The sequence below is a fragment of the Rhizorhabdus sp. GW822-FHT03C02 genome (assembly GCF_058801765.1).
The window spans coordinates 622,373-1,077,321 of the sequence record NZ_JBXANN010000001.1 but is presented as its reverse complement, the minus strand read 5'-3'; the positions used below and the strand labels follow the sequence as shown (position 1 = coordinate 1,077,321).

The following is a 454,949-nucleotide window of genomic DNA, read 5'->3' as shown; positions in this document are numbered from 1 at the left end:
AAATCGCCCGGGTCATCGCGGTGTGCCGCGCGCCCTCCCCGGCCAGCGCCGCGCGATAGCCGGCATCGGCGAGGCTCTCGTCGCAGCCGATGAAGGCGGTGCCGAGTTGCGCCGCGGCCGCGCCGAGATCGAGCATCGCCTTGATACCGGCGCCGTCCATGATCCCGCCCGCGGCGATCACCGGCAACCGGGTCGCGCCGACCACCAGCCGGGTGAGCGCGACCGTGCCGAGCCGGTCGTCGGGCGCATCGGGATCGAACATCCCGCGATGTCCGCCCGCCTCCCAGCCCTGGACGACGATCGCGTCGATCCCGGCCTCCTCGATCAGCCGCGCCTCGGCGAGGCTGGTGGCGTTCGCGAGCAGGACGATGCCCGCATCGTGCAGCGCACCGATCGCCGCCGCATCGGGCAGCCCGAAATGAAAGCTGACCACCGGCGGGCGCGTCGCGACCAGCATCGCCAGCATCGCCTCGTCCGCGACGAAGCTGCGGTATATCTCCGCCAGCGCCGCCGGCGGCCGGCTGTCGAGCGCCGCGAATTCGGGCGCCAGCCGCGCGATCCACGCCTTCTCGACCGTGGCATCGGCGCGAGCAGGCCGGTGGCAGAACAGATTGACGTTGAAGGGCGCGGTTGTTTCGGCGCGGATCGCGGCGATCATCGCCGCCGCCCCGGCGGCGTCGGTCGCGCCGACCCCGATCGATCCCAGCCCGCCTGCCCGGCCGACCGCGACCGCCATCGCCGGTGAAGACACACCCGCCATCGGCGCCTGAACGATCGGCAGCGCGATGCCGAGCAGATCGAGCAGGTGCGTGGTGGCGAAAGGCATGGCACGTCTCCTTTTCCAGCCGGTCCAATCGGCGCAGCGACTAAAGCGGCAATCGATCCTATGTGCGCATATTCCTATTCCACCAATATATTGCCACCCGTCTCGCTTGACCCTGCCGATGCCGCGGGGCACCCCTGATCCCAAGCATCATATCTGGGGGCCGCGATTGCCCACCGTCGATCTCCTGTTCCACGATCATCGCGTCGGTCGGCTCGACCTGATCGTCGACGTGCCCGATCTCGACCTCGCCATGGCATTGCGGCCGCGGATCGAGGCGCTGGGCTGGCAGATCCTGCCGCAGGTCCTGACCCGGATCTTCGATCGGCTTGCCCCGGAAGGCGTCCACGTCGAGATCGACACGCTCGCGCTCGATCTCGGCCGGCTCAGGGCGGCCTTTCTCGAAACCGATGCGGTGGCCGCCCTCGAGGCGGCACTCGAAGACGCGCTCGTCGCGGCGATCCACGATGCCCGCCGGGGCGGTACCGGCCATAACCGGCGCACGACGGCTCTGGCGAAGCATCTGCAGCAGTTCGAGGCCTTTCTGCTCAGCGGCCTCGCCCCCCGCTTGGCCCCCGAAGGCGCGTTCGATCCGGTCCGACAGCTCGAACTGCTCGCCGCCGCCGATCCCGCCGCGCTGGTGGCGATGCTGCGGCGGCAGTCGCAGCATCCGTTCATGCTCGAACGGCTGGTGCTGCAACTCGGCGAGGTCGGGCTGGTCCGCCTGCTCGGCGTGCTCGCCCCGGCCGATGCCGAAGCGATCCTGCTGCTGATCGGCGATATCGTGCTCGTTCATCGCGATGCGCCGGCACCCGAATTGCGCCGGATCACCGCACCGGCGCTGCGCCAACTGCTGTGGATCACCACGCTCGAATTTCTGCTGCGCGATGCCGGGTCGCAGTTCAATCGCCGACAGTTCCTCGCGTCGCTGCTTCTGCGCGAAGCGCAAAGGCTCGGCGTCGACCTGTCGACGCTGCTGGCGATGCTGTCCGACGCGGTCAAGCTGGCGACCGCCCGGGCGCCGCTCAAATCGTCGCTGCCGCGCAGCCTCGCCGAATTGCTCGCCGCCCAGCCACGGCAGGCCGCCGCCGATACGCTCGCGTCGATGCCCCTGGCGGCGGCGCTGGCCGAGGCGATGGCGGGCGATACGGAAACATGGCGAGCGCTGCTACGCCATCATGCCGCCGATCCCCGGGCGCAGGCGCGGCTCGCCTCGGCTCTCAACCCTGCCCAACGGGTGGCGCTGTTCGCCGCCCTGATCCCCGACGATCGCCTGCCGGCCGCGCGCGCCACCCTCATCCGCGCGGTGCGGACGATGCCGGGCGGCGGCGATGCGGAGGCACGGATCGACGCGGCGCTGCTGGCGCTCGTCGTCCGCAACCAAGGCCGTGCGATCGACCTGCCCACATATTGGCGCGACCTGCTGACCATGGTCGTCGCGCCGGACGAACGGCCGGCACTCGCCCGCCATCTGGCCGGGTCGGCCTCGACCGCTCCGACCGCGGCACTGGCGCCCGCCTTGCTGGCAGCCCTCGACGCCATGGCGGCCCCCTCGATGCCCGCCGGAAACGCTAGCGGTTCGATCCTCGACGCCCTTGCGCTTCCGGAACGCACCAGCGTTGGAAATCCGGCGCTCGAAACCGAATTTTCCGCCGCGATGGCACGGCTCGCCCGCGACGACGCCGACGCCATCCTGCGCGGGATAGCGGCGATCGAAGCCGTACATGCCACCACCCCGCTGCTGTCCGCCGATGGGGCAGTCTTGACCGCCCTGATCCGCCGCACGCTGCTCGCCGAGTTTGCCGGTTCGACGCCCGGCCGGATCTCCCTCGACGACCTGTGGGACAGCGTGTTGAGTGCCATAGCCGAGGCGAGCGACAGTCCGGCGAAGATCGTCGCGGACCGGATCGAAATGGGCTGGCCGCGATCGGCGGCTGCCGCCGAGACCTCGCCGTCGGCGCCCCTGGCAGCCGCCCTTGCCCGGACACGAGATGGGCTTGGCGGCATCGGCCCCTCCGCGGATGAAAGCGACGATCGGCCCGCGACCGTGCGCGACGACCAGCGAACCGTCAGGATGGATCATGCGGTGCCACCGGCGCAGCACGCCGTTGCGGACGCCGACGCCTCGCCGACAGCGGCACACGCCCACGCACGGCCCGGGACCGGCAGCGCGGAATCATATGCCGCCACAGTGCCGGGCGAGACAGCCGATCGGCCGGTCGCCATGCGAGGCGGCGGACGAACCGCCGACGGCGATTTCGCGGCGATGCTGGCGCAGCATCCGGCGGCGGACAACGACGCGATCGCCCGCGGCATCGCCGCGATCGCCGCCGCGCATGCCGCGGCACCGCTCCCCGGGTTCGATCCGCGCGCGATCACCGTCCTGCTCCGGCGCGCGGCTGCCGCGAGCCTCGCCGAGATCGCGCCAGGCCCGGTCGATCTTCCCGGTTTCTGGACGGCGATGCTCGCGACGATCGCCCGCGCCAACGGAAGATCGCGCACCGCGATCGCCATGCGCATCGCCCAGGGTTGGCGTCGCGGCGCGGAGACGGGCGCCGGATTTCCGGCGCTGGCGGCGATCGTCGACCAGCAGGCCCGCGCCACAACGATGGCCGACGCAGCGGCAGCCATCGCCGCGGCCGAGGCGGGCGACTTCGTGCCTCTGCTACATGCGATCGCGATCGGCCGGATCGACCCGGCCTGGCCGGGCCTGCTGGCGAGGCGCCTGTCGGCGACCGAATTCGACCGGCTGGTGGCGATGCTCGCCGCCGATGGCGCGGCCGGGATTGCGCTGCCGGTGCGGTCCAGGCCCGCCCCTGATCGACGCCGCGGTTCGGCGCCGATCGCGCGCCGCCATGCGCTTCTTCGCAGGCTGATGCGCCTGTCGAGCGCCGCAAGGCCCGGCAAGGATGCCGATATCGGCGCACCGCCCGGCATATCCGGGTCCGACGCCGGCCGGGCAACACCCCCGGCGGCGCCGGCCGAACGATCGCGTCGCCCCGATGCGATACCGGATGCCGACCGCGCGTCGCCGGATGAGGACGGGCCGGAAAAACAGCCCGGGGCCCACGATCCCACCGGCGAAATCGGCCGGCACCAGGGCGACGATATTGCGCACCAGCTGCAACCGGGTGACTATCGTCCACGCCTCGGCCCGGACTTTGAACCGGATCATGGCCCCCCCGTTGCCGATCCTGGCTCGAACCGCGGTTTCAACCGCCTCACGGATGGCGTTGAGGCGCCCGCCGCACCGACGGTGCCCGAAGCCACCGCGGCGAACGCCGCCGACATGCTGGCGGTCACCGCCTATGTCCGCGATGGCGGGCGCGCCGAGGATGGTGCTCCGCTCGCGCGGCTGGCGCACGGCGCGCCGATCTGGCTCGCCGATCTCGCACGATCGGCGGCGACCGACCCGACGAGCGCCGCCGACACCGCCGGCCGCCTGCTCCATTGGCTGCTCCCGGTCGAAATCCTGACGATATTGGCGCCGGCCGGTGTCGACGCCCTGATGCGCCAGGTCTCGGCTGCGGGCGAGAACGAAGATCATTGGCGCAGGACCATCGCCGCCTTGCTGCGCGCCGTCCCGCTCCCGCCGCCTGCCGCGGCCGAGGCGCCCGGCGTGCGGTTCGATCGGCTGGCGCGGCTCGAAACCTGGCTCGACGGCGGCGCGATGCCGGTCGATGCCGCCGCGACCCTGGTGCGACTGCCCCGGACCGAGCGGATGAGCGTGCTGCTCGCCGGCACCGAAGAGGCGACGCGGGCGCGGCTGAGCCGCGCCATAGCGGCCCTTGGTCCGATCGCATCGCGGCCGCTGCTCGTCGAACTCGCGCCCTGGGCGCTCGCCGCCAACGGCCCCCTGGCGCCGCTGTTGAACCGCCGTGACGGCGCCGCGCGGCAGGCGATCATACTGCATGCCGCAGCGGCGGCGCTGTACGGCCACACCCTCGATCTCGATGCCCTCGCCCGCCCGCTTTCCGCCGAAGAGGTCGGCCATGCGCCCGCCGGCGAGGCGATCGCTCCGGTGGCGCCGTCCGGCGGATCGCGCTCGCAGCCCGCGGCCGGCATCGCCGACCTGTTCGCCTGGCTCGATGGCGGCGCGACGCCCCCGGCCGCGACGGCAGCCCTCGGCGAGCAGTTCGCCCGGCTTGCCGACGCCGGCGACCCGCGGCTTGCCGACTGGCTGGCGGCGCGGCGCGGACGCGCCAGCGATCGCGCCCGCTGGGCCGCGCTCCTGCCGCCGGCGGCGCTTGGCCGGCTGCTCCATCTGCTGGCACCGACCGAAGCCCGTGCGCTCCATGACGGCATGCTGCTGCTGACCACGGTCGGCGCGCAGATGACACCGTTCGGAAGCCGACGGCCCGATCGGCGCGCATTATGGACCTTGCTGCTCGAACAGATCACGACGCCGCGGCGGATCGACGTGCCGCAGGTGCTGGCGCGCCTGCTCGCCCATGCCGCCGGCCATGACCAGGCCCGGGCGGCGAAGATGCGCGCCCGCGCGCAGAAGCTGGCGAGCGACGCCGGCCATGTCAGCGTCGCCGCGGCGCTGCGGCGCGCGCCCGCACCGGCGAAACCGATCCCGCCGCCCGCGCCGCCGCGCGACCGGCCGCCGGCGGCCCGCTTCCAGATGCTCACCGACGATATCGAACCCAGCCAGCCGATCTATGTCGCCAATGCCGGACTGGTGCTGCTCCACCCTTATCTGCCGACACTGTTCGACCGCCTCGGCCTGCTCGACCGCGACGAGGACGGGCGACCGCGCATCGCCCCGGGCGAACCGGCTTCGCGGGCGGTCCATCTTCTCCAATATCTCGTCGATGGCCAACTCGAGACCGCCGAACCGCTGCTGACCCTCAACAAGCTGCTGTGCGGCCTGCCGACCGCCACCCCGGTGGCGCGCGGGATCGATGCCGATCCGGACGATCTCGCGACCTGCGACGGCCTGCTCGCGGCATTGCTCGCCAACTGGCCGGCGCTACGCAACACCCCGATCGCCGGGCTGCAGGAAAGCTTCCTGCAGCGCGAGGGCCGGCTACAGCATGGAACGGGGCGCTGGACGCTCCAGGTCCAGCGCAAGACGCTCGACGTGCTGACGGATCAGGTTCCCTGGAGCTTCTCGGTCGTCTATCACCCCTGGATGGCCGAACCCATCCACGTCACATGGTGACCGCCCTGCCGGGCCAATCCGATCTGGACGCCAATCTCCGGGTGATCGCCGCCGAGCTCGACTGGCTCGATGCGGTGATGGCCGATCGCTTCGCCCTCTACAGCGGTTCGGCGGCCGATCCGGGGCCGCGCGCTGCTCCCCCCGACCTGAGCAACGCATCGGGCCCTTATGCGATGCTGGCGCGCGACATGGCGCTCGATGCCGATGACCGGCTGCTGCTGGCGCTGGTGCTGGCGCCCTGCCTCGCGCCCGAGCGGCTCGACCCCTTCCTGATCCAGAATGCCGCGATCGGCCGGCGCTTCACCGAATTTGGCGGCGTGCCGGGTCAGTCGCATGCCGGCTTCCTGCCCAGCGCCGAAACCGCGCGCTTCCTGATCGGGGGACGCGATGCGCCGCTGGCCGATCCGCTCGCGATATTGCGCCACCCGCTGATCCGCAGCGGGCTGCTATTGATCGACACGCGCCATCCCGAGGAGCCGCCGCTGGCGGGGGCATTGCGGCTGTCCTCGCAGGGCCTGCACCGCATCCTCTATGGCGACGACATCGCGCCATCGCCGAGCATCGACTTTCCGGCAACCCCGATCACCACCCCGCTCGACTGGGACGATCTGGTGCTCGACGCGCCGACCGCGCGGCAGATCGAGATGGTCGGGCTATGGATCGCGCACAGCCGCACCCTGCTCGACGACTGGGGTCTCGGCCGCCGGCTGAAGCCGGGCTATCGCTGCCTGTTCCATGGCCCGCCGGGCACCGGCAAGACGCTGACCGCCTGCCTGCTCGGCAAGCGCTACGGCCTGCCCGTCTATCGGGTCGACCTGTCGCGCATCGTGTCGAAATGGATTGGCGAGACCGAGAAGAATCTCGCCACGCTGTTCGACCAGGCGCAGGATCGCAACTGGATCCTGTTCTTCGACGAGGCCGATGCGCTGTTCGGCAAGCGCACCGAATCGCGCTCGTCGAACGACCGCTCGGCCAATCAGCAGATCGCCTATCTGCTGCAGCGGCTCGAGAGCCATGCCGGGATCGCGATCCTCGCGACCAACCAGAACGCGCATATGGACGAGGCGTTCGCGCGCCGTTTCCAGTCGACGATCCTGTTTCCGATGCCCGATCCGGCGTCGCGGGCCCGGCTATGGCGCGACAGCTTCGCCAGCCCGGGCTTCGCGCTGGCCCCCGACATCGATTTCGACGCGCTCGGCCAAAGCTATGAACTGGCCGGCGGCGCGATCATCAACGTCCTGCGCCACGCCGCGCTGCTCGCGGTCCGGCGCGATCCCGCCACGGTGGTGCTGAGCGACCTGGTCGACGGGATTCGACTGGAATTGCAGAAGGATGGCCGCTATCTTGGCTAATCAGGAAGGGAGTTATCGTCCCTGTGTCGACGCCTGAAGTCACCTCGTCCGCGCTGTTGAAGTGCAGTTTCGGCGCCATGCCGGTGCCGTTCAACGTGCTGCCCGAACATCGGGTGACCGCGTGCAACCTGCCCTGCGGGACGATCCTCGACAACAAGGTGATGGTGAACGTCCCGAGCTTCGGCATGTGTTCGGCGGTCACCAATCCGGCGGTGATCGCCGCGACCGCCGCCGCGCTCGGCACCCCGACCCCCGCCCCCTGCCTGCCGGCGCTGGCCGCCCCCTGGGTCCCCGGCACCCCGACCGTCACGATCGGCGGCATCCCCGCGCTCGATACCGGCTGCACCCTGCTGTGCAACTGGCTCGGCGCGATCAAGGTCGAAATGGCGGCGCAGATGACGGTGACTGTCCCCTGAACGGCGACGTCACGCCGACATCCCCTCGGGCCGGCAAAGCGTCTCACCGGCCGGCGCCCAGGTCCCCGCGACCGCGCCGCTCATCGGCGACAGCCAACGGCGATACCGGTCGACCGGCCAGACCGTCCAGCGCACCGGCGGATCGAGCGAGCTGATCTCGCGCTCGATCACGAGGTCGCGACCCGACTGGCCCGCGAGCCGCCCCAGCTCGGCGCCTTCGGCATCGTGTCGCGCGACCTCGATGCCTTTGCCGTCGTGGAACGCGACATACCAGAAGGCCGGGCGGTCGAGCGCCGCCGCCGGCATCGCCGCGCGGTCGAGGCCGATCCGCACCGGCCAGATCCGCGGCGAGGCCGGGCTGTCGGGAAATCGGGCGAGGACCGCGCGCGCGAGCAGATTATAGGTGGTATCGACCCGCTGGATCGCCTCGGGGGTCAGCGCGGCGATCCAGTCCCACGACACCGATTCCCACAAATGGATCGAATAGCTGGCGGCGACGCCGATCCGGCGGCCGAACAGGTTGCGCAGCGATTCAGGGTCGTTGTGCGGGAAGCAGAAGGCATAGCGCGACATGATGTGCACGTCGGGATCGCCGCCCCGCGCCAGCGCGAAGGGCAGCTTGACCGAATGGCCGACATAGTCGCGGGCATCGAAATCGCGATAGCCGTCGAGCCAGCGCAGCAGGAAGGGCGACTGGGCCGGCGCGGCGATGAACGCATTGCTGAGGCCGATCGGATGATGATCGTTGCCGGCGTCGAACCCCATCACCACCTTGTCGACCGGAAGATCGTCGATACGGCGGCGGACCATCGTGTCGGTGTCGAAATAGAGGCCGCCCTGCTCGATCAGGATCTGCAGCCGCAGCACGTCGGCGGCATGCGCGAAATGGGCGACGCGGCGGCCGAATATGCTGGTCGGGGCCTCGGTCCGCACCTCGGTGACGAAGCGCCGCGCATAATCCCAATAGATGCCGTCGGGTTCATAGTGATAATGAACGAAGATCTCGTGATCGGGATAGGTGGCGTGCGCCGACAGGACCGCCATCATATGGATCAGGCCGAACGGCTTGCCGCCGAAATCGGCGCGCATCCCGGTGATGAAATGGATCTTCTTCGGCCGCATCTTTCTTCTCCCTTATGTCACTGCACCGCCATCATGTCGGGATCGATCGCGCCGCTGACCGGGGTCAGCCAGCGCCGGTGGCGATCGGTCGGATGGACCGTCCAGCGCACCGGCCGCCGCGCGGCGACGAACCGCCGCGCCAACCTGATCGCGCCGTCGCCGGTACCGATCAGCCGCTGGATTTCGCCCGGTTCGGCATCGGCGCGCGCGATCTCGACCCCCGCATCGTCATGGAAACCGACATACCAGAAGGCCGAACGGTCGAGCGCCGCCGCGGGCATGCGGTCGGGCGCGATCATGATCTCGACGTCCCAGGGCCGCGGTGCCGCGACCCCGCGCCCGGGCGGCGGCGGCGGCGGCGGTTCGTCGCCGCGCCGCGCCGCCGCCGAGGCGTGGCGGCGCGCGAAGTCGAGCCCGGCATAGCTGGCATATTCGCTCAGGCCCCGCGCCGAACCGAGCCCGAAATCGCCGGTCCATGTGCCGCCCAGCAATTGTTCGACCTTGGCGAGGCTGGCGGCGTCGCGCGCCGTCGCCTGATGGTCGCTCCAATGCATCACCCGCTGCCGGCGCGAATATTCGTGCCACATCACGTGCACCGACGGATGCAGCAGCGCATAGCCATGGGTGAAGGCGCGCACCGCCAGGCTGATCTCCTCGCCGATGAAATAGAGCCCGGGGTCATAGGGGACGTCGGTTATGAACCGCGCCGGGGTGAAGATCAGATGCGCCGACAGGAAGCGTGCGCGCCGGGGCGCGCCGCCGCAAAACCCCGGCGGCGCGACCTGATCGAAAGTCGGAATCCCCTGCCCGGTGAACTCGCGCAGCACCATCACCGTCGGTCGGCCTTCGCCGGGCAGCGCCGCCTGCGGATCGAATCCCTGGGCATAGGTGGTGAGCAGCGGCAGCGCCTCGCCGCTCGCCTCGGCCTGCCCGAGCAGCAGCGCATCCCAGTCCTGGACGAAGCGGTGATGTGAATCGATCTGGAACAGAAACTCCTCGCCCTCCCACAGCGAAAAGGCCTGCGCCCGTGCCCAACACGCCCCTTCGCTGTCCTGCCAGGGCAAATCGATCCGCCGGATCCGGGCCGGCGCGACGTCGGGCGGCGGCGGATCGCCGGGCGCATATTGCCGGCACAGGCCGAAACGCAGATCGCCCGGCCAGCGCGCCTTGGCCACGCAATCGGCGATGGTGTTCGCGAGATCGGCATCGCGGTAGGCCGCGATCGCGACGAAGATGCTCATCGCCGCCTCACGATACCGGCACCATGCAGACCGGCGTCCGGTCATTATCGTCGGCCTGGACGGCGTCATGGTCATAGGCGACGCCGGCGATCACGAAAGCATCGTCGATCGTCTGCACCATGCAGAAGCCGAAGCCCTGGACATCGGGAACATTGCTGCCCGACTGCCAGAAATAGAGGCAATCGAGTTCGGTGCCCAATTGCGCCGAGGTCAGCCCGCAATTGGCCCCGACATAGAGCCCCGCGCGGAAGCCCGCCTTCTTCACCTCGGCGAACCAGGCGTTGCAATAACCGATGATATCGGACGAGGTCGCGTTCGCCGCCACGCCCTCGAGATCGAGCCACAGGCAGATGCCGCGCGGCAGGCCACACTCCAGCGCATTGCTGCTCGCCGCCGCACCATAGCTTTGCCCGAGCGCCGATGTCGGCTGCCATCCGCTCGACTGGACATGCTGGACCGCCATCAGCCCGAGCCCCGCCGAGAGGATGGTCCCGACCTCGGCGGCGCTAAGATCGCCGCTCTTCTGCGGGCTGGTCCTGGTGAGATAGCGGATCGCGAAACCGAACCCCGCGGCCTTGAACGCGGCGGCGCTGTCGGCGGTGAGCGGCGTGTTCGCATCGAATCCGGTCACCCCCGCGGGAATCGCGGCGATCCGCGCTGTCGGCGGGCGCTGTACTGGTGGGGTCGATGACGGAGACAGGGATAAAGGCGGCGGCGGCAATGGGGCGAGGCCGGCGGCCGCGCCCGACGCGGGTTGCGGATCGGACGGGCTTTCGGCTTCCTCCTTCCGCCCGCCGAACAGCCAGCCGATCAGCTTGCCCGCCGCCTTCAGCAGCAGCAGATGCGCCAGCAGGTTCAGCAGCCATTTGGCACCCGCGACGATCCCGGACAGGAGGCGTTGCCACCAAGCGGGTTCGGGGTCAGGCTCGACTGGCGGCTCGACGACGGGTGCGGTCGCCGGCGGATCGGGATCGGGTGCCGGCGCTGAAATCGGTTCGAGCGTCGCGGGCGGGATCGTCAGGGGAATCGACGAGGACGGGCCGGTCGGCACCGGCTCGTCGGACGATGGCGATGACGACGATGGCGGAGATGATGACGGTGGCGACGACGATGTTGGCGGCTCGGGCGCCGATGGCGACGGGCCGCCAACATCGACGGGCGGCTGCGGATCGCGATGGTGCAGCCCGGGCGTGTGCCGGGTCAGAAAGGCCTCGAGCCGCCGGCTGGTCTCCGCCAGCCGCACCCGGCTGTCGTGCCGCAGCGCACGCCGCCAGGCGAGGTAGAGACGCTCGAAATGGGCCAGATCCTCGCGATCGAGGAACAGACAGTCGAGCGCGATGTGCGCGGGCGTGTTCGCGCGCAATATGCCGGCCGCCTGCCGGCTCCAGCCATCGCCCTCCCCCTCGTCCTTGCTGCCGCCCCTGTCGTCCTTGTCGCCGTCCCCACCTCGCCGGTCGTGCCTGCCTTTCTCGTGCGCCGCCAGCACCGCGCTGACCCGGAAATTATAGCGGCAGGCCCTGTCATCGGGCTCGGGCATCGCATGGCGCAGCAGCACCCATTCGACCAGGTGCAGCGTCTTGCGCTGGGTGCGCGCGGCGGCGTGGCGCAGCGCGCGCATCACCCGCCGCGCCATGGCTTCGTCGGCCAGCTCGGCGATCAGCCACCAGCGCCCCCGGGCATCGCGGCACACCAGCACCAGCCCGTCGCCGTCGCGCCCGCCGCCGATCCGATAGGCGTCGGCCTCGCGCAATCCCGGCAGCAGATCGGCGGCGACGGTCTTTCCGGCCAGCGAGACCGGGCCCTCCTCCTCGTCCGCCTCCCCGTCGAGGCCATAATCTTCGTCGTCATCCTCGTCCTCGACCGGACGGAACAGGCTCTCGACCGTCGTCCAGGCATCGTCGGTCAGCCGGAGACCGAAGCTCGCCTCGTCGGGATCGACCACGGTGGCGGTGGCGCCGGCCGAATATTCGCGATCGAGCAGCCCCAGTTCGATCCGGCTGAGCAGTTCGGGGCCGGCCATCGCGCGCCGGTGATGATGCGCACGCAGATAATCGATGCCGCGCCCGCGATCGCGGGTCGCACCGGCGGCGCGACGCAGCAGGGTCTGCTTGGCGTCGATCTCGGCGGCGACTTCGGCCGCGCGAAGGCGCGGATCGGGCGACAGGCCGGTCGGGATCGCCAGGCGCAGGCCCAGGAAATCCAGCAGCATGTCGAGAATCTCGTTGCGCCGCGCCGCCACCGGATCGCTGTGCGCGATCAGTTCGGCCAGCCCCGTCTCATAGTCACGCTTCAGCAGCGGATGCGCGTCGGGCACGATCCGCGCGAGCGACTGCCAGGCATAGGTCGCGTCGCCGCCGGCCCGGATCGAGAACAGCTCGCGCACGAAGGCGAGCTGCGCGAAATAATCGGCGAGCAACTGGTCGAACGGCATCAGATAGCCCTTCAACTGCTTCGCCTGGGCCCGCCGGAACGGCGGCGCCCCGCCGGGCAGCCCGCCATCGCCGATGCCGTAGACGATCGGGAACTGGGTCTGCACCGAGGTATAGCTGGCCAGATCCCACCAGTTGCCGCGCGGTACCGCATAGGCCTGGGCATAGTCCTGACGCAGCGGCCATCGCTTTTGCCGGGCCCCGCGCAGCGCCGTCAGCTTGTGTCGCACCTGATCGGGATTCGGCGTGCAGCGCACATGATCGCGGAACATCGTGATCGAGAAGCGGGTGCCGCCGCGATCCTCGAACGGGGTCGTGCGCAGCCTCAGCATATGCCCGTCGGGGACGTCGATCGGGTCGGTGCCGGTAAAGGCGCCGTCGTGCCAGCGCAACCGCACCGCCAGGCCGTCGATCGTCAGCACGCTCGGAACCTCGGACAGGACCTCGGCAAGTCCCTCCGCGGTGAAGCTGCGCGGACGCGGCGCGAGCTGATCGTCGGCGATGAAGCCGTTGAGCATCAGCGGCCCCGAAAACACGTCGGTCGTAGCATCGTGCAGCGCCTGCCACGCCGCGAGCGAGAGATAGGAGGGTTCGGGCGCCAGCGCCAACTCGATCGCGAACAGCGCCTCGGCCAGCGCATCCGAAGGATCGGTCCGGTGCGCGATCTCGATCCGCGCCTTGACGACGGTCTCGATCGGCGCGAGCACGGTGATCGTGCCGATATCCTCGCACAGGGCGCGATGCGCGACGTAGCAGCGCCGCACATCGGCGGCGAGCGCATCATGATCGCGCACATCATGGGCCGCCTGCACCGCGACCTCGTAGAGCCCCGACAGCCGGCAATCGCCGTCGGGATCTTCGACCGGCGTCAGCCAGATATTGGCGACCCCGGGGATCCGGTCGATCAGCAGCCGGCGCAGGTCGGCGACCGTCACCGGATTGCACGGCAGGATCGACCAGGCCGGATAGAGCCCGTGGCGCGCGAGCTGCAACCGGCTGCCATCGGGATCGGCGAGCAGGTCGGCCACCGGCAGCGATGCGCGATAGGGAAGCTCGGTCAGCGCATAAGCGAGTTGCTCGATGATGGTGACGCCGGGGTCGGAGAAATTATAGTCGGTCCAGACGTCGCCGGCCATCCGCTGCACCAGCGCGATCGCCTCGGTCCTGAGCGCGATATAGGCCGCGCCCGGTTCGGTCTCGGCCGCGCGGCTGATGGTGCCTGGGCTATCGGTCATCGGACCTCGACCCGCTGGCCGCCATGGTCGTCGACCGGCGGCGTGAATGGCTCCAGTCTGTGGGTCTGCGCCGAGGTGTAATAATAATAATAGTCGTTGTCGCCGGGATCGCTGTCATAGCCGAGCGTCAGGCTGACGATCCCCTTCACATATGGGCGCCGCCGCACGAATTCGGCGATCGCCTGGCGCGTCCAGTAATCGGACCCGCGATACCCCAGCGCCGCGTCGGGCCAGGGCGACAGCCAGCTCGTCAGCTCCTTCTGCAGCCGCGCGATCCACCCGGCGGGGGTGTCATCGGCGCTGAACACCAGGGTCGCCGTCACCTGGATACGCCGCCAGGGCGGATTGGTCACCGTCAGCCGCGCGAACGGGCTCGCGATCGCCGATACGAGTTCGCCGATCTGGGTCAGCGTGCCGGGATCGACCAAAGGCGCGGTCGGATCCGCGATATTGGGAGTCTGCGGCCCCGCGACCGCGACCAGCCATATCCTGCCCGGCGCCGATCGGCCGGTGATCTCGTCGGTGGCCGGGATCACCGCCAGCTGCCACAGCGTCGGCACCGCCGCGAGCACCAGCCGGGCATAATCGTCGCCCGCGATCGCCCGCCCCTTATGGTGTAGCTGTTCGGCCATCCACTGGTCGAAATCGCGGCCGGTTGCCGGCGGTACGCCGCCGAAGCTCTGCATCGGCTGGTCGATGCTCGCAATACCGGCCAGGGCGACCTGGCTCTGGCTGATCGTACCCGGCGGCAGCGGCACCGCCAGCGTGTCGGCCCCGGCCGGCGGCTCCCAGACCACGGTCACCGCATTGGCGGTAACGCTGCTGATATAGGCGGCGTTGGTGCTGCCATGTTCGAGCACCACCCGCAGATTCTGCGAGACGTCCAGGAAATCATGCTGCGAGGTCGCGATCTGCAACGAGACCAGCCCGGTGTTGCGCAGGCCGTTGGTGCTGTCCTCGATCAGCGCGACCTCGATCCAGACATCGTCGATCTCCTTCTCCCAGCGCAGCTCGCTCGCAGCCGCCGACCAGCCATGCGGGCCGGCCTCGAGCACGAACAGCAAGGTGATCGCGTCGACCGGGGCCGACAGGTCGATATGCAGCGCCGCCTCGCCGTCCTGGGGCGGCAGCAGCCAGGTTTCCGAGGTCGGGCGGATATCCTTCGCCACCACCGAATGCGGCGCCGAGACCTTGTGGAACGGGTTGAGATGGCGGTACGGCCGGGTCGCGCGCGCCGGATCGCGCAGTTGCAGCACGCGGTCGCTGATCGCATCGCCGGGATCGACCGACTGCGCCGCGGCGTCGACCTCGGCCGGCAGCGCGAACTCGCCGCTCCACTGCCGGACATCCGACGCCGCATAGTCGATCCCCACCGCCGACGCCGTCGGCAGCCAGGGCGGATTGGGCAGGATCGGCGGCAACACCAGCAGTTGCAGCGCGGCCGAGGCCGACTGCAGCGCCGCCGAGACCTGCGGCCGCGCCGACGCGATCGGCTGCTTGGCCACCCCCGTCCAGGCGGTGGAGAGCGCCGCGGCCTGCGTCAGCAGCGCATCGGCGCGATCGAGCGACGGGTTGGCGCCGTTCGTGGTCAGGGCAGCGCGGTGGCCGGCGGACCAGTTCTGCAGGCTGGTGGTGATGCCGGCATCGTCGATCGTCTTGCGCCCGCCCGGGCTGACCGCGGCGGTCAGCGCCGTACGCCATGTCGCCTGGTCGGCGGCGTCGGCGCCGCTCGCCGCGATCGCCGCCTGGCAGGCGGTCAGCGCATCGGCATTGAGCGCGGCCACGACGGTCTGGATCGCCGCCCCGACAGTGGCGGCATAGGTCTTGGAGGTCGCGCCGGCATTGGCGGCGCGCGCCGCCGTCAGCCGGGTCTCGGTATCGTCGCCGCTGCGCGCCTGCGCGGCGGCGGCGTTGGCGGCCGAGGCCGCCATCAGGTTGCGCGCATAAAGCGTATCGCCGAAGCCGTCGTCGGGCCCGAGCAGGGTCAGTTTCAGCGCGTTGGCGGTCGGGTCGAAATAGGACGGCTCGGGCGCCGCCACGATCTTCTGCACCGCGAGCAGCGAGCGGGGCTCGACCGGCGCCGACGGCGCCGGACGGTCGAGCCCGTTGCCGTAGCGATCGGTCCGGAACAGATAGAGCGACTGGCCCTGGTCGAGCGTCCAGCGCGCCTGCCCGGTCAGGCCGAAGCCGACGCGAAAGCTGCTATTGTCGAACAGCCCGCCCGGCGCGGTCTGGCCGTCGCCGTCGATGACATAATCCTGGTACCAGCCGGCGAAGCCGGTGCTGTTGGCGGGCCGGCCCGCCCAGTCGATCGTCAGCGCGAGCCGGGCGGGCACCTTCACGAACAGTTCGGGCGCCGACAGCGTGAAGCTCGCCCCCTTGGGTGGGGCCAGCCCGAACAGCGCGAAATCATGGGTGGGGTCGATCACACCCGCCGAACTGGCCATTTGCGGCGGCACCAGCCCATCGACGGTGACCGCGACGGTGACGGTGGCGACCTTGATCTCTGCGAGGATCTTGTAGGCGCTGCGCGTCACCGACACCCCCGCGGTCAGCGATCCCGGCGGCCCGGCGGGGTGGTCGAGCAACTGGGCGATCATCGTCGGTTCGTCCGTCAGCTCGGGATAGGCGCTGGCCGGCAGCGTCGGCGTCGGCGCCCCCGGTCCCGGCTTGGTCGAGGTCGCGACCAGCGGCGGCGCGCCGGGCGGCAGTTCGAAGGCGAACACCAGCGCCTGGGCGCCCTCGGCGTTGCGGCGCACCGCCTGGAAATGCGCGCGCTCGATCGTCATCCAGCCGCCCGCGGTCGAATAGCTCAGGCTGAACCACAGCCCGGTCGGCGCGTCGCCGTCCTCGAGCAGCCGGGTTCCCGCCGCCGTCAGCGCTTCGACGATCGTCGGCGTGACCTCCGGAACCGCCGCGACCGCCATGAGCGCCGGCGCCGCGAGACTCTTCACTGGTTCGGCGACGAGCGCGACCGGTGGCGGCGGCGCAGGCGCCGGTTCGGGCTCGGGCTCGGGCGCGGAAAGCGCGACGGGCGCGATCGCGGGCACCACCGCCGCGGTCGATGCCGGCGGCGGCGCGGAGGCCAGGGTGATCTTGATATGGCGGTCGCCGCCGGTCAGCATCAGCGACGGGCTCGACACGATGAAGCCGATGCTCGCCGACTGCATCATCAGCGCGCCGAAATCGCCGGGATGATCGCCGCCGAATGCCGGAAAGGCGCCGCCGCCGGGCGGGTTCGGCGCGACGACCCCGCTCAGCACGCCATTGTCGTCGGTCACCCGGCGCACCCTGAGCGCGGTGACGGTCGCGGGCACCACCGCCAGCGACGAGCGCGCGGCATAGAGGATCGGATCGCCGGCGGCGTCGGTGCCGGCGAGGAAGGCCGTCCCCTTCGGCACCGATGCCGAGGCGACCCCGGCGGTCGGGGTGAAGGTGAGATAGGCCTGTGCCGGCACCGCCTCGCGGCTGCTCTGCCGCAGCACGTCGCCATAATAGAAATCGAGCAGCCGGCGGGGAAAACCGTTCATCCGGTGCCGCGCCTGCTCGTACAGTTCGACGAACGCGTTCCACAGCGCCGCCTGCGGGGCATGGCCGCGACCGTGCAGCGACGTCTCGATCTCGGCGCGGGCGGCCTCGGCGGCATCCTCGAGTTCGGCCAGCAGCGCCGAGGCGATCTCCTCGAGCAGTTCGAGGTCGCGCAGAAACCAGTCGCGATGATCGCTGCGGCGCTGGTGATGGCGGTGCAGATCGCCGAGCGGCCCCGCGACCCGGTCGCGGCGGTCGCGCCCGGCGATCAGGGTCAGCTGCAGGGTGACGTCCGCCTCCTCCTCGCCGCCGCCGTCGGCGCCCTCCCCGTCGAGGATGACCAACAGCCGGATGACGACGCGATGCGCGCGCCGGACATGAGCATGGCGCGCCTCGGCGGCTTCGGCGGCGCGGGCCTCGGCGATCAGCAGCCGCAGCGCCGCCTCGATCTCGGGCAGGTCGAGCGCCGCACGCACCGCCGCCGACACCGTCCGGTCACCCGCGAAAAAGGCCGACCAGTCGCCCTGCGGCTGGTCGGCAATGTCGTAGAAGCGGATCAGCGCCCCATAGCGCGCGGCAAAGGCCAGCAGTTCGGCCCTGCTGCGGCCGTCGACCGCCACCGCCTGCGGCCTCGGCGCCTGGACGAACCGGTCGCGCTGGCTGAGCGCACCGTTGAGCAGCCGCGGCGAACGGAGCGGATCGGCGCTCATCCGGTCGACGTCCGCAAAGTCGCCTCGCGCCGGTCGAACGGATAGACCAGATTGCTGCGGGTGTTGGTCTGGATGATGCGATAGTCGATATCGATGGCGAGCCAGCCCGACCCGTCGAGGCTCTCGTTGACCACGACCTTCTCGACGATCACCCGCGGTTCCCATTCGAGGATCGCGTTGCTGACCATGTTGGCGATCGCCGCGGCGGTGGTCGGGGTCAGCGCGGTGAACACCTTCGACCACAGGTCGCAGCCATAGGTCGCCAGCATGATCCGCTCGCCCAGCCCGGTCGACAGCAGCACCCACAGGCTTTCGCGAATGTCGCGCTCGCCGCTCGCCATCACCACCTGCGCGCTGACATGGTTGAAGGTCGGCGGAAAGGTCCAGCCACAGCCGAGGAACGACGGATAGGCATCGTCCGCCGGTACCGGCAGCGCCGATCCGCGGGCGTTCGGACGGCGGACCAGCGGACCGCCGCTCATGGGTTCAGCGCCACGGTGGCGCCCTTGATCTGGACCATGCCGGTCGACTTGAGCTGCGCCGAGCTGTTGCCGCTCGCGGTCAGCGCATTGTCGGCGGTCAGCGTGATCGATCCGGTCGCGGTGATCGCGATGTCGCTGGCGCTCTTGAGTTCGATCCCGCTGGTGCCCAGCGTGACGCTGTTGCCGTTCATGTCGGTCAGCACGATCGATTTCTCGGTGTCGTTGACGACGATCGTCTGCGCGCCGGGGGTCACGATCTGGACGGCCTTGCTGTCCTCGAGAAAGTCGATGTGCATCAGCGCGCGCGACATGATGCTCTTGGTGTTGTTCTCGGCCGCGGGGGTGAAGGGCGGCACGTTGGTCTTGCTGTAGAGCGACCCCAGCACCACCGGATAGCGCGGGTCGCCGCTCAGGAAACCGACCACGACCTCGTCGTTCACCTCGGGGTAGAAGAACGCCCCGAAGCCGTTCGACGCGTAGAAGCCGCCGAACCGCGCCCAGATCCCGTTCTCGGCCTGCAGCAGCGGCAGCATCACCAGCACCCGATATTCGCCGTCGGGATCGGTATCGATCTGCTTGACGGTGCCGGCCTGGAGATTGTGGATCGGCGGCAGTTGGCCCGAGGCCCCCGGCGCGCTGACCTGCGGCGCCACCGCCGCGAACCAGTTCGGCGACAGGCCGAGTTCGACGGTGGTGCGCCACAGCCCGTCGGCGAGGCGGTGATGGACCTCCGAGACCCAGGCATTGCCGTTGAACCGCGCGCCCAGCCCCGCCAGCGTCACCGTCGCGCCGGGCACCGCCAGCGCGCTGCCCTGGAACCGCACCGTTCCGCGGATCTTGGCGAGCTGGGCTTTCATCAGCTCGGCCGACGACCATTGGGTCAGCTCGTCGGCCACCATCTCGCCCGCGCTCTGCTGGACATAGGCCGAAACGCCGAACACCTTGGCCAGCGTGGCGGAATCGATATTGCCGGGGGTGGTGATGCTCGCCTGGGCGCTGCTCGACTGGGCCAGCGCCTGGGTCGCCGGGTCCCAGGCGAAGCTCTGGATCGCGCTCGGCGCATATTGGGTCGAGGCGTCCATGTCGGCGCGGAAATCGAGGATCGACGCGCCGAAGGTCAGGGTCAGCACCGGCGAGCTGCCGGTGTCGGGCGGTGCTACCGTCACCGTGTCGCCGGCGGCGATCACCACCATCCCGCTCGCCTGCGCGCGCAGGATCAGCAGGTCCCACGGCGTCGCATAATATTGGACGATCGCCTCATGGGTGGTGCTGGTCGAGGTGACCTTGGCGGTCAGCCCCGCCGCGCCAATCAACTGCTCGCACAGCGCGCTGTCGGTGATATTCTGGAACACCGCATTGCCGCGGGCCAGCGCCATCGCCATCGCCATGCTGGTCGCCTCGACCACCAGCCGCGGCGGCCCGTTGATCGAGACATCGAGCCCCTGGCGGTGGACGACCCCCGAAAATATCTCACTGGTCTGCCCGTCATAGCCGAGCGCGATCGTCACCGCCGCGCCCGGGGTCAGCACCGTTGAATCGCTGATCGGGAAATCGCCCTCGCCCGCGCTGCCGTCCGATATCACGATGCGTGCCTTGGGCAGGCGGTTGGCCCCGGTCCACACGTCGATCGACACGATCTGCACCGATCCCGCCAGCGCGGTGCCGTCGCTGGTCACGGTGAAGCCGACCGCGCTGGTCGCAAGATCGACCGGTGACGGCGCGGTCATGACGCGGTGCCGCTGAGCGGCGGAAACAGCAGCTCGGTGCCCGGCGGCACGTTGCGGAAGCTCAGCAGCCGGTTGAACCGCGCGACCTTGGCATAATAGCCGCTCTGCCCATAGATGCGGTGGCACAACGCCGGCAGCGTGTCGCCCGCGACCACGGTGACGATATGGGTGAGGTCGGGCGAGTTCAGCCCGGCCGCCTTGGCGAGCATGGTCTCGCTGGTATAGGCCTTGAACGCCACCGACATCTTGGCGCGCAGCGGGGTGCCGTCGGGGCGGAACAGCGTGAAGTCGATCTTCATGCTGGTCAGCACCCCGGCGAACTGCAGCCCCGCCCAGCCGACGACCAGGAAATTGGGGGTATGGATGTCGCCGTTGACGGTGGCGATCAGCGCGACGAAATCGTTGATGATCTCGGTGACGCCATTGTCGTAGCTCTGGCCGGTCGGCACCGGAATCACCCCGGTCGCGTCGAAGATCAGGTCGAAGCTCAGTTCGGCCTCGCCGACCCGGTTGAACTCGGGCGATCCGCCGGCGCTGCCCTGCGCCTGGCGGTCGTTATATTTGACGGTGCGGGTGTAATTATAGCTGGCCGGGTTGATCCAGGCGGTGAACGGGTTGTTGTCGCCCGGCACCTGCGACTGAAATTTGGGATCGCTATAGGCGGTGATGATCATCTTGCCCGGCTGGTCGCCCGTCGGCATGTCAGCGGTCCCCCATCAGGCGCAGCGCGGCGATCACGTCCTGGACGCAGCGGCGCACCAGCTCGTCGATCTCGTGCGGGCTGAGCGCCGCCGCCGGACGGTCGTCGGCGGACGGGTCGGACGGCCGCGCCGCGGCGGGCTCGCCGACCGCCAGCCTGATGCTGATTTCGCTGATTTCCAGAGCCATGATCGATCTTCCCGGGCGGCGCCCGACCCTGTTCAGCCCGTCGCCGCCCGCGCCGCGCTGGTGACCGTGGTGTAGGACAGCTCGAGCGACTGGGTGAGAACCTTCGACGAGTTGGTCGAATCGAACGGGCCGACCTCCCACTTCACCGGCCAGGCGTTGAGGAAGGTCCAGGTGGCCAGCGCCTTGCCGTCGGGACCGAGCAGGAACACGCTGATCGTCTTGGTGACGATCGGCGTGCCATAGGACGATCCGACGCTCTGCCCCGCCCAGTCGGCGAGCGCCGACTTCTGCACGACATAGCCCCGCTTCATCACCAGGTTCGAATGTTTGGTCGCCCCGGGCAATTGATGGACATAGGCGTTGAGCCCGCCCTCGACGACCTCCTGGAGATCGACCTTCGAATCGATCCCCGACACTTCCTGGAAGCTGGCGTCGATATTGCCCGACAGCACCGGTGACGATGCCGCCGCGATCCCCACCGAAAAGGCGAAGGCGGGAGGCGGATAATATTTCGTCGCCGGCATGTCGGATCATCCGCCCATCGTGATGCTCATCGTCTCGTACGCGACCTCGATGCTCTCGACCGCGACCTCGTTGCCGTCCGATTTCATGTCGGTGCCCGACAATTTGGTCGGAAAGGCGTTGTTGAGCTGCCACATATATTGGGCGGTGCCGGTCTGATCCATCAGGTTCACGACGATCGTCGATCGCGCGATCGTGTTCATCGTGATCGACTTGAACCAGGTCCACAGGATCTGGTCGGTCACGAAGATGCCCTTCTTCATCGTGATGTTGCCGACCTTGGCGAGCCCCGGCATCTTGATCGGGGCGAAGATACCGCTGTTGCCGGCCCGATATTCGATCACCTGGACCTCGGTTTCCAGGCCCGATACTTCCTGGAACACCGGGTTTCCGGGCATGCCGGTCACCGAAAAATAGAATTTGGGCAACGGCCAGGTGGTGTTCTGCGTCTCTCCGGTCATGATGCAGTCCTCGGCTGGAGTGATGTCGAGGCAGATGAAGAACTGCCGGCTCGAACATCACGGAAATCAAAGGATATTCGGACGGGATCCGATCAATTCGAAACGGATCCGGTCCGGGGCGGAAAGGGATCGGCGTCGGGCGCCGGGTCAGCTCCCCATCGTCTGGGTGAAGGTCAGTTCGATGAACTCGGCAGGATGGATCAGCTGCAGCGTGACCGCGACGATCATATAGCCGTTGAGGACATCCTGGGCGGTCATCGTCGAACCCAGCCCGACCGACACGGTGAAGGCGTCGCTGGGCTTGGCCCCCATCAATCCGCCCCGCTGCCACAGATCGGTCAGGAAGCTTGAGATCGCGGCGCTCACCGTCGACCAGGTCAGCGAGTCGTTGGCGGCGAACACATAGGGTGCCAGCGCCTGCTGGATCGACTGCTCGATATAGATCAGCGTGCGCCGCACCTGGATATAGCGATAGTCGAGGCTGTTGCCGTCAAGCGTGCGCGCACCCCACACGACATTGCCGCGGCTCGGCTGCGCGCGGATGATGTTGATCGCCTGGCCGTTGACCGGCACGTTGAACCCGCCCTGGTCGGCGTCGCTCATGATGTAGAGCGGCGACACCGCCGAGGCGAGCGCGATATTGGCCGGCGCGTTCCACACGCCGTTGCGTGAATCGCTCGCCGCCCAGACCCCGGCGGCGAACGGGCTGACCGGCAATATGTTCATCGCCGCCGCGACCAGCGTCTCGATCTGCTTGAACACCGGCAGCGTGCTCAGCAGGAAATTGTCGAGCGCCAGCTCCCATTCGGCGAGCGTCTGATTCTGGATCGTCGGATAGCCGCTACCGCTGAGCGAATATTGCGCCCCTTTGGCGCTCACCGGAAAGGCGGTCGCGATCGCGGCCTGCACGCTGGTCAGCGCCGCACCCGAATAGAGCTGGGCCGCCTGGGTGGTCAGGATGTTGTTGATCGTCGCGTTGTTGCCGCTGGCGTCGACCAGGTTGGTGTAGAGGATGTTGCTGGGCGACACCACCGCCGCGTTGATCGCGGGCGCATAGACCGCGCCATAGCTGGCGCCCGAGATCGCCGGCGCGATCGCGGTGGCCAGGTTGGTCTGCGCCGCCTCGAGCAGCGTCAGCGTGTTGGCCGACAGCACCCCCGGCGGATCGATGATCGCGACCCGGTCCTTGAGCACCGATGCCTGGCTGAGCATCGTCGTGACCACATTGCCATAGTCCGACGCTCCGAGCAGGCAGGCCTCGGGAACCACGGTCATGGTCGGCCCGGTGGCATAGCCCGCGGCGAGCACGCCATTGGCGAGCGGCGTGCCGCCGATGCTGTCGAGAAACCATTGCGCGGTCGGGGTCGGGGTGCTGGTCGGGCTCTGCCCGACCCAGTAGCTGCCGACCGACAGGACGTAGCACTGGCTGCCGCCATTGGCGAAGAAGGCCTGCATTGCCCAATAGAGGTTGAACTGGGTGATCTCGCCGGCCTCGGCGGTCGACTGCAGCGAAAAGGGCGTGATCGCCGCGGTACCGGTCGCCGGCACATAGGAGGCGTAGAAGGCGGGGACCTCGGTCGACGCGATCGAACCCGACGACGCACTGCCGCTGCCGCTCGCGCCCGAACCGCTTCCCGACGGCGGATTGGGGTTGCCGATCGGCGCGACCGCGAAGCCCGCCGGCGCGGCGCCGCCGAAATATTGGCCATATTCCATCATCGACGAAATCGGCACCGGCTGATTGTACAGCGGCGCGCCGGTGGTCGGATCGCCGGCGAATTCGGTATAGCCGATGAAGATCGGCACCGCGGTCGCGACCCCGACGATCCCCGTGCCGAACGCGTCGATCTCGGTCGTGTAGACGCCCGGCGTCACGCGCGCGAGATAGGAGCTTGTTGCAGTCACGATCGACATTGGCATCTTCCTTTGTGACTAGAATGACTGTGGCAGGCGGAACCGCCCGGCAACTTCGAAATCACGTATATCCAGCGCGACGATGATCGGAGGCTGGGATGCGGCGGCACCGCTTCGGGGCGTTTCCTTGCTTGAACGGTCATAGATAGACGAAGATTTCGGACGTGCCGGCCAGCGCCTGGCCGGCGGCCGGCCACACCGGCGCGGTCGGCGCATTGGGCAGCCGGGCGATATGGATGTCGTCGCGCTGGCCGTTGCCGCCATGGCCCTGCCCCGACAGGCTGTAGCGGACCGACATCTGCTGCGACAGCGCCAGCGGCCGGGTCGCGGTGAACAAAGTCGCGCTGTCGCCATTGGGCAGGATCGCCGGCGCCCTGGTGAAGCGCATCCCGCCCCCGGTGATCGCGAGTTCCTCGGCCGATCGCGCCGCCTGCCCGGCCACGACATAATAGCGCCAATAGGTCTCGCGCGCATCGAAGCGCAGCGTCAGGTCGACCGGCGCGATCGTCGCGCCGTCGGCGGAAACCGGAAAGGCGGCCGGATCGCCGCTGCCGTCCGCGGGCTGCACCAGCAGGAGATCGAGCAGGCCCGTAGCGGCCGGCGGCGGCGGCATATAGGCCAGCGCCGCCGGGCCGCGATAGGCGCGCACGGGCACCGCGGACAGCGTATAGAGCCCATAATCGAGACCGGCGAACGACAGCGTCGCCGCCGCGCCGGGCGCGACGGCGACGCTGGCGACCGGCTTGCCGGCGATATCATGAGCGGTGACGGTCCCGGCGACCGGCGAAGACAGCGCGATCGTGGCACCGGTGATCGGCACCAGCGCATCGGCGCCGACCGCGGCACCCGCACCGAAACGGCGCGCCGGCCCGACGCCGTTGGTCGCAAGATTGCTGCCATGGATGATCGTGCGCATCGGCGAGGTCTCGATCGGCAGCGCGGTGAAGCCTACGAACGCCGGATTTTTCAGGACCAGCATGATGCCGAGGCGCGCGGCGCCGTTCGTGGCGAGCGCGTTGGCCAGCGCCGCGCGGCGCGTGCCCGGCATCGTCACCATGAAACCGTCGCCCTGGTCGTGGACGGTGATGCGCACCGACTGCATCAACGTGGCGCTGTCGGGGGTCGGGAGGATCGAGAAATCGGGGCAGCGATCGCCATTGGCGTTATAATAGCCATGGGCGAAGCGCACCCGGAACAGGGTGATGCGCGGCTGGACCGTCGCAGGCGTCGCCGCCTGCGCCTTGCGCGGGCGCGTCATGACGCGGTCAGCGCGGTGTCGCCGACCGCCACCGGATAGGCGCGTGCCAGCATCGCCGAAGACGCGAACGGGATCATCCGCAGCTGGTAGAAAGCGCTCGGCAGATAGCGGGTACCGAGCATGCTCATGACATAGTTGACGTCGACCGGCGTAAGATTTTCGAGATCGAGCGTCAGCTTGTCGATCTCGGGTGCGAGATCGGGTGCATTTTGTGGTGTAAACACCTGTGTCTGCTGAAAAAAACTGATCAGCCGCGATAAAGCGGCAAGACCATCGGGATAACTGCGCTCGATGAAGTTCGCCATGAAGACCAGATGGACATCGAGATATATCGGCGGCGCAACGACAGCCAATCCGTTAAGCGGATCGCCACCGGCCTGGCGCGATAATACTGGCGCATAGCTGCTTGCGAAAGATTCGCGTGTGATGTTGTAAACACTCATCACAATCCTGCCCCGAGTCGCCTGATTTATTGATCCATCATGGTCAACGATACTTGTCAGCGAGACCCAATCATCCGGTCGCCGATCGATATTATTGAGATGTGTGTTTGCTAGACCACAGATTGTCTGAAGGACATTTCTCAGTAAGTCCATGATTCGAAAGATGCGACTCGATCGACTTTCCGTCAACAGGATTCTTTCGGCATGAGGATTCATACCGAAACGAGAGCATCTTCAATATGTGATGATTTATAACAATTTTGATTGCCACCGGATTTTTTCATTCATGAAATAAACTGGAAGCAATTATGACACCAACTTTAACAATCAGATTCTTTCCCTATAATCAATAACTTATTTTCAACCACCGGATGCTCGAGACGCCGCGCCGATGCGCGCCTCATGGCGCAACCCCCTTGACTCGCGCTATCAGATATTTCCCGCATCTCACCGAAATGGATCAGTTTTTTCCGTGGGCATGGTCGACCGACCCGCTTGTGAGCGCTTTCAAAGGCCGGCATTCCGCACGACCGCAACCGCGATCCCGATCGCCGATGCGCGCTTCCGTCGCTTTCGGCGGCGATAGAGTCTCTTTCTTGCCCGCCACCCTCTTGTCTACCACGCTGCTTATATCGACGGGCAACCGGTGCGACCCGGCATCGGTGGGACCCGTGGTGACGCATCGACACCCCCGGCTTTCGCGCGGTGGGGATGATCGGGCACAGGGGCGCGAGGAGGCTGAGCCATGGCAACGACCATTTCGGGGACATCCTCGCCTTCGGCGGCGGCCGACGCCCCGCCCGGCCCGCTGCCGACCACACGGCTGGTCCGCTTCGCCGCGATCCTGCTGCCGATCACCGCCGCACAGCTGCCGATCGGGGTCTATCTGCCGACGCTCTACGCCCAGCATTTCGGCCTCTCGCTGACGATGCTCGGTACGATCTTCCTCGCCGAACGGATCTGGGGGACGGTCGCCGATCCGATCGTCGGCCTGCTCAGCGACCGCAGCCATGGCCGCCATGGCCGCCGCAAGCCGTGGATCGTCGCGGGTGCCGCGCTCTATGCGGTCGCGACGATCTTCCTGTTCTTCCCGTTCCTGCCGGTGACCCCGCTCTATCTCGCGGCGGCGCTGTTCGCCTTCTATCTCGCTTGGTCGATGATCTACATTCCCTATCTCGCCTGGTCGGGCGAGGTGTCGGGCGAATATCATGAGCGTACCCGGGTGGCGACGGTGCAGACCGTCGTCTCGGCGGTGGCGCTGCTGCTGATCCTGGTGCTGCCGACCCTGATCGATCAGCTGCGTCCCAACGACGCCGCGCTCAAACTCTATGCGATGGGCGGGGTGATCCTGCTGACGCTGCCGCCGACCCTGCTGCTCAGCCTGCGCGCCTTTCCCGAACCCCGCATCCCTGCCACGCCCGCACGGCCGCGCATGCCGTTCGGCACCGCATCGCGGCTGATCCTGCGCGAAGGGCCACTGGTGCGGGTGCTGCTGTCCGATTTCGCGGTCTCGGTCGGCCAGGGCATGCGCGGCGGACTGATCGTCTTCTATGTCAGCTATTATGTCGGGCTGCCGAAATGGGCGAGCGGCCTCTATCTCGCGCAATTCCTGTTCGGCATCGTCGCCGGCCCGATCTGGGCGGTGGTGGCGCGCCGGCTGGGCAAGCACCGCACCGCGGTCGTCGCCGAGCTGCTCCAGGCCGGCATCAACCTCGCGCTGCTGCTCGTCCAGCCGGGCCAGATCGCGCTGCTGCTGATCCTCACCGTCGCGCAGGGGCTCGCGCAGGGTTCGGGCAATCTGATGCTGCGCTCGATGGTCGCCGACGTCGCCGACCGCCATCGGCTCGCCACCGGCACCGACCGCGCCGCCTTGTTCTTCTCGGTGTTCAGCATCTCGCAAAAGGCCGGCATGGCCGCCGCGATCGGCATCGCCCTGCCGCTGGTCGCCTGGTTTGGCTTCGATCCGGTCAAGCCCAATGCGCCGGCGGCGCTCCAGGGGCTCGCGCTGGTGTTCGCGCTCGGCCCCGCGATCGCGCACAGCATCTCGGCGGCGCTCATCCACGGCTTCCCGATCGACCGGGCCCGCCACGCCGAGATCCGCCGCGCGCTCGACGCACGAGATGCACGAACCGACGCGAGTTGAGATCTATCCCGCCGCGGACGTCGCCTGTGGCCCTGCCCGCCACGCCTGCCAGCGCGTCCAGCCCCACCAGGCCGCCGCCATCATCAGGAACGGCATCGCCGGCGCATGGAAGCGCGACTGGCCCGAAAAGACGATCGCGATCGCGGTGATGAAGCCGGGGAACAGGAACAGCATCGCCTCGCCGGGCATCGCGCGCCGCACGATCAGCCTGTGGCAGGCCGCGACGAAGCCGCACAGCGCCAGCGCGAGGATCGCCAGATAGAGGAGTTCGTCGGCGATCCGCACGACCCGGATCGCCCGCGCGGCCCCGGGGAACTGCATCTCATAGGCCCAGGCCGCCTCGCCGTCGGTCAGCCACAGCCCGGCGAGCTTGCGCGGGATCAGCGCGGCGAAGGCGCCGGGATGCTCGCGGATCCATTGCCAGCCGAGCGCCTTGGCGCGGTGGTCATATTCGAGCTGGCGCAGCGTCCGCTGGTCCCTCGGTACGCCGGTCCGCGCATAGACCCGCTCGATCGCCGGCACCTCGGCATCGTTGATATAGCCGCCGGTCGCCAGGTCGTTGTTGCCGTTGAGCAGGGTCGCGCCGCCATTGGTCGAGACCATCACCGGTTCGCCGAACAGCCGATAGTTGCGGATCGTCCAGGGCGCGATCACCGCGAACATCGCGACATGGAGCAGCAGCGCCCGCGCGACGATCCCGCGCCAGCCGATGCCGGGCCGCATCGCCCACAGCAGCAGCAGCGCCGGCAACGGCAGCACATAGGACTGCGCCTTGATCAGGGTCGCGATCCCGAACAGCACCCCCGACAGGATCGCGAAGGACCAGCGGCGGTCGATCAGCAGCACCAGCCCCCACAGCAGCAGCGGGGCATAGGGGCCCTCGCTGGCGAACTGGGGGGCGTAGAAGATCGCATTGGGGTAGATCGCCCATAGCAGCAGCGCCACGACAGTCGCGGGCCGCGGCATGCCCAGCCGGTCGCCCAGCGCGACCATCCCCCACCCCGTCGCCGCCGCGAACAGAAGATTGGCGATCAGCGGCGCCGCGACATCGCTGCCGGTGATCGCGATGATCGCGGCGAGGATCGCCGGATAGCCGACCGGCCAATAGGCGGTGGGAATGCCCGCATCGACATAGCCGAGACCCGCGGCGAGTTCGCGTCCGCGATCGAGATACCAGACATAATCGGAGATCGGATCGACCGGGAACAGCAGGATCGCCAGCCCCCGTAACGCGAGCCCGAGCAGGATGATCGCGATCGGCAGGCGGTGATGCACGAACCGGTCGGCAGGACGCATAGGTTGGTGATCCAGAACCATATCCGGGTCCCCCAACCCCATGTTTCCGGTCCCTTATTCGCCGGATCGCCGGGCAGGTCAAATCACGCGGCCGAACCACCTCCCCCCATCCGGAACGATAGCCGCGCGGGTGGGCGTCCCGGCGCTGGCGGCCCTGCTTACGGTTTACGCCATGCGTAGAGCGCGTGGTGCGCAAGGATGAACAATATGTCCTTGTCCGGCCCGCCGAACAGCAGCTGGAGCGGGCGTTCGGGCACGTCGATCCGGCCGATCTCCTGGCCGTCCCTAGCGTAGACGAAGACCTGGCCATTGGCGACATAGACCCGGCCCTGGCCATCGGTCGCGACCCCTTCGCCGCCGCGGTCGGCGAAGCGCCGCAGGTCGGTGACCGCCCCGCCCGGCCCGACCAGCCCGCTATAGGTGCGGTTCTCCGACGCGTTGGTCAGGAAGACCCGCTCGCCCGGCCTGCCCTGGACGAAGCCATAGCTGTCGAGCGAGTCCGAGAAACGCAGGCCCCGGGCATCGGACGGCCCCTGCTGGAACACCCGATAGGCCGGCAGCGCGATGCTGCCGTCGGGCGAGACATATTCCTGCGGCTTGGGCAGCGCCATCTCGCGCACGAACATCTCGGCCAGGGTGGTGAACCGATAGGTGTCGGGGTCGATCTGGTCCCTGAACTCGCCGTTGATCCACAGATTGACCGGCAGCACGGCGGCGGCGTCGGCATGCGCGGCCACCGGGGTCGGCGGGATGACGGTCAGTTCGGTGTCGGGCGCACCGGGCTTGAAACTATAGACGGTGCCGTTGCGGCCGTCGGACGACAGCACCATCACATTCCCCGACCGGTCGATCGTCAGGTTGACCGGATCGACCGGCGCGTCGCGGACGATCTCGAGCTTGCGGTCCTCCGACCAGCGCCAGATCCGCTGGAAGCGGCGATCAACGAAATAGACCCCACCCTTGGCGTCGACCGCGCCGCCGCCGATCGAATGGAAACCGTCGGCGAGCTTTTCGACCTTCCCGCCCCCGAAACTTGTGGCCGGCACCGGCGCCGGCCGGGTGGGCACGTCGAGCACCGCGAACTCGCGCTCGCGCACCTCCAGCCCATGGGTGACGTCGACGATCGCATTCTCATAGGGGAATTTGGTCAGGCGCAGAAAGGTCGCGCAGCCATGTTCGTCGCAGGTGCCGACGCCGCTTTCGCCGTTCACATGGAGGTTCCGGAACCGGATATCCTGCGAATTATAGAGCGTTACCGCCGCCGGCGCCGCCTTGCGCGTCCGGGTGACCCGATAACCATGGAAATTCGCCACCAGGATGTTGCGCGAATTGCGGATCTCGAGCGCGACCGCGTCGCCGCTTTCGCCGGCCTCGCCCTCGGTCTGCGGCGCCAGCAATTCCCAGTTGGCGACGCGGTTGAGGCCGATCTCGGTGCGGACATGATGCTCGACCGACGCCTGGATGATCCGCCCCGGCGTTTCGGTGTCGGAGATCAGGATGCCGGGATGCGCGAAGCTGCTCGGGCTCCAGATATTGGCGAAGGTCCCGCCGCCGCCACGGGTGACCCACAGGCTGGCGTTCTGCCCGTCCCAGCGTCTGGCCGTATCGGGATCGGCCGACTGGTTGTTGTTGTAGGGGCTGATGCGGGTGCCGTCATAGGCGTTGGTGCCATGCCCGCCCTGGAACTTGACGTCGTTCGCCATCGATCCGGCCCCCGCCATCCACAGCAGGGCCGTCGCCCGCGGGTTGACGCCATTGGTGTTGAGGCCGATCCCGGCGACGATCGCATCCCCGCCCTGCGCGGTCTCGACCAGCGCCTTGGGCGCGCCGACGCCCTGGAAGCCGGGGCTATGATCGGGCAGCACGATCTGGGTCAGGCTGGGGTGCAGGCCGATCAGCACCGTGTCGGGCCGCAGCCGCAGCGTATCGCCGACAATGTAGAAGCCCGTCGGCAGATAGACCACGCGGTGCGTGTCGATCGCCTTCTGGATCGCGGCGGTATCGTCGGTGCGGTTGTCGCCCTTGGCGCCCATCGTCCGGACATTGACCCAGTCCGACACCGGCGGCAGCGCCCGGATCGCGGGCCTGTCCGGCACCGGCAGCCGGGCGATCCGCTCGGCCTGCATCTGCGTCCTGTACTCGCCCATCTTGCCCGGGCCTGGCAGGGTCAGGCCATAGCTGAACGACGCGACCTTGTACGCGCTCCCCTTCCCCGCGCCCTTCCCCGCCCCCTTCCCCGCCACCGTCCTGCCGCTGTCGCGGAAGCGCGCGAACACCGGCATGTTGGCGGCGACGACATTCTGGAAGCCGATCTGAGTATAGACATTGTCCTCGTTCGAAATGATCACCCCGGCTTTCGCGATATTCTCGAACCGGACATCCTGTCCCCACAGCCAGTCGCCATAGCCGCGGTCGATCTCGATCCCGACCGGGGTGTCGCGGATGCCGACATTGACCAGCGTCAGACCGGCCTCATGTTCGCGGATCGCGGCGTCGCGCTGGCCCTCGAAGGTCGAATCGACCAGCGCGAACGGCCAGGCCGGCGAGGTCTTCTCGGCGAGGATGCCGTAGCGGCCACCGCGGAAATGCAGATCCTCGGCCTCGTTGGCGACATGGTAGAGCCCGGCCAGGCCCGAGCCGATGTCGAAATCGGCATGGCTGACGAAGCTGTGCTGCGCGGCATGGAACCGGATCGCGGTCGCGGCGGGATTGCCGTCCATGATCCGGAAATCGATATTGGCCAGCGCCGAATAGAAGGTGCCCGGATTGGCGTCGGCGACGTCGGGATTGAACGGCACGCTGCCCGGCGGCGGAAAGGCGATCGGCTGCGCCTCCTTGGGATCGCGCTCGCGCCGGCCGCCGGCGAAGATCAGCATATGGGCGACGCCGCGCTGGAAGCCGGGCGTGTTCGCGCCGAGCAGGAACAGCGGCCTTTTGTCGCCGATGCCGAAGATGCGCACCCCCGGCCACAGGAAGATGGTGCGGCCGATCCGGTAGGTGCCCTGCGGCACGAACACGATCCCGCCGCCGCCCTTTTCGGCGGCGACGTCGATCGCCTTCTGGATCGCAGCGCTGTCGTCGGCGCGGCCGTCGTGCTTGCCCTTCACGACCACCGCCGCCGGATCGTCGGGCGCGACCGCATAGACCGATGGCGATGCCGACGCTGCCTGCGCCGTCGCCAGCGCCGACAGGACGAACAACACTCCGCCACCAAGGCCGCGATACATGGCGTATCTCCTGAAAAACAGATGTCCCGGCCAGACCGGCCGGGACAAGTTGGGGACTATGGATCGCTCAGTTTCTACAAGGTCCAGGACCGATCGACATTCGGCTCGGGCTGTGACGAAAATGGTGTTTTTCGAGAACCGGCGCGCAGGGTACTTTAATGTACCTGAGCACCGGAAGCGCAGAAAAGCGCCGTTTGCAGGCCAGTCCGAGTGAATGTCGATCGGTCCTAGAAGCTGACGCGGACGCCGGCGCGATAGGTCCGGCCGAGCGTGTCGTAGAGCGCCGGATTGATGTCGAGGCCGGTATTGGTCTGCGGCATCGGCTCCGGATCATGGTCGAACATATTGTCGACCTTGAAATAGGCCTTGATGCTGCTGGTGATGTTGTAGGAGCCGCCGAGATCGACATAGAAGGCGCCCTTCATCCGGTTGCGGTCGATCGTCGGGCGGTTGACGGTCGAGGCCGGGCAGCTTCCCGCCTGGCACTCGATATATTGATGGCCGATCACCCCGTCGCTGAACCAGCGCTCCTGCACGGTGATGCTGAACCTGTCGGCTTCGTAGGTCTGGATCGCCAGCCATTTCCAGTCGGGGGTCGCCCCGGCATTCGATCCGGCGGTATCGACCGGGATCGTGCCCGGCAGGCCGGTGTCGGTGACGAACTTGCGGACATGGGTGGCAAGCGCGCGCACCGTGAACGAGCCGTCGAGCCCCAGCGGCTGCTGCCACTGATAGCTCGCCTCGATGTCGAAACCGTTGCTCTTGATCGACGCCAGGTTGAACGCCTGGACGTTGACGAAATTCGGGCCGTTGGTGTTGCGCAGGTTGAAGGCACCGCAGGTCGATGTGTTGCCTTGGAAGCAGAGATTGACGATCTGCGCCGCGGTCAGGCTGGCGATCACCCCCTTGAGCTTGATGTCGTAATAATCCAACGACAGGCTCAGCCCCGGCAGCCAGGCCGGCCGGGCGAGCACGATCCCCAATTCGGTGTTGCGCGCGATCTCGGGCTTCAGCGCGCTGTTGCCGATCGAATTCTGGATGATCAGCACCTGGGTGTTGGTGAAGGGATCGGTGAAGTTCGGCACCGTCGTCGTCGTCGGCGCGGCGAACAGTTCGGACAGGTTGGGCGCGCGCACGTCGCGCGAGGTCACCGCGCGCAACCGCACCGCGTCGATCGGCGTGTCCCAGGTGCCGCCGACCTTCCACGACCAGACCGTGCCCGAGGTGCTGTAATGGGTGACGCGCGCCGCGGCATTCAGATTGGCGCGGCCGAGGCTTTCGGAATCGAGCAGCGGGACATCGGCCTCGAGAAAGCCCTCGGCGACGTCATATTTGCCGCGGCCATTCTTGTAGTTGCCGGCATACCAGTTGTTGCCGTCCGCCAGCAGCACGGGATCGGCGGGGTAGTCGGCCGAATTGGGGCTGGTCGCCGACACGCCCGCGCCATAGGGATCGGCGTTCACCCGGTAATATTCGCGGCGATATTCGCCGCCGAACGCGACCGAGACCGGCCCCGCCCACGACGCGAACGGGCTCCCCGACAGGTTGAGGCTGGCGACGTCCTGGGTCTGCCGCGTGTGCTGGAACGGCCCGTTCTCCGGGGTGATATAGGCGAGCGCCGCCGACGACGGGGTAACGTTACCAAAAATGTTGATCGGCTGGCATCCCGCGGCGCGCGCGGCGGCATCGCTGCAGACGATCGCGCCGTTGAGCACCACCGCGTTGACCGCCTGGTTGTAGCGGCGGTTGAGCATGATGTTCTCGACATGGATGTCGGTGATGTTGATGCCATGCTCGTAAAAGGCATCATAGTTCCAGTTGGTGCCGGCCAGCCCGAACTGGCCCTTCGCGCCGCCGACGAAGCGATATTGGCGGCGGTCGGTATAGACCTTGATGTTGGGCAGGATCGCGTTGCTCAGGCCATAGCGGAAGCTGGTGATCCCCGCGGTCGCGCACAACGCCCGCACCGATGCCGGCAGATAGGGATTGGAACATTGGATGGTGATGTCGGTCCGCGCCGCGCCGGGGTTGGGCTGGTTGTGGGTCTTGACCTGCGCGACGTTGACGGTGGTGTAGAATTCATTGTTGTCGGCGAATTCATAGGCCAGCCGCGTATAGCCGTTGATCCGCTGCAGCGCCGACTGCAGCGAGGTCCCCGAACCGACATGGCCCGACATGTCGCCGCCGACGCAGAAGCCGACGAAACAGCCGGTGACATTGCCGTTGGCGTCCTTGGCGGGCACCCCGCCCGATCCATAGTTGAAATTGACCGGCTGGCCGCTCGCGTCGAAGGCGATGCCCTGCAGCGGCCCGGCATTGATCAGCCCATATTTGGCATATTGATAGGGCTGGCCGAGATCGCGGTAGAGATATTGCGGCGAGGTGCTGTTGAGCACGCCGGTGTTGACCAGGGTGGTGGCGCGGTACCAGTCGCGGCTGCCCGCCAGGTCGGTGTTGAAATTGCCGGCGCCGACGCCGTCCTCATGATCATATTCGCCGCTGATCACGACATGGAAGCGGCCGAACGCCTTGCCATAGGCGGCCTGGACCAGCCCCTGCTGATTGTCGTTGTAGCGGGTGATGCCGCCCTGGATATTGCCCTTGAAGCCTTCGAACTTGGTGTCGGTGATGAAGTTGACGACGCCGCCGACCGCATCCGATCCATAGGAGGCCGATGCGCCGCCGGTGACGACGTCGACCCGCTTGACCAGAAGCTGCGGGAACAGGCTGATGTCGGGCACGCCGGTGACGTTGGCGCCGACCACGCGCTGGCCGTCGAGCAGCGTCAGCGTACGGATCGTGCCGAGCCCGCGCAGCGAGAAGGAACTGAGCCCCTGCTGCCCGCTGGAGGTGCTGAAGGTGCCGGTGGTGGCGCCGGTCGATCCCTGCAGCGACGGCAATTGGGCGATGGTGTTGAAGATGTTGGGCTGGGCATTGTTGGCGATCTGGGTGTCGCCGATCACCGTGGTCGGGGTCGGCGCGTTGAAGCCGCTGGTGGTGATGCGCGATCCGGTGACGATGATCTCGGCATCCTGGCGTGCGGCGGCATCGTCGGTGCCGGCCGGGTCGGCCGGAGCCTTGGCGGCGTCGGGTGCCGCCACGGCCTGCGCCTGGGCGGCGTCCGCCAGGCAGAAAGCGGCCAGTGCCGCCAGGCTTGCGGTGCCCCACAACCGCCGGATAGCGATATTCACCTTCATCGATCCTTCCCCCCATTGTCTTCGCTGGCCTTCGTCAGCGCTGTCGCGCGCATGATCGACGGCATGTTCGAAACCTATCGCGCCGCCCGCCCCGACGCACTTACGACCTAAGTCGTAAGCCTGTTCTCACGGCCGCGCGGCGTAGAGCGCGTGGTGCGTCAGGATGAACAGCGTCCGCCGGTCGGGCCCGCCGAACAGGATCTGCAAGGGCCGGTCGGGCACGTCGATCCGGCCCGTTTCACGGCCGTCGGGCGCATAGACGAAGACCTGCCCGTTCGCGACATAGACCCGTCCCTCGCCATCGACTGCGACGCTCTCGCCGCCGCGGTCGGCAAAGCGGCGCAGGTCGGTAAGGGTGCCGCCGGCGCCGACCCGGCCGCTATAGGTGATGTTCTCGGACCCGTTGGTGACGAACAGCCGCTCGCCCTGCTTCGCACCGACCAGGCCATTGGCGTTGAGGCTGTCGGACCAGCGCCACCCGACATGATCGGCTGGTCCCTGCTGGTAGACCCGGAACGCCGGCAGCGAGAGGCTGCCGTCGGGCGAGCGATATTCGCCGGGCTTGGGCGTGCCCGCCTCCGCCGCGAACAGCTCGGCGAGCGTCGCGAATTGATAGGTCCCGGGGTCGAGCTGATCGCGAAACTCGCCATTGACCCACCAGTTGACCGGCAGCAGCGTCCGCGCCCCGGGCGCCCCGCCAGCCGGGGTCGGCGCGATTACCGTCAGCCGGTCCTTGGGGCCATCGGGGTCGATCGAATAGACCGCCCCCTTCGCACCGAGCGAGGACAGCACCATCAGATGGCCCGATCCGTCGATCGCCAGGTTGACCGGATCGAGCGCATGGTCGCGGACGATCTCGAGCCCCCTCGCCGCGGTCCAGCGGTGGATGCGCTGGAAATGCCGGTCGATGAAATAGAGCGCGCCTTTCGCGTCGACCGCGGCGCCCGAGATCGACCAGAAGCCTTCTTCGAGCTTGTCGACCTTGACGGTGGTGGACGATGCCATAGCGTCGGCGGTCGTCGCGCCGATGTCGAGGCTGGCGAACTCGCGCTCGCGCACGACCTTTTTTGCCGTCATGTCCTCGATCGCATTGTCGAACGGATATTTGCCCGCGCGCAGGAAGGTGCCGCAGCCTTCGTCGTCGCAGGTCGCGAAACCGCTCTCGGCGTTCACATGGACGTTGCGGAAACGGATATCCCCCGAATTGAACAGTCTGGCGGCGCTGCGCGCGGGATGATAGCTGCGCGTCACCCGATAGGCATGATAGTTGGCGAACAGCAGGTTGTGCGAATTGCGAATCTCGAGCGAGATCGCGTCCGGGCCGTCGCCGACCTCCTGCTCGGTCTGCGGCGCCAGGAATTCCCAGTTGCGGACATTGTCGAGCACGATCTCGTTGCGGGCATGATGTTCGACCGACATCTCGTAGACATGGCCCGGCGTATCGGTGTCGGTGACATGGAATCCGGCCTGCGCGAACGTGTTCGGGCTCCAGACATTGGCGAAGGTGCCGCCACCATTGTCGGTGACCCAGATGCTCGGATATTGCGCGTCCCACCGGCCGTCGGCGACCGGATCGCCGCTGTGCGCCGCCGCCGCGCCGAGCGTCCGGCCGTCGGCGGTCGGGGTGCCGCCGCCGCCCATGATCTTGACGTCCTCGACCAGGCTGTTCGCGCCCGAACGCCACAGCAGCGCCGATGCGCGCGGGTTCACCCGGCCGGTGAACAGGCCGAGACCCGAGACGATATTGTCGCCGCCGCGCGGGCTCTCGACGATCGGCAGCACCGTCCCCACCCCGGCATGGCCCGGATCGTCGTCGGGGACGAACAACTGGGTGATCGCCGGATGCAGGCCGATCAGCACCGTGTCCGGCCGCAGCCTGAGGGTGCCGCCGACCTTGTAGAAACCGATCGGGAAATAAAGGATGCGGTGGCTGTCGATCGCCCGCTGGATCGCGGCGGTGTCGTCGGTCTGGGCGTCGCCGGCGACGCCCAGCCGCCGCACATTGGTCCACTCCGCCATCGCCGGCAGGTCGCGGATCGCCGGCGATGGCGCGGGCGGTGCCGATGCCAGCGCCTCGACCGCGGCATCGGTGCGCGATCGGCCCATCTCCCCGAGCGCCGGAACCGCTAGGCCATGGCTGAACGACGCGACCCGATAGGCATTGCCCTTGCCGGCCACCGTCCGGCCGCTGTCGCGGAAGCGGGCGAACACCGGGGTCCGCGTGGCGACGGCATTGTCGAAGCCGATCTGGGTGAAGACGCTGGTCTCGTTCGATATCAGCACCGCGGCGCGGCGGACATTGTCGAACCGGACATTCTTGCCCCACAGCGAATCGCTGTAGCCGCGGTCGATCTCGATCCCGACCGGCACGTCGCGCATCGCGACATTGACCAGGGTCAGGTCGACCTCATGCTCGCGGATCGCCGCGTCGCGCTGCCCGTCGAAGCTCGAATCGAGCAGGGTGAACTGCCAGGCGGGCGAGGTCTTTTCGCTGACGATGCCGTAGCGGCCGCCATGGAAATGGACATTCTCCAAGACGTTGCCGGCCTGGTAGACCCCGGCGAATGCCGATCCCAGGCGGAACTCCATATGGCTGAGGAAGCCGTGCTGGGCGAGGCGGAAGCGGACCCCGGCGGCGGCGGGGTTGCCCGCGCCGATCTCGATGTCGACATTGCTCATCGCCGAATAGAAGGTGCCCGAATTGGCGTCGCGGACGATCCTGTCGCGAGGCACCACCGTCGGCACCGGCACCGGCACCTTCCCGACATCATATTGGTCGCCGCCGGCGAAGACGATCATCGTCGAGACCCCGACCTGGAAACCGGGCGTATGCGGCGCCAGCAGGATGACCGGGCGGGTCGCCCCGGCGCCGAAAATCCGGACACCCGCCGGCACCACCAGCGTGCGGGTGATCCGGTATCGCCCCGACGGCAGGAAGACGAGGCCATGGCCGGTCTTGTCGCGCGCCTTGTCCAAGGCCTGCTGGATCGCGTCGCTGTCGTCGGCACGGCCGTCCCCGCGTGCCTTGACGATCACCGCATGGGGTTCGTCGGGTATCGCCGGAAACACCGACACCCCGGCAGCGCCCGCATGCCCCGGTATCACCAGCGCCGCCGTCGCCAGCAGGCCCGCCATCACACCATATCCGACCGTTATCATGCCTGCCCCGACCCGCTGCTACGCCGTCTGCCGGGGATAAATCGCGGCCTCGCGCTTGGCACTTGCGACCAAGGTCGTAGTTTTCAGCCGATCCGGTCCGCCCTTATAGCGGCGACATGCCGGTGCCGAAGGCGCCGCCCAGATGCGGGAACCAGCTTTGCCAGTCTCTTCTGCTTCCCGCCCGCTCGTCCTCTTCGTGATGGGAGTCAGCGGCTGCGGCAAATCGACGGTCGGGCGGCTGCTCGCCGGGCGGCTGGGCTGCCCCTTCCTCGAAGGCGACGATTATCATTCCGACGCCGCGGTCGCGAAGATGAAGGGCGGCGATCCGCTGACCGACGCGGATCGCTGGCCCTGGCTCGACCGCCTCGGCCACGCAGCCGCATCGGCGGCGCAATCGCACGGCATGGCGATCGCGGCCTGCTCGGCGCTGCGGCGATCCTATCGCGACCGGCTCCGCGCGATCGTCGCCCCCCCTGCCCATTTCCTGTTCCTCGACAGCCGGCGCGACGAGCTGCTCGCGCGGCTGACCCATCGCACCGGCCATTATATGCCGGCCAGCCTGCTCGACAGCCAGCTGGCCACGCTCGAACCGCCGGCGCCGGAAGAATCCGCACTGACGCTGTGCGCGACCGCCTCGCCCGCCGCGTTGTGCGACAGCGCCTTGGGCTGGATCGAGGCCATGGCAGCCGACGCGCCCAGAGCCTGAGCCCATAGACCGCTGCCTTCTTCGTCATCCCGGGCTTGACCCGGGATCTCCTTGCCTTCGCGCGCGGAAGAAGAAGGGAGATCCCGGATCAAGTCCGGGATGACGGCTATGTCAGCGACCAGTTACGCTGACCCGAACCCCGGTCACGGCATCAGCCGCCGCCGCCCCTCCCACAGATGCCAGCGCATCGCCAGCGCCGCACCGTCGGCATCGCCGGCCCGGATCGCATCGACGATCACCTCATGCTCACGCAGCATCGTCGCGATCACCTCGGGCGGGCGCGAGCGCGAGATGTCGACGCCCGCGCGCATCACCCGCTCGACATCGTGCCACAGCGAATCGAACGCGGCGATGAACGCCGGGTTGCCGGTCGCCTCGGCGATGCGGCGGTGAAGCTCCATATCCTCGGCATGGGCGGGCGCGTTCGACATCAGCGCCTCGGTCAGCAATTGCAGCCCCTCTTCGATATGCGCCATTTCCGCCGCCGACCGGCGCGCGGCCGCGAGCCGCGCCGCCTCGGCCTCGAGGACGAAGCGCACCTCATAGCTGCCGAGCGTCGCGGGCAGTTCGGCGATCGGCATGAACGCCACCAGCCGTTCTGATGGGCGGCTCTTGACGAACGAACCGGCGCCGCGCCGCGCCTCGGTGATCCCGTCCGACGCCAGCCGCACCAGCGCTTCGCGGACGATCGCGCGCGACACCCCGAACATCTCGGCAAGGCCGGCCTCCGACGGCAGCCGGTCGCCGACGTCGAGCTCCTCGGATTTGATGATCTCGACGATGCCCGAATAGGCACGGTCGGAAAGCCGGATCTGGCTCATGGCGAAACCTGCCTGTCGCTCGAAACTGTCACGAACATTCTACCCGCGGTCGGTCACAGGACACTGCTCGCGGCGAGCACCAACAGCAAGCCCACCACCGCGACCACCGTCTCCATGATCGACCATGTCCGGAAGGTGCCCGGCATGTCGGTGCCGAGATAGCTTTTGACCAGCCAGAAACCGGGATCGTTGACGTGCGAGAAGAACAGCGATCCGGCGCCGATCGCCAGCACCATCCACTCGGGCGACACCCCCGATGTCGCGACCAGCCCGCTCATCACCCCGGCCGCGGTGATCGTCGCGACCGTCGCCGATCCCGTCGCCAGCCGGATGCACACCGACACGCCCCAGCCGAGCAGCAGCGGCGAGATCGTCCCGCCCGACGCCAGCCGCACCAGCATGTCCGACAGGCCGGCGGTGACGAGCACCTGCTTGAGCGCGCCGCCCGCGCCGATCGCCAGCAGGATCGCCCCCGCCGGCGCCATCGCCTCTTTCCACACCGCATTCTGGATCGTGCGATCGGTGATCTTGCGACCGAACAGCAGCGGCAGTGCGACCAGCGTCGCGATCAGCAGCGCGACCACCGGATCGCTGATCCCGCCGAGCCAGCTCAGCCGCGACGCCAGCGAGGGCGGCAGCCAGGCGAGCGACTGACCCGCGGTGATCAGCACGACCGGCAGCAGCACCGCGATCAGCGCGCGCCACACCGCCGGCGTCGCGACCTCGAGCCGGATCGGATCAAGCAGCGGCGGGCTGAGCTTGACGCCCGGCGCGGTGAAGCGCGCGAGCAGCGGGCCCGCGACGATCGCGGTGGGGATGCCGACGATCAGGCCATAGAGCAGCGTTCGCCCGAGGCTCGCGCCGAGCGCGTCGACCGCGAGCAGCGGCCCCGGATGCGGCGGCACCAGTGCATGGACCACCGACAGCCCGGCCAGCGCGGGCAGCATCAGCCGCAGCTTGGCCTCGTCCTCGTTGCCGCCCCGCGGCAGCGCCGCGGCGGCGGCCGCGACGATCGGCAGCAGCAGCACCAGCCCGGTTTCGAAGAACAGCGGCAGCCCGATCACCAGCGAGGTCGCCAGACTCGCCCAGGGCGCGCCCCTGACCCCCGACAGCCGCAGCGCGGCCCGTGCCAGTCCGCCGGCGCCGTCCGACAGCTGCAGCATCGCCCCCAGCCCCAGCCCGAGCGCGACGACCAGGCCGGTGCCGCCGAGGATCGTGCCGACCCCCTTCTCGACCGCTTTCGCGGTGTCCGCCATCGGCAGCCCGCTGAGCAGGCCGACCGTGAAGGCGCCGCAGAGCAACCCGACGAACGGATGCAGCCGGCCGCGGATGATCAGCGCGATCGAGAGCGCGATGCCGGCGATCGCCGAGAAGACGAGCCGGTAATCCTCGGGAGTCATCGGATCACCTACCGGCACGATATGACGCGCTGGCATGAACGGGGTTTGCGCACATTCGAACGCGCCACTTCTGCCATCGTCTCCCCTTCCGCTGCTTCGATCCTCTGGGCGCTTGGCCGGAACCTGTTAGACAACTTATCGATGAAATAGCCAATGAGAAGCATGAATCGGCGATATAGACGAAATTTTCCTTGAATCTGTCTGACTACTTCTCTTATCGTCCGTGCAAGAATAGTCTGCCAGGCGGGCCGATCGGCCTTCAACATATCCGCGCAAAGCGGATCGGAGACGGGAGAGGAAGGATGCAGGTCGCTTTTGATCTGAACGGGGTTTCCGACCATCGCGGCACCGAAGGTGCCGGCCCTATGTCTGCGGCACGTCATCTGACACCCACCCAGCTCAAGGTGCTGCGCTGCGTGCATTCAGGGCTGCTCAACAAGCAGATCGCCTTCGAACTCGGCATGGCCGAGGCGACGGTCAAGGTCCACATGACCGCGCTGATGCGCAAGCTCAACGTCCGCAACCGCACCCAGGCGGCGATCGCGGCGGGCAATCTCGGTTCGGACCTTCCCGAACTGGCGGCATGATCGGCTGATCCCGCGAAGCTTCGTTTTGGCCTGCAGAAATAGCGTAAATACCTGATCTTTTATCCGTTCGTGTCGAGCGTGCCGAAGGCACGCATCGGTGGTGGAGCGTGTCTCGACTACGCTCGACACGAACGGGGGCTTCCCTGCCTCGGCTATAACAAGCCGATCAGCGACGCCGCCGCGATGTTTGCGGCGATAGCTCCTCTCGCCCGATTTTAAGCTTGCTTAGCTTTACCAGCATCGCGCACCCAAGTCCCCGTTCGACAGGAACGATGACCGCAGCGACGGTCCGACGAGGAGGGAATGATGGACCTGGGACTGGCCGGCAAGGTCGTGATCGTCACTGGCGCGACCGCCAATATCGGCCGCGCGATCGCGCTCGACTTCGCCGCCGAGGGCGCGAAGCTGATCGCGGTCGGCCGCGACGAGGAAGCCGGCGCGAAGGTCGTCGCCGAAGCGACGCGGCGCGGCGCACAGGCGGCGCGGTTCGTGCGCGCCGACCTGCTCGACCCGCAATCGCCGGCGCTGATCGTCGAGGCGGCCGAGGTGCTCGGGCCGGTCGCGGTGCTGGTCAACAATGTCGGCGGCAATGTCGCCGGCGGCCTGTTCGTCGATACCGACCCCGCGACCTGGCAGGGCGACATCGATCTCAATTTCACCGCGACCCTGCGCATGACCCATCAGGTGCTGCCCGGGATGATCGCGCAGGGCCATGGGCGGATCGTCAATATCGGTTCGACCGCCGGGCTGGTCGGCGACTATATGCTGCCGGTCTATTCGGCGATGAAGAGCGCGATCCACGGCTTCACCCGGGTGCTCGCCAAGGAGGTCGGCAAGCACGACATCACCGTCAACTGCGTTGCGCCCTATGGCACCGTCGCCCAGGACCCCGAGGCGTTCAGCAAGGGCAGCCGCTTCCACCCCGAAAACAGCTTCTTCTCGACCGCCTTCGCCGGCGCCGACCCGGCCGACATGGCCAAGCGCGCCCGCGCGCCCGGCCCGCTGCCGCGCCAGCTCGCGCGGCCCGAGGACGTCTCGGCGGCGGTGCTCTATCTCGCGTCGAACCGCGCCGGCTTCGTCACCGGCCAGGTGATGCAGGTCGATGGCGGGACCCTGCTCTGATCCCAACGGTCGAAATGCTCGACCCTCTTTTCCGTTCGTGTCGAGCGTAGTCGAGACACGCTGCGGTGGTGGAGCGTGTCTCGACTGCGCTCGACACGAACGGGCTAAAAGTTTCGACTATTTCGACTATTGGGATAAGTCAGCGCCCGGTCACAGCGTCCGGGGTTTGACCTCCTCGATCACCCATTGGGCATAATCGAGATAGGCCTCGATATCGGGCATCGGCGGGATCGGCACCCCGGTCATCGTCACCCCGAGCGACTTGAACCAGCCGATGCGGTCGACGATCTCGTCGAGGCTCATGCCCGGGCGCGCCTTGGGATCGTCGAGGATCGTATGCCCTTCGCCGATCCGCGACGTGCCCAGGCCGTACATGATCTCGAACGGCTCGCCCTTGAAGTCGGGCTGCGACTTGATGAAGTCGATCCGCGCCGGCAGGTCTTCTGGCTTGGTCAGGAAGGCGAACCAGCCGGTGCCGAACCGCGCGGCGCGCCTGAGCGCGGCGTCGGCATCGCCACCGATCCAGATCGGCAGATGCGGCTTCTGAAAAGGCTTGGGTTCGAAGGCGACGTCGCGGAACGAGACATATTTGCCTTCGAAACAGGGCGAATCCTCGGTCCACAGCGCGATGATCGCCTCGAGATATTCGTCGCTCATCCGCCCGCGCTCATGGAAAGGCACGCCGAGGATCTCGAACTCCTTCTCGAGCCAGCCGACCCCGAAGCTGGCGATGATCCGGCCGCTGCTCATCCAGTCGATCGTCGCCAGCGCCTTGGCGGTGACGATCGGGTGCTGCAGCGGCAGGATCGCGATCGACGAGTTGATCATGATCCGCTCGGTCGCGCCGGCGAAATAGCCCTGCCCCGCCGCCGCATGGAAATAATGCGGCCCGGACAGTTCGACATGCTCGTTCGGGATGATGAAATGTTCGGGGACGCTGATCATGTCATAGCCGATCCGGTCCGCGAATTTCGCCATCCGGGTCTGGACCGCGCCGGTGACGCTCGCCTCCCAGACCTGGGTGGTGGCCTTGAGCCGCAGCAGATGCGGCATCGCGAAGGCAAATTTCATCCGCTCATTCTCCCCTTATGTCCACCCGGCTTATATCCATCGGGCTTATATCCTTCGTGCGACGAAGCTGGCCGACGCGCGATACCGGCTCAATAGCCGCTCATCGAATAAGGGCGTTCGGCCTTGGCGACCGCCCAGTTCCTGTTCGGCGACGCCTGCATCGTGAAGCGCAGCTCGCCGCCCGCCATGATCTCGTCATGGCGGATGAAGCCGCGCGCCAGCGGCTTACCGTCGAGGGTGACCTTGCCGATATAGCGATTCTGCTCGGACAGCCCGTCGGCGACGATCGTGAAGCTTTTGCCGTTCGGCAGGGTGAGCGTCGCGCGGTCGAGGAACGGACGGCCGATCACATATTCGAGGCTGCCGGGGGTGACCGGGTAGAAGCCGAGCGCGGTGAACACCAGCCAGGCCGACATCTGGCCGAGATCGTCATTGCCCGACAGCCCGTCGGGGGTCGGCTTATACTGGCTGTCGACGATCTGCTTGAGCCGCTCCTGCGTCCGCCATGGCGCGCCAGCATAGTTGTAGAGATAGGCGACATGGTGGCTGGGCTCGTTGCCATGGATATATTGGCCGATCAGCCCGGATATGTCCTCCGAGCCCGAATAATCGAGCTTGCTGTTGTCGTAATCGAACATTGCATCGAGCTTGGCGACGGTCTTCCTGTCGCCGCCGAGCAGGCGGATCAGCCCGCCCTGATCCTGCGGCATGAACCAGCTATATTGCCAGGCATTGCCCTCGGTATAATCCGATCCATATTTGATCGAGACCGGATCGAACGGCGCGCGGAAACTGCCGTCGGTCAGCCGCGCGCGCAGCCAGCCGGTCTTCGGATCGAAGCTGTTGCGCCAGTTGGCGGCGCGCTTCGCGAAGCGGGCGGCGATGTCGCCGCGGCCGAGCTTCTTCGCCATCTGGGCGATCGTCCAGTCGTCATAGGCATATTCGACCGTCTTCGACGCCGCCTCGGGCTCCTTGTCGATCGGCACATAGCCGAGCGTCATATAGTCGCCCAAACCGCCATAGGGCGCATAGGTCGCGCTCGCGACCATCGCGTCGAGCGCCGCGTTCGGGTCGAAGCCGTCGATCCCCTTGAGCCAGGCGTCGGCGATCACCGGCACCGCATGATAGCCGATCATCGTCCAGGTCTCGCGCCCCTGATATTGCCAGACCGGCAGGATGCCATAGGGGCTGTCGTTGCGGCTGGCGATCAGCGAGCGGATGACGTCGTTGTTGGTCGCCTTGGGCGCGACCAGGGTCAGCAGCGGATGTTCGGCGCGGAACGTGTCCCACAGCGAGAAGGTCGATCGGAAGGTGAAGCCCTGCGCCTGGTGGACTTCATTGTCGGTCCCGCGATAGCGACCATCGGCGTCGCCGGCGACGCTCGGGGCGAGCAGGCTGTGATAGAGCGCGGTGTAGAAGCTCTTTTCGATCCCCGCCGGCGCCGCCGCGTCGACCGCACCGAGCGCGGTCTTCCACGCGGCTTCGGTCTTCGCGCGAATCGCGTCGAAATCGCCGGGCTCGCTGTCGAGATTGGCGATCGCGCCGGCCTCGTCGACCGACGACAGCGCGACCCTGACCTCGAGCGGCTTCGCCAGCGCCTTGCCGAAATCGAACCGCGCGACGAGCGCCCGGCCGAGCCGTTCGTCGACCTGATCGGTGCCGCGGCCAGGGCCCTGGAAGCCCTTATAGGGCACGTCCTTCTCGCTGTTGACGAAGGCGTGTGCGGTGAGCGGCGCCGAGAAGCGCATCGCGAAGAACAACTTGCGCGCGGGTGCCCAGCCGCGCGTCTCGCGCGATCCGGTGACCGTGCCGTCGGGCCACAGCCGGATCGACGACCACAATATCTTGCCCGGATAATTATAGAGCGAGCTGCGCAGATCGAGCAGGATATGCGCATCGGCGCCTTGGGCGAAGCCGTAGCGATGGACGCCGATCCGGGTGCCCGCGGTCAGCTCGGCGCGGACCTTTGCGTCGGCGAGGGTGACCGCATAATAGCCGGGATGCGCGACCTCGCTCGCATGATCGAAGCGCGACCGGTAACCCGATCCGGGCCTGGCCGGATCGCCGGGCTCGAGCGGCACCGCCTCGCCCGATACCGCGGTGACGAGGAAATCGCCGAGATCCGAATGGCCGGCGCCCGAAAAATGGGTGTGGCTGAACCCCTCGATCGTCGGGTCCGAATGGCGATAGCCCGCCGCCCATTTGTAGCTGTCGCGGATCTGGTGGCTGGTGTCGGTGTCGGGCGACAGCTGCACCATCCCGAACGGCGCCACCGCCCCGGGGAAGGTGTGCCCCTCGCCGCCGGTGCCGATCAGCGGATCGACCGCGTCATAGCCTGACGCCGGGGACGTGGCGGGTGCGGCGGGCACGGGTGACGCCGCGGACAGCAGCAGGGCGAGCGCGATACGGCTTGCCGATTTCATGTTCGGGAGGGTCATGGCCCGAGGCTGTCATCCCGCCCATGGACTGTCCAGACCTTCATGCGCCTGCCTGTCGCACAAACCAGGAAAAGCCCGATTTTCAGCCGTTGCCAAGCTTGGGTCGCTCGGTCACATTTGCCTGGGGTTCGGGCATGCAGGGGGCGATGATGGCAGACAAGGATATCGATATCAGCCGCAGGGCGTTCGTCGGCGGCGGCGCGATCGCCGCGGCCGCGACGCTGGCAGTTACCGCCGACGCCACCGCGCCCGCCGCCGGCCCCAAGGCGACCAGGACACCGCAGATCTTCGCGACCGGCGGCGGCTTCTTTCCCGAGGTCTGGCAGAAATCGCTATTCCCCGAATATCTGCTCGCGCTGACCCCGGCGAAGCTGCCGAAGATCTGCTGGCTCGGCCTGGCTTCGGGCGAGAGCGCGGCCAATTTCGAGACCTTCTCGCGGGGGATGGAGAAATATCCCTGCCAGGTCTTCCACTTCAATCTCTACCAGCCGGCGACGCTCGACTTCGCCGACTATCTGATGGGGATGGACATCGTCTTCGTCGGCGGCGGATCGACCAGGAACATGATCACGCTGTGGCGCGAATGGGAGTTCGACAAGGCGCTGCGCGCCGCCTGGGAAGCCGGGGTGGTGATGTCGGGCGGCAGCGCCGGGCTGATCTGCTGGTTCCAGTCGGGGCTCACCGACAGTTTCCCGCCGGTGCTGGCGCCGGTCAAGGCGACCGGCATGCTGCCGGGATCGACCAACCCCCATTACAACATCCGCCCCGACCGCAAGTCGCAATATCGCAAGTTCATCGCCGACGGCTCACTCGACAGCCCCGGCCTCGCGCTCGACCAGGATGTCGGTGTTCTCTACCGCGGCACCGAGATGGTTGAGATCGTGTCGACCCGCAAGGACGCCGGTGCCTATAAGCTGGTGCGAATTCCGACCGGCTATGAGGAAACGAAACTGCCGGTGCGTTACCTGGGAAGCTGAGCGTCGTCGGGCCAGCGCCGCCCGAGCCCATGCCCCATCGGACCATGGCCCGCGCCGAGCCCCGGTGCGGCGAGCAGCGCGGCGCGGACATAGTCGCGGGCGCGTCCGATCGCATCGGCGAGCGCCATCCCCTGCCCCAGCCCGGTCGCGATCGCGCTCGCCAGGGTGCAGCCGGTGCCATGGCTGTGGCGGGTATCGATCCGGCGCGATTCCCAGTCGATCGGCGGGCCGTCGGGCCGGATCAGCCGGTCGATCAGCACATCGCCCTCGGCATGGCCGCCCTTGACCAGCACCGCGCAGCCATGGCGTTCGGCGAGTGCGCGGGCGTCGCCGCCGAGTGCGGCCAGTTCGGGCAGGTTGGGCGTGGTCAGCGCGGCGACCGCCATCAGCCGGCCGAACGCGGCGACGGTGTCGGCATCGGCGAGCAGCGAGCCGCTGCTCGCGACCATCACCGGGTCGAAAATGATCGGGACATGCGACAGAGCCTCGAGCCGGTCGGCGACCGCGTGCGCGGCCTCCGCCGATCCGATCATCCCGATCTTGACCACATCGACGCCGATGTCGGCGACCACCGCGTCGATCTGGGCGATCAGCATCGCGACCGGCACCGGATGGACCGCGGTGACGCCGAGCGTGTTCTGCGCGGTGATCGCGGTGATCGCGGTCGTCGCGTGGCCGCCGAGCATCGTCACCGTCTTGATGTCGGCCTGGATTCCGGCGCCGCCGCCCGAGTCCGAGCCGGCGACGATCAGGATGCGGGCGGTGGCCATGACCGTGGCAGCGGGCAAGCTCACGCCGCCTTGCGCACCGCCTCGCAGATCTGGTCGACCATCGTCTCGACCAGCTTCTTGTCCTCGCCCTCGGCCATCACCCGGATCAGCGGCTCGGTGCCCGATTTGCGGATCACCAGCCGGCCATTGCCGTTGAGCTTCGCCTCGGCATCGGCGATCGCCGCCTTGACCTTGTCGTCCTTGAGCGGCTCGCCGCCGGCGAAGCGGACATTCTTGAGCAGCTGGGGCAGCGGTTCGAACAGATGGAGCAGTTCGCTCGACGGTCGGCCACTCTCGACCAGCTGGGCGAGCACCTGCAGCGCCGCGACCAGCCCGTCGCCGGTGGTGGCATGGTCGGACATGATGATGTGGCCTGACTGCTCGCCGCCGATGTTGAAACCCTCGGCGCGCATCGCCTCGACGACATAGCGGTCGCCGACCTGGGTGCGGTGGAGGCCGAGCTTCATCGTGCCGAGGAAACGTTCGAGGCCAAGATTCGACATCACCGTCGCGACGATGCCGCCGCCGCGCAGCTCGCCGCGGTCATAGGTGCCCTTGGCGATCAGCGCCATCAGCTGGTCGCCGTCGACGACCCGGCCATGATTGTCGACGACGATCAGACGGTCGGCGTCGCCGTCGAGCGCTATGCCGATATCGGCACGGGTCTCGTTGACCTTGGCCTGGAGCGCGCGGGGGTCGGTCGATCCGACCTTGTCGTTGATGTTGGTGCCGTTGGGGCTGACCCCGATCGCGATCACGTCGGCGCCCAGTTCCCACAAGGCAGCGGGCGCGACCTCATAGGCGGCGCCGTTGGCGCAATCGAGCACGACCCGCAGGCCGTCGAGCCGCAGATGCTCGGGGAAGCTCGACTTGACCGCATGGACATAGCGTCCGCGCGCGTCCTCGACCCGGCGGGCACGGCCGATATCGGCCGAGGGCACCAGCCGCACCGGCTCCTCGAGCGCCTTCTCGATCAGCGCCTCGTCGTCGTCGGACAGCTTGTAGCCGTCCGGACCGAACAGCTTGATTCCGTTGTCGGCGAACGGGTTGTGGCTCGCCGAGATCATCACGCCGAGGTCGGCGCGCATCGACCGGGTCAGCATCGCCACCGCCGGGGTCGGCATCGGCCCGACCATCACCACGTCCATGCCGACGCTGGTGAAACCGGCGACCAGCGCCGATTCCATCATATAGCCCGACAGCCGCGTGTCCTTGCCGATCACCACCCGGTGGCGATGGTCGCCGCGCTGAAAATGCGCGCCGGCGGCCTGCCCGACCTTCATCGCGATCTCGGCGGTCATCGGGCTTTCGTTGGTCCGGCCGCGAATACCGTCGGTGCCGAAATATTTGCGCGCCATCAGACCAAATCCCAAATATATGCCGAATTCCGCAGCTAGATGCGCCGAAACCCGAAAAGCCTCAAGCCCGGGCGGCCTGCGTTACCAAGGTTTTCAATGTTCATAGGCCTTGGGCAGCGCCTTCTCGGTCGGGTCGAGATAGCGGTCGCGCAGCCGGGTCTGGCGGCTGGTCATCGGCTGGGCGACCCCGTCGATGAAGACCGCGACCGGCGCCGAGGCGAGTTCGAGCGGATCGCCGTCCCAGATCACGACATCGGCATGGCGGCCCGGCCGCAGCGACCCGATCTCGCCGCCCATGCCGATCGCCTCGGCGGGCTTCGAGCTGATCGTCGCGAACGCCGCCCCCCAGTCGAGCCCGGTCGCCCCCGGAACCTTGGTCAGCGCGACCAGATTGCCGGCATATTGGGTCAGATAGGACTCGTACGGCCCCTCGGACGCGTCGGCGGTCGAGATCGCGACGGTGACCCCGGCCTTGACCATCCTGCCGACATTCGACTGGGTCGCCGACAGCATCTCGAACTTCTCGGGCAGGTCGATCAAGGCCGCTGCGATCACCGGCACCCTGGCGGCGGCGATCTGGTCGGCGACCCGCCAGCCCTCGGTCGCACCGACCAGCACCAGCTTGAGCCCCGGAAAATCCGACTTGAGCGCGAGCACCGCCTTGATGTCGGCGACCCGTTCGACATGGACCAGCAGCGGCATGCTGCCCTTGAGCACCGGCACCAGCGCGAGCGCGTCCTGGCGGGTGATCAGCGAGTCCTTGCTGGCGATCGGCACCGCCGCCGGATTGGCCGCCGCCGCGAGCGCCGCGCGCAGCAGGACATGCGCCGCCGGCCGGCTGCCGCCGGCATCGCCGGCGCCGTCCTCGCCCAGTTCGACATATTGGAAGGCGCGCGCCTTCGTCACCGGATCGAGATCGGCGGCGAGATCGATCACCGCGCCCTGGCCGCCGAACATCGTATTGCCGGTGCCGGGCATCACGAAGGCCCGGGTGGTACCCTGCAGCCGCTCGGTGGCGATGCGCTGGCTGGCGTTGCTGATCGCCGGCGCGAGATCGATCGCCGCCGAGAAGGGCGACTTCTTCGCCGACGCGTCGTTGGTCTCGTTCATGCCATAGCCGTCGAGGATGCCGAGCGTGCTGACGCCGGCGACGATGCCCGGCGACACCCATTTGCCCTGCGCGTCGATCACCCGCGCGCCGGCGGGCACCGCGACCCCGCGGCCTGCGGCGACGATCCGGCCATTGGCGATGACGACGGTGCCGCCCTCGATCGGCGCCGAGCCGTCGCCGATCGCAACGGTGCCGCCGGTGATCGCGATGGTTTCCGCCGACAGCGGCGCGGCCAGTGCCAGGACGGCGGCGGCGGCGGTGAGGAGGAGATGCTTCATTTGACGTCTCCCTCGCCGGGCTGGCCGAGCTCGAAATCGCTCACCGGCCGCAATTTCGGATTGTTCGCGTCGTACAGCATCGCGCCGTCGATCCAGACCTTTTCGGGCCGGGTGTAGACGCTCAGCGGATTGCCGTTCCACAGCACGACATCGGCCATCTTGCCGGGCTTGAGGCTGCCGGTGCGGTCGGCGATGCCGAGCGCCCTGGCGGGGTTGATCGCCAGCCATTCCCAGGCGGTCTCGTCGCTGATCTTCAGGCCCGCGCGGCGGCCCGAGGCGAGCGCCTTGGCGACCTCCTGGTTGAGATGCTGGATGCCGTTGGGATCGTCCGAATGGATCATCACGCAGGTGCCCGCATTCTGCAGGATCGCGAGATTTTCGGGGATACCGTCATAGCTTTCCATCTTGAAGCCGTACCAGTCAGCCCAGACCGCGGCGCATATCCCGTTGGCCTTCAAAAGGTCGGCGATCTTGTAGGCTTCGACCGCGTGGTGGAAGGCGGTGACCTTGTAGCCGAACTCCTTCGACATATCGATGACGTTGGCCATCTCGTCGGCGCGGTAGCAGTGGTTCTGGATCAGGATTTCGCCGTTGAGCACGCCCATCAGCGTGTCCATCGCGATGTCGCGCGCGGGCGGCTCGCCGCCCTTCTCCTCATATTTGTCCCATTTGCGCTTATATTCGACCGCCTTCGCCCAGGTCGCGCGGTCGACCGCGATATTGCCCATCCGGGTCGACGGCTCGCGGCCCTTCGAACCATAGACGCGCTTGGGATTCTCGCCGCACGCCATCTTGAGGCCGTAGGGCGCGCCGGGGAACTTCATCCCCTGGGTGGTGCGCGCGTAGACATTCTTGAGCGTGACCGAGCGCCCGCCGACGAGGTTCGCCGATCCCGGCAATACCTGCAGGGTGGTGACCCCGCCATTGACGAGCGCGCGGCTGAAGCCCGGATCCTGCGGCCAGATGCTATGTTCGGCCCATACATCGGCGGTGACCGGCCCGGTCGCCTCGTTGCCGTCGGACAGCGCCTGGACGCCCGGCGACGGATAGTCGCCGAGATGGCTGTGGATGTCGATCACCCCCGGGGTCACCCATTTGCCGCGGGCATCGATCACCGTCGTGCCGGCCGGCACCGCGAGATCGGCTCCGCCGACCGCGGTCACATTGCCGCCGGCGAGCAGCACCGTGCCATTGTCGATCCGCCCGCCCTCGCCGTCATAGACGGTGGCACCGACCAAGGCGGTCGGGACGCCCGGATAGGCGTGATAGGTCGACGGGAAGGGATCATGGTCGAACCCCTTGCCTTTGCCCGGCCCCTTCTCGGTCGAAGCCGTTTTCGGCGGCGCCGACTGGCTCGCACAGCCGGCACAGGCCAGCGCAAGCCCGATCAGCGTCAGCGCGATCGGGCCCTTCGACGATCGATGCTTATTTGACACCATGCATCCACTTCTTGAGCGGGAAGGAAACGAGGAACAGCACCGCGCCGAGGCCGATCGAGATATAGCCGATCGTCTGGAACACCCCGGCATAGGTTTCGAGGCTGACCTTGAGGTTGGTGACCTGGCCGCCGACGGTTTCGACCGAAGCGACCTGCGCGACCACGCCGGCGACATATTGCGCGCAGCTGATCGACAGGAACCAGACCCCCATCATCAGCCCGACGACGCGGGCGATCGACAGTTTGGTGATCATCGACAGGCCGACCGGCGAGATGCACAGCTCGGCCATCGAGTGGATCAGGTAGAGCAAAGCCAGCCACCACACCGCGACCTTGAAGTCGGGTCCGGCATAGCTGGTGCCCCAAACCAAAGCGAGGAAGCCGAGGCCGACCCCGGCCAGCGCGATCGCGAACTTGATCGGGATCGACGGCTCGAGCCCGCGCTTGCCGAGCGCGTTCCACATGATCGAGGTCAGCGGCGCGAGCACGACGATGAAGAAGGCGTTGAAGAACTGGGTCTGCCCGGCCGACATGCTCCAGCTGCCGACGATCGTCAGGTCGGTGTTGCGATCGGCGAACAGGGTCAGCGACGAGCCGGCCTGTTCGAACAGCGTCCAGAACACGACGTTGAACACGACGAGCACGATCGCCGCCATCATCATCTGGAATTCGACCTTGTTGCCGGCCTTCCACGCCCAGAGCGGGATGCCGATCACCGAGGCGAGGAAGGTCGCGAACAGCGCCTTGCCCATGATCGACAGGCTCATCAGATAGCCGACGATCCCCGATCCCGGGACCTGCTTGGGGGTCTCCATCAGGTTGACGAACAGGAACCAGGCGACCGGCACCGCGAGCACCGCGCCGATATAGATCGCGATCGAGCGGTCCTTCACCCCCTCGGGCGGATCGCCATAGCCCTTGAGCTTGTCGCCCGAGAACTGGATCAGCGCCCAGGAGATCATCATGCCGACCGCGGCGAGCGCGAAACCCGCCGCCCAGTCGAACGCGGTGGCGAGGAACGGGCAGAGGATCTGCGAGAAGAGCGATCCGAGATTGATGCCCATGTAGAAGATGGTGAAACCGGCGTCGCGGCGGCGGTCGCCCTGTTCGTAGAGCGCGCCGACGATCGTCGAGATGTTGGGCTTGAAGAAGCCGTTGCCGACGGTGACCATCGACAGCGCGATCAGCATCAGCATCGTGTAGAAGGTGCTGCGGTCGGCGCCGGCCTCGAACTTGCCCTTGGCGATGCTGCGGGCGACGCTGCCGTCGGGCGCGACCAGCTGGACCGATCCGTCGTCCTGCCCCTTGATCGCGAGCGTGCGGCCGCTGTCGAGCACCGACTGGGCGCCGCTGTCGCTGACGACGACCTCGTAGCGCTGACCGTCGATCGTCGCGAAGGGCTTGGCAGTCGGGCCGTGGAAGCACAGCACCAGATAGCCGAGCGACATCATGATCGCCCCGAACTTCACCGACTTCTTCGAACCGAGATAGCGATCGGCGATCATGCCGCCGACCAGCGGGGTCAGATAGACCAGAGCGGTGAAGCCGCCATAGAGGCCGTTGGTGGTCTGGTCGCTGAACAGGAAATGCTTGGTCAGATAGAGCGCGAGCATCGCCCGCATGCCGTAATAGCCGAAGCGCTCCATCGCCTCGGTGGTGAACAGCCGGGCGAGCTGCCTGGGGTGGCCGAACCAGGTGTCGCCGTCGGATCGGCTTACATGGGGCGAGCCGGGCTCGGTGGTCGCGTCAGCGTCGATTTGGACCATGAAGTTCTTTCTTATTATGGATTCGGGGCGCGTCTGCGCGGCGCCCGCGTCATGGGCGTCCAGACTAAAGCCGTTTTCCCGTCTGTGAAGAAGATTATTGCGCGGCGGCGCAACGACCGGAAAAGCGCCGAAAAGCGCGCCGACCGCGTCGCCGCGGGTCCGGATGTCCCGAAATGCCGCGCGACAGGGAGCCCGGGATAGCGCTCTCATATTGCCAGTGGTCGGCGGCAGGGCCTAGATTGGCCCGATGTCGCGCACCCTGCCCGCCCCGGACTCCGGATCGCAGGGCGGCGCGCGCCCGCGGGGCCGACCGCCGCTCCCGGCCGCCGATGTCGCGCTGCGCCGACGCAATGTCGTCGAAGCGGCGGCGCGGCTGTTCATCGCCAAGGGCTTCGACGACACCACCCTCGACGAGATCGGCCGCGAGGCCGGGGTGACCAAGCGCACGATCTACGAGCTGGTCGGCGACAAGAACGAACTGTTCGGGCTCGCCTGCAACAACCGATCGATCCGCAGCCAGAATCTCGACCTGCACATCAAGATCGCCGACCGTCCGATCGGCGACATCCTCCACGACCTCGCCGAGCGGCTGATCGCGCATTCGTTCGATCCCGAGATGATCGCGCTGCAACGCGCGGTGATGATCGAGAGCACGCGCTGCCCCGACCTGGTCAGCAGCGTGATCGTCACCGGCCGCGCGCACCTGATCGAGGCGGTCGCGGCGGTGTTCGACGAGATGGTCGCGCAAGCCCGCATCCGCGCGGTCGACTCGCGCCGGACCGCCGACCTGTTCTTCGACGCGATCGTCGGCGCCCGCGGTTTCCGCGCGGCGATCAGCACGACCCCGGAGACGATCCCGGACGACGAGCTCGACCGGCGCATCGCGATGTTCGAACATGGCTATCTGGCGCGGCGACCGGCGGTTTAAGCTACGTTGATGGATAACAAGTGGTATAGTGCGCCACGGCTCATTAAGTGCAGTCAGTAAACTGGCCCCGTAGTTTTCGCGCCGAGCTTGATGGTTGTCAGTCCACCATCGCCGATGAGAGATTTCCCGTCTGCGCTGACAACATATCTCGGAATATTATTTCTTTACCTCTAACTTCACATTTTTGGAGATAACAGAATCTATCATCGTCGACATTCGGGACACGCCGGATTCAAGCGCCTCACCATAATCGCTTAACGCTTTTTCCCAATATCCACATCGTTCATTTATCATTCCACGAGAAATTAGAGACTGCAGATGATTATTTTTCTTATAGATTTTGTATAGTTCATCCTTATCTGGCAACGAACAAATTTCATCTGTGGAAGAGAGTCTTATTATATTCATGAGATATTGCGCATTTACGTTACCATATGCCGCATATCGACCAATTTTTTGCGCAGAAAATTTTCGGTCTAGGCATTTCCATGACATGATGTCGCCATGAGCGACAAAGAAATCATCTATCTTCGGCTTGCCATTTGGGCATTTGTCAGGGTCATTACCGATAAGTGGCATTATTTCTATAGATATTTCATTTATAACGTGATTGTCTAACATCGTATTTTTCTGCGAGCGCCGACCTAGATCTACCGGAAGCGCAGTGACGCCCGACTTTGTCGGAATAGACATCAACGTCGACGAACTGCGTTCCGTTGATCCATTCGCAAGAACGTCACTGCAGGAGAACGTTAGCAGCGTGCTTAAGAGGATACTCATTTCCGTTCGCTTTCTCATCGCTTTCTTCCAGCCTCATCAACCGCGGTAGCAATCGGGCCTAGCAAATATTGGATGATCCGGCGCTTGCCGGTCTTGATCTCGGTCCGTACCGCCATGCCACGGCCCAGCGGGATGTCGCGGCCAAGCGGGTGCACGACGCGGGAATCGAGGCGGATACGGGCTGTATAGAGCATCCCGCGCTTCTCGTCGTTCGGCGTCGCGCCTGATGTCCATCCTATGCCCCCACCATCAAACCGTAATCGTTGACAGAAAGGGCCTCAAGCTTGACGCGTAGGTTCATCGCGATGTCCGAGCATAGTCCCCACCCGACCCCCGCAAGGCGGCTGGCGGTTCGATCTTCCAACCCCGCCGATAGGTTGCGCGTCCGGCGCATTGTTGGAGATCGCGCCTCCTGCTATCGGCCGCCCCATGTTCAACGACCTCTCCTCGACCCTCGCCCTGCTCGCCACCCGCCGCTCGGGCAAGCCGCGCGACATGATCGCGCCCGGGCCCGACGCGGCGCAGCTTCGCGAGATCCTCGATATCGCGATGCGGGTGCCCGACCATGGCAAGCTCAATCCGTGGCGCTTCGTGATCGTGCCCGACGATCGGCGCGAGGCCTTCGCCGACCTGCTCCAGGCGGCCTATCGCGCCGAGAAGCCCGAGGCGGGGCGGCTCGAGCTCGAGGCGATGGCGCAGTTCGCGAACCAGGCGCCATGCCTGGTCGCGGTGCTGTCGACCCCGGCCGAGAACAGCAAGATTCCGCTCTGGGAACAGGAATTGTCGGCGGGCGCGGTGTGCATGGCGATGCTGGTCGCAGCGCACGCCCAGGGCTTCGTCGGCAGCTGGTTGACCGGGTGGCCGAGCTATAACGATCAGGTGCGCGATTCGCTGGGCGGCGGGCATCATGACCGGATCGCCGGCTTCATGTTCCTGGGCACCCCGTCGCGGCCGCTCGAAGAGCGTCCCCGCCCGGCGCATGAAGCTGTCGTTTCGACGTGGAAAGGCTGATTGGGATTGACGCGCCGTGCTGTGTTAGGACAGTGTAACGGCATGAGCACCCAAGACCGCAGCCAGGATCGCCCCGTCTATCTCCGCCTCCGCGACGTGATCGCGGATTCGATTCTCGACGGCACCTATGGCGACGGCGACGCGCTCCCCTCGGTCCGCGCCTTTGCCGCGCAGCATGGCGCCAATCCGCTGACCGCGGCCAAAGCCTATCAGGGTTTTCAGGACGAAGGACTCGTCGTCGTCCGCCGCGGCGTCGGCATGTTCGTCGCCGAGGGAGCGAGCGACCGGCTGCGTCGCGATGCGCGCGACCAGTTCCTCACCGAAGAATGGCCGCGCGTCGTCGGCCAGATCCGCCGCCTGCGCCTCGACCCTGCCGACCTGCTCGATCGCGTCACCGGCTAAAACTTGCGTGCGGATGCGCTGCGGTCTAGCCGCGCTGCGATGTCCGATCCGACCGCCCTGCCCCTGATCCGCCCGGTCGATGGCGATGCCATCGCCGCCGCCGCGGCGCTGATCGTGGCCGGCAAACCGGTCGCGGTGCCCACCGAGACCGTCTACGGCCTCGCCGGCGATGCCACCTCGGGCGAAGCGGTCGCCGCCATCTATGCAGCCAAGGGCCGCCCCAGCTTCAATCCGCTGATCGTCCATGTCGCCGACCTCGCCGGCGCGGAGGCGGTCGCCGTGCTCGGCCCGATCGCGCGGCAACTCGCCGCGGCGTTCTGGCCCGGCCCGCTGACGATGGTGCTGCCGATCGCGGCCGGGTCGCCGGTGGCGACGCTCGCGACCGCCGGCCTCGCGACGGTCGCGGTGCGGATGCCCGCGCATCCGGCGATGCGCGCGCTGATCATAGCTGCGGGCCGGCCGCTGGTCGCGCCATCGGCCAATGCCAGCGGATCGATCAGCCCGACCCGCGCCGGACATGTCGCGCGGTCGCTCGCCGGCCGGATCGAGCTGGTGCTCGACGGCGGCGCGACCGAGGTCGGAATCGAGTCGACGATCGTCGCGGTGGAGGAGGACCGGCTGCGGCTGTTGCGCCCCGGCCCGATCGGCGTCGCCGACCTGGCGGCGGCCAGCGGGGTGGCGGTGGCGCTATCGGAATCGGGGGCGATCGAGGCGCCGGGCCAGATGCTCAGCCATTATGCGCCGGGCAAGCCGGTGCGGCTATCGGCAGAAACCGCCGGGGCCGACGAATATCATATCGGTTTCGGGGCGATTGCGGGCGCGCTCAACCTGTCGGCGCATGGCAGCCTGGCTGAGGCCGCGGCGCGCCTGTTCGATGCGCTGCACCGGGCCGACGATGCCGGCGAGGCACGGATCGCGGTGGCGCCGATTCCGAACGAGGGATTGGGCGAGGCGATCAACGACCGACTGGGACGCGCCGCCGCGCCGCGTTGAAGGGAGCCGCCGGGGAAACCGGCGGCTCACCCTTTAGCTCAGGCTTCTTCTTCGAAGGCCACCGCGACGTCGGCATTGGCCGACAGGCGCACCTTGTCGCCCTCGACCTCGGCGACGAGGCCGCCCGAGATATAATGATGATGGCCCTTGTGGCTGCCCTCGCCGCTGTCCTTCTTGGTCAGCTTGATGCGGTCGCCATCGACATGATCGACGGTGCCGACATGGACGCCGTCGGCGCCGATCACTTCCATATGTTCCTTGATGTTCGACAGATCGGCCATGGGATGATGCTCCTTTGGTGGGTTGCCGGGCCAGAACGCGCGAGTCCGGTTTAGGTGGCAATCGATCGGCGGGAATCGGTACAAATTCCGATATCCGCCGTCGGAAACCATATCATAGCCGAAACGGAAAAGGTGCCAGAGGGTCTATAAGCCGGGTTCTGTCCACCGCTTGCGCGGATGGGCGATCATTCCTCTACGACCGCGCTTGCACACGGCCTCCAGCAATCAACCCGGACGACCGGGCGGAGTAGCCCATGTGCCGTCCCTATTCGATCTTGCTCCAGGTGGGGTTTACCATGCCGTTCCCGTTACCGGGCCCGCGGTGCGCTCTTGCCGCACCCTTTCGACCTGGCCCGGAACCGGCCCGAAAGCCGGTCCGCCGGGTGGTCTGCTTTCTGTGGCACTATCCCTGGGGTCGCCCCCGCCGGGCGTTACCCGGCACCTTCACTCCTTGGAGCCCGGACTTTCCTCCCCATGGTCCATGAAGACCATGCAGCGATCGCCCGACCCTCTGGCGGAGCGTGCGCTAGTCGCTTTCGGCCATATGCTCAACCATGGAAAGCAGTTCGGGTATGGAAAGTGGGCCCGGGCCCTGGAAAGGCCCGCAAAGCAAATGGCCGCCTCGCCCTATCGGCGCGAAGCCAAGGCAGGCGGATGCCCGGCGTCTGAAGTCATGAACTAGGTCGTGAACGACCACTATCGGCACGGGGCTAAACGTCCGAGTAAAGTGGAAGGCGGTCTGGCGGCTTTCGGGCACCAAGACCTGGTTATCGGACCTTGATGGTTTCGACACGGGCATAGAAGTCGAAGGACACCTTGCTCGCGATACAGGCGAGCGCACGTTGACCCGCAGAATTATATTCGAGAAGCATTTCGCTGCCATGGTCGTAACTCAAATTGCGCCATTCAAGACGTCGCTGCCCACAACTCAATGCCGCCTCGGTCAAAGCTCGAACAGGATCGACTTCTGCTGGCCGGCGCTTTGAATCGATCCTGCGCCACGTTCCGCGAAAAAGCCGCCCAGCATACTGATCCTGTTCAGGCGGACTAGGCACGCCGGGCAGACTTATCACCAGCGCTGAAATGCCTCTGATTTGCAGCTTTGCTTCAGCAGGAGCGGACAGGAGAAACAGCAGGCTCAATACGGAGACGAAGCTTCTCACGTAGCGATAATGCCGCCTCGATCGAACGTCCGCAATTATGAAGTGCAGCAATCGCCACGATCGACCATAATTAGGCGGAAACGGCCGATTGATCCGATTTGGCGCAAATGGCTAATTTGGGTGGAAAGCTGACATGGCATCTCGCTCATGTCATGATGCGGAATGGCTAAGCTCGAAATTTGGGATTTGCATGAGCGGGGCCATCTCGCTTTCGATCTGCGCGATCTAATGCGATTGCTCGCACCTCGATCACTAGCCGCGTTATGGACGGTCGTGTGCCCTGAGAATTCCGAGGTTGAAGCTCTGGAAGCCACAGGTGAAGGCGGCGTTGAGTTAGAGAGGCTGGCAAAAAAGGGCGCCCAAATAACGGGGACCGAGCTAGCCGCCATCGCAGAGAGGACCAACCAGGTTATCTGGGGAGAGTTCGTCGGTTCGCTTCCGTCCAATGAACAGTGGGTAATGATCCGGGCGTTCGACAGCACATTCTATGAGATTATCACGGCAGATGATGCGGTGCTCGACACGCTCCAGGCAACTTTTCGAGACATCCGCCTGCCGAATCCCGATAATAGCTGAGAGCACGGCTCATAAAGCGGTTACGCCTATTGTCTTATGTCAGCTCGGGGTGGTTAAGCGCCGTTCGCTAGGCTTCGTCTCGCTCAAACTGGCTTGCGAATTTGACGTTATACGCGTGCAAATCACCTTCGGGTGTGATGACTAATTCCGTGATGTTGGTGCGCTGAAAAGCGTCCTCGTTCGCTTCATGGAGGATTTTGAGGCTGACGGTAAGAGCGTCATCGTCGCTGCCAATCAGCTTATAGTCATAAGCGACAGACTGTCCGAAGCAGGTTACCTGCCCCCCATCGATGATCAATTTTGAGGTAGCGTCTTCTGCGTCCCTCCACCGGCCCTGCATTTCAGTTGGAAGCGGCGCATCTCGTTCAAGCCGTCGCATACGAGCACCCTACGTGGTTGACGCGGTATTTTATGGCAAAGTCGAATGTCCGCAAGTGGGCGGAAGCCGTCAGGCTGCTTTTATGAGTCTACGGCCTACTAACGGCTGAGACCGTTTTCGCGATCGAGGAGAAGACTGAGGAGGATCGCGCGGCATTCGCCGTCGGCGATGCCGTCGAGATTTTCCGGCCGGAAGCGGCGCTGGAAGGCGGTGACCGCGGCGGGGCCGTCGCTGACGTCATAACCGAAGCGGTCGAGCGCGAGCAGGAAGCCGCCCGGGGTCCAGTGCGGATCGGCGAGCTTGGTGCGCGGGCGTGGCAGCGCCAGGCCGAGCCGGCCCAGCAGTTCCCAGTCGAACAGCTCGCCCGGATCCTGCTTGCGCTTCGGCGCGATGTCCGAATGGCCGACGACATTGGCGGGCGCGATGTCGTAGCGCTTCACGATCTCGGCGATCAGCGGCACCAGATTGTCCATCTGCGCGCGCGGGAACGGCCGATAGCCGAACTCATGGCCGGGATTGACGATCTCGATGCCGATGCTCGCCGAATTGACGTCGGTGACGCCGCGCCAGAAGGATTTTCCGGCATGCCAGGCGCGCCGTTCCTCGGGCACGAGGCGCAGGACCTGGCCGTCCTCGGCGACGACATAATGGCTCGAGACCTTGGCCTCGGCGTCAGTCAGCCGCTCGATCGCCGACGGCCCGTCCTGCATCCCGGTATAATGGAGGACGAGGATCGAGATCGGCAGCTTGCGCTCGTCATGATTGGGTGACGGACAGTCGATGATCTCGCTCATCGCCCTTCCTTAGCGCTGCCGGTGGCGGCACGGAAGCCTCAGGCGGATGTTTGGAGCGCATGCGGCCCCCACCCTAAACCCAACCGTTCGTCTCGAGCGCAGTCGCGCGTGCCGAAGGCACGATCCACCACCGCGAGGTGTCTCGACTACGCTCGACACGAACGGGTTGAGGCGTTTCGACCGCCGGTATTACGCGGCGAGCGACTGGCAGGTCACCGGCCGATAGATCGTCAGCATGTTGGGATCGACCTCGAAACATTCGCAGATGCCGGTCGGGGTCTCGCCCGCGCCGAGCATCAGCGCGCCGTCGGGGGCGATCGCCTTGCGCAGCCGGTCGAGCACCTCGCGGCGCCGTTCGGCCGAGAAATAGAGCAGCGCGTTGCGGCACAGGATCAGGTCATAGGGCCCGCCGACCGGCGCGGGGCCGATCAGATTGTGGCGGGTGAAGCTGACCCGGATCCCGGGGATCGGGGTACGGACCCGCCATCCCTCGTCGAGCACCTGGTCGAAGAAGGTCATCAGCTGGCGGATCGGCAGGCCGCGCTGCACCTCGAACTGGGTGTAGAGCCCGTCGCGCGCCTTCTCGATCGCGCTGCGCGACAGATCGGTGCCGAGGAGGTCGATCGTCCAGCCTTCCCAGCGGGCGGCATTCTCCGCGAACAGCATCGCCAGCGACCAGACCTCCTGGCCCGTCGAACAGGCCGCCGACCAGATCCTCAGCCGCTTTTCCTTCGCGCGCGCCTCGGCGAGGCGCGGCAGCAGTTCGGAGCCGATCACCCGGAAGGCCGAGGCGTCGCGGAAGAAGGAGGTCTCGTTGTTGAGCAGCGCGTCGATCACGGCGCCGACCAGCGCCTGGTCGCCGTGCAGGCGCGCGGTCAGTTCGTCGAGCGACGCGATTCCGCGCGCCTTGCAGATCGGGCCCAGCATCGTGCCGACCCGCCACAACCGCTCTTCGCTGATCTGCTGCCCGGTCACCGCCTCGAACATCGGCGGCAGCACGCGCTGGGCGCGCGGAGTCAGTTCCATGCGGCGGATCCCCTTTGATTCACACGTTCGGCGAGCAGCTCGGGCGACAGCACCGCCGATGCCAGCCCCTCGCGCGCGACCGAACCGGGCATGCCCCACACCACCGAGGTGCCGGCATCCTGGGCGAGAACCTCGCCATCGGCCGCGGCGAGCGCGCGCGCGCCGATCGTGCCGTCGCGGCCCATGCCGGTGAGGACGACCCCGCACCCGGCCGCGCCGAAAACCTCGGCGATCGCCTCGAACATCGGATCGACCGACGGCATGCAGCGGCTGGACGCGGGAAGGCTGTCGAGCTTCACCCGGACATGGGCGCCCTGGCGGACCAGCCGGATATGGCCTTCGCCGGGCGCCACCAGCATCCCGCCGGGCACCAGCGGGGTTCCGTCGGTCGCGACCCGGGTCGGCCGGTTGGCGATGTCGCGCAGCTGGGCGGCGAAATAGGGCATGAACACCGGCGGCAGATGCTGGGTGATCAGGATCGGCGCGGTGAAGCTGGTGCTCAACCGGCGCAGAAAGCCCGACAGTGCGTGCAGGCCACCGGTCGAGGCACCGAGCGCGAGGCAGCCGATCGGGCCGCCGGCGACCGGGCGCAGCGCGATGACGGCGGGCGGGCTGTCGCTCCGGCGGATCGTCTCGCAGATGCCGCGCGAGGTCTCGGCACCCACGCGACCGATCGCGGCATGGCCGAGCCGCAGCAGTCGATCGATGAACTGGCGGGCGAATTCGCCCGCGAAATTGCCCGCGGTCGGCTTGAGCAACGTGTCGGCGGCACCGAGGGTAAGCGCCCGCACCGTCGCCGAAGCACCGGCTTCGGCCGAGGACGACACGATGATGACCCGCGCGCCGCGCGCCGCGGCCAATATCTCGGGCAGCGCGGTCAGCCCGTCCTTGCCCGGCATCTCGACGTCGAGGACGATGATATCGGCCTGTTCGTGGCCGAGAAAGGCGATCGCCTGGTCGGCGGTCGGCAGCGAGCCGGCGACCTCGAACGCGTCATTGGCCTCGAGCAGGCGTGCGAGCACGGTCCGGGCGACGAGCGAGTCGTCGACCAGCAGCACGCGGATCGGCCGCGGCGGCGACGTCGGATCGCCCGCCCGCTCGGCCCTCGCGCCGCCATATGCCGGCCCGTTCGGCATCGTTCAGGCGACGCCGACGATCTGCAGCTTGCTTTCGATCGTCTCGCGATCGAACGGCTTCATCACATATTCGTCGGCCCCGGCCTCGATCGCGGCGCGGATATGGGCGACGTCGTTCTCGGTGGTGCAGAACACGACCTTGGGCCGCTCGACGATGTCGGACTGGCCCAGCGCGCGCAAAAATTCGATGCCGCTCATCACCGGCATGTTCCAGTCGAGCAGGATCACGTCGGGCAGCGACGCATGGCAGCGGTCGAGCGCTTCCTTGCCGTCGCCGGCCTCGTCGACGTTGAATTTCAACCCTTCGAGAATGTGGCGGGCGACCTTGCGGATCACCTTCGAGTCATCGACCACCAGGCAGGTTTTCATGGAAGTTCCCGTCTATTTCCAATGCGACTGCCCGAAGGCATAACGCCGAGATGTAAGTGTCGCGTTAATGGGGCCTGGACCGCCGCCTATCAGGCGGCGAGGCTGCTATCCCCGTGTCGGGGGCCATTGATCAGCGCGGGCACGTCGAGCAGCAGCAGCGGCGCGCCGTCATGCTCGAGCACCCCTTCGGTCATCTGCGCCCAACCGGGGGTCAGCAACGCGCGGGGCGGCATCGCCGCGCCCTCGATCGCGACGACGTCGTCGACCTGGTCGACCAGCAATCCGTAGAGATGCTCGTCGACGGTGACGATCACCGCCTGCATCGTGTCGTGGCGGCGATGGCGGCCGACCCCGAGCGCGGCATTGCTGTCGATCACCGTCAGCACCCGGCTGCGCAGCGCGAACAGGCCGAGGACGTGCGGCGCGGCACAGGGCACCGGAGCGACATCGTCGATCTCGATCACCGATTCGACATAATGGGCGGGCAGCGCGGCCTTCTCGCCGGCCATGTCGACGGTCAGATACAGGTCGCGCATCATGCCGCACTCCTCTTGTTCCAGTGCCGCTTGAGCTCGGCGGTGAGCGCGGCGCGGTCATAGCGCCACAGGCTGTCGGGCGAGGCACCGCGATCGTCGGCGGAAACCCGGAGGCGCACCACCGGGCGATCGGCGGGCACCGGCCCGCCATGGCCGTCGGACAGGATCACGACCTGGGCGCTCGACGCGTCCTCGTCGCCGGCGAAGGCGATGTCGTAGCCCGCCGCCTGGACCAGCGGCGCCAGCACCTGGCGAGTCCAGGGATCGTCCTCGGCGAGCAGGCAGACCGGGCGCATCATCGTATCGGGCCGCGTGTCGCAGGCCTGGGCGAACAGCCAGAAACTGTCGATGAATTCGACCGGGCGATCCTCGACCAGCATCACCCCGGCGACCAGACCGGGCCGGGTCGCATGCTGGAGATCGATCTCGATCGGCATGATGTCGATCACGCTGTCGATCGCATAAGCGAGTTCCTGCGAGCCGTCATGCATGCGCAGCACCCGCAGCCGCTCGCCGATCACCGGCAGGCCGCAGGTGACCAGCGGGATCAGCCGGCCTTCGTGCGACAGGCGGGTGCGGCCGGCGGTCTCGCTGATCGACGAGGCGAACATGTCCTCGATGCGTTCGACCAGCGCCAGCGGCACGCCGCGTTCGACGCCGTCGAGATCGCGGAACAGCAGCACCGGATCGGCGGCGTGGACGATCTTGTCCTCGACATCCTCGGCGGCCTCACGGCTGCTCTGCTTCCAGTCGACGCCCGCCTTTTCGGCGATCGCGGCGATATCGAGCAGCAGCATCGGCCGGCTGTTGTCGGGCAAGGTGGTGCCGCCATAGATGCCCGCGGCCATCACCACCGGCGCCGCCGGCTTGACCACCAGTTCCTCATGATCATGGACCGCCTCGACAGCGAGTGCGTAGCGATTGCCGCCCGAAAGCTTGAGAACGACCAGGGTCGGCCGGTCGCCGGCCTGCTCGAGGCCGATCACCCCGGCCAGCGCGACCACCGGCAGGCGGGTGCCGCGGATGAAGACCACCGATGCACCGCCGAGCGTGCCCATCCGCACCGCCTCGCCGCCGACGCGGACGATCTCGTCGATCGCCGAGCGCGGGATCGCGAATTGCTGGCCGCCGCAGCTGACGGTCAGTGCGGGGATGATGGTGAGGGTGAGCGGCACGCGCAGGGTGAGGTGGAGCCCCTGCCCCGGCTTGCTCTCGATCTCGACCGCGCCGCCGATCCGTTCGACATTGGCGCGCACGACGTCCATGCCGACGCCGCGTCCCGAGATCGCGGTGACCGCGTTCGCGGTCGACAGGCCGGGTTCGAAGATGAGCTGCAGCTTGCGCTCGGTCGACATCGAGGCGGCACGCTCCTCGCCGATCAGGCCGATGCCGAGCGCCTTCTGGACCAGCCGGTCGGCATCGATGCCGCGGCCGTCGTCGATCACCTCGATCAGGATATGATTGCCGACCTGGCGCGCCGAGACATGGAGCCGGCCTGCCAGCGGCTTGCCGGCGAGGATCCGGTCCTCGGGCCGCTCGATGCCATGGTCGATCGCGTTGCGGACGATATGGGTCAGCGGATCGCGGATCATCTCGATCATCTCGCGATCGAGCTCGACGTCGCCGCCGTCGATCTGGAGGCTGACCTGCTTGCCGAGTTCGGCGGAGACGTCGCGCACCATGCGCGGCAGCGCGGTGAACAGATGCTCGACCCGGGCCATGCGGGTGCGGGTGATCGAATCGCGCATCTCGCCGATGCACTGCGAAAGCCGCTCGAACGCGACCTCGATCACCGACCCGACCCCCTCGTCGCGCATCTTGCGCGACAGTTCGTTGCGGGCGAGCACCATGTCGGAGACCCCGGCCATCATCCGGTCGAGCAGGTCGACCGGCAGGCGGATGCTGCGCGAGACGGTGCGCGAGATCATCGCCGGGCGGGTGTCGGCGGCTGCCACGGGCTGTTCGGCCGCACCGTCCTCGACCGGCGCCAGCGCCGCGATCAGCGCAGCGTCGCCGTCGTCGGCTATGAGCTGACCGGTCTCGATCGCGTTGGCGACCTCGCCGATCCGGTCGATGATGCCGAGCACCGCGGTGACGAGACAGGCATCGGCCTGACGCCGTCCGGCGCGGACATCGGCGAGCACATCCTCGGCGGCGTGGCTGAGCCGCTCGAGCCGCGGCAGGTCGAGGAAACCGCAGCTTCCCTTGACGGTGTGGACGAAGCGAAAGATCGCATCGAGCCTGGAGCGATCGTCGGGAGTGGCTTCCCACGCGACGATCTCACCTGCCAATGCCTCCAGCGTTTCGCGAGTTTCCGCGATGAATTCGCCGAGCAGATCGTCCATCCAAGCCTTCCCGAGAAGAATATCGGGCCGGTGATGCACCATGGTTGGTAAACAAGCGGTTAGCGGTGTCTTTGTTAAGCCCGGCTTCGCCGGGCGCAGGTTGTTTGTTTTAAGCCCGCGCTACGCTTGGGCGCCCTCAGACGCCGGGCGGTCGGCATCCGCCTCCCTTGGCTTCCTCGCAATAAGCTCGGGCGGCCGTTCGGCCTTGCGGACCCTGCGGGTCCGTTATCCCGCTCCCCTTCCATGTCTCGCCCAGACGATGAGAGGGAAAGGTGGAACGGGTCGCGCAGTGGCCCGCAAGGCCGAACGGCCGCCGCGCCTTATTGGCGCGAAGCCAAGGTCAGCGGATGCTGACCGCCCGGCGTCTGAGGGACCAAACTAATACGGCAGCTTCACGCCGCACAGCAGGACCCCGGGCTCGGGCTCGGAGATCTGGATGGTCCCGCCCTCTTCCTCGACCAGCAGATGCACCAGCCAGGCCGCCGCGGCGCGGGGCGAGAGCTGAGCTTCATCGGTTTCGCCCTGCAGCGCGTTGCGCAGTTCGGCGTCGAGGATCAGGCGCGGGCCCTCGGCGCGGATCACGATCTCCCCGCCTTCAGCGCCGATGTCGAGCTGGCCGCCGCGCACCAGCGCGTCGCCGGCGATCAGCGCCAGGTTGAGCAGCACCTTGATCGCATTTTTGGGCAGCGCCGCATCGGACACCATCCAGCCGATCTTGGTGCGACCGTTCTCGCCATGGAGCCCTTCGATCGCGCCGCGCGCCTCGCGGGTGTCGACCAGTTCGCCGAAGCCGCCGGCGGCGCCGAAAGCGAGGCGGAAGAATTTGAGCTTGTTGGCCGAAGCGCGGGCACTGTCGGCGAGCAGTTCCATGCAGCGCGCGCGCATTTCGGGATCGGTCTCGTCGGCGAGCAGTTCGATACCGTTGTTGAGCGCGCCCACGGGGGAAAGCAGATCGTGGCACAGACGCGAGCAGAGCAAACTTGCGAAATCGGCCGTCCTGCTCGCCATATCCGGTTCATCCTTACTTGGGCTCGTCGCGAAAGGCGCCCTTGTGACGACTGGCGAGCGGTTAAGCAAGCCGGGCGATTCGGGAACATTTCAGCCGCCAGACTAGGTTCCAAGCCTGAACAGATGGTTACCGAACGATCAACCCGACCGGTTCGAACATGCCCTCGACGGCACCTCCCGGAACCGCCCGCCAGCAACCGACAGCTTCGCCCGCGACGATGATCCACAGGCTGCCGGGCTCCGCCGCCGCGGCATCGCGAGCCGACGGCCGCGCCAGACCATTGGGATGCGAATGATAATGGCCCAATATCGCCGCCCCGTCCGCCCGCGCCGCACGATGCGCGGCGAACAGCGCGGCGGGATCGATCTCGAACGCCGACGCGGTGTCGACGGCGACGTTGCGGCAGGGCAGCACCCGTTCGACGACACCGTCACGACCGACCAGCAGGCCGCAGATCTCGTGCACCGGATCGCGCGCCGCCAGCCGCAATATTTCGTCGAGATCCGCCCTTGATATCGCCCATGTCATCGCCACATCCTTAGGCGATGCCCGGGGGGAAATCGACTTTACGTGCGATCATGCCGAACGACGCCACCGGATGGCGCCTCGATCGCGCGCTCGCGGTCGCCCTGCCCACCCTGTCGCGCGAACGTCTCAAGGCGCTGATCTCGTCGGGCCAGGTCAGCGCGGCGAATGGCGACCTGGTCCGCGACCCCGCGCGCAAGGTGGTGCCCGGCGCGACCTATGACGTGATCGTCCCCGATCCGACCCCGGCGCATAACGAGGCGCAGGATATCCCGCTCGTCATCGTCTATGAGGACGAGCATCTGATCGTGATCGACAAGCCCGCCGGGCTGGTCGTGCACCCGGCGGCCGGCAATTTCGACGGCACGCTGGTCAATGCGCTGCTCCACCATTGCCGCGGCAGCCTGTCGGGAATCGGCGGGGTCGAACGGCCCGGGATCGTCCACCGCATCGACAAGGACACGTCGGGGCTGATGATCGCCGCCAAGACCGATCCGGCGCATGTCGGGCTGGCCGCGCAGTTCGCCAAGCACAGCATCGACCGGCGCTACCGGGCGATCGTCACCGGAACGCCGATGCCGGCCGCGGGCACCGTCGACGCCCCGCTCGCCCGGTCGACGACCAACCGCAAGAAGATCGCGATCGTCGGCGACGGCCGCGGCAAGCGCGCGGTGACCCATTATTCGACGGTACAGCGACTCGACCGCGCGGCGCTGGTCGAATGCCGGCTCGAAACCGGACGCACCCACCAGGTCCGGGTGCATATGGCGTCGCTCGGCCATTCGCTGCTCGGCGACCCCGTCTATGGCGGCAAGATTCGGCCGGAACACCGCGAGGTGCTCAACCGTTTGAATTTCAAGCGGCAGGCGCTTCATGCGGCGACGCTGGGGTTCATCCACCCCGTGACAAGCGAGGCTTTATGCTTCGATAGTGAAATTCCCGAGGATATGCAGCGACTGTTCAGGGAATTGCTGATATAGAATGTTACAGATCGGTACGGGCCGAGTCACATAGGGTGATTATCCCGATCGATCGAAGGTTCCGACACCGCTATGGTTGGGGTGTCACGAAGGGAGAAGGTGAAGATCATGGCAAGCGGAAAGAACGTCCCAGCGACGATCCCCGCACTGGGCGGGGAGCAGAGTCTCAACCGCTATCTGGCCGAGATCCGCAAGTTTCCGCTGCTCACGGCGGAAGAGGAATATATGCTCGCCAAGCGCTTCCAGGAGCATGGCGATACCGAGGCGGCGAGCCGTCTCGTCACCTCGCATCTGCGGCTCGTGTCGAAGATCGCGATGGGGTATCGCGGCTACGGCCTGCCGGCGAGCGAGCTGATTTCCGAGGGCAATATCGGCCTGATGCAGGGCGTGAAGAAATTCGAGCCCGATCGCGGTTTCCGTCTGGCGACCTACGCGATGTGGTGGATCAAGGCCTCGATCCAGGAATATATCCTGCGTTCGTGGAGCCTGGTGAAGATGGGCACCACCGCCGCCCAGAAGAAGCTGTTCTTCAACCTGCGGCGCATGAAGTCGAAGCTCGACGCGTTCGAGGACGGCGACCTGAAGCCCGAGGATCTGAAGAAGATCGCGACCGATCTGGGCGTCAGCGAGACCGAAGTCACCAACATGAACCGTCGTATGTCGATGGGCGGCGATACGTCGCTCAACGTCTCGATGCGCGAGGATGGTGACGGCCAGTGGCAAGATTGGCTGGTCGACAACGACCCGCTCCAGGACGAGCGCCTCGCGGAGGCCGAAGAGAAGAGCGTGCGTCACAACATGCTCGAGGAGGCGCTCGACGCGCTCAACGACCGCGAGAAGCATATCCTGGTCGAGCGCCGGCTGGTCGACGAGCCCAAGACGCTCGAGGAACTGAGCCAGGTCTATGGCGTCAGCCGCGAGCGGGTGCGTCAGATCGAGGTTCGCGCGTTCGACAAGCTGCAAAAGGCGATGATGCGCATCGCCGGCGAGAAAAGGCTGCTGCCGGCATTCTGATCGCTCCGGTGAAGCCAAGAATATGGGGAGCGCGGTTGCCACCGCGCTCCTCTTTTTGCATGGGGCTCGCATGATACCAGCCCCGCTCGACGCCGTTATCTTCGACATGGACGGCACCCTGCTCGATACCGAGAGTCTCAGCCGGATCGTTATCGGCGAAGCCTGTGCCGAACAGGGGCATGTCCTGACCGAAGCACTGTTCGTCGGCATGATCGGTTTGCCGCGCGAGGCGAACGACGCCCGGCTGGTCGACTATTTCGGCAACGGATTCGACATCGCCGCCTATCATGCCTGCCGCGACGTCCGCTTCGCCGAGGCGCTGGCCAATGGCGTTCCGTTGCGTCCGGGTGCCCGCGAGCTGCTGGCCTTTCTCCACCACGCCGGCATTCCGATCGGGCTGGCGACCTCGACCTCGCGTCCTACCGTCAGAACGCAGCTCGGCCAGGCGGGCCTGCTCGACTATTTCGGGGCGATCGTCACCCGCACCGATGTGACCGACGGCAAGCCGCATCCCGAAAGCTTCCTGCGCGCCGCGCAGTTGCTCGGGGCGAGGCCCGCCCATAGTCTGGCGATCGAGGATTCATACAATGGCGTGCGATCGGCCGCCGCCGCCGGAATGGCAACGATCATGGTGCCCGACATCCTTCCCCCGACCCCGGACATAGAAAGGCTGTGCGTCGGCGTGCTGCCGAGCCTGGTTGACCTCATAGACTTGCTGGCAGCTCAGAACCGCCGCGAAATGCCCAGATAAAGCTCGATATCGGGGCTGTTGCGGTTGAGGCCGGCGTTCGAGCCGATATCGATCTGGAGATTGTCGCGCGGCTGCCAACCGACCGACAGGCCCGCCAGCGTCATCGTCGCATGGCCAGCCGGATCGCGGTCGCGCAGTTCCTGAAGCTCGACCGTGGTCGTCACCGCCTTGCTCAGCTTGGCCGCGAGACCGGCGACCGCGCCATAAGCCAGATGCCGCCCATGCCCGTCGCCGTCGACCGCGGCGTCGACCTCGGGCACGAACTCAACCGCGAAGCTGTCGTTGAGCTCATAGCTCATCGGCACGAGCAGCCCCGCCCCCCAGTCGCCGGCGCCGATCGGCGAGCGCCCGACGGGCAGGCTCAGCGAGGGCTGCACCGACACGGCGAAGCCCGATCCGTCGGGGTTGCGCAGATTCTGCCGCAGGCCGATCGACAGGTCGCCGGGGCGGTGGGTGACGCTGCGGATGCCGGTGGTCCGGTCGAGATCGGCATCGCGGCCATAGCCCTGCCATTCGATTTGAAGCTCGGTGGTCCCGGTCAGCCCATAGCGCAGCAACACGTCGCCGAAGATCGCCTGGGTGTCGCGCTCATCGGCCGTGCTGTCGCGGGTCCAGTCGGCCAAGCCGACCTCAACCGAGGCATGGCCGCGGTCGATGATGCAGGCCGGGGTGCCGAGCCCCGGACGATCAGGGCAATAATCGCGCAACTCCGCAGCCTGTAGCGGCGAAGCCAGCCCGGCGAGCACCATCGGCACGAGCGCCGCCACAATCCCTTTTCGCATGTTCCGTCCCTGTTTTTGCGTCGTTGCAGCGCCCAACGCGCGATCCTTGCTCTATATCCCGATTCTGGTAGCAAACGGCCAATGGCAAAGCGGGGCACATCATCCCCCGGACGGCGCGTGCTGCGCTGGGTCGGGCGCGCGATCATCATCTTCGTCGGGCTGTCGCTGGCCTGGGTGCTGCTCTACCGCTTCGTACCGGTACCGGTGACCGCGACGATGCTCGCCAATGCGACCGACGGGCGCGGCATCACCAAGGACTGGATGAGCCTCGACACGATCGATCCCGACATGGCGCGTGCGGCGATCGCCGCCGAGGACGGCAATTTCTGCAGCCATCACGGTTTCGACTTCACCGCGATCCAGAAGGCGCTCGCGAGCAATATCGAAGGCGACCGCAAGATCCGCGGCGGATCGACGATCAGCCAGCAGACCGCCAAGAACGCCTTCCTGTTCCAAGGCGGCGGCTATCTGCGCAAGGGACTCGAAGCTTATTTCACGGTGCTGATCGAGACGCTGTGGCCCAAGCGGCGGATCATGGAAGTCTATCTGAACATCGCCGAGACCGGCATCGGCACCTATGGCGCCAATGCCGGGTCGATCCGCTATTTCAACCATGACGCCAGCCGCATGACCCGCACCGAAGCGGCGCGGATCGCGGCGGTGCTGCCGCTGCCCAAGAAGCGCGGCGCGGTCGCGCCGACCGGCTTCACCCGCCGCTATGGCGACCGCATCGCCCGGCGGATCGGGCAGGTGCAGGCTTATGGGCTGGATAGCTGCCTCAAATTGCGCTGAGGGCCGACGCTCCCGCTGGACGGATTCGCGCTTTCGGTTGAGCCATGCAGATCCTCCCTAAAGCGCAGCTTTGGGGAGGGGGACCGCGTAGCGGTGGAGGGGTTGTCCGACAATGACGCCACCGCGCCTATCGGGGTTCCGCATCACCCCTCCACCAGCTTCGCTGGTCCCCCTCCCCATCTGCGATGGGGAGGATTTTAGAAGCGGCTCAGCTGAAGGGCAGCTTGAAGCCGGCGGGGAGCGGGAGGCCCTGGGTCATCTTGGCCATCTCGTCGTTCGACACGGTGTCGGCCTTTTTGCGCGCATCGTTGAGCGCGGCGGCGATAAGGTCCTCGAGCATCTGCTTTTCGGAGACGACCATCAGCGAATCGTCGATCGAAATCCCTATGATACGGCCCTTGGCGCTTGCCTTGACCTTGACGAGGCCACCGCCCGAGACGCCCTCGACCTCGATCTTGTCGAGGCTGGCCTGGGCCTCCTGCATCTGCGCCTGCACGGTCTGTGCGGCGCTCTGCGCGGCGGCGATGAGTTCGTTCAAATCCTTCATGATGCCAGACTCCGTGGTTCGGGCGTGCTGTAGCCGCTGAGTTCGGCTTCGGGGAAGGCCTCGAAGGCGGCGCGGACCAGCGTTGAATTGAGAATCGATTCGCGTTCGGCCTGTTCGGCCTGTTTTTCAAGCGAGAGAAGCGAGGGCTCGCCGTCGCCGGCCCCGAACATCACATCCCAGCGCTCGTCGGTCAGCCCCTTGAGGGCGTTGCCGAGATCCGAGACATAGCCGTCCGACAGGCGCGGATGGCGCGCGATTTCGAGCGTGGTGCCGTCGAGCCGGATCAGCGAGACATAGTCGTGAAACTGCTGCGCGAGCAGCGGGTGGCGGGTGGCGAGCAGGTCGTGGACCGCGACGGTGGTCGTGGGAAGCGACGGCCCGGCAAGCGGTGCGGGCGGCGCCGGCGGCACCATCAGCAGCGGCGCCTGTTCCTCGGCCGCCGGAGCGGGCGAAGGCATGGGTCCGCCGCCGGGCACCGCGAGTTCGCCCGACATCAGCTTGCGCGCCAGATCGCCCGGATCGGGCAGCGAACTGGCATGGACGACTCGCAGCAGCGCCATTTCGGCGGCCTCGATCGGCAGCGCTGCCGACTGGACCTCGGCATGGCCCTTGAGCAGCAATTGCCAGAGCCGGTGGAGGGTCGAGAAGCCGAGCTTGCCAGCCCATTCGGCCAGCGCCTCGCGCTCCTCGGCCGACAAAGCGGGATCGTCGCTGGTCGAGACCTTGGCGCGGGTGACGCCGTGGCAGGTCTCGAGCAGGCCGTGGAGCAGCGCCGCCGGCTCGACGCCGAGATCATGCTGGCCGCGGACGCCGTCGAGCACCGCCTGCGCGTCGCCGGCGACGAGCTGGCCGAACAGCCGGCGGATCGCGCCGCGATCGCTCAGGCCCAGCATGTCGCGAACCTGCGCGGCCTCGACCAGCCCCGAGCCATGGGCGATCGCCTGGTCGAGGATCGACAGCCCGTCGCGCGCCGATCCTTCGGCGGCGCGGGCGATCAGCGCGAGCGCTTCGGGCTCGGCCTCGACCTGTTCGGTCGTGAGGATACCCTCGAACAACGACACCAGCTTGTCGGCGGGAATGCGGCGCAGATCGAAGCGCTGGCAGCGCGACAGCACGGTGATCGGCACCTTGTTCACCTCGGTGGTGGCGAACAGGAACTTTACATGGGCGGGCGGTTCCTCGAGCGTCTTGAGCAGGCCGTTGAACGCCGCCTTCGACAGCATATGGACTTCGTCGATGATGTAGATCTTGTAGCGCGCCGACACCGAGGCATAGCGCACCGCCTCGATGATCTCGCGGATGTCGTCGATGCCGGTGTGGCTGGCGGCGTCCATTTCGACCACGTCGATATGCCGCCCCTCGGCGATCGCGCGGCATGGTTCGCAGACCCCGCACGGATCGATCGTCGGACCGCCCTGCCCGTCCGGGCCGATGCAGTTGAGCGCCTTGGCGAGCAGCCGCGCGGTCGAGGTCTTGCCGGTGCCGCGCACCCCGGTGAGCAGGAAGGCATGCGCCAGCCGGCCGCGGCGAATCGCATTGGCGAGCGTGGTCACCATCGCATCCTGCCCGACCAGTTCGGAGAAGGTCTGCGGGCGGTATTTGCGCGCGAGGACGCGGTAGGGCTGGACAGATTCGGTCATCATTCTCAACCTAGACGCTGGCCCCTTACCCGTCGACAGGATTGCGGCGCCCTGCACAGATGCGCGATCTCGAAGATGCCGAAGCAGCCTCGATCGATTTGCTCAAGCGCCCCACGGCAGGGCGAATGATCGGCGGATTTTCAGTTGAGGGTGGGAGCCGGAACGACCCGATACGAAATCGTTGCGGCTGCTTCCTTCCGGACCTGACCGGGTTGGCGACGGCACCGTCCGCCCGACTCCCGCGGCGCATATGGGCGATCGGGCCGGCCGATGCAAGCGAGAGCTTGTTGGCGCCTCGCGGCGCTTCTAAATGCGCTCTTCCGCGCATTTAGAAATACAGCCCCCTATCGTCCCTGCATGTTGCGGACCGCGCCGGGCATCCGCACCACCAGGCTGTCGATGCGATCGGTCAGCTCGATCTGGCAGGCGAGCCGCGAGTAACGGGTGACGTGGCTGGCGAGGTCGAGCAGATCCTCCTCCATGTCGGTGGCCGGGGGCAGCTTGGCGAAATCCTCGGGCGCGACGAGCACATGGCAGGTCGAACAGGCCATCTGCCCCTCGCACGTCCCCTCGAGTGGCTGGTCGTTGATTTGTGCGAGTTCGAGCAGGCGCTGGCCGGCATCGGCGACGACCTCGCGCCGATCCTCGCCATCGGCGGAAATGAAGGTGACCCGGGTCATGTCACTCTCCTATCGCGATTTTGCGGCCGGACAAATCATCTTGGGCGGCGGCAGCGCCGAGAATCGCCGCGGCGGCACGGTCGACCTCGACCTCGCTGGTGTAACGGCCGAAGCCGAGCCGGATGCTCGACCGCGCCTCGGCGTCGCTCAAGCCCAACGCCTTGAGGACATGACTCGGCCGACCCGAACCGCTGGCGCAGGCCGACCCCGCCGAAAAGGCGATGTCGCGCAAGGCCGAGATCAGCCGGTTCGCATCGAGCCCGGCGCGGCGGATGTTGAGGTTGCCGCGGTAGCGCCGATCGGTGCCGCCGTTGATCGTCCAGCCATCGCCGGTCAGCGGCCCGGCAAGCCGATCCCATAGCCGGCCGACATGCGCGCCATCCGCATCGCGACGTTCGACCGCGAGCCGAGCGGCGACGCCGAAGCCGGCACACAGCATCGGCGCGAGCGTGCCCGAGCGCAGCCCGCCCTCCTGACCGCCGCCATGGACCAAAGCCGGCAGGTCGAGTCCGTCGCGCAGCCAGAGCGCGCCGATCCCCTTGGGACCGTGGATCTTGTGCGCCGACAGCGCGACCATGTCGCAGGCGGCTATCGGCAGATCGACCCGGCCGAACCCCTGGACCGCGTCGCAGAAAAACAGTGCGCCCGCGCGGTGCGCCAGCTCGGCGAGGATGGCGACCGGCTGCACCACCCCGATCTCGTTGTTGACGAGCATCGCCGCGACCAGCGCGGTATCGCCGTCGATCGCCGCGGCGGCGGCAGCGAGGTCGACGAGGCCGTCGGCCCCGACCGGCAGTTCGATCACCCGGAAGCCGCGCGCGGCCATCGCCCGCGCGGTGTCGCGCACGCAGGCATGTTCGGTGGCGACGAGGACGATCGTGCGGCGCGCCGTCGTCGCGGCGACGCCTTGGATGGCGATATTGGCGGCCTCGGTCGCGCCCGAAGTGAAGACGAGCCGTCCGGCCCCGCCGAGCGCGGCGAGGATGCGGTCGCGCGCGACCTCGACCGTCGCCGCCGCCTCGCGGCCCGCGCGGTGGGGCGAGTGCGGATTGGCGAAGCTCGCGTCGAGGAAGGGCAGCATCGCTTCGCGCGCCTCGGGCGCGAGCGGGGTGGTCGCCTGATAATCGAGATAGATCATGCCGCGCGGATCCGGGCGCCATCGGCGATCCGGCGCCACAAGGCGGCGAAGCGGTCGATATCGGCCTCGCCGGTGTCCGGGCCGAAGCTGACCCGGATGACTTCGCGCGCGGCGCCCTCGTCCCAGCCCATCGCGGCGAGGACATGGCTGGGCTTGAGGCTGCCCGACGAACAGGCGCTGCCGGCCGAGACCGCGATCCCCGCCATGTCGAAGCGGATCAGCTGCGCGGTCGCGGCGACCCCGGGCATGCGATAGCTGGCGATCGTCGGCAGTCGTTCGGCGGCATCGGCGACGACCTGCCCGCCGCCGGCGCGCACCGCCGCGTCGAGCCGGTCGCGCAGCGCCCCGGCCCGTTCCATCCACGGTGCGATGCTGTCGAGCGCGGCGGCGAAGCCAAGCGCCGCGGGGAGATTTTCGGTACCGCCGCGATAGCCCTGTTCCTGTCCGCCGCCCGCCTCCAGCGTCGCCAGATCGCGGACGAGCAGCGCGCCGATCCCAGGCGGACCGCCGAATTTGTGCGCCGACACGCTGATGAAGTCGGCCTCGGGCAAGGCGAGCTTGCCGGCCGACTGGGCGCAATCGGCGAGCAGCAGCCCACCGGCGGCACGGACCGCGTCGAGCAGCGATGCGAGCGGCTGGATGACCCCGGTCTCGTTGTTGACCGACTGGACCGCGACCAGCGGACGGTCCCCGCCCCCGGCGATCGCGCCAATGCCCTCTGGGCCAATCGCCTCGGGATCGACGAGGCCGTCGGCCCCGACCGGCAGGACCAGCGGGTCGACCGCGGCGCGGCGGACCGCGTCATGTTCGACCGCCGAGACCAGCCGGCGCCCGGCCTTCGCCCGGCGCAGCACGATCTCGATCGCTTCGGTCGCGCCGCTGGTGAGGATCAGCGCGCCGTTCCAGCCGAGCGCGGCGGCGATCCGCCGGCGCGCATCCTCGAGCGCGGCGCGCGCGGCGCGCCCCTCGGCGTGCGGCGACGAGGGGTTGGCCCAGCGGCCGATACCGTCGACGATCGCATCGCGCGCGGCACCGACGATCGGGGTCGTCGCGGCATGATCGAGATAGAGACGCGATTCCAAGCGCAGGGTCGCTCCAATTGATTGCGCGAAAGGGCGCCATCCCTATATAGGCGGGGACCGAACGCGGCGCCATCCGCGCCCTCACAACCCATCATCCCGAAGAAGGATGTCGATGCCAGAAGTGATTTTCCCCGGCCCCGAAGGCCGCCTCGAAGGCCGTTTCAACCCGGGGCCGCGTCCGCGCGCGCCGGTCGCCATGATCCTGCATCCGCACCCGCAGTCGGGCGGCACGATGAACAACCGGATCGTCCAGGCGCTCTACCAGACCTTCGTCCGGCGCGGCTTCGCGACGCTGCGGTTCAATTTCCGCGGGGTCGGCAAGAGCCAGGGCGTGTTCGACAACGGCATCGGCGAGCTGTCCGACGCCGCGTCGGCGCTCGACTGGGTCCAGTCGATCCATCCCGAGGCGCAGACCACCTGGATCGCCGGCTACAGCTTCGGCGCCTGGATCGGCATGCAGCTGCTGATGCGCCGCCCCGAGATCAAGGGATTCATCTCGATCGCGCCGCCGGCGAACATGTACGACTTCACCTTCCTGGCCCCCTGCCCTTCGTCGGGCATCATCATCCAGGGCGAAGCCGACGAGGTGGTGACCCCGGGCGCGGTCCAGAAGCTGGTCGACAAGCTGCGCACCCAGCGCCACATCACGATCCATCACGACACGATTCCGCACGCGAATCATTTCTTCGTCGAGGAAATGCCGCAGCTTATGTCGTCGGTAGACGGCTATCTGGACATGCGCCTCAAGGGCTGAGAGCCTGTTTGAAATGCGCCTTTGGCGCATGCGGCACCAGCCCGCTCCCCCGCCCGACCTCCCATTCATTGTACCCTGTGGGAGGTCGGGCGGGGGAGCGGGCTGGTGCCGCTACAAAAATGCGCTCTTCCGCGCATTTTTCAAACAGGCTCTGAGCCCCGCAGCGCTCCGGACCATGTCAGATCGTCGGCAGCGCCCAGATCAGCACATTGGCGAACATCACCACCGACGCGACCAGCATCAGCAGCGCGCGCTTGCGATCGCCGCCTTTGGCGATCAGCCAGAAGCCGCCCGCGCCGAGCAGCAGCCCGCCCAGCATCAATATCGACAGGATCAGGCCGGCGGGTCCGTCGCTCATGGTCGCGTGTTTCTCTCCAGGATTCTCGGTTGGCCGCCGCCTTAACAGCGCGGGTGCGAAAACCGCAACCGATCCGCGAAACCGGACATTGCCTTTGCGTCGCATTTACGCTTGTTTCGGGACGATGAGTGGACGCGCCTATGGTTAAATCCCAACTCCGCGCGCTGATCGGAAGCGGCGAGAGCGCCGACGTCTATCGGCTCGCCGACGGCCGGGTGCTCAAGCTGTTCCGCGACGACGTCCGGCCCGGCATCGCCCAGCGCGAGATCGATGGCGCGACCCGCGCCTGGGAGGAAGGACTCCATGTCGCGCGGCCGCTCGCGCTCGAGACCGTCGACGGGCGCGAGGCGATCATCTTCGAATGGCTCGACGGCCGCCCGGCAATCCGGCGCAGTTGGGTCAACCTGCCGGCGATGCGCCAGGGGCTGCGCGCGCTCGCCGACTATCAGGCGCAGATGCACCGGCGCAGCGCCGCGGGGCTGATCCACCTGCAGCATCATATATTGGACGCGCGGATCGCGACCTCGACCGCGCCCGATCGGCTGAAGGAGGCGGCGCTGGCGCTCAACGCGGCGCTGCCGCGCGGATCGCAGCTCTGCCATGGCGACTATCATCCCGGCAATGCGATCAGCACCGACAAGGGCCTCGCGGTGATCGACTGGTCGAACGCGCATGCCGGCACCCCCGCCGCCGACGTCGCCCGCACCGAATTGCTGATCCGCTATGGCCGCTACGGCCCACGGCTGCAGCGTTACCGTCCCTTAAGGATGATACGGCACCTGGCGGCGTCCTTCTATGTCCGCTGCTATTGCCGCGCGTCGGGCACCGACCCGGCCGAGATTGCGCTGTGGCGGATGCCGATCGGGGTGGCCTGGCTGCAGGCGAAGACCACCGCCGACGAGCGCAGCCTGATGGCGATCTTCTGATGCCGTCGCTGTCCGTTACGGTGATCCAAGAAAAAAGCCTCCCGACGGGGGGGCGGGAGGCTTTTTCGACTGGTGGGCGCGGCTGGGATTGAACCAGCGACCCCTGCGGTGTGAACACAGTGCTCTACCACTGAGCTACGCGCCCACGCTGTCGGCTGTCGCGGAAATCTCCGCGACGGGCGCTCGATAAGGCGGTCGTCCCAGCCTGTCCAGCCCAAAACAGCGCGGACCCGCAGGTCGCGCTACAGGACCGGGACGACCGCCTTAGCGTGCGGTCAGTTGACCGCTTCCTTAAGGCTCTTGCCGGGCTTGAACTTCGGCTGGCTCGACGCGCCGATCTTCATCGGCTCGCCGGTGCGCGGGTTGCGGCCCGTCGACGCCTTGCGCTGATTGACCGAAAATGTCCCGAACCCCACCAGGCGAACTTCATCCCCCCGCTGGAGCACACCGGAAATCGAATCGAATACGGCTTCGACCGCCTTGCCCGCATCATTGCGGGTCAGACCGGTGACATCGGCAACGGTGCCGATAAGCTCCTGTTTGTTCATAGCCTTTCCTCTCCTCTCGGTCGGCAATGCAGCGGCTTGATGCCGCCTGTCATTCACCGGGTCTCCTATGCAACGACCGGCCGCGATGCTGCAATAAAGCCGTCACATCCGCAAGTCCGCTTTAGCCTGTAGAATCCGCCTTTTTCGGGTCGTCGAGCTGGGCATAGGCGTAGCGCAGAAAGTCCTCGTCGAACGGCGGCGGATCGAGCGGGATGAACTGTTCGAGCCGATCGGCGATATGGGTCAGCGCGGCGATCCGCGCCGCCTTCTTGTTGTTGCCGTCGATCACCTTCCACGGCGCCCAGCGCGTGTCGGTCTGCCGGAACATGTCCTTCATCGCGTCGAGATAATCGGCGCGGCGCGCGCGGTTGCGGAAATCGTCGCGGGTGATCTTCCAGCGCTTCCACGGATGATCGAGCCGGGCGCGCAGCCGATCGTCCTGCTCGGCCTGGGTGACGTGGAGGAAGATCTTGACGAGGACGACGCCCTCGCTGTGCTGCTGCGCCTCGAATTCGTTGATCTCGTCATAGGCGCGGCGCCATTCGGCCTCTTTCGCATAGGCCTCGACCCGCTCGACGAGGACGCGGCCATACCAGCTGCGGTCGAATATCGCGATCTGGCCCGGGCCCGGGATCTTCTTCCAGAAGCGCCAGAGGAAGTGCCGGCCCTTTTCCTCGAAGGTCGGCGCCTGGATCGGCCAGACCTGGAAATGGCGCGGATCCCATTCGGCGGTCAGCCGCTGGATCGCGCCGCCCTTGCCGGCCGCGTCCCAGCCCTCGAACAGGATGATGCTGCGCAGGCCGCCGACGATGTGCGCGACCTGGAGGTGCGACAGGCGCTCCTGCACCGCGGCGAGCGCCTTGTCATAGTCGCCGTCGAAGGACGCACCCTCTTCATAGTCGCCGAGATCGATCGTCATACGCAGCACCTGAACATTACGCCTTCGGCCGCATATCGGCCCGAAGGCGCAGGGTTAAAGCGCCGTTAAAGGTAAATGGCCGTCCCCTTTCGGGACGGCCATTCATCGGTTCGTCGTCGGTCAGCTGTTCTTCTGGGGTTCGACCACCCGGATGTTGAGCTCACGCAACTGCTTGAGGCTGACGGGGGACGGCGCGCCCATCATCAGGTCCTCGGCCTTCTGGTTCATCGGGAACAGCACGACCTCGCGGATGTTCGGTTCGTCGGCAAGCAGCATGACGATCCGGTCGATGCCCGGTGCCGAGCCGCCATGCGGCGGGGCGCCATATTTGAAGGCATTGATCATGCCCGCGAAATTCTCCTCGACCTGCTCCTTGGTGTAGCCGGCGATCTCGAACGCCTTGTACATCACCTCGAGCTTGTGGTTCCGGATCGCCCCCGACGACAGTTCGACGCCGTTGCAGACGATGTCGTACTGATAGGCGAGGATATCGAGCGGATCCATCGTCTCGAGCGCCTCGAGCTCGCCCTGCGGCATCGAGAAGGGGTTGTGGCTGAAGTCGACCCGCTTGGTGTCCTCGTCATATTCGTACATCGGGAAATCGACGACCCAGCAGAATTTGAACACGCCCTGTTCGATCAGGCCGAGTTCCTCGCCGATGCGGGTGCGGGCGATGCCGGCGAGCTTGGCCGCCTGGCCCGGCTTACCCGCGGCGAAGAACACGCCGTCGTTCGGACCGAGGCCGAGCGACTCGATCAGCTTGGCGGTCGCTTCCTCGCCATGATTCTTGGCGATCGGGCCACCCGGCTCGCCATCCTTGATGTTGATATAGCCGAGGCCGGCATAGCCCTGGGCGCGCGCCCATTCGTTCATGTCGTCGAAGAATTTGCGGCTGCGGGCGCCCGCGCCCGGCGCCGGGATCGCGCGGACGACATTGCCGCCCTCGACCATCCGCGCGAACAGGCCGAAGCCGCTGCCGGTGAACTGGTCGGACACGTCGGTGATCTCGATCGGGTTGCGCAGGTCGGGCTTGTCCGAACCATAGCGCAGCATCGCATCGCGATAGGCGATACGCGGGAACGGCGCCGGGGTGACCGCCTTGCCGTTCGCGAATTCCTCGAACACACCGTGGAGCACCGGCTCGATCGCCGCGAACACATCCTCCTGGGTGACGAAGCTCATCTCGAAATCGAGCTGGTAGAATTCGCCGGGCGAGCGATCGGCGCGGGCGTCCTCGTCGCGGAAGCAGGGTGCGATCTGGAAATAGCGGTCGAAGCCGGCGACCATCAGCAGCTGCTTGAACATCTGCGGCGCCTGCGGCAGCGCGTAGAACTTGCCCGGATGGACCCGGCTGGGCACCAGATAGTCGCGCGCGCCCTCGGGCGACGAGGCGGTCAGGATCGGGGTCTGATATTCGGTGAAGCCCTGGCCGATCATCCGCTGGCGGATCGAGGCGATGACGTTCGAGCGCAGGACGATGTTCGCATGGATCCGCTCGCGGCGCAGATCGAGGAAGCGGTAGCGCAGGCGGATATCCTCGGGATAGTCGGCCTCGCCGGCGACCGGCAGCGGCAATTCCTGCGCCGCCGACTGGATCTCGACCTCGCGGGCGCGCACCTCGATCTCGCCGGTCGCGAGATTCGGGTTCAGCGCGTCGGGGGCGCGGGCGACGACGTCGCCGGTGATGGTGACGACCGACTCGACGCGCAGCCGCTCGAGCAGCTTGAACGCGGGCGCGTCGCTGTCGGTGACGATCTGGGTGATGCCATGATGGTCGCGCAGATCGACGAACAGCAGGTTGCCATGGTCGCGCTTCCGGTGGACCCAGCCCGAAAGGCGGACCTTCTGGCCGACTTCCTGGGCGCGAAGCTGGGCGCAGTGGTGCGTACGATAGGCGTGCATGACGGTTCAGACTTTCGGTGATTTTGAGGGGGGAGCGCTTCGCGCGGGCGCGCAGTGCTTGTCAAGCGCTGTGACGGGGCTAAGAGCTATCCATGCACATTCATCCGTTGATTACCGACAGCGCCACCCTCGCCAATCTTTGCACCAGGCTCGCGCAATGCCCGTTCGTGACGGTCGATACCGAGTTCATGCGCGAGAACACCTATTGGCCGGACCTGTGCCTGATCCAGATCGCCAGCACCGAAGAGGCGGCGGCGATCGATCCGAAGGCGCGCGACCTCGACATGACCCCGCTGCTCGAGCTGATGGTCAACAATGAGGACGTGCTCAAGGTGTTCCACGCCGGCGGGCAGGATCTCGAGATCGTCCACAATCTGACCGGCAAGACGCCGCATCCGCTGTTCGACACCCAGGTCGCGGCGATGGCGATGGGGCTGGGCGAGCAGATCGGCTATTCGAACCTGGTCGAGACGATGCTCGGCATCAAGCTCGACAAGGGCGCGCGCTTCACCGACTGGGGCCGGCGGCCGCTCGACAAGCGCCAGATCGACTATGCGATCGGCGACGTCACCCATCTCGCCGAACTCTTCCCGCGGATGCTCGAAAAGCTGCGCAAGACCGGCCGCGGCGCCTGGCTCGACACCGAGATGGACCGGCTCGGCGATCCGGCGAGCTATGCCAACCTGCCCGAACTCGCCTGGACGCGGATCCGGCTGCCGAGCCGCAAGCCCGAGGTGCTCGGCCGCCTCAAGGCGATCTCGGCGTGGCGCGAGCGCGAGGCTCGCAACAAGAATATTCCACGCGGGCGCATCGCCAAGGACGAAACGATCGCCGACATGGCGAGCCACCCGCCCCGCGAGCAGAGCGACCTGTCGCGGGTGCGCGGCCTGTCGCCGAGCTGGGCGAGCAACGATATCGGTGCGCGTCTGATGGCCGCGATCCGCGATGCGGTGCCGTTCACCGACGATGAACTGCCGCCGCGCGAGGACCGCAAGCCGGGGCTCGGCAAGGACGGCGCGCTGGTTGCCGACCTGCTCAAGCTGCTGCTCAAGGTGCGCTCGCGCGACTCCGACGTCGCGCCGCGGCTGATCGCGCGGTCCGACGATCTCGAACTGCTCGCCGCCGGGGTCCGCAAGGACCTGCAGATGCTCGACGGCTGGCGCTACGACGTGTTCGGCAAGGACGCCTTGGCGCTGGTCGAGGGGCGGATGGGATTCAGCGTGCGCAACGGCAAAATGGTGATGACCCAGCTCGCCGGCGAGGATTAACCACGAAGCCCCACCCGGGGTTCAGCCAAAATATTGATAAGCGGCCTTTTCTCGAACAGGCGCAGATGTTCGGCGCTGTACCAAAGTGAGACGGGCGACGAATCGCCGAACAGCACGACGTCAATATTGGTTAAGCGATACCGTAAAAACCCTGCTTTCCGCTTGACTCGCAGGGTTACGCAAGCGTTAGCGTAGATACTTCATTGCAGTTGGGGGACTGCCCGTGCGTATCTACTCGCTGATTGCGGCGCTATTCGCCATTTTCGTCACGACTTCGCCTGTCGAAGCAGCCACTTGCCTGGGCTATTGCGGCAATATGGGCGCGAACGGGTCGATCACGACTCCGCCGGTCGGCACGACCTATGGGTTCATCAGCACCACCGCCGGCACTTTGGGCGCCGGCGAGATCGCGGGGGTCGGCGGCGTCAACGGATCCGAATATATCACCAGCGCCTTCACCGCGAATGTCGGCAATCTTCTGTCGTTCAATTTCAACTATATCACCACCGACGGTGCCGGCTATTCGGACTACGCCTTCGCCGAACTGCTCAGCGGCAGCGGCAGCCATGTCGCCTATCTGTTCACCGCGCGGACGCGCGCGACCGGCAATACCAGCCCCGGCTTCGGCCTGCCGGCCAATTCGTCGACGCTGAGCCCGACCAACACCCCGATCCTGGCCGGCACGATCTGGTCGCCGCTCGGCCGCGATTCGGGGACCTGCTATGCCGCCGGCTGCGGCCATACCGGCTGGGTCGCCTCGACCTATAATATCGCGACCAGCGGCAGCTATGCGCTGCGCTTCGGGGTCACCAATTTCGGCGACACGTTCAGCAATTCGGGGCTCGCCTTCACCGGTGCGGTGGTCACCGTGCAGGGCAATTACCAGGGGATCGGATCGGTGCCCGAGCCGGCGAGCTGGGCGATGATGATCCTGGGCTTCGGGCTGGTCGGCGCCACGCTGCGGCGGCAGGCGATGCCGGCGCCGTTCGCGGCGCCCCGCCTGGCCTGCTGATCAGGCGAGCTTCGCCTCGCATCCGAACGACGCCGCCAGGATCTTGTGCCGACGCTCGACCGCTTCGCCGTAGAGCGCGCGGTCCTGCTCGTCGAGGTGGAGCACCACCGCGCCGCCTTCGAGGGTGATGCGGCTCGCCATCAGCGCGTCGGCGACGCCGCCGCTCATCCGCTGGGCGAGGCGGATCGCCAGTCCCCAGCGCTCGGCGTGGCGGATATCCTCGGGCGAACAGAGCCGCGCGACGATCGGCGCGACCCCGGGCCCGGCGAAGCTGGCATAGAGCGCATGCGCCATCATCCCGCGTCCGCGCGCGTCGACCCCGACCCAGTTGCCGTGCAGCGCGGTATCGAGCCCGCGTTCGGCGCGGAATTCGGGATGGGCGCGCCAGCCGACATCGGCCAACAGGCAGGTCGCATGGCGAAGGCGCGCCTCGACGCTGCCGTCGCCCTGGAACAACGAGCCCAGCCAGCGATCGAGCAGGTCGCCATGTTCGGGGAAACGCCCCTGCCGCCGCCCCTCTTCGCGAGTCGCGGCGATCAGCGGATCCTCTTCGCGCAGCCCTTCGGGCAGGCCGCTGTAGAGCAGCCCTTCGCGCAGGCCATAAGCCGAGACCACCAGTTCGCTCGAGCCGAGACGGCGGGCGACATGCGAGAGCAAGGCGGCGCCACGCTTGAGCGTCGGGATGCGCGAGCCCGAAAGGCCGACCACGGCCCGCAGCCGTTTCTTGTCGAGCTGCGCGAGCACCCGCACGAGATGCTGCGCATTGTCGATGTCCATCCGGTAATGGTGGAGGATCGGCAGCGGATAGTCGTTGAGATGCATATCGACCCGGGCGAGCGAGCGCCACGAGCCGCCGACCATGTAGAAGGGCAGCCCCCTGCCCTGACCGGTCCATCCGGTCTTGGCGAGCGCCTTTTCGACCATATTGCCCAGCGCGCGCGGGCTCTTGCTGCCGATCCGCAGCACCCCGAACGGGAAGGAACTGGTCTGGTGGATCTCGCCGCCGCGGACGCGGACCAGTTCGAGGCTGCCGCCGCCGAGGTCGCCGACGATGCCGTCGGCCTCGGGAATCCCGGCAAGCACGCCCAGTCCCGCCATGCGGGCCTCGTCCTCGCCCGACAGCAGCTCGACGTCGAGACCGATCGCCGCGACCCGATCGAGAAACGCCGCGCCGTTGCTGGCATCGCGCACCGCCGCGGTGGCGACGGTGCGGGGGCTCGGTACCCCCATCTGCTCGGCGACCCGCTGGAAGCGGGCGAGCGACAGCAACGCCCGGTCGATCGCCTGATGGTCGAGCGCACCGTCGCGCGAAACGCCGCGCCCCAGGCCCGCCATCACCTTCTCGTTGAAGAGGATCGCCGGAATGCGGGCGGGACCGTCGTAGATCACGAGTCGAATCGAGTTGGAGCCGATGTCGATGATGCCGCTACGTCCTTCGGACGGGGCGGGCGTGCTCCGGTGGAGCCTGATTGGCAGGGATACCATGGCGGCGACGGCTCTAGCCTATTTTGCCGAAGGTTCAAATCGGGACGACGAGCCGCCGGCCGTAGGGAGACCGCATTTTCGCCGAAACCAGCGATGGCGGGCCGCCGCGCCGCGGGTTACGGGGGTGAATCCACAAGGAGTCGTCGATGCGCATATCCCGGTTGATCCTGCCCCTCGCAGCGATATTGGCCGCCGCCCCCGGCCTGGCGGCACAGGGACCGCGCATCGGCACCGCGCAGATCCAACAGCCCTTGCCGATTCCCTATGACGAGTCGGCGAACGCCACGGGCGAACTCGCCGCCGCGCGCAAGCTGGCGCGGGCGCAGCACAAACTGCTGCTGATCGACCTGGGCGGCAACTGGTGCCTCGACTGCCGGGTGCTTGCCGGAGTTATGGAGATTCCGGCGGTCCACAGCTTCGTTGCCAAACATTATGTCGTGGTCGCGGTCGATATCGGCCGGCGCGACAAGAATCTTCAGATTCCCGAGCGCTACGGCGTCGATATCCGCGGCGTGCCGGCGGTGCTGATCATCGATCCGAAGACCGACAAGCTGCGCAACCCCGGCAACTATGCCGCGCTGTCCGACGCCCGATCGATGACCCCGCAGGCGCTGGTCGACTGGCTCGCCCAGTGGGTCGCCTGAACCGCCCCTAGTCCTCGCTGCCCGAGGGCGGCACCATGTGGAGCGGGGTGCGGCGGATCGACAGGGTCGGCACCTTGCTGTCCTGGGTTGCGCCTCGGCCCGACAGCGATGGGTTGGTCATGAAATAGCGGTGGAGGTTGAACGGGCGGCGGCCCGGCTTGACCCGCTCATAGGCGCCGTCGGGCAGCAGGTTCCAGCTCTGCTCGTCGTCGATCAGATTGGCGACCATCACCTGGTCGAGCACCTGGGCGTGAACGGTCGGGTTTTCGACCGCGAGCATATATTCGACCCGCCGGTCGAAGTTGCGCGGCATCCAGTCGGCCGAAGAGATATAAATCTTGGCGTCCGGATTGGGCAGTGCTCCGCCATTGCCGAAGCAGATGATCCGGCTATGTTCGAGGAAGCGGCCGACCACCGACTTGACCCGGATATTGTCGGACAGCCCCGGCACCCCGGGCCGCAGGCAGCAGATGCCGCGGATGACCAGATCGATCTGCACCCCGGCCGCGCTGGCGCGGTAGAGCTTCTCGATGATCGCCGGATCGACCAGCGAGTTCATCTTCGCCCAGATCGCGCCCTCGCGCCCCTCTCGGATATGGTCGATCTCGGCGTCGATCAGGTCACACAGCCGCTCGCGCAGGCCGTGCGGCGACATCGTCAGCATCTCGAGATCATGCGGTTCGACATAGCCGGTGATATAGTTGAACAGCTGCGCGGCATCGCGCGCCGCGCGCGGATCGGCGGTGAAGAAGCTCAGATCGGTGTAGATCCGCGCGGTGACCGGATGATAATTTCCGGTGCCGAAATGGCAGTAGCTGCGATAGCCGGTGCCCTCGCGGCGCACCACCATCGACACCTTGGCGTGGGTCTTCCAGTCGATGAAACCGTAGACGACCTGGACGCCCGCGCGTTCGAGCTGCGAGGCCCACATGAGGTTCTGCTCTTCGTCGAAGCGTGCCTTGAGCTCGACGACAGCCGTCACCGACTTGCCGGCCTCGGCGGCGTCGACCAGTGCGCGGATGATCGCCGACTGCTTGCCGGCCCGGTAGAGGGTCTGCTTGATCGCGACGACGTCGGGATCCTGCGCCGCCTGCTGGAGGAAGGCGATCACCACCTCGAAGGTCTCATAGGGGTGGTGGACGACGATGTCCTTCGACCGGATCGCCGCGAAACAGTCGCCGCCATGCTCGCGCACCCGCTCGGGGAAGCGCGGCGCGAACGGCTTGAACTTGAGGTCGGGGCGATCCTCCTCGACGAGCAGTTCGAGGTCGGCGATGCCGAGAAACTTGCCCGATTCGGTGATGAAGGCGTCGGTACTGCCGAGCTGTTCCTTCCACAGCGGATCGAAGCTGTCGGGCATGCCGCCTTCGAGTTCGAGCCGGATCACCCGGCCGCGGCGGCGGCGCTTGATCGCGCTGCGGAAATAGCGGACCAGATCCTCGGCCTCTTCCTCGACCTCGATATCGCTGTCGCGGATGATCCGGAACGCGCCGCGCCCCTGCACGGTATAGCCGGGGAACAATACATTGGTGAAACGCCGGATCAGCGTCTCGACCGCGACATAGCGCGCGCGGTCGCCGGGCAGGCGGATGAAGCGCGGCAGCGACGACGGCAGCATCAGCAGCTCGAAGATCTGTACCCCGTCCGATTTGCGCGCGAGATCGAACAACAGGCTGAAGCCCTTGTTCGGAATGAACGGAAAGGGATGTGCCGGATCGAGCGCCTGCGGGGTCAGGACCGGAAAGACATGGCTGCGAAAATGCTTTTCGAGCCATTCGGCATCCCTGCCCTCGATCTCGCTTTCGTCGAGCACGACGATGCCCGCCTCCACCAGCTCGCGGCGGATCGCATCCCAGACCTTCTGCTGATGGCTCATCAGCCGGTCGGCGCCTGCCGTCGCGCCCTCGACCTGCTGGGCGACGGTCAACCCATCGGGCGACAGCGTGTCGACATTCTCGAGCAGCTGCCCTTTCAGACCAGCAACCCGGACCATGAAGAATTCGTCGAGATTATTGCCCGAGATCGAAAGGAAGCGCAGCCGTTCGAGCAATGGATGCGCCGGATTGCAGGCTTCGTCGAGCACGCGCTGGTTGAAGGCGAGCCAGCTCAACTCCCGGTTGAAATAGCGTTCGCGCGGCGCGATCCGGTCGGCCGGGGCGACATCGCCGACCAGCGCTTCGTCGTTGAAAGATTCGATATGCTCCATGACGGCAATAAACCATGTTTATTGAGACTCGTCGATGACTCCGATCATCGCCAGCGCGTCGCGCGCGAGCGGGACGGTGATCCGCTGGCGGCGTTCGAGCGCGAGCTGGTCGATCGCATCGACCAGCCGGTTGAGCGCGATATAGCTGCGCTCGACCCGCGGCACGAGATAGCGGGTCACCTCGGGCGGGACCGGCAGCCGCCGCACCGTCAGCAGCTTCTCGATCAGCGGACCGGCCAGTTCCTCATCGGGATCGCCGATCGCGACATGCGGGCTGGCGACGAGCCGCGACCGCAGATCGGGCAGCCGCACCGACCAGCCGCCCGGCGCCTCGTCGGCGACGATCAGCAAAGGGCGCCGGCTCGACTGGGCGGCGTTCCAGGCGTGGAAGATCGCCTCCTCGTCCTGCCGTTCGGCGTCGTCGATCAGCACCCCGCCCGATTTCGCCGCGAAGATCCGGCCGAGCAGACTGCGCCCCGATTTGCGCGGCCCCGAAAGGATCGTCGCCATCACCGGCCAGAGCGACCAATGTTCGAAATGTCGGACCGCAAGCTGATTGGCGCCGGTGACGATGAAATCGCGTTCGTCTTCGGCTGCCGGCCAGGCGAGAGGCAGCGCGATCTGGCTCATCGCGGCGGCTGCGGCCCCGTATCCGCGGCGCGGCGGATCCGGAAGCCGCCGCCGACCTCCTGAATCTGCCAGCCGCGCGACGCCAGCGCCTCGCGGAAGGCGGCGGGCGGGCCCGAGAAGGCGACCCGCAGCACCGATATGCCACCGAAGGCGAGGCTGTCGGTCGATACCGCGGTGACCCCGGGCATCCCGCGCAGGCCGCCCTCGGCGCCGCGCAGCGCGGTCGCGTCGGGGGTATCGACCTGGACGATGATGTTGCTGGTGGCCGCGGTCGCCATCGCCGCCAGCACATCCTCGATCCCCTCCTCGGGATCGACCGGCGCCGGCTCCTCGATCAGCAGCGAGCGGTCGGGCCTGAGCGCACCGTCGCGCAACGCGCCGACATAGAGCGCGTCGATCTGCGCCGCGCCGCGATCGAGCATCGCCGGCAATCCGTCGCCGGTGTCGGTGCGCAGGGTGAAGCTGCCGATCACCGCCGCATCGGGGCCGTGGCGGGCGGTGAAGGTGCCGATCACCGGCCCGCCCGGCCATTGGCGATGCAACGCGACCTCGGGGATGACGATGTCGGCGGCGCCATATTGGTCGAGCAGCATCCGCCACCAGCCGCGGCCGGGCCGACGGGTCTGGGCGACGTTGAGCAGCACCGGATCGGCGCCGGTTCCCGAGACGCGGACATAGTCGATCGGCGAATTGCCCGACCGGAAGCGCGCCCAGGCCTTTTGCCATTCGGTGCGGATCTCGAAGCTCTGCGGGGTGTCGCCACTCCACTGGACCGGAATAACCAGCATCGGCGCCGACCGGCGCATCGCCCCCTGCACACCGAGCAGTTCGCCGGCACGCGCGCGGTCGAACAGTACCCCGAGCGAGGCGATATAGCGGTTGGGACCGATCTGCTCATGCTCGACGATGATGCCGCCGCTGATCGAATCGAGGGTCGAATCGGGCAGGCGCGGCGCATTCTCGATCGGCTTGGCGTTGACCCGCGCCCACAACATCCGCCAGCCCTTGCGCTGCGCCTCGCGCCAGCCGCCGCTGCGCGCCATATCGGCGGTACGCGCCGCGACATCGACGGTGACGCCGTCGACCTCATAGCTTCCCGACCCGTCGATCGGCGGCACACCGCGCAAATCGGCGCGTTCGAGCTGCGCCCACAGCACCCCGCCCCCGCACAAGGCGAGTGCGAGCATCATGGCGGCGAACGGGTTGGAAAGACGATCGGTCAGGGTCACGCGAGCCTTTTGGCGACTTGCCAATGGAAATCCAAGCGCGATGTGGCGTTTCGATTTACGCATTTTCGAACCGTCCGGTGTTTCCACCGGACGCGAAAATGCTTAGGCGCTTCCGCATGGCAGATAACACACATGCAGACGCAGCGTCGGCAGCGTCGAACGAGTCCTATACCTACGCCAAGGCGGGGGTATCGATCGCCGCCGGCAATGCGCTGGTCAAGGCCATCGCCCCGCTCGCCAAGGCGACACGACGCCCCGGCGCCGATGCCGATCTCGGCGGCTTCGGCGGTTTCTTCGACCTGCGTGCGGCGGGCTACACCGATCCGCTGCTGGTCGCGGCCAATGACGGGGTCGGGACCAAGCTCAAGCTCGCGATCGACAGCGGCCGGCATGACGGGGTCGGGATCGACCTGGTGGCGATGTGCGCCAACGACCTGATCGTTCAAGGCGCCGAACCACTGTTCTTCCTCGATTATTTCGCGACCGGCCGGCTCGACAACGGCATCGCCGAACGGGTGATCGCGGGGATTGCCGAGGGCTGCAAGATCGCCGGCTGTGCGCTGATCGGCGGCGAGACCGCCGAAATGCCGGGCATGTATGCCGATGGCGACTATGACCTGGCCGGCTTCTGCGTCGGCGCGGTCGAGCGCGAGCAGGCGCTGACCGGCAACCGGGTCGCCGCGGGCCAGGTGATTCTCGGCCTCGCCTCGTCGGGGGTCCATTCGAACGGCTTCTCGCTGGTCCGCCGGCTCGCCGCCGACCGCGGCTGGAAACTCGACCGCCCTGCCCTGTTCGACCAGGAGGTGCTGCTGATCGACGCGCTGATGGCGCCGACCCGCATCTATGTGAAGTCGCTGTTGCCGCTGGTGCGGTCGGGCCAGATCAAGGCGATGGCGCACATCACCGGCGGCGGCCTGCTCGAGAATATCCCGCGGGTGCTGCCCGACGGTCTTCATGCGATCGTCGATGCCGATGGCTGGGCGCAGCCGCGGCTGATGGCCTTCCTCCAGGCGCAGGGCAATATCGAGCCCGCCGAGATGGCGCGCACCTTCAATTGCGGCGTCGGCATGGCGGTGATCGTCGAGGCCGGCGACGTGGCGGCGGTGACCGCGGCGCTCGAGGAAGCCGGCGAGACCGTGGTGACGGTCGGACGGATCGAGGCCGGCGACAAGGGCTGCACCGTCAAGGGCAGCGCCGAGACCTGGTCGGCACGCGCCGACTGGTCGGCGACCCATCTTGGCTGAGAAGGTACCCGTCGCCGTCCTGATATCGGGGCGCGGCAGCAATATGGAGGCGCTGATCGCCGCGGCGGACGAGCAGGACTGCCCCTACCGGATCGTGCTGGTCGCCTCGAACAATCCGGATGCCGGCGGCCTGGCCACCGCCCGCGCCGCGGGCATCGCGACCTTCGCCCATCCGCACGAGGGCCTCAAGCGCGCCGCGTTCGACGCGATCATCGACCGGGCATTGCGCGATGCCGGGGTCGAGGCGATCGCGCTGGCGGGCTATATGCGGATATTGTCGGAAGAGTTCATCCGCGGCTGGCACGGACGGATTCTCAACATCCATCCGTCGCTGCTTCCCAAATATAAGGGGCTCGACACCCATCAGCGCGCGATCGAGGCGGGCGATGCCGAAGCCGGCTGCTCGGTCCATATCGTCACCCCGACCCTCGACGACGGGCCGGTGCTCGCCCAGGCCAGTGTCGCGATCCTGCCCGCAGATACCGCCGAGTCGCTCGCCGCGCGCATCCTGATCGAGGAACACCGCCTTTATCCCGCCACGCTGGCCACCTATATCCGCTCCCTGAGATAAGGGAGCGCCCGATGGCGGACGAGGAGAGCAAGGCCCAGGCGGCGGAAGCCGCGGCGGTAAGGCGGCGCTGGTTGACGCTGGGCGAGATTCTCGCGGTGGCAGCGGTGCTGATCTCGGCGCTGACGCTGTGGAACAGCTATAGCGAGCGCAGCCACAGCGAGGCCGACAAGGTGCGCGACGCGAGCGCGGCCGATAGCCGGGCGAAGACGCTGGTGCTCAAGGCGACCGCCGAAAAGGATGGCGACCGGCTCGAAATCCATGCGCTGGGCGACCAGGCGATCCAGGGCCAGACGATCCGTTTTCCCTCGGCGCTGGGCCTCGACCCGGTCGACAGCACCGATCCGCGGATCGAGACGAGCTGGTTCGAAAGCGGCCTGAAGAAGGTGCTAGCCGATCGCGACAAGAAGGAGACGGCGGGCGACAAACGCCTGCCGATCGCGATCACCACCCGCTTCTACGCCGACGACAAGCTGATCGAGCGCAGCGCGCTCTACGACGTCGGGTACGTCACCGAGGGCCATTTCCTCGGCGGCACCTCGATCCGGCTGCGCGGCCTGTCGCTGATCGGCCAGACGGACGACAAGATGGCGGCGACGCGGGTCGATGCGCTGTGGAAGGCGCGGCATCCGGCGAAGGCGAGCGAGAAATGAGCAGCGACGATCCCAAGGCCGTCCACGCCCGGATTTCGGCGCTGGCGCTCGCTTTGCCCGAGGCGGTCGAGACGGTGTCGCACGGATCGCCGGCCTGGCGGGTCGCCGACAAGAAGATGTTCGCCTATTTCTGGCACAACCATCACAGCGACGGCATCACATCGGTGCTGGTGAAGACCAGCGGCGTCGAGGAACAGGCGATGCTGATCGAGGCGGATCCCGACCTCTATTACAAGCCGCCCTATCTCGGCCCATCGGGCTGGGTCGGCCTGCGCCTCGACGGCGAGGATCTCGATTGGGAGCGGGTCGAGCATCGCATCCAGCAGAGCTGGCGGCTCGCGGCGCCGCGCAAGCTCGCGGCGATCATGGACTTCTGAAAAGAAAAAGGGCCACCCCGGCTAAGCCGGGATGGCCCCTGGAACAGAGAAGCCCAAATTCAGCCGACGATTTCTTCGGGCTTGAAGAAATAGGCGATCTCGATGTTCGCATTTTCCAGGCTGTCCGAACCATGGGCCGAATTGGCCTCGATCGATTCGGCGAATTCCTTGCGGATCGTGCCGGGCTCGGCGTTCGCCGGGTTGGTCGCGCCCATCACTTCGCGGTTCTTGAGGACGGCATTCTCGCCCTCGAGCACCTGGACGACGACCGGGCCCGAGATCATGAACTTGACCAGGTCGTTGAAGAAGGGCCGCTCCTTGTGGACGGCGTAGAAGCCTTCGGCCTGCTCCTGCGACATGTGGATGCGCTTGGAGGCGACGACGCGCAGGCCGGCCTCCTCGAGCTTGGCGGTGACCTTGCCGGTCAGGTTGCGACGCGTCGCGTCCGGCTTGATGATCGAAAAGGTGCGTTCGGTCGTCATGGCCGAGCGTGCTCCATATATGAGGTGGCAGGAAAGTCGGCGGCTCCCTACAAGCTGGAGCGTGGCAAGGCAAGGCTTTGGGCGCGACCACCACCGACCGATCGCGCCCGTTTGGAACCCGCCCCTAAGGTTTGCGGAAAGCGAAGACGAAGCGATCGGTATGACCGCGCACCGAGGGGTCGAACACCAGCTTGGCGTGATCGTCCTTGCCGGTCATCAGCACCTGCGAGCTGCCGACCAGCTTGAACCCGGCCTTCTCGAAATCGGCCTTCACCACCGCCGGGTCGATGCGGTGGAGCTTGTCGACCGAGGCGCGGGTATCGGCGCTCGGCGCGCCGACATGGTCGACGACCCCGACCACCCCGCCCTTCTTCATCGCCGCATAAAGCTGTTTGAGGAAATCGGCGGGCTCGACATGCGGATAATGTTCCTTCGCATCCTCCCAGTACAGGTCGTGATAGACGAGGTGGAACAGCGCGAAATCGAACGCCTTCGCCGGCAAAGCCGGATGGGCGATGTCGCCACTGACGAATTTGACGTTGGGATTGCGGCCCTGGAGCCCGGTCCAGGCGGCCTTGAGCTTGGTGCCGTTGTCGTCGTCGCCGATCGGCACGTCGAAGGCATAGACGCTGCCCTTGGGTCCCACCGCCTTGGCGAGCAGTTCGGAATAATAGCCGCCGCCGGCGAGGAAATCGAGGACGTGCTGGCCGAGCTTCACATCGTAGAAGTTCAGCACCTCGATCGGCTTGCGGTCGGCGTCGGCGGCAAGCGCGCGCTCGGAACGGCCGGGCGACTTCAATATCTCGGGCGAGACCGCGGCGTAGGCGGATGAGGCAGACAACAGTGCCGCGAGCACAGGTACGAAGACTCGACGCATTTTCAGGATCCCCTCTGTTCGAAACCCCGAAGCTAGCGCCCCCTCACCCTCGCGAACATGCCGCCCGCCGATGCGGATGGACCGTTGGTCGAAAGGTCGCGCGGCGCTTATGCCACCTGTTGCCAGCGGCCGTCGTCGTCCTGCCGCCAATAACGCGGTTCGACGCCCTCTCTCCCGGAAAGGCCACGCCAGGCAGCGCGCGCGGCGGCGATGCTGTCCTCGTCGAAGAAGTGGAAGGCGCGGTCGAAACCGAGCGCATCATCGCGCCAGCGCCCGTCGACGATCGCGACATTGCGGGCGCCGTTGGCGGCCTCGGCCGCCCCGGAGATCAGGATCGGCTGGAGGCTGTCGTCGCCCGCCCCCGCGCGAGCATGCGCCAGGAAGCTGTCGGGCGACCAGGTCCACAGCAGCCCGTCGATCTTCTCGGCGAGCGCGTCGTCGTCGGCGACCACCAACAGGCGGCCGCCGCCAGCGACCACCCGCTCGGCGATCCGCGGCAACACCCGGTCGATCGGCGCGCGCGTCAGATGGTAGAAATCGACCTGCACCTGCCGCTCCCGCCGGACTCTTTCAGCCTTCGAAATTGTCGGCGACGAAGCGGTCGAGCAGGCGCACGCCATAGCCGGTCGCGCCCTTGTCCCAGGTCGCGCCGGGCTTGGCCGCCCAGACCATGCCGGCGATGTCGAGATGCGCCCAGCGCACGCCGTCCTCGACGAAGCGCTTGATGAACTGCGCGGCGGTGATCGATCCCGCATCGCGCGGTCCGACATTCTTCATGTCGGCGATCGGCGAGTCGATCAGCTTGTCATAGGGATCGCCCATCGGCATCCGCCACAGCTGGTCGCCGACCGCCTTGCCGGCCCCGGCCAGTTGCTCGGCGAGACCGTCGTCGTTCGAGAACAGCCCGCCATATTCATGGCCGAGCGCGACAATCATCGCCCCGGTCAGGGTGGCGAGGTCGACCACGGTCTTGACCCCCAAGGTCTTCTGTACCCACCAGATCGCGTCGCACAGCACCAGCCGGCCCTCGGCATCGGTGTTGATGACCTCGATCGTCTGGCCCGACATCGAGGTGACGACGTCGCCTGGCCGCTGGGCATTGCCGTCGGGCATATTTTCGACGAGGCCGCAGACGCCGATGACATTGGCCTTCGCCTTGCGCAGCGCGATCGCCTTCATCGCGCCGGCGACGGCGCCGGCGCCGCCCATGTCCCACTTCATGTCTTCCATGCCCGCCGGCGGCTTGAGCGAGATGCCGCCGGTGTCGAAGGTCACGCCCTTGCCGACCAGTGCGACCGGATCCTTGTCGCCACCGCCGTTCCACTTCATCACCAGCAGCCGGGGCTCGCGCACCGATCCTTGTGCGACCCCGAGCAGCGCGCCCATGCCGAGCGCAGCCATCGCCGCGGTATCGAGGATCTCGATCTCGACGCCATGTTCCTTCAGATGGAGACAGCGTTCGACGAAGCTTTCCGGGTAGAGGATGTTGGCGGGCTCGGAGACAAGCTCGCGGGTGAACATCACCCCTTCGGCGACCGCGCTACGCACCGCCCAGGCGTCGACCGCGCCCGCTCCACCGCCGACGATCACCACCTCTTCGAGTGAAGGCCGCTGCTTGGTGGGAAGCTTGGTGCGGTAGATGTCGTGGCGCCAGCTGCGCAGGGTCGCGCCGAACGCGATCGCGGCAGCGGCGTCGGCGACAGTGGCGGCGCTCAGGCTGGCGAGGTCGAAGATCACGCTGGTCTCGCCCGAGGTCAGCAGCCGCGCCGCCACCGCGGCCCCTGCCCGCTCATAATCATTCTTGGTGCCGATCCCGACGATCAGGATACGGCGCAGACCGCCGTCCGACTCGCCGAAGATCTCGACCAGCGCGCCGGCCTCGCCGTCGAAGCGGTTGCCGTTCGCGGCGCGGCGCGCAATCTCCTGCGTCGCCGCCGGCAGCACCGCCAGTGCCGCACCGGTAAGGCCGCCGGGCGCAACGGTGAGCGCCAGGCTCTGGGTACCTGCGGGGCGGCTGTCGGCAAAGCTGATACGCATCAAGTTCCGGTCCTTCATCGGCATGGTCGGTTCCATCTAGGCGCGAAGGCGGCCGGTTGCAAAAGCGGCATTGCGAAATTTCGAAGGTCGCCCGCCGTGCCGTGACGAAGCGCCGCGCATGTTTCCAGAGGATTGCAGCCCTGCGTCATGAGTGCGATAGGCGGGCGATCAGCGCGGTCGGCCGATGGGGTGATGTGATCAAGTCGAATATCGTCCTGCTGGCCGTGCTCCCGCTATCGATCGCAGGATCGCCGCTCAGCGCCCAGAACCTGATCGAGCCTGCCGCCGGCCCGCCGACGCAGGGCGACGCGCCGACTCCGGTCAACGAGCAGGAAATCACCTTCGCCTCGGACACGCTGACCTATGACAGCGATGCCGAGATCGCGACCGCCATCGGCAATGTCCGGATGGCGCGGCGCGGCGACCGGCTGCGCGCCGACAAGGTCGAATGGAATCAGAAGACCGGCGAAGTGCGGGCGCAGGGCAATGTCGCGGTGGTCAACGCCGGCAACGACATCGTCTATGGCGATTCGGTCGTCCTGACCGATTCGCTGCGCGACGGGGTGGTCGAGAATCTGCTGCTCGTGCTCAACGACGGCGGCCGGCTCGCCGCCGAGCATGGCGTCCGCAAGGATGGCGTCAGCACCCTCACCAAGGCCGCCTACACCCCCTGCGCGGTGGTCGACAGCAAGGGCTGCCCGAAGGATCCGGTCTGGAAGATCAGCGCGGTCAAGGTCGTCCATGATCCGAACAAGCACCGGATCAGCTATGTCGATGCGCGTATCAGCCTGCTGGGGACGCCGATCATCTGGCTGCCCGGCCTGTCGCATCCCGACGGCAGTGGATCGGGCAATTCGGGCCTGCTGCTGCCCGACATCCGCTATAGCCGGGTCAACGGGTTCGAGCTGGCGGTGCCTTATTACTGGCAGCTCGCGCCCAATCGCGACCTGACGCTCACCCCGCACGTCTATTCGAACGTGCTGCCATCGATCGAGGCGCAGTATCGCGATCTCAGCAGCATCGGCGCGTGGCAGGCCAAGGGCATGATCACCTATGGCGCGCGGCGGCCGGCCTCGACGTCGACGTCGACCCCCGACACCCGCAACGAGAATATCCGCGGCTATATCGACGCCAATGGCCGTTTCCAGCTCGATCCCTATTGGACGATCGACGCGTCGCTGCGCGCCACCACCGACCGCACCTTCCTGCGCCGCTACGACATCTCGAACGACGACCGGCTGCGCAGCGTGGTCCAGGCGCAGCGCATCGACAGCGATTCCTATCTGTCGATCGCCGGTTGGGCGGTGCAGACGCTGCGCGCCGGCGATCCGCAGAGCAAGCAGGCGATCGCGCTGCCGGCGATCGACTATCGGCGCCGGCTGACCGACCCCTGGCTCGGCGGCTCGGTCCAGTTCCAGGCGAACAGCCTGAGCATATTGCGCACCGAGGGGCAGGACACCCAGCGTGCCTTCACTTCGGCCGAATGGAATCTGCGTCGCTATACCCCGCTCGGCCAGGAGGTGACCTTCACCGCCTATGGCCGCGGCGATATCTATCATACCTCCGATGTGCTGAGCACGACGACGGTCAGCTATCGCGGCGATCCGGGCTGGACCCCGCGGCTGATCGGCGCGCTCGCCGCCGACATGCGCTGGCCGTTCATCGGCGATTTCGGTTCGGGATCGCAGCGCATCACCCCGCGCATCCAGCTGGTCGCCTCGCCCAAGACGCATAATCTGAGCATCCCCAACGAGGATGCGCGGTCGATCGACCTCGAGGATTCGAACCTTTTCGCGCTCAACCGCTTCGCCGGCTATGACCGCTGGGAAGACAGCAGCCGCGTCACCTATGGCGCCGAATGGGCGATCGACCTGCCCGGCATCGCGTTCAGCACGGTGATCGGCCAGAGCTACCGGCTCAACGCCAAGCCGTCGATCCTGCCGGTCGGAACCGGGCTGGCCGACCGGCTGTCGGACATCGTCGGCCGTACCACCCTGCAATATGGCCGGTTCCTCGAGATCACCCACCGCTTCAGGCTCGACAAGGACAATCTGGCGATCCGGCGCAACGAGGTCGACATGAACATCGGGTCGCGCAAGACCTATGCGACGATCGGCTATCTCAAGCTCAACCGCGACATCGACACCTCGATCGAGGATCTGCGCGACCGCGAGGAAGTGCGACTGGGCGGCCGCATCCAGTTCGCGCGCTATTGGTCGATCTTCGGGTCGACGGTGATCGACCTGACCAGCAAGGGCGAGGATCCGACCTCGACATCGGACGGGTTCGATCCGGTCCGGCATCGCCTGGGCATCCTCTACGACGATGATTGCATCGAACTGGGCATGACCTGGCGGCGCGATTATGACCAGGCGGGCGACGCCCGGCGAGGGAATACATTCATGTTGCGGGTGGCGCTCAAGAATTTGGGCCGCTAAGCGTGCGTTCAGTTGAAGAGTGCGATTGGCTGCGGTCATTCCGGGGTTTGAGGGTCCGAACAAGGTGAAAGTCAGTTTTCCGCGATCTGCCACGCGTGTGCTTCTTGGCGGCCTCGCGGCCATGGCCATGATTTCCGCGACCCCGCTGCTGTCGCAGACGGTCGAGGACGACAGCGCCCAGGGGCTGGATCTGCCCAAGGAGATCATGATCTTCGGCAACAGCGATCCGAACATCCGCAAGGCCACCGCGATCGTCAACGGCACGATCATCACCGGCACCGACGTCGACCACCGCCTCGCGCTGGCGCTCGCCAACGGTGCCGAGATTCCGGCCGAGGAAAAGGAGCGGCTGCGCCTGCAGGTGCTGCGCAACCTGATCGACGAGACGCTGGAGATCCAGGAAGCCGCCGCGCAGAAGATCGACGTGCCCCAGGCCGAGATCGACCAGACCTTTGCCCGGGTCGGCTCGCAGGTGAAGCGTTCGCCGACCGAGTTCGCGAAATTCCTGAAGACGATCGGGTCGTCGGAAGCCTCGCTCAAGCGCCAGATCGAAGGCGAAATGGCATGGAAGCGCGTGCTCGGCCGCCGGGTCGAACCGTTCGTCAACGTCAGCGAGGAAGAGGTCAACGCGATCATCGCGCGGCTCAACGCCTCGAAGGGCGCGCCCGAATATCATATCGGCGAGATCTTCCTGTCGGCGACCCCCGAGGCGATGCCCGAAGCCGAGCAGAATGCCGAGCGGATCATCGAGCAGCTGCGCCGCGGCGGTTCCTTCGCCGCTTATGCGCGGCAGTTTTCGGAATCGTCGAGCGCCGCGGTCGGCGGCGATCTCGGCTGGGTCAAGGCCGAGCAGATCCCCGACCAGCTCGCAACCGCGGCCAAGGCGATGACGACGGGCCAGGTCAGCGCGCCGATCGCGATCCCCGGCGGCTATTCGATCATCGTGCTAGTCGACAAACGCCAGGTGCTCACCGCCGACGCGCGCGATGCCGTGCTCGCGCTCAAGCAGGTCAGCATCACCTTCCCCGAGGGCACTACCCAGGCCCAGGCCGCGCCGAAGGTCGAAGCCTTCGCCAAGGCGGTGTCGGCGATCCAGGGTTGCGGCAAGGTCGCCGAGGTGGCCGCCTCGATCGGTGCGGCCGTGGTCGACAATGATCAGGTCAAGGTCCGCGACCTGCCGCCGCAGCTCCAGGAACTGCTGATCAACGCCCAGGTCGGCCAGGCGACCCGGCCGTTCGGATCGCTCAACGACGGCGTGCGCTCGCTGGTGCTGTGCGGACGTGACGATGCGGCGGTCAGTTCGGACCCCTCGTTCGACCAGATCTCGTCGCAGCTCGAGGAAGAGCGCGTCAACCGTCGCGCGCGACGCTATCTGCGCGATCTGCGGCGCGACGCCGTGATCGAGTATCGATGATGAACGGGGCGGTCTTCGCATGGAGATAGCCCCGCTCGCCGTCGCGCTGGGCGATCCCGCGGGCATCGGCCCCGAGATCGTCGCCAAGGCCTGGGCCGCGCGGCGCGAACATGACCTGCCGGTCTTCTTCGCGGTCGGCGATCGCCGATCGATCGAGGCGGTGTGGAACGGGCCGATCAAGCGGATCTATTCGCCCGACGAGGCGACCGCCTGTTTCGACGAAGGGCTGCCGCTGATCCAGATCGAGGACACCGGCGATATCGTGCCCGGCGAACCCGATCTGACCGGCGCGCGCTGTTCGCTCGACTCGCTCGAGATGGCGGTCGGCCTCGCCCGTTCAGCGATGGTCGGCGGGCTCGTCACCGGTCCGGTGTCGAAGGCGCAGCTTTATGCGATCGGCTTCACCCATCCCGGCCAGACCGAGTTCGTCGCCGAGCGCTGCGGCATCGCGACGAGCAATGCGGTGATGCTGCTCGCCGGCCCGACGTTGCGCGCGGTGCCGATCACCACCCATATGCCGCTCAAGGACGTCGCCGGAACGGTGACGATCGACCTGATCCTTGCGAAGGCGCGGGCCACCGAACGCGGGCTGGCGAAGAATTTCGCGATCGAGCGTCCGCGCCTCGCGATCGCCGGCTTCAATCCTCATGCCGGCGAAGGCGGCGCGATCGGCACCGAGGAGATCGATCTGATCATCCCCGCGGTCGAGATATTGCAGGCCGAAGGGATCGACATCGTCGGCCCGCTCGCCGCCGACACGATGTTCCATCCCCGTGCGCGCGCGCAATATGACTGCGCGCTGTGCCTCTATCACGACCAGGCGCTGATCCCGCTCAAGACGCTGCATTTCGACGAGGGCGTCAACATGACGCTGGGCCTGCCGATCGTGCGCACCGCACCCGACCATGGCACCGCGTTCGCGATCGCCGGCAAGGACATGGCGCATCCGGGGGCGATGATCGCGGCGATCGCGCTGGCGGGGGTCGCCGCGCGCAACCGCCTCGCCAATCCCTGACATGATACGGCCCTGACATGACGGCGTCGAAGGCAAAGCCGATCGCGGGCCTCCCGCCGCTGCGCGACGTGATCGCACGGCATGGCCTGTCGGCCAGCAAGGCGCTGGGCCAGAATTTCCTGCTCGACAGCCAGTTGCTCGACCGGATCGCCCGGGTCCCGGGCGATCTCGACGGGGCGACGGTCTATGAGGTCGGCCCCGGTCCCGGCGGCCTGACCCGGGCGCTGCTCGAGGCAGGGGCCGACGTCGTCGCGGTCGAACGCGACGATCGCTGCCTCGCGGCCCTCGCCGAACTGAACGAGGCATCGGGCGGCCGGCTGCGGGTGATCGCCGACGACGCGATGCGGATCGATGAGCGCGCCGAGGCCGGCGACGGCGCGCATATCGCCTCGAACCTGCCCTATAATGTCGGCACCGCCCTGTTCGTGCGCTGGATGACCACCGAGGCCTGGTCGCCGTGGTGGCGGTCGCTGACGCTGATGTTCCAGCGCGAGGTCGCCGATCGCATCGTCGCGCAGCCCGGCACCGACGCCTATGGCCGGCTGTCGGTGCTCGCCCAGTGGCGCGCGAGCGCGAAGATCGCGATGAACGTCCACCGGTCAGCCTTCGTCCCTCCGCCCAAGGTGATGTCGGCGGTGGTTCATGTCGTGCCCGGCGTACAGCCCGAAGCGGTATCGATGCGGATGATCGAGACGCTGACCGCCGCCGCGTTCGGCCAGCGGCGCAAGATGCTGCGGCAGAGCCTGAAGTCGGTGCCGGGCGCGGTCGACCTGCTGGCCGGGGTCGGGATCGCCCCCGAACGTCGCGCCGAAACGGTCAGCGTCGACGAATTCGTCGCGCTGGGCCGTGCGCTCGAACGGTCGCGTTAGAGCATGTCCTGATCAGATTGATCAGAACATGCTCTAAATTGTCTTTGTTTGCCGCATTTTCCGAGCCGTCAGGTGATTCCACCTGACTTGAAAATGCTCTAAAAGCGGCTCCCGTCCTCCCGAAGGGACGGGTCCACTATCTCAGTTGGGCTTGGTGGCTTCCTGCCCCTTGGGCGGAACCTTGGTGGCGTTCTGGGCTGCGACGACCGCGGGCGGCGGCCCCTTGGCGATCGCGGCGGCGAGCTCGGTCGCCGGCGCGCATTCGGTCTTGCACAGCGCCTTGACCCTGGCGAGATTGGCGCGGGCGCGCTCGACGGCGCCCTTCTGGACCATCGCCTCGCCCTGCGCGCCGAGCGCGCCGACATCATTGGGTTCGAGCGACAGCGCCTCGAAATACATCCGTATCGCCTTGCCGGGCAGTTGCTGCGCCTGCGCCACCCGACCCAGCGCGATGAAGGCCGCACGGTTGCGCGGATCGACCGCGAGCGCGGTCTCGAGCGCGTCGTTGGCGGCTTCGAGATTGCCCGCCCGCAGCTGGCCCTGGCCTTCGGTCAGCAGCGCCATCGACCGCGGATTGATCTGATCGTCGGCCTTCTGGCCATTCACGCCGCTCGAAACGGTCAGCAGTGCGGCAGACAGTGCCAGGGCAATCGGCGAAAAACGCATCAACATCTCCAGAACCTGAGAGCGATCCCAAGCTATCATGCGCGAACGAGCCTGGCGACGAAAAATCCGTCGGTCCCGTCACGCGCAGGCGTGAGCAGCTTACCCGGGCCATCGTAGCGGCCTGCGATGAACAGATCCTTATCCGAACGATATTCCGGATGCCGGGCCAGAAAGGCGGCGACTTGGGCGGCGCCTTCATCCTCGAGCACCGAGCAGACCGCATAGACCAGCGCCCCGCCAGGCCGCACCAGCTTGGCTGCGATGTCGATCAGCCGCGCCTGCAGCGCGACCAGATCGGCGAGCCGTTTCGGAGTGAGCCGCCAGCGCGCCTCGGGATTGCGGCGCCAGGTCCCGGTGCCCGAACAGGGCGCATCGACGAGGACGAGATCGGCCTGTTCCGAAAGCTCGCCGAGCGCCTCGAGTTCGCGACCGGGGTTGAGCAAGCGGGTCTCGACGGCAATCCCCGCCCGCGCCGCGCGCGGTTCGAGCCGGCCGAGCCGGCCACGGTCGCTGTCGCTCGCGATCAGCCGCCCCTGCCCGTCCATATCGTCGGCGAGCGCGAGCGTCTTGCCGCCGGCGCCCGCGCACAGATCGATCACGGTCATGCCCGGCCGCGCGCGGCCGGCCAGCGCGATCAGCTGGCTGCCCTCGTCCTGGATCTCGATCAGCCCCTGTTCCCACGCCGGCAGCCCCTCGACCGCGGTGCCCTCGGGCAGCCGCAGCCCATTTGGCGCATGCGGGGTCGCGACGGCATCGGACAACAGCGCGACCACCGCGTCGCGATCCGCCTTGCGGCGGTTGACGCGAATGTCGAGCGGGGCGCGTTCGAGCAGAGCCGCCTGCTCGGCGGCATCGAGCCGGCCGGCCAGCTTTTCGGCGAGCCATTTCGGCAGGACGCCGTAGCGAGCGGGTTTCTCGTCCGTGGCAATCGGCGCCGGCCCGTGCGCCGATCCGTCGAACGACGCCGCCAGTTCGGGAAGGTCGACCGCGACCCCGATCAGCGCCGACCGTCCGCTCGGCGGGCGGTCGCCCGAACGGCGGATCGCGCGGTAGATCAGGTCGCGCACCGCGCGGCGATCCTTCGATCCGGCATAACGGCGCGCCTTGAAATAGCGCGCGATCAGCGTATCGGCCGCGGCACCGCCGTCGCGCGCGGCGACGATGATCTCGTCCAGCAGTTCGATCGCCGCCTGGGCGCGGGCAGCCGGGGTCATCGTCCGCCCTTCCGCAACAGTTTAACGGGTCGGATAATTGGGTGCTTCACGGGTGATGGCGACGTCATGAACATGGCTTTCCTGAAGCCCGGCATTGGTGATACGCACGAACTGGGCGCGCTCCTGCAGATCCTTGATCGTGCGCGAACCGGTATAGCCCATCGCCGCCTTCACGCCGCCGACAAGCTGATGGATCACGTCGCGGGCGGGCCCCTTGAAGGCGACCTGCCCCTCGATACCCTCGGGTACCAGCTTCATCTGATCCTTGATGTCGCCCTGGAAATAGCGGTCGGCCGAGCCGCGGCCCATCGCGCCGACGCTGCCCATGCCGCGATAGCTTTTGTAGGCCCGCCCTTGATAAAGAAAGGTTTCGCCGGGCGCCTCGGCGGTACCTGCCAGCAGCGAGCCGACCATCACGCAACCGGCGCCGGCGGCCAGCGCCTTGGCGAGATCGCCCGAGGTGCGCAGCCCGCCGTCGGCGATCACCGGGATGCCGCTCTTGGCGGCTTCCTCGGCCGATTCCATCACCGCGGTCAGCTGCGGCACACCGACCCCCGCGACGACGCGAGTCGTGCAGATCGATCCCGGTCCGATGCCGACCTTGATGCCGTCGGCGCCGGCGCCGATCAGCGCCCGGGTCGCCTCGGCGGTGGCGACATTGCCGGCGATCACCTGGACGGAGTTCGACAGCCGCTTCACCCTCTCGACCGCGCGCGAGACCTCGGCATTATGGCCATGGGCGGTGTCGATGACGATCAGGTCGCACTCGGCATCGATCAGCGCTTCGGTCCGCGCGAAGCCGGCATCGCCGACCGTCGTCGCCGCGGCGACGCGCAGCCGGCCGGTCAGATCCTTGGTGGCGGACGGATAGTTCACCGCCTTCTCGATATCCTTGACCGTGATCAGCCCGACGCAGCGGTAGCTGTCGTCGACCACCAGCAGCTTCTCGATCCGGCGCTGGTGAAGGGTACGACGCGCCTCCTCCTGGCCGACGCCGAGGCGGACCACCGCCAGATTCTGGCTGGTCATCAGCTCGGACACCGGCTGGTTGGGATTTTCGGCGAAGCGGACGTCGCGGTTGGTGAGGATGCCGACCAGCTTGCCGTCGGCCTCGACCACCGGGATGCCCGAAATCTTGTTGGTCGCCATCAAGCTGAGCGCGTCGGCGAGCGTCTGTTCGGGACGCATGGTGATCGGGTTGACGACCATGCCCGATTCGAAGCGCTTCACCGCGCGCACCGCGGCGGCCTGCTGCTCGATCGTCAGGTTGCGGTGGAGGACGCCGAGTCCGCCGAGCTGCGCCATGACGATCGCCATGTCGGCCTCGGTCACGGTGTCCATCGCCGACGACAGGATGGGGATGTTGAGCGCGATCGCCTTGGTCACGAAGCTGCTGGTATCGGCCTGGCTGGGCAGGACATCGGACGCCGCCGGCCGGAGAAGCACATCGTCGAAGGTGAGGCCGAGGCTGATGTCCATGAGGTCGAATCCTGCGCGGGGGAGATAAGGATTCGAGGCCGTATATGTCGATGTCGGCCGGATCGCCAGTGGTGATTATGCGGCGAGCGGACTCGGCGATCCAAAGGAACGCGAAACCGCAAGCCGAAAGCGCGCGTGCCTCTTGGGCGGCCCCGGCCTCCGCCGGGGCGACAGATGCCTACTCCTCGCCGTGGATGATGACGCGGTTCCGGCCATTGTTCTTGGCCTTGTAGAGCGCCTCGTCGGCGCGGCGGAGCAAGGCGCCGAAATCCTCGCCGGGTTCGAGCTGGGCGATCCCCGAGGAGAAGGTGATCGTGCCGAGCGACTCGCCGGTGGTCCGCGACACGAGGCTGCGGTTCGACAGTTCGTCGCGGATCTCGTCGACGCGCATCGCGGCGCGGCGGGCCATGATGCCATCGAACAGGATCAGGAATTCCTCGCCGCCATAGCGGCCGACGAAGCTGTCCTCGCCCGCGCCGTCGACGAGCGCCTCGGCGACGAGCTTGAGGATGCGATCGCCGGTGTCATGGCCATGATTGTCGTTGACCGACTTGAAATGGTCGATGTCGCAAAAGGCCACCGACAGCGGGGTTTCCTCGGCGAACGCCTGCTCCATCGCCTCGAGCAGTTTGGCCTGGAAGGCGCGGCGGTTGGCGAGACCGGTCAGCGGATCGCTCTCGGCCGAAGCCTGCGCCTCGGCGAGATTGTCGCGCAGCGATTCCATCTGGTTGCCCATTTCGCGCAGCCGGCGCTCCGCATCCTCGGTCTTGCCCATCATCGTGCGGGTCAGATCGACCAGCAGGCTGATCGCGCGCGCCGCCGAATCACCGCCAGCGTCGCAGGCGGCGGCGCCGCGGGCCAGCGCATTGCCATAGGCCTTCACATCGGCGGTCGACTGGGTGACGAGGCCCGCAGCCATCGTCATGCTCTGATGCGCGCGACCGATCAACTGGTCGACCATTTCGACCGAGACCTTGTTCGCGGTCGCTTCGGAAATCTCCTGCGCGACATCAGGGCGCAGCAGGCCGTCGCGCGCGATCGCGGCATCGACCGCGGCGACCAGGGTGGGATCGTCCGAACAGAAGAACTGATAGGCGAGATCATAGTTGATCGGGGTCGGATCGAGCCGGTTGGCGCGCAGGAAGCCGCCAACCCGATCGAACAGGTCGATCGCCCTGCCCTCGCCGGGCTGCAGCGCCGGTGCCGAGGCGGTTTCGGCGATACCATCGGCGCCGTCGGCACCAGATTCGCCCTTGCCGAACATCGCACCGATGCGGCTCCAGCCGCGTCCCTCATTGCCGGAAGAGGGAGTTTTACCTTCGTACATCGCGGGCCCCACGCCGATCCTGTTGATTACACCTCCGACATAAGCGGGACTGTTTAAGAAAGGGTGCAGCTTGAGACCGAAGTCTAATGCCGGATTCCGGTGAGCCCGACTCACCGGATCCGACATCATCTCGTGCGGCGCTCGAGCCTATCGATCAAGGATGCATCGGCACTTTCGAGATTGCGCTTAACCAGGGAATGGCGCCAGGTCAGGATCGATGCGATGGCGCCGCGCCTCGACCGAGAACAGCCGATCGCGACTGTAGAAGCCGAGCGGCCAGTCGCGGCGCCCCTGCGGCGACAGCAGCAGGCCGTTGACCCGGTCGAGCAGGTCCCGCGCCTCGCTGCCCGCGAGCCAGTGGCGGACGCCCGCGATGAAGCTGTGGGTGATCGTGTCGTGATAGCCGCCCTTGTCGTCGTTCACCCCACCGACCGCTTCATTATAACCGGCGATGATCGCCCGCATGTCGGTCTCGGGCACGATGTCCGGCCGTTCGACGATGATCCACAGGGTCGCCGCGAGATGCGCCTCATGGGTCCATTCCTGCTTGGGCAGGCTGCGGTCGAGCAGCCCCCGCCCGATCGCACGGATATGATCGGCCTCGGCAAAGAGGCGCGGTTCTTCGGTCATGGCATTCCCCCAAAAGAAGAAAGGGCGCCCCGGCCGAAACCGGGGCGCCCTTTCGAAAGGCCCTGCGGCCGTTGAAATTGCGGTCAGGCGGCCTTCGGCGCCGCCTGACGAACCCCTTCGTCGACATGGTCGGCGAATTGCTCGAAATTCTCGATGAACTGGCCGACGAGCTTTTGTGCCGTCACATCATAGGCCGCCTTGTCGGCCCAGGTCTCGCGCGGCTGCAGGATCTTGCTGTCGACCCCGGCCACCGCGGTCGGCACCTTGAAGCCGAAATTGGCGTCGGTGACGAAATCGGCGCCGTTGAGGCTACCGTCGAGCGCGGCGTTGAGCAGCGCGCGGGTCGCCTTGATCGGCATGCGCGAGCCGACGCCATATTGGCCGCCGGTCCAGCCGGTGTTGACCAGCCAGCAATCGACCCCGCCCTTGGCGATCCGCTCTTTGAGCAGATTGCCGTAGACCGACGGGTGACGCGGCATGAACGGCGCGCCGAAGCAGGTCGAGAAGGTCGCGCTCGGTTCGGTCACGCCGATTTCGGTGCCGGCGACGCGCGCGGTGTAGCCCGACAGGAAATGATACATCGCCTGGTCGGGGGTCAGCTTGGCGATCGGCGGCAGCACGCCATAGGCGTCGGCGGTCAGGAAGATGATGTTCTTCGGCACCGGACCGAGATTTTCAGCCGAGGCGTTCGGAATGAAATCGATCGGGTAGGACCCGCGGCTGTTCTCGGCGAGGCTGTCGTCGTCGAGGTCGATCTCGCGGGTGGTCTCGTCGATCACGACATTTTCGAGCACGGTGCCGAAGCGCTTGGTGGTCGCGAAAATCTCGGGCTCGGCCTCGGCCGAGAGCCGGATCATCTTGGCGTAGCAGCCGCCTTCGAAATTGAAGACCGCCTCGTCCGACCAGCCATGCTCGTCATCGCCGATCAGGGTACGCGAAGCGTCGGCCGACAGCGTCGTCTTGCCGGTGCCCGACAGGCCGAAGAACACCGCGGTGTCGCCGTTCGGACCGATATTGGCCGAGCAGTGCATCGGCATCACGCCATCGACCGGCAGCTTGTAGTTGAGGATGCCGAACACCGACTTCTTCATCTCGCCCGCATATTTGGTGCCGCCGATCAGGATCAGCTTCTCGGTGAAATTGACGGCGATCACGGTCCCGCTGCGGCTGCCGTGGCGGGCCGGGTCGGCCTGGAAGCTCGGCAGGTCGACGATCGTGAATTCGGGCACGAACGCCGCCAGATCGGCGAGTTCGGGACGCACCAGCAGGGTACGGATGAACAGGCTGTGCCAGGCGAATTCGGTCACCACCCGGACATTGACCCGGTGACCCGGCTGCGAGCCGCCGAACAGATCCTGGACGAACAGCGTGTCCTTGGTCGCCAGATGCGCCAGGAAGTCGGCCTTGAGCGCGGCGAAGTGCTCGGGCGTCATCCCCTTGTTGGTCTTGCCCCACCACACCGTGTCCTCGGTCACCGCGTCGCGAACGATGAACTTGTCATTGGCCGAACGGCCGGTGTGCGCACCAGTCTTGACGACCAGCGGGCCGTCCTTGGCGAGGACGCCTTCGCCGCGGATGACCGCCTTTTCGACCAGCGGCGCGGTGCCGAGATTCCAGAAAAGCTCGGCGTCGGTCGCGATGCCCTGGCGATCGAGGCCGAAGGCGGGAATGGACTGGGACACTTGAATCTCCTTGACCGCGCGGCGTGGTGCAGCCGCTGCCGAAAATGGGTGGACGCATCGCATCCGGGCATATCGGACGGCAGTACCGCGCCGATTTCTCCCCCGCGCTTCACATCCTGTTCACCCGGTGCGCTTAGTTGCAAGGATCGTCATCGTAAAGCCAAAGTGCAACCGTGGTTGAACCTATTTCGGCCCTGCGCTAGGCAAGGCGCGCTTTTTCCGGGCCGTCGCGTTCAAGGCACCGGCCCATTCCTCTCGGGAGGCCATCCGGTCATATGTCGGCTTCGATCGCGCTCGTGGACGACGACCGCAACATCCTCACGTCGGTGTCGATCGCCCTCCAGTCCGAGGGGTTCAGCGTTCGCATCTATTCGGACGGCGAGACCGCGTTGAAGGCGCTGCTCGACAATCCCCCCGACCTTGCGGTGCTCGACATCAAGATGCCGCGGATGGACGGGATGGAGCTGTTGCGCCGGCTGCGCGAGAAGAGCGCGATCCCGACGATCTTCCTGACGTCGAAGGACGACGAGCTCGACGAGGCGCTCGGCCTGGCGATGGGTGCCGACGACTATATCACCAAGCCCTTCTCGCAGCGGCTGCTGATCGCGCGCATCCGTGCGATCCTGCGCCGGACCGAGGCGCGCGCGCAGGACGAGCCGGCGGCCGACGCCCCGCCCGCCGAACGGATCGTGCGCGGACGGCTGGAGATGGATCCGGCCCGCCACCGGGTACAATGGGCCGGCCGGGACGTGACCCTGACCGTCACCGAATTCCTGATCCTCGAGGCGCTCGCCCAGCGCCCCGGCTTCGTCAAGTCGCGCGACCAGCTGATGGACACCGCCTATCAGGACGATGTCTATGTCGACGACCGGACCATCGACAGCCATATCAAGCGCCTTCGCCGCAAGTTCCGCCAGGTCGACGGCGAGTTCAAGGCGATCGAGACGCTGTACGGCGTGGGATACCGCTTTGCGGAGGAATAACGACGAAGGCGGCACGGCCAGGGACTGGCTGTCGGGCTCGCTCACCAGCCGCATCCTCGCGGTCAACATCTTCGCGCTCGCGCTGCTCGCCGGCGGCTTCTTCTATCTCGACAGCTATCGTTCGAAGCTGGTCGACGCCCGGCTCGAGGAAGCCGCGACCCAGACGCGGCTGATCGCCGAAGCCTCCGCGCTGGTCCCCGACGAGCGCGAAAGCGCGTTGCTCGCCAAGATGGGCATGCTGACCGGCGCCCGGCTGCGCATCTATGCCTATCCGGCGGCGCGTGGAACCGCACCCGCTTTCGACAGCTGGAAACGGTCGGGCCCGACCTACGAACTGCGCGATCCGAGCCAGGAGGAATGGCAGAAGCGGGTCGCGCGCTTCCTCGACCGGGTGATCGACAGCGTGGTGGGCGCCGAACGTCCCGAAACGTTCGACGAGCCGAAGGTCGACGCGCTGGAGAATTGGGACGAAGTCACCCAGGCGCTGGCGACCCGCGCGATGGTGACCACCGCCGAACGCGCCCCCGATCGCACCCCGGTGATCAGCGCCGCCACCCTGCTGCCCGGCTCGAACCAGGCCCATGGCCAGATCCTGCTGTCGACCGAGAATCAGCGCGACATCACCCGGATCGTGCGCGCCGAACGTTTCCGGCTCGGGGTGGTGCTGGCGATCGTGGTGACGATGTCGGTGCTGATCTCGCTGTTTCTCGCGCGGACGATCGTCCGCCCGCTGCGGCGGCTGGCGCTGGCGGCGCACCGGGTGCGGCTGGGCCGCGCGCGCGAGGTCCAGGTGCCGCGGCTGCCGTCGCGGCGTGACGAGATCGGCACCCTCGCCCGGGCCCTGTCCGACATGAGCATGGCCATCCGCCAGCGGATCGACGCGACCGAGGCGTTCGCCGCCGACGTGACCCATGAGCTCAAGAATCCGCTCGCCTCGTTGCGCTCCGCGGTCGACAGCCTCGGGCTGGTCAGCGATCCGGCGCTGCAGAGCCAGTTGATCGACGTGATCCGAGACGATGTCGGCCGGCTCGACCGGCTGATCACCGATATTTCGGAAGCGTCGCGGGTCGACGCCGAACTCGCCCGCGCCCGCTTCGAGACGATCGATCTCGGCATCATGATCGAAGGGCTGCTGACGACCCGCGAGGAACGCGGCATCAACAAGGACATCAGGGTGGCGTTCGCGCGCCCGCACCGCGGCACCGCGGTGGTGTTCGGCGACGGATCGCGGCTGACCCGGGTGATGCAGAATCTGGTCGAGAATGCGATCAGCTTCTCGCCACCGGGCGGCCTGGTCCAGGTCACCGCGACCCGGGTCGACGAGGAAGTGCTGATCCGCGTCGAGGACGAGGGCCCGGGCGTCCCCCCCGAGGAGCGCGAGGCGATCTTCAACCGTTTCCACAGCGTGCGCCCCGAAAGCGAGGAATTCGGTCGCCATAGCGGTCTCGGCCTCGCGATCGCCAAGGCGATCGTCGAGGGGCATAATGGCAATATCAGGGTCCAGGATCGTGACAATGCGCCCAATGGCGCCAAGTTCGTGATCCGGTTGCCCGCGGCGAGCCGATGAGCGACGCCCCCGACATGATCCACGCCACCAGCGTCGTGATCGACGGACGCGCGCTGCTGCTCGGCGGCGCGTCGGGCAGCGGCAAGTCCGACCTGGCGCTGCGGCTGATCGATCGTGGCGCGATCCTGCTGAGCGACGATTACAGCCTGCTGGCGGTCCATGACGGGGTGCTGTTCGCACAGGCGGCGCCGCGGATCGCCGGCCGTATCGAAATGCGCGGGATCGGGATCGTCGAGCGCCCGTGCCAGGCCGAGGCGCCGGTCGCGCTGATGCTCGCGCTCGACCAGCCTCCCGAGCGGCTGCCCGACGGCGCCGGACGGGTGGTGCTGGCCGGGATCGAGATACCCTGGCTGCCGCTGGCGCCGTTCGAGGCATCGGCGCCGATCAAGGCCGAAGCGGCGCTGCGACTCCACGGGCTGAAGGATGGCGCCGCATGACCGGCACCGGCCCGTCGAAGATATTGTTCGTCACCGGCATGTCGGGGTCGGGCAAGAAGACCGCGCTCAAGACCTTCGAGGATATGGGCTGGGAGACGGTCGACAATCTGCCGCTGTCGCTGCTCGATCAGTTGCTGAGTGCCCCTCCACCCGAGGGCGCCGCCGACGAACATCGTCCGATCGCGATCGGGATCGACAGCCGGACGCGCGATTTCGACATCGACCATATCCTGCGCAAGGTCCGGCTGCTGCGCGGCGCCGACGGGCGCGATGCCGGCATCCTGTTCCTCGATGCCTCGGGCGCCGAGCTCGCCCGGCGCTATTCGGAAACCCGCAGCCGCCATCCGCTGGCGCTCGACCGGCCGATCGAGGACGGCATCACCCATGAGCGCGAACTGCTCGCGCCGCTGCGCGAAGCCGCCGATCATCTGATCGAGACCACCGGCCGCACCACCAACGACCTGCAGGCGCTGCTGCGGCTGCGTTTCGGCGATCAGGGCGCGCAGGGCGCCAGCCTGACGGTGATGTCGTTCGCCTTCTCGCGCGGGGTCCCCCGCGACGCCGACCTGGTGTTCGACGTGCGCTACCTGCGCAATCCGCACTGGGACCCGGCGTTGCGCCCGAAGACCGGGCTCGAACCCGAGGTCGGCGCCTATATCATGGCCGATCCGATCTATGCCGAGGCGCGCCGGCGGATCGAGGATTTGCTTCTGCTGCTGCTCCCGCGCTACGAGGCCGAAGGAAAAAGCTACGTCACGATCGCTTTCGGGTGTACCGGCGGCAAACATCGTTCGGTGCATATGGCGGAATCGATCGCTGTACGGTTGCGCGAAGCGGGATTTTCGCCCACGCTCCGCCATCGCGATCTGAGTCCGAAGAAGTCAGGCGCGGCGGAGAGTGCGATGCCGAACCTGGGGGGTGTGACAGGGATAGTCGGACAGGGACAATGATCGGATTGGTGCTTGTTACACATGGCCGGCTGGCCGCCGAATTCGTGACGGCGATGGAGCATGTCGTCGGCCCGCAAAAGGCGATCGAGGCGATCTGCATCGGTGCCGACGACGACATGGAAAGTCGTCGCGCGGACATCGCCAAGGCCGTGAAATCGGTCGATGGCGGCGACGGTGTGATCCTGCTGACCGACCTGTTCGGCGGGACTCCGTCGAACCTGGCGATCTCGCTGATGGAGCCGGGCCGGGTCGAGGTGATCGCGGGCATCAACCTGCCGATGCTGATCCGGCTGGAGGGCGCCCGCAAGATGATGAAGATCAAGGCCGCGGTGGCGGCGGCGAGGGATGCAGGCCGAAAATATATATCGGTCGCGTCCGAGGTGCTTGGAGAGGCTGCCGCATGAACATATTCTTCCAGCGGGAAGTTCAGATCACCAACCTTCGCGGGCTCCACGCCCGCGCCAGTGCAAAGTTCGTCACCCTCGCGAGCGCCCAGAGCGCCGAGGTCGAGGTCGAGAAGGATGGATCGAAGGTCGCGGGCACCTCGATCATGGGGCTGATGATGCTCGGGGCCGCCAAGGGCGACAGCGTGATCATCTCGACCAAGGGCGACAATGCCGAAAAGGCGCTCGCCGTGCTGGTCGAACTGGTCGAAGGCAAGTTCGGCGAGGACTGAGCCGGAGCCGGGCACCTGCGCCACGGGCTTCTCATTTCCGAACCAGGCGAATCGCCGGGTGATTTCACCCGATGCCGGTTCGTTCTATAGCTGTCGCACGACCAACCCGGAGCCACCGCCCTGCCCCGCCAGATCACCGCTTATTCGAATCCGCTGATCAAGCGCGTGCGATCGCTTCGCGAGAAGCGGCATCGCCGCGACGAAGGGCTGTTCCTGGCCGAAGGGCTGCGGATCCTGACCGAGGCCGCCGACAGCGGCACCCTGCCCGATTTCATCTTCTTCGCGAAGGACGGCGCCGAGCACCCGTTGACTAAGAGACTGGTCGAGCAGGTCGAGGCGAAGGGCGGCGAAGCGATCGAGACCGACCGCGACATATTGTCGAAGCTGTCGGGCAAGGACAATCCGCAGACCGTGATCGGCGTCTATCGCGAGTTCGATACCGCGCTGTCGCGGATCGACCGCAGCGCGGCGCCGATCTGGATCGTCGCGCAATCGCTGCGCGATCCCGGCAATCTGGGCACGATCCTGCGCACCGGCGATGCGGTCGGCGCCGGCGGACTGATCCTGGTCGACGACTGCGTCGACCCGTTCTCGGTCGAGAGCGTGCGGGCGACGATGGGGGCGCTGTTCACCCAGCGGATCGCCACCGCGCGCTGGGCCGAATTCCTCGCCTGGCTGCGCAGCGGGCCGGGACAGCTGGTCGGCACCAGCCTGAAGGCGACCCACGACTATCAGGCGCCGCGTTACGAGAGCCCGACCTTCATCCTGGTTGGCAACGAGGCGCAGGGCCTGCCGGAGGCCTATGAGGCCGAATGCGACCTGCTGGTGAAGATGCCGATGCTGGGCAAGGCCGACAGCCTGAACGCCGCGGTGGCGACCGCGGTGATGGCCTATGAGGTGCTCAACCAGCAGCGCGCGCGATGAGCAGCGAGCCACGTCCGAATTATATCACGCCCGCGGGATTCAGGGCGATGCGCGAACGATATGAACAGCTCTTCTCGATCGACCGCCCCGCCCTGGTCGAAGTCATCAGCTGGGCAGCCGGCAATGGCGACCGCTCGGAAAATGGCGATTATATCTATGGCCGCCGCAAGCTGCGCGACATCGACCGCGAACTTGGCCATCTGTCGCGCCGGATGAAGGCCGCAAAGGTCGTAGACCCAGCGCAACAGGCCGACCGGTCGAAAGTCTATTTCGGGGCGACGGTGACGATCGTCGACGAGGATGACCAGAGCCGCACGGTGACGCTGGTCGGCGAGGACGAGGCCGATGCCAGCGCCGGGCGCATCAGTTGGCGGTCGCCTATGGCACATGCGCTCAAGGGCGCGGCGATCGGCGACGTGCGGCGGGTAAGGCTGCCCGCCGGCGACAAGGAATGGGAAATAGAGGCGATCGCCTACCCCGACGCGTGATCCGCTTTCCGTGAAAATCGAAGGCCGAACATTTCTGCCCGGCCTTCGTTTCGATCAGTGATGGATCGCGGCCCCTGCCACCGGCGATGCCGGCGGCGGTACCGGCTGGCTGGCGAGATCGTCGGCCTCGGTCCAGTCGATCGGGGTGGTCGGCCCGGCCAGCGCCAGTTCGAGCACCTCGTCGACATGGCTGACGGGCACGATCTTCAGGCTTTCCTTGATGTTGGCCGGAAGCTCCGCAATGTCCTTCTCATTGTCCTTGGGGATCAGCACGGTGGTGATGCCGCCGCGCAGCGCCGCCAGCAGCTTCTCCTTGAGACCGCCGATCGGCAGGACGCGACCGCGCAGGGTCACCTCGCCGGTCATCGCCACCTCGCGGCGGACCGGAATGCCGGTCAGCGTCGAGACGATGCAGGTGACGATGCCGATGCCGGCCGACGGGCCGTCCTTCGGCACCGCGCCCTCGGGCAAATGGATGTGGATGTCCTTGCGGGCGAACAGGCTGGGCTTGATGCCATAGCCCGGCGCGCGGGCCCGCACGAAGCTGAACGCGGTCTGGACCGATTCCTTCATCACGTCGCCGAGCTTGCCGGTGGTCGACACCGCACCCTTGCCGGGGACGGTCACCGCCTCGATCGTCAGCAGCTCGCCGCCGACCTCGGTCCAGGCGAGACCCGTCACCGCGCCGATCTGATCCTCTTCCTCGCCGACGCCATAGCGGAATTTCCGCACGCCGGCGAAATCGGCAAGATTGTCCGGGGTGATCACCACCCGCTGATCCTTGCCCTCGAGGATGCGGCGCAGCGCCTTGCGCGCGAGCTTGGCGATCTCGCGCTCGAGCGTGCGGACCCCCGCCTCACGGGTATAATAGCGGATCAGGTCGCGCAGCCCCTCGTCGGTGAGTTCGAACTCCTCGGGCTTGAGGCCATGCGCCTCGATCTGCTTGTCGCGCAGATGCGCCTTGGCGATCTCGACCTTCTCGTCCTCGGTATAGCCCTCGAGCCGGATGATCTCCATGCGGTCGAGCAAGGGCTGCGGCAGGTTCAGGCTGTTCGCGGTGCACACGAACATCACGTCCGAAAGATCGATGTCGATCTCGAGATAATGATCCTGGAACTTGCTGTTCTGTTCGGGGTCGAGCACCTCGAGCAACGCCGAGGCGGGATCGCCCCGGAAATCCTGGCCGAGCTTGTCGATCTCGTCGAGCAGGAACAGCGGGTTCGACGATCCGGCCTTCTTCAGGTTGGTGACGATCTTGCCGGGCAGCGAGCCGATATAGGTACGGCGATGGCCGCGGATTTCGGCCTCGTCGCGCACGCCGCCGAGCGACTGGCGCACGAACTCGCGTCCGGTCGCCTTGGCGATCGAACGGCCGAGCGAGGTCTTGCCGACGCCGGGAGGGCCGACGAGGCACAGGATAGGCCCCTTGAGCTTGTTGGTGCGCGCCTGGACCGCGAGATATTCGACGATCCGGTCCTTGACCTTCTCGAGCCCGTGATGATCGGCGTCGAGCACCGCCTGTGCCGCGGCGATATCCTTCTTGAGCTTCGACTTCTTGCCCCAGGGGAGCCCGAGCAGCACGTCGAGATAGTTGCGCACCACCGTCGCCTCGGCCGACATCGGCGCCATCGTGCGAAGCTTCTTGAGCTCCGCATTGGCCTTGGTGCGGGCTTCCTTCGACAGCTTCAGCTTGGCGATCTTGGCGGTGAGTTCGGCGATCTCGTCGCCGCCCTCTTCCTCGCCGCCATTGCCGAGCTCGCGCTGGATCGCCTTGAGCTGCTCGTTGAGATAATATTCGCGCTGGGTCTTCTCCATCTGCCGCTTCACGCGGCTGCGGATCTTCTTTTCGACCTGGAGGACGCCGAGTTCGCCCTCCATCAGTGCGAACGCCATTTCGAGCCGCTTCGACGGATCGAGCTCCATCAGCAACGCCTGCTTATCGGCGACCTTGATCGAGATGTTCGCCGCGACCGCGTCGGACAGCTTCGAAGGCTCCTCGATCTGGCTCAGCTGGACCGAGGTTTCGGCCGGCAGCTTCTTATTCAGGCGTGCATAATTTTCAAACTGCTCGATCACCGAGCGCATCAGCGCGGCCATTTCGGTATCGATCTGGTCGGGCTCGCCGCTGCCCTCTTCATCATCGAGCAGGTCGATCGAAGCGGTCAGGAAAGCGCCGCTGGAATCGAGGTCGGTCAGGCTGGCCCGGCGACCGCCCTCGACGAGGACGCGCACGGTGCCGTCGGGCAGCTTGAGCAGCTGCAGGACGGTGGCGATCACGCCCATGTCGTACAGCGCGTCGCGATCGGGATCGTCCTCGGCCGGATCGAGCTGGGCGACGAGGAAGATCGACTTGTCGGCCGCCATCGCGGCCTCGAGCGCCGCCACCGACTTCTCGCGGCCGACGAACAGCGGCACGATCATGTGCGGGAAGACGACGATATCGCGCAGCGGCAGAACGGGTAATTGTTCGGTCATTGACTCTCCACGGCGGGGCGCCGGGCCCCACCCTCCCGGCCTATATGGGCCGAGCGTCGTTCACTATCAATGAACGAGGATATGCCCGGCCGAGCACAATTGAAAAATTCGCCAATGCGGCTAGACGCAAAGCCATAGTGACTCGCGAAAATTCAAGCCTTTCCGCCGCCGCGAAACCGCCCAGCCAGCGCGATGCGGCGATCGACATTTTGCGCGGGATCGCGCTGATCACGATCACCATCAACCATATCACCGGCTTCACCGACCGGATGGGGATGAAGGGGATGCAGTTCCCGACCCTCACTTTGTGGGGATTTTCGAGCGCGGCCGAGATCTTCTTCCTGCTGTCGGGCTATCTGGTCGGGGCGGTCTATTTCAGCCGAGCGAAGCAGCCGACGATCGCCAGCTTCGCCGACAAGGTGTGGCGGCGCGCGGCGCGGCTCTACGTCTATAATCTGGGCCTGTTCGTGCTGCTGATCCCGCTGGCGCTCTATTCGGATCCGCTCAGCCGGCTGAGCTTCTACCTCTATTTCTTCCAGCACGAGCCGTGGAGCTATCTCCAGTTCCTGGTGCTGTACATCCAGCCCTACTGCCTCGAGATTCTCGTCACCTATATGGTGCTGCTCGCCACCGCGCCGATCTTCGCGCTGATGCTGCGACTCCAGCCGATCCTGGCGGTGCTGGCGTCGATCGGGCTCTACTGGTTCGCGCACGAGACGCCCTGGTTCAACATCCCCGGCGGATCGCCGCTCGGCGACTGGCGCTGGAACTTCAACCCGGCATCGTGGCAACTGCTGTTCTTCGTGGCGATGGCGGCAGGACGTTACCGCCTGCTCGAATGGCTGCGATCGGCGACCCGTGGCAACTGGTGGCTGCTGGGGGCGGCCTGGGCGCTGTTCGCGGCGCTGACGATCCTGTTCCTCGCCCAGCGCTGGTATGGTTTCGAGGTGCTGTTCCAGAGCAAGGTGCGGATCGGCCCGGTGCGCGCCGCGCATGCATTGTCGGTGAGCTGGGCGATCATGAGCCTGTTCTGGATGTGGCCGCGGCTGCAGCGTTTCTGGCCGGCGCGCCAATGCGCGGTGATCGGCGCCAATTCGCTCCAGGTGTTCGTCGCCTGCGTGGCGATCAGCTATGCCGCGGGCTTCATCTGGATCGAATATTGCCGCGATCACACCGCCTATGTGCTGCTGTGCCTGGCCAGCGTGATCCTGCTCGGGCTGTTCGCGAATTTCTACATCTGGTGGAAGCGCCACGGCCTGGGGCACATGATCAGGATCGCCCGCGCGCGGGCCAGGATCAGAGGTCCTTCGCCATCCTGAGCAGCGGCACGGGCACGCTGCCCGGCGCGATCGCCTCGAACGGCGCGACCAGGTCATAGCCGCACGCGCGGTAGAGCGGCTCGCCCGACAATGTCGCGGCCATCTCGGCGCGGCGGAAACCCGCGGTCCGCGCCGCCGCCTCGCACAGATGGATGATATATTTGCCGACCCCGCGCCGGGTGAAGTCGGGGCTGGTGTACATCGCCCGGATTCGCGCGGGATCGGTCGCCGGATCGAGCAGCGCCGCGTTGCGGCCGCCGCTGGCGTCGCCGCCGAACAGGGTCGCGCGCATGCTCCAGCCGCCGCAGCCCGCCAGCCGGCCGTCGATCTCGACGAGATAATAGGTGCGGTCGCGGATCAGTTGCGTGTCGAGCCCCATATGCGCGCGGCTCGCGACGATCTCGGCGTCGGACAGGAAGCCCTTTTGCAGCTCGGCGATCGCGCGGTCCATCAGCACGCCGATCGCCGGGATATCGTCGAGCGTCGCCAGCCGGTGGCTCAGTGCGGCATCGGGCGGCAGATAGCGCGCGCCCGCCGCCTCCCAGGCCGCCGAGATTCGCGCGAAGGCGACGGCGTGGCGCGGATCGGCGGCGATCCAGCGACGGATCGTCTCGCGTTCGGCCGGATCGACCCCGGCCTCAAGCCTCACAAAGGCGCGCGCGGCTTCCTCGTCGATCGAGTGACTGCCCGGCAGCGCTTGTTCGTTCGCGCTCAACGCCCCACTCCTCGATCTCCGCCAGGCCACGCGCGATCAGCATCAGCGCCTTGGCGAGATGCTTTTCGACGGTGGAGACGGACAACTCCATTTCCCGTGCGATTTCCCCGGGCGACAGCTCGTGGACGCGCCGCAGGACAAATACTCGCCTGCATTGCGGAGGCAAGCCGTCAATCACGCGCTGGACCTGCCGCAGTTCGTCGCGCGCCGACAGCATCGGATCGGGCGAGCAATGGCCTTCATATTGTTCGATATCGGCGACCAGATCGAACGAGACCACCGCGTCGCGCCGCGCCGAATCGATCAGCATGTTGCGGGCGATGCGAAACAGATAATGCTTGCCGTTGGCGATCCGCCCCCAGTCGTCGGTGGCGTAAGCGCGCGCCAGCGCTTCCGCGACGAGGTCGTCGAGATCGACATAGGCCGCAGCCGTGCGGCGCAGCCGGCTGCGCAGCGCAGCCTCGTGCGGCAATATCCGGTCCTTGAACCAGTCGAGACGTTCTTCAAGATCGATCACGGCAGTTCCCCCCTGCGGAATCGATCCTCCCCCATATGATTATCCGGTCAGGACATCATCTTTGCGGGGGCTTGTCCAGCACCATATTGGCAACGGTGTCAGCCGCGCGAAGCGTTAGGTCACGGAAAAGCGAAAGGGCCGCGCAAACGAATGCGCGACCCTCTCGATATCAGCCAAAATCGGTGAGGAAACCGGATCAGGCGGCGTCGCCCGCCTTCGCCTTTTCCTTCTTGGAGAAGACCCGGACCGGGTCCTTGCGGCCCTCGACGACATCCTTGTCGATCATGATCTCCTCGACCCCGTCCATCGACGGCAGATCGAACATCGTGTCGAGCAGCATCGCCTCTAGGATCGAGCGGAGACCACGCGCACCGGTCTTGCGCAGGATCGCCTTGCGCGCGACCGCCACCAGCGCCTCGTCGGTGAAGCCGAGCTTGACGCCCTCCATCTCGAACAGCTTCTGATACTGCTTAACCAGCGCGTTCTTCGGTTCGGCGAGGATCTTGACCAGTGCGACCTCGTCGAGGTCCATCAGCGTCGCGATCACCGGCAGACGACCGACGAATTCGGGGATCAGCCCGAACTTGAGCAGATCCTCGGGCTCGCACTGCTGCAGCGTCTCGCCGGTGCGGCGCTCGTCGGGGCCGGCGACGAACGCGCCGAACCCGATCGACTTGCCCTGGAGACGGTCGCCGATGATCTTCTCAAGGCCGGCAAAGGCGCCGCCGCAGATGAACAGGATGTTGGTCGTGTCGACCTGCAGGAACTCCTGCTGCGGATGCTTGCGCCCACCCTGCGGCGGGACCGACGCGGTCGTTCCCTCCATCAGCTTGAGCAGCGCCTGCTGCACGCCCTCGCCCGACACGTCGCGGGTGATCGAGGGATTGTCGGCCTTGCGGCTGATCTTGTCGATCTCGTCGATATAGACGATGCCGCGCTGCGCGCGCTCGACATTGTAATCGGACGCCTGGAGCAGCTTGAGGATGATGTTCTCGACATCCTCGCCGACATAGCCGGCCTCGGTGAGGGTGGTCGCATCGGCCATCGTGAACGGCACGTCGAGGATGCGCGCCAGCGTCTGCGCGAGCAACGTCTTGCCGCAGCCGGTCGGCCCGACCAGCAGGATGTTCGACTTGGCCAGCTCGACATCGGCACCCTTGGCGCCATGGTTGAGCCGCTTGTAATGGTTATGGACCGCGACCGAGAGGACGCGCTTGGCCTTGAACTGACCGATCACATAATCATCGAGGACGCTGCAGATCTCCTGCGGGGTGGGAACGCCACCGTCCTTCTTGCTGACGAGGGCGCCTTTGGCCTCCTCGCGGATGATGTCGTTGCAGAGTTCGACGCACTCATCGCAGATGAAAACCGTAGGTCCGGCGATCAGCTTGCGGACCTCGTGCTGCGACTTTCCGCAGAAGGAGCAATAAAGCGTGCTCTTCGAGTCTCCGCCGGTCAACTTGGTCATATACTAGATCCTGACTCCACAAGGGATCGCAACGCATCCTAGACCGTTCGTTCCCGATCCCACAACCTTCTAAAAAAACTGTGTACGAGATGGCCGCCCAGCTTCGAATATGGTGGCCCGTTCGCGCCGTACAAGCGGCGCCCCTCACCACGGCGCCGCAATTATGCCCGGCGGCACAAGGGTTATTACGCCTCCGGCCCGAGCCGGGGGCGACCGCCCTGCCGGCGGCGGGCGGCGCATCGCCATTGCGATCACATCGTCCGCCGCGCCGCATCGCGGCTCCGGAGCGTGCGCCGGCACCGCTTCAGGGCCCGAGTCGCGGCGCCGGCAGGATGCGCGAACAACAAGCGCGCCGGCCCATCGGACCGGCGCGCCATGGGTGTCCGCGCGGATGGCGGGCGGCGTCGATCAGGCGGCGAGCGCCTCGTCGGCCGGGGTCGGACGCTTGTCGAACACTTCGTCGATCAGCCCGAACGCCTTCGCCTCGTCGGCCTCGAGGAACTTGTCACGATCCATCGCGAACTCGATCTCCTCGATCTCCTTCTTGGTGTATTTCGCATACAGCGAGTTCAGGCGGTGGCGCATCCGCAGGATTTCCTTGGCCTGGATCTCGATATCGGCGGCCATGCCCTGTGCACCGCCCGACGGCTGGTGGATCATGATCCGGCTGTTGGTGAGCGCGACGCGCATGCCGGGCTCGCCGGCCGCGAGCAGGAAGCTGCCCATCGAAGCGGCCTGGCCGATGCACACCGTGCCGACGCGCGGGCGGATATATTGCATCGTGTCATGGATCGCGAGACCCGCGGTCACCACCCCGCCCGGCGAGTTGATGTACATGAAGATGTCCTTCTTCGGATTCTCCGATTCGAGGAACAGCAGCTGCGCGGTGATCAGCGACGCCATATGGTCCTCGACCTGGCCGGTCACGAAGATGATCCGTTCGCGCAGCAGCCGCGAATAGATGTCGAAGCTGCGTTCGCCCCGAGTCGACTGTTCGATGACCATCGGAACGAGCGCGCCCGTTTCGGGATTCATGAACTGGCCGGTTTCAAACGGATTATGCATGGAAAGTCTCGGTCCTTTGCCCTCTGATGGCTGCAACATCGGCCTTTGGCAGGGCGAGTTCAAGGGGGGCCGGTCCGCGGCGCGCACATCGCACGGTCCGGCCGGTCAGTTCCGCCCCGCCAGCCGCCGGCGCAACCGCGCCGCGAAGAACAGCGCGTCGATCAGGATCGCGAGCGGCAGCCCCGCCAGCGCCACCCCGCGCGAGCGCCGCGCGCGACCGAGCCAGGCCCCGTCGGCGAGCATATCGCGGTAGCCTCGCGCGATCAGCAGATAGGGCGAGCTCGCGGCATAAAGCGCGCCGAGCCTGCCGAAACGGCCGCCCGCGGGCGGCGGCGCCCGCCACGGCTTGGCCCCCTGGGCATGGACGAAGGCCGGCATGCCGCGCATCAGCACGATCAGCCGCTCGCGCACGGTGAAGGCCTTGAGCCCGAACAGCTGCAATATGTCGCGTCCGCGGCGCAGCAGATGGAGTTCGATGTTGGCGAACGACCGCGAGCAGAGCAGCGCGCCGAGCACGTCCTGGTCGCCGACCATATGCACCGGCCGCTCGGCCGCCCGCCGGCCCTGCGCCGCCCGATAGCCGTGATCCTCGAGCAGCCTTCCCCATGCCTCGACCAGCGGCCGATGCCGCGACGACACCCGCATCACCGCGCTGTTGACCGCGAAGGGCAGCGACCGCCCGACGTCCAGCCCCCAGGCCCGCGCCCGCAGCGCATCGCCGTCGAAATGGCCGCCCCACAGCGCCTCCTCGGCAAGGATCAGCACATCCCGGTCGATCGCGGCGAAGCGATCGGTGAAGCCGGCGGCGATCAGCAGGTCCGAATCGAGCCACAACAGCTGGTCATGGCCATCGTCGAGCGCCTCGATCAGCACCTGCGGCTTGACGTTCCAGTAGAGCGCGGGCGGCAGATGCGCGGGACGGAAATCGACATCGGGAAAGCCGGCGATCCACGCTGCGAATTCCGGACCCGCCGGATTGAAATGGAGCCGCACCGCCTGACCCGGCGCATGCTCGGCCAGCGTCGCGATCAGCAGGCGGATTCCGGGTTCGCAATCGGCGCGGCTCTCATAGACGCAGATCAGCATGACGGCGCGCGGTTCCCCTCCGCGTCAGGCTATCCGATCCATGGCGGACGGGAAAGGCTCGACGGCGGCGCCACGCTGCGGCAACGATATCGCCGCGCATTTCGGGGGACTTCATGCGGACTTGGATGACGACGACCGGGCGGGTGCTGTTGTCCCGACAGACGCTGCGCGACATGGCGAAGGCGGCGCTGATCGCGGTGCCGATCGCCGCGACGATGTTCGCGCTGTTCTGCCTCGCCAATCTCCACGGTCTGCGCCGCGACCTGCCGGCGGCCCGCGCGCATATCGCGGCCGCCTTTGCCGACGGCAGCCTGCAGGATCAGGACTGGCTGCCCGGCAATACCGGCATCGGCCATCACCAGTTCAACGACTGCCTGATCCTCCAGCAGGCGATCGACCAGGCGGCCACCGACCGTCAACTGGCGGTGAGCCCCATCAAGCCGCTGCTGCGGCCAGGGCTGTCGCTGTGCGCAAGCCTGCGCGCCTTCGTCGCCGGCGTTCCACCACCGGGCGAGCCCGCCTTTTACCATCAATATATTCACGGCCACACGATGCTGGTGCGCTATTTGCTGCCGCTGATGCCGGTCGATGCGATCCGGACCCTCTACAAATGCCTTGCCATGCTGTTGGTCGGCACGGGGGTGCTGGTCGCGACGATGACGCTCGGACGATCGCGAACCGCGCCGGAGCTGACCATGCCCGGGCTGTTCTGGCTGATCCTGTTTCTTGCGCTCGGCCGCTGGTTCGGGCTCGAGAGCTTCGGTCAGTCGCTGTCGCACGGCCCCGCCGACCTTGTCATCCTCGTCTATCTGCTGGCGCTGGCGGTCGCGGCGATGCGCGGCGGGATCGCACCGCGCTCCGCGATCGTCGCGACCGCGCTGTTCGGGGCTCTTTCGGCGATCTTCGATTTTCTGACCGGCGGCATTCCACTCGGGCTCGCGGTAGTGATCGGCGCCCTGCCCTTCGCCTGTATCGCCGCCGACGCCGAGGCGCAGGGCCGGCTGGCGATCGGCGCGGTGGTCGCCTTCTGCACGGCCTATGTCGGCTCGCTGATCCTCAAGATCCTGCTCGCGCTGGCGATCTTCGGCTATCCGTCGATGGTCGAAAGCGCGTTCCGGCTGAGCATCCGGCTCGGTCTCAACGGCGCGGCCGGCGAGACCCACGATCTCGGCCCGGTCCATATGGCCAAATCGCTGCTCAAGGGGCTGGGCTCGCTCGCCGCCGGCATGCCGCTGCTCGTGGCGCTGATGCTGGCGACCGCGGTCGGCGCCGGCCTATGGGCCTGCCAGCAGTTGATGCGCTCGGTCGACCCGATGGTACGAGTGCGGGCCGGCCTGCTGCTCGCGTCGAACATTGCCCTCGTCGCGATCCTCACCGGCTTCTGGCAGCATACGATCGTCCACGCCTGGTTCATGGACCGGGTCTTCGTCTGGACGATCGCCAGCGGCTTCGCACTGTTCGCGATGGCGCTCGTCGAAGGTCGACGCCACCAGCCCTGAAACGAAAAAGGGCCGGGCAAGCCCGACCCTTTTCACCAAGGCTTATGCCTTGCCGATCACTCGGCCGGCGCAGCCTTCTTCTTCGCGGCAGGCTTCTTGGCGGGAGCCGCTTCGGCCTCGCCCTCGCCTTCGGCCTTCGGTGCGGCGGCCTTCTTGGCGGCCGGCTTCTTGGCGGCGGGTTTGGCTTCCTCGGCGGCCGGAGCCTCCTCGGCCACCACGGCCTCGTCGGCATCGGCCTTCTTGGCGGCGGCCTTCTTCGGCGCGGCCTTCTTGGCTACCGGCTTTTCCTCATGCGCATGGTCATGGTCATGGTGGTCGTGCCCATGATCATGGCCGTCATGGTCGTGGTTGCAGTCGGGGCCATGGACATGCGGCTTGGGCATGCCGTCGTCATCGGCCTCGATCGCGGCTTCGAGTTCCTCGCGGGTCACCGCGCGATCGGTGATCGCCGCCTTGTCGAACAGGAAGTCGACGACCTTGTCCTCATAGAGCGGGGCGCGCAGCTGGGCCGCTGCCATCGGGTCCTGCTGGACATATTCGATGAAGCGGTTGCGGTCGGCGGGGCCGTACTGCTGGGCAGCCTGCATGATCAGGCGGCTCATTTCCTGCTGGTTGACCTCTACGCCGTTGCGCTGGCCGATCTCCGACAGGAGCAGGCCGAGACGGACGCGACGCTCGGCGATCGCCTGATAGTCGGCGCGATCCTTTTCGATCTCGGCAAGCGCGGCCTCGGGATCGGCCTCATGGCCGGCCTCATGCTCGAGCTGCGCCCAGATCTGCTGGAACTCGGCTTCGACCATCGACGGCGGAACCGGGAAGTCATGGCCGGCGGCGAGCTGGTCGAGCAGCTTGCGCTTCATATGGGTGCGGGTCAGGCCGTTGAGTTCCTGCTCGATCTGGCCCTTGAGCAGGCCGCGCAGCTGCTCGAGGCTCTCGAGGCCGAGATTCTTGGCGAAATCCTCGTCGGCGACGGTTTCCTTCGGGGTGCGGACGTCGGTCGCGGTCACGTCGAAGGTGGCGTCCTTGCCGGCCAGCGACTTCTCGCCATAATTTGCCGGGAAAGTGACGTTGAGCTGGCGCGCTTCGCCCTTCTTGATGCCGACGAGCTGGTCCTCGAAGCCGGGGATCAGCTGGCCCGAGCCGATTTCGACCGACATGCCCTCGCCGGTGCCGCCGTCGAAGGCGACGCCGTTCACCTTGCCGACGAAGTCGAGCACGACCTGATCGCCCTCGACCGCCGGATGGCCTTCGAGCGCGTCGTCGAAGCTCTTCTGCTGGCCGGCGATGCGGTTCAGCGAGGCGTCGATCTCGCTCTCGGCGGGTTCTACCGTCAGCCGCTCGAGCGCGAGGCCCTCGATCGACGGCGCGGGAACGTCGGGCAGCACTTCGAGCGCGACGTTGAGCTCGACATCCTTGCCGGTCTCATAGCCTTCCTGAAGTTCGACCGACGGCTGGATCGCCGGGCGCAGCTTCTGCTCGGCGATCAGCTGCTGGACGCCGTCCTGGACCGCCTTGTTGAGCACATCCTGCTCGATCGCCGGCCCGTGCATCTTCTTGACGAGGTTCGCGGGAACCTTGCCGGGGCGGAAGCCGGGCATCCGGACCTGCGGCGCGATCGACTTGATCTCGGCCTCGACGCGCGCTGCGACGTCGTTGGCGGGGATGGTCAAGGTATAGGCGCGCTTCAGGCCTTCATTGAGCGTTTCGACAGTCTGCATGGGTCGCTATTGAACCTCTAATCTCGAGAAAGCTTTTCGGCCTGCTCCGCGCGCGGGCGAAGCTGGTGCGGGCGAAGGGACTCGAACCCCCACATCTTACGATACCAGAACCTAAATCTGGCGCGTCTACCAATTCCGCCACGCCCGCAAAGGACCGGGTCGGCGGGCTCTATAACAATATGCGCCTCAAGAGCAAGCAAAGAGCTTGATCGCGCGCGTCATCGCCGCCGCGACACCAGCGCCCACCGCGCAGCCGTCAAATCTGCGACGCCGTCGGCGGGTTGTTGGTCGCCTGCAGATAGCGAAACCAGGTGCTTCCGGCCTGCGATCCGCGTGCCATTTCCTCGGCGATCTTCTGCTGTCGCCAGCCATTAGCGACCGCCTGCGCGGCGAGAATGTCGTCACCGCTCAGGCCGAGCAGATAACGCAGGATCGCCGGCCCGGCGATGAGCTGATCGATCGCCTGCCCGTCGCGGCTCTGAAGCGCCCCGCCGTCCTCATAATAGTCCCAGCTGGCGCTGGCGCCGGTCGCCTTCTGCACATCGGCATAGGTGCGCGGCATGCCCGCGACGTCGCCGCCGGCCGCCTTGGCCTGGGCCGCGTTCCAGATCGAGACGGTATAGGAGCCGCCGAACGGCTGAATCCTCGGCGCCTGGGTGAGCCGTCCGACGATCCGCTTGCGGTGGCAGGCGATGAGAAAGTCGAGGACCTGCCCGGCTTTCGCCGACGCGACGCGCAAGGCGGCGTTGAAGCCGAGCTTCTCGCCGGCGCCGAGCGCACTCAGCCAATAGCCGAGCTGGAAATCGGCCTGGACGAGCTGGCCGCCACCATGGCTGAGCATCCCGAACAGCGGCGCCGCCGCGAAGAGCGCATTGAGATCGTTGAACTCGCCATTGGTCAATATGTTGGTGGGCGGATTGAGGAAGCCGGGGCTGCTCGCATAATAGCGGGTATAGAAGGTCTCGAAGTCGCGGACGACGAATTCGAGGATCTCGGCGCGGCTGTAGAGGCGCGGCGAGTTGCGGCTCGCCGTCTTCCAGGCCAGCGCCGCATGCATGAACGCCCAGGCGCCGTCACGGGTCGACCATAGGTCGATGCTTGCAATGATATCGTTCGAATAGAGCCGGTTCTGATCCCAGAAACGGTGGCCGAGAAAGGCGAATTCGGGGGTACGGAACAACAGGCTGCCCCAGCCCGGAAACTGGTGGCCATGCGCCTTGTCGATCTGGGTGGTCCCGAAATAGGGCGTCTCGGGCGTATCGCCCGATCCCGGCGTCTTGACGCGCAGCGGGCTGACGCTCGCGACGACATCGCCGACGCGACCGCCCTGGGCATAATAAGCCTGGTTCTCGGGCACCGACAGCACACCCGGACCATAATAATGGTTGCGCATCACGATCGGGCGGGCGCTGCGGCCCTTGAACAGCGGCAGATTGCGTCCGCCCTCGAACGCATGAATCGCGTCGGAGACATAGCCGGTCAGATAATGAAGCGTGATCTCGCGCCACGGCCGGCCGTCATGCGCCCGCGTCGAGGTCGGCGCGCTCGCATAGCGTGCCAGCGGCTCGGCGATGACCTGGCGATCGTCGCGGGTGCCGCCGGGTCCGGTGATCGGCGAGCGCCCCTGGACGTTGAACGGGGTGTAACGCAGCCACAAAGCCGCATTGGCGGTCAGCGAGGCGGTGCTGAACAGACTGGCATGGTAGGGGTCGGCGGTGGTGTCGGTGTTCCGGGCGGCGCTGTCATAGTCGGTCGCATCCCAGCTCATCACCCGGATGTTGCCGAAGCCATTGGCCTGCCCGTCATTGCCGGCGCCACCACAGAAGATCCGCAGGTCGAAGCCGTTGACCGAGTAATCGGTATGACTGTCGAACGGCACGCTCAGGTCGAAGATCGGGATCGCGCCGCGAACGTCGGCGACCGCGTGCGCGCCCGGGTCCGCCGAACGCCAGATCACCCCCGACCGCACCGTGCCGTGCGGATACCAGCGATTGCCAGGGCCGACCATCGCGCAGCCGCGGCCGTCGAACGGCCCTTCGAAGATCTTCGCCTTGTCGGTGCCGTTGAGCGGCTTGCCGTCAGGGGTCTCGATCGTCGCCAGCAGGCTGCCCTGGACATCGAAGATCCGCCATTTGTGCGGCACCATATAACTGCGCTTGCCGGTCGGATCGCCAAAGGGATTGAACGGCATCTGCTGGACGTCCCAGTCATAGCCGAACTGGAACTGGGTATAGCCGCCGAACCGGATCGCCTCGCAATAATAGTTGATGCCGGCGATGTTGGGGACCTCGCCCTGCGGCAGGCATTCGATCCAGGGTTCCTGGCGCGCGCCGAAGACCGCATCCTCGAAGGCGCAATTCTGCGCGGCGATCCGCGTCATCACCAATTCCCTGGGATGCGCGACCCCCTGCCCGCTCGACCAGTCCTCGAGCACCGCCTTATAGGCCTGCCCCGCCGGCACGGTGAACGCACCGACGGTGACGTCGAGCGTGGTCACCGTCCCGTCGGGCGCGACATAGGACAGGGTCTGCGCCGACTGCGCCGCGGTGACCGAGCGCGCGTCGACCACCAGCGCCTCGAGGTCGTCACGACTGACGGTCCCACCGTTCAGTGCGACATAAGCATAGTCGATCTGCTTGCGCAGGAAGCTGACCGTGACGGTGCGTATGACCAGCCCGTCGACCGAGTCGGTGGTGTTGCCGAGCGACGCGTTGCTGTACATTTCGATATCGGCCGGCAGCCGCGGCTTGACCGTCGTCGCGAACGGCCCGCCCGCCTTCTCGCCCTCGAGATAGAAGCAGATCGTCCCGCCAGGTGCGGCGAGGTTGTTGACCCATTCGACGTCGATCGTCTGCTCGATGCCCGGCACACGGATGATGGTGCTGGTGAAGGTCTGGCTGTCGTCGCCCCGTCCGATCGTGCACTGGACAGCACCGGTCCAGGCGACGGACAGGCACATGCGGCCCCGCCCCCAGGCGAAGAGATCGACCAGCAAGGTCGTCCCGACGGTAAGTGGCAATATTCCCCGGAACGACAGCCGCAGCTTGCGCGGGGTCTCGGTGGTCGCCGGATCCGCGGTGATATCGAAATCGAACCCCATCGGGGCGCTCTTCAGATAGGAATCGCGGTTGAGTTGGAGCCGTCCCCCCAACAGGCGGGTGATCGCCCCCGGATTGACCATGACCGAGACGCCGAGCGGCAGCGCATAGGCATCGCCGGTCGAGGCCATCGTTCCCGCCGCGGCAGCGAAGCGCCACGACGCCGACACTCTCGGATAGCTGATCGTCGGGACCGCCTTGGCCACGAGCAGGCCAGGTGGAATCGAAAGCTGGAAGCTCGTTGCCTCGCCCGGCGCCATGATGCCAAGCGGGAACACCGTGCCGGGGGCACCGTAAATCATCGACCATCCCCGCCCATCAACGCTTATTGCCCCGAAACGAGCATCTGCGCCTTTGGATCGGGGATCAACCCGCTACTTACCCGCATCGGACAGGCTCTGATCGCAAACGATATCGAAAACCGTCAAAGCGTTCCGAATCAGGACGTTAACCAAGCGCCTTCTTCAGCAGGTCATTGACCACGCCGGGATTGGCCTTGCCGCCCATCGCCTTCATCGTCTGACCGACGAAAAAGCCGAAAAGCTTATCCTTGCCGACGCGATATTCGGCGACCTTGTCGGCATTGGCGGCCATCACCTCGGCGATCACCGCCTCGATCGCACCGGTGTCGCTGGTCTGCTTGAGCCCACGCTCCTCGACGATCTTCGCGGGATTGTCGCCGGTTTCGAGCATGATCTCGAACACCTGCTTGCCCAGCGTCCCCGACAGCGTGCCGTCGGCGACCAAACCGAGCAGTTCAGCCCCCTGGGCGGGGCTGACCGGGCTTTCCTCGATCGCCTTGCCGAGCCGGTTGAGCGCGCCGAACAGGTCGGAGATCAGCCAGTTCGACGCGGTCCGGGCGATGTCCGCCGCCGGCTTGCCGGTCGCCGCGACCAGCGCCTCGAACCAGCGCGCGGTCTCGACATCGGCAGTGATCACCGCGGCATTATAGGCCGGCAGCCCGAGGCCCTCGTAACGCGCGCGCTTGGCATCGGGCAGTTCGGGCAACTCACCCGAACATTCGGCGAGGAAGTCGTCGCTCAGTTCGACCGGCAGCAGATCGGGATCGGGGAAATAGCGATAATCGTGCGCGTCTTCCTTCGAGCGCATCGACCGGGTCTCGTTGCGATCCTGATCGTAGAGGCGGGTTTCCTGGACGATCTTGCCGCCGCCCTCGATCACATCGACCTGGCGGCTCGCCTCGACCTCGACCGCCGCCATCACGAAGCGGATCGAATTGACGTTCTTGGTCTCGGTCCGCGTGCCCAGCGGCTCGCCGGGCCGGCGCACCGAGACATTGACGTCGGCGCGCATCGACCCTTCTTCCATATTGCCGTCGCACGACCCGACATAGCGCAGGATCGATCGCAATTTCCGGAGATAAGCCCCTGTTTCGGCAGGAGACGTCAGATCCGGCTTCGACACGATCTCCATCAATGCGACGCCCGAGCGGTTGAGGTCGACATAGGAGCGCGTCGGATGCTGGTCGTGCATCAGCTTGCCGGCATCCTGCTCGACATGGAGCCGTTCGATGCCGATCGTCTTGGATTCGGCGATACCGCTCTTCTCGTCGGCATCGATCACCAGCGATCCCTCGCCGACGATCGGATGATAGAGCTGCGAAATCTGATAGCCCTGCGGCAGATCGGCGTAGAAATAATTCTTGCGATCGAAGCGCGACCAGCGGTTGATCTGCGCGCCGAGCGCCATGCCGGTCTTGACCGCCTGCTTGATACATTCACGGTTCGGCACCGGCAGCATGCCGGGCATCGCCGCGTCGATCAGCGAGACATTGGCGTTGGGCTCGGCCCCGAAGGTCGCCGAGGCGCCCGAGAACAGCTTGGCGTTCGAGACGATCTGGGCATGGACCTCGAGGCCGATCACGACCTCCCACTCGCCGGTGGCGCCCTGGATGCGATAGCTGCTCATCTTACCACCATTTATCCGGGCGCGCGGCAAAGCCGGCCCGTTCCTCGATCGCCAGTCCCGCGTTCAGCACGCCCTGCTCGTCGAGCGGGCGGCCGATGATCTGCAGGCCCAGCGGCAATCCCTTCGAATCGAGCCCGGCCGGCACCGACATCGCCGGCAGGCCGGCGAGGCTCGCCGGCACGGTGAAGACGTCGTTCAGATACATCTCGAGCGGATCGGCGTTCTTCTCGCCGAGCGCGAACGCCGCCGACGGCGCAGTCGGGGTCAGCAGCACGTCGCACTGGGTGAAGGCCTGCTGGAAATCGCGGGCGATCAACGCCCGCACCTTCTGCGCCTTGGTATAATAAGCGTCGTAGAAGCCGGCCGACAGCACATAGGTGCCGATCATGATCCGGCGCTTGACCTCGGCGCCGAAGCCCGCGGCGCGGGTCGCGGCATACATATCCTGCAGGTTGGCGCCCTCGGGAAGGTCGCGCAGCCCGTAGCGCACGCCGTCATAGCGCGCGAGATTGGACGAGGCTTCGGCCGGCGCGATGATATAGTAGGTCGCCAGCGCATAATGGGTGTGCGGCAGCGAGACCTCGACGATCTCCGCTCCCGCGTCCCTGGCCCAGGCGATGCCCTGCTGCCACAGCGCGTCGATCTCGGCGGGCATGTTGTCGACCCGATACTCCTTGGGAATACCGACCTTCAACCCTTTGAGATCAGGCGAAAGTCCAGCCTCCCAGCGAGGCACCGAGACATCGAGCGACGTCGAGTCCTTCGGATCGAAGCCCGACATTGCCTCGAGCATGATCGCGCAGTCGCGAACGTCGCGCGCCATCGGCCCCGCCTGGTCGAGCGACGAGGCGAAGGCGACGATGCCGAAGCGCGAGCAGCGGCCATAGGTCGGCTTGATCCCCGAAATGCCGGTGAAGGCCGCGGGCTGGCGGATCGATCCGCCGGTGTCGGTGCCGGTCGCGGCGGGTACGATCCGCGCCGCGATCGCCGACGACGATCCGCCCGACGAGCCGCCGGGCGCGAGCGGCGCGTTGCCGCCCGCAACCCGCCAGGGCGAGATGACGTTACCGAAGGCGCTGGTCTCGTTCGACGACCCCATCGCGAACTGGTCGAGATTGAGCTTGCCGAGCATGCCGGCGCCCGCGCCGAACAGCTTGGCGGTCACCGTCGATTCATATTGCGGCACGAAGCCGCCGAGGATGTTGCTGGCCGCGGTCGTCTGGTAGCCGGCGGTGCAGAACAGATCCTTGATGCCCAACGGCACCCCCGACAGCGGCAGCAGATCGCCCGCCGCGCGCGCCTTGTCGGCGGCGTCGGCGGCGGCGAGCGCATGGTCCGGGGTCTCGACGATGAAGGCGTTGAGCGCCTTGGCGCCGGCGACCGCGCCGTTGAAGGCCTCGGCGACCTCGCGCGCGGAGAAATCGCCGGCGCGGAAGCCGTCGCGGATCCCGGCGATGCCCAGGTCGGTGATCGTCGCGGCGCTCATTCGATCACCTTCGGCACGGCAAAGAAGCCATGTTCGGCCTGGGGCGCGTTGGCGAGCACCTTGTCGCGGATATTGCCGTCGGTGACGACATCGTCGCGCAGCCGCTGATGATTGGGGATCACCGCGGCGAGCGGCTCGACACCATCGGTGTCGACCTCGCCGAGTTGTTCGATCCAGCCAAGGATGTTGTTGAGTTCGGGCGCCATCGCCTCGACCTCGGCATCGGTTACGGCGATGCGTGCGAGGCTCGCGATCTTGCGGACGGTTGGAATATCGACGGACATGCGCGCCCGCTAGCATCGCCGGCGCGACGCTTCAAGGCGCGGGTCGCGGCGCGGGCCCATTGGACGCAGGCGGGATTGCCCGCTACGCACCTGCCGGACGGCCGCAATGCCGTCCGCCCGTCCACAGCCTGGGGTCCGGTCTTGCTGGCTCGCCGTTTTCTCTACGTCATCGCGGGGTTGATCATGCTGACGCTCGCCGCCGGCATCGGCTGGAACCTGTTCCAGGACCAGTTGATGCGGCTCGCCTTCGTGCCGTCGATCGCGTTCAAGCCGTCCGACCCGACCTACGCCCCCGATTATGCCAAGCCCGCGGCATGGCTGTCACGCCCCGACCTTGCCGACGATCCGTCGCGCTGGGTGCCGCCGGGCATGGCCCGTGCCGGCCATCCGCCGGTCGCGGTCTTCTATGTCGCCCCCACCACCTTCTTCGGGCGGAATCGCTGGAACGTCCGGATCGACGATGCGGATTCGCGCAATTGGCTGAAGATCTTCGGCGCGAGCCAGGCGAGCGCGTTCAATTCGGTCGGGGCGGTCTGGGCACCACGCTATCGCCAGGCGACCCTCGGCGCCTTCCTGACTGATCGGCCCGACGGCAGGGCGGCGATCGACTTCGCTTATACCGATGTGCTGCGTGCCTTCGACGCGTTCGTCGCACAGATCCCGCCGACGCAGCCGATCCTGCTCGCGGCGCACAGCCAGGGCAGCCGGCATCTGATGCGGCTGATGAAAGAACGGGTCGCCGGAACCCCGATCGCACCGCGGATCGCCGCGGCCTATGCGATCGGCTGGCCGGTGTCGGTCGAGGCCGATGCCCCGGCGATGGGCCTTCCGGTCTGCGAGCGTGCCGGCCAGCCGGGCTGCATCGTCTCGTGGCAGAGCTTTGCCGAACCGGCCGAGCCCAAGCTGATCCGTACCATCTTCGATTCGGACATCGGCCTCACCGGCAAGAGCCGGCGCGGCACCCATATGCTGTGCGTCAATCCGCTGACCGGCCGTCGCGACGACAGCGCGCCGGCGTCGGCGCATCGCGGCGCGCTGTATCCGCGCGCCGATTTCCAGGCCGCCGACCTGAAGCCGGCGGACATCCCGGCGCGCTGCCAGGACGGCATATTGCTGATCGGCGCGCCGCCCAAGGGGTTCGACGGCTATGTGATGGCTGGCAATAATTACCATGTCTTCGACTATGCGCTGTTCTGGGCCAATCTGCGCGCCGACGCCGAAGCGCGGACCAAGGCCTTACTCGCCGGCGCGGGGGCAGCGCGATGATCCACGCCGCCGCCCCCGACTTCCGCGCCAGTCTGCCCGATCGCGGCCGGCTGGCGGGCCTCGACGTCGGCACCAAGACGATCGGGGTGGCGCTGTGCGACGCCGGCTGGACGATCGCCAGCCCCGCCGAGACGATCATCCGGGTCAAGTTCAGCGTCGACCTGGCGAAACTGAAGGCGCTGCTGCTCGCGCAGAGCGTCAAGGGGCTGGTGGTCGGGCTGCCGCTCAACCTCGACGGCAGCGACAGCCCGCGCACCCAGTCGGTGCGCGCCTTCGCCCGCAATGTCGACGCGCTGGGCCTGCCGATCCTGTTGTGGGACGAGCGCTGGTCGACCGCCGCGGTCACCCGCACGCTGATCGACGCCGACGCCAGCCGCAGACGTCGCGCCGAACTGGTCGACAAGCTGGCCGCGGCCTATATCCTGCAGGGCGCGATCGACGCGATGATCTGATATGGACCAGATAGGCCCTTATCAAAGCGGCGATCTTTTGCTTGAAGCACTGAAATGACGGTATTCGGAGCGCGTTGGTGAAACATTTTATGAGCTTCCGCGACCGGCCCTTGATCCGCGAGGCCGACGCCCTGCGCGATCAATGCCGCTGGGAGGAGGCGATCGCGCTCTACCGTCGAATCGTCGCGCGCAGCCCGCACCGCGCCGGGGTCTGGGTCCAGATCGGCCATTGCCTGCGCAAGCTCGCGCGCCATGGCGAGGCACTGACCGCTTATCAGGCCGCCGACCGCCAGCGGCCCGACGATGCCGACACATTGTTCCACCTGGCTTTCATGTTGCGCCACCATGGCCACGAAGCCGAGGCGCAGGCGATGTTCGACCGCATCCTCACCCTCGAAAGCGCGCGCCCCGATACGGTCCGGGCGACATTGCTCGCCAGCCACCATGCCGGGGAACGTCCCGACCGCTTTGATCATGTCATCCTCGGCACGACCGGAACCTGCAACGCCTCGTGCGTCCATTGCCCGACCGGCAAGCTGTCGACCGCCAATTCGCCACGCAACCCGATGCCGATGCCGCTGTTCCGCAAGATCATCGACGAGATCGCCGACAGCGGCATGCCGGTCGCCGGCCAGATCGCCTTCGGGCTGTTCGGCGACAGCCTCGCCGATCCGTTCGTGGTCGAACGCGCCCGCTATCTGCGCCAGCGGCTGCCCGACGTGATGTTCGACCTGAACACCAACGGTGCCGCCTATGACCCGAAGAAACATGCCGAGCTCAACGACTATGTCTCGGTGGTCACGCTGCACTGCGAATCGCTGATCCCCGAAACCTATGATTATCTGATGCAGCCGCTCCGCGCGAAGCGGGTGCACGTCAAATTCCCGATGATCTTCCGCGACTTCCCGAACAAGGTCCAGGTCGCGGTGCCGATGAGCAAGCTCAACGTCGATGAGCGTCCGGCGATGTTCGACTATTTCTACAAGCTCGGCGCGCTCAACGTCGATTTCGCGCCGATGAGCAACCGCCTCGCCAATGACGAGGAGCTGTTCGACCGGCTGTCCTTCGCGCCGGTGCCGATCAGTTGCGCCCCCGATATCTTCTACAACCTTATCGTCGATTGCGACGGCGCGGTCCTCGCCTGCTGCAACGATTTCAGCCGGGTCGAACCGGTCGGCAATCTCGCGACCGACAGCCTCGCCGACACCCTCGCCCACCAGAAGCGCAAGGCGTTCGCCGACAAGCTGGCCGCCGGCTGTCACAGCGAAATATCGACCTGCAACCGCTGCCGCGGCGATCTGCCGCAGTCGATCCCGCCGATCGACCAGAAGCTCGCCGCAATCGCTTGAGCTTCGCGCCGGCTGGGGCTAAGTCGCCGCTTTAATGTCTGCGACCGAACCCCACCCGTTCCCGTACCCGCATCTGACGGGAATATACGGGCTCCATCCGCATGAGATCACCTTCCTGCTCGACGAGGCGGAGCAGTGGATCACGCTCAACCGCGCGACCACCAAGCATGACGACCGGCTCGCCGGCCTGACCCTGATCAACGCCTTTTTCGAAAACAGCACCCGCACCCTGCTGTCGTTCGAGATCGCCGGAAAGCGGCTCGGCGCCGATGTCGTCAACATGCAGGTCGCCCAGTCGAGCGTGAAGAAGGGCGAGACGCTGATCGACACCGCGGTCACGCTCAACGCGATGCGCGCCGACGTCATCGTCATCCGCCACCAGAGCTCGGGCGCGGTCCAGCTGATCGCCGACAAGGTCGACTGCCCGGTGCTCAACGCCGGCGACGGCCGCCACGAACATCCGACCCAGGCGCTGCTCGACGCGCTGACGATCAGGCGCCGCAAGGGCCATATCGCCGGGCTGACCGTCGCGATCTGCGGCGACGTCCTCCACAGCCGGGTCGCGCGGTCGAACATCCTGGCGCTTACCGCGCTCGGCGCCGAAGTTCGCGTGGTCGCACCGCCGACGCTGATGCCGGTGGCGATCGAGCGGATGGGGGTGAAGCCCTTCACCGATTTCGACGCCGGGCTCGACGGCGCCGACGTGGTGATGATGCTGCGCCTGCAGAACGAGCGGATGGGCGGGGCCTATCTCCCCTCCCCGCGCGAATATCATGCGCTCTACGGGCTGACCCCGGAACGGCTCGAGCGGGCGGCGCCCGACGCGATCGTGATGCATCCCGGGCCGATGAATCGCGGGGTCGAGATCACCAGCAGCGTCGCCGATCACCTCACCCGGTCGGCGATCACCGAACAGGTCGAAATGGGGGTCGCGGTGCGCATGGCGTGTCTGGACGTGCTGACGCGCAAACGGCGCGGGATCGAGGGCTGGCAATGACCGCCCCGCTTGCGATCCTCAACGCCCGGCTGGTCGATCCGGTCGCCGGCACCGTCCGCGAGGGCGGCATCCTGATCGTCGACCGCCACATCGCCGCGGTCGGGCTGGTCGACGTCCCCGAGGGCACCGAGGTGATCGACGCGCGCCGCGCCTATGTCGCGCCCGGCCTCGTCGACCTGGGCAGCTTCGCGATCGACATGCCCGCCTTTGCCGCCGGCGGCATCACCCGCACCGCGCTGATGCCCGACCAGTCGCCGCCGCTCGATCATGCCGCGCTCGTCCAGCGCGCCGCCGCGGCGGGCAAGCCCGATGTCTGGGTCCACCCGATCGCCGCCGCGACCAAGGGGCTCGACGGCAGCGACCTCGCCGAGATCGGGCTGATGAAGGCTGCCGGCGCCTGCGCGATCGCGACCGGCCGCCGCTGGATCGGCGACTCGGGGGTGATGCACCGGCTGCTCGGTTATGCCGCCGCGCTCGACCTGATGGTGATCGTCCATGCCGAAGATGGCGGCCTCGCAGGCGACGCGGTCGCGACCGAGGGCGAGATGGCAACCCGGCTCGGCCTGCCCGCGGCGCCTGCGATCGCCGAGGCGATCGCGGTCGCCCGCGACATCGCGCTGGCCGAACAGAATGGCGCGCGGCTCCATTTCCGCCAGCTCACCACCGCCCGGTCGTTCGACCTGATCCGCGACGCCAAGCGCCGCGGGGTCAAGGTGAGCTGCGGGATCAGCCCGGCGCATCTGTTCCTGTCGGATGTCGCGATAGGCGGCTTCAGAACCTTCGCCCGGCTCTCGCCGCCGCTGCGCGGTGACGATGACTGCCGCGCCGCGCAGAAGGCGGTGGCCGACGGCACGATCGACCTGATCTGTTCGAGCCATGATCCGCTGGGCCCCGAATCGAAGCGGCTGCCGTTCGTCGATGCCGAGGCCGGCATGTCGGGGGCCGAAACCCTGCTGACGCTGTCGCTGGCGCTGGTCCGCGATGGGCTGATCGATCTGCCGACGCTGATCGCGCGCCTGTCGACCGCCCCGGCGCGGCTGCTCGACATTCCGGGCGGCACCCTGGCGGTCGGCGCCGAGGGCGATCTGGTGATCTTCGATCCCGACAAGCCCTGGCGGATCGATTCGGACGCGATGGCCGCCAGCGCGGGCAACACCCCGTTCGACGGGCTGCCCGTTCAGGGCAAGGTATTGCGGACGATCAAGGGCGGCGTCGCCGTCAACTGATCAGGCGGCCACGCCGCCGTTGCGCAGCGCCCATTGCAGCGGCCGGTCGCCGGCGGTCGCACGAACGAAGCAGGCGCCGCCGCGCGACCGCAGCTGGCTGCAGACCCGCATCGCCTCGGCGCGGCTTTCGAAACCGCCGATCGCGAGCCGGTACAGCGTGGCGCCGTGCGCCGACGAGCGGATATCCGACGAGGCCGGGGTGAAGCCCGACAGATGCGCGGCCTTGCCGTTGACGCGGTTCCAGGCGGCCTGGAGGCGGCCCGACGAGGTGAAGGCGCCGAGTTGGACGACATAATGGCCGCGCGCGGCCGCCACGCGGACCGGCGGCGCCGTATGACGGGTGACCGGCGGCGCCTTGGCGACCATGGCCCGGACCGGCGGCTTTTCGAACAGGATCGCGGCAGGCCGCGCGGCATCGACGCGCACCAGCGCCTGCCGGCCACGCGCGATCTCCGCGGCGCTGGGCGCGACCGCGGCAACCGGCACCGACTCGACCGGCGCGGCCTGCGCCACGACCTCGGCCGGCATGTCCGGTGCGGTCGGCGCCGTCGGGGCGAGCGCCAGCGCGGCCGGCAGGCCGGCATCCTCGACCGCCTCGACGCCCAGCACCGCCCTGACCCGGGCGGCGGCCGGCATCTGCGCGATGCGCGTCCAGCGTTGCAGCCGGATCATCACCTGGTCGGCGGTCATGTCATGATGCGCGGTCGCGGCGGCTTCGTTCCAGCGACCGGCCAGTGCCAGCGCCATCGCGAGATTCTGCCGGGTGCGGGCATCGGCGCCACCGACACGCACCGCCTGGCCGAGCAGTTCGACCGCCTCGCCATGCCGTCCGGCCAGCGCCAGCGCGAGACCGGCTTCGGCGGGTGGCGCGCTGTCCTTGACGGCGTCGAATGCGATCAGCGCGGCATCTTCCTTGCCCTGCGCGAGCTGGACCAGCCCCTGCATCAGCTGCGCCTGCGTCAGCGAAGGATCAAGGTTCAGCGCATCGGTGAAGGCCGCCTCGGCCGACATGAAACGGCCCGACGCCATATAGACGCGGCCGAGCAGCAGCCGCTTGGCGGCATCAGCGGGCGCCAGCGCCACCGCCGCCTCGGCATCGCGCAGCGCCGCGACCAGATCCGCGCGACCGAGCGACGCCTGTGCCGCCGCGGCCAGTCTGACCGCCGAAAGCGGCGCGGCGGAAGGGCTGGTGCCGGCGCTCGCGACCCGCGATGTCGGCGAGCATCCCACCGACAGCGTCATCAACAAGGCGCCCGACAGCGCGATTCCCACCCAGTTGCGCATCACTAATCACCCCGGTCATCGGGCCCGCGCCCGCTATCGGCATCCGCGTGCCATAGGGGCCGCTAAGGAAGCGTTAATGACGTCTGTTAAACATGATGACGCGCGCTGCCCTTGCGGGAATCAGCAGTCGCGATACGGTCACAAAGCCGCTATCAGCGGGGAATGACAGCGGTGCGAATGCGGGGATTTCGGACGATGAGGGCTTTTCTGGCCGGCTGCGGGCTTCTGGCGATCATGACGGCGACGCCGGTGTTTGCGGGGGTCAAGGAAGGCGTCGATGCCTGGATGGCCGGCGATTATCCCAAGGCGGTCGCCGAATGGCGCGGCCCGGCCGCGTCGGGCGATCCCGATGCCCAGTTCAACCTCGGCCAGGCATATAAGCTCGGCCGCGGCGTCCCCGCCGACCAGAATCAGGCGATGGACTGGTATCGCAAGGCCGCGGCCTCCGATCACGAACAGGCGCAGGCCACGCTGGGCCTCGCGCTGTTCCAGAACGGCAAGCGCGACGAGGCGATGCAATGGCTCAAAAAGGCCGCCGACCATGGTGAGCCGCGCGCGCAATATGTCGTTGGAACCGCCTATTTCAACGGCGATTCGCTGCCCAAGGACTGGACCCGCGCCTACGCCTTCATGACCCGCGCCAAGGCGGCGGGAATCGGCGCCGCCAGCACCAGCCTCGCCCAGATGGACTCGCTGGTTCCCGAACCGCAGAAACAGGCCGGCCTCGCGATCGCCCGCGAAATGGAACGCAGCGACCGGCTCAAGAGCGCCGACGCCGGCGCCGGATCGCCGCTGACCCTGCGCTCGTCGGCAACGCCGCCTCCGGCGCCGGCCGCGGCATCACGTGCCCCCGGCCCCGCACCGATCGGCCAGGTGGCGATACCGGCGTCGCAGCCCCCTGCCCCCGTCGTGACCGCGCCGATCAAGCCCGCGCCGTCGGCGGCGGCCGTCGCGCCTCCGCCCAAGCCCGCCGTCGCGCAGGCGACGCCGCCCAAGCCCGCGACCAAGCCGCCGGTCGCCCCCAGCGCTGGCGGACAGTTCCGGATCCAGCTCGGCGCGTTCGGCACCCCGGGGGCCGCGCAATCGGCATGGGCGAAGATTTCGGGATCGGCGGGCCTCAAGGCCCTGACGCCTTATTATGTCCCGGTCGGCGCGATGACCCGCCTCCAGGCCGGGCCGTTCGGCACCCGCGCGGCAGCCAATTCAGCGTGCGATTCGGTCAAGGCGACCGGCACCGGCTGCTTCCCGGTCGCGCCTTAACCCATTATTGGCGCTTTGCGGGCTAGGACAACGCCATCAGTCCTTCCCAGTTCGAGCGTCCATGTCCGCCCACCCTTTTTTCGATCGTGCCGCCGCCATGGCCAGCCCCTGGCGTCGCCGGCGTCCGTGCCTGATCATCATCGACGGCGCGGCCCGCCAGGCGGCGCTGTGCGACATTTCGGGCAGCGGCGCGCGACTCGACCTGATCGATCCTCCGGCGATCGGCACCCCGGTCGCGCTTCGCCATCCCGAGGCCGGCGAGATCGCGGCGCATATCGCGGGACATCGCTCGGACGGCGTGTTGCTGGCGTTCGACGGCGGCGAAGCGGCGGTCGCCTTCGCGCTCGCCGCCATCCTCTCGGACATGAGCAGCCCCGTGTCGGAGCGCGACTGACGCTCCCCAGGATTCTTCGTTTCCTGTGAATTCCGAGCCGCCGGATGTTTCCATCCAGCTTCAAATCACTTTAGCTCACCCATTCCGATCGCTTATAACCTTGCGCGTAGAGCAGCGCGGTGAGATCGCAATGGTCGATCCGCGCCGCCGCCGCCGCCGCGGTCTTCGGCTTGGCGTGATAGGCGACTCCCAGCCCCGCCGCCTCGATCATCGGAATATCGTTGGCGCCGTCGCCGACCGCCAGCGCATCGGACGGGTCGAGGCCGTGGAGCTTCGCCTCGGCCAGCAGCGTCTCGCGCTTGGCCTGCGCGCCGATGATCGGCCGCGACACGGTGCCGAGCAGCCGCCCACCCGCGATATCGAGCCGGTTCGACAGTGCGCGGGTGAAGCCGATCTCCTCGGCGACACGATCGGCGAAGACGGTGAAGCCGCCCGAGACCAGATAGCAGTCGGCGCCCTGCGCGCGCATGGTCCGCACCAGCGGCTTGGCGCCGCCCATGATCACCACCCGTTCGGCATGGCAGCGGTCGATCATCGCCGCATCGAGCCCCTTGAGCAAGGCGACCCGGGCGTCGAGCGCGCCCTCGAAGTCGAGCTCGCCGCGCATCGCCCGCTCGGTCACCTCGGCGACCTGCGGCTTGATGCCGGCATAATCGGCAAGTTCGTCGATGCACTCGATCGTGATCATCGTCGAATCCATGTCGGCGATCAGCAGCTTGCGCCGGCGTCCCCCGACATCCTGGACGATGACGTCGACACCCGGCCAGCGCCCCTCGAGCGCGGCGCGCACCGTCGCGCGATCGCCGCTGAAACCGATATCGCAGGCGATGCCAGGTTCGATCCAGGCCGGCGCGAGCGGGAAGGCACCGGTCGCGGCGATCCGGTCTGAGGCATCCGAAATATCGCCCTCGGCCAGTGTTTCCGATGCTATCAGCGTCGCGATGAACAATATTGCCTCCCCGGCCAAACCCAAGGTCGCGCTTATTGCGGGGCCGACCGCCAGCGGCAAGTCCGCACTGGCGGTCAGGCTCGCCGAAATCGCCGGCGGCGTGGTGATCAACGCCGATGCGAGCCAGGTCTATGCCGATCTGCGCATCCTGTCCGCACGCCCCGACGACGCCGAAACGGCACGCGCGCCCCACCGGCTGTTCGGCTATCGCGATGCCGCCATGCCCTGCTCGGCCGCCGATTGGGCCGCGGACGCGCGCGCGGCGATCGCCGGGGCGCATGCGGCGAATCGGCTGCCGATCCTGGTCGGGGGCACCGGCCTCTATCTGCGCACCCTGCTCAACGGCATCGCCCCGGTCCCCGACATCGATCCGACGATCCGCGCGGCGGTGCGCGCGCTTCCGACCGACCGGGCCTATGCCGCGCTCGCGATCGAGGACCCGCCGGCCCATGCCCGGCTCCATCCCCAGGATAGCACGCGGATCGCCCGCGCGCTCGAGGTCGTGCGCGCGACCTCCACCCCTATTCATCAATGGCAACAACAGCTTAGCGGAGGAATCGCAGACGACGTCACGGTCGTGCCGGCGATCCTGCTGCCGCCGCGCGACTGGCTGCGCGCGCGATGCGACATGCGCTTCGACCTGATGATCGTCGGCGGCGGCGTCGACGAGGCGCGGGCGCTGCTCGACCGCGGGCTCGACCCCGATTTGCCGGCGATGCGCGCGATCGGCGTGCCGGAGATCATCGCGTGGTGCGAGGGGCGGATCGATCATGCTATGATGGCCGAGCGCGCCAAGGCGGCAACCCGGCAATATGCCAAGAGACAATATACCTGGTTCCGCCACCAGCTGCCTGCCGCCTGGCGACGGATCGAAACGCAATTAGACGATGATTCCATCAATGAATTAGCAATAATATTGCACCATGAGGCGTTGACAGGGTAGTTTGTTACCTTTAGGGCACGCCCTTCTTATTCACCGACCAGTTTTTGCAGGAATGAATCGATGACCGCCGAAATGTCAGGGGCCGAAATCTTGATCCAGGCGCTGAACGACCTGGGTGTCGAGGTCGTGTTCGGCTATCCGGGCGGCGCCGTCCTTCCGATCTACGACGCGCTGTTCAAGCAGAAGCGGATCCGCCACATCCTCGTCCGCCAGGAAGGCGGCGCGGCGCATGCCGCCGAGGGCTATGCGCGCTCGACCGGCAAGCCCGGCGTGGTGCTGGTCACCTCGGGACCGGGCGCCACCAATGCGGTCACCGGCATCGCCGACGCGCTGATGGATTCGATCCCGATGGTGGTGATCACCGGCCAGGTCGGCACCCCACTGATCGGCACCGACGCCTTCCAGGAATGCGACACGGTCGGCATCACCCGCCACTGCACCAAGCATAATTATCTGGTGAAGGACCCGGCGAAGCTCGGCGACATCATCCATGAGGCGTTCCATATCGCCACCTCGGGCCGTCCGGGGCCGGTGGTGATCGACCTGCCCAAGGATGTCCAGGTCGCCACCGCCAGCTATCGCCGGCCGACCACGCACGAGATGCCGCACAAGGGCTATCGCCCGCAGGTCAGGGCGGACACCGCCCTGATCGAGACCGCGGTCGAGATGCTGGCGGCGGCCGAGCGGCCGATCCTCTACACCGGCGGCGGCATCATCAATTCGGGACCGATGGCCAGCCAGATCCTGCGCGAACTCGCGCGGATCAGCGGCGCGCCGGTGACGTCGACGCTGATGGGCCTGGGCGCCTTCCCCGCCTCGTCGCCGCAATGGCTCGGCATGCTCGGCATGCACGGCACCTATGAAGCCAATTATGCGATGAACCAGGCCGACCTGATCGTCTGCCTCGGCGCGCGCTTCGACGACCGGGTGACCGGGCGCCTCGACGCGTTCAGCCCGCATTCGAAGAAGATCCACATCGATATCGACCGCTCGTCGATCAACAAGATCGTGCGCGCCGATGTCGGGATCGTCGGCGATGTCGGCCGGGCGATGGAGGACATGGTCAAGCTGTGGAAGGCGCGCGCCCACCAGCCCGCCAACCTGAAGGGCTGGTATCAGCGCATCGACGAATGGCGCGCCAAAAAGAGCCTCAAATATCCGGCGTCGACCAAGGAGATCATGCCCCAGCACGCGATCAAGCGGCTGTGGGACGCGACCCACCACAAGAAGCCGATCATCAGCACCGAGGTCGGACAGCACCAGATGTGGGCGGCCCAGCATTTCACCTTCGAAGGCCCGAACAAATGGCTGACCTCGGGCGGGCTCGGCACGATGGGATATGGCCTGCCCGCCGCGATCGGCGCGCAGCTCGGCAATCCGAACGCGCTGGTGATCGACATCGCCGGCGAAGCCTCGATCCAGATGAACATCCAGGAGCTCGGCACCGCCACCCAGTACCGGCTGCCGGTCAAGGTCTTCATCCTCAACAATGAATATATGGGGATGGTGCGCCAGTGGCAGGATCTGACCTATAATGGCCGCTATTCAGAATCTTACAGCGACTCCTTGCCAGATTTCGTGAAGTTGGCCGAGGCCTATGGCTGGAAGGGGCTGCGGATCGAGAAGGTCGACGAGCTCGACGACGGCATCGCCGCGATGCTCGCGCATGACGGTCCGGTGATGGTCGACTGCCGGGTGGCGAAGCTCGCCAACTGCTTCCCGATGATCCCGTCGGGCGCCGCGCACACCGACATGATCCTCGAAGCCGACGAGGTCGTGGGCGAGATGGACGACGAGGCCAAGGCGCTCGTCTGATCGCCGCAGGATCGTCGCTGCCGCCCACCCCGCTCTTTACGGATTCAGAGATACGATATGCATATCAAGCAGGAAGCCACTGAACGGCATACGCTTTCGATCACGGTCGATAATGAATCGGGCATCCTCGCGCGGATCGCCGGCCTGTTTTCGGCCCGCGGCTATAATATCGAGAGCCTGACCGTCGCCGACGTCACCCAGGACGAGAAGATCAGCCGGATCACGATCGTCACCACCGGCACGCCGAGCGTGATCGAACAGGTCGTCGCCCAGCTCGACCGGATGGTGCCGGTCCACTCGGTCACCGACCTGTCGGTGGTCGGCCCGCATGTCGAGCGCGAGCTGGCGCTGGTCAAGGTCGCCGGCACCGGCGACCACCGGATCGAGGCGCTGCGCCTCGCCGAGGTCTATCGCGCGCGCGTGGTCGACTCGACGATCTCGAGCTTCATCTTCGAGGTGACCGGCGGTCCCGAGAAGATCGACAAATTCCTCGAACTGATGCGCGAGGTCGGGCTGGTCGAGGTCGCCCGCACCGGCGTCGCCGCGATCGTTCGGGGCAAGGAAGCCCTGTAAAACAGGCATGAAAGGGTCGACGCGCGGGCATGTGCCCGCTAGGGGGCCCTCACCATATTTCAACCACGCGGCCGCCTGCGCAATCGACAGGTCGTGCCGGCCCAAAGGGAAGCAAGAAATGCGCGTCTATTATGATCGTGATGCCGATATCGGCCTCATCAAGACCAAGAAGGTCGCCATCGTCGGCTATGGCAGCCAGGGCCATGCCCATGCCCAGAATCTGCGGGATTCGGGCGTCACCGAGGTCGCGATCGCGCTTCGCCCCGGTTCGGCCACCGCCAAGAAGGTCGAAGAGGCCGGCTTCAAGGTGCTGAGCAATGCCGAGGCGGCCGCCTGGGCCGACATCATCATGATCCTGGCGCCCGACGAGCATCAGGCCGCGATCTACGAGCAGGACATCGCCCCGCACATCAAGCCGGGCACCGCGCTCGCCTTCGCGCACGGCCTCAACGTCCATTTCGGCCTGATCGAGCCCAAGGCCGACATCGACGTGTTCATGATCGCGCCGAAGGGCCCGGGCCACACCGTGCGTTCGGAATATCAGCGCGGCGGCGGCGTGCCCTGCCTGATCGCGATCGCCCAGGACGCGTCGGGCAACGCGCATGACATCGCGCTGTCCTATGCCTCGGCGGTCGGCGGCGGCCGTTCGGGCGTGATCGAGACCACCTTCAAGGAAGAGTGCGAGACCGATCTGTTCGGCGAGCAGGCGGTGCTGTGCGGCGGCCTGACCCACCTGATCCAGGCGGGCTTCGAGACGCTGACCGAAGCCGGCTACGCGCCGGAAATGGCCTATTTCGAGTGCCTCCACGAAGTGAAGCTGATCGTCGACCTGATGTATGAGGGCGGCATCGCCAACATGCGCTATTCGATCTCGAACACCGCCGAATATGGCGACATCCATACCGGCCCGCGCGTCATCACCGCCGAAACCAAGGCCGAGATGAAGCGCGTGCTCGCGGACATCCAGGAAGGCCGCTTCGTGAAGCGCTTCATCCTCGACAACCGCGCCGGCCAGCCCGAGCTCAAGGCGTCGCGCAAGCTCGCCGCCGAACATCCGATCGAGAAGGTCGGCGCCGAGCTGCGCGCGATGATGCCCTGGATTGGCAAGAACAAGCTGGTCGACAAGGCCAAGAACTAAGAACATGCCGCGGCCCGGCCGGTCTTTCGATCGGCCGGGCCCGCATTGTCGGATCGCGCATCCTTCGAACGTCTTTGCCTTGTGGAGCGGCGCCGACTAGCCTGGCGCCGATAACCGAGGAGACGATGAATGACGCGCACCGCCTTGTTGTGGACCGCCCTTGCGATCGGGTCGGCCGCCCTCCCCGCTGCCACCTCCCCCGCAATGGCACAGATGCCGACCACGCCGCCGGGCGCACCCGATCCGGCCCGCGTCACCGCCGGCACCTATGAGGTCGATCCGGCGCACACCCAGGTGACCTTCACGGTCAACCATATGGGCTTCAGCCTCTATCGCGGCATCTTCGGCGATCCGACCGGCAGCCTGATCCTCGATCCGAAGAATCCCGGCGCCGCCAAGGTCGCGATCGACATCCCGATCGCCCGGATCACCACCACCAACGCCAAGCTCGACGAGCATCTCAAAGGCGCAGATTTCTTCGACGCCGCGAAATTCCCGACCGCGACCTTCCGCTCGACGACGGTCAAGGTCCGCGGCACCAAGGCAACGATCAGCGGCAATCTGACGATCAAGGGCGTGACCAAGCCGGTGACGCTCGACGCGCATTTCATCGGCGCGGGCAGCTTCACCAACCCGATGATCAAGAAGACCAGCCTCAATGTCGGCTTCGAGGCCAAGACGGTGGTCAAGCGCAGCGATTTCGGGATCAGCTATGGCATCCCGATGGTACCCGACGAGGTACCGCTCGAGATCAGCGTGGCGTTCCAGAAGCCGGCCTGATCCACGCCGCCCGGGGCAAGACCCGTACGCGTTAACCTAACCCGTCGCCCCGCACTTGTTGCGGGGTCCATGGCTGCTGCGTCGGGCGATATAGCTTGACGAAGGCACAGCGATGGCTGCCTTGATCCTCGGCGGTCGACCTGCGCGGCGATAGCCATGGCCCCCGCAACAAGTGCGGGGCGACGAAGAAGAGAATGCGCCCTCGCTAGTGCAGGTAGGGATGCAGGCAAGCGCCGATCAGGCCGCCTTCCGTTCGATCCGGGCGAAGCCGCGAAACAGTTCGCGGGTGTTGGCGTCGGGGATGTCGGCGACGAGCCGGTCGACCGCCTCGGCGAGCGACGCCTTGCCGGTGCCCGCGCCGGCCTGATGCGCCGCCATCGCCCAGTTGCCGAACTCGCGCGCCGCCACCTCACGCTGCGACAGGGTGACGATCGCGCGGTGGCGGCCATCGGCGCGGATCCGCGCATAGGCCGCCTCGACCAGAGCGGCTTCGCCCTCGAGTGCCTGGAGGAAACGGCGGCCGTCATGGACGAGCAGGCCCGTCACCCGGTCGACGCCGTTGCGGCGGCGCGACACCGCGAGAATGTCGTCGATGTCGGAAGCGACGAGGCCCGGCCGGACCGAGCTGATATAGATGAGCTGCAACATGGCGATCTCCGGAGCTGTCGGCCGATCGCTACGGCGCAAAAGCTAAACAAAGCTGAAGCTTCGCCGGCATTTACAGCGTAGCGGGCCGCCGCCATGGTCGGGCGATGGACCAGCCCCCCGCCAAGCCCTCCGAAACCGGCCGGATCGAGGCCTTCTCCGACGGCGTGATCGCGATCATCATCACGATCATGGTGCTCGAACTGCAGCCGCCCCAGCAGCCGACGCTGGCCGCACTCGCCAAATTGTGGCCGGTGTTCGTCGCCTATGCGCTCAGCTTCCTCCAGGTCGCGATCTACTGGATGAATCATCATCAGCTGCTCGACCGCGCCTGCGCGTCGACCAACGGACTGCGCTGGGCGAACATGGTCTGGCTGTTCTTCCTGTCGCTGATCCCGCTGGGCACCGCCTGGTGGGGCGATCATCCGACCGCGCCGATCCCGACCGCCGCCTATCTGGCATCGCTGCTCGCCCCCGCGCTCGTCTATCCCTGGCTCGAGCGTGAGGCGCTGGTGCATGCCGCGGCCACCGATGCCAGCAGCGAGCACCATCTCCAGCAACATAAGGTGGTGGCGTCGATCATACTTTATACGCTCGGCATGCTGCTCGCCTTCCTGCTGCCTTATGCGAGCCTGTTCTGCGTGCTGATCGTCGCGGTGATATGGGTGGCCCCGGGTGGACGGGTCGACCGGCTGTTCAGGTCGCATTGAACCGGCAATTTCAGACCAGCCATTGCCGATATCGCGCAATGATCAATCGCTATGGACTGGCGGGGCGCTTCGATGTATCAGCGCCCCCGATGACGCAGTATCGCGCCCTTCTCCTGCTTCGACTTACGCGCCCTTAGGCGCGCGTTTTCGCTTGGGGTCGAAGCCGGCCCGGCAAGCCACGGCGTCTAAGGGGTAAAAGCCACCCAGAATGACAACCCTGCACAGGAGCAGGTTCCGTGACCGATACGATCTTGATTTTCGATACCACCTTGCGCGACGGCGAGCAGTCTCCCGGCTGTTCGATGAACCTCGAGGAAAAGCTGCAGGTCGCAGCCCAGCTGGAAGCGATGGGCGTCGACATCATCGAGGCAGGCTTCGCGATCGCCTCGCCCGGCGATTTCGAGGCGGTGACCGAGGTCGCCCGCCAGTGCAAGAGCGCGACCGTCGCCTCGCTGGCCCGCGCCGCCAATGCCGATATCGAACGCGCCTGGGAAGCGGTGCGCCATGCCGTCCACCCACGCATCCATACCTTCATCGCCACCTCGCCGCTGCATATGCGGGTCAAGCTCAACAAGAGCCCCGAGGAGGTGATCGAGGCGATCGACCGCAGCGTGCGTCTGGCGCGCAACCTGTGCCCCGACGTCGAATGGTCGGCCGAGGACGCGACCCGCACCGAGCCCGACTTCCTGGCCCGCGCGATCGAGACCGCGATCGCCGCCGGCGCACGCACGATCAATCTGCCCGACACTGTCGGCTATGCCACCCCCGAGACCTATGGCGCGCTGTTCCGCGACATGATGAACCGGGTGGCCAATGCGGATCAGGCGATCTTCTCGACCCATTGCCACAATGATTTGGGCCTGGGCGTCGCCAACACGCTGGCGGCGGTGATGAGCGGCGCCCGCCAGGTCGAATCGACGATCAACGGCATCGGCGAACGCGCCGGCAACGCCGCGGTCGAAGAGATCGTGATGGCGCTCAAGGTCCGCCACGACGTGATGCCGGTGCGCACCAACATCGTCACCACCGAGATCACCCGCGCCAGCCGGCTGGTGTCGGGCATCACCGGCTTCCAGGTCCAGCCCAACAAGGCGATCGTCGGCGCCAACGCCTTCGCGCATGAAAGCGGCATCCACCAGGACGGGATGATCAAGGACAGCTCGACCTATGAGATCATGACGCCCGAGAGCGTCGGCCTCAACCAGTCGAGCCTGGTGATGGGCAAGCATTCGGGCCGCGCCGCCTTCCGCCAGAAGCTCGAGGAACTGGGCTATGTGCTGGGCGACAATGCCTTCCAGGACGCGTTCAGCCGCTTCAAGGAACTCGCCGACGCCAAGAAGGCGATCTACGACGAGGATATCGTCGCGCTGGTCGACGACGAGGTGCTGCGCGGTCACGACTCGATCCAGGTCAAGGAGGTCGAGATCTATTGCGGATCGAACGGCCCGCAGCGCGCGATCCTGACCCTCGAGGTCGATGGCGAGGACAAGACGGTGACCTCGCGCGGCAACGGCCCGGTCGACGCGCTGTTCAATGCGATCCGGATGATCGTGCCGCACGAAAGCTCGATCATGGAGCGCTACGAGGTCCATGCCGTCACCGGCGGCACCGACGCGCAGGCCGAGGTTTCGGTGCTGCTGTCCGAAAATGGCCGCACCACCCGCGGCCGCGGCGCGCATCACGACACGATGGTCGCCAGCGCGCGGGCCTATGTAAACGCGCTCAACAAGATGGCGGTCAAGCGCGGCAAGACCCCGCTCGACAATCGCGCGGTCGGCTGAGGCCGGGAGAGACTATCCGTCGCCCCGGCGGAGGCCGGGGCCGCGCAAGATGACAGGCTGTGCTCAAGCCTTGGGCGGCCGGGGCGACGGTTAATTTCAAGACTATCGCCCCCTCCGGCCACCCCGCCGAGGAAAAGGATTTTCCATGTCTTCGTCACACCCCGACGCCGCCCGGCGGCGGCTGGTCGGCTTCGGCCTGTCGGCGATCGGCGCGATGCTGTTCGCGACCAAGGGCATCCTGATCAAGCTGATCTATGTCTATCATATCGATGCGACCAGCCTGCTCGCGCTGCGCATGCTGCTGTCGGTGCCGGTCTTCGCCGCGGTCGGGGTCCGCGCATGGCGGCGCACGCCGGCGGCGGACCGCCCCGATGCGCGCACCATCCTGCTCGCCTCGCTGGTCGGCATGCTCGGCTATTGGGTGTCGTCGTGGCTCGATTTCGAAGGGCTGCAGACGCTCGAGGCGCAGACCGAGCGGCTGATCCTGTTCACCTACCCCTTTCTGGTGATCCTGTTCGGCCGGCTGCTGCTCGGCCATCCCATGCGCGCCCATGCCCTGGCCGGGGCCGGGCTCGCTTATGCCGGGCTGGCGATCATGTTCGCGGGCGATCCCGCGCGGCTCACCCCGGCGATGCTGACCGGCGCCGGCCTGGTGATGGCGGCGGCGGTCAGCTTCGCGCTTTACCAGCTGTTCGCGCGCGAGATGATCCTGCGCTGCGGCCCCGTGCTGTTCACCGCGATCGCGATGAGCGCCGCCGGGATGGTCGTCATCGCACAGTTCGCGCTGACCCGGCAGGTGGCCGACCTCGCCTTGCCTGCCGCAGCGTGGAGCAAGATTGTCGCGCTGGCGGTGTTCGCGACGATCGTCCCGAGCTTCATGATGTCGGCGGGCACCGCCCGGATCGGCGCACAGGGCACCGCGATCATCTCGACCTTGAGCCCGGTGGTGACGATCCTGCTGGCGATCCTGCTGCTCGGCGAACCGTTCGGCCTGCCCGAGGCGGCAGGCACGGTGCTGGTGATCGGCGGCGTCGGCCTGTTCAGCCTGATCGACGGCCGGCGCGCGCGCCGCGCCGCCGAGGTCGCCGCCCCCGTCGCCGAACCGGTGACCGGCCGTTAACGATGATCGGCTAGACCCGGCCGATGGACGAGACGGGTCAGGCCGCCGCTGGGGCGAGGTTCGGATGGCGCACGCTGGTGCTCCAGGGCATCGTCGTGATCGTCGTCCTGACCCTGCTCACCGCCGCGCCGGCGCGCTTCGGGCCGATGGTGGTGGTGCCGATCGGAAGCGAACCCGCCAAGCCCTGGCTCGATCGCCTGCCCGGGGTCAGCTATGTCGGGCTCGGCCGGATCGGCGGATCGCTGATCGTCGAGGGCGACCGCAACCGGCTCATCGGTCCCGCATTGTCGCACCGGGCGATCCTGCTGCCAGCCTTGCCGATGCTTTGTCAGCCTAAAGCCTAAATCCCCGCATACCACGCATAGTCGTGGTAATCCTCCCAATAACCGCCTTTTCCCAGGCCTTGCGAGGAGAGACTCGCAACCGCCTCGATCCGCTGGACATATTTGGCATGCTTGTAGCCAAGCTGACGCTCGACGCGCAGCCGCAGCGGCGCGCCGTTGGCAACCGGCAGCACCGCATCGTTCATCGCCCAGGCGAGGATCGTCTGCGGGTGAAAGGCATCGATCAGGTCGATGCTCTCATAATAATCGGCTTGGCCGTAACGGTCGGCGCAGTGGAAGATCAGGTAGCGGGCGCCGGTGCTGAGCGCCGCCGCGTCGAGCAGCAGCTTGAGCGGGACGCCGGTCCATTTGCCGATCGCGCTCCACCCCTCGACGCAGTCGTGACGGGTGATCTGGGTGCGCCTCGGCATCGCCCGGATCTGCGCCAGCGACAGCGACAATGGCCGCGCGACCATCCCGTCGATGCCGAGCCGCCAGTCGGCGAAGCCCGTGGCGGCCTGCGCGGCATAGGCCTCGCCGACCGGCTGGCGGGTGCCGTTGGCGCGAAATATCGGCGACATGTCCGCCGCGCCATATTCGCGCGCCAGCGCCGAACGATCGCCGATCAGCCGCTGCGCGCGCATCGTCAGCCCCTCGGCGCTTTCGAGCACGCCGCGCACCGCCGGATTTGCGTTGATCTTGTTGCAGCCCGCCAGCAGCAATCCGCCGGTCGCCGCCCCGATCGATCCTATCAGGCCGCGTCTGGAGATCATCGGTTGCGCTCCTTCGGCAGACGGTAGCGCCCGGTGATCATCGACCTGATCTCGTTATACGGTCCGGCGAGCACCACCATCAGCAAATGGACGAGGATGAACAGCGCGATCCCCGTGGCGCACAGGAAATGGATCGACCGCGCCGACTGCCGACCGCCGAACAGGTCGAGCAGCCAGGGCCAGGCGGCGTTGACGCCAGGCGACATCGTCAGTCCCGTCAGCACGACGAGCGGTAGCAGTCCGAACAGCACCGACAGATAGGCTAGCTTCTGGAGGATGTTATAGCGGATCGCGGCGATCCCGGTCGGGAAGCGCAGTCGGACATGAGCGCATATGTCTTGCCAGATATGGCGCGGGTGGAGTTCATCGCGCTTCGGCAACAGGTCGCGCTGGACATGGCGATTGGCGAAGCTCAGCAGCCAATAGACCAGCCCGCCGATCACCAGCACCCAGGCGAAGGCGAGATGCCAGAGCCGGGCGTCGGCAAGGCTGTAGCTCGACGGGATCGTCGCCCACCAGGGAAAGGCGCGATGCTGCTCGACCCCGGCCGCATCCTTCCAGCTGCCGAGCAGGCCGGTGGTGAAGAAGGTCGTCTTGCCGACGATCAGCAACCCGTCGCCGCCGCCGGTCGCGCCGATCTGCAGCCAGGGCCGGTCGAAATTGGCGCCATATTGGCCCCAGTAGAGCCGCGGATGGGCGTTGAAGATCATCAGCCCGCTCATCAGCATGACGAAGACGGTGAACGCGTTGATCCAGTGCCAGATCCGCGTCGACAGCCGATGGCGCCGGACGAGATCGCCACCGTGTGGCGGTGTGGCATCGCCGCCATGCTGCTGATCGGTCGCGTCGGTCATTGCCACTTATACGAACGCAGCAGGCGCTAGGTTACAAAAATCGCGCAACGGCTTTGGGTGAAAGATCATTAGCCAGCCGGTTTAAGCAAAAATTAGCGATAAAGCGGGATAGTTGCTCGATCGCAACGATTCACGACTCGGGGGTGGGCGACCTCTATGGCAGTGCTCGACAATATAGCGGAGGCGGAACTCGAGGCGCGGCGCTTTGGCCGCCATCGGATCATGCTCGCCGCAAACATCTATTCGGTCCATGGCGAATCCGGCGTGGTGCTGCTCGACGTGTCGCGCGGCGGTGCGATGCTCAGCGCCTCGCCGCCGCCGCCGGTCGGCTGCAAGCTCGTCGTCGAGCGCCAGCATCTCGAGGTTCCGGGCATCGTCCGCTGGGTCGAGGGCAATCGCTTCGGGGTCCAGTTCGAGGAATCGCTGAGCGAGGAACTGGTGATGATCCTCGTCACCAAGAGCGGCCAGCAGAACGCGCATTGATTCCGGTTCGACGCATACCGACCGGCCGCGCTTCCCCTACATCATCATCCGGGTGAGCGTCTGCGCGGTGAAATCGACCATCGGCACGATCCGCGCATAGTTCAGGCGGGTCGGGCCGATCACCCCGACCACACCGACGATCCGGCCGTCGGCGCCATGATAGGGTGCGGCGATCACCGACGATCCCGACAGCGAGAACAGCTTGTTCTCGGCGCCGATGAAGATCTTCATCCCCTGCCCCGCCCGCGCGCTGTCGAGCACCCGGGCGATCTCTTCCTTGCCCTCGATCTCGTCGAGCAGCTGGCGGACCCGTTCGAGATCGGCGGCGGCGGCCTGGTCGATGAGATTGGCCTGGCCGCGCACGATCAGCACCGGCCGCAGGCTGCTGTCGTGCGACCAGACCGCCAGCCCCCGATCGACCAGGGTCGCCGCGGCGGCGTCGAGCGCGGCACGTTCGTGACTCAGTTCGTTCTCGACCCGCGCCCGCGCCTCGCTGAGCGTCAGGCCCGACAGCCGCTCGGAAATGAAATTGCCGGCCTCGACCAACGCCGACGACGGGATACCGGGCGGAATGTCGACCACCCGGTTCTCGACGCTGCCGTCGCCGCCGACCATCACCACCACTGCCTGCTGCGGCGATATCGGCACGAAGCTGAGCTGGCGCAGGGTCGGTTCGTTGCGCGGCACCAGCACGATTCCGGCGCAGGCCGACAGGCCCGACAGCACCGCGCTGGTCGCCGCCAGCTTCTCTTCGACCGGGCCGCCCTGCGAGGCGCGCGCCTGGATCGCGGCGCGTTCCTCGGCCGAGGGGGCCGCGGTCTGCATCATGCCGTCGACGAACAGCCGCAGACCGCTCTGGGTCGGCATGCGGCCCGCCGAGGTGTGCGGCGCCTCGAGCAGCCCGAGTTCCTCGAGATCCTGCATGACGTTGCGGATCGAGGCGGGCGACAGGCTCAGCCCCGCCAGCCGCGAGATCGTCCGCGAACTGACCGGGGCGCCCGATCCGAGATAGCTTTCCACCACGACCCGGAAGACGTCGCGCGCACGGCTCGAAAGCTGGGAGATCGGAAGATCGGACATTCTCCACGACATGTAGGGACAGTTGGCCTTCCCCTCAAGCTGGACGCTCGGGCGTTTGCGGCCTAGACGCGCCCCCGAGTCACCTTAGGAGAATTTCATGCGCCCTTCAGGCCGCACCCCCGATCAGATGCGCCCGATCACCATCGAGACCGGTTTCACGGTCCATGCCGAAGGATCGGTGCTGATCGCTTTCGGTGACACCAAGGTGCTGGTCACCGCCTCGGTCGAGGAAAAGGTTCCGCCGTTCCTGCGCGGCCGCGGCCAGGGCTGGGTCACCGCCGAATATGGCATGCTGCCGCGCGCGACCCACACCCGCGGCAGCCGCGAGGCCGCCAAGGGCAAGCAGTCGGGCCGCACCCAGGAAATCCAGCGGCTGATTGGCCGCTCGCTGCGCGCGGTGGTCGACATGACCAAGCTCGGCGAACGCCAGATCGTGATCGACTGCGACGTCATCCAGGCCGATGGCGGCACCCGCACCGCGTCGATCTCGGGTGGCTGGGTCGCGCTCAGGCTCGCGGTCGACAAGCTGCTCGCCTCGGGCGCGATCGCCGAGGATCCGATCACCGCGCAGGTCGCGGCGATCTCCTGCGGCATCTACGAGGGCACGCCGGTGCTCGACCTCGATTATATCGAGGATTCGAACGCGCATGCCGACGCCAATTTCGTGCTGCTCGACAATGGCAATATCGCCGAGGCGCAGGCCACCGCCGAGGGCGCGACCTATGACGAGGAAGCGCTGCTGCGCCTGCTCCGCCTCGCCCGGATCGGCTGCGGCGAAGTGTTCGCCGCCCAGCGCAAGGCGACCGGCCGGTGAGCGTCGGCGATATCCCGCATCGCAAGCTCGCCCCGGGCAAGCTGGTGCTGGCGAGCCACAACAAGGGCAAGCTGCGGGAGATCGCCGAACTTCTGGCGCCGTACGGGATCGAGACGATCTCGGCGGCCGCGCTCGACGTGCCCGAACCCGAGGAGACCGGCACCAGCTTCGCCGCCAATGCCGAGCTCAAGGCGCGCTTCTCGGCCGACCTGACCGGGCTGCCGGCGCTGTCGGACGATAGCGGGCTGTGCGTCGAGGCATTGGGCGGCGAGCCCGGCATCTTCTCGGCGCGCTGGGCCGAGCTCGAGGACGGACGCCGCGACTTCGCCGAGGGGATGCGCCGGGTCCATGACCGGCTCGTCGAACAGGGCCCCGAGGCCGGCCGCGACGCGCATTTCGTCTGCGCGCTGTCGCTCTGCTGGCCCGACGGCCATATCGAGACTTTCGAAGGCCGGGTCGACGGCATCCTCGTCTGGCCACCGCGCGGAGACAACGGCTTCGGCTATGATGCGATGTTCCAGCCGCTGGGCCACGCCATCAGCTTCGGCGAGATGGACCCGCAGGCCAAGCATGCGATGAGCCACCGCGCCGACGCCTTCGCGAAGCTCGTCGCGGCGGTGTTTTGAGCGGCAACTCCGTCGTGGCCGAACCGCTGGCGCTCTATGTCCACTGGCCGTTCTGCGTCTCCAAATGCCCCTATTGCGACTTCAACAGCCATGTCCGCGACAGCGTCGACCAGGATGCATGGCGGACGGCGCTGCTCGCCGACCTCGCGCATGAGGCGCGGCTGCTGCCGGGCCGGCGGCTGACCTCGATCTTCTTCGGCGGCGGCACCCCGTCGCTGATGCCGCCGGCGACGGTCGCCGCGCTGATCGACGCCGCCGCCGGGCACTGGTCGGTCGATCCCGACATCGAGATCACGCTGGAGGCCAATCCGGGATCGGTCGAAGCGGCGCGCTTCGGCGATATCGCCCGCGCCGGCGTGAACCGCGTCTCGCTCGGGCTGCAGGCGCTCGACGACCAGGTGCTCGACTGGCTCGGCCGCGCGCACGACACCGCCGAGGGGCTCGCCGGGCTCGACACCGCCCAGCGCGCCTTCGACCGCGTCAGCTTCGACCTGATCTATGCCCGCCCCGGCCAGAGCGCCGCCGCCTGGGAGGCCGAACTGGCGCGCGCGCTCGGCTTCGGCACCGAGCATCTCTCGCTCTATCAATTGACGATCGAGCCCGGCACCCAGTTCGCGACGCGCCAGGCCAAGGGCGAGTTGCCGACGCTCGATCCCGACGAGGCGGCGTCGCTGTTCGAGGCGACCCGCGCACAGATGGCCGAGGCCGGCCTGCCCGCCTATGAGGTCTCGAACCATGCCCGTCCGGGCGCCGAGAGCCGCCACAACCTCACTTATTGGCGCTATGGCGACTATGCCGGGATCGGTCCCGGCGCGCATGGCCGCCGCGGCGGTTTTGCGACGGTGCGGCACAAGAAGCCCGAAAATTGGATCGCCCGAGTCGCCGCCAATGGTCAGGGCCTGCAGAGCGAGGACAGGCTTGCGCCCGCCGAGCGCGCGCAGGAGGCCCTGCTGATGGGGCTGCGGCTCGACGCCGGGATCGACCTCGACCATGTCGCGGCACGCAGCGGGGTGCCGGTCGACGAGCTGATCGATGACGCCGCGGTCGACCGTCTTGTCACACACGGGCTGGTCGCCCGCGAGGGCCGCCGGCTACGCGTCACCGAGGCCGGCATGCTCCTGCTGAACGCGATCCTCGCCGAGATCGTCGCGGTTTAATAGCCAATCCCGGTGAGCTTTGCTCATCGGGACTGGGTATCAGCCCGTGCGGCGCTTGAGCCTATCGATCGAGGATGCGTCAGCATCTTCGAGATCGCGTATAACCGTCAGTCCTTGAAGCCGGCGGGCGCGACCGCGACCGTCTTCGCGCCGGCCGGGCTCAGTTCGCGCACCTCGAGCGACCTTTCAGCCACACCGCTCGGCGCGAAGCGGAAGGCGCCGTCGACGCCGACGAAGCCGCCCTCGTCGCGCAGCTTGGCGATCGGGAATTTGTCGCCGACCTTCCAGCCGCCGGCGATCTTCACCACCAGCAGCATCGAATCATAACCGAGGCTGGCGAGTCGAAACGGCGCCTTGCCATATTGGCGGCGATAGGCCTGGGCGAGCTGGCGGTAGCGCGTGTCCGAGACGCTGGCATACCAGGCGCCGCCGAGGATCGGCGAGGTCAGCAGCGCGGGCTCGGCCGACCACAGCTCGGTCCCCAACACCCGCGCCTGCGGGCTCGAGCTCTTGCGGATCAGCGGCACCACCTGGGCGGCGACCCGGCCATTGTCGGCGATCAGCACGCCGTCATAATCCTGGTCCTTGCCGAGCTGGGCGACCGCGGTCCCCATCGACTTGGCGTTGCGCTCATAGCTTTTCATCGCGACCAGATTGCCGCCGGCGCCTTCGACCGCCTTGATCATGCTGGTCGAGGCGCTGCGGCCATAGGCGCCGGTCGGCACCAGCGCGGCGAACTTGTTCATGCCCTTCGATTTGGCGAACCGCACCACCCGGTCGATCGACTGGCTCGGCGAGAAACCCATCAGGAAGACGCCGTTGCCGGCGACCCCGGCATCGTTCGAAAAGGAGATCACCGGCACCTGCGCCGCCCGCGCGGCGGGCGCGACCGCGGTCGCATCCTCGCCGAGCAGCGGCCCCAGGAACAGCCGGTTGCCCTCGGCCAGCGCCCGCGCCGCCGCCGCCGCGGCGCCGGTGGCGGTGTCGTAGCTGGTCATGCGCACGGTCTTGTTGCCGGTGTCGTTGAGCGCCATCGATGCCGCGTTGGCGATCGACTGGCCGACCGCGGCGTTCGGGCCGGTCAGCGGCACCAGCAACGCGATCCGGTGGCGCTGGTCGGGCGGCAGCACCTCGGGGATCGGCGCCTCTTCCTGTTTGGGCGGCGCGACCACCCCGGGCTTGCCCTTCGGCACCACGCCCGCGCAACTCGCCAGCAGCATCGATCCCAGGATCGCACCGACACGAAATATTGAAGCCCGCGGTTGCTTGCGCAGGGAAGCCTCTGTCATGGAGCATCCTTATGATCGTTGAACAGACCGACACGCCGACCGACGACGCGCCCCTCCCCCCGGGCCTGTATATCGTCGCCACGCCAATCGGCAACTTGGGTGACCTGTCGCCGCGCGCCACATCGATCCTGTCGCGCGCCGAAACGATCGCGGTCGAGGACAGTAGGGTCACCGCCAAGCTGCTCAACCGGATCGGCGTCAAGCGCCGCATGACTCCCTATCACGATCACAGCGGCGACCATGTCCGCCCCGAACTGATCGCCCGCATGGCGTCGGGCGCGGTGGCGCTGGTGTCCGATGCGGGGACGCCGCTGATCTCCGACCCCGGCTACAAGCTGGTCCGCGACGCCCGCGCCGCCGGCATCGCGGTCACCACCATCCCGGGCCCTTGCGCGGCGATCGCCGCGCTCACCCTCGCCGGGCTGCCCACCGACCGCTTCTTCTTCCTCGGTTTCCTGCCCTCGAAGGAGAAGGCGCGCGCCGACGCGATCGCCGAGATCGCCGATATCCGCGCAACCCTGATCATGTACGAATCGGGGCCCCGGCTCGGCGCGACCCTCGCCGCGCTCGCCGCCGGGCTGGGCGACCGCGAGGCCGCGGTGGCGCGCGAGATCAGCAAGACCTTCGAGGAGACCGTCACCGCCTCGCTCCTGGAACTGGCCGAGCGCTATGCCGAAAGCGGTCCCAAGGGCGAGATCGTCATCATCGTCGGCCCGCCCGGCGAGGCCCCGCCCGCGACCGAGGCGGATGCCGACATGCTGCTGCGCGAGGCGCTGACCCGTTTGCCGGTCGGCAAGGCCGCGAGCGAGGTCGCCAAGGCGACCGGGCTCAACCGACGCGATCTCTACACGCGGGCGATGGCGCTCAAAGAGGCGCCTTGACCCGGCGCGCGGCCGAGCGACGCGGCCGGATCGGCGAGGACATCGCCGCCTGGTGGCTGCGCCTGCACGGCTGGCGGATCGTCGGCCGGCGGATGCGCACCCGCCAGGGCGAGATCGACCTGATCGCGCGGCGCGGGCGGGTTCTCGCCTTCGTCGAGGTCAAGACCCGCGGCACCGCGCGCGACCTTGCGATGGCGATCGACGAGCATCGGCTGCGCCGGGTGGTCGCGGCGGCCAGCAGTCTCGTCGCCCGCTTCGGGCAGGACGCGACCGAAATCCGCATCGACGTGATGCTGGTGCGGCCGTGGCGGCTGCCGGTTCACCTCGTCAACGTCTGGCATGGAGACGACTAGGCTGCGACGGCATCGCTCGTTACACAGGCAATATGACCGAAACCGTGATCCTATGGCGCCCGATCGGCCCCGAAGAGCTCAAGCTCATCGAGGAAGCGCAGATGCGCGCCTTTCCCCCTCGCCTGCCCGACCAACCGATCTTCTATCCGGTGCTGACCGAGGATTATGCCGTGAAGATCGCGCGTGACTGGAACGTGCCGTCGAGCGGATCCGGCTATGTCACCCGGTTCGCGGTCCGGAAGAATTTCCTCGATGGCTATGCCGTGCAGGAGGCGGGCGGACGGGCGCATCTCGAATATTGGATTCCTGCCGAGGACCTGCCGGCTTTCAACGATGCGATCGTCGGCGAGATCGAAGTCGTCCAGCGGTTCGGCCGAGAGTGACATTGCCCGGCTCCATCCCTAGTTAGGCGCCGTAGCCTCGGAGAAGAACCCCATGTCGCTGAACGTCGCGGTCCAGATGGATCCGCTCGAAACCATCAATATCGGGGGCGATTCGACCTTCGCGGTGATGCTGAGCGCACTCCAGCGCGGACACAGCCTGTGGCATTATGCCGCCGGCGACCTCTGCTATCGTGACGGGAAGCTGACCGCGCCGGCGCGGCCGATCACGAAGCTGCAGCGGGTCAAGGGCGACCATTTCGAGGCCGGCGAGACCCGGGTCATCGACCTTGCCGACGATATCGACGTCGTGCTGATGCGCCAGGATCCGCCGTTCGACCTCGCCTATATCACCGCGACCCATCTGCTCGAGCGGATCCAGGACCGCACGCTGGTGGTCAACGACCCGGCCTCGGTGCGCAACGCCCCCGAGAAGCTGTTCGTGCTCGACTATGCGCGCTTCATGCCGCCGACGATGATCACCCGCCGGCTCGAGGATGCCCGCGCCTTCCATGAGGAACATGGCGAGGTGGTGGTCAAACCGCTCTACGGCAATGCCGGATCGGCGGTGTTCCATGTCGGGCGCAAGGACGCCAATCTGGCCGCGCTCACCGAATTGTTCGGCCAGGTGTGGCGCGAGCCGTTCATGGTCCAGGCCTTCCTCCCCGACGTGTCGAAAGGCGACAAGCGGATCGTGCTGATCGACGGCAAGGTCGCCGGCGCGATCAACCGCCTGCCCAAGGAAGGCGAGATACGGTCGAACCTCGCCGCGGGCGGGCGCGCCGACGCGACCGGGCTCAGCGCCCGCGAGATCGAGATCTGCGATGCGCTCGGCCCCGACCTCGCCGCGCGCGGGCTGCTGTTCGTCGGCATCGACGTGATCGCCGGGCATCTGACCGAGATCAACGTCACCTCGCCGACCGGGATCGTCGCGATCGACAATTTCAACGGCACCGATACCCCGGCACTGATCTGGGACGCGATCGAGGCGAAGGCGAAAGCCTTTAGCTGACCGGGCCGCGCCATGACCGAGTGGGTCAGGGACGCGATCGGGCAAGGCGGCTATCTGGCGGTGTTCGTGCTGATGTTCGCCGAGACGGTGTTTCCGCCGATCCCGTCGGAGCTGATCATGTCGCTGACCGGCTTTGCCGCGGCGGCCGGGAAAATGTCGCTCGGGATCGCGATCCTCGCGGGCACGGCCGGCGCGATGCTCGGCAATATCGCCTGGTATCTGTTCGCCCGCGCGCTCGGCCTCGACCGGCTCAGGCCGCTGATCGACCGCCATGGCCGCTGGCTGACGATGGACTGGCGCGACATCGAGCGCTGCGAACGCTGGTTCGCGCGGCGCGGCGGGCTGTTCGTCGGCATCGGCCGGATGCTGCCGTCGATGCGGTCGCTGATCTCGGTCCCCGCCGGGCTGGTGCGGATGCGCTTCCTGCCCTTCCTGATCTGGTCGTCGATCGGCACGCTCGGCTGGACGGCGATGCTGGCACTCGCGGGCTGGATCCTCGGCACCCGCTTCGGGACGATGGAGGCGCTGATCTCGGTCGGTTCGACGATCATGATCGCCGCGATGGCCGGCTATTATCTGTGGCGCGTCGCGACCTGGCGCCGTGCCGACTGATCGGCTTCAGATAGCGAGTTTCACCGACGCGCCGATCGTCCGCCCGTTGATCGATCGCGCACGGACGATGCCGTTGGCCGGGATCGCCCCCTCCTCCGCCTCGGTGAAGCCCCTCACGTCGAACAGGTTGTTGGCATTGATCGAGACCGTCAGCCGATCGATCGGCTGGAGCGAGACGAAGGCGTTGACCGTCCGGTAGCCCGGCAGCTTCAACAGATTATTGTCCTGCGCATAGCTGCTGGTGGTGCCGACCAGATTGGCGCCGATCGTGAACCAGCCATGCTGATATTGCGGGGTCATCTGATAGATGAAACGCGCCTGGCGGCGGGGACGGTTGCCCTTGTTGGCCGGGGTGATCGCGTCCTTGAGGATCTCGGCGTCGGTCCAGGTGACCCCGGCGGTCGTACTGAACCCGCCGATCTGGTAATTGCCCTCGAGTTCGACGCCATAGGCCCGATATTGGCGGTCGAGGAACCGCAGGCTGGTCGCCTCGAAATTCTGCTCGGACGCGGTGCTGTAGAAGAAGGTGCCGTAGAGACCGATTCCGCGCCGCCGAAATTTGAAGCCGAGATCGGTCTGGCGGACGAAGTCGACCGCGGCGCTGTCGTCGGTCAGCCCGCCGTCGCTGGTGCGCAGCGCCGGACCAAACAATATGCGGTCGGCATTGGCGCGGCCGCCCTTGCTGTAGCGCGCGAACAGCGACCATTCGGGCGCCATCCGATAATTGAGTCCGACCGACCAGGACAGATAGTCGAAGTTGTAATGGACCGGCACGGTGGTCGCCGGCAGCACCGCGGTCATCTGCTCGGGCGCCGAGATCACCCCGTCGCCATTGACGTCGATCGCGGCGATCCCGGCGCCGGTGCCGAGTTCGGCGCCCTGAAGCTTGCCGCGCGCACGGCCATTGTCCCAGCGCATGCTGCCCGCCAGCGTCCAGCCATTTCTCAGGAAGCTGATCGCCGCGAACGGCGCGGCGATGCTATAATCGACGTCATAACTGCGCCGGCAGCAATTGCCGAAATAGCGCGCGCCATAGCCATAGACGCCCTTCTCGGTCTGCAATTGCCCGGCGGCATTGCGCACGTCGATCAGCGCGGCGGAGCCGTCGCCGCGCACTTCCGACAACAGGCTGGTCCACAACCAGTCGGTATCGATCGTCTGGCGGGTCAGGAACAGCCCGCCCGTCACCGTCAGCTTGCCGCCGCCGACCTTCGTGTCGCGGATCACCCGCAGGTCGTTGGTGATGTTGTTGAGGTTGTTGAGCCGGGTGTCGAAGACGGTGATCTCGGCAAGCTGGCCATTGCCGGCGAGCGCCGCCGGATTGGCGATCGCGGTGCCGGCGAGCGGCCCGGTCGCATAGCTCAACGTCGCCCCGGCGCCGCCGATCGCGGTCGCGATCGTCGAGGCATTGTCGACCGCCGCCGGAAACAGCCCGACGAAGCGGCCCGAAATATCGGCAAAGCGGAAGCGCTCGTTGATCGTCCAGCCATCGCCGGGCTCGAACCTCGCCTCGAGCCCGACCTGCTTGACCAGCGGATGCATGCCGTCGCGGATATCGTCGCTGACCGGCTGGTTGTTGCCGTCGAGGGTCAGGTTGCGGCGCAGGCTCGACGAGGCGAAACTGCCGTCGCCGACCGAGAAGCCGGTGAGGCTCGAATAATGCGGATCGCTGTTGCTGCCGGTGACGCGCACCGGCACCGGCAGATAAGGAATTGTCCTATCATTCAGATATTTACCGTATAATCTTATGAATCCATTCGAAAAACTTTTGGTGATGTTCGCCTTGATCTGACCGCCCTTATTGGCATCGTAGCCGGCCTTTCGCGGCCCCTCGCCCTGGCGGTAGAAGCCGCCGACATGGAAGGTCCAGTCGCCGGGCAGCGGCGTCCCATAATCGAAATCGGTGCGATATTCCTCATAATCCAACCCGGCCGAAAACTGGATCGCGCCGCCCGCCTTGTCGCCGGTCTTCGACAGGAGATTGATCACGCCACCCGGTGCATCCGACACGAAAGTCGATGAGGAACCACCGCGAACCCCTTCGATTCGCTGGATATTGAAATCGGCGCGCATGAAACTGTCGGCGGTGGCGAAGGTGATGTCCCCGAACGGAAAGATCGGCAGCCCATCTTCCTGCAGCGACAGATATTTGGCGCCGCCCGAGGCCAGCGGGAGCCCGCGCACCGCGATATTGGCATTGCCCTCGCCGCCCGAGCTTTCGGCGCGTACCCCGGGCAGGTTGCGAAAGATTTCGGCGGTCGAGCGCGTCGAGAGCCCAGAGATCTGGGCGGCACTCAACGTGCTGATCGAGACGCTGGTGTCGAGCCGGTTCTGGCTGCGGGCGAGCGCGGTGACGACGAGCACCTGGCTGTCGGCCTGCTGGCGGGGGACGATCGCTGGGGCCGCCGGATCGGACGATGGTGCCTGCTGCGCGACGGCCGGTGCCGCGCCGATCGCCAGAAGAGCCGCTACGCCGCGCTTCGCTACTTTCACACCCGATCTCCCTGTTGGACGCGAGCCTAAGGCGCGATCGAATGCGAAGAAAGCGATCGCCCCCAGGAAAATCGATTGCATGAATGCTGGATGCGGCGGACCGCTTGGGCTCGCAGCCCGATCGCGCTAGGCTTCCGCCAAGGGAGAGGCGGGACAATGGACCGGCCGGACAGCGTCGATTTTGCGGTGATCGGGCTCTATGCGCTCGCGGTCGCCTTGCTCGCCTGGCGCGCGTCGCGGCGCATCCGGTCGCCCGGCGAATATTTCCTCGCCTCACGCGGATCGAACTGGGCAATCGTCGGCCTCTCGATGCTCGCCTCGAACATCTCGTCGGTGACGCTCGTCGGCCTCGCCGGATCGGCCTATCTGACCGGCATATCGGTGTTCGACTATGAATGGTGGGCGGCGGTGGTGCTGGTCGGCTTCACCCTGTTCATGCTGCCGGCGGTCCTGACCAGCGGGGTCTATACCGTCCCGGAATTTCTCGAGCGGCGTTACAGCCGGGGCCTGCGCAGTTGGTTCGCGCTGATGACGCTGTTCCTCAACCTCGCGGTCGATGCGGCGGGAACGCTCTATGCCGGCGGCGCCCTGTTCCAGTCTCTCTATCCCGGCCTGCCGCTCTGGACGATCAGCTTCGGCCTGACGATCGTCGCCGGCGCCTATGCGGTGGCCGGCGGGATGCGGGCGGTGCTGCACACCGAAGTGCTCCAGGCGGTGGTGCTGCTCGCCGGATCGGCGCTGATCGCCACCACCGCGATCGCCGGGGTCGGCGGCTGGGACGCGCTGATGCACGGTGTGCCCGCGTCGCATCTCAGCCTGATCAGGCCGCTCGACGACCCCAGTCTGCCCTGGCTCGGCATGCTGATCGGGGTGCCGATCCTGGGTTTCTATTTCTGGTGCACCAACCAGTTGGTGGTGCAGCGGGTGCTGTCGGCGCGCAGCATCGAGCATGGCCGCTGGGGCTGCCTGTTCGCCGGCCTCCTCAAGCTGCCGGTGCTCTATCTGATGGTGCTGCCGGGCACCGCCGCGCTGATCCTCTATCCGGGGATCCGATCGAGCGAGCTCGTCTATCCGACCTTGTTGTTCGGCCTGCTGCCGCACGGGGTGCTCGGCATCGTGCTGGCGGGTTTCCTCGCCGCGGCGATGTCGTCGCTCGCGGCCACCTTCAACGCCGCCGCAACCCTGTTCACCATGGATTTCGTCCATCCCCGCCTGCCCCGGCTCGGCCCGGCGGCGCTCACCCGGATCGGCCGGACCGCGACGCTGGCGTTCATGGCGATCGCCGCGAGCTGGGCGCCGCAGATCGCCCGCTTCCCGTCGCTCTGGCAATATCTCCAGTCGGTGCTCGCCTTCGCGGTGCCGCCGATCGTCGCGATCGTCCTGGCCGGCCTGTTCTGGCGCAGGGCGAGCGCGACCGCCGCGAAGGCGGCGGCGATCGTCGGCCTTGCCGGCGGCGCGGCCTTGTTCGCGGCCGGGCCGCTGATCGGCGCGATCGATCTCCATTTCCTCTATGTCGCGCCGATCCTGCTGTTGCTGTCGGGCGGTACGATCGTCGCCGTCAGCCTCGCCCGTCCCGCCGCCGGCTCGGCGCATGTCCCGCTGATGTGGACACACGCGACCTGGCAAGCCGATAGCCTGGCCCTGGCGGCACGGCCATGGTGGCAGAATTACCGGTTGCAGGGGCTCGGATTGCTGGCCATCACCGCCGCGATCGTCTTCAGCTTCCGATGAGAGCTTCCGACAATCAGGGCGCGGAGGCGCGCACGACCAGTTCCGGGACCATCACCACCGACTCGGTCAGTTCACCGGCCAGTCGGCGGAACAGATGATCGACCAGCTTTTCGGCACCCTGCTTCAGATCCTGGCGAACCGTGGTGAGCGGCGGGGTCACCTGCGCCGCCAGCGCGACATCGTCATAGCCGACCACCGCAACGTCGCCCGGCACAGACAGGCCACGGGCGGCGAGCGCCCGGATCGCGCACATCGCGATGCTGTCCGACGCGCACAATATGGCGTCGGGCGCCTCGTTGGCGGCAAGCCAGTCGGCGACGGCGTCGAACGCCGCATCGGCCATGAACGGCGCATCGATCACCCCGGCCGGCCTCACCCCCGCCAGCGCATGCGCCTCGACATAGCCGCGGTAACGGGCGGAAACCTCGGGGGCGTTGATCACGCCCGCGAACAGGATGCGCCGCCGGCCGGAAGCGAGCAGATGCCGGGTCGCGATGGCGCCGCCCGCGACATTGTCGGTGCCGATCGAGCAATGGACCTGCCCCTCGGCGCGTTCGCCCCACACCACGATCGACGCGAATGTCTCGGCAACACGGTCGAGCGCCGCGCTTTGATCCGACTGGCCGATCACGACGACGCCATCGATTCGCCCCGAACTGACCAGCGTCTGCAGCCAGTTCTGATCGGTCGGCACCACCCGGCTCAGCAGCACGTCATAGCCGCGGCGGGTGATCTCGTCGGCGAGATAGCCGAGCATGGTGATGAAGAAGGGGTCCGACACATTCTGGTCGACCGCATGCCCCAGCGGCAGCACCACCCCGATCGACTGAGACCGCTTGAGGCGCAGATTGCGCGCCATCTGATTGAGCTGGAAGCCATGTTCGCGGGCCAGATCGTTGATCTTGGTGCGCGTACCCAGGCTGATCATCTTGCTGCCGGCCAGCGCCCGCGACACCGTCGACGCCGAAACGCCCGCCAGCCGGGCGAGATCGGAAATGCTCGAGACCGCGCTCTTGTCGCCGCTCATGAACCGCGCTTCGTCATCGGCGTCACGCCTGACCGGAGGATAATCTGCGCACCCACTCTAGAAAGCGCGTTCGAGCCGGTTCAGCAGGCCGAGCGCCGGACTGGCGGCGGCGGGCGCAGGCGTATCGGCGGCCTCGAGCCGGCATACCCGGGCATAGAGATCACGACTCGACTCGATCAGCGCGATCGCCCCGTCGGGCAGCAGCGCGAGGCTGGGCATGTCGCTGTCGGCGGCGACGCCGATTCGCTCCTGCGAATTGCGCGCGCCCTCTTCGTCGATCTGGCCATATTCGATCGCGCGCTGGACCAGCAGCCAGGACAGGACATGCATCAGCCGCGTCGTCACCTTGAGCGACTCGCACGAGAAGATCACCCGCGCGAAGCTGTCGAGCCTTTCGCGGTCGGCCTTGCTGTGATGTTCGAAATATGCGCGCGCTTCGTCGGCCAGCACCATGGCCTCCGTATAGAGCGCATCGATAAGTCGCCCCCGCAAACGAATCTGCGTGCCGTCGTTCCCCATGACCGCAATGTGGCACATAGCGCGCGCCGCAGAAACGAAAAAAGACGGTTAAGTTATTGTCGCCAGACGCAACTTTACTTCATGATTCAGCAAAGCCCGATTGGCATCGATTGCAAAAAGCCATCTGAATCAGCGCGGTCGCAGTGAATATCGGGAAGTTACGGTACGCCGATTTGCACCATATCGGATGAATCAATGCGAAGCGTCGACCGGCGCCAGGGTCGGCCCACCCTCCCCCGATTCGATTCGCCGATAGAAGCAGCTGCGTTCGCCGGTGTGGCAGGCGGGGCCCGCCGGCTCGCAGCGCATCCACAGGGCATCCTGGTCGCAGTCGATGCGAAGCTCGACCACCTTCATGACATGGCCGCTGCTCTCGCCCTTCTTCCACAACCGCCCGCGCGACCGCGAGAAAAAGGTCGCTTCGCCGGTGGCAATGGTGAGGTCGAGCGCCTCGCGATTGAGAAAGGCGACCATCAGCAGTTCGCCGGTCGCATGATCGGTCACGATCCCGGTCAGCAGTCCGTTCGCGTCGAATTTGGGGGTGAGCGCGCTGCCCCGTTCGATATCCTGATCCATGACCCCGAGCGCTTGCGCCAAAGCGCCTCCGCCGACAACCCAATAAATGTTGTGACAAAAGGGCGACAAAGCCGGGTGGTGCCACTATATGCGCCCCATCGGCCCCCGGATAGGATTGGCGATGCTCACCACGCATCCATTTGATGACGATAAACTGCGCGAAGAGTGCGGTATCTTTGGAATCTGGGGGGCAGACACCGCATCCGCGATGGTCGCCCTGGGTCTCCATGCGCTCCAGCATCGCGGGCAGGAAGCTGCCGGCATCACCAGCTGGGACGGTCACAATTTCCACACCCACCGCGCCATGGGTCATGTCGCGGGCAATTTCGACCGCGACGACGTGATTCGCGGCCTGCCTGGGCAAGTCGCCTGCGGACATGTCCGCTATTCGACCAGCGGTGAGACCGCGTTGCGCAACGTCCAGCCCCTGTTCGCCGAGCTGAGCTCGGGCGGCTTCGCGATCGCGCATAACGGCAACATCTCGAACGCGATGAAGCTCAAGCGCGACCTCGTCCGGCTCGGCTCGATCTTCCAGTCGACCAGCGATACCGAAACGATCATCCATCTCGTCGCGATGTCGAAATATCGCACCCTGCTCGACCGTTTCATCGATGCGCTCAAGCAGGTCGAGGGCGCCTATTCGCTGATCTGCATGACCCCCGAAGGCATGATCGCCTGCCGCGATCCGCTGGGCATCCGCCCGCTCGTGCTCGGCCGGGTCGGCGACGCCTATGTCTTCGCGTCGGAAACGGTCGCGCTCGACGTGATCGGCGGCACCTTCATCCGCCAGATCGATCCCGGCGAACTGGTGATCGTGTCCGAAAGCGGCCTGCGATCGATCCGGCCGTTCGCCGATGTGCGCGCGCGGCCCTGCATCTTCGAACATGTCTATTTCTCGCGCCCCGATTCGATCGTCGACGGTTCGTCGGTCTATTCGGTGCGCAAGCGGATCGGCGCCGAGCTCGCGCTCGAAAATGGCGTCGAGGCAGATCTGGTGGTGCCCGTGCCCGATTCGGGTACACCCGCCGCGATCGGCTATGCGCAGCAATCGGGCATCCCGTTCGAACTGGGGATCATCCGGTCGCATTATGTCGGCCGCACGTTCATCCAGCCCGGCGACCAGGTCCGCCATCTCGGGGTCAAGCTGAAGCACAACGCCAATCGCGCGCTGATCGAAGGCAAAAGGGTTGTGCTGATCGACGATTCGATCGTCCGCGGCACCACCAGCGTGAAGATATTGTCGATGCTGCGCGAAGCCGGCGCGCGCGAGGTTCATCTCCGGATCGCCTCGCCGCCGACCCGGCACAGCTGCTTCTACGGGGTCGATACCCCCGAGCGCGCCAAGCTGCTCGCCGCACAGATGAACGTCGCCGAGATGGCGTCCTATATCGGTGCCGACAGCCTCGCCTTCATCTCGATCGAGGGGCTCTACCGCGCGCTCGGCGAACCGGGGCGCGACGCCAAGACGCCCAATTATTGCGACGCCTGCTTCACCGGCGACTATCCGACCCATCTGACCGACCATGAAGAGATGACGCCGATGGACCAGCTCGCGCTGCACGGCGAACGCGTCGTCGCCTGACCTTTTTCACGGAATCGCCATGACCAAGATTCTCTCCGGCAAGCTCGCGCTCGTCACTGGTGCCTCGCGCGGCATCGGCGCCGCCACCGCGGAAGCACTCGGGCGTGCCGGTGCGCATGTGATCCTGACCGCACGTACCTCGGGCGGACTCGAGGAGGTCGAGGAACGGATCCACGCCGCCGGTGGCACCGCGACGATCGCACCGATGGACCTCGCCGAAAATGACAGCATCGCCCGACTGGCCGAGGCAATTTCCGGCCGCTGGGAGGCGCTCGACATTTTGGTGCTGAACGCGGCGATGCTGGGCACGCTCGCCCCGGTCCATGTCATCGATGCCAAGGAATTCGCGTCGGTGCTGACCCTCAACGTGCTCGCCCAGCAGCAGATGATCGCGGCGTTCGACCCGATGCTCCGCAAGGCGGCGCGCGCCGACCTGATCGGCGTCACCTCGTCGGCGGGCCCCGCCCCCAAGCCCTATTGGGGGGCCTATGGGGCGTCGAAGGGCGCGCTCGAATCGCTGCTGACCGCCTATGCCAAGGAGGTCGCCAACATCAGCGGCATCCGCGTCACCATCCTCGATCCCGGCGCCACCGCGACCAAGATGCGCGAAAAGGCTTTTCCCGGCGAGGATCCGGCAACGCTCAAGCCCGCCGCAGCGGTCGCCGACACGATCATGGGGCTGATCGGCACCGATTATGAAACCGGCCAGCGGGTGCGCGTACCCGCCTGATCAGGCCAGCCTGATCCAGGTTCGATGTCAGGCTTTCACCAGCGTAACCTGGGCGACATCGATGCCGCCGCCCGCGAAGCCGCCTTCGCAATACATCAGGTAGAAGCGCCACAGCTTGACGAACTCGGGGTCGAACCCCGGCGGCAATTCGCCGCGCTCGATCGATGCGTCGAAATTCTCGCGCCAGCGCCGCAGCGTCTCGGAATAATGGAGGCCGAACCCCTTGCGGCTCTCCCACCGTAGGCCCGCTTTCTCCGCCGCCGCCCTGAAGCGGCTTTCGGAGATCAGCATCCCGCCGGGGAAGATATAGGTCTGGATGAAATCGGCGTCGGTCCGGTAGCTTTCGAACACCGCGTCGTCGATCTCGATATACTGGATCGCCGCCTTGCCGCCGGGCTTCAGCGCCCGGGCGATCGACTCCATATAGACCGGCCAATATTTCTCGCCGACCGCCTCGACCATCTCGACGCTGGCGACCGCGTCATATTGGCCGGGCACGTCGCGATAGTCGCAGATCTCGAAACGGGCCTTGCCCGACAGGCCCGCCTTGGCGATGCGATCGTCGGCCCAGGCCTTTTGTTCGACCGAGAGGGTGATACCGGTGACGTCGGCGCCATATTCGGCGGCGGCGACCTCGGCGAGCCCACCCCAGCCGCAGCCGATCTCGAGCAGGCGCGAGCCCGGCGCCAGATCGAGCCGGTCGAGCAAGGCGGTGATCTTGCGGTGCTGCGCGGCCTCGAGCGCTTCCCCGCGCGCGATCGGCTCCTCGAACAGGGCCGAGGAATAGCTCATCGTCCGGTCGAGCCAGGTCTCGTAGAAATCATTGCCCAGATCATAATGGAAGGCGATGTTCTTGCGCGAATTGGCGCGGCTGTTGCGGCGCACCGCATGCCAGAGCAGGTTGAAGAAGCGCAGCGGCCCCTGCGCGCGCCCCAGTTCGCCCAGCGGATGGCGGTTGCGCATGAACAGGTCGAAGATCGGCACCGGATCGGGGCTGGTCCACTCACCCTCGGCCCAGCTGCGGTACCAGCCGACCGATCCGGTGGTGACCAGCCGCACCAGCGGCCGCCAGTTCTTCAATTCGACGATCGCGACCGGGCCGTTGTGCGGATTGCCGAGCACCCGGAACGACCCATCGGGCAAGGTCGCCTCGATCGCCCCTTCGACCAGGCCCTGGTCGATCGTGTCGATCAGCCGCTGAAACCCCGGGCTCAGCAGCCGCGCCATCCAGCCGGTGCCGGTGGCGAAATTGCGATCGGCCTTGATCAGATGACGTCCACGAACCGGCGGCTGCGCATTCATCAAATTTCGTCCCCAGACCCGTCGCCCCCGACAGCCTTCCAACTGCCTCTATAACGCTCAATACGGTGGGCAAAGATGCTTTGTTGCGCCGTCGGCACCGCCGACCGAAATTTGTCGCTTCAAGCCGCACCCGCCGTCCAGCCGGCGCCCATCGCGCCGGCTCGCTTCAGCGCTTAGATGCCGCCAGCGCGCGCTCGCGCGCCGCGCGGTGGCCGATCAGCGGTTCGGGATAGGCCGCGGGCGCGCAACCCGCCTCATGCGGGTCGTGGACCGCGTCGCCTTCGATCTCGGCCAGTTCGGGCACCCACTGCCGGATATAGTCACCGGCATCGAACTTCCGTGACTGGACCAGCGGCGCCATGATCCGGCCGAACGGGTTGGAATCGATCCCCGTTCCCGCCACCCACTGCCAGTTGACGCTGTTATTGCCATAATCGGCGTCGACCAGCGTGTCCCAGAACCAGCGCGCGCCGCGACGCCAGTCGATCAGCAGATGCTTGATCAGGAAGGAGGCAACGATCATCCGCACCCGGTTATGGACGACGCCGGTCGCCCACAACTCGCGCATCCCGGCATCGACGATCGGATAGCCGGTGCGGCCCCGGGTCCACGCCGCGAAGTCGCGATCGGCGGCGGCACCGCTCCGCCAGTTGAAATGGTCATAGGCCTCGCGGCCGTTGCGATCGCCATAACGGGGCAGGATGTCGATCACATTCGCGGCATAGTCGCGCCAGGCCACCTCGCGCAGCCAGGGTTCGGCCTTGCCCCGCGCCTGCTTCGCTGCCCGGTGCCAGACCAAAGCCGGCGAGATCTCGCCGAAATGCAGATGGGGCGAAAGGCGCGACGTGCCGTCGACCGCGGGCAGATTGCGGTCGACATCATAATCCTCGATCTTCGGCAGGAAATCGGCGAGCGCTTCGCGCGCGCCCTCCTCGCCCGGGGTCCAGACCGCGAAGCCCTTCGCCCAGTCCGGCTTGACCGGAAGCAGGGCCCAGTCGGCGAGATCGTCGCTCGCGATCGCCGCGTGCGGCGTGGTGAAGTCGACCGGGGTGCGGTGCGGCGTCGCCGGCGGCATCTGCGCCCTGAGCGCGCGCCAATAGGGGGTGAAGATCCGGTAGCGGCCATGCGCGCCGGTCAGCACGCCTTCGGGCGGCGCGAGGCACCCGCCTTCGTAGAGGCGCAGGTCGATCTTCGCCGCCAGCGCGTCTTCGGCCGCCTGCCACCAGGGCTCATAATGGCGGATCGCGTGGATCCGGTCGGCGCCCAGGCTCTTCGCGACGTCGCGCAGCTGTTCGACTACATCGCCCCGCCGCAGCACCAGCCGCCCGCCGCGGGCGCGGATCGCCTCCCCCAGCGCGGCGAGACTATGGTGCAGCCACCAGCGTTGCGCGCCACCGATCCGCCAGTCGCCGGCGGCCTCGTCGTCGAGGACATAGACCCCGGTCCACGGGCCCTCATGCGTCGCCGCAGCCACCGCGGCCTGATCGCCGAGCCGCAGATCCTGACGAAACCAGACGATCGAACTCATCGGCTGATCAATGCGCGGGCTGCTGTATGGGGGCTGGCGCCGCGGTGCGCGGCTGGTTGATGCTCTGGAGCATCGGCGCCAGATCGGCCGGCGGCAGCGCCCGCAACAGCGTCATCAGCCGGTCGTTGACCCGAGTGCGCATCTCCGCCTGAACCGCCTCCTCGCGGCGCAGCATCTCCTCGAGCTTGTCGAGATCGATCGGCTGGGTCGCGATCAACATCGCCCGCTGGGTCCTGAGATTGGCGATGTCGTTGCTCAACTGCGCATAGCGCGGATCGGGGGTCGCGTAGATTTTCGAGGCGATCGCGCGTCCCTCAGGGCTGAGCGCGGCACGGCGCGGCTGCGGCGTCAGTTGCACCGGTGCGGGACGGGCCGCCGGCTTGGCGGCCGATGGCGCGGCGGTCTGTGCGGCAGCGGCGACCGGCAGGGTGAGAAGAATGGCAGCGATGAGACGGAGCGACATGACACATCCTTGAAGCGGATTCATACTTCTAGGCGTTCGGCCGCCGAACGCCAGACGCGTTGCGGCTTGCCTATCCGGTCGCCTTCGCGGAAGGAAACGTCATGAGCGAAGACTATATCCGTCCCGACGTCAGGGCTTTCCTCGACTGGGTCAATGGCAGCCCGGGTCCGCGCACCCATGAGGTCGACGCGTCGACCGCCCGCGCGATGTTCCAGGCGATGGCCGAGGCCGCCGATGTCGCGGCCGGGCCGATCGCGCTGCGGCGCGACCTTGCAATCGAGGCCGATGGCCGCACGATCGGCGCGCGCTTCTACGATCCGCGCGCAACCCGCGAAGGCCCGGGCCCGCTGCTGGTCTTCTACCATGGCGGCGGCTTCGTGCTCGGCAACCTCGACACCCACGACGCGGCGTGCGTCGACATCGCCACCGCACTCGACTTGCCGCTGCTGTCGATCGACTATCGGCTCGCCCCCGAGCAGGGATGGCCCGCCGCACCCGACGACTGCGAGGCGGCCACCCGCTGGGCGGCCGCCCAGCCCGACCTGTTCGGCCGCCGATTCGATTCGCTGGTCCTCGCCGGCGACAGCGCCGGCGGCAATCTGGCGATCGTGACGGCAATGGCGCTGCGCGACGCGCCGACGGCGCTGCCGGTGATCGCGACCTGGCCGATCTATCCCGCCGCCGATCTGCGCAAGCGCTATCCGTCGACCGATCGCTTCGGCCAGGGCCATATGCTGACGATCGAGAATCTTCTGTGGTTCAACGAGCAATATGCGCCCGATTTCACCCATTGGCGCGCTTCGCCGGGGACGAAATCCCTGCAGGGCATGCCGCCGACGCTGATCGTCACCGCTTCGCTCGACCCCTTGCTCGACCAGGGCCGCGCGCACGCCGCTTCCTGCATCGCCGCCGGGGTGCCGACCATCTATCGCGAGGCCAAGGGCAATATCCATGGCTGGCTCACCCTGCGCAAAGCCATTCCTTCCTCGGAGCAGGACCTGCGCTCATGCCTGGGGCTGCTCCGCCAGATGATCGAGGATTACCGACCATGAGAGAGAAGCTCCCCTACCGCCCCGCCGCTGCGGTCATGCTGCTCAACGACCGCAACCAGGTGTTCGTCGCCCAGCGCATCGACAATGCGGTCGACGCCTGGCAGATGCCGCAGGGCGGCCTGAACAAGGGCGAGGCACCCGAGGCCGGGGCCCTACGCGAACTCGAGGAAGAGACCGGCATCCCACCGCGGCTGGTGACGATCCTCGGCAAGGCCCCGAAGGAATTGCTCTACGAGCTTCCCGACGATCTGCTGAAGAAGGTCTGGGGCGGCAAATATCGCGGCCAGAGCCAGCACTGGTTCGTCGCGCGCTTCCTCGGCACCGATGCCGACATCAACCTCGACACCGCCGAACCCGAATTCCGCGCCTATAAATGGGTCGATGCCGGCGAACTGGTCGACCTGATCGTCCCGTTCAAGAAGCAGCTCTATGCCGATGTCGTCGACGCGTTCAAAGAGCATCTCGGTATCGCCGGCTGATCAGGCGCCCGCGGCTTCCGCGTTCATCGCCACCAGCCGGCGGACCTGCACGACCAGGGCCGCCAGCAGGATCGGCGGGCCGAGCGGCAGGCCCAGCGGGTCGGCAGCGATCGACAGGCTCGGCAGGACATAGGCCAGAGCGAGCGCCGCCTTTTCCCATAGGGCGAGCCCGTTCCAGCCGGTGAGCAGCACGATCCCGAAGCCGAGATTGGCGACGGTCATGTCGTAATCGAACGCATAGGGCAGTATGAGCAGGGTCGCCGTCGCCGCGACGAAGGCGAGATCGGTCGCCGGCAGCCCCCGCGCCCGCCACAGCAGGACGAGTGCGATCAGCGCGGTCGCCACCTGCCCGACGATCGCCAGCATCGGCGGCAGGCTCCGCAGCGCCACCGCGGTGGTCGGCATCAGCTTGAAATAGAATTGCGGTTCCGGCGAGGCGAGGATCGCCGCCTGGGTCGCCGGAACCTTGAGCAGATAATCGCGCCACAGATCGAACCCGAACAGCAGCCCGCTGGCAACGACAAGCGCCACGATCACCGCGATCGCCGTGCCGATCGCGGCAAGCCGCCGCCGGCCGATCAATATCGCCGGCAGCAACAGGCCCAGATGCGGCTTCACCGTCGCAAGGCCGGCGGCGATCCCGCTGCGCGCCTGCGATCGGTCGATCGCCGCGAAGGCCGACAGCCAGAGCGCGCCGGTCAGGAAGCCATATTGCCCGGTCCAGATATTGACGATCGCCGCCGGCGTGACCAGCAGCATCCCCCTGGCGAGCAGCGGCATATCGCGCGGCAGGACATGGCGCGCGGCCGCCACGAACAGCGCCCCGGTGCCGACCAGCCAGACGGCGAGCGCCGCCGCATAGGGCAGCAGCGCCAGCAGAGCGCCAAATGCGAGCGTATGCGGCGGATAGGCATAATTGTGCCGGAGCTGGGTCGGGAAATAGCCGCGCATGATCTCGTTATAGGCGGGCACGTCGTAGAGATGCGCGAGCTGGCCGGACCATGCCATCTTGCCGCCGACCCACAGATTGGCGAAATCCCGGCCGACCATCACCCCATATTTCGGGATCGCCAGGCCGTCGGACAGCCCGATATCGGTCGCGATCAGCTTCACCGCGATCAGCGCGCCGAACAGCCAGCAGGCCTGCAGCAGCGACAGCCCGCCGCCGGCCGTCCGCGCCGCGCCGGCGGTCACCCGCCCGCCGTCATGCTCGTCGCCACCGCCTCGGCGACCTTGATGCCGTCGATCGCCGCCGACAGGATGCCGCCGGCATAGCCGGCGCCTTCGCCAGACGGGTAGAGCCCCGATGTGTTTAGGCTCTGAAAGTCGCGGCCACGGCCGATGCGGATCGGCGACGAGGTGCGCGTCTCGACCCCGGTCATGATCGCGTCGGGATGATCGTAGAGCGGGATCTGCCGGCCGAAGGCGGGCAGCGCCTCGCGGAACGCCTCGATCACGAAATCGGGCAGGCAGGCCGACAGGTCGGTGAGATGCACCCCCGGCTGGTAGGAGGGCTTGACCTCGCCCAGCTCGGTCGAGGGGCGGCCGGCGAGGAAATCGCCGACCTTCTGGCCCGGCGCGGCATAGGTCGAGCCGCCGGCGACGAAGGCGAGCGATTCCCAATGGCGCTGGAGGGCGATGCCGGCGAGCGGGTGATCGGGATAGTCGCGCGCGGGATCGATCCCGACGACGAGCCCCGAATTGGCGTTGAACTCGGCCCGCGAATATTGGCTCATGCCGTTGGTGACGACCCGCCCCGCTTCGGAGGTCGCCGCCACCACCCGCCCGCCCGGGCACATGCAGAAGCTGTAGACGGTGCGGCCATTGCCGCAATGGTGCGACAGGCTGTAGGCGGCGGCGCCGAGATCGGGATGCCCCGCGCAGGTTCCGAACCGCGCCCGGTCGATCCAGGATTGCGGATGCTCGATCCGCACCCCGATCGAGAAGGGCTTGGCTTCGATCTGGACGCCGCGCTCATGGAGCATGTGGAAGGTGTCGCGCGCGCTATGCCCGACCGCGAGCACGACATGGTCGGCGACGATATGCTCGCCGGTCTGGAGGCGCAGCCCCCTCACCCGCCGGCTGCCGTCGGCCCCGGTCTCGATGTCGAGATCCTCGACCCGGCTTTGCCAGCGATACTCCCCGCCCAGCCCCTCGATCGTCCGGCGCATGCTTTCGACCATCGTTACCAGCCGGAAGGTGCCGATATGCGGATGCGCCTCGGTCAATATGTCTGCGGGCGCGCCCGCCTTGACGAACTCGGTCAGCACCTTGCGGCCGAGGAAGCGCGGATCCTTGATCTGGCTGTAGAGCTTGCCGTCCGAAAAGGTCCCCGCCCCGCCCTCGCCGAACTGGACGTTCGATTCGGGGTCGAGCACCGATTTGCGCCACAGCCCCCAAGTGTCCTTGGTCCGTTCGCGCACCACCTTGCCGCGATCGACGATGATCGGGCGAAACCCCATCTGCGCGAGGATCAGACCGGCGAACAGGCCGCAGGGCCCCGCCCCGATCACCACCGGCCGCGATGCCCCCGCCGGGGCACGGGCGACGAAGCGATATTCGGTGTCGGGGGTAGGCTTCACATCCTTGTCGCCGGCGAAGCGCGCCAAGATCGCCGCCTCGTCCCGCAGCACGACATCGACCGAATAGACCAGCAGGATCGCCGACTTGCGGCGCGCGTCGTTGGCGCGGCGGGCTATGCTGAAATCGACCAGCTCGCCGCGGTCGATCCCGAGCTTCGCGACGATCGCGGCCGGGATCGCTTCGGGAGGATGATCGAGCGGGAGCTTGAGTTCGGTCAGGCGAAGCATGAAGGCCCTTTAGCCGTGCGCCGCCCGATGCGCCACTGCGCCTTATATCGCGCCCGGCTCTCCCACCTCGTACAGGACGAGATTGCGATCGCCGATGCCCAGTGTGGGCCATGCCGCGCGCCAGGCCGCGATATGCGGGGCCGCGAAATGGGCGTCGAGCGCCGCACGGTCGACCCATCGTTCCGTGACGTGGATCAGCCCCGGATCGAACAGATCCTCGGCATAGCCATATTCGACGCAGCCCGGCTCGGCGCGGCTGGCCATGACCATCGCCGCCATCGCCGGACGCGCCTCAGCGAGATTTTCCGGCGGCAGGCGGACCGTTCCGACGATCAGCAGCATGAAGGGCTCTCCACAAGGAAAGGGCCGCGCCAACCTGCGTCGGCGCGGCCCCGTCGGTTTCGATCGAACCGGTCGTCAGGCAGGCTGGGCGTCCCCCCAGCTTCCGCCCGAGCCACCCGGGCGCTTGCTCTTGGGGATCGACGAGCCACCGGTGCCGAGCGCGATCGGCTGGCGCGAAGCGCCGTCGTCGCGGCCGATATCCTCGCCCTTGATCACCCTTTTGGCCTCCTCGCCCGACAGCGTCTCATATTCGAGCAGCGCGGTGCCGAGGCGATGAAGCTCGTCGAGATTCTCGGTGAGCACGGTGCGGGCGACATGCTCGCCTTCCTCGACGAGACGGCGAACCTCCTGGTCGATCAGGCGCGCTGTCTCCTCGGAGACGCTCTGGTTGCGCGACACCGAATGGCCGAGGAACACCTCATCCTGATTGTCGCGATAGCGCAGCCAGCCGAGCTTTTCGGACATGCCATATTCCATCACCATCGAACGGGCCATGTCGGTGGCCTGCTGGATGTCGTTGGACGCGCCGGTGTTGAGCTCGTCGGCACCATAGATGATCTGCTCGGCGATACGGCCGCCGAAGCACAGCGCGAGCCGCGCCTTCATCTGCTTCATCGTCATCGAATAGCGGTCGCGCTCGGGCAGGTTCCAGGTCACGCCCAGCGCACGGCCGCGCGGAATGATCGTAACCTTGTGGAGCGGATCGCAGCCCGGGACATGAAGCGAGACGAGCGCATGGCCGGCCTCATGATAGGCGGTCGCCTTCTTCTCGTCCTCGGTCATGACCATCGATTTGCGCTCGGCGCCCATCATGACCTTGTCCTTGGCCTCCTCGAACTCGCGCATCGCGACCAGCCGCTTGCCCTTACGGGCGGCCAGCAGCGCGGCCTCGTTGACGAGGTTGGCGAGATCGGCGCCCGAGAAGCCCGGGGTGCCGCGCGCGATCGTGCGGGCATTGACGTCGGGGGCCAGCGGCACCTTCTTCATATGCACGGCGAGGATCTTCTCGCGGCCCTCAATGTCGGGGCGCGGGACGACGACCTGGCGGTCGAAGCGGCCCGGACGCAGCAGCGCGGGATCGAGCACGTCGGGGCGGTTGGTCGCGGCGACGATGATGATGCCCTCATTCGCCTCGAACCCGTCCATCTCGACCAGCAGCTGGTTGAGGGTCTGCTCGCGCTCGTCATTGCCGTTGCCGAGACCAGCGCCGCGATGGCGGCCGACCGCGTCGATTTCGTCGATGAAGACGATGCACGGCGCATTCTTCTTCGCCTGTTCGAACATGTCGCGGACACGGCTGGCGCCGACGCCGACGAACATCTCGACGAAATCCGAGCCCGAGATCGTGAAGAAGGGCACATTGGCCTCACCGGCGATCGCACGGGCGAGCAGGGTCTTGCCGGTACCCGGCGAGCCGACCAGCAGCGCGCCCTTGGGGATCTTGCCGCCCAGCCGGGCGAACTTGGTCGGATCCTTGAGGAAATCGACGATCTCCTGCAGTTCCTCGCGGGCCTCGTCGATGCCGGCGACGTCGTCGAAGGTGACGCGGCCATGCTTCTCGGTGAGCATCTTCGCCCGGCTCTTGCCGAAGCCCATCGCGCCCGAACCGGCGTTCTTCTGCATCTGGCGCATCACGAAGAAGGCGATGCCGAGGATCAGCAGGAACGGCAGCGACTGGTAGAGCATGATCATCCAGAAGCTGGTCTGCTCCTCCGGCTTGGCGCGGAAGGTGACATTCTTGTCCGACAGGCGCTGGATCAGCATCGGATCGCTCGGCGCGTTGGCGCTGAAGCTCGTGCCGTTGGTATATTTACCGGTGACCATCCCGTCGCCGATATCGACTTCGCGGACGGTGCCCTCGTTCACGCGGGCCAGGAATTCGGAATAGGCGATCGAATCACCGCCCGCGCTGCGCGACGAGCTTTCGAACATCGAAACGAACAGCACCAGCGCGAGAAGGATGCCCATCCATATGGCGAGGCTCTTCATCCAGGGATTGGGCTGCTGGGGCTCTTTATTGTCACTCATGCGCGGGTCCGCCTTTCGGGCACCAAGATAGGCATTGGCGTATCAATGACAATGCGCGGTTGCGGAATGCTGAACGATTCAGCGACGCCCGGTTGCCCGTTCCAACAGGAAACTGCGCCCAGGCGTGATTTTCAGGCGGCCGATGCTGGCGATTTCGCCGCGGTCGAGCCGTTCGAGCGCATGATCGACCGTCGAGCCGTCCGCCGGCGAATCGGCCGTTGCGACCAGTTTCGCCAGCGTCCGCCAGCGGATCGCGCGGGGAAGCCCTTCGAGATCGGCGGTCCACGCCCCGTCGTCCCGGACCGCGCAGCGCGACCGGATCGCCTCGTCGGCGACCCAGTCGAGTGCCGTTTCGCTCTCCGCCAGATGTGCGGCGCTGGCCGCCAGCCGCAACGGATCGATCCGCGGATTGGCCGCCAGCAGTGCGCGGACATGGGTGCGATCATGATGCGGATCGGCATTGGAAGGATCGTCGACGGTGGCGACGTCGCGAACGATCGCCGCCAGTTCGGCGCGGCGCCAGCCGAGCAGCGGACGCAGCAGCCACAGCCCGCCCAGATCGCGGCGATCGCGGATGCCCGCGAGCCCGGCGGTGCCCGCCCCCCGCGCGAGCCGCATCATCAGCGTCTCGGCCTGGTCGTCGGCATGATGCGCGGTCAGCAATGCGTCGATCGCCCTGCCCCGCGCCCATTTGCCGAGCGCCGCGTAACGGGCGCGCCGCGCCGCCGCCTGGACGCTGGCGCCGGGTTCGACCCGCACCTTCAGGATCGCGTGCGGGACCCCGAGCATCGCACAGAAAGCGGCCACCATCGCCGCCTCGCCGGCGGCCGTCGAACGCAGCCCATGGTCGACCGTCGCCGCCTCGACCCGGCCGGGCCTATGTGCGGCGGCCAGCATGAGCAGCGCCATGCTGTCGGGACCGCCCGAAACCGCGATACCGAACCGGCCGACCGCCAAACCGGGATCGAGACGCGCGAGGTCGGCCCCGAATCGTGCGACCGCCGCCGGATCGACCGGCGGCGCGATCAGCCCTGCCCTACTGGCACTTGGCATCGGCCTTTCCCTTGGTCACCAGTTCGGCGAGCCCACCGGTGACCTTGTCGGGATATTTGGCCTCGAGCACCTCATAGGCCTGGCAGGCCTTGTCGGGGAGCGGCGGCTTCCGCTTCATCAGCGCCTGCGCCATGTAGACATAGCTGTGCGGCGCGCGCTCGCCCGCCTCATTCTTCGTATTCTCGAAGAATTCGCGGATCGCGTCATTGTACAGGCCATTGTCGAGATAGGCGCGGCCGGCAAGGTTGCGCGCATAGCTCGCATATTTATGCTTGGGATATTTGGCGTACATCGCCTTGAGCGCGGCGACCGCCTCGGGATATTTCTTGTCCACCCACAGATTATAACCGATCATATAGGCGTCATAGCCGGGGTCGCCGGTGCCCGGCGCCGCCGGAGCCGCGGCGGCGGTGGTCGCCGGCACCGTCGCGGCGGGCGCGGCAGTTGCCACCTTGGGCGGCGGCGGCGAGACGAACGGAACATTGGCACCGGTGCCCGCGGCCGGCGCCGGCCCCTTACCCTCGAGCGCGTTGAGCCGGAATTCGGCATCGCCCTTCATCTTGGCGAACTGATCCTCGAGCTTGCGCAGATTATAGCTGTTCTGCTCGACTTGGCCGGTCATCTGCGCGAGCGCCTTTTCGAGCGCATCGACACGGCGCGACAGATCGGCGACCGGGCTGTCGGCCGGCGCGCCGACCGGTGCGGCGGGCGCCGCCTCGGGCTTGATCTCGGGTTCGAGATATTGCTGGGTGCCGCCCGGGAAGACCTTGCGCTGGACCGCGCGCATCTCCTTCTCGAGCTTGCCGACCCGACCGTCGATCGGCATCGGCGGCTCGGCCGCGATCGCCGCGCCGGCGGTGGACAGGAACAGGAGGGCGATGATCGCCTTCTTCATGCTGGACTTCCTAGGACCGTGGGGAGGGGTATGAATATGCCGTGGAGAAGCGGACGGGATCAAGACTGACCCCCGGCCGGCCCCGCCCCGTTCGGATCGACCGGTGCAGGAGCGGCATCAACCGCCGGTCGGCGGCGCCCCAGCGGACGCGCCGGCACGGCCGGTGCCGGGGTCGCAACCGCGCCCGTCGCCGCCCCGACGACCGCTGCCGGCTCGACGGGCTTGCCGGTCGCGATCGCCACCAGCGCATCGCGCTTGAGGCTATAGGCACGGACCAGCCGGTCGGGTTCGCCGATCGGCGGCAGTGCGGTTTCGCCCAGCGTCACCTTGATCACCTGCGGACGCCCGGTCCGCAGAATCGGATCGACCGCGGTCTCGGGAATCTCGAACCGCTCGCCGGCCTTCATCACCCCCATCAGCAGGTTCGGCCCGTCGCGTTCGGAAATCTTGACCCAGACATCCTCGGCGGCATTGACCGCGATCACCCCGGCCGGAACCGCCGGCTGCGCGGGTGCCACCGGCGCGATCGCGTTGGGCCTCACCGGAACCGGCGCGCGGTGGATCTCCTCGGGCGTATCGGCGGCGAGCTTGGCGAGGTCGGTGCTGTCGCCCTCGAAGCGCAGCAGCAGATAGCCCATGCCGAGCAGCAGCGCGACGCCGAGCGCGACCATCGCCAGCAGCTTCGACGGCACCCGCGAGGGGTCGGCCGGCTCATAGGCCTCGGGCTGGAACGCCTCGCGCCGCTGCTCGCCGACCTCGCTGCGAAAGGCGGTCGACATCGCCTGACCGTCGAGGCCGAGCATGTTGGCATAGCTTTTGACGAAGCCCGCCGAATAGGGGATTGCGGGCAGACCTTCATGGTTGCCCTGCTCGATCGCGCGCAGATGGCGCTCGGGAATGCGCGTGCGTTCGGCGATGTCGGCCAGCTCGAGTTTCTGCGCGACGCGCGCCTCGGCCAGCTGCTCACCCACGCCTCTCGGGAAAAGACCCTGGTCCTTTCCGCTATCCGTCATCGAGCGATCTCCCTTGCGCCGTCATGGCGGGCTGTGATGGTCCGAGCCTAGGCTGTCAAATAGGCTAATGCAAAATTCGCAGCCGCTTTGGACCTTTTTTCCTCGGATTCCGCCGTTTTCCGATCATCAGGTCGCAACCGACCGCTCATCCGCCCATTTTTCGAGGTCCGGCCGCAGGGTTCGCGCCGGGCGCCGCAGCATGTCGGCCATCGCCCCGCGCAGCGCGCCGGCATCGAGCGATCGGATCATCGCCTTGACCGGACCGATCGCGGCCGGGGTGATCGAGAGGCGGCCGATGCCGAGCCCGATCAGCGCCATCGCCTCGAGCGTCCTGCCCCCCATCTCGCCGCACACCCCGACCGGCACGCCGGCGTCGGTCGATTGGCGCACGACCCGCTGCAGGAAGCGCAGGATCGCCGGGCTCAGCCAGTCATAGCGTTCGGCCAGCCGCGGATTGGCGCGGTCGGCGGCAAACAGGAACTGGGTGAGATCGTTGGTGCCGATCGAAAGGAAATCGAGCCGCGGCAGCAGCATGTCGAGGGTCTCGGCCAGCGCCGGCACCTCGAGCATCGTCCCGTAGCGGATCGCCGCCGGCGGCATGCGCCCGCGCTCATGGACCCATTTGCGCTGCGCCTCGAACAGGGCGACCGCCTGCTCATATTCCCAGGGTTCGGAGACCATCGGGAACATCACGTTGAGGGTGCGTCCCGCGGCGGCCTCGATCAGCGCGCGCGCCTGCACCTTCATCAGCGCGTCGCGATCGAGCGCGAGCCGGATCGCGCGCCAGCCGAGCGCCGGATTCTCCTCGGGCTCGGCATCGCCGCTGTTCATATAGGGCAACGCCTTGTCGCCGCCGATGTCGACCGTGCGGAACACCACCGGCCGGTCGCCCGCGGCATCGAGCACTTCCTTGTACAGCCGCTGCTGGCGCTCGCGCTGCGGCAGCGTCGCCGAAACGAGGAACTGGAATTCGGTGCGGAACAGGCCGATGCCGTCGGCGCCGGTGACGTCGAGCGCGGCCATGTCGTCGCGCAGCCCGGCGTTGACCATCAACTCGATGCGGACGCCGTCCTTGGTCTCGGCCGGCAGGTCGCGCATCGCCGCGAACTCGGCGCGGCGCTTCTGGCCGATGACCAGCCCGGCGTCGAACGCCTCGTCCATCGTCGTGGTCGGTCGTGCGACCACCGAGCCCTGGGTCCCGTCGAGCAGCAGCCAGTCGCCCTCGTTGACCGCCATCCGCACGCCCTTGACCCGGCCGAGCACCGGAATGCCCATCGCACGGGCGACGATCGTGACATGCGCGGTGAGCGATCCCTCCTCGAGCAGCACGCCCTTGAGCCGGCGCCGGTCATATTCGAGCAGTTCGGCGGGGCCGAGATTGCGGGCGACCAGGATCGAATCCTGGCGCAGCCCGAGCTGGGCGGCGGTGCCGAGCTGGCCCGAGACGATCCGCAGCAGCCGGTTCGACAGATCCTCGAGATCGTGCATCCGGTCGGCGAGCAACGGGTCGGCGATCTCGCGCATCCGCATCCGGGTCCGCTGCTGGACGCGCTCGATCGCCGCCTCGGCGGTCAGACCGCTGTCGATCGCCTCGTTGATGCGACGGATCCAGCCCTCGTCATAGGCGAACATCTTGTACATCTCGAGGACGTCCTGATGCTCGCCGGCGACGCCGAAATCGACCTCGCGGGTCATCCGCTCGATCTGGTCGCGCATCTTGGCGAAGGCGGAGATGACGCGGTGGCGCTCGGCCTCGGTGTCCTCGGCGACGGTATGTTCGATCTCGATCCGCGGCTGATGATAGACCGCGCGGCCGCGCCCCATGCCCTCGACCAGCTTGAGCCCGGTCAGCCGCGCCGGGCCGGTCTCACGCCGCCCGCCCGGTCCGCTGGTGCCCTCGTCGATCAGCCCGGCGCCGGCGATCAGCTCGGCGAGCACCATCGCGACAGTCTGCAGCGCCTCGATCTCGACTTCGTCGAACTTGCGCTGGTCGCGATGCTGGACCGCGACCACCCCGACCGCCTGATGGCGGCGCACGATCGGGACGCCGGCGAAACTGTGGAACAGCTCCTCGCCGGTTTCGGGCTTATAGGCGAAATCGGGGTGGCTGGTGGCCTCGTCGAGGTTGAGCGTCTCGACATCCTCGGCGATCGTGCCGACCAGCCCCTCGCCCAGCGCCATCTTGGTGACGTGGACCGCCTCCTGCTTGAGGCCGCGGGTCGCGAACAGTTCGAGCACGCCGTCGCGCAGCAGGTAGATCGAGCAGACCTCGGTGTTGAGCGCCTCGCCGATGATCTGGACGACCTGGTTGAGCTTGGTCTGCGCAGCCGAGCGCGACGCCATCACATCGTGAAGGCGGGTAAGGATTTCGCGTGCAGCGGAGGTCGCGGTCGCAGGAGCCATAAGCGCGCGCTATCAGAAAGCGCGACAGCTTTCCAATGCCGCGAATGTTTCGGCGGCATCAAGAAAAGATAGGCGATGCCCGATCAGTGGCCGCGATTGTCCAGCGCGCTCGCCGCCTCGGCCAGCAGCGTCGCGATGATGTCGGCGATCGGCTCTTCCTTGGTCACCATTCCGACCGACTGGCCCGCCATCACCGAACCATGTTCGACGTCGCCGTCGATCACCGCGCGGCGCAGCGCACCGGCCCAATAATGCTCGATCTGGAGCTGCGCCTCGAGCATTTCGATCTTGCCCTCGTCGAGCTGCTGAGCGACTTCGCGCTGCTTGGCCGTGAACAGCTCACTCGATGCGTTCTTGAGCGCGCGCACCGGGATCACCGGCAGCCGCGGATCGATCTGGACGCTGGCCACCGCATCGCGCGCCGAGGCGCGGATGAAGGCTTTCTTGAAATTGGGATGGGCGATCGATTCGGCGGCGATCGCGAAACGCGTGCCGAGCTGGACGCCGGCGGCGCCCATTTCGAGATAGCCGGCGATCGCCTCGCCACGACCGATACCCCCGGCGACGAACACCGGCAGCTGCTCGGCGATCGTGGGGAGCATTTCCTGCGCGAGCACCGAGGTCGAAACCGGACCGATATGGCCGCCGGCCTCCATTCCCTCGATCACCAGCGCATCGACGCCCGAGCGGATCAGCTTTTTCGCCAGTGCCAGCGCGGGCGCGAAGCAGATCACCTTGGCGCCGCCGGCCTTGATCTTCTCGATCGCGCCGCCCGGCGGAAGGCCACCGGCGAGCACGACATGACCGACGCCATGGCTGGTGCAGACATCGATCAGCGCCATCAGGTCGGGATGCATCGTGATCAGATTGACCCCGAACGGGCGCGTGGTCAGCGCCTTGGTGCCGGCGATCTCGGCATCGAGCAAAGCGGGGGTCATCGCCCCGCAGGCGATCACCCCGAAGCCGCCGGCGTTCGACATCGCCGCGACCAGGTTGCGCTCGCTGACCCAGCTCATCGCCCCGGCCAGGATCGCATATTCGCTGCCGAAAAAGGCCGCCCCCCGCGCCATCAGCGCGGTCAAGCGATCGCCGCCGCGGCTCAAGCCGCGTCCTCGGCGTCGAGGCCGTAGGCGGTGTGGAGGACGCGCACCGCGAGTTCGGTATAATCCTCGTGGATCAGCACCGAGACCTTGATCTCCGAGGTGGTGATCGCAAGCACGTTGATGCCGCGATCGGCGAGCGCCTGGAACATCTTGGCGGCGACGCCGGCATGGCTGCGCATGCCCACCCCGACCACCGAGATCTTGGCGACATTGGCGTCATGGACGAGCTTGGTATAGCCGATCGTCTCGCGCGAGCGCTCGAGCACGTCGAGGCTGCGGGCGAGTTCGGCGCTCGGCACGGTGAAGGTGACGTCGGTCGAGCCGGTGTCGTGCGCGACGTTCTGCACGATCATGTCGACGTTGATATTCTCGTCGGCGAGCGGCGCGAAGATCGACGCGACCGCGCCGGGACGATCGGGAACCGCGGTGAGCGTGACCTTGGTCTCGTTCTTGTCATAGGCGATGCCCGTGATCAGCTGGCTTTCCATGGCACTTCCTTCGAGTTCTTCTTCGCCGACGATCATCGTGCCGGGCGTGGGGTTGTCGGTCGGGGCGTCGAACGAGGACAGGACCTGGATACGGACCTTCTCCTTCATCGCGAGCCCCACCGAACGGGTCTGGAGCACCTTCGCGCCGACCGAAGCCAGTTCGAGCATCTCCTCATAGGTCACCTTGGCAAGCTTGCGCGCTTTGGGAACGATACGGGGATCGGTGGTATAGACACCGTCGACGTCGGTATAGATGTCGCAGCGATCGGCCTTCATCGCCGCCGCCACCGCGACCGCCGACGTATCCGATCCACCGCGGCCCAGCGTGGTGACGCGGGCATCCTCGGTCAGCCCCTGGAAACCCGGGATCACCGCCACCTCGCCGGCAGCCATCGCCTTGCCGATCGCATCGGTGTCGATCGTCTGGATCCGTGCCGAGGCATGCGCGTCCGAGGTGCGGATCGGCAATTGCCAGCCGAGCCAGCTGCGCGCCTTCACCCCCATCGCCTGGAGGGTGATCGCCAGCAAACCGCTGGTCACCTGCTCGCCCGAGGCGACGACCACGTCATATTCGCGCGGATCGTAGAGCGGCGAGGCCTCGCGACAGAAATTGACGAGCCGGTCGGTCTCGCCCGACATCGCCGAGACGACGACCGCGACCTCATTGCCCAGTTCGACCTCATGCTTGACGCGGTTGGCCACGTTGCGAATTCGTTCGATCCCCGCCATCGAGGTACCGCCGAATTTCATCACTATGCGCGCCATTGCCAACCATCTGCCAAAGGGATCGAAAAGCCCTTGGGTCCAAGGGCGCGGCCCTGATAGAGAGCGGCCGACATGAACGCAAGCACAGCACAGACGGGAACGATCGACCCGCAAGAGGCCGCCCGCTTCGGCCGGATCGCCGCCGAATGGTGGGATCCCAAAGGCTCGTCGGCGATGCTCCACAAGCTCAATCCACCGCGGCTTTCCTATATCCGCGCGCAGATCGACGCGCATTGGCATGGCGACCCGGCGACGCTGAAGCCGCTCGCCGGCAGACGCGCGATCGACGTCGGCTGCGGCGCCGGGCTGCTCACCGAGCCGCTGGCCCGGCTCGGCGCGCGCGTCACCGGGGTCGATGCCGCCCCCGAAAGCATCGCGGTCGCGCAGGCCCATGCCGCCGCGCAGGGCCTGACCATCGACTATCGCGCGGGCGACGTCGCGGCGCTCGCCGACGAACGCTTCGACCTCGTCACCTCGATGGAGGTGGTCGAACATGTCACCGATCCGGCGGCGTTCGTCGCGGCGCTCGCGGCGGTGCTCGCGCCCGGCGGGCTGATGATCCTGTCGACCCCGAACCGCACCCTCCTCTCCCGGCTCGCGCTGATCTCGATCGGCGAAGGGCTGGGCATGGTCCCCAAGGGGATGCACGACTGGCGGAAATTCCTGACGCCCGACGAACTCGAGGCGCATTGCACCGCCGCTGGCCTGACGCCGCTCGACCGCAAGGGACTGAGCTTCTCGCCCGCACGCGGCTTCGTGGTCAGCGACAATCTGTCGCTCGACTATTTCCTTACGCTGACCAAAAAGGATTGACGCGAAACCGGACGGGCCTCAGCCCGGCCGTACTGCATCCTGGCGCACCGCCTGCGATCGCAGCGCCTTGACCTGTTCGGCGGTGACCGATCCGGTGAAGCTGTTGCCCAGGTTGGTGCGGATATAGTTGGTCACCTCGACGATCTGCGCGTCGGTCAGGTCGGAGAAGGCCGGCATCGCCTTCTGCCCCTTGAGCATGACGAGCACCGGATAGAGCGGCGCCTGCAGCTTCTTGTTGCCGGCGAGCGCCGGATACATGCCCGCGCCGACCGCGCCCTTGCCGTCGGGCATGTGACAGCCCTGGCAGATATGGGTGTAGAGGTCCTGTCCGCTCTGGTAGCGATAGCCGCTGGCGAACTGCGCGGAGGCGGCATTGGCCAGCAGCGCGAACGTGCCGATCGCCGCCGCTCCGCCCAGCGCGCGCATCAAAGTCCTGTTCATCGCCATCACCCCTGCACGATGCGTTTGTGGAGCCGCCCGATCGCGTCGAGCGACGAGAGAACCGCGCCTTCCTGCCAGGCCGGGATCATCGAAACATGCTCGCCGGCCAGCACGATGCGGCCGTCGATCGCGCAGATATCCTCATAATGGGCGGCGCGGGTCTTCTCGGTCCACGCCCCCGCGCAGCCGAGCGTCCACGGCACCCGGTGCCAGGCGACGGTCGCGCCGGTTTCATATTCGGCGCGATATTGCGGGTGGATGTTCGCGCCATATTCGACCGCCTTGGCGATCCGCTCCTCGGGCGCCATCGCGGTGAACTCGGTCGCGGTGGCACCGAACGTATAGGCGCCGAGCAGCACCCCCTTGCCCGGCTTGAAGAAGTCGGTGCTCGGATAGCTGATCAGGCTGTTGGGCTGGTCGGTGTAGCTGATCCCGCCGTAAATCCCTTCATCCTCCTCCCAGAAGCGGCGCTTCATCTGGAGGCCGACCTTGACCGAGGCCGCGTAGGGCAGCGCGTCGATCGCCGCCTTCATCGGCGCGCCGACGTTGATCGGGATCTGGCTGAGCACCGACGCCGGGATCGTGCAGACGCACCAGTCGGCCTGCACCGTCTGGACCGGACCACCCTTGACGGTATCGACGAACGAGGCGGTGACCCCGCTTCCGTCCTGCCGGATTTCGGTCACCTTGGCATTGTAGCGGATGATGTCGCCGAGCTGCTTGCCGAAGGCCTTGCCGATCATCCCCATGCCGCCGACCGGCTGGAACATCGTCTGCTGGACGTCATAGGCCTTCGACGCGCCGATCGCGCGCCACAGCCGCGACCTTATGAGGTCCTCGAGGCCGATCGGATCGGTCGGGGTTGGCACCGCGTCGAGGCCGCCGCCGGGGGGATGGTCGAAGCCGCGCCGATCGCTCGCTTCGAGGCTTTTGACATAGCCATAATCCTTGTCGAGCGCCCCCCACTGGCGCAGCGCCTGCAGCAGGACCTCGCGATCCTCCTTGGTCACCGGCCGGTCGAGCTTGTCCTGCTGGACGCTCTTGGCGAGCAGTTCGGCGACATAGCCGTCGAAATCGGCCTCGATCGTCCGGTAACGCTGCGGCTTGCCGCCGAACGCCTTGGTCGAATGGACATAGGCGGCATAGTTCAGCTGGATGAACGGCTCGAGCTGGACGCCGAGCAACTGGCAATAATGGAGAATGCCCTTGTGGTGGTGTGGAATCCGCCAGGGGCCGGGGTTGAGATAGAGCCCCTTGTCGAAGCCGATATTCTGCCGGAACCCGCCAAGCTCGGTGTAGACGTCGCCGCCATAGAGCGACCAGTTCCGGCCACCCGACCGGTTCTGATATTCGAGGATCTGGACCTTGTAGCCGGCCTTGCCGAGCTCATAGGCGGCGACCATGCCCGCCAGCCCGGCGCCGAGGATGAGAACCGAAGCCCCCTTCGGCGCCCCCTTCAATCCGATCGGTCCCTTGTAGGTCGATTCGGCGGCGTAAGCGAGCGAACTCATCGCTTGGTACATGGCGGCCATGCCGGCGGTCTTCCCGATCATCGAGAAGAGCGCGCGACGGCTCATCGGCGCAGGCATAGTATTGGGCACGCAGGCTACCCCCCTGATGTTGGTCCTGCTCCTGCTCCGCCCGGTCGCGCGCCGGGCCGATTATCATGTTCGGCCATACGCGGAGAACGGACCACGCGAGACATCGCGGCCGCCCGGCCGCCACGACCGATGCACTGTTGTGCTCGCGAATATTTGCCGAAGTCAAACGGATTAGCACGACACCGATCGCGCCGGAGTGGTCCGGTTCAGCGGGCTAGCGCCCGACACCGAAGAGGTGCCCGAGCGACCGATCGAGCATCATCAACTGCCACAGCAGCCGGCCATGGTCGGACAGGCCGCTCTGATGGTCGGCGACCACCGCCGCGATCGCGCCCGCATCGAACCAGCCGGTCTCCGCCAGCGCCGATCCATGCGCGATCCGCCGCGCCTCCTCGGCGAGCGGCCCCCGGAACCAGGCGCCGATCGGGGTGACGAACCCCATCTTCTTCCGGAACAATATGTCGTCGGGAAGGTAGCGGCGCATCGCCTGCTTCATCAGCCATTTGCCGGTCGAACCCTTGACCCGGAGCGACACCGGCAGCCGGGCGCCGAATTCGATCAGCCGATAGTCGAGCAACGGCTCGCGCGCCTCGAGGCTGACCGCCATGCTGGTACGATCGACCTTGGTCAGGATGTCGCCGGGCAGATAGATCTTCATGTCGGCATATTGGGCGCGGTCGAGCCCGTCGCGCGCGGGGGCCGCGCGCATCGTCTTCACATAGCGGTCCTCGGCGCGGTGCCCCTGCAATGCGCGGCGGGCGCCGTCCGAATAGAGCCGGTGGCGCATCGCCATCGAGGTGACCCCGATCGCCTCGGCATAGGCTTCCTCGCCCGACTTGCCGAGCGCCTGGAAGGTCGATTTGGCGCGGAACATCTGCGGCGCCCAGTCGGCCTTCGGATAGATCCGGCCGAGCGTCCCGAACAGCCCCGAACGCACGCTGGCAGGCAGCATGCCACGCACCCGCTCCTCGGCGTTGAAGAAGGTCAGCCGCCGATAGCCGGCAAAGGCCTCGTCGGCGCCATCGCCCGACAGCGCCACCGTCACCGTCTCGCGTGCGAGCTCGGACACCCGGTAGGTCGGCAGCGCCGAGGCATCGGCGAAGGGTTCGTCGAACGCATGGACCAGCGTGTCGATCAGGCCATAATCGTCGGCCGAGACGATGCGGGTGCGATGGTCGGTCGCGAAGCGACCGGCGACCTCGGCGGCGTAACGGGTCTCGTCATAGTCGGGATGGTCGAAGCCGATCGAGCAGGTGCGGACCGCGCCGCGGCTCGCCTCGGCCATCAGCGCGACCACCGCCGAGCTGTCGACGCCACCCGACAGGAAGGCGCCGAGCGGAACGTCGGCGATCATCCGCGCGGTCACCGCCGCGCGCATCTTGTCGACCAATTCCTCCTCGAGCGCCTTGGCCGATCCGCGCGCGCGGTCGGCATAGCTCAGGTCCCACCACTGCACCGGCTGCGGCATCGGCTGGCCGCGCCGCAGCAGCAGATAATGGCCAGCCGGCAGCTTCTTCACCCCGGCGAGAATGCAGGCGTCGTCGGGGACGTAGCCGAGCCCCAGATAATCGTCGACCGCGGTGAAATCGGGGGTGCGGCGCAGCAGCGGATGCGCGAGCAGCGCCTTCAACTCGGAACCGAAGATGACCCCGCCATCGGACAGCTCGGCATAATATAGCGGCTTCACCCCCAGCCGGTCGCGGGCGAGGAACAGGCAGCCGCGATCGGCGTCGTGGATCGCGAAGGCGAACATGCCGTTCAGCCGCGACAGGCTGTCGGGCCCCCATTTGCGCCACGCCTCGACGATGACCTCGGTATCGCTATGGGTCGCGAAGTCATGGCCCGCCGCCGTCATCTCGGCGCGGATCTCCTGGAAATTATAGACTTCGCCATTGTAGCTCAGCATCGCCTTGCCGTCGGCGCTCGCCATCGGCTGGACGCCGCCGGCGATGTCGATGATCGCCAGCCGCCGATGGCCGAGGCCGACCCCGGGCGCGGTCCAGACATTGGCGCCGTCGGGGCCGCGATGCGCGATCGCATCGGTCATCGCGCGAACGCGGGCCTCGTCAACGGGCTTGGCCGCCTGGAGGTGATAGATCCCCGCAATGCCGCACATATCAGTCCTGGATGACCCCCATCATGTCGTCGAGCGCCGCCAATTGCGCTTCCCAGCTGTAGCGCGCAACCATCCTCTGCCGCGCGGCCTGGCCGATCCGGTCGGCGCGCGGCCGGTCCATCAGCAGGCCGCTGACCGCATTGGCCATGTCATAGCCGGTCGCCACCAGCAGATGCTCGTCGGGGGTCGCGTCGATCCCCTCGAAGGCGGCGGGCGACGCGACCACCGGCCGCGCCATCGCCATCGCCTCGAGCACCTTGTTCTGGATGCCCCGCGCGATGTCGAGCGGCGCCACCACCACATCGGCGGCGGCGATCCATGGGCGGACATCGGCGACCTCGCCGGTCACCATGACATTCTTCACCTTGGCGAGCGCCTTGACCGACGGCGTCGGATTGCGCCCGACGATCGCGAACATCGCATTGGGATGCTTGGCGCGGATCGCCGGAAAGGTCCGTCGTGCGAAATGCTCGACCGCCTCGACATTGGGGCGATAATCCATCTGCCCGGTGAAGACGATCAGCGGATCCTCGGCGGGCACATGCTTGAACCGCTCGGGGTCGAAGAAGGCCGTGTCGATCCCGTTGTCGAGCGCGCGGATCCGGTCGCGCCCCAGCCCGGTGCGCCTGCGCAGCACCTCGGCCTCCGGATCGCTGACCAGCAGACTCATGTCCGCAATGCGCGCAACCCGATCCTCGAAATCGCCCAGCAACCGCGCCTCGCGCCGGTGGACCCAGTGCATCGGCCCGAACCCGCCGGCCCTGCCATAATCGGCGAACTTCGCCGAATCGACATCGACGAAATCCATCACCAGCCGCCGCCCGCCCATATCCTCCGGAACGAACTGCGCCATCTGGCCCGAATAGACGAAGATCGCGTCGATCGGCCGCTCGTCGATCAGCCGCTCGACCATCGCTGCGACCTTGTTCGATCCGAAGGCGGTGACCGATACCGGCTTGCCGGTGAACAGCGCCTGCAGCGCCGCCAGCCACATCGGCTTGCGGCGTACCGCGACATGGAGCGAAGCGAGCATCGGCAGCAGGCGCTTGGCAACCCGCTTGTCGTCGACATCGTCGACGAAGCCGATCAGATGGACCGGTGCGATCTGCGACAGATGCCGCAATATGTGGAAGCTGCGGATACGATCGCCGCGATCGGGCGGATAGGGAATGCGATGCGCGAGGAAGATGATCTCGCCCATCAGCCGAGCCCCCTGGCGATCCAGGGACCGATCCGGTTGGCGATACCGAGCGGCAATTTCGACCAGAGCGATACCTGCAGCCGATAGCGCGGGCTCATCGGATTGATCTGGCGCGGTTCCTGCCCGTCGGCGGTGCGAACCGCATAAGCGAGCGGCACCGGTTCGAACCCCCAATTCTTCTTGAACGAGAAAGCCCCGGTGCCGAATTTCGAGCGGCCGAAGTCGAACGCGGTGGCGCCGCGCTCACGCGCGTGACGCATCAGCGCATAATACATCATGTCGTTGGCCCGCCAGCTGCGCGCATCCATCGTCCCCCCGCCCCAATAAGGCATGACGACACCCTTGTGGTAAAGGCTGAGCACGCTCGCCAGCGGCCGTCCTTCGTGCGACACGGTCAATATGTCGGCGTCCGCTCCGAAGGCATCGAGCACCGACGCGAACAGCGACCGCGGAAAAACCGGGGTGCCGAGATTGCGGACGCTTTCGGCATAGATCGCATAATGGTCGGCGCGGTCACGCTCGGCCGCACCGGTCCGGACCTCGAGCGCGAAACCCAGCGCCTTGCGAACCTCGGCGCGCTGCTTGCGCGGAATCGCGAGCAGTTCGGCCTCGTCATCGGCGGCGAGCGGGCGCGAAAAGCCCGCATAGATCCCCTGTTCGACATGCCAGCCGGCGACGGTCGGCACCGATCCACCGCGCAATTCGAACGAGGGGCAACTGAGCCGGGTCGCGAGGTTCCAGCCGGCTTCGGCAAGCGCATCGACCAGGTCCTGATCGTCGGCGATCGGCCCGCCCCCGACCGCGAACCCCGATGATACCAAGGCGCGCCCGAACAAAGGCGAATGGATGTCGGTCAGCGGCAGCAGCCCGACGATCGCGCCGTCGCGCTGCGCGACCAGATAATGCGCGACCTGACCGCAACCGCGCGCGACCGCACTCACCCAGGCGGGGCGGTGGAAAGCGCTGCCCTGCGGGTGGCGCGCGACATAATCGTCGATCGCGCCCACCTGCACCGGATCTGCGAGGTCGATGGCGCGGACGATCGTCACCGGTCGGTCAGCCAAGCGTCGCCGCCTGCAGCGCCGCCACCTGGTCGACCCGCCCCCAGGCGAATTCGCGGATCGCCCGCTCGAGCTTGCCCTCCATCGCGCCGAGCCGGCTATAATGCCGAAGCTTCGACTTGACCGGCGCCTGCTTCACCCGCGGCTGATCGGGATCGATCTCCCATGGATGGAAATAGAAGATCGCCGGGCGCTGCTCGCGATTGACCTGCCGGATCGCCCAGCGCGAAAAGGCATAAGGCAGCAACCGGAAGAAGCCGCCCCCGCCCGCCGCGAGAATGCGCGATCCCAGCCGCGCGGTGGTCACCGGCAATTCGATCATCGCGCTGCCCGCGACCGGACGGAACACGAAGCGGGGCGCTTCGGGCCAGCCATAATGATCGTGGACGACGGGGGCGACGCTCGACGAATAAGCATAACCTTCCTCGGCGAGAATTTCGTGCGCCCAGGGGGTGCGCTTGTCGATCGAGAAGCTCGGCGCCCGGTAGCCGGTGACCTTCACCCCGCCGGCATCCTCGAGCACCTGCCGCGCGCGGCGCAGGTCGGCGCGAAACTGGTCCGGCGTCATCAGGAACACCCGGCCATGGTCCCAGCCATGGCTCGCCAGTTCATGGCCGGCGTCGACGATCCGCCGGATCAGCGCGGGATAGCGCGCGGCGACCCAGCCGAGCGTGAAGAAGGTGCCCTTGGCCCCGGCGCGATCGAACAGCGCGATCACCGCATCGGTGTTGCGCTCGACCCGGGGGAGCAGGCTGTCCCAGTCATCGCGCGCGATCGTGTTCTCGAAGGCGCCGACCTGAAACCAATCCTCGATATCGACGGAAAGGCCGTTCAAAACCACCTGGGCTACGCCACGTTCTGGCTGCCGCCATCCTTGGCCTTGCCGTCCCCGGCATCGCCGGCCGGCGGATCGGTATTCTCGACCAGTTCGACCAGGAGCGCCAGCGTCCGCCGCAGCAGCTTTTCCTGCTCCGCCAGTCGCGCTTCGAGTTCGGCATTGCGCTGCGCGGCGTCGACAGCGGCTTCAGGCACCGCCGCGGGAACCGGTGCCGCCGCGATCGGTGGTGGTGCGGGCTCGGCCACCGGTGCCGGGATCGGCTGCGGTGCGGGGGCTGGCTCGGCTTCGGGCTCGGGCCACACGACATTTTCGACCGCGCGCAGTTGCGGGCGGATCGCGGGGATCGACGGCACGGTCGGCGTAGCGACCGCTTCGGGCGGCACATCGCCATCGTAGCGCGGCGGCTGCGCGATCGACGGTGCCGGCACATCGCTCGGCATCGCCGAGAAGATTTCCGGCTGCGGCACCTCGGGCGCCGGCGGCGGCGGGCTGTAAGGGGGCGGCGCGTAGGCGGCCGGTTCGGGCGGCGGCACGATCACCGGCGGAGCCTGCGGCTGCGGCGCCGGCGGCACATAAGCCGGCTGGCTCACCGGTGCCGGAGCGACAACAGGCGCCGGGGCCGGAGGCGGCGCATAGACCGGCGGTTCATAAGCCGGCGGCGGCGCATAGAAGGGCTGCTGCTGGACCGCCGGTTGCGGCGGCTCGGGAACATAAGGCGCCGGCGCGGCCGGTTCGGCGGCATAAGGCGCCGCCGGCGACGGTTCGGGCGACAACGGGCTGACCGGCTTGATCAGCGCCGCCGGATCGGCGGGCATGATGCTCTCGCTCGCGAGGTCGGCGGCGACGTCGTCGACCACCTCGGCGTCGATGTCGACCAGCCCCTCGATCGCGCCCTGCAACAGGACCCGCGCCGCCAGCATGTTGAGCCGGCGCGGAATACCGCCCGACAGCCGGTGGAACGAGACGAAAGCGTCCTGGCTGAAGCGCGGCGCCCCCTTCCAGCCCGCGCAGGCGAGCCGGTGCATGATATAGGGCCCGGCCTCCTCGACCGCCATCGCGGTGAGGTGGTGGGTCGCGATCACCCGCTGGCGAAGCTGTTCGAACCGCGGCTGGGCGAGTGCCTCGCGAAATTCGGGCTGGCCGAGCAGGAATATCTGCAGCAGCGCCTGACCGCCGAACTGGAAGTTCGACAGCATCCGCAACTCTTCGAGTGCCGACATCGGCAGATTCTGCGCCTCGTCGACGATCAGCAGGGTCCGCTTGCCGCCCCGCGCCTGCTCGTGAAGAAAGCGTTCGATCCGGGCGAGCAGCTGCCCCTTGGCGACAGCGTCGGACTGGATGCCGAGCGACAGCGCGACGATCCGCAGAATGTCCTCGCCCTCGAGCTGGGTCGAAACGAGGTTGACCGCGGTCAGCCGCGATCGGTCGATCGACCCCATCAGCCGGCCGACCAGCATGGTCTTGCCGGTGCCGACCTCGCCGGTGACGACGATGAAGCCCTCGCCCTGCGCGAGACCATAACCCAGATAGGTCATGGCCTTACGATGCGTCGCGCTGTCGAAATAGAAGCGCGGATCGGGCGTGAGCTGGAACGGCCTGTCCGTCAGGCCATATGGATCATGGTCTACCACAGGTTCCCCCCAGAACCACCGCCAGAACCACCGGGTATCGGCACGCCTCAGAAATCATATCGTACGCCCAGCCTTGCACGCCCTGAAACATCGGCAGTTGTTCCATCCTGCTTCGAGGCTTCCAGACCGACCGTGGCCTGGGCGCGAAGGCCCCTGCCGAACGTCCTGTAGTAGTTGCCGTCGAGATTGATCGACGAAACATCAGGCTGCCCAGGCTGTCCGTTCATAAACAGATTGCCGGTCAAAGAAAAGTCCACCCCGGAATTCCGCGACAAAAGTCGCGAATAGCCCGCCTGCACGAACACCGACTGATCGACGATGCCGTCGAGCGACAGCGGCGACAGCGGATCGTCGATATAGGTGCGGTGCTGATAGCCGCCGGTCAGCCTGATCGTCGACCCGCGCATCTGGTGCGAATAGACGAAGGTGAGCCCACGGTTGCGATAATTGGCGGCCGCCGCCGAGCCGAGCGAGCCGCCCAGACAGGACGCGCGCTGATCGGGGGTCTTGCCGAACACGCAGTCCTGATAGGCGCTGTCATTGCCCTGGTTGCCGGTCTGGAAATTGACCGGGGTGGCCGCAAGCCCCTGCGACAGGCCGCGCCCGAAACTGTCGATGCGATCGAAGGCGATCAGGGTCAGCGAGGTCTGTGCGTCGGGCTTGACCTCAGCCAGGCCGCTGAAAGTCACGCTGTCGTACCGCCAGCCGCCACGCAGTTCGAAACGCGCGCGTCGGGTCGGCTCCCAGATCAACCCGCCATCGGCGATCAGCCCGTTCGTGTCATAAGTGAGCGTGCGCGGCGCATTGGGATCGCCCTGTGTCCGCCCGTTGCTGTCGAGGATCGGCACGTCGGCGGCATCGACCAGCAGCGGCTGCTGGGTGGTGCGGATATTCTCGTAACCGCCGCTGCCGACGAAGGCGACCGTCTCGGCGATCGGCACGACGATCTCGGCGGTCGAGCTATAGGCACGATAATGCTGGTCGAGTTGGCTGGCGCGCTCGTAGATATATTGGCTGGTGATCGTCCAGTTGAACGGCAGATCGCCGTCCTTCATCCCCACGCTGGTGGTCGCCTGATGGCCGGTGCTGTTCTCGAATTCGTTGAACCCCGCGCCCGGGGTCAGGCTCCGGCTGTTGTTCTTGGTCGTCGTATAGCCATAGCGATAATTGGCCGCGACGTTGAGATCGCCGATCTTCCGGTTGAGGCTGGGCGACGCATAATAGCTGAACACCTGGGTCAGGTTGTTCGCGGTCGCGATATTGCCGATCGCCGCCGAACCGCCGGGATTGACCCGGCTATAAGTCGCGATCGCCCCGCCCTCGAGCGACAGCAGATCCTCGACCAGCGCGATCTGCACGCGGGCAAGCCCATTGTGCGAACTGTCGTTGATCGTCCTGCCGGCCTCGGACACCCGCCGCGTATAGGCATAGTTGACCGTCGCCTTGATCCGCCGGGTGTTGGCGTCGGCCGTGACGCCGGCGGTGATCTCGGTATAGGTGACGAAATCGTCGACCCCGCTGCCGCCGCCGCTGATCTGCGCTTCCGAGACCTGTTCGATATCGAGATAAGGCAGGATCTTCGGCCGCTCGTTCGGCGCGGCCGACGCCGGAGCGCCGCCGCACACCCCGGCCAGGCCGAGGATGCCGATCGCCAGCGCTCGCGCCCTGCTCATCGCGGCGCTTCATATCCATAATAGCTGCCGAACCGCCGCGCATTCGGGGTGAAGCGCACGCCGTTCAACAACAACTGGATTTCTTCGCAGCCGCCGAGCAGCAGCGCTGCGTCGCGCAGCTCCGCCTCGCCGGTCCGGTCGGCCCGCACCACGAGCAACACCTGGCCGACATGATAAGCGAGCACCGAGGCCGGGCTGGCCGCCAGCGCCGGCGGGCTGTCGAACAGCACGATGCGGTTGGGCTTGGCGGCAAGCCGGTCGAGGATCTCGCGGGTCCGGTCGGCGGCGATCAGCTCGGTCGCCTCATTGGTATATTTGCCCGATGGCAGCACTGCGAGCGAGCCGATATCGGTCTTGATGATCAGCGTCTCGACGTCGATCGAGGTGTCGTTGAGCGCGTCCATCAGCCCGACCGGGCCCTCGATGCCCAGCGTCGACAGCACCGTCGGCTTGGCGAAGTCGCCATCGACCAGCAGCACCTCGATATCGCGCTCGTTCGCCATCGACAGCGCGAGGTTGACCGCACAGAAGGTCTTGCCCTCGTTCGCCAGCGCCGAACAGACCAGGATCCGCCGCCCCTTGGGCAGCGCGGTCGGGCCGATCGCGTTGAGCAGCAACGTGCGCTTGACGATCCGGAACTCCTCGGCGAGCGCGGTGATCGCGGCGTCGGGCATGATGAAGCCCTGCTCGATCAGCGCCGCGCGATCGACCTTCGCGGTCTTGTAGACGATCTCGGGCGAGGGCAGCGCCGCGGGCTCCTGCGGCGCGGTCGGCGCGGCATGGGTGACCACCGGCGGCTTGCCGGCCCCGCCGGCGAGCACCGCGGGCGGTTCGGCCGCCGGCGGCGCCAGGTCGAGCGGCGGCGCCATATTCTCGATGATCGGTTCGACCGAGAAACTCGGCATCACCGAGGCATCGATCACCGGCCCGTCGCCGGTGCCGGTTCCGGGAACCATCACGCGGGCGCGCAGGATGGCCTCGAAATCATAGACCGACCCCGCCCGCTCGATCAGCGAACCGCGACGCCTGCCCTTCTTGCCGTCCTTCTCATCCATGATGTCAGCTTATCACGATACGTTTAACGAATTCGACCAGCAACAGCAGGCCGAAAATCGCGGGTAATCCCGCCGCAGCCGACGAGAATATGACATTGTTCTTGCGCCGGACCTGGCGGCTGTCGGCGGTGACGATTTCCGAAATCGCCCCCAGCACCGGCAGGCCGCTCGCCTTGGCGAGTTGCTGGGTGGTGGTGTAGCTGTTCGACAGCTGGCTCTTGGCGAACGCCACGCCCGCGCCGATGCCGATGCCGGCCAGCAGCACCGCGGTCAGCAGCAGCGGGCGGTTGGGCGCCGCCGGCCGCAGCGGCAGCGACGGCTTGTCGATCACCCGGAAGGTCGTACCGTCGCTCTTCTTGGTGGCGTCGGCGCGCAGCTTGGCCTGCTCGCGATCGGTCAGCAGCTTGTTATATTGCTGCTTGAGCACGTCATAGTCGCGGTCGATCTGGCCCTGACTCAACTCTTCCTCGGGCGCGGTCGCCTCGCGCTGGTTGATCATCGCGATGTTGCCCTCGAGCTGCGCCTTGCGCGCCGACAGCATCGCGACGTTGCTCTGCCGCTCGACCTGCATCGACCGCAACGACACATAGACCGGATTGGGCGCCATCGGCATCGAGCTGCGCCCTCCCCCGCGCGCCGCATCGGCCCGCACCGATGCGATCTGCGTCTTGATCGCGATCACGTCGGGATGGGCATCGGTCCAGCCGCGCGCGCGCGCATCGGCCAATTGCCCCTCGAGCACCGCCAGGCGCTGCTCGGGCCCCGAAATGCCGTTGCCGCCCGCGACCGGGATCTGCGCCGGGGTCGCTGCCATCTGACCGCTCATCGCCGCGAGCGCGCTCTGCGCCTGCATCAGGCTGCTGTTGACGGTCTGTAGTTCGCTCTGCGCCTGCTCCATGCGCTGGTCGAGCGTGCCGACCCCGGGCAAGGCGCCCATCGTCCGCTGCGAGATTTCGGCGCGCTTGCGGTCGGCATCGGCGAGTTGCTTGGAACGGCGCGCCAGTTCGGCGTCGAGGAAAGCCAGCGCCTGGGTGCTTTCATTCTGGCTGCCGAGCAGATTTTCCTGAACGAAGATGTCGATCAGCTGCTGGGTGACGCTGCGGGCGATGAAGGCGGCCTCGCGGTTGGGCACCCCGGGCAACCCGATGCGGGTCTTGATCTCGAGCAGATCGTCGCCGTTGGCGCTGATCGTGATGCCGCCGCGCAACGCGCCGATCAGCGACTGCGCCTCGGCCGCGGTCAGCGGACGCTCGCCGTTCGACACATTCTGCACGACCCGCTTGAGCACCTCGGTCGAGGTCAGCGACTGGCGTACCCGCTCGACGTCGCGCTGGCGGTCCGACGCATCGACGCCGACCTGCCCGGCGAGCACCGACTGCACCTGCACGGAAATACGCGCCCCGCTTTCGAACTGCGCGGGAATGCGCATCACCATCACCCAGCCGATGAGGCACACGCCCCAGGCCGCGGCAAGCGCGAGCCAGCGCAGCCGCCAGATGGCGAACAGCGCGATCCTGATCTCGGTATATATCGCTTCCATTGAACTTTTAGCCCTGCCCCCAATGGCTTGTCGGTCGGATCAGAAAGCGCTTTCGGGAATGATGATCACGTCGCCCGGCTGCAATTTCACATTTGCCTTGATGTCGCCATGCTTGAGCAGGCTGTCGAGCCGCAGCTTGAACTCCTCCTGCTTGCCGGTCTTCGGATCGTGCCGGATCAGCTTGGCACGGTTGCCCGACGCATATTGGCCGAGCCCGCCGACCGCGATCATCGCATCGAGCAGCGTCATCTCGGCACGATAGGGCACCGACGCCGGGCGCTCGTTCGCACCGACGATGCGGATCTGCTGCGAGAAGGTGCCCGAGAAACTGTTGACGATCACCGAAACGATCGGATCGCTGATATACGTCGACAACGCCTTGCGGATATCCTCGGCGAGGATGGTCGGGGTCTTGCCGACCGCGACCATGTCGGTGATCAACGGCAGGGTGATGCGACCGTCGGGACGCACCTGTACCGACGCCCCGAGTTCGGGATTGCGCCAGATGAAGATCGTCAGCTGGTCGAGCGGACCGATCGCATAATCCTCGCCGACCACCGTGGTCGGCGCGACGAACGGCGCCGGCGGCAACTCCTTCGGGGATTCGGCAGCCGCGACGACACCCGGCAGCGCGAGCGCGACCACCGCCATCCCCAGACGGCCTCTGACAAATGCCCCACTCAACGCCATCATACCCTCCGACGACCCATCGCTAGAGCCATAACATGGCTAAAACATGCTCAACCCAACGATCACGGCCGAAAACCGATCCTCTTAGCTCAGTACACTAGGAATCACAGGAATTCGTCGCCGTCTATGGTTAATTCCTTAACAGGCGGATGACCGAGAAACGATTGCGGACTTGCGCTCGCCCCATAGGCGCCCGCGAGGAAGATGGCCACAAGGTCGCCGACATCGGCATAAGGCAGTCCGATCCGGTCGCCCAGCCGGTCGAGCGGGGTACATAGGCAACCGACCAGATTGACCTCCTCGTCGGCATCGGCGCCGAAACGATCGGCGATCGCGACCGGATAATTGCGCCGCACCACGGTGCCGAAATTGCCGCTGGCGGCGAGCTGGTGGTGCAAACCGCCATCGACGATCAGGAAGGTCTCGCCATGGCTCGCCTTACGATCGACGATCCGGGTCAGATAGACCCCGGCCTCCCCCACCAGCCAGCGGCCCAGTTCGATCGCGAATTCGGTCGTCGCCAGAATCGGATCGCGGCGCGCCAGTTCACCCGCCAGCGCAGCCCCGACCGCCTCGACATCGACCGCGACGTCGCCGGCGAAATAGGGAATGCCGAAGCCGCCGCCGAGATTGACGAGCGGCGGGGCGATGCCGGCGTCGTTGCTGATCCGCGCCGCCAGCGCCAGCGCCGATGCCTGCGCCTCGGCGATCGCCGCGGCGCCCAGCGCCTGCGACCCGGCGAAGATGTGCAGGCCGCGATAATCGACGCCCTCTTCAGCCAGCCCGGCGATCAGCGGCGCGACCCGGTCGGCGTCGATCCCGAACGGCTTGGCGCCGCCGCCCATCTTCATCCCCGACCCCTTGAGGTCGAAATCGGGATTGACCCGCACCGCGAGCCGTGGCCGCACGCCGAGATCGCGCGCGATCGCGATCGCACGGCGCGCCTCGCCTTCGGATTCGAGATTGAGAGTAACCCCGGCGCCGATCGCCGCGCGCAATTCGTCATCGCGCTTGCCGGGGCCCGCGAAGGAGATGCGATCGGGCGCCATCCCTGCCTCGATCGCGATCCGCGCCTCGCCCGCCGAGGCGACGTCGATCCCGTCGACCATCGTCGCGATCCGCGCGACCAGCGGCGCGTGCGGATTGGCCTTGATCGCATAATGGAGCGCGACATCGCCGAACGCCGCGCGAAACCGCGCGATCCGCGCGCGCACGATCTGCGCGTCATAGACGAACAGCGGCGTGTCGCCCGCACGCTCGACCAGCGCCTCGGCGGTGCGGCCGCCGATCAGCAATCGCCCCGCTTCGCCACGATAATCGGCCGGAATCGGCCCCATAGGCTTCATGACAGGGCATCCTTGCGCAGCGCCGCCCGGTCGAGCTTGCCGTTGGCGTTGCGCGGCAGCGCATCGCGCCACACCAGCCGCGCCGGCTGCATGAAGCTCGGCAGGTTGCGCTTGAAATGATCGAGCAGCCGCTGCTCGGCCTCGTCGCCGACCGGTCGGCCGATCAGCAGGATCGCCTGGCCCAGCCGCTCGTCGGGAATGCCGATCGCGACCGCCTCGGCGGCGGCCCCGCTGGCGATCGCCGCCTCCTCGATTTCGGTCGGGCTGATCCGGTTGCCGGACGATTTGATCATCTCGTCGTCGCGCCCGACGAAGCGGATGAGCCCGGCATCGTCGCGGGTCACGGTGTCGCCCGACCAGACCGCCGTCCCCCCGAAACACGACGGCGTCGGCGCCGGGCGGAAGCGCTGCGCGGTGCGATCGGGATCTTGCCAATAGCCCTGCGCCACCAGCGGCCCGGCATGGACCAGCTCCCCGGGCTCGAACGGGTCGGCAAGGCTGCCGTCGGGGCGCACCACCAATATCTCGGCAAAGGGAATCGCGGTGCCGATCGAATCGGGATGGGCGTCGACCAGCGCGGGATCGAGATAGGTTGACCGGAACGCCTCGGTCAGCCCGTACATCGAATAGAGGTCCGCCGCCGGGAACAAGGCGCGCAGCCGCCGCACCAGCGGCACGCTCATCCGCCCGCCGGTGTTGGTGAGCCGCCGCAACGACGCCGCCGCTTCGGGCGGCCATTCGATCTCGGCAAGCTGGATCCACAGCGGCGGCACCCCCGCCAACGTGGTGATGCCGAGCCGCCCGACGGCGCGGACGACGTCGCGCGCGGTCAGATAGTCGAGCGGATGGACGCAGCCCCCCGCCGCCCAGGTCGACAGCAATTGATTCTGCCCATAGTCGAAGCTGAGCGGCAGCACGCACAAGGTTCGGTCGTCGGGCCCCAGCCGCAGATAATGCGCGACCGCGACCGCACCGAGCCAGAGATTGGCATGGCTGAGCATCACCCCCTTGGGCCGCCCGGTCGAACCCGACGTATAGAGGATGGCGGCGAGTTTGCCGGGATCGACCGACGACGGCGCGAGCGGCGGCGCCGTATCGAACAGGGTGTCGCCCTCGTCCTCCTCGACCAGCAGCACGCAGTCGGCGGGCCGGTCGCCGGGTTCGAGCGTGGCGGCGCGCCCCCTGCCCGTCACCAGCAAGACCGCGCCGCTATCGGCGAGGATATGCGCGACCTGCGCATGTTTGAGCACCGGATTGATCGGCACATGCACCAGCCCGGCGCGCGCGGCGGCGAGCGGGAGCAGGCATGCGAGCCGGTTCTTGGGCAGCCAGCTCGCCACCCGGTCGCCATCCACCAGCCCGCGCGCGCGCAATCCGGCGGCGATCGCGCCGGTCGCGGCGTCGAGATCGGCATGGGTCAACGTCCCGGTCTTGTCGACCAGCGCCGCGGCATCGCGCGCGCCTGTCAGCGCAAGATGGTCGAGCGGCCTGGGCACCGGATCGGGGGATAGGAGGTCGATAGGGTGCAGCATCGCTCTTCCGCGCTAATTCTTGTCGTACCCGCGCGATGGGTCTAGGCGAGGCGCCATTTGAGAGATAGCGGGAATCATCCGTGGCGACTACCAATCCCAGCGCGACCGAAACGATCATACGTGCCGTGCTTGCCGACGTACTCGGACTCGATGCCGATCGGGTCGCGGCCTTCGACGACGACACCGCGCTGTTCGGATCGTTGCCCGAACTCGATTCGATGGCGGTCGCCGGCCTGCTGACCGAACTCGAGGACCGGCTTCACATCGTGATCGACGATGACGAGGTCGACGGCGAGATGCTCGAAACCTTCGGCGCACTCACCCGCTTCGCAGAAGCCAAGGTCGGCTAGCAGCCGCCAGCCGACCTCCAGCAATCAGGCGGCGACCTCGAAGTCCGATTCGGCCAGGAAGCGCTCTGCATCGAGCGCGGCCATGCAGCCGGTGCCCGCGGCCGTGACCGCCTGGCGATAGATCTTGTCGGCGACGTCGCCGCACGCGAACACCCCCGGCACGCTGGTCCTGGTGCCGCCCTTCTCGACGATCAGATAGCCGTCCTCGTCGAGCGCGAGCTTGTCGCGGAACAGCTCGGTCGACGGATGATGGCCGATCGCGACGAAGCCGCCGTCGACCTCGATCGAGGAACTCTCGCCGGTCACCGTGTCCTTCAGGTCGATCGCCACCAGGCCGGCGGTGCCCTCGCCGGCGACGAAGCGGTCGACCGCCTTGTTCCAGATCACCTTGACGTTGGGGTGCTTGAACAGCCGCTCCTGCAGGATCTTCTCGGCGCGCAGCGAATCGCGGCGATGGATCAGGGTCACGTCATGGCTGTGATTGGTCAGGTAGAGCGCCTCCTCGACCGCGGTGTTGCCGCCGCCGATCACCGCGACCTTCTTGCCGCGATAGAAGAAGCCGTCGCAGGTCGCGCAGGCCGAAACGCCCTTGCCGCCCAGTTCGGTCTCGCCGGGCGCGCCCAGCCATTTGGCCTGCGCCCCGGTCGCGATCACCAGCGTGTCGCAGACATAGAGTGCGCCGCCATCGCCGCGCAGGCGGAACGGCCGCTCGGACAGGTCGATGTCGACGATCGTGTCCCAGATCATCGTGGTGCCGACATGCTCGGCCTGCGCGGTCATCTGCTCCATCAGCCAGGGGCCCTGGATGACGTCGCGGAAGCCGGGATAATTTTCGACATCGGTGGTGATCGTCAGCTGCCCGCCCGGCTGGAGCCCCTGGACGACGATCGGCGACAGGCCGGCGCGCGCGCCATAAATGGCGGCGGACAGGCCGGCCGGGCCCGAACCGAGGATCAGCATGCGGGTCGAATGGGTGGCGCTCATGCGGGGATGTTCTCCGAAGAATCGAATCTGCTAATAGGTTGCCCAGCAGATAGGGATCGAACGCCCGGCTTGGCAACGGCCCGGCCTTTACCGCCGATTAGGGAAAACGCGCTTAGCTGCCCGGAAATTCTTTGTCGGCGCAAAGCCTGTATTGGGGAGCATCGATGGCCGCACCGAAATCCGCGCTCAAATTCGCGGCCGGCACATGCGTCGTCGCGATTGCGGTCGCGAGCGCCTCGCCGCGATTCCGCGCCAATCCGATGCTCGGCCATATCGGGCATTCGCTGGGCGGTGATCTGCGCGCGATATTCCCGGACACGCTCAACCGCGTCCGCGACACGCTGGAGCGCCGCTGATCGCGCCGATCACACACCCGGCGGCCCGATATCGTCGCCGTCGCGATCGGGCGCCACCGGAATCCGGTCGGGCGATGTTTCAGGCCCGGCCGGCGGCGAGTCGGGATGCGGATCAGGCGATGCGCTCGCCATGTCGGTCGCTCCTGCGGGGGTTCTGATGCACCCAGGCCGACTCGTTGCCGCCGATCGCGTCGGGCGCAAGCGGCAGTTCGCCCTCCTCGTCGGGACCGAAGCTGGGCTCGGGGGTCCGTTTCGTCGTGGCGGAGGTCTCGCCTGGCCGCTCTTTGTCGGGCATGATCATATCCGCCGAACGACGGCCCCGCCCGGCGGTTCCCTCATCGGGCGATCGGCAGGCAATCGAACCCCGCCGCCGACGCGGTCGCACAGATCGAGATCGCCTTGGTCCGGCTGGGCACCGGCCCGATCAGCAACCGCACCAGGGTCTTTCCCGGAACCGGCTCGAAACGCGCGGTGAAACCATCGACATCGGCCGCGAGCCGCTTCGATATCTTCTCCCAGGCCGACTGCGCCGCCTTCTGGTCCGAATAGGCGCCGAACTGGACGCTGACCGGCTCGCCCGCGACCCGCGCCACCGCCGCGTTGGCCGCCGAGACCGGCGCCGCCGGTGCCGACCGCCGCTCGCCATCCTCCCAGGCGGCGAGCTCGACGCGGTAGCGCTCATAGTTGCGATAGAAATCGAGGAACGGCTGCTGGAGCCGCGGCATCGCGGTCAGCGCATAGGTCTTGAAAGCTTCGGGCGCGACCTCCAGCGCCTCGGCGCCCACGCCGGCGGCGGCATTGCAGAAGCCCGCCTGCGCCGGCGGCTGCGCGAAGAAATTATAGACCTGGGTGATATGGCCATCGAAGGCGCTGCGCCCGAACCGCGCGCTCTCGGCCTTGTAAGCCGCGGCGAATTGCAACTTCTGTCGCGCGAGCAGCAGGTTGTAGCGCGTCACATAACCGGCCTTGCCGGTGCGATCGCATGCCAATGCCGCAACGTTGAGCGCGGACCGCAGATGCCAGACAGCCTCGGCATCGCCGATGCCCGAATTGATCGTGACATAGCCGCCCTGGCCGTCGGAGGGCGGAACCGAAACGCCATTGGGCGCGCCGCCGGGCGGCGCCGGGCGCGACGGCTTGGGCGCGGCCGGCACCGGCGGCGGTGGCGCGGGCACCCGGACCGGGGGCTTGGCCGCACAGCCGGCCAACAACGACAACCCCGCATAAGCAACCCAACTGCGCATCCGAATCCCCTTCGTCGCCCTGAACGCCGCTCATGACCGGCGGCTCGCAATTTTTATCGCCCGCAAAGGCTGAATGGCGGCGAAACGCATCAGCGGGCCGATCGGACTCATCGAAAAATTCACCCCTGGAATCCGGCGTTTCGGCCCATTTTCGGCCGCGGATTCCCCCCAGCCGTTCACCATCCGGGACGAGGCGATGATTGCAACTTTACATGGGTGAAAACAGCCAATATATGCCGCCCCTCGCTGCCCCATGGGACTTCCACCGCAAGGCAGCTTTCTTGCCCACACTACCCCGGAGGTCCCTTGAGTTGCACAAGCATCATAGCGCGCTGGGGCTAGCTTCGCCCCGTAACGGTTCCTCGCATGGAGCCGCTATCGCAGAGCTACGCCCGGCCCAGCCGGTGACGTTGCTTCGTCCGCACGCCGCTGCGCGGGCGGCCCGGTTCTTCGTCGAGAAGTTCCAGGGCCGGTCGATGTACGCCGTGAAGGCGAACCCGTCGCCCGATCTGATCCAGATCCTGTGGGATAATGGCATCACCCAGTTCGACGTCGCGTCGATCGCGGAGGTGCGCCTGGTCGGCGACATGCTGCCCGACGCGACCCTGTGCTTCATGCACCCGGTCAAGGCCGCGGAAGCGATCGCCCAGGCCTATTTCGACTATGGCGTGCGCACCTTCTCGCTCGATTCGATCGAGGAACTCGAGAAGATCGTCGCCGCGACCGAAGGCGCGACCGATCTGACGCTGTGCGTGCGGTTGCGCGTCTCGTCGGAAATGTCGAAGCTCAGCCTCGCGTCGAAGTTCGGCGTCGAACTGAGCGAAGCCAAGGAACTGCTCCAGCGCACCCGCCAGGTCGCCGACGCGCTCGGCATCTGCTTCCATGTCGGCAGCCAGGCGATGTCGCCCTCGGCCTATGTCCAGGCGATGGAGAAGGTCCGCGCGGCGATCGTCGCGTCGGCGGTGACCGTCGACGTCGTCGATGTCGGCGGCGGTTTCCCGTCGGTCTACCCCGGCATGGAGCCGCCCGCGCTCGAAGCCTATTTCGGCGCGATCCACCAGGCGTTCGAAAGCCTGCCGGTGTCCTATTCGTCCGAGCTGTGGTGCGAACCCGGCCGTGCGCTGTCGGCCGAATATGCCAGCCTGCTGGTCCGGGTCGAGCGTCGCCGCGGTGACGAGCTGTACATCAACGACGGCGCCTATGGCGCGCTGTTCGATGCCGCGCATGTCGGCTGGCGTTTCCCGGTCGCGCTCCAGCGCGAGCCGGACTCGCATGCCCGCGACATGGCGTTCAGCTTCTACGGCCCGACCTGCGACGATATGGACCGGATGGCGGGGCCGTTCATGCTGCCCGCCGACACCCAGCCCGGCGACTATATCGAGATCGGCATGCTCGGCGCCTATGGCTGCGCGATGCGCACCGGCTTCAACGGCTTCACCGCCGGCGAGCGGGTGATCGTCGACGACGAGCCGATGGCGACGCTGTACGTGGCCGACGAAACGCCGCAGGCGCTACCGTCGAACGTCATCAAGCTGTAAGAGCTGCACCACAGAACATCGTCGTCCCGACGAAGGCCGGGGTCCATGTCTGTCATCCACGCGACGACATCGCGCGTTGAGAAAGACATGGACCCCGGCCTGCGCCGGCGCGACGTCGCTTTTTCAAAGGAAGACATATGACCGAAGCCATCAACGACACGCGCAAGGCGGAACTGCTTTCGACGGTGGTCGAACATATCGACATCACCAGCTTCGATGCGCGCCCGATCATCGACGCGATGGGCAAGATGAGCTTCACCAGCCGCGACCTCGCCCGCGCGACCGGCATCTACAACCAGATGCTCGAGGATCCCGACTGCACCATCTTCCTGGTGATCGCCGGGTCGACCTCGGCCGGCGGCTGCATGGACGCCTATGCCGAACTGGTCCGCTCGGGCATGGTCGACGGCATCGTCGCCACCGGCGCCTCGATCGTCGACATGGATTTCTTCGAAGGCCTTGGCCACAAACATTATCAGGCGCTCGAAGTGCCCGATGACGACACGCTGCGCTCGCTGCTGATCGACCGGATCTACGACACCTATATCGACGAAGAGCAGCTCCAGGATTGCGACCACACGATCTACGCGATCGCCAACGCGCTCGAGCCGCGGCCTTATTCGAGCCGCGCCTTCATCCGCGAGATGGGGAAGTATCTGGTCGAGCATGGCAAGAAGGAGAACAGCCTCGTCAAGCTCGCCTATGAGCATGACGTGCCGATCTTCTGCCCGGCCTTCGTCGACAGCTCGGCGGGCTTCGGGCTGGTCAAGCACCAGGTCGATAACATGAAGGCGGGCCGTCCTTACATGGTGCTCGACGCGATCGCCGATTTCCGCGAGCTGACCGACATCAAGATCAAGGCCGGCACCACCGGTCTGCTGATGATCGGCGGCGGCGTGCCGAAGAACTTCATCCAGGACACCGTCGTCTGCGCCGAGATCCTCGGCCATGACGATGTCCAGGTCCACAAATATGCGGTGCAGATCACCGTCGCCGACGTCCGCGACGGCGCCTGCTCCTCGTCGACGCTGCAGGAGGCCGCCTCGTGGGGCAAGGTCAACACCGGCATCGAGCAGATGGTGTTCGCCGAAGCCGGTTCGGTCGTCCCGCTGCTGGCATCGGACGCCTATCATCGCGGCCACTGGAAGAACCGCGCCAAGCGCGCCTGGGGCCGCATCTTCGACTGATCGGACCGGAAAGGCCGCCGCCCCTCGGGTCGGCGGCCTTGTTCGTTGACGCGCACGCATGCACAAACAGCCGCACATCCTCAATGCCGCGTCGAACCTGCTCGGGATCGCGCTGCTGATCATCGCCGGACTGAACGTCTCGCAGATCGCGCGCCACAGCATCGCCGACGAGATCGCCTGGGTCGCCGCGATCTGCCTGAGCCTCAGCTGCCTGTTGTCCTATCTCGCCTTCAGGCGCGCGGGCGAAACCGACCGGCTCGATCTATGGGCCGACCGCATCTTCATGGCGGGCCTGTTCACCCTGTTCGCCGCTATCGTCACCCTGGCGATCGAACGCGCCTGACCCTCATTTCCCGATCGGACAACTTGATCCGGATTGGAGGATTAGCCGCCCTTCTGGCATTTTTCGGCTTGCCCCGATCGAAACGGTTCGGCCAAGAACCGTCGATATTCTCGGGGGAGCATATCGATGGTCGGCAGGCTCGCAGGGTGCGCGCTCTTGATTTTGTCTGCGGCGATCGGATCGGGATCATCGCCAGCCCAGGCTCAACAGACAGCGCCGGCAGCGGCGTCGGTCCCACGCCATATTCCAACGGCGGAACTTGCGCGGCCACCGCTGGTGAGCAACCCGAAACTGTCGCCCGACGGCACCCGCGTGCTTGCGCGCTTCAACATCGACGGCAAGGAGATGCTGGGTGTCCACAGCCTTGCCGGCGACAAGCTCCGCCTGTTCAACCTGCCGCCCAAAAAGGATCTGGTATCCTACCGCTGGGCCGGCAACGGCCGGATTCTGATCAGCCTGGGCGAGACGGTGCCCTGGTACGACGACGACGCCTATGCCACCCGGCTAGGTTGCTACGAACTTGCGACATCGGAATTTCGCTTCATCGGTTCCAAGACCGAGGGCCTCGAGGGCGACGATATCCTCTACGTCGACCCATCGGGCGAATGGATCCTGCTGTCCTTCCAGCCGACGATCTACGACTGGCCGACGGTCAGTCGCGTCGAACTGGCCACCAACAAGATCAAGCAGGTCGTCGGCAGCCGCACCGGGGTATGGGAATGGTATGCCGACCATGACGGCGTCGTGCGCGCCGGCGTCGGCCAGGACGATAAGGGCTGGTCGATGGTCTATCGCCGGGCCGCCACCGACCCTTTCCGCCGCCTCCCAAAGGTCAAGTGGGACGACGAGGATGCCGCGCTCGACATCGTCCGCTTCACGCGCGGATCGGACGAGGGCTATGTGCTGAACAACAAGGCGACCGGCCGCTACGCGCTCTATAAATATAATTATGCCACCAAGACGCTCGGTGAACCGGTCTTCAAGAGCGATACCAACGACATCACCGATTTTCAGACCTCGTTCGACGGCGATGTCCTGCAGGCGGTCTGGTATACCGATGATCGCGATCGCATCGTCTGGTTCGACGAGAAGATGAAGACGGTACAGGCCGAACTCGACGCCGCGGTGAAGCAGAACGAGAACTGGATCGTCTCGCGCAGCCGCGACGACAAGGTAATGCTGGTCTGGACCGGTGCCTCCGACGACCCCGGTTCGCTCTATGTCCATCGCCCCGAAGATGGCACGATGGTTCGCATCACGAAGATGAACGACAAGCTCGCGCGCAAGGATCTCGCCGCCGCCCGCTACGTGAAATACAAGGCACGCGACGGGCTGGACATCCCGGCCTATCTGACCCTGCCGGTCGGCCGCACGCCCAAGGGACTGCCGCTGATCATCATGCCGCATGGCGGCCCCTATGACGTCCGCGACAATGCCGACTATGACGCCGACGTCCAGTTCCTCGCGAACCGCGGCTATGCGGTGCTCCAGCCCAATTTTCGCGGATCGGGTGGCTATGGCCGCGATTTCTACGCGAAGGGCGAAGGCCAATGGGGCCGCAAGATGCAGGACGATCTCGACGATGGGATGGACTGGCTGGCCCATGACGGAATCATCGACCCGAAACGGGTCTGCCTGATCGGATCATCCTATGGCGGCTATGCGGCGCTGTGGGGTGCGAACCGCAACCCCGAACGCTATCGGTGCGCCGCAAGCTATGCGGGGGTGAGCGATCTCGGCAAGCAGCTCAAATATCAGATCAGCTTCCGGATCAACCGCCGCTATCGCAAGGATTGGCGCCAGACGGTGCTCGGCTCCGAAAATTTCGACACGAAGAGCGTTTCTCCGCTCTACGCGGTCGCGTCGCTCAAGGTTCCGGTGCTGCTGATGCACGGCGATGCCGACCAGACGGTGCCGTATAAACAGTCGAAATCCTATGCCGATGCGCTGAAGGCCGCGGGCAAGACCTATGAATTCTACAGCCATGCCGACGAAGGCCATGGCTTCACGACCGGCGCCAATTTCCAGGACTGGCTCGACCGGCTCGACGCGTTCCTGACGCGCTACAATCCGTCCTGATGCAGTGCGGGCCCGCCCGGCCCGCACCGCACCGGTATTTCTGCCCCAAGCCGCTATCGCGCGCGCCACACGACGGGCGGATCGCATCGTCATGGCCGGCCCGTGCACGCTCCTGGCTTAGAGTGTTTTCAAGTCAGGTCGATCACCTGACGGCTCGGAAAATACGGAAAACAAAGACAATCTAGAGCATGTCCTGATCAATCCGATCGGGACATGCTCCAGGTCATCATCTTGGCGATCGAACGCGCCTGATGCCTGTGCACGGATATACTCCATAACGGATCAATCCCCGCCTGCGGCCATCTTTTGCGCTTGCCCCGATCATAGCCCCTCGGCCAAAAAGCCCCGGGGTTTCAGGGGAATATCATATGGCTATCAGGCGCGCGGCTTGCGTGCTCGCCTCGCTGTCCGTCGCGATCGGCCCGGCTTTTTCGCCGGCGCGCGCCGAGGTTGTCGACGCGTCGGTGTCACGGCCTCCGCAGCGCATTCCGACATCCGACCTCGCCGCTCAGCCGTTTATGCGGCAACCATTGCTGTCACCCGACGGGCAGCGCGTGCTCGCCCGCTTCACCGTCGATGGCAAGGAGGTGTTCGGAATCCACAGCTTCAACGGCGAGAAGATGCGCCTGTTCGACACCGCTCCGCGCCAGGACCTGGTCTCCTATCGCTGGGCCGGCAACAACCGTGTGCTGATCAGCGTCGGCAAGACCGTTCCCTGGGATGACGACACCGCTTATGCGACCCGCCTCTACGCCTTCGACCTGACCACTTCGAGTTTTCGTTTCATCGGCTTGAAATCCGAAGGTCTCGACGGCGACGACGTCCTTTATGTCGACCCTACCGGCGAGTGGATATTGCTGGCCGTCCAGAAATCGATCTACGACTGGCCTTCGGTCAGCCGGGTCGATCTTGCCACCGGCAAGATGCACCTCGACGTCGCCGCGCGATCGGACGTCTGGGAATGGGTGGCCGACGAGGACGGAATCGTCAGGGCGGGCCTCGGCAGCGACCAGCAGGGTCTGTCGATGATCTATCGGCGCAAGGCCGACGAACCGTTTCGCCGCATGCCCAAGGTCAAATGGGACGATGAAGACGCCGCGCTCGACATCATGCGCTTCACCCGCGATTCGGACGAAGGCTATGTGCTCAACAACAAGGCCACCGGACGCTACGCGCTTTACCGCTATAATTTCGTGACCAAGTCGCTGGGCGAACCGGTGTTCAAGAGCGACACCAACGATATCACCGATTTCACGACCACGGCCGACGGCAACGGATTGCAGGCCGTCTGGTACACCGAAGAACGCGACCGCATCGTCTGGTTCGATCCCAAGATGAAATCGGTACAGGCCAACATCGATAACGCCGTCAAGCATAACGAAAACTGGATCGTCTCGCGCAGCGACGACGACCAGGCGATGATCATATGGACCGGGGCTTCGGATAATCCCGGCGCATTCTATGTCTATCGGCCCGCGCTGGGCGTGATGAAGCTCATGGCCAAGAGCAACCCCGGACTTGCCCGCGCCGACCTCGTGGCCAGCCGCTACGTCAGCTACAAGGCCCGCGACGGCCTCGACATTCCCGCCTATCTGACGCTCCCCGCCGGGCGGGATCCCAAGGGGCTTCCGCTGATCATCCTGCCCCATGGCGGGCCTTACAGCGTTCGCGACAATGGCGACTATGATCCCGAGGTCCAGTTTCTGGCCAATCGCGGCTATGCGGTACTGCAGCCCAATTTCCGCGGCTCGGGGGGCTATGGTCGCGATTTCTATGCGCAGGGCGAAGGCCAATGGGGCCGCAAGATGCAGGACGATCTCGACGACGGCATGGATTGGCTGGCCCGGGAAGGCATCATCGATCCCAAGCGGGTCTGCCTGATCGGAGCCTCCTATGGCGGTTATGCCGCCCTGTGGGGCGCGAACCGCAACCCCGAACGCTATCGCTGTGCCGCCAGCTATGCCGGGGTCAGCGATCTGGGCAAGCAGCTCAAATATCAGATCAGTTTCGGTATCAGCCGTCGCTATCGCAAGGATTGGCGCAAGAAGGTCCTCGGAACCGAAAATTTCGACACGAAAAGCGTTTCACCGCTTTATTCGGTCGCGACGCTCAGGGTTCCGATCCTGCTGATGCACGGCGATGCCGACCAGACCGTTCCCTACAGCCAGTCGCTATCCTATGCCAATGCGCTGAAAGCCGCCGGCAAGGCCTATGAATTTTACGGCCATCCGGACGAGGGTCACGGCTTTACCAGCAGCGCCAATCTGCAGGACTGGCTCGACCGGCTCGACGCTTTCCTGACGCGCTATAATCCGTCCTGACGCCGGGCGGGCGCGTGCCGCCCGCACCGCACTGGTATTTTCGGCCCCGAGCCGCTATCGCGCGCGCCATATCGACGGCGGATCGCATCCGCCGTCACATCCTATCTGCCACATTCTATCTGAAGGCACGGACAAGCATGGGTTTTCGCTGCGGCATCGTTGGGCTTCCGAATGTCGGCAAGTCCACCCTCTTCAACGCGCTGACCGAGACGGCGGCGGCGCAGGCGGCCAATTATCCCTTCTGCACGATCGAACCCAATGTCGGCCAGGTCGCGGTCCCCGATCCGCGCCTGTACGAGATCGCCAAGATCGGCGGATCGGCCAAGATCATCGAGACCCAGCTCGCTTTCGTCGACATCGCCGGGCTGGTGCGCGGCGCTTCGAAGGGTGAAGGCCTGGGCAACCAGTTCCTCGCCAATATCCGCGAGGTCGATGCGATCGTCCATGTCCTGCGCTGCTTCGTGGATGGCGACATCACCCATGTCGAGGGCAAGATCGATCCGATCGCCGACGCCGAGACCGTCGAGACCGAACTGATGCTCGCTGATCTCGAAAGCCTCGAGAAGCGCGTCCCCGCCTTCCAGAAGAAGGCCGCGCAGGGCGACAAGGAGGCCAAGGCCGCCGCCGCGGTGCTCGGCCAGGCGCTCGCGCTGTTGCGCGAGGGCCAGCCCGCCCGCCTCACCAAGCCGACCGACGAGGACGAGGCGCGAATCTTCGCCCAGGCGCAGCTGCTCACCGCCAAGCCCGTCCTCTATGTCTGCAATGTCGACGAGGGGTCGGCCGCCGACGGCAACGAACTGTCGGCGCGGGTATTCGAAAAGGCCAAGGCCGAAGGCGCCAAGGCCGTCGTCGTCTCGGCGGCGATCGAGGCCGAGATCGTCACCCTCGAGCCCGCCGATCGCGCCGAATTCCTGTCCGACCTGGGCCTCAAGGAGACCGGGCTCGCCCGCGTCATCCGCGCCGGCTACGAGTTGCTCGGCCTGCTGACCTTCTTCACCGTGGGCCCCAAGGAAGCCCGCGCCTGGACCGTCTACAAGGGCGCCAAGGCCCCCAATGCCGCCGGCGTCATCCACACCGATTTCGAGCGCGGCTTCATCCGTGCCGAGACGATGGCCTATCAGGATTATGTCACGCTGGGCGGCGAAGCCGCCGCGCGCGAGGCCGGCAAGCTGCGGTCCGAAGGCAAGGAATATGTCGTCCATGACGGCGACATCATGCTGTTCCGCTTCAACGTCTGATCGGGGGCGGCGATGCGCTGGTTCGAGGATTATGAGATCGGCCGGATCGAGCGTTTCGGCGCCTACACCGTCGATCGCGACGAGGTGATCGCCTTCGCCGGGAAATATGATCCCCAGCCGTTCCACCTCGACGACGCCGCCGCCGCGGCCAGCCCGATCTTCGACCGTCTCGCGGCGAGCGGCTGGCACACCTGCGCGATGACGATGCGGATGCTCACCGACAACTGGACCGAGGACGGCCATTTCTCGCTCGCCGGCACCGGCGTCGACGAACTGCGCTGGCTCAAGCCGGTCTATCCGGGCGACGTGCTGAGCGTCGAGGCCGAGGTGCTCGGCAAGAGCGCGCCGCGCTCGAAACCCGACATCGGCTTCGTCGACTATCGGCTGGCGGTGTTCAACCAGCATGGCGAGCCGGTGATGACGATGAAGACCACCAACATCCAGCCGCGGCGCCCAGCCTGATCATGACTCGCCTGACCATGATCGGCAGGACGCTGGCGCTGCTCGCCGCCGCGATCGCCGCTTCGCCGCTGGCCGCCGCCGGCTTCGATGTCACCGCGATCGGTGTGCGCGGCGGGGTCGACGACGGCAACCTCACCGCATGGATGATCGCCCCGCAGGGCCAGCGCAAGGCGGTGATGTGCGACGCCGGCAGCCTGGTGAACGGCATCGAGGTCGCGCGCCGCAAGGGCAGCCTCAAGGGGCCGCTCGAAACGATCCTCCACGACGATATCCCCGGCTATCTGATCAGCCATCCGCATCTAGACCATGTCGCGGGGATGCTGATCGCCTCGCCCGACGACAGCGCCAAGAGCGTCTACGCGCTGCCCTCGGTCTCCGAGGCGCTGCTCGGCAGCTATTTCAACGGCACCGCCTGGGCCAATTTCACCGATCGCGGCGAGCCGCCGCGGCTGGGCAAGTACAAGCTGGTCGATCTGGCGCCCGGACGCGCCCAGCCGATCACCGGCACCGCGATGGACGTCACCGCCTATCCGCTCGCGCATGGCGGGATCGAATCGACCGCCTTCATGATCGGCGATGGCGGCGACGCGATCCTGTGCCTGGGCGATACCGGCGCCGATGCGGTCGAGGGTCATCCCCGCCTCGCCGAACTCTGGCAGGCCGCCGGCCCGCTGGTCGCCGCGCACCGGCTCAAGGCGATCATCATCGAGGTCTCCTATCCGAGCGAGCGCCCCGAAAAGCTGCTGTTCGGGCATCTCACCCCTGCCCTGCTGCTCGGCGAACTCCGCAAGCTCGAAAACGCGGCGGGCGGCAAGGGATCGCTCAAGGGGCTCAAGCTGATCGTCAGCCACATCAAGCCGGCACTCGGCGGCCCCGATCCGCGCGATGTGATCACCCGGCAGCTGGCCGTCGGCAATGATCTGGGGATCGACTTCATCATCCCAACCCAGGGTCAGCGCTGGACGTTCAAATAACCGACAGGATCGGCCGGATCAGCCCGGAAAGCAGATTCCCCGCGCCGCGAACTGCTGGAGCAGCGCCGGAAATTCCTCCGGTGCCGGAACCGTCTCGAAACTGTGCACCGCGACCGTCTGGGCCCAGGCATATTTCTCGCGCGTCCAGAATTCGACGAACGGCACGAACCAGCCATGATCGTCGAGGATCGAGGCGCGCACATTGACGATCGCGTCGAGCCCCTCGGGGCTGGTGAACATCCAGCTCAGGCAATGCGGGCAGAAATAATGGCGAGTGGCACCGTGCAGGCCGCCGATCACCGCCTCGCCGCGCCGCACCTCGAACCCGTCGCGCGGGACGGCGACGCTCAGCGAAAAGGCGCTCGCCGACATCGTCTGGCAGCCGGTGCAGTGACACGCCGCAGTCAGCAGCGGCGGAGCATTGATCGCGACCCGCACCTCGCCGCAGCGGCAGCCCCCGTGCCAGGGCAGCTTCCAATCGGTCTGTTCGCAAATCGGGCTGTCGTCCATCATCGCTGAACGCCTTGGATCGGGCTTTTATCCATCGATCCGGCCTTCAATCGAGCGGCGCGAAACCGTCATACAGCGTACGCCCGACCTCGGCGATGATGTGCTCGGCCGCCTCGCCTTCGGGGCTACCCTTGACGAACACCGCCAGCGCGACATGGCCGCCACCCGGCAGCGTCAGCACCCCGACATCGACGCAGATGCCGACCAGCGTCCCGGTCTTGTGCGCGAAGACCGTCCGCGGCGGCAGCATCGCCTTGATCCGGTGGGCTCCGGTGATCGTATGTTCCATCGTGTCGATCAGGAAGCGGGTATGGGCGGGATCGAGCAATTTGCCCTGATAGAGTTTCGCCATCAGCGTCAGCATCGCCTGCGGCGTCGAGCTGTCGCGCGGATCGGCGATGAAGTCGGGGTTCAGCGGGCTCGACGGCTCGTCGGGATTGTCGTCGCGCAGCGACAGGAAGCGCGCCAGCGTCTCGGCGACGGTCGAGCCCGGATCGACCGGCTGCTTCTTGTAATCGAGGATCAGCCCGGCGACGTCGCGGTCGACCCGCTGTCCGTCGATCCCGGCACCGCGCAGCCAGGCGGTGACCGCGGTAGGCCCGCCGACCATTTGCGTCATGATGTCGGCGGCGGTGTTGTCGCTGCGGGTGATCATCAGGTCGAGCATGTTCGCCGCCGACAGGCTGACGCCCGGATAAGGCAGCGATGTGCTGATCCCACCCGACTGCACCCGCATCCGGTCGTCGACCGCGATCATCTGGTCGAGGGTGAAACGCCCCTGCTCGACCCCGTGAAGATAGGTCGCGGCAACCGCGAGCTTGAAGGCGCTCGCCATCGGAAAGGCCTCGTCGCCATTGACCGCCAGCGCGGCGCCGCTTTCGAGATGGAGCGCGGCGATCCCGACCCGGACGCCGCCGGGCCGCTGCGCGATCCGGTCGAGCCGCCGTTCGAGCCGCTCGACGATCACCGCGCGGCTCGCGGGCGAAAGTGCCGCCACCGGCGCGGCGACACCGGCAGCCGGTGCCGTCGGCAGCGCCAACGCCAGGGCAACAAAAAGGCCGCCCGACAATGCCGGGCGGCCCTTTCGCTTCGTCTGCGCGATCCGGATCAGTGCTTAACGCCCGCCCAGATGTTGCGATAGGAGAACCACGCCAGCGTGGTCGCGATCAGCAGGAAGATCACCACGGCGACGCCGGTCCGGTGACGATTTTCCAGCTTGGGCTCGGCGGTCCACACCAGGAACGCGGCGACGTCCTTCGCCATCTGGTCGACGGTCGGCTTGGTGCCATCCGTATAGGACACCTGGCCCTCCGCCACCAGCGGCGGCGGCATCGCGATGTTCAGGTTCGCGAAATAGGGGTTGTAGTGAAGGCTCCCCGGGGTCTTGGCATCCGGGAACTCCTGGAGAAGCTTGGCCGGCTGCGCCTGATAACCGGTCAGCAGCGAATGGATATAGGCCGGGCCCTCATGACGCGCCTTGGTCATCAGCGAAAGGTCGGGCGGCAGCGCGTTGTTGTTCGCGGCGCGTGCGGCGACTTCGTTCGCATAGGGGCTCGGGATCTTGTCGGCCGGGGTCGACTTGCGGGTCGCGGGTTCACCGGTCTCCGGGTTGATCGACGGGGTCTCGGTCGCCCAGCCCTTGGCGATCGCCTTCACCTCGGCTTCGGAGAAACCGATCTCGGTCAGGTCGCGGAAAGCGACCTGGTGGAGCGAATGGCAGGCCGAGCAGACTTCCTTGAACACCTGGAAGCCGCGCTGGAGCTGCTGGCGGTCGAACTTGCCGAGTGGACCGTCCGAAGCGAGTTCGAGCTCCTTCGGCGCGAGGTGGAACTCGTGCTCGACGGTCGCCGCCGGCGGCTCGCTGATATAGGCGATGGCGCCCATGAGCAGCGAGTAGAGCAGGATGCCGGCAAAACCGAGGCCCGCGAGGAATGCGATGGGACGAACCATTGTCTTTCTTTCCCCTTAAGCCGCGGACGCCGCGGGCGCATCATGGCCCAGGACAGACTCGGTGATCGAGTTCGGCAGCGGGAGCGGACGCTCCATCTTCGACACGATCGGCAGGATGATCAGGAAGTGGGCGAAATAATAGGCCGCCGCGAGCTGCGAGATCATCACATAGGGCTCGGCCGCCGGGGCGCCACCGCAATAGCCGAGGATCAGCACGTCGATCACGAGCAGCCAGAAGAACTTCTTGAACAGCGGGCGATAATTGCCCGAGCGCACCGGCGACTTGTCGAGCCAGGGCAGGAAGAACAGCAGGATGATCGAACCGAACATCGCGATCACGCCCAACAGCTTGGCCGGAACGCCGAACACGTTGAAGGTGAAGGCGCGCAGGATCGCGTAGAACGGCCAGAAATACCATTCGGGCACGATGTGCGCCGGCGTCGAAAGCGGGTTCGCCGGGATATAATTGTCCGGATGGCCCAGATAGTTCGGCGCGAAGAACAGCACCAGCGTGTAGACGACCAGGAAGACGCCCAGCCCGAAGCCATCCTTGGCGGTGTAGTAGGGATGGAACGGCACCGTATCCTGCGGCCCCTTCACATCGACCCCGGTCGGGTTGTTCGAACCCGGGATGTGCAGCGCCCAGATGTGCAGGACGATGACGCCCGCAATCACGAACGGCAGCAGATAATGGAGCGAGAAGAAGCGGTTGAGCGCGGCGTTATCGGGAGCGAAGCCGCCGAGCAGCCAGGTCTGGATCGGGGTGCCGACCACCGGAAGCGCACCGAACAGGCCGGTGATCACCTTGGCGCCCCAGAAGCTCATCTGCCCCCAGGGAAGCACATAGCCCATGAACGCGGTCGCCATCATCAGCAGGAAGATGACGAGGCCGAGCAGCCACACCATCTCGCGCGGGGCCTTGTACGATCCGTAGTAAAGGCCGCGGAAGATGTGGAGATAGACCACGATGAAGAAGAAGCTCGCACCGTTCGAATGTGCGTAGCGCAGCATCCAGCCCGAGTTCACGTCGCGCATGATATGCTCGACGCTGTCGAAGGCGACCAGCCCGTTGGCGGCATAATGCATCGCCAGGATGATGCCGGTGATGATCTGGATGCCCAGCGCCGCGCCCGAAAGCACGCCGAAGTTCCAGAAATAGTTGAGATTGCGCGGAACCGGATAACCGGCGCCGACCGCGTTGTAGACCAGACGCGGAAGCGGCAGCTTTTCGTCCAGCCACTTCATCAGTGGCTGCTTCGGCTGATAATGTTTTGCCCAGGGGAAGCTCATGTCTGTCTACCTCAGCCGACTTGGACGACGGTATCGGATTTGAAGGCGTATTTCGGCACTTCGAGATTCTTCGGCGCCGGGCCTTTGCGGATGCGGGCCGCGGTGTCGTAGGACGATCCGTGGCACGGGCAGAAATAGCCGCCGAATTCGCCGCGGACCTCGCCCTCGCCCGCGCCCAGCGGCACGCAGCCGAGATGGGTGCAGACGCCCATCGTGATCAGCCACTGCTTCTTGCCGGCGGCGGTACGCTGCTCGAGCGTCTGGGGATCGCGCAGCGAGGCGGCGTCGACCTTGTCCGCCGCCGCGATCTCGGCGGCCGTCAGATGGCGCACGAACAGCGGCTGCTTGCGGAAGATCGTCTTGATCGCCTGGCCTTCGGCGATCGCGGAAAGATCGACCTCGATCGAGGCGAGCGCGAGCACGTCGGCCGACGGATTCATCTGATTGATGAGCGGCAGAAGCACGGTCGCGGCGCCGACACCGGCGAAGCTGACCGCGGCGATGTTGATGAAGTCGCGGCGACGGACGCCGTCCTCACCGATTTCGCCATGTGATTCAGTAGTTTCGAGCGTCGCCATTCCAGAACCTCTGCGCTGCCACGATGCCGCGCGAAACCCAAGAATATTGGCGTTTGCCTATAGCCCCTGAATCCCACACGACCGCCTTATATCCCCGGCGGCTGGCGCGCTGATAGCGTTGCTTTGAGGGCTTTGCCAATCCCTTTTCCTGATATTGCCGCATTGCGACACATTCGCATATCGGTGGCGCCATGCGCATCGCCCTTCACCAACCCGATATCGCCGGCAATGTCGGCACCATCCTGCGGCTCGCCGCCTGCTTCGGCGCCCCCGTCGACATCGTCGAACCCTGCGGCTTTCCCTTCTCCGACCGGTCTCTGCGGCGCGCCGGCATGGACTATGCCCAAGCCGCCGAGGTCGTCCGCCACGCCGACTGGGACGGCTTCATGGCGGCGCGGAGCGGCCGGATCATATTGCTTTCGACCAGCGCCGAGCTGACGCTCGCCGAAGCGCGCTTCGCGCCCGACGACATCTTGCTGTTCGGGTCGGAAGGCGCCGGCGTCCCGGCGCATGTTCACGACGTCGCCGATCTGCGGATACGGATTCCCATGCGCGCGGGCTTCCGGTCCTTGAATGTCGCGGTGTCGGCTGGCATCGCGATCGCCGAAGCAATGAGGCAGACCGGAGGATGGCCCGAATGACCCTGACCCTGGATCCGCAGCAGCAGGCCGCGCGAAGCTGGTTCGAATCGCTGCGTGACCGGATCTGCGCGGAATTCGAGGCGATCGAACGCGAGGCGGGCAGCGATGCGCGCTTCGCCTTCACCCGCTGGAATCGCGAGGACGATCCCGAGGGCGGCGGCGGCGGCGGCGTGCGCGGCACCATCAAGGGCGAGGTCTTCGAAAAGGCCGGGGTCAACGTGTCGACCGTCGGCGGCGACTTCAACCCCGATTTCGCCGGCACCATCCATGGCGCGGGCGCCGAAGCGCCCGGCTTCTTCGCCACCGGGATCAGCCTGGTCGCGCACATGGCCAACCCGCACGTCCCCGCGGTCCATATGAACACCCGCTTCCTCGCCACCACCAAACGCTGGTTCGGCGGCGGCGCCGACCTCAACCCCTCGACCCCCTATGAAGAGGATACGGCGGCCTTTCACGCGCGGTTGAAGGCCGCCTGCGACGCCCATGGCCCGGACTATTATCCGCGCTACAGCCAGTGGGCCGACGATTATTTCTACCTGCCGCATCGCAAGATCCATCGCGGGGTCGGCGGCATCTTCTACGACCATCTCGAATGCGTCGACGACGCCGGCTTCGACGCCCATTTCGCGCTGACCCGCGATGTCGGCGACGCGTTTCTCGACATCTTCCCGAAGCTCGTCCGCGCCCGGATGGGAATGGCGGTCAGCGAAGAGGACCGCCGGCGGCTGCTCGCCTATCGCGGCCGATATGTCGAATTCAACCTCGTCTACGACCGCGGCACGCTGTTCGGGCTCAAGACCGGCGGCAATATCGACGCGATCCTGATGAGCCTGCCGCCGGTGGCGACGTGGGAGTGAGCATCAGGGGGGTGAAGGCTCGAGACAGGGGGAACGGGGACATCATCGCATGCCGCTGACCCCGGTCGCCGCCGAGCAGATCGCGACCATCGTCACCTCGCTCGAGATGGCCGAGCGCCCGCGTCCGGCGATGCAGCCGCCCAGTCCGTTCCGGCTGGTGCGCTGGAAGATGCCGGCGGTCGCGGCCTATCGCACGCTGTTCCGCCGGGTCGGCGAGCCCTGGCTGTGGTTCTCGCGGCTGGTGATGGCCGAGGATGAGCTCGCCGCGATCATCCAGGATCCGCTGGTGGAGGTCTATGCGGTCGCCGACGCCCGCGGCATCGAGGTCGGCCTGCTCGAGCTCGACTTCCGCCAGGCCGGCCAGTGCGAGATCGGCTTTTTCGGCTTCATTCCCGAACTCGCCGGCAAGGGTAACGGCAACTGGCTGATGATGCAGGCGCTCGCGCTGGGATGGCGCAAGGGTGTCGAGCGGATGTGGGTCCACACCTGCACGCTCGATCATCCCGGCGCACTGTCCTTCTACCGCCGGCACGGCTTCGTGCCGTACGAGCGCGCGGTCGAGACCTTCGCCGATCCGCGGGTCGCCGGCCTGCTGCCGGCGACCGCCGCCCCACATGTTCCGATGCTTCAGCCGGTGATTCGGCGGTAGGCCAGCGCGACATAGACGCCGGCGCCCATCGAGATCACCGCACCGATCGCGGCGAGGATCAGGTCGGCGAACAGCTGGAACAGGTCGGCATTGCCCAGCGTCAGCGCGAGCAGCCGTACGACCGATCCCAGCACCAGTCCGGCGATGCCGTTCACCATCACCGACAACAGCATCACGATCGCGAAGGTCGCGAGCAACCGCCCGAAATTATGGCGCGCGAGCGCCACCACCCGCTTGACCGCGTCGATCGGTCCGACCGGTTCGGTCGCGATCACCGGCGGCGCCAGCAGCATCGGCGCGCTGATCAGCACCATGAAGACTCCCATCACCGCCGCGGCGATGCCGATCTGCGAGTTGGCCCCGGCGACCTTCAGCATGATGGCGAGCGGCACCATCAATATGATCGAAGCGAGCGTCGCGACGAAACCCACGACGATCCCGGCCAGCACCGCGGTCAGCATGCGCGCTGCCGCGCGCCGCAGCGCCTCGCCGACGCTGATGCCCGGCACCAGCACCACCAGGCTGATCGCGAGATTGCCGAGCACGAAGATCAGCAAGGCCGGGACCAGCAGCACCAGACCCGATGCCGAGGTGGGCAGCATGCCCGGCGCGCTGGCCGCCCCGCCGAGCGCGAACTTCACGATGATCGTGCCGACGGCGAAGGTCGCCATCGCGATCGGCAGCAGCAGCGCGCCTTCGCGGCGGATGAAGGCCGTCATCTCTTCCCATGTCGTACCGAGGGAAAAGCTCCCCATTCGATGACCCTTCCTGTTGTCCGTCCGACAGCCCTATCGCGTCCGCCCGCCCTTGCGCAATCGCGGCCCGACACGAACCCGGCTTCGAACGGCCTCGAGCGAAGAATGCGCTAACGCTTGATCGCGCCGCCGATCGGGAACACATGCACGCCATGGATGCCGATATCGAATGGCGGGTGACGCCCGGTCTTTCCCCCTATGCCGAGACGCTGGCCGAGATGGAGGCGCGCGCCGCCGCGATCCGCGCCGGCGAAGCGCGCGAACTGGTGTGGCTGCTCGAACATCCGCCGCTGTACACCGCCGGCACCAGCGCCTCGCAGGATGAACTCCTGACCCCCGAACGCTTTCCGGTGTTCGCGACCGGACGCGGCGGACGCTACACCTATCATGGGCCCGGCCAGCGGGTGGGCTATGTCCTGCTCGACCTCGAAAAGCGCGGCCGCGACATCCGCCATTTCATCTGCTCGCTCGAGGCCTGGCTGATCGCCACGCTCGCCGATCTCGGCGTCGCGGCGCGCCGCGAGCCTGGCCGGGTCGGCATATGGACCGGCCATGGCCTGACCGAGGCCAAGGTCGGCGCGATCGGCGTGCGGGTGCGGCGCTGGGTGAGTTTTCACGGATTTTCGATCAACGTCGATCCCGATCTGACGCATTTTTCGGGCATCGTGCCGTGCGGCCTCGGCGATTTCGGGGTGACCAGCCTGGCCCGGCTCGGCGCCCCGGCCGACATCGCCCTGCTCGACGCCGCGCTTGCCCGCCATTTCCCGGAAATGCTCGATGCGCTGGCGATCGGCCCATCGCGCTGCCCCGTCGATACGGATGTTCACTCGGACTCTTGAGTGGCCGAGTCGCGCAGGATATGATTCGGCGCGAAGCACATCGAACAAGACGATTTTCAGGGAGCATCATATGACCGCCACCTTCACGAAGAACCTGGCGCTCGGGGCGATCCTGCTCGGCGCCGCCGCGACGCTTTCGGCCTGCGGCAAGAAGGACGCCTCGGCCGACACCAACGTCGTCGAGATGAATGCGATGGACGGATCGATGAACGACATGACCACCGTCGACAGCGCCACGCTCGACGCCGCGGGTTCGGCGAATATCGGCGACGCCGCCGCCAATGTCGGCGACAATGCCGCCAACGCACAATGAAGCGGGTTCAGGAGAGCAACATTATGAAGCGTCCCATGAAGCTGCTCGGCGCAGCGGCGGCGATCGCGGCGATGGCCGGATCGGCCAGCCCGGCGTCCGCCTATCTGTTCTGGGCGATGCCCAATTTCGCCGGCGCGCCGGTCAAGGGCGACGAGCCGGGCATCGGCATGCCGTTGCCCAAGGCGACCCCGGCCGAGCTCAAGGCGCATCTGCTGTGGAACATGCGCGCGGGGCTCAACGTCGCGGCGCTCCAGTGCCAGTTCTCGAAGATGTTGCTCACGGTCCCCAATTATAACGATCTGATCGCGAAGAATGCGGTCGAGCTGAACGCCGCCTACAAGACCCTGAACGCCTATTTCTTGCGGACCGCCGGCAAGGGCGCGGGCACCAAGGCGTTCGACCAATATACCACCAGGACCTATAACGGCTTTTCGACGATGCACGCCCAGCTCGGCTTCTGCGAGACCGCGAGCGCGATCGGCCGCGATGCCCGCAAGCTCGGCCGCGGCGGCCTTGCCGATCTCGCCGTCGCGCGGATGCAGGAGTTCCGCAACAGCCTGACCCCGACCGGCGACATGATGTTCCGCCAGCGCTACTTCCCGGCGCTGACCGTTCCCTCGCTGACCGATGCCTGCTGGACCAAGAAGAACGAACTGAAGGCGACCTGCGCGTTGCCGACCTATTCGGCCGCCGCCTCGACCGGACAGCCGAGCTGAACGAATGTCCTGCCGGATGGCCCGTGCCGTCCGGCAGCCCCTATCGGATCCCGACCACCTTGTGGGTCTGGGTCGACAGCCGCCATTTCGGATGGCCGAGCACATAGTCGATCGCCGTCGCCTGGGTACGCGCGAAATCGGGGCCGTCCATCGGCTGCAGCAGGAAATGATCGAAATCCCAGCTTTCGAGCGCCGCCGGGTCGATCGCGGGTTGCGGCCAGACCAGCTTGAGCTCGTTGCCCCGCCGCAGCACCACCTCCGCCCCCGCCTTGGGACTGACGCAGATCCAGTCGATCCCGTCGGGCGCCGGCTGGGTGCCGTTGGTCTCGACCGCAATCTCGAAACCTTCGGCCTTGAGCGCCGCGACCAGCGCATCGTCGACCTGGAGCAGCGGCTCGCCGCCGGTCATCACGATGAAGCGGCCGTCAGGTTCGCCCCAGATCTCGGCCGCTTGCGCAGCAAGGCCGGCGGCATCGGGATAGCGCCCGCCATTGTCGCCATCCATGCCGACGAAATCGGTGTCGCAGAACTGGCAGACCGCATGCGCCCGATCCTGCTCGCGCCCGGTCCACAGATTGCAGCCGGCAAAGCGCATGAACACCGCGCGGCGACCGACCTGGATCCCCTCGCCCTGCAGCGTCAGGAAGATCTCCTTGACCGCATAGCTGCCCATCACGCCGTCCGGGCGTAGATCGTCGGATCGGGCAGCCCGGCCTCGATGAACCCCTTCGACCGCAGCCGGCAGCTTTCGCACAGCCCGCAATGCTCGCCCTGCGGGGTCGGATCGTAGCAGGACCAGCTCGCCCCGGCATCGAGCCCGAGCCGTGCGGCCTCGGCGGCGATATCGGCCTTGGTCATATGCTGGAGCGGCGCATGGATCGTGAAGCGACGCCCCTCGACCCCCGCGCGGGTCGCCAGATCGGCAAGATCCTGAAACGCCTGGATGAATTCGGGACGGCAATCGGGATAGCCCGAATAATCGAGCGCGTTCACCCCCAGGAAGATGTCGCTCGCCCCGGTCGCCTCGGCGAAACCCAGCGCCAGCGACAGGAAGATGGTGTTGCGCGCCGGCACATAGGTGATCGGGATACCGCCCTCGAGGCCCTCCTTGGGCACATCGATATCGTCGGTCAGCGCCGACCCGCCGAACGCGCGCAGATTGAGCGGCAGCGTGACATGGCGATCGACCCCCAGCATCGCCGCGACCCGGGCGGCGGCCTCGAGCTCGATCCGATGCCGCTGGTTATAGTCGATGGTGAGGGCGGCAAGCGCAAAGCCCTGTTCGCGGGCGATACCGCCCGACACCATCGAATCGAGTCCGCCCGACAGCAGCACGATCGCGCGGCGGCCTTCCATATTCCGGTCCTGTGACATGGCCGAGCCCCTAGGCGATTTTCGCGCGCGGGGAAAGATATGCGGTGCAATCGCGATATCCGGCCGAAAAGATCAGGCCGCTTGTGACGGAGCGCACATCGCGGCATCATTCGCACGACTAAGTCTCAGGCAGATTTTCGCGGGCGGCGATTCTGTGATCCGCCACGATACAACAGGCCCCGACAACAGGAGGGTGGAATGCGTCCTTTGATCCTGGCACCGATGCTTTGCTTCGGGCTTATCGCGGCGTCGGTCTCGGCACAGCAGCCGACGGCGCAATATAGCGTCGAGGATATCCAGAAATCCTTCGCCGGCGACGAACAGCCCGATGCGACCAGCAGCGATCCCGAAACCGTCCAGGGCTCGGGCGGCAAGGCGCGGGTCGGCAAGACCCGCGGCTTCAGCATCAAGCCCGCCGAGTTCGGCACCCCGCAGGATGTGAAGACCGCCACCCGCAAGGGAACCGGCACTGCCGGCGCCCCCGCCGCGCCGGGCAAGAGCTATGCGATGGCGCCGGTCGTGAAGAAGAAGGATCTGCTGATCAGCTTCGAGAACGCCTCGACCGAGCTGACCGCTCAGGCGACCGCGAATATCCGCGTCTTCGCGCAGGCGCTCAAGACCCCCACGCTGGCCAACACCCGCTTCGCGATCGACGGCCACACCAACCAGGTCGGCGACCGCGACTATAATGTGAAGCTGTCGCAGGGCCGGGCCGAGGCGGTCGCCGAACTGCTCGAGGAACTCGGGGTCGACAAGAGCCGGCTCGAGGTCAACGGCTTCGGCTATGACAAGCTCGCCGATGCCGCCCACCCGACCGCGCCGACAAACCGCCGGGTCGAGGCCCGCCGCCTCAACTGAGCGGCCACGCGTCCTTCCATTTGCAAAGGCCCTTCGACCGGCTCGAAGGGCCTTTTTTTTGCGATCAGCGGCGCATCCGCCCGACCGAGATCGGCGCCGCCGGTGCCGAGAAGATCGCCCCCGCCGCGACGCGGTTGCCGCGTACGACCAGCACGACATTGTCGCCCGCCTCGATCTTCACCTCGTCGCCCGGATGGAGGATCGTCGCCCCCGCCGATCGATCGATCTGGACGACGAAGAACGCGCCGCGGCCGCGCCGCTCGGCCTCGCCGACCGTCTCCCCCGCCATCGCGCTCTTCGGCGCGACCGTCACCGCTTCGAGTTCGAGGCCGAATTCGTGCAGCCCGCGCTTCATGTCGCGCATTTCGGGCGACTCCCCGACGAAGCGCGCCGTGCCCGGATAGAGGATCATCTCGGCGATGCGCTCGGCCCCGATATGGGTCGGCAGCACCACCTTGTCGGCGCCGGCGTGGATCAGCTTGCTCTCGGTGGTCGGCGCCTCGCCGCGCGCGATGATCTCGAGCTTCGGATTGAGGCTGCGCGCCGACAGCGTGATGAAGACATTGGCCGCGTCGTCGGGCAGCACCGTCGCCAGGGTCAGCGCCCGATCGATGCCGACCGCGCGCAAGGCGCTTTCCTCGGTCGCGTCGCCGACATGGCACAGGAAACCGAGCGCCTCGGCCTCGGCGATCTTGTCATGGCTGCGTTCGAGGATGACGAAGCCCTTGTTCGCCGCCTGCAATTCCTTGGCGAGCTGGACGCCGATCCGCCCGAAACCGCAGACGATCACATGATGGTCGAGCTTGTCGATCTGAGTCTGCACGCGGTCCGCCCCCAATAATCTGCGAAGCTCGAAAACGGTAAACACCTGCACCAGCGCGCCGGTCAACACGATCATGCCGGTACAGCCCAGCAGCATCGTCGCCATCGTCAGGCCGCGCAGGAAGGGCGTATCGATCGGATGGACTTCGCCATAGCCGACCGAGAATATCGTGAGTGTCACCATATAGGTCGCGTCGCTGAGCGACCATCCGGCCCGGACATAGCCGATCGTCGAGGCGACGAAGACCGCGCTGACGAAGATCAGCGTGCCGCCGAGGATATGGAGCGGCGAACCGAGAACATCCTCGGCGGCCGATGTTCCGCGCCGTGCCCTGTTGCCCACGCCCCAACCCTCGATGGCGCCCCCCGACGGCACCGTGACATCGGCCGGATAGTGTCGATTCGGCACCCCGCTGTCCAGCGTCGCCGCCGGATCGCCGCGCCTTCGGGGTGGCGCATGCCGGCAAGACTGCCTAACAGTCACGGCATGGCTTCGTTTTCGTATCGCCGTGGCTGCCTGGCCCTGACCGCCCTGCTGGCGACCACCGCCTGCATCCCGTCGCAACGCGCGGGCCGGCCCGTGCCGGCTGCGCCGCCGGTCGCACAGCCCGTCCCACCCCCGGCCGACACCGCGCCTCCCCCGCCCCCCGTTTCGGAGGACACCCCGAAATCGCCGCCGCCCGCCTGGCAGGTCAGGACCGCCAAGGCCGCCGCGATCGAAGTTCCCGATTCGACCTACGTCGTGAAACCCGGGGATTCGCTGCGGCGGATTTCCGACGCCACCGGCGCCGCCTCCGAGGCGATCGCGCGGGTCAACGCGATCCCGTCGCCGTTCAAGATCATCGTCGGCCAGAAGCTCAAGATCCCCGGCGGACGCTATCACAAGGTCGGCAAGGGCGAGACCGGCATCGCGATCTCGCGCGCTTATGGCGTCGAATGGTCGCGGATCGCCCAGCTCAACGAACTGGAAGAACCCTATATCCTGCGCGAGGGGCAGCGGCTGATCCTGCCGAGCAAGGTCGAGGTCGCGCATATGTCGGGCGACGAACGCGCCGCCGCCTTCCGCCTCGACATCGAGGATCTGATCACCGGGTCCGAGCCGGCGCTCGCCGTCCGCGCCAAACCGACTCCCCCGACCCCCACCCCGAAACCGGTGCCGCCGACGACGACCGTCGCCGAACCGAGCCAGTTCGCCGGCCGGTTCGACTGGCCGGTCAAGGGCCCGATCCTGCGCGGCTTCGGGCGCTATTCGGGCGGACAGCAGAATGACGGGGTCAATATCGGCACCGCGCGTGGCAGCGCGGTCACCGCGGCCGCCGATGGCGTGGTCGCCTATGTCGGACAGGACATTCCAGCCTATGGCACGCTGATCCTGCTGCGCCATGGCGACGGCTGGATCAGCGCCTATGGCTATGCCGACAGCATCACCGTCACCCGCGGCCAGAAGGTCGTGCGTGGGCAGACGATCGCGAAGAGCGGCGCGAGCCCCTATACCGGCGAACCCCAGCTCCATTTCGAGATCCGCAACGGCCGCAAGCCCGTCAATCCGCTGAGCTACCTGCCCTCGCGAAGCTGATGCGCGGTTCGCCCTCCCTGCATCGCCGCGACCTGCTCGGCCTGCTCGCCATCGCGCCGCTCGCCGCCACCAGCCTTGCCGGCCATGCACAGATCGCCGGCGCTGGTGGCCCGATCGACAAGCTGCTCGAATTCTGGCCGGTCTATGACCGCGCCGCGACCGGCGACCGGATCGACACGCTGCGCCACGGCTATTTCGAACCCGAAGCCAGGCTCTACAAATCGGCGGGAATCGTGACCAAGCGCGAGCGGATCGACGCCTGGCTTCCCGATTTCGACAGGATCGCGGCCGATGTGCGCCGACTGCACCGGCGCTTCCCCGATGCCTATGCCACCCATGAAGGCCATTTCGAAAAGGCTTTCCCCGACTTCGACCGCGCCACCGCCCCCGTCTACCTGATGCTGTCGCTCGGCGATTTCGACGCGCATCTCCAGCCGTCGAAGGGGCGGCTGCCACTGTTCATCGGTCTCGACGGAATCGTCCAATATCATGGCGCCGATGCCGATCTGGCGGTGTTGCTCGATCATGAGAGCTATCATCTCTACCAGGGCCAGGTGAATCCGCAGATGAGCCTCGACGCGCGGCCGCCCTTGTTCTTCTCGCTCTGGCTCGAAGGCACCGCGACCTGGGTCAGCCAATTTCTGAATCCCAAGGCAAGCCCGCTCGACATATTGCTCAGCGACAAGCCGCTGGCTGCCGCCACTCCGGAAGCGATCCGCCGCGCCGCCGCGGCGCTGCTCGAGAAGATGGACTCAGAAAAGGACAAGGATGCCGAGCGCTTTTTCGGGGCCGGCTATGAGGGCGCCGAACCCGCGCGGATCGGCTATCTGCTGGGCTTCAGGATCGCACGACATCTCGCCACGCGCTATTCGCCGGCGGCGCTTGCCCGGCTCGATGCCGGCATGGTCCGTGAACTGTGCGAAGACGGTCTCCGAAGGCTCGCCGAGGCATAGTGCACCGGCCCTATCCGGTGCCCTGTGCAGGGTATGTCGCACCCGTTTGCGCTGACCCCTCGTAATTTGCCTCGAAAGCGCTTATGTGCGCGGCGCTCATGGCAATTGAACTCCCCTCCCCGCCGAAAGTCGGCATGGTCTCGCTCGGCTGTCCCAAGAATCTGGTCGACAGCGAACGGATTCTGACCAAGCTGCGCGCCGATGGCTATGGCCTGTCGCCCGACTATGCCGGTGCCGACATCGTGCTGGTCAACACCTGCGGCTTCCTCGACAGTGCCAAGGAAGAAAGCCTCGACGCGATCGGCGAGGCGATCGCCGAGAACGGCCGCGTCATCGTCACCGGCTGCATGGGCGACGAGGCCGAACGGATCCGCGCCCGCTTCCCCAACGTCCTCGCGATCACCGGCGCGCATCAATATGAGGAAGTCGTCGGCGCGGTCCACGAGGCGGCGCCGGTCGAACCGTCGCCCTATCTCGACCTTGTGCCCGACGCCGGGCTCAAGCTTACCCCGCGCCATTATTCCTATCTGAAGATATCCGAGGGCTGCAATCATCGCTGCAGCTTCTGCATCATCCCGTCGATCCGCGGCGACCTGGTCAGCCGGCGTCCCGATGCGATCCTGCGCGAGGCCGAAAAGCTGATCGCCGCAGGGACGAAGGAGTTGCTGGTGATCAGCCAGGACACCTCGGCCTACGGCCTCGACCTGCGCCACAAGAGCTGGCCGTGGAAGCCGAAGAACAATGCGCCGACCGAAGTCCGCGCGCACATGACCGATCTCGCCCGCGAACTGGGCCGGCTCGGGGCGTGGACCCGGCTCCATTATGTCTACCCCTATCCGCATGTCGACCAAGTCATCCCGCTGATGGCGGAGGGGCTGATCCTTCCCTATCTCGACATTCCCTTCCAGCACGCCGCGCCGCGCGTGCTCAAGGCGATGAAGCGCCCGGCGAACGAAGCCAAGGTGCTCGAACGGCTGCGCGGCTGGCGCGAGATCTGCCCCGACATCGCGGTGCGCTCCTCGTTCGTCGTCGGCTTTCCCGGCGAGACCGAGGAGGATTTCCAATATCTGCTCGACTGGCTCGACGAGGCCCAGCTCGACCGGGTCGGCGCCTTCCGCTTCGAACCGGTTGCCGGTGCCGCCGCCAACGACCTGCCCGGCGCGGTGCCCGAGGAAGTCAAGGAAGAGCGCTACACCCGGATCATGGAGCGGACCGCCGCGATCTCTGCCGCCAAGCTCCAGGCCAAGATCGGCCGGACCCTCGATATCATCATCGACGTCGTCGATGATGAGGGCGGCGCCACCGGTCGCTCGAAGACCGACGCACCGGAAATCGACGGCGAGGTCCATCTGCGCGACACCCAGGGCCTTGCACCGGGCGATATCGTCCGGGTCGAGATCGAGGATGCCGACGACCATGACCTGTTCGGGGTGCCCGTCGCCTAGCGTCCGCCCCCCGCTGAACGCCGACGCGCCTTGCAAGGCGACGGCGATCGGCTAAGCTCGGCATGGCGGTGGGCCTTCCGGCCCGTACCGCCGATGATGCTTTGATCAGCAGAGGGTACCACCGGTGCCGGTATCGCGGGGCGACGTCATATCTGCCTATCGGCTGGTGCTGGATCGCGATCCGGAAAATGAGGATGTGGTCGCAGCCGCGCTCGGTGCTCCCGATCGCAGCGCGCTGCTCGGCGCCTTTCTGCGCAGCGACGAAGCGCGCAGAAAGGCGCTGGTCCCGCTGCCCGGCCTCTATTTCCACGCCGACAAGCCCGCCATCGACGTGGCTTGCTCCGCGGAAGATCTCGACGCGATGTTCGACCGCATCCAGGCTGCCTGGTCGCGCTTTGGCGAAACCGAGGCGCATTGGTCGGTGCTGACCCACGCGAAATATGCATCGGCCAGCATCGACCGCCATCTCGACGAATTTTACACACTGGGACAAGGCGACGTCCTGCGGATCCTCGCCAGCCTGAAGCGGGGCGATGTCGACGTCGCCGGCATCGGAAACGTCCTCGATTTCGGCTGCGGCGTCGGACGCATCACCTTGGCGCTGGCCCGACAGTTCCGGTCGGTGACCGGTCTCGACATCTCGGCCCCGCATCTGTCGCACGCGACCGCCCGGGCGGCGGCAATCGGCGCCGGCAATGTCGAATTCCGCCATCTGCGCCGGATTGCCGAGCTCGACGGCGTCGGACAGTTCGATCTCGTCGTCAGTTTTCTGGTCCTCCAGCACAACCCGCCTCCGGTCGCGCTCCACATATTGGGGCGGCTTCTCGCCAGCCTCGCGCCGGGCGGGGTCGCGATCTTCCAGATCCCGACATTCCTCGCCGGTTACGGCTTTTCGGTGCCCGACTATCTCGCTTCGCACGCCCCGCAGATGGAGATGAACGCCGTCCCCCAGCCGGACATATTCCGGCTGCTGGGCGACCATGGCTGCCGCCTGCTCGAAGTCAGGGAGGATCTGTCGATCGGCGATCTCAAGGGCGTCTCGCAGATATTCGTTGCGCAGAGAGGCTGACAGCGGCGAAACCCCTGATTGCATTCCTGCCGACCCGATCCCCTTTGCGTGGAGCGCCCCAAGACGATGACCGATTTCGCTGCGCTGCTGAAAGCCGACCGCGGACAGGCGGCTCACAGCCTGACCCCGCTTGCCGCCGACGGGTTCGATGCCTGGCTCGCCGCGCAGCCAGCGCAGGTCCGCACGCTCGCGACCGCCGGCCGTTTCAAGGCGAAGCCCGGCGAGTTGCTGATCCTGCCCGGCAAGGGCGGCGACGACTGGTCCGCGGTGTTCGGCAAGGCGAAGACCCCGGGACCGTGGGATCTTGCCGGCATCGCCGCCAGGCTGCCCGAAGGGACATATCGCATCGAAGGCGAACAGCCGGGCGCGGCGACGCTCGGCTGGCTGCTCGCCCATCATCGCTTCGACCGCTACCTGTCCAAGCCCGATCCCATTCCGGCCCGGATCCTGCTGACCGGTGAGGCCGCCTCGATCGACGAGAGCGTCGCCATAGCCGAGGCGGTCGCGCTGGTTCGCGACCTCGTCGACACCCCCGCCGGCGACCTTGGCCCCGCCGAACTTGCCGCGGCGGTCGAGCCGGTCGCCAAGGCGCATGGCGCCAGCGTCAAGGTCACCCGCGGCGACGAGCTCGACCAGGGCTATCCGATGATCGCCGCGGTCGGCCGCGCCGCCACCCGCGAGCGGAGCCCGCGACTGATCGAGCTCATATGGGGTGACCCGAAAAACCCGCGCGTCGCGATCGTCGGCAAAGGGGTCTGCTTCGACAGCGGCGGGCTCGACATCAAGCCGCCCTCGGGCATGCTGGCGATGAAGAAGGATATGGGCGGGGCCGCGCATGCGCTGGCGCTCGCCGGCCTGGTGATGCGCGCCCGGCTGCCGGTCCGGCTCCATCTGCTGATCCCCGCGGTCGAGAATGCGGTCTCGGCCGATGCCTTCCGGCCCGGCGACATATTGAAGAGCCGCAAGGGGCTGTCGGTCGAGATCGGCAATACCGACGCCGAAGGCCGACTGATCCTCGGCGATGCGCTGACCCGCGCAGGCGAGGACGCGCCGGTGCTGATCGTCGATTTCGCGACACTCACCGGCGCCGCCCGCGTCGCGCTCGGCCCCGATCTGCCCGGCCTGTTCGTCAATGACGAGGATCTGGCGCGCGACATCGCCGAAGCGGCCTCTGCGGTCGCCGACCCGCTGTGGCGGCTGCCGCTGTGGGCCGATTATGACGATATGCTCAAGTCGACCGTGGCCGACGTCAACAATGCCGGCGAAGGCGGCTTCGCGGGGGCCACGACCGCCGCCTTGTTCCTACAGCGATTCGTGCCCACGGGCACACCCTGGGCGCATCTCGACACCTTTGCCTGGCGCCCGTCGGCCAAGCCGGGGCGCCCCAAGGGCGGCGACGCGCTGGGGTTGCGCGCGATCCACGAACTTCTCAAGCGGCGCTTTCCGGCCCGTTGATCGCGATTTTCCGAATTTCGTCGCACATCCGGCACGAAATATGTCGCGGACATGAAACGAATTGCGGCGACGCGTGTTTTCGAAGGGCTATCGCGACTCCCCGGAGAAGGAAAAGGCCCCCACCAATGTTAGACAATGGTTTGCCCCAGTGGATGCGAGCATTGGTATCCTATGTTCGGTCCGGGCAGCCCGATCTCACCAACCGGCAAATGGCGTTGATGCTGATTACCTACATCACGCCAGGACCGCATACGGTGCGTGGGCTCGCCCATCAGCTCAATGTTTCCAAGCCGGTCATCACGCGCGCCTTGAATACCCTGGGCACGCTCGGCTATTTGCGCCGCGAGCGCGACGATAATGATCGCCGCAACATCTTCGTCGCAAAAACCGATCAGGGGGCCGATTTCCTGGATGCGTTCAGAAAGTCCATCGATTTCACCAAGGAACACGGCTGAACAGGTCGCGGACGAGGCGCACGCGCCCGTCACTTTCCATCTCGGTGGCCCTACCGCGGTCCTCGATGGGCGGGTAAACGCCTATCGGCGCGACATCGCCGATATCGCGCTGGCGGGGAAGTTGTTCGCTCCGCATTACGCCGCGCCGATGCACCGCGGCTGCACCCTCCCCTCGGCGATGATCCGCAGCGCACCCGACGCCGCATCCGAGGCGGTGTCGCAGCTTCTCGCCGGCGAATGTTTCGCGGTGCTCGACCTGAGCGCGGGCTGGGCGTGGGGCTATTCCGAACATGACCACTATACCGGCTATGTCGAGGCTTCGTCGCTCGGCTGCCCACTGAACCCGACCCACCGTGTCCGCGCGCGCGAGGCGTTGCTGTTCGCGGAAGCATCGATCAAGAGCGCGGCGCGCGCGGTGTTGCCGTTCGGCGCGCTGGTGCAGGGTGACGTCGACGGCGCCTTCCTGCGCACCGATACCGGCCATATCCATATGCGGCATCTGGCCGACATCGGCACCGTCGACGCCGATCCGGTCGCGGTCGCCGAAGCGCTGCTGGGCGCCCCCTATCTGTGGGGCGGCCGCGGTGCCGGCGGGATCGACTGCTCGGGGCTCGTCCAGGTCGCGCTCGCGGCGACCGGGGTCGACATCGCCCGCGATACCGACCAGCAGCGCGAACAGGTGGGCGAAGCACTGCCCGAGGAGGCCCGCCTCCGACGCGGCGACATCGTCCATTTCCCCGGCCATGTCGGGCTGATGGTCGACGAAGACCGGCTGATCCATGCCAATGCGCACTGGATGGCGGTGGTCGTCGAACCTTTGGCCGATGTCGTGGCCCGCCTTGCCCCCCATCATGACCGGCCGATCCTGGGCCGGCGGAGATTGCAACCATGACCGTCAAGGTCTTCATCGACGGTGCTGCCGGCACCACCGGCCTCGAAATCCGCGAGCGGCTCGCGCATCGTGGCGACATCGAGCTGCTCGCGATCGCCGACGAACGCCGCAAGGATCCGGCGGCGCGCGCGGAGGCCCTCAACGATGCCGATGCGGTGATCCTGTGCCTGCCCGACGACGCCGCGCGCGAAGCGGTGAGCCTGATCCGCAATCCCGGCGTCCGGGTGATCGATGCGTCCACCGCGCACCGCACCGCCTCCGACTGGGCTTATGGTTTCGCCGAGCTCGAACCCGATGGCCGGCAGGCGTTGGGCCAGGCGACGCGCATCTCGAACCCGGGATGCTATCCGACCGGCTTCCTCGCGCTGGTCCGACCGCTGGTGCGCGCCGGACTGCTGCCGGCGGACACACCGTTGTCGGTCAACGCGGTCTCGGGCTATTCGGGCGGCGGCAAATCGATGATCGCCGCGTTCGAGGATCCGGCGAACCCCGACGCCACCGACACCGCCTTTCGCGCCTATGCGCTCAACCTCGGGCACAAACATGTGCCCGAGATGAAGGAGCGCGCCGGGCTCGCCCATCCGCCGATCTTCTTCCCCTCGGTCGCGCGCACCTATCGCGGCATGCTGGTCGAGGTGCCGCTGCACCTTCATCTGATCGGCAAGCGCCCGACCGGCGCCGCGATCCGCGACCTGCTCGGCGAAGCCTATGAGGGCAGCCGGCTGGTCACCGTCGCCCGCGAGAATCCGGCCTATCTGACGATCGAGCAGGCCGCAGGCACCGACCGACTCGACCTGTTCGTCTACAGCGACGAGCAGGCCGGCCAGGCCCGGCTGATCGCCGCACTCGACAATCTCGGCAAGGGCGCCGGCGGTGCCGCGGTCCAGAACCTCAACCTGGCGCTGGGTCTCGAGGAGACCGAAGGGCTTCGGCTGTAATACGCGATCTCGAAGATGCTGACGCATCCTCGATCGATATGCTCACGCGCCGCACGGGCTGATACCCAATCCCGATGATTCAAGCTCACCGGGATTGGGTATAAACCGCCAGATTTGCCAAAGCACGCGATTGCCATCATCCTTCTCCCGCCTTTTGGGGGAGAAGGATGATGGTACCGACCTGGTTTTGGATCGCAGCGGGCATTCTGGTCCTGTGGAACCTGATCGGCTGCGGCGCCTGCTTCAGCCAATTGAGCGTCACCCCCGAGAAGCTGGCGAAGCTCCCCGAGGCGCAGCGCGACGCCTGGACCGGCATGCCGGGCTTCGCGAAGGCGGCCTATGTCGTCGCGGTTCTCGCGGGCCTCGCAGGCGCCGTTCTGCTGCTCCTGCACAGCGCGCTGGCGCTGCCGGTCTCGATCCTGTCGCTGGTGGGGATCGTCATCCAGTTCGGCTGGGTGTTCATCGGCTTCAAGGCGCACCGCCGGATGGGGCCCGCTACCGCGATCTTCCCCGCGGTCATCGCGCTGATCAGCATCGCCCAGATCGGCCTCGCCTGCTGCGCCAAGGCCGCCGGCTGGATCATGTGATTTTTGTAGCGGCATGTCGGAAAAGCGCCGCGCCGCCCGTCGTCACCTCGAACATCAGGAGCATCACCGATGAACGAGCAGAAACTTCCCGGCTATTATTGGGCCATAGCGACGCTGCTGCTGCTCTGGGGCCTGGCCGGCATCTTCGCCTTCTACAGCCAGGTCAGCATGGGCCCCGCCGAACTCGCCGCGCTGCCGCCCGCCCAGCGTGAAGCCTTTGCAGGCATGCCGACCCTCGTCTGGGCGATCTACGGGATCGCCACGATCAGCGGCGTGATCGGATCGATCCTGCTGTTGCTCAGGAAGGCGCTGGCGCGGCCGGTCTATATCGTCTCGCTGATCGGGGTCGTCGCCCAGTTCGGCTGGACCTTCACCGGTGGCCGCGTTCTCGAACTGGTCGGCCCGGCGCAGGCCATCCCGTTCCCGGCCTTCATCTGCCTGATCGGCATCGTCCAGATCTGGTTCGCAAGCCTCGCGATCAGGCGCGGCTGGATAGGCTGATCACATCTCGCCGCGGGCGCGGCGCAGCGCATAGAAGCGCTGCACATTGGCATTATGCTCGGCGAGCGTGTTCGCGAACACATGGCCGCCCTGGCCGTTGGCGACGAAATAGAGCGCCTGGCTCTTGTCGGGATCGAGCACCGCCTCGATCGAGGCGCGGCTGGGATTGGCGATCGGCCCCTCGGGCAGCCCCGGCGAAGCATAAGTGTTGTAGCCGTTGACGGCGTTGAGTTCGGACCGCTTGATCCGGCGGCCCAGCGGCTTGCCCTTGGTGATCGGGTAGATCACCGTCGGATCGGCCTGCAGCTTCATCCCCTGGCGAACCCGGTTCGAATAGACCGCCGCGACCATTCGCCGCTCCGCGGGCAGCGCGGTTTCCTTCTCGACGATCGCCGCGAGGATCAGCGCCTCGCGCGGGGTCCGCGCGACCGTGGTCGGCTTGCGCGCCGCCCAGGCCTCGGCCAGTGCGGTCCGCATCGCCGCCTGCATCCGCGCCAGCACCGCCGCCCGCGGCTCGCCCTTTTCGAAGCTGTAGCTGTCGGGCAGCACCGATCCCTCGGCGGGGACGTCGATCTTCCCAGTCAGGTCGGCCTCGGCGTTCAGCCGCTCTTGGACCAGGATCGACGGCATCCCCTCGGGGATCGTCACCAGATGCTGGACCGGCTTGCCGTGCTGGAGGATGTCGAGAATCTGCGCGCCGCTGGCGCCCGCCGGAATCTCGAACTCGCCCGCGCGGATCGGCTCGTCGGAGCCGAAGCGGCGGGCGAAGCGCAGGAAATTGGTGGTCGAGCGGATCGCGCCCGCCTTTTCGAGCGCGCGCGCCGCCGACGCCAGCGTACCGCCCTTGGCGACGGTGACGCTGACCTGCTGCTTCGAGGGGCCCTCGCCCCACCAGGCCCGCGACATCCACAGCGCCGCGCCGCCGCCGACCAGGCCCAGCAGGACGATGATCAGCAGGATGCGGCGTATCATGGACGGTCTCCGGACCTGGTGGCGTCGATTAATCTTCGACCGCCCGCATGATCAGGCTGGCATTGGTGCCGCCGAAGCCGAACGAGTTGTTCAGCACCGCCTTGACCTTGCGCTTCTTCGCCTTGAGCGGAACCAGATCGAAATCCTCAAGGCCGTCGCTCGGATTTTCGAGGTTCAGCGTCGGCGGAACGATCTGGTCGCGGATCGCCAGGATGCAGAAGATCGATTCGACTGCACCGGCGCCGCCCAGAAGATGGCCGATCGCCGACTTGGTCGAGCTCATCGACACCGTCTTGAGCGCGTCGCCGAACAGTCGGCGCACCGCCCCAGCCTCGAGTTCGTCGCCGAGCGGGGTCGAGGTGCCATGGGCGTTGATATAATCGATGTCCTCAGGCTTGAGGCCCGACTTCTTGAGCGCCATCGCCATCGACCGGAACGCGCCCGATCCTTCCGGATGCGGCGCGGTCACATGATAGGCATCGCCCGACAGGCCATAGCCGATCACCTCGGCATAGATCTTCGCGCCGCGCGCCTTGGCATGCTCATATTCCTCGAGCACGACCACGCCCGCGCCTTCGCCCATCACGAAGCCGTCGCGCGCCTTGTCATAGGGCCGCGACGCCCGCTCGGGTTCGTCGTTGAAATCGGTCGACAGCGCGCGCGCCTGGGCGAAGCCGGCGATGCCGAGCGGGCAGATCGCGCCCTCGGCGCCGCCTGCGAGCATCACGTCGGCATCGTCCATCGCGATCATCCGCGCGGCATCGCCGATCGCGTGCGCGCCGGTCGAGCAGGCGGTGACGACCGCATGGTTGGGCCCGCGCAGGCCGTATTTGATCGAGACCTGCCCCGAAATGAGATTGATCAGGCGGCCATGGACGAAATGCGGCGACACCCGCCGCGGCCCCTTGGTCTCGCACACGATCGATTCGCTGGCGATCCCGGGAAGCCCGCCGATGCCCGATCCGATCGACAGGCCGGCGCGATAGCTTTCTTCCTCGGTCATGTCGGTCAGCCCGGCATCCTCGAGCGCCTGGCCGGCGGCATCGATCCCGTAGATGATGAACGGATCGACCTGGCGCTGGACCTTGTGATCGACCCGCTTGTTGGGATCGAATCCATAAGGATGATCGGCCGGCTTCACCTCGCATGCGATCTTGCAGACCTGCTCGGTCGTGTCGAAGCGGGTGATCTTTCCCGCACCCGACTTGCCGGCGAGGATATTGGCCCAGGCGGTCTCGACGTCGGCGCCGAGCGGCGTCACGAGACCCAATCCGGTTACGACCACGCGACGCATGGCATTCTCCTGTTGTTCTTATCGTCCGAACGACAAAACGGCCCCCCGCCCCTGAGATTGCCCGGGGTCGGGGAGCCGCTCTGGTAAATCGGCCCTGTCGCCACGCCGTTCAAGGCCCGGCCGGTCAGAGCGGTCCTGATCAGCCCTTGTTGGCTTCGATATAGCTGATCGCATCCTTGACGGTGGCGATCTTCTCGGCCGCGTCGTCGGGGATTTCGACGCCGAATTCTTCTTCGAACGCCATGACCAGCTCGACGATGTCGAGGCTGTCGGCACCGAGATCGTCGATGAAGCTCGCTTCTTCGGTGACCTTCTCGGCCTCGACGCCCAGATGCTCGACGACGATCTTCTTAACGCGCTCGGCGGTCTCGCTCATGTGAATTGCCTTCCTTAAGGTTCTTTCCGCTGCCCTAACGAGGGGCGGTTAAGCTTGCAAGAGTGGTTTGATAACAGCCTGCCGAGACAGGTCGACGAATATTGGCTGACGATTCTGCATGGAGGCAGGATCGGCAGCCATTTGGCTCAGGCGGTGGCGAAAATGGTGATGATCGAGACCCGGAGCGCAGCGTACTTCATGCACGTGAGCACCGGAAGCGAAGAGCAGCGCCATTTGCAGCCCCGCCTGGGACAAATGGCTGCCGATCCTAGATCATCGCCATGCCGCCGTTCACGTGCAGGGTCTGCCCGGTCACATAGGCGGCTTCGCGGCTGGCCAGATAGACGACCGCGGCGGCGATGTCACCGCCCTCGCCCAGCTTTCCTGCCGGAATCTTGCCGAGCAGCGCCTCTTTCTGCGCATCGGGCAGCACGTCGGTCATCGCCGAATGGATGAAACCCGGGGCGACGCAGTTGACGGTGATGTTGCGGCTCGCCAGTTCCTGGGCCAGCGCCTTGGACATGCCGACCAGCCCTGCCTTCGACGCCGCATAATTGGCCTGGCCGGGATTCCCGGTGGTGCCGACGACCGAGGTGATCGTGACGACCCGGCCGAAGCGCGCCTTCATCATCGGCTTCGACGCCGCGCGGATCAGGCGGAATGCCGCGGCGAGGTTGACCGAGATCACCTGATCCCATTCCTCGTCCTTCATCCGCATGATCAGATTGTCGCGGGTGATCCCGGCATTGTTGACGAGGATGTCGAGCTTGCCGCCCAGCGCCGCGACCGCCGCCGGGACCAGCCCGTCGACCGCCTGCGGATCGCCGAGATTGCACGGCACGATGACGGTCTCGCCGCCGATCTCGGCCTGGACCGCCTGGAGCGCTTCTTCGCGGGTGCCCGACAGCGCGACCTTCGCGCCCTGCTGGACGAGGCCCCTGGCGATCGCCGAACCGATGCCGCCCGAGGCGCCGGTGACCAGCGCGGTCAGCCCTGACAGATCGAACATATTATTCTCCCGGGGAATGATTACAGGGTTGCCGCAAAGGCTTCGATGTCGGCCATCGCGACCAGGCTGGTCGCGCTCGCCTTGTCGGTGATGTCCTTGACCATCGGCCCGACGACCTTGCCGCCATATTCGACGAACTGCTCGACCCCGGCATCGGCCATCGCCGCGACGCTCTCGCGCCAGCGGACGGTGCCGGTGACCTGTTCGACCAGCAGCCGGACGATCTCCGAAGGATCGACCACCGGGCCGGCGATGACATTGGCGTAGACCGGGACCAGCGGGCTCTGCACCGACGCCTTGGCGAGTGCCTCGGCCATCGCATCGGCCGCGGGCTGCATCAGCGAACAGTGGAACGGCGCCGACACCGGCAGCAGCAGTGCGCGGCGCGCGCCCTTGGCCTTGGCGATCTCGATCGCGCGCTCGACCGCACCCTTGTGCCCAGACACCACGACCTGGCGATTGCTGTTGTCGTTGGCGGCCTGGCAGACCTCGCCCTGTGCGGCTTCGTCGGCGACGGCTTTCGCGCCTTCGAAATCGAGGCCGAGAAACACCGCCATCGCACCGACCCCGACCGGCACCGCCGCCTGCATCGCCTGGCCGCGCAGCTTGAGCAGCCGCGCGGTGGTCGACAGGTCGATCGCCCCGGCCGCGCACAGCGCGCTATATTCGCCCAGGCTGTGCCCGGCGACATAGTCGGCCTTGTCGGCCAGGCTGAACCCGCCTTCCTTCAGCAGCACCCTGAGTGTCGCGATCGCGTTGGCCATGATCGCCGGCTGGGCATTCTCGGTGAGCTGCAGCTCGTCGGCAGGTCCTTCGACCATCAGCCGGAACAGATTCTGTCCCAGCGCATCGTCGACTTCCTGGAACACCTCGCGCGCGACCGCGCTGGCATCGGCCAGCGCCTTGCCCATGCCGACCGCCTGGCTGCCCTGCCCCGGAAAGATGAATGCGCGCATCGGGTTCCTCTCCAAAATCTCGCGCCGCCCCCTAGGTAAGGCGCCGCGCGGTTGCAACCCCTCCACCGATCGTCGATCGCGGATCGCCATGGCTAGCAGCGCGGCCATGGACCGGCAATGCGGCTTGCCTTGCCCGGGCCGTCCGCCCAGGATCGGCGATGATGGGGGAGGCTTTCGACGATCGCGGCGAACGTCCGCGCGGCTGGTGGGATCGCCGGCCGCTGCTGCTGGCGCTGTGCCTGCTGGCGATGGCGCCGCTGCTGCTCCCGGCGATTCCGCCGCTGACCGATCTGCCCGGCCATATGGGCCGTTTCCGGGTCGAGCAGGCGATCGGCAGCTCGCTTTGGCTCCACCGCTATTTCGCCTTTCGCTGGGTGCTGGTCGGCAATCTCGGGGGCGACCTGCTGGTCCGGCCACTCGCCCCCTGGCTGGGCGTCGAACTGGCGACGAAGATCGTGGTGCTCGCGATCCCGCCCGCGACCATCGCCGGCATGTTCTTCGTCGCCCGGCAGGTCCACGGCCGGATTCCGCCGACCGCCTTCTTCGCGCTGCCGCTGGCCTATGGCTTCCCGTTCCAGTTCGGCTTTCTCAACTATGTGCTGGCGATCGCGATGATGTTCGCCGCGACCGGCCTGTGGATACGCCTGCAGGGCTGGCGCCGGCGCGGCATGCTGTTCGTGCCGATCGGCCTGGCGACCTTCATCGCCCACAGCATGGGCTGGCTGCTGCTGGGCATCGCGATCTGGGCGATCGAGGCGGTCGAGGCGAGGCGGCGGGGCAAAGGCTGGACGACCGCGGCGATCGCGGCGACGGTCGCGACATGGCCGCTGGCGCCGCCGCTGCTGATCCTCGCCTGGTGGTCGATCGTCACGGTGCAGGGCGATCCGGCGAGCTTCGCCGACTGGCACAACAAGCCGCATTATCTGTGGGCGGTGCTGCGCGATGGGTCCGAAACCTTCGACGTCATCGGCGCACGGCTGCTCTGGGCCCTGGTCGCACTCGGTGCCGGCGGCTTCGGGATGCGAATCGAACCGCGCCTCGGTCTCGCCGGACTGCTGATGCTGATCCTGTTCGCACTGATGCCGGGCACGATATTCGACGGCCATTATGCCGATATGCGGATCATCCCCTATGCGCTGGCGATGTTCCTGCTCGCGCTCCGGCCCGATCTCGATCGCCGCTGGCTGCCCGTCATCGCGGCCGCCGGCCTCGCCCTCTTCGTTGCCCGCATCGCTGCGCATACCGATCATTACCGCCGGCTCGATCGCGACTATCGCGTGCAGTTGGTGGCGCTCGATCATCTGCCGATCGGCGCGCGGGTGTTCGCGCTGGCCAGAAGCCCCTGCTTCGACGTCTGGCGACAGGATCGGCTCGACCATCTCGGCAGCATGGTGATCGTGCGCCGCGACGCCTTCGTCAACGGCCAATGGCCGATGAAGGGCGGCCGCCTGCTCAGCGTCGCCTATCCGCCCGCCGCGGGGTTCGCGCTCGATCCCAGTCAGATATTGTCGCCACCGCGCTGCCGGTCACCCGGCGACCATCAGCTGTCCGATATCGCCCCGCTGCTCCCGCGCGCCGCGTTCGACTATGTCTGGCTGATCGGAATGCCCCCGGCCGAAGGGCTGCACGATCCAGGTTTCATACCCGTCTGGCAGGGCGCCAACGGCATCCTCTATCGAATCGCCGCCCCGGCTAATCCTTGAGACGACCGAAGGGCAGCAGCAGCTTGGCGAGCGCCTGGACCTGATCCTCGTTGCCGGCGCGGAGCGGCACCAGGATCGCCTCGGCGCTCCGCTGCATCTGCCGGTCGAGCGGGGTCGGCATGCTGCCCTTCGCCGCCGCCTCGGCGAGCCCGCGCGCCCGCGGGTCGGCCGGATCGAGCGACAGCCGCAGCAGCGCGGCCAGCCCGGCGAACATCGCCCGGTCGCCGCCGAGCGAGACCGCGCGGTCGAGCGCGGCAAGCCCCGTCGCCTTTTTCGCACCCAGCACCATGCCAGCGACCATCCCGCCCAGTTGCGCGACCGAATCGAGATGCCATGTTCCGACCGCCGCGATCGCCTCGGGATCGCGCGGGTCCGATGCCGCGAGCGCCTCGAACTGCTTGCGCGCGGCCAATGCCTCGCCGCGGTTCTTGGTGAGCTTGGCACGGTAGCCGGTGGCCATCGCGGCCACCAGCAGCGCATCGCGGTCGCGCGGATTCTTTGCGATCATCGCCTCGGCAGCGCCATGCGCCTGATCGATCTGAGCGAGCGCGCTGCTCTTGGTCCGCGCGACGAAGGCGGCGTCGGCGAGCGTCTGGCGCGGAGTCGCGGCCGCGACCGGCGTGACAGCCACGCCTCCCGTCACCGCCGCCGCCATGATGTAGATTACCGCCTGCCGATCGAATATGCGCATCATGCCCCCAAAATGTGGTGATACGCGCTTCAACGGCCGGCGCCAGCCCCGCGTTCCGCTTGCGTTTCGCACGCCGATCGGTCATAGGGCGCCGGATCGGGGTGGAGAGCACGTCTCTCCGCCCCCGATTTTTATGGAAGAAAGCCGGAGGGGCGTCCGCACGGGGCGGCGTCAGCGATCGGTAACAACAAGGAAGACGCGACATGGCTCTTTACGAGCATGTGTTTCTCGCGCGTCAGGACCTGGCCCAGGCTCAGGTCGACGCGCTGGCGGAAGCCGCCACCAAGATCGTCGAGGAAGGCAATGGCAAGGTCGTCAAGACCGAGACCTGGGGCCTGCGCGGCCTCGCCTATCGCATCGCGAAGAACCGCAAGGCGCATTATGTGATGCTCCAGATCGATGCCCCCGCGGGTGTCGTCGCCGAGCTCGAGCGCCAGACCGCGATCAACGAAGACGTGATCCGTTACATGACCATCCGCGTCGATGCGCTCGAAGAGGGCCCGTCCGCGATGATGCGCCGTGGCGAACGTGAAGGCCGTGGCGATCGTGGTGGCCGTGGTGGTGACCGCGGTGATCGGGGCGACCGCGGTGATCGGGGCGACCGCCCCCGCCGTGAAGACCGCGACGCGGCGTAAGGAGATATAGACAATGGCACGCGCATTTTTCCGCCGCCGCAAGAGCTGCCCCTTCTCCGCGAAGGACGCTCCCGCGATCGATTTCAAGGACGTCCGTCTGCTGCAGGGCTTCGTGTCCGAGCGTGGCAAGATCGTTCCGAGCCGCATCACTGCGGTGTCCGCCAAGAAGCAGCGCGAACTCGCCAAGGCGATCAAGCGCGCCCGTCACATCGGGCTGCTTCCCTACATCGTCAAGTAAGAAAGGGGGACCGCCAACATGGACGTGATCCTGCTCGAACGCGTTGAAAAGCTTGGTCAGATCGGCGACGTCGTCTCCGTCAAGGCCGGCTTCGCACGCAACTATCTGCTGCCGCGCAAGAAGGCGCTCCGCGCCAACGAAGCCAACAAGAAGGTCTTCGAGGCGAACCGCGCCAATATCGAGGCCGACAACGCCAACCGCCGCGCCAACGCCGAAGTCGAAGCTTCGGGGCTCACCGACAAGACGGTGGTGCTGATTCGCCAGGCGTCGAACACCGGCCAGCTTTATGGTTCGGTTTCGGCCCGTGACGTTTCCGAAGCGCTCGCCGAGGACGGCATCAAGGTCGCCAAGTCGGCGATCACGCTCGCCCGTCCGATCAAGTCGATCGGCATCCACGAAGTGAAGGTCGTCCTTCACGCCGAGGTTGTCCGCACGGTCGTGATCAACGTCGCCCGTTCGCCGGAAGAAGCCGAGCTTCAGTCGCAGGGCGTCGACGTCATGGCGTCGATGTTCGAGCGCGACGAAGCGGGTTTCACCGAGGATTACGATCCCAACGCCGAGCCCGGCGAGATCGTCTCGGACGCCGAAGAGGCTTCGGAAGAAGCGTAAGCTCCTTCGCCGAATCGCAAAAAGGCCGTCCGGAGCGATCCGGGCGGCCTTTTTCTTTGTCCGCGCGATCGGGTGCGGGCAAAAAAACGGGCCGCCTCTCGCTGGGAGAGGCGGCCCAGTAGGCTGTTAAGCCTGCTTGGGAGGAAAGCGTGCCCAAAGGGGAAGGCACGCTGTCTCTCTACACACCGAGTCCTAAACAAAACGTTAACCAGATCGTCGGCCGATATTCATCGGCCTGCGCGAGAGCGATCAGCGCCCGCCTCCGGCATTCGCGGCGACGCTGCACGCGCCCACCCGCCGCGCCTCGACCGAATAGTCGAACGGCTCGTTGCGCAATATGCCCTGGGTGCGGATCTTCACCACGCCGGCGCGGTCGGCGCGAATCGTGGTCTGGCCCGATCCGGCACCGCGGCAGCTATAGCTGACGGTCGCCATCCGGGGATCGTTGGTGATCACGAAGCGGCTGCAGGACGGGCCTTCATGCGCGATCTGCAGCAGGCGCTCGCGATCGAACAGGCAGAAGGATTTGGGCGCGGTATCGGTGCCGCTGATCTCCCACATGCCCGGCTCGACCTGTTCGAGCGCCGCGAGGTGGAGCGATTCCGGTGCGGGCTGGGCCAGCGCCGGGCCGGCGACGCACGCCAGGATTACCGCACATAACTGCCACACGCCTTTCCGCATTACCGTCTTGCCTCCTGTTGCCCGGTCCGCGCTCCTCTGTGCGCACCGACCGATATTCCCAATCCTCGTTCGACCAACGGTCGACAGGACATGATTAATGGAGCGATTCGGCTAATATGGATGTGACGAACGACACGTCACGCCGCGATGCTATCGATTGCGATCGAGAATCGGGTTGCACAAAATTCACAATCGACATGAATCTCGCCCTGTTCGTCGGCCATCTCGGCGCGCTCCTCGGCCGGAAAGCGCGCGATCACCGAGCGGATACGGTCCGGATCGCAGCGGCAACCGCGCGACAGCGCCACCGGCGTGATTGTCCGCACCTCGTCCTCCTCGTTGAACAGCCGCCACAGCAGCTGGGTCAGCGGGAGTCCGGGGTCGGTCAGCTCGGCCGGCGCCACGGTCGCCGACAATGCAGCGACATGATCCCATTCGGGGTGGTCGAGCCGGGTGTGCAGCCGCTCGCGTCCTTCCTCGCCCTCTGGCAGATGCTGGATCAGCAATCCGCCCGAAATCCGGCGTCCATCGGGCAGGCGGGCGAAGCCCAGCCGGACGAGGCTCGGCAATTGCTCGGACTGCTGGAAATAGCTTTCCGCCGCTTCGGCGAGCGAGCCGCCATCGAGCGGCACGATCCCCTGATAGCGCTCGCCGACCACCGCCAGATCGAAGGTGATCGCCAGATAGCCCTTGCCGAACAGCGCGAACAGCGAAGGATCGACCGGGATCTCGGCGAGCCGGGTTGGATCGTGGCGGACATAGCCGCGCATCTCGCCATTCTTGTAGTCGGCGACGAGCAGGTCGACCGCGCCCCCGTCGGCCTGTGCCTGGAGGGTCAGTTGCCCTTCGGCCTGCTTGAGGGTCGAGCCGAGCAGCGCCGCGAGCGTGATCGCCTCGGCCAGCAGCTTCTCGATCAGCGGCGGATAGCCATGCGCCGACAGGATCGTGTCGAGCGCCGGCCCGAGCCGGACCACGCGGCCGCGCGCATGGCGCGCCGGAATGGTGAAACCCAGCGCGATATCGAGATCGGCGGGAGGAAGCTGTTCGATGGCCACGTCTTCAAAACCCTTCGTCGCCCCGATCCTGGCCGGGGTTTCCCTTCACGATTAGCTGTCGGGATGCCGGACCCAAGTCAGGACGACGAGGTGCTTTTTCAAGGGCGGATCAGAGTCGGCCGAGGCACCACAGCAGCACCGACTTCTGGGCATGGAGGCGGTTCTCGGCCTCGTCCCAGATCGCCGATTGCGGCCCGTCGATCACCGCGTCGACGACCTCCTCGCCGCGATGTGCGGGCAGGCAGTGAAGGAAGGTCGCGCCCGGCGCAGCCGCGGCCATCAGCTGCTCGGTCACCTGATAGGGCATCATCGCCGCGAGCTTGGCCTCGGCATGGGCCTGTCCCATCGAAATCCAGGTGTCGGTGACGACGATGTCGGCCCCCGCCACCGCCACCGCCGGATCGCGCTCGATCCGGAAACGGCCGCCGCGATTGACCGCCGCCCCGACGAAATCGGGGTCGGGATCGTAACCCTCGGGGCAGCTCGCGACGACGTCGAAATCGAGCAGGCTGGCCGCCTCGACGATCGAGTGGAGGACGTTGTTGCCGTCGCCCAGCCAGACCCATTTGGTTCCGGCGACCGATCCGCGCCGCTCGATGACGGTCTGGAGGTCGGCGACGATCTGGCAGGGATGGCTCAGATCGGTCAGCCCGTTGATCACCGGCACGCTGGCATGCGCCGCGAGGTCGACGATCTTCTGATGATCGTCGGTGCGGATCATGATCGCGTCGACATAACGGCTGAGCACCCGCGCGGTATCGGCGACGGTCTCGCCGCGGCCGATCTGCATCGACCCGGCGTCCATCACGATCGTGGTGCCGCCGAGCTGGCGCATCGCCATGTCGAACGAGACGCGGGTGCGCGTCGAGTTCTTCTCGAAGATCATCGCCAAAGTGTAGCCCGCGAGCGGCGCATCGGCATCGGGGGTGCCCTTGGGCCATCCGGCGCGCGCGGCCTTGCGCGCGACGGCATCGTCGAGCATCCGGCCGAGCGCGGCGCTGCCCGCATCGGCGAGATCGAGGAAATGCCGGATCATGCGGCGGCCTCGTAACTCCGCGCCCCGGCCGACAGCCGCTCGATGCATTCGGCGATATGGCTGTCGTCGATCACCAGCGGCGGCAGGATGCGCACGACATTCTCGGCCGCCGATACCGTCAGCAGGCCATGATTGTCGCGCAGATGCGCGACGAAGGCGCGCGCCTCGGCCGGCTCCTTGAGCTTGATGCCGAGCATCAGGCCAAGCCCGCGGACATGGTCGAACAGATGATCGTGATTGGGGATCATCTGCTCGAGGCTCTGGCGCAGCCGGTCGCCCATCGTCCGGACATTTTCGAGGAAGGCGTCGTTGACCGCGAAGTCGAAGATCGCCTCGCCAACCGCCATCGCCAGCGGGTTGCCGCCATAGGTCGACCCGTGGGTGCCGCCGACCATGCCCCTGGCCGCCTCCTCGGTCGCCATGCACGCGCCGAGCGGGAAGCCGCCGCCGATGCCCTTGGCCACCGCCATGATGTCGGGGGTGATCCCATAATGTTCATGCGCGAAGAACCGCCCGGTACGGCAATAGCCACACTGGACCTCGTCGAGGATCAGCAGCATCCCCTTCTCGTCGCACGCGTTGCGCAGGCCCTTGAGAAAGGCCTGGGTCGACGGGGTCATGCCGCCCTCGCCCTGGACCGGTTCGACCAGGAAGCCGGCGGTGTTGTCGTCGACCGCGGCGAGCGCGGCGTCGAGATCGTTGAACGCCACGACCTCGAACCCCGGCAGCAGCGGCTCGAATCCCTCGCGCATCTTCGGCTGGTTGGTCGCCGAGATCGCGCCCAGCGTCCGCCCGTGAAAAGCGTTGGCGAAGCTGACGATCTTGGTCCGGTGCGGCTGACCGTTGACATAATGGTAGCGGCGCGCGGTCTTGATCGCGCATTCGACCGCCTCGGCGCCCGAATTGGTGAAGAAGACGGTGTCGGCGAAGCTGGCGTCGACCAGCTTCTGCGCGAAGGCCTCGCCCTGCGGGCTGCCGTAGAGGTTGGAGACATGCATCAGCGTCGCCGCCTGCCGGCTGATCGTGTCGACCAGCACCGGATGGCCGTGCCCGAGCATGTTGACCGCGATGCCGCTCGCGAAATCGAGATAGCGTTCGCCCTGTTCGCCGATCAGATAGCAGCCTTCGCCTCGCACCGGACGCACGCCGCACCGCGGATAAACCGGCATGAGCGGGGTGATGGTCATGGCAAAAACTCCCTTATTCCTCAGTTGAACGTGCGAAAATGCTCCGAAAACGCAAAAAGGCGGCCATCCCGGCCGCCTGTCGGAGCGCGCATATAGATAAGCGCCGTGCACGGCGTCAACGGCCTGTTGCGAACGACTGTCACATAAGACGGGGAAGCGTCCGCACCGGCCTCCTTTCGTCCGTCACCCTGAACCTGTCTCAGGGTCCACTCATCCGCTCGGGCGGCCCCGCTTGGCGCGGTGAATGCTGAAACAAGTTCGGCATGACGGCAAAGGACGTCCGAGCGTCAGCTCTTGATCTTCCAGCCTTTCGCCAGCAGCGCATAGCACAGCCAGCCGAGCGCGACGTTCAGCCCGAGCAACACCACCGACCCGATCAGGATCGGCGAGTCGGCAAGGCCGAGAAAGCCGTAGCGGAATCCCGAGATCGCATAGAAGAACGGGTTGGCGTGGCTGACCGCCTGGAAGCCGGCGTGGAGATTGTCGACCGAATAGAAGGTGCCCGACAGCAGCGACATCGGCGTTACCACGAAATTGGTCACCGCCGACGCATGGTCGAACTTGTCGGCCCAGATCGAGGTCAGCAGGCCGAGGAAGGACAGCAGCGCCGCGCCCATCAGCCCGAACCAGGCGACCGCCCACAGATGCCGGGGAAGCACGTCGACCCCGGGCCAGAACATCATCACCGCCCACAGCGCGCAGCCGACCATCACCGCGCGGGTGACCGAGGCGCCGATCAACGCGACCATCACTTCCCCGGTCGACAGCGGCGGCATCAGATAGTCGATGATCGTGCCCTGCATCTTGCCGGCGAGCAGCGAGAAGCTCGCGTTGGCGAAGGCATTCTGCATCATCCCCATGATGATCAGCCCCGGCGCGATGAAGGTCGCGAACGGATAGCCCATCACCAGCTTGCCGCCACGCCCCAGCGCGACCGTGAAAATCACCAGATAAAGCAGCGTCGTGATCGCCGGTGCCCAGATAGTCTGCAGTTGCACCTTGAAGAAACGCCGCACCTCCTTGATATATAGGGCGCGCATTCCCCCCCAGTTGATGAACGGGATCACCGGCACGCCTGGCTCGGGGAAAGGATATTTTTGGGGCTGGCTGCTCATGGGCTAATCGCCTATCGGCTCGCTGGCCGGCCTGCAAGTGCGGGCGGAGACTGAGGACTATAGATGGCCTGGACGGACGAACGGATCGATCAGCTCAAGCGGCTCTGGGGTCAGGGCATGACCGCGAGCCAGATCGCCGACGAGCTTGGCGGGGTGAGCCGCAACGCCGTGATCGGCAAGGCGCACCGCCTCGGCCTCGAAGCACGTCCATCTCCGGTCAAGGCCGGCGAAGCTCCCGCAGCGTCGCCCGCGACCACGGCAGCGCCTGCGGCGCCGCCCCCCGAACGTCCGGCCCCGGCTCCGGTCGCAGCCGCCCCACGCCCTGCGCCGGCGCCCGAGCGCGCCGCGCCCGCGCCGGTCGCCGCCCCGGCAACGCCGACGCCTGCGCCCGCCCCGCAGCAGATGGTCCGCTCGATCGGCCCCGGCGGTTTCCAGCGCCAGACCCCCGGCGAGCAGACTGCGCCCGCGACCCCGGCACCGCCGCGCCGGCTGGTTCCGGCCAAGCCGTCGGCCGACATGGCCGGCAAGACCAGCCTGCTCGAGCTGAACGACCGCATCTGCAAATGGCCGCTCGGCCATCCCGGCGAGCCCGATTTCCATTTCTGCGGCCAGCCGATCAATCCGGGCTTCCCTTATTGCCTCGACCATTGCTCGGTCGCCTATCAGGCCCAGCTTCCGCGCCGCGATCGCCGTCCGCCGCCGCCGCTGCCCTTTGGCGGACCGCGGGTCCGCTAAGGCCGTGATGCGCCGTCTCGCCCTGATCGCGTTGCCGCTGCTGGCCGTGGCGGCCACCGGCTGCATGGGCGAGAAGGCGGCGCCGGTTTCTTCCGGCTACGCCGACAAGGGGCCGCTCGGCGAGCGTGGGCAGGCCCTGCCCCCGCCGTCCGAGGGCGCCGGCGGTGCGTGCAATGCCGACGAGGCCAAGCCGTTCGTCGGCAAGCGCGGCACCGATATCGTCGACCAGGCCCGGGTCGCCGCCGATGCCGAGACCGTCCGGCTGATCAAGCCCGGCCAGGCGGTGACGATGGATTTCCGCACCGATCGGCTCAACCTGAAGCTCGATGATATGGGCATCGTCGTCGCCGTCACCTGCGGCTGATCACGGCTCGACAATTTCGCCGATTTCCTTCTACCCTCCGATCGCGACATTTAGGGGGGCGGATGAGACTCTGGGCGCACGCGGCGATAGTCGTCGCCATTCTTGGCCTGGCGGGCTGCAAGAAGATCACTGAAGCCGCCGAGAATGACAGCGCGGCGCCCGCAGGCAAACATGGCCGCTACATCGGCATCGGTGTGTTCAGCGCCGGCGAACTCTGGCAGCAGCAGCGGATCGACGAACCCGACAACGGTAGCGGCGGCAATTCCTCCGCACCGCAGGACAAGGGGGCAGCCACGACCGCCGACGACGAACATATCATCGTCGTGGTCGACAGCGCGACCGGCGAGGTCCGCCAGTGCGGCGATTATTCGGGCCGCTGCGTCAGCATGAACCCCTGGACCCGCGCGATCGCGAAGGAACAGCGGGCGCCGGTCACGCTGGTCAAACATGCCGCCGACCTTGCCGCCGAGCGCGAAGCGGCCAACAAGAAGGCCGAACAGGAAATGCGTCGACTTTCGCGCTGACGACCGACGGGAAAGTCGCTCCAGCCCGCCTAGGTCGACCACAGCGGCGAAAACATTGCGCGAACGCGGGCTCGCTCTATAGTCGGCCGCATGTCGAACGACGATCTATTCGCTTCCGCTCCATCCACCAGTTCCGGCAATTACGACGCCTCCTCGATCGAGGTGCTCGAAGGGCTCGAACCCGTCCGTCGCCGCCCCGGCATGTATATCGGCGGCACCGACGAACGCGCCTTTCACCATCTCGCCGCCGAGGTGCTCGACAACGCGATGGACGAGGCGGTCGCGGGCCACGCCAACCGGATCGAAGTGTCGCTGGCGCCAGGCAACCGACTGACGATCATCGACAATGGCCGCGGCATCCCGGTCGATCCGCACCCCAAATATCCGGGCAAGTCGGCGCTTGAGGTGATCCTGACCACGCTCCATTCGGGCGGCAAGTTCAGCGACAAGGCTTATGCGACCTCGGGCGGCCTGCACGGCGTCGGTGTGTCGGTGGTCAACGCGCTGTCGTCCGACACCGTGATCGAGGTCGCGCGCAACCGCGAGCTGTTCCGTCAGACCTTCTCGCGCGGCCACCCGACCAGCGGCCTGCAGAATATCGGCGCCGCCCCCAACCGCCGCGGCACCAGCGTCGCCTTCACCCCGGATACCGAGATTTTCGGCGACCAGGCGAAGTTCAAGCCGGCGCGGCTGATGCGGCTCGCCCGCTCGAAGGCCTATCTCTATGCCGGGGTCGAGATACGCTGGCGCTGCGATCCGTCGCTGATCGGCGACGACACCCCCGCCGAGGCGGTGTTCCAGTTCCCCGGCGGGCTTTCGGACCATCTCGCCGAACAGATCGGCCAGCGCGAATGCGCGACCACCGGCTTCTTCGCCGGCAAGCAGGCGTTCGCCGAAGGCCAGGGTTCGGTCGAATGGGCGGTCGCCTGGCCGCTCTGGTCCGAAGGATCGTACAGCTATTATTGCAACACCATCCCGACCCCCGATGGCGGCACCCATGAGACCGGCCTGCGCGCCGCGCTGGTCAAGGGCATTCGCGGTTTCGCCGACCTGGTCGGCCAAAAGCGCGCCAAGGACATCACCGCCGACGATATCGTCGTCGGTTCGGAACAGATGCTGTCGGTGTTCATCCGCGACCCGCAGTTCCAGAGCCAGACCAAGGACCGGCTGACCTCGCCCGATGCCGCGCGGCTGGTCGAGGCCGCGGTCCGCGACCATTTCGACCATTTCCTCGCCGACAATGTCGAGCGCGGCAAGGCACTGCTCGCCTTCGTCCTCGACAAGATGGACGAGCGGCTGCGGCGCAAGGCCGAGCGCGACGTCAAGCGCAAGACCGCGACCTCGGGTCGCAAGCTGCGCCTGCCTGGCAAGCTGACCGACTGTTCGAACGACGACCCCGCCGGCACCGAATTGTTCATCGTCGAAGGCGACAGCGCCGGCGGATCGGCCAAGCAGGCGCGCGACCGCAAGACCCAGGCGGTGCTGCCGATCCGCGGCAAGATCCTCAACGTCGCGTCGGCCAACAGCGCGAAGATCCTGGCCAACCAGGAAATATCCGATCTGATCCAGGCGCTGGGCTGCGGCAGCCGCGACAAGTGCAACGCCGATATATTGCGCTACGACCGGGTCGTGATCATGACCGACGCCGATGTCGACGGCGCGCATATCGCCACCCTGCTGATGACCTTCTTCTTCCAGGAAATGCCCGACATCGTCCGGCGCGGGCACCTCTATCTGGCGCAACCCCCGCTCTACCGGCTCACCGCCGGCACCAAGAGCCTCTACGCGATGGACGACGCCGACCGCGCGGCGATCGAAAAGGGTGCGTTCAAGGGCAAGAAGGTCGAAGTCGCGCGCTTCAAGGGCCTCGGCGAGATGAACCCGATGCAGCTGCGCGAAACCACGATGGACCCCAAGACCCGTACCCTGCTGCGCATCACCCTGCCCCAGGAATATGAGGAGCGCGCCGGGGTGCGCGACCTGGTCGACCGGCTGATGGGCAAGAATCCCGAGCATCGTTTCGCCTTCATTCAGGCCAATGCCGCCACCGTCGACGAAGAGGTGATCGACGCCTGAAATCGGCGGTCGGGTCGGGAATCCGGCCTGCGGTTTCGCGCGTTGCACCTCCCGTCCCCGATCCGGTACATCGGAAACAGCAACGAAAAGGCCCCGACGCTGCGATGACCGCCCATATCCACGCGATCGGCACCGCCGCGCCGGACCATGACGTCCACCAGGCCTTCATCGCCTGGGCCGGCGATCGCATCGCCGACCAACACAGCGCTCGGCTGTTCCGGCGGATGGCGATGCGATCGGGGATCGAGCGGCGCTTTTCGGTGCTGCCGCCCGGCGTGGACGGGGGATCGCCGGTAGAACCCGGCGGCTTCTATGGTGCCGGCATGCCCGGCACCGCGGCGCGAATGGATGTCTATGCCGAACAGGCGCCCGCGCTTGCGCTGGCGGCGATCGCCCGGCTCGCCGATCAGGTTGCGGTCGACGGCATCACCCATCTCGTGGTCGCGAGTTGCACCGGCTTCGTCGCCCCCGGCATCGACCAGATCATCGCCCGCGAACTCGGGCTCGACGGCGGGGTCGAACGCACGCTGGTCGGCTTCATGGGCTGCTACGCCGCGGTCGCGGCCCTCAGGGTCGCGCACCATATCGCCCGCTCCGACCCGGCCGCACGGATATTGGTGGTGACGGTCGAGCTGTGCTCGCTCCATCTTCAGGACAGCGAGGAGGTCGAGCGGCTGCTCGCCATGCTCCAGTTCGCCGACGGCGCCGCCGCGGCGCTGATAACCGCCGAGCCGGGTGGGATCGCGCTCGACCGCTTCTTCGCCGCGACCCTGCCGGACAGCGACGAACTGATCCGCTGGACGGTCGGCGACACCGGTTTCGAGATGGTCCTGTCGGGCGAGGTCCCGGGCCGCATCGGCCAGGCGCTTGCCGAACCCGATTTCCGCGCCCGCCTGCTCAACGGCCGCGAACCAGAAACAATCGCCGCCTGGGCGGTCCATGCCGGCGGCCGTTCGATCCTCGATGCGGTCGAACATGGGCTGGCGCTGCCGCAGGGCGCGCTCGCCGCCTCACGCGACGTGCTGCGGCGGTTCGGCAACATGTCCTCGTCGACCTTGATGTTCGTGCTCGCGGCGATGCTGGCGGGCACGCTGGCGCTCGACAGCATCGGCGACGGCATCGCGCTCGCCTTCGGCCCCGGCCTCGCCGCCGAGGGCTTCGACTTCCGGCTGCTGTGATGCGCTCGCTCGCCCGCCGTGCCGAGCAGGACGAGCAGATGGATGCCGCCGATCTCGACCCGACGACCTACGCACGCATCCTCACCGACCTCGCCCGGGTCAACTGGTGGACGATGGCGCCCCGCCCCACCCTCGCCTTTCTCGCCAAGGCGGTCGGCGACCGGCGCCGCTTCTCGCTGCTCGACGTCGGCTTCGGCGATGGCGACATGCTGCGGACGATCGCCCGCTGGGCGCAGCGGCGCGGGATCGACGCCGATCTGACCGGGGTCGACCTCAATCCGCGCAGCGCCGGGGTGGCACGGGCCAAGACCCCAGCGGGGATGAACATCCGCTACGTCACCGGCGACTATCGCGACCATGCCGACGGCCACGACCTGATCGTCAGCAGCCTCGTCACCCATCATATGGACGATGCCGAACGCATCGCTTTCCTGCGCGACATGGAACGGCAGGCGCGGATCGGCTGGTTCGTCAACGACCTGCACCGGCACATCGTCGCCTATCTCGGTTTTCCCGTCCTCGCCCGGCTGATGGGCTGGCACCGGATCGTCCGCGAGGATGGGCAATTGTCGATAGCGCGCAGTTTCCGCCCCGCCGAATGGCGGGCGATGGTCGCAGCCGCCGGGCTCGATTCCGGGGCGGTCGAAATCGCCCGCCGCTTTCCTTTCAGGCTATGCGTCGCGCGCCGGCACTGATCGCGGGCGGAGGCCCGGCGGGCGCCGCCGCGGCGATCCTGCTCGCGCATGGCGGCGCGATGCCGGTGCTGATCGAACGCAGCCGGGTGCCGCACGACGTGGTCTGCGGCGGCTTCCTCGCCGCCGATGCGATCATGATGCTCCGCCGGCTGCGGATCGACCCGGCGCTGCTCGGCGCCCGGCCGATCCGGCGCGTCCGGCTGGTGGCCGGCGGCCATGTCGCCGAAACCGACCTCCCCTTCGCCGCGATGGGGCTGTCGCGGACCACACTCGACCGGGTGCTGATCGAACAGGCCGTCGCCGAAGGGGCCTGTGTCGAGCGCGGTCTGACCATCCGCCGGGTCGATCCCGACAATCTGTGCCTCCATCTGAGCGACGACCATGCGATCGGCGGCGAGGCGCTGTTCCTCGCCACCGGCAAACATGACGTCCGCGGCGCCGCCCGCCCCGCCGAGGCGCAGGATGCCGATCCCGCGCTCGGCCTCAGGGTAAGGCTCGATCCGTCGCCGGCGCTCACCCGCGCGCTGGACGGCATGATCGAGCTCCACCTGTTCGACCATGGCTATGCCGGTCTGCTGCTCCAGGAGGATGGCAGCGCCAATCTCTGCCTGTCGGTCGCGCAATCGCGGATGAAGGCGGCCGGCTCGCCCGAGCGGCTGATCGCGGACCTCGCCGCCGATGCGCCGCTGCTCGGCGAGCGCTTCGGATCGGCGCGCGCGGTCGGTGCCTGGTCGAGCGTGGCGCGCGTTCCCTATGGCTGGCGCGAGGAGGTCGGGATGCCCGGGCTGTTCCGGCTCGGTGACCAGGCCGCGGTGATCGCCAGCCTCGCGGGCGACGGCATCGCGATCGCGCTGGCGAGCGCCTTCCGGGCGACCAACTGTTTCCTCCATGACGGCCCCGCAGCGGCGGTCGCCTGGCAACAGGGTTTTGCCCGGCGGGTCGCCAGGCCGGTCAAGGTCGCCTCGCTGCTGCGCCGCGCCGGCGAGATTCCCGGCCTGTCGGGCCCGCTGATCGGCCTGCTGCGCCATGTTCCGTCGCTGATGCGGATGGCGTCCTCGGTGACCCGGATCGAACGGTGACCGCCCAGCCGCGACCGGCGGCCATCGAAATTTATAGCAGCTTCTACAAAACCGCCATCAACAGGGTGATCGTCACGATCGAGACCATCGTCGACACCAGGATCGTCCGGGCGGTGACATCGGCTTCGCGGGTGTAGAGTTCGGCGAGCATGAACGGGCCGGTTCCGGTCGGCAGCGCCGCCAGCAGCACCGCCGCCTTGGCCCAGAGCGGCGGCAGCGGCCAGATCAGATAGGCGATCGTCCAGGCGATCAGCGGCTGCGCGACCAGCTTGAGCGCGACCAGCAGCGTGACCCCGCCCAACGGCACAGGCGGCCGCCTCTCGCCCACGAACAGGCCGAGTGCGACCAGCGCGCAGGGGCTCGCCGCACCACCGAGCAGTTCGATGAATCGCGCGATCGGTCCCGGCAGGTCGACATGGCCGATCGCGAACAAGGCGCCGATCGCCGGCGCGAACACCAGCGGGTTGCGGATCGCCGACGCCGCGGCGCGACCGATCAGCACCGGCAGCCTGGCGTGCGGCTGCAGCGCGACCTCGATCGTCAGGATCGATCCGGCGAACAGCAAGGAGATCGTCAGGATCGAGGCGATCGATGTCGGCAGCAGGCTCGCGGGGCCGAGCAGCGCGAGGCAGAGCGGAATGCCGATGAAGGCGGTGTTCGAATAGCCCGCGGCAAGCCCGTCGACCACCGCATCGGGCGCGGCGACGAAGCGGCGGCGGACGAAGACCGTCAGCGCGAACACCAGCACGCAGCTCGCCCCCGATGCGGCGATGAAGCCCGGCTGCCAGATCTCGGCGGGATGCGCCTCGGCCAGGATCCGGAACATCAGCACCGGCAAGGCGAGCTTGGTCACGAAGCGCGACAGTTCGGCCTGGGTCGCGGCGCCGAATATGCCGATCCGCCGCATCGCGAACCCCGCGCCGATCAGCGCGAAGATCGGCAGGATCGCACCGATCGTCGTCAGCATCGCCGAGGCCCGGCCGTCCGGATCAATCGCGCCGTTCAGCCTTGCGGCGTTCCTTCTCGGCCTTTTTCGCGGCTTTGCGATCGCGCTCTTCCTGCTTGCGCATCTCGCGCCCGCGGTTGCGATCGGCCTCGTCCTGGCTGGTGGTTGCCCAGTCGACGCCCTTGCTCACCACCCGCACCGGCGCGGTGACGATCGATGTCGCGGTGCTCACGCAGCCGGCGAGCAGGGACGAAGCGGCGAGGACGATCAGGATACGCAAGCGAACAACCTTTCGGGCGGAATCAGGCGGTCAACGTGGCGACCAGCGCCTTGACCTTCTTCTGACGCCATTGTGGCGTCGGTGCGACCAGCCAATAGCTTTTTGGCGACGGCTGCGGATCGCCATGGGTGCGGACCCGGCCTTCGGCGATATCGCGCTCGACCAGCAGCGCCGGCACATGCGCGGTGCCGAACCCCGCCGCCGCCGCGTCGATCGCCAGCCCCGCATCGGCGACCAGCAGCGCGGCATCGGCATCCTCGCCGGCCCCGCGCCAGCCGATCGGGGCGCCATGCGCCAGCCCGACGGTGACGATCATCCCATCGGCGAGCTTGATTCCCTCATGCTCGCCCGGCCCCTCGGCATAGCAGATGGCGAGGTCGAGATTGGCCTGGGTGAAATCGAGCCCCTCGTCCGACGACAATAGCACGAAGCGCAGGTCGGGATCGGTCCGGCCATAATCGGCCAGCCGCGGCGCCAGCCATTTGGCGGTGAAATCGCGTGGTGCCGCGATCGTCAGCGTCTTCGACGACTGGCCGGCCTGCATCGCGCGAACCGCCTCCTCGAACTGGAGGAAGCCGGCACGCAACGCCTCGAGCCCCGCTTCGCCCTCGGGGGTCAGTTCGAGCCCCTTGGCGGTGCGGCGGAACAGCACCACGCCGAGCGTATCCTCGAGCGCGCGGATCTGCTGCCCGACCGCGGCCGGGGTCACCGCCAGCTCGTCGGCGGCGCGGGTGAAGGACAGGTTGCGCGCGGCGGCATCGAGCACCCGCAGGCCGTTCAGGGGAAGATGGGTCCGCTTCATGTCGTTCGCCTCAATGCGTGACCGTCGGCGCGATCAGAGCGAAACGCGGAATCGCCACGTTGAAGCTCTGCCCATCCTCCGAGGTCATGCGATAGCTGCCTTCCATCGACCCGCTCTGGGTCTGGAGCGGGCAGCCCGATACATAGTCGTAATGCTGGCCCGGCTCGATCATCGGCTGTTCGCCGATCACGCCGTCGCCGCGCACCTCGTGCCGGGCGCCGCGCCCGTCGGTGATCAGCCAGTGGCGGGTCAGCAGCTGGATCGCCATCGGCCCGTCATTCTCGATCCGGATATGATAGGTCCAGAACCAGCGATCGCGCGCCGGCTCGGACTGGTCGGGCATGAACGACACCGACACCCGGACGATCACGCCGCGCGTGCGGGCGCTGTAGGGAAACAGCGCGCGCATGCTGGCGGCGGGCCCATCCATCAGAGGCCGACCGCTCTGAGCGCGCGATCGAGATCGTCGATCACGTCGAGCGGATCCTCGAGCCCGACGTTCAGCCGCAGCATGCCCTCCTCGACCCCCATCTCGGCGCGGACCTCGGCAGTCAGGCCCGCATGGGTGGTCGAGCAGGGATGGGTCATCAGCGACCGCGAGTCGCCGATATTGTTCGAGATGTCGATGAGCTCGAGCGCGTCGAGCAGGCCGTGCGCCTGGGTACGACCGCCGTCGAGATAGAGCGCGACGATGGTGCCGCCCGCCGCCATCTGCTTCTTCGCCAGTTCATACTGGGGATGGCTCGGCAGGAACGGATAGAGGGTGCGCGCGACCCGGCTCTCGAGAAATTCGGCGACCTTGAGCGCATTCTCGCTCTGGCGGCGGATCCGCAGGTCGAGCGTCTCGAGCCCCTTGAGCACCACCCAGGCGTTGAACGCCGACAGGGTCGGGCCGGTGTTGCGGGTGAACGACAGCAGCGTCTTGTTGATGAACTCGTCGGTGCCGCACACCGCGCCCGCGAGCACGCGCCCCTGCCCGTCCATCATCTTGGTCGCCGAATAGGCGACGATATCGGCGCCATAGTCCATCGGCCGCTGCAGCAGCGGCGTAGCGAAGGCGTTGTCGACGATGCTGAGCAGCCCCGCATCCTTCGCGATCCGGCACACCGCCTCGAGATCGACGATCTCGAGGGTCGGGTTGGCGGGGGTCTCGAAAAAGAACAGCTTGGTGTTCTCGCGGATCGCCGCCTTCCACTGATCGCCATCGGTGCCGTCGACGATCGTCGCCTCGATCCCGAAGCGCGGCAGCAGCGTGTCGGTCAGCCAGCGGCACGATCCGAACGCGGCGCGGCCGGCGACGATATGGTCGCCCATCTGGAGCTGGCAGAGCAAAGCCGCGGTCATCGCCGCCATGCCGGTCGCCATGCAGCGCGCCGCCTCGGCGCCTTCCATCAGCGCGATTCGCTCCTCGAGCATCTCCACCGTGGGATTCTGGAGGCGCGAATAGGTCATCCCCTTCTGCTCGCCCGCGAAGCGCGCGGCGGCATCGCCCGCACAATCATAGGCATAGCCCGAGGTGAGGAAGATCGCCTCGCTGGTTTCGCCCCATTCGGAACGGGCGGTGCCGCCGCGGACCGCCTGGGTCGCGGGGCGCCATGTGGTGGTGATCGAACGATCCTGGCCGGTCAGCTTCTTCATCGCGTCGCTTTGCCGCCGTTCCGCCTCCCACGTCAATGTGGATAGAGCATGTTCAAGCAGGATGGCGTCATCCTGCGACTCGGAAGATGCGGCAAACAGCGGAAAATTGGAACGATCGGCGATCCGTATCGATCGCCCGTCGTTCTAATGCTTGTGAAGCGTCACAAAGCCTCCTTATGGTCGCCGCGCATCACATTCCAAGGAGAGCATATGGCCACCGCCATCCAGGACATTCCGCTGCAGACGATCAAGGGCGAGGACGCCAGCCTCGGCGATTATGCCGGCAAGGTCCTGCTGCTGGTCAATGTCGCGTCGAAATGCGGGCTGACCCCGCAATATGAAGCGCTCGAGAAGCTCTATGCCGATTACAAGGACAAGGGCGTCGTCGTGCTCGGCTTCCCGGCCAATAATTTCGGCGCGCAGGAGCCCGGCACCGACGCGGAAATCGCCGATTTCTGCACGACCAATTTCGGCGTCGACTTCCCGATGTTCTCGAAGCTCTCGGTCAAGGGCGAGGACCAGCACCCGCTCTATCGCGAGCTGACCACCAGCTATCCGACCGCGACGCTGAAGAACGAGGACTTCAAGAAGCGGCTCGAAGGCTATGGCATCAAGCAGGACCAGCCGAACGACGTCTTCTGGAATTTCGAGAAATTCCTGATCGCCAAGGACGGCACGATCGCCGGCCGCTTCGCGCCCGACATCACCCCCGACGATGCGATCATCACCGGGGCGATCGACGCCGAACTCGCGAAATAACCGAAACCTCCCCGCCCTTTCGAGGGCGGGGCTTGGGAGGCGGGTCAGTGCGGTCGGCGCCGCTGCCGGCCATATCCTTCGGCCGCTATTTCGCCGCCAGCAGCGCGTCGAGCCAGCCCGGCCCCTTTCCGACCCGTTCGAGCCGCGGATAGAGATTGCCTCGGTCGTAGCGGATCGACACGGTGCGATATTCGTCGCCGCGCTTGACCAGCAGTTCGATCGGCTTCTTCGTCTTCGCGGCATCGTCGATCCGGTCGACCAGCCGCGCCGGCTCGAACGCCTCGCCGTCGAGCGCGACGATCGTCGTGCCGACGGTCAGCCCCGCTTCGAACGCCGGACTGTCCCACATCACCTGGGTCAGCGCCTTGTCCTTGTCGATGACGACGCCGAGCGAATAGCTGAGATCGGTGACCTTGCGGCGCCGTTCCTCGCTCTTCCAGTAACCGGTCGGCTCGCTGGTATAGGCCAGCCGGAAGCCGCCCTTGGCGATCCAGTCCATCGGTGCGTCCTTGCGGACCTCGTCGACCCGGGCATGGAGGAAGCCCGCCCAGTCGAACGGCGCGACCTGGCCGAGGGTCGCGACGACATCCTCGAAACGGTAGGTCAGCACACCCCAGTCGCCGTCGCGCATCCCGAAGAAGGCGCGCGCGAAATCGTCGAGCGAACGCTTGCCGCCGGTCAGTTCGCGGATCTTCATGTCGGTGTCGAGCCAGACCAGCAGGCCTTCGCTGTAATAATCCTCGGACCGCTGATAGCTGATCCAGGGATTGGGTCGCCGCCCCGCCATGATCGGGTCGTTGGTGGTGTCGATCAGCGGCCGCCAGTCGCGGCCGCGGCGATTCTCGTAGGTCGCGGCGATCATCGCATAGGCGCCCATTATGTCGCTTGCCGACGCCAGCCCTGACCGCGCCTGGAGCACATAGCCCCAATATTGGGTCTGCCCCTCATAGACCCACAGCAGCGAGTTGCGCATCGGCACCGAATAATCGGGGGTCCAGCTATCGGCGCCGCGGCGAAATTTGCCGTCCCAGCTATGGCTATATTCATGCGGCAGCAGGTTGCGCGATCCCGGCTGGTCGTCCCATTTGGCGAAATAGCCCGGCGACACGCCGTCCTCGCTCGACCGGTGATGTTCGAGGCCGATCCCGCCCATCCGATCGCTGATCGACAGCAGGAATTCGTAGCGGTCATAATGTTCGGCGCCGAACAGCCTGACCGCCTGTTCGACCAGCCGGCGATGCGCCGCGATCTGCGGCTCGCTCGCCTCGAGTTCCTCGGGCCGGTCGGCGACGATGTTGAGCCGCACCTTGGGCGACAGCCGGACGTCCCGGAAATAGCGTCCGGCGATCATCGGGCTGTCGACCAGATCCTCGAAATCGATCGGCTTGAACGCGACCGTGCCGAGCGCCCCCGGCATCTTCGGATCGAGCGCCGCCGCATAGCGCCAGCCCTCGGGCAGGATCGCTGTCGGCTCGATCATGATGTTCCGCGTATAATAGCCCGCCGGATAGAAGGCGGTCAGGTTCCACTGCAGGCTCAGCATCTCGCGGGTCATCACCACCCGCCCCTGGTCGGTCTTGGTCGGCGACACATAGGAAAAGGCGAGGTCGATCGCCTTCGCGCCCTCGGGCACCTCGACATGGAGCGCATAGACATCGACCGGATCGCGCTTCCACGCCACCGCCTTGCCATTGGCGCTGATCGCGATCCCGACGACATCGTCGATCGGTCCGCGCGGGGCATGGTTGCCCGGCAGCCATTGCGGATAGAGCAAGGTCAACCGGCCGGCCTGGGCGACCGGGATCGTCTCGCGCACCATGAAGATGCCGCGCGCGGTGTCGGTGGCATCGACCGTCAGCCTGATCGTCCCCGGATAGGGAATGTCGCGCGCCGGCGGCAGGCTGCGCTCGACCGGCAAGGGCTGCGGCAGCGTGTTCTCGACGGCGCTGGCGGGGGTGGAAAGCGAAGCGGCGAACATGGCCAGCGCGACGCCGGCCATCACATCAAGGCGTGAGGTCATCCCGCATATTGCCGCGCCACCGCGCCCGCGTCACCCCGCAATCATTGAAAAACCTCGACCAGCCTTTCGCTGCCCCGCCCCTTGGGGTCCGGACCGAAACGATTGTCACCGGGCGTGCCGTCGAGACACATGAAAACGAGCACGACCAGGCCCCCCACCACCGGGATGAAAGCCAGAAGCAGCATCCAGCCCGATCGATCCTGATCATGGAAACGTCTTACCTGCACGGCGATCGATGGAATGATCATCGCGAGCCCGAGCAGGATGAACACAAGGCCGAGGACAGCGCCGCCGCCCATGCCCCTGCCGACATCGATCACACTCAGAAACAGGCCGAGTACGAAGAAAATCAGGAACTGGAAGAGAACGAACATCCAGTATTCCTTGCGCTGCGAGCGCCCGCCGAAGTCGGCATAGCGACGTAGCGGCATCAGCATATAGTCCATAGAAAAACTCCCCCCGGATATGATCCGAGGGGAGTCTATCTTGTCCCGAAATCGGCGTCGCGCTGAACTTGGTCCAGCTTCGACCAAATCGATCAGGCGGCAGCCTTGGCCCGGCTCGCGCGCTTGCGCTCGTGCGGGTCGAGGTGGCGCTTGCGCAGCCGGATCGACTTCGGCGTGACTTCGACCATCTCGTCGTCGTCGATATAGGCGATCGCCTGCTCGAGCGTCATCTTCTTCGGCGGGGTCAGGCGGATCGCGTCGTCCTTGCCGCCCGAGGCGCGGAAGTTGGTGAGCTGCTTCGCCTTCATCGGATTGACCTCGAGGTCATCCGTCTTGGCGTTCTCACCGACGACCATGCCCTCATAGAGGGTCTCGCCATGGCCGACGAACAGGATGCCGCGCTCTTCGAGCGGGCCGAGCGCGTAGCTGTTGGCTTCGCCGGCGCCGTTCGAGATCAGCACGCCATTCTTGCGGCCCTCGATATTGCCCTTGTGCGGGGCATATTTCTCGAACAGCCGGTTCATGATGCCGGTGCCGCGGGTGTCCGACAGGAACTCGCCATGATAGCCGATCAGGCCACGCGACGGCGCCGAGAAGGTGATGCGGGTCTTGCCGCCGCCCGACGGACGCATGTCGGTCAGTTCGGCCTTGCGCTGCGCCATCTTGTCGACGACCGTACCCGAATATTCGTCGTCGACGTCGATCACGACGGTCTCGAACGGCTCGGTCTTGCCACCATTCTCGTCCTCGCGGAACAGCACCCGCGGACGCGAGATGCCAAGTTCGAAGCCTTCGCGGCGCATCGTCTCGATCAGCACGCCGAGCTGAAGCTCGCCGCGCCCGGCGACCTCATAGCTGTCCTTGTCGGCGCTCTCGGTGACCTTGATCGCGACATTGCTCTCGGCTTCGCGGAACAGGCGGTCGCGGATCATCCGGCTGGTGACCTTGCTGCCCTCGCGGCCCGCCATCGGGCTGTCGTTGACGGCGAAGCGCATCGACAGCGTCGGCGGATCGATCGGCTGCGCGTGCAGCGGCTCGCTGACGCTCGGGTCGGCGATGGTGTTGGCGACGGTCGCGACGGTCAGGCCGGCGATCGAGATGATGTCGCCGGCATTGGCCTCTTCGACCGGAACCCGCTCGAGACCGCGGAACGCCATGATCTTCGACGCGCGACCGGTCTCGACGATCTTGCCTTCGGGATCGAGCGCGTGGATCGGCATGTTGGTCTTGACCGAACCTGAAAAGACCAGGCCGGTCAGGATGCGGCCGAGGAAATTGTCGCGGTCGAGCAGCGTCACCAGGAACTTGAACGGACCATCGGGATCGGCCGACGGCGCCGGCACATGGTCGACGATCTTCTGGAACAGCGGCTCGAGCGTGCCCGAACGCGCCTGGGGATCGTCGCTGGCATAGCCGTTGCGGCCCGAAGCGAACAGCACCGGGAAATCGAGCTGCTCGTCGGTCGCCTCGAGGCTGACGAACAGGTCGAACACCTCGTCGAGCACTTCCTGGGTGCGCTCGTCGGGACGGTCGATCTTGTTGACGACCACGATCGGACGCAGGCCGAGCGCCAGCGCCTTGCCGGTCACGAACTTGGTCTGCGGCATCGCGCCTTCGGACGAGTCGACCAGCAGGATCACCCCGTCGACCATCGACAGGATGCGCTCGACTTCACCGCCGAAGTCGGCGTGGCCGGGGGTGTCGACGATGTTGATCCGGGTCTTCTCACCCTTGTGATCGTCCCATTCGATCGACGTGCACTTGGCCAGGATCGTGATGCCACGTTCCTTTTCGAGGTCGTTCGAATCCATCGCGCGCTCTTCGATGCGCTGATTGTCGCGAAAAGTGCCCGACTGACGGAAGAGCTGATCCACCAGGGTGGTCTTGCCGTGATCGACGTGCGCAATGATGGCCACGTTGCGGAGGCTCATGGTTCTGTAAATCCTGAATGCGGGAAATGTGGCGCGCCCTTAGCTGAAATGGCGCGTCGCAACAAGTCCGGCGTGAGTCGCATCCTATCGAAACCGGTCGGACCGGGCTCGGCCAGCGGCGATCTTTGGCCAAAAAAAAGGCCGATCCCTTGGGACCGGCCGAAAGTTATTAGGAGAGGATGCCTGAAAGGCCCGTTGCTTCTGCAGTCCGAGGCATGATTCGGCGAATGTGTTATGCGACTGAACGATTGCATTTTATGCAATTACGCTTTGTAACATGGTAACGCTCCCAGAAATCCGCCGATGGCAGATAGGCGTATTGCGTTCATAATACGGCTCTCGCTTGAATATTGTCGCACTTGCGGCCATCTTCGCCCGACGCACAAGCGACGCAGGAGACGGGACGACCATGGCCAGCACGACCACCACCACCGAGGAGCCCGACCTGGTGCTGACGGCGCCGGCTCCCGTGAAGGTGATCGCGCCCGAAAAGGCGTCAGGCCTCGTCCCGCTGCGCGAGGAGCAGAAGACCGATTCCGAGGCGAAGGTCGATCAGTTCATCGACGATCTGGTCGCGCAGGACGTCAATTCGCCCGAATTCGGCAAGCGCGTCGACAGCATCAGCAATATGGGCATGCGCGAGATCCGCGAGGCCGCTGGCCAGTCGAACCGCTTCCTCGACCGGCCGGTGCGGGCGATCGACGCCGATACCGGGGTCGGCGCCGACCTCGCCGAGCTGCGCCGTACGATCGAGGATCTCGATCCGGGCAGCAAGGGCGACCTCTTCGCCCGCAAGAAACTGTTCGGGATCCTCCCGTTCGGCAACAAGATGCGCGACTATTTCGACAGCTACAAGTCGGCGCAGAGCCACATCTCGTCGATCCTGCGCAGCCTCGCCTCGGGCAAGGACGAACTGATCAAGGACAATGCCGCAATCGACGTCGAGCGGCAGAATCTGTGGGCGGCAATGGGCCGGCTCGAACAGATGATCTTCATGTCGAAGCTGCTCGACGAGCGGCTCGAGAACAAGGCGCTCGAGCTCGACAGCAGCGATCCCGGCAAGGCGAAGACGATCCGCGAGACCGCGCTCTTCTACGTCCGCCAGCGCAGCACCGATCTGCTCACCCAGATGGCGGTGACGGTGCAGGGCTATCTCGCGCTCGATCTGGTCAAGAAGAACAATGTCGAACTGGTGAAGGGGGTCGATCGTGCCTCGACGACGACGGTCGGCGCGCTGCGCACCGCGGTGACCGTCGCCCAGGCGCTCACCAACCAGAAGCTGGTGCTCGAACAGATCACCGCGCTCAACACGACGACCGCGAACATGATCGAATCGACCGGTTCGATGCTCAAGAACCAGACCGCCGAAATTCACAAGCAGGCGGCCTCATCGACGATCCCGGTCGAGACGCTCCAGCGCGCCTTCCAGAATATCTACGATACGATGGATTCGATCGACAAGTTCAAGCTCGAGGCGCTGTCGTCGATGAAGCAGACGGTCGGCACGCTCAGCAACGAGGTCGAGAAGTCGCGCGGCTATATCGCCCGGGCGGAAGGCGCGGCCCAGGGCAATTCCGAACCCTTCCGCGCGCTCGAAGGCTGAGGAACCACGCCCGATGATCGACAGCCGCCAGACGATGCAGCGCGCCGACGACCTGCTCCAGCGGGTTCGTTCGCAGACCTCGCCGGCCGCGGTCAAGGCGCATCGCCGCCGGGTCGCGGGCTTCTTTCGCCGGCTCAAGATCGCGATCATGGGCCTGCTCGCGGTGATGCTGGCGACCGGGATCGCCGGCAGCATCACGCCGATCGGGGTCTGGGGCTTCCTGCTGATGCTGATCGGCATGGCGGTCGTCTTCTGGGGGGTGATGCTGATGTGGCCGCGCCCGTCGGAGCCGACCACCGAGCAGATCGCCCGCAGCGACCTGCCCGCGCTGCCCGGCAAGACCGAGCGCTGGCTCGAGGCGCAGCGCCCGGCGCTGCCTGCCCCCGCGCAGCGGCTCGCCGACGAGATCGGGATCAAGCTCGAGACGATCGCCCCCCAGCTCGCCCGGCTCGATCCGCAGGAGCCCGCGGCCTATGAGTTCCGCAAGCTGATGGCCGAGGAACTGCCCGAGCTGATCGACGGCTATAAGCGCGTTCCCGAGACGATGCGCCGCGAGTCGCGCAACGGCACCTCGCCCGACAAGCAGCTGCTCGACGGCCTGCGGGTGGTCGACGACGAACTCCAGCGGCTGAGCGCGCAGGTCGCCTCGGGCGACCTCGACAAGCTCGCCACCCAGGGCCGCTATCTCGAGCTCAAATATCGCGGCGAAGGCAGTAGCGGACCGAATTAGAGTATTTTCAAGTCAGGTGGAACACCTGACGGCTCGGAAAATACGGAAAACAAAGACAATTTAGAGCATGTTCTGATCAATCTGATCAGGACATGCTTTAGGCCGCGTCGAGCTCGGCATAATAGCGGAACAGCCCGTCGCCATAGGGCAGCCGCCGGTCGCTCACCAGATAGTCGGCGAATTCGGGCAGTCCGGCCACCCGCAGATGATGCGCGACCAGCCGCGGCACATCGGCCTCGACATGCTTCATCCGCTTCGGAAAGGCATGGCGCAGGCCGTCGAACAAATGGAACAGCGACAGGTCGGCATAGCTCCAGCGATCGCCGACCAGCCAGTCGTGCCGGCCGAGCGCACGCTCGAAATAGCCCAGATATTTGGGCATGCGATCGTCGCGAAAATCCTCGGCGCGCCGCGCGGCCTCTGGCTTCTGCTCCTCATAATAAAGCCCCGAGCCGATCGGGTGGTGCGCGTCATGCGCCTCGACCACCATGTCGGCGATCGTCAGCTGATATTGCAGCGCCGCCAGCCGTCCCACCTCTTCCTTCGGCGCAAGCCCATGGTGGCGGCCGAGCCAGTCGAGGATGTTCGCGGTCTGTGCGATCACCCGTTCGCCCGCGACCAGATAGGGCGGCGCGAACGGCTCGGGCACGCGCGTCTTCATGTCGGCCATCATCGCCGCGTCGCCCTGCTCGCGCGCGCAATCGCGATAGGCGATCCCGCCCGCTTCGAGCGCCTGGCGCACGAACTCGCCGCGCCCGGGAATGCCGGTCCAGTACCACAGATCATAGGCCATCGCCGCATCCTCCACCGCCTGCCAACGCACGAGACGCCGGTTGGGTCAGCGGCAATATGTCCAGGCGCCTCGGCGGCCCCGATCGAGATGCAGGTGATCGCGGTGGAGATCGTTGTAATCGGGCGACAATGTCGTCGAGAAAATATCGCAGGCGCCATCGCGAACCTCATGGAGGAAGGCGCCCTTCGCGCCGTCGCTCTTCCAGTCGCCGGCCACCGTGATCCGCCGCCCGTCGGCGAGCCGGAAGCCGGCGATGTCGATCGCGTTGGCGGTGGCGTGTTCGCTCCAGCGCCCCTCGCGGCCGCCGCGGATACCGCGGCAATTATAGCTGCCGAACGTGTCGATCCGCGCCACCTTCACCCCGAAATGGCGTTGCGCGGCGGGATCGATCACCTGCTTCTGCCACAGGAACAGGGCCGCGGTGACCACACAGCTGGTGGTCGCGGGCGGCGAGAAGCCGGCGATGCCCTTGTTCTGCAACCGTACGCCGTCGGCATAGCCGCAATAGAAGCCGCCCTTGATCACCGGCAGCACCTCGTAGCGCAACCCGGCATCGTCGAGCAGCGCGCGGCAGGCGGGGAAATCGTCGCGCAGCCGGTCGAGCTTGAAGCTGGTGAACGGGCCGACCCGGTCGGCCAGCGCCATCCGCCCCCAGGGCATGTCCTCGGGATAACGCCGGCCCCATTCGAAGAGGCCGAGCGCGAGCGCGACGATGGCGACGATCAGGAAGGTGCGGAAACCGAAACGGTTGAGAGTCATGACCGCCCGGTCTTAGCGGCGCGGCCCGGCCACCGCTACGCTATCCTTGGCTCAGCGGCCCGAAACCGCGGTCCAGGCGGCGGCGACCGCGAGAAAGGCGAAGTCGGCGGCCATCACCCCGAGCGCCAGCGACTCCACCGCCACCGTGACCGTATAGCCGATGATGCCGATACCGGCCGCGGCCATTGCCACGCTGGCGATCCGGCCGACGGAGAAACGGGGCTTCGCGGGCGTCTTGGGGCGCCGGGCAGCCGGGGCAGGACGCGCCGTCATGTGGCTGGCGGGCGCTTCGGCACGCTGCGCGGCCGGAGCGAGCGACGGGACGATATCGAACTGCTGGAATGCCATGACCTTGCTCCCTTCGTCAGGAGGTCGGGGCGGGATCGTTCCGGCGGCGGCCTCTGGACCGGATATGGGGTCTGGCGGGTCGCAATTGTAGCTGAATAAAGTCGATCGCTTTGTTCGACTATCTCGAACAGTCGGCACGCCAGCGCGCAAGGTCGGCCGGGGTCACGCCACCACGCTGGTAGGCGCACCGCCGCCCCGCCCTGTCGAATGCCACCGCCGTCGGCAGCGCCCCGCCCGCCTCAGGCGCCAGCGCCAGCACATCGACCGACGCACTTGCCGGGAAACGCACGGCGTCGTCGGCCAGACCGCCCAGCAACGCCTTGCTGCGCGGGCTCGCATCGACGGCGACCACGACGACCGGCAGCGGCGTCGCCGCCTTGCGCAGTGCATCGATGTCGCGCAGTTCGGCGCGGCACGGCGCGCACCAGATCGCCCAGAACAACACCACCGCCGGCTTCGGCAACGCGCGGACCGCGCCGGCGCCGTCGCGCAGCGACGGTTCGGGCGGCGCCGCGCCGATCAGGAGGAGCGCGAACAAGATCGGGATGATACGCAAGACTGTCATCGCCGCCTTGCTAAGCTTGATCCATTTCGAACGCAAAACTCTTCGTACCAGCCTTGCCGATCGAAAAGTCGAGCCTGTAAACATGCCGGCAGCAGGGCCAAAAGCGGGACCAAAAGCAGCGGCCAACAGCGGGAGATGCCGTCGATGATCTTTTATCTGCTTGCGGCAATGCTTGCGACCGATGCCCCGCCCGTTCCCACCCCTGCCCCGCCCCCTGCGCAGATGAGCGCGCAAGCCGCCTTCGATGCCGCGACCGTCGCCCGCGAGGCAGGCCGCTTCGACGAGGCCCTGACGATTTTTTCCGGGCTCGAGACGCGCCCCTCGGTCCTGCGCAATCCGGCGGTGCTGGGCACCGTCAAGATCCGGAAGGGCCTGGCGCTGGCGGAACTCGATCGACAGGACGAGGCCGAGACGTCGCTACGCGACGGTCTGAAGCTCGTGCCCGAAGCGATCGATACCTATCATGGGGATCGCTTTCTGGCGCATATCGCTCTGGCGCGCATGGCGGCCGCCAACCTCGAATATGCCCGCGCGAACGCCGAACTGGCGTTGGCCCAGCCGCTCGTCGACAATGATTCCGCGCGCGTCGAACTTCTGGTGCTGCAGGCACGCGTCACCATGTTCGACGAAGGTGACGCCGCGATCGGCTATGCCGATGCCGCACTCGCCATCGTCGCCCGGAACAAGACCGCCACCAAGCCGCTCCTGGCCGAGCTGCGCTCGCTGCACGCCCGCGCCCTGCTCAATCGCGGCCGTGCCGCCGAAGCCTATGCCGAACTGAAGAAGGCGATCGCCGAGCAAGGCGGTCTCGACCTCAGGGTCGGCCTGTCGGAAATCATCACCCGTTCCGACATGGCGCTCGCGGCATTGCTCAACGGCGACGACGAAGCCGCCCGCAAATATCTCGCCTATACCGGCGCGGGGCGGTGGGAAAAGGCGCCCTTCGCGACTGCGGTCCATATGGGACCGCCCGATTGCGAGGGGCCGGCCCATCTGCGGCCCGACGATGTCGCCGTGGTGGAATTCAGCATCCGTGCGGATGGATCGGTCGGCTATGCGCAGCCGATCTACAGTTCGCGACTGGGCGCCGGCGCCGCGGAATTCGCGCGCGTCGTCCGCTCCTGATCATGGACGCCCGAATCGGCTGCGGCCATCCCCGAACTGTTCCGTGCCGTCACCCGCGTCGAACTGCGTTGCTCGACCGCCGCGGATCGCCCGACCGCCGCGGGACAGTTGAGCCGCGACCTCTCCGCCTGGCTGGAGGCGATCCACGCCCCGCCCAGCGATATCCAGGGTTCCGACGCGGCCAGGTTCGGCCCGTTGAAGACCGAACTCGCGCGCCGATCCGCCACCGGCGCGACGACCGCCGCGATACCGGTGCTGCTCGAACTGGCCGGCAGCCCGCTCGCATCCGATCTCGAACGCCAGGGCTGGCTGGTCCAGGCGCGCGACATCGCGATACGCGCCGGCGCGCCGCTGCCCGTCCGCATCGCCATCGAAATCGCACTCGCGAATGCGAACAGCCCGTGGAAGCTGCGCGACGCGCGCGAGCAGAAACGGGCGTTGCGCGAACTCGCCGCGCGACCGGAGGTGCGGCAGGATGCGCGCCTTGCGGCCACGCTGAACCTGCTGATCGCCGAAGCGACGCCGACCCGCTCTCCGCCTGCCGACGCGCGGGCGTTGCTCGAGCAGATTGTCGGGGATTCCCGGTTGACCGATCAATCGCCCGAAAAGATCGGCGCCCTCGTCCGGCTTGCCACGATTCAGGCCGCGGCCGGGGAAACCGCCGCAGCGCGCGCCAGCTATGCGCGCACCGGCCTGTCGGCGCAGCAATGCGCGCTGCTCGATGCGCAGCCCGTCATGCGCAAGAGCAACAGCTCCTCCAGCGATTTTCCGCTGGAGGCGATGCGCTGGGGCTTCGAAGGCTGGGTGAAGACCGAATTCGATATCCTCGCCGACGGACACACCACCCGCCAGCGCACGATCGTCGCCTATCCGCCGTTCGTGTTCCGCGATGCCGGCGTGTCGGTGGCGAAGAAGGTGCTCTACCAGACGAGCTACCGGCCACAGGGCGACATTGCCTGCACCGGGGCCAGCAAGAATATCCGCTTCGGCACCGGCGGATAGCCGCCGCCGGCGTCTCTCAACCGGCCGCGAAGAAGGGCTGCAGCCGACCGCGAATCCGCTCCAGCGGCGTGGCGCCCTCGAGATCGGGCTCGAAGCCCCGTCCGGTGATCGTCTCGAACGCCTCCGCATAGACGGCGGCGGTGCCCAGGATCAGATCCTGGGGGATTTCGGGGATCGGATCCTTGTACGGGTCGCAGCGCGCCGCCACCCACGACCGGACGAAATCCTTGTCGAAGCTGTCGGGACGCTCGCCGGCCTCGAACCGCGCGTCGTAGCTCGCCTGCTTCCAGTAGCGGCTGCTGTCGGGGGTGTGGATCTCGTCGGCGAGAACGATCCGCCCCTCCGGGTCGACCCCGAACTCATATTTGGTGTCGGCGAGGATCAGACCGCGCTCCTCCGCCAGCGTCTGTCCCCGCGCGAACAGCGCGAGCGCGGTCGCGCTCAGCTCGTCCCACTGCGCCGACGTCAGCAGCTTGCGGTCGAGGATCTCGGCCGGGGTCAGCGGCTCGTCATGGCCGCCGTCAAATTCCTTGCTGGTCGGGGTGATGATCGGCGTCGCCAGCCGCTGATTGTCGCGCATCCCGTCAGGCAGGGTCATCCCGTACATCGTGCGCTCGCCCGCCTTGTAGAGCGTCAGGATCGAGGTACCGGTGGTCCCGGCCAGATAGCCGCGCACGACGATCTCGACCGGCAATATGTCGAGGCGCCGGCACAGCAGGACATTGGCATCGGGATAGTCGATCACATGGTTGGCGCAGATATCGGCGGTCTGCTCGAACCAGAAACGCGCGGTCTGGGTGAGCACCTGCCCCTTGAACGGGATCGCGCACAGGATGCGATCGAACGCGCTCAGCCGGTCGGAAGCGATGATCAGCCGGCGCCCATCGGCCAGATCATAATTGTCGCGGACCTTGCCGCGATAATGGCACGGCAGTTCGGGGATCGTGGCATCGTCGAGCGTCCGCGACGCGAAGGCGGCAAAATCGTGAAGCGGCATCGGACATCCTCTGATCGGTCGGGATGTGCCTCATAGAAATTTCGTCTCAACAAGCCGACCAGAAAATGCGGACCGGGCTGCGCGCTGCCGCAAAAAGATGGGTGAGCGGGATGTCGACCTCACCCGCGGCGGCGCGTTCGGCGAGCAGGCGCTTGCGATGCCCGCGGATCACCAAGATGATCTCGCCCGCATCGGCGATCGCATCGAGGCTCAGGCTCAGGCGGTCGACCGCGACATGGCCCGAGCTGTCGGCCGGACGCGTCCGGACAAGCTTGGGATCGGCTGCCGGCTGGGTGGGACGACGCTCGACATCGGCGGTTGAGAACAGGGAGGCGATCTTGCCGTCCTCGGCCATCCCCAGCCAGACCAGATCGAAACGCTCGGGGAGCGCGATTTCGTCGAGCGGCGAGATCCAGGCCGGCGTCCGGTCGAGCGCACGCGACAGCATGCCGTAATTGCTGGCCCAATGGGTCGGCGCGACCAGCCGCTCGTCGGTAGGGACGATCGTCGCGCGGTGCCAGGGCAGCCTGTAGTCGCGCAACCGGTCGAGGATCGGCTTCGGGGTCGATCCGCCGGCAACCGCGAGGAACGACGCACGATCGAGCGGCACATGCCGCGCGACATGATCGGCCACGGCGCAATCGTCGCCGCGCCACGACCAGATCGGCGCCATCGGTGCCGACGGCCTGCGATATCGGGCTTCAGCCATGCTCATCCAACGAAGCAGGGGCGAACATGGGTTCCGGCATGGTGCGATCTTTTGCGCCTCCATGGCGCGTCGGTCGAGACGACGAAATGTCCAGGGCCGGTCTCACGATCAGCGATCGGCCTGCCGCGCCTCGAGCGTCGCCGCCATCAGCACCTGCGACGGGTTGGCCTCGCAGATCGCCTCGACCTTGCCGATCAGATTTTCGGCATCGCCGGGGCGGCCGACCGCCTGGGCCAGGCCGAAATTCATGCCCGACCAGAAGCCGAGAACCCAGATCTGGGCCTCGGTGCGGCGATCGGATCCGAACGCGGTCTGACAGCTCGCATTGCCGACGCCGAAGATCGTCGCGCTCGCCTTCTGCGCCGGCATGACCGTCGGTTTGGGGGGCTGGGCCACGATCGCGCTCATCGTCATTGCCAGCGTCAGGAACATGCAACTCTCCATATCGTCTCGCCGCGCCGCATCGATCGGCGCTGGCGCCCCAGCCTAACGCCGTTGGCGGACACGATCACGTCAAACTTCACGAAACTGTCAAACAAATCCTTACACGCCCTCGGCCGCGGCGCGGAGCGCAACGCCGCCCGCCCCCGAGCGTTGAAGACAGGCGCGGGCTCGCGGGCGATCGACGACGGTCGGCCTCATGCTCGCCCGGTATCGGAGGGAATCATGTGGAGCGCGATGACGACGATGATGCGGCCGCCGCCCGGGCTCGACATCGACTTTGCCGAACCGGCGGGCGAGCCCGCCCTCACCGCGCCCGATTCGCTGTCATGGCGCCTGTTCAGGAACCCGGTCGCGCTGTTCGTCGGCGGGGTCGCCGCGGTCATCCTCGAACTGGCCGAGCCATCGGTCCGGGCGGGGGTGTGGGATCATAGCAGCTTTCGGCGCGATCCCGGGCTGCGCCTGCGGCGGACCGGCTTCGCCGCGATGATGACCGTCTATGGCCCGCGCCGCGCCGCCGAGGAGATGATCGCCAGGGTCGTTCGGATGCACGGCCAGGTTCGCGGCGAGACCGCGGACGGGCTGGCCTATCGCGCCAATGATCCGCGCCTGCTCGACTGGGTTCAGGCGACCGCGACCTTCGGCTTCGTCGAAGCCTATCACCGCTTCGTGACCCCGCTCGACGATGCCATGAAATCGCGCGCCTTCAGCGAAGCCCGCGCCGCCGCCCGTCTCTACGGCGCGACCGGCGCCCCCGCGTCCTGGGGCGACTGGCAGGCGCTGCTCGCCGCGACCGCGCCGAAGCTGGGCGGATCGCCGATCCTGACCGAATTTCTCGATATCATGGAAACCGCCGCCATATTGCCGGCGCCGCTACGGCCACTCCAGCGGCTGCTCGTGCGCGCGGCGGTCGATATGACGCCCGCCCCCGTGCGCGATCTGCCCGAACTGTCCGGCCGGGGCCTCGGTCGCCTCGGCCAGACCATGGTCCGGCTGCTCGGACGCACCGCCGATCGTCTGCCGTTGAACGGCACCCCGCCGGCCGAGGCCGCGCGCCGCCTCGGCGTCGCGCTGCGCTGATCGGCGCGCAGATCAGGGCCGACAACCAGCGCAAGGCGGCGTTCGCCCGCGCTTCGCTTCGATGATGGGAGAGTTGGATGCCCCGTGAGGATTCGAACCTCAATTAACGGAGTCAGAGTCCGTAGTCTTACCTTTAGACGACAGGGCATCAGCGGTGCGGGGGCAAATAGGCAGCTCGGCCGACGCTGTCAACGCCCATATCGAACCTTCCGCCGCTACTCTTGCGGCCGAACGATGCAGCCACTACTCTCTTTATCAAGTTCCGCGCGCAACCACGTGTCGCGCGGCGATTGAGAAGAGTTTTGTCCATGGCGCACCGGCCTAACCCGGCCCCGCCGCGCCCCGAACGTTCACGGGGCCGCGCGCACCCGTCGCCGCATCCAGGCGGCCCCCGGCACAGTTATGCCGCCCTCGATCTCGGCACCAACAATTGCCGGCTGCTGATCGCCCGCCCGTCCGACGACGGTTTCGTGGTGGTCGACGCCTTTTCGCGAATCGTCCGCCTCGGCGAGGGCCTCGCCGCCACCGGCAAGCTGTCCGACGCGGCGATGGACCGCGCGGTCAGCGCGCTGTCGGTCTGCGCCGACAAGCTGCGCCGGCGCCATGTCGCGCTGGTGCGCTCGGTCGCGACCGAGGCCTGCCGCCGCGCCACCAACGGCCGCGAATTCGTCCAGCGCGTCTATCGCGAGACCGGCATCGCGCTCGAGATCATCACCGCCGAGACCGAGGCCCGCCTCGCCGTGCTCGGCTGCCACGCGTTGCTCGAACCCGGCGAGGGCAAGGCGCTGATCTTCGACATCGGCGGCGGATCGACCGAACTGGTGCTGATCGACTTCGAACAGGGCCAGCCGCGCGTGCTCGACTGGTACAGCGCGCCCTGGGGCGTCGTCTCGCTCACCGAGAGCGAACCGCATGAGGGCGAGGATGCCGCGACGCTGATGCAGAGCTATGCGCGGATGCGCGGCCGCGTCGCCGAAAGCTTCGCGAATTTCGGCGCGAAGCTGAAGGCGCAGGGGGTTCCCGCCGGCCGGCTGCTCGGCACCAGCGGCACCGTCACCACCCTCGCCAGCGTCCATCTCGACCTGCCGAGCTATGACCGGCGCGCGGTCGACGGGCTGATCGTGCCCGCCGAATCGATGCGCAACATCTCGAGCAAATTGTCGGGGATGAACGTCGCCGAGCGCGCCAAGCTCGCCTGTATCGGTCATGAGCGCGCCGATCTGGTCGTCGCCGGCTGCGCGATCCTCGACGCGATTCTCGACATCTGGCCCGCCGACCGGCTAGGCGTCGCCGATCGCGGCATTCGCGAAGGCATATTGCGATCGCTGATGGCGCGCGAACGGGGCAAATCATGAGTCGTGGTGGATCGGGCGGACGTCAGCGGGTCAAGACCGCCAAGGGCCGCAGCGCCCAGTCGATACGCTGGCTCGAACGCCAGCTCAACGATCCCTATGTCCGCAAGGCCAAGGCCGAAGGCTATCGATCGCGCGCTGCCTACAAGCTGATCGAGCTCGACGAGCGCTTCCACATCCTCAAGGGCGCGACCCGGGTGCTCGATCTCGGCATCACCCCGGGCGGCTGGACCCAGGTCGTGCGCCGGGTCTGTCCCAAGGCGGTCGTGGTCGGCATCGATCTGCTGCCGACCGATCCGATCGAAGGCGCGACCATCTTCGAGATGGATTTCCTCGAAGAGACCGCCCCCGCGGTGTTGACCGAGGCGCTCGGCGGGCTCGCCGACGTCGTCCTGTCGGATATGGCCGCCAATACCGTCGGTCACACCCAGACCGACCATTTGCGCACTATGGCGCTGGTCGAGGCGGCGCTGCTGTTCGCCAGCGAAGTGCTCCGCCCCGGGGGTTCGTTTTTGGCGAAGGTGTTCGCGGGCGGCGCCGATCATGAACTGGTCGCCGAGATGAAGCGGCTCTTCACCACCGTCAAACATGCCAAGCCGCCGGCGAGCCGCAAGGATTCGTCCGAATGGTATGTGATCGCGCAAGGGTTCAAGGGCCGCCCCGCCGAAGCCGCAGAAGACGTCAGCGAATCCTGATCGGACTCCCCGGCCGGACCGCGCCGTCCACCGGACAGCTGCGGCGCCTGAAACCGGTGTCGAGGCAGATCCTGACCTCCTCGAGCCAACCCTGGCGGTCGACCCCCAACCCGATCTCCTCGGCCCCCATACCGCTGTTGGCAGCAGCAAATGCCGCCTGGAAGCCGCCCGCGGTCAGCCGCCGGCCGCGCAGCGCGTCCATGTCGGGAAAGGCCAGCGCGCGGAACATCGCCGCACTCTTCTGGAAATATTGCTCGGCGCTGCGGCTCATGCAGGTGCCGTGCTTTTCCCATTCATGCTGGATCAGCTGCACCGAAGGCGACACGCACAGATTGGCGCGGATCACCCTGTCGGGCACCAGCCGCGTCGCCGTGCAATATTGCGGATGGTCGCGCCCCTTGCCGTCGGGCCACAGCCCATGGAGCACGAAGCCGAAACGCCGCATCTCGCCGCTGCACTGGACCCGGTCCTTCGGGCTCGTCATTCGCGTCCAGCAATATTGCGGCGACCAGCTCAGCGCGAGCGTATAGCCGCCGATCGGCACCAGCCGCCGCGGCTCCTCGCGGGTCGGCCCCTCGAGCATCGGCCTGGGCAGGTCCGCAGGCGCGACGCAGGCCGGGGTACCGCGCTGGGCCAGCGCGGGGGCGGCGATGGCGGCCAGCGCCAGCAGGGCGATATGGAGTCGCATAAGCGGAGTGTAGGCGCTTCCCCGCCGCCTCGCGAGCGCCGCGGCTCGAGTCTGGTTCAGCAAAGCTGAACCGCTGCGGCGCCTCAGCGAAGCTGAATCAGGCTCAATATCAAATCGCCCGGAAATCGAGCCCGATATCGACCGCCGGCGCCGACTGGGTCAACCGCCCTACCGAGACATAAGTGACCCCAGTCTCTGCGATCGCCTTGATCGTGTCGAGCCGGACCCCGCCCGAGGCCTCGGTCGGCACCCGGCCGCCGACCAGGGTCACCGCACCGCGCAGCGTCGGCGGGTCCATATTGTCGAGCAGCAAATGGGTCGCCCCCGCGGCGAGCGCGGGCTCGATCTGGTCGATCCGGTCGACCTCGACGATGATATTGGCGATCCCGGCCGCGACCGCCCGGCCGACCGCCTCGGATATGCCGCCGGCGACCGCGACATGATTGTCCTTGATCATCGCCGCATCCCACAGCCCCATGCGGTGGTTGGTCGCCCCGCCCATCCGGGTCGCATATTTTTCGAGCCGGCGCAGGCCGGGAATCGTCTTGCGGGTGTCGAGCAGCACCGCCCTGGTCCCGCGCATCGCATCGACATAGTGGCTGGCGAGCGTGGCGATCCCCGACAGGTGCTGGACGGTGTTGAGCGCCGAGCGCTCGGCGGTCAGCATCGCCCGCGCCTTGCCCTTCAGCGTCATCAGCACGCTGCCCTTGGCAACCCGCGCCCCGTCCTCGACCGGCATGACGATCTCGACATCGGGATCGAGCGCACGGAAAAAGGCTTCGGCGATGGCGAGCCCGGCGACGCTGATCGCGTCGCGGCTGGCCATCACCCCTTCGAACATCGCATCGGCGGGAATCACCGCAGCGGAGGTGATGTCGCCCCCCTCCCCCAGATCCTCGGCCAGGGTGGCGCGGACATAGGCGTCGAGATCGAAATCGGGCAAGGTGAAGGGCATCTCAGCCATCCTTCGTGAGAAACGCGGCAGAAGGCGTTCGGAACCGGGTACGCCCCCGGTCCTTCACCGCCATGACGGTTTGATGTTAGAGTTTGGGCCGTCCGACATCGGGGCCCGACAGGCCGCCGGTCATCTCGAGCATCCGGTCGAGCGAGCGCTTGGCGGCGATCCGGGTGGGCTCGTCGACCTCGATCTGCGGCGTCAGGTCGCGCAGCGAGAGGTAGAGCTTCTCCATCGTGTTGAGCGCCATATAGGGGCACATATTGCAGTTGCAGTTGCCGTCGGCACCCGGTGCGCCGATGAAGCGCTTGTGCGGCGCCGCCTTCTCCATCTGGTGGATGATGTGCGGCTCGGTCGCGACGATGAACAGCTCGCTGTCATCGTTCAGCACATAATCGAGGATGCCGCGGGTCGACCCGACATAGTCGGCATGGTCGAGGATATGGACCGGGCATTCGGGGTGCGCCGCCACGGGCGCGCCCGGATATTGCGCCTTGAGCTTGAGCAGTTCGGTCTCGCTGAACGCCTCGTGGACGATGCACGATCCTTCCCACAGCAGCATGTCGCGGCCGGTCTTGCGGGCGAAATAGCCGCCGAGATGGCGATCGGGCGCGAAAATGATCTTCTGGTCCATCGGGATCTGCGACAGGATCGTCTCGGCCGAGGACGAGGTGACGATGATGTCGCTATGCGCCTTCACCGCCGCCGAACAGTTGATGTAGGTCAGCGCCAGATGGTCGGGATGCGCGGCGCGGAACCGCGCGAATTGCTCGGGCGGACAACTGTCCTCCAGACTGCATCCGGCATCCATGTCGGGCAGGATCACGGTCTTTTCGGGGCTCAATATCTTGGCCACCTCGGCCATGAAGCGCACCCCGCAAAAGGCGATGACGTCGGCGTCGGTCGCCGCCGCCTTGCGCGACAGGTCCAGGCTGTCGCCGACGAAATCGGCCAGGTCCTGGATGTCGGGCGTCTGGTAATAATGGGCCAGGATCACCGCGTTGCGCTCCTTGCGCAGCCGGTCGATCTCGGCGCGCAGGTCGAGCCCGCTCAGATTGTCGACAATGGCGTTCATGGAAATCGTCTCCCCGCTGGCGCCGTCAGGCGGCCAGACTCCATAACTCGCCGGTCTCGCGTACGAGCCCCCGGGTCTGCAAATCGATGAGATGCGCGAGCACCGACAGGCCCGCGGCGAAATGGAGGCGCGGATCGACCCCGACATACATGCTCGCGACCATGTCGGGTATCCGCGCCACCTGCTTTTCCAGCAGGCGCAATATCTGTCCCTCGCGCTGCCGGCGATGCCCGGCCATGCCGCGCACGAAACGCTGCGGCCGGTCGATCCGCTCGCCATGCGCCGGATGGTAGACCAGATCCTGGTCGCGCTCGATCAGCATTTCGAGGCTGCGCATATAGTCGGTCATGTTGCCGTCGGGCGGCACCACCACGCTGGTCGACCAGCCCATCACATGATCGCCGGTGAACAGCGCCCCCGCCTCGGGCAGCGCATAGCAGAGATGATTGGACGTGTGGCCGGGGGTGTGCACCGCCTCGATCGTCCAGCCATCGCCGGCCAGCCGGTCGCCATGGCGCAGCACCTCGTCGGGGGCGTAGCTCGGATCGAAACCGGCATCGGCGCGCGGCCCCAGATCGTCGAGGATCAACGGCGCACAACCGATGATCGGTGCGCCGGTCCGCTCCTTGAGCGCGACCGCGGCGGGGCTGTGGTCGCGGTGGGTATGGGTGCAGACGATCGCGCGAACCGGACGCCCGCCGACCGCACGGACGATCGCGTCGACATGATCGGGCAGGTCCGGACCGGGGTCGATCACCGCAACGTCATGGCTGCCGACCAGATAGGTCTGGGTGCCGCTATAGGTGAAGGGGGAAGGATTGGGCGCGAGCAGGCGATGCACCAGCGGATGCTGCATCTGGGCCACGCCGGTGATCTGCTCGCTCATTGCGGCCCATGTGGCATCGGAAGGGGACATTGTGAAGGGCCGCATCGCATCCGAACCAGGGCCCTTCGCAGGCAAGGGCCCTGGCCGGGCATCAGTTCGCGGCGATCAGGCCTTTTTCCTGGAGCAGGTCTTCAAGCTCGCCGGCCTCGTACATCTCCATCATGATGTCCGATCCGCCGACGAATTCGCCCTTCACATAGAGCTGCGGAATCGTCGGCCAGTCCGAAAATTCCTTGATGCCCTGGCGAATGCCCTGATCCTGCAGCACGTCGATCGTCGCATATTCGACGCCGAGGCGGTCGAGGATCGCGATCGCGCGGCTCGAAAAGCCGCACTGCGGGAAGAGCGGCGTGCCCTTCATGAACAGCAGCACGTCGGCCGCATTGACCGCGCTGGCAATGCGCGCCTGGACATCATCACTCATCGAACATGCTCCTCAATCGGGTACCGACGTGGTCAACTGGAGTGCGTGGAGTACGCCCCCCATCCGTCCACCCAAAGCTTCGTAGACGCGCTGGTGCTGGCGTACCCGCGGCAGGCCGCGAAATGCCTCGCTGACCACGCGCGCCGCATAATGATCGCCGTCACCGGCAAGATCGGTGATCTCGACGACCGCGTCGGGCAATGCCGCCTTGATCATCGCCTCGATCTCGCCCGCTTCCATCGCCATGGATCAGAGGCCTTCCATCAACTGGCGACGGGCTTCGATCGTCTTGGCCTCGAGCGCGGCGCGGATGCGCGGCTCGTCGATCTCGACGCCCGCCGAGGTGATGTCGCCCAGCAGCTTGCGGATGACGTCCTCATCGCCGGCTTCCTCGAAATCGGCCTGCACCACCGACTTGGAATAGCTGTCGGTCTCTTCGACGGTCAGCCCCATCAGCGCGGCCGCCCACTGACCGACCAGCCGGTTGCGGCGGGCGGTGATGCGGAACGCCATCTCCTGATCATGGGCGTACTGGTTCTCAAAGGCCTTTTCGCGATCATCGAAAGTCGTCATGCTCACCCCAATCCCGGATTATCGTCATGTAGATAGGCGCGCGCCGGTGCTTGCGCAACGGCACCGCCAAGGTTCAGGCCCTAAAGCCACGGCCGCTCGGCGGCCATTTTCACTTCATAGGCGCCGATCGCATCGCCGCGGGCCATCGTCAGCCCGACCTCGTCGAGCCCCTCGATCAGGCATTGCTTGCGGAACGGATCGATCTCGAAGCTGAATCGATCCTGGAACGGCGTCGACACGCTTTGATGATCGAGGTCGATCATGATCGGATCGGTCTTCGCCACTTCGAGCAACCGGTCGATCGCCGCCTGCGGCAGCACCACCGTCACGATCCCGTTCTTGAAGGCGTTGCCCGAGAAGATGTCCGAGAAGCTCGGCGCGATCACTGCGGTCACCCCCATGTCGGCGAGCGCCCAGGCAGCATGTTCGCGGCTCGACCCGCAGCCGAAATTGTCGCCGGCGATGATGATCGGCGCCCCGACATATTCGGGATCGTCGAACACATTGCCGGGCTGCGCGCGGATCGTCTCGAACGCGCCCTTCCCCAGCCCGTTGCGGGTGATCGTCTTGAGGTAATGCGCCGGGATGATGACGTCGGTGTCAATATTCTTCAGGCCCAGCGGATAGGCGCGCCCCTCGACTTCGTTGATCGGTTCCATCACTCGGCTCCCCCAAATTCGGGCACGGCTTCGGGCATCAGCTCGCGCACATCGGTCAGATGGCCGGTCACCGCCGCCGCCGCCGCCATCGCCGGCGACAGCAGATGGGTGCGCGATCCCGGTCCTTGCCGGCCGACGAAATTGCGGTTCGAGGTCGAGGCGCAGCGCTCGCCGGCGGGGACCTTGTCGGGGTTCATCGCCAGGCAGGCCGAACAGCCCGGCTCGCGCCATTCGAAGCCGGCGTCGAGGAAGATGCGGTCGAGCCCTTCCGCCTCCGCCTGGCGCTTGACCAGGCCCGAGCCCGGCACGATCAGCGCCTGCTTGACGTTGGCCGCGACCTTGCGGCCCTTCGCGATCGACGCCGCCGCGCGCAGATCCTCGATCCGGCTGTTGGTGCAGCTGCCGATGAAGACATTCTCGATCGCGACATCCTGCATCCGGGTACCCGGGGTCAGCCCCATATAATCGAGCGACTTCTGCGCGGCGACCTGCTTCGACGGATCGGCGAAGCTCGCCGGGTCGGGCACCACACCGGTGATCGGCACGACGTCCTCCGGACTGGTGCCCCAGGTCAGGCACGGCGCGATCTCGGCGGCGTCGATGACGACGACCTTGTCGTAGCGGGCGCCGGCATCGGTCGGCAGCGTCTTCCACCAGGCGACCGCCTTGTCCCAGGCGTCGCCTTGCGGCGCCATCGGCCGTCCCTTGAGATAGGCGAAGGTGGTTTCGTCGGGCGCGACCAGCCCGGCGCGCGCACCGCCCTCGATCGACATGTTGCAGACCGTCAGCCGGCCTTCGACCGACATCTCGCGAAACACATTGCCGGTATATTCGATGACATAGCCGGTGCCGCCGGCGGCGCCGATCCGGCCGATGATCGCCAGCACGACATCCTTGGGGCCGACGCCGGGCGCCAGCGCACCGTCGACCCGGATTTCCATCGTCTTCGACGGGGTCAGCAGCAGCGTCTGGGTCGCCAGCACATGCTCGACCTCGGATGTGCCGATGCCGAAGGCGAGCGCACCGACCCCGCCATGCGACGAGGTGTGGCTGTCGCCGCACACGATCGTCGTGCCGGGCAGCGAAAAGCCCTGCTCGGGGCCGACGACATGGACGATGCCCTGTTCGGGGGCGATCGCGTCGATATAGGTGATCCCGAATTCGGGCGCGTTGCGCTCGAGCGCGGCAAGCTGCTGCGCCGACTCCAGGTCGGCGATCGGCAAGCGGCTGCCGTCGGCCGCGACCCGCGCGGTGGTCGGGATATTATGGTCGGGCACCGCCAGGGTCAGGTCGGGCCGGCGCACCGTGCGACCGGCGACGCGAAGCCCTTCGAACGCCTGCGGGCTCGTGACTTCGTGGACCAGGTGGCGATCGATATAGATCAGGCAGGTGCCGTCGTCGCGGCGCTCGACGACATGCGCGTCCCAGATCTTCTCGTAGAGGGTGCGGGGTTTCGTGGACATGCCGCGAGCCTCTAATCGGTCGCGCGCCATTGTCAAAGCAGAGAGGCTGCGTGCGGGTGAAGCATCGCTTTGCCGGAGGGCCTCCGATCGCCGCCCGGCAAAGAAAAGGGCGCCGGATCGCTCCGGCGCCCCTTCCCTTTTCGACCCGTCGGACGATCAGACGACGCCGTAGGCCAGCATCGCGTCGGCGACCTTCTTGAAGCCGGCGATGTTGGCGCCGCGGACATAGTCGATATGGTCGCTGCCGGCGCTGCCGCCATATTCGACGCAGCTCTTGTGGATGCCCTGCATGATGTCGACGAGCAGCCGCTGAAGCTCCTCTTCCTTCCACGAGATGCGCGCCGAATTCTGGCTCATCTCGAGGCCCGACACCGCGACGCCGCCGGCATTGGCGGCCTTGCCCGGCGCGAACAGGATCTTCGCCTTCTTGAAGACATGGGTGCCTTCGAGCGTGGTCGGCATGTTGGCGCCTTCCGACACCGCGAAGCAGCCATTCTTGACGAGCAGTTCGGCCTCGGTCGCGTCGAGCTCGTTCTGGGTCGCGCAGGGCAGCGCGACATCGCACGGCACCGACCAGGGCCGCGCACCGCCGCCATGGAACTCGGCGCCGGTGAACTCCTTCACATATTCGGAGATGCGGCCGCGGCGCTTGTTCTTGAGCTCCTTGACCCAGTTGACCTTCTCCTGGCTGATGCCCTCCGGATCGTAGATGAAGCCCTCCGAATCCGACAGCGTCAGCACCTTGCCGCCGAGCTGGTTGATCTTCTCGGCGGCGTGGGTGGCGACATTGCCCGAACCCGAGATCACCGCGTTGAGACCGACCAGGTCCTTGCCCTTGGTCTTGAGCATTTCGAGCAGGAAATAGACCGCGCCATAGCCGGTCGCCTCGGTGCGGATCAGCGAGCCGCCATATTCGAGGCCCTTTCCGGTGAGCACTCCGGTGAACTCGTTGGTCAGCCTTTTATACTGGCCGAACATATAACCGATCTCGCGCCCGCCGACGCCGATATCGCCCGCGGGCACGTCGACGTCCGCGCCGATATGGCGATAGAGCTCGTTCATGAAGCTCTGGCAGAAGCGCATCACCTCGTTGTTGCTCTTGCCCTTCGGGTTGAAGTTCGACCCGCCCTTGCCGCCGCCCATCGGCAGCCCGGTCAGCGCATTCTTGAAGGTCTGTTCGAAGGCGAGGAATTTGAGCACGCTCTCGGTCACCGACGGGTGGAAACGGATACCGCCCTTGTACGGCCCGATCGAATTGTTGTTCTGGACGCGCCACCCGCGCTGGACGCGGATATTGCCCTGATCGTCCTCCCAGCAGACGCGGAACGAGATCACCCGGTCGGGCTCGGCGATCCGGCGCAGGATCTGATATTTGTGATATTGCTCCTTGTCGGCGATGAAGTCGAAAATATCCTCGGCGACCTCCGTCACCGCCTGAACGAACTCAGGCTGCCCCGGATTGCGCTTCGCAACACCGGCCACAAAACCCGACAAGTCGACATGATCTGAAACGGCCATCGGCGCATCCCCCGCTAAGATTTTCTCCAGGACTCACCCGCGCCCCGCGGACTCGACCTGCGGTCGAATGCATCCTCCGAAATCATGTCGGCGGCAAGACAATTTGCATCGGCCGGCGTCAGCCAGTAGCGCGTCAAATATTGGACAAGTGTAGCGAAACCGGTCTTCACCACCCGAACTGCCCGGAAGCCTCGTCCGGACTTATACCCAATCCCGGTGAGCTTGCCTCATCGGGATTGGGTATCAGCCCGTGCGGCGCTTGAGCATATCGATCGAGGATGCGTCAGCATCTTCGAGATCGCGTACTAGCCGATCAGGCGAACATCGGAAAAGCGAAGCCCACCGCCAGGATGAACGCGATCAGCGCGATCAGCATGCTCCAGTGATAGACCTTGCGCGCCATCGCGATGAACAGGGTCAGCCAGGCGCCCGCTTCGCGCACCGCGCGGCGAGACCGGCGGCGCCGTCGCCGGCGCACGCGTTGGTGCTGCTGCCTTGGCCATTCCGGCCGCTGGTCCATTTCTCCGATCCTCGCCTTGGGCCAAAGCAAGCACGAAACGTGGCCGGTGCCAACTATGTTACAATTTGGCAGCCGGCACCAGTATCCCGGTGACGTCGGCGCATCGCGGGGCGGCAACCACGAAAAAGGCCGGCCCCCTCGCGGGAACCGGCCTCTTCACAATCATCATGTTTCTGGAATCAGGCGTCGAGAATGGCGGCAATCGCTTTCGAAACCTCGTCCATGTCGGCCATGCCGTCGACCCGCTTGACGATGCCGCGCGCCTCGTAGAGCGGCAGGATCGGCGCAGTCTTGGCGCGATATTCGGCCATGCGGGTCCGCACCGTCGCCTCATTGTCGTCGGGACGGCGCTTGAACTCATGCGAGCCGCACACGTCGCAGGTCTCGGCGACCTTCGGCAGCTTGTAGAGATCGTGATAATTGGTGCCGCACTTCGCACAGGAAAAGCGGCCCGTGATCCGCTCTACCAGCGCATCCTCGTTGACCTCGAGCTCGATGACGTCGTCGAGCGTGCGATTGCGGGTCGCGAGAATTTCGTCGAGCGAACGCGCCTGGGCTTCGGTGCGCGGATAGCCGTCGAAGATCGCGCCTTCATCGGGTCCCATCGAATCGAGCTTCTCGCCGATCAGCCCCGACACGATCTCGTCCGACACCAGTTCGCCCGCGTCCATCACTGCCTTCGCTTGAAGACCGATCGGCGTACCAGCGGCGACCGCCGCCCGCAGCATGTCGCCGGTGGACAGTTGCACCATGCCGCGATCGGCCACGAGCTTGGACGCCTGGGTGCCTTTTCCGGCCCCGGGCGGCCCCAGCAATATGATGTTCATCAGCACGCGCCTCGCGCGACCATCCCAAATATCACCTTCGCGTTCCCCCCTTGAGTTTAGCCTTCTTGATCAGGTCGCCATATTGATGCGCCAGCAGATGGCTCTGGATTTGCGTTACCGTGTCGATGGTTACGTTGACCACGATCAGAAGGCTAGTCCCACCAAGGTAGAATGGGATGCCTGCCTTCGCGACCAGATATTCGGGCACCAGGCAGATGAAGGTCAGATAGGCGGCGCCGAGCACGGTGATCCGGGTCAGCACATAATCGAGATAGGTCTCGGTATTCTTGCCTGGCCGGATACCCGGGATGAAGCCGCCATAACGCTTCAGATTGTCCGCCGTCTCTTCCGGATTGAACACCACCGCGGTGTAGAAGAAGCAGAAGAAGATGATGCCGGCGGCGTAGAGCGCCATGTAGAGCGGCGTTCCGTGCTGCAGATACTGGTTCATCGTGATGATGAAATCGCCCCAGGCGCTCTCCCCCGACACGCGCTTGCCGGCGAACTGGCTGATCGTCAGCGGCATCAGCAACAGCGACGAGGCGAAGATCGGCGGGATCACGTTGGCGGTGTTGATCTTGAGCGGCAGGAAGCTCTTGTCGCCCTGCATCATCCCCCGCGCGGTCTGGCGCTTGGGATATTGGATCAGCACGCGGCGCTGGGCGCGCTCCATGAACACGATGCCGGCGATCAGCCCAACCACCAGGATCATCACGCCGATGATCAGCACCGGCGACATCGAACCCGTGCGGCCGCCCTCGAACACATTGGCGAGCGCGGTCGGCAGCTGCGAGACGATGCCCGCCATGATGATCAGCGAGACACCGTTGCCGATGCCGCGGCTGGTGATCTGCTCACCCAGCCACATCAGGAACATCGTGCCGCCGACCAGCGAGATCACGGTGGTGACCCGGAAGAGATAGGGATCGACGATGACCGCCTCGACGCCCGAGCTCGCGCCCCAGCTTTCGAGGCCGACCGCGATGAAATAGCCCTGGATCGTCGTCAGCAGCACCGTGCCGTAGCGGGTATACTGGTTGAGCTTCTTGCGGCCGCTTTCACCGTCCTTCTTGATCGCGGCGAGCGTCGGCGACAGCGAGGTCGCGAGCTGGATCACGATCGAGGCGGTGATATAGGGCATCACCCCCAGCGCGATCAGCGACATCCGGGTCAGCGCGCCGCCCGAGAAGGTGTTGAAGAAGTCGAGCACGCCGCCCTTGGTCGTGTCGAACAGGGTCTGAAGCGCGCGCGGATCGAGGCCGGGCAGCGGGACATGGCTGAGCAGGCGGAAGACGATCAGCGCGCCCAGCGTGAACCACAGGCGCTTCTTGAGCTCGGTCGCCTTCGCGAATTGCGACAGGCTGATATTGGCGGCCATCTGTTCGGCTGCGGATGCCATGATTGTTCTGGACCCCGAAAAAAGAAACGGCGGAGAAGCTGTTTCCAGCCCGCCCCGCCGCTTCATATAGTGAGTGCTTCGCGCTTGTCAGCCCGAAAGCGGCCAAGTGCGATCGCCCTGGAGCGACGGAAAGGCTCAGGCTTTCGCCGCGGCCTTCTTCGCTTCCTTGTCGGCGGCCTTCGCCTTCTGGACGACGCGATGCTTGGCCTTGTGCTTGTCGGCCGGATCGATGACCTCGATCACGTCGACCGAACCACCGGCCTTTTCGATCGCGGCCTTGGCGCCGGCCGAAATGCCCGCAACCTTGAACGACAGCTTCGCGGTCAGTTCGCCCTTGCCCAGAACGCGCACGCCGTCCTTGCCGCCACGGGCGACGCCCGCCGCCTTCAGCACGGCATGATCGATCAGGCCCGCGGCATCGAGCTTGCCGGCATCGATCAGCTTCTGGATCGCGCCCAGGTTCACCTCGGCATAATCCTTGGCGAAGATATTGTTAAAGCCGCGCTTCGGGATCCGCATGTGGAGCGGCATCTGACCGCCCTCGAAGCCGTTGATCGAGACGCCCGAGCGGCTGGTCTGGCCCTTCTGGCCGCGACCCGCGGTCTTGCCCTTGCCGGAGCCGATGCCGCGTCCGACGCGCATCCGGCCCTTGCGGGCGCCATCATTGTCGCGGAGTTCGTTCAGTTTCATGGTCGTGCACTCGCTTTCGCTATGTTCGCGCTGAATGGAAGAAGGCGCGCCTGTAGCGCGCCTTCCGAAGTTTGTCATCCCTCACGAGCTCGTATCGAGATCGTGACCGGAAGCATCATATGCTGAAGGATCGCCCCGGCGTTTTATCGCCGGGACCGGATCGGCTTACGCCTCCTCGACGACCTTCACCATGTGATGGACCTTCTTGATCATGCCGCGGACTTCAGGGGTGTCCTGAAGTTCGCTGGTACGATGCATCTTGTTGAGGCCGAGCCCGATCAGCGTCGCGCGCTGATTCGGGGTACGGCGGATCGGCGAACCGATCTGGGTGATCTTGATGGTCGCCATCGTGATTACTCCGTGATCGCCGCCGCTTCGGCATCGGCGACCTCGGCAGAAGCACCGCCACGACCCAGCAGGTCGGCGATCTTCTTGCCGCGGCGCTGAGCGACCGACTTCGGCGAAGTCTGATCCGTGAGCGCCTCGAAGGTCGCACGGATCATGTTGTAGGGGTTCGAGGTGCCGACCGACTTGGTCACCACGTCATGCACGCCCAGGCTCTCGAAGATGGCGCGCATCGGGCCACCCGCGATGATGCCCGTACCGGCAGGCGCGGTACGCAGGGTCACCCGGCCTGCGCCGAAATGACCGTTGCCGTCGTGATGCAGCGTGCGGCCTTCCTTGAGCGGAACGCGGATCATCGCCTTCTTGGCGGCCGCGGTCGCCTTCGAGATGGCTTCCGGCACTTCGCGCGCCTTGCCATGACCGAAGCCGGTACGGCCCTTGCCGTCGCCGACGACGACCAGTGCCGCAAAGCCGAAGCGCTTGCCGCCCTTGACCGTCTTCGAGACGCGGTTGATGTGGACCAGCTTCTCGATCAGCTCTTCGCCGGCGGGCTCGTCCTTCTTGCGGTCGTCGCGGCGGCGATTGCCGTCACGACCACCGCGGCCACGGTTGTCACCGCCGCCGGGGCCACGGCCACGGCCACCGCGCGGGCCACGGCCCGAACGCTCGCCCTCGGGCGCGGAACCGGCTGCAACGGTGGGTTCAGCACCAGCCTGGATGTCGGTTTCGTCAGCCATTTAAAACTCCAATCCGCCTTCGCGGGCCGCATCGGCCAGCGCCTTGACGCGACCATGGAAAAGGAAGCCACCGCGATCGAACACCACCTTGGTGACGCCCGCCGCAACGGCGCGCTCGGCGACCCGCTTGCCGACGGTCGCGGCCGCATCCGCGGTCGCGCCGGTCGTGCCCTTCAGGTCCTTGTCGAGCGAAGAAGCCGCAGCCACGGTACGGCCGGCCTCGTCGTCGATGACCTGCGCATAGATGTGCCGGCCCGAACGATGGATCGAAAGACGCGGACGCAGATTGCCCTTCGCACGAAGTGCGGTGCGGACGCGCTGACGGCGGCGTTCGAAGAGAGAGAGCTTTGCCATGTTACTTCTTCTTCCCTTCCTTGCGGAAGATGAACTCACCCTTGTACTTGATACCCTTGCCCTTATAGGGCTCGGGCTTGCGCCAACGGCGAATTTCGGCGGCGATCTGGCCGACCTGCTGCTTGTCGATGCCCGTGATGTGGATCGTCGTCTGATCCGGCGTCGCGATCGTGATCCCCTCGGGGATCGCAAAATCGACGTCGTGGCTGTAGCCGAGCTGCAGCTTCAGATTCGTACCCTGCACATTGGCGCGGTAACCGACGCCGGTGATCTGGAGGGTCTTGGTGAAGCCCTCGGTCACGCCGGTGATCAGGTTCTGCACCAGCGTCCGCTGCATGCCCCAGAAGGAGCGTGCGCGCTTCGTGGCGTTCGACGGCTGGACCGAAATCGCAGCGTCTTCGACGGCATAGGTGACCTCATCGGCCAGACCCATGGTCAGCGTGCCCTTGGGGCCCTTGACCGAAAGCGTCTTGCCTTCGATCGCGGCGGTGACGCCTGCCGGAACGGGAACCGGCTTCTTGCCAATGCGGCTCATCAGAAGACCTCCGCGAGAACCTCGCCGCCGACATTCTGCTCGCGCGCTTCCGCGTCGGACAGAACACCCTTGGGCGTCGAGACAATGGTGATACCCAGGCCGTTGCGAACACGCGGAAGCTCTTTCGAGCCCGAATAGACGCGGCGGCCAGGCTTCGAGACGCGGGCGACATGCTGGATCGCCGGCTGGCCCTCGAAATATTTCAGCTCGATGCGCAGGCCACTGTGACCAGCGAGTTCTTCCTCGCTGTAACCACGGATATAGCCTTCGCGCTGGAGCACGTCGAGAACGCGGGCGCGCAGCTTGGACGCGGGGGAAACCACGCTGTCCTTGCGGGCACGCTGCCCGTTGCGGATGCGGGTGAGCAAATCACCCAGGGGATCGGTCAGAGCCATTTCTTGATTTCCTTACCAGCTCGACTTCGTAACGCCGGGGATCAGGCCCTTGTTGGCCAGATCGCGCAGCTGAATACGGCACAGCCGGAACTTGCGGTAATAAGCGCGGGGACGGCCGGTCAGCTCGCAGCGGTTGCGGACCCGGGTCGGGTTCGCATTGCGCGGCAGTTCCGCCATCTTGAGACGTGCGATCAGACGCTCGGTCTCATCGTTGCTCTTGTCGTTCGCGACGGCCTTGAGCCGCGCGTACTTGCCCGCATAAGCCTTGACCAGCTTCTTGCGCTTTTCGTTCTTATTGATCGAACTCAGTTTCGCCATGACTTAAGTTCTTCCTTTCTCAAGCAGACCGCTTACGCGGCCTGCTTCTGATCCTGATTTTCCACCGGGAAGGGGAAGCCGAAGAGGCGAAGCAGCTCGCGCGCCTCATCATCGGTCTTCGCCGTGGTGGCGATGATAACGTCCATGCCGCGCATCTGATCGACCTTGTCATAGCTGATCTCCGGGAAGATCAGCTGCTCCTTGAGGCCGGTCGCATAGTTGCCGCGACCATCGAACGACTTGGGATTGAGACCCCTGAAGTCGCGGACGCGCGGCAGCGCGATCGTGACGAAGCGGTCGAGGAACTCGTACATGCGCTCGCGGCGGAGGGTGACCTTCGCGCCGATCGGCATGCCCTCGCGCAGCTTGAACTGCGCGATCGACTTCTTCGCCTTGGTGACCACGGCCTTCTGGCCGGCGATCAGGGTCATCTCGGCCGCAGCCTGCTCGACCTTCTTCTTGTCCTGGGTAGCCTCACCAACGCCCATGTTCAGGACGATCTTGGTGATCTTCGGCACTTCCATGACGTTCTTGTAGCCGAACTTCTCGGTCATCGCCTTGACGATCGTCTCGTCATAGAGCGCGCGGAAGCGAGGCGTGTAAGCGGCATCAGCCATTGATCGTCTCCCCGGTCTTGACGGCCACGCGGACCTTCTTGCCGTCCTGGATCTCGAAGCGAACGCGCGTCGGCTTGCCGTCGGCGGTCGCGATCGCGACCTTCGAGACATGCATCGGCGCTTCGATGCGCTCCAGGCCACCCTGCGGATTGAGCTGGGTCGGCTTCTTGTGACGGGTCGCGACGTTCACGCCCGACACGACGACCTTCGAGTCCTTGGGGAAGGACTTGACGACTTCGCCGGTCTTGCCCTTGTCCTTGCCGGACAGGACGACGACCTTGTCGCCCTTCTTGATCTTAAGAGCGCTCATTACAGCACCTCAGGCGCAAGCGAGATGATCTTCATGTGGTTCTTGGCGCGAAGCTCGCGAACCACCGGACCGAAAATGCGCGTGCCGATCGGCTCGCCCGAGTTCTTGTTGATCAGAACCGCGGCGTTGCCGTCGAAGCGGATCGTCGAACCGTCGGGACGATGGATGTCCTTGGCGGTACGCACGATGACCGCACGATGCACGTCACCCTTCTTCACTTTGCCGCGCGGCGCCGCTTCCTTGATCGAGACGACGATAACGTCGCCCACGGTCGCGAAACGGCGCTTGGAACCGCCCAGCACCTTGATGCACTGCACCCTCTTGGCACCGCTGTTGTCAGCGACGTCGAGGTTCGTCTGCATCTGGATCATTGTTCAGACCCTTCCGTCTATCAGGCGTGGGATGGCGTCGCGTGGGTATCAACCCGCTCGATCACCTTCCACGACTTGAGCTTCGAAATCGGCGCGGTCTCTTCGATGCGCACCGTCTCACCCTCGCGAAACTCGTTGGTCTCGTCGTGGGCGTGATACTTCTTCGACCGCTTGATGATCTTGCCGTAGAGCGCGTGCTTCACACGACGCTCCACTTTAACGACCACGGTCTTGTCGGTCTTGTCGGAGACCACCGTTCCGGTCAGCACGCGCTTCGGCATGGCTGGGCTCTCCTTACTTGGCAGCCGCAGCGGAACGCTGCGTCTGCACGGTCTTGATCTGAGCGATCGTGCGGCGAACTTCGCGCACGCGGCTCGGCTTCTCCAGCTGGCTGGTGGCCGCCTGGAAGCGCAGGTTGAACTGCTCGCGCTTCAGCTCCGTCAGCGAGGCTGCGAGCTGGTCATCGGTCTGGCCGGTGAGTTCAGCAATCTTCGCCATCTCTTACTCTTCCTCGTACACGGACTCGCCGAAGCGGGCGACGACCTTGGTCTTGATCGGCAGCTTCTCCATCGCGCGCTCGAAGGCGACGCGAGCGAGCGGACCGGGGACACCGTCCAGCTCGAACAGGATACGGCCTGGCTTCACGCGGGCTGCCCAGAATTCCGGCGAACCCTTACCCGAGCCCATGCGGACTTCGGCGGGCTTCGACGAGACCGGCACGTCCGGGAAGATGCGGATCCACAAACGCCCCTGGCGCTTGATGTGACGCGTGATCGCGCGGCGAGCCGCTTCGATCTGGCGGGCGGTGATCCGGTCCGGCTCGAGAGCCTTGAGACCGAATGCGCCATGGTTCAGCGTCGCGCCGCCGGGCGCGTTGCCATGGATGCGGCCCTTGTGGGCCTTGCGGAATTTAGTGCGCTTTGGTTGCAGCATTTTCTATCGCCTTCTGACACCGATTGTCCGGTCGATCAGGCGACGCTGATAAGGGGAAACCCCTTATCGCGCCGGCCGGACCCCCGACGTCTGAGCTTCCATCATGAGCCGATCCTGAGCGAGCGGGTCATGGCCGAGGATCTCACCCTTGAAGATCCAGACCTTGATGCCGCACACACCGTAGGCGGTGTGGGCTTCGGCTTCGGCATAGTCGACATTGGCGCGCAGGGTGTGCAGCGGCACGCGGCCCTCACGATACCATTCGGTGCGCGCGATCTCCGCGCCGCCGAGACGGCCGGCGCAGGTGATCCGGATGCCTTCCGCACCCAGACGCAGCGCCGACTGGACCGCGCGCTTCATCGCGCGGCGGAAGGCGATACGACGCTCGAGCTGGTCGGCGACGCCCTGGGCGACGAGCTTCGAATCGATTTCCGGCTTGCGGATCTCGACGATGTTGAGGCTCACTTCCGACGACGTCATCTTGCCCAGCGCGCGGCGGAGCTTTTCGATGTCGGCGCCCTTCTTGCCGATGATGACGCCCGGACGGGCGGCATAGATCGAGATACGGCACAGCTTGGCCGGACGCTCGATCACGACCTTCGAGATCGCGGCCTGCGGGATCGCCTTCATGATGTGCTTGCGGATCCGCAGATCCTCGAGCAGCAGACGACCATAATCGGCGCCGTCGGCGTACCAGCGGCTGTCCCAGGTGCGGTTGATCTGCAACCGCATGCCGATCGGGTTGGACTTCTGACCCATATTATTCAGCCTCTTCCTGCTGCTCGCGCACGACGACACGGAGACGCGCGAACGGCTTGATGATGCGGGTCGACTTGCCGCGGCCGCGGGTGGCGAAGCGCTTCATGACGATCGACTTGCCGACCGAAGCTTCCTTCACGACGAGCGCGTCGACGTCGAGGTTGTGGTTGTTCTCGGCATTGGCGATCGCCGAAGCGAGCACCTTGCGCACGTCGAGGGCGAAGCCCTTCTTCGAGAACGACAGGATGTTCAGCGCGTCGCCGGCCTTCTTGCCGCGGATGAGACCCGCGACCAGATTGAGCTTGTACGGGCTGCCGCGGAGGGTGGTGGCGACCGCAAGGGCCTCCTTCTCACCGACGCGGCGCGGAGCTGCAGGCTTCGACATCAGCGCTTACCCTTCTTGTCGGCGGCGTGGCCGGGGAAGAAGCGCGTCGGCGCGAACTCACCCAGCTTGTGACCGACCATGTCCTCGTTGACCGCCACCGGCACGAACTTGCGGCCGTTATAGACGTTGAACGTCAGTCCAACGAACTGCGGGAGAATGGTGGAGCGACGCGACCAGGTCTTGATCGGAGCGCGCGCGCCACTGTCCTGTGCGCCTTCCGCCTTCCGCAGAAGGTGGAGATCGACGAACGGACCTTTCCAGACGGAACGGGCCATGATTACCTCTTCTTCTTCGCGTGGCGCGAACGGATGATGAACTTGTCGGTCGACTTGTTGGAGCGCGTACGCGCACCCTTGGTCGGCTTGCCCCAAGGCGTGACCGGATGACGGCCGCCCGAGGTCCGGCCTTCACCACCGCCGTGCGGATGGTCGACCGGGTTCTTGGCGACGCCGCGGGTCAGCGGGCGCTTGCCCAGCCAACGGTTGCGGCCGGCCTTCGCCAGGTTCTGGTTGGCGTTGTCGGGGTTCGACACCGCACCGACCGTGCACATGCAGTCCGCGCGGATGTAGCGCTGCTCGCCCGAGTTCAGGCGAACCATCACCATGCCCTTGTCGCGACCGACGACCTGCACATAAGTGCCGGCCGCGCGGGCGATCTGACCGCCCTTGCCCGGCTTCATCTCCACATTGTGGACGATGGTGCCGACCGGCGCCTGGCCGATTTCCATCGCGTTGCCCGGCTTGGTGTCGGTCTTCTTGGCGGCGACGATGACGTCGCCGATCGCAAGACGCTGCGGCGCGATGATGTACGACTGCTCGCCGTCCTCGTAGTTGACGAGGGCGATGAACGCCGAACGGTTGGGATCATATTCCAGACGTTCGACGGTCGCGGGCTGGTCCCACTTGCGGCGCTTGAAGTCGACGATGCGATACTTCTGCTTGTGGCCGCCCGCGATGCCGCGCGCAGTCGCGTGGCCCATGTTGTTGCGGCCGCCCGACTTGTGCTTGCCTTCGGTGAGCGCCTTGACGGGCTTGCCCTTCCAGAGGCTCGACTTGTCGACGAGGATCAGGCCGCGGCGGGCCGGGCTCGTCGGATTATAATGCTTGAGTGCCATGATGCCCCGAGCCTCAAATACCGGTGGTGACGTCGATCGACTGGCCTTCGGCCAGCGTCACAATCGCCTTCTTGACGTCCGAACGCTTGTAGGGCGTGCCCTTCCAGCGCTTGGTCTTGCCCTTCACGACGATCGTGTTCACGCCCTTGACGGTAACGTTGAACAGCGCTTCGACGGCCGCCTTGATTTCCGGCTTGCTGGCATCGCCCGCAACCTGGAACACCACGGCGTTGTGCTCGGAGAGCAAAGTCGTCTTCTCGGTGATGTGGGGCCGCAGCACCACGTCATAGTGGCGGTTGTCCACCACAGCTTGCTGAGTCTTAGCCATTGAAGCGCGCCTCCAGCTTCTCGACCGCGGCGCGCGTCAGCACCAGCGTTTCATGCTTCAGAATGTCGTACACATTGGCACCGACGGCGGGCATCACGTTGAGCTTCGGGATGTTCGAAGACGCCAGCGCGAAACCGGTGTCGACCATGTCGCCGTCGATCACGAGCGTGGTGTTGCCGAAGCCGAGCTTGCCGATCTGCGCGAGCAGAGCCTTGGTTTTGGCTTCGGAGACGGTCAGCGTGTCGAGAACGACCAGCTTGCCATCCTTGGCCTTCGACGACAGCGCCATCTTCAGGCCGAGCGCACGAACCTTCTTGTTCAGCGACGGGTTGAAGTCGCGAACGCGCGGACCATGAGCCTTACCACCGCCGATGAAGACGGGAGCGCGGCGATCGCCGTGACGGGCGGTACCGCCGCCCTTCTGGCGACCGAACTTCTTGCCGGTGCGGGCGACGTCCGAGCGCTCACGGGCGGCGCGGGCGGTGCCGCGGCGCTTTTCGAGCTGCCAGGTGACGACACGATGCAGAATGTCGGCGCGGGGCTCGAGGCCGAAGACCTCGTCGTTGAGCTCCAGGTCGCCGGCGGCTGCCGCGTCGAGGGTCTGAACCTTAATCTTCATGATCAGCCCTCCTGGCCATCGGTCGCTTCGGGAGCGACATCGGCCGGAGCCTCGGCCACTTCGGAAACATTGCTGTTGGCCGCGGCACGGATGCCGGCGGGATAAGGCGCATCGGCCGGACGCGCGATCTTCACCGAATCCTTGACCAGCAGCCAGCCACCCTTCGAGCCCGGAACCGAACCCTTGACGTACAGGATGCCGCGCTCGGCATCGGTCTGGACGATCTCGAGGTTCTGCTGCGTGCGGTTGGCGGCGCCCATGTGGCCGGCCATCTTCTTGTTCTTGAAGACCTTGCCCGGATCCTGGCGCTGACCGGTCGAACCGAGCGAACGGTGCGAGACCGAAACGCCGTGGGTCGCGCGCAGACCGCCGAAGCCCCAACGCTTCATGCCGCCCTGGAAGCCCTTGCCCTGGGTGCTGCCCTGGATGTCGACATACTGGCCCGCGACATAATGGTCGGCGGTGATTTCCGCACCGACGTCGAGCAGGCCATCTTCCGACACGCGGAATTCGGCGACGAAAGCCTTGGGCTCGACTTCGGCCTTGCCGAAGTGGCCGCGCTGCGGCTTCGCGACATTCTTTGCCTTGGCCGAGCCGGCGCCGAGCTGGACCGCGACATAGCCGTCACGATCCTGTTCGCGGCGCGCCACGACCTGGACATTCTCAAGCACCAGAACGGTAACCGGCACGTGCCGGCCATCATCCTGGAACAGGCGGGTCATCCCCATCTTCTTAGCGATCACGCCAGTGCGCATGATCCGTTCCTTCCAAACAGAGGCTCGCGTTAGCGGCGAGCGTGCCAACGAAAAAAGCTCCGGCACTCGCCGAAGCTTCCAGCCCAATTAAAATACAGCCCCCGCCCGGGCTCGGTTTTCCGCATTGCTGCGAATGGCGGGGACTCGGGCACCAGCGGAGCTGGTCGGTATCCCTGTCTATTCCGTCGTCCGGAGATCGATCCCGCCGGACCAACCGGACGGGAGAAACCGAAACGACTAGCGCGGGAGCGATTCGCCCCCGTGCAGTGCCGGCCTCTTAAGCCAGTTTGATCTCAACATCAACACCTGCCGCGAGGTCGAGCTTCATCAGCGCGTCGACGGTCTGCGGGGTGGGCTGGACGATGTCCAGGAGGCGCTTGTAGGTGCGCACCTCGAACTGCTCGCGCGACTTCTTGTCGATGTGCGGGCCGCGGTTCACGGTGAACTTTTCGATGCGCGTGGGCAACGGGATCGGGCCACGGATGAGCGCGCCGGTGCGGCGGGCGGTGTCGGCGATGTCGCCAGTGGCCTGATCGAGCACGCGGTGATCGAAAGCCTTCAGACGAATACGGATATTCTGCGTTTCCATGGTCCCTACCGATGCGAAAGAGCCGTGCCTGCGAAAGATAAGGCGACCGTTTCGGCCGCCTTCACCTCATCGCGAGGCAAAAATAGTCATTAAAAAGCGCACCGCCCGACTCCCTGGGGAATCGGGCGGTGCAGCCCTATATTACTTCGAGATCGAGCTGACAACCCCGGCGCCGACGGTGCGGCCACCTTCACGGATCGAGAAGCGCAGGCCCTCTTCCATGGCGATCGGGGCGATGAGCTTGACGCCGAGCTTCACGTTGTCGCCGGGCATGACCATCTCGGTGCCCTCGGGCAGCTCGACGGTGCCGGTCACGTCGGTCGTGCGGAAGTAGAACTGCGGACGATAGTTCGCGAAGAACGGCGTGTGACGGCCACCCTCTTCCTTCGACAGGACATAGACTTCCGACGAGAAGTCGGTGTGCGGCTTGATCGAGCCCGGCTTGCAGAGAACCTGGCCGCGCTCGACTTCCTCGCGCTTGATGCCGCGGATGAGCGCACCGATGTTGTCGCCGGCCTGGCCCGAGTCGAGCAGCTTGCGGAACATTTCGACGCCGGTCACCGTGGTCTTGGCGGTGTCCTTGAGGCCGACGATCTCGACTTCCTCACCGACCTTGATCATGCCGGTCTCGACGCGGCCCGTGACGACGGTACCACGGCCCGAGATCGAGAACACGTCTTCGATCGGCATCAGGAACGGCTTGTCGAGCGGACGCTCCGGCTGCGGGATGAACGTGTCGACGGCTTCCATCAGCTTGAGCACGGCGTCATGGCCGATCTCGGGCTTGGTGCCGTTCAGCGCGCACACGGCCGAACCCTGGATGACGGGGATGTTGTCGCCGTCGAAATCGTAGGACGACAGCAGCTCGCGGATTTCGAGCTCGACGAGCTCGAGGATCTCGGCGTCGTCGACCAGGTCGACCTTGTTCATGAACACGACGAGCTGCGGCACGCCGACCTGGCGGGCAAGCAGGATGTGCTCGCGGGTCTGCGGCATCGGGCCATCGGTCGCCGAGACGACGAGGATGCCGCCGTCCATCTGCGCCGCACCGGTGATCATGTTCTTCACATAGTCGGCGTGGCCCGGGCAATCGACGTGCGCATAGTGACGGGCAAGCGTCTCATACTCGACGTGCGCGGTCGAGATGGTGATGCCGCGCTCGCGCTCTTCCGGAGCCTTGTCGATGTTCGCATAGTCGACGAAGGTCGCGCCGCCGGTCTCGGCGAGAACCTTGGTGATCGCTGCCGTGAGCGAGGTCTTGCCGTGGTCGACGTGGCCGATGGTGCCGATATTGCAGTGCGGCTTGTTCCGCTCGAACTTAGCTTTCGCCATTTTCTCTACCTTCTTCTCGAATCAATTTCGGGACGCGCCGCCCGATGCGGACGCGCCCATAACCAACAAATTTGGATTACGCCAGCTTTGCCTTGACCTCTTCGGCCACATTCGCCGGCACTTCGTCATAATGCGAGAACTGCATCGTGTACTGCGCCCGGCCCTGGGTGAACGAGCGGAGCTGGTTCACATAGCCGAACATGTTCGCCAGTGGAACCATCGCCTCGACGACCTGGGCGTTGCCCCGGCTGTCGGTGCCCTGGATCTGGCCACGACGGCTGTTCATGTCGCCGATGACGTCGCCCAGATAATCTTCCGGGGTCACGACCTCGACCTTCATGACCGGCTCGAGGATCGTGATGCCGGCCTTCTGGGCGGCTTCACGCATGCCGCCGCGACCGGTGATCTCGAACGCCAGCGCCGACGAGTCGACGTCATGGTAGGCGCCGTCATAGAGCGTCGCGGTGAAGTCGATGATCGGGAAGCCGATCAGCGAGCCCGAGGCCGCGATTTCACGGATGCCCTTCTCGACCGACGGGATATATTCCTTCGGAATATTGCCGCCCTTGACCTCATCCTTGAAGATGACGCCCTGGCCGCGCTCGCCGGGTTCGACCGAGAACTTGATGCGGCCGAACTGGCCCGAGCCGCCCGACTGCTTCTTGTGGGTATAGTCGACGTCGACCTTGCGCTTGATCGACTCGCGATACGCCACCTGCGGCGCACCGATGTTCGCCTCGACCTTGAACTCGCGCTTCATGCGGTCGACCAGGATCTCGAGGTGAAGCTCGCCCATGCCCTTGATGATGGTCTGGCCGCTCTCGTTGTCCGAAGACACGCGGAACGACGGATCCTCGCGGGCGAGACGATTGAGCGCGACGCCCATCTTCTCCTGGTCGGCCTTGGTCTTGGGTTCGACCGACAGCTCGATCACCGGCTCCGGGAATTCCATGCGTTCGAGGATGATCGGCGCGGCCTGCGAGCAGAGCGTGTCGCCGGTCGTGGTATCCTTAAGGCCCGCCAGAGCGACGATGTCGCCGGCATAGGCTTCCTGGATGTCCTCGCGGCTGTTCGCATGCATCAGCAGCATGCGGCCAACCTTTTCCTTCTTGTCCTTCACCGAGTTGAGCACGGTGGTGGCCGAGTCCAGCTTGCCCGAATAGATGCGGGCGAAGGTCAGCGTGCCGACGAACGGATCGTTCATGATCTTGAAGGCGAGCGCCGACATCGGCGCATCGTCCGCGGCCGGACGGCTGTCGGGGGTTTCCCCGTCGAGCTTCAGGCCTTCGACCGGCGGAATGTCGAGCGGCGAAGGCAGATAGTCGACGACGCCGTCGAGCAGCGGCTGCACGCCCTTGTTCTTGAACGCCGAGCCGCACAGGACGGGGACGAACGAGAAGTTCAGCGTACCCTTGCGGATCAGCGCCTTCAGCGTCGCGACGTCGGGCTCATTGCCTTCGAGATAGGCTTCCATGACGTCGTCGTCCTGCTCGACCGCCATTTCGATCAGCTCGGAACGAGCGGTCGCGGCAGCGTCGGCCAGGTCGGCGGGAATGTCCTGATATTCGAACTTCGCGCCCAGCGACTCCTCGAGCCAGATGATCGCGCGGTTCTCGACCAGGTCGACGAGCCCCTTGAAGCCGCCTTCGATGCCGATCGGCAGATAGAGGACGGCCGGACGCGCGCCAAGGCGGTCCTTGATCATGTCGACGCAACGCTCGAAGCTCGCGCCGGTGCGGTCGAGCTTGTTGACGAAGCACATCCGCGGAACCTTGTACTTTTCCGCCTGGCGCCACACCGTCTCCGACTGCGGCTCCACGCCGGCAACGCCGTCGAAGCACGCAACCGCGCCGTCGAGCACGCGCAGCGAACGCTCGACTTCGATCGTGAAGTCGACGTGCCCGGGGGTGTCGATGATGTTGATGCGGTGATCGTTCCAGAAACAGGTCGTCGCGGCCGACGTGATCGTGATGCCGCGCTCCTGCTCCTGCTCCATCCAGTCCATCGTGGCGGTGCCCTCATGGACCTCGCCGATCTTGTAGGACTTGCCGGTATAATAAAGGATGCGCTCGGTCGTCGTCGTCTTGCCGGCGTCGATGTGCGCCATGATGCCGATGTTGCGATACTGCGCGAGCGGGTGGCTGCGGGCCATGATCTTGAAACTCCGATGTCGGGAACGGGCCGAGGCCCGCTCCCGACTATATGGGAAGGATTTTTACCAGCGGTAGTGCGAGAAGGCGCGGTTCGCTTCCGCCATGCGGTGCGTGTCCTCGCGCTTCTTCACCGCGTTGCCGCGGTTGTTCGCCGCATCGAGCAGTTCGCCCGACAGACGTGCCGACATGGTGGTCTCTGAACGCGCACGCGCGGCCGAGATCAGCCAGCGGATCGCCAGCGCCTGCGAACGGTCCGGACGGACCTCGACGGGGACCTGATAGGTCGCACCGCCGACGCGGCGGCTGCGGACCTCGATGCCCGGCTTCACATTGTTCAGCGCGTCATGGAACACGCCGATCGGCTCGCGCTTGGCGCGGGCTTCGACGGTTTCCAGGGCACCATAGACGATGCCTTCGGCAGTGGACTTCTTGCCGTCGAGCATGACGGAGTTCATGAACTTCGAGAGAATGACATCTCCGAACTTCGGATCGGGGAGAATTTCGCGCTTCTCGGGGCGACGACGACGTGCCATTTGCTTCTATCCTTACTTCGGACGCTTCGCGCCGTACTTCGAACGGCTCTGCTTGCGGTCCTTGACACCCTGGGTGTCGAGCACGCCGCGCAGAACATGGTAGCGCACGCCGGGAAGGTCGCGCACACGGCCGCCGCGGATGAGCACCACCGAGTGCTCCTGCAGGTTATGGCCTTCGCCCGGGATGTAGCTGATGACTTCGCGCGAGTTGGTCAGGCGGACCTTGGCAACCTTGCGAAGCGCCGAGTTCGGCTTCTTCGGCGTCGTCGTGTAGACGCGCGTGCAGACGCCGCGCTTCTGGGGGTTCTTTTCCATCGCAGGGACCTTCGACTTGGTCTTCTGCGGCTCCCGACCCTTGCGGATCAGCTGATTGATCGTTGGCATGAAGCCCTTCACCTCTAAGAGAGTTACTTTACCGATGCCCGAATTGCGTTCTGTCCGATTCCGCTGAAAGCGGACGAACGAAAATGCACAAAAGCCCCGGCGGTCATCACGACCTCCCGGGCCTTCCCTCGCATCAGCAATGTTCAAGCTCGCTCCACGGCGGACGAACCACCCCGGAGCAGGGCGCGCCTATATGCGAGGAGTCGCACGAGGTCAACCGCGATGCTGCGCCACCCAGCGCATGGAACGCCGCCCGATATGGGCGGTTCTGCCGTGATGCCCCGCCCGCTCCTCTTCGCCGCCCTCGCCGCCATCGCCCTGCCGGCGCACGCCGCGAGCTTCGACTGCACCCGCGCCGCCAGCCCCGACGAGAAGGCCGTGTGCCGCTATTGCGCACTCAACGACCGCGACGTCCGGCTGGCGACGCTCTATGCGCTCGACCTGCAGCTGGTGCCGATGGGATCGCGCGACGCGATCCGCGACCGGCAGGCGGCCTGGCTCGCGACACGCCACGCCTGCGGCGCCGGCTATGCCTGCCTGTCCGCGGCCTATGACCGCCGCATCGCCGAACTCCAGTCGATCATCGACACCCGGGTCTATCCGCACGGCCCCTTCTGACGGCCGATCCGCTCAGGGGTTGGCCGCCGGCACCGAGTCCGAATCCGGCCCGGGCTTCGCCTGGGGCTTGATGTAGATCGCGCGGATCGACGGCCAGCGCGCGCGCAATTCGGTTTCGGCCTCGCTGATCATCGCCTCGACCCGGCCGACCGGCACCGTGTCGACGAAATCGACCGAGAGACCGAGGAAGATATTGTCGGGGCCGATATGGACGGTGGTGATCTCGTTGACCCCCGAGACCTCGGGCCGCCGGTCGATCGCGGCGCGGACCGCGGCGACCATCACCGGATCGGCCGGCTCGCCGATCAGCAGATCCTTCGATTCGCGCGCGAGAAGGATCGCCACCGTCGCCAGCGCGAGCCCGATGACGATCGAGGCGACGCCGTCATAGCGCGCGTCGCCGGTGACGACGCTCGCCGAAATGCCGATCCCGGCGACGACCAGGCCGAACATCGCCGCCGAATCCTCGAACAGCACGATGAAGCTCGACGGATCCTTCGACCGCCGCACCGCCTGCCACCAACCCTGCTCGCCCTTGGCATCGCCGAACTCGCGCACCGCGATCCACCAGCTCGTCCCCTCGAGCAGCAGCGAGATGCCGAGCACCAGATAATTGACCCACACCGATCGCACCGGCTCGGGATCGATGATGTGGAGCACGCCCTCGTAGATCGACAGCCCGGCGCCGGTCGCGAAGATCAGAATCGCGACGACGAAGCTCCAGAAATAGAGCTCGCGTCCGTAACCGAGCGGGTGCAGGGTGTCGGGGGGCCTAGCCGAGCGCTTCTGCCCGTAGAGCAGCAGCAACTGGTTGAGGCTGTCGACCACCGAATGAAAACCCTCGGTGAGCATCGCCGACGATCCGGTGAATGCCGCGGCGACGAACTTCGCCACCGCGATCCCCAGATTGGCGCCCAGCGCCGCATAGAGGACGAGCTTGCCGCCATATTCTCCGGTCTCGGTGGCCATCGTCATCCTTTTGCGCGGCGCGCAAGCTGCGCGCCCTGGCCGCTTCTAACCCGTTGCCCCGCCATGCGATCCCGAAAGTTGCGGCGCCGGCATATTTTCCATTGACCCATTCGGAAAAAGGTTCCATCAGGCAACCCTGCTATATTTCTATGCTGGGCCGGATCGGTTTGGCTTCATCTCCGTTTCATGGCGTGACCACCAGGGAGGTCCGCCATGTTCGAGTATCGTACCCCATCCGCTCTTTCGTCCGTCCGGACTCGCCGCTCCTCCGACGCTCCGCCGATCGGCGCTGCGCTGGAGCGCCGCGCTGCCGATCCTCGCGGTCGCCGCCCTGCTCCGCGGCAATGCCCCCGCGCTCGCGCAGGACGCCGCCACGCCGGCCCCGGTCGCCGCGGCGACGGCACCCCAGCCCGAGGCGCGCTGGTCGAAATCCAACGCCAAGGCGCTGCTCAAGGTCGTCGAGGCCTCGGCCGAGGAAGGCCTCAACCCCGCCGACTATCAGGTCGGCGCGCTCCGCGCCGCGATCGATGCCGATCAGAAGGGCCCCGTGCTCGATGCCGTCGCCGACGCCAGCGCCCGCCGGCTCGCGCACGACTATGCCGACGGTCGGATCGACGACAAGGCGGCGTTCGACTGGTACCTGCCCGCCCCCGCTGATCCCAACACGATCGAGACCGGCCTGACCCAGGCGCTCGATCGCAATGCGGTCGACACGTGGCTCGAGGCACTCCTGCCGAGCAACGACCAGTATCGCGCGCTCAAGGCCGCTTATGCCGATGCCAGCGGCGCCGACCGCGAGCGGCTGCGCACCAATCTCGAGCGCTGGCGCTGGATGCCGCGCGATCTCGGTGACCGCTATATCTATGTCAACGTCCCCTCATACCGTCTGTCGGTGATGGACGGCGATCGCGAGGAGGCGAACTACGTCGTCGTCGTCGGCGCCCCTAAGACCCCGACCCCGCAGCTCGCGCTCCAGGCGCAATCGGTGGTCGCCAATCCGAGCTGGACGCTGCCGCCGAGCGTGCTCAAGGAGGGCCGCTGGCAGAACAAGGGCTTCAAGGCGACCAAGATCGCCGGCGGTTATCGCGTCGTACAGGCGCCCGGGCCGACCAACGCGCTCGGCCGGATCAAGATCGACATGCCCAACCCGCACGCCATCTATCTCCACGACACCCCCAACAAGGCGGCGTTCGGCAAGGACATGCGCGCGCTCAGCCATGGCTGCATCCGCGTCCAGAACATCGCCGAGCTCGCCGCGACCCTCTATGGCGGCAGCGAACTCGATACGGCGCTCCAGGATCCGCACAAGACCAAGGTCCTCCAGCTCCAGCAGAGCATGCCGGTCTACATCGTCTACTTCACCGCGGTGGCCGAGGATGGCGGCGTCCGCTTCCTCGACGACCCTTATGGCCGCGATGCCAAGCTGTCGCAGCGGCTCGGCACCCCGATGCAGATGGCGATGGCCGGCGGCGCGCCCCGCGCGGCCATCCACTGATCCGATCATCCCGCTGCCACGCCGGTGGCGGGATAATATTGCGGAGATGGAATTAAGGGTGATTAACCCTCTTCACGACGAGATGTGCCCCATTTGCGGTCAAACCGCCATATCGGGCGGAACAAACGTCCACTAGCAGGTCGAAATCGTTAACTCTTTAGCCTAAATTACTCGCATTGTTAGCGTATGAGCGGGTTGGGCACAGAGTGAACGAACTGATCGACACGCCGGTTAGCCGGCGCGGGTTGCTGGGTGCGGGTTTCATCGGCGGGGCAGCCCTGCTGACCGGAGGCAAGGCTTTTGCCGCTCCGATCGGCCAGAGCGGCCTACGCCCCGAAGTGCGGACCCGGGCGCTGGCGGCGATGAGCCGCAACATCGGCCGCATCAAATGCCGCGACGTGATCGGCATCTGCGATTTCGACGACGTCTCGGCCAAGCCGCGCTTCCATCTGCTCGACGTCGCCTCGGGCAGGGTCGAAAGCCTGCTCGTGGCCCATGGCCGCGGATCGGATCCCGCGCACACCGGCATGCTCCAGCGCTTCTCCAACGCGATGGGGTCGGCCGCCTCGTCGGACGGCGCCTATGTCACCGCCGAGGAATATTTCGGCAATCATGGCCGTTCGCGCCGGATCGACGGGCTCGACCCGACCAACAGCAATGCCCGCGCCCGCGCGGTCGTCATCCACGGTGCCTGGTACGCCGAAAAGGACATGATCGCCCAGCATGGCAAGCTCGGCCGCTCGGAAGGCTGCTTCGCCTTCGGCGCAAGCAACCTGTCCTATGTGATGGATCGGCTCGGGCCCGGCCGCCTGATCTACGCCGACAAGGTCGACCGTGCCTAAAATGAGTCGAACCGCACCCGGGCACCGGTGCGGTCGATTGCAGGCATCGGAATTTTCCTTCAGAATCAAGCCTATCTGGTCGATAACAAAGGGGACTGGATATGGCGAAAATGCCATATAGCGTGCGCGTCGATTTGCCCCGCAGCATCACCCGCCTCGCCGCCGCGATCGGCCTGGCACTGGCACCCGCGCTCGTCATCGCGCCCTCGCCCGCCTTCGCGGTCAGCCCGCTCGGGCCGCCGCGCTTCTCGGCGGTGCTGATGAACGCCGACACCGGCGAGATCCTGTACCAGGAACAGGGCAGCGCGATCCGCTATCCGGCGTCGATCACCAAGGTGATGACGCTCTATCTGGTGTTCGACGCGCTCGACGCCGGCCGCATCCAGCTCACCGACCGGGTCATCGTCTCGCGCCATGCGGCGTCGCAGAAGCCTTCCAAGCTCGGCCTCGCCCCCGGCCAGTCGATCAGCGTCGCCGACGCGATCGGCGTGGTCGCGGTCAAGTCGGCCAACGACATCGCGGTCGCGCTCGCCGAGAAGATCGGCGGCACCGAGACCAATTTCGCCCGGCTGATGACCGCCAAGGCGCGGTCGCTCGGCATGCGCCAGACCGTGTTTTCCAACGCCAGCGGCCTGCCCGATCCGGCGCATTTCACCTCAGCCAACGATCTCGCGATCCTGTCGGCGGCGCTGCTGCGCAACCACCGCGACAAATATGGCTATTTCAGCGAGCAGAGCTTCAGCTACGGGCGCCAGCGCATCGCCAACCACAACAAGCTGCTCGGCCAGTTCGTCGGCCTCGACGGGATCAAGACCGGCTTCACCGTCGACAGCGGCTTCACCCTCGCCGCCTCGGCGGTGCGCGGCGGCCAGCGGCTGATCGCGATCGTGCTCGGCGCGCCGTCGAGCTGGCAGCGCAACCGCGACATCACCGCCCTGCTCAATGCCGGCTTCACCGCGCTCGCGATCCGCGCCAGCGGCCGCCCCGACGACATGCCCGCGCTGCTCGCCTCGCAGGGCTTCGCACTCAACCGCAGCCTGCGCCCGCTGCCGGCGATGGCGGTGCAGCCGGTCGAGGAAGGCGACGCCGAGTAAGCGGCCGCAAGCTGTACGTCAGATTACAACCGCGTTCAGGCCGGATTCGTCGCCGACACGCTACCTCTGATTCTGCCCGATCCCCCCGGGCGGAAAGAGGATGATGATATGAAGCTCACCCATATGTTCGCCGCCGTCGGGATCGCCGTCGCGGCCATCGGTGCGTCGGCGCCCGCCCAGGCCCGCGACTGGCATGACAGCCGCTATGACGACCATCGCCGCGGCGACCATCGCTGGAACGACGATCGCCGCTGGCAAGACGACCGTCGCGGCTGGTATGGCAATGGCCGCCATCACCGCCATTGCTGGATGGAATGGCGCCACCACCACCGCGTCCGCGTCTGCCGCTAACCCTCGCGGGGAGCGGTTCGCGCTCCCCGCCTTCCGGCCGCGGCGATCCTGCGCTAACCGATGCCCATGCGCATCTTGCTGACAGGATCGTCGGGCTGGCTCGGCCGCCATCTCGCCCCCATGCTGGCCGCGGCCGGCCATGACGCGATCGGGCTCGACACCGCCCCCGGCCCCTGCACCCGGTTTCTGGGCAGCGTCGCCGACCGCGCGTTGATCGACGCCATCTTCGCCCGGCACGGCATCGAGGCGGTGATCCACGGCGCCGCGCTCCACAAGCCTGATATCGTCCGTTACCCCGCGCAGGCGTTCGTCGACGTCAATATCACCGGCACGCTGAACCTGCTCGAGGCCGCCGCGGCCGCGCGCCATGATCGCTTCGTCTTCACCTCGACCACCTCGCTGATGATCAGCCAGGCGATCCGCGACGAGGCCGGCGACCGCGCGATCTGGCTGACCGAACGATCCGGCCCGCCGGTCCCGCGCAACATCTACGGCGTCACCAAGCTCGCCGCCGAGGGGCTGTGCCGCCTCTACAGCACCGACCATGGCCTGAACGCGGTCGTGCTGCGCACCGCGCGCTTCTTTCCCGAAGAGGACGACAGCGATCGCGGTCTGTCGGGCGAGAATATGAAGGCCAACGAATTCCTCCACCGCCGCCTGACCGTCGCGGACGCCGCCCGTGCCCATGTCATCGCGCTCGACCGGGCACCCGCGATCGGCCACGACATCTTCATCGTTTCGGCGCCGCCCCCGTTCGCGCCCGCCGATGCGCCGGCGCTCAAACAGGACGCGCCGACGGTGATCGCCCGGCATTTCCCGCGGGCCGCCGAAATCTATGCCAGCAAGGGCTGGTCGCTGCCGACGAGCCTCGGCCGGGTCTATGACGCCGGCCATATCGAAGCCCGGCTCGGCTTCCGCTGCGAGACCGACTTCGCCGCGATCCTCGACGCGCTCGACAAGGGCACCGCGCTGCCCTTCGCCCACGACGCCGACTATGTCTCGCCGCAGGTGACGGCCGGCTGATCTTCAGCCCGCCGTCACCTGCAGCCGATCAGATGTGGAGCGGCCGCCCATAAGCCGAAAGCACGGCTTCGTGCATCGTCTCGCTGATCGTCGGATGCGGGAAGACGGTGCCGATCAGTTCGGCCTCGGTGGTCTCGAGCGTCTTGCCGATCGTATAGCCCTGGATCAGCTCGGTGACCTCGGCACCGACCATATGCGCGCCGAGCAGTTCGCCGGTCGCCTCGTCGAACACCGTCTTCACGAAACCCTCGACCTCGCCCAGCGCGATCGCCTTGCCGTTGCCGATGAACGGGAAGCGGCCGACCTTGACCTTGTAGCCGGCTTCGATCGCCTTGGCCTCGGTCAGCCCGACGCTGGCGATCTGCGGGTGGCAATAGGTGCAGCCCGGGATGTTGCGGACGTCCATCGCGTGCGGATGGCCGCCGGCGATCGCCTCGACCGCGATCACCGCCTCGTGCATCGCCTTGTGCGCCAGCCAGGGCGCGCCGGCGACGTCGCCGATTGCCCAGATCCCCTCGACATTGGTCCGGCAATTGCCGTCGATCAGGATATGGCCGCGTTCGGTCTTCACCCCGACCGCCTCGAGCCCGATATTCTCGGTGTTCGGCACGATCCCGACCGCGACGATCACATGGCTGTAATCCTCGGTGGTGACCTTGCCGTCCTTGTCCTTGATCTCGGCCTTGATCCCGGTCGCGGTCGCGTCGATCTTCTGGACGCCGGTCAACGGGCGGATCGTCATCCCCTGCTTGGTCAGCGACTTGGTCATGAACGCGCTGACCTCGGCATCCTCGACCGGCAGGATCCGGTCGAGCATCTCGACGATCGTCACCTTGGAACCCATGTCGTTGTAGAAGCTCGCGAATTCGACGCCGATCGCGCCCGATCCGATCACCAGCAGATCGGTCGGCATCTCGGCCGGCACCATCGCATGGCGGTAGGTCCAGATCCGCTTGCCGTCGGCCTTGGCGAACGGCAGGTCGCGGGCGCGGGCGCCGGTGGCAACGATGACGTCCTTGGCGGTCAGCTCGGTGGTCTTGCCGTCCTTGGTCACCGACAGCTTGCCCTTGCCGGTCAGCGTGCCGTCACCGAAATAGACGGTGATCTTGTGCTTCTTCATGAGGCCGGTGACGCCCATGTTGAGCTGCTTGGCGACCCCGCGCGAACGCTGCACCACCTTGCCGAGGTCGAAACTCGGGGCCCCCGCCGACAGGCCGTAATCGGCGGCGTGCTGCATATAATGATAGATTTCGGACGAGCGCAGCAGCGCCTTGGTCGGGATGCAGCCCCAGTTGAGGCAGATCCCGCCCAGGCTCTCGCGCTCGATGATCGCGGTCTTGAGCCCCAGCTGCGACGCGCGGATCGCGGCGACATAGCCGCCCGGGCCCGAGCCGAGGATGATGAGATCGAAATTGTCGGCCATGCGGATATCCTGTCGCGGTAGAAGGGGATGTTAGGAAACGGACGCCGGCATCGGCGGCACCTTGCGCGGCTGGCGATCGTCGCCGAGCGCCACGAAGGTGAAATCGGCGCGGGTCACGCGGTAGCTGACATCGTCATGCCGGGTCCGCCGCCACGCCTCGACCGCGATCGTCATCGAGGTGCGGCCGACCGACTTGAGCGTCGCATAGACCGACACCTCATCGCCGACCACGACCGGGCGCAGGAAGGTCATCCCGTCGACCGCGATCGTCACCGCACGCCCCTTCGAATGGCGCGCGGCGATCGATCCGGCCGCCGAGTCCATCAGGCTCATCAGCCAGCCGCCGAAGATGTCGCCATAGGGATTGGTATCCGCCGGCATCGCGATCACGCGCACCGCCGGCTGATCGACAGGCGGAAGTTCGTCGGTGGTCATGCTGCGACTCCTGACCCCTCTCCCTGCAGGGGAGAGGGAGGGGCCCAAGCCGCAGGCTTGGGAGGGTGAGGGCACGGTTGTATAACAGGTGCCGACATCATGGCTCGATCCGCTTCTTTAAAGATATTTCTATCGGAACGCGTCACCGATGTTCTCCGATGGATAGGCCGTGCCCTCACCCTCCCACCGCTGCGCGGCGGGCCCCTCCCTCTCCCCAAAAGGGAGAGGGATGAAGAGTGAAGGCGGCTGGCTCAAGCCAGCAGCCCCATCGGGTTCTCGACCAGTCGCTTGAACGCCGCCATCAGCTGCGCGCCGACCGCGCCGTCGATCGCGCGATGGTCGAAGCTGCCGGTCGCCGACATGATCGTCGCGACGCCCAGTTCGCCACCCACGATATAAGGCCGCTGCTCGCCCGAACCGACCGCCATGATCATCGCCTGGGGCGGGTTGATCACCGCGGTGAAGTGCTTGATCCCGAACATGCCCATGTTCGAGATCGAGGCGGTGCCGCCCATATATTCCTGCGGCTGCAGCTTTCCTTCCTTGGCGCGCTTGGCGAGGTCCTTGGCTTCGGTCGCGATCGCCGACATGCTCTTGGTGTCGGCGCTGGTGACGATCGGGGTGATCAGCCCGCCCGGGATCGCGACCGCGACCGAGATGTCGGCGCGCTTGTACTTGATCAGCGTGTCGCCGGCGAACGAGACGTTGCAGTCGGGCACTTCCATCAGCGCTACCGCGAGCGCCTTGATCAGCAGGTCGTTGACCGACAGCTTCACGCCGCGGCTCTCGAGCGACTTGTTGAGTTCGCCACGCAGCTTGAGCAGCGCGTCGAGCTGGATATCGACCGTCAGATAGATGTGCGGGCTCTGCTGCATCGACTCGGTCAGGCGGCGCGCGATCACCTTGCGCATGCTCGACAGCTTGACCGTCTCCGACGGAATCTCGGTAGGACCGGCGGGGGCCGCCGGCGCTGGCTTGGCCGCAGCCGCAGCGGGCTTGGCGGGCGCAGGCGCGGCTGCCGGAGCAGCGGTAGGGGCGGCCGCAGCCGGCGCGGCTGCAGGCGCGGCGCCCTTTGCGGCGCCTTCGAGGTCGGCCTTCACGATCCGGCCGTTCGGACCGGAACCGCTGACGCTCGCCAGATCGACGCCGTCGGCGGCGGCGAGACGGCGCGCGAGCGGGCTCGCCTTGACCCGGTCGCCGGTCTCGGCCGCAGGGGCCGGAGTCGGCGCCGGCTTGGCGACCTCGGCCTCCTTCTTGGGCTCGGCCGCCGGTGCCTCGACCTTCGCGGTCTCGACCTTGGGTGCGTCGGCCTTGGCGGGGGCGGGCTTGGCGGCGGGCGCTTCGTCCTCGCCTTCGATCAGCGCGATCACCGCACCGACCTTCACTCCACCGGTGCCTTCGGGCACGACGATCTTGGCGACCTTGCCCTCGTCGACGGCTTCGAATTCCATCGTGGCCTTGTCGGTTTCGATCTCGGCGAGCAGGTCGCCCGACTTGACCATATCGCCTTCCTTCACCAGCCATTTGGCCAGCGTGCCCTCCTCCATCGTCGGGGAGAGAGCAGGCATTTTCAGTTCGATCGGCATCGAGGCGGCCCCTTCGGCAAGGCGTCTGTCTTAAGGAGCGCCTGTCTTTCCCGCTCGCCACCCGGAGGTCAAGGGCTTAGGCTTGCACAAAGGCCGTAGCTGGCGCACCCTCACCGGAAACGGGGGAAGATGGATGACGGTGCGTACCTATTTGGTTGTAGTCGACGACAGCGACGAGGCGAGAATCGCCCTGCGCTTCGCCGCGCGCCGCGCCGCCAAGACCGGCGGCGCGGTCGAGATCCTCGCGCTCGTCCCGCCCCCCGAATTCGTCCAGTGGGGCGCCGTCCAGCAGGCTATGGAGGAGGAAGCCCGGCTGCGCGCCGAGGCGATGGTCGCGCAGGCCGCCGGTGAACTGATCGACGAAACCGGCATGCGCCCGTCGATCACGGTCAAACAGGGCGACGGAGTCGCGATCGTCAAGGCACTGCTCGCCGAGCGCCCCAATGTCGCGGCGCTGGTGCTCGGCGCCGCCGCCGGCGGATCGCCGGGCAAGCTCGTCACCCATTTCGCCGGTGCCGAGGCCGGCCAGCTTCCCTGCCCCTTGATGATCATCCCCGGATCGTTGAGTGACGAAGCGCTCGATCGCCTGAGTTGAGGAACATCATGATCCGTCTCGCCGCCCCGCTCGCCCTGCTGCTTGCTTCGACCAGCCTGTCCGCCGCCCCGCCGGCCGGCGCCAGCCCCGACGAACTCCACGCGACGATCGCGAAGCTGGTGAGCTTCGGTACCCGCCACACCTTGTCGTCGCCGACCGATCCCAAACGCGGCATCGGCGCCGCCCGCGCCTGGGCCGCCGATCGGTTCGCGGCGATCGGCAAGGATTGCGGCGGCTGCCTGACCGTCGAGAAGGTCGCCGAGCGCTTCACCGGCGCCCGCGCCCCCGACGGGGTCGAGATCGTCAATATGCTCGGCGTGCTCAAGGGCACCGGCGATCCCAACCGGGTGGTGATCCTGTCGGCGCATATCGACAGCCGCGTCACCGACGTGATGAACGCCACCGCCGACGCACCGGGCGCGAACGACGACGGCTCGGGGGTCGCGCTGGTGATCGAGGCCGCGCGGCTCCTGAGCAAACAGAAGCACGACGCCACGATCATATTCGCAGTCCTCTCGGGCGAGGAGCAGGGGCTGTTCGGCGGGCAGTTGCTCGCCCGGACCGCCAAGGCGCGCGGCTGGCAGGTGACCGCCCAGCTCAACAACGACATCGTCGGCAACAGCCATGGCATCGGCGGCGAGCATATCGACAATCGGGTACGCGTGTTCAGCGAGGGCATCCGCTCGTCGGAAGGCCCCGACGAGAGCAAGAATCGCCGCGGCATCGGCGGCGAGGATGACGGCCCGTCGCGCGCGCTCGCCAAATATGTGGACCGGATCGGCGCCAGTGCGAAGGCGGGACTCGAGGTGCTCGCGATCCGCCGCCCCGACCGCTTCCAGCGCGGCGGCGACCATAGCCCGTTGCTCGACGCGGGCTATCCCGCGGTCCGCATCTCGGAGGCGACCGAGAATTACGACCGCCAGCATCAGGATCTGCGCACCGAGAATGGCCGCGCCTATGGCGACACGATCGATGGGGTCGACTTCCCCTATCTCGCCAAGGTCACCAACCTCAACGTCGCCGCCGCCCGCGCGCTCGCCGATGCGCCGGCCGCCCCCGCGACCGCGACGATCAAGGGCGCGCTCAGCGACGACACCACCGTCAGATGGTCGGCGGTTCCCGGCGCCACCGGCTATCGCATCTACTGGCGCCGCGCCGACGGCATCGACTGGACCGACCATCGCGACGTCCAGGGCGGCGAACTGGTGCTCAAGAACATCAACATCGACGACAATTTCTTCGGCGTCGCCGCGCTCGGCGCGAACGGCGGCGAGAGCCTGATCACCTTCGCGGCCGGCGAACCGCGGAAGTAGCGCCTACCTTTCTGTCTTTCCACAACCGTCATGCCGGCGCAGGCTCATAAGCGTTACGTTAGTTCGTCATCCCGGCGGAGGCCGGGATCTCGGTCGTATGCCACCACACCCGCCTCATGCTCCGTCCCTGACGCCTGAGATTCCGGCCTCCGCCGGAATGACGAGCTTGGGGTCGAGCCGCGAGGCATGACGCCTATCAGCGCAGACTGGCATGACGGTTATGGGAGGGCGCGCGCGTCCGCGCCCGTCCGCTCATCCCGATATTCTCGGCCCCAGCACCGCCATCAGCGCACTACACCCCTGCACGTCGACCGCATCGAACCGCCCTACCACCGGGCTGTCGAGGTCGAGCACCCCGATCAGCCGGCCCTGCTGCTCGATCGGCACCACCAGTTCGGAGGCCGAGGCGGCATCGCAGGCGATATGGCCGGGAAAGGCGTGGACGTCCTCGATGCACTGGACCTCGCGGGTTGCCGCGGCGGTGCCGCACACCCCCTTGCCGAAATCGATCCGGATGCACGCCGCCTTGCCCTGGAACGGTCCGAGCACAAGCTGGTCGCCGACGACCCGGTAGAAGCCCGCCCAGTTGAGGTCGGGCAGAAAATCCCAGATCAACGCCGCGGCATTGGCCATGTTGGCGATCGGATCGGTCTCGTCGGCGGTGATCGCGCCGATCGCCGACAGCAGATCCTTGTAGAGCTCTTCCTTGGCCGCATCGGCCTTCACCGCGAAATCATACATGGCCGGTCCTTCGATATTCGATCGCCCGATCTGGCCCTGCCCGCCCGCGGCTTCAACCCGCTTCGTGCATCGTCGATCGAAACTGCTGCTTTCGTCCATCGCACAGGCTAATAGCCCGACATGGTCGCCATCCCCGTCACCCGTTCCATCTCGATCGACGACAGCGAGATCGAGGAAAGCTTCACCCGCGCCGGCGGTCCGGGCGGGCAGCATGTCAACACCACCGACAGCGCGGTGCTGCTGCGCTTCGACGTCGGCAATTCGCCCAGCCTGCCCGACGCGGTCAAGAACCGGCTGGCGGTGCTCGCGGGATCGCGGCTGACCCGCGACGGCATCCTCGTGCTGCGCAGCGAAGGCGCCCGCTCGCAGCTGCTCAACCGGCAGGAGGTCCGCGAACGGCTGATCGACCTGATCCGCGAGGCGACGATCGTCCCGAAGAAACGCCGCCCGACCAAACCGAGCAAAGCCGCCAAGGCCCGCCGGATGGACGGCAAGGCCAAGCGCTCGAACGTCAAGAGCCTGCGCGGCAAGGTCTCCGATTAAATGGCCTCGTCCGACGGCAGCGGGTCGATATAGGCCCTGCCCTTCGGCGGTACATAGGGATCGACGAAGCCCAGCGCGATGAAACGCGCGGGCAGCGGTGCCTTGGCCTCGATCGGCGGCTTGCCGTCGCGCGGCAGGCTCAGCGACGCGGCATGGAGCAACGCCCCCTGCCCGCCGCTGCCATAGACCGTATCCCCATATATCGGCACCCCGATCCCGCTGGCGGCATGGACCCTGATCTGGTGGGTGCGGCCGGTCTTCGGCTTGAACTCGACCAGCGCCCGGCCATTTTCCTCGGCGATCACCCGCCAGGCGGTCTGCGCAGGCTTGCCCTTGGGATCGCCGACCATCCGCCAGCCGCGCGCCTTGCTCGATACCTTGGCGAGCGCCAGATCGACGACACCCTCCTTGGCCTCGGGAATACCCGCCAGCACCGCATAATAGAGTTTCTCGACGGTCCCGGCCTCGAACGCCTGGCCGAAACGGGCATGCGCCTTCGGGTTGCGCGACAGCAGCAGACAGCCCGAGGTGTCGCGGTCGAGCCGGTGGACCGGGTGCGGCCAGCGCTTGAAGCCGTAGGTCAGCGACTGGAGATGGTTCTCCACGCTGACGCTGCCGTCACGCGGCGGATCGACCGGCAGTCCCGCCGGCTTGTCGACGACGATCGCTTCGCCGTCGATGAAGAGGATATGGTCACTGAGCATCGTCCGCCTATGCGCTGCCGACAGTCGAACTGCAACGATAGTGAAATCTGTAGGCCATCGCGATCAGGCTTCGAGCGCGAGCAGCGCGAAGCTCGCCAGCCAATGTTCGCCCATATAGGTGTCGCCGAGATGCGGCATCGCGGCGTGGAGATGCTCGTCGGCAGTGGCGTGCATCAGCGCCGCCAGCGGATGCTCGCCGCCCAGCCTTTTGGCGATCCCCCGCCAGCACCAGGCGCGGCTGAGGTTGAGCCCGTCGAGATGCGCGATCTTGCCGTCGTCGCGGTCGGACACGAAGGCGGGGGTGAACAGCGTCGCGGGCCGCCGTTCGGCGACATGCGGCAGAAAACCCGCGAACCAGTCGCGAAACGCGGGTCGCGGCAACACCCGGCTCATCAGCAGCGCCTCGGTCAGCGCCGACGACAGGAATTCGTCGCCGCCGGGCTCCCAGGCCTGGCAACCACGGTCCTCGCCAAACCAGTGGCCGGCACGCTCGGCGATCGACGCAGCCAGCGGCTCGTCATGGAAGACCGCCCAGTCATGCGCGAGCACCAGCGCGAAGCTGCTGTTATAATGGGCGCCGACCCGGATCGGGTAGGTCAGCCGCGGCAGATAAGCGCGAAAGCTGTTGGCGAACAGCCGCGCCATCGGTTCGATCCGCGCCGCCCAGGGCTGCCCGTCGTGCAGCGTCAGCTCGTGATGCAGCGCCATCAGCCAGGCCCAGCCATAAGGCCGCTCGAACGAAGCCGATGCCGGCCGTTCGAGATAGGCGAGTTCGCCGGCGGCCTTCTCCTCGGTCAGCATCGCATCGGCGAGTTCGCGGATCCGCGCCGCCGCGGGCAGCGTCGGATAGAGCCGCGCCAGCCGCAGCACCTGCCACCAGCCATGGACGCAGCTATGCCAGTCGAAACTCCCGTAAAAGATCGGGTGGAGCTGCGACGGCGATTGCACGTCCCCAGCCCCGGTCATCACATGGTCCAACTTATTGGGATATTCGCGGGTGAGATGGCCCGCGGTCATCGTCATGAAGCGTGCGGCGATATCGGGATCGAGACGGGTCATCGGAAAGCCAGCCAATAAAGGAGTGCGATGTTGACGGCCAGCAGCGGCAGAGCCGTCGGGATCTGCGCACGGATCACGCCGTAACGGTCCTTGAGGTCGAGCAGCGCCGCCGGGACGATGTTGAAGTTGGCCGCCATCGGCGTCATCAGCGTCCCGCAGAAGCCGGCCAGCATGCCGATCGCCGCGACGATTGCCGGATCGCCATGGAAATGCCGGACGAGCAGCGGGATGCCGATCGCCGCCGCCATCACCGGGAAGGCCGCGAAGGCATTGCCCATCACCATCGTGAACAGCGCCATGCCCAGCCCATAGGCGATCACCGCGCCGATCAGGCTGTCCTGCGGGATCGCCTGCCCGGCAAGCCCGCCGACGACGTCGCCGACCCCGGCGAGCGCGAACACCGCGCCCAGGCTCGCCAGCATCTGCGGCAGCACCGCCGCCCAGCCGACGCTGTCCATCAGCCGCCCGCCCTCGGCGAACGGCGCCGCGACGCCCGGCCGCAGCCAGGCATAGCAGGCCGCCAGCGCGATCAGCACGCCGAGCGCCAGCGAGACCAGGGTCACCTGCTTGGGTTCGACGATGCCGGGAAATTGCTTGAAGGCGAGCGTGCCGATCAGCGCCACCACCGGCACGATCAACGCCGGCAGGAACAGCCGGTTGCCGCGGCGATCGCTCTCGACCTGGCGCGCGGCTGCATCGCTATCGCCCGCGCCCCGCCCCCGTCGCATTCGCCCCGATCCGGCGATCGACACCAAAGCGAGCACCAGCACGCCATTGCCGAGATTACCCAGAAGGTCGCCGGCGAAGAAGCTGAGCGCGATCAGGCCCCAGAAGGCGGCATTGGCGTAACGCCGGTCGCGTGCCGCCAACACCGCGAACGCGGCGAACATCGCGCCGGCGACCGCGTAGATGAAACCGAGACCGATCATCGCCGCTTCAACCGGCGATCGAACAACAGCAACCGGGCGCCGTGGATCAGGAAGGCGGCGATCGCGGTCGGGATCGCCCACATCGACAGATGGAAGGGCTCGATCTCGATGCCATAGCCTTCGAGCACTCCCTTCATCAGCAGGATCGATCCGATCGCGATGAAGATATCCTCGCCGAAGAACAGCCCGATATTGTCGGTCGCCGCCGCCATCGCCTTGGCGCTCTCATCCTCGGGATCGGGCGCACCGCGCTGCACATCGGCGGCGGCATCGGCCATCGGCGCGACCAGCGGCCGCACCGTCTGCGCCGGTCCCGCGATCGAGGTCAGCCCCAGCGCCGAGGTCAGTTGCCGGAACAGCAGATAGGCGATCAGCAACCGCCCCGCCGTCGCCCCGCGCATCCCCGCGATCAGGCTGCGCGCGCGTTCCTGCAGGCCGTGCCGTTCGAGCAGGCCGATCACCGGCAGCACGATGTAGATGATCGTCACATAGCGGTTGTCGTTATACGCCTTGCCGAACGCCGAAAGGATCGCGACCGGATCGAGCCCGGCCGCGAGCCCGGTGACGATCGCCGAGACGATCACCACCACCAGCGGATTGAAGCGCAGCAGAAAACCCGCGACGATCACCACGATGCCGGCGAGGACCAGCATCAGCGGTACTCTGCGTCATCCCGGCGGAGGCCGGGATCTCGGTCGTATGCCACCACACCCGCCTCATGCTCCGTCCCTGACGCCTGAGATCCCGGGCAATGCCTGTCTTCGGACGGGGCGCAGCCCCGATCCGGGGGCCGGGATGACGGCGCCTCCTCCACCCCATAACCACCGCCACCCGGCGTCTCGATCACGAACACATCCCCCGCCGCCATCTCGACCGCGGCGGTCGCGGGCAAGACCTCGACCGTTCCGTCCACCCGCTCGAGCCGGTTGACGCCCGGCGCGCCGTCGGCGCCGCCCGCCAGCCCGAACGGCGGCACCACCCGGCGGTTCGACAATATCCCCGCATGCATCGGCTCGCGGAAGCGGATGCGCCGGGTCGCGCCGTCGCCGCCGCGATGCGCGCCGGCACCGCCCGACCCGCGCCGGATCGCGAATTGCTCGACCAGCACCGGGAAGCGGGTTTCGAGGATCTCGGGATCGGTCAGCCGGCTGTTGGTCATATGGGTCTGGATCACCGCGGTGCCGTCGAAACCCGGTCCCGCCCCCGATCCACCGGCGATCGTCTCATAATATTGGTGGCGGTCGTTGCCGAAGGTGAAGTTGTTCATCGTCCCCTGCGCCCCCGCCATCGCCCCGAGCGCGCCGAACAGCGCATCGGTGATCACCTGGCTGGTCTCGACATTGCCCGCGACCACCGCCGCGGGAAAGCGCGGATGCAGCATCGATCCTTCGGGGACGACGATCTCGATCGGGCGCAGGAAGCCGTCGTTGAGCGGCACCTGCTCGTCGATCAGCGCGCGCAGCACATAGAGTATCGCCGCGCGCACCACCGACAGCGGCGCGTTGAAATTGCCGGGATGCTGCGCGCTGGTGCCCGCGAAATCGATCCGGGCGGTGCAGGCCTGCGTGTCGACCGACACCGCCACCCGGATCGTCGCGCCATCGTCCATCGCATAAGCGAAATCGCCGCCGTGCAGCGTCCCGATCAGCCGGCGCACCGCGACTTCGGCATGGTCCTGGACATGGCCCATATAGGCGTCGACGACGCCGCGGCCATAGTCGCCGGCGATCCGCCGCAGTTCGGCGGCGCCGCGCGCGCAGGCGGCAATCTGCGCGGTGAGGTCGGCAATATTCTGGTCGGGATTGCGCGACGGCCAGCGCCCCGAACCGAGCAGCGCGCGGGTTTCGATCTCGCGGAAATGGCCGGCATCGACCAGCAGCAGATTGTCGAGGATCACCCCTTCCTGCTCGACGCTGACACTGTCGGGCGGCATCGATCCGGGGCTGATCCCGCCGATATCGGCATGATGGCCGCGCGCGGCGACGAACCAGGCTGGCGCCGCATCGCCGTCGTCTGCGAACACCGGCATGATCACGGTGACGTCGGGCAGATGGGTGCCACCGTCATAGGGCGCGTTGAGCGCATAGACGTCGCCGGGCTTCATCCCGCGCCCGTCGGTGGCGATGGAACGGCGCGCGATGACGGTGCGGATGCTCTCGCCCATCGATCCGAGATGGACCGGGATATGCGGGGCATTGGCGATGAGGTTCCCCGCGCCGTCGAACAGCGCGCATGAGAAATCGAGCCGCTCGCGGATATTGACCGACGAGGCACTGTGCCGCAGCGCCGCCCCCATCTCTTCGGCGATCGCCATGAACAGCCCGGCGAAGATCTCGAGCCGCACCGGATCGACGACGCCGGCTTCGGCGACGGCCCGTGCGCGCGGCAGCGTGCGGTCGAGGATCAGATTGCCGACCCGATCGACCGCGGCCCGCCAGCCCGGCTCGACGACGGTGGTCGAGACCGGATCGGTGATCAGCGCCGGCCCCTCGACCTGCCAGCCCTCGCCGATCGTCGCGCGGTCGAAGATCGGCGTCGCGCGTGGCGCACCGGCCATGAAGGTCTCGACGGTTGCGACCGGCATGCCCTCGCCGCTGCCCCGCGCCACGACGATATGCTGCGCAGCATCGCCGGCGATCGCCTCGACCCGGATCATCTCGGCGACCAGCCCGGCCTCGCCGATGAAGCCGAACCGCAATTGGTGCGCCGTCTCGAACGCCGCGCGCATCGTCGGCAGGTCGGCCGCTGCGACCTCGACGAGGCTGTCGGTGCCGGCATAGCGCAGATGGACCTGCGCCTCGCACCGCACATGCGCATCGCCGATATGCTGCGACCGCAGCGCCGTCTCGGCCTCGCCCGAGAGCGCAGCAAGCGCTTGCTCCAGCGCCGGCATCGCCTGATCGGAGAGATTCAGCCCCAATGTCCGCTCGCGCAGCACCCGGCGATCGGCGAGCCCCATGCCATAGGCCGACAGCACCCCCGCCAGCGGATGGATCATCACCCGCTCCATGCCCAGTTCATCGGCGACCAGACAGGCATGCTGGCCGCCGGCGCCGCCGAAGCAGGCCAAAGTGAAGCGGGCAACATCGTGGCCGCGTGCCACCGAAATCGCCTTGATCGCATTGGCCATGCTGGCGACCGCGACCGCGATCATCCCCTCGGCCGCCTTGCGCGCCCCGAGCCCGCCGCCCAGCTCGGCGAAGCGCGCCTCGACCGCGGCGACATCGATCGGCTGGTCGCCGCCGGGGCCGAACAGGTGCGGAAAATAGTCGGGCCGGACCTTGCCGAGCATGACGTTGCAGTCGGTGACCGTCAGTGGCCCGCCGCGCCGGTAGCAGGCCGGCCCCGGCACCGCGCCCGCCGATTGCGGCCCGACCACGAAGCGGCCGTCATCGAACCGGCAGATCGATCCGCCGCCGGCGGCAACGGTGTGGATCCGCATCATCGGCGCGCGGATGCGCGCGCCGGCGACGATCGTCTCATTGTCGCGCTCGAACCGCCCGGCATAGAGCGAGACGTCGGTCGAGGTGCCGCCCATGTCGAAGCCGATTACTGCGTCGAACCCGGCCTCCTCGGCGGTGCGGGCCATGCCGACAATGCCTCCGGCCGGCCCCGACAGGATCGCATCCTTGCCCGCGAACAGCCGCCCGTCGATCAGCCCGCCGTTCGACTGCATGAACAAGGGGGCCTGCCCGTCGCCGAGCGCGCGACGCAACCCGTCGACATAGCGGCCGAGCACCGGCGACAGATAGGCATCGACCACACTGGTATCGCCGCGCCCGACCAGCTTGATCAGCGCCCCGACCCGGTGGCTGACCGAAATCTGGGTGAAACCGATTTCGGCGGCGAGTTCGGCGAGCGCCTCTTCATGCGCAACGTGGCGATAGCCGTGCATCAGCACGATCGCGATCGCACGCAACCCGGCGTCGAAGGCTGCGGCCAATCCGGCGCGCGCTGCGGCGAGATCGATCGGCTGCAGCACCTCGCCATCGGCGGTCACCCGCTCGTCGATCTCGACCACCCGGGCATGGACCGGCGGCCGCCGCCGGATCGCGGTCGCGAAGATATCGGGCCGGTCCTGATAGCCGATCGTCAGCGCATCGCCGAAGCCGCGGGTGATCGCCAGCAGCACCGGTTCGCCCTTGCGCTCGAGCAGCGCGTTTGTCGCGATCGTCGTGCCGATGCGGATATCGGCCGGCGGCAGTTCGCCGTCGCCGACCCCGGTCAGCCCGCGGATCGCCGCGACCGCCGCGTCGTCATAATGTTCGGGATTCTCGGAGAGAAGCTTGGCGCTGTGGAGTTTCCCCAACGGATCCACCGCGACCACGTCGGTGAAGGTGCCGCCGCGATCGATCCAGAATTGCCACTCAGTCATCGTCCCGACGTATCGCCGCTACGGCCAGGCCGTCAAACGAAACGGCCGCCCATCCCGCAAGAGGACATCGCGGTCGAACCGCACGAAAATCGCGAATGATCGCCGGCCGCGTGCCGCGAACCGGTCAAGCCGTTCGCTACCTCGCCGTTCCCGGAACCGCCTCGGCATAGCGATCCCAATGCGCGCTGATCTCGTCGACGACCCGACTTCCGACCTGGAAGGCGGCATCGAGCGAGGCCTGCAGGCCCGAATAGCCCTTATGCTCCGACAAGAGGCTCCCGGCCGCGTCGAGCCCGGATGCCGGCGACGGCATCGAATAATTGCTGCCGGTCCGCAGCACCAACACCCGGTTCGGATCGGCCTTGCCCGCCTTGCCGAGCATCTTGACCGCACCGATGACGCCGCTGTCCTCCATCGCGGTCATCACGAAACGCGCGTCGTCGCCTGCCCAATATTTCGCCCATTTCGCATAATGGTCGGTGAGCAACGCGCCATGCCAGAAGCTCTGGCCGGTGATCTCGTCGCCGGTGATGACCTTGGGCGGCTCCATCGCCTTGGGAAAACCGGTATAGGTCATCCGCATCTGCGCAAGCGCCGGCGGATCGGGCAGCGTCATGTCGGCGGTCAACCGGTACGCCCAGTCACGCAGTCCCAGGTTCAACGGAAACAGATTATAGCCTTTCTCGTCGGGGCGCGGCATCTGATAGGGTGCCTGACGGTCGCGGGCGAACTGGCCGGTGGTCCAGCCCTTCGGCGCCTCGCGCGGATCGATCGCATAGCCATAATCGCTGTCGATGACATTGCCGATCCAGGCCGCCGACCCGATCGAGGCTTCGTTCGGATTGACCCCCGCGATCGCCGCCACCATCCAATAGGCCTTCGACAGGTCGAACCGCGGATCGAGCCCGAGCGCCATCGTCGAAGCGGCGGCGCGGTTGGTGCCTATGCCGGTGTGGAGCAGCAGCAGCTGCCGCCTTGGGTCGTAGCGCAGGTCGCGAAACCCTTCGGGAAAGGGCAGCTTTTGCGGCATGACGCTGGCCCAGGCCTGGAACTCGCCGGCGCGGTCGCCGGTATCCTCGCCGATCTCGAACGCGGTGACGATCACCATATGGATCGGAATCGCGCGCACGACCGTCGCCGAGACCGCCTGCGCCGCCGGCTGGGCAAAGCCCGCCGAGGCCGACGCCGAGATCAAAGCGAATCCAAGCGCGAAACGCGCCGCCGGAAAACGGCGCGAACGCCGCCGCGGAAAAATTTCAGCCATAGGATTTCCCTCGATATCTGCGGCTTTTCGTCCGCCCCGCTCACGGCTTCGCAGCAGCGTAACATGACTTTACTGCGCTGCAACAATAAGTAATCGATTTCTTACTTATCCTGTTGCCTTATGACGATCCAGGCGCGAAGGTTGGTTCGTGAAACAGTGGCTGAGCGGGGTGACGGCCATAAATACTATTGCAAAAATCGCGGAAAACCGGCCTGTGGCACCGCGCAAGCGCGACGCCGACCGCACCCGCGCGGCAATCCTGCGGTCGGCGACCCGGGAGTTCGGCGCGCACGGCTTCTCGGGCGCCCGGACCGAGCGCATCGCCGCTCTGGCGAAATGCAATATCCGGCTGCTCTACCATCATTTCGGCAGCAAGCAGGCGCTCTACCTCGCGGTGATCGAGGCCGCCTATGACGATCTGCGCACCAAGGAAGCCGCGCTCCGCTTCGACCTCGCCGATCCGCTCGGCTGCGTCGAGCAGTTGCTGCGCTTCACCTTCACCTATTTCGAGCGCCACCCGCATTTCGAAGGTCTGCTGCGCGCCGAAAATATGATGCAGGGCCGCTTCGTCCGCCAGTCACGCACGGTGCCCGAGGCTGCCGACCGGTTGAAGGCGACATTGTCGACGATCATCGCCGCCGGCGAGGCGCAAGGCGTGTTCAGGCCAGGGATCGATCCGGTCCAGCTCTATGTCACGATCACCGCGCTCAGCCGCTTCCATCTGTCGAACAGCTATTCGCTGTCGGCCCTGCTCGGCGTCGACCTGAAAAGCGCCGCATGGCGCGCTGCGCGGCTCGACCATTCGGTCGAACTGCTGCAGGCTTGGGTGGAAGGCTGAGGCCGAGGCTGAGCCGAAACCGTCACCCTCCCCTCGCCGTCATGCTGAACTTGTTTCAGCATCTACCCTTATTCTCGGAACGCTCCCTCGTCGCACGGTGGATGCTGAAACAAGTTCAGCATGACGAAGAAGAAGCATGGAGAACGGGCTTTACGCCAGCCGTTCCGGAACGATCGCCGAATCCTCGATCACCGTGTCGACCGGGGCGACCGCTTCCCACGGGAAGACGAACCAGTCCTTGTTCTGCGATCGATCGATCGTGCGGAAGCGATAGTCGACCCGCTGCGCCGAGACGATATTGTCGATCAGCACCGCGAAACGGATATTGTCGGCGACCGCGCCGGCGGCGGCGAGTTCGCGGCGCAGATGGGCGATAGTCGTTCCCGAATCGTTGATGTCGTCGACGAACAGCAGCCGCTCGCCGCCCATCGTCCGCCCGGCCAGCTTGACCAGAAGCTCGGCGGCGAAGTCGGGGACGTTCGACGAATAGTCGACCGAGAGCATCGGCAGACCCGAGGCGTGGCTCAGATAGACCGCCGGGGCGAGCCCGCCGCGACCGACGCCGATGATGAAGCTCGGCTGCCAATCGCCTTCCTTCACCCGCGCGGCGATATAATGGACGGCGGTCAGGAACTCGGCCTGCTCGACAGGCGTCAGGGTCGGCATCAACGGTCTCCGGAATCGGGGAAGCGCGCCTTATGCGGGCTCACTGTCCGCCGATCAAGCCGGCTGCGACGCGATATATTCGTCGAGTTTCGCCAGATGCGCGGCGACTGCCTCGTCGGACAGGAACGAGCCGAGGAAGCTGTTGCGCGCCAGCGTCGCGAAGTCGCGCGCGTCGAGCCGGCCGGCCGGGATCAGCGCACGGTAATTGTCGTTCACATAGCCGCCGAAATAAGCGGGATCGTCCGAGTTGATCGTCGCGCGCAGCCCCTGGCGCAGCATGTGCTCGATCGGGTGCGCCGCGATATCGTCGACCACGCACAGCTTGAGGTTGGAGAGCGGGCAGACCGTCAGCGTCATGCCGCTGCGCGCCAGTCTGGCGGTCAACGCGGCATCCTCGAGCGAGCGATTGCCATGGTCGAGCCGGTCGATGTGGAGCAGGTCGAGCGCCTCATGGACATAGGCCGGCGGCCCCTCCTCGCCGGCATGCGCGACCCTGAGCAGCCCCATCTCGCCGGCGCGCGCGAACACCCGCGCGAATTTCGATGGCGGATGCCCCTGTTCCGAACTGTCGAGCCCGACGCCGGCGATCCGGTCGAGCCACGGCTCGGCGGCCTTGAGCGTCGCGAACGCCGCCTCCTCGTCGAGATGGCGCAGGAAGCAGAGGATCAGCTTCGAACTCAGCCCATGTTTCGCCTCGGCCTCGACCATCCCCGCAAGCAGCCCGTCGGCGGCGACCTGGAACGGGATGCCGCGATCGGTGTGGGTCTGCGGATCGAAGAATATCTCGGCATGGACGACATTGTCGGCGGCGGCACGGTCGAAATAGGCGGTCGCGAGGTCGCGGAAATCCTCTTCGGTGCGCAGCACGTCGGCACCGGCATAATAGATGTCGAGAAAATCCTGGAGGTTCGAGAATTGATAGGCGCCGCGCACCTCCTCGACCGACTTGAACGGGATTTCGACCTTGTTGCGCTTCGCCAGCGCGAACATCTGCTCGGGCTCGAGGCTGCCTTCGATATGGAGGTGGAGCTCGGCCTTGGGCAGGCCGGAGACGAAGGCGTCGAGATTGAGAGTCATGGCATGTCCCGTTGGTGCGCGAGCTTGCCCGCGAGATAGGTGAAGGCGATCGCGCGGTCATCCCCCAATATCTGCAGCGCAAACAGCCGGTCGTGGAGCGAGGCGCCCGCGGTGCGGCGCGCGAGCAAGGGCGTCGCGCGCGGATCGAGCACCGCGAAGTCGGCCTCCTGCCCCACCGCGAGCGCCCCGACCCGGTCGGCAATGCCGAGCGCCCGCGCGCCGCCGACGGTCGCGAGATGGAGCGCGCGGAACGGATCGAGGCTGACCCCACGCATCTGGCAGACCTTGTAGGCCTCGCCGAGCGTGTGGAGGATCGAGAAGCTGGTGCCCGCCCCGACATCGGTGCCGATCCCGATCCCGACGCCATGCGCCGCCGCCTTTTCGAGATCGAACAGCCCCGACCCCAGAAACAGGTTCGAGGTCGGGCAGAAGGCGGCATGCGCGCCTTTCGCCGCCATCCGCCCGAAGGCGTCATCGTCCATCTGGATGCAATGCGCGAAGATCGACCGGCTGCCGACCAGCCCGAACCGGTCATAGACGTCGAGATAATCCTTCGCCTCGGTGAAGCGTTCGGCGACCGCCGCGACCTCGCCCAGATTTTCGGCGAGATGGGTGTGCATCATCACGTCCGGATGCGCCGCGACCAGATCGCCCGCGCTCGCCAGCTGAGCGTCGGACGAGGTCAGCGCGAAGCGCGGGGTCACCGCATAACGCAACCGTCCCCTGCCCCGCCATTTGGCGATCAGCGCCTCACTGTCGGCGCGTCCGGTGTCGACGGTGTCGCGCAGGCCGTCGGGGGCGTTGCGGTCCATCAGCACCTTGCCCGACACGATCCGCATGTCGCGCGCCAGCGCCGCCTCGAACAGCGCATCGACCGATTCCGGATGGACGGTCGCATAGACCAGTGCGCTGGTGGTGCCGTTGCGCAGCAGTTCGTCGAGAAAGAAGCCCGCGATGGTGTCGGCATGCGCGCGATCGGCAAAGGCGGTCTCGGCCGGGAAGATGTGCCGGTCGAGCCAGTCGAGCAATTGCGCCCCATGCGCCGCGATCCGCTCGGTCTGCGGATAATGGACATGCGCGTCGACGAAGCCGGGGACGATCGTCTTGCCGGGGAAATGGGTGATCGGGGCGGCGAACTTGCCGGCCAGATCAGCATGGGAACCGACTGCGACGACGATACCATCCTCGACGACGAGCAGACCGTCGGGGTGGTGAACGATCGGGGCGCCCGTCGACGGATCGTCGGGAACGCTAAGGATTTCAGCGCGGAACGCTTCCATCGTCAAAGCCCCTCCCCTTCAGGGGAGGGGTTGGGGTGGGGGCGAGCGTAGCGAGCACCTTCCAGCACTTCCCCACCCCCGGCCCCTCCCCTGAAGGGGAGGGGTGAAGAAGAGCGCATCTGCATCAACTGCGCCGCTACCGAAATCGCAATCACCGCCGGCTCCTTGCCTTCGATCCCGGACACCCCGACCGGACAGGTCAGCCGCGCGGGATCGATCCCGTCGCGTGCCAGCTTCGACAGGAACCGCGCGCGCTTGGTCCCCGACCCGATCAGCCCGACGAACCGCGCCGGCGATCGCAGCGCCGCGCAGGTCAGCCGATAATCGAGCCCATGGTCATGGGTCATGATCAGCACCACCGCCTCGGACGACGCGACCTCGCTCAAGCAATCCTCGACGCCGTCGTCGCCGATCACCGTCACCCCGGGCACGTCGGCGGTCTCGGCGCGGGTATCGAACCAGGCGAGATTGACCGGCAGACCCTCGACCGCGCGCGCCACCGCGCGTCCGACATGGCCGGCGCCGAACAGCAGCACCGGCAGCGTCTCGCCGCCGAGCCGCTCGACGATCCGGTCGCCGGCCGCGGGCCTGGCACCACGCGCGGGCAGCGTCGCCACCGGCTCGCGTTCGCCGAGAACCGAGCGGACGAGGCGATCCTCGGCAAAGCGCGTCTCGAGCACGCCCTCCGCGCCGATCCAGTCGATTGTCGCCGGGTCGAGATGTTCGATCAGCAACCGTACCCGGCCACCGCAGCATTGGCCGAGCAGCGGCCCGAGCGGATAATCCTGCACCCGCCACGCCCCCACCGGCAGATCGAGCAAAGCCCGCGCCTGCGCGATCGCCTGATGTTCGAGCGCACCGCCACCGATCGTTCCGCCGATCGCGCCACCGGTCACCAGCATGCGCGTGCCCGGCCCGCGCGGCGCCGAGCCTTCGGTCGCGAGCACGCTGACCATCGCGGCAGGCTCACCCGAACCGATCGCAGCCTTCGCGGCTTGCGCCCAGTCATCCACGGGCCGCTTTGTCCTTGGGAGGCCGTGCCCTGAGCTCGTCGATCGCCGCCAGGATCCGCTCGGGCGTCGCCGGCGCGTCGAGCCGCGCGAGGCCCCTGTCCGGCACCACCGCGCTCACCGCCTCGGTCAGCGCGCAGAACACCGAATTGGCGAGCATGAACGGCGGCTCGCCGACCGCCTTCGAGCGGTGGATCGTCGCCTCGACATTGCGCCCCGGCTCCCACAGCCGCACGTCCATATGACGCGGCCGATCGCTCGCGGTCGGGATTTTGTAGGTCGACGGCGCATGGGTCAGCAGCCGTCCCCTGGCGTCGAACACCAGTTCCTCGGTGGTGAGCCAGCCCATCCCCTGGATGAAGCCGCCCTCGATCTGGCCGAGGTCGATCGCCGGATTCAGCGACCGGCCGACATCGTGGAGGATGTCGACCGCCAGCACCTTATGCTCGCCGGTCAGGCTGTCGATCACGACCTCGCTCAGCGCCGCGCCATAAGCGAAATAGAGGAACGGCCGCCCGCTATGGGTGGCGCGATCATAGGCGATCTTGGGGGTCGCGTAGAAGCCGGTCGACGACAGCGACACCCGCGCGAGATGCCCCATCCGTGCGAGCGTCGCGAAATCGACGGTCTCGCCGCCGGCATGGACCCCCTCGGGGGTGAAGCGCACCGCGTCGGCCTCGCCGCCGAACTTCGTCGCGGCGAGTTCGGCAAGCCGGCCGCGGATCGTCATCGCGGCATTGAAGGCCGCCATGCCGTTGAGATCGGTGCCCGACGACGCCGCGGTCGCCGAGGTGTTCGGCACCTTGTCGGTCCGCGCCGAGGAGATGCGGATCGTCTCGACCGGCACCGCGAAGACATCGGCGACGACCTGCGCCACCTTGATCATCAGCCCCTGCCCCATCTCGGTCCCGCCATGGTTGAGCAGGATCGATCCGTCGGCATAGACGTGGATCAGCGCGCCGGCCTGGTTGAGATGGGTGGTGGTGAAGCTGATCCCGAACTTGACCGGGGTCAGCGACAGCCCCTTCTTCAGCACCCGATGGCTGGCGTTCCAGGCGGTGACCGCTTCGCGCCGCGCGGCATAGCCCGCCGACTCCGCCAGCGTCTCGATGATCTCGGGCGCGACATTGTCCTCGACCGTCATGTGGAACGGGGTGACGTCGCGGCCGGGCCCGCCATAGAGATTGGCGCGGCGGACATCGAGCGGATCGAGCCCGAGATGCGCCGCGATATCGTCCATCATCCGTTCGGCGACGATCATCCCCTGCGGCCCGCCGAAGCCGCGAAACGCGGTGTTCGACACGGTGTTGGTGCGATAGCGGTAGGAGGTGATCTCGACCGCCGGGTAATAATAGCAATTGTCGGCGTGGAACATCGCGCGATCGTTGATCGCCGAGCTCAGATCCATCGTCGCCCCGCAGCGCGAGGCGAGATCAAACGCCACCCCGGCGATCCGCCCGCGATCGTCGAAGCCGACATCGTAGCCGACCCCGAAGTCGTGGCGCTTGCCGGTCATCTCCATATCGTCGTCGCGGTCGGCGCGGAACTTGGCGGGGCGGCCGGTCTTGACCGCGACCAGCGCGGCGGCGGCGGCGAACAGCGACGCCTGGGTCTCCTTGCCGCCGAACGCCCCGCCCATCCGCCGGATCTCGACGGTGACATCGGCCGATCCGACATGGAGCATATGCGCGACCAGATGCTGGATTTCGCTCGGATGCTGGGTCGACGACAGGATATGGACCTGGCCGGGCTCGCCCGGGGTCGCGACCGCGATCTGCCCCTCGAGATAGAAATGATCCTGCCCGCCCATTTCGAGCCGGCCTTGGATCCGGTGCGGCGCGGCTTCGAGCGCGACGGCGGCATCGCCGCGCGCCATCACCTGGGTCGCCTCGATCAGATTGTCGATCGCCCGTGCCTCGGCGATCGTCACGACATGGGCCTTGGGCGCATAGTCGACCTTGCCGAGCTTCGCCGCCATCCGTGCCGCCTTGGCGCTGGTCGCCGCGACCAGGAAGATCGACTGGCCGAGGAACACCACCTCGTCCCGCGCCAGCAGCCGGTCGTCGCCGAACACCGGCGCGACATTGTTGTCGCCGGGGATGTCGTCGGCGGTGAACACCGCGACCACGCCCGGCGCCGCGCGCACCGCCGACAAGTCCATGCCCAGAATGTCGGCATGCGCCTCGCTGCTCTTGCCGAAGGCCAAGTGGAGCATGTCGCCGGGCTCGCCGCCATCGTCGCAATAGCGCGCGGCGCCCGCGACATGCGCCTCGGCGCTGTCGTGCGGCAGGCTCGCGCGGACCGCGCGGCGGCGGATCGGATCGCCCTCAGCCATGCGCCAGCTCGAGCACGCTGACCGGCTCGTCGCCAGCCTGTTCGATCCACAACCGGCGCAACAGATTGGCGGCGGCCTTGAGGCGATAATCCGACGAGCCGCGCACGTCGGTCAGTGGGGTATAATCCTCACCGAGCGCCACGGCCGCGGCCTCGACGCTCGCTTCGCTCCACGCCGCGCCGCTCAGCGCCGCTTCGGCCCTGGCCGCACGCTGCGGGGTTCCGGCCATGCCGCCGAAGGCGATGCGCGCATCTGCGACGACGCCGTCGCGCACGGTGATCGCAAAGGCGCCGCAGACCGCCGAGATGTCGCTGTCGAAGCGCTTCGAGAGCTTGACGATCCGGACGATCGTCGCCGGATCGGGGCGCGGTACCCGGATCGCCTCGACGAACTCGCCGGGGGTGCGATCCTGGACGCCATAGCGGATGAAATAGGCCTCGAGCGGCAGCTCGCGCCGGGCGTCGCCCTTGCGCAGGACCACGCTCGCGCCGAGCGCGATCAGCGCCGGCGGCATGTCGCCGATCGGCGAGCCATTGGCGATATTGCCGCCGACCGTCCCCGCGCTGCGCACCTGGAGCGCGCCGATCCGCCGGACCAGCTCGCCGAGATCGGGATGGAGCCGGGTCAGCGCCGGGTGCGCGTCGACATAGCGCAAGCCCGCGCCGATCGTCAGGCCGGCCTCATCCTCGTCGAGGGTCGCGAGATCGGCGACGTCGCCGAGCCAGATGATCGTGTCGATCTGACGATGCTGCTTGGTCACCCACAGCCCGACATCGGTCGCGCCCGCGACGATCCGGGCATCGGGATGATCGAGCAGCAGGCCGGCAAGCTGGTCGGTGCTCTTCGGCGCGAACCAGCGGCGGGGCGTCCCCGACAGCGGATCGGCATGGCTCAGCGCGAGCATCTCACCGGTCCGCAGCAACGCGAGCGCGGTGGCGGTCTCGCGGTCGTCGACCGGCGCCAGCGGCACCGCCTCGCCGGCGGCGAGGATCGGGCCATAACCGGTGCAGCGGCACAGATTGCCGGCGATGACGTCGGCGACCGGCGTCCCCGCGGTCCCCGCCGCACCGATGCTGCGGCCGTAGAGCGACATCACGAAGCCCGGCGTGCAGAAACCGCATTGCGAGCCGTGCCGCGCGACCATCTCGCACTGGACCGGATGCTTGCCGCCAAGGCTCTCGACGGTGCGCAGCGCGCGGCCGTCGAGCATGGGAACGAAGGTGATGCAGGCGTTGACCGCGCGCCAGACCAGGGACGTCGCCCCGGCGGAGGCCGGGGCCGCCCCCGGCTCTTGCGGCAGCGTTTCCGCGCCATCTTGGGCGGCCCCGGCCTCCGCCGGGGCGACGGTCATTAACTCCCCCACCAGCACCGTACACGCGCCGCAATCGCCCTCGGCGCAGCCCTCCTTGGTGCCGGTCCGCCGCAGCCGGTAGCGCAGCAGGTCGAGCGCGGTCATCGTCGGGTCGATGCCATCCAGATCATGGACCTCGCCGTCGAGGAGAAAGCGCACGCCCATGCTCAGCTCCCCCGGTAGGTCGAATAGCCGAACGGCGAGACCAGCAGCGGCACATGATGATGCGCGCCCGCGTCGGACACCGCGAAGTCGATCGTCACCCGGTCGAGGAACGGCGGCTCGGGCAGCACCACCCCCTGCGCGCGGAAATAATCGGCGACCGCGAACACCAGCCGATAAGGGCCGACCGCGAGCACATGATCGCCGAGCATGCCGGGCACGCGGCCATCGGCGTTGGTCACGCCCTCGAACAGCGGGGTCGTGCCCGCGAACAGCGATATCGCCACGCCCGCGGCCGGGCGGCCATGGGTGGTGTCGAGGACATGGGTCGAAAGACCGCCGCTCATCGCGCCTGCTCCTTGCGCGGCCACTGCCCCTCGAATTCGGGCTCCGCATAATCGAGATAGTCGCGCAACGCCGCGTCCTCGTCGTCGGTGAACAGCTGGTTGGCGACGCCCTCGACCAGCTTGGGGATAGCATATTTCAGGCCGGAAAGCGCGGATGCCGACAGGCCGAGGCTGATCAGCCCCGAATAGTTGAACGCGAACAGCCCATGGAGCTTCGCGGTGCCGGCTTCATCCTTGCCCAGCAGCTGGAAGCCCGGCCCGAGATAGGGATGATCGTCGATCACCGGATTGGCGAGATCGGCCGGCGCGGCATATAGATCGCCCCAGCGCGCGACGTCTTCGGCGACCAGCGCGAGTTCAGGCCGCAGCTTGGGATCGGTGACGAGCCCGGTCGACAATACGAGGAAATCGAAGACATGCCGCCCTTGCGGGGTCTCGACCTCGACCCCGTCGGCGGTCTCGCGCACCGACAGCCAGGGCGCGCCGAGATGGAGATGGAAGCCCGGCCAGGCGCAGGCCCGCGCGAAGGTGTCGTTGGTCGGCGGCTGGTTGCGGTCGAAAAAGCTCGCCATCACCCGATATTTGGCGGGATCGTCGAGCGCGGTGAAGCGGCCGATCAGCCCCGACTGTTCCATGAAGCGGATCGGGTTGATCGTCGGCAGCGCCTTGCGCCGCACGAAGACATGCGCCTCGGCGACCCCGAGCCCGAGCGCATGCTGGGCATTGTCGAACGACGAGGCGCCGGCGCCGAGAATGCCGATCCGCTTGCCGGCGAGCGCGGCATAATCGACCGCCTCCGAGGTATGGGCGTAGCGCTCGCGCGGCAGCACTTTCACGAAATCGGGGGTGTGCCATTCGCCGCCACCCTGGATGCCGGTGGCGAGCACGACCTTGCGCGCGACGATCGGTGCTGCGTCCGGCCCGTCGAGCTGGAGCCGGAACGTTCCGTCGCCAAGCGGCTCGACCAGGGTCAGCTTCGTGTCGTTGCGGACCGGCAGCGCAAGGATCGCGCGGTACCAGCGCAGATAGGCCATCCACGCGCCGCGCGGGATCTTGTCGAGCGCGTCCCAGCCCTCGGCGCCATGCTGCGCCTCCCACCAGCTGCGGAAGGTGAGCGAGGGGACGCCGAGGTCGATCGAGGTGATGTGCTTGGGGGTGCGCAGCGTGACCATCCGCGCATAGGTCTCCCACGGGCCCTCGAAGCCGGCGGGATTCTCGTCGATCACGAGGATGTTCGACACGCGCTCGCGCAACAGCCCGAACGCCGCGCCGAGCCCCGACTGGCCGCCGCCGACAATGACGACGTCATAGATGCCGTCGCGCGGCCGGACCCAGGTGGCGGCGCCGAAGCCGATCGCGGCGAGGTCGGCGCGGACCCGGTCGTTGAGAGCGGCGAGACCGGTCATGCGAGCGCATCCTCGAGCCGAAGGTGGACGATCTTGGCGATTTCCGCACGCGCGGCCGCGATCTCGGTCGCGACGTCGTTCGCGGTGCGCGCGCGCATCGCCGCGAGGATGCCGGCCTTGTCGGTCAGCCGCACGCAGATGATGAACGGGAAAGCGAATTTGGCGCGATAGGCGTCGTTCAGCGCGTGGAAGGTCGCATATTCGTCGGGGGTCAACCGGTCGAGCCCGGCCGACGCCTGTTCGGCGGTCGAGGCCTCGGTGAGGGTCTTGTCGAGCACCGCCTTGCCGGCGAGCTCGGGATGGGCGCGCAGCAGCGCGATCTGGGCCTCCTCGCCGGCCTGCTCGATCACCGCCGCCATCGCCGCCTCCATCGCGGCGAGGCTGGCGAACGGCCGGCGCGCCTCGGCGGCCTCGACGATCCACGGCGAATGTTCGAACAGGAAGCCGAATTTCGCGACGAAATCGGCCGGCGGCAGCGCGTTGATCTGCTGGATGCTCATGACGTGCTTCCCTCGAGCGAGACATGCGCCGAGACGACCTTCCAGCCGTCGGCAAAGCGCACCCAGCTCTGGCTCTGCCGCCCGCGCCGGTCGGAACCCTCGCGGAAGAATTCGGCGTTGGCGGTGGCGAAGTCGGGGCCGTAGCTGGCGATCGCGACCCGGCCGAGCCTGCGCTGCGGCGAACCGCCACGGCCCTTGCGGAACTCCCGGATCGCCTCGATCCCGTAGAGCACCTCGCCGACGCCGTAGCGGATGGTGGTCTCGGCCTCGTGGAACAAAGCGTCCATGGCGGGGATGTCGTCGGCCATCAGCGCGGCCTCATAGGCGTGGAAGGCGGCGGTGACCTCGGAGATGACCTGGGGGTCGTTGACGATCATGCGGTGGGCTCCCCACCCAAGCGACCGTCACCCTGAACTTGTTTCAGGGTCCACTCATCGGCTCGGGCGGCCCCGCGTGGCACGGTGGATGCTGAAACAAGTTCAGCATGACGAGGATGCGGGAAAAGACGCTTTACCCAAATCGTCATCCCGGCGGAGGCCGGGATCTCATGCGGCAAGGGCGCTCGCGAGCCTCCCGAGATCCCGGCCTCCGCCGGGATGACGCCTGGGGCTAAGGATAGTTTAGTCATGCCGGATGCACCTCGAGCCAGTGGCGGGCGATGTCGATGCGCCGGGCGACCCACACATCCGAATGCGCTTGGACATGGTCGAGGAAGCGCGCGACCGCGGCGGCGCGGCCGGGCTTGCCGGCGATGCGGCCGTGGAGGCCGATCGACATCATCCGGCCACCTTCTGCGTAAAGTGCGTCGAAGGTATCGCGCATATGGCGGAAGAACTGCTCGCCCTCGGTGAAGCCGTTCAAGGCGACGATCTTCATGTCGTTGACGTCGAGCGTGTAGGGCACGATCAACTGCGCGCGGCCGTGGCGGCGGTCATAATAAGGCAGGTCGTCGGCATAGCTGTCGGCGTCGTAGAGAAAGCCCCCCTCCTCGGCGACGATCCGCGCGGTGTTGGGGCTGGTGCGGCCCTGGTACCAGCCGAGCGGACGCTCGCCGGTGACCTTCTCGTGCAAGGCGATCGCCTCGGCGACATGGGCGCGTTCGACCACCTCGGGCTGTTTCTGATAGTCGATCCATTTGAGGCCGTGGCTCGCGATCTCCCAGCCGGCCGCCTGCATCGCCGCGACCGCCTCCGGATTGGTCTCGAGCGCCCTGGCGACGCCGAAGACGGTGACCGGCGCGCTGCGCGACGTGAACAGCCGGTGGAGCCGCCAGAAACCGGCGCGGCTGCCATATTCGTAGAGGCTCTCCATCGCCATCGCGCGCTCGCCGACATGGCTGGCCGCGCCGACCATTTCGGACAGAAACGCCTCCGATCCCGGATCGCCGTTGAGCACCGAATTCTCGGCGCCCTCCTCATAGTTGATCACGAACTGCACCGCGATCCGCGCGCCGCCCGGCCAGCGCGGGTCGGGCGGGTTGGCGCCATAGCCGACAAGGTCGCGCGGGAGGGTCATGCGGCGTAGCTCGCCAGCGCGGCGTCGACGCCGGCGCCCGATTTGACCGCGAAGCCCTCGGCGCGCAGCACCGCCTCGAGCGCGCCCAGGGTGATCAGCACCTTATGCTTCATCGCATTGTAGCCCATCGCGCCGATCCGCCAGATCTTGCCCTGCAAGGGGCCGAAGGCGGTGCCGATCTCGATCTCGAAATCCTCGCGCATCCGGGTGCGGACGCGTTCGCCGTCGACGCCGTCGGGGATATAGACCCCGGTGACGTTGGCCATCCGGTAGGTGTCGTCGCCATAGACGGTGAGGCCCATGCCGCGCAGCCCGGCGACCACCGCGCGGCCGGCGGCGGCGTGGCGGGCGAAGCGGGCGTCGAGCCCTTCGCCGAGCACGACCCGGGCGCATTCGCGGGCGCCGTAGAGCATCGTCGTCGCCTCGGTATGATGATTCAGCCGCTTTTCCGACCAGTAATCCATCACCATCGCGAGGTCGAAATAGTTGGACGCGATCCGCGCCGCGCCGCCCTGCGCCAGGTCGTCGCGGGCGATGCCTTTCTCGGTGTGGCGGCGCGAGAAGATGAAGTCGGCGGCGCGATCGGAGATGGTGATCGGCGACGATCCCGACGGGCCGCCCATGCATTTCTGCAGGCCGCCGGTGACGATGTCGGCGCCCCATTTGTCGGTCTCGACCGCCATGCCGCCGAGGGTGGCGGTGGCGTCGACATAGGAGAGCGCGCCGTGGGCGCGGCAGATCTCGCCGAGGCCGTCGAGCGGCTGGGCCATGGTGGTCGAGGTGTCGCCATGGACGCAGGCGACGACCGCGGGCTTTTGGCGGGCGACCGCATCGGCGATCGCGGCCATCGGCACGACCTCGCCCCAGTCGGCGTCGACCCCGACGATGGTACCGCCGGCGCGCTCGACGATTTCCGACAGCAGCAGGCCGAAGCGGCCCGAGCGGACGATGAGGACGGTGGCGCCCGGTTCGACCAGCGAGACCAGCCCGGCCTCGATCCCGGCGCGGGCGGTGCCGTCGATCAGGAAGGTCCAGCGATTCTGCGTCTGGAAGACCTGGCGGTAGAGCGCCATCACCTGGTTCATATAGGCGGTGAATTCGGGATCGAACTGGCCGAGCAGATCGGCCGACATCGCGCGCAGGACGCGCGGATGGGCGTTGATCGGGCCCGGGCCCATCAGCAGCCGCTGCGGCGGATCGATCTCGCCAAACAGGTCGGGCGTCGGATCAGACACGGAGTTTCTCTCCCAGTTTTTCGATGAAGCCGAGCATCACCCGGAGCGCGGCGTCGGCATCGGCGGCGGTGACCGCCTCGGCCGGGTTGTGGCTGACGCCGCCTTCGCAGCGGATGAACAGCATCGCGGTCGGGCAGAGCGACGCCATCACCATCGTATCGTGACCGGCGCCGCTGACGAGGGTGCGCGGCGCGTGGCCGGCATCGGCGAGCGCGGCTTCGAGCAACGCAGTCAGCGCGGGGTCGCAGGGCGATGCGGACAGATCCTGGACCTGTTCGCAGGCGAAGCCGAGACCGCGCTTTTCGGCCGAAGTGCGGAATTCCGCATATATTCGCGATGCGGCGTCGTTGCGGATCGTTTCGTTTCCAGAACGGACATCGACCGAGAAATCGACCTGGCCCGGGACGACGTTGACCGCGCCGGGGGCGACGGTCATCCGGCCGACGGTGGCGACGAGGTCGCCGCCGATCTCGTTGGCGATCCGCTCGACGATCAGCACCGCTTCGGCGGCACCGGCGAGCGCGTCGCGGCGCAGGTGCATCGCGTTGGTGCCGGCATGGCCCGCCTTGCCGGTGATGCGGACCTGGAAGCGGAGCTGGGCGGCGATCCCCGAGACGACGCCGAGCGCGAGGCCTTCGGATTCGAGGACGGGGCCCTGTTCGATATGGGGTTCGAGGAAGGCGATGGCGGGGGCGTGCGCCGCCGCCAAAAACCCGCCGTCACCCTGAACTTGTTTCAGGGTCAACTCATCGGCTCGGGCGGCCCCGCGTGGCACGGTGGATGCTGAAACAAGTTCAGCATGACGGGTTGGGAAAGACGAACGGGCATCGAGCAACGAGATATCGTCGCGATCGGACACGTCGAGCGCAGAAGGCTCCAGCGTCCCCGCCAGCGCCCGGCTGCACAGCATCGACGCCGGAAAGCGCGAGCCTTCCTCGTCGCCGAACGCCACCACCTCGATCGCGAAGGGGAAGCGCCTGCCCGCCAGGGCGGCGACCGCCTCGATGCCGAGCATGATGCCGAGCGGGCCGTCATAGCGGCCGGCGTCGCGGACGCTGTCGATGTGCGAGCCGATCAACAAGGCGGGCGCATCGGGCTCGGCACCTTCGTAGCGGCCGATCAGGTTGGCGGCGGGGTCGAGGCGGACCGTCATGCCGGCCTCCCCCATCCAGTCGGCCAGACGGCCGAGCGCGGCAGCGTGGGCGGGGGTGAGGAAGGCGCGGAACAGGCCGTCGGGCGTGTCGCTGTACGGCGCGACCCCCAGTTCGTCGCAGCGCGCGACCGCACGGGCTCCGCCACCAGAGTCTTTGGCCTCTACCATCCGGCCACCGCGCCGTCGCTGCGGGGGTCCGTCGCGCCCTCGATCAGGCCGTTCGGGTGGCGGACGAGCGCGCCGGCATGGCCCATCGTCGAGGTGAAGGCGGCGAGCAGCTCGACATCATGGCCGGCCGCGCGCAACGCGTCGACAAGCGCGGGATCGAAGCGGTCCTCGAGCTTGAGGGTGACGCTCTCCTCGCCCCAGGTCTTGCCGAGCAGCCAGCGCGGGGCGGTGACCGCGGCCTGGAGCGGCACGCCGAACCGGGCATAGCGGGTGAACACAGCCGCCTGGCTCTGCGGCTGCCCCTCCCCGCCCATCGTGCCATAGGCCATCAAGCGGCCGTCGTCGAAATGCGCCATCGCCGGGTTGAGGGTGTGGAACGGCTTGCGGCCAGGACGCAACGCGTTCCAGCCATCGGCGGCGAGGCGGAAACTGGCGCCGCGGTTCTGCCAGACGATCCCGGTCTGCGGCAAAGTGATGCCCGATCCGAATTCGAAATAGGTCGACTGGATCGCGCTGACCGCGCGGCCCTCGCCATCGACCACCCCGAACCAGACGGTGTCGCCCGCCGAGGCCGGCTGCGGCCAGGGCAGCGCCTTCGCCGGATCGATCCGCGCCGCCATCGCGTCGAGCACAGCGGCATCGTCGAGCAGCGCCTGGGGATCGGCGGTCATATAGGCGGGATCGCCGACATGCGCGTCGCGCCACAGGAAGGCCTGCTTGGTCGCCTCGACGAGCCCATGGACGTGATCGAACGAGTCCGGCGCTTCCGACTTCAGCCGGTCGAACAGCGCGAGGATCAGCAGCGACGCGGCCCCTTGCGTCGGCGGGGTCATGTTCCAGAGCTTCGCGCCCCGGATCGACACCGCGAGCGGGACCGGATGGGTGACGGCGTGCGCGGCGAGATCGATGCCCGAAACCGGGCTGCCGGCGGCGGCGAGATCTGCGGCGATCATTGCGCCGACACCGCCGGTGTAGAAATCGGCGAGGCCGCTCGCCGCGAGCAGGCGCAGGGTCTGGCCCAGCGCGGGCTGTTTGAGAATCTGCCCCTCGACCAAAGGCGCGCCGTCCGGGCGGAAGATGGCGGCATAGCCCGCCACGTCGCGCAGCTCGGCGTCCTTGGCGGCGGCGAGCTCGGCGCCGCCGGCGGTGATCGCGACGCCATGTTCGGCGTGGTGGATCGCGTCGCGCAGGATGCGGTCGAGCGGCAGCGGATCGGCGACCCCGGCGAGCATCGCCTCCCAGCCCGAGATGGTGCCGGCGACGGTGTTGGCGGCGAGCGGCCCGCGCCAGGGAACCGCCGGCAGCCCGGCATAGAGCGACAGATCGGCCTTCGCCGCGGCGCCGCCGCAGGCGGAGACGGCGCGAACGATCCCGTGCGGCTCGGCAACCAGCCAGAAGCTGTCGCCGCCGATCGAGTTCATGTGCGGATAGACGACCGCGAGGGTGGCGGCGACCGCGACCGCCGCCTCGGCGGCGGTGCCGCCGTCCTGGAGGATCGACAGACCGGCCTGGGCGGCGAGGTGATGCGGCGCGGTGACCATGCCGCGCAGGGACTTATATGTGTTCAGCATGGAAGGGTCCGTGAACCACGACCGTCATCCCGGACTTGTTCCGGGATCTCGGGAGGCAAGGGCGCGCGCTGGCCTACTGAGATCCCGGCCTCCGCCGGGATGACGGATGACTTAAACGCGATCCGCATCTAACCCCCCGCCAGATAGACGAAGCGCACCACGAACAAAGCCGCGAGGACGAACAGCAGCCAGTCGCCCTTGACCGCCTTGCCGCGCAATATCTTGAGCGCGGCGTGGGCGGTGATGCCGAAGGCGAGGCCGTTGGCGATCGAGAAGGTGAGCGGGATCAGCGCGAGGGTGAGGAAGGCGGGGATCGCAAGTTCGGGTTCGTCCCACGGCACCTCGACCAACGGCGCCATCATCAGCCCGCCGACCAGGATCAGCGCGGGCGCGGTCGCGGCGAGCGGGATGAGCTGGGCATAGGGCGCGGCGAACATCGCCAGCAGGAACAGCAGGCCGGTGACGACCGCGGTGAGGCCGGTGCGCCCGCCCGCCTGCACGCCGGCGGCGCTTTCGACATAGGAGGTGACGGTGCTGGTGCCCGCCATCGACCCGACGATGGTCGCGGTGGCATCGGCGAACAATATGCGGTTGAGCTTCGGGATCTTGCCGTCGGGGGTCATCAGCCCGGCGCGCTTGGTGACCGCGACGAGGGTCCCGATATTGTCGAACAGGTCGACGAACAGGAACACGAACAGGATCTCGAGCAGGCCGAGGCCGTGCCCGGTGAGCCCGAGCACCCCGCCGATGTCGAGCGCGAAGGCGGTCTGGCCGAGTGTGGCCAGATCATAAGGCTGCGGCGTGAAGCTGACCGCGCCGAACAGCCAGCCGAGCGCGGTGGTGACGACGATGCCGATCAGCATCGCGCCGCGGACATTCCAGATGCTGAGCACGGCGATGATCACCAGGCCGACGATCGCGAGGATCGGGCCGCTTTGGTGGAGGTCGCCGAGCGCGACCGAGGTCGCCGGGTTCGAGACGACGATGCCGGCGTTGCGCAGGCCGATGAAGCCGATGAACAGGCCGATGCCGCCGGCGACCGCGGCGAAGAGATGCGCGGGGATCGCCGCGACGATCATCTGGCGGATGCCGCCCAGCGTCAGCAGCAGGAACACCACGCCCGAAATGAACACCGCGCCGAGCGCGATCGGCCAGGGCACGCCCATCCCCTGGACCACAGTGAAGCTGAAATAGGCGTTGAGCCCCATGCCCGGCGCGAGCGCGAGCGGGACATTGGCGACGAAGCCCATCAGGATCGAGGCGAACGCCGCGGCGAAACAGGTCGCCGCTGCGACCGCCGCGACCGGCATGCCGGCCTGGCCGAGGATCGCCGGGTTGACCAGGATGATATAGGCCATGGTGAGGAAGGTGGTGACGCCGGCGAGGATTTCGGTCCGGGTGTTGGTGCCGCGCTCGGTCAGCGCGAACATCCGGTCGAGCCGCGAGGCAGGACGCCCGGCATCGGGATCGGGCCCGTTCAGCAGTTCCGGCATCGGCATGGAGATCCCCCTTCTCGCTCTCGCCCCGTTCGCGCCTCCCCCTGCGCGGCCGCCCCGTCTGCGCGGGTGGTCCGGACACATGTATGGCAGGGATTCGGGCGGGTGCAATAGTAAGTGTTTGCTTACTTACCGCAGTGCGGCGGAAAATTCGGTCAGGCCGGGCTGCAAATGGCGCCGCCCGACGCTTCCGGTGCTCACGTACATTAAGTACGCTGCGCGCCGGGTCGTCGGCCGACACCATTTTCGCCACGGCCTGACTCGAATTTTGAGAATTCCCCACTCGTCGCCCCGGCGGAGGCCGGGGCCGCGCAAGATAGCGCGGAACGGGACTCGCAGGAGCCGTGCGCGGCCCCGGCCTCCGCCGGGGCGACGAGTGGGGTTCAGGCCGGCACCGGCTCCGCACCGACCACCCGCCCCTGTGTAAGCCCCGCGGCTTCGAGGCGCTCGGCCACCGCGAACAGGGTCGCCTCGCCCCCCGGCTTGCCGACCAGTTGCACCCCCAGCGGCAGCCCGTCGCGCTTCAGCGGGACCGCGATCACCGGCAGGCCGATGAAGCTCAACGGCTGGGCGAAGATGCCGAGATGGGCGCGGGCGGGGACGCGCTGGCCGGCGATGGTGATCGTCGGGTCGTCGATCAGCGGCGCCTCGCACGGCGCGGCGGGGGCGAGGAGGACGTCGTAGCGGGCGAATAACGCGGCGGCCTGGGCGGCGAACCAGCGGCGGAACGCGAGCGCGCTCAAATAGGTGCTCGCGGGGAGCAAGGTGCCGGCGATCAGGCGGTCGCGGGTGGCGGGATCGAAGGCGAGCGGGCGGCGGCGCAGCTCGGCAAGGTGGAGCGCGCCGCCTTCCGCCGCGGTCATCACGAAGGCGGCCGAGCGTGCGGTCGCGACCTCGGGCAGTTCGACCAGATCGTCGCCGCCAAGGAACGCCGCCACCGCATCGAGCCCGGCGAGCAGTTCGGGCGCGGCATCGGCGCGAAACCAGCCGCCGAGCCGGGCGACCCGGATCACCTCCGGCACCGGCCCGGCGACCCCGCCGAGCGCCTCCCATGCGAGGCGCAGATCCTGAACCGTCGCCGCGAACGGCCCGATATCGTCGAAGCTGTCGACGAACGGGAAGACCCCGGCCATCGGCAGGCCGCCATGGCTGGGCTTCAGCCCGTGGAGGCCGGTGAGCGAGGCGGGGACGCGGATCGATCCGTTGGTGTCCGATCCCAGGGTCAGCGGCAGCATCCCCGCCGCGACCGCCGCCGCCGATCCGCCCGACGATCCGCCGGCGAGGCGGCGTAAGTCATGCGGGTTGCGGGTGGTGCCATGGTGCGCGTTGATCGTCGCGAAGCCATAAGCATACTCGTCCATGTTGAGGGTCGCGACCAGCACCGCGCCGGCGCGGCCGAACGCCTGCACCGCCGCAGCATCGGCGGCGGCGGGCGCCGCATCGGCGAGCATCGCCGCGCCGGCGGTGGTGGGCAGGCCGGCGACGTCGAACAGATCCTTCACGCCATAGGGGACGCCGGCGAGCGGCCCGGGATCGCCACCGGCGGCGACGATCGCGTCGACGGCATCGGCCTCCGCCAGCGCGCGATCGGCGAGCAGGCGGGTGACCGCGAGATAGGCGCCGTCGCGGGCGCGGATATCGGCGATCGCGGCCTCGGCGAAGGACCGCGCGGTGCGGGTGCCGGCGCGGACCGCGGCGGCGATGGCGGCGGCGGTGTTGGGGGTGGACGGCGTGGTCATGCGGCGGCGCCCGCCTTCACCCCGGGCTTGTTCCGGGGTCCACTCATCCTCCCGCGCTGCCATCGCTTGCTGCACGGTGGCCCCCGGAACAGGTCCGGGGTGACGAAAGTGCCATATCTCGTCGCCCCGGCGGAGGCCGGGGCCGCACACGGCTCTTGCGACAGCGTTTTCACACAAACTTGGGCGGCCCCGGCCTCCGCCGGGGCGACGGGCATGGCAGCGTGCTGCACCCTCATGCTGCATCCCCATCGGCGGGCGGCACGAAATCCTCGAATCGCGCGGCATGCTCGCGCAGCAAGGCGACATTGGCGGCGACGCCGTCGATGATCGAGGCGGGGAGATCGATGCCCATGCTGGCGGCGAGGGCCACGACGAAGGACGGATCGCCCGGGCTGTCGCCCGCGTTGCTAGGGGTGCTGCTGGTCATCGCGCACTGCTGCGGCATCGTCGCGGAGGTTTCAAGGGTTTCGATGTTGCACCTGCGAAGAACATGGGCCAGTTTCGATGGAATCTTGAACCTTCTCCCGCCTGCGGGAGAAGGTTGGATGAGGGTCTTCGTTCTTTTGCTGCGTTCGGTGAATGGAGCAGAAAAGGAAGAGGAAGCCCCTCTCCCTGCCCTCTCCCACAAGGGGAGAGGGTAAGAAGAAGACGGTTGCGATCGGGGGAATGACGATGCGGGTTCGGGGAATGTTGATGGTCGCGGCGGCTATGATCGCCGCGCCGGTTTATGCCAGGGCGCCGACGTCGGCGCTCTCCCCCGAGGCCCGCACCGCCGCGCGGATGGAGGCGATCAAGGGCGACGGCGCGAAGCTGCGCATGTTTCTGCAGGCGATGCCGAAGGGCGGCGACCTGCACAATCATATGGGCGGCGCGATCTATGCCGAGGACTGGATCGCGTGGGCGGCCGAGGACAAGATCTGCGTCGACACCAACAGCAACCGGCTGGTCGCGCCGCCGTGCGACGCCAAGGACCGGGTGCCGGTGGAGGGGCTGGCGAGCACCGCGACCTATCCGCGGTACAGCCGGGTGATCGACCAGCTTTCGACCCGCGGGTTCGAGCAGGGGGTCGGCGATCCGGTGCTGCCCGGTTACGACCGCTTCTTCTTCAGCTTCGACAGTTTCGGGCCGATGCGCGGGCATAACGGCAAGACGATCGCGGCGACCCTGGAGCAGGCGTCGTACGACCATGTGTCCTATGTCGAGCTGATCACCCTGCCCGGCGCGATCCGCGAGATCGCCCCGACCATCACCAAGGAAGGCGGCGACGGCACCGACTTCGCGAAGCTCGATGCGATCCTCGCCGACCTGCTGCCCAAGGCGGTGGCGAAGGGGCGTGCCGATTTCGACGGCTATGAGGCCGAGGCGGCAGCGATCAACGGGTGCAAGAGCGCGAAGCCCGGCCCGGGATGCGGCGTGACGGTGCGGTACCAGGTATCGGCGTTGCGCAACCAGAATCCGGTGCTGGTCTATGCGGCGCTGGCGATGGGGATGGCGCTGGCCGAGGCCGATCCGCGCTTCGTCGGGGTCAACATCGTCGCGCCCGAGCATGAGCCGGTGCCGGTGCGCGATTATGCGCTGCACATGAAGATGTTCGAGCATCTGCACAAACTCCACCCCAAAGTGAAGCTCTCGCTGCACGCCGGCGAGCTGAGCCTGGGGATGGTGCCGCCGCGCGACCTGCAATCGCATATCGAGCAGGCGGTCGACATCGCCGGCGCGAACCGGATCGGGCACGGCGTGGACATCGCCTATGAGGCCGACGCCCCTGCCCTGCTCAAGCGGATGGCCGCGAAGCGGATCGCGGTGGAGATCAACCTGACCAGCAATGCCGTGATCCTGGGCGTGAAGGGCAAGGCGCACCCGCTGGCGCTATACCGCGCGGCGGGGGTGCCGGTGGTGCTGTCGACCGACGACGAAGGCGTGTCGCGATCGGACATGACCAACGAATATCAGCGCGCGGTGACCGAACAGGGCCTGACCTATCCCGAACTCAAGGCGATGGCGCGCAGCGGACTGCATTATGCGTTCGTCGAGGGCGCGAGCATCTGGACCGACCGCCCCGGAGGCGCGAAGGTGGCGGCGTGCGCGGCGATCGACAGCCCGGCCTGCGCGGCGTTTGCGGCCGGGAGCACGAAGGCGAAGCTGGAGGTGGGGTTGGAGCGGGATTTGCGGGGGTTTGAGGGGGAGTGAGCGGAGGACATCAACAAGACCAGCCCTTCCACCTAAGCCAAACCCCTTCTGTAGCTAATAACCTTATAAATTATTTAATTCTATAATGAAAAATCAACGACACCCGCCTCCGGCTAAGAAATATCTTTTGCGAAAACTTAATACCATACTTGCGATGCCATTCCAGATGTCATGAATAAAATTATTTATTAATTACTTCTCGGATTTCATGATTTCCGTGATAAACTTCCACATCAAACTACAGATTTATTAATATATTCTAAGTAAATCCGTTTACAAAATGTTTCGACAAGCCGACGGCGCCCGTCGACCACTCACATCGCTTTGCAGCGGCTCTTTTTCTGCAAAATAGAGCCGTCCAATCTAATTCATGTTGCCTAACTGTCCGATTTTGTGCCGAGTGCAACACAATCGGCGACAATCGAAGATCTGGGGAGGATGTCATTGGACAACGTAAGACCAATTGGTGACCTCCTGCGCGAACTCCATCGCCGAGCCCGTGAGGGGTTCAAGCATGCGCCATTTCAGATGGCATTCTGGATTGGCGTGGTCGTGTTCGGTGGTCTCGGTGTCTGGTTCGAAATCTACAACCTAGTCAAAGCATTGCTACTTGGCACGCCTGAGCCCGAATTACTGAGACCACTGCGCATTGCTGTCGCGAGCTTTTTCCCGGCTATCATTGGGGCAACATCGCTACAGATGGTGTTCGAGGATGAAATCAAGGCGCATCGCGGAGCTGCCGTCAGCACCGCGCTGATTTTCCTGCTGCTCCTGTTTCCGACCACCGATCGCGACATTCCAGACGGCTTCGGCATAGCGCTTGGTGTCGTCCTGAGCTGCGTCAGCTTGTGGATTTGGTGCGCAGCCAATGGCCTTTCGGCTTCATATCGGCAGTCGCCCGATGCCGCCGTCGGCGGTAAGGCTCTGGACGCCACGCTCTCCGGCGAGACCGATCTCGCCGGTCTCAACCACTGAGGACTCGATATGATTTTTCCGATTGAGGCGAAAGCGCTCAGGGTCGATCAGCCGCTTGGCACCTATTATATCACAACGCTTCCCGCGCGGGTGTTAATCGAGGTAGCATATAGCGATGCGCTGAGCGCAACCTGGTCTGAAGAGGAACAGAGCTACCGGCTCCATGGCACCCAGAGACTGCGCGACCCCAAGCGGCTGAAGCCGATCGCCGCTTATATAGATCGCGAGGATGCAGCCTTCCCGAATTCGATCATCGTCGCCGCTAACCAAGCCAAGGATACCGGGCTTATCGAGGAGGTCGGCGATCCCGATGAGGAAAGCGAGGACAAGCCAGTGACCCTGGCAGAGGAGTTGTGGCGCGTCGAGGAGCGCGAGGACGGCTGTCATATTCTCATCATTCCCAGCGCGCGCAAGCTGGTGTCGGTAATTGACGGACAGCATCGCCTGTTCTCGTTCGTCGAAGCTATGCCGCGACGACTCGACATGCAACTCATCTGCGCCGTGTTCCTTGACCTGCCGCGGCCGTATCAGGCACAGCTATTCGCGACGATCAACTCGAACCAAAAGCCGGTCGACAAGAGTCTGACCTATGAGATGTTCGGTTATAATATCGAGGAGGAGGATGAGTCCTATTGGAGTCCTGACAAGCTCGCTGTTTATTTTACCAGGCGCCTGGCGGTCGACGATAAGTCTCCTTTGAACGGCCGTATCATCATCGCACCGGTGCGTGACGAGGCCCTGCAGAAGATCGTCGGAGCCGGGCGATGGAAGGTGTCGACCGCAGTTATCGTCGAAGGAATCATGCGGTTATTTACGACCAACCCCAAGTCCGATACTGCCAGCCTGCTCAAGGATCGACGTAAACCGCGCTCGGCGATAGTCGGTTTGCGCGCGGATCGCTCGCCGTTGCGAGACCTTTATCTGCAACAGAAGGATGCCGTCATCTACGCGATCGCGCTGAACTATCTGATCGCGTGTGAAGCGGTGTTCTGGTCGAAAGCGTCGACGGGATCGTTCATCACCAAGACGGTTGGTGTCCAAGCCCTACTTGATATCTTGCGCAGACTCGCGAGACCGATGCTCGAAGCCCGCGATATCAGCGTCGCGGCCTTCACCATGCGTTTGTCCGCTGCCGGCAACATCGACTTTTCGGCTATTCAATTTCACAATGCCTCGGGCGCCGGGCGCTCGGATATCCGGCGCGCAGTCGAAACCGCGCTAGGTCTACCGCCTATCGGCAGACCGCGCAGCTGATCATTGGCTGAAATATCCATTTGAGCGGGAGCTAACGTGGTTCAGCAACGCAAGGACTGGAACGCTTTGATCCGGTCAATCCGCCGCAGCCGAGCGCCTGCCGCGCGCTTTTTTAAGCCAGTATGCGTAATTGCTGCGATCGATCTCGCCCAGCGCGGAAGCCTCGTAAGCGATTTACTCCATTCCAAACTGATTGCCCGCCAGTTTTTCGACTATGTAAGGCCTTTCTTTCCCGAGCGGGCCAGCAATGGCTGGCAGCCTCTCTGGTTCCTTTCAAACGACGGGCTCTGGTTTTTCTCACGCAAAGGCGAGGCGCTCGACCGCAGCTCTTTTGAGAATGGCATGCCGCGATCCGAAATGAAGCTGTTCGAGAAAATCGACGTTCAGGCCATCAATCCCGCGCTGAAGACACTTTGGGAATCATCCGAGGCACGACAGGAGCTGCGTGACCAGATGCTTGTCATGCTCGACGATGATGCCGACTCGCGAATCCTAGCGCGCGCGCTGTTCGATCCGGTGCAGTTCGATCATCCCGAGAACTGGCCAAGCGAAGACGCGATCGCCAGCTATCTGCGAAAGCTCCGCGGCGAACTGGACTTCATTGGCGAAAAAACGGCTCAGGAGCATGACCTTCATAATGTTGCGGCAGCCTCGGCGGTCTACGAGTTGATGGCCTTCGATCCAAATGCCTTGCCTATGGCCACACCAGTCGGGCCCGAATTCCAGGCCACAGGCACTGAGCCGATCGCGCTGCTCAACCCAGATCAGACGCGGATGATCAGCACCGTCCTGCGTGATCTGCACCAAATACTTCGCGTCAAGTGCACAAACCTCCAGCAGACGGCGCCCGCGACGAATAACCGCGCGGCCCATGTTAGGCAGTCACTGGACCAGTTTGCGGCGTCACTCGGCAACGATCCGGCCGCGGCGAGCGGCCACATCATATGGTCTCATGGTAACACATTGCGTCGATTGAACGACGCCGATATCCGAGCACGCACCAGCGCTAACCCAGACACGCTGCCGCTGCCCGAGCGGACTGGCGAGTTACTGAGCGACCTCGTCGAGCAATTCAATGTCTACGCGCAGCACGACCCGCTGCTGCGCAAGCTTGATACCGCACGGCTCGGTCCCGCGGGACGCGCCGAATTGCTCGAACGGCTACACGCTGGTCGGGCGGTTGTTGAGGGGCTGCGCGAAACGACGGCAATCATGGAGAACGCTGCCGTGAACATTCTCGTGACCGCCACGAGCGCCGCCGAGGACGCCGCACAAGCGCCAGGATTCAATGCCGATCAAGCAATTGTGAATGCAGTCGAGATGCAGCGAAATGGGGCGCGAGCAATGCTTCAAAGCGCAGTACTCGAAGCCAAAAGGCGGCTTGGGCAGCTTGACGATGCTCGCAAGACCTTAGTTGAAGGCGCGCTCAAACAGGCAGGGGCTGAAATCGTTAAGCACGTCTCCTTCGTCGACTTCGTTAACCGCTGGGGTGCGTCCTTCCGCGCGTTATGGAAGGGGCAAGACGGCGCAGCCGTGATCAGCCGTCTGCTCCACTGGCTAGGCAGCATCGGCTCATGATTACGCCTAAGCCGGTCACTCACTGCGCAACTAACGCAGAATATGTACTAGCGCAGCGCGTGGAGGCCGATTCGGCTCGATTATTTAACATCACATCATAGATTTTTTTAAATTATTCATAAAATTCAATTATATATAAAAATTTCTGCCGAAATTTTTAATCGATTGACAATTTTACCGTGGCCACGATGCTTAATAGGCCTTCATCGGATGGACTCCAGCACGCGCCCCGGCGCGGCTTTAAAGGACCGGTGACAGGACGAGAAACAAGCCGGGTTGTCTACACCCGCGTATGAAAGGATGGCTGCGCCATGAGCGAGTCTAAAACGACGGTCTTTGCACCGACCACACTGCGTTTTCCCCACTCCAAAGATGATCTCCGTCGTATCACCGTCAAAGACGGCCTGGGCGAGTATGACGTCTACCGGATTAGCCCCACCGCTCAGCATTGGCCGGCCGAGTTGATCCCGGACAAGGTAAATCCGCGAAGCCACGACGAATCGTGCCTCAGCAGCAAGGTGGCCAAAGACATCGAACAAACGCTTCGTGACGAACCGCAAGATTTTTGGCTCGCCAACCGTGGTGGCTTCCTGTTGGCGGATCGGGTGAAATTCGACCCCGAGCGTGGTATGCTCGAGATTAGCCTGACAGATGATAGCATTCACGGCATCGCTGATGGTGCTACGTCTAACGCAGTTATCGCGAAGGTACGAAAAGAGGCGGCTGACACCAAAGACGCTTTGCTGACCGAAAGTCTCAACCTCGCCCGGTTCAATGTGGACGTGGTGGTCGGTCTAAATGAGCACGACCGCGTCGCGAAGCTAGTGCAAGGCCGCAACCGTAGTGTGCAGGTTAAGGAATGGTCGCTTAACGATTTTCGCGGCGGGTTCGACTGGTTGAAGAAGCACATAGATCGCACCGGTGGGCCTTTCCGGGGTAAGATCGGCTGGGAGGAGAATGCATCCGCCCCTTGGTCGGTCCTCGACCTGATCAGCCTCATGACGCTCTTCCATCCTAGCTACAGCAACCGCGAGAACCGCCGCCGTGGCCAGCCGACAGCAGCTTTTTCGAGCAAGGGTAGCGGGGACAAGCGGCTGCTCAGTGATGAGATGGCGCCGGGCTATCGCTTGCTGGAACCCGTGCTAGAAGACATTCTACGGCTCCACGACCACGTCTACGCGAACTTCGAACCCGCCTACGAGGTGTACAATCTTGAGGTGAACGGCAAGGGATCGAAGGCTGGTCGCCGCCGGGGTATCGAAGCACGGCCGATTACGTTGCCGCTAACGGGCACGGAATCGAAGTATCGTGTCGATAAGGGACTACTCTTTCCGCTGCTTGCCGCGCACCGCGCGCTGCTCGATTTCAGCGATGGCAAAGTGCAATGGCGACAGCTGCCCGAAGAGTTCTTCCATCAGTCTGGTCCTGACCTCGTAGGCCGACTTATCGAAGAGTATGAGAAACTCGGCAAAAGCCCTGCGACAGTGGGTAAGCAGCGGTCGGTATACGAAGGCCTATTCGAGAAGGCAGAAAATATTCTGATGAACGCGTCGCTCAACGCAGCGGAATAAGTGCTCAAAACTGATAAAACGATGCCTCGGCGGGTAACTGCCGGGGCACTTCTATGAGGCTATGCTGCAAACCGCCGCAATTCACCAACCGCATCAATCAGAATCTCGGAGAAGCCGGCAAGTTCTTCTTCGCTGGTAAAACGACCGGGCGACACGCGAAACGCCTGACGCGCCCGAGAGCAGTCTCCAAACATGGCTAGCAGAACATGACTGGTCTCGATCTTGTCGGTCGCGCAAGCGCTAGAGGCCGAAAAGCTCGCAACTGCATTTAGACGATGCATCAGCGCTAGGGGCTCGACGCCCGTGATAGATAAGGAAATATTGCCTGGAATTCGTTCTGTCGGATGTCCATTAACGGAAACGCCATCTAGCCCCGCAATAACCTTGTTGGAGAATGCCGTACACATCGCCCTCAATCGGACGGATTCGCGATGCGCCTCGCGGCCAGCCAGCTCAAGTGCCTCACCCAACCCCACGATCAGCGGTACAGCAAGTGTACCGGAGCGCAGTCCGCGTTCCTGACCGCCCCCAAATATCGTCGGCTCTATCCTAGCACGAGGTGAGCGTGAGCGAGCATAAAGCGCGCCGATGCCCTTTGGGCCGTAGGCCTTATGACCAGAAACGCTGGCGAGGTGGATATGAGCGGCCTGGACATCGATCTTTTGGTGAGCGAGCAGCTGGGCAAGATCCGTATGGAACAGTGCGCCATGCTTCTCGGCAATCTCGCCGAGCATGGCCAATGGCTGTATCGTACCGACTTCGTTGTTCGCGGCCATAATCGAGACCAGTCCCGTGTCATCTCTCATTGCCTGCTCAAGCGCAGCAGGATCAACGCGGGCATCCTCGTCCACCGGTAGTATCGTCAGCTCGAAGCCCTCACGTTCGAGTTGACGGAACGGCTCCAAGACAGCGGGATGCTCAATCGCGGAAGTGATCAGGTGACGCCGGTCCGGCCGAGCGCGCGCCGCGCCGAGAATCGCAATGTTACTCGCCTCGGTGCAGCTTCCGGTGAAGACGATGTCGTTCTCACGCGCCCCCAGATGCGCGGCGACCTGTGCACGCGCCTTCGTCACCGCAACCTGCGCGCGATTGCCATGGATGTGCTCGACGCTGGACGCGTTACCGAAGACCTCCGTGAAGAAGGGTAACATAGCGTCGACGACGCGGCGATCCGTCGGCGTCGTCGCGTTGTGGTCAAGATAAATCGGATCGCGCACCGACGCGATCATGCAGCCAGCGCCAACCGGGCGATGTCAGCCGGCCCCTTAGCTCGGACGGCAAGGGTGGCAACGCCGCGGTGGATGTGAGCGCGAAGACGGGCGACCTGCTCCTCTTCGGACAGACTGGTGCCCTCGTCACCTTCTTCGACCAAGCGGAGCATAGCGGCGATCAAGCTGTGATAGTCGCCCGTCAACGTATAGGCGTTGAATTCCTGGGTGCCCTCGTCGGTGAGCGTTCCAGGCCCCACCGGCCCTTCCTCAAGCGACAGCATGATGGCCATGCGGCAGAGCAGGTTCGGCGTCAGCCCTGTCCGCTGCCGCAAAGACCGTAAGCGGCTCGACGCATCCGCCGAGATTCTAAGCTTGGTAAATCGCATCGGCGGCCTCCTCATCGTCGAAGTAGCCGGGCACCGCCGTGGTCGAGCGCCGTTCGGGATCGTAATCGAGCCGGTAAGTGTGACTGACGGCGGGCATCAGCTTCTTGAGCAGTCCGTCGTCAACCTCGGTATCGGTCGAGAGCACGATCACCTGGTGGCTGGCCTCCGGAAAATAGCGCTCGACCAGTGCCGTCCTATGCACCGAGTCCAGCCGTGCAAGTGGCGTATCGATAATCATGGGCAGCGCCCGACCGCTGGTACGGGCGAGAGCCCACAGCATCGCAATCGCGTAGACCTGCTTTTCGCCTGCCGATAGCGCGGACTTGGAGATCTCATTTCCGTCGCGATCGATCAACGTAGTCCCGAACGTCGCGTTGTCGATCCGTACGTCGGCGACAAATCCTTCTTTACGGGCTAGATGGTTGAAACAGCGTACAAACTCCGACTGGAGCCGAGACAATTTGGTTTCGAGGAGGCGCTCCTCATATTGCTGCAGCGCCTGACCAATACGTCCCGCCATAGCTGCACTACCCTCGGCCGCTTCGGCGTCCGCCTGGGTCTTTAGCAGGCGCTCGCGTTCACGCTTCAAACTGGCGCGCCGATATTCCAAGCCCTTCAGTTCTTCGGCGCGGGCGCGAAGCTCGGCTTCGATCGCACCGACCTGCTGCTCGGCAAGCGTTAACTCATCAAGGATCACGCCGGCAGCGTGGCCGGATGCACGGACCAAGTTGGCTTCTACTTCGCGCAACCGCCCGGTAAGCCGATCGAGTTCGGATGCGACCAGCGCTGACTTCGCGACGGTCGTCTCACGGACCTCACGGAGCTGAGAGAGCAGCGCTTTGCGCTCGCCCGCCTCGATCCGATCCATCGGGCCTTCGGTCTGGTCGATCGGCGCGATCGCGTCGGCCGAGAGGAAGGCCTCCAGATCGCGCCAGTGGTTATCCTTCCAAGGCACAGATCGCGGCGGGTTGCCGGTACCACGCCATGCCCGCAGCCGTTCACGAAGAGCCGCGGCTTCCGCTCCGGTACCACCGCGAGAACGGGACAGTTCTTCCGAAGCCCTCGCGATGAGCTTCGGCGCCATCGCGAAAGGGAGAAGACCGCCGGCGAGATCGCGTAATTCGCTCTCGCGCCGCGCGAGCTGATGCTTCAACTCGCTTGCCGACGCCTCGAGCGTGGCGCGCTGGTTGGCAGCGTCTCCGCCTTCGGCGGTAAACCTCTGCTTTACATTCGCGGCAAGACGGGCGTGGCCCGATCGCCGCGACGTCAGTTCAGCGACGAGTTCCTGAAGATCGGCGATCCGCTCGCCGAGCTGCGCCTCCTCCCTTACAATGGCTTCGAGCTTAGTCGCCGTCGCCGCGTCCTCGCGCTTACCGCGGCGAGCCATGAAAAGCCCGAGGTCGGTCCGCAGACGACCGACCAGCTCGATACCGAGCAGGCCGCGGACAGCCTCAGCAAGGCCGTCATCGACGTCGTCGTTGGCGATTTCCGCTATTTTCTCTCCGTCGAAAAAGAAGAGTTGCGAGACGCCCGGCGGGATCAGCTCTTGAAGGAAGTGGTGCCACTCTTCGCGCGGAACGCTCTCGACCGGCCGACCGTCCTTCTCGAGAATCAGCGTCTCGATGGCCTTCGCGCCCTTAGCTGTCCACCGGCGGACGACACGGTAGCGCTGGACGATGCCGCCTTCGGCGTAATCGAACTCGAGTCCGACCGACGTGGATCCGGCGATGTTCCCGCCAGCTCCCATGTGCATCCGCGAACGCAAGTGGTTCTCATATTCGGTCTGACCGACGCGGTGCCCGAGGGCGCGCCGCCCATAGAGTGCCAAACGCACGGCTTCGAGCAGCGTCGTCTTGCCAGCGCCGTTGCGCCCGCCAAATAAAATCACCGGGGTCTCCCTCCCCAGCTGCTTACGTGGAACCAGGTCCAGGACCTGATGACCGGCGTAGAGACCGAAGTTTTCAATCTCGATGGTGCGAAGGATCATTTCGGTTCCTCCTCGCCATCAAAGGGCAGTTCCAACTCATCGATGAGCAGATCAATGTCCGTATCGTTATCCGCGGGATGGTCGAGCGTGCCGAGGTTCCGGCGGCGCTCGGCGACCAGAAGGTCGAGATCGCGCCACTCCAGCTTGAAGGCTTCCTCGATCCGGGTGTGCACTGCGTGGCGCCGCTTGAGACCGTGCGATGCGCGCTCGATATCCAGCAGGCGCATCACCAACTCCGTGGGAACGTCGTTTTCTGCGCAGATCGAGTTGAGCAGTTCGCCATCGTCCGCTGTGAACGCGACCGCGTCCTCGAAAACCCAATTGGGCTCGACGAAGCCCGCGTCCTTACCGAGCGTCTCGCGAACGATCCGGGGCACCGAGTCAGACCAGTCACCATTTTCGATGCGCCACAACCGGCGGATCTCATGGAGCTCGGCCGGATGGATCAAGATCGGTGCCTCGCCGGCGGGCGCCTCCTCAGCCACCTGCCGCTGGGTCTCCAGTAGTCCGCGGAGCAGCTCGCGACGAAAATCCATGGTATAGGGCCCGGGCATCACGCGGTCGGTGTCGCCGATGAAAGACACCTTCCCGGTACGGCGGCGATAGTCGCGATATTTGAGCTTGGCCGATGGCTCCTGCGTCGCGGCGAGCTTGTCGCGATAGTCGAGCAGCGGGGTCAGCCACTCCTCACCGGAATCGATCATCGCCTCCATCGCCTTGTCACGCTCAACCACGGTGCAGACCCAACAGCCGAAGCGCGAGTTGCCGCAGGACGGAGTCGATGTGTCCACCACGAGCGGGCACTCACCCGAAGCGGCGTTTCGATACATGGCCACCAGGTCGCGATTATCGTTTCCCCAAGGAGACTGGTTCTGCAACAGGTAAGTCCAGACATCGTCGGTTGAAAATTCGGCAATCGGCGGATAGACATAGGCGTTGAGCAGCGAGGAATGCCGTGACAGGCGCGATCCCTCGATCTTGTGTAGCGACATCACCTGGGCGCGCGTTGCCGATTCCTGCCGGCGCACACCAAGTACCATCACGACCTCACCGAACTCCGCGACACGACTGCGGATGAAGTCATTAGCCGGTTCGATCTTGAGACGTTCGGTGCACCAGCGGAACCGCCGGGACGGCGCCGGATAGCCGCGGCCGATCATGTTCACCCAGAAGCTTTTATCGACTTCCGGAACAACCTTGTGCGTCACGATCGGCATGTCCTGCTCGATGGCAGCCTTTGCGATCCGTGCGAGTGAGACATCAATGTAGTGCGAGACTACCGGGGTCTCTACTAACGTATCGGAACTGATGACGTAAATCTGCTTGGTCCGCTGCTCCCGGGGCAGCGCGGCAATCGCGGTCCAGATCAGCTGGAGCGCGGTCGTGGAATCCTTACCGCCGGAATATCCGACAACCCACGGCCTGCCGTCCGACAGATATATCTCGCGGACCTCGTCATGAATACGCCTTAGGCGGTCAATTCCGCCATCCAATGAAACTTTTGCCATAATATCCACCAACCGATTTTGAATCTTAGCGCGAAGCGCGTCCGGCGTCACCGACTTCCGGCGCGACGAAACGTGAAATCAGCTCGGCCGTTAAGAGCACGCTGGTGCGCGACCTGTTGATGCGGCCATTCGACAGAGCTCGCCCCTCCCAGACAGCGGCGTTGGCGCGCGACCAATCGACGCGCCGCAGCGCGTTAAGTGACATCCGCCACCCGGAGGGACTGTCGTTGATCATACGCGCGCCAGCCACGGCGATCGCCTCTAGCGCGATGCCATGCGCGTGAATCGTGTCGCGCCGCAGCTCGGACGGCGCTACCTCACGTCTTCCCGCCGCCGACCAGTCGGGCATATTGTCGATGACGGCATTCCAAAATTCGACAGCGGATCCGGGTTCCTCGGCCGTCGCTGGTAAAGAAGCCTCGTTCACAAGCGTCGTGACCGCGGTATGAAGGTTGCTGAACGCAAACAGCTTGCGCGATCCGGTAGAGAGGTTTGACCGCGTGAAGTCTGTCAGATCGCGAAACAGCGGAATGGCGTTCGCTACTGCCCGACTCAGACGTGCGTCAACATCCCGATCGTCATAGAAAAGCCGCAGCGAGCGAGCCGGCTTCACGCCGTGCTGGTTCAGGTCGACGAACATCTGCTGAGATCGATTGAGCCCCTCGTCGGGGAAGAGCGTTACGGCGATCGTCTCATCGCCCAGCGTCGGGCGTGCGCGGATTGCCTCGATGATCGCTGCTCGACGGTGCTGCCCATCATTGATGAGCATAGTGGCGGACATGTCGATCGCCAGCGTTCCAATCGAGCGCTGCCCAGGAATGGCCTCGAACGCGAATGCCCCCTCAATGGTCGCAGAAAGCGCTGAAAGCACATATTCTGACTGGTTCTCAACGATATAGCGTGCAATCGCGGGAATTCGGCCTTTGTTAAGGTCACGCTGAGCACGCAGCTCCGCCGGCAATTCCTCTTCGTCGTATCGAAAAAGCCGCTCGAGCGTCTTTAGCGGAACCATTGCCACATAGAAGGCCCGGCCCGCCTGAATGCCGCGTATCGCCGCAAAACTATAGGAGTTCATTTCCCACCCTTCCAAGCCGCGAGCCGACCACTTCGGTTCGCGCCGACGCTCACTGCCATGGTCAACCAATCCCCTTACGATACCCGCAATCATAATAACTGTCAATATACCGGGGATATATATACCGTGGACCAAATTGCGAAGTTTGACGAAACTTACCGTATGTCTACGCTGTCATTTCAAAGTGCTTTAGGGGCTCGAATTCGGGAGCTCCGCCGCGCGCAAGGCTTTTCGCAAGAAGCATTCGCCGCTCGAGCGAACCTAGACAGGGCAGCCTATGGCAAGCTTGAGCGAGGAGCGAACAACGTTGGACTGGTAACGGTAGCGCGGATCGCGGTTGCGCTCAATTTGACCCTATCGGAGCTATTTAACGGCATCGACGTCAATGCTGAAGAAATTCAAGAAGTACCGCGATTGAATCGGGGGCCCCGCCCAATCGGCGGCCGTAGTTAGCCGCCCCCTTTGCTGCAGGCGATTGCGGAGAAAAGCGATTCACATAACCCCAGCCTTCACCAGGGCGCGAAGTTGGGGTGTAATGGATCAGGAGGTGGGGCTCATCGAGCGCAGGACCCGCGTCGCTACGCAGCCATCCTCGATGACTTGGGCGACACACGCACGAACACAAACGCGCGCGGCCGCTCGGTGGAACCGTTCAAGCGCTCCAGCCAGGCTTCGACCGTCGCTGTTCGCAACCAGCCGCCAAACGCCTCGGCCTGCAGACGGTTTACGCTTCCGAACTTCTGCCCAGCCACGCGAAAATCGATGGCTTTGGAATCATACGGGTTGGCGGGATCCGCGACGATCTCGACCTCCATCCCTTCGGTAAGTTCGACTTTCTGGCTGTAGTGCCTGAAGCCGGCAACTTCGAGAAACAGGTCGCAGCGCGCAACATCGCTGTAGAGCGGGTCGATCAACGAGAAACCGTCGCTCGGCAAGGTCGCTTCGGTCCGCCCGAGCAAAGCCAGATCTGACAGCTGTGAAGAAGGCGGCAGCAGGAAACGCTCGGTATATTCGCCAAAATCCGAGCGATTGCGCGGCGGCAAGCGGCGCATCAGTGCGGCTTTGACACCAGCGACATGATGATCCTTGCTCTGATCGAAGGCCGGATAGCCGGCATAGCCGAGTTGCTTCAGTTCGCTATAAGACTTGCCCTGGTTGTGTGCGCTGAATTCGTCGCCTTGCTCGAAATAGCGAAAGCTCAGGTCGGCGCCTTGCGGTTCGACCACACCCACAGCCCAACGATAGCGCGATTCCGGACGCAGGTCCGCGGACTGCCAGGCAAGCAGCAGGCGGCGCGGTTCGCAAACCGCCTCTATCCATCGCTTCGTTTCAACCACCGAACAATTCCATCAACCGATCACGACGATGTGAGATCAAGGATAGCACAAAACGAGCCCGAAGATCGGTGAATATCGGGGCCACCTCCAGACGGGTGCATGCGTCGAGGGCGATCTCCAGCGCTTCGACGTCGAAGTCGAGCAGCCCGCGCATGGTTTCGCGCGCTTCCGGAAACCGCTCTGCAAAGCGTTGGCACATGCCGATATGGGCGGCGGGATCCGGTTGCTCGGTCGACCAGCCGAAGCTGTGGCGACCATGGCCAACGAAGCGCTCGATTCGATCGGGCTCGGCCTCGCGCGCAAGCCTGGCGTCGGCGATCTGAAAGCCCAGGCTGGTGCCATTGTCGAAGGCCGGCGCCATCATTAGCGGCTCTTCGATCTGGGTCATGAATCCCCAGTTCTGACTGTGCCGATCAGTGTTGCCGATGAGGGCATCGAATATGAGCGTGCGGCCCCACCACAAGGACGCATCCGTGATGCCGACCGAACGACAATATTCGACATTGATGAGCACGACATGCGGATGGCCAGCGCCATCCATCAGCCCGGCCCCCTGCAGCATGTCGGCACCATGGAGAAGCCGATGTGGGCGCTGGTCGCCAGGATAGCCGTAAAAGAACTCGATCAGGACACCGGTCTCGCCAGTGTCCGCATCGCGAGCGATGAAGGCGGCCGGGACATCGACGCCGCAGGCGGAGCCCAGCTGATAGGCGATCGCCTCCGACCACATTTGCTGCCCCTTCCAGTCCTCCGCGCGCTTGAAGAGATAATGATGGTCCGCGATCAACGACGGGTGCGGCGCCGGGACCGGACAGATGAGCGTGCGCTTGGCTTTCGACCCATAAGGGTGAACGCCGAATTCTTCGTCGCGCCGCCATGACGTGATGTCGATGATTTCGCGAAGGGCGTCGATGGCCGGCATGAGCAATCCTTAGCGGTTCCGTGTGCGGGGATCGACAGCGCAAAATTGTCGGGGCAGCGATGGGCGAAATCCTAAGAGGATGTGGAGCAGAAGGATTGGCCCGCTGCATTCGACGGCAGCTTTTGGGGCGAGAGACATGGACCTCCGCCTTCGCGAGGGTGACGGGATTAGGGGTCGAGTTTCACTCTCAAGGATTCACCACCGCCTTCTGCCCGAACGGCACCAGCTTCACCTGCCCCGGAATGCCCTCCGCCGACAGCGTGCCAGTCGCCAGATCGCGGCCGATCGCCGCGAAGACGGGGACGAGCAGCGTAGCGTCGGGGTGGTGGTCGGCGCCGAGGAAGACGAAGGAGGCGCCCGGCTTATGCGCGGCGCCGGCGGCGGTGTGGAGGGCTTCGCCCTGGGCGGCGGGGACGATGTCGTCGGCGGTGCCGTGGATCAGGAACCAGGGCTCGTCGAGCGCGGGGACCGCGTCGCGGTTGCGGTAGGCGTCGGGGACGAAGGCGCGCGCCATGCGCGGGGCGGCGTCGCGCAGGCGGGTGAAGGCGCCGATCGTGATCAGCGCCGTGAGGTGCTGGCGCTGCGAGAGGCCGAAGGCGACGCCGGCGCCGAGGCTGTGGCCGACGATCCAGATAGGAGTGCTCGCCTGAGCCGGGATTTGGCTTTGCGCGAAGGCGAAGAAGGCGTCGGCGTCGCGGGCGAGGCCGGGTTCGTCGGGCTCGCCGGGGTTGGCGCTGTAGCCGCGATATTCGGCGGCGAGGACGCCGTAACCCTGCTCGATCAGCGGGGCGAACCAGCGCAGCGCGTCGGCAGCGCTCGATCCGTTGCCGTGGAAGAGGAGGAGGAGCGGCTTGTCGGCCCTGGGCGGGACGAGGAGGCCGTGGAGGGTGAGCGCGTCGGTGGTGCGGACGGTGATGATCTGCGCTGTCGGCGGGAGGTCGGTGGTGGTGAGCGGGGTGATTGGGGCGGGGTAGATGCGGGCGGTGATGGGGTTGGCTTGCGTTGGGGCGGTGGTGGTGAGGAGGAGTGCGAGGGCGAGAAGGTGGTGGGGGCGCATGGGCGGGAGGATAGGCTGGGTTGGGGGTGGGCTCAATGCGGGGGGTGGTCGCTGGCCGCGCGCGGGTTTTCGGTGGGGCGTGGGGCTGGCCGGGCGTTCTGGCCGACTGAGATCCCGGCCTCCGCCCTAGGCGATGCACACATCTTCGTTAAAATGCTGAAATGTCCTAATTTTTCGGACAGTCCCATCAGGCGTCATCCTGACGAAAGTCAGGATCCAGAGCACCGAAGGTGCTCAACGTCACGTGTCTTTTCAAGACGTTGCGTGTCTGGATCCCGGATCAAGTCCGGGATGACGAGATGAAAACGGCCCGTGGCATCGAGATGTGTGAATCGCCTAGGGCCTCCGCCGGGATGACGGGTTTGGGGAAGCGGTTGCGTGCAAGCCTGGGGCGGCTGCGGGCGATGCCTGTCCTCGAACGGGGCGCACCCCGATCCGGGGGCCGCAGCGACGGGTTTTCAGGAGGAACGTGCCCTCACCCTCCCGCAGCTTCGCTGCGGGCCCCTCCCTCTCCCCAAATGGGAGAGGGTTTAGAAGGCAGAAGAAGGGCCTAGGCCGCGGCGCGGTTGCCTCTGGCGACCGTGTGGCGGTTTTCGGGGAATGGGAGGCCGAGATGGTCGCGCAAGGTGGCGCCGTCATAGTCGTCGCGGAAGAGGCCGCGGGACACGAGGATGGGGACGACATGGTCGACGAACAGGCCGAGCTGGCCGGGGAGGGTTTCGAAGAGGACGAAGCCGTCGGCGCCTTCGGTTTCGAACCAGCGCTGGAGTTCGTCGGCGACCTGGATGGGGGTGCCCGAGAAGGCGTTGCGGGGGGTCGAGAGGCGCTGGGCGATCTGGCGGAGGGTGAGACCCTCGGCGCGGACCTCGGCGAGGATGCGGTTCGAGGCGCTCTGGTTCGAGTTGAGGCCGAGATGGGCGACGTCGGGGAACGGCGCGTCGAGATCGTAGCGGCTGAAATCATGGTCGTTGAACGAGCGGGCGAGGAAGCCGAGGCCGGTTTCGAGCGAGCCGAGATCGGCGAGCTCGCGGTAGCGCGCCTCGGCCTCCTCCTCAGTCAGGCCGATCACCGGGCCGATGCCGGGGAGCACCGAAAGCTGTTGGGGGTCGCGGCCAAAGCCCTTCGCGCGCGCCTTGACGTCCCTGTAATATTCCTGCGCCTCCTCGATCGTCTGGGCGCCGGCGAAGATCGCGTCGGCGCGTTTGGCGGCGAAGTTGCGGCCGTCGTCGGAAGCGCCGGCCTGGAAGATCACCGGCTGGCCCTGGCGCGAGCGCTTGATGTTGAGCGGCCCGCGGACCTGGAAATGCTCGCCCTGATGGTCGAGGCGGTGGAGCTTGTCGGGGTCGACGAACACGCCGCTTTCCTTGTCGGCGACATGGGCGTCGTCCTCCCAGCTGTCCCACAGGCCCTGGACGACGTCGAGATATTCGGCGGCGATGCGGTAGCGGACGTCATGGGCGGGATGTTCGGCCTTGGAGAAATTGGCGGCGGTGTCGCCGAGCCACGAGGTGACGACGTTCCAGCCGGCGCGGCCGTCGCTGATATGGTCGAGCGAGGCGAACTGGCGGGCGACGTTGAAGGGCTCCGAATAGCTGACGGTCAGGGTCGCGACGAGGCCGATATGCGAAGTCGCGGCGGCGAGCGCCGACAGGATGGTGATCGGTTCGAAGCGGTTGAGATAATGGGGGCTCGATTTCGCGTTGATCGACAGGCTGTCGGCGACGAACAGGAAATCGAATTTGCCGCGCTCGGCGAGCTGGGCCTGGCGCTTGTAATAAGCAAAGCTGGTGCTGGCGTTCACATCGCGATCGGGATGGCGCCAGTCGCCCCAGGTGCGGCCGACGCCGTGGAGGATGAAGCCCAGCTTGATCTTGCGGTCGTTCGCCATCGGTGTCGGTCCTTGTGGTGGGCGCGACGGGATAGGCGGACGCGACGGAGTGGGCGAACGGGGATATCTTATAGGGTTATGAGATGTGCTTGAGCAGGAGATGTTGCGGATAGGCACCTCTCGTCGTCACCCCTGCGAAGGCAGGGGTCCATGGCTCTCTCCGCTTGCGACGGCATTTCCCGGCGTGAGAGACATGGGTCCCAGCCTTCGCTGGGACGACGGGAAAGGGGTAGGCGCCCTGCCCTGTTCGTCATTCCGGCGGAGGCCGGAATCTCGGGAGGTGAACGCGCGCCCTTGCCTCCTGAGATCCCGGCCTCCGCCGGGATGACGCGTGTGGGGGCGGTGATTGGGCAAGGGTGCTTATCCCCCGTCCCTCCCCGCTCAGCTTTCCTTGCTGAGTTCGACGACGATGACCTCGATCGGCTTGGCGCCGACATTGACGTCCTGGTGCTGGGTGCCCGGGGCGTTGGCGGGGAGCCAATAGGCTTTGCCGGATTGCCAGTCGAAGGTCTCGCTCTCCCCGGTCTTCTCGAGGATCTTCATCGTGCCGCCCTGGAGCGCGATCAGGACGCGGGGATGTTCGTGGCGGTGGAAGGGGAGCGGGGTGTTGGGGGTGATGAAGGATTTCCAGACCTTGACCTGGGGGTTTTCGAACTGGGGTTCGCGGCCGGTCTGGCCCCCGGTCTGGGTGGTGCCGGCGGCGAAACCTACCCCCGCGGCGACGGTGGAGGCGAAAAGGCCAAGCGCGATGGCGGTTCTGGTTTTCATGTCTGTGTCCCCCGGTTGAAGCGTCGTCTTCGCTGCACGGCCGGAGGACCCCTCCACCAGCTTCGCTGGTCCCCCTCCCCACGCTGCGCGCAGGGAGGATCCGAGACCATGGTGCGCGGTGAGGCTATCGCAGCAGGGTGGCGATAGAAATGGCGAATTTCGGGGGCTGCGCGTGGTGAGGCTGCGCGGGGCGTCTCGACTTCGCTCGACGCGAACGGTTGGGGGAGCGACACGAACCGTTGGGGTGGATCGCTACGTTGCACTGCGGCGAAGGCGTGTTAGCACCGGAGTCGGGCTTCAGGGGGACATGCGATGCGGCGGGTGCGGCAAATGGGGCGCGTGGCGATGCTGGCGGTGGCGGCGGTCGCGATCGGGGGCGCGGCCCCTGCCCCGTTCGACGTGGTCGAGGCGTCGATCGGCGAGATCGATGCGGCGCTGGCCGATGGCCGGGTGACGTCGCGGCAGCTGGTCGAGGCCTATCTGGCGCGGATCGCGGCTTATGATCAGGCGGGGCCAAAGCTGAACGCCATCGTGACGCTGAACCCGGCGGCGCTTGCCCAGGCCGATGCGATGGATCGCGAGCGCAAGGCCAAGGGGCCGCGCGGGCCGCTGCACGGGGTGCCGGTGCTGGTGAAGGACAATTACGACACCGCCGATATGCCGACCAGCGGCGGCACGCTGGCGCTGGCGACCTTGCAGCCGGCGGCCGATGCCGCGCAGGTGGCGAAGCTGCGCGCGGCCGGCGCGATCATCCTCGGCAAGACCGCGATGCACGAGCTGGCGGCGGGGATGACCACCGTGTCGTCGCTGACCGGCTATAGCCGCAACCCCTATGATCCGGCGCGGTCGCCGGGGGGATCGTCGGGCGGGACCGGGGCGGCGGTGGCGGCGAGCTTCGCGGCGGCAGGGATGGGCAGCGACACCTGCGGGTCGATCCGGATTCCTTCGGCCTATCAGGCGCTGGTGGGCCTGCGCGGGACCCGGGGCCTGTCGAGTGGCCGGGGGATCATGCCGCTATCGACGACCCAGGATATCGGTGGGCCGCTGGCGCGGTCGGTCGCCGATCTGGCGGCGATGCTCGATGCGACGGTCAATGATGGCGCGCCCGGCAAGGGCGCAGGCTATGCCGCGGCGCTGAAGACCGATGCGCTGAAGGGCGCGCGGATCGGGATCCTGCGCGGCATGTTCGGGACCGCGCCCGAGGACAAGGAGGGCCAGGCGGTGGTCGACGCCGCGCTCGCGCAGATGCGCGCCGCCGGGGTGCTGTTCGAGGAGGTCGAGATCCCGGGGATGGACGATCTGCTCAAGGACAGCAGCCTGATCGTCCATGAGTTCAAGTTCGACTTCGCTGCCTATCTGGCGGGCGAGCCGCATCCGCCGGTGGCCTCGCTGGGCGAGGTCTATGGCCGGGGGCTCGACCATGTCGAGCTCGACGAGCGCTTCCGCCAGCGCGATGCGGCGGCGGTGCGCGACGAGGCGGGCTATCGGGCGGCGCTGGCGAAGCGCAAGGCGCTGCACGACCTGGTGGTGCGGGTGATGGCCGAGCGCAAGGTCGACGCCTTGCTCTATCCGACGACGCTGCGGCGGCCGCCGCTGATCGGTGGCGACGACAGCGGCTTCGTCGCCAACTGCCAGTTCAGCGCGACCACCGGGCTGCCGGCGATCGCGGTGCCGGCGGGATTCTCGCCGCGCGGGCTGCCGGTCGGGATCGAACTGCTGGGGGGCGACTGGTCCGAAGCGCGGCTGCTCGGGCTGGCTTATGGCTGGGAGCAGGCCGGGCATGTGCGGCGGGCGCCGTTCAGCACCCCGAAGCTGGTCGGCGGCAAGGCGCCGGGGGTGGTGCGGACGACGGTCGCGGTGGGGGCCGGAACGGTGCGGGTCGTCTATGATCCGGTGGCCGGGGTGCTCGATCTCGACGGGGCGCTGCGTGGGGTGAAGGCGGCGGATGTGATCGCGCTGACGGTGCAGCGCGCGCATGACGGCGGGCCGGGGCCGGTGCTGGCGCCGATCGTGATGAAGGGACGGACGGCGGGCGCGGTGCGGCTGACGCTGGCGGCGCCGGAGCGTGACGACCTGATGGCGGGACGGCTCTATGTGGCGCTGTATATGCGGGCGCAGCCGCTGGGGGCGGGGCGGACGGCGATAGTGGTGAGGCGCTGAGGCGTCCCTCTCCAACCCGTCACCCCGGATTTATTCCGGGGTCCACTCCTCCCCTTGCGATGCCATCGCCCGTTGCAGGGTAGACCCCGGAACACGTCCGGGGTGACGAAGAAAGGAAGAAGGGTGCACGCCTCTGCGCGCCCCCCTGCCCGCTCAATAGCCGCCGTTGTTCGATGCGATCGCGGCGCCGATGGCCAGGCCGGCGATCCCCGCGATCAGCGCGTCGCCGCCGCGGTCATAATCATAATAGCCGCGCGGATAGCCGCCATAGCCATAGGCCGGATAGCCATAACCATAGCCGTAGACCGGCCGGCCATAATAGCCATAGCCGCCGCCATAGCCGCCGCGCCCATAATAACCGCGGTCGTAGCCGCCACGGCCATAATAGCCCCGGCCACGATCGTAGCCGCGATCATAACCGCCGCGGCCATAGCCACCGCCGCGGTCGCCGCGATAGCCGCCGCGGTCGCCATAGCCGCCACCGCCATAAGGACGGGCTTCGGCGGGGACGGCGGCGACGACAGCGCTGCCCAGCGCGAGGACGGCGATGAATTTGGTGATGGTGCTGCTCATGTCATGCTCCTGTGTCCGGCGCCTGTCGCGATCGGGCCGGCCGGGACGCGGCCGGGTGGCGGGCGTCGGGGTCGGTCGGTGCTGCAGCCAATATGGGGAGGCGGCAGGCCGGTTGCTATGCACTGGTATACGTTGGGGAATGTGAATGGGGGTGGAACAGGGATGGGGGTTGGCGTTCAGGCGCGAAAGTCGGGCCGCTGCGTGTGACGAACGCGTGCCTGCCGCGGCTGCTTGGCAGCCGGCTCCGCGCCTTCTCCATGCCCCCGGCATGGAGCGCACTACGCCCCTCCCAAGCCTGCGGCTTGGGTCCCTCCCTCTCCCTTTCGGGAGAGGGGTTTTGGATTGAAATCGGCGCCGGATGAGCCGACATTGCCCTTCTCCCCCCACAAGAAGGACCGCGCCGGCGGCGTCAGCATGATAGAGGATATCGCCCATCTGGGGCTGGTCGACGAGGATGAGATCGCGCTCGATCTGGCGGCGGTCGAGATTGCGGCGCTCGATCATCCGGGGGCGGATGTCGGGGAATATGAGGGGTTTCTCGACGGGCTGAGCGACGCGCTGCTGGCGATCGCGCCGGCCGCCGATAGCCTGACCGAACAGGCCGAGGCGCTGGCGCAGGTGATCGCGGGCGAGCATGGCTTCGACGGCGACCGCGACAATTACGAGGACCCCGCCAATGCCGACCTGATCAGCGTGATCGAGCGGCGGCGCGGGCTGCCGGTGGCGCTGGCGATCCTCTATGTCGCGCTGGCGCGGCGGGTCGGCTGGTCGGCGCACGCGCTCAACACCCCCGGCCATGTGCTGGTCGGGATCGGCGACGACAAGATGCTGCTGATCGATCCGTTCAACCGCGGCGATTTCGTGCGGCCCGACCAGCTTTCGACCTTGCTGCAGGCGGCGCTGGGCCGCGAGGGGGCGATCGCCGCCGAGCATCTGACGCCGATGGCGAACCGGGCGGTGCTGGTGCGGCTGTTGATGAACCAGGCGAGCCGCGCCGAACAGGCCGATCGGCACCAGCGCGCGCTGACCGTCTATCGGCGGATCACCACCGTCGCCCCCGCCCACAGCCATGGCTGGTGGGAACAGGCGCGGCTCGAGCTGCTGATCGGCGACAAGGGCGCGGCGCGCGACTCGTTGAGCGCGATGCTCGAGACGACCCGCGATCCGGCATTGAGGGCGCATGTGAACAGCGTGTTGGACTCTTTGTAGTCCAAGCTTTGCTTGGACGCCCTCAAACGCCGGGCGGAGCGCATCCGCGCTCCTTGGCTTCCTCGCAATAAGCTCGGGCGGCCGGTCGGCCTTGCGGAGCCCGGTGGGCTCCGTTGGTTTTTTGTTTGGGCCCTCAGACGCCGGGCGGAGCGCCTCCGCGCTCCTTGGCTTCCTCGCAATAAGCTCGGGCGCGCGTCGCGCTTGCGGACCCTGCGGGTCCGTTTTGCCCTTCCCTTCTGCCGTCACCCTGAACTTGTTTCAGGGTCCACCGTGCGCCAAGGGGCCGTTCCCGAGTGGCAGAGTGGACCCTGAAACAAGTTCAGGGTGACGGGTCGAGAGGGTGTGGCTATCCGCGTCTTACCCCAGGCGGCAGGCGCAGAATTTATTGCCTTCGGGATCACGGAAATAGGCCATGTAGAAGCCGGGGCCGCGTTCGCCGGGGGCGCCTTCGCAGGTGGCGCCGAGTTCGAGCGCCTTGGCGTAGAAGCCGTCGACCTCGTCGCGGCTCGGCAGGTCGATCGCGACCATCGCGCCGTTGCCGGCGGTCGCCGCCTCGCCGTTGAACGGCTTGAGCACGCCGAGCACCGGCTTGCCGCCCTTGCCGAACAGCGCGCCGCCGCGCGGGTGGTCGAACATCTTGGTGACGCCCTGGCTGCCGAGCAGATCCGAATAGAAGGCGAGCGATTTGTCGAGATCGTTCGAGCCGATCGTGGCGTAGCTGATCATGGTCATCCCCTGCTTTGATGTTCGCGCGATCTTAATCCCGGGCGCGGACGGTGCCAACGGGGTTTGGCGGTGCGGGGGCGCTCGCCGCCGGGGCGATGCGCGGAGGATGGCTCGCACGCCCCGGCATGAAATGTCATATTCGTGTAAACTCGCTCCACATCGGAGCAATATATATCGTCACTTATGAGCCGCACCCTGAATCATCGCCGCATGGGCGACTTGATCTATACATCGGCATATCCACATCCTGAAATCGATCTCCGGACCCTGTTTTTATCAGTTCTTCGCCACATAATGATTTTGACGACTCCTATCGAAGAATATAGCACATGATTCGGGGAATCACGGGGGTGATGACGACAATGTGGCGATCGATGCTGGCGGTCCTGCTCGCCTTGACCGCATTTTCTTCGGCGTCTTCGCAGACGCCGCTGCGCAATGTCGCGCTGGTCATCGGCAATGCGAATTATATCAATGGCGGGCTGCTGAAAAACCCGATCAACGACGGGCATCTGATCGCCGATTCCTTGCGCGCGGCCGGGTTCGATTCGGTCACCCTGGCGACCGACGTCACCCGCGCCAATTTCGAAAAGGCGCTGCGCGATTTCCGCCGGCTGGCCGCCGACGCCCGGATCGCGACGATCTATTATGCGGGGCATGGGGTGGAGGATTCGGGGCGCAACTGGCTGATCCCGGTCGATGCCGAACTGCAGAGCAATTCCGACCTGCCCTATGAGGCGATCGACCTCGACCGGCTGATGGAGACGATCGCGGGCGCGCAGATGCGGATCGTCGTGCTCGATGCCTGCCGCAACAATCCGTTCACCCGCAGCTGGCAGCGCGGGGCGCGGGCGGCGACGCGCGGGCTGGCGGGGATGGAGGTCGACGATTATCTGGTGATCTATGCCGCCGCCCCCGGCCAGACCGCGTCGGACGGCAACGGGCTCAATTCGCCGTTCGCGACCTCGCTGGCGCGCCGGCTGAACCAGCCGACCCTGCCGATGCAGATGCTGGGCGGCGCGGTGCGCGACGACGTGCTGGCGGCGACCAACGGCACCCAGCGCCCCTATGTCAGTTCGAGCATCACCGGCACCCCGGTCTATCTCTATGCCCAGAAGCCCGACGCCAGGCGCGAGTTCGACACCAGCGCGATCGACGCGCTGACCTGGCAGGGGGCGCTGAGCGCGAAGACGCTCGACGCCTTCCTGGAATATAAGGCGCAGTTTCCGACCGGGCGGTTCGTCCGGCTGGCCGACCAGAATATCAAGCGGCTGTCGATCGAGCGGGCGCCCGACCGGGCGCCGCTCACCAAGGCGAAACCCGCGGCGGCGATGGCGGCGCAGGCCGCGCCGCCGGTCGCCGAGCCCCCCGCCGAGGCGCCGGTGAAGCTGGCGTCGATCGGGCCGCCGCCGCAGGACGAGGGGTCGCAGACCGCCAGCCTGAACCTGGCGATCCAGTCGAACAACAGCCGCATCGCCGAGCGCAACCAGCAGGCCCGCGACCGTTACCAGCAGGATCTGGACGCGATGGAGGAGACCAGCCGCAAGCAGCGCGACGCCTATCAGCGCAAGCTCGACGAATTCCGCGCCGAGGAGGAACGCTGGCGCGCCCGCGCCGAGGCCTGCCAGAAGAACGACGTGGCGCACTGCGCGCAGGTCGCGTCGGTCGAGGAGGGATCGCGCAAGCGCAACGATGGCGATGCGATGCTGAAATGGCCCGAGGCGGTGACGGTCTGCAAATCGCCCGACTCCGCCGAGATATTGACGAGCCAGTGCGAAGGGCCGGCCGACAAAGGGGCGGCGGTGCTCGGCACGACCGAGGGCAACGCCCTGCTCGCCCGCAGCTGCGGCGGCACCCAGGGGCTGCACGATCTGGGCGCCGCGCAGGGGATGCGGATCTTCGGCTGCGGCTACGGCACCCATCCCGAGGATCCGGCGGGCAAGCGCAAGGGCAATCTGGACCTGATCGCGAAATTGGGCATCCCCTCGCCCGCCGGGCGCGGCACCTTCCAATGCACGCGCAAGACCGCGGGCTATTGCCGCACGCCGGCCTGAATGATCGGGTGCATGGCATGGCCCCGGCTGATCGCAACGGCGCTGGGGATGATCTTCGCTGCTCTGCCGGCGGCCGGCCATGCCGAAGGCGGCGGCGTCGCGGCGGTCGAGCAGCTCTATCCCGCGGACCAGAGCTTCGCGCAGCTGGCACGGATCATCCGCGACGGACGCGCGGTGGCCCCGACCAGCCCGATCGCGCTGGCCGGCGGCGACCGCATCTTCCTGAAACGCCCCGACGCGATCGTCGTCATCCGCATGCTGGCGACCAACAGCGTGATCATCATCCGCCGCCAGACGCCCAACCAGAGCGAGGACGTCCCCGACATGGTGGTGCCGAAGCCGGCGACGCCGGGGCTGTTCGGCAATGTCTTCGCCTGGATGGCGGCGATCCTCGAGACGTCGCGGGACAATGGCCGGCGGCCGGTGATCGCCGGCGGCCGCGAGGTGGCGTTTTCGCCGGCGGCGCCGGCCTGCTACAATGACAATGGCCGATCGAACGATCCGATCCGGTTCCGCCTGCTGGCGCTGTCGCCGCGCGGCAACAGCATCGCCGCGGGCGAGCGGCGGCTGTTCGTCGCGTGGCGCGGCGGGGTGCCGCCCTTTTCGGTGCGGCTGGAGGACGCCGACGGCCATGCGATCGGCGAAGCGCCCGGCATCGCCGGCGGGTGCAGCGCGCTGTTGCCGCCGACACGGCTGACGACCGGCGACCATGCGGTGACGGTGACCGACGCCAACGGATTCAGGCTGCGCGAATATGACATCCGCGTCGCGCCCGCGGCACCGGCGATGCCGCGGGAGATCGGCGAGGCCGGGCTGCCCCCCGACATCGCCGCGATCTATTATGCGACATGGCTGAGCGTCCAGGACCATGGGTCATGGACCTGGGAAGCCCAGCAGGTCGTCGCGGCGCTCGGCTGCGGTTCGGCGGCGGCAACCGAATGGCTGGCCGCCTATGATGCCTCGCCGCCCTGTCCCTAAACCCGCTCGTCCCCGCGATCAGTCCTTCGCCGGGTCCTTGTAGCGGAACGGATCATTGTCGACCGGCTGGGTCGGCAGGGTCGCCGCCGGGATCGGCTTGTCGGCATTCGCGGCCGACAGCAACACCGAGGCGAGGATGATCGCGGCCTGGCGGAGATCCTTGGCGCGCAGATGATCATAGCTGTCGAGATTGCTGTGGTGGGTGCGGCTTTCGTAATCGAGCGGGTCCTGGATGAACTGGAAGCCCGGCAGGCCGACCGTCTGCATGAAGACATGGTCGGTGCCGCCGGTGCGTTCGGCGACGACCGCGGTGGCGTCGAGACCCTCGAACGGCGACAGCCAGTCCTTGAGGATCGGGATCGCCGCGAAATTATTCTCGGCATAGAGGCCGCGCAGCCGGCCCGAGCCATTGTCGATGTTGAAATAGCCGGCGAGCTCGCGATAGCCGGGCAAGGGCGTGATCGGATAGGTGCGGCTGTTGAACGATGGCCCGAGCGCGGCGCGTTCGGCGTCGGCGTTGCGCGGGCGGGTGGCGAGATGCTGGCGGACATAGGCGTCCGATCCGTGGATGCCCTGCTCCTCGCCCGCCCACAAGGCGAAGCGGATCGTCCGCTTCGGGGTCGCGCCGATCGCTTTCAGGATGCGCGCGGCTTCCATGATGATCGCGCTGCCCGCGCCATTGTCGGTGGCGCCGTCGGCGGCGACCCAGCTGTCGAGATGCGCGCCGGCCATGACATAGCCGGCCTTGGGATCGCTGCCCGGCAGATCGGCGAGGATGTTGTAGGCCTTGGTGTCGCTGTCGTCATAATGGACGTTCGAGGTGATATCGACGGTGACCGGGCCGGTCTTGGCGAGGCGCGCGAGCCGGCGATAATCCTCGGCGGCGATTTCGACCGCGGGCAATGCGGCGGTGTCGCCGACGAGGTAGCGATAGCCCTCGCCATGGACCAGGCCGTTGTCGCGATAGGCCATGCGGCCCCAGGCGACCGCGCCCTCGGCCTTGAGGAAGGCGTCGAGCTTGCGCGCGAAGGTGGTGCGTTCGTAGCGCGCCTTGTCGAAATCGGGATCGAAGTCGGGATGCTCGACCTGGTTGAGCTTGGCGATGTCGTCCTTGGTCAGCCGCTTGAACGGCACATCCTTGTCGTCGTCCTTCGGCGGCGCCGGGAAGGTGACGAGGACGATCTTGCCGGCAAGCTTGCCCTTCCATTCGGCGAAGTCGCGTTCCTTGGCCATCGGCGCGACGATGACGGGGGCGCTCAGCACGCCGTTGGTCGGCGGGGTCCAGGCGATCGGGATCGAGCGCAGCATCAGCGGCCGGGGCGCGACCATCCGCACAGTGGCATTTTCGATCCACCAGCCGCGGCCGAAGTCGAAGCCTTCCTTATGGACGTTCGACAGGCCGAACTCGCTGAAGCGTGCCTGGGTGTAGCGTTCGGCCTCGCGCATCGCCGGCGAATTGGTCATCCGCCCGCCGATCCGGTCGGTCAGATAGGCGGCGGTCTGCATCACCTGGCTGTGGGCGAGGCTCTGGTCGACGATCCTGTTGATCGTGCCGGGATCGAGCGGAGCGGCGGCGGCGGGGAGCGCGGGGACGGCGCCAAGAAGAGCCGGAGCGGCGGACAGCAGGAGGGTTCGCAGCTTCAGGGTCTTCGCGCGCATCGGAACTCCTTCGATCGGGACGGGATGAGGCGCGAAGCTTAGTCGAGCGCCGTCCGCGCGCAAGCCGTGGGGGCGGCGAAATGATTTGCGCGCGCCGAGCGCCTTGCCCATCATCGCGCCGCATATTTCCGCGGATGAGGGAGACCGGGATGGGCTATCGTTCGAGCCGGCTGGCGATCGCGCTGGCCCTGGCGATCGGTGCCGTCGGCGCGGCCCAGGGGCAAGCGCAGGCGCAGGACGTGCCCGTCCCGGCATCGGTAATCAGCGATCCGCCGCACGACGCCGCGTTTCCGGCGCGGATGGCGGTGATCCATGTGCCGAGCGGCCAGGACATCATCAACGGGGTGGTCTATGTCGCCTCGGGCCCCGGGCCGCACCCGACCTTCGTCTTCTTCCACGGCCTGCCCGGCAACGAACGCAATCTCGACCTGGTGCAGGCGGTGCGCCGCGCCGGCTGGAACGCGGTCGCGGTCAATTATCGCGGGTCGTGGGGCAGCGGCGGCCAATTCCGCTTCGCGCAGAATCTCGAGGATGCCGATGCGGTGCTGCGCTATATCCGCGACCCGGCCAACGCGAAGACGCTCGGCATCGATCCGGCGCGGATCGCGCTGGGCGGGCACAGCATGGGCGGCTGGGTGACGGTCGAGACGCTCGCGCACGACCCCGGCCTGCTTGGCGCAGTCGCGATCTCGGCCGCCGACATGGGCGCGGTCGGGCTGGCGGCGCGGCAGGACCGGGCGAAGATCACAGCGATGATGAACGACAATCGCGAAGCGCTGGCCGGGGTGACCGGCGCGAGCATGGCCGACTAGGTGGCCGCGCACGCCGATGCGTGGACCTTCGCCGCGGCGGCGCCGAAGCTGGTCGACAAGCGGCTCTACATGCTCACCAGTGACGACGGGCTCGCCCCCGCCGCGACCGGGCTGGTCAAGGCGGTCGAAAGTGCCGGCGGCAAGACGATCGGCGTGGCGCATGTCGCGACCGACCATGGCTGGTCGGACAAGCGGATCATGCTGCAGGCGCTGGTGGTGAACTGGCTCGCGACGCTGGGAAAATAGGACGGGGTTGGGCGCACCGGGTCGGGATCGGTCGCGACCAGTCTTGGGCGGTTCCGGCCTCCGCCGGAACGACGGCGAATGTCGGGAATTCTGAAGCGCATGACGACAAAGACCCTCCGCCGCCGCCTCGCCGTCGCCACCTGCAGCCTCGCGCTGCTGCTCGCCGGGTGCGGGCAGGAGCCCGCGCCCGACTATCATCCGCGGGTGAGCGAGGAGGATCGGGCGCGCGGGGCCGAGCAGCACCCTGCCCTGCTCGCCGAGTTCGGCGGCGCTTATGCCGGCGAGGAATCGGCCTATGTCGCGGCGATCGGCGAGAAGGTCGCGACCGCGGCGGGGCTGCCGCAGCAATGCACCTTCACCCTGGTCAACAGCGACGTCGTCAACGCCTTCGCGGTGCCGGGCTGCTATATCTACGTCACCCGCGGGCTGATGGCGATCGTCACCAGCGAGGCGCAACTCGCGTCGGTGCTGGGGCACGAGATCGGCCATATCGCCGGCGGCCACAGCCAGCGCCAGGAAAGCCGGTCGCTGTGGCGGACGCTGGGGGTGATCCTGGTCAGCCTGACCGGATCCGAGCGGCTGACGCAGATCGCCGGCCAGGCCGCGCAATATTTCACGCTGCGCTATTCGCGCGAGCAGGAATATGAGGCCGACGATCTGGGCATCCGCTATCTCAAGGCGGCGGGGTATGATCCCTATGCGGCGTCGGAGATGCTCGGCGCGCTGCAGCGGCAGGAGGATTTCATGGTCGCGAGTCAGGGGCGCGACGAGGCGCGCGGCATCCCCGAATGGGCGCGCAGCCATCCGCTGACCGAACGCCGGATCGAACGCGCGCATGAGGAAGCGGTCGCGACCGGGGTCGCCGAGCATGCGCTGCCCGAGGGCGAGGCGCCCTATCTCGCGCATGTCGACGGGCTGCTCTATGGCGACGACCCCGAACAGGGCTTCGTGATCGGCCGCCGCTTCGCCCATCCGGTGATGCGGATCGGCTTCGAGGCGCCCGACGGCTTCACCCTGACCAACAGCCCGCGCGCGATCCAGCTCGACGGCCCCGACGGCATCCGCGGCGAGTTCGGCGGCGGCGAGATCCCGCCCGAGGGGATCGACGGCTATGCCGAGCTGCTGATCCGGCAACTGGTCGGCGACGCGCAGGCGCAGGTCGGAGCAGCGCAGCGGCGGACGATCAACGGGCTGCCGGCGATCGTCGTTCCGGTCGCGATCGCGACCCGCGACGGCAGCGTCACCCTGTCGGTTGCGGCCTATGATGCCGGCGGCGGCCATGCCTATCATTTCATCATCGCATCGCCCGGCGGCGCCGATCATGATGCGGCGATCGCGGCGCTGTTCGGATCGTTCCATCTGCTGTCGGCGCAGGAGGTGGCGGCGCTCAGGCCGCGGGTGATCCGGGTGGTGCCGGTGAAGCCCGGCGACACGATCGCGTCGATCGCCGCGCGGGTCGCCGATGCGCATCCGGCGGCTCTATTCCGCGCGCTCAACGGGCTGACGGCAGAGGACAAGCCGCCGGCGGGGGAGAAGGTGAAGATCGTGGTGGCGGCAACGCCGGGCGGCTAAACCGTCTCGTTACAAAAGACCGCGGGCGTCACGATCCGCGTGCGGCCGATATTGCCCAGCTCCAGTAATCCCGCACGCTGATCACCGGTAACGAGATAATCCGCCTCGCCGGCGACGGCCATCCCCAGCAGGAACACATCATTGGGATCATGGATCGCATCATCCTGAACCGGAGGCAGTTCTTCGATCACGATCGCACGACTGAGATTGTTGATCATCGTGCCAACAAGATGCGGCTGCAGGATAGCCTTCAGCTTTGGATAACGGCTGGCCCTGCGGAGTTCGTCGAGTTGCAGGATCGAGGTCACCAGATCGAAACGGCCTGCCCTCCAGCGCCGATAGATCAGGTGCGGCGACGCATGAGGCGAGATAAGTGCGCTGAGGAAGATATTGGTGTCGAGGACGACCCGCATCAGGGCTGATGCGCCCAATCTACCGCTTCCCGCACCAATGCCTCGAGCCGCTCTTCACCAAGATCGGCCATCGTCTCCTTTGCCTGTTCAGCGGACCGTTCGAAGATGTGCGTCCGCACGGCTTCTTCGATGAAACGCGAGAGGTCGCCCTTTCGGCCACCGCCCTGAGCCGCGAGAAACATACGCACGGCGCGGTCGGTATCCGTCGATACGGCGATATTCCAGCGGGTCGTACTCATGGCAAATCTCGATGTATAAGCGTTAGTGCGCATATACATCGATAATCAGAAAAGCTCAAATTTTGGAGGCGCCCTCCGCACCGAGCAGCGCCGCGATCCGTTCGAGCGCGACGGCGAAGCCGTCGGCCTGCTGGGCGAAGCCGATCCGGACATGGGCGAGGTGGCCGAAACAGTCGCCGGGGGCGATCAGCACGCCGGCGGCGGCGAGCGCTTCGCAGAAGGGGCGGCTGTCGCGGCCGTCGGCGAACCAGGGGAAGGCGGTGGTGCCGCCGCGCGGTTTCGACCAGGCGAGCATTCCGCCCGAACCGGCGATCAGGGCCTCGAGCCCGGCGATATTGGCGGTGGCGACGCTCGCGAGCCGGGCGAGGATCGCGGCGCGGTGGCGCAGCGCGTGGGCGGCGATCGCCTCGAGCAAGGGCGAGCCGCTGACGGTGAAATAGGAGCGGGCGTCGATGATGCGTGCGCGGCGCTCGGGGTCGCGGTCGATGATCCAGCCCATGCGCAGGCCGGGGAGCGACAGCGCCTTCGACATGTCGCTGATCACGATCACATTGTCGGTCGTCGCGGCCGAGGGCAGCGGATCGCCGAAATAGAGCGGGTGATAGACCTCGTCGACGATCAGCGGCACGCCGCGGTCGGCGAGCCCGGCCGCGAGCCGGGCGCATTCTGCGGGGTCGATCGCCGAACCCGACGGGTTGTGCGGGGTGTTGACGATCGTCGCGACGGTGCCGGCATCGGTGAGGCCAAGGATCGGGGCGGCGCGCTGGGCGAAGCCGTCGGCACGGTCGAGCGCATATTCCCGCACCCCGAGCCGCCAGGCCTGCGCCATCGCCGCATAAGCGGGATAGGCCGGATCGGGGATCAGCACATGCCCCCCTGCCCGCTCGGCAAGGCAGAGCAGGACCGACAACGCCTCGGACGCGCCGGTGGTGATCACCACCCAGTCGGGATCGACCCCGTGGAAATCGGCGACCGCCTCGCGCAATGCGCGGCTGCCCTCGGGCGGCGCGTAGCTGAGGGTCAGCGACCCGAGATCGGGACTGGTGCCGCCAAGCGCGAGCAGCGCGTCGAGGGTCCAGCGCGGGCCGGTGCTCGAGGCGAGATTATAGGCGATCGGCGGGTCGGCGAAGTCGTGCTTCGCGAGCCAGTGGTCGAGGAGGAAGGGTGGCAGGTCCATGGTGCGACTATGGCGCGGGATGGATGCGGGGGGAAGGGTTTCCCCCAACCGTCGCGCCAGCGAAGGCTGGTGCCCATGGCTCTTTCCTCATCAGGTGCCGTTCGTTGAGATAGACATGGGCACCAGCCTTCGCTGGTGCGACGGATTGGAGACTCGACCGCGCAAAAATGGCGGTCTAGCTTCGAAAATGATGAAAAACGCCCTCCTCGCCACCGCCGCCCTTTTCTCCACCACCGCAGCCACCGCGCAGACCTTGTCGCCGCGGGCGGAGGCGTGGTGGGCCGACATCTCGGCGATCGCGAGCGATGCCAATGAGGGGCGGCTGACCGGCTCGCCCGGCTATCTGCGCGCGGCCGATTATGTGGTGGGGCGGTTCAAGGCGATCGGCCTCAAGCCGGCGGGCGAGAATGGCGGCTTCCTGCAGGCGGTGCCGTTCGAGCAGCAGGTCATCGACAGCGCGGGATCGACCGCGAGCCTGGTCGCGGCCGATGGCGGCGCGACCCCGCTCAAGGTCGGCGAGGAGATGCTGATCGCCGCGGGCGGCGCGCCGCGGCCAGATGCGGTCGACGCGCCCCTGGTGTTCATCGGTTATGGGCTGCACCTGCCCGACCAGGGGCATGACGATTTCGCCGGGGTCGACCTCAAGGGCAAGATCGCGGTGGTGATCTCGGGCGGGCCGGCCGACATTGCCGGACCGATCAAGGCGAGCAACCGGTCGGAACGGACCAAGCTGCTCAAGGCGGCGGGCGCGGTCGGGGTGATCAGCCTGACGACGCCGAAGCAGATCGAGATCCCTTGGGCGCGGCAGAAGCTGCTGGCGCCGGCGCCGGGCATGTATCTGGCCGATCCGGCGCTGCGCGAGACCCCCGACGGACTGCTGACCGCGAGCGTCGACCCGGTGCTGGCCGACCGGCTGTTCGCGGGATCGGGGCACAGCTTCGACGAGCTGGCGGCGCTGGCCGATGCGTCGAAGCCGGTGCCGGGCTTCGCGCTGGCGCTGCGGCTGAAGGCGACGGTGGCGGCGAAGCGATCCGCGCTGACCTCGCCCAATATCGTCGCGAAGATCGAAGGCGCCGATCCCAGGCTCAAGGCCGAGCATGTCGTGCTGTCGGCGCATCTCGACCATCTCGGCGTCGGTGCGGCGATCAATGGCGACCGCATCTATAATGGCGCGATGGACGATGCGTCGGGGGTGGCGAGCGTGCTCGACATCGCGACCCGGCTGAAGGCCGGGCCGAAGCCCAAGCGCACGATATTGTTCGTCATCGTCACCGCCGAGGAGAAGGGCCTGCTCGGTTCCTATTATTATGCGCGCAAGCCGACGGTGCCGAAGCCGTCGATCGTCGCCGACCTCAATTTCGACATGCCGCTGCCCTTGTGGCCGCTCAAATCGGTGCTGGTGCAGGGCGAAGGCGAGAGCACGCTGGGCGAGGCCGCGCGCGCGGTCGCGGCGAAGCAGGGGCTGACGCTGGTTCCCGATCCGCTGCCCGACCGCAACAGCTTCACCCGCACCGACCAGTACAGCTTCGTCAAGGCGGGGGTGCCGGCGCTGGCGTTCAAATTCGGCTTCACCAAGGGCAGCCCCGAGTTCCAGATCGAGCATGACTGGCGCGCCAACCGCTATCATGCGCCGTCGGACGATCTCGACCAGCCGGGGGTGCTGAAGGAGGAAGCGGTCAAGCTCGACGATTATGTCGCGGGGATCGCGGCGGCGGTCGCCGATGCGCCGGCACGGCCGCACTGGCTGGAGACGAGCGTGTTCAGGAAGTTCGCGCAGTAAGACCGCCGGTCAGGCGTCCTGTACGACCCAGATCAGATTGCCGTCGCGGTCGGTGATGCAGAAGGCGGGGACGCCCCAGGCGCCCGAGCTTATCGCGGTCAGCGACGGCACGCCGAGCGCCTTCCAGCGCATCCGGGTGCCCGCGAAGCCGGCATGCCACGCGGCGACATCGGCGACCCGGAACAGGCACAGCCGGTCGGAGACCAGGCCGTCGTCGCCGGGGGTGCGTTCGGTCCGGGTGAAATCGAGTTCGACGCTGCCTTTGCGCAAGCGCAGCCAGCCATCGTCGCGGGCGACGAGGGTGAAGTCGAAATAGCGATAGAAGGCCCAGCTCCGCTCGAAATCCGAACTCGGCAGGACGGCTATGGCGCGATCGGTCATCGGCGCTTTTCTGCCATAAATTGGCGGTCCGGTCGAGAGCCGCGGATGTGTGGCCGCTTCGTAGAAACTACATGGAACCTTTTGAATAGACTGGAGTTACCCCGAATATCACGCGAGCCATCGGGGGATTTCATGCAGCACCAGATCGAATCCATCGGACAAGCCGCGGTCGCGCCGCGTTTCCCCGCCAGCCCGGCCAAGCTGCCGCCCGCCGAGGATGTCCGCGTCCGGATCGTCGCGACGCTCGCGCGCGCCAGCGACAAGCCGATGAGCGCGTGGAACCGCGCGGTCGCCCGGCTCGCGGTTCATCCCACCGCCGGCGAGACCGACCCGAACTGGGAGGTCCAGCCTAATGGAACGCCCGCGGTGATGGCGATGGTGGAAGAGGCGGCGACGATGGTACGGTGCTTCTTTCCGCGGGTGCGGCCTTAGGCACTCCTTACCAATCCTCCCTACGCGCAGCGTGGGGAGGATTGTCACAAAGTCCCTACTACCCCGCCAGCATATCCACCGCCACCGGGCCATCCGCGAACAGGTCCGCCGCCTCCCATGACCGGTCGCCGTCGACCAGCCGCGTGTCGCCCCACCAGGCGCGGTCTGGAAGCGCCCTGCCCGCGCCGGTGAGCATCGCCCCCAGGCGCAGCGCGAAGGCGCACAGCAGGCGGTGGGTATCGTCGGCGCGGACGAAAGCGAGGACATGGTCGGCGCGGGGGCCTTCGACCGCGACCGGAACATAGGCACCGTCGGCGAACAGAGCGGGATGGTCGCGGCGCAGGGCGAGCAGGTCGCGGATCAGGGCGAGCTTGACGGCATCGAAGCTGCGGCCGCCGCCTTTGAGCAGATGCCGGCGCAGGGCAAAATCGACCGGGCGGCGATTGTCGGGATCGACGAGGCTGAGATCCTCGGCTTCGGCGCCCTGATAGAGATCGGGGACGCCGGGGACGGTACAGCGCAGGCCGGCCTGGACGAGGCCGTTGGCGTGGGCGGCGGGGGCGATGGCGGTGACGAACTGGCGGAGGCTGGCGAGGAAGATCGACGACAGCGCCGGATCGAACAGCGCGTCGATCAGCGCGGTCATCCGCGCCTCATAGTCGCCGTCGGGATCTTCCCAGGACGACCGCAGCCGCGCCTCGCGCAGCGCCTTGACCGCCCAGGCCCCGATCCGTTCGGCGAAGGCCGAAAGCGCCGCCCCGTCGCCGATGTCGAGATCGGCGGGGACCGCGCCGACGATCGACTGAAACAGCATGTACGCGTCGCCGCGATCGATACCGTCGAGCAAGGGCAGGTTGATGTGGAGCCAGCCGTCGACCTGCGCACGCCAGAGATCGGGGATCTCGCTCAACACCGCGAGCCGGGCGCGGCTGTCTTCGCCGCGCTTGTGATCATGGGTGGCGGTGGTCAACATCGCGTGCGGCCAGTCGCGGGCGCGGTCGGCCATCGCGCGGTGGAAGGCCGGGATATCCCAGGCGAAGCGATCGGGATCGGAACCGACATCGTTGCGCGAGAGCAGCCGGCCATAGCGATAGAAGCCGGTATCCTCGACCGCCTTGGCGGCGATCGGCGCGGACAATTGCTGGAAGCGGCGGACCGCATCGGCGGCCAGCGCCGGGTCGCCGGGCCCCTCCCCCGCCAGCCAGGCGAGCAGCGCGTCGGCGATCGCCTGCTGGCCCTCGTCGAGGAAATCGCCGGCGCGGCGGCGGACGTGGTCGCGGATCGCCGCGTCGGACGGCGGCGCGCAGGCACCGGTGCCATAGGTGCGGTAGACCGGGAACACCCAGAGCAGGCGATCGACCGCGGCGCCAATCGCATCGATGCTCCAGTCGAACTCGGCGGACTCGGCGAGCACAGCGAACGCCTCGACCACCGCGGCGCGCTGACCGGCGAAGGCGGCGGCGAGCATCTGCTGGCGCGCGACCAGTAACTCGTCGTCGAAGCGCCGGCTGCGGCCGCTCAGCGCCGCCCAGAGATCGGCGAGCGGCCGTTCGCCGGCGGAATCGTGGAGGATCGCGGTCGCCGTATCCATGAAGTCGTAGCCGCTGGTGCCGTCGATCCCCCAGTCGGCGGCCAGCGTCTCGCCCGCGCCCAATATCTTCTCGACGACGATCCAGGCGTCGGCGCCGAGCCGGGCGCGCAGCCGGCGGCCATAGCCGGCGGGGTCGGTCAGCCCGTCGACATGGTCGACGCGGACGCCGTCGATCAGCCCCTCGTCATGGAGGCGGAAGACCAGCGCGTGGACCGCCTCGAACACCGCCTCGTCCTCGACGCGGACTCCCGCGAGTTCGTTGATCGTGAAGAAACGGCGCCAGTTGAGTTCGGCATCGGCATCGCGCCAGCAGGCAAGCTGGTAATGCTGGCGGGCGTGGAGCGCGGCGAGATCGGCGCCGTCGTCCTGCTCATCCTCGGCGCGGAGCGGGAAGCGATGCTCGCCATAGGCGACGAGCATCGGCCGGTCGCCGCTGCGATCGAGGGCGATGTCGCCGTTGGCGAGCGCGGCGTCGAAACCGTCGCCGAGCACCGGCAGCATCACCGGGTGGCGCCAGTCGATGTCGAAGGTCGTCGCCCAGGGGCTGGCCTGTCCTTTCTCGAGCACGTCCATCCACCATGCATTGTCGGGGCCGACGCCCATATGGTTGGGGACGATATCGATGATCAGCCCCATGGAGCGGGCGCGCAGCGCGGCGACGAGGCTGCGCAGCGCGTCCTCGCCGCCGAGTTCGGGATTGACCCGGGTCGGATCGACGACGTCATAGCCGTGCATCGACCCCGGCCGCGCGGTGGTGACCGGCGAGGCATAGACATGGCTGATCCCGAGGCCGTCGAGATAGGGGACCAGCGCCTCGGCATCGGCGAAGGTGAAGCCGCGGTGGAACTGGAAGCGGTAGGTCGCGCGGGGGATCATGGTTCAGCCGATGCGCGGATTTGAGGGTTAGGATCCTCCCCATCGCAGATGGGGAGGGGGACCATCCGTAGGATGGTGGAGGGGTGGTGCAGAACCTCAACATTTGCGGTGGCTTTGCCGTCGGAAGACCCCTCCACCAGCTTCGCTGGTCCCCCTCCCCACGCTTTGCGTAGGGAGGATCTCCAGGGGGTCATGACCGCGCCTCGATCCAGGCGACGAAGCTCGCCGGCGCACCCGGCTCGCCCAGCGCGAACAGCGGATCGCCGACCGGCGGGAACTCAACGGCAGTCTCCCCGAGGTTGAGGGCGACGCCGAGCACCGCGCCGTCGCCCATCCGCCAGCGCGCGACGACCGCGGCCTCGCCGATCGCGCCGGCGCCGATCCGCTGCGCGCCCTTCAGCCGCGGGACGATGTGGGCGCGGCGCAGCGCGATCAGGTGGCGGTAGAGGTCGGTCCAGGCGGTGGCGTCGGGGCCGGGGACCGCGCGGGACATCGCGAAGGTGTCGGGCGCGTTGGGATCGGGGATGCGGGCGCGGGCATCGGGATCGGCGAAGGCGGGGAATTTGGCGAATTCGCGGCGGCGGCCTTCGCGGACGATGTCGGCGAGTTCGTCGTGGAAATCGGTGAAGAACAGGAAGGGCGCGGTCGAGCCGGTCTCGTCGCCCATGAAGATCAGCGGGATCTGCGGCCCGAGCAGCAGCAGCGCGGTCGCCGCGCGCAGCCGGTCGGGATCGACGAGCGTGGTCAGCCGGTCGCCGAGCGCACGGTTGCCGATCTGGTCGTGGTTCTGGAGGAAGGCGACGAAGGCGGACGGCGGCAGATGGCCGCTCGGGGTGCCGCGCGGGCGGCCGTCATGGTTGGGCGAGCCCTCGCCCTGGTAGATGAAGCCCTCGCCGAGGCAGCGGGCGAGGCGTTCGGCGGGGCGATCGGCGAAGTCGCCATAATAAGCCGCGGTCTCGCCGGTGAGCAGCACGTGGAGGACATTGTGGAAATCGTCGTTCCACTGGGCGTCGTAGCGGCCGGGCGCGAGCCGGTCGGCGTCGTTCTGCTCGTTCTCGAGGATGAGGTGAATATCGCGCGCGGGGGCGAGCGCACGCAGCTCGGCGGCCATCGCATCGAGGAAGCGCGGATCGTCGATCGCATGGACCGCGTCGAAGCGCAGCCCGTCGAAACGATAGTCGTCGATCCACATCCGGGCATTGTCGATGAAGAAACGGCGCACGGGCGCGCGATCGACCGCGACCGCGCCGCCCCAGGGGGTGTCGCGGTCGTGGAAGAAGCCCGCGGCATAGCCCGCCAGATAATTCCCGTCGGGGCCGAAATGATTATAGACGACGTCGAGCAGCACCATCAGCCCGAGCTCATGGGCGCGATCGACCAGCGCCTTGAGATCGTCGGGGGTGCCATAAGCCTCGGCCGGGGCATAAGGCAGCACCCCGTCATAGCCCCAGTTGCGGGTGCCGCCGAACGCACCGACCGGCATCAGCTCGATCGCGGTGATGCCGAGCGCGGCGATGTCGGGCAACGCCGCCGCGACCCCGGCGAAGCCGCCGAGGGTGCCGACATGAACCTCCTGGATCACCGCCTCTTCCCAGGGCCGGCCGCGCCAGCCGGCGGTGCGCCAGCGATAGGCCAGCGGATCGACGACGACGCTCCAGCCATGGACGCCGCCGGCCTGGGCGCGCGACGCCGGATCGGGGACGAGGCTGTCGGCGCCGGTGCGGTAGCGATAGCGGGTGCCGGCGCCGACCGGATGCTCGATCTCGAACCAGCCATCGTCCTGTCGGGCCATCGGCACCTCGCCGGCGCCGTCGATCACCAGTGCGACCGCGTCGCGATCGGGCGCCCACAGCCGGAAGCGGGTGCGATCGCGGTCGACCAGCGCGGCGCCCCAGCCCTTCATGCCGCGGCGCCCGCTACGGCCAAGGCTTCGGGCAAAGCTTCCGCTTCTGGCGGCACGAAATCGGTGGTCCAGTGGATCAGAACCGCGCCGTGCGGGGCGACGCCGCACTCGTCGCCGATCTCGAAGGGTTGGCGATCGGGCTGGGCGCTGTCGAGCAGCACGGTGTGGGCGATGCCCGGCGACGGCGAAATGAACGAGATCGGATCGTCGGAGGCATTGAGCAGCAGGGTGATGACGCCGACCCGGCTTTCGTCGATGCGGGTGGCGCGGCGCATCATCAGCGCGCGGCCATCGGGGTTGCGCCAATCGGCCTCGGTCAATTGCTGGCCGCGCTCGTCGAACCATTCGATGTCGTTGATCCCCTGCCCCGGCGAATCCTGGCCGTAGAGGAACACCGGCGGGCGCAGCGCGGGATGTTCGTGGCGCAGCGCGATCAGCCGGGCGGTGAAGTCGTAGAGCGACTTGCCCTCGGGCGTGTCGAGCAGCGACCAGTCGACCCAGCTGATCGGGTTGTCCTGGGCATAGGCATTGTTGTTGCCGCCCTGGGTCCGGCCGAATTCGTCGCCGGCGAGCAGCATCGGGGTGCCGAGCGAGGCGAACAAAGTGACGAGCATCGAGCGCTGGACGCGGCCGCGGACGTCGACGATCCCGGCGTCGTTGGTCGGCCCCTCGGCGCCCCAGTTGCGCGAGATATTGTTGTCGTGGCCGTCGCGATTGTCCTCGCCATTGGCCTCGTTGTGGCGATCCTCATAGGCGACGGTGTCGGCGAGGGTGAAGCCGTCATGGCTCGACAGGAAGTTGACGCTGGCCCAGGGCCGGCGCGCGCGCCGATCGAACAGATCGGCCGATCCCGACAGCCGCTGGGCGAGATCGCCGCGCTTGTCGGGATCGCCGCGCCAGTAACCGCGGACGGTGTCGCGATATTTGTCGTTCCACTCGGCGAAACCGGGCGGGAAATTGCCGAGCTGATAACCGCCCATGCCGACGTCCCAGGGCTCGGTGATCAGCTTGAGCGCGCCGAGCACCGGATCCTGGCGCAGCACCTGGAAGAAGGCGGCGTTGGGATCGAAGCCGGTGTCGGTGCGGCCGAGGGTGAGGCCGAGATCGAAACGGAAGCCGTCGATCCCGAACGAGGTCGCCCAGTAGCGCAGCGAGTCCGCGACCATCTGGGTCACGCGGGCGCGCGACAGGTTGAGCGTGTTGCCGGTGCCGGTGTCGTTGAGGCAGTAGCGCGGATGATCGGGGACGAGCCGGTAATAAGTGGCGTTGTCGAGCCCGCGCCACGACAGGGTGGTGCCGCGCTCGCTGCCCTCGCAGGTGTGGTTGTAGACGACGTCGAGGATCACCTCGATCCCGGCGGCGTGGAGCCGGCGGACCGCGAGCCGCAGATCGTCATGGCTGCCATGGTGGCAATAGCCGAGTTCGGGCGCGAAGAAGGCGAGCGTGTTGTAGCCCCAATAGTTGCGCAGCCCCTTTTCCTGGAGGAAGCGATCCTGGACGAAGGCCTGGATCGGCATCAGTTCGATCGCGGTGATGCCGAGCCGGCGCAGATGATCGATCACCTTGGGATGCGACAATGCGGCGAAGGTGCCGCGTTCGGGCGGATCGACCGCGTCGAACAATTTGGTCAGCCCCTTGGCATGCGCCTCGTAGATCACGGTGTCCGACCAGGGGACCTTGGGCCGCCGGTCCTGCGACCAGTCGAACACATCATGGGTGACGACGCCCTTGGGCATGGCGCGGGCGCTGTCGCGGGGATCGAAGCTCAGATCGACATTGCGCGAGCGCAGCCGGTAGCTGTGGAGCGCGTCGGTCCATTGCAGCTCGCCCGACAGGCGGCGGGCATAAGGATCGAGCAGCAGCTTGTTGGGGTTGAAGCGGTGGCCGCGTTCGGGGTCATAGGGGCCGTAGGCGCGATAGCCGTAGAGCAGGCCCGGCCGCGCATCGGGCAGATAGCCGTGCCAGACCTCGTCGGTGCATTCGGGCAGGCGGTAGCGGGCGAGTTCCTTGCGCCCGGTCGCGTCGAACAGGCACAGTTCGATCTGTTCGGCATTGGCGGAGAAGATCGCGAAATTGACGCCGAGCCCGTCGAAGGTGGCGCCGAGCGGATGGGGCGAGCCCGCGTCGAGGCGGGTGGGCAATTGCGGCAAGACGATCCCCTTGGATTGCGGTGAGGGGCCGCCGCCGCGATCGGCATCCGGCCTATGGGGCGCAGAACCCGCTGGGATCGGGGCGGTTCCGTGGTTTTGGGGCGGGGGAAATGTGGATCAGTCGAATATGCTGCACCGCGAGGGTTTCGGTGGACTGCGTGCAAGCCCGGTGCACGCGAGCACATCGCAAGCACGCTTTACCTTGTCCGGCATCGAGATGACCCGTCTCCGATGGCACAATTTTGCCAATGCGCCATCATTGCATCAATGTGCCAGACCTATACATGAAGCCCATCGTTGCTATCTTCGCGCTCCGAACCCAGCGTCGAAGGAGCGGATTGCGACGATCTAGGTCAATATCACGCCAAAGGGCCCGATGAGCCTGCCTGCCGACATTCGAAAACACCTGGGGCTCTTCGACGGCGGAGCGGTGTTTCTCGAAGAAACAGCGGACGGCGTCGTCCTTCGCACCGCAGCGCAAGCCGTTTCGCGCGCTCAGGCGATCGCAAAGCAATTTACGGCTGGCAAAGCAGAAGCGTCGGTCGACGCCTTTCTGGCCAACCGCCATACGGAAAGCGGTGAGTGAGCGAAGTCGTCCTCGACGCCTCGGCCTTGCTCACGCTGCTTCTGAGCGAACCCGGTGACAGCAAGGTCACCGAGGTCATAGCTGGCGCTTGAATAAGCTTGATGAACTATACCGGGGTCGTAAGCCACTTCATCCGCCTCGGGATGCCCGTCGATGAGGTGGCCGCGATGCTCGATCGCCTACCGATCGAGATCGTCCCCGCCGACAAGGCGCTGGCGATGCTGGCCGGACGGCTTCGCGCGGTCACTGCCAAGACCGGCCTCTCGCTCGGCGATCGACATTGTCTTGCGCTCGCGCATCGCGATGGCCTGACGGCCTAGACTGCCGACAAAGCGTGGAAAAGTATAGCCGATGCTGCCGGGATGAAGGTCGTGGCGATTCGGAGTGTATGGGAACTTTGGTGTTTAGCAAACTCGCACCCTAGACTAACGCTAGAGATTCGACGCCCTGCCGATGCCTATTGCCCCTACACTACGAGCCTCGACCTCATCCGTTTCCTTGCTCCCGAAGTCGCTACGATTGGCCGGTGCTTGACAGCCTAAGAGGACGTTACTCCTCCTTACACTTCTACCGCATCATGTCCTGAGCGGAGTTCCTCCCCAGTCTAGTTTTTCGGGCGCGGGAGGAGCGCCCGCCAGTTTGCGCCCGCAGCGTGCAGGACCGGCAATGTATTATTCGGGACGGTGTCGGTGAACGCGATCAGCAGACCGAGATCGCCGAACCCCAGAGGGGCCGGCTTGCAAACGCTACGACCGATCTCGCTGATGAGCGCCTTTGCTCGCGCGCGTTCGTCAGCATCAGTCCAAACCGGGCTATGTTCAGAAAAGGTAAAGGCGCTGTCCCGAATTAGCTCGCACGCGCGGAAATCGATGTCGACATCCTCGAGCTTTTCCATGACGGCGCGCACCGCTTGGTCCGCAGCCTCTGTGGCGAGCAGAGTGATCACGATCACCGGAAGTTTCTTTGCAGCCAAAAATGCTTTGTTGCGTGTCACAAACGCTTCAACATCTCCGGCGAGCGACGTCCCGGTCGCGGCGATATCGTCAACGATAACGATTCCGCTCATCGGGTGACCACGCTTCAACGCAAGACTGTCGATCGCGGCCGCAATGTCGGCGGGCTCAACGACGCAGGTAGAGGAAATGAGGTTTTCCTCCGCATACTTCTCGGCATATTTCGCACCACTTTTCGCGATGCCATCTACATACGTCACCGCGATATCAAACCGCCGCTCAGATCGATTCTTCGGCGTGAATGCACCGACATGCTGCTTCACTATGCTGTGCGCGACCCGCAATTTCTCCCTTACTTCCTCCTCCCGGAGAAAGCGCAGGTGTTCGATTAATTTGAACAGCAACCGGCGCTCGCGGAAGCTGTCGCGCTGCTCAAGCCAGCCTTGAATGTCGCCGACACCAAGCTGACGTCCCATATAAGGCGGCCAAGCCTCGATTGCGGACGCGATCTCAGCCGCGCTTACAAATGCTTCATCCTCCACTGCGCGTAGCGCCTCGGCCATATCATCGCCGAGTGTGTCAGCGATGAGTTTACCTACCCCCTTCTGAACTAGCCATTCGTCGAATAGGGGAAGAATGAAGCCATATTCCCCATTCCGCTCGCGAAGAATATCTCGGCGCACGAAATCAGTGAGAATAGATGGCACTTCGCTGGGGGCGATCGACAGGTTCCGTACGTTGGCAGCGACATTTTCAAGTGTGAGCCTCGTGCCAGACCTTTTAGTCTGACCGAGCGCGACGAGCACGCGCTTACGCTTTAGTTCGGTAATCTCCGCCTCGTTTCGCTCAGCGGCGGCGATGCCGTCCTTCCAGAAATGTGCGAACGCATTGATATCGAGCCACTCAATAAGCCCGCGAAGAGCCCGACTCACCTCCTCGACTGTAACCTCAGTATCGCGGTCGCTAACAGCATTCTGAAAAATTCGAGCACAAAGCAATTTGGTGTAATAAGGATGACCGTTGGCGATCCGGAAAATCTCATTGAGCGCGGACTCATACCAGTTGAGTGGCGAGGCGTCTTTCAAGCGAATTATATCGACATAATCCTCCCATTCGGACGAGCGTGAAAAATAACTTAGCTGCTCTGGTACGAATTTGTTGAGCTGATCACCTTGAGCACTAATGATAAATGGCATATTTTCGCCACCAACGAGAATCAACGCGATATTTAACTTGGCACTGAACGTCCGGAGATTAGAGAAAAATGCCTCGGCGAGCGGTCCAAACCGGTACATTTCAGGATTTATCTCATCGAACTCGTCCAAGATGATAACGAATCTCTTGTTCGGAGCGACCATCTCCAAGCTTTGCGCTAACTGATTCAGCGGCGCGATCGACCCTTCAAAATCAAGGGCGCCCGGTCGAAGGTCTCCAGGCAGATGGGCAGCTAGGCGTTGCGCGATCGCCGCCCCGAGCGCCTGCACCGTTTTCCCAGCGTCGCTCCGCGCATATTCGCCATATTCAAGATAGATGAACTCGTAGTCACCGCCGCCCTCCATGCCTCGAATATAGTCCTTTACGGCGAATGCGAGTGACGTTTTCCCCACCCTCTTCTGACCAGTAATGTATGAGGACTGCATGCGGGGCCGCCGTAGCCCCCCGCCGAGCCCGGTCACCTTCGCCCGCCGCCCAACGAACTCGTCACCATGAGCAACCTCAATGCTGTAGGGATCGTCAACTTCAAGCGTGTCCCATGGCACATCCGGATTTTGGCCCGTCAATACGGCCTCGAACGAGCACGCCTCGCGCGTTAGCGAATGGGCAGTAGACCACTGGACCTCTACCAACAATTTTACTTCTCGAGTTGGATCGCCGACCAGCAAGTCGAGCGTAACTGCGAATTCGCCAGGTTCGACCGTACCAACTGCTACTCGCTCATTCTGCACGACCAGCGCGTCGGTGTCAGAAACGAGGGTCACCACCGTGTCGAGGGCGAGGCCGGGTCCGTCATTTAAAAACGGGATAGTTGCCCGGAAGATTCTGTTCGCTTCGTGGAGCGGAAAGCGCCGTTCGATAACGTTGGGAACAGGACGCCGCGCGCGGATCGCGCAGCGAAAGCGGTCGACCGACCGGGCGCGGATTTCAGAGAGGACCGCTCTCGCGCTAGCCAAATAGGGCCGGAAACCTGCCTTGGTAAACAGGTCACAGTTCCCCTCAAAAGCCCCCTCAGCTTCTGTCAACTTCTGCTCGCATTGCTCTATCTTGAGCGCAAACGTGGCGTCCTTACACTCAAGCAATTCCTCGATTGACGTCTGAATGTCGCGGATGAGCGCGGATCGTTCGGCGAATGCATAAGGATGCAGATAGGATTTGAGCAACGGGGAGTTCAGCGCCTTGAACACGAACTGTTTTCCAGTGGTGAAGGCGGACGGCGCTGAAGCGCTATGCGACAGCGGTTCGAGTAATTGGGCTGCGCGACTTTGAAGACCGCCTATGGCGTGAATCTTGTCCATTGTTTGCTTGATCCGCCCGAGATCCAAAGCTTTTGCAAGGTCTGGCACCGTCCGCTCAAATAAGGCTGCGAATTGGCGCTGGAATTGAAGCCCATCGCTGCTACCAGTCGGCAGCAGGTCTGGAACATCGAGCATTCGCGCCGTCAGGAGCAGTGCATCTCGATTCGGCTTCGGATCAAGGAGGAGTTGTTCGAGCACGGCATCTAGCGTGGCTGTCTCGGCATTTTCGCAGACGCCAAGCAGGTTGGCGAGGGCGGCCGCCGCTGCTAAGCGAACATCTGAGAGGGATGGGGCGTCGTCGCCGCGCTCTTCAAAGCGTTCGATCGCTACTTCCACAGCCTGAATCGATGTAACTATCAACAAAGTGCCCCCGCAATATTGAAATCGACAAACCGAAAAGAATTGATTGGGCGCCGGCTGGTGTGCGGCAAGGCCGTTACTGACGCTGAACCATTAAAAGTCTAGCGATCTTCGAGGTGGACCGAAAGTGAGATTTCGGTCCAAGCCGCTGAAATTGAGATCGGTGCATTCCACCTAAGATGTTAGGTTACGCTCGAGTATTCCCGCCCTGATCGAGAGAGAGCTAACGTTGGCGTCACGACCGGCACAACTGGCGATTCCGATGTGCTGCGACGGGCCATTGCCGACAAGGTATGGCGTCACTTTGGCGCGAAGCAGCCGTTTCCGCACGCTGCGCACCGTGGCGGCCGGCTACGCAAATCTCGCTTCTCGCTTGCCCCATGTTCCGATTATCTATCGCCGATATAATCGGCGGGTCCCGAACGGTCGGATATATGCGGTGGCACAGGCAACAGCGGGCGATCCTTCTGAAGCTTGCCTAGTCCGACAACGTGAACATCAGGAACTGCCCCTCGCCGGCCGCCTTGCCGAAGCGCAGACCGGTTCGGTGACGACGCGCGTCATATGCTGGTTCGTCGACCGCTATTCTGTCGACATGAGCAAGGTCGTCGATCCGTACATGGGCAGCCACACGCGCCTCAACGACACCTGTTCAGTCACTCAGTGACGGCGCGCACTGTGGCGTCGGCCGATCTGACGCATATCACGGCAGGTCAAAAATTCGAGTGGGCCATCCGATGCCATCAGATGGTCTGCTCCGGAACGCGTCATATGACGTCAGACGCCGGCCCCGCGCTCCGGATATCCGCGCCGGAAAGCGCCACCCGCTTTCCGGCGCGCGGCTCAGAACGGGACCAGCGCGGGGTCGATCTGCGCGGCCTTCGGCGGCGCGAACTTGGTCAGTTCGACGCCTTCGACGGCGGTGCGATATTCCTCGGCGCTCGGAGTGCGGCCGAGGATCGCGGAGAGGACCACGACCGGGGTCGAGGCGAGCAGCGACTCCCCCTTCTTTTCGGGGGTGTCCTCGACAACGCGGCCCTGGAACAGGCGGGTCGAGGTGGCGAGGACGGTGTCGCCCTTGGCGGCCTTTTCCTGGTTGCCCATGCACAGGTTGCAGCCCGGCCGCTCAAGATAGAGGATATTCTCATATTCGGTGCGGATCGCGGTCTTCGGCGCCTCGTCGTCGAATTCGAAGCCCGAATATTTCTGGAGGATATCCCAGTCGCCCTCGGCCTTGAGCTCGTCGATGATGTTGTAGGTCGGTGCGGCGACGACCAGCGGCGCCTGGAACTCCACCTTGCCCGAGACCTTCTCGACGTTACGGAGCATCTGCGCGACGATCTTCATGTCGCCCTTGTGCACCATGCACGATCCGACGAAGCCGAGATCGACCTTCTTGGTGCCGCCATAATAGGACACCGGGCGGATCGTGTCATGGGTGTAGCGCTTCGACACGTCGGCGTTGTTGACGTCGGGATCGGCGATCATCGGCTCGTCGATCAGGTCGAGATCGACGACGACCTCGGCGAAATATTTCGCGTCGGCATCGGGGGTGAGCGCGGGCTTTTCGCCCATCCGGATCTCGGCGATGCGGCTATCGGCCTTGGCGATCAGGCCCTTGAGCGTGCCGGCCGCATTGTCCATGCCCTTGTCGATCATGATCTGGATGCGCGACTTGGCGATTTCCAGCGACTCGATCAGCGTTTCGTCCTGCGAGATGCAGATCGAGGCCTTGGCCTTCATCTCGGCGGTCCAGTCGGTGAAGGTGAAGGCCTGGTCGGCGAGCAGCGTGCCGAGATGGACTTCGATGATCCGGCCCTGGAAGACATTGTCGCCGCACTGCTGGAGCATCTGCGCCTGGGTGGCGTGGACCACATCGCGGAAGTCCATATGCGGCTGCATGCTGCCCTTGAAGGTCACCTTGACCGACTGCGGGATCGGCATGGTCGCCTCGCCGGTGGCCAGCGCCAGCGCGACGGTGCCCGAGTCCGCGCCGAACGCCACGCCCTTCGACATGCGGGTGTGGCTGTCGCCGCCGATGATGATCGCCCAGTCGTCGACGGTGATGTCGTTGAGCACCTTGTGGATGACGTCGGTCATCGCATGATAGACATTCTTCGGATCGCGGGCGGTGATCAGGCCGAAATTGTTCATGAACGACATCAGCTTGGGGATGTTGGCCTGCGCCTTCTTGTCCCAGACCGAGGCGGTGTGGCAGCCCGACTGATAGGCGCCATCGACCAGCGGCGAGATGACGGTCGCCGCCATCGCCTCGAGCTCCTGCGCGGTCATCAGCCCGGTGGTGTCCTGCGAACCGACGATGTTGACCTTGACCCGCACGTCCGATCCAGCGTGCAGCAGCTTGCCCGGGGTGACGCCGACGGCGTTGCGGTTGAAGATCTTCTCGACCGCGGTCAGGCCCTGGCCCTCGATGCTGATCTCCTTGTTCGGAGCATAGACCGGGGTCGGTTCGATGCCGAGGGTCTGCGCGGCGAAGGTCTGGAGCTTCTTGCCGAAGACGATGGCATAGGAGCTGCCCGCCTTCATGAACTCCATCTTCTGCGGGGTGAAGGCGGCGGCGACGTCGACCAGTTCCGCGCCATTTTCGTCGCGCAGCGTCTTGTTCTTCACGTCGATCTTCAGGACGGTGCCGGTTTCGACCGAGAATTTCTCCTCGAGCACCGGGTTGCCGTCATTGTTGATGATCGGCTTGCCGTCGTCGCCGGTCTTCTTGACCCAGTTCTTCAGGTTGATGCCGATGCCGCCGGTCACGTCGACGGTGGTCCCGAAGATCGGCGAGATGCCGTTGGTGCCCGCGACGACCGGCGCATAGTTGACGAAGGGCACATAGGGGCTCGACTGCTTGCCGGTCCACAGCGCGACATTGTTGACGCCGGACATGCGCGACGAGCCGACGCCCATCGTGCCCTTTTCGGCGATCATCATCACCCGCTTGCCGGGGTGCTGCGCCTTGAGCGCGACGATCGCCTGCTGGCCCTCGGGCGAGATCATGCACTGGCCGTGCAGCTCGCGGTCCGACCGCGAATGCGCCTGGTTGCCGGGCGACAGGAGGTCGGTCGAGATATCGCCTTCGCCGGCGATGAAGGTGACGACCTCGATCTCGTCCTCGACCTCGGGGAGCTTGGTGAAGAATTCGGCCCTGGCATAGCTTTCGAGAATGCCGGTCGCGACCGCATTGCCGGTCAGATGGGCGTCGCGCAGACGGGCCATGTCGGCGTCGTAGAGGAAGACCTGGGTCTTGAGCACCTCGCCCGCCTGTTCGGCGAGCGCGGGGTCGTCGCCGAGGGTGATGTCGAGCAACACGTCGATCGAAGGGCCGCCCTTCATGTGCGACAGGAGTTCGAGCGCGAAGGCGGGGGTGATCTCCGGGACGATCGCGTCGCCCAGGATGATCCGCTTGAGGAAGGCCGCCTTGGCGACCGCCGCGCTCGTCGTGCCGGGCAGCGTGTTGTAGATGAAGAATTTGAGGGCGCCGGCGCGATGCTCGCTGGCTTCATCCTGGATCAGGACGATGATGGCGTCGATGAGCCCACCGTCGTCGATCGGCTTGGGCGCGAGCCCCTGCGTGGCTCGGGTTTCGATTTCGGCGAGATAATCGAGGTAAGCGGTCATCGCGATCCCAACGTCTGAAGTGCACGGAACTGAAGGCAGCGCCACCAACCTGCATCGTCAACCGGTCGGGAGGCTGAATAGGCCCCGCCTACGCCAAGCAAAGCCCAGTGGCAAGGCGCGGGATATGGGCAAAAAGCAGCATGGACGCCTGGCGATCGGGTGTGCTGCAAAGCATCGATCCTGCGATGGCTGCGATCCCCGATCCGATCGACGAACAAGCATTTGCCGTTGCGGCATTTTGGCGCCGCACGCGGCGCACCCCGCAGATTTCGTTTCCCACGCGCGCGGGGTTCCGCTTATCGATGTCCGCCATCATCGGCCGGTTCCGAGCGGTCGGTAGCGCAGCCGCAACAGCGGGCGCGCATCGAGAGGTTTGCCTTGTCCGATCGTCTGAAAGTCCTTCTGCAATATGCGCTGCCCAAACAGGCGCTGACCGCCCTCGCCGGCCGCCTCGCCGAAGCGCAGGCCGGTTCGGTGACGACGCGCGCGATCCGCTGGTTCGTCGGCCGCTATGGCGTCGACATGGCCGAGGCCGCCGATCCGGACATCGGCAGCTATACGAGCTTCAACGCCTTCTTCACCCGGCCACTCAGGGCCGGAGCGCGGCCGCCGGCGGACGCCGATTTCCTCTGCCCGGTCGACGGCGCGATCAGCCAGTTCGGGGCGATCGACGACCATCACATCATCCAGGCCAAGGGGCATCGTTTCACCACCACCGATCTGCTCGGCGGCGATGCCGGACTGGCGGCGCCATTCCGCCATGGCAGCTTCGCCAATCTCTATCTGTCGCCGCGCGATTATCACCGGCTGCACATGCCGTGCGACGGCCGACTGGTGCGGATGATCCATGTCCCGGGGGCGCTGTTCTCGGTCAATCCGGTCACCGCGCGCGGGGTACCCGGGCTGTTCGCGCGCAACGAGCGGGTGGTGTGCCTGTTCGAATCCGCGGAGCATGGGCCGTTCGCGATGGTGCTGGTCGGCGCCACCATCGTCGGCAGCATGGCGACGGTGTGGCACGGGGTGGTCAACGCGAAGCGCACCGGCAAGCCGTCCGAATGGACCTATGCCGGGCAGGACATCGTGCTGAAGAAGGGCGAGGAGATGGGGCGGTTCCTGCTCGGATCGACGATCGTGATGCTGTTCGGGCGAGACGTGATCAGCTTCAACCCCGACTGGGCGCCGGAGCGGGCGGTGCGGCTTGGCGAGGCGATGGGCAATCGTGCGGGGTAACGTCGCGCCGGGCCTCCGCCCGACGATTTCGCCTCGACGGCCATAGCAGCACTATATATAAAAAGGCCCTATTTATATACGGGATGAGGCGATGGCGCTCAGTCTGAAGGACCCGGAAACCGACAGCCTCGCGCGCCAGATCGCGAGCCTGACCGGAGAAAGCCTGACCGAGGCGGTGCGTGGCGCGCTTCGGCTCAGGCTGCGTGACGAGCAGCTCAAGCGCGGCAAGCAGCCTTGGGACGATGCGGCGATCGACGACATCATTGCCCGTTTCAAAGCGCTGCCGGTGCTGGACGCGCGAACCGATGACGAAATCATGGGCTATGACGACCATGGCCTTCCCTCCTGATCGGCCGCGATCTGCGCGCCATCAGCTGATTCCACCTGATGTGTCGCTCTGATGGTGGTCGACAGTTCCGCGCTCATCGCGATCCTGGGAGGCGAGCCGGAGGAGGCCGCGTTCCGGAACGCGATCAGGATGGCCCCCAACCGCCTGCTCAGCGCGCCGACCCGTGTCGAGGCGAGCATGGTCGCGCTGGGCCGCCGGGGACAGGCGGGTCTGGAGCAAATGCAGGCGCTGATCGAAAGGCTGGAACTGGTGATCGTTCCCCATGACGACGATCAAGCCAGGCTCGCCATCGCGGCGTTCGTGCAGTTCGGCAAGGGGCGGCACGCGGCGGGCCTCAACTTCGGCGATTGCTTCGCCTACGCGCTCGCCAAGGCAACGGGCGAGCCCTTGCTGTTCAAGGGCGACGATTTTTCGCAGACCGATATCAAGCGCGTCCTGTGACCCGGCATGGGGCCGCACTCCGCTCCATCTGCGCGACGAGATTCACAGATTGCCGGCGCCGAGGTGGTAGCGGCCAACGGAACCGGGTCCGCTGCGCGGGCAACGCCCGGCTTGCTGGCCGTTGCGCTCGTGGCCCGGTGGACACCGGAACACGTCCCGTGGACGCTGACAAAGCCCGTCATCCCGGACGTGATCCGGATTTCCCTTCTTCTTCCCCCTGCCAAAGACAAAGAGATTCCGGGCCAAGCCCGGAGCGGCGAGGGAAGGGATAGCTCGCAAGTCGGCGTCTTTGGGACAGATCCGGGATGGCGGCGAAAAAAGCTTCGCCGCCCAATCTCCAGAAACGACATGATGAAGCAAGATACGTAACGTTGCGGTTCGAACATCCGCGTTGCGAGACGCTTGCACCGTTTTGCGTGCAATGTCATTCTTCCATGGCGTCTTGGGGGAGGAGGCAAAGATGCGCAATATCGTCAAGCATACGGTATGGATGTTGTCATCGGGCATATTGATGGCGTCGACGGCGATCGCCGCACCGTCTTATGAAAGCTATGCGACAAAAGCGGAAGAAATCCCCGCCCTTCCCTATAATCTGTCGCTCCACCACCCGTGGTACCGCGTCAAGACCGCCGACGGGAAGGTCGCCGAGGCGTTCATCCTCTTTCACAATGCGGTCGACGTCGATGCCCGCAGCGGGCAGGTCGTGCTGGGCAAGAGCCCCCCGGGCGAGCCGATGGTCAGGCCGATGGACGACAATGGCGGCATCCTCCTGACCATCGCGCCGCTGAGCAATCAAAAGGGCAAGCTTCACCGGTTATCCTGCGACGCGAAGCCGCGCTATTCGACCGACTCGCCGCCGAAGCTGTTCGCCTCGGTGCACACCGAGAAGACCAAATTCACCTTCGCGAGCGAACCGAACAGCAAAAGCGGTCACTGGATCTCGGATTCTCCGGTCCAGATCGTGACGATCGATCCGAGTTCGGGCAAATATGATCTCAATTTCGAGACCGGCGCCAGCAAGACCGAGATAGCGCTGTCGTCCTATGCCGGCTGGACGCTCTATGGCTGCACCGTGCGGATCACGACCGGGTGAGATCCGGCGTGGGCCGAGGGTGTGGAGATGGGGTGCGGGTGGGTCGAAGAGGCGAGAGACATGGACCCCAGCCTGCGCTGGGGAGACGAAAAGACATCGAATAAGCGAATGCCGTAGCGCGCGTTCGGAACGGCTAGGCCGAAGCCGAATATCGCCATATCGTAGCGCTTTGCCCGGAGTCCCCCCATGCTCGATCGTCGTCAGTTCCTGGCCTCCGCGGCCGCGAGCGCCGTCTGTGCCGCCCTGCCCGATATGCTGTTCGCGCAGACCGCAGCGGCCCCTGCCCGCTCGCCCGAGCTGGCGGCGCTGTTCGACTCCTTCTTCCAAGAGGGGCTGCAGTTGCGACCCGAGAGCGCGACCCAGCTCGGGCTCGACAAGGGGGCGAATGCGGGGCTGCGCTACAAGCTCAGCGATGCGTCGGATGCCGGCCGCGCAGCGGCGAAGGCGCAGACCGGGGATCAGCTGGCGCGGTTGGCGAAGATCGACACGGCGAAGCTCTCGGCCGCCGACCGGCTCGATTATGATGTCGTGCGCTATACCCGTGAATCCGCGGCGGCGGTGCAGGGCTATGATTTCGGCGGCAGCGGCTATGGCCCGTCGCCCTATGTCGTCAGCCAGATCACCGGCGCCTATCAGAGCGTGCCCGATTTCCTCGACACCAAGCACAAGGTCGAGACGAAGGAGGATGCCGACGCCTATCTGGCGCGACTGACCGCGTTCGGGGCGCAGCTCGATGCCGAGACCGGGCGGATGGCGCATGATGCCGGGCTGGGGATGATCCCGCCCGACTTCATCCTCGACCTGACGCTGGCGCAGATGGCCAAGCTGCGCACCCCCGCCGACCAGGCGCTGGTGGTCGGCTCGATCGCGAAGCGCGCCGCCGCCAAGGGGCTGGGCGACGGCTATGGCAAGGATGCGGCGGCGATCTATAACGCGCATGTGCTGCCGGCGCTCGACCGGCAGATCGCGCAGGCGAAGGCGATGCGGGCGAAGGCGACGTCCGATGCCGGGCTGTCGACACGGCCGCAGGGGCCGGCCTTTTACGAGGTCGCGCTCCACAACACGACGACGACGAAGCTGAGCCCGGCCGAGGTCCACCGCTTCGGGCTCGACCAGGCGAAGATGATAAGCGCGCGGCTCGACGGGCTGTTGAAAGCCCAGGGCTTCACCAAGGGGACGGTCGGCGAGCGGATGGCGGCGCTCTACAAGAATGCCGATCAGCTCTATCCGAACACCGACGACGGCAAGCGGCAGGCGATCGGTTACTGCAACGAGCGGCTGGCGGCGATCCGGGCGAAGCTGCCCGGTTATTTCAAGCGGTTGCCGTCCTACCAGTTCGAGGTGCGACGGGTGCCGCCACAGACCGAGGCGGGCGCGGCATCGGCTTTCTCGCAGGCGCCGGCGATCGACGGATCGCGGCCGGGCCTCGTCTATTTCAACCTGCACGACAGCGCCGAATGGCCGCGCTTCTGCCTGGCGACGACGGTCTATCATGAGGGGCTGCCTGGGCATCAGATGGAGGGCGGGCTGGCGCTGTCGAACGCGGGCCTGCCGATGATCCGCAAGACCGGCGGCTTTTCGGGCTATGGCGAAGGCTGGGCGCTCTATGCCGAGCAGCTCGCCGACGAGATGGGGATGTATGACGACGATCCGCTCGGGCGGCTCGGCTACCTCAAATTCCAGCTGTTCCGCGCCAATCGCTGCGTCGTCGACACCGGCATCCACACGCTGGGGTGGAGCCGCGACAAGGCGGTCGCCTATTTCGTCGAGCAGGACGGCGAGGCGCCGGGTTTCGCGGCGCGCGAGGTCGAGCGCTATTGTTCGACCCCGGGGCAGGCGTGCAGCTACAAGATCGGCCATTCGGTGTTCACCGGGATTCGCGAGAAGGCGAAGGCGGCGCTGGGGGCGCGGTTCCGGATTGCCGACTTCCACGAGGCGGTGCTGGCGTCGGGGCGGGTGCCGCTGGATATATTGCAGCAGGTCGGCGACCGGTGGATTATATCCGTGAAGGGGTAAACGTCCCGACTCTGCCCCCATAACCCCCGTTCGTGTCGAGCGAAGTCGAGACACCCTGCACGCCATCTCGAGGTTGCGGAACATGTCTCGACTACGCTCGACACGAACGGAAAGGTTGAGGGCTATAGGTTCTGCAAAAACGCGCCGGTCACGCCGATCACCCGGGCGGGGTCCTCGATGTGCGACATGTGCGACAGGCCGGAGAAGGCGTGGAGCGTCGCATGGCGCGCGAGGGCGACGATCTTCGCGGCGACCGCGGGCGGGCCTTCGTCATATTCGCCGCAAGTGGCGAGCAGCGGCACGCGCAGCGAACGCAGCTGGGCGCTGACATCGAGGCCGGCGAAGGCGCCGGTGAACTGGAATTCGCTCGGCCCATTGAGATAGGCGTAGAGCGGGTTGTGCGCGAGCGCCTCGCCGGCCTCGTTGAGGAAGGCCGGCCAAGGATCGAGCCGGCAGAGATGGCGGCTATAATAGGCCTGCATGAAGGCGCCGTAAGCCGGATCGTCGGCGGCGAGCTGGCCGGCATTGGCCTTGGCGACCAAAGCCTCGGCGGCGGGCCCCATGTCCTTGAGCCACAAGGCGCCCGCTTCGGTGAAATCGGCCCAGCGCGGCGCCGAGCCGGCGATGACGAGGGCAGCGACATGGTCGGGATGGGCCGCGGCATAGGCCGGCGCGAGGATACCGCCCCAGCTATGGCCGAGCAGGACGATCTTGTCGAAGCCGAGATGGCGGCGCAGCGCATCGAGTTCGGCGACATAATAGTCGAGCGTGTAGCGCGAGAGTTCGGCCATCCGTGCCGACTGTCCGCAGCCGCCCTGATCGTAGAGGACGACCTGGCGATCGGCGGCGAGCCCGGCATAAGGCCGCATATAGAGCTCGCCCGCGGCGGGGCCGCCATGGAGCGCGATCAGCGGGGTACGGCCGGGCTTGCCATAGACGCGGTGGTAGAGCTTGCCGCCGGGGCCGTCGGCGAAGCCTTCGGTCGTGGGGGCGGTGTCGATGTGCCAGAGCTTGGGGTCGGGCTGGGGGAGCGGGGGATAAGCGGGCGCGGCGGCGGCAAGCGCGCGGGTGGGGCGCGATGCGGCGGCCGGGAGCGCGAGCAGCGCGGCGGTGAGCTGGCGTCGGTCGATGTGCGGCATGTGGCCCCCTGCCCTGGCTATGCGCGGATGCTGGCATAGGTGCCGACTGCGCGCCAGCCCGGCGACAGCGGCAGGCTCATCCGTCATCCCGGACTTGATCCCATGGGCCATAATTTACGGCGGGTTATTCCCCCTATCGTCGCCCCGCACTTGTTGCGGGGTCCATGGCTGTTGCCGCGCAGGCCATCGTCGAGGACCGGACGCAGCATTACCGTGCTCGACTTCCTCCAGCCATGACGCCCGACGCGCCAGCCATGGACCCCGCAACAAGTGCGGGGCGACGGTTATGTTGGCGCCTATGGGATCATGTCCGCAGTGATGTGAAAGTGTTCACCCCAGCGGCGCGACCCGCACGCTCAACCCGTCGAGCTCTGCACGCAGGCGGATCTGGCAGGCGAGACGGCTGTCGTCCTTGCGGACGTCGGCGACCATGTCGAGCATCTCGGCCTCGACATCGTCGGGCGGGCCGACGCGGTCGATCCAGTCGGGGTCGATATAGACATGGCAGGTCGCGCAGGCGCAGGCGCCGCCGCAGTCGCCGAGGATGCCGGCGACATCATGTTCGCGGCCGGCCTCCATCAGCGACTGGCCGGGGGTCAGGTCGTCGAGCGCCCTTACCGTGCCGTCGTCCTCGACGAAGATGACCTTGAGCCCCGTCATTTCGCATAGTCTCCTTCGGCGAGCACCGCGGCCTGGGTCGCGAGCAGTTCCTCGAGATGGTTGACCGGATCGCCGGCCGAGATGCCGCCGTCGACCGGCAGGATCGCGCCGGTGATCTGGGCGGCGCGGTCGCTCGCGAGGAACAAAGCCGCCTGCGCGACATCCTCGGGAATCCCCTGCCGCTTATAGGGCTTGTTCGAATCCCACACCGGCTGAAGCGCGCGCTCGACCCGCGCGGCGACGTCGTCGGCCATGTCGGCGGGCCCCATCTGGGCGATCGGGGTGCGGATATGGCCGGGCGCCAGGCAGTTGACGCGGATGCCGTGCTTGGCGAGGTCGATCGCCAGCGACTTGGTGAGGTGGATCACTGCCGCCTTCGACGCGCGGTAGCTCATCAGTGCCTGGCCGGCCATGATTCCGGCGATCGAGGCGTTGTTGATGATCACCCCGCCGCCATGCCGGGCCATGTACCGTCCGGCGCGCTGGCTGCCGATCATCACCCCGTAGAGGTTGATGCCGATCACCTTGTGGAAATCCTCGAGATCGTCGTCGAGGAACTGGGCGAAGCGCGCGCCCGAGATGCCGGCATTGTTGACCATGATGTCGAGCCCGCCGAAGCGCGCGACCGCGGTGTCGACCAGCGCCTGGATGTCGGCGGCGACCGAGACGTCGGCATGCTGGTACTGCGCGTTCGGGCCGAGCGAGGCCGCGAGCGCGGCGCCGGCCGCGTCGTCGACGTCGGACACCAGTATCTTCGCGCCCTCGGCGACGAAGGTCTCGACGGTCGCCCGGCCGATGCCGCCGGCACCGCCGGTGATGATGGCGACCTTGCCCGCCAGTTCCTGGGTCAAATCAGACTCCCGTTGGGTTACTTACCCCTCTCCCGCTTGCGGGAGAGGCTGGGTGAGGGTCTTCTGCCTTCTGCTTCTTATGTACGGGAAGAAGAAGGAAACAGAAGAAGACCCTCATCCAAACCTTCTCCCGCAAGCGGGAGAAGGCTTTAGAAGAAGGTCACCGCCGCCCGAAGGTGACCGGCAGGCGCTCGATCGAATGGGTGGCGACGGTGGGGAGATAGTGGATATCCTCCGGCGCGATCGCGAGCTTGATGTCGGTCAGGCGGCGGACGACCTCGCGGGCGGCGACGCGGATTTCCATGCGGGCGAGCGACAGGCCGATGCAGCGGTGCGGGCCGCCGCCGAACGAGACGTGGCGGCCGAGATTGCTGCGTTCCATGTCGAACCGGCGCGGACAGGCGAAGACATCCTCCTGGTCGTTGGCCGAAGCGTACATCAGCAGCAGATGCGCGCCCTTGGGGAGCAGCTTGCCGCCAAGTTCGACCTCCTTGGTGGTCATCCGCGACAGGCCGCGCACCGGCGGTTCGATCCGCAGCAGTTCCTCGACGAAGCGCGACATCAGCCGGTCGTCGTCGGCCGACGCCTGGAGCAGGTCGAGCACGTCGGGCTGGGTCGCGAGAATGTACATGAGGTTGGTCATCGCGGTCGCGGTGGTCTCGTTGCCGGCGATCAGCAGCGCGCGGACCAGCGAGACGATCTCGGCGAAGGTCAGCTTGGGGTTTTCGGGATCGTCGGTGGTGGCGTGGACCAGATCGGAGATCATGTCCTCGCCGGGGTTGGTCTCGCGATCCCTGATCTGGGCGATCAGGTAGTTTTGCAGCTCGCAGATCTCGCGGGCGTTTTCGAGCATCTGCTCGCGATTCTGCATCCGCCCGATCTGGGCGGTGACCGCGAGCGACCAGCTCTGGATCTTGTCGGCCTGGTAGCTGTCGAGGCCGAGCTGCTCGCAGATCACCCGGATCGTGATCGGCACCGAGAAGTCCTTCACCGCATCGGCCGCGCCCTTGTCGGCGATTCCCTCGATCACGTCGACGATGATGTCGCGGATGCCGGGTTCGAGCTGCTTGACCCGGTGCGCCGAGAAGGCGTGGTCCATCAGCTTGCGGATGCGGGTGTGATAGGGCGGATCGCTCATGATCGCGTCGGGGAAGAAGCCGCCGCCGTCGCGGATCAATATCTCCTTGAACTCGGCGGCGAAGCCCTTGGCATATTGTTCGCTATAGCCGTGCTGGACCGAGAAGGTGATCGGATCGCGCTGGATCGTCTGGATATCCTCGTAGCGCGAGACGAGATACATTTTGAGCTTCTCGTCATAATGGACCGGGTCCTCGGCGCGCATCGCGTCATAATAGGCCTTGGGCCGCGCCGAGATCTCGGGATCGGTGAGCGATCCTTGCGCGAGCAGCGTGCCGGCGCCCATCGGGCAGACCGCGGCCTCTTCGACTTCTACCGATGCCATCGTCCGTCCTTTCCGCTCAGGCCACCGCCGCCTGCTGCACCAATGGGGCGACGCGTTCGGCGAGCAGCGCATCGATGCTCAGATATTTGGTCGTCGCCCAGCCGCCGTCGAGCGCGATGCTCTGGCCGTTGATATAGCCGGCATCGGGCGAGGCGAGGAAATGGATCGCGTTGGCGACGTCGTCGGTGGTGCCCTCGCGGTCGGAGGGGGTCATTTCGCGGTTGAGCCGCTGAAAGGGTTCGGCATCCCAGGCGGCGCGGGTCATGTCGGTCTTGATCACCCCCGGCGCCACCAGGTTGCTGCGGATGCCGGCGGCGCCATATTGCGCGGCGAGCGTCTGGGTCAGCCCGATCAGCCCGGCCTTGACCACGCAATAGATGCCGCCGTCGAGCCCGCCGACCATGCCGAACACCGACCCGACATTGATGATCGACGACCCCGGCCCCATCACCCCCAGCGCGGCGCGGGCGAAGCGGAACGGCGCCTTCATGCTGATGTCGATCACCTCGTCGATCGCGGCGTCGTCGGTCGCGTGGACCGGCGCCCAGCGGCCCGATCCGGCATTGTTGACGAGGCAGTCGAGCCGGCCGAAACGCTCGATCGCGAAGGCGATCGCCCTGTCGGCGCTGTCGGGCGCGGCGACGTCGATCGCGAGGGTCGCGACCTCGGCCTCGGCCGCCAGATCGGCGGCGAGCGCGTCGAGCAGCGGCTTGCGGCGCGCGACCGCGACGATCCGGTAGCCGGCGCGGGCGAAGCGGCGCACCACCGCCTCGCCGATCCCGGCGCTGGCGCCGGTCACCAGCACGACCGGCGCTTCGCCGGCCCCGCCGGTCACCCCTGCCGATTCCGCCTGTCCACCCATAAGCCGCTCCCACCCGATCCTGATTTGTCCGTCGCGCTGCCCGGGGCAGCGGACGTGTTGTTCTGGCGTGGGGTAATAGTCGCCCGGTTGCGGGCTGTACCATGACAAACCGCCCGAATCCGGGCTTTAGCCGCCCTGATCAAATGGGTGTTCAATCAGCGGCAAGCGCGGTGCCGACGCCGTTCGGGATTAGGCGATGGCGCGGTTTTGCTGTAAAGATGAGAGCATGAAGGCCGGATGGGCGATCCGGACCCGCCGCATCGCTGAATATGATTCAGCGACCATGACAGGCCACCTCGCCCATGCTAGCCTCGCGTCACAGCCGCCGTCAGAGCGCTTAAGGAGGGTTTGAGATGCCGGTACTGGCTTTCGACATGACCACGGCCAACCACCAATATCGGCGGTTCGAGTTCCGTGGCGAGCATAACAGCGACTATTATGACGGCGACCTCGAATGCCTGTCGGGCCGCGACGTCGACATGCGGATCGAGAAGAGCACCCCCGGCGAATATGCGATCTACCAGCTCACCTCGCGGTCGGGGCTGACCTTCCGCCGGTCCTGGGCGCATATCCGCAAGGACAAGACCAACGTCACCGTGTTCTGGTTCGTCCGGCGCGGGCAGATCGCGGTTTCGCACGCCGGCACCCGCCATGTCGTCAACCCGCACGAATGCATGATCACCCGCTCGTCGAAGGCGTTCTTCATGGAGCTGACCCCCGACGACGGCGGCGTACTCGACGCGATGCATCTGGTGGTGCCGTCGCACAAGCTCTACGCGGTGATCGGCGAGAATGCCGAGGTCGGCAAGCCGATCCCGGCGTCGAAGGGCGACATCGCGGTGATGGAGCGGATGCTCACGTTGCTGTTCGAGGAAGATGCCGACATCGACCCCGACATCGCCGAGCAGATGGCCGAGACGCTGCTCGCCGGGCTCAGCAAGACGGTGGCGCGGGTGCTCGGCAACCCGGTGGCGCGGCCGTCGATCGCCGACAAGCGGATCTCGGACATCACCCGCTATATCAACCAGAATTTCTCGAACCCCGACCTCAACCAGAAGATGGTCGCCGATCGCTGCGGCATCTCGCTGCGCTATTTGTGCCATATCCTGAAGAAGCACGACCTGTCCTTCTCCAACCTGGTGTGGGAACGGCGGATGGCGACCTCGCGCGACTGGCTGCAGGACGGCAAGATGCAGCATTATTCGATCAGCGAGATCGCCTATATGGCGGGCTTCAAGAGCAGCGCGCATTTCAGCCGGATGTTCAAGATGCGCTTCGGGGTCGCGCCGCGCGAATATCGCCAGATGCAGGGGGACGAGGCGGCCGCGCTGGCCGTGGCAGGGGTTGTCGATGACGGCCTGGCGTTCGCGGAGGTCGAGGGCGGGCAGCATTGACTTTCTTCGTCACCCCGGACCTGTTCCGGGGTCCACCGCGAAGCTGGGTGATGGCTTTCGAGGCTGATGAACGAGGCTATGGGTCATCGCCTGTTGGCCGGTGGACCCCTGAATAAATCCGGGGTGACGGGTCAGAGTTCGCTCACATCATGCCCGAGCGATATCGTGCGCCCTCCCCGGCCCCACCGCCTTTTCTTTCGCCGCAATAAGCGTCACCGTCTCATCGACAACGAGACGGCAATCCGGGGGGACCGATGACGACGAGCCAGAGCAGCGCCGCCGCCGAGTGGCGGCTTCATTATATGCTGCCGATCGCCGCCGCGCTCGGCTATGCGACCAGCGTCATCCATATCTATGGGCTTGGGCCGTTCATCCAGCCGCTGAGCGATGCGTTCGGCTGGTCGCGGACCCAGGTGACGATCGGGCTGACGCTGTCGACGATGGTCCAGGCGGTGTTCGGCATCCCGATCGGGCTGCTGGTCGACAAATATGGCCCACGCCGGTTCGGGCTGATCGGGGTGCTGCTGACCACCGGCGCATTCGCCGCGCTGAGCACCGCCACCGGCACCAGCCTCAACTGGTATGCGCTGTGGGGGCTGCTCGCGGTGGCGACGCTGCCGGTGCAGGCGACGGTGTGGACGAGCGCGGTCGCGACCCGGTTCGAGGCGTCGCGCGGCCTCGCCTTCGCGATCACCCTGTGCGGCGCGTCGGTGGCGATCGCGGTGTTCCCGCTGCTCGGGACCGCGCTGATCGCCTCCTATGGCTGGCAGAAGGCGATCGCGATCGAAGGGGCGATCTGGGCGGCGATCGCCTTTCCGGTGATCCTGATCTTCTTCCGCGGCGCGCACGACAAGCCGCGCAACGCCGGGCCGATCGAGGCGCGGCGGGTGCTGAGCGGGGTCGAGCTCGGCGAGGGGTTGCGCTCGTCGATCTACTGGCGGCTGCTGCTCGCCAGCCTGTTGTTCACCTTCACGATCATCGCGCTGGTGGTCCATTTCATCCCGATCCTGACCGATCGCGGCGCCGACAAGATGGCGGCGGCGAGCATCGCCTCGCTGATCGGGCTGTCGTCGATCGCCGGGCGGATCGGCACCGGGCTGCTGCTCGACCGGCTGCGTGGATCGCTGGTCGGCGCGGTGGTGTTCATGCTGCCGGCGATCGGATGCCTGCTGCTGCTGACGGTCGGCACCACCCCGCTCGGCCAGGCCGCCGCCGCGCTGACGATCGGGGTGACACTGGGCGCCGAGGTCGACGTCATCGTCTATCTGACCACCAAGCATTTCGGGCTGAAGAGCTTCGGCGGGCTGTATGGCGGGCTGCTGACCGCCTTGTCGATCGGCACCTCGACCGGCCCGCTCGCGGCCTCGGCGGTGTTCGACCAGGTCGGCAGCTATGCGCCGTTCCTGTGGCTGACGATCGGTTTCATGGTCGCGAGCAGCGCGGCGCTGGCGAGCCTGCCGAAGCCGAAATTCGGGGGGTAGCCCTTCGATCCTCCCTGAAGCGCAGCTTTGGGGAGGGGGACCGCGTAGCGGTGGAGGGGTCTTCCGACACCAAAGCCACCGCGGATGTTGAGGTTCTGCATAACCCCTCCACCACCTTCGGTGGTCCCCCTCCCCATCTGCGATGGGGAGGATCGAGAAGTCGATCGCTAAAGATTCCGACAGCGGGATCGCTCCGCCCGCCCGATAGCACGGGTCTTCGAGGCAAAGCGGGCGGTCATCATGAAACGACGCGATTTTCTGAGGCTGGCGGCGGGATCGGTCGCCGCGGCGGTGGCGGTGCGCGCGGGCGCGGCACCGAGTTACGACCGGTTCCGGGCGGCGGTGTGGAGCGGGAGCCGGCGCTTCGTCGACACCGGCTTCGGGTCGATCGCCTATGTCGATGCAGGGAACGGCGACCCCGCGCTGTTCCTGCATGGTTTTCCGCTGAACGGTTTCCAGTGGCGCGGCGCGGTCGAGCTGCTGGCGCCGTCCTGTCGCTGCATCGTCCCCGATTTCATGGGGCTGGGGCTGACCGAGGTCGGCGAAGGCCCGGATCTGGGGGCGGCGGCGCAGGCGGCGATGCTGGTCGCGCTGCTCGACGCGCTCGAGGTCGAGCGGGTCCATATCGTCGCCAGCGACAGCGGCGGCGCGGTCGCGCAGCTGCTGGCCGCCCACCATCCCGAGCGGGTGCGCACGCTGATCCTGACCAATGGCGATACCGCGAGGGAAAGCCCGCCGGCGGCGATGCGGCCGGTGATCGCGCTGGCGAAACAGGGACTTTATGCCGCGCAATGGCTGGTGCCGTGGATGGAGAATCGCGATGCCGCCCGCGCCGCCGACGGTTTCGGCGGGATGTGCTATGCCGACCCGGCCAACCCGACCGACGAGGCGATCGAGGCCTATTTCGGGCCGCTGCTCGCGACCCCGCACCGCCGGCGGCTGGTCGAGGCGCATGCGATCGCGCAGGAGACCAATGCGCTGGCCGGGATCGCGCCGGCGCTGCGCCGCTGCCCGGTGCCGACCCGGATCGTCTGGGGGATGGCGGACACCATCTTCGCGCCCGACAATGCCGATTATCTCGATCGCAGCTTCGCGCGGTCGCGCGGGGTGAGGCGGCTCGCGACGAGCAGGTTGTTCTGGCCCGAGGAGCGGCCCGAGGTGATCGCCGAAGAGGCGGTGCGGCTGTGGAGCGCGGCATGAGGGCGTCGCTCAGACTGATCGCGGTGCTGTCGCTGATCGGGGGAGATGCCGCGATGGCATCGGACCATCTCGACACGCCGACGGTGATTGCCGATCCGCGCGCCGATATCGGCGACATCTATGGCTGGATCGATCCCGATGGGCGGCGGCTCGACCTGGCGATGACGATCGTCGGGCACAGCTTCTCCGACAAGCTGGCCTATGTCTTCCATATCGACAGCGGCGCGCGGTTCGGGGCGACGGTGCAGACGATCGATATCGTCTGCCGCTTCAAAAGCGCGTCCGCGGCCGATTGCCGGGTTGGATATGTCGACCGGGCGGTCGGCGATGCCAGCGGCACCGGCGGGCTGTGGGGCCGCCATCGCCGGATCCGCGTGTTCGCGGGCCTGCGCGACGATCCGTTCTTCAACAATGTCCGCGGCACCCGCCAGGCCTATGACGTCGCCAAACAGGCGATCGCCGACGGCGTGCGGCGCGACGCGACCGGCTGTCCGGGATTCGGGGCGGCGACCAGCGCGACGATCCTCGATCGCTGGCGGCATATCGACGGCGGGCCGGCGACGAATTTCCTGGCGGGCTGGACCCCCGACAGCATCATCGTGTCGGTCGACCTGGACGTCGTCAACAAGGGCGGGCCGATGCTCGCGCTGTGGGGTGCGACGGTCGGGCCGCAGGGGCAGATCGACCGCGCCGGCCGGCCGCTGACCGGCAACGCGCTGCTCGCGACGCTCGGGTCGAACGCCGACAGCGATGTGCTCAAGGAGGCGTATAACCGCGCGACCCCGGCGACCGGCGGCGCCTTCATCGCGGCGATCGCGCAAGGGGTCGCCGATTATGACGGGTTCGACGGCGAATGCGGCAATGGCTTCCTGATCGATCGCAACGCGCCGCCGGCGCGGCGCTACTGGCCGCTGGCGAGCCTGCTCGCCGACGACCGGCTCTGGCTGAACAGCGCGTCGGCGGTCTGCACCCAGCTGTTCGCGGTCGAGCGCGCGGCGCTGGGCGGCGAGACCGGGCTGGCGGGCGACTGCGGCGGGCGCGCGCCCGATTATGATGCGGTGAACGTCTATCGATCGCTGCTCGCGACCGGCCGGCCGATCGGGATCGACGACGGCGTCCACCGCGACGAGCGCGCGAGCTCGCGGGGTGACTTCCCCTTCCTCGCGGCGCCCGAGCCGGCCCGATGATGCGCGCCCTCGCCTTCCTGATCGCCGTCCTCGGCACCACATCGGCGGCAACCGCGCATGATTTCTGGATCCAGCCGGCGCGCTGGACCTGGCCCGCGCCGGGGCGCATGGACGCGACCTTCGAGGTCGGCCATGGCGCGCAGCGGCAACGCTCGCCGATCGCGGTGTCGCGAATCCTGCGGTTCGACGCGACCGCCGCCGATGGCAGCCGGACCGAGCTGCGCGACCGGCTGACGATGGGGGCCGCCACCGGCGACGCGACGATCGCGCTCGATCGGCCGGGGCTGCATGTGGTCGCGCTGGAGACCGACTATCGTGCCGAGAGCCATTTGCCGGCGGCCCGGTTCAACGATTATCTGGCGGTCGAGGGGCTGACCCCGGCGATCGCGTTGCGCGCCCGCCAGCACCGGACCGATGCCGATGGCGCAGAGAATTACGGGCGCCATGCCAAGGCGCTGGTCCAGGTCGGTCCGCCCTCGGCGGCGGATCTGGCGATGGCGGCGCGGCCGGTCGGGCTGGCGCTCGAGATCGTCCCCGAGCGCAGTCCCTATGCGCGGCCGCGCGCCGCAACGCTGCCGGTGCGGGTCGATTATCATGGCAGACCGCTGGCGGGGGCGCTCGTCAAGCTCACCGATCTCGCGCATGATGCCGAGCCGATCGAGATGCACCGGACCGACAGGCACGGCCGGGCGCTGTTCGCGATGCCGGCGGGAGGACGATGGCTGCTCAACGTGATCTGGACCCGGCCGCAGCCCGCCAGCGGCCCGGCCGATTTCGAGACGAGCTTTTCGAGCCTGAGCTTCGGGTTCGACGAATAGAGATTTTTCGGGCCGATACTATTAGGAGATGACCATGGCCGACCAGACCGCAAAGGCAGCCGATTTTCGCGCGCTCCATGTTCCGGGGCAGCCGCTGCTGCTGTTCAATGTCTGGGACGCAGGGAGCGCCAAGGCGGTGGCCGGCGCGGGCGCCCGGGCGCTCGCAACCGGAAGCTGGTCGGTCGCCGCCGCGCAGGGTTTTGCCGATGGCGAGCACCTCCCGTTCGATCTCGCGCTCGACATCGTGCGGCGAATCGTCGCCACCAGCGACCTGCCGCTGAGCTTCGACCTCGAGAGCGGCTATGGCGCCGATGCCGCCGCGGTCGGCGAGACGGCGGCGCGCGCGGTCGCCGCCGGCGCGATCGGCTGCAATATCGAGGACAGCTTCCCCGAGACCGGCAAGCTGCGCCCGCTCGCCGAGCAGGTCGAACGGCTGGGCAGCCTGCGCGCGGCGGCCGATGCCGGCACCACCGGCTTCTTCGTCAATGCGCGCACCGACGTCTTCTTCCAGGCGCCGGCGGGCGAGCATGACGCGGCGATGGCCGAGCAGGCGATCGAACGCGCGCGCGCCTTTGCCGATGCCGGCGCCGACGGGCTGTTCGTGCCCGGGCTGGTCGATCCACAGCTGATCGCGACGATCGTCGCGTCACAGCCGCTGCCGGTCAATGTGATGATGGGATCGGCGAGCCCGGCAATCGCGGCGCTCGCCGAGGCAGGGGTGGCGCGGATCAGCCATGGTCCCGGCCCCTATCTGCTGGCGATGAAGGCGCTGGGCGACGCGGCGCGGGCGCTGTTCGAGCCATGAGCGATGCGCCCGATATGCCTGATGCGCTGCCCGATACGTTGGACGTCCGGCGGCTGTTCGAAAGCGCGACGCTGGTGATCAGCGACGTGCGGTGCAGCGGCCAGTGCCGGCACCGCTCGCCCGCCGAATGCGCGGGCGCGACCCATCTGGTCTTCCCCTATCGCGGGGTGTTCGTGCGCCATGTCGGGCAGGTCGAGACGGTCGCCGAGGGCAACCAGCTGGTCTTCTTCAACGACGACCAGGATTATGCGATCAGCCATCCGGTCGGCGGCGGCGATGCCTGCCTGTCGATCGCGATCGATCAGCAGCATCTGCGCGAACTGAGCCCGAAGGACCAGCTCGACGGCGGCGCGCGCACGACGTTCCGCCAGCCGCGGCGCGGGATCGATCCGCGCGCGCAGGCGCTGGTCGCGCTGCTGCGCCACGGGCTGACCCAAGGCGCGATCGAGCCGCTCGAGGCCGAGACGCTGGGGCTGACGCTGATCCGCCGGTCGCTCGGCGAACGCACCTCGCAGGCGCGGGCGTCGAGCTATGGCCGGCAGAAGCTGGTCGACCGCACCAAGCTGCTGCTCGCCACCGATCCGGCGCGGCGCTGGACGCTCGGCGAGATCGCCGCCGCGATCGGGGTGTCGCCGGTCTATCTCACCCAGGTCTTCGCGCAGGTCGAGGGGGTGCCGCTCTACCGCTACCAGCTGCGCCTGCGGCTGGCGCGGGCGCTCGACCTGCTCGGCGACTATGACGACCTGACGATGCTCGGGCTCGACCTCGGCTTTTCGAGCCACAGCCATTTCAGCGCGGCGTTCCGGCAGCATTATGGGCGCACCCCGGCCGAGTTCCAGCGATCGGCGCATCTGCGCTGAGAATCGCCGAAGATTTCGACAGCGGCGACGATCGTGCCGGGCCATTCTCTCCCTGCCCGATCGACGGGCTCGAGGGAGATGATCATGACCCAGAAGACCTGCGCCGCCTGCGACTATCCGCTCGACGACAATGCGGTCGAGGTGACGATCGCCGGCAAGACCGTCGAGGTCTGCTGCGACGACTGCGCGACCGCGCTCGGCGAGGCCCGCGCCGCGATCGACCAGGGAGGTTGAAAGCCTATCGGGCGAACACGCCGCCGCCGATCAAGGCCAGGAACTCGCGCGCGGCCTCCTCGTCCGACGCGCGCCCCTGCTGCGCCTGGAACTGGGTGAAGCTGCTCAGCAGATGATGCGCGAGCGCGCCGGCCGGCCAGCGGCCCTGCCAGTCGCCCTCCGCCTGCGCCCGCAAGATCATCGCCTCGGCATGGGCGTGGAGCGTGCCCACGCCGCTGCCGGGGCGCATGTCGTCGCCATAGGTCTCGACGAAATCGCGCAGGATGGCGGTGCCGAGCGCCCCGCTCTCGGTCTCGCGAAACAGGAAGGATATGAATCTGGCGATCGCCTCCGCACCGGTCTCGCCCGCCGGCACGGGCAGCGCCGCCCAGATCTCGGCGGTCTCGCGACTCAATTCGCCGAGCATCGCCGCCTTGGTCGGGAAATGGCTGAACACCGTCGCGCGCGATACGCCCGCCGCGGCGGCGATGTCGATCATCGTCGTCGGCGCATAGCCCCGCTCCTCGAACAATTGCATCGCGTAGCCGAGCAACCGGCGGCGCGTGCGCTCGCGCTTGCCGAAGCTGTCCGCGTCGCCGTCAGCCTGCCGTGCAGGAATTTCTCGCCACGCGTCCAGAAATTTTACCAACTGTCACTTTCCTGTCATGCACAAAAACTAGATGGCCGTATAGTTTCTCGGTAATCGGGAGATGATCAGGCGTCAACACGAACAGAACGCCCATCTTCCGCAGGTTAGAGTCCGAAGCGGACCGAACTCAGCCGTCGAAATGACAATTGCATCGCTCCGGAGACCATTTTTCCGGGGCTTCTCCAGTCCTGTCTTCATTCTGCACTCGGGGTCTTCCATGAAATCTACCGCCATGCTTTCGACCAGCCTGTCGATCCTGGGCTTTTGCCTGAGCAGCGCCGCCATCGCCGAGAATGCTTCGCCCATCGACGATTCCGGTGCCGAAATCATCGTCACCGCCCAGAAGCATGAAAGCAGCGTGCTCGCCATTCCCGCCCCGATCAGCGTGATCAGCGGCGACCGCATCGAACGGCGTGGCGTCACCGATTTCGAAGGCCTGCTCGAACAGATTTCGGGGGTGAGCATCACCTCCGACTATGGCGGCAGTTCGTCCAAGGTGATCAGCATCCGCGGCGTCGGCGGCAGCGACGATTATCGTCCCAACGGCAGTTCGTCGGTCGCGCTGCATGTCGACAATATCTACCAGGCGTCGAACGTCTTCCTGGCGATGCCGTTCTTCGACATCGAGCGCGCCGAGGTGTTGAAGGGCCCGCAAGGCACGCTCTACGGGCGCAACAGCACCGCGGGCGTGGTCAACCTGATCACGCGCAGCAAGAGCGACACGCTCAACGGCTATGTGACCGGCCAATATGAAAGCTATGACCGCGCCCGCATCGAAGGTGCGATCGGCATACCGCTCGCGCCCGGCGTCGGCCTGCGGCTGGCCGGGACGGTCGACCAGGGCGGGGGTTTCCAGGACGGCAAGGGCGCGGGCAGCCTGGCCGGCAAAATCTATTTCCCCAAGGTCGGCGCGGTTCCCGATCCCGGCGCGCGCGACAATTTCGGCGACCGCGACCTCTATGCCGGCCGCGCGACGCTCGACATCGCCTTCTCACCCGAGACCAGCCTGATCCTGAAGACCTTCGGCAGCCGCGACCGCGGTGAATCGCAGCAGCCGGATTCGGTCGGCGGGGTCAATAATGGCGGCTTCGTCGAGCCCGACAACGATCCCTACACATTTTATAGCAACCGCTATCCAAAGCGGAAGATCGACGTCTGGGGCACGTCCGCCGCGTTCCAGCATAAGCTCAACGACGCACTCAAGCTCGATATCGTCGCCGGATATCAGTCGGGCGACCGCGATGTCGGCGGCGGCGGCACCGGATCGCCGCAGCGCAATTTCGACTATGACTTCACCGATCGCATTCGCCAGCGCTCGCTCGAACTGCGGCTGTCAGAGCGCAATGGCGGCCTGATCGAATGGGTGGTCGGCGGCTATTATCTGCATGACAAGGTCGATTTCCGAACCAACCTGATCGCGCTCGATGTGTTCGGGACCAATCTGGTCAGCGACTATCACCAGAAGCGCACCAGCAAGGCGGCGTTCGGCCAGGCCGACATCAACCTGACGTCGCGCCTCACTTTGTCGGGTGGGCTGCGCTACACCAGGGACGATGCCAGCTATGCCGGTGCGACCACCGACGCCAACCCCTATGGCGCCTCGATCGTCCCGGTCGTCCTGCCGGCGGTCCCGGTGGTCTTCGACAACGACTTCGACGACGACAATGTCTCGGGCCGGATCACCCTCGCCTTTCGCCCGACCGACACCACCAATGTCTATGCCTCGATCGGCAAGGGCTACAAGGCGGGCGGGTTCGACGGCTCGACGATCTTCAGCAAGCCCGAGGCGCTGCCGTTCAAGTCGGAGAATGTCTGGGCCTATGAAGGCGGGTTCAAATTCTCGGATCGCGGCATGTTCCTGAATGTCGACGGCTTCTATTATGATTTCGACAATCTCCAGGCGAACACCACGACGATCGTCGCCGGGCAGAGCACCAGCGCCAATGTCCGCACCAATGTCGCCAAGGCCCGGCTCTACGGCGTCGATGTCGCGCTCGGCGCGACGCTGGTCCGTTCGGGCCCGCACCGGCTGAGCGTGGACGGCGGCCTCACCTTGCTGCGCAGCAAGATATTGAGCTTCGATTCGAGCAATCCCGCCATCGTCGCGGTCAACCTCGGCAACCAGCTTCCCGCCGCGCCCAAGGCCAGCTTCAACGGGCAGGTCAGCTATAATTATGCCAGCGGCAAGGGCTGGGACGTCACCGCGACCATCGATGCCCGTCGCAAGAGCGGCGAGTTCAAGCGCCTCAACAATGTCGATACCTCCTATGTGCCGGCCTATACCTTGCTCAACGCGCGGCTCGACCTGCATCTCGCGGCGCAGGGACTCACCCTGTTCGCCTATGGCCGCAACCTGACCGACGAGATCTATTATGTCGACAGCAGCGCCACCGCCCGCCTCAGCGGCACGCCGCGCGTGCTCGGCGCCGGCGCCAAGTTCGAATTCTGATGCGCTCCCCTCTTTCCGAAAGCCTCCGCATGCGCCGCCTGCTCGCCCTGCTCGCCACCGCCAGCCTGCTCACCGCCGCCAACGCCGCCAGTGCCGGGGATAAGGGCTTCACCATCGCGGTGATCCCCGACACCCAGAATTATCTCGACTATAGCCACCAGACCGAGGCCGGCTTTCCGTTCGACGCCCGCGAGATGTTCTACGACCAGATGAGCTACATCGCCCGCAACGCGGCGTCGCAGGGCGGCGACATCGTCTTCGCGACCGCGGTCGGCGACGTCTGGCAGCATCCGACCAAGAAGATGGACGACGCGCACGCGGCGATGGGGCTGAAGACCGTGCCCAATCCGTTGCTCGACACCTTTCTTGCCCCCGACCCGCGTACCCTGACGGTGGAAATGCCGATCGCCCGGCGCGGTTACGAGATACTGGCCGGCAAGCTGCCGTTCGCGGTCGTCGCCGGCAACCACGACTATGACGCCAACTGGAGCGACAGCCGCTTCCCGCCCTCGCCCGACATGCGCAACCCCGGCACCAACCCCTTCCCCTATGGCCAGCTCCATTATGGCGGCCTCGCCAACTGGAAGTCGGTGTTCGGCAGCGACACGCCGTTCTTCAGGGGCAAGGACTGGTATGTCGCGTCATCGGATGGCGGCGTCGAAAGCGCGCAGATCTTCGCCGCCGGCGGCTATCATTTCCTGCACATCGGCCTGGAGATGGCGCCGGCCGACACGATCGTCGCCTGGGCGGAAAGCGTGATCCGCGCGCATCCCGGCCTGCCGACGATCATCACCATCCACGACCATCTCAACCCGGACGGCGAGCGCAAGCCGGTGTCCGCGGTCGACTTCAAGGCCGTGCATCCCGAGCATAACAATGCCGAGGACCTGTGGCGCAAATTGCTGTCGCGCCACGACCAAATCTTCCTGGTGCTCAGCGGCCACCAGCACGGCCAGTCGCACCGCACCGACCGCAACGACGCAGGGCACGAGGTCTACCAGATCCTCGCCGACTATCAGGACCGCAACCAGTCAGCCGCCGCTGCGGCGCCCGACATGAAGCTCGCCGGGGTCGGCATCGGCGACGGCTGGCTGCGGCTGATGCGCTTCGACATGGCAGCCGCCGTGCCGACGATTCATGTCAGCACCCAATCGACCTATTACAAGGCGAGCTCGTCGCAGCTGCCGACCTACAGCGCCTTCTACAAGGCCAAGGAGAAACCGAAACTGACCGACGCCGCCTTCCTCGCCGAGGAGGAATTCGCGATCCCGATGCCCGACTTCGTCGCCCGCTTCGGATTGCCGAAGAAATGAGGTCAGGCGGGGTCGTGGCCTCCGTCCAGACCTCGCCCCTCTTTCACATCGCGACCTCGATCCAGTCTTCGACCGTGCGCACCGCATAGACCGCGATCGGCTTCTTCGCAGGCGGATTCTTGGCCTTGCCGGTCGCGAGGTCGAAGCGGGCGCCGTGGATCGGGCAGGCGATCCAGCCGTTCGACATGCGGCCGCATTCGAGCTTCTCCTCGGCGTGCGAGCAGATGTTCGACACCGCGAAGATCCGGCCCGCCGAGTTGCACAGCAGGACCGGTTTGCCGTCGATCTCGACGACATGCTTGGCGCCTGCGGGCAGGTCGGCGAGCGGGAGGACGCGGGTGAAGGGCGCTTCGGTCATCCACGCCGCCTAACATGGCGCCGTCGCGGGCATATGTCCCAGCGCGCAGCCCTTCTTGACTGATCCGCCCCGCCCCGCCTGCCATCACATGCACCCATTTTTGTCGCTGCTTGCAGCATCGGGCCATGCGCTTGCGGCGGCTTCGGGCGGGGGTTAGCCCCGGAGGATCGGACAGCCATCCCCGAAGAGGACGGCCCCAAGCGAGGATATAGGATGTCGTTCGAACTGAACCGGAGGCTGGCGGCGAAGCGCGCGGCGTTGCCGACATCGGCGAATATCGATCCGGTCACCGCCGGGATCATCCGCGGGGCGATGGAGACGGTGTGCTTCGAGGCGGCGACCCATCTCGGCCGCGCTGCCTCGTCGCCGATCATCAACCAGTCGAACGAGCGCAATGCCAGCGTGATCGACTCGCATGGCCGGCTCGCGGCGGTGTCGATCGGCACCCCCCACCTGACCTTCGTGTCGCAGCTCACCGTCCGCTACGGGCTGGAGATGGTCGAGGATTATGACTGGGGGCCCGGTGACGTGTTCCTGGGCAACGATCCCGATTATGGCGGCGGCCACCTGCCCGATTATAATGTCTATGCGCCGGTGTTCGACGAAGCCGGCGAACTGGTGCTGATCCAGGCGCTGCAGGCGCACCAGGGCGACACCGGCGGCAAGGATCCGGGCGGGTTCACGCTCGAGGCGACCGACATCTTCACCGAGGGGCTGGCGATCCCCTGCCTCAAGCTGGTCCATCGCGGCGAGAAGCGCCGCGACGTGATCAAGCTGATCGAGCGCAACAACCGTTTCCCGTCGTTCGCGGGCGACCTCGCGGCGATGATCAGCGGGGTCCAGCTCGCGGTGCGGCTGCTGCAGGAGGTGATCCGCAAATGGGGGACCGATGCGGTCCGCGCGGCGATCAATTACAATATCGACCAGACCGAGAAGCGGCTGCGCGAGGAAGTCGCAAGCTGGCCCGACGGCACCTATGAGGCCGACGTCCTGATCGACGCCGACACGATGGGGACCAAGGACGTGCACGTCCATGTCGCGTGCACGATCGCGGGCGACCAGTTGACGGTCGACCTGACCGGCACCGACGACCGCCCGAACCTGGTCGGGGTGTGGAACACCTTCGCCAACAGCCGCGGCTATATCATGACCCAGATCGCCGCCTCGATCGATCCGGGAATCGTCAAGAATGAAGGGCTGTTCCACGGGGTCGAGATGATCATCCCCGAGGGCTGCATCGCCCAGCCGCCGATCAACATGCCCGCCGCGCTCGGTTCCTTCCATCCGGCCTGCGAGATCACCGAGGGGGTGTGCATCGCGCTGTCCCAGGTGGTGCCGGGGCGATCGGCGCCGCAGGTCTACAAGATCGGCATGCCCAATGCGGTGATCGGCTTCAAGAACGGCCAGATGTGGATGGACCAGGGGGTCGACGCGCGGTCGATGGACGTGTCGGCGGTGCAGGGCATCGACGGCTGGGGATCATGCCCGGTGGGCTTGGGCAATCTGCTGCTGTCCGAGGCCGAGGATGCCGAGAGCCGGTTCGCGGTGATCAACATGAATCGCGAGATGACGATGGATTCCGAAGGCGCCGGGCGCTGGCGCGGCCAGCCGGGCAGCCTCAACCAGAAGCAGGTGCTCGAGCCGACGATGGCGATGGCGTGGATGGTCTCGGCCGACCACCCGTTGCGCGGCATCTGCGGCGGCGACGATGCCAGCCCCTATGCGAGCCGGTTCGAGGTGGGGACGCCGAACGAATATAAGGTCGGGCTGACCGCGCGCGCGCAACTGCCCGCGGGCGGGGTTATCGCCTATCAGCATGGCGGTGGCGCGGGCTTCGGCCCGGCGATCGAGCGCGATCCGCAGGCGGTCAGGGAGGACGTGCTCGACGAGATCGTCAGCATCGGCCGCGCCCGCGACAAATATGGGGTGATCTTCACCGGCAGCGTCGAGGATTACGACCTCGCGGTCGATGTCGAAGCGACCGCCGCGCGCCGCGGCGCGATGATGGCCAGCGAACCCGCCTGAAGCGGACGAGATAGAAGAAGAATATCGGGCGGGGAGCGGAATTGCATGGGTTACCGGGTCGGGATCGATATCGGCGGGACGTTTACCGATTTTGCGCTGCTCAAGGGCGCCGAGATCATCCTCCACAAGAATCTGAGCACCCCCGAGGACCGCTCGATCGGGGTGATGGAGGGGCTCGCCAGGCTGGCGGCGATCGAGGGGCTGTCGCTCGCCGATTTCCTGGGGGCGTGCGACGCGGTGGTCCATGGCACGACGATCGCCGACAATACGCTGATCGAGATGAATGGTGCTGTGACCGGGCTGATCACCACCGAAGGCTTCCGCGACGAAATGGAGTATCGGCGCGGCTTCAAGGAGAGCATCTGGGACGTGCGGCTCGAACCGCCGATCCCGATCACCCCACGGCGGCGGCGGCTGACGGTGCCCGAGCGGGTGCTCCATGACGGCCAGGTCCACAAGCCGCTCGACGAGGAGGCAGTGCGCGCGGTCTGCAAGCGGCTCGCCAAACAGGGGGTTGAGTCGGTCGCGATCTCCTTCCTGTTCTCGTTCGTGAACCCGGTCCACGAGAACCGGGTCGCCGAGATCGTCGCCGAGGAGATGCCCGGGGTCCATATCTCGAAATCGCATGCGGTGCTGCCGCGCGCGCCCGAATATGACCGGACCAGCACGACGGTGGTCAACGCCTATGTCGCGCCGCGGGTGACCGACTATCTCGAGAAGCTGGTCCGCCGGGTGCGCGAGGCGGGCTATCCCAGGCAGCTGATGGTGATGCAGGCGAGCGGCGGGGTGATGACCCGCGACTATATCGCCGGATCGCCGATCCGGGTGCTGGCCTCGGGCCCCGCCGGCGGGGTGATCGGGTCGGCGCATGTCGGGGTCGCCAAGGGCTATCCGAACATATTGTGCGTCGACATGGGGGGCACCTCCTACGACATATCGGTGGTGCTGAACGGCGCCGCCCCCGCCGAGGCGGGGTGGAACATGCACCATCGCTATCTGGTCGGGGTGCCGATGGTGAAGGTCGAGACGCTGGGCGCGGGCGGCGGATCGATCTGCGAGGTCGTCGGCGGAGTGCTGCAGGTCGGGCCGGCCTCGGCGGGCTCCGATCCGGGGCCGATCTGCTATGGCCGCGGCGGCATCCGGCCGACGATCACCGATGCGTTGGTGATGCTCGGCATCCTTTCGGCGGAGTCGGATTTCGCCGGCGGCAGCTTCTCGCTGACCAGGGCCGGGGTCGAACCGGCGTTCGCGGCGATCGGCGCGCAGATGGGCTATAGCGCCGAGGAAGCGGCCTATGACTGCTGGCGGGTGGTCAATGCCGGCATGTCGCAGGGGGTGCGGCGGATCACCGCGGGCAAGGGGATCGATCCGCGCGACATGGCGATGCTCGCTTATGGCGGCAACGGCCCGGTGTTCGCGGCGATCCAGGCCGAGGATCTGGGCATATCGCGGGTGCTGGTGCCCAAGGCGTCGCCGACCTTCTCGGCGCTCGGCACGCTCGTCGCCAATCCCAGCATCGACGAGGAACGCTCCTATGTCGCGCCGGCCGATGCGCTCGACCTCGCGAAACTCCGGGCGCTGTGGGGCGAGCTCGGCGCGCGGGCGCTGCGCTACTTCACCGATGCCGGCTTCGCGCCGCACGAGGTGATCGCACGCTACCAGGTCAATATGCGCTATGGCGGGCAGAACTGGTCGCTGAGCTTCGACATGCAGAATGACCGGCCGGTCGGCGAACTGGGCTTCATCGACGAGGGGATCGGCGCCCGGGCGATCGCCCTGTTCAACGAACGCCATATGGCCGAATATGCCCATATCCGCGAGGGCGAGACCCCCGAGATCACCGGGGTGCGGCTCGCCTCGCATGTCGAGACCCCGTCGCCGCCCGCCGGCCAGGGGACGACCGCGGCACGCGCGGTTCCGGCCCCGGCCAAGACCCGCCGCGCCAATCTGGGCGACGGTTTTCGCGAGACCGACATCTTTCTCGGCAGCGACCTCAAACCCGGCCATGCCGTGACCGGGCCGGCGATCATCGAGGAGACCTTCACGACGATCGTCGTCTATCCAGGGTGGACCGCCGAAGTCGACGATGCCGGCGACTATGCGCTGGTCAGGGCGGGCTGAACCGACGTTTCGCGAATCCGCTCTTCCGCGCTAGGGGCCGAGCGAAAGCGCGGAGACCAAGACGTGACCGATGACATGAAGATCGATGCCGAATGGCTGCGCGCCGATGGCTGGAAGACGGTCGAGCCCCTGGCCTTCAGCCGCGCGGTCGGGCCCTATTGGCGAAAGGGTCCGGGGGGTGCCGCCAACTTCGGCCTGATCGCCGAGCAGCGCCACGCCAACGGCCATATGGGCACCGTCCATGGCGGGGTGATCATGAGCTTCGCCGATGATGCGCTGGGCGCGACGGTGACCGAGGCGATCGGCGGCGCCAATTGCGTGACGCTGCAGTTGCAGCTCCAGTTCGTGTCGGCGGGGCTGGTCGGCGACTTCATCAACTGCCAGCCCGAGATCATCCGGCGGACCTCGCAGATCATCTTCCTGCGCGGGCTGATCGTGGCCGGCGAGCGGACGGTCGCGAGCGTCGAGGGGATCTGGAAGCTGGTGAAGCCGCGGGCGGGTTGAGCCCTCGCCCGCCCATCACCCCGCGACCTCACGCATAGTCATAGGGCCCGCTCTTCGCCAACGCGGCGCGGTAGGCCGGGCGGCTGTGGATCGCATCGAGCCAGGCGGCGATCCTCGGTCTGTCTTCGGTGCCGCCGGCGCGATGCGCGGCGAGTTCGAGCGGAAAGCTCATCATCACGTCGGCGGCGGTGAAGGCGTCGCCGGCGAACCAGGCACGCCCCGACAGCTCGGCCTCGACGAAATCGAGATGGTTGCCGATCATCGGCAGATAGCCCCTGCCCGCCTCCTCCGACGTCCGGCCGAGGATCAGCATCGTCACCAGCACCGCCATCAGCGACGCCTCGGCATAATGCATGAAATAGCGATAATGGCGCTTGCCCCCGGCATCCGCCGGGGCTCCCAACCGGCCGCCCGCCTTGTCGACGAGATGCTCGATGATCGCCCCGGATTCGGCGATCACCACGCCGTCATCCTCGATCATCGGCGACTTGCCGAGCGGGTGGAGCCCGCGCAGCTCGGGCGGCCCGCCCATCGTCGACAGGCGCGGGTAGAAGCGCAGCTCATAGGGGAATTCGAGTTCCTCGAGCAGCCACAGGATGCGCTGCGAGCGCGAGCGTTCGAGATGGTGGAGGATGATCATGGGGGAGTCCTTCGATCAAGCAGCGATCACCGCGTCGTCCCCGCCTCGCTCAGCACCGTCTGCTCCTCCTCGGACAGGCCCATCACCTCGCCGAAGATATAGGCGTTGTGCTGGCCGAGCCTGGGGGCGCCGTCGGTGATCGCGGCGGGGTCGGTCATTCGCCAGGACGGGCCGACCACCGGGCGGACCTCGCCGTCGGCATCGCCGACAGGCCGGTAGAAGTCGCGGGCCCAGAGATGGTCGTCGGCGATCAGGTCGACCGAATTGGCGCTCTTGGCGGCGGCGATGCCGGCGGCCTGGAGGTCGGCGGCGAGCGCGCGGGCGTCGCGGTCGCGGGTCCAGCCGGCGAGCAGCGCGTCGAGTTCGGCTTCGTGCGCCTTGCGTCCGGCCAAGGTCGCGAAGCGCGGGTCGCCGGCACCTTCGATCATGCGCGACAGCGTCTGCCAGCCGGCATCGTCGGCCACCGCGATGGCGATCCAGTCGTCGCCGGCGCAGCGCCACACGCCGTGCGGGGCCATGTCGGCATGGCGATTGCCGTCGCAGCCGGCGATGCGGCGGTTGAGGCTATGGTCGATCACGGCGTCGCCGATCAGGCTGGTCATCGTCTCGACCGCCGAGACGTCGACGAACTGGCCCTCGCCGGTGCGCTGACGGTGGGCGAGCGCGACGAGTGCGGCGAAGACCGCGGCGGCGCCGAAGCTCGAATCGGCGAAGCGGATGTTCATCCCCTTCGGCGGCTCGCCGTCATGGCCGACCAGCGCGCTCAGCCCGCCGAGCGCCGCGAAGCACGGCGCATAGCCGGTCTGATAAGCGAGCGGACCGTCATTGCCGTACATCCCCATCGACACGAAGATGATGTCGGGTTTGACCGCCCGCGCCGCATCATAGCCGAGGCCGAGCCGGGCGATCGCGCCGGGGCGCAGATTCTCGATGACGATGTCGCACCGCGCGATCAGGTCCTTGACCAGCGCGATCCCGGCCGGCGACTTCATGTCGATCTGGACGCTCAGTTTCTGCGGGTTGACCGCCATGAAGCCCGGCGCCTTGTCGATATCGTCGACCCCGAAGCTGCGGGTGACATCGAGCGAGCCGAGGCTTTCGACCCGGATCACCTCGGCGCCGAGAAAGGCGAGCTGCTTGCCCGCATAAGGCCCCGCCCAGACCTTGGTCAGTTCGAGCACCCTGATCCCGGCGAGCGGGCCGCCCCGGCCGGTCATGCCGGCACCGCCTGCGCGCAGAGCGCCGCATCGGCGTCGAGCAAGGGCGCGGCGCGTTCGATCCGCGCCGGGGTCAGGCTGAGCCTGTAGGGCACGGTCGGGTACAGCGCCTTGCCGAGCACCGGGTGATCGACCTCGGCGAAATAGCCGCGATGTACATATTGCGGCGAGCGCAGCAGGTCGCTGGGGTCGTTGACCGGAACGAGGGTGAGCCCGAGCCGCTGCGCGGCCTCGGCGGCCTCGTCCTTGTCCCGGGTCAGCAGCCAGGCGCCGATCTCGGCGCGGCAGGTCGCGAGCCTTTCGGGGGTGAGCCCGCGTTCGAGCCAGTTGTCGGGAAAGGCCGCCATCCAGGCCGGATCGCCGAGCAGCGTGCGCAGCGCCTGCCAATGGCCGGGCGCCGACATCCAGATATAGACGAAGCCGGCGCGGCACGGGAAGATTCCGGCCGGACCGCCAAGATCGAACTGGGTACGGCTGGTGCCGACGTCCATGTCGCCGGCGACCATCTGCCCGAGCACATAGTCGACCCGTGACGCCATCACCTCCTGACCCGAAATGTCGATCGTGCGGCCGACGCCGCCCGCCCCGCGACCGATCAGCGCGGCGACGGTGCAGGTCGCGGCATCGAGCCCGGCCTCATAATTGGCCATGAACCGCCCCGCCCCCTTGAGCGGCGGCCGGTCGGGATCGCTGCCGCTCGGGGTGTGATAGCCCCAGCCGCTGCTATGCATCACGGTCAGCGCCTCGGCCTGCGCGCGGTCGGGCGGCGCGGCGCGGCCGAACGGGGTGACCGAGGTTAGCACCAGCCCCGGCCAGTCGGCGGCGAGCCGATCGGGATCGAGACCGATCGCCTCGAGCCAGCCGGGGGCATGATCGTCGATCACCGCATCGGCGTGGCGTAGCAGCGCATGGAGCGCGGTCCGTCCGGCATCGCTCGCCAGGTCGAGCGCGACCGAGCGCTTGTTGGTGTTCAGATAGGCGAACAGCCCGCTGCGTTCGGTGCCGGGCAGATCGTCGAGAAAGGGGCCGAGCGCGCGGGTCGGGCTGCCGGTGCCGGGGCGTTCGACCTTGATCAGTTCGGCGCCGAAATCGGCCAGCAGCTTGCCGCAATATTCGCCCGCCACCCGTTCGGACAGCTCGACGATCCTGAAATGGCGCAAGGCCGACATGGTCTCTCCCCGATCGCGGCCCATGGCAGGCATCGCGTCTCTCCGCCGCCGTTGAAGCAGCCTTGCGCACCAGCATGCAACAGCCGTCGCGCCGCGGTTTGTCCCGGCCTGCACGGGCAATAGCCGCAAGCTGCACATGCTGTCACTTTCGGGCCGATCGCTTCAAAGCCGAACGCGAAGCGTGTTTAAGAAGGCGCACCAACGAGAAGAACGAGGGGGTAGCGATGGCCGAGACGCATGACGTGATCGTGATCGGATCGGGTGCGGCGGGCATGACCGCGGCGCTGCGCGCCCGCGATCTGGGTCTCGACGTGCTGGTGGTCGAGAAGGCGCATAAATATGGCGGTACCTCGGCGACCTCGGGGGGCGTCGCCTGGATCCCCAACCATGGCCTGGGCGGCACCACCGACAGCCGCGAGGAGACGCTGACCTATCTCGACGCGGTGATCCAGGAGCCGGTCGATCGCGCACGGCTCGAAGCCTATGTCGACAGCGGCGCCGAGATGCTGCGCTATCTGGGCGCGACCGACATCCATTTCATCTCGATGCCGTGGCCCGATTATTTCGCCGAGCTGCCGGGATCGCGGGCCGACCGGTCGCTGGTGCTGCCGATGTGGGACGGGCGCCGGCTCGGCGACCGTTTCCCGCTGGTCCGCGAGCAATATCCGCGCTTCAAGCTGTTCAACCGCTATGCGATGAATCTCGAGGAGACCTTCACGATCGCCGCGCGCGCCAAGGGCTGGCAAAAGATGCTCGCGCGGGTGATCGGCCGCTACTGGACCGATCGCGGCACCCGCAAGCTGACGAAGCGCGACCGCTGGTTCACCTCGGGTACCGCACTGATCGGGCCGCTGCTCGAACAACTCGGCAAACGCGGGGTCGAGATCAGGCTCGAGACGAAGCTGGAGCGGCTGATCACCACCGACGAGAAGGTGACCGGAGTCCGGGTCAGCCATTTCGGCAGCGAATATGACATCGCGGCGCGGCACGGGGTGATCATCTGCGCGGGCGGGTTCGAATGGAGCCAGACACTGCGCGACCGCTTCTACCCGGTGAAGACCTCGATCTGGTGGACCAGCACCCCGCAGGGCGCCAACGCGGGCGAGGCCTTGATCGCCGCCGAGGCGATCGGCGCCGCGACCGAGCATACCGGACAGGGCTGGTGGGCACCGACGATGATCCTGCCGAGCGCCAGCGCCTCCAATTTCGAGGAGGTCCACCAGGCGGTGTTCGACGTCGGCCGGCCGGCGAGCGTGTGCGTCAACCGCAACGGCGACCGCTTCGTCAACGAGAGCTGCAGCTATGACCGGTTCGGGGTGGCGATGGTCGAGGACCAGATCAGGACCGGCGCGAACACGCCGTGCTGGCTGGTGTTCGATTCGACGTTCCGCGCCAAGTTCACCGCCGGCGGGATCCTGCCGAGCGCGGTGATGTCCGACGCGTCGATCCCGGTCGACTGGTGGGATCATTATGTGTTCAAGGCCGACACGATCGGCGCCTTGGCGAAGAAGCTCGACCTCGATCCGGCCAAGCTCGACCAGGTCGTCGCGCGGATGAACAGCTACGCCGAACAGGGTGAGGATCCCGAATATGGCCGCGGCAGCACGATCTACGACAAGAGCTTCGGCGACCCGACCTGCAAGCCCAACCCCGCGCTCGGGCCGATCCGCAAGGCGCCTTATTATGCGATCCCGATCCAGCTCGGCGATCTCGGCACCAAGGGCGGGCTGAAGGCCGACCACAAGGCGCAGGTGCTCGACGGGCAGGACAGGCCGATCGCCGGCCTCTATGCCGCGGGCAACGCGACCGGGAGCCCGTTCGGGCTCAACTATCCGGGCGCCGGCGGGACGATCGGGCCGGCGATGGTGTTCGGCTATCTCGCCGCCAATGCGATCGCCGCGCGCGCGACCAACCGCGATCTGGACGTGCGCGAGCCGGCGGCGGTGGCCTAGACCCAGACCCTAGGGATTCATCGCCCGACCGGTGCGCAAACCAGCCTCGGCAGATTGACAGAGTCAGGCTCAGCGGACATTCTACCCGACAGTAACTACTAGACCAACGGGTTAGGAAGGCAGTCGACGATGGCATTGCGCACACGTTTCACCGAGCTTGCGGGCATCGAGCATCCGATCGTCCAGGGCGGCATGATGTGGGTGGGCCGCGCCGAACTGGCCGCGGCGGTGTCGAATGCGGGCGGCCTGGGCATCATCACCGCGCTGACCCAGCCGACCCCCGACGATCTGCGCCGCGAGATCGAACGTTGCCGGACGCTGACCGACAAGCCGTTCGGGGTGAACCTGACGATCCTGCCGTCGGTGACGCCGCCGCCTTATGCCGAATATCGCCGCGCGATCATCGACAGCGGCATCACGATCGTCGAGACCGCCGGCTACAAGCCGCAGGAACATGTCGACGATTTCAAGGCGCATGGGGTCAAGGTGATCCACAAATGCACCGCGGTCCGCCACGCGCTGTCGGCCGAGCGGATGGGAGTCGACGCGATCTCGATCGACGGGTTCGAATGCGCCGGCCATCCGGGCGAGGACGATATCCCTGGGCTGATCCTGATCCCGGCGGCCGCCGACAAGGTCAAGATCCCGATGATCGCCAGCGGCGGTTTCGGCGACGGCCGCGGCCTTGCCGCCGCACTCGCTTTGGGGGCCGAGGGGATCAACATGGGCACGCGCTTCTGCGCGACGGTCGAGGCGCCGATCCACGACAAGGTGAAGCAGTTCCTGGTCGACAATGACGAGCGCGCGACCAACCTGATCTTCCGCACCTTCCACAATACCGGCCGCGTCGCCAAGAATGCGATCTCCGACGAGGTGGTCGCGATCTCGAGCAAGCCGGGCGCGGTGTTCGCCGACGTCCAGCCTTTGGTGTCGGGCGCCCGCGGCAAGGTCGCGCTGGAAACCGGCGACATCGACGCCGGGCTGGTGTGGGCGGGCCAGGTCCAGGGGCTGATCCACGACATCCCGACCTGCAAGGTGCTGATCGACCGGATTATGGCCGACGCCGAGGCGATCATCCGCGGCCGGCTCGCGGGCATGCTGGCGTAACGGAAGGTTCTTCTTCTTAAGCCTTCTCCCGTTCTTCACGGGAGAAGGTTGGATGAGGGTCTTTTGACTTCCTTCTGACGCACCCAGCCCGAGGGCATTGAATAGAAGAAAAGAAGAAGACCCTCATCCAAACCTTCTCCCGCACGCGGGAGAAGGCTTCAGAAGGAAGGGCGCAAGCCGCGTGGACGGCAGGGACATCACAGGGGGCATGAGGGGACAAAGCGGGGCTGTGGCGGCCTGATATCGAACGATACAAAGATGATCGTCTGAAGGAGAGCAGCATGGCCGAAACCGAAGCCCCCTCGGCGGAGGAGATCATCCTCTACGAGAAGAATCCGAAGACCAAGATCGCGACGATCACTCTCAACCGCCCCGACTATCTCAACGCCCCGACGATCGCCGCGCGGCTGCGCTATTCGGACCTGATCCACCGCGCCAATGTCGACGACGACGTCAAGGTGCTGGTGATCCGCGGGGTCGGCAACAATCTGGGCGGCGGCGCCGACCTGCCCGAGCAGGAGGCGATGCTGACCGGCGGCGAGCATTCGCTGCTCCACGAATTCCGGATCGGCGCCGACGAGGACGTCAAATATCCCCCCAAGGGCAGCTTCCGCTATCTCGCCTCGCTGACCCAGCTCTACGCCAATTCCAACTATGGCTGCCGCAGCCTCCAGGATTTCAAGAAGATCTCGATCCTCGAGGTGAAGGGCTATTGCTATGGCTGGCACTTCTACCAGGCCGCCGATGCCGACCTGGTGATCTCGTCGGACGACGCGCTCTTCGGCCACCCCTCGTTCCGCTATGTCGGCTGGGGTCCGCGGATGTGGCAATGGGCGCAGACGATGGGGGTACGCAAGTTCCAGGAGATGCTGTTCACCGGGCGCCCGTTCACCGCGCAGGAAATGTACGACTGCAATTTCCTCAACAAGGTCGTGCCGCGCGACCAGCTCGAAGCCGAGATCGAGAAATACGCCACCGCCTGCTCGAACACCCGGCCGACCGACGTCGTCTTCATGCAGAAGACCTTCTTCGAGGTGATGAAGCAGCAGCAGGGCGAATATATGGGCAGCATCATGACCGCCTGGATGGAATCGATGCTGCCGCTGGTCCGCAACGACGCCGAGGAACTGACCCTCGACGAAGAGACGTTCGGCAAGGGGCTGAACAATGCGGTCAAGGACAACGACATGCTGTTCCCGCCCGATTTCCGGCTGAGCAAAGCCGGGCGGAAGATGAAGGAGTAGGAGTCCCCCTTCATCACTGCGGGTATTGCGTACTGACAGGCAGCCATAACCACACCGTCATGCTGAACTTGTTTCAGCATCCACTCTTCCACTCGGGAACGGCCCCTTGTTACCCGGTGGATCCTGAAACAAGTTCAGGATGACGAAGTGAGGTTCCTGCGGCCCCGCGTGCGGACGACGAGCGGAAAGCAAGGAGCCCCCCCATGCAATATCGCACGCTCGGCCACAGCGGCTTGATCGTCTCGCGGCTCGGTTTCGGGGCGCTGACCTTCACCCAGGGCAATCAGTCGATCGGATCGGTGTACAAGGTCGGCGCGGCGCTCGCCGACCAGCTCGTCGGGCGGGCGATCGATGCCGGGGTGACCCTGTTCGACACCGCCGACGTCTATGCCGACGGCGAGTCCGAGACGCTGCTCGGCGCAGCGCTCGGGCCGCATCGCGACCGGGTCGTGATCACCAGCAAGGTCGGCAATCGCGGATCGGGCGAGCGGTCGCCGATGCGTGCGGGATTGTCGAAGCGGCACATCCTCTGGTCGATCGACCAGAGCCTCAAGCGGCTCGGCACCGACTGGATCGACCTCTATGTCGCGCACCGCGAGGATCCGTTCACCCCGATCGAGGAAACGCTCGAGGCGTTCGACGCGGTGGTGCGCGCGGGCAAGGTCCGCCATGTCGGCTTTTCCAACTGGTCGGCGTGGAAGGCGGCGGCGGCGATCGAGATCCAGCGGGCCAATGGGCTCGCGCCCTTCACCCACGGCCAGGTCTATTATTCGCTGCTCGGCCGCGACGTCGAACGCGACATGCTGCCGATGATGGCGCATCAGCGGATCGGCGCGACGGTGTGGAGCCCGCTGGCCTATGGCTTCCTCGGCGGCAGCTACACCCGCGAGGATCTGGCGAAGCCCGACAATCGCTTCTCGAGCTTCGACATGCTCGGCTTCGACCGCGACAAGGGCTTCGCGCTGCTCGACATGATGCGCGGGATCGCCGCGGCACGATCGGCAAGCGTCGCCCAGATCGCGATCGCCTGGCTGCTCGCCCGCGAAACGGTGACCAGCGTGCTGCTGGGCGCGACCAAACGCCACCAGCTCGACGACAATCTCGGCGCGATCGACGTGACGCTCGCCCCCGAGGATCTGGCGGCGCTCGACGCTGCGACCGCGATCGACCCGATCTATCCGACCTCGCAATGGATCGCGCCCGACCGGCGAACGGCCAAGGCGCTGGGCCAGCTATAAGTCAGGCGGATAATCAGGCCGATTCCGGCGCCCTGGCGAACTGCGCTTCGCTCAGTTCCTCGAAGCTCTGCTCGACGAGATTGACATGGTGGAGCATCGCCGCATGCGCGGCGGCGGCGTCGCCGCGGATGATCGCCGAGACCACCGCATCATGTTCGGCGAGCGAACGCGGGAGCCGCCCCTCGAGGTGGAACTGGGCCCGGCGGAACGGGCCGAGCCGGCGGCGGACCGAGGCGGTGATCTCGGCAAGCACCGCATTATGCGCGCCCGCATAGATCATCGTGTGGAAATTGTGATTGGCGTCGGCGAAGGCGTCGGCATCATCGGCGTCGGCGAGCGCGCGCATCCGGTCGTGGAGGTCCTGGAGCCGGCGCCGTTCGGTCGGCGCCATCGACAGCGCCGCCAGCCGGGCGCAGGTTGCCTCGAGTTCGCCCATCGCCACGAACAGTTCCTCGAGCTGGGCCGGGGTCACCTGCGCGACGATCGCGCCGCGCCGCGGCCGCACCTCGATCAGCCCGGTCGTCGCCAGCTGGCGCAGCGCCTCGCGCACCGGGGTGCGCGACACCGCATAACGCTGCGCAAGGAGTTGCTCGTCGAGCCGGGCGCCCGGCGCGAACTCGCCGGCGAGGATCGCTTCGGCCAGATCCTCGGCAAGCTTGTCGACCGTCGTCCCGTTCAACACGTCCATTCCTTGTCCATGCGCCTTGATACCGCACTGGGCGAACAAGCGCGCGGAGAAATTTGCATGCAAAAATGACGGTTCAGCAACAATTCCATTGCCGAATCGAATATTGCATGCAATCTTAATATTGCGCATACAGAATTGCGTTATCTGCAATCATGCGTGTGTGTTCGCTGAGGGGATGTCTGGGCGCTGACCAATAGGGAGCGACCCAACATGCGGACGATTTACGGAATTTCGGCGCTGGTTCTCGGCGCGTGCAGCAGCGTCGCTTCAGCCGCGGATGGGGATTGGGCCCTGCACGGTTTCGGCGATGTCGTGCTCAAGAACGACTATGTCACCCCGCGCGGGCTGGTGGTGACGACCGCGGGCGAGACAGTCCAGGTGCTCGGAGGACTTGTGCTGGTGGCGCCGAGCGGCGTCGCCTTTCATGCCGGGACCTGGACCGACCTCAATCCCGACTTCAAAAGCTATAATGGCGGGGCGAACGTCACCGCGCTCAACGAGTTCGATTTCTTCGCCGGCATCGACAAGGACCTGGCGAAGAACCTGAATGTCGGGGTCGAATATGTCCAGTTCGTCAGCGGCCAGCCGTCCAAGGCGTTCCGGACCGAGCGCAACATCGAATTCAGCCTGAAATATCGCGACGGCAAGCCCGACCTTCCCTACAGCATCAATCCCTATGCCAAGCTGTTCTGGGCGGTCGGCGGCAAATCGTCGACGGTGGTGATGGGCAAGGCCGGCGGCACGTTCGACGTCGAACTGGGCGCGATCCCGACCTGGAAGGGCAAGAGCTTCACCCTCGCCGCCCCGACCTGGATCACCGCCGGTCCCAAGGGCTTCTGGGGCGCCAAGAGCAACGGCCTGTATCCGATCGCCAAGCCCGACGGCAATTTCGGCGTCTTTTCGACCGGGCTCAAACTGTCGACGCCGCTGAGCTTCATCAAAGGCGCGGCGGGCGCGAGCATCTATGCATCGGCGCAATATTACTATCTGATCAACGACAATCTGCAGGCTGCCAAACAGCTTCTGAGCGGGGGCGTTCCCAATTTCGCCACCGGGAAGATCGTCGGCGGACCGGACAATCGCAGCCACCTCGTGTTCGGCACGGGGATCAGCTTCGGCTTCTAGGAGAGGAAGACCGACCCGAAGGCCCCGACCGGGCCTTCGGACCCTTTGCGATCGGAGGTAGAGCGATGCCCGGTATTCCCGCCACGCCTTATGATTTCGAGCTGCGGCCGCAGCAGGCCGCCTTGCTGATCATCGACATGCAGCGCGATTTCATCGAGCCCGGCGGCTTCGGCGCCGCGCTGGGCAACGACATCGCCCAGCTCCAGCGCACGATCGCCCCGCTCAAGACGCTGCTCGCCGCGGCGCGCGCCGCCGGGCTGCTGGTGATGCACACCCGCGAGGGCCATATGCCCGACCTGAGCGACCTGCACGAGACCAAGCGGACCCGCGGGCGCGGCGCGATGACGATCGGCGACGCCGGGCCGATGGGGCGCATCCTGGTGATCGGCGAGCCCGGCCACGACATCATCGCCGATCTCTACCCGATCGACGGCGAACCGGTGATCGACAAGCCCGGCAAGGGCGCCTTCTACGCCACCGAGCTCGGCGCGCTGATCGCCGAGCACCGGCTGACCCAGTTGATCGTGTGCGGGGTGACCACCGAGGTCTGCGTCCACACGACGGTGCGCGAGGCGAACGACCGCGGCATCGACTGCCTGGTCCTGTCGGACTGCACCGGGTCCTATTTCCCCGAATTCCACGAGGTGGCGTTGCGTATGATCGCCGCACAGGGCGGCATTTTCGGATGGGTTGGCGATTCCACGGGCGTCATCGCCGCGCTCACCGCACCGGCGGAACCGGAAGCTGTATGATCAGGGGGCTAGCATCATGAGCGTGACCGCGAAGACCGGGCCGTTCCCGGCGACATTGCCGCAGAAACTGCCGTGGTGGACACCCGGCGACTGGAACGCCTTTTTCGGTTTCGGCACCAACATCCTGGTGAACGTGCTGGTGCTGACCGGGCTGCTGCGCTTCGTGCTGAAGCTGCCCGATCCGATCATCTTCGGCCGCATCCTGCCCGCGGTCGGGCTGATGTTGTGCCTGAGCACGATCTATTATGCCTGGCTGGCCCGCCGGCTGGCGGAGAAGACCGGCCGCACCGACGTCTGCGCGCTGCCCTCGGGGATCAGCGTGCCGCATATGTTCGTCGTCGTGTTCGTGGTGATGCTGCCGATCCTGATCGCCAGCGGCAACCCGGTCGAGGCGTGGAGCGCGGGGCTGACCTGGGTGTTCATCCAAAGCTTCGTGCTGATGGCCGGCGGGTTCGCGGCACCGCTGATCCGGCGGATCACCCCGCGCGCGGCGCTGCTCGGGTCGCTGGCCGGAATCTCGCTGACCTTCATCTCGCTGAGCCCCGGCGCGCAGGTGTTCATGACCCCGGTGATCGGCGTCACCTGCCTGGCGGTGATCCTGGCGAGCTGGCTGGGCGATTTCCGTTATCCCGGCGGCATCCCCGGCGGACTGATGGCGATCCTCGTCGGATCTCTGCTCGCCTGGGGCGGGCATCTGCTCGGCTTCGAACTGGGCGGGATCGGTCCCGACAAGGTGACCGGGGCGCTCGCCGATTTCGGCTTCCATCTGCCGCATCCGGCGATCGCCGAGATTTTCGGCGGCTTCAAATATATCGGGGTGATCCTGGTCACCGCGATCCCGTTCGGCATCTACGACCTGGTCGAGGCGATGGACAATGTCGAGAGCGCCGAGGCGGCGGGCGACCATTTCCCGACCACCCGGGTGCTGACCGCCGACGGGGTGATCAGCCTGATCGGCTGCCTGATGGGCAACCCGTTCATCAACGCGGTCTATATCGGCCATCCCGGCTGGAAGGCGATGGGCGGCCGCACCGGCTATTCGGCGGGCACCGGCCTGTTGATGCTGTTCCTCACCTGGTTCGGGGTGATCGGGCTGATGATGGCGGTGATCCCCGCGGTCGCGCTGCTGCCGATCCTGCTCTATATCGGCATGCTGATCGGTGCGCAGGCCTTCCAGGAAAGCCCGCACAAACATGCCCCCGCGGTGGTGCTGGCGATCGTGCCGACGATCGCGTCCTGGGGCCTGACCCAGATCAACAATGCGCTGGGCGCGGCCGGCACCAATGCCGAGAAGGTCGGGCTCGATGCGCTCGGCAACAATGGCGTACTCTATCACGGGCTCCAGATCCTGGGCAGCGGCGCCACGTTGTGCGGGATCATTCTGGGGTCGATCACGGTGTTCATCATCGACCGCAAACTCGACAAGGCCGCCTATTTCGCTTTTGCCGGCGCGGTGCTGACCTTCTTCGGGCTGATCCACGCCGAATCGATCGGGGTGATGAAGACTCCGGCGGTGGCGGCGGCCTATCTGCTGGTCGCGGTCTTCCTGTTCCTCTGCTCGATGAAGGAAAGCGCGGCTACGGAAACCGAAGGCGAACCGTTCGAAGGCGCGATCGCGCAGGCGGCCGAATGAGCGCGCCCGACCAGACCGAAGTGATGATTCTGGCACGGATGGCGGGGTTGGCGATCGACCCCGCCCATCTGCCCGGGGTCACGCACAACCTCGGCCTATTGCTCGGCCAGGCAGCCCTGCTGATGAACCCTCCGATCGATCCGCTGGTCGAGCCGGCGCCGGTCTATCGACCATGAAGCTGATCGACAGACCGCTCGATCTGGCCGGCGCGGCGACGATCGCGCGGGCGGTGCGTGCCGGGCGCTGCTCGGCGCTGGCATTGATCGAAAGCCGGCTGACCCGGATCGAGCGGCTCAACCCGCGGCTCAACGCCTTCACCGAGATCATGGGCGACCGCGCCCGCGCCGAGGCGCAGGCGGTCGACACGCTGGTCGCCGAGGGCCGCGATCCGGGTCCGCTGGCCGGGGTGCCGTTCGGGGTGAAGGACAATTACGATGTTGCCGGGCGGGTGACCACCGCCGGGTCGATCATCAACCGCGCGCACCCGCCGGCCTCCGCCGACGCCGTGCTGCTACAGCGGCTCACCGCCGCCGGCGCGGTGCTGGTCGGCACCCAGAATATGGACGAATATGCCTATGGCTTCACCACCGAGAACGCCCATTATGGCCCGACCCGCAACCCCGCCGATGTCGGCCGCAGCGCCGGCGGCTCGTCGGGCGGATCGGCGGCGGCGGTGGCGGCGGGGCTGTGCGACTTCGCGCTGGGCACCGACACCAACGGATCGATCCGGGTGCCGTCCTCGTTCTGCGGCATCTTCGGGCTGAAGCCGAGCTTCGGCCGGCTGCCGCGCACCGGCACCTTCCCCTTCGTCCATGAGCTCGACCATCTCGGGCCGTTCGCACGCAGCGTCGCCGACCTGGCTCTGGTCTATGACATGATCCAGGGCCATGACGCCGGCGACGCCGCCTGCGCCGCCCGCCCCTCGCACCCGACCCGCCATGTCCTCGACGAGGAATTCACCGGCAGCGCCGCGATCCTCGACGGCTGGTTCGCCGACATGGCCGATGCGCAGGGTCGTGCGGCGGTAGCGGCAGTGGCGGACGCGCTGGGCGCGACCGCCCGGGTCACCCTGCCCGACGCGCACAAGGCCCGCGCCGCCGCCTTCGTGATGACGTCGGCGTCGGGCGGCAACCTCCATGCCGAGGCGTTGCGCGATCGCGCCGGCGATTTCGATCCGGCGACCCGCGACCGGCTGCTCGCCGGGCTGCTGCTGCCCGCGCATGCGGTGCTGCAGGCGCAGCGCTTCCGCAGCCTGTTCCGCGAGCGGCTGGCCGAGGCGTTTCGCCATCACGACCTGCTGATCGCGCCGGCGACCCCGTGCGCGGCGCCGCTGCTCGGCCAGGCGACGATCCGGGTGAACGGCGAGGATGTGCCGGCACGCGCCAATATCGGCCTGCTCACCCAGCCGCTGAGCTTCGTCGGCCTGCCGATCGTCACCGTGCCGGTGCACAATGGCACGATGCCGATCGGGGTGCAGATCATCGCCAGGCCCTGGCGCGAGGATCTGGCGCTGCAGGCGGCGGCGCATCTCGAACGGACCGGTATCGTCCAGGCAAGGACCGTGGAACCATGATGATCAACGACCCCGCGACACTGGCCGGGGCGACCGCCGCGTTCGACGCCTATGAGGCGGCGCTGATGGCCAATGATCTCGACGCGCTCGATGCGCTGTTCTGGCCGTCCGAGTTCACGGTGCGGATCGGACCGGGGCAGAATCTCTACGGCATCGACGCGATCCAGGCGTTCCGCGCGGCGCGGGTCGGCGGTTCGCCGAAACGCGAACTGCTCAGGGTGACGATCACCAGCTTCGGCACCGACTTCGCCACCGCCAATGCCGAATTCCAGCGGGCCGGCGCCCCCGCGCCCGGGCGGCAGACCCAGTGCTGGGCCCGCTTCCCCGAAGGCTGGCGGGTGGTGAGCGCGCATATCTCGATGCTCGGCGAGGGCCACTGACATGACATTGCGCGCCGTTCCCAGCCTGCCCGCCGTCCTCGACCTCACCACGGTCCGCGACCTCTATGGCGCAGGCAGCTTCACGCCGCTCGAGCTGATCACCGCGCTGATGGCGCGGATCGATGGCACCGATCCGGCGGCGTTCATCGCTCGTTCCCCGATCGACCGGATCCGCGCCGATATCGGCGACCTGCTGGCGCGCGCGGCCGAGGTCAACTCGTTGCCGCTGTGGGGGATCCCGTTCGCGGTCAAGGACAATATCGACGTCGGCGGCCTGCCGACCACCGCCGCCTGCCCCGCCTTCGAACATGTACCAGCCGAGGATGCCGCGGTGGTCGCCCGGCTGAAGGCCGCCGGCGCGATCGTCATCGGCAAGACCAACCTCGATCAGCTCGCGACCGGGGTCAACGGCACCCGATCGCCTTATGGCGCGCCGCGATCGGTGTTCTCGACCGACCATATTTCGGGCGGATCGAGTTCGGGATCGGCGGTCGCGGTCGCCGCCGGCCTGTGCAGCTTCGCGCTCGGTACCGACACCGCCGGATCGGGCCGGGTGCCGGCAGCGTTCAACAATCTGGTCGGGATCAAGCCCACGCCCGGCCTGCTCAGCACCAGCGGGGTGCTCCCCGCCTGCCGCAGCCTCGACTGCGTGACGATCTTCGCGCTCAACGTCGCCGATGGTGCGGCGATCCGCGGGCTCGCCGAGGGCTTCGATCCCGCCGACCCCTATTCGCGCCGCGCGACACCCTTGCCGCTGCCCGCCGCCGGGCTGCGGATCGGCGTGCTCGCCCCCGCCGACCGCGAATTTTTCGGCGATGACGAGGTCGCACGCCTTTACGACGCGGCGATCGCCGCCGCCGCAGCCCTCGGCGACATCGTCGAGATCGACTTCGCCGCGTTCCGCGAAACCGCGACCTTGCTCTATGACGGCCCTTGGGTCGCCGAGCGGCTCGTCGCGTTCGAAGGTTTCGACCTGCCGATCACCGCGCTCGACCCCAGCGTCGCGATCATCACGCTGGGCGGCGCCGGGCGGACCGCCGCCGACACCTTCCGCGGCCTCTATGCGCTCGAGGCGCTCAAGCGCCGCGCCGAGACCGAATGGGCGAAGGCCGATATCCTGCTGCTGCCAACCGCGCCAACGATCTACCACGTCGACGCGATGCTCGCCGACCCGATCAGGCTCAACAGCCGGCTCGGCACCTATACCAATTTCTTCAACCTGCTCGGCATGAGCGGGATCGCGATCCCGGCGGGCTTTCGCGCCGACGGGCTGCCCGCCGGGGTGACGCTGGCCGGACGCGGCTTCCAGGACGATGCGCTGGTGCCGATCGCCGACGCGCTGCACCGCGCGATCGGCAGCGGCGCTGGATGCGACCGGACCGAGCGCGACTATCCGCCGCTGCCGACACCGCCCGCCGGCGAGACGATCGACCTGGTCGTCGTCGGCGCTCATCTGTCGGGAATGGCGCTCAACCATGAGTTGCTGGCGCTCGGTGCGACGCTCAAGGCGGCGGCGCGCACCACCACCGATTATCGGCTGTTCGTGCTGCCCGACACGGTCCCGGCCAAGCCCGGGCTGATCCGGGTGCCGGGCTTTGCGGGACCGAGCATCGCGGTCGAGATCTGGTCGCTCGACCCGGCGGCATTCGGGCGGTTCGTCGCGAAGATTCCCGGCCCGCTCGGGATCGGCAAGGTCCGGCTCGACGACGGGTCGCAGGTCTCGGGCTTCCTGTGCGAATCGCTCGCGCTGGTCGACGCGCCCGAGATCACCGACTTCGGCGGGTGGCGGGCCTATGTCGCGTCGCAGATAGCGGGCTGAACCTCCGTCACCGTCAGTGGTTCGCGGCGACTGCCTGGTCGATCGCGTCGGTTGCGGGGCGGCCGACGGGATCGCTCGCTTCCTTCGGCATCCGCGCCTCGATTGGGCGCAGCCATGACGCGGCCTGCGTACCGATCGCGATCTGGGGGTTGGAGGGAATCAGCCGACCGCGCGCTTCCCAGCTGCCGACCAGCCCCCTGGCCTCGCCGAACGCCGCCGCCAGCGGCTGGTTTCGGCGCAGCGCATGGTTGACGAGCGCGTCGCCGAAGAAGGTCCAGTCATTGTCGGAGGCGCATCCGAACGAGGTGCGGTCCGCCGCCGCCGCGGTGATCACCGCGCCCTCCGCCGTGGCCAGAGCCGGCACGAAGATCCCTGCGAAACAGGCGCTGATGATCACCAGCCGGTTGCGCATATGCCCATGCCGCAGGACATAATCGAGCCAGGACGGCGCCAGCGTGGCGAGGAATGCGCCGCGATCGCGATAGGCGATGCCGGCGGGCGTGCCATGCGCGGTGATGTAGAGGACCAGCACATCCTCTTGCGGGTCCATCACCCCGGCGACGCGCCCGAGCGCGGTCTCGAGGGTTTCGAGGCTGCCGCGCGGCAGCGGATCGATGCCGCGGCCGTCGGGGCCGGCAAGCAGCAACGTCCGCCCGCCGGCATCATAGCGCCGTGCGAGCACCCGCGCCGCCTCGCGCGCCTCGCGTCCGAACACCGGATCGCTGTCGAGCGCGGCGACGACGACATAGGCGTCGACGATGCCCGGCCGCTGCGGGGCGAGCGCGTCCGCGGCGGTGGCGAGGCGACGGCGATCGGCTTCGGTGACGCCCTGCGAGCCGCCCCGCTCGACCAGCGGGGCGCGCGCGAACGGATCCGGCCGCGCCGCGCCCGGCATCAGCGCGAGCCCCACGCACAAGCACAAGCAAGACCTCAGCCGCGTCCTCATCGGTTTTCGCCCCGTTTTCGAATCCCGTCGGCGCGAGGTTGGCGCAAGCTAGCGCGATTTTGAAGACCATCCGTCGATCGCCCGGCCGCGCACGACCTGTCCGAAGATCGGGGAATTAGATATGGCGCCCCTGCCATTGGGGGCATGGGCGGAAGCGCAGGGCGCCGCCGATCAGGCCGAAGCCGATGACCAGCATCGCCCATGTCGCCGGTTCGGGCGCGGCCGAGGTCGAGGTCACCGACGACAGATCGCCCTGGAAGGTGCCGAGATGGACCTCGCCATTCTGGACCAGCGAGCTGGCGACCAGCGTGCCTTCGACGAAATTGTTGAGGGTCACCGCGGCGGTCGGCGCGAGGATCGTGCCGTAGAAGGCGGTCTGGACGCTGATCGTCTGCGCTTCGTAGAAATTCCAGATCACGCTCTGGCCGAGTTCGGACGCGGCCCCGAGGAAATTGTCGTCGAGGACGATGTCGGTGCCCGACACGTTGATGATCGTGGTCGATCCGCTGGCGACGGTGACCGAGATCTGGCCGATCCCGCTCAGCGTCTGGGCGCTGATGTTGAAGATGTTGAGCGCCGCGGTGGCGTCGATCTTCAGCGTGTTCGCGGCGGCGGTGGCGGTCGCGGTGCTCGCCAGCGCGGCGAGATTGGCGCTGAGGCTGGTCAGCGACGAGACGAGCAGGTCGCGCTGCGCGACGAGGGTTGCGGTGAAGTCCTCGCCGAGATTGGCGTTGAGGGTGCTCCCGTTGAGATTCTGGTTCACCGAGCTGCCGCCGACGTTCAGCGTCTGGGTGCCGCCGTTGAGGTTGAGCATCGTGCCGACATTGCCGCCGACGCTGGCGCCCGAGCCATTGTTCAGATTCTTGGCGCCTCCGGTCACGTCGCCGACCACGGTCAGGCCGGGGACGCCGCCGGCGGCGGTCGCGGTGCCGGCGATATTATAGTTGGACGAATTGCCGCTCAGCGATCCGCCGATGAAGCTGCGCCCCTCGACCTCCGAACTCGATACGGCATTGTTGAAAACGATCAGGTTCCACGTCTTCATCGCCTCGACCCCGGCGAGCAGCGCCGCCGAGGCCGGGCTGGTCGCGAACGGCAGAACGAGGCCGGCGATCAGCAGCCAGACCGTGTGCCAGCCCATCCGGCGACGCGCTCCCGGCTCGTTCGATGCAATGGCCATGTCGCGCCTCCCTGATTGCGATCGGGCGGCGATGGCGGGCGATCGTTACGGGCGAATTGCGAAATATTGCAGTGGGCACGGGTCGCGGCGCGGGCTCGCGCGCAACCATGACTATGCTTGTCATGCGACGAGACTATCATCGGCATATCCAACGCGGAGCATCTTTTGGCCAAACCCGTTGCCTCTATCCCCCTTCCGGTCGCATCGGGCGCGCGGGTTCGCGACCGGCGGCTGCTGTCGCTGCTGGTGCTCGGCATCATGCTCGCGCTGTGCGCGCCGCTGTTCTTCAACCGCGTCGCCGATCATCCCGTCAGCGCCCGGCACGGGGTGCTGTCCTTCGCCGGCTGGGGGGCACTGACCCGGCCGGTCGCGCTCGACGGGCAGTGGCGACTGACATGGCTCGATCGCCCGGAGGCCGGTAAGCCGCACGCCACCTTCACCGATGTGCCGGGCCTGTTGCAGCGGCAGCCGGCCTCGGGCGGTCGCCCTTCGGCGCTGGGAACCGCCCGGCTCGAGCTGACGATCCTCGGCCTCGCCCCGGGGCGCTATATCCTCCATGTCCCGGCGGCCTATGCGGCCAATCGGGTGTTCATCGACGATCGGCCGATGGGATCGCGCGGACAACTCGGCAGCAGCGCGGCGACCACGCGCTACGATCTGCGCCCTCAGGACATCCTGTTCGATGCCGACGGATCGGCGCTGCGGCTGCGGATCGACCTGGCCGCCTTCCTCCACCGCGAGTCCGGGCTCGGCGACCGGCCGATCCTGGGGCTGGTCGAACCGATGCAGGGGTGGACCTCGCTGCGGCTGATGCAGGACATCTTGTTCCTGACCGCGCTGTTCCTGCTCAGCATCAACGGGCTGGTGTCCTATCTCTTCCGGCGCCAGGACCGCGCCTCGCTCTATCTGGCGCTGGCCGCGCTGTTCCTCGTCCCGGCCTCGGCGATCGTCGGCCAATATAATCTGCTGCTGGTGGCGCTGCCCGGCGTCGGCTTCACCACGATGCTGGCGCTGCAATATCTCGGCTCGACATCGGCGCTCGCAGGGTTCCTCGCTTATGCATCGACCCTGTACCCGATCGAATCGCCATCGCGCGTCGTCCGGCTGATCGGGCTCGCGCTCGTCGGCTATTTCGTCGCGGTCAGCGTCGCGCTGATCGCCAGCGGCACGCTGGCGGCATCGCAGGTAGCGCTGGCCTGGCCCGCGATCAGCGGGGTGACCCTGCTCACCATCGTCATCATCGTGCTGCGCGCGGCGCTGGCGCGGCGCGACGGCGCGCTGACCTTCCTGGTCGGAATCTCGATCTTCTTCCTGTTCACGATGAGCGCGGTGTTCGCCTGGGCGGGGCTGTTTCCGGGCGGCGCCTTCCTCGGCCCCTCGGCGCTGCCGCTCGGCACGCTGATGCTGCTGTTCTCGCATTATGTGGTCGGCGCGGAGCGTTCGTCGGCGGCGATCGTCGGCGCCGAACAGCTCAACGAGGATCTGCGCGAGCTGCTCGACGTCAACGCGGCGATCACCTCGGAAATGCAGCTCGATGCGCTGCTCGCGCGGATCGTCGAGGCGACCAGCCATATGCTCGATGCCGAACGCAGTTCGCTGTTCCTCCACGATCCTCGCACCGGCGAACTCTGGTCGCTGGTCGCCGAGGGGATCGAGGCGCGCGAGATCCGCCTGCCCGACGATGCCGGGATCGCCGGCCACACCTTCACCCACAGCATGCTGGTCAACGTCGCCGACGCCTATGCCGATCCGCGGTTCAACGGGGCGATCGACAGGACGACCGGGTTCCGGACCCGGAGCGTGCTGGCGATCCCGATCCTCGCCCGCGACGGCCGGCGGCTCGGGGTGATGCAGGCGCTCAACCGGCGCGACGGGCGGCCATTCGGCGGCCATGACGAGCAGCGGCTGGCGGCATTCGCCGCGCAGGCGGCGATCGCGCTCGACAATGCGACGCTGTTCAGCGAGGTCGTCACCTCGCGCAACTATAATGAGAGCATCTTGCGATCGATGTCGACCGGGGTGGTGACGCTCGGCCGTGACGACGAGGTCGCGAAGGTCAACGACGCCGCGCGCGGCATCCTCGCGGTGTCCGCCGACGGCATCGAGGGCACCAATGCGCGGGCTTTACTCGCCGGCTCGAACCCCTGGCTGCTCGCCGAGATCGATGCGGTCGACGCGACCGGCGACAGCCGGCTGCTGCTCGACGTCGACATGGTCATCTTCGACGGGACGTCGATCTCGGCCAATATCACGATCGTGCCGCTGCTCGGCGAGGACGCCCCGACCGGGCTGCTGCTGCTGATCGACGACATCAGCGTCGGCAAGCGGATGCAGAGCGCGATGCGGCGCTTCCTGACCCAGAAGGTCGTCGAACAGGTGCTCGAGCGCGGCGACGAGCTGATGTTCGGGACTGCCTGCGACGCCAGCATCCTGTTCGCCGACATCCGCAATTTCACGGCGATGGCGGAGACCCTCACCCCGCGCGCGACCGTCGACATGCTCAACGAGGTCTTCGCCGAATTCTTCGAGGCGGTGGCGGCCGCCGATGGGGTGATCGACAAGTTCATCGGCGACGCGGTGATGGCGGTCTATGGCGCGCCGATCTCGACCGGCCGCGACGCGGCGAATGCGGTAGCCAGCGCGATCGGGATGATCCGCGCGCTCCGGGCGATCAACCGGCGGCGCGCGGACGACGGGCGAATGGCGCTGGGCCTGGGCGTCGGCATCGCCAGCGGCGCGGTGATCTCGGGGACGATCGGCTCGCCGAAGCGGATGGACTATACGGTGATCGGCGACAGCGTGAACCTGTCGGCGCGGCTTCAGGACCTGACCAAGCGCTATGGCGTCGAGATATTGATCTGCGAGACCACCGCGCTGGCGCTCGAAGGCGGCCATAGCCTGCGCGAAATCGATCTGATCACGGTGCGCGGCCGGACGCTGCCGACCCGGATCTTCGAGGTCCGGCTGCCCGAGGATGACGACGGCGACGGCTTCGCCGCACTCCGCGCCGCCTATGACAATGGGCGCGCCAGCCTCGCCGCGCGCGACTGGGCGGGCGCAGTCGAGGCCTTCGCCATGGCACTGGCACGCGATCCGGCCGACCGCCCCGCGCAGATCATGCTCGAACGGGCGCGATCGCTGGCCGAAACCCCGCCGCCGCCCGACTGGAACGGAGTGTTCGGGGCGACGACATAGCCCCGAGCCGCTTACAGCACCTTTTCCGGCGCCCCCAATTGCTCGAGCGGGGTCTCGGCATCGATCTCGAGCAGCGGCTTGATCAGCCCGTCGCGCAGATCATAGACCCAGCCATGGAGCTGGAGCGGCCGGCCCGCGGCGAAGGCGCCCTGGACGATCGCAGTGCGGGCGAGGCGGACGAGCTGGTCGCGGACATTGACCTCGACCAGCCGGTTGACGCGCGCGTCATGGTCGCCGGCGGCGTCGATCTCGTGGGCATGGTCGCGCAGCACCCCACGCGGATTTTCGAGCCAGCGGTCGACGACGCCGCTGGTGCCGCCGGTCAGCGCCGCCTGGATGCCGCCACAGCCATGATGGCCGCAGATGATGACATGCTTCACCCCGAGCACCTCGACCGCATATTGGACGACCGACATCAGGTTGAGGTCGTCCTCATGGACGAGATTGGCGACGTTGCGGTGGATGAACATGCTGCCGGGCGGGGTCATCGTCATCTGTTCGGCGGTGACCCGGCTGTCCGAGCAGCCGATCCACAGAAATTCGGGCTGCTGCCCGGCAAGCTGCTGCGAGAAGAATTCGGGATGCTCCTCCTTGAGCTCGGCCGCCCAGGCACGGTTGGCGAGCAGGAGCTGGCGATAGGCTTTCATAGGGATTTTCTCATCTTTCGCCCGGGTTCATGCATAGCCCATCCGGGCGAGCGGGGCGTTGATCAGCCCCGCGGTCCGTCGCGCGAGATCGCCGCGCAGCGACACGGTGATGGCGCGGAAGGCGGCGCCCTTGATGAAGGCGTTGATGATCTCGACATTGTCGAGATCGACGAAGCCGGTCGACGACAGGTCGATCAGGACGTTGCTGCCGTCGGGCACCTGCGCGAGCGCGCGCTGCAGCTCATATTTGTGGATGAAATAGAGGTTGCGCCGCGCCCGGATCAGGCAGTCGCCGCCCTCGCAGATCACCGTCAGCGCCGGGCGGAAATTGCGCCCGACGACGAAGACGAAGCCGATCGCCATGCCGATCGCGATGCCGATCAGCAGATCGGTGAACAGGATCGCCGCAATCGTCGCGACGAACGGGATGAACTGCGACCAGCCCTGGCGGAAACGCTGGGCGAAGAGCTGCGGCTTGGTGAGCTTGTAGCCGGTGGCGATCAGCACCGCGGCGAGCGCCGCGAGCGGGATCTGGTTGAGCACGACCGGGATCAACGCGACGCTGAGCAGCAGCCACAACCCGTGGAGGATCGTCGACGCCTTGCTTTCGGCCCCCGCCTCGACATTGGCGGAGGAGCGCACGATCACCGAGGTCACCGGGATGCCGCCGATCAGCCCGGCGACGATGTTGCCGCCGCCCTGCGCGAACAGCTCGCGATTCTTGTCGGTGGTGCGGCGGCGCGGGTCGAGTTCGTCGACCGCCTTGACGCTGAGCAGCGATTCGAGGCTGGCGACGATCGCGAGGGTCAGCGCGGTGGTCCACACCACCGGGTTGGTGATCGCGGCGAAATCGGGGAAGCTGAAGAAGGACAGGAACTCGCCCGCGCTCGCCGCCACGGGCACCTTGACCAGATGGGTCGGCTGGATCTGGATAGCAGGCGCCAGCAGCCCCAGCAGAGCATTGCCGCCGACCCCGATCAGCACGACCACCAGCGGCCCGGGCACGAAGCGCAGCGGGCCGTCCTTGGGCCGTGCCTTGTCCCACCAGAACAGGAACGCCAGCGACACCAGGGCGATCAGGATCGCGCCGAATTCGACCCGCGCGCTCAGCGCGTACCAGATCGTCGAGAAGGTGTTGCGGCCGTCGGGCTGGAAGAAGTTGAAGCTGCCCTCATAGTCGGCATCATAGCCGATCGCGTGCGGGAACTGCTTGAGGATCAGGATCAGGCCGATCGCGGCGAGCATGCCGGTGATCACCGACGAGGGCACGAACTCGCTGAGCACGCCGGCGCGGGTCACCCCGAACAGCAGCTGGATCGCGCCCGCGATCACCACCGCGAGCAGGAAGGCCTGATAGCTGGGCAACCCCTCGATCGCGGCGAGCACGATCACGGTGAGGCCGGCCGCCGGCCCGCTCACCGACAGCGGCGATTTCGACAGCAGTCCGACGACGACGCCACCGACGATCCCCGAGATCAGCCCCGAGAAGAGCGGCGCGCCAGAGGCGAGCGCAACGCCGAGGCAGAGCGGCAGCGCGACCAGCGCCACCACGATCGAGGCGGGCAGATCGGCGCGTAATGTTTCAAAAGGTCCTGGCGATCGCGGCATGGGGCATCCCGAACCTGTGGTGGATCGGGTCTGTGTCGGGTGGCCGGCAGCGAACGGCAAGGCGGCGCGCGGTGCGGAAACAAGAAATTACCGTGCGTTTACAAACGGACATGCTGGAAGAGATCGGACCCGGCGAGCGGGCCGGGATCCCTCCTCGGCAATCGAGGCGGGGAGGCAAGCGAATATTCCCGATATTTTCGGTCGATGGCTGGTTAATTTCATCCGTATTTTTACGGTACCCGCCCCCCAGCGACGTCATCCCTACAGAAGCGGACTTGGGGGGGAAGCATGGCGTCGATCGCGCGGAAGACCATCATCGTTGCCGGCGGCGAAGGTGCGGTCGGCAGCCTGCTCGTCGGGCAGCTACGCTATGCGGACGCGGAGGTGATCCCAGTCAACGTCAGCGTCTTCGAACCCGCGCTCACCACCGCGCTCGGCATGTCGGCGCTGCTCGATCGGCTGGCCGGCCGCCCGGTCGACATCCTCGTCAATCTCGGCGCGCTCACCTGCTGCAGGGAGGCGAAGAAAGAGATCGCAGCGCAGGCGGAAGCCTATCGTGCCGGGCTGATCGCGGCG

At 66.6% G+C, this 454,949-nt stretch carries 429 protein-coding genes, 3 tRNA genes and 2 other RNA genes (2 of these 434 running past the window's edge); 176 read left to right on the top strand and 258 right to left on the bottom strand.

Annotated features, from left to right (window positions below; all coding sequences use genetic code 11):
* Positions 1–826, bottom strand: the 5' portion of a protein-coding gene (locus AC1RM6_RS04985) for an NAD(P)H-dependent flavin oxidoreductase (protein WP_493098668.1). Its footprint begins 248 nt before the window's first position; 826 of the gene's 1,074 nt are visible here — the first part of the coding sequence; its start codon is at positions 824–826; its stop codon lies off the left edge, out of view.
* A gap of 118 nt (positions 827–944) precedes the next feature.
* Here AC1RM6_RS04985 and AC1RM6_RS04980 point away from each other — a divergent pair, with 118 nt between their 5' ends.
* Genes AC1RM6_RS04980 through AC1RM6_RS04970 form a run of 3 tightly spaced genes read left to right on the top strand, consistent with a single transcriptional unit; the run spans position 945 to position 7,758 of the window.
* Entirely contained in the window at positions 945–5,990 is a 5,046-nt protein-coding gene (locus AC1RM6_RS04980; protein ID WP_493098666.1) for a contractile injection system tape measure protein, read from the top strand.
* Positions 5,984–7,342, top strand: a complete 1,359-nt coding sequence (locus AC1RM6_RS04975; protein WP_493098664.1) for an ATP-binding protein — start codon at positions 5,984–5,986, stop codon at positions 7,340–7,342. Before AC1RM6_RS04980 ends, AC1RM6_RS04975 begins: the two co-directional genes overlap by 7 nt.
* Positions 7,343–7,365: 23 nt before the next feature.
* Positions 7,366–7,758 (top strand): DUF4280 domain-containing protein, encoded by a 393-nt coding sequence (locus tag AC1RM6_RS04970; protein ID WP_493098661.1) that lies wholly within the window; start codon positions 7,366–7,368, stop codon positions 7,756–7,758.
* A 9-nt stretch (positions 7,759–7,767) separates the two neighbouring features.
* Here AC1RM6_RS04970 and AC1RM6_RS04965 read toward each other — a convergent pair whose 3' ends face one another.
* The 13 genes from AC1RM6_RS04965 to AC1RM6_RS04905 form a co-directional block, all read right to left on the bottom strand.
* Positions 7,768–8,880 (bottom strand): glycosyltransferase family 32 protein, encoded by a 1,113-nt coding sequence (locus AC1RM6_RS04965; RefSeq protein ID WP_493098659.1) that lies wholly within the window; start codon positions 8,878–8,880, stop codon positions 7,768–7,770.
* Positions 8,881–8,897: 17 nt separating this feature from the next.
* The gene (locus AC1RM6_RS04960; RefSeq protein ID WP_493098657.1) at positions 8,898–10,121 is read right to left on the bottom strand and encodes a GlcNAc-transferase family protein; all 1,224 of its coding nucleotides are present in this window, start codon (positions 10,119–10,121) and stop codon (positions 8,898–8,900) included.
* A 7-nt stretch (positions 10,122–10,128) separates the two neighbouring features.
* Complete coding sequence (locus AC1RM6_RS04955) at positions 10,129–13,785, bottom strand: glycoside hydrolase domain-containing protein (protein ID WP_493098655.1); 3,657 nt, start codon at positions 13,783–13,785, stop codon at positions 10,129–10,131.
* On the bottom strand, positions 13,782–18,023 hold the full coding sequence (locus AC1RM6_RS04950) for a baseplate J/gp47 family protein (RefSeq protein ID WP_493098653.1): 4,242 nt from the start codon (positions 18,021–18,023) through the stop codon (positions 13,782–13,784). Before AC1RM6_RS04950 ends, AC1RM6_RS04955 begins: the two co-directional genes overlap by 4 nt.
* On the bottom strand, positions 18,020–18,505 hold the full coding sequence (locus AC1RM6_RS04945; protein WP_493098651.1) for a GPW/gp25 family protein: 486 nt from the start codon (positions 18,503–18,505) through the stop codon (positions 18,020–18,022). The genes AC1RM6_RS04950 and AC1RM6_RS04945 overlap by 4 nt, the downstream gene beginning before the upstream one ends.
* Positions 18,502–20,232, bottom strand: coding sequence for a type VI secretion system tip protein VgrG (vgrG, locus tag AC1RM6_RS04940; RefSeq protein ID WP_493098649.1), 1,731 nt, complete (start codon positions 20,230–20,232; stop codon positions 18,502–18,504). Before vgrG ends, AC1RM6_RS04945 begins: the two co-directional genes overlap by 4 nt.
* On the bottom strand, positions 20,229–20,933 hold the full coding sequence (locus AC1RM6_RS04935; protein WP_493098647.1) for a LysM peptidoglycan-binding domain-containing protein: 705 nt from the start codon (positions 20,931–20,933) through the stop codon (positions 20,229–20,231). Before AC1RM6_RS04935 ends, vgrG begins: the two co-directional genes overlap by 4 nt.
* A 1-nt stretch (position 20,934) precedes the next feature.
* Entirely contained in the window at positions 20,935–21,120 is a 186-nt protein-coding gene (locus AC1RM6_RS04930; protein ID WP_493098645.1) for a DUF5908 family protein, read from the bottom strand.
* A 32-nt stretch (positions 21,121–21,152) separates the two neighbouring features.
* The gene (locus tag AC1RM6_RS04925; RefSeq protein ID WP_493098643.1) at positions 21,153–21,644 is read right to left on the bottom strand and encodes a phage tail protein; all 492 of its coding nucleotides are present in this window, start codon (positions 21,642–21,644) and stop codon (positions 21,153–21,155) included.
* Positions 21,645–21,650: 6 nt separating this feature from the next.
* On the bottom strand, positions 21,651–22,103 hold the full coding sequence (locus tag AC1RM6_RS04920; protein WP_493098641.1) for a phage tail protein: 453 nt from the start codon (positions 22,101–22,103) through the stop codon (positions 21,651–21,653).
* Positions 22,104–22,250: 147 nt separating this feature from the next.
* Complete coding sequence (locus AC1RM6_RS04915; protein ID WP_493098639.1) at positions 22,251–24,017, bottom strand: phage tail sheath C-terminal domain-containing protein; 1,767 nt, start codon at positions 24,015–24,017, stop codon at positions 22,251–22,253.
* 139 nt (positions 24,018–24,156) lie between these two features.
* Positions 24,157–25,275 carry a hypothetical protein gene (locus tag AC1RM6_RS04910; protein WP_493098637.1) on the bottom strand — a complete coding sequence of 373 codons (1,119 nt, stop codon included), beginning with the start codon at positions 25,273–25,275 and terminating at the stop codon, positions 24,157–24,159.
* Complete coding sequence (locus AC1RM6_RS04905; protein ID WP_493099544.1) at positions 25,272–25,871, bottom strand: Pvc16 family protein; 600 nt, start codon at positions 25,869–25,871, stop codon at positions 25,272–25,274. The genes AC1RM6_RS04910 and AC1RM6_RS04905 overlap by 4 nt, the downstream gene beginning before the upstream one ends.
* Before the next feature lie 592 nt (positions 25,872–26,463).
* Here AC1RM6_RS04905 and AC1RM6_RS04900 point away from each other — a divergent pair.
* Positions 26,464–27,861 carry an MFS transporter gene (locus AC1RM6_RS04900; protein ID WP_493098635.1) on the top strand — a complete coding sequence of 466 codons (1,398 nt, stop codon included), beginning with the start codon at positions 26,464–26,466 and terminating at the stop codon, positions 27,859–27,861.
* 3 nt (positions 27,862–27,864) lie between these two features.
* Here AC1RM6_RS04900 and AC1RM6_RS04895 read toward each other — a convergent pair whose 3' ends face one another.
* The 4 genes from AC1RM6_RS04895 to AC1RM6_RS04880 form a co-directional block, all read right to left on the bottom strand.
* Positions 27,865–29,157 carry a glycosyl transferase gene (locus AC1RM6_RS04895; RefSeq protein WP_493098633.1) on the bottom strand — a complete coding sequence of 431 codons (1,293 nt, stop codon included), beginning with the start codon at positions 29,155–29,157 and terminating at the stop codon, positions 27,865–27,867.
* Positions 29,158–29,315: 158 nt separating this feature from the next.
* Positions 29,316–32,384: a glycosyl hydrolase family 28-related protein gene (locus AC1RM6_RS04890; protein ID WP_493098631.1), complete on the bottom strand. Its 3,069-nt coding sequence runs from the start codon at positions 32,382–32,384 to the stop codon at positions 29,316–29,318.
* Between the two features lie 227 nt (positions 32,385–32,611).
* Positions 32,612–35,581 (bottom strand): TonB-dependent receptor plug domain-containing protein, encoded by a 2,970-nt coding sequence (locus AC1RM6_RS04885; protein WP_493098629.1) that lies wholly within the window; start codon positions 35,579–35,581, stop codon positions 32,612–32,614.
* A 126-nt stretch (positions 35,582–35,707) separates the two neighbouring features.
* On the bottom strand, positions 35,708–38,716 hold the full coding sequence (locus tag AC1RM6_RS04880; protein WP_493098627.1) for a glycosyl hydrolase family 28-related protein: 3,009 nt from the start codon (positions 38,714–38,716) through the stop codon (positions 35,708–35,710).
* A 166-nt stretch (positions 38,717–38,882) separates the two neighbouring features.
* Between AC1RM6_RS04880 and AC1RM6_RS04875 the strand changes: the two genes are divergently transcribed.
* The gene (locus AC1RM6_RS04875) at positions 38,883–39,446 is read left to right on the top strand and encodes a gluconokinase (protein WP_493098625.1); all 564 of its coding nucleotides are present in this window, start codon (positions 38,883–38,885) and stop codon (positions 39,444–39,446) included.
* A 143-nt stretch (positions 39,447–39,589) separates the two neighbouring features.
* Here AC1RM6_RS04875 and AC1RM6_RS04870 read toward each other — a convergent pair whose 3' ends face one another.
* Positions 39,590–40,267, bottom strand: coding sequence for a FadR/GntR family transcriptional regulator (locus AC1RM6_RS04870; protein WP_493098623.1), 678 nt, complete (start codon positions 40,265–40,267; stop codon positions 39,590–39,592).
* Positions 40,268–40,320: 53 nt separating this feature from the next.
* Positions 40,321–41,667 carry a GntP family permease gene (locus AC1RM6_RS04865; RefSeq protein ID WP_493098621.1) on the bottom strand — a complete coding sequence of 449 codons (1,347 nt, stop codon included), beginning with the start codon at positions 41,665–41,667 and terminating at the stop codon, positions 40,321–40,323.
* Between the two features lie 365 nt (positions 41,668–42,032).
* On the opposite strand from AC1RM6_RS04865, the gene AC1RM6_RS04860 reads away from it, so the two are divergent.
* Together AC1RM6_RS04860 and AC1RM6_RS04855 are read left to right on the top strand one after the other, a co-directional pair.
* Positions 42,033–42,254, top strand: a complete 222-nt coding sequence (locus tag AC1RM6_RS04860) for a helix-turn-helix domain-containing protein (protein WP_493099542.1) — start codon at positions 42,033–42,035, stop codon at positions 42,252–42,254.
* A 306-nt stretch (positions 42,255–42,560) separates the two neighbouring features.
* Positions 42,561–43,376: an SDR family NAD(P)-dependent oxidoreductase gene (locus AC1RM6_RS04855; protein WP_493098619.1), complete on the top strand. Its 816-nt coding sequence runs from the start codon at positions 42,561–42,563 to the stop codon at positions 43,374–43,376.
* Positions 43,377–43,526: 150 nt separating this feature from the next.
* Here the strand turns inward: AC1RM6_RS04855 and AC1RM6_RS04850 are convergent, their stop codons facing one another.
* Together AC1RM6_RS04850 and AC1RM6_RS04845 are read right to left on the bottom strand one after the other, a co-directional pair.
* Complete coding sequence (locus tag AC1RM6_RS04850) at positions 43,527–44,447, bottom strand: TIGR03619 family F420-dependent LLM class oxidoreductase (protein WP_493098617.1); 921 nt, start codon at positions 44,445–44,447, stop codon at positions 43,527–43,529.
* 89 nt (positions 44,448–44,536) lie between these two features.
* Positions 44,537–46,885 (bottom strand): GH92 family glycosyl hydrolase, encoded by a 2,349-nt coding sequence (locus AC1RM6_RS04845; protein WP_493098615.1) that lies wholly within the window; start codon positions 46,883–46,885, stop codon positions 44,537–44,539.
* Between the two features lie 149 nt (positions 46,886–47,034).
* Here AC1RM6_RS04845 and AC1RM6_RS04840 point away from each other — a divergent pair, with 149 nt between their 5' ends.
* Positions 47,035–47,862 carry a Type 1 glutamine amidotransferase-like domain-containing protein gene (locus AC1RM6_RS04840; RefSeq protein ID WP_493098613.1) on the top strand — a complete coding sequence of 276 codons (828 nt, stop codon included), beginning with the start codon at positions 47,035–47,037 and terminating at the stop codon, positions 47,860–47,862.
* Here the strand turns inward: AC1RM6_RS04840 and thiD are convergent.
* From thiD to AC1RM6_RS04815, 5 genes are all read right to left on the bottom strand, one after another.
* Positions 47,847–48,632 carry a bifunctional hydroxymethylpyrimidine kinase/phosphomethylpyrimidine kinase gene (gene thiD, locus AC1RM6_RS04835; protein ID WP_493098612.1) on the bottom strand — a complete coding sequence of 262 codons (786 nt, stop codon included), beginning with the start codon at positions 48,630–48,632 and terminating at the stop codon, positions 47,847–47,849. The two genes, AC1RM6_RS04840 and thiD, sit on opposite strands and share 16 nt — an antisense overlap.
* A 20-nt stretch (positions 48,633–48,652) precedes the next feature.
* On the bottom strand, positions 48,653–49,990 hold the full coding sequence (gene glmM / locus AC1RM6_RS04830) for a phosphoglucosamine mutase (RefSeq protein ID WP_493098611.1): 1,338 nt from the start codon (positions 49,988–49,990) through the stop codon (positions 48,653–48,655).
* A 93-nt stretch (positions 49,991–50,083) separates the two neighbouring features.
* A complete protein-coding gene (locus AC1RM6_RS04825; RefSeq protein WP_493098609.1) occupies positions 50,084–51,379 on the bottom strand; it encodes an amidohydrolase family protein in 1,296 nt (431 codons plus the stop codon).
* Entirely contained in the window at positions 51,376–52,818 is a 1,443-nt protein-coding gene (locus tag AC1RM6_RS04820) for an amidohydrolase (RefSeq protein ID WP_493098607.1), read from the bottom strand. The genes AC1RM6_RS04825 and AC1RM6_RS04820 overlap by 4 nt, the downstream gene beginning before the upstream one ends.
* The gene (locus tag AC1RM6_RS04815) at positions 52,805–54,583 is read right to left on the bottom strand and encodes a peptide MFS transporter (RefSeq protein WP_493098605.1); all 1,779 of its coding nucleotides are present in this window, start codon (positions 54,581–54,583) and stop codon (positions 52,805–52,807) included. The genes AC1RM6_RS04820 and AC1RM6_RS04815 overlap by 14 nt, the downstream gene beginning before the upstream one ends.
* A gap of 247 nt (positions 54,584–54,830) precedes the next feature.
* Here AC1RM6_RS04815 and AC1RM6_RS04810 point away from each other — a divergent pair, with 247 nt between their 5' ends.
* Entirely contained in the window at positions 54,831–55,511 is a 681-nt protein-coding gene (locus AC1RM6_RS04810; protein ID WP_493098603.1) for a TetR/AcrR family transcriptional regulator, read from the top strand.
* A 156-nt stretch (positions 55,512–55,667) separates the two neighbouring features.
* Here the strand turns inward: AC1RM6_RS04810 and AC1RM6_RS04805 are convergent, their stop codons facing one another.
* Together AC1RM6_RS04805 and AC1RM6_RS04800 are read right to left on the bottom strand one after the other, a co-directional pair.
* Positions 55,668–56,132: a hypothetical protein gene (locus AC1RM6_RS04805; protein ID WP_493098601.1), complete on the bottom strand. Its 465-nt coding sequence runs from the start codon at positions 56,130–56,132 to the stop codon at positions 55,668–55,670.
* 173 nt (positions 56,133–56,305) lie between these two features.
* Positions 56,306–56,485: a hypothetical protein gene (locus AC1RM6_RS04800; protein WP_493098599.1), complete on the bottom strand. Its 180-nt coding sequence runs from the start codon at positions 56,483–56,485 to the stop codon at positions 56,306–56,308.
* Between the two features lie 235 nt (positions 56,486–56,720).
* Here AC1RM6_RS04800 and AC1RM6_RS04795 point away from each other — a divergent pair, with 235 nt between their 5' ends.
* Genes AC1RM6_RS04795 through AC1RM6_RS04785 form a run of 3 tightly spaced genes read left to right on the top strand, consistent with a single transcriptional unit; the run spans position 56,721 to position 58,697 of the window.
* Complete coding sequence (locus tag AC1RM6_RS04795; RefSeq protein WP_493098597.1) at positions 56,721–57,302, top strand: nitroreductase family protein; 582 nt, start codon at positions 56,721–56,723, stop codon at positions 57,300–57,302.
* A gap of 42 nt (positions 57,303–57,344) precedes the next feature.
* Complete coding sequence (locus AC1RM6_RS04790; protein ID WP_493098595.1) at positions 57,345–57,704, top strand: GntR family transcriptional regulator; 360 nt, start codon at positions 57,345–57,347, stop codon at positions 57,702–57,704.
* A gap of 39 nt (positions 57,705–57,743) precedes the next feature.
* Complete coding sequence (locus AC1RM6_RS04785) at positions 57,744–58,697, top strand: L-threonylcarbamoyladenylate synthase (RefSeq protein ID WP_493098593.1); 954 nt, start codon at positions 57,744–57,746, stop codon at positions 58,695–58,697.
* A 38-nt stretch (positions 58,698–58,735) separates the two neighbouring features.
* Here AC1RM6_RS04785 and AC1RM6_RS04780 read toward each other — a convergent pair whose 3' ends face one another.
* The 3 genes from AC1RM6_RS04780 to AC1RM6_RS04770 all read right to left on the bottom strand — a co-directional run bounded on the left by AC1RM6_RS04780 (position 58,736) and on the right by AC1RM6_RS04770 (position 60,141).
* On the bottom strand, positions 58,736–58,978 hold the full coding sequence (locus tag AC1RM6_RS04780; protein WP_493098591.1) for a DUF2171 domain-containing protein: 243 nt from the start codon (positions 58,976–58,978) through the stop codon (positions 58,736–58,738).
* Between the two features lie 131 nt (positions 58,979–59,109).
* Positions 59,110–59,493, bottom strand: an RNA gene (rnpB, locus tag AC1RM6_RS04775) — RNase P RNA component class A.
* 252 nt (positions 59,494–59,745) lie between these two features.
* Positions 59,746–60,141: a hypothetical protein gene (locus AC1RM6_RS04770; RefSeq protein ID WP_493098589.1), complete on the bottom strand. Its 396-nt coding sequence runs from the start codon at positions 60,139–60,141 to the stop codon at positions 59,746–59,748.
* 162 nt (positions 60,142–60,303) lie between these two features.
* On the opposite strand from AC1RM6_RS04770, the gene AC1RM6_RS04765 reads away from it, so the two are divergent.
* Positions 60,304–60,717: a hypothetical protein gene (locus AC1RM6_RS04765; protein ID WP_493098587.1), complete on the top strand. Its 414-nt coding sequence runs from the start codon at positions 60,304–60,306 to the stop codon at positions 60,715–60,717.
* A 67-nt stretch (positions 60,718–60,784) separates the two neighbouring features.
* On the opposite strand, the gene AC1RM6_RS04760 is transcribed toward AC1RM6_RS04765, so the two are convergent.
* The 9 genes from AC1RM6_RS04760 to AC1RM6_RS04720 form a co-directional block, all read right to left on the bottom strand.
* Positions 60,785–61,096 (bottom strand): hypothetical protein, encoded by a 312-nt coding sequence (locus AC1RM6_RS04760; protein ID WP_493098585.1) that lies wholly within the window; start codon positions 61,094–61,096, stop codon positions 60,785–60,787.
* 98 nt (positions 61,097–61,194) lie between these two features.
* On the bottom strand, positions 61,195–61,890 hold the full coding sequence (locus AC1RM6_RS04755; protein WP_493098583.1) for an N-acetylmuramoyl-L-alanine amidase: 696 nt from the start codon (positions 61,888–61,890) through the stop codon (positions 61,195–61,197).
* 189 nt (positions 61,891–62,079) lie between these two features.
* A complete protein-coding gene (locus tag AC1RM6_RS04750; protein ID WP_493098581.1) occupies positions 62,080–62,916 on the bottom strand; it encodes a CheR family methyltransferase in 837 nt (278 codons plus the stop codon).
* Entirely contained in the window at positions 62,907–64,052 is a 1,146-nt protein-coding gene (cheB, locus tag AC1RM6_RS04745) for a chemotaxis-specific protein-glutamate methyltransferase CheB (RefSeq protein ID WP_493098579.1), read from the bottom strand. Before cheB ends, AC1RM6_RS04750 begins: the two co-directional genes overlap by 10 nt.
* 3 nt (positions 64,053–64,055) lie before the next feature.
* Complete coding sequence (locus tag AC1RM6_RS04740; protein WP_493098577.1) at positions 64,056–64,421, bottom strand: response regulator; 366 nt, start codon at positions 64,419–64,421, stop codon at positions 64,056–64,058.
* Positions 64,422–64,510: 89 nt separating this feature from the next.
* Positions 64,511–64,960 carry a chemotaxis protein CheW gene (locus tag AC1RM6_RS04735; protein WP_493098575.1) on the bottom strand — a complete coding sequence of 150 codons (450 nt, stop codon included), beginning with the start codon at positions 64,958–64,960 and terminating at the stop codon, positions 64,511–64,513.
* Positions 64,957–67,302, bottom strand: coding sequence for a chemotaxis protein CheA (locus AC1RM6_RS04730; RefSeq protein ID WP_493098573.1), 2,346 nt, complete (start codon positions 67,300–67,302; stop codon positions 64,957–64,959). The genes AC1RM6_RS04735 and AC1RM6_RS04730 overlap by 4 nt, the downstream gene beginning before the upstream one ends.
* Positions 67,303–67,680: 378 nt before the next feature.
* A complete protein-coding gene (locus AC1RM6_RS04725) occupies positions 67,681–68,310 on the bottom strand; it encodes a histidine phosphotransferase family protein (protein WP_493098571.1) in 630 nt (209 codons plus the stop codon).
* 127 nt (positions 68,311–68,437) lie between these two features.
* Positions 68,438–68,839 (bottom strand): M67 family metallopeptidase, encoded by a 402-nt coding sequence (locus AC1RM6_RS04720; protein WP_493098569.1) that lies wholly within the window; start codon positions 68,837–68,839, stop codon positions 68,438–68,440.
* Between the two features lie 17 nt (positions 68,840–68,856).
* Here AC1RM6_RS04720 and AC1RM6_RS04715 point away from each other — a divergent pair, with 17 nt between their 5' ends.
* The 3 genes from AC1RM6_RS04715 to AC1RM6_RS04705 all read left to right on the top strand — a co-directional run bounded on the left by AC1RM6_RS04715 (position 68,857) and on the right by AC1RM6_RS04705 (position 71,581).
* Positions 68,857–69,816 (top strand): RluA family pseudouridine synthase, encoded by a 960-nt coding sequence (locus AC1RM6_RS04715; RefSeq protein ID WP_493098568.1) that lies wholly within the window; start codon positions 68,857–68,859, stop codon positions 69,814–69,816.
* A 108-nt stretch (positions 69,817–69,924) separates the two neighbouring features.
* On the top strand, positions 69,925–70,830 hold the full coding sequence (rpoH, locus tag AC1RM6_RS04710) for an RNA polymerase sigma factor RpoH (protein ID WP_493098566.1): 906 nt from the start codon (positions 69,925–69,927) through the stop codon (positions 70,828–70,830).
* Between the two features lie 70 nt (positions 70,831–70,900).
* Positions 70,901–71,581, top strand: a complete 681-nt coding sequence (locus tag AC1RM6_RS04705; protein ID WP_493098564.1) for an HAD family hydrolase — start codon at positions 70,901–70,903, stop codon at positions 71,579–71,581.
* Here the strand turns inward: AC1RM6_RS04705 and AC1RM6_RS04700 are convergent.
* Positions 71,554–72,363 carry a transporter gene (locus AC1RM6_RS04700; RefSeq protein ID WP_493098562.1) on the bottom strand — a complete coding sequence of 270 codons (810 nt, stop codon included), beginning with the start codon at positions 72,361–72,363 and terminating at the stop codon, positions 71,554–71,556. The two genes, AC1RM6_RS04705 and AC1RM6_RS04700, sit on opposite strands and share 28 nt — an antisense overlap.
* Before the next feature lie 81 nt (positions 72,364–72,444).
* On the opposite strand from AC1RM6_RS04700, the gene mtgA reads away from it, so the two are divergent.
* A complete protein-coding gene (gene mtgA / locus AC1RM6_RS04695; RefSeq protein ID WP_493098560.1) occupies positions 72,445–73,155 on the top strand; it encodes a monofunctional biosynthetic peptidoglycan transglycosylase in 711 nt (236 codons plus the stop codon).
* A gap of 208 nt (positions 73,156–73,363) precedes the next feature.
* Here the strand turns inward: mtgA and AC1RM6_RS04690 are convergent, their stop codons facing one another.
* The 6 genes from AC1RM6_RS04690 to AC1RM6_RS04665 form a co-directional block, all read right to left on the bottom strand.
* Positions 73,364–73,702 (bottom strand): YbaB/EbfC family nucleoid-associated protein, encoded by a 339-nt coding sequence (locus AC1RM6_RS04690; protein WP_493098558.1) that lies wholly within the window; start codon positions 73,700–73,702, stop codon positions 73,364–73,366.
* Positions 73,699–75,342: a DNA polymerase III subunit gamma/tau gene (locus AC1RM6_RS04685; protein WP_493098556.1), complete on the bottom strand. Its 1,644-nt coding sequence runs from the start codon at positions 75,340–75,342 to the stop codon at positions 73,699–73,701. The genes AC1RM6_RS04690 and AC1RM6_RS04685 overlap by 4 nt, the downstream gene beginning before the upstream one ends.
* Positions 75,343–75,488: 146 nt before the next feature.
* Positions 75,489–75,586, bottom strand: an RNA gene (ffs, locus tag AC1RM6_RS04680) — signal recognition particle sRNA small type.
* A gap of 100 nt (positions 75,587–75,686) precedes the next feature.
* Positions 75,687–76,022, bottom strand: a complete 336-nt coding sequence (locus AC1RM6_RS04675; RefSeq protein WP_493098554.1) for a 2Fe-2S iron-sulfur cluster-binding protein — start codon at positions 76,020–76,022, stop codon at positions 75,687–75,689.
* A gap of 1 nt (position 76,023) precedes the next feature.
* Positions 76,024–77,160 (bottom strand): cysteine desulfurase family protein, encoded by a 1,137-nt coding sequence (locus tag AC1RM6_RS04670; protein WP_493098552.1) that lies wholly within the window; start codon positions 77,158–77,160, stop codon positions 76,024–76,026.
* Positions 77,157–78,242, bottom strand: a complete 1,086-nt coding sequence (locus tag AC1RM6_RS04665; protein ID WP_493098551.1) for a cysteine desulfurase family protein — start codon at positions 78,240–78,242, stop codon at positions 77,157–77,159. Before AC1RM6_RS04665 ends, AC1RM6_RS04670 begins: the two co-directional genes overlap by 4 nt.
* Positions 78,243–78,354: 112 nt before the next feature.
* On the opposite strand from AC1RM6_RS04665, the gene AC1RM6_RS04660 reads away from it, so the two are divergent.
* Complete coding sequence (locus AC1RM6_RS04660; protein WP_493098549.1) at positions 78,355–78,996, top strand: alpha/beta hydrolase; 642 nt, start codon at positions 78,355–78,357, stop codon at positions 78,994–78,996.
* Between the two features lie 178 nt (positions 78,997–79,174).
* Here AC1RM6_RS04660 and AC1RM6_RS04655 read toward each other — a convergent pair whose 3' ends face one another.
* Positions 79,175–79,354: a hypothetical protein gene (locus AC1RM6_RS04655; protein WP_493098547.1), complete on the bottom strand. Its 180-nt coding sequence runs from the start codon at positions 79,352–79,354 to the stop codon at positions 79,175–79,177.
* Positions 79,355–79,494: 140 nt separating this feature from the next.
* Here AC1RM6_RS04655 and AC1RM6_RS04650 point away from each other — a divergent pair, with 140 nt between their 5' ends.
* Entirely contained in the window at positions 79,495–80,280 is a 786-nt protein-coding gene (locus AC1RM6_RS04650) for a phosphotransferase family protein (protein ID WP_493098545.1), read from the top strand.
* A gap of 70 nt (positions 80,281–80,350) precedes the next feature.
* On the opposite strand, the gene AC1RM6_RS04645 is transcribed toward AC1RM6_RS04650, so the two are convergent.
* The 4 genes from AC1RM6_RS04645 to aspS all read right to left on the bottom strand — a co-directional run bounded on the left by AC1RM6_RS04645 (position 80,351) and on the right by aspS (position 83,649).
* Positions 80,351–80,425: transfer RNA gene (locus tag AC1RM6_RS04645), tRNA-Val, on the bottom strand.
* 130 nt (positions 80,426–80,555) lie between these two features.
* Positions 80,556–80,855 carry an HU family DNA-binding protein gene (locus AC1RM6_RS04640; RefSeq protein WP_493099540.1) on the bottom strand — a complete coding sequence of 100 codons (300 nt, stop codon included), beginning with the start codon at positions 80,853–80,855 and terminating at the stop codon, positions 80,556–80,558.
* A gap of 94 nt (positions 80,856–80,949) precedes the next feature.
* Positions 80,950–81,747 carry a polyphosphate kinase 2 family protein gene (locus tag AC1RM6_RS04635; protein WP_493098543.1) on the bottom strand — a complete coding sequence of 266 codons (798 nt, stop codon included), beginning with the start codon at positions 81,745–81,747 and terminating at the stop codon, positions 80,950–80,952.
* Between the two features lie 120 nt (positions 81,748–81,867).
* The gene (gene aspS, locus AC1RM6_RS04630; protein WP_493098541.1) at positions 81,868–83,649 is read right to left on the bottom strand and encodes an aspartate--tRNA ligase; all 1,782 of its coding nucleotides are present in this window, start codon (positions 83,647–83,649) and stop codon (positions 81,868–81,870) included.
* Positions 83,650–83,741: 92 nt separating this feature from the next.
* On the opposite strand from aspS, the gene rnd reads away from it, so the two are divergent.
* Together rnd and AC1RM6_RS04620 are read left to right on the top strand one after the other, a co-directional pair.
* On the top strand, positions 83,742–84,917 hold the full coding sequence (gene rnd, locus AC1RM6_RS04625) for a ribonuclease D (RefSeq protein WP_493098539.1): 1,176 nt from the start codon (positions 83,742–83,744) through the stop codon (positions 84,915–84,917).
* Between the two features lie 223 nt (positions 84,918–85,140).
* On the top strand, positions 85,141–85,929 hold the full coding sequence (locus tag AC1RM6_RS04620; RefSeq protein WP_493098537.1) for an NF038132 family protein: 789 nt from the start codon (positions 85,141–85,143) through the stop codon (positions 85,927–85,929).
* Here AC1RM6_RS04620 and AC1RM6_RS04615 read toward each other — a convergent pair whose 3' ends face one another.
* Positions 85,930–87,414 carry a Ppx/GppA phosphatase family protein gene (locus AC1RM6_RS04615; RefSeq protein ID WP_493098535.1) on the bottom strand — a complete coding sequence of 495 codons (1,485 nt, stop codon included), beginning with the start codon at positions 87,412–87,414 and terminating at the stop codon, positions 85,930–85,932.
* Between the two features lie 146 nt (positions 87,415–87,560).
* On the opposite strand from AC1RM6_RS04615, the gene AC1RM6_RS04610 reads away from it, so the two are divergent.
* Positions 87,561–88,058 (top strand): thioredoxin family protein, encoded by a 498-nt coding sequence (locus AC1RM6_RS04610; RefSeq protein WP_493098533.1) that lies wholly within the window; start codon positions 87,561–87,563, stop codon positions 88,056–88,058.
* Positions 88,059–88,065: 7 nt separating this feature from the next.
* Here the strand turns inward: AC1RM6_RS04610 and AC1RM6_RS04605 are convergent, their stop codons facing one another.
* Genes AC1RM6_RS04605 through AC1RM6_RS04595 form a run of 3 tightly spaced genes read right to left on the bottom strand, consistent with a single transcriptional unit; the run spans position 88,066 to position 92,123 of the window.
* The gene (locus AC1RM6_RS04605; protein WP_493098530.1) at positions 88,066–90,264 is read right to left on the bottom strand and encodes an RNA degradosome polyphosphate kinase; all 2,199 of its coding nucleotides are present in this window, start codon (positions 90,262–90,264) and stop codon (positions 88,066–88,068) included.
* 18 nt (positions 90,265–90,282) lie between these two features.
* Complete coding sequence (locus AC1RM6_RS04600) at positions 90,283–90,894, bottom strand: HdaA/DnaA family protein (RefSeq protein WP_493098528.1); 612 nt, start codon at positions 90,892–90,894, stop codon at positions 90,283–90,285.
* Complete coding sequence (locus tag AC1RM6_RS04595; RefSeq protein ID WP_493098526.1) at positions 90,891–92,123, bottom strand: heavy-metal-associated domain-containing protein; 1,233 nt, start codon at positions 92,121–92,123, stop codon at positions 90,891–90,893. Before AC1RM6_RS04595 ends, AC1RM6_RS04600 begins: the two co-directional genes overlap by 4 nt.
* 116 nt (positions 92,124–92,239) lie before the next feature.
* On the opposite strand from AC1RM6_RS04595, the gene purM reads away from it, so the two are divergent.
* From purM to AC1RM6_RS04575, 4 genes are read left to right on the top strand one after another with little or no spacing between them, the layout of a single operon-like run.
* Positions 92,240–93,367, top strand: coding sequence for a phosphoribosylformylglycinamidine cyclo-ligase (gene purM / locus AC1RM6_RS04590; RefSeq protein WP_493098525.1), 1,128 nt, complete (start codon positions 92,240–92,242; stop codon positions 93,365–93,367).
* Positions 93,360–93,938, top strand: coding sequence for a phosphoribosylglycinamide formyltransferase (gene purN / locus AC1RM6_RS04585; RefSeq protein WP_493098523.1), 579 nt, complete (start codon positions 93,360–93,362; stop codon positions 93,936–93,938). The genes purM and purN overlap by 8 nt, the downstream gene beginning before the upstream one ends.
* Before the next feature lie 11 nt (positions 93,939–93,949).
* Positions 93,950–94,588 carry a hypothetical protein gene (locus AC1RM6_RS04580; protein WP_493098521.1) on the top strand — a complete coding sequence of 213 codons (639 nt, stop codon included), beginning with the start codon at positions 93,950–93,952 and terminating at the stop codon, positions 94,586–94,588.
* A complete protein-coding gene (locus AC1RM6_RS04575; RefSeq protein ID WP_493098519.1) occupies positions 94,585–94,965 on the top strand; it encodes an MmcQ/YjbR family DNA-binding protein in 381 nt (126 codons plus the stop codon). The genes AC1RM6_RS04580 and AC1RM6_RS04575 overlap by 4 nt, the downstream gene beginning before the upstream one ends.
* Positions 94,966–95,024: 59 nt before the next feature.
* Here AC1RM6_RS04575 and ndk read toward each other — a convergent pair whose 3' ends face one another.
* From ndk to AC1RM6_RS04555, 4 genes are all read right to left on the bottom strand, one after another.
* Positions 95,025–95,447 carry a nucleoside-diphosphate kinase gene (gene ndk, locus AC1RM6_RS04570; RefSeq protein WP_493098517.1) on the bottom strand — a complete coding sequence of 141 codons (423 nt, stop codon included), beginning with the start codon at positions 95,445–95,447 and terminating at the stop codon, positions 95,025–95,027.
* Between the two features lie 124 nt (positions 95,448–95,571).
* Positions 95,572–96,324, bottom strand: a complete 753-nt coding sequence (locus AC1RM6_RS04565) for a methyltransferase domain-containing protein (RefSeq protein ID WP_493098515.1) — start codon at positions 96,322–96,324, stop codon at positions 95,572–95,574.
* 107 nt (positions 96,325–96,431) lie between these two features.
* On the bottom strand, positions 96,432–96,872 hold the full coding sequence (locus tag AC1RM6_RS04560; RefSeq protein ID WP_493098513.1) for a DNA polymerase III subunit chi: 441 nt from the start codon (positions 96,870–96,872) through the stop codon (positions 96,432–96,434).
* A gap of 22 nt (positions 96,873–96,894) precedes the next feature.
* Entirely contained in the window at positions 96,895–98,361 is a 1,467-nt protein-coding gene (locus tag AC1RM6_RS04555) for a leucyl aminopeptidase (RefSeq protein ID WP_493098512.1), read from the bottom strand.
* 197 nt (positions 98,362–98,558) lie between these two features.
* Here AC1RM6_RS04555 and AC1RM6_RS04550 point away from each other — a divergent pair, with 197 nt between their 5' ends.
* From AC1RM6_RS04550 to rsmA, 4 genes are all read left to right on the top strand, one after another.
* Complete coding sequence (locus tag AC1RM6_RS04550) at positions 98,559–100,799, top strand: LPS-assembly protein LptD (protein ID WP_493099538.1); 2,241 nt, start codon at positions 98,559–98,561, stop codon at positions 100,797–100,799.
* 121 nt (positions 100,800–100,920) lie between these two features.
* Entirely contained in the window at positions 100,921–102,213 is a 1,293-nt protein-coding gene (locus tag AC1RM6_RS04545; RefSeq protein ID WP_493098511.1) for a peptidylprolyl isomerase, read from the top strand.
* A gap of 19 nt (positions 102,214–102,232) precedes the next feature.
* Positions 102,233–103,228, top strand: coding sequence for a 4-hydroxythreonine-4-phosphate dehydrogenase PdxA (gene pdxA / locus AC1RM6_RS04540; RefSeq protein ID WP_493098509.1), 996 nt, complete (start codon positions 102,233–102,235; stop codon positions 103,226–103,228).
* Positions 103,229–103,245: 17 nt separating this feature from the next.
* Positions 103,246–104,097: a 16S rRNA (adenine(1518)-N(6)/adenine(1519)-N(6))-dimethyltransferase RsmA gene (rsmA, locus tag AC1RM6_RS04535; protein ID WP_493098507.1), complete on the top strand. Its 852-nt coding sequence runs from the start codon at positions 103,246–103,248 to the stop codon at positions 104,095–104,097.
* 141 nt (positions 104,098–104,238) lie between these two features.
* Here rsmA and AC1RM6_RS04530 read toward each other — a convergent pair whose 3' ends face one another.
* The 6 genes from AC1RM6_RS04530 to AC1RM6_RS04505 all read right to left on the bottom strand — a co-directional run bounded on the left by AC1RM6_RS04530 (position 104,239) and on the right by AC1RM6_RS04505 (position 111,095).
* Positions 104,239–104,763, bottom strand: coding sequence for a tetratricopeptide repeat protein (locus AC1RM6_RS04530; protein WP_493098505.1), 525 nt, complete (start codon positions 104,761–104,763; stop codon positions 104,239–104,241).
* A 35-nt stretch (positions 104,764–104,798) separates the two neighbouring features.
* Entirely contained in the window at positions 104,799–105,977 is a 1,179-nt protein-coding gene (locus AC1RM6_RS04525; RefSeq protein ID WP_493098503.1) for an RsmB/NOP family class I SAM-dependent RNA methyltransferase, read from the bottom strand.
* A 21-nt stretch (positions 105,978–105,998) separates the two neighbouring features.
* Positions 105,999–107,456 (bottom strand): IMP dehydrogenase, encoded by a 1,458-nt coding sequence (guaB, locus tag AC1RM6_RS04520; protein ID WP_493098501.1) that lies wholly within the window; start codon positions 107,454–107,456, stop codon positions 105,999–106,001.
* Positions 107,457–107,634: 178 nt separating this feature from the next.
* Entirely contained in the window at positions 107,635–108,783 is a 1,149-nt protein-coding gene (locus AC1RM6_RS04515) for a GGDEF domain-containing protein (protein ID WP_493098499.1), read from the bottom strand.
* 186 nt (positions 108,784–108,969) lie between these two features.
* Positions 108,970–109,413, bottom strand: coding sequence for a hypothetical protein (locus AC1RM6_RS04510; protein ID WP_493098497.1), 444 nt, complete (start codon positions 109,411–109,413; stop codon positions 108,970–108,972).
* An 83-nt stretch (positions 109,414–109,496) separates the two neighbouring features.
* Positions 109,497–111,095, bottom strand: a complete 1,599-nt coding sequence (locus tag AC1RM6_RS04505) for a phosphoenolpyruvate carboxykinase (protein ID WP_493098496.1) — start codon at positions 111,093–111,095, stop codon at positions 109,497–109,499.
* 275 nt (positions 111,096–111,370) lie between these two features.
* Between AC1RM6_RS04505 and AC1RM6_RS04500 the strand changes: the two genes are divergently transcribed.
* From AC1RM6_RS04500 to greB, 8 genes are all read left to right on the top strand, one after another.
* Positions 111,371–112,078, top strand: coding sequence for a response regulator transcription factor (locus AC1RM6_RS04500; protein WP_493098494.1), 708 nt, complete (start codon positions 111,371–111,373; stop codon positions 112,076–112,078).
* Positions 112,065–113,645, top strand: coding sequence for a sensor histidine kinase (locus tag AC1RM6_RS04495; RefSeq protein WP_493098492.1), 1,581 nt, complete (start codon positions 112,065–112,067; stop codon positions 113,643–113,645). The genes AC1RM6_RS04500 and AC1RM6_RS04495 overlap by 14 nt, the downstream gene beginning before the upstream one ends.
* Positions 113,642–114,082 (top strand): HPr kinase/phosphorylase, encoded by a 441-nt coding sequence (locus AC1RM6_RS04490; RefSeq protein WP_493098491.1) that lies wholly within the window; start codon positions 113,642–113,644, stop codon positions 114,080–114,082. Before AC1RM6_RS04495 ends, AC1RM6_RS04490 begins: the two co-directional genes overlap by 4 nt.
* On the top strand, positions 114,079–115,032 hold the full coding sequence (rapZ, locus tag AC1RM6_RS04485) for an RNase adapter RapZ (RefSeq protein WP_493098489.1): 954 nt from the start codon (positions 114,079–114,081) through the stop codon (positions 115,030–115,032). Before AC1RM6_RS04490 ends, rapZ begins: the two co-directional genes overlap by 4 nt.
* Positions 115,029–115,436, top strand: a complete 408-nt coding sequence (locus tag AC1RM6_RS04480; RefSeq protein ID WP_493098487.1) for a PTS sugar transporter subunit IIA — start codon at positions 115,029–115,031, stop codon at positions 115,434–115,436. The genes rapZ and AC1RM6_RS04480 overlap by 4 nt, the downstream gene beginning before the upstream one ends.
* Entirely contained in the window at positions 115,433–115,708 is a 276-nt protein-coding gene (locus AC1RM6_RS04475; RefSeq protein ID WP_493098485.1) for an HPr family phosphocarrier protein, read from the top strand. Before AC1RM6_RS04480 ends, AC1RM6_RS04475 begins: the two co-directional genes overlap by 4 nt.
* A 120-nt stretch (positions 115,709–115,828) precedes the next feature.
* A complete protein-coding gene (locus AC1RM6_RS04470) occupies positions 115,829–116,632 on the top strand; it encodes a TrmH family RNA methyltransferase (protein WP_493099536.1) in 804 nt (267 codons plus the stop codon).
* Entirely contained in the window at positions 116,629–117,120 is a 492-nt protein-coding gene (gene greB, locus AC1RM6_RS04465; protein ID WP_493098484.1) for a transcription elongation factor GreB, read from the top strand. The genes AC1RM6_RS04470 and greB overlap by 4 nt, the downstream gene beginning before the upstream one ends.
* A gap of 54 nt (positions 117,121–117,174) precedes the next feature.
* On the opposite strand, the gene lon is transcribed toward greB, so the two are convergent.
* Complete coding sequence (gene lon / locus AC1RM6_RS04460; RefSeq protein ID WP_493098483.1) at positions 117,175–119,595, bottom strand: endopeptidase La; 2,421 nt, start codon at positions 119,593–119,595, stop codon at positions 117,175–117,177.
* 137 nt (positions 119,596–119,732) lie between these two features.
* Between lon and opgC the strand changes: the two genes are divergently transcribed.
* Positions 119,733–120,914 (top strand): OpgC domain-containing protein, encoded by a 1,182-nt coding sequence (gene opgC / locus AC1RM6_RS04455; protein ID WP_493098481.1) that lies wholly within the window; start codon positions 119,733–119,735, stop codon positions 120,912–120,914.
* On the opposite strand, the gene AC1RM6_RS04450 is transcribed toward opgC, so the two are convergent.
* The 5 genes from AC1RM6_RS04450 to AC1RM6_RS04430 form a co-directional block, all read right to left on the bottom strand.
* Positions 120,892–121,629 (bottom strand): GNAT family N-acetyltransferase, encoded by a 738-nt coding sequence (locus tag AC1RM6_RS04450; protein WP_493098480.1) that lies wholly within the window; start codon positions 121,627–121,629, stop codon positions 120,892–120,894. The genes opgC and AC1RM6_RS04450 overlap by 23 nt on opposite strands.
* Positions 121,553–122,146: an RNA polymerase sigma factor gene (locus AC1RM6_RS04445; protein ID WP_493098479.1), complete on the bottom strand. Its 594-nt coding sequence runs from the start codon at positions 122,144–122,146 to the stop codon at positions 121,553–121,555. Before AC1RM6_RS04445 ends, AC1RM6_RS04450 begins: the two co-directional genes overlap by 77 nt.
* A gap of 196 nt (positions 122,147–122,342) precedes the next feature.
* Entirely contained in the window at positions 122,343–123,614 is a 1,272-nt protein-coding gene (clpX, locus tag AC1RM6_RS04440; RefSeq protein WP_493098477.1) for an ATP-dependent Clp protease ATP-binding subunit ClpX, read from the bottom strand.
* 408 nt (positions 123,615–124,022) lie between these two features.
* Positions 124,023–124,679, bottom strand: a complete 657-nt coding sequence (locus tag AC1RM6_RS04435; RefSeq protein ID WP_493098475.1) for an ATP-dependent Clp protease proteolytic subunit — start codon at positions 124,677–124,679, stop codon at positions 124,023–124,025.
* Between the two features lie 105 nt (positions 124,680–124,784).
* On the bottom strand, positions 124,785–125,765 hold the full coding sequence (locus tag AC1RM6_RS04430) for a hypothetical protein (RefSeq protein ID WP_493098473.1): 981 nt from the start codon (positions 125,763–125,765) through the stop codon (positions 124,785–124,787).
* 125 nt (positions 125,766–125,890) lie between these two features.
* On the opposite strand from AC1RM6_RS04430, the gene AC1RM6_RS04425 reads away from it, so the two are divergent.
* On the top strand, positions 125,891–127,264 hold the full coding sequence (locus tag AC1RM6_RS04425) for a hypothetical protein (protein WP_493098471.1): 1,374 nt from the start codon (positions 125,891–125,893) through the stop codon (positions 127,262–127,264).
* Positions 127,265–127,320: 56 nt separating this feature from the next.
* Here the strand turns inward: AC1RM6_RS04425 and tig are convergent, their stop codons facing one another.
* The 6 genes from tig to gatC form a co-directional block, all read right to left on the bottom strand.
* A complete protein-coding gene (gene tig / locus AC1RM6_RS04420; protein ID WP_493098469.1) occupies positions 127,321–128,982 on the bottom strand; it encodes a trigger factor in 1,662 nt (553 codons plus the stop codon).
* Between the two features lie 63 nt (positions 128,983–129,045).
* Positions 129,046–129,130 (bottom strand) — tRNA-Leu (locus tag AC1RM6_RS04415).
* A gap of 108 nt (positions 129,131–129,238) precedes the next feature.
* Positions 129,239–132,382, bottom strand: coding sequence for a hypothetical protein (locus AC1RM6_RS04410; RefSeq protein ID WP_493098467.1), 3,144 nt, complete (start codon positions 132,380–132,382; stop codon positions 129,239–129,241).
* A gap of 145 nt (positions 132,383–132,527) precedes the next feature.
* Positions 132,528–134,009, bottom strand: a complete 1,482-nt coding sequence (gene gatB, locus AC1RM6_RS04405; protein WP_493098465.1) for an Asp-tRNA(Asn)/Glu-tRNA(Gln) amidotransferase subunit GatB — start codon at positions 134,007–134,009, stop codon at positions 132,528–132,530.
* A gap of 1 nt (position 134,010) precedes the next feature.
* On the bottom strand, positions 134,011–135,495 hold the full coding sequence (gatA, locus tag AC1RM6_RS04400) for an Asp-tRNA(Asn)/Glu-tRNA(Gln) amidotransferase subunit GatA (protein ID WP_493098463.1): 1,485 nt from the start codon (positions 135,493–135,495) through the stop codon (positions 134,011–134,013).
* Positions 135,492–135,779 carry an Asp-tRNA(Asn)/Glu-tRNA(Gln) amidotransferase subunit GatC gene (gatC, locus tag AC1RM6_RS04395; protein ID WP_493098462.1) on the bottom strand — a complete coding sequence of 96 codons (288 nt, stop codon included), beginning with the start codon at positions 135,777–135,779 and terminating at the stop codon, positions 135,492–135,494. The genes gatA and gatC overlap by 4 nt, the downstream gene beginning before the upstream one ends.
* 141 nt (positions 135,780–135,920) lie before the next feature.
* Here gatC and AC1RM6_RS04390 point away from each other — a divergent pair, with 141 nt between their 5' ends.
* The 5 genes from AC1RM6_RS04390 to AC1RM6_RS04370 all read left to right on the top strand — a co-directional run bounded on the left by AC1RM6_RS04390 (position 135,921) and on the right by AC1RM6_RS04370 (position 141,069).
* A complete protein-coding gene (locus AC1RM6_RS04390; RefSeq protein ID WP_493098460.1) occupies positions 135,921–137,045 on the top strand; it encodes a DUF3089 domain-containing protein in 1,125 nt (374 codons plus the stop codon).
* A complete protein-coding gene (ruvX, locus tag AC1RM6_RS04385; protein ID WP_493098458.1) occupies positions 137,042–137,497 on the top strand; it encodes a Holliday junction resolvase RuvX in 456 nt (151 codons plus the stop codon). The genes AC1RM6_RS04390 and ruvX overlap by 4 nt, the downstream gene beginning before the upstream one ends.
* Before the next feature lie 77 nt (positions 137,498–137,574).
* Positions 137,575–138,846 (top strand): radical SAM protein, encoded by a 1,272-nt coding sequence (locus AC1RM6_RS04380; RefSeq protein WP_493098456.1) that lies wholly within the window; start codon positions 137,575–137,577, stop codon positions 138,844–138,846.
* 34 nt (positions 138,847–138,880) lie between these two features.
* Entirely contained in the window at positions 138,881–139,843 is a 963-nt protein-coding gene (locus AC1RM6_RS04375; RefSeq protein ID WP_493098454.1) for an aspartate carbamoyltransferase catalytic subunit, read from the top strand.
* Positions 139,840–141,069: a dihydroorotase gene (locus AC1RM6_RS04370; RefSeq protein WP_493098453.1), complete on the top strand. Its 1,230-nt coding sequence runs from the start codon at positions 139,840–139,842 to the stop codon at positions 141,067–141,069. Before AC1RM6_RS04375 ends, AC1RM6_RS04370 begins: the two co-directional genes overlap by 4 nt.
* On the opposite strand, the gene AC1RM6_RS04365 is transcribed toward AC1RM6_RS04370, so the two are convergent.
* Positions 141,070–142,353 carry an SPOR domain-containing protein gene (locus AC1RM6_RS04365; protein ID WP_493098451.1) on the bottom strand — a complete coding sequence of 428 codons (1,284 nt, stop codon included), beginning with the start codon at positions 142,351–142,353 and terminating at the stop codon, positions 141,070–141,072.
* Positions 142,354–142,548: 195 nt separating this feature from the next.
* Between AC1RM6_RS04365 and AC1RM6_RS04360 the strand changes: the two genes are divergently transcribed.
* Both AC1RM6_RS04360 and AC1RM6_RS04355 read left to right on the top strand, forming a co-directional pair.
* Positions 142,549–143,613: an SPOR domain-containing protein gene (locus AC1RM6_RS04360; protein ID WP_493098449.1), complete on the top strand. Its 1,065-nt coding sequence runs from the start codon at positions 142,549–142,551 to the stop codon at positions 143,611–143,613.
* Positions 143,614–143,710: 97 nt separating this feature from the next.
* Positions 143,711–144,007: a hypothetical protein gene (locus tag AC1RM6_RS04355; RefSeq protein WP_493098447.1), complete on the top strand. Its 297-nt coding sequence runs from the start codon at positions 143,711–143,713 to the stop codon at positions 144,005–144,007.
* Between the two features lie 70 nt (positions 144,008–144,077).
* On the opposite strand, the gene serB is transcribed toward AC1RM6_RS04355, so the two are convergent.
* Entirely contained in the window at positions 144,078–144,956 is an 879-nt protein-coding gene (gene serB / locus AC1RM6_RS04350) for a phosphoserine phosphatase SerB (RefSeq protein WP_493098445.1), read from the bottom strand.
* Between serB and miaA the strand changes: the two genes are divergently transcribed.
* The 5 genes from miaA to AC1RM6_RS04325 all read left to right on the top strand — a co-directional run bounded on the left by miaA (position 144,949) and on the right by AC1RM6_RS04325 (position 150,205).
* Positions 144,949–145,899 carry a tRNA (adenosine(37)-N6)-dimethylallyltransferase MiaA gene (gene miaA / locus AC1RM6_RS04345; RefSeq protein ID WP_493098443.1) on the top strand — a complete coding sequence of 317 codons (951 nt, stop codon included), beginning with the start codon at positions 144,949–144,951 and terminating at the stop codon, positions 145,897–145,899. The genes serB and miaA overlap by 8 nt on opposite strands.
* A 60-nt stretch (positions 145,900–145,959) precedes the next feature.
* Positions 145,960–147,714: an acetolactate synthase 3 large subunit gene (locus AC1RM6_RS04340; protein ID WP_493098441.1), complete on the top strand. Its 1,755-nt coding sequence runs from the start codon at positions 145,960–145,962 to the stop codon at positions 147,712–147,714.
* 57 nt (positions 147,715–147,771) lie between these two features.
* Complete coding sequence (ilvN, locus tag AC1RM6_RS04335; RefSeq protein ID WP_493098440.1) at positions 147,772–148,287, top strand: acetolactate synthase small subunit; 516 nt, start codon at positions 147,772–147,774, stop codon at positions 148,285–148,287.
* 118 nt (positions 148,288–148,405) lie between these two features.
* Positions 148,406–149,425: a ketol-acid reductoisomerase gene (gene ilvC / locus AC1RM6_RS04330; protein ID WP_493098438.1), complete on the top strand. Its 1,020-nt coding sequence runs from the start codon at positions 148,406–148,408 to the stop codon at positions 149,423–149,425.
* A 129-nt stretch (positions 149,426–149,554) separates the two neighbouring features.
* Positions 149,555–150,205, top strand: coding sequence for a YceI family protein (locus AC1RM6_RS04325; RefSeq protein ID WP_493098437.1), 651 nt, complete (start codon positions 149,555–149,557; stop codon positions 150,203–150,205).
* Between the two features lie 237 nt (positions 150,206–150,442).
* On the opposite strand, the gene AC1RM6_RS04320 is transcribed toward AC1RM6_RS04325, so the two are convergent.
* Positions 150,443–150,853, bottom strand: a complete 411-nt coding sequence (locus AC1RM6_RS04320; protein ID WP_493098435.1) for a BLUF domain-containing protein — start codon at positions 150,851–150,853, stop codon at positions 150,443–150,445.
* A 104-nt stretch (positions 150,854–150,957) separates the two neighbouring features.
* Between AC1RM6_RS04320 and AC1RM6_RS04315 the strand changes: the two genes are divergently transcribed.
* The 4 genes from AC1RM6_RS04315 (at position 150,958) to AC1RM6_RS04300 (ending at position 154,805) form a co-directional block, all read left to right on the top strand.
* A complete protein-coding gene (locus AC1RM6_RS04315; RefSeq protein WP_493098433.1) occupies positions 150,958–151,560 on the top strand; it encodes a TMEM175 family protein in 603 nt (200 codons plus the stop codon).
* A gap of 236 nt (positions 151,561–151,796) precedes the next feature.
* Positions 151,797–153,341: a 2-isopropylmalate synthase gene (locus AC1RM6_RS04310; protein ID WP_493098431.1), complete on the top strand. Its 1,545-nt coding sequence runs from the start codon at positions 151,797–151,799 to the stop codon at positions 153,339–153,341.
* 145 nt (positions 153,342–153,486) lie between these two features.
* A complete protein-coding gene (locus AC1RM6_RS04305) occupies positions 153,487–154,461 on the top strand; it encodes a DMT family transporter (RefSeq protein ID WP_493098429.1) in 975 nt (324 codons plus the stop codon).
* Between the two features lie 23 nt (positions 154,462–154,484).
* Positions 154,485–154,805 (top strand): hypothetical protein, encoded by a 321-nt coding sequence (locus AC1RM6_RS04300; RefSeq protein ID WP_493098427.1) that lies wholly within the window; start codon positions 154,485–154,487, stop codon positions 154,803–154,805.
* Here AC1RM6_RS04300 and AC1RM6_RS04295 read toward each other — a convergent pair.
* Both AC1RM6_RS04295 and AC1RM6_RS04290 read right to left on the bottom strand, forming a co-directional pair.
* Positions 154,802–155,557 carry a molybdopterin-dependent oxidoreductase gene (locus AC1RM6_RS04295; RefSeq protein WP_493098425.1) on the bottom strand — a complete coding sequence of 252 codons (756 nt, stop codon included), beginning with the start codon at positions 155,555–155,557 and terminating at the stop codon, positions 154,802–154,804. The two genes, AC1RM6_RS04300 and AC1RM6_RS04295, sit on opposite strands and share 4 nt — an antisense overlap.
* Positions 155,554–156,411, bottom strand: coding sequence for a cytochrome b/b6 domain-containing protein (locus tag AC1RM6_RS04290; RefSeq protein ID WP_493098423.1), 858 nt, complete (start codon positions 156,409–156,411; stop codon positions 155,554–155,556). The genes AC1RM6_RS04295 and AC1RM6_RS04290 overlap by 4 nt, the downstream gene beginning before the upstream one ends.
* A 156-nt stretch (positions 156,412–156,567) precedes the next feature.
* On the opposite strand from AC1RM6_RS04290, the gene AC1RM6_RS04285 reads away from it, so the two are divergent.
* Positions 156,568–156,894 carry a PilZ domain-containing protein gene (locus tag AC1RM6_RS04285; protein ID WP_493098421.1) on the top strand — a complete coding sequence of 109 codons (327 nt, stop codon included), beginning with the start codon at positions 156,568–156,570 and terminating at the stop codon, positions 156,892–156,894.
* A 36-nt stretch (positions 156,895–156,930) separates the two neighbouring features.
* On the opposite strand, the gene hrcA is transcribed toward AC1RM6_RS04285, so the two are convergent.
* Positions 156,931–157,974 carry a heat-inducible transcriptional repressor HrcA gene (gene hrcA, locus AC1RM6_RS04280; protein WP_493098419.1) on the bottom strand — a complete coding sequence of 348 codons (1,044 nt, stop codon included), beginning with the start codon at positions 157,972–157,974 and terminating at the stop codon, positions 156,931–156,933.
* A gap of 97 nt (positions 157,975–158,071) precedes the next feature.
* On the opposite strand from hrcA, the gene rph reads away from it, so the two are divergent.
* From rph to hemW, 3 genes are read left to right on the top strand one after another with little or no spacing between them, the layout of a single operon-like run.
* Positions 158,072–158,788 carry a ribonuclease PH gene (gene rph, locus AC1RM6_RS04275; RefSeq protein WP_493098417.1) on the top strand — a complete coding sequence of 239 codons (717 nt, stop codon included), beginning with the start codon at positions 158,072–158,074 and terminating at the stop codon, positions 158,786–158,788.
* Positions 158,785–159,414, top strand: coding sequence for an RdgB/HAM1 family non-canonical purine NTP pyrophosphatase (gene rdgB / locus AC1RM6_RS04270; RefSeq protein WP_493098416.1), 630 nt, complete (start codon positions 158,785–158,787; stop codon positions 159,412–159,414). The genes rph and rdgB overlap by 4 nt, the downstream gene beginning before the upstream one ends.
* A 14-nt stretch (positions 159,415–159,428) precedes the next feature.
* The gene (hemW, locus tag AC1RM6_RS04265; RefSeq protein ID WP_493098414.1) at positions 159,429–160,571 is read left to right on the top strand and encodes a radical SAM family heme chaperone HemW; all 1,143 of its coding nucleotides are present in this window, start codon (positions 159,429–159,431) and stop codon (positions 160,569–160,571) included.
* 107 nt (positions 160,572–160,678) lie between these two features.
* Here the strand turns inward: hemW and AC1RM6_RS04260 are convergent, their stop codons facing one another.
* Positions 160,679–161,860: a penicillin-binding protein activator gene (locus AC1RM6_RS04260; protein ID WP_493098412.1), complete on the bottom strand. Its 1,182-nt coding sequence runs from the start codon at positions 161,858–161,860 to the stop codon at positions 160,679–160,681.
* Positions 161,861–161,871: 11 nt separating this feature from the next.
* Between AC1RM6_RS04260 and rsmI the strand changes: the two genes are divergently transcribed.
* The 5 genes from rsmI to AC1RM6_RS04235 are packed head-to-tail and all read left to right on the top strand — an operon-like array spanning position 161,872 to position 165,098.
* Complete coding sequence (gene rsmI, locus AC1RM6_RS04255) at positions 161,872–162,741, top strand: 16S rRNA (cytidine(1402)-2'-O)-methyltransferase (RefSeq protein WP_493098410.1); 870 nt, start codon at positions 161,872–161,874, stop codon at positions 162,739–162,741.
* Entirely contained in the window at positions 162,738–163,094 is a 357-nt protein-coding gene (locus AC1RM6_RS04250) for a YraN family protein (protein ID WP_493098408.1), read from the top strand. The genes rsmI and AC1RM6_RS04250 overlap by 4 nt, the downstream gene beginning before the upstream one ends.
* Before the next feature lie 32 nt (positions 163,095–163,126).
* Positions 163,127–163,477: a hypothetical protein gene (locus AC1RM6_RS04245; protein ID WP_493098406.1), complete on the top strand. Its 351-nt coding sequence runs from the start codon at positions 163,127–163,129 to the stop codon at positions 163,475–163,477.
* A 52-nt stretch (positions 163,478–163,529) separates the two neighbouring features.
* Positions 163,530–164,486 (top strand): glutathione synthase, encoded by a 957-nt coding sequence (gshB, locus tag AC1RM6_RS04240; RefSeq protein WP_493098404.1) that lies wholly within the window; start codon positions 163,530–163,532, stop codon positions 164,484–164,486.
* 12 nt (positions 164,487–164,498) lie between these two features.
* On the top strand, positions 164,499–165,098 hold the full coding sequence (locus AC1RM6_RS04235) for a DedA family protein (protein ID WP_493098402.1): 600 nt from the start codon (positions 164,499–164,501) through the stop codon (positions 165,096–165,098).
* 6 nt (positions 165,099–165,104) lie between these two features.
* Here AC1RM6_RS04235 and AC1RM6_RS04230 read toward each other — a convergent pair whose 3' ends face one another.
* Positions 165,105–167,591, bottom strand: coding sequence for a TonB-dependent receptor domain-containing protein (locus AC1RM6_RS04230; RefSeq protein ID WP_493098400.1), 2,487 nt, complete (start codon positions 167,589–167,591; stop codon positions 165,105–165,107).
* A gap of 156 nt (positions 167,592–167,747) precedes the next feature.
* Between AC1RM6_RS04230 and AC1RM6_RS04225 the strand changes: the two genes are divergently transcribed.
* The gene (locus AC1RM6_RS04225) at positions 167,748–169,322 is read left to right on the top strand and encodes a sodium:solute symporter family transporter (protein WP_493098398.1); all 1,575 of its coding nucleotides are present in this window, start codon (positions 167,748–167,750) and stop codon (positions 169,320–169,322) included.
* 13 nt (positions 169,323–169,335) lie between these two features.
* On the opposite strand, the gene AC1RM6_RS04220 is transcribed toward AC1RM6_RS04225, so the two are convergent.
* The 3 genes from AC1RM6_RS04220 to hisI form a co-directional block, all read right to left on the bottom strand.
* Positions 169,336–170,349 (bottom strand): LacI family DNA-binding transcriptional regulator, encoded by a 1,014-nt coding sequence (locus tag AC1RM6_RS04220; protein ID WP_493098396.1) that lies wholly within the window; start codon positions 170,347–170,349, stop codon positions 169,336–169,338.
* Positions 170,350–170,406: 57 nt separating this feature from the next.
* On the bottom strand, positions 170,407–170,868 hold the full coding sequence (locus AC1RM6_RS04215; protein ID WP_493099534.1) for a DUF1465 family protein: 462 nt from the start codon (positions 170,866–170,868) through the stop codon (positions 170,407–170,409).
* A 192-nt stretch (positions 170,869–171,060) separates the two neighbouring features.
* Positions 171,061–171,444, bottom strand: coding sequence for a phosphoribosyl-AMP cyclohydrolase (gene hisI / locus AC1RM6_RS04210; RefSeq protein ID WP_493098394.1), 384 nt, complete (start codon positions 171,442–171,444; stop codon positions 171,061–171,063).
* Positions 171,445–171,565: 121 nt separating this feature from the next.
* On the opposite strand from hisI, the gene purF reads away from it, so the two are divergent.
* Positions 171,566–173,026 (top strand): amidophosphoribosyltransferase, encoded by a 1,461-nt coding sequence (gene purF, locus AC1RM6_RS04205; RefSeq protein WP_493098392.1) that lies wholly within the window; start codon positions 171,566–171,568, stop codon positions 173,024–173,026.
* 19 nt (positions 173,027–173,045) lie between these two features.
* Positions 173,046–173,756, top strand: a complete 711-nt coding sequence (locus AC1RM6_RS04200) for an SDR family NAD(P)-dependent oxidoreductase (protein WP_493098391.1) — start codon at positions 173,046–173,048, stop codon at positions 173,754–173,756.
* A 27-nt stretch (positions 173,757–173,783) separates the two neighbouring features.
* Here the strand turns inward: AC1RM6_RS04200 and AC1RM6_RS04195 are convergent, their stop codons facing one another.
* The 3 genes from AC1RM6_RS04195 to AC1RM6_RS04185 all read right to left on the bottom strand — a co-directional run bounded on the left by AC1RM6_RS04195 (position 173,784) and on the right by AC1RM6_RS04185 (position 177,049).
* Complete coding sequence (locus tag AC1RM6_RS04195) at positions 173,784–175,058, bottom strand: class I SAM-dependent methyltransferase (protein ID WP_493098389.1); 1,275 nt, start codon at positions 175,056–175,058, stop codon at positions 173,784–173,786.
* Between the two features lie 166 nt (positions 175,059–175,224).
* Complete coding sequence (locus AC1RM6_RS04190; RefSeq protein WP_493098387.1) at positions 175,225–176,586, bottom strand: cryptochrome/photolyase family protein; 1,362 nt, start codon at positions 176,584–176,586, stop codon at positions 175,225–175,227.
* 7 nt (positions 176,587–176,593) lie between these two features.
* Positions 176,594–177,049: a hypothetical protein gene (locus AC1RM6_RS04185; protein WP_493098385.1), complete on the bottom strand. Its 456-nt coding sequence runs from the start codon at positions 177,047–177,049 to the stop codon at positions 176,594–176,596.
* Positions 177,050–177,150: 101 nt separating this feature from the next.
* Here AC1RM6_RS04185 and AC1RM6_RS04180 point away from each other — a divergent pair, with 101 nt between their 5' ends.
* Together AC1RM6_RS04180 and AC1RM6_RS04175 are read left to right on the top strand one after the other, a co-directional pair.
* Positions 177,151–178,101, top strand: coding sequence for an alpha/beta hydrolase (locus tag AC1RM6_RS04180; protein ID WP_493098383.1), 951 nt, complete (start codon positions 177,151–177,153; stop codon positions 178,099–178,101).
* Positions 178,098–178,580, top strand: coding sequence for an RNA pyrophosphohydrolase (locus AC1RM6_RS04175; RefSeq protein WP_493098381.1), 483 nt, complete (start codon positions 178,098–178,100; stop codon positions 178,578–178,580). Before AC1RM6_RS04180 ends, AC1RM6_RS04175 begins: the two co-directional genes overlap by 4 nt.
* Here AC1RM6_RS04175 and AC1RM6_RS04170 read toward each other — a convergent pair whose 3' ends face one another.
* The 10 genes from AC1RM6_RS04170 to AC1RM6_RS04125 all read right to left on the bottom strand — a co-directional run bounded on the left by AC1RM6_RS04170 (position 178,581) and on the right by AC1RM6_RS04125 (position 191,480).
* On the bottom strand, positions 178,581–179,774 hold the full coding sequence (locus AC1RM6_RS04170) for a glycosyltransferase family 87 protein (RefSeq protein ID WP_493098379.1): 1,194 nt from the start codon (positions 179,772–179,774) through the stop codon (positions 178,581–178,583). It lies immediately after the preceding gene.
* Entirely contained in the window at positions 179,771–181,390 is a 1,620-nt protein-coding gene (locus AC1RM6_RS04165; protein ID WP_493098377.1) for an NAD(P)/FAD-dependent oxidoreductase, read from the bottom strand. The genes AC1RM6_RS04170 and AC1RM6_RS04165 overlap by 4 nt, the downstream gene beginning before the upstream one ends.
* Before the next feature lie 42 nt (positions 181,391–181,432).
* Positions 181,433–181,732 (bottom strand): putative quinol monooxygenase, encoded by a 300-nt coding sequence (locus AC1RM6_RS04160; protein WP_493098375.1) that lies wholly within the window; start codon positions 181,730–181,732, stop codon positions 181,433–181,435.
* 75 nt (positions 181,733–181,807) lie between these two features.
* The gene (gene ftsH, locus AC1RM6_RS04155; protein WP_493098373.1) at positions 181,808–183,760 is read right to left on the bottom strand and encodes an ATP-dependent zinc metalloprotease FtsH; all 1,953 of its coding nucleotides are present in this window, start codon (positions 183,758–183,760) and stop codon (positions 181,808–181,810) included.
* Positions 183,761–183,838: 78 nt separating this feature from the next.
* Positions 183,839–184,813 (bottom strand): tRNA lysidine(34) synthetase TilS, encoded by a 975-nt coding sequence (gene tilS / locus AC1RM6_RS04150; RefSeq protein WP_493098371.1) that lies wholly within the window; start codon positions 184,811–184,813, stop codon positions 183,839–183,841.
* On the bottom strand, positions 184,797–185,708 hold the full coding sequence (locus AC1RM6_RS04145; protein ID WP_493098369.1) for a YbgF trimerization domain-containing protein: 912 nt from the start codon (positions 185,706–185,708) through the stop codon (positions 184,797–184,799). The genes tilS and AC1RM6_RS04145 overlap by 17 nt, the downstream gene beginning before the upstream one ends.
* Before the next feature lie 59 nt (positions 185,709–185,767).
* Complete coding sequence (locus tag AC1RM6_RS04140) at positions 185,768–186,721, bottom strand: helix-turn-helix domain-containing protein (RefSeq protein ID WP_493098367.1); 954 nt, start codon at positions 186,719–186,721, stop codon at positions 185,768–185,770.
* Between the two features lie 126 nt (positions 186,722–186,847).
* Positions 186,848–189,124 (bottom strand): phosphoenolpyruvate--protein phosphotransferase, encoded by a 2,277-nt coding sequence (gene ptsP / locus AC1RM6_RS04135; RefSeq protein ID WP_493098365.1) that lies wholly within the window; start codon positions 189,122–189,124, stop codon positions 186,848–186,850.
* An 83-nt stretch (positions 189,125–189,207) separates the two neighbouring features.
* Positions 189,208–190,194 (bottom strand): NAD(P)H-dependent flavin oxidoreductase, encoded by a 987-nt coding sequence (locus tag AC1RM6_RS04130; RefSeq protein WP_493099532.1) that lies wholly within the window; start codon positions 190,192–190,194, stop codon positions 189,208–189,210.
* Positions 190,195–190,223: 29 nt separating this feature from the next.
* The gene (locus tag AC1RM6_RS04125; RefSeq protein ID WP_493098363.1) at positions 190,224–191,480 is read right to left on the bottom strand and encodes an aspartate kinase; all 1,257 of its coding nucleotides are present in this window, start codon (positions 191,478–191,480) and stop codon (positions 190,224–190,226) included.
* Between the two features lie 72 nt (positions 191,481–191,552).
* On the opposite strand from AC1RM6_RS04125, the gene ubiG reads away from it, so the two are divergent.
* Positions 191,553–192,293 carry a bifunctional 2-polyprenyl-6-hydroxyphenol methylase/3-demethylubiquinol 3-O-methyltransferase UbiG gene (ubiG, locus tag AC1RM6_RS04120; protein WP_493098362.1) on the top strand — a complete coding sequence of 247 codons (741 nt, stop codon included), beginning with the start codon at positions 191,553–191,555 and terminating at the stop codon, positions 192,291–192,293.
* A gap of 18 nt (positions 192,294–192,311) precedes the next feature.
* Here the strand turns inward: ubiG and AC1RM6_RS04115 are convergent, their stop codons facing one another.
* The 13 genes from AC1RM6_RS04115 to AC1RM6_RS04055 all read right to left on the bottom strand — a co-directional run bounded on the left by AC1RM6_RS04115 (position 192,312) and on the right by AC1RM6_RS04055 (position 209,018).
* Positions 192,312–192,734: a c-type cytochrome gene (locus AC1RM6_RS04115; RefSeq protein ID WP_493098360.1), complete on the bottom strand. Its 423-nt coding sequence runs from the start codon at positions 192,732–192,734 to the stop codon at positions 192,312–192,314.
* A 5-nt stretch (positions 192,735–192,739) separates the two neighbouring features.
* Positions 192,740–194,311: a flavin monoamine oxidase family protein gene (locus AC1RM6_RS04110; RefSeq protein WP_493098358.1), complete on the bottom strand. Its 1,572-nt coding sequence runs from the start codon at positions 194,309–194,311 to the stop codon at positions 192,740–192,742.
* A 238-nt stretch (positions 194,312–194,549) separates the two neighbouring features.
* On the bottom strand, positions 194,550–196,451 hold the full coding sequence (locus AC1RM6_RS04105) for an XrtA/PEP-CTERM system amidotransferase (RefSeq protein WP_493098356.1): 1,902 nt from the start codon (positions 196,449–196,451) through the stop codon (positions 194,550–194,552).
* Between the two features lies 1 nt (position 196,452).
* Positions 196,453–197,652, bottom strand: coding sequence for a TIGR03087 family PEP-CTERM/XrtA system glycosyltransferase (locus AC1RM6_RS04100; protein WP_493098354.1), 1,200 nt, complete (start codon positions 197,650–197,652; stop codon positions 196,453–196,455).
* Positions 197,652–198,716, bottom strand: a complete 1,065-nt coding sequence (locus AC1RM6_RS04095) for a FemAB family XrtA/PEP-CTERM system-associated protein (RefSeq protein ID WP_493098352.1) — start codon at positions 198,714–198,716, stop codon at positions 197,652–197,654. Before AC1RM6_RS04095 ends, AC1RM6_RS04100 begins: the two co-directional genes overlap by 1 nt.
* Positions 198,709–199,554 (bottom strand): XrtA system polysaccharide deacetylase, encoded by an 846-nt coding sequence (locus AC1RM6_RS04090; RefSeq protein ID WP_493098350.1) that lies wholly within the window; start codon positions 199,552–199,554, stop codon positions 198,709–198,711. The genes AC1RM6_RS04095 and AC1RM6_RS04090 overlap by 8 nt, the downstream gene beginning before the upstream one ends.
* Positions 199,555–199,559: 5 nt before the next feature.
* On the bottom strand, positions 199,560–201,182 hold the full coding sequence (locus AC1RM6_RS04085) for an AAA family ATPase (RefSeq protein ID WP_493098348.1): 1,623 nt from the start codon (positions 201,180–201,182) through the stop codon (positions 199,560–199,562).
* Positions 201,183–201,229: 47 nt separating this feature from the next.
* Complete coding sequence (locus tag AC1RM6_RS04080) at positions 201,230–202,855, bottom strand: hypothetical protein (RefSeq protein ID WP_493098347.1); 1,626 nt, start codon at positions 202,853–202,855, stop codon at positions 201,230–201,232.
* Entirely contained in the window at positions 202,852–203,910 is a 1,059-nt protein-coding gene (locus AC1RM6_RS04075; RefSeq protein ID WP_493098345.1) for an AAA family ATPase, read from the bottom strand. The genes AC1RM6_RS04080 and AC1RM6_RS04075 overlap by 4 nt, the downstream gene beginning before the upstream one ends.
* Positions 203,911–203,914: 4 nt before the next feature.
* The gene (locus AC1RM6_RS04070) at positions 203,915–205,450 is read right to left on the bottom strand and encodes an XrtA system polysaccharide chain length determinant (RefSeq protein ID WP_493098343.1); all 1,536 of its coding nucleotides are present in this window, start codon (positions 205,448–205,450) and stop codon (positions 203,915–203,917) included.
* Positions 205,451–205,489: 39 nt separating this feature from the next.
* Positions 205,490–206,101, bottom strand: a complete 612-nt coding sequence (locus AC1RM6_RS04065) for an XrtA/PEP-CTERM system exopolysaccharide export protein (RefSeq protein WP_493098341.1) — start codon at positions 206,099–206,101, stop codon at positions 205,490–205,492.
* Positions 206,102–206,244: 143 nt separating this feature from the next.
* A complete protein-coding gene (locus tag AC1RM6_RS04060) occupies positions 206,245–207,486 on the bottom strand; it encodes a pyridoxal-dependent decarboxylase, exosortase A system-associated (RefSeq protein ID WP_493098340.1) in 1,242 nt (413 codons plus the stop codon).
* Positions 207,483–209,018, bottom strand: coding sequence for an acyl-CoA ligase (AMP-forming), exosortase A system-associated (locus AC1RM6_RS04055; protein WP_493098338.1), 1,536 nt, complete (start codon positions 209,016–209,018; stop codon positions 207,483–207,485). The genes AC1RM6_RS04060 and AC1RM6_RS04055 overlap by 4 nt, the downstream gene beginning before the upstream one ends.
* 80 nt (positions 209,019–209,098) lie before the next feature.
* Here AC1RM6_RS04055 and AC1RM6_RS04050 point away from each other — a divergent pair, with 80 nt between their 5' ends.
* Positions 209,099–209,368 (top strand): acyl carrier protein, encoded by a 270-nt coding sequence (locus AC1RM6_RS04050; protein ID WP_493098336.1) that lies wholly within the window; start codon positions 209,099–209,101, stop codon positions 209,366–209,368.
* Positions 209,369–209,392: 24 nt separating this feature from the next.
* Here AC1RM6_RS04050 and trxB read toward each other — a convergent pair whose 3' ends face one another.
* A complete protein-coding gene (gene trxB, locus AC1RM6_RS04045) occupies positions 209,393–210,352 on the bottom strand; it encodes a thioredoxin-disulfide reductase (RefSeq protein WP_493098334.1) in 960 nt (319 codons plus the stop codon).
* Between the two features lie 164 nt (positions 210,353–210,516).
* Here trxB and AC1RM6_RS04040 point away from each other — a divergent pair, with 164 nt between their 5' ends.
* On the top strand, positions 210,517–210,708 hold the full coding sequence (locus AC1RM6_RS04040) for a hypothetical protein (protein WP_493098332.1): 192 nt from the start codon (positions 210,517–210,519) through the stop codon (positions 210,706–210,708).
* Between the two features lie 112 nt (positions 210,709–210,820).
* On the opposite strand, the gene AC1RM6_RS04035 is transcribed toward AC1RM6_RS04040, so the two are convergent.
* Positions 210,821–211,003: a hypothetical protein gene (locus tag AC1RM6_RS04035; RefSeq protein ID WP_493098330.1), complete on the bottom strand. Its 183-nt coding sequence runs from the start codon at positions 211,001–211,003 to the stop codon at positions 210,821–210,823.
* Positions 211,004–211,043: 40 nt separating this feature from the next.
* Positions 211,044–211,952 (bottom strand): SPOR domain-containing protein, encoded by a 909-nt coding sequence (locus AC1RM6_RS04030; RefSeq protein WP_493098328.1) that lies wholly within the window; start codon positions 211,950–211,952, stop codon positions 211,044–211,046.
* Between the two features lie 311 nt (positions 211,953–212,263).
* Between AC1RM6_RS04030 and AC1RM6_RS04025 the strand changes: the two genes are divergently transcribed.
* The 8 genes from AC1RM6_RS04025 (at position 212,264) to AC1RM6_RS03990 (ending at position 222,094) form a co-directional block, all read left to right on the top strand.
* Positions 212,264–213,490, top strand: a complete 1,227-nt coding sequence (locus AC1RM6_RS04025; protein ID WP_493098326.1) for an alanine racemase — start codon at positions 212,264–212,266, stop codon at positions 213,488–213,490.
* A gap of 137 nt (positions 213,491–213,627) precedes the next feature.
* Positions 213,628–214,677 (top strand): 1,9-bis(guanidino)-5-aza-nonane synthase, encoded by a 1,050-nt coding sequence (locus AC1RM6_RS04020; RefSeq protein WP_493098324.1) that lies wholly within the window; start codon positions 213,628–213,630, stop codon positions 214,675–214,677.
* Positions 214,678–214,735: 58 nt separating this feature from the next.
* A complete protein-coding gene (locus tag AC1RM6_RS04015; protein ID WP_493098322.1) occupies positions 214,736–215,020 on the top strand; it encodes a hypothetical protein in 285 nt (94 codons plus the stop codon).
* Between the two features lie 276 nt (positions 215,021–215,296).
* Positions 215,297–217,099 carry an alpha/beta hydrolase family protein gene (locus AC1RM6_RS04010; protein ID WP_493098320.1) on the top strand — a complete coding sequence of 601 codons (1,803 nt, stop codon included), beginning with the start codon at positions 215,297–215,299 and terminating at the stop codon, positions 217,097–217,099.
* A 530-nt stretch (positions 217,100–217,629) separates the two neighbouring features.
* A complete protein-coding gene (locus AC1RM6_RS04005) occupies positions 217,630–219,420 on the top strand; it encodes an alpha/beta hydrolase family protein (protein WP_493098318.1) in 1,791 nt (596 codons plus the stop codon).
* Positions 219,421–219,557: 137 nt separating this feature from the next.
* Positions 219,558–220,658, top strand: coding sequence for a redox-regulated ATPase YchF (gene ychF, locus AC1RM6_RS04000; RefSeq protein WP_493098316.1), 1,101 nt, complete (start codon positions 219,558–219,560; stop codon positions 220,656–220,658).
* A gap of 12 nt (positions 220,659–220,670) precedes the next feature.
* Positions 220,671–221,120: a MaoC family dehydratase gene (locus tag AC1RM6_RS03995; RefSeq protein ID WP_493098314.1), complete on the top strand. Its 450-nt coding sequence runs from the start codon at positions 220,671–220,673 to the stop codon at positions 221,118–221,120.
* 2 nt (positions 221,121–221,122) lie between these two features.
* Entirely contained in the window at positions 221,123–222,094 is a 972-nt protein-coding gene (locus AC1RM6_RS03990; RefSeq protein ID WP_493098312.1) for an MBL fold metallo-hydrolase, read from the top strand.
* Positions 222,095–222,112: 18 nt separating this feature from the next.
* Here AC1RM6_RS03990 and AC1RM6_RS03985 read toward each other — a convergent pair whose 3' ends face one another.
* The 5 genes from AC1RM6_RS03985 to petA all read right to left on the bottom strand — a co-directional run bounded on the left by AC1RM6_RS03985 (position 222,113) and on the right by petA (position 226,422).
* Positions 222,113–222,607: a GFA family protein gene (locus tag AC1RM6_RS03985; protein WP_493098310.1), complete on the bottom strand. Its 495-nt coding sequence runs from the start codon at positions 222,605–222,607 to the stop codon at positions 222,113–222,115.
* 43 nt (positions 222,608–222,650) lie between these two features.
* Positions 222,651–223,643, bottom strand: a complete 993-nt coding sequence (gene bla, locus AC1RM6_RS03980; protein ID WP_493098308.1) for a class A beta-lactamase — start codon at positions 223,641–223,643, stop codon at positions 222,651–222,653.
* 68 nt (positions 223,644–223,711) lie between these two features.
* A complete protein-coding gene (locus AC1RM6_RS03975) occupies positions 223,712–224,554 on the bottom strand; it encodes a cytochrome c1 (protein ID WP_493098306.1) in 843 nt (280 codons plus the stop codon).
* 15 nt (positions 224,555–224,569) lie between these two features.
* Positions 224,570–225,844 carry a cytochrome b gene (locus tag AC1RM6_RS03970; protein WP_493098304.1) on the bottom strand — a complete coding sequence of 425 codons (1,275 nt, stop codon included), beginning with the start codon at positions 225,842–225,844 and terminating at the stop codon, positions 224,570–224,572.
* A gap of 11 nt (positions 225,845–225,855) precedes the next feature.
* The gene (petA, locus tag AC1RM6_RS03965; RefSeq protein WP_493098302.1) at positions 225,856–226,422 is read right to left on the bottom strand and encodes a ubiquinol-cytochrome c reductase iron-sulfur subunit; all 567 of its coding nucleotides are present in this window, start codon (positions 226,420–226,422) and stop codon (positions 225,856–225,858) included.
* A gap of 191 nt (positions 226,423–226,613) precedes the next feature.
* Between petA and AC1RM6_RS03960 the strand changes: the two genes are divergently transcribed.
* The 3 genes from AC1RM6_RS03960 to AC1RM6_RS03950 are packed head-to-tail and all read left to right on the top strand — an operon-like array spanning position 226,614 to position 228,569.
* Positions 226,614–227,063 carry a tRNA (cytidine(34)-2'-O)-methyltransferase gene (locus AC1RM6_RS03960; RefSeq protein WP_493098300.1) on the top strand — a complete coding sequence of 150 codons (450 nt, stop codon included), beginning with the start codon at positions 226,614–226,616 and terminating at the stop codon, positions 227,061–227,063.
* Positions 227,060–227,920, top strand: coding sequence for an oxygen-dependent coproporphyrinogen oxidase (hemF, locus tag AC1RM6_RS03955; RefSeq protein WP_493098297.1), 861 nt, complete (start codon positions 227,060–227,062; stop codon positions 227,918–227,920). Before AC1RM6_RS03960 ends, hemF begins: the two co-directional genes overlap by 4 nt.
* A 49-nt stretch (positions 227,921–227,969) precedes the next feature.
* Entirely contained in the window at positions 227,970–228,569 is a 600-nt protein-coding gene (locus tag AC1RM6_RS03950; RefSeq protein ID WP_493098295.1) for a GNAT family N-acetyltransferase, read from the top strand.
* On the opposite strand, the gene AC1RM6_RS03945 is transcribed toward AC1RM6_RS03950, so the two are convergent.
* Positions 228,548–229,324, bottom strand: coding sequence for a hypothetical protein (locus AC1RM6_RS03945; RefSeq protein ID WP_493098293.1), 777 nt, complete (start codon positions 229,322–229,324; stop codon positions 228,548–228,550). The two genes, AC1RM6_RS03950 and AC1RM6_RS03945, sit on opposite strands and share 22 nt — an antisense overlap.
* Before the next feature lie 143 nt (positions 229,325–229,467).
* On the opposite strand from AC1RM6_RS03945, the gene lipB reads away from it, so the two are divergent.
* From lipB to AC1RM6_RS03930, 3 genes are all read left to right on the top strand, one after another.
* Entirely contained in the window at positions 229,468–230,163 is a 696-nt protein-coding gene (gene lipB, locus AC1RM6_RS03940) for a lipoyl(octanoyl) transferase LipB (protein ID WP_493098291.1), read from the top strand.
* A 70-nt stretch (positions 230,164–230,233) separates the two neighbouring features.
* Positions 230,234–230,476: a hypothetical protein gene (locus AC1RM6_RS03935; RefSeq protein WP_493098289.1), complete on the top strand. Its 243-nt coding sequence runs from the start codon at positions 230,234–230,236 to the stop codon at positions 230,474–230,476.
* Between the two features lie 23 nt (positions 230,477–230,499).
* Positions 230,500–231,192, top strand: a complete 693-nt coding sequence (locus AC1RM6_RS03930) for a hypothetical protein (RefSeq protein ID WP_493098287.1) — start codon at positions 230,500–230,502, stop codon at positions 231,190–231,192.
* A gap of 40 nt (positions 231,193–231,232) precedes the next feature.
* Here the strand turns inward: AC1RM6_RS03930 and queE are convergent, their stop codons facing one another.
* Positions 231,233–231,865 carry a 7-carboxy-7-deazaguanine synthase gene (queE, locus tag AC1RM6_RS03925; RefSeq protein ID WP_493098285.1) on the bottom strand — a complete coding sequence of 211 codons (633 nt, stop codon included), beginning with the start codon at positions 231,863–231,865 and terminating at the stop codon, positions 231,233–231,235.
* Complete coding sequence (gene queC / locus AC1RM6_RS03920; RefSeq protein WP_493098284.1) at positions 231,865–232,566, bottom strand: 7-cyano-7-deazaguanine synthase QueC; 702 nt, start codon at positions 232,564–232,566, stop codon at positions 231,865–231,867. The genes queE and queC overlap by 1 nt, the downstream gene beginning before the upstream one ends.
* A gap of 198 nt (positions 232,567–232,764) precedes the next feature.
* On the opposite strand from queC, the gene AC1RM6_RS03915 reads away from it, so the two are divergent.
* The gene (locus AC1RM6_RS03915) at positions 232,765–233,424 is read left to right on the top strand and encodes an OmpA family protein (protein ID WP_493098282.1); all 660 of its coding nucleotides are present in this window, start codon (positions 232,765–232,767) and stop codon (positions 233,422–233,424) included.
* Positions 233,425–233,488: 64 nt separating this feature from the next.
* Here the strand turns inward: AC1RM6_RS03915 and AC1RM6_RS03910 are convergent, their stop codons facing one another.
* Entirely contained in the window at positions 233,489–234,589 is a 1,101-nt protein-coding gene (locus AC1RM6_RS03910) for a potassium channel family protein (RefSeq protein ID WP_493098280.1), read from the bottom strand.
* Between the two features lie 144 nt (positions 234,590–234,733).
* Here AC1RM6_RS03910 and AC1RM6_RS03905 point away from each other — a divergent pair, with 144 nt between their 5' ends.
* From AC1RM6_RS03905 to AC1RM6_RS03860, 10 genes are all read left to right on the top strand, one after another.
* Entirely contained in the window at positions 234,734–235,822 is a 1,089-nt protein-coding gene (locus tag AC1RM6_RS03905) for a peptidoglycan DD-metalloendopeptidase family protein (protein ID WP_493098279.1), read from the top strand.
* Complete coding sequence (locus tag AC1RM6_RS03900) at positions 235,822–236,775, top strand: hypothetical protein (protein ID WP_493098278.1); 954 nt, start codon at positions 235,822–235,824, stop codon at positions 236,773–236,775. Before AC1RM6_RS03905 ends, AC1RM6_RS03900 begins: the two co-directional genes overlap by 1 nt.
* Before the next feature lie 98 nt (positions 236,776–236,873).
* The gene (rimO, locus tag AC1RM6_RS03895; RefSeq protein WP_493098277.1) at positions 236,874–238,220 is read left to right on the top strand and encodes a 30S ribosomal protein S12 methylthiotransferase RimO; all 1,347 of its coding nucleotides are present in this window, start codon (positions 236,874–236,876) and stop codon (positions 238,218–238,220) included.
* A 124-nt stretch (positions 238,221–238,344) separates the two neighbouring features.
* Positions 238,345–239,289: a class I SAM-dependent methyltransferase gene (locus AC1RM6_RS03890; RefSeq protein WP_493098276.1), complete on the top strand. Its 945-nt coding sequence runs from the start codon at positions 238,345–238,347 to the stop codon at positions 239,287–239,289.
* Between the two features lie 66 nt (positions 239,290–239,355).
* Positions 239,356–240,744 carry a leucyl aminopeptidase family protein gene (locus AC1RM6_RS03885; RefSeq protein ID WP_493098275.1) on the top strand — a complete coding sequence of 463 codons (1,389 nt, stop codon included), beginning with the start codon at positions 239,356–239,358 and terminating at the stop codon, positions 240,742–240,744.
* Between the two features lie 125 nt (positions 240,745–240,869).
* Positions 240,870–241,199, top strand: coding sequence for a MarR family transcriptional regulator (locus AC1RM6_RS03880; RefSeq protein WP_493098274.1), 330 nt, complete (start codon positions 240,870–240,872; stop codon positions 241,197–241,199).
* Positions 241,156–242,091 carry a C40 family peptidase gene (locus AC1RM6_RS03875; protein WP_493098273.1) on the top strand — a complete coding sequence of 312 codons (936 nt, stop codon included), beginning with the start codon at positions 241,156–241,158 and terminating at the stop codon, positions 242,089–242,091. The genes AC1RM6_RS03880 and AC1RM6_RS03875 overlap by 44 nt, the downstream gene beginning before the upstream one ends.
* Entirely contained in the window at positions 242,088–243,029 is a 942-nt protein-coding gene (gene argC, locus AC1RM6_RS03870; protein WP_493098272.1) for an N-acetyl-gamma-glutamyl-phosphate reductase, read from the top strand. The genes AC1RM6_RS03875 and argC overlap by 4 nt, the downstream gene beginning before the upstream one ends.
* Positions 243,030–243,199: 170 nt before the next feature.
* Positions 243,200–243,616, top strand: coding sequence for a hypothetical protein (locus AC1RM6_RS03865; RefSeq protein WP_493098271.1), 417 nt, complete (start codon positions 243,200–243,202; stop codon positions 243,614–243,616).
* A gap of 69 nt (positions 243,617–243,685) precedes the next feature.
* Positions 243,686–244,117: a hypothetical protein gene (locus AC1RM6_RS03860; protein WP_493098270.1), complete on the top strand. Its 432-nt coding sequence runs from the start codon at positions 243,686–243,688 to the stop codon at positions 244,115–244,117.
* Here AC1RM6_RS03860 and mltG read toward each other — a convergent pair whose 3' ends face one another.
* The 5 genes from mltG to fabD all read right to left on the bottom strand — a co-directional run bounded on the left by mltG (position 244,118) and on the right by fabD (position 248,724).
* Complete coding sequence (gene mltG / locus AC1RM6_RS03855) at positions 244,118–245,089, bottom strand: endolytic transglycosylase MltG (protein ID WP_493098269.1); 972 nt, start codon at positions 245,087–245,089, stop codon at positions 244,118–244,120.
* 28 nt (positions 245,090–245,117) lie between these two features.
* A complete protein-coding gene (gene fabF / locus AC1RM6_RS03850; RefSeq protein ID WP_493098268.1) occupies positions 245,118–246,383 on the bottom strand; it encodes a beta-ketoacyl-ACP synthase II in 1,266 nt (421 codons plus the stop codon).
* Positions 246,384–246,522: 139 nt separating this feature from the next.
* Entirely contained in the window at positions 246,523–246,759 is a 237-nt protein-coding gene (locus AC1RM6_RS03845; protein WP_493098267.1) for an acyl carrier protein, read from the bottom strand.
* Between the two features lie 268 nt (positions 246,760–247,027).
* A complete protein-coding gene (gene fabG / locus AC1RM6_RS03840; protein ID WP_493098266.1) occupies positions 247,028–247,768 on the bottom strand; it encodes a 3-oxoacyl-[acyl-carrier-protein] reductase in 741 nt (246 codons plus the stop codon).
* A 20-nt stretch (positions 247,769–247,788) separates the two neighbouring features.
* On the bottom strand, positions 247,789–248,724 hold the full coding sequence (gene fabD, locus AC1RM6_RS03835) for an ACP S-malonyltransferase (protein WP_493098265.1): 936 nt from the start codon (positions 248,722–248,724) through the stop codon (positions 247,789–247,791).
* Between the two features lie 158 nt (positions 248,725–248,882).
* Between fabD and AC1RM6_RS03830 the strand changes: the two genes are divergently transcribed.
* A complete protein-coding gene (locus AC1RM6_RS03830; RefSeq protein WP_493098264.1) occupies positions 248,883–250,427 on the top strand; it encodes a hypothetical protein in 1,545 nt (514 codons plus the stop codon).
* Here the strand turns inward: AC1RM6_RS03830 and AC1RM6_RS03825 are convergent.
* A complete protein-coding gene (locus AC1RM6_RS03825) occupies positions 250,417–251,118 on the bottom strand; it encodes a hypothetical protein (protein WP_493098263.1) in 702 nt (233 codons plus the stop codon). The two genes, AC1RM6_RS03830 and AC1RM6_RS03825, sit on opposite strands and share 11 nt — an antisense overlap.
* Positions 251,119–251,321: 203 nt before the next feature.
* Here AC1RM6_RS03825 and rpsF point away from each other — a divergent pair, with 203 nt between their 5' ends.
* From rpsF to rplI, 3 genes are read left to right on the top strand one after another with little or no spacing between them, the layout of a single operon-like run.
* A complete protein-coding gene (gene rpsF / locus AC1RM6_RS03820) occupies positions 251,322–251,753 on the top strand; it encodes a 30S ribosomal protein S6 (protein WP_493098262.1) in 432 nt (143 codons plus the stop codon).
* Between the two features lie 13 nt (positions 251,754–251,766).
* The gene (gene rpsR / locus AC1RM6_RS03815; protein ID WP_493098261.1) at positions 251,767–251,991 is read left to right on the top strand and encodes a 30S ribosomal protein S18; all 225 of its coding nucleotides are present in this window, start codon (positions 251,767–251,769) and stop codon (positions 251,989–251,991) included.
* Between the two features lie 18 nt (positions 251,992–252,009).
* On the top strand, positions 252,010–252,600 hold the full coding sequence (gene rplI / locus AC1RM6_RS03810; RefSeq protein WP_493098260.1) for a 50S ribosomal protein L9: 591 nt from the start codon (positions 252,010–252,012) through the stop codon (positions 252,598–252,600).
* Positions 252,601–252,849: 249 nt separating this feature from the next.
* On the opposite strand, the gene AC1RM6_RS03805 is transcribed toward rplI, so the two are convergent.
* From AC1RM6_RS03805 to AC1RM6_RS03785, 5 genes are all read right to left on the bottom strand, one after another.
* Entirely contained in the window at positions 252,850–253,281 is a 432-nt protein-coding gene (locus tag AC1RM6_RS03805; RefSeq protein ID WP_493098259.1) for a DUF3617 domain-containing protein, read from the bottom strand.
* A gap of 137 nt (positions 253,282–253,418) precedes the next feature.
* On the bottom strand, positions 253,419–254,330 hold the full coding sequence (gene hslO / locus AC1RM6_RS03800) for an Hsp33 family molecular chaperone HslO (RefSeq protein WP_493099530.1): 912 nt from the start codon (positions 254,328–254,330) through the stop codon (positions 253,419–253,421).
* 115 nt (positions 254,331–254,445) lie between these two features.
* Entirely contained in the window at positions 254,446–255,372 is a 927-nt protein-coding gene (argF, locus tag AC1RM6_RS03795) for an ornithine carbamoyltransferase (protein ID WP_493098258.1), read from the bottom strand.
* On the bottom strand, positions 255,369–256,559 hold the full coding sequence (locus AC1RM6_RS03790; RefSeq protein ID WP_493098257.1) for an aspartate aminotransferase family protein: 1,191 nt from the start codon (positions 256,557–256,559) through the stop codon (positions 255,369–255,371). The genes argF and AC1RM6_RS03790 overlap by 4 nt, the downstream gene beginning before the upstream one ends.
* Positions 256,560–256,846: 287 nt before the next feature.
* Positions 256,847–257,674, bottom strand: coding sequence for an ABC transporter permease (locus AC1RM6_RS03785; RefSeq protein ID WP_493098256.1), 828 nt, complete (start codon positions 257,672–257,674; stop codon positions 256,847–256,849).
* Positions 257,675–257,737: 63 nt separating this feature from the next.
* On the opposite strand from AC1RM6_RS03785, the gene AC1RM6_RS03780 reads away from it, so the two are divergent.
* The 7 genes from AC1RM6_RS03780 (at position 257,738) to AC1RM6_RS03750 (ending at position 264,325) form a co-directional block, all read left to right on the top strand.
* On the top strand, positions 257,738–258,409 hold the full coding sequence (locus tag AC1RM6_RS03780; RefSeq protein WP_493098255.1) for a GcrA family cell cycle regulator: 672 nt from the start codon (positions 257,738–257,740) through the stop codon (positions 258,407–258,409).
* Between the two features lie 7 nt (positions 258,410–258,416).
* Positions 258,417–258,773: an I78 family peptidase inhibitor gene (locus AC1RM6_RS03775; protein ID WP_493098254.1), complete on the top strand. Its 357-nt coding sequence runs from the start codon at positions 258,417–258,419 to the stop codon at positions 258,771–258,773.
* Between the two features lie 62 nt (positions 258,774–258,835).
* Positions 258,836–259,297 (top strand): hypothetical protein, encoded by a 462-nt coding sequence (locus AC1RM6_RS03770; RefSeq protein WP_493098253.1) that lies wholly within the window; start codon positions 258,836–258,838, stop codon positions 259,295–259,297.
* A 90-nt stretch (positions 259,298–259,387) separates the two neighbouring features.
* On the top strand, positions 259,388–261,373 hold the full coding sequence (parE, locus tag AC1RM6_RS03765) for a DNA topoisomerase IV subunit B (RefSeq protein ID WP_493098252.1): 1,986 nt from the start codon (positions 259,388–259,390) through the stop codon (positions 261,371–261,373).
* The gene (locus AC1RM6_RS03760; protein ID WP_493099528.1) at positions 261,370–262,551 is read left to right on the top strand and encodes a type III polyketide synthase; all 1,182 of its coding nucleotides are present in this window, start codon (positions 261,370–261,372) and stop codon (positions 262,549–262,551) included. The genes parE and AC1RM6_RS03760 overlap by 4 nt, the downstream gene beginning before the upstream one ends.
* Positions 262,551–263,246, top strand: a complete 696-nt coding sequence (locus AC1RM6_RS03755; RefSeq protein WP_493098251.1) for a methyltransferase domain-containing protein — start codon at positions 262,551–262,553, stop codon at positions 263,244–263,246. The genes AC1RM6_RS03760 and AC1RM6_RS03755 overlap by 1 nt, the downstream gene beginning before the upstream one ends.
* Positions 263,225–264,325, top strand: a complete 1,101-nt coding sequence (locus AC1RM6_RS03750) for an NAD(P)/FAD-dependent oxidoreductase (RefSeq protein ID WP_493098250.1) — start codon at positions 263,225–263,227, stop codon at positions 264,323–264,325. The genes AC1RM6_RS03755 and AC1RM6_RS03750 overlap by 22 nt, the downstream gene beginning before the upstream one ends.
* Before the next feature lie 43 nt (positions 264,326–264,368).
* Here AC1RM6_RS03750 and AC1RM6_RS03745 read toward each other — a convergent pair whose 3' ends face one another.
* Genes AC1RM6_RS03745 through metZ form a run of 5 tightly spaced genes read right to left on the bottom strand, consistent with a single transcriptional unit; the run spans position 264,369 to position 267,991 of the window.
* Positions 264,369–265,292 carry an AEC family transporter gene (locus tag AC1RM6_RS03745; RefSeq protein WP_493098249.1) on the bottom strand — a complete coding sequence of 308 codons (924 nt, stop codon included), beginning with the start codon at positions 265,290–265,292 and terminating at the stop codon, positions 264,369–264,371.
* A gap of 22 nt (positions 265,293–265,314) precedes the next feature.
* Positions 265,315–265,551 (bottom strand): hypothetical protein, encoded by a 237-nt coding sequence (locus AC1RM6_RS03740; RefSeq protein ID WP_493098248.1) that lies wholly within the window; start codon positions 265,549–265,551, stop codon positions 265,315–265,317.
* A 22-nt stretch (positions 265,552–265,573) separates the two neighbouring features.
* Positions 265,574–266,353 carry a LysR family transcriptional regulator gene (locus AC1RM6_RS03735; RefSeq protein WP_493098247.1) on the bottom strand — a complete coding sequence of 260 codons (780 nt, stop codon included), beginning with the start codon at positions 266,351–266,353 and terminating at the stop codon, positions 265,574–265,576.
* Positions 266,354–266,363: 10 nt separating this feature from the next.
* Positions 266,364–266,762: a Co2+/Mg2+ efflux protein ApaG gene (gene apaG / locus AC1RM6_RS03730; protein WP_493099526.1), complete on the bottom strand. Its 399-nt coding sequence runs from the start codon at positions 266,760–266,762 to the stop codon at positions 266,364–266,366.
* A 20-nt stretch (positions 266,763–266,782) separates the two neighbouring features.
* Positions 266,783–267,991, bottom strand: a complete 1,209-nt coding sequence (metZ, locus tag AC1RM6_RS03725) for an O-succinylhomoserine sulfhydrylase (protein WP_493098246.1) — start codon at positions 267,989–267,991, stop codon at positions 266,783–266,785.
* Between the two features lie 210 nt (positions 267,992–268,201).
* On the opposite strand from metZ, the gene AC1RM6_RS03720 reads away from it, so the two are divergent.
* Positions 268,202–268,750, top strand: coding sequence for a glutathione peroxidase (locus AC1RM6_RS03720; RefSeq protein ID WP_493098245.1), 549 nt, complete (start codon positions 268,202–268,204; stop codon positions 268,748–268,750).
* 85 nt (positions 268,751–268,835) lie between these two features.
* On the opposite strand, the gene AC1RM6_RS03715 is transcribed toward AC1RM6_RS03720, so the two are convergent.
* From AC1RM6_RS03715 to typA, 3 genes are all read right to left on the bottom strand, one after another.
* A complete protein-coding gene (locus tag AC1RM6_RS03715) occupies positions 268,836–270,770 on the bottom strand; it encodes a M61 family metallopeptidase (protein ID WP_493098244.1) in 1,935 nt (644 codons plus the stop codon).
* Positions 270,771–270,811: 41 nt separating this feature from the next.
* Positions 270,812–271,216 carry a DUF805 domain-containing protein gene (locus tag AC1RM6_RS03710; protein ID WP_493098243.1) on the bottom strand — a complete coding sequence of 135 codons (405 nt, stop codon included), beginning with the start codon at positions 271,214–271,216 and terminating at the stop codon, positions 270,812–270,814.
* Between the two features lie 92 nt (positions 271,217–271,308).
* Positions 271,309–273,147 (bottom strand): translational GTPase TypA, encoded by a 1,839-nt coding sequence (gene typA / locus AC1RM6_RS03705; RefSeq protein WP_493098242.1) that lies wholly within the window; start codon positions 273,145–273,147, stop codon positions 271,309–271,311.
* A gap of 409 nt (positions 273,148–273,556) precedes the next feature.
* Here typA and AC1RM6_RS03700 point away from each other — a divergent pair, with 409 nt between their 5' ends.
* Together AC1RM6_RS03700 and AC1RM6_RS03695 are read left to right on the top strand one after the other, a co-directional pair.
* Complete coding sequence (locus AC1RM6_RS03700) at positions 273,557–274,750, top strand: toxic anion resistance protein (RefSeq protein ID WP_493098241.1); 1,194 nt, start codon at positions 273,557–273,559, stop codon at positions 274,748–274,750.
* A gap of 13 nt (positions 274,751–274,763) precedes the next feature.
* Positions 274,764–275,480: a hypothetical protein gene (locus tag AC1RM6_RS03695; protein WP_493098240.1), complete on the top strand. Its 717-nt coding sequence runs from the start codon at positions 274,764–274,766 to the stop codon at positions 275,478–275,480.
* A gap of 97 nt (positions 275,481–275,577) precedes the next feature.
* Here the strand turns inward: AC1RM6_RS03695 and AC1RM6_RS03690 are convergent, their stop codons facing one another.
* The 4 genes from AC1RM6_RS03690 to AC1RM6_RS03675 form a co-directional block, all read right to left on the bottom strand.
* Positions 275,578–276,273, bottom strand: coding sequence for a glutathione S-transferase (locus AC1RM6_RS03690; protein WP_493098239.1), 696 nt, complete (start codon positions 276,271–276,273; stop codon positions 275,578–275,580).
* Positions 276,274–276,318: 45 nt separating this feature from the next.
* A complete protein-coding gene (locus AC1RM6_RS03685; protein WP_493098238.1) occupies positions 276,319–277,032 on the bottom strand; it encodes an extensin-like domain-containing protein in 714 nt (237 codons plus the stop codon).
* A gap of 51 nt (positions 277,033–277,083) precedes the next feature.
* Positions 277,084–277,380 carry a hypothetical protein gene (locus AC1RM6_RS03680; RefSeq protein WP_493098237.1) on the bottom strand — a complete coding sequence of 99 codons (297 nt, stop codon included), beginning with the start codon at positions 277,378–277,380 and terminating at the stop codon, positions 277,084–277,086.
* A gap of 118 nt (positions 277,381–277,498) precedes the next feature.
* On the bottom strand, positions 277,499–277,945 hold the full coding sequence (locus AC1RM6_RS03675; protein WP_493098236.1) for a TlpA family protein disulfide reductase: 447 nt from the start codon (positions 277,943–277,945) through the stop codon (positions 277,499–277,501).
* A gap of 144 nt (positions 277,946–278,089) precedes the next feature.
* Between AC1RM6_RS03675 and AC1RM6_RS03670 the strand changes: the two genes are divergently transcribed.
* Positions 278,090–279,070 (top strand): hypothetical protein, encoded by a 981-nt coding sequence (locus AC1RM6_RS03670; protein WP_493098235.1) that lies wholly within the window; start codon positions 278,090–278,092, stop codon positions 279,068–279,070.
* A gap of 252 nt (positions 279,071–279,322) precedes the next feature.
* On the top strand, positions 279,323–280,072 hold the full coding sequence (locus AC1RM6_RS03665) for a hypothetical protein (protein ID WP_493098234.1): 750 nt from the start codon (positions 279,323–279,325) through the stop codon (positions 280,070–280,072).
* Positions 280,073–280,088: 16 nt separating this feature from the next.
* On the opposite strand, the gene AC1RM6_RS03660 is transcribed toward AC1RM6_RS03665, so the two are convergent.
* From AC1RM6_RS03660 to AC1RM6_RS03650, 3 genes are all read right to left on the bottom strand, one after another.
* Positions 280,089–281,069: a phosphoribosylaminoimidazolesuccinocarboxamide synthase gene (locus tag AC1RM6_RS03660; protein ID WP_493098233.1), complete on the bottom strand. Its 981-nt coding sequence runs from the start codon at positions 281,067–281,069 to the stop codon at positions 280,089–280,091.
* 46 nt (positions 281,070–281,115) lie between these two features.
* Positions 281,116–281,778, bottom strand: a complete 663-nt coding sequence (locus AC1RM6_RS03655; protein WP_493098232.1) for a 6-phosphogluconolactonase — start codon at positions 281,776–281,778, stop codon at positions 281,116–281,118.
* A gap of 108 nt (positions 281,779–281,886) precedes the next feature.
* Complete coding sequence (locus AC1RM6_RS03650; RefSeq protein WP_493098231.1) at positions 281,887–282,210, bottom strand: hypothetical protein; 324 nt, start codon at positions 282,208–282,210, stop codon at positions 281,887–281,889.
* Between the two features lie 234 nt (positions 282,211–282,444).
* On the opposite strand from AC1RM6_RS03650, the gene AC1RM6_RS03645 reads away from it, so the two are divergent.
* A complete protein-coding gene (locus AC1RM6_RS03645; protein WP_493098230.1) occupies positions 282,445–283,299 on the top strand; it encodes an oxygenase MpaB family protein in 855 nt (284 codons plus the stop codon).
* A 74-nt stretch (positions 283,300–283,373) separates the two neighbouring features.
* Here AC1RM6_RS03645 and AC1RM6_RS03640 read toward each other — a convergent pair.
* Positions 283,374–283,447 (bottom strand) — tRNA-Gln (locus tag AC1RM6_RS03640).
* A 160-nt stretch (positions 283,448–283,607) separates the two neighbouring features.
* Between AC1RM6_RS03640 and AC1RM6_RS03635 the strand changes: the two genes are divergently transcribed.
* Both AC1RM6_RS03635 and AC1RM6_RS03630 read left to right on the top strand, forming a co-directional pair.
* Entirely contained in the window at positions 283,608–284,654 is a 1,047-nt protein-coding gene (locus AC1RM6_RS03635; RefSeq protein ID WP_493098229.1) for a Ppx/GppA phosphatase family protein, read from the top strand.
* A complete protein-coding gene (locus tag AC1RM6_RS03630) occupies positions 284,651–285,346 on the top strand; it encodes an RlmE family RNA methyltransferase (RefSeq protein WP_493098228.1) in 696 nt (231 codons plus the stop codon). Before AC1RM6_RS03635 ends, AC1RM6_RS03630 begins: the two co-directional genes overlap by 4 nt.
* Here AC1RM6_RS03630 and AC1RM6_RS03625 read toward each other — a convergent pair.
* The 38 genes from AC1RM6_RS03625 to rpsL form a co-directional block, all read right to left on the bottom strand.
* A complete protein-coding gene (locus AC1RM6_RS03625) occupies positions 285,333–286,034 on the bottom strand; it encodes a ribonuclease T2 family protein (protein ID WP_493098227.1) in 702 nt (233 codons plus the stop codon). The two genes, AC1RM6_RS03630 and AC1RM6_RS03625, sit on opposite strands and share 14 nt — an antisense overlap.
* A 109-nt stretch (positions 286,035–286,143) precedes the next feature.
* Complete coding sequence (gene nadC / locus AC1RM6_RS03620; protein WP_493098226.1) at positions 286,144–286,989, bottom strand: carboxylating nicotinate-nucleotide diphosphorylase; 846 nt, start codon at positions 286,987–286,989, stop codon at positions 286,144–286,146.
* Positions 286,990–287,074: 85 nt separating this feature from the next.
* On the bottom strand, positions 287,075–288,064 hold the full coding sequence (gene nadA, locus AC1RM6_RS03615) for a quinolinate synthase NadA (RefSeq protein ID WP_493098225.1): 990 nt from the start codon (positions 288,062–288,064) through the stop codon (positions 287,075–287,077).
* 25 nt (positions 288,065–288,089) lie between these two features.
* A complete protein-coding gene (locus AC1RM6_RS03610) occupies positions 288,090–288,950 on the bottom strand; it encodes an MBL fold metallo-hydrolase (RefSeq protein WP_493098224.1) in 861 nt (286 codons plus the stop codon).
* 91 nt (positions 288,951–289,041) lie between these two features.
* On the bottom strand, positions 289,042–289,374 hold the full coding sequence (grxD, locus tag AC1RM6_RS03605) for a Grx4 family monothiol glutaredoxin (RefSeq protein WP_493098223.1): 333 nt from the start codon (positions 289,372–289,374) through the stop codon (positions 289,042–289,044).
* Between the two features lie 12 nt (positions 289,375–289,386).
* On the bottom strand, positions 289,387–289,620 hold the full coding sequence (locus AC1RM6_RS03600; RefSeq protein WP_493098222.1) for a BolA family protein: 234 nt from the start codon (positions 289,618–289,620) through the stop codon (positions 289,387–289,389).
* Between the two features lie 3 nt (positions 289,621–289,623).
* Positions 289,624–289,947: a DUF1476 domain-containing protein gene (locus tag AC1RM6_RS03595; RefSeq protein WP_493098221.1), complete on the bottom strand. Its 324-nt coding sequence runs from the start codon at positions 289,945–289,947 to the stop codon at positions 289,624–289,626.
* An 80-nt stretch (positions 289,948–290,027) separates the two neighbouring features.
* Positions 290,028–290,606, bottom strand: coding sequence for a 3-isopropylmalate dehydratase small subunit (leuD, locus tag AC1RM6_RS03590; protein WP_493098220.1), 579 nt, complete (start codon positions 290,604–290,606; stop codon positions 290,028–290,030).
* Positions 290,606–292,069, bottom strand: coding sequence for a 3-isopropylmalate dehydratase large subunit (gene leuC / locus AC1RM6_RS03585; RefSeq protein WP_493098219.1), 1,464 nt, complete (start codon positions 292,067–292,069; stop codon positions 290,606–290,608). The genes leuD and leuC overlap by 1 nt, the downstream gene beginning before the upstream one ends.
* 156 nt (positions 292,070–292,225) lie before the next feature.
* Positions 292,226–293,587 (bottom strand): NADP-specific glutamate dehydrogenase, encoded by a 1,362-nt coding sequence (gene gdhA, locus AC1RM6_RS03580; RefSeq protein WP_493098218.1) that lies wholly within the window; start codon positions 293,585–293,587, stop codon positions 292,226–292,228.
* 313 nt (positions 293,588–293,900) lie between these two features.
* A complete protein-coding gene (locus AC1RM6_RS03575) occupies positions 293,901–294,107 on the bottom strand; it encodes a hypothetical protein (protein ID WP_493098217.1) in 207 nt (68 codons plus the stop codon).
* A 179-nt stretch (positions 294,108–294,286) separates the two neighbouring features.
* Entirely contained in the window at positions 294,287–294,934 is a 648-nt protein-coding gene (locus AC1RM6_RS03570) for an adenylate kinase (protein ID WP_493098216.1), read from the bottom strand.
* A gap of 31 nt (positions 294,935–294,965) precedes the next feature.
* Positions 294,966–296,333, bottom strand: coding sequence for a preprotein translocase subunit SecY (gene secY, locus AC1RM6_RS03565; protein ID WP_493098215.1), 1,368 nt, complete (start codon positions 296,331–296,333; stop codon positions 294,966–294,968).
* Between the two features lie 135 nt (positions 296,334–296,468).
* Positions 296,469–297,023, bottom strand: coding sequence for a 50S ribosomal protein L15 (gene rplO / locus AC1RM6_RS03560; protein ID WP_493098214.1), 555 nt, complete (start codon positions 297,021–297,023; stop codon positions 296,469–296,471).
* 165 nt (positions 297,024–297,188) lie between these two features.
* A complete protein-coding gene (gene rpmD, locus AC1RM6_RS03555) occupies positions 297,189–297,371 on the bottom strand; it encodes a 50S ribosomal protein L30 (RefSeq protein WP_493098213.1) in 183 nt (60 codons plus the stop codon).
* Positions 297,372–297,376: 5 nt separating this feature from the next.
* Positions 297,377–298,105 (bottom strand): 30S ribosomal protein S5, encoded by a 729-nt coding sequence (rpsE, locus tag AC1RM6_RS03550; protein ID WP_493098212.1) that lies wholly within the window; start codon positions 298,103–298,105, stop codon positions 297,377–297,379.
* Positions 298,106–298,459 carry a 50S ribosomal protein L18 gene (gene rplR / locus AC1RM6_RS03545; RefSeq protein WP_493098211.1) on the bottom strand — a complete coding sequence of 118 codons (354 nt, stop codon included), beginning with the start codon at positions 298,457–298,459 and terminating at the stop codon, positions 298,106–298,108.
* Position 298,460: 1 nt separating this feature from the next.
* Positions 298,461–298,994: a 50S ribosomal protein L6 gene (rplF, locus tag AC1RM6_RS03540; RefSeq protein ID WP_493098210.1), complete on the bottom strand. Its 534-nt coding sequence runs from the start codon at positions 298,992–298,994 to the stop codon at positions 298,461–298,463.
* A complete protein-coding gene (rpsH, locus tag AC1RM6_RS03535; RefSeq protein WP_493098209.1) occupies positions 298,994–299,389 on the bottom strand; it encodes a 30S ribosomal protein S8 in 396 nt (131 codons plus the stop codon). The genes rplF and rpsH overlap by 1 nt, the downstream gene beginning before the upstream one ends.
* Positions 299,390–299,401: 12 nt before the next feature.
* The gene (rpsN, locus tag AC1RM6_RS03530; RefSeq protein ID WP_493098208.1) at positions 299,402–299,707 is read right to left on the bottom strand and encodes a 30S ribosomal protein S14; all 306 of its coding nucleotides are present in this window, start codon (positions 299,705–299,707) and stop codon (positions 299,402–299,404) included.
* A gap of 32 nt (positions 299,708–299,739) precedes the next feature.
* On the bottom strand, positions 299,740–300,324 hold the full coding sequence (gene rplE, locus AC1RM6_RS03525; protein WP_493098207.1) for a 50S ribosomal protein L5: 585 nt from the start codon (positions 300,322–300,324) through the stop codon (positions 299,740–299,742).
* Positions 300,317–300,634 carry a 50S ribosomal protein L24 gene (gene rplX, locus AC1RM6_RS03520; protein WP_493098206.1) on the bottom strand — a complete coding sequence of 106 codons (318 nt, stop codon included), beginning with the start codon at positions 300,632–300,634 and terminating at the stop codon, positions 300,317–300,319. Before rplX ends, rplE begins: the two co-directional genes overlap by 8 nt.
* Positions 300,634–301,005 carry a 50S ribosomal protein L14 gene (gene rplN / locus AC1RM6_RS03515; protein WP_011952186.1) on the bottom strand — a complete coding sequence of 124 codons (372 nt, stop codon included), beginning with the start codon at positions 301,003–301,005 and terminating at the stop codon, positions 300,634–300,636. The genes rplX and rplN overlap by 1 nt, the downstream gene beginning before the upstream one ends.
* Positions 301,006–301,025: 20 nt before the next feature.
* Complete coding sequence (gene rpsQ / locus AC1RM6_RS03510; RefSeq protein WP_493098205.1) at positions 301,026–301,286, bottom strand: 30S ribosomal protein S17; 261 nt, start codon at positions 301,284–301,286, stop codon at positions 301,026–301,028.
* A 13-nt stretch (positions 301,287–301,299) separates the two neighbouring features.
* The gene (gene rpmC, locus AC1RM6_RS03505) at positions 301,300–301,503 is read right to left on the bottom strand and encodes a 50S ribosomal protein L29 (RefSeq protein ID WP_493098204.1); all 204 of its coding nucleotides are present in this window, start codon (positions 301,501–301,503) and stop codon (positions 301,300–301,302) included.
* Positions 301,504–301,506: 3 nt separating this feature from the next.
* Positions 301,507–301,938 carry a 50S ribosomal protein L16 gene (rplP, locus tag AC1RM6_RS03500; RefSeq protein ID WP_493098203.1) on the bottom strand — a complete coding sequence of 144 codons (432 nt, stop codon included), beginning with the start codon at positions 301,936–301,938 and terminating at the stop codon, positions 301,507–301,509.
* A gap of 63 nt (positions 301,939–302,001) precedes the next feature.
* Positions 302,002–302,697 (bottom strand): 30S ribosomal protein S3, encoded by a 696-nt coding sequence (rpsC, locus tag AC1RM6_RS03495; RefSeq protein ID WP_493098202.1) that lies wholly within the window; start codon positions 302,695–302,697, stop codon positions 302,002–302,004.
* A 1-nt stretch (position 302,698) separates the two neighbouring features.
* The gene (gene rplV, locus AC1RM6_RS03490) at positions 302,699–303,082 is read right to left on the bottom strand and encodes a 50S ribosomal protein L22 (protein ID WP_493098201.1); all 384 of its coding nucleotides are present in this window, start codon (positions 303,080–303,082) and stop codon (positions 302,699–302,701) included.
* Positions 303,082–303,357: a 30S ribosomal protein S19 gene (gene rpsS, locus AC1RM6_RS03485; RefSeq protein WP_493098200.1), complete on the bottom strand. Its 276-nt coding sequence runs from the start codon at positions 303,355–303,357 to the stop codon at positions 303,082–303,084. The genes rplV and rpsS overlap by 1 nt, the downstream gene beginning before the upstream one ends.
* A gap of 2 nt (positions 303,358–303,359) precedes the next feature.
* Positions 303,360–304,196 carry a 50S ribosomal protein L2 gene (gene rplB / locus AC1RM6_RS03480; RefSeq protein ID WP_493098199.1) on the bottom strand — a complete coding sequence of 279 codons (837 nt, stop codon included), beginning with the start codon at positions 304,194–304,196 and terminating at the stop codon, positions 303,360–303,362.
* Positions 304,197–304,209: 13 nt separating this feature from the next.
* Positions 304,210–304,524, bottom strand: coding sequence for a 50S ribosomal protein L23 (locus AC1RM6_RS03475; protein WP_493098198.1), 315 nt, complete (start codon positions 304,522–304,524; stop codon positions 304,210–304,212).
* Entirely contained in the window at positions 304,517–305,143 is a 627-nt protein-coding gene (gene rplD / locus AC1RM6_RS03470) for a 50S ribosomal protein L4 (protein ID WP_493098197.1), read from the bottom strand. The genes AC1RM6_RS03475 and rplD overlap by 8 nt, the downstream gene beginning before the upstream one ends.
* A 2-nt stretch (positions 305,144–305,145) precedes the next feature.
* The gene (gene rplC, locus AC1RM6_RS03465; RefSeq protein WP_493099524.1) at positions 305,146–305,898 is read right to left on the bottom strand and encodes a 50S ribosomal protein L3; all 753 of its coding nucleotides are present in this window, start codon (positions 305,896–305,898) and stop codon (positions 305,146–305,148) included.
* Between the two features lie 277 nt (positions 305,899–306,175).
* Positions 306,176–306,487 (bottom strand): 30S ribosomal protein S10, encoded by a 312-nt coding sequence (gene rpsJ, locus AC1RM6_RS03460; protein WP_011952197.1) that lies wholly within the window; start codon positions 306,485–306,487, stop codon positions 306,176–306,178.
* A gap of 141 nt (positions 306,488–306,628) precedes the next feature.
* Positions 306,629–307,819 (bottom strand): elongation factor Tu, encoded by a 1,191-nt coding sequence (tuf, locus tag AC1RM6_RS03455; RefSeq protein ID WP_493098196.1) that lies wholly within the window; start codon positions 307,817–307,819, stop codon positions 306,629–306,631.
* A gap of 76 nt (positions 307,820–307,895) precedes the next feature.
* On the bottom strand, positions 307,896–309,971 hold the full coding sequence (gene fusA, locus AC1RM6_RS03450; protein ID WP_493098195.1) for an elongation factor G: 2,076 nt from the start codon (positions 309,969–309,971) through the stop codon (positions 307,896–307,898).
* A gap of 63 nt (positions 309,972–310,034) precedes the next feature.
* Entirely contained in the window at positions 310,035–310,505 is a 471-nt protein-coding gene (gene rpsG / locus AC1RM6_RS03445; protein ID WP_493098194.1) for a 30S ribosomal protein S7, read from the bottom strand.
* A 12-nt stretch (positions 310,506–310,517) separates the two neighbouring features.
* Positions 310,518–310,889, bottom strand: a complete 372-nt coding sequence (gene rpsL / locus AC1RM6_RS03440; RefSeq protein WP_493099522.1) for a 30S ribosomal protein S12 — start codon at positions 310,887–310,889, stop codon at positions 310,518–310,520.
* Positions 310,890–311,165: 276 nt separating this feature from the next.
* On the opposite strand from rpsL, the gene AC1RM6_RS03435 reads away from it, so the two are divergent.
* Positions 311,166–311,507 carry a lysozyme inhibitor LprI family protein gene (locus tag AC1RM6_RS03435; RefSeq protein WP_493098193.1) on the top strand — a complete coding sequence of 114 codons (342 nt, stop codon included), beginning with the start codon at positions 311,166–311,168 and terminating at the stop codon, positions 311,505–311,507.
* 12 nt (positions 311,508–311,519) lie between these two features.
* Here AC1RM6_RS03435 and AC1RM6_RS03430 read toward each other — a convergent pair whose 3' ends face one another.
* On the bottom strand, positions 311,520–312,476 hold the full coding sequence (locus AC1RM6_RS03430; protein ID WP_493098192.1) for a cation diffusion facilitator family transporter: 957 nt from the start codon (positions 312,474–312,476) through the stop codon (positions 311,520–311,522).
* Between the two features lie 91 nt (positions 312,477–312,567).
* On the opposite strand from AC1RM6_RS03430, the gene AC1RM6_RS03425 reads away from it, so the two are divergent.
* The 5 genes from AC1RM6_RS03425 to AC1RM6_RS03405 all read left to right on the top strand — a co-directional run bounded on the left by AC1RM6_RS03425 (position 312,568) and on the right by AC1RM6_RS03405 (position 317,281).
* Positions 312,568–313,971 (top strand): L,D-transpeptidase family protein, encoded by a 1,404-nt coding sequence (locus AC1RM6_RS03425; RefSeq protein WP_493099520.1) that lies wholly within the window; start codon positions 312,568–312,570, stop codon positions 313,969–313,971.
* Between the two features lie 206 nt (positions 313,972–314,177).
* Entirely contained in the window at positions 314,178–314,813 is a 636-nt protein-coding gene (locus tag AC1RM6_RS03420) for a murein L,D-transpeptidase catalytic domain family protein (protein ID WP_493098191.1), read from the top strand.
* Between the two features lie 101 nt (positions 314,814–314,914).
* Positions 314,915–315,907 (top strand): D-alanyl-D-alanine carboxypeptidase family protein, encoded by a 993-nt coding sequence (locus AC1RM6_RS03415; protein WP_493098190.1) that lies wholly within the window; start codon positions 314,915–314,917, stop codon positions 315,905–315,907.
* 108 nt (positions 315,908–316,015) lie between these two features.
* Complete coding sequence (locus tag AC1RM6_RS03410; RefSeq protein ID WP_493098189.1) at positions 316,016–316,258, top strand: hypothetical protein; 243 nt, start codon at positions 316,016–316,018, stop codon at positions 316,256–316,258.
* 66 nt (positions 316,259–316,324) lie between these two features.
* Positions 316,325–317,281, top strand: coding sequence for an NAD-dependent epimerase/dehydratase family protein (locus AC1RM6_RS03405; RefSeq protein ID WP_493098188.1), 957 nt, complete (start codon positions 316,325–316,327; stop codon positions 317,279–317,281).
* A gap of 28 nt (positions 317,282–317,309) precedes the next feature.
* Here AC1RM6_RS03405 and lpdA read toward each other — a convergent pair whose 3' ends face one another.
* The 3 genes from lpdA to AC1RM6_RS03390 all read right to left on the bottom strand — a co-directional run bounded on the left by lpdA (position 317,310) and on the right by AC1RM6_RS03390 (position 320,725).
* Complete coding sequence (lpdA, locus tag AC1RM6_RS03400; protein WP_493098187.1) at positions 317,310–318,704, bottom strand: dihydrolipoyl dehydrogenase; 1,395 nt, start codon at positions 318,702–318,704, stop codon at positions 317,310–317,312.
* Between the two features lie 30 nt (positions 318,705–318,734).
* Positions 318,735–319,139 carry an acyl-CoA thioesterase gene (locus AC1RM6_RS03395; protein WP_493098186.1) on the bottom strand — a complete coding sequence of 135 codons (405 nt, stop codon included), beginning with the start codon at positions 319,137–319,139 and terminating at the stop codon, positions 318,735–318,737.
* 251 nt (positions 319,140–319,390) lie between these two features.
* On the bottom strand, positions 319,391–320,725 hold the full coding sequence (locus tag AC1RM6_RS03390) for a pyruvate dehydrogenase complex dihydrolipoamide acetyltransferase (protein WP_493098185.1): 1,335 nt from the start codon (positions 320,723–320,725) through the stop codon (positions 319,391–319,393).
* A 139-nt stretch (positions 320,726–320,864) separates the two neighbouring features.
* Between AC1RM6_RS03390 and AC1RM6_RS03385 the strand changes: the two genes are divergently transcribed.
* Positions 320,865–321,320, top strand: coding sequence for a universal stress protein (locus tag AC1RM6_RS03385; protein ID WP_493099518.1), 456 nt, complete (start codon positions 320,865–320,867; stop codon positions 321,318–321,320).
* Positions 321,321–321,328: 8 nt separating this feature from the next.
* Positions 321,329–322,633, top strand: coding sequence for a M28 family peptidase (locus AC1RM6_RS03380; protein WP_493098184.1), 1,305 nt, complete (start codon positions 321,329–321,331; stop codon positions 322,631–322,633).
* Positions 322,634–322,885: 252 nt separating this feature from the next.
* Here the strand turns inward: AC1RM6_RS03380 and AC1RM6_RS03375 are convergent, their stop codons facing one another.
* Entirely contained in the window at positions 322,886–323,374 is a 489-nt protein-coding gene (locus AC1RM6_RS03375) for a GAF domain-containing protein (protein WP_493098183.1), read from the bottom strand.
* Positions 323,375–323,494: 120 nt separating this feature from the next.
* Between AC1RM6_RS03375 and arfB the strand changes: the two genes are divergently transcribed.
* Complete coding sequence (arfB, locus tag AC1RM6_RS03370; protein WP_493098182.1) at positions 323,495–323,917, top strand: alternative ribosome rescue aminoacyl-tRNA hydrolase ArfB; 423 nt, start codon at positions 323,495–323,497, stop codon at positions 323,915–323,917.
* Here arfB and AC1RM6_RS03365 read toward each other — a convergent pair.
* The 6 genes from AC1RM6_RS03365 to AC1RM6_RS03340 form a co-directional block, all read right to left on the bottom strand.
* Positions 323,914–324,621, bottom strand: a complete 708-nt coding sequence (locus AC1RM6_RS03365) for an RluA family pseudouridine synthase (RefSeq protein WP_493098181.1) — start codon at positions 324,619–324,621, stop codon at positions 323,914–323,916. The genes arfB and AC1RM6_RS03365 overlap by 4 nt on opposite strands.
* 63 nt (positions 324,622–324,684) lie before the next feature.
* Positions 324,685–325,680 (bottom strand): DUF2891 domain-containing protein, encoded by a 996-nt coding sequence (locus AC1RM6_RS03360; protein WP_493098180.1) that lies wholly within the window; start codon positions 325,678–325,680, stop codon positions 324,685–324,687.
* Positions 325,677–326,609: a DUF979 domain-containing protein gene (locus tag AC1RM6_RS03355; RefSeq protein ID WP_493098179.1), complete on the bottom strand. Its 933-nt coding sequence runs from the start codon at positions 326,607–326,609 to the stop codon at positions 325,677–325,679. The genes AC1RM6_RS03360 and AC1RM6_RS03355 overlap by 4 nt, the downstream gene beginning before the upstream one ends.
* Positions 326,606–327,262 (bottom strand): DUF969 domain-containing protein, encoded by a 657-nt coding sequence (locus tag AC1RM6_RS03350; RefSeq protein WP_493098178.1) that lies wholly within the window; start codon positions 327,260–327,262, stop codon positions 326,606–326,608. Before AC1RM6_RS03350 ends, AC1RM6_RS03355 begins: the two co-directional genes overlap by 4 nt.
* Positions 327,262–330,984, bottom strand: a complete 3,723-nt coding sequence (locus tag AC1RM6_RS03345) for a hydantoinase B/oxoprolinase family protein (RefSeq protein WP_493098177.1) — start codon at positions 330,982–330,984, stop codon at positions 327,262–327,264. The genes AC1RM6_RS03350 and AC1RM6_RS03345 overlap by 1 nt, the downstream gene beginning before the upstream one ends.
* 136 nt (positions 330,985–331,120) lie before the next feature.
* Positions 331,121–332,248 carry a purine nucleoside permease gene (locus AC1RM6_RS03340; RefSeq protein WP_493098176.1) on the bottom strand — a complete coding sequence of 376 codons (1,128 nt, stop codon included), beginning with the start codon at positions 332,246–332,248 and terminating at the stop codon, positions 331,121–331,123.
* Positions 332,249–332,462: 214 nt separating this feature from the next.
* On the opposite strand from AC1RM6_RS03340, the gene AC1RM6_RS03335 reads away from it, so the two are divergent.
* Positions 332,463–333,086: a TetR family transcriptional regulator gene (locus AC1RM6_RS03335; RefSeq protein ID WP_493098175.1), complete on the top strand. Its 624-nt coding sequence runs from the start codon at positions 332,463–332,465 to the stop codon at positions 333,084–333,086.
* A 150-nt stretch (positions 333,087–333,236) separates the two neighbouring features.
* On the opposite strand, the gene AC1RM6_RS03330 is transcribed toward AC1RM6_RS03335, so the two are convergent.
* The 17 genes from AC1RM6_RS03330 to AC1RM6_RS03250 all read right to left on the bottom strand — a co-directional run bounded on the left by AC1RM6_RS03330 (position 333,237) and on the right by AC1RM6_RS03250 (position 352,524).
* Positions 333,237–333,752 (bottom strand): phosphoribosyltransferase, encoded by a 516-nt coding sequence (locus tag AC1RM6_RS03330; protein WP_493098174.1) that lies wholly within the window; start codon positions 333,750–333,752, stop codon positions 333,237–333,239.
* A gap of 54 nt (positions 333,753–333,806) precedes the next feature.
* Positions 333,807–334,829, bottom strand: coding sequence for an adenosine deaminase (locus tag AC1RM6_RS03325; RefSeq protein WP_493098173.1), 1,023 nt, complete (start codon positions 334,827–334,829; stop codon positions 333,807–333,809).
* Positions 334,826–336,109 carry a guanine deaminase gene (gene guaD / locus AC1RM6_RS03320; protein ID WP_493098172.1) on the bottom strand — a complete coding sequence of 428 codons (1,284 nt, stop codon included), beginning with the start codon at positions 336,107–336,109 and terminating at the stop codon, positions 334,826–334,828. The genes AC1RM6_RS03325 and guaD overlap by 4 nt, the downstream gene beginning before the upstream one ends.
* Positions 336,110–336,111: 2 nt before the next feature.
* A complete protein-coding gene (xdhC, locus tag AC1RM6_RS03315) occupies positions 336,112–337,122 on the bottom strand; it encodes a xanthine dehydrogenase accessory protein XdhC (protein ID WP_493098171.1) in 1,011 nt (336 codons plus the stop codon).
* Positions 337,115–339,454, bottom strand: a complete 2,340-nt coding sequence (gene xdhB / locus AC1RM6_RS03310; RefSeq protein ID WP_493098170.1) for a xanthine dehydrogenase molybdopterin binding subunit — start codon at positions 339,452–339,454, stop codon at positions 337,115–337,117. Before xdhB ends, xdhC begins: the two co-directional genes overlap by 8 nt.
* Positions 339,447–340,970 (bottom strand): xanthine dehydrogenase small subunit, encoded by a 1,524-nt coding sequence (xdhA, locus tag AC1RM6_RS03305; protein WP_493098169.1) that lies wholly within the window; start codon positions 340,968–340,970, stop codon positions 339,447–339,449. The genes xdhB and xdhA overlap by 8 nt, the downstream gene beginning before the upstream one ends.
* Positions 340,971–340,972: 2 nt before the next feature.
* Positions 340,973–341,314 (bottom strand): hydroxyisourate hydrolase, encoded by a 342-nt coding sequence (gene uraH, locus AC1RM6_RS03300; RefSeq protein ID WP_493098168.1) that lies wholly within the window; start codon positions 341,312–341,314, stop codon positions 340,973–340,975.
* Positions 341,311–342,720, bottom strand: coding sequence for an FAD/NAD(P)-binding protein (locus AC1RM6_RS03295; protein WP_493098167.1), 1,410 nt, complete (start codon positions 342,718–342,720; stop codon positions 341,311–341,313). The genes uraH and AC1RM6_RS03295 overlap by 4 nt, the downstream gene beginning before the upstream one ends.
* On the bottom strand, positions 342,717–343,220 hold the full coding sequence (gene uraD, locus AC1RM6_RS03290; RefSeq protein WP_493098166.1) for a 2-oxo-4-hydroxy-4-carboxy-5-ureidoimidazoline decarboxylase: 504 nt from the start codon (positions 343,218–343,220) through the stop codon (positions 342,717–342,719). Before uraD ends, AC1RM6_RS03295 begins: the two co-directional genes overlap by 4 nt.
* Positions 343,217–343,597, bottom strand: coding sequence for an oxalurate catabolism protein HpxZ (gene hpxZ / locus AC1RM6_RS03285; protein ID WP_493098165.1), 381 nt, complete (start codon positions 343,595–343,597; stop codon positions 343,217–343,219). Before hpxZ (AC1RM6_RS03285) ends, uraD begins: the two co-directional genes overlap by 4 nt.
* A 247-nt stretch (positions 343,598–343,844) precedes the next feature.
* Positions 343,845–344,735 carry an allantoinase PuuE gene (puuE, locus tag AC1RM6_RS03280; RefSeq protein WP_493098164.1) on the bottom strand — a complete coding sequence of 297 codons (891 nt, stop codon included), beginning with the start codon at positions 344,733–344,735 and terminating at the stop codon, positions 343,845–343,847.
* Positions 344,732–345,913, bottom strand: coding sequence for a pyridoxal-phosphate-dependent aminotransferase family protein (locus AC1RM6_RS03275; RefSeq protein ID WP_493099516.1), 1,182 nt, complete (start codon positions 345,911–345,913; stop codon positions 344,732–344,734). The genes puuE and AC1RM6_RS03275 overlap by 4 nt, the downstream gene beginning before the upstream one ends.
* Positions 345,914–345,962: 49 nt before the next feature.
* Entirely contained in the window at positions 345,963–347,291 is a 1,329-nt protein-coding gene (locus tag AC1RM6_RS03270) for a Zn-dependent hydrolase (RefSeq protein WP_493098163.1), read from the bottom strand.
* Entirely contained in the window at positions 347,285–348,862 is a 1,578-nt protein-coding gene (locus AC1RM6_RS03265; RefSeq protein WP_493098162.1) for a gamma-glutamyltransferase family protein, read from the bottom strand. The genes AC1RM6_RS03270 and AC1RM6_RS03265 overlap by 7 nt, the downstream gene beginning before the upstream one ends.
* 128 nt (positions 348,863–348,990) lie before the next feature.
* Positions 348,991–350,292, bottom strand: coding sequence for an NCS2 family permease (locus AC1RM6_RS03260; protein WP_493099514.1), 1,302 nt, complete (start codon positions 350,290–350,292; stop codon positions 348,991–348,993).
* Positions 350,293–350,741: 449 nt separating this feature from the next.
* Positions 350,742–352,097: an AtzE family amidohydrolase gene (locus tag AC1RM6_RS03255; RefSeq protein WP_493098161.1), complete on the bottom strand. Its 1,356-nt coding sequence runs from the start codon at positions 352,095–352,097 to the stop codon at positions 350,742–350,744.
* A 232-nt stretch (positions 352,098–352,329) separates the two neighbouring features.
* Entirely contained in the window at positions 352,330–352,524 is a 195-nt protein-coding gene (locus tag AC1RM6_RS03250) for a hypothetical protein (protein WP_493098160.1), read from the bottom strand.
* Positions 352,525–352,790: 266 nt separating this feature from the next.
* On the opposite strand from AC1RM6_RS03250, the gene AC1RM6_RS03245 reads away from it, so the two are divergent.
* The 5 genes from AC1RM6_RS03245 to AC1RM6_RS03225 all read left to right on the top strand — a co-directional run bounded on the left by AC1RM6_RS03245 (position 352,791) and on the right by AC1RM6_RS03225 (position 359,665).
* Positions 352,791–354,287 carry an adenosine deaminase family protein gene (locus AC1RM6_RS03245; protein WP_493098159.1) on the top strand — a complete coding sequence of 499 codons (1,497 nt, stop codon included), beginning with the start codon at positions 352,791–352,793 and terminating at the stop codon, positions 354,285–354,287.
* Between the two features lie 438 nt (positions 354,288–354,725).
* Complete coding sequence (locus AC1RM6_RS03240; RefSeq protein ID WP_493098158.1) at positions 354,726–355,262, top strand: hypothetical protein; 537 nt, start codon at positions 354,726–354,728, stop codon at positions 355,260–355,262.
* Positions 355,263–355,271: 9 nt separating this feature from the next.
* On the top strand, positions 355,272–356,516 hold the full coding sequence (locus AC1RM6_RS03235) for a DGQHR domain-containing protein (protein WP_493098157.1): 1,245 nt from the start codon (positions 355,272–355,274) through the stop codon (positions 356,514–356,516).
* Between the two features lie 36 nt (positions 356,517–356,552).
* The gene (locus tag AC1RM6_RS03230) at positions 356,553–358,094 is read left to right on the top strand and encodes a hypothetical protein (protein ID WP_493098156.1); all 1,542 of its coding nucleotides are present in this window, start codon (positions 356,553–356,555) and stop codon (positions 358,092–358,094) included.
* 311 nt (positions 358,095–358,405) lie between these two features.
* Positions 358,406–359,665: an AIPR family protein gene (locus AC1RM6_RS03225; RefSeq protein WP_493098155.1), complete on the top strand. Its 1,260-nt coding sequence runs from the start codon at positions 358,406–358,408 to the stop codon at positions 359,663–359,665.
* Positions 359,666–359,724: 59 nt separating this feature from the next.
* Here the strand turns inward: AC1RM6_RS03225 and AC1RM6_RS03220 are convergent, their stop codons facing one another.
* The 5 genes from AC1RM6_RS03220 to dndB are packed head-to-tail and all read right to left on the bottom strand — an operon-like array spanning position 359,725 to position 365,832.
* Positions 359,725–360,894, bottom strand: a complete 1,170-nt coding sequence (locus tag AC1RM6_RS03220) for a cysteine desulfurase family protein (RefSeq protein WP_493098154.1) — start codon at positions 360,892–360,894, stop codon at positions 359,725–359,727.
* On the bottom strand, positions 360,891–361,262 hold the full coding sequence (dndE, locus tag AC1RM6_RS03215) for a DNA sulfur modification protein DndE (RefSeq protein WP_493098153.1): 372 nt from the start codon (positions 361,260–361,262) through the stop codon (positions 360,891–360,893). Before dndE ends, AC1RM6_RS03220 begins: the two co-directional genes overlap by 4 nt.
* Positions 361,243–363,249 carry a DNA sulfur modification protein DndD gene (gene dndD, locus AC1RM6_RS03210; RefSeq protein WP_493098152.1) on the bottom strand — a complete coding sequence of 669 codons (2,007 nt, stop codon included), beginning with the start codon at positions 363,247–363,249 and terminating at the stop codon, positions 361,243–361,245. Before dndD ends, dndE begins: the two co-directional genes overlap by 20 nt.
* Positions 363,246–364,757 (bottom strand): DNA phosphorothioation system sulfurtransferase DndC, encoded by a 1,512-nt coding sequence (gene dndC / locus AC1RM6_RS03205; protein WP_493098151.1) that lies wholly within the window; start codon positions 364,755–364,757, stop codon positions 363,246–363,248. The genes dndD and dndC overlap by 4 nt, the downstream gene beginning before the upstream one ends.
* Positions 364,758–364,782: 25 nt before the next feature.
* Entirely contained in the window at positions 364,783–365,832 is a 1,050-nt protein-coding gene (gene dndB, locus AC1RM6_RS03200; RefSeq protein WP_493098150.1) for a DNA sulfur modification protein DndB, read from the bottom strand.
* A 57-nt stretch (positions 365,833–365,889) separates the two neighbouring features.
* On the opposite strand from dndB, the gene AC1RM6_RS03195 reads away from it, so the two are divergent.
* Positions 365,890–366,285 (top strand): helix-turn-helix domain-containing protein, encoded by a 396-nt coding sequence (locus tag AC1RM6_RS03195; protein ID WP_493098149.1) that lies wholly within the window; start codon positions 365,890–365,892, stop codon positions 366,283–366,285.
* Positions 366,286–366,410: 125 nt separating this feature from the next.
* On the opposite strand, the gene AC1RM6_RS03190 is transcribed toward AC1RM6_RS03195, so the two are convergent.
* From AC1RM6_RS03190 to AC1RM6_RS03170, 5 genes are all read right to left on the bottom strand, one after another.
* Positions 366,411–367,169, bottom strand: a complete 759-nt coding sequence (locus AC1RM6_RS03190; protein WP_493098148.1) for an HIRAN domain-containing protein — start codon at positions 367,167–367,169, stop codon at positions 366,411–366,413.
* Positions 367,162–368,091: a HipA domain-containing protein gene (locus AC1RM6_RS03185; RefSeq protein ID WP_493098147.1), complete on the bottom strand. Its 930-nt coding sequence runs from the start codon at positions 368,089–368,091 to the stop codon at positions 367,162–367,164. Before AC1RM6_RS03185 ends, AC1RM6_RS03190 begins: the two co-directional genes overlap by 8 nt.
* Before the next feature lie 187 nt (positions 368,092–368,278).
* The gene (locus AC1RM6_RS03180) at positions 368,279–369,148 is read right to left on the bottom strand and encodes an alpha/beta hydrolase (protein ID WP_493098146.1); all 870 of its coding nucleotides are present in this window, start codon (positions 369,146–369,148) and stop codon (positions 368,279–368,281) included.
* A 550-nt stretch (positions 369,149–369,698) separates the two neighbouring features.
* Positions 369,699–371,036 (bottom strand): LLM class flavin-dependent oxidoreductase, encoded by a 1,338-nt coding sequence (locus AC1RM6_RS03175; protein WP_493098145.1) that lies wholly within the window; start codon positions 371,034–371,036, stop codon positions 369,699–369,701.
* Positions 371,037–371,417: 381 nt separating this feature from the next.
* Positions 371,418–371,804, bottom strand: a complete 387-nt coding sequence (locus AC1RM6_RS03170; RefSeq protein ID WP_493098144.1) for a cupin domain-containing protein — start codon at positions 371,802–371,804, stop codon at positions 371,418–371,420.
* Between the two features lie 312 nt (positions 371,805–372,116).
* Here AC1RM6_RS03170 and AC1RM6_RS03165 point away from each other — a divergent pair, with 312 nt between their 5' ends.
* Positions 372,117–373,964 carry an amidase family protein gene (locus AC1RM6_RS03165; RefSeq protein WP_493098143.1) on the top strand — a complete coding sequence of 616 codons (1,848 nt, stop codon included), beginning with the start codon at positions 372,117–372,119 and terminating at the stop codon, positions 373,962–373,964.
* 153 nt (positions 373,965–374,117) lie between these two features.
* Here the strand turns inward: AC1RM6_RS03165 and AC1RM6_RS03160 are convergent, their stop codons facing one another.
* Positions 374,118–374,537 carry a hypothetical protein gene (locus AC1RM6_RS03160; protein ID WP_493098142.1) on the bottom strand — a complete coding sequence of 140 codons (420 nt, stop codon included), beginning with the start codon at positions 374,535–374,537 and terminating at the stop codon, positions 374,118–374,120.
* Positions 374,538–374,906: 369 nt separating this feature from the next.
* Between AC1RM6_RS03160 and AC1RM6_RS03155 the strand changes: the two genes are divergently transcribed.
* Positions 374,907–375,746, top strand: coding sequence for a SirB1 family protein (locus tag AC1RM6_RS03155; RefSeq protein ID WP_493098141.1), 840 nt, complete (start codon positions 374,907–374,909; stop codon positions 375,744–375,746).
* A gap of 357 nt (positions 375,747–376,103) precedes the next feature.
* Here AC1RM6_RS03155 and AC1RM6_RS03150 read toward each other — a convergent pair whose 3' ends face one another.
* On the bottom strand, positions 376,104–376,472 hold the full coding sequence (locus AC1RM6_RS03150; protein ID WP_493098140.1) for a VOC family protein: 369 nt from the start codon (positions 376,470–376,472) through the stop codon (positions 376,104–376,106).
* Positions 376,473–376,801: 329 nt separating this feature from the next.
* Between AC1RM6_RS03150 and AC1RM6_RS03145 the strand changes: the two genes are divergently transcribed.
* Together AC1RM6_RS03145 and AC1RM6_RS03140 are read left to right on the top strand one after the other, a co-directional pair.
* On the top strand, positions 376,802–378,526 hold the full coding sequence (locus tag AC1RM6_RS03145) for a caspase family protein (protein WP_493098139.1): 1,725 nt from the start codon (positions 376,802–376,804) through the stop codon (positions 378,524–378,526).
* 12 nt (positions 378,527–378,538) lie between these two features.
* Positions 378,539–379,504 carry a hypothetical protein gene (locus AC1RM6_RS03140; protein ID WP_493098138.1) on the top strand — a complete coding sequence of 322 codons (966 nt, stop codon included), beginning with the start codon at positions 378,539–378,541 and terminating at the stop codon, positions 379,502–379,504.
* An 18-nt stretch (positions 379,505–379,522) separates the two neighbouring features.
* Here AC1RM6_RS03140 and AC1RM6_RS03135 read toward each other — a convergent pair whose 3' ends face one another.
* Positions 379,523–381,163 (bottom strand): M20/M25/M40 family metallo-hydrolase, encoded by a 1,641-nt coding sequence (locus AC1RM6_RS03135; RefSeq protein ID WP_493098137.1) that lies wholly within the window; start codon positions 381,161–381,163, stop codon positions 379,523–379,525.
* A 149-nt stretch (positions 381,164–381,312) separates the two neighbouring features.
* Between AC1RM6_RS03135 and AC1RM6_RS03130 the strand changes: the two genes are divergently transcribed.
* The 3 genes from AC1RM6_RS03130 (at position 381,313) to AC1RM6_RS03120 (ending at position 383,793) form a co-directional block, all read left to right on the top strand.
* Positions 381,313–381,975, top strand: a complete 663-nt coding sequence (locus AC1RM6_RS03130; RefSeq protein ID WP_493098136.1) for an alpha/beta hydrolase family protein — start codon at positions 381,313–381,315, stop codon at positions 381,973–381,975.
* On the top strand, positions 381,976–382,221 hold the full coding sequence (locus tag AC1RM6_RS03125; RefSeq protein ID WP_493098135.1) for a hypothetical protein: 246 nt from the start codon (positions 381,976–381,978) through the stop codon (positions 382,219–382,221).
* 99 nt (positions 382,222–382,320) lie between these two features.
* On the top strand, positions 382,321–383,793 hold the full coding sequence (locus tag AC1RM6_RS03120; protein WP_493098134.1) for a M48 family metalloprotease: 1,473 nt from the start codon (positions 382,321–382,323) through the stop codon (positions 383,791–383,793).
* Here AC1RM6_RS03120 and AC1RM6_RS03115 read toward each other — a convergent pair.
* From AC1RM6_RS03115 to AC1RM6_RS03105, 3 genes are read right to left on the bottom strand one after another with little or no spacing between them, the layout of a single operon-like run.
* Positions 383,790–384,206 carry a putative toxin-antitoxin system toxin component, PIN family gene (locus AC1RM6_RS03115; protein ID WP_493098133.1) on the bottom strand — a complete coding sequence of 139 codons (417 nt, stop codon included), beginning with the start codon at positions 384,204–384,206 and terminating at the stop codon, positions 383,790–383,792. The two genes, AC1RM6_RS03120 and AC1RM6_RS03115, sit on opposite strands and share 4 nt — an antisense overlap.
* Positions 384,206–384,445: a ribbon-helix-helix domain-containing protein gene (locus AC1RM6_RS03110; RefSeq protein WP_493098132.1), complete on the bottom strand. Its 240-nt coding sequence runs from the start codon at positions 384,443–384,445 to the stop codon at positions 384,206–384,208. Before AC1RM6_RS03110 ends, AC1RM6_RS03115 begins: the two co-directional genes overlap by 1 nt.
* 55 nt (positions 384,446–384,500) lie before the next feature.
* Complete coding sequence (locus AC1RM6_RS03105; protein WP_493098131.1) at positions 384,501–385,622, bottom strand: pyridoxal phosphate-dependent aminotransferase; 1,122 nt, start codon at positions 385,620–385,622, stop codon at positions 384,501–384,503.
* Between the two features lie 190 nt (positions 385,623–385,812).
* Between AC1RM6_RS03105 and AC1RM6_RS03100 the strand changes: the two genes are divergently transcribed.
* Positions 385,813–387,402, top strand: coding sequence for a M28 family metallopeptidase (locus AC1RM6_RS03100; RefSeq protein WP_493098130.1), 1,590 nt, complete (start codon positions 385,813–385,815; stop codon positions 387,400–387,402).
* Between the two features lie 9 nt (positions 387,403–387,411).
* Here the strand turns inward: AC1RM6_RS03100 and AC1RM6_RS03095 are convergent, their stop codons facing one another.
* On the bottom strand, positions 387,412–387,783 hold the full coding sequence (locus AC1RM6_RS03095; protein WP_493098129.1) for a DUF8817 family protein: 372 nt from the start codon (positions 387,781–387,783) through the stop codon (positions 387,412–387,414).
* 132 nt (positions 387,784–387,915) lie between these two features.
* Here AC1RM6_RS03095 and AC1RM6_RS03090 point away from each other — a divergent pair, with 132 nt between their 5' ends.
* Positions 387,916–388,215: a hypothetical protein gene (locus AC1RM6_RS03090; protein ID WP_493098128.1), complete on the top strand. Its 300-nt coding sequence runs from the start codon at positions 387,916–387,918 to the stop codon at positions 388,213–388,215.
* Positions 388,216–388,273: 58 nt separating this feature from the next.
* Here the strand turns inward: AC1RM6_RS03090 and treY are convergent, their stop codons facing one another.
* From treY to glgX, 3 genes are all read right to left on the bottom strand, one after another.
* Positions 388,274–390,682, bottom strand: a complete 2,409-nt coding sequence (gene treY, locus AC1RM6_RS03085) for a malto-oligosyltrehalose synthase (RefSeq protein WP_493098127.1) — start codon at positions 390,680–390,682, stop codon at positions 388,274–388,276.
* A 190-nt stretch (positions 390,683–390,872) separates the two neighbouring features.
* Positions 390,873–392,585: a malto-oligosyltrehalose trehalohydrolase gene (gene treZ, locus AC1RM6_RS03080; protein WP_493098126.1), complete on the bottom strand. Its 1,713-nt coding sequence runs from the start codon at positions 392,583–392,585 to the stop codon at positions 390,873–390,875.
* Entirely contained in the window at positions 392,582–394,735 is a 2,154-nt protein-coding gene (gene glgX, locus AC1RM6_RS03075) for a glycogen debranching protein GlgX (protein WP_493098125.1), read from the bottom strand. Before glgX ends, treZ begins: the two co-directional genes overlap by 4 nt.
* A gap of 358 nt (positions 394,736–395,093) precedes the next feature.
* Here glgX and AC1RM6_RS03070 point away from each other — a divergent pair, with 358 nt between their 5' ends.
* Entirely contained in the window at positions 395,094–395,321 is a 228-nt protein-coding gene (locus AC1RM6_RS03070) for an AbrB/MazE/SpoVT family DNA-binding domain-containing protein (protein ID WP_493099512.1), read from the top strand.
* 101 nt (positions 395,322–395,422) lie between these two features.
* A complete protein-coding gene (locus AC1RM6_RS03065; protein ID WP_493098124.1) occupies positions 395,423–395,641 on the top strand; it encodes a PIN domain-containing protein in 219 nt (72 codons plus the stop codon).
* 284 nt (positions 395,642–395,925) lie between these two features.
* Here the strand turns inward: AC1RM6_RS03065 and AC1RM6_RS03060 are convergent, their stop codons facing one another.
* Positions 395,926–399,123, bottom strand: a complete 3,198-nt coding sequence (locus AC1RM6_RS03060) for a phosphoribosyltransferase-like protein (RefSeq protein WP_493098123.1) — start codon at positions 399,121–399,123, stop codon at positions 395,926–395,928.
* Between the two features lie 253 nt (positions 399,124–399,376).
* Here AC1RM6_RS03060 and AC1RM6_RS03055 point away from each other — a divergent pair, with 253 nt between their 5' ends.
* The gene (locus AC1RM6_RS03055; RefSeq protein WP_493098122.1) at positions 399,377–399,814 is read left to right on the top strand and encodes a hypothetical protein; all 438 of its coding nucleotides are present in this window, start codon (positions 399,377–399,379) and stop codon (positions 399,812–399,814) included.
* 176 nt (positions 399,815–399,990) lie between these two features.
* Here the strand turns inward: AC1RM6_RS03055 and AC1RM6_RS03050 are convergent, their stop codons facing one another.
* On the bottom strand, positions 399,991–402,780 hold the full coding sequence (locus AC1RM6_RS03050) for a bifunctional aconitate hydratase 2/2-methylisocitrate dehydratase (protein ID WP_493098121.1): 2,790 nt from the start codon (positions 402,778–402,780) through the stop codon (positions 399,991–399,993).
* Between the two features lie 378 nt (positions 402,781–403,158).
* On the opposite strand from AC1RM6_RS03050, the gene asd reads away from it, so the two are divergent.
* The 5 genes from asd to AC1RM6_RS03025 all read left to right on the top strand — a co-directional run bounded on the left by asd (position 403,159) and on the right by AC1RM6_RS03025 (position 407,909).
* Positions 403,159–404,010 (top strand): archaetidylserine decarboxylase, encoded by an 852-nt coding sequence (asd, locus tag AC1RM6_RS03045; protein WP_493098120.1) that lies wholly within the window; start codon positions 403,159–403,161, stop codon positions 404,008–404,010.
* Between the two features lie 91 nt (positions 404,011–404,101).
* A complete protein-coding gene (locus AC1RM6_RS03040) occupies positions 404,102–404,359 on the top strand; it encodes a type II toxin-antitoxin system VapB family antitoxin (RefSeq protein WP_493098119.1) in 258 nt (85 codons plus the stop codon).
* A 51-nt stretch (positions 404,360–404,410) separates the two neighbouring features.
* Complete coding sequence (locus AC1RM6_RS03035; RefSeq protein WP_493098118.1) at positions 404,411–404,800, top strand: type II toxin-antitoxin system VapC family toxin; 390 nt, start codon at positions 404,411–404,413, stop codon at positions 404,798–404,800.
* A 460-nt stretch (positions 404,801–405,260) separates the two neighbouring features.
* Entirely contained in the window at positions 405,261–405,893 is a 633-nt protein-coding gene (locus tag AC1RM6_RS03030) for a hypothetical protein (protein WP_493098117.1), read from the top strand.
* A gap of 186 nt (positions 405,894–406,079) precedes the next feature.
* Positions 406,080–407,909, top strand: coding sequence for a DUF885 domain-containing protein (locus tag AC1RM6_RS03025; RefSeq protein WP_493098116.1), 1,830 nt, complete (start codon positions 406,080–406,082; stop codon positions 407,907–407,909).
* Positions 407,910–408,031: 122 nt separating this feature from the next.
* Here the strand turns inward: AC1RM6_RS03025 and AC1RM6_RS03020 are convergent, their stop codons facing one another.
* From AC1RM6_RS03020 to AC1RM6_RS03000, 5 genes are all read right to left on the bottom strand, one after another.
* Positions 408,032–409,048 (bottom strand): proline iminopeptidase-family hydrolase, encoded by a 1,017-nt coding sequence (locus tag AC1RM6_RS03020; RefSeq protein ID WP_493098115.1) that lies wholly within the window; start codon positions 409,046–409,048, stop codon positions 408,032–408,034.
* Between the two features lie 330 nt (positions 409,049–409,378).
* Positions 409,379–409,708 carry a 2Fe-2S iron-sulfur cluster-binding protein gene (locus tag AC1RM6_RS03015; RefSeq protein WP_493098114.1) on the bottom strand — a complete coding sequence of 110 codons (330 nt, stop codon included), beginning with the start codon at positions 409,706–409,708 and terminating at the stop codon, positions 409,379–409,381.
* Positions 409,705–410,559, bottom strand: coding sequence for an SDR family NAD(P)-dependent oxidoreductase (locus AC1RM6_RS03010; protein ID WP_493098113.1), 855 nt, complete (start codon positions 410,557–410,559; stop codon positions 409,705–409,707). Before AC1RM6_RS03010 ends, AC1RM6_RS03015 begins: the two co-directional genes overlap by 4 nt.
* 160 nt (positions 410,560–410,719) lie before the next feature.
* Entirely contained in the window at positions 410,720–412,021 is a 1,302-nt protein-coding gene (locus AC1RM6_RS03005; RefSeq protein ID WP_493098112.1) for a cytochrome P450, read from the bottom strand.
* A gap of 16 nt (positions 412,022–412,037) precedes the next feature.
* Positions 412,038–412,883 (bottom strand): SDR family NAD(P)-dependent oxidoreductase, encoded by an 846-nt coding sequence (locus tag AC1RM6_RS03000; protein WP_493098111.1) that lies wholly within the window; start codon positions 412,881–412,883, stop codon positions 412,038–412,040.
* A gap of 353 nt (positions 412,884–413,236) precedes the next feature.
* On the opposite strand from AC1RM6_RS03000, the gene AC1RM6_RS02995 reads away from it, so the two are divergent.
* From AC1RM6_RS02995 to AC1RM6_RS02960, 8 genes are all read left to right on the top strand, one after another.
* Positions 413,237–414,277 (top strand): helix-turn-helix transcriptional regulator, encoded by a 1,041-nt coding sequence (locus AC1RM6_RS02995; RefSeq protein ID WP_493098110.1) that lies wholly within the window; start codon positions 413,237–413,239, stop codon positions 414,275–414,277.
* Positions 414,278–414,531: 254 nt separating this feature from the next.
* Positions 414,532–415,758: an MFS transporter gene (locus AC1RM6_RS02990; protein WP_493098109.1), complete on the top strand. Its 1,227-nt coding sequence runs from the start codon at positions 414,532–414,534 to the stop codon at positions 415,756–415,758.
* A gap of 240 nt (positions 415,759–415,998) precedes the next feature.
* On the top strand, positions 415,999–416,958 hold the full coding sequence (locus tag AC1RM6_RS02985) for an alpha/beta fold hydrolase (RefSeq protein WP_493098108.1): 960 nt from the start codon (positions 415,999–416,001) through the stop codon (positions 416,956–416,958).
* Positions 416,955–418,145: a hypothetical protein gene (locus AC1RM6_RS02980; RefSeq protein ID WP_493098107.1), complete on the top strand. Its 1,191-nt coding sequence runs from the start codon at positions 416,955–416,957 to the stop codon at positions 418,143–418,145. Before AC1RM6_RS02985 ends, AC1RM6_RS02980 begins: the two co-directional genes overlap by 4 nt.
* Positions 418,142–418,963 (top strand): DUF4198 domain-containing protein, encoded by an 822-nt coding sequence (locus AC1RM6_RS02975; protein ID WP_493098106.1) that lies wholly within the window; start codon positions 418,142–418,144, stop codon positions 418,961–418,963. The genes AC1RM6_RS02980 and AC1RM6_RS02975 overlap by 4 nt, the downstream gene beginning before the upstream one ends.
* 34 nt (positions 418,964–418,997) lie before the next feature.
* Positions 418,998–419,768, top strand: coding sequence for an isocitrate lyase/PEP mutase family protein (locus tag AC1RM6_RS02970; RefSeq protein WP_493098105.1), 771 nt, complete (start codon positions 418,998–419,000; stop codon positions 419,766–419,768).
* 14 nt (positions 419,769–419,782) lie between these two features.
* Positions 419,783–420,628 carry a helix-turn-helix transcriptional regulator gene (locus AC1RM6_RS02965; protein WP_493098104.1) on the top strand — a complete coding sequence of 282 codons (846 nt, stop codon included), beginning with the start codon at positions 419,783–419,785 and terminating at the stop codon, positions 420,626–420,628.
* 84 nt (positions 420,629–420,712) lie between these two features.
* Positions 420,713–420,862 (top strand): hypothetical protein, encoded by a 150-nt coding sequence (locus AC1RM6_RS02960; protein ID WP_493098103.1) that lies wholly within the window; start codon positions 420,713–420,715, stop codon positions 420,860–420,862.
* 4 nt (positions 420,863–420,866) lie between these two features.
* Here the strand turns inward: AC1RM6_RS02960 and AC1RM6_RS02955 are convergent, their stop codons facing one another.
* Positions 420,867–421,490 carry a TetR/AcrR family transcriptional regulator gene (locus tag AC1RM6_RS02955; protein WP_493098102.1) on the bottom strand — a complete coding sequence of 208 codons (624 nt, stop codon included), beginning with the start codon at positions 421,488–421,490 and terminating at the stop codon, positions 420,867–420,869.
* A 217-nt stretch (positions 421,491–421,707) separates the two neighbouring features.
* Here AC1RM6_RS02955 and AC1RM6_RS02950 point away from each other — a divergent pair, with 217 nt between their 5' ends.
* Together AC1RM6_RS02950 and AC1RM6_RS02945 are read left to right on the top strand one after the other, a co-directional pair.
* Positions 421,708–423,939, top strand: coding sequence for a TonB-dependent receptor (locus AC1RM6_RS02950; RefSeq protein ID WP_493098101.1), 2,232 nt, complete (start codon positions 421,708–421,710; stop codon positions 423,937–423,939).
* Between the two features lie 29 nt (positions 423,940–423,968).
* On the top strand, positions 423,969–425,252 hold the full coding sequence (locus AC1RM6_RS02945; protein WP_493098100.1) for a metallophosphoesterase: 1,284 nt from the start codon (positions 423,969–423,971) through the stop codon (positions 425,250–425,252).
* Between the two features lie 43 nt (positions 425,253–425,295).
* Here the strand turns inward: AC1RM6_RS02945 and AC1RM6_RS02940 are convergent, their stop codons facing one another.
* Positions 425,296–425,610 (bottom strand): Rieske (2Fe-2S) protein, encoded by a 315-nt coding sequence (locus AC1RM6_RS02940; protein WP_493098099.1) that lies wholly within the window; start codon positions 425,608–425,610, stop codon positions 425,296–425,298.
* A 213-nt stretch (positions 425,611–425,823) separates the two neighbouring features.
* Here AC1RM6_RS02940 and AC1RM6_RS02935 point away from each other — a divergent pair, with 213 nt between their 5' ends.
* From AC1RM6_RS02935 to AC1RM6_RS02925, 3 genes are all read left to right on the top strand, one after another.
* Entirely contained in the window at positions 425,824–427,635 is a 1,812-nt protein-coding gene (locus AC1RM6_RS02935; protein WP_493098098.1) for a hydantoinase B/oxoprolinase family protein, read from the top strand.
* 45 nt (positions 427,636–427,680) lie between these two features.
* A complete protein-coding gene (locus AC1RM6_RS02930) occupies positions 427,681–429,756 on the top strand; it encodes a hydantoinase/oxoprolinase family protein (protein WP_493098097.1) in 2,076 nt (691 codons plus the stop codon).
* A gap of 63 nt (positions 429,757–429,819) precedes the next feature.
* Complete coding sequence (locus tag AC1RM6_RS02925; RefSeq protein WP_493098096.1) at positions 429,820–430,260, top strand: PaaI family thioesterase; 441 nt, start codon at positions 429,820–429,822, stop codon at positions 430,258–430,260.
* A gap of 28 nt (positions 430,261–430,288) precedes the next feature.
* Here the strand turns inward: AC1RM6_RS02925 and AC1RM6_RS02920 are convergent, their stop codons facing one another.
* Genes AC1RM6_RS02920 through AC1RM6_RS02910 form a run of 3 tightly spaced genes read right to left on the bottom strand, consistent with a single transcriptional unit; the run spans position 430,289 to position 433,286 of the window.
* Positions 430,289–430,900, bottom strand: a complete 612-nt coding sequence (locus AC1RM6_RS02920; protein ID WP_493098095.1) for a glutathione S-transferase family protein — start codon at positions 430,898–430,900, stop codon at positions 430,289–430,291.
* 26 nt (positions 430,901–430,926) lie between these two features.
* On the bottom strand, positions 430,927–432,117 hold the full coding sequence (locus tag AC1RM6_RS02915) for a CaiB/BaiF CoA transferase family protein (protein ID WP_493098094.1): 1,191 nt from the start codon (positions 432,115–432,117) through the stop codon (positions 430,927–430,929).
* Positions 432,114–433,286 (bottom strand): CaiB/BaiF CoA transferase family protein, encoded by a 1,173-nt coding sequence (locus AC1RM6_RS02910; protein WP_493098093.1) that lies wholly within the window; start codon positions 433,284–433,286, stop codon positions 432,114–432,116. Before AC1RM6_RS02910 ends, AC1RM6_RS02915 begins: the two co-directional genes overlap by 4 nt.
* A 224-nt stretch (positions 433,287–433,510) precedes the next feature.
* On the opposite strand from AC1RM6_RS02910, the gene AC1RM6_RS02905 reads away from it, so the two are divergent.
* The 4 genes from AC1RM6_RS02905 to AC1RM6_RS02890 all read left to right on the top strand — a co-directional run bounded on the left by AC1RM6_RS02905 (position 433,511) and on the right by AC1RM6_RS02890 (position 438,827).
* Positions 433,511–435,238 (top strand): FAD-dependent oxidoreductase, encoded by a 1,728-nt coding sequence (locus AC1RM6_RS02905; protein ID WP_493098092.1) that lies wholly within the window; start codon positions 433,511–433,513, stop codon positions 435,236–435,238.
* A gap of 129 nt (positions 435,239–435,367) precedes the next feature.
* Positions 435,368–436,345 carry an NAD(P)H-dependent flavin oxidoreductase gene (locus AC1RM6_RS02900; RefSeq protein ID WP_493098091.1) on the top strand — a complete coding sequence of 326 codons (978 nt, stop codon included), beginning with the start codon at positions 435,368–435,370 and terminating at the stop codon, positions 436,343–436,345.
* A 281-nt stretch (positions 436,346–436,626) separates the two neighbouring features.
* On the top strand, positions 436,627–437,589 hold the full coding sequence (locus tag AC1RM6_RS02895) for an enoyl-CoA hydratase/isomerase family protein (protein ID WP_493098090.1): 963 nt from the start codon (positions 436,627–436,629) through the stop codon (positions 437,587–437,589).
* A 203-nt stretch (positions 437,590–437,792) separates the two neighbouring features.
* A complete protein-coding gene (locus AC1RM6_RS02890) occupies positions 437,793–438,827 on the top strand; it encodes an aldo/keto reductase (protein ID WP_493098089.1) in 1,035 nt (344 codons plus the stop codon).
* Between the two features lie 13 nt (positions 438,828–438,840).
* Here the strand turns inward: AC1RM6_RS02890 and AC1RM6_RS02885 are convergent, their stop codons facing one another.
* On the bottom strand, positions 438,841–439,515 hold the full coding sequence (locus AC1RM6_RS02885; RefSeq protein ID WP_493098088.1) for a GntR family transcriptional regulator: 675 nt from the start codon (positions 439,513–439,515) through the stop codon (positions 438,841–438,843).
* A 210-nt stretch (positions 439,516–439,725) separates the two neighbouring features.
* On the opposite strand from AC1RM6_RS02885, the gene AC1RM6_RS02880 reads away from it, so the two are divergent.
* From AC1RM6_RS02880 to atzF, 7 genes are all read left to right on the top strand, one after another.
* Positions 439,726–440,640 carry a hypothetical protein gene (locus AC1RM6_RS02880; protein ID WP_493098087.1) on the top strand — a complete coding sequence of 305 codons (915 nt, stop codon included), beginning with the start codon at positions 439,726–439,728 and terminating at the stop codon, positions 440,638–440,640.
* A 65-nt stretch (positions 440,641–440,705) separates the two neighbouring features.
* Complete coding sequence (locus AC1RM6_RS02875; RefSeq protein ID WP_493098086.1) at positions 440,706–441,392, top strand: cysteine hydrolase family protein; 687 nt, start codon at positions 440,706–440,708, stop codon at positions 441,390–441,392.
* A gap of 16 nt (positions 441,393–441,408) precedes the next feature.
* Complete coding sequence (locus AC1RM6_RS02870) at positions 441,409–443,025, top strand: hypothetical protein (RefSeq protein ID WP_493098085.1); 1,617 nt, start codon at positions 441,409–441,411, stop codon at positions 443,023–443,025.
* On the top strand, positions 443,022–443,201 hold the full coding sequence (locus AC1RM6_RS02865) for an AtzG-like protein (protein WP_493098084.1): 180 nt from the start codon (positions 443,022–443,024) through the stop codon (positions 443,199–443,201). Before AC1RM6_RS02870 ends, AC1RM6_RS02865 begins: the two co-directional genes overlap by 4 nt.
* Complete coding sequence (locus tag AC1RM6_RS02860) at positions 443,198–444,598, top strand: AtzE family amidohydrolase (protein WP_493098083.1); 1,401 nt, start codon at positions 443,198–443,200, stop codon at positions 444,596–444,598. Before AC1RM6_RS02865 ends, AC1RM6_RS02860 begins: the two co-directional genes overlap by 4 nt.
* Complete coding sequence (gene hpxZ, locus AC1RM6_RS02855; RefSeq protein WP_493098082.1) at positions 444,595–444,978, top strand: oxalurate catabolism protein HpxZ; 384 nt, start codon at positions 444,595–444,597, stop codon at positions 444,976–444,978. The genes AC1RM6_RS02860 and hpxZ (AC1RM6_RS02855) overlap by 4 nt, the downstream gene beginning before the upstream one ends.
* A 1-nt stretch (position 444,979) precedes the next feature.
* Positions 444,980–446,797 carry an allophanate hydrolase gene (atzF, locus tag AC1RM6_RS02850; RefSeq protein ID WP_493098081.1) on the top strand — a complete coding sequence of 606 codons (1,818 nt, stop codon included), beginning with the start codon at positions 444,980–444,982 and terminating at the stop codon, positions 446,795–446,797.
* Positions 446,798–446,810: 13 nt separating this feature from the next.
* Here atzF and AC1RM6_RS02845 read toward each other — a convergent pair whose 3' ends face one another.
* Together AC1RM6_RS02845 and AC1RM6_RS02840 are read right to left on the bottom strand one after the other, a co-directional pair.
* Positions 446,811–447,719 (bottom strand): C13 family peptidase, encoded by a 909-nt coding sequence (locus tag AC1RM6_RS02845; protein ID WP_493098080.1) that lies wholly within the window; start codon positions 447,717–447,719, stop codon positions 446,811–446,813.
* A 139-nt stretch (positions 447,720–447,858) separates the two neighbouring features.
* Positions 447,859–448,923, bottom strand: coding sequence for a choice-of-anchor A family protein (locus AC1RM6_RS02840; RefSeq protein WP_493098079.1), 1,065 nt, complete (start codon positions 448,921–448,923; stop codon positions 447,859–447,861).
* 165 nt (positions 448,924–449,088) lie between these two features.
* Between AC1RM6_RS02840 and AC1RM6_RS02835 the strand changes: the two genes are divergently transcribed.
* A complete protein-coding gene (locus tag AC1RM6_RS02835; RefSeq protein WP_493098078.1) occupies positions 449,089–452,118 on the top strand; it encodes an adenylate/guanylate cyclase domain-containing protein in 3,030 nt (1,009 codons plus the stop codon).
* Positions 452,119–452,129: 11 nt separating this feature from the next.
* On the opposite strand, the gene AC1RM6_RS02830 is transcribed toward AC1RM6_RS02835, so the two are convergent.
* Complete coding sequence (locus AC1RM6_RS02830; protein WP_493098077.1) at positions 452,130–452,765, bottom strand: carbonic anhydrase; 636 nt, start codon at positions 452,763–452,765, stop codon at positions 452,130–452,132.
* A 27-nt stretch (positions 452,766–452,792) separates the two neighbouring features.
* A complete protein-coding gene (locus AC1RM6_RS02825) occupies positions 452,793–454,373 on the bottom strand; it encodes a SulP family inorganic anion transporter (RefSeq protein ID WP_493098076.1) in 1,581 nt (526 codons plus the stop codon).
* 288 nt (positions 454,374–454,661) lie between these two features.
* Between AC1RM6_RS02825 and AC1RM6_RS02820 the strand changes: the two genes are divergently transcribed.
* On the top strand, positions 454,662–454,949 hold the beginning of the coding sequence (locus AC1RM6_RS02820) for an SDR family NAD(P)-dependent oxidoreductase (protein ID WP_493098075.1). The gene runs 411 nt beyond the window's last position; only the first 288 of its 699 coding nucleotides appear in the window; it begins with the start codon at positions 454,662–454,664; the stop codon falls past the right edge of the window.

Coding starts and splice junctions, on each gene's coding strand:
- rpmC (WP_493098204.1), bottom strand. CDS start 301,503: ATGGCGAAGATTGCTGAACTCACCGGCCAGACCGATGACCAGCTCGCA.
- AC1RM6_RS04875 (WP_493098625.1), top strand. CDS start 38,883: ATGCGGGAACCAGCTTTGCCAGTCTCTTCTGCTTCCCGCCCGCTCGTC.
- apaG (WP_493099526.1), bottom strand. CDS start 266,762: ATGCGCGCGCTGTTTCCCTACAGCGCCCGCACGCGCGGCGTGATCGTC.
- AC1RM6_RS04105 (WP_493098356.1), bottom strand. CDS start 196,451: ATGTGCGGCATTGCGGGGATCTATCACCTCCAGGCGGCCAAGCCCGTT.
- ptsP (WP_493098365.1), bottom strand. CDS start 189,124: ATGGCTCCTGCGACCGCGACCTCCGCTGCACGCGAAATCCTTACCCGC.
- AC1RM6_RS04915 (WP_493098639.1), bottom strand. CDS start 24,017: ATGTCGATCGTGACTGCAACAAGCTCCTATCTCGCGCGCGTGACGCCG.
- argC (WP_493098272.1), top strand. CDS start 242,088: ATGACCGTCAAGGTCTTCATCGACGGTGCTGCCGGCACCACCGGCCTC.
- AC1RM6_RS03570 (WP_493098216.1), bottom strand. CDS start 294,934: ATGAACATCATATTGCTGGGGCCGCCCGGGGCCGGAAAAGGCACCCAG.
- AC1RM6_RS04785 (WP_493098593.1), top strand. CDS start 57,744: ATGTCCGATCCGACCGCCCTGCCCCTGATCCGCCCGGTCGATGGCGAT.
- AC1RM6_RS03780 (WP_493098255.1), top strand. CDS start 257,738: ATGGCCTGGACGGACGAACGGATCGATCAGCTCAAGCGGCTCTGGGGT.
- parE (WP_493098252.1), top strand. CDS start 259,388: ATGTCGAACGACGATCTATTCGCTTCCGCTCCATCCACCAGTTCCGGC.
- AC1RM6_RS04160 (WP_493098375.1), bottom strand. CDS start 181,732: ATGCTGCTGATCGTCGGAACGGTCCGCCTGCCGCCGGAAAATCTCGCT.
- AC1RM6_RS03340 (WP_493098176.1), bottom strand. CDS start 332,248: ATGGCTGAAATTTTTCCGCGGCGGCGTTCGCGCCGTTTTCCGGCGGCG.
- AC1RM6_RS03150 (WP_493098140.1), bottom strand. CDS start 376,472: ATGATCAGCTACGCCACGATCGGCTCGAACGATCTCGACAAATCGCTC.
- AC1RM6_RS02940 (WP_493098099.1), bottom strand. CDS start 425,610: ATGACCGAAGCGCCCTTCACCCGCGTCCTCCCGCTCGCCGACCTGCCC.
- AC1RM6_RS04500 (WP_493098494.1), top strand. CDS start 111,371: ATGTCGGCTTCGATCGCGCTCGTGGACGACGACCGCAACATCCTCACG.
- AC1RM6_RS03105 (WP_493098131.1), bottom strand. CDS start 385,622: ATGGACCTGCCACCCTTCCTCCTCGACCACTGGCTCGCGAAGCACGAC.
- AC1RM6_RS04955 (WP_493098655.1), bottom strand. CDS start 13,785: ATGACCGATAGCCCAGGCACCATCAGCCGCGCGGCCGAGACCGAACCG.
- AC1RM6_RS04515 (WP_493098499.1), bottom strand. CDS start 108,783: ATGTACGAAGGTAAAACTCCCTCTTCCGGCAATGAGGGACGCGGCTGG.
- AC1RM6_RS03700 (WP_493098241.1), top strand. CDS start 273,557: ATGGCCAGCACGACCACCACCACCGAGGAGCCCGACCTGGTGCTGACG.
- gatA (WP_493098463.1), bottom strand. CDS start 135,495: ATGAGCGCCGCGACGATCACCGACCTGGGCATCGCCGGGATCCGCGAC.
- AC1RM6_RS02985 (WP_493098108.1), top strand. CDS start 415,999: ATGAAACGACGCGATTTTCTGAGGCTGGCGGCGGGATCGGTCGCCGCG.
- AC1RM6_RS03130 (WP_493098136.1), top strand. CDS start 381,313: ATGGGCTATCGTTCGAGCCGGCTGGCGATCGCGCTGGCCCTGGCGATC.
- rph (WP_493098417.1), top strand. CDS start 158,072: ATGCGCCCTTCAGGCCGCACCCCCGATCAGATGCGCCCGATCACCATC.
- AC1RM6_RS03160 (WP_493098142.1), bottom strand. CDS start 374,537: ATGAGCAGCACCATCACCAAATTCATCGCCGTCCTCGCGCTGGGCAGC.
- AC1RM6_RS03380 (WP_493098184.1), top strand. CDS start 321,329: ATGATCCGTCTCGCCGCCCCGCTCGCCCTGCTGCTTGCTTCGACCAGC.
- greB (WP_493098484.1), top strand. CDS start 116,629: ATGAGCAGCGAGCCACGTCCGAATTATATCACGCCCGCGGGATTCAGG.
- AC1RM6_RS03435 (WP_493098193.1), top strand. CDS start 311,166: ATGCCCCGCCCGCTCCTCTTCGCCGCCCTCGCCGCCATCGCCCTGCCG.
- rplI (WP_493098260.1), top strand. CDS start 252,010: ATGGACGTGATCCTGCTCGAACGCGTTGAAAAGCTTGGTCAGATCGGC.
- AC1RM6_RS03000 (WP_493098111.1), bottom strand. CDS start 412,883: ATGGGTGGACAGGCGGAATCGGCAGGGGTGACCGGCGGGGCCGGCGAA.
- AC1RM6_RS03350 (WP_493098178.1), bottom strand. CDS start 327,262: ATGCTGGTCCTCGCCGGCATCGTGGTGATCGTCGCGGGTTTTCTGCTG.
- AC1RM6_RS03880 (WP_493098274.1), top strand. CDS start 240,870: ATGTTAGACAATGGTTTGCCCCAGTGGATGCGAGCATTGGTATCCTAT.
- AC1RM6_RS04290 (WP_493098423.1), bottom strand. CDS start 156,411: ATGACCGACGCGACCGATCAGCAGCATGGCGGCGATGCCACACCGCCA.
- AC1RM6_RS03915 (WP_493098282.1), top strand. CDS start 232,765: ATGCGTCCTTTGATCCTGGCACCGATGCTTTGCTTCGGGCTTATCGCG.
- AC1RM6_RS02935 (WP_493098098.1), top strand. CDS start 425,824: ATGTCGTTCGAACTGAACCGGAGGCTGGCGGCGAAGCGCGCGGCGTTG.
- rplP (WP_493098203.1), bottom strand. CDS start 301,938: ATGCTGCAACCAAAGCGCACTAAATTCCGCAAGGCCCACAAGGGCCGC.
- AC1RM6_RS04295 (WP_493098425.1), bottom strand. CDS start 155,557: ATGATCTCCAGACGCGGCCTGATAGGATCGATCGGGGCGGCGACCGGC.
- AC1RM6_RS04610 (WP_493098533.1), top strand. CDS start 87,561: ATGCGCATATCCCGGTTGATCCTGCCCCTCGCAGCGATATTGGCCGCC.
- AC1RM6_RS03235 (WP_493098157.1), top strand. CDS start 355,272: ATGATTTTTCCGATTGAGGCGAAAGCGCTCAGGGTCGATCAGCCGCTT.
- AC1RM6_RS04340 (WP_493098441.1), top strand. CDS start 145,960: ATGACCGCCGAAATGTCAGGGGCCGAAATCTTGATCCAGGCGCTGAAC.
- AC1RM6_RS03635 (WP_493098229.1), top strand. CDS start 283,608: ATGGCGCACCGGCCTAACCCGGCCCCGCCGCGCCCCGAACGTTCACGG.
- AC1RM6_RS02880 (WP_493098087.1), top strand. CDS start 439,726: ATGCGGACGATTTACGGAATTTCGGCGCTGGTTCTCGGCGCGTGCAGC.
- AC1RM6_RS04435 (WP_493098475.1), bottom strand. CDS start 124,679: ATGCATAATCCGTTTGAAACCGGCCAGTTCATGAATCCCGAAACGGGC.
- AC1RM6_RS03960 (WP_493098300.1), top strand. CDS start 226,614: ATGCGCATCGCCCTTCACCAACCCGATATCGCCGGCAATGTCGGCACC.
- AC1RM6_RS02975 (WP_493098106.1), top strand. CDS start 418,142: ATGATGCGCGCCCTCGCCTTCCTGATCGCCGTCCTCGGCACCACATCG.
- AC1RM6_RS04260 (WP_493098412.1), bottom strand. CDS start 161,860: ATGACAGAGGCTTCCCTGCGCAAGCAACCGCGGGCTTCAATATTTCGT.
- AC1RM6_RS03355 (WP_493098179.1), bottom strand. CDS start 326,609: ATGATCGGTCTCGGTTTCATCTACGCGGTCGCCGGCGCGATGTTCGCC.
- AC1RM6_RS03935 (WP_493098289.1), top strand. CDS start 230,234: ATGACCGCCACCTTCACGAAGAACCTGGCGCTCGGGGCGATCCTGCTC.
- AC1RM6_RS02965 (WP_493098104.1), top strand. CDS start 419,783: ATGCCTGATGCGCTGCCCGATACGTTGGACGTCCGGCGGCTGTTCGAA.
- AC1RM6_RS03270 (WP_493098163.1), bottom strand. CDS start 347,291: ATGGTAGAGGCCAAAGACTCTGGTGGCGGAGCCCGTGCGGTCGCGCGC.
- AC1RM6_RS04285 (WP_493098421.1), top strand. CDS start 156,568: ATGGCAGTGCTCGACAATATAGCGGAGGCGGAACTCGAGGCGCGGCGC.
- ubiG (WP_493098362.1), top strand. CDS start 191,553: ATGAACGCAAGCACAGCACAGACGGGAACGATCGACCCGCAAGAGGCC.
- AC1RM6_RS04325 (WP_493098437.1), top strand. CDS start 149,555: ATGACGCGCACCGCCTTGTTGTGGACCGCCCTTGCGATCGGGTCGGCC.
- AC1RM6_RS02890 (WP_493098089.1), top strand. CDS start 437,793: ATGCAATATCGCACGCTCGGCCACAGCGGCTTGATCGTCTCGCGGCTC.
- AC1RM6_RS04060 (WP_493098340.1), bottom strand. CDS start 207,486: ATGAAGCCTATGGGGCCGATTCCGGCCGATTATCGTGGCGAAGCGGGG.
- AC1RM6_RS03625 (WP_493098227.1), bottom strand. CDS start 286,034: ATGCGACTCCATATCGCCCTGCTGGCGCTGGCCGCCATCGCCGCCCCC.
- AC1RM6_RS03710 (WP_493098243.1), bottom strand. CDS start 271,216: ATGGACTATATGCTGATGCCGCTACGTCGCTATGCCGACTTCGGCGGG.
- AC1RM6_RS03645 (WP_493098230.1), top strand. CDS start 282,445: ATGTGGAGCGCGATGACGACGATGATGCGGCCGCCGCCCGGGCTCGAC.
- leuD (WP_493098220.1), bottom strand. CDS start 290,606: ATGGAACCGATCAACGAAGTCGAGGGGCGCGCCTATCCGCTGGGCCTG.
- AC1RM6_RS03195 (WP_493098149.1), top strand. CDS start 365,890: ATGGTCAACCAATCCCCTTACGATACCCGCAATCATAATAACTGTCAA.
- AC1RM6_RS04910 (WP_493098637.1), bottom strand. CDS start 25,275: ATGACGCGCCCGCGCAAGGCGCAGGCGGCGACGCCTGCGACGGTCCAG.
- AC1RM6_RS03735 (WP_493098247.1), bottom strand. CDS start 266,353: ATGAAGCGGACCCATCTTCCCCTGAACGGCCTGCGGGTGCTCGATGCC.
- thiD (WP_493098612.1), bottom strand. CDS start 48,632: ATGGCCACCGCCCGCATCCTGATCGTCGCCGGCTCGGACTCGGGCGGC.
- vgrG (WP_493098649.1), bottom strand. CDS start 20,232: ATGACCGCGCCGTCACCGGTCGATCTTGCGACCAGCGCGGTCGGCTTC.
- AC1RM6_RS04805 (WP_493098601.1), bottom strand. CDS start 56,132: ATGTTAGACAATCACGTTATAAATGAAATATCTATAGAAATAATGCCA.
- AC1RM6_RS04130 (WP_493099532.1), bottom strand. CDS start 190,194: ATGGCGCGGGGGGCGGCCTTTTTCGGCAGCGAATATGCGATCCTGGCC.
- dndB (WP_493098150.1), bottom strand. CDS start 365,832: ATGAACTCCTATAGTTTTGCGGCGATACGCGGCATTCAGGCGGGCCGG.
- atzF (WP_493098081.1), top strand. CDS start 444,980: ATGACATTGCGCGCCGTTCCCAGCCTGCCCGCCGTCCTCGACCTCACC.
- AC1RM6_RS04015 (WP_493098322.1), top strand. CDS start 214,736: ATGCACAAACAGCCGCACATCCTCAATGCCGCGTCGAACCTGCTCGGG.
- rplO (WP_493098214.1), bottom strand. CDS start 297,023: ATGAAACTGAACGAACTCCGCGACAATGATGGCGCCCGCAAGGGCCGG.
- AC1RM6_RS04700 (WP_493098562.1), bottom strand. CDS start 72,363: ATGCGAAAAGGGATTGTGGCGGCGCTCGTGCCGATGGTGCTCGCCGGG.
- AC1RM6_RS04530 (WP_493098505.1), bottom strand. CDS start 104,763: ATGCGTTTTTCGCCGATTGCCCTGGCACTGTCTGCCGCACTGCTGACC.
- pdxA (WP_493098509.1), top strand. CDS start 102,233: ATGGAGATAGCCCCGCTCGCCGTCGCGCTGGGCGATCCCGCGGGCATC.
- AC1RM6_RS04320 (WP_493098435.1), bottom strand. CDS start 150,853: ATGTTGCAGCTCATCTATATCAGCTCGGTCCGGCCGGGCCTCGTCGCT.
- AC1RM6_RS03260 (WP_493099514.1), bottom strand. CDS start 350,292: ATGTTCGCGCTGACCGAGCGCGGCACCAACACCCGGACCGAAATCCTC.
- AC1RM6_RS03475 (WP_493098198.1), bottom strand. CDS start 304,524: ATGGCTAAGACTCAGCAAGCTGTGGTGGACAACCGCCACTATGACGTG.
- hpxZ (WP_493098082.1), top strand. CDS start 444,595: ATGATGATCAACGACCCCGCGACACTGGCCGGGGCGACCGCCGCGTTC.
- AC1RM6_RS04890 (WP_493098631.1), bottom strand. CDS start 32,384: ATGTATCGCGGCCTTGGTGGCGGAGTGTTGTTCGTCCTGTCGGCGCTG.
- AC1RM6_RS02930 (WP_493098097.1), top strand. CDS start 427,681: ATGGGTTACCGGGTCGGGATCGATATCGGCGGGACGTTTACCGATTTT.
- dndE (WP_493098153.1), bottom strand. CDS start 361,262: ATGCGATTTACCAAGCTTAGAATCTCGGCGGATGCGTCGAGCCGCTTA.
- AC1RM6_RS04795 (WP_493098597.1), top strand. CDS start 56,721: ATGTTCAACGACCTCTCCTCGACCCTCGCCCTGCTCGCCACCCGCCGC.
- rplF (WP_493098210.1), bottom strand. CDS start 298,994: ATGAGCCGCATTGGCAAGAAGCCGGTTCCCGTTCCGGCAGGCGTCACC.
- AC1RM6_RS03995 (WP_493098314.1), top strand. CDS start 220,671: ATGCGCTGGTTCGAGGATTATGAGATCGGCCGGATCGAGCGTTTCGGC.
- AC1RM6_RS03575 (WP_493098217.1), bottom strand. CDS start 294,107: ATGGACCAGCGGCCGGAATGGCCAAGGCAGCAGCACCAACGCGTGCGC.
- AC1RM6_RS04200 (WP_493098391.1), top strand. CDS start 173,046: ATGACCAAGATTCTCTCCGGCAAGCTCGCGCTCGTCACTGGTGCCTCG.
- AC1RM6_RS04030 (WP_493098328.1), bottom strand. CDS start 211,952: ATGCGCAGTTGGGTTGCTTATGCGGGGTTGTCGTTGTTGGCCGGCTGT.
- AC1RM6_RS03600 (WP_493098222.1), bottom strand. CDS start 289,620: ATGGCGATGGAAGCGGGCGAGATCGAGGCGATGATCAAGGCGGCATTG.
- AC1RM6_RS04605 (WP_493098530.1), bottom strand. CDS start 90,264: ATGGAGCATATCGAATCTTTCAACGACGAAGCGCTGGTCGGCGATGTC.
- gatB (WP_493098465.1), bottom strand. CDS start 134,009: ATGAGCAGCTATCGCATCCAGGGCGCCACCGGCGAGTGGGAGGTCGTG.
- AC1RM6_RS02960 (WP_493098103.1), top strand. CDS start 420,713: ATGACCCAGAAGACCTGCGCCGCCTGCGACTATCCGCTCGACGACAAT.
- AC1RM6_RS04730 (WP_493098573.1), bottom strand. CDS start 67,302: ATGGACGATCTGCTCGGCGAATTCATCGCGGAAACTCGCGAAACGCTG.
- AC1RM6_RS04165 (WP_493098377.1), bottom strand. CDS start 181,390: ATGCTTCGCCTGACCGAACTCAAGCTCCCGCTCGATCATCCTCCCGAA.
- AC1RM6_RS03175 (WP_493098145.1), bottom strand. CDS start 371,036: ATGGCGAACGACCGCAAGATCAAGCTGGGCTTCATCCTCCACGGCGTC.
- AC1RM6_RS04185 (WP_493098385.1), bottom strand. CDS start 177,049: ATGTCGCTCCGTCTCATCGCTGCCATTCTTCTCACCCTGCCGGTCGCC.
- AC1RM6_RS04140 (WP_493098367.1), bottom strand. CDS start 186,721: ATGACGGATAGCGGAAAGGACCAGGGTCTTTTCCCGAGAGGCGTGGGT.
- AC1RM6_RS02865 (WP_493098084.1), top strand. CDS start 443,022: ATGAGCGCGCCCGACCAGACCGAAGTGATGATTCTGGCACGGATGGCG.
- AC1RM6_RS03755 (WP_493098251.1), top strand. CDS start 262,551: ATGCGCTCGCTCGCCCGCCGTGCCGAGCAGGACGAGCAGATGGATGCC.
- AC1RM6_RS04690 (WP_493098558.1), bottom strand. CDS start 73,702: ATGAAGGATTTGAACGAACTCATCGCCGCCGCGCAGAGCGCCGCACAG.
- AC1RM6_RS02905 (WP_493098092.1), top strand. CDS start 433,511: ATGGCCGAGACGCATGACGTGATCGTGATCGGATCGGGTGCGGCGGGC.
- AC1RM6_RS04580 (WP_493098521.1), top strand. CDS start 93,950: ATGGCGGACGAGGAGAGCAAGGCCCAGGCGGCGGAAGCCGCGGCGGTA.
- secY (WP_493098215.1), bottom strand. CDS start 296,333: ATGGCATCCGCAGCCGAACAGATGGCCGCCAATATCAGCCTGTCGCAA.
- AC1RM6_RS04925 (WP_493098643.1), bottom strand. CDS start 21,644: ATGCCGGCGACGAAATATTATCCGCCTCCCGCCTTCGCCTTTTCGGTG.
- leuC (WP_493098219.1), bottom strand. CDS start 292,069: ATGTCCACGAAACCCCGCACCCTCTACGAGAAGATCTGGGACGCGCAT.
- AC1RM6_RS03985 (WP_493098310.1), bottom strand. CDS start 222,607: ATGATGGACGACAGCCCGATTTGCGAACAGACCGATTGGAAGCTGCCC.
- AC1RM6_RS04525 (WP_493098503.1), bottom strand. CDS start 105,977: ATGACCCCGGCTGCCCGCGCCCAGGCGGCGATCGAACTGCTGGACGAG.
- AC1RM6_RS04755 (WP_493098583.1), bottom strand. CDS start 61,890: ATGAGCGAGATCATCGACTGTCCGTCACCCAATCATGACGAGCGCAAG.
- AC1RM6_RS03695 (WP_493098240.1), top strand. CDS start 274,764: ATGATCGACAGCCGCCAGACGATGCAGCGCGCCGACGACCTGCTCCAG.
- AC1RM6_RS04305 (WP_493098429.1), top strand. CDS start 153,487: ATGTCTTCGTCACACCCCGACGCCGCCCGGCGGCGGCTGGTCGGCTTC.
- lpdA (WP_493098187.1), bottom strand. CDS start 318,704: ATGGCCGACAATTTCGATCTCATCATCCTCGGCTCGGGCCCGGGCGGC.
- AC1RM6_RS04900 (WP_493098635.1), top strand. CDS start 26,464: ATGGCAACGACCATTTCGGGGACATCCTCGCCTTCGGCGGCGGCCGAC.
- AC1RM6_RS03220 (WP_493098154.1), bottom strand. CDS start 360,894: ATGATCGCGTCGGTGCGCGATCCGATTTATCTTGACCACAACGCGACG.
- AC1RM6_RS03265 (WP_493098162.1), bottom strand. CDS start 348,862: ATGCTGAACACATATAAGTCCCTGCGCGGCATGGTCACCGCGCCGCAT.
- AC1RM6_RS04885 (WP_493098629.1), bottom strand. CDS start 35,581: ATGAAGGTGAATATCGCTATCCGGCGGTTGTGGGGCACCGCAAGCCTG.
- AC1RM6_RS03930 (WP_493098287.1), top strand. CDS start 230,500: ATGAAGCGTCCCATGAAGCTGCTCGGCGCAGCGGCGGCGATCGCGGCG.
- rplE (WP_493098207.1), bottom strand. CDS start 300,324: ATGGCTGATGCCGCTTACACGCCTCGCTTCCGCGCGCTCTATGACGAG.
- rplN (WP_011952186.1), bottom strand. CDS start 301,005: ATGATCCAGATGCAGACGAACCTCGACGTCGCTGACAACAGCGGTGCC.
- AC1RM6_RS04870 (WP_493098623.1), bottom strand. CDS start 40,267: ATGAGCCAGATCCGGCTTTCCGACCGTGCCTATTCGGGCATCGTCGAG.
- mtgA (WP_493098560.1), top strand. CDS start 72,445: ATGGCAAAGCGGGGCACATCATCCCCCGGACGGCGCGTGCTGCGCTGG.
- fabG (WP_493098266.1), bottom strand. CDS start 247,768: ATGTTCGATCTGTCAGGGCTGACCGCGCTGGTCACCGGCGCCTCGGGC.
- AC1RM6_RS04370 (WP_493098453.1), top strand. CDS start 139,840: ATGACCGCCCCGCTTGCGATCCTCAACGCCCGGCTGGTCGATCCGGTC.
- AC1RM6_RS03875 (WP_493098273.1), top strand. CDS start 241,156: ATGCGTTCAGAAAGTCCATCGATTTCACCAAGGAACACGGCTGAACAG.
- AC1RM6_RS02870 (WP_493098085.1), top strand. CDS start 441,409: ATGAGCGTGACCGCGAAGACCGGGCCGTTCCCGGCGACATTGCCGCAG.
- AC1RM6_RS03170 (WP_493098144.1), bottom strand. CDS start 371,804: ATGAAAACCAGAACCGCCATCGCGCTTGGCCTTTTCGCCTCCACCGTC.
- AC1RM6_RS02910 (WP_493098093.1), bottom strand. CDS start 433,286: ATGTCGGCCTTGCGCCATTTCAGGATCGTCGAGCTGTCCGAACGGGTG.
- AC1RM6_RS02830 (WP_493098077.1), bottom strand. CDS start 452,765: ATGAAAGCCTATCGCCAGCTCCTGCTCGCCAACCGTGCCTGGGCGGCC.
- rpsR (WP_493098261.1), top strand. CDS start 251,767: ATGGCACGCGCATTTTTCCGCCGCCGCAAGAGCTGCCCCTTCTCCGCG.
- AC1RM6_RS03040 (WP_493098119.1), top strand. CDS start 404,102: ATGGCGCTCAGTCTGAAGGACCCGGAAACCGACAGCCTCGCGCGCCAG.
- AC1RM6_RS04945 (WP_493098651.1), bottom strand. CDS start 18,505: ATGAGCGGCGGTCCGCTGGTCCGCCGTCCGAACGCCCGCGGATCGGCG.
- AC1RM6_RS04365 (WP_493098451.1), bottom strand. CDS start 142,353: ATGCGCAACTGGGTGGGAATCGCGCTGTCGGGCGCCTTGTTGATGACG.
- AC1RM6_RS02860 (WP_493098083.1), top strand. CDS start 443,198: ATGAAGCTGATCGACAGACCGCTCGATCTGGCCGGCGCGGCGACGATC.
- gatC (WP_493098462.1), bottom strand. CDS start 135,779: ATGTCCGTCGATATTCCAACCGTCCGCAAGATCGCGAGCCTCGCACGC.
- AC1RM6_RS03775 (WP_493098254.1), top strand. CDS start 258,417: ATGCGCCGTCTCGCCCTGATCGCGTTGCCGCTGCTGGCCGTGGCGGCC.
- AC1RM6_RS04145 (WP_493098369.1), bottom strand. CDS start 185,708: ATGAAGAAGGCGATCATCGCCCTCCTGTTCCTGTCCACCGCCGGCGCG.
- AC1RM6_RS03680 (WP_493098237.1), bottom strand. CDS start 277,380: ATGGCATTCCAGCAGTTCGATATCGTCCCGTCGCTCGCTCCGGCCGCG.
- AC1RM6_RS04220 (WP_493098396.1), bottom strand. CDS start 170,349: ATGAGCGGCGACAAGAGCGCGGTCTCGAGCATTTCCGATCTCGCCCGG.
- AC1RM6_RS02980 (WP_493098107.1), top strand. CDS start 416,955: ATGAGGGCGTCGCTCAGACTGATCGCGGTGCTGTCGCTGATCGGGGGA.
- AC1RM6_RS04670 (WP_493098552.1), bottom strand. CDS start 77,160: ATGATCTATCTCGATTATCAGGCGACCACCCCGCTCGCGCCCGAGGCG.
- AC1RM6_RS03100 (WP_493098130.1), top strand. CDS start 385,813: ATGAAAAACGCCCTCCTCGCCACCGCCGCCCTTTTCTCCACCACCGCA.
- AC1RM6_RS03885 (WP_493098275.1), top strand. CDS start 239,356: ATGACCGATTTCGCTGCGCTGCTGAAAGCCGACCGCGGACAGGCGGCT.
- AC1RM6_RS02900 (WP_493098091.1), top strand. CDS start 435,368: ATGGCATTGCGCACACGTTTCACCGAGCTTGCGGGCATCGAGCATCCG.
- AC1RM6_RS04685 (WP_493098556.1), bottom strand. CDS start 75,342: ATGACCGAATCTGTCCAGCCCTACCGCGTCCTCGCGCGCAAATACCGC.
- rpmD (WP_493098213.1), bottom strand. CDS start 297,371: ATGGCGACCATCAAGATCACCCAGATCGGTTCGCCGATCCGCCGTACC.
- AC1RM6_RS04035 (WP_493098330.1), bottom strand. CDS start 211,003: ATGCCCGACAAAGAGCGGCCAGGCGAGACCTCCGCCACGACGAAACGG.
- AC1RM6_RS04425 (WP_493098471.1), top strand. CDS start 125,891: ATGACGACGACCGGGCGGGTGCTGTTGTCCCGACAGACGCTGCGCGAC.
- AC1RM6_RS04720 (WP_493098569.1), bottom strand. CDS start 68,839: ATGACATGGGCGATATCAAGGGCGGATCTCGACGAAATATTGCGGCTG.
- AC1RM6_RS04750 (WP_493098581.1), bottom strand. CDS start 62,916: ATGGAACTGACTCCGCGCGCCCAGCGCGTGCTGCCGCCGATGTTCGAG.
- treZ (WP_493098126.1), bottom strand. CDS start 392,585: ATGAAGGGCTGGGGCGCCGCGCTGGTCGACCGCGATCGCACCCGCTTC.
- AC1RM6_RS03180 (WP_493098146.1), bottom strand. CDS start 369,148: ATGCGCCCCCACCACCTTCTCGCCCTCGCACTCCTCCTCACCACCACC.
- AC1RM6_RS02945 (WP_493098100.1), top strand. CDS start 423,969: ATGCGCCGCCTGCTCGCCCTGCTCGCCACCGCCAGCCTGCTCACCGCC.
- ilvN (WP_493098440.1), top strand. CDS start 147,772: ATGCATATCAAGCAGGAAGCCACTGAACGGCATACGCTTTCGATCACG.
- AC1RM6_RS03185 (WP_493098147.1), bottom strand. CDS start 368,091: ATGCCGGCCATCGACGCCCTTCGCGAAATCATCGACATCACGTCATGG.
- AC1RM6_RS04375 (WP_493098454.1), top strand. CDS start 138,881: ATGTCTGCGACCGAACCCCACCCGTTCCCGTACCCGCATCTGACGGGA.
- treY (WP_493098127.1), bottom strand. CDS start 390,682: ATGATCCCCCGCGCGACCTACCGCTTCCAGTTCCACCGCGGCTTCACC.
- rplR (WP_493098211.1), bottom strand. CDS start 298,459: ATGGCAAAGCTCTCTCTCTTCGAACGCCGCCGTCAGCGCGTCCGCACC.
- hisI (WP_493098394.1), bottom strand. CDS start 171,444: ATGGATCAGGATATCGAACGGGGCAGCGCGCTCACCCCCAAATTCGAC.
- AC1RM6_RS03135 (WP_493098137.1), bottom strand. CDS start 381,163: ATGCGCGCGAAGACCCTGAAGCTGCGAACCCTCCTGCTGTCCGCCGCT.
- purM (WP_493098525.1), top strand. CDS start 92,240: ATGGCAGATAACACACATGCAGACGCAGCGTCGGCAGCGTCGAACGAG.
- AC1RM6_RS03770 (WP_493098253.1), top strand. CDS start 258,836: ATGAGACTCTGGGCGCACGCGGCGATAGTCGTCGCCATTCTTGGCCTG.
- AC1RM6_RS03255 (WP_493098161.1), bottom strand. CDS start 352,097: ATGACCACGCCGTCCACCCCCAACACCGCCGCCGCCATCGCCGCCGCG.
- AC1RM6_RS04905 (WP_493099544.1), bottom strand. CDS start 25,871: ATGGACTTACTGAGAAATGTCCTTCAGACAATCTGTGGTCTAGCAAAC.
- AC1RM6_RS03095 (WP_493098129.1), bottom strand. CDS start 387,783: ATGACCGATCGCGCCATAGCCGTCCTGCCGAGTTCGGATTTCGAGCGG.
- AC1RM6_RS03845 (WP_493098267.1), bottom strand. CDS start 246,759: ATGAGCGAGACCGCCGAGCGCGTTAAGAAGATCGTCGTCGAGCATCTG.
- AC1RM6_RS03630 (WP_493098228.1), top strand. CDS start 284,651: ATGAGTCGTGGTGGATCGGGCGGACGTCAGCGGGTCAAGACCGCCAAG.
- AC1RM6_RS03670 (WP_493098235.1), top strand. CDS start 278,090: ATGATCTTTTATCTGCTTGCGGCAATGCTTGCGACCGATGCCCCGCCC.
- AC1RM6_RS03595 (WP_493098221.1), bottom strand. CDS start 289,947: ATGACGACTTTCGATGATCGCGAAAAGGCCTTTGAGAACCAGTACGCC.
- AC1RM6_RS03745 (WP_493098249.1), bottom strand. CDS start 265,292: ATGCTGACGACGATCGGTGCGATCCTGCCGATCTTCGCGCTGATCGGC.
- AC1RM6_RS03030 (WP_493098117.1), top strand. CDS start 405,261: ATGCGCAATATCGTCAAGCATACGGTATGGATGTTGTCATCGGGCATA.
- rpsN (WP_493098208.1), bottom strand. CDS start 299,707: ATGGCGAAACTGAGTTCGATCAATAAGAACGAAAAGCGCAAGAAGCTG.
- AC1RM6_RS04825 (WP_493098609.1), bottom strand. CDS start 51,379: ATGAAGCATCTCCTCCTCACCGCCGCCGCCGCCGTCCTGGCACTGGCC.
- AC1RM6_RS04075 (WP_493098345.1), bottom strand. CDS start 203,910: ATGGATGAGAAGGACGGCAAGAAGGGCAGGCGTCGCGGTTCGCTGATC.
- rsmA (WP_493098507.1), top strand. CDS start 103,246: ATGACGGCGTCGAAGGCAAAGCCGATCGCGGGCCTCCCGCCGCTGCGC.
- hemF (WP_493098297.1), top strand. CDS start 227,060: ATGACCCTGACCCTGGATCCGCAGCAGCAGGCCGCGCGAAGCTGGTTC.
- AC1RM6_RS03395 (WP_493098186.1), bottom strand. CDS start 319,139: ATGACCACCGACGAACTTCCGCCTGTCGATCAGCCGGCGGTGCGCGTG.
- AC1RM6_RS04705 (WP_493098564.1), top strand. CDS start 70,901: ATGATACCAGCCCCGCTCGACGCCGTTATCTTCGACATGGACGGCACC.
- AC1RM6_RS03685 (WP_493098238.1), bottom strand. CDS start 277,032: ATGACTCTCAACCGTTTCGGTTTCCGCACCTTCCTGATCGTCGCCATC.
- ruvX (WP_493098458.1), top strand. CDS start 137,042: ATGATCCACGCCGCCGCCCCCGACTTCCGCGCCAGTCTGCCCGATCGC.
- AC1RM6_RS04790 (WP_493098595.1), top strand. CDS start 57,345: ATGAGCACCCAAGACCGCAGCCAGGATCGCCCCGTCTATCTCCGCCTC.
- queE (WP_493098285.1), bottom strand. CDS start 231,865: ATGGGCAGCTATGCGGTCAAGGAGATCTTCCTGACGCTGCAGGGCGAG.
- AC1RM6_RS02885 (WP_493098088.1), bottom strand. CDS start 439,515: ATGGACGTGTTGAACGGGACGACGGTCGACAAGCTTGCCGAGGATCTG.
- AC1RM6_RS03790 (WP_493098257.1), bottom strand. CDS start 256,559: ATGACCATCACCCCGCTCATGCCGGTTTATCCGCGGTGCGGCGTGCGT.
- petA (WP_493098302.1), bottom strand. CDS start 226,422: ATGGCGACGCTCGAAACTACTGAATCACATGGCGAAATCGGTGAGGAC.
- AC1RM6_RS03295 (WP_493098167.1), bottom strand. CDS start 342,720: ATGACCGGTCTCGCCGCTCTCAACGACCGGGTCCGCGCCGACCTCGCC.
- AC1RM6_RS04950 (WP_493098653.1), bottom strand. CDS start 18,023: ATGAGCGCCGATCCGCTCCGTTCGCCGCGGCTGCTCAACGGTGCGCTC.
- AC1RM6_RS03330 (WP_493098174.1), bottom strand. CDS start 333,752: ATGCCGACCCTGACGCCTGTCGAGCAGGCCGAGTTCCTGACCGCCGTC.
- glmM (WP_493098611.1), bottom strand. CDS start 49,990: ATGGCGCGCAAATATTTCGGCACCGACGGTATTCGCGGCCGGACCAAC.
- dndC (WP_493098151.1), bottom strand. CDS start 364,757: ATGGCAAAAGTTTCATTGGATGGCGGAATTGACCGCCTAAGGCGTATT.
- AC1RM6_RS03805 (WP_493098259.1), bottom strand. CDS start 253,281: ATGCGGAAAGGCGTGTGGCAGTTATGTGCGGTAATCCTGGCGTGCGTC.
- rpsE (WP_493098212.1), bottom strand. CDS start 298,105: ATGGCTGACGAAACCGACATCCAGGCTGGTGCTGAACCCACCGTTGCA.
- rimO (WP_493098277.1), top strand. CDS start 236,874: ATGGCAATTGAACTCCCCTCCCCGCCGAAAGTCGGCATGGTCTCGCTC.
- AC1RM6_RS04920 (WP_493098641.1), bottom strand. CDS start 22,103: ATGACCGGAGAGACGCAGAACACCACCTGGCCGTTGCCCAAATTCTAT.
- AC1RM6_RS03675 (WP_493098236.1), bottom strand. CDS start 277,945: ATGACAGTCTTGCGTATCATCCCGATCTTGTTCGCGCTCCTCCTGATC.
- AC1RM6_RS03005 (WP_493098112.1), bottom strand. CDS start 412,021: ATGGCATCGGTAGAAGTCGAAGAGGCCGCGGTCTGCCCGATGGGCGCC.
- AC1RM6_RS04245 (WP_493098406.1), top strand. CDS start 163,127: ATGACCGAAACCGTGATCCTATGGCGCCCGATCGGCCCCGAAGAGCTC.
- AC1RM6_RS03405 (WP_493098188.1), top strand. CDS start 316,325: ATGCGCATCTTGCTGACAGGATCGTCGGGCTGGCTCGGCCGCCATCTC.
- AC1RM6_RS03825 (WP_493098263.1), bottom strand. CDS start 251,118: ATGCGCATATTCGATCGGCAGGCGGTAATCTACATCATGGCGGCGGCG.
- guaD (WP_493098172.1), bottom strand. CDS start 336,109: ATGGAAGCGTTCCGCGCTGAAATCCTTAGCGTTCCCGACGATCCGTCG.
- AC1RM6_RS04020 (WP_493098324.1), top strand. CDS start 213,628: ATGACCGAAGCCATCAACGACACGCGCAAGGCGGAACTGCTTTCGACG.
- ndk (WP_493098517.1), bottom strand. CDS start 95,447: ATGACGACCGAACGCACCTTTTCGATCATCAAGCCGGACGCGACGCGT.
- AC1RM6_RS04860 (WP_493099542.1), top strand. CDS start 42,033: ATGTCTGCGGCACGTCATCTGACACCCACCCAGCTCAAGGTGCTGCGC.
- AC1RM6_RS04510 (WP_493098497.1), bottom strand. CDS start 109,413: ATGACCGAAGAACCGCGCCTCTTTGCCGAGGCCGATCATATCCGTGCG.
- fabD (WP_493098265.1), bottom strand. CDS start 248,724: ATGCGCGCATTCATCTTTCCGGGGCAGGGCAGCCAGGCGGTCGGCATG.
- mltG (WP_493098269.1), bottom strand. CDS start 245,089: ATGATACGCCGCATCCTGCTGATCATCGTCCTGCTGGGCCTGGTCGGC.
- AC1RM6_RS04965 (WP_493098659.1), bottom strand. CDS start 8,880: ATGCGGCCGAAGAAGATCCATTTCATCACCGGGATGCGCGCCGATTTC.
- AC1RM6_RS04635 (WP_493098543.1), bottom strand. CDS start 81,747: ATGACGATCGATCTCGGCGACTATGAAGAGGGTGCGTCCTTCGACGGC.
- rpsG (WP_493098194.1), bottom strand. CDS start 310,505: ATGGCACGTCGTCGTCGCCCCGAGAAGCGCGAAATTCTCCCCGATCCG.
- rplV (WP_493098201.1), bottom strand. CDS start 303,082: ATGTCGAAGCCTGCAGCTCCGCGCCGCGTCGGTGAGAAGGAGGCCCTT.
- AC1RM6_RS03165 (WP_493098143.1), top strand. CDS start 372,117: ATGCGGCGGGTGCGGCAAATGGGGCGCGTGGCGATGCTGGCGGTGGCG.
- AC1RM6_RS03020 (WP_493098115.1), bottom strand. CDS start 409,048: ATGCCGCACATCGACCGACGCCAGCTCACCGCCGCGCTGCTCGCGCTC.
- AC1RM6_RS04675 (WP_493098554.1), bottom strand. CDS start 76,022: ATGACCCGGGTCACCTTCATTTCCGCCGATGGCGAGGATCGGCGCGAG.
- AC1RM6_RS04980 (WP_493098666.1), top strand. CDS start 945: ATGCCGCGGGGCACCCCTGATCCCAAGCATCATATCTGGGGGCCGCGA.
- AC1RM6_RS03860 (WP_493098270.1), top strand. CDS start 243,686: ATGAACGAGCAGAAACTTCCCGGCTATTATTGGGCCATAGCGACGCTG.
- xdhB (WP_493098170.1), bottom strand. CDS start 339,454: ATGGCTGAGGGCGATCCGATCCGCCGCCGCGCGGTCCGCGCGAGCCTG.
- AC1RM6_RS04715 (WP_493098568.1), top strand. CDS start 68,857: ATGCCCGGGGGGAAATCGACTTTACGTGCGATCATGCCGAACGACGCC.
- AC1RM6_RS04815 (WP_493098605.1), bottom strand. CDS start 54,583: ATGGTCCAAATCGACGCTGACGCGACCACCGAGCCCGGCTCGCCCCAT.
- AC1RM6_RS04115 (WP_493098360.1), bottom strand. CDS start 192,734: ATGAACAGGACTTTGATGCGCGCGCTGGGCGGAGCGGCGGCGATCGGC.
- cheB (WP_493098579.1), bottom strand. CDS start 64,052: ATGCCGAACGGGCCGGCATATGGCGGCGCGAGGGCCGAGCGGGCGGGC.
- AC1RM6_RS04315 (WP_493098433.1), top strand. CDS start 150,958: ATGGACCAGCCCCCCGCCAAGCCCTCCGAAACCGGCCGGATCGAGGCC.
- lipB (WP_493098291.1), top strand. CDS start 229,468: ATGCACGCCATGGATGCCGATATCGAATGGCGGGTGACGCCCGGTCTT.
- rplX (WP_493098206.1), bottom strand. CDS start 300,634: ATGAGCGCTCTTAAGATCAAGAAGGGCGACAAGGTCGTCGTCCTGTCC.
- AC1RM6_RS04565 (WP_493098515.1), bottom strand. CDS start 96,324: ATGCGTCGAGTCTTCGTACCTGTGCTCGCGGCACTGTTGTCTGCCTCA.
- trxB (WP_493098334.1), bottom strand. CDS start 210,352: ATGAGCGCCACCCATTCGACCCGCATGCTGATCCTCGGTTCGGGCCCG.
- AC1RM6_RS03325 (WP_493098173.1), bottom strand. CDS start 334,829: ATGACTCTCAATCTCGACGCCTTCGTCTCCGGCCTGCCCAAGGCCGAG.
- AC1RM6_RS04110 (WP_493098358.1), bottom strand. CDS start 194,311: ATGAGCCGTCGCGCGCTCTTCTCGATGATCGGGAAGACCGCCGGCATG.
- purF (WP_493098392.1), top strand. CDS start 171,566: ATGCTCACCACGCATCCATTTGATGACGATAAACTGCGCGAAGAGTGC.
- nadC (WP_493098226.1), bottom strand. CDS start 286,989: ATGCCCTTCACCTTGCCCGATTTCGATCTCGACGCCTATGTCCGCGCC.
- AC1RM6_RS03410 (WP_493098189.1), top strand. CDS start 316,016: ATGAAGCTCACCCATATGTTCGCCGCCGTCGGGATCGCCGTCGCGGCC.
- AC1RM6_RS04760 (WP_493098585.1), bottom strand. CDS start 61,096: ATGCGACGGCTTGAACGAGATGCGCCGCTTCCAACTGAAATGCAGGGC.
- AC1RM6_RS04555 (WP_493098512.1), bottom strand. CDS start 98,361: ATGCGTATCAGCTTTGCCGACAGCCGCCCCGCAGGTACCCAGAGCCTG.
- AC1RM6_RS04070 (WP_493098343.1), bottom strand. CDS start 205,450: ATGGAAGCGATATATACCGAGATCAGGATCGCGCTGTTCGCCATCTGG.
- AC1RM6_RS04055 (WP_493098338.1), bottom strand. CDS start 209,018: ATGCTGCACCCTATCGACCTCCTATCCCCCGATCCGGTGCCCAGGCCG.
- fabF (WP_493098268.1), bottom strand. CDS start 246,383: ATGCGTCGCGTGGTCGTAACCGGATTGGGTCTCGTGACGCCGCTCGGC.
- grxD (WP_493098223.1), bottom strand. CDS start 289,374: ATGAGTGATGATGTCCAGGCGCGCATTGCCAGCGCGGTCAATGCGGCC.
- AC1RM6_RS04780 (WP_493098591.1), bottom strand. CDS start 58,978: ATGGCCGATCTGTCGAACATCAAGGAACATATGGAAGTGATCGGCGCC.
- lon (WP_493098483.1), bottom strand. CDS start 119,595: ATGACCGAACAATTACCCGTTCTGCCGCTGCGCGATATCGTCGTCTTC.
- tilS (WP_493098371.1), bottom strand. CDS start 184,813: ATGCCAAGTGCCAGTAGGGCAGGGCTGATCGCGCCGCCGGTCGATCCG.
- AC1RM6_RS04080 (WP_493098347.1), bottom strand. CDS start 202,855: ATGAGCAGGGCGCGAGCGCTGGCGATCGGCATCCTCGGCCTGGCCGGG.
- AC1RM6_RS04125 (WP_493098363.1), bottom strand. CDS start 191,480: ATGGCGCGCATAGTGATGAAATTCGGCGGTACCTCGATGGCGGGGATC.
- AC1RM6_RS03240 (WP_493098158.1), top strand. CDS start 354,726: ATGTCATTGGACAACGTAAGACCAATTGGTGACCTCCTGCGCGAACTC.
- AC1RM6_RS03090 (WP_493098128.1), top strand. CDS start 387,916: ATGCAGCACCAGATCGAATCCATCGGACAAGCCGCGGTCGCGCCGCGT.
- AC1RM6_RS04490 (WP_493098491.1), top strand. CDS start 113,642: ATGAGCGACGCCCCCGACATGATCCACGCCACCAGCGTCGTGATCGAC.
- AC1RM6_RS03655 (WP_493098232.1), bottom strand. CDS start 281,778: ATGGCTGAAGCCCGATATCGCAGGCCGTCGGCACCGATGGCGCCGATC.
- aspS (WP_493098541.1), bottom strand. CDS start 83,649: ATGCACGCCTATCGTACGCACCACTGCGCCCAGCTTCGCGCCCAGGAA.
- AC1RM6_RS04360 (WP_493098449.1), top strand. CDS start 142,549: ATGAGGGCTTTTCTGGCCGGCTGCGGGCTTCTGGCGATCATGACGGCG.
- metZ (WP_493098246.1), bottom strand. CDS start 267,991: ATGAAGAAGCTGACCGGCCAGGATCGTTCGATCACCACCACATGGCGC.
- AC1RM6_RS02825 (WP_493098076.1), bottom strand. CDS start 454,373: ATGCCGCGATCGCCAGGACCTTTTGAAACATTACGCGCCGATCTGCCC.
- AC1RM6_RS04935 (WP_493098647.1), bottom strand. CDS start 20,933: ATGCCGACGGGCGACCAGCCGGGCAAGATGATCATCACCGCCTATAGC.
- hpxZ (WP_493098165.1), bottom strand. CDS start 343,597: ATGATCGTCAACGACCCCCAGGTCATCTCCGAGGTCACCGCCGCCTTC.
- arfB (WP_493098182.1), top strand. CDS start 323,495: ATGGTCGCCATCCCCGTCACCCGTTCCATCTCGATCGACGACAGCGAG.
- ftsH (WP_493098373.1), bottom strand. CDS start 183,760: ATGAGTGACAATAAAGAGCCCCAGCAGCCCAATCCCTGGATGAAGAGC.
- AC1RM6_RS04855 (WP_493098619.1), top strand. CDS start 42,561: ATGGACCTGGGACTGGCCGGCAAGGTCGTGATCGTCACTGGCGCGACC.
- AC1RM6_RS03970 (WP_493098304.1), bottom strand. CDS start 225,844: ATGAGCTTCCCCTGGGCAAAACATTATCAGCCGAAGCAGCCACTGATG.
- AC1RM6_RS04180 (WP_493098383.1), top strand. CDS start 177,151: ATGAGCGAAGACTATATCCGTCCCGACGTCAGGGCTTTCCTCGACTGG.
- rsmI (WP_493098410.1), top strand. CDS start 161,872: ATGATCGTTGAACAGACCGACACGCCGACCGACGACGCGCCCCTCCCC.
- AC1RM6_RS04765 (WP_493098587.1), top strand. CDS start 60,304: ATGGCTAAGCTCGAAATTTGGGATTTGCATGAGCGGGGCCATCTCGCT.
- AC1RM6_RS04235 (WP_493098402.1), top strand. CDS start 164,499: ATGACCGAGTGGGTCAGGGACGCGATCGGGCAAGGCGGCTATCTGGCG.
- rpsL (WP_493099522.1), bottom strand. CDS start 310,889: ATGCCAACGATCAATCAGCTGATCCGCAAGGGTCGGGAGCCGCAGAAG.
- AC1RM6_RS02920 (WP_493098095.1), bottom strand. CDS start 430,900: ATGATCATCCTCCACCATCTCGAACGCTCGCGCTCGCAGCGCATCCTG.
- ychF (WP_493098316.1), top strand. CDS start 219,558: ATGGGTTTTCGCTGCGGCATCGTTGGGCTTCCGAATGTCGGCAAGTCC.
- AC1RM6_RS03245 (WP_493098159.1), top strand. CDS start 352,791: ATGGTCGCGGCGGCTATGATCGCCGCGCCGGTTTATGCCAGGGCGCCG.
- AC1RM6_RS03830 (WP_493098264.1), top strand. CDS start 248,883: ATGATGGGGGAGGCTTTCGACGATCGCGGCGAACGTCCGCGCGGCTGG.
- AC1RM6_RS03690 (WP_493098239.1), bottom strand. CDS start 276,273: ATGGCCTATGATCTGTGGTACTGGACCGGCATTCCCGGGCGCGGCGAG.
- rplC (WP_493099524.1), bottom strand. CDS start 305,898: ATGCGCACTGGCGTGATCGCTAAGAAGATGGGGATGACCCGCCTGTTC.
- AC1RM6_RS04480 (WP_493098487.1), top strand. CDS start 115,029: ATGATCGGATTGGTGCTTGTTACACATGGCCGGCTGGCCGCCGAATTC.
- AC1RM6_RS04175 (WP_493098381.1), top strand. CDS start 178,098: ATGAGAGAGAAGCTCCCCTACCGCCCCGCCGCTGCGGTCATGCTGCTC.
- AC1RM6_RS03145 (WP_493098139.1), top strand. CDS start 376,802: ATGATTCGGGGAATCACGGGGGTGATGACGACAATGTGGCGATCGATG.
- AC1RM6_RS04845 (WP_493098615.1), bottom strand. CDS start 46,885: ATGACCCTCCCGAACATGAAATCGGCAAGCCGTATCGCGCTCGCCCTG.
- AC1RM6_RS03900 (WP_493098278.1), top strand. CDS start 235,822: ATGCGCGGTTCGCCCTCCCTGCATCGCCGCGACCTGCTCGGCCTGCTC.
- AC1RM6_RS03430 (WP_493098192.1), bottom strand. CDS start 312,476: ATGGCCACCGAGACCGGAGAATATGGCGGCAAGCTCGTCCTCTATGCG.
- AC1RM6_RS03250 (WP_493098160.1), bottom strand. CDS start 352,524: ATGACCAGCAGCACCCCTAGCAACGCGGGCGACAGCCCGGGCGATCCG.
- AC1RM6_RS03975 (WP_493098306.1), bottom strand. CDS start 224,554: ATGGTTCGTCCCATCGCATTCCTCGCGGGCCTCGGTTTTGCCGGCATC.
- AC1RM6_RS03715 (WP_493098244.1), bottom strand. CDS start 270,770: ATGACCTCACGCCTTGATGTGATGGCCGGCGTCGCGCTGGCCATGTTC.
- AC1RM6_RS03365 (WP_493098181.1), bottom strand. CDS start 324,621: ATGCTCAGTGACCATATCCTCTTCATCGACGGCGAAGCGATCGTCGTC.
- rpoH (WP_493098566.1), top strand. CDS start 69,925: ATGGCAAGCGGAAAGAACGTCCCAGCGACGATCCCCGCACTGGGCGGG.
- AC1RM6_RS03025 (WP_493098116.1), top strand. CDS start 406,080: ATGCTCGATCGTCGTCAGTTCCTGGCCTCCGCGGCCGCGAGCGCCGTC.
- AC1RM6_RS03035 (WP_493098118.1), top strand. CDS start 404,411: ATGGTGGTCGACAGTTCCGCGCTCATCGCGATCCTGGGAGGCGAGCCG.
- AC1RM6_RS04215 (WP_493099534.1), bottom strand. CDS start 170,868: ATGGGGAACGACGGCACGCAGATTCGTTTGCGGGGGCGACTTATCGAT.
- AC1RM6_RS04850 (WP_493098617.1), bottom strand. CDS start 44,447: ATGAAATTTGCCTTCGCGATGCCGCATCTGCTGCGGCTCAAGGCCACC.
- AC1RM6_RS03050 (WP_493098121.1), bottom strand. CDS start 402,780: ATGACCGCTTACCTCGATTATCTCGCCGAAATCGAAACCCGAGCCACG.
- ilvC (WP_493098438.1), top strand. CDS start 148,406: ATGCGCGTCTATTATGATCGTGATGCCGATATCGGCCTCATCAAGACC.
- AC1RM6_RS04840 (WP_493098613.1), top strand. CDS start 47,035: ATGGCAGACAAGGATATCGATATCAGCCGCAGGGCGTTCGTCGGCGGC.
- AC1RM6_RS03115 (WP_493098133.1), bottom strand. CDS start 384,206: ATGCGGGTCGTCCTCGACACCAATATCTTCCTCAGCGCACTTATCTCG.
- guaB (WP_493098501.1), bottom strand. CDS start 107,456: ATGGACATCAGCCTCGGCCTCACCTTCGACGATGTGCTTCTCCGGCCG.
- AC1RM6_RS04960 (WP_493098657.1), bottom strand. CDS start 10,121: ATGAGCATCTTCGTCGCGATCGCGGCCTACCGCGATGCCGATCTCGCG.
- AC1RM6_RS03990 (WP_493098312.1), top strand. CDS start 221,123: ATGACTCGCCTGACCATGATCGGCAGGACGCTGGCGCTGCTCGCCGCC.
- AC1RM6_RS04740 (WP_493098577.1), bottom strand. CDS start 64,421: ATGAAAACCTGCCTGGTGGTCGATGACTCGAAGGTGATCCGCAAGGTC.
- AC1RM6_RS03065 (WP_493098124.1), top strand. CDS start 395,423: ATGAACTATACCGGGGTCGTAAGCCACTTCATCCGCCTCGGGATGCCC.
- AC1RM6_RS04195 (WP_493098389.1), bottom strand. CDS start 175,058: ATGAATGCGCAGCCGCCGGTTCGTGGACGTCATCTGATCAAGGCCGAT.
- AC1RM6_RS04545 (WP_493098511.1), top strand. CDS start 100,921: ATGGCCATGATTTCCGCGACCCCGCTGCTGTCGCAGACGGTCGAGGAC.
- AC1RM6_RS03345 (WP_493098177.1), bottom strand. CDS start 330,984: ATGACTGAGTGGCAATTCTGGATCGATCGCGGCGGCACCTTCACCGAC.
- puuE (WP_493098164.1), bottom strand. CDS start 344,735: ATGACCCTCCCGCGCGACCTTGTCGGCTATGGCGCCAACCCGCCCGAC.
- AC1RM6_RS04660 (WP_493098549.1), top strand. CDS start 78,355: ATGCCAGAAGTGATTTTCCCCGGCCCCGAAGGCCGCCTCGAAGGCCGT.
- AC1RM6_RS04190 (WP_493098387.1), bottom strand. CDS start 176,586: ATGAGTTCGATCGTCTGGTTTCGTCAGGATCTGCGGCTCGGCGATCAG.
- argF (WP_493098258.1), bottom strand. CDS start 255,372: ATGATCCGGCATTTCCTCGATCTCGCCGATGCGGGCAGCGCCGCGCTC.
- AC1RM6_RS03110 (WP_493098132.1), bottom strand. CDS start 384,445: ATGAGTACGACCCGCTGGAATATCGCCGTATCGACGGATACCGACCGC.
- gshB (WP_493098404.1), top strand. CDS start 163,530: ATGTCGCTGAACGTCGCGGTCCAGATGGATCCGCTCGAAACCATCAAT.
- dndD (WP_493098152.1), bottom strand. CDS start 363,249: ATGATCCTTCGCACCATCGAGATTGAAAACTTCGGTCTCTACGCCGGT.
- AC1RM6_RS03225 (WP_493098155.1), top strand. CDS start 358,406: ATGAGCGAGTCTAAAACGACGGTCTTTGCACCGACCACACTGCGTTTT.
- AC1RM6_RS04355 (WP_493098447.1), top strand. CDS start 143,711: ATGGCCAGCCCCTGGCGTCGCCGGCGTCCGTGCCTGATCATCATCGAC.
- AC1RM6_RS04800 (WP_493098599.1), bottom strand. CDS start 56,485: ATGCTCTATACAGCCCGTATCCGCCTCGATTCCCGCGTCGTGCACCCG.
- AC1RM6_RS03720 (WP_493098245.1), top strand. CDS start 268,202: ATGGCCACCGCCATCCAGGACATTCCGCTGCAGACGATCAAGGGCGAG.
- rpsF (WP_493098262.1), top strand. CDS start 251,322: ATGGCTCTTTACGAGCATGTGTTTCTCGCGCGTCAGGACCTGGCCCAG.
- AC1RM6_RS03660 (WP_493098233.1), bottom strand. CDS start 281,069: ATGCCGCTTCACGATTTTGCCGCCTTCGCGTCGCGGACGCTCGACGAT.
- gdhA (WP_493098218.1), bottom strand. CDS start 293,587: ATGGCCGTTTCAGATCATGTCGACTTGTCGGGTTTTGTGGCCGGTGTT.
- AC1RM6_RS04300 (WP_493098427.1), top strand. CDS start 154,485: ATGGACGAGACGGGTCAGGCCGCCGCTGGGGCGAGGTTCGGATGGCGC.
- AC1RM6_RS04810 (WP_493098603.1), top strand. CDS start 54,831: ATGTCGCGCACCCTGCCCGCCCCGGACTCCGGATCGCAGGGCGGCGCG.
- tig (WP_493098469.1), bottom strand. CDS start 128,982: ATGCAGACTGTCGAAACGCTCAATGAAGGCCTGAAGCGCGCCTATACC.
- AC1RM6_RS04975 (WP_493098664.1), top strand. CDS start 5,984: ATGGTGACCGCCCTGCCGGGCCAATCCGATCTGGACGCCAATCTCCGG.
- AC1RM6_RS04100 (WP_493098354.1), bottom strand. CDS start 197,652: ATGGGCGAGATCATCTTCCTCGCGCATCGCATTCCCTATCCGCCCGAT.
- AC1RM6_RS03610 (WP_493098224.1), bottom strand. CDS start 288,950: ATGAGCGAGCAGATCACCGGCGTGGCCCAGATGCAGCATCCGCTGGTG.
- AC1RM6_RS04225 (WP_493098398.1), top strand. CDS start 167,748: ATGGACCGGCCGGACAGCGTCGATTTTGCGGTGATCGGGCTCTATGCG.
- AC1RM6_RS03120 (WP_493098134.1), top strand. CDS start 382,321: ATGACGACAAAGACCCTCCGCCGCCGCCTCGCCGTCGCCACCTGCAGC.
- AC1RM6_RS04575 (WP_493098519.1), top strand. CDS start 94,585: ATGAGCAGCGACGATCCCAAGGCCGTCCACGCCCGGATTTCGGCGCTG.
- hrcA (WP_493098419.1), bottom strand. CDS start 157,974: ATGTCCGATCTTCCGATCTCCCAGCTTTCGAGCCGTGCGCGCGACGTC.
- queC (WP_493098284.1), bottom strand. CDS start 232,566: ATGTCACAGGACCGGAATATGGAAGGCCGCCGCGCGATCGTGCTGCTG.
- AC1RM6_RS04600 (WP_493098528.1), bottom strand. CDS start 90,894: ATGAGCCAGATCGCGCTGCCTCTCGCCTGGCCGGCAGCCGAAGACGAA.
- AC1RM6_RS03865 (WP_493098271.1), top strand. CDS start 243,200: ATGGTACCGACCTGGTTTTGGATCGCAGCGGGCATTCTGGTCCTGTGG.
- AC1RM6_RS04655 (WP_493098547.1), bottom strand. CDS start 79,354: ATGAGCGACGGACCCGCCGGCCTGATCCTGTCGATATTGATGCTGGGC.
- AC1RM6_RS04820 (WP_493098607.1), bottom strand. CDS start 52,818: ATGGTGTCAAATAAGCATCGATCGTCGAAGGGCCCGATCGCGCTGACG.
- rpsS (WP_493098200.1), bottom strand. CDS start 303,357: ATGGCCCGTTCCGTCTGGAAAGGTCCGTTCGTCGATCTCCACCTTCTG.
- AC1RM6_RS03140 (WP_493098138.1), top strand. CDS start 378,539: ATGGCATGGCCCCGGCTGATCGCAACGGCGCTGGGGATGATCTTCGCT.
- rpsC (WP_493098202.1), bottom strand. CDS start 302,697: ATGGGTCAGAAGTCCAACCCGATCGGCATGCGGTTGCAGATCAACCGC.
- AC1RM6_RS03905 (WP_493098279.1), top strand. CDS start 234,734: ATGGCTTCGTTTTCGTATCGCCGTGGCTGCCTGGCCCTGACCGCCCTG.
- rapZ (WP_493098489.1), top strand. CDS start 114,079: ATGACCGGCACCGGCCCGTCGAAGATATTGTTCGTCACCGGCATGTCG.
- AC1RM6_RS04475 (WP_493098485.1), top strand. CDS start 115,433: ATGAACATATTCTTCCAGCGGGAAGTTCAGATCACCAACCTTCGCGGG.
- AC1RM6_RS04065 (WP_493098341.1), bottom strand. CDS start 206,101: ATGGCGGTGGTCGCGCTCGCGCTGCCGGGTGTCGTCGCGGCTGCCGAA.
- AC1RM6_RS04430 (WP_493098473.1), bottom strand. CDS start 125,765: ATGCTGATCTGCGTCTATGAGAGCCGCGCCGATTGCGAACCCGGAATC.
- AC1RM6_RS03785 (WP_493098256.1), bottom strand. CDS start 257,674: ATGAGCAGCCAGCCCCAAAAATATCCTTTCCCCGAGCCAGGCGTGCCG.
- AC1RM6_RS04735 (WP_493098575.1), bottom strand. CDS start 64,960: ATGATGCGCGACCTGTATCTGACCGTCGACATGGCCGGCGAGAAGGCC.
- AC1RM6_RS03950 (WP_493098295.1), top strand. CDS start 227,970: ATGCCGCTGACCCCGGTCGCCGCCGAGCAGATCGCGACCATCGTCACC.
- AC1RM6_RS02995 (WP_493098110.1), top strand. CDS start 413,237: ATGCCGGTACTGGCTTTCGACATGACCACGGCCAACCACCAATATCGG.
- nadA (WP_493098225.1), bottom strand. CDS start 288,064: ATGAACGCCATTGTCGACAATCTGAGCGGGCTCGACCTGCGCGCCGAG.
- uraD (WP_493098166.1), bottom strand. CDS start 343,220: ATGAGCATCCAGCAGATCAACGCGCTGCCGCCGGCCGATTTCGTCGCG.
- uraH (WP_493098168.1), bottom strand. CDS start 341,314: ATGAGCGGCGGTCTTTCGACCCATGTCCTCGACACCACCCATGGCCGC.
- AC1RM6_RS02950 (WP_493098101.1), top strand. CDS start 421,708: ATGAAATCTACCGCCATGCTTTCGACCAGCCTGTCGATCCTGGGCTTT.
- rnd (WP_493098539.1), top strand. CDS start 83,742: ATGCACATTCATCCGTTGATTACCGACAGCGCCACCCTCGCCAATCTT.
- AC1RM6_RS03360 (WP_493098180.1), bottom strand. CDS start 325,680: ATGACCCGTCTCGATCCCGATATCGCCGCACGCTTCATGACGATGACC.
- AC1RM6_RS02915 (WP_493098094.1), bottom strand. CDS start 432,117: ATGACCGGCCGGGGCGGCCCGCTCGCCGGGATCAGGGTGCTCGAACTG.
- AC1RM6_RS03750 (WP_493098250.1), top strand. CDS start 263,225: ATGCGTCGCGCGCCGGCACTGATCGCGGGCGGAGGCCCGGCGGGCGCC.
- xdhA (WP_493098169.1), bottom strand. CDS start 340,970: ATGGGCGTGCGCTTTCTCCTCGACGGCGAGGTCCATGATCTGGATGGC.
- AC1RM6_RS02840 (WP_493098079.1), bottom strand. CDS start 448,923: ATGGCCATTGCATCGAACGAGCCGGGAGCGCGTCGCCGGATGGGCTGG.
- typA (WP_493098242.1), bottom strand. CDS start 273,147: ATGAGCCTCCGCAACGTGGCCATCATTGCGCACGTCGATCACGGCAAG.
- AC1RM6_RS03415 (WP_493098190.1), top strand. CDS start 314,915: ATGGCGAAAATGCCATATAGCGTGCGCGTCGATTTGCCCCGCAGCATC.
- AC1RM6_RS04880 (WP_493098627.1), bottom strand. CDS start 38,716: ATGGCGGGCCTGCTGGCGACGGCGGCGCTGGTGATACCGGGGCATGCG.
- AC1RM6_RS03375 (WP_493098183.1), bottom strand. CDS start 323,374: ATGTATGATTTCGCGGTGAAGGCCGATGCGGCCAAGGAAGAGCTCTAC.
- rpsH (WP_493098209.1), bottom strand. CDS start 299,389: ATGGCTCTGACCGATCCCCTGGGTGATTTGCTCACCCGCATCCGCAAC.
- AC1RM6_RS03015 (WP_493098114.1), bottom strand. CDS start 409,708: ATGACGGGGCTCAAGGTCATCTTCGTCGAGGACGACGGCACGGTAAGG.
- miaA (WP_493098443.1), top strand. CDS start 144,949: ATGAACAATATTGCCTCCCCGGCCAAACCCAAGGTCGCGCTTATTGCG.
- AC1RM6_RS04615 (WP_493098535.1), bottom strand. CDS start 87,414: ATGGTATCCCTGCCAATCAGGCTCCACCGGAGCACGCCCGCCCCGTCC.
- AC1RM6_RS04410 (WP_493098467.1), bottom strand. CDS start 132,382: ATGATTTACGGTGCCCCCGGCACGGTGTTCCCGCTTGGCATCATGGCG.
- fusA (WP_493098195.1), bottom strand. CDS start 309,971: ATGGCCCGCAGCCACCCGCTCGCGCAGTATCGCAACATCGGCATCATG.
- rplD (WP_493098197.1), bottom strand. CDS start 305,143: ATGAAGATTAAGGTTCAGACCCTCGACGCGGCAGCCGCCGGCGACCTG.
- AC1RM6_RS03275 (WP_493099516.1), bottom strand. CDS start 345,913: ATGGGCCCGGGCCCGATCAACGCCCATCCGCGCGTCCTGCGCGCGATG.
- AC1RM6_RS04865 (WP_493098621.1), bottom strand. CDS start 41,667: ATGACTCCCGAGGATTACCGGCTCGTCTTCTCGGCGATCGCCGGCATC.
- rpsQ (WP_493098205.1), bottom strand. CDS start 301,286: ATGCCGAAGCGCGTGCTGACCGGAACGGTGGTCTCCGACAAGACCGAC.
- AC1RM6_RS04930 (WP_493098645.1), bottom strand. CDS start 21,120: ATGGCTCTGGAAATCAGCGAAATCAGCATCAGGCTGGCGGTCGGCGAG.
- AC1RM6_RS03650 (WP_493098231.1), bottom strand. CDS start 282,210: ATGTTCCTGACGCTGGCAATGACGATGAGCGCGATCGTGGCCCAGCCC.
- AC1RM6_RS04895 (WP_493098633.1), bottom strand. CDS start 29,157: ATGCGTCCTGCCGACCGGTTCGTGCATCACCGCCTGCCGATCGCGATC.
- AC1RM6_RS04040 (WP_493098332.1), top strand. CDS start 210,517: ATGGCCGCACCGAAATCCGCGCTCAAATTCGCGGCCGGCACATGCGTC.
- AC1RM6_RS03390 (WP_493098185.1), bottom strand. CDS start 320,725: ATGCCGATCGAACTGAAAATGCCTGCTCTCTCCCCGACGATGGAGGAG.
- AC1RM6_RS02990 (WP_493098109.1), top strand. CDS start 414,532: ATGACGACGAGCCAGAGCAGCGCCGCCGCCGAGTGGCGGCTTCATTAT.
- tuf (WP_493098196.1), bottom strand. CDS start 307,819: ATGGCGAAAGCTAAGTTCGAGCGGAACAAGCCGCACTGCAATATCGGC.
- rpsJ (WP_011952197.1), bottom strand. CDS start 306,487: ATGGAAACGCAGAATATCCGTATTCGTCTGAAGGCTTTCGATCACCGC.
- AC1RM6_RS02970 (WP_493098105.1), top strand. CDS start 418,998: ATGGCCGACCAGACCGCAAAGGCAGCCGATTTTCGCGCGCTCCATGTT.
- clpX (WP_493098477.1), bottom strand. CDS start 123,614: ATGACCAAGTTGACCGGCGGAGACTCGAAGAGCACGCTTTATTGCTCC.
- AC1RM6_RS02875 (WP_493098086.1), top strand. CDS start 440,706: ATGCCCGGTATTCCCGCCACGCCTTATGATTTCGAGCTGCGGCCGCAG.
- AC1RM6_RS03945 (WP_493098293.1), bottom strand. CDS start 229,324: ATGGGGAGCTTTTCCCTCGGTACGACATGGGAAGAGATGACGGCCTTC.
- AC1RM6_RS04725 (WP_493098571.1), bottom strand. CDS start 68,310: ATGGCGAGCAGGACGGCCGATTTCGCAAGTTTGCTCTGCTCGCGTCTG.
- AC1RM6_RS04650 (WP_493098545.1), top strand. CDS start 79,495: ATGGTTAAATCCCAACTCCGCGCGCTGATCGGAAGCGGCGAGAGCGCC.
- rplB (WP_493098199.1), bottom strand. CDS start 304,196: ATGGCACTCAAGCATTATAATCCGACGAGCCCGGCCCGCCGCGGCCTG.
- AC1RM6_RS02895 (WP_493098090.1), top strand. CDS start 436,627: ATGGCCGAAACCGAAGCCCCCTCGGCGGAGGAGATCATCCTCTACGAG.